The sequence below is a fragment of the Desulfomicrobium escambiense DSM 10707 genome (assembly GCF_000428825.1).
GTDB lineage: Bacteria > Desulfobacterota > Desulfovibrionia > Desulfovibrionales > Desulfomicrobiaceae > Desulfomicrobium > Desulfomicrobium escambiense.
Map to the genome: position 1 here is coordinate 1 of NZ_AUAR01000001.1, position 419,795 is coordinate 419,795.

Consider the following 419,795-nt stretch of genomic DNA (forward strand, 5'->3'; position numbering starts at 1 on the left):
CTGCGATAGCCCAGACGGCCCTCTGTGCGCTCACCCTTGGATGCTCCAAGGGCTGCGTCCATCTCGGCCTCCAACGTTTGCTGGACAACCGCACGCACGAGTTCCTTCAAAACATCCTGTTCGCCTTCAAGAAGCCCTTTCAGTTCAGACGACGATAGAATAGAATTCTTCCTGACCATGGCAGACTCCTCCCGGAGTTGTGGATTGGTGGTACAACCCACACATGCCATGGTCTTTCTTTTTGCTGAAGATCCCGCACACTACCTGCCGCGTCGAAGACTCCTCGCAATGACGCATTGTCACGGCCGTCACCGCGAGCGCAGCGCGGCCTAGTCGGGCAACGCGCGAGATCCATCTTCGATGTGAATCGGAATGCATCTGGAACAGAGAGCGAAAGGATAATGACGGATTGCGGCAAAAAGAAGTCCCGGAGGTTTTTTGCAACCTCCGGGACTTCTGGTGGAATCAAACGTTCATCGCCCGCTTTGGGGCAGGCGTTCCGTCAACTCAGGCGCACGTTCCACAGCTTTTCCAGCGTCTCCTCCGGGAGTTCCCAGATGCCGTGGTGCAGCCGCTCCATGCGCTCGCTGTCGTAGAGGAGCTCCTTGCGCTCTTTCTTGTTCAGGGCAGCCGGGCCGTGTTGCAGGACCCTGTCCAGCAGATCGTCGCGGCGCTTGGCGATTTCAGGGGCGAGGGCTCGCGGCCCGCGCAGCAGGCTGCGGTGCAGCGTGTTGATGGCCGGGACGACGGCGGCGCGTACGAACCCGTCCTCGGAGGGGATGCCGAATCCGCTGCGATCGTTGGAGGTGCTCTGCATGTAGGCGTCGATGTCCTCATACTCGCGTGGCAGGCGGACTTCCTCGGGGGTGACGAAGATGCGCAGGCGGCGCAGGAACCTGCCGACTTTGGCCTGGCTGGTGATCATGGACACCGGGATGGACAGCAGCAGCGAGATGACCAGCGGCGAACTCCACCAGAAGAAGACGCGGTTGATCTGAAAGAGGGCCGCGCCCCAGACCAGGGCCAGGAGCGTGCCGCCGCCGTGAAAGCGCAGGGCGTCCCAGAAACTGGTTCCCTCGTCGTCACGCTGTTGCGTGCCCCAGCCGATGCCCATGCCCATGAGGGTCAGGAAGACGTACTTGCTGTGGAAGAGCATGCGCACGGGGGCGAGCAGGGTCGAGAGGACGACTTCCGTCATGATGCTGCCGCACAGGGCGAAAAAGCCGCCGAACTGTTTGCGGCGCCCCTTGATCAGGGCCAGGAGCAGGGCGCAGACCTTGGGCAGGAACAGCACGATGGCCGTTCCGGCCAGAAGGCTCAGGGCCGGGATCGGGTCCCAGACCGGCCAGACGGGGAAGAGGGATTTGGTTGGAGTGAAGTAATCGGGCTGGACGAGAGCCTCGGACACGGCTTCGGCCGTGGCCAGGGCCAGGAACAGGAACCACAGCAGCGCCGAGCCGTAGGCCATGACGCCGTTCAGGAACAGGGCCCGGTGGCCGGGGAAGATGCCGCGGGTGAAGACCAGCCGCAGGTGCTGGAGGTTGCCCTGGCACCAGCGGCGGTCGCGCTTGAGCTCGTTCAGCAGGTTGGGCGGCACCTCCTCGTAGCTGCCCTCGAGATCATACGCCAGCCAGACCGAATAGCCGGCTCGGCGCATGAGGGCCGACTCCACGAAGTCGTGGGACATGATGTCCCCGCCCAGGGGCGGTTTGCCGGGCAGGCGCGTCAGGGCGCAGTGCTTCATGAACGGCTTGACCCGGATGATGGCGTTGTGCCCCCAGAACTGCGCGTCGCCCAGGAACCAGTGGTGCAGGCCCGCCGCGTACATGGGGCCGTAGGCCCTGTTGGCGAACTGCTGGGCGCGGGCGATGAAGGTTTCGCGGCCCGTGCAGGCCGGCGCCGTTTGCAGGATGCCGACGTTGCGTCTGCGCTCCATGATGCGCACCATGCGGATGAGCGTCTCGCCGGACATGACCGAGTCCGCGTCGAAGACGATCATGTAGGTGTAGTGGTCGCCGTAGCGGCGGCAGAAGTCGGCCACGTTGCCGCTCTTGCGCTTGAGATTGATGCGCCGGCGGCGGTAGAAGATGTGCCCGTGGGCCGACAGGTCGTTGCAGAGGCGGTTCCAGGCGGCCTCTTCCTGCACCCAGCGTTCGGGGTCGTTGGAATCGCTCAGAATGTGGATGTCGAAGCGGTCCGCGGCGCCAAGCCGTGTCAGGGAACGCCACACGGCCTGGATGCCGGCCATGATCCTCTCGGGGTCTTCGTTGCAGACGGGAAAGAGGATGGCGGTCCTGACGTTCTGGCGGATGGGCGCATCGAGCTCCCCGCGCGACCGGCTCACGGCGAAGCGGTCATCCCTCTTCAGCAGGGTCCAGAAACCTGCCAGGGCTGTCCAGAAGCCCAGTGAAATCCAGATGAAGAGCACGCAGTAGACGGCGATGATGGCGGCTTCAAGGACCGTCCGCCCCTTGTGCGGCAGAAGGCCGCCCATGACGTAGGCGGCAGTCAGGGCCGGAGCGAGGACCAGGATCAGGAGCAGGAGCCTGCGGCGTGAGGCGATCTTGCGCCACGGTTCATTCAGAAATTCGCGTTTCATTTTTCTCCTTCAAGGAGTCGTCCGCCGCCGTATCTGTGGGCGCGGCAGCGGGAATATCGGGTGTTGCGGGTCAGGGCAGCTGCATGTCCATGATCCGCAGCCCGGCCAGGAGCAGCGCATAGAGCAGGAAGTCGATCAGCGCCGTGTTAAAGAAGCCTGCCGCCATGATCCACAGCGGCCGCATGAAGTTCAGGTAGACCCGCACCCACGGGCGACGATCCATTTCCTCCGGCCTCATGTGCCTTCTCCGGACGCCGGGTCCAGGAACGACATGCACTGCCGGTGTCTGCTCGGACAGCAAACCGCGCAGGATCCTCATGCCCCTGGCTTCCGCCTGGACCGGGTTGACGCCCGGGTCCTTGGCCAGTTCCGTCAGGGCCGCCAGAGCCAGTTCGTGCCGTGTCCTTTCCGGCAGGGGCAGGTGCCGCAGGTAGACGGCCATGCGGCGGCCGGCGGCCTCCATACGGGCCTCCAGCAGCATGGCCGGAGTCTCGACCGGGGGGCGGAACATGTCCTGAAGGCCGGTCTGGGATGGGTCAGCCGTTTCTTTTTTCATCACAGCTTGATGGCGTAGGACCATGTCTCCGTCAGCGGAGCCATGCCATGTTGCAGGGTGGCGCGCATCTCGATGAAGGGGCGCTTGTCCGATAGGACCAGGGAAAGGCCCGACGAGGCGTCGGGCTCGATCTCGAAGGCCAGGCGCCAGTTGCCCGTGACCTGATTCTTGTAGACGCGTTTTTCCAGAAGCTTGCCACCCTCGCCGATCCAGACGTTGGCGTCCAGGGCGGCGTCGTCGGGCAAGTCGTCGAGCTTGCCGCCCGCGAATTCGAGCACGAAGAGCCTGGACCTTTCGCCCTTGCCTTTGGCCGTGCGCGTGAAGATGACCTGCCCCTCGGGCGATGTCACGCGATGCGGCGCCGTCCAGCGGGCCCTGTAGTCGAAGCGCAGGGGTTTGCCAGGTTCGGGCGTGACTTCCGGCGCCCAGAAGGAGACGATGTTGTCGTGAATCTCCTCGGGGGAGGGGATCTGCACCAAGTGCAGCTGTCCCGGACCCCAGTCTCCCTTGGGCTCGATCCACGCGCTGGGCCGGGCTTCGTACCTGGCTTCGAGGTCGAGGTAGTTGTCGAAGTCCGTGTCGCGCTGCATGAGGCCCATGCCGCGGATGTTGGGGGCGTTGAAGACGTTGACCGCCAGGGTCTTGGGGTTCTGCAGGGGGCGCCAGAGCCATTCCTCGTTCTCGAATCTGGCCATGAGGCCGTCGGAGTCATGCACTTCGGGGCGGAAGTCGTCGTTGACGCGCGGGTTCGAGTTCTCGCCGAAGATGAACATGCTGGTCAAAGGGGCGATGCCGAGCCTAGCCACCGGTTCCCGCAGGAAAACGACCGATTCGACGTCCATGACGGTCTCGGCGCCGGGCGTCGCGTCGAAGCGGAAGGCGCCCGTGACGCGGCGCGAGTCGAGCAGGGCGTAGATGACGATGCTCTTGTCCTTCTTGCCCGGCTTCACGATCCAGAACTCCTTGAAGAAGGGGAACTCCTCGCCCGTGGCTTCGGCCGTGTCCACGGCCAGTCCGCGGGCCGAAAGCCCGTAGTGCTGACCCTTGCCCACGGCACGGAAGTAGCTGGCGCCAAGGAAGACCAGGAACTCGTCGAGATATTTCTTGGTGTTGATGGCGGAGTGGATGCGAAAGCCCGCATAGCCCATGTCCGCGGGAATCTGTCCGGCGAAGTTGTTGCCGCCGTAGTTGAAGGCCGTGGTATCGAAGTCCAGGCGCGCGGGGGCGTCCTTGTCGATGATGTTGATGGCGACCGTGCGGTCGTAGAACAGCCCAGGATGGAAGAACTGCAGTTCGAAAGGCAGCTTTTCGTCGCGCCACAGGCTCTTTTCGGGGTCGAAGCGGATGTCCCGCCACTGGTCGTAGGAGATGTCGCGCAGTATCTGGGGAACCTGGCCCTGGTTGTCCTCGAAGGGCTTGGCCGCGAGGTCCCTGGCCAGGGCCACGACGTTCTCAAGTCCGAAAGGGGCGGGCTGGGCTGTGGCCTGGTTGGTCAGAACAAAAAGAAAAAGTCCGGCCACAAAGCCGAACGCTTTGAATCGCATGAACATTCGCTGTGCTCCCTGAAGTGAAACTCTGCCGCGTGCGGGCAATTTTCGGTATCTCCCCTTGTGCTTTTCGGAAGCGCTCGTCAAGAGGCAAGTCGCGAACCTTTGCGAGGCAAAGGCTGCGGGTCGCCGCCTGGACGTTTGGCGCCTGCTTTGTTCATAGCACGGATGCTGGGGGAAAGTGAAGAAGGAAGCCCGGCCGGACGAGGGAGGTTGGTGCTGGGATCCGGCCGGGCCTTGGGGTCATGGCTGATGTCTGCGGGATTCCACGCGCCCTTTGGCGATGAGCTCCTCCAGGTTGAACTTCCGGACGCGGTAGCCCATCTGGCGGGGGGTGAGATTGAGTTCGCGCGCGGCCTTGTACTGAATCCAGGCATTGCGTTTGAGGGCCGCCACCACTTCCTTGCGCTCCGTTTCCCGCAACGGCTGGCACTGTTCCGTCGGCGGTGACGGCGGTTCCTGGATGGTGCGGGCGGCATGTGGGCGGTGCGTTTCCGGGTTCAGGAAACCGCGGATGAATTCGGCTTCCACCGGCTTGTCGTCGGTCAGGATGACGAGGCGCTCGACGAGATTTTCGAGTTCACGCACATTCCCAGGCCAGTCGTAGCCCAGCAGAAGGTTCAGGGCCTCGGCGGTCAGGGTCAGGCTGCGCCCGTATTCGCGCTCCAGTTCCTTCTGGAAGTGGTTCAGCAGGCGCGGGATGTCCTCCTTTCGTTCACGCAGGGCCGGCACGCACACGGGGAAGACGTTCAGGCGGTAGTAGAGGTCCTCGCGGAAGAGGCCTTGGGAGACCAGGAGGTCCAGCTCTCGGTTGGTGGCGCTGATGATGCGCACGTCGACCTTGCGCGTGCGGTTGCTGCCGATGCGCTCGAACTCCCGCTCCTGCAGGACGCGCAGGAGTTTGGCCTGCAGGGTCAGGGTCAGCTCCCCGATTTCGTCCAGAAAGATCGTGCCCAGGTGGGCGTCCTCGAAGCGTCCGGGCTTGGCGCTGTTGGCGCCGGTGAAGGCGCCCTTTTCGTAGCCGAAGAGTTCGGCCTCCAAGAGATTTTCAGGGATGGAGGCGCAGTTGACCTTGATGAAGGGGTGGGCCTTGCGGTCGGACAACTCGTGAATGATGCGGCCGATGAGCGTCTTGCCGGTGCCGGATTCGCCGAGCAGCAGCACCGTGGCCTTGGTCGTGGCAACCTTGGCCACGTACTGCTCGACCTCCAGCATGGCCTGGCTCTTGCCCACGATGTAGGGACCGTGGTTCTCCTTGGCGATCTGGTATTTGAGGGACGTGTTTTCCTGCTTGAGGGCCGCTTCCCTGTTTTTGACTTTTTCGTTCAGGCTCAGGAACTGCGAGATGAGGGTGGCCACCACGGTCAGGAACTCGGTGTCGGCGTCGAGCTGCTCCTGGCCCGTGAAAACCCTGTCCACGTTGAGGACGCCGATGGGGCTGCCGTGCAGCAGGATCGGCACGCCGACGAAGGAGATGCGCTCGCGGCTGATGCGCCTTGTGCCGGTCTTGTCCAGGAAGAGCGGTTCCATGGAGATATCGGGCACCACGTAGGGCCTTGCCGTGCGGAAGATGGTCCCGGTGATGCCCTCGTCCATGCGGTACACGCCGCGCCGCTTTTCCTGGTCGGACAGGCCGTTGGACGTGGAGATGGCCAGACGGCCGGATTGGGGGTCGTAGAGGGTGACCGTGGCCCGCCGCATGCTCATGGTGTCCGAGAGGATCTTGAGGATGGACTCCAGGGCGCTCTCCAGATCCAGGGCCTGGTCGATGACCTTGCTGATGGCCAGCAGGACTCGCAGTTCGGTGGAACAGGTGGAGGTGCTCATGCCGTGACGTGAGCAACAAGGATGCCGCGCAGCCCGCGCCGAAGGGGCTGAGATTTCAAATTTTTACAACATGCTGAATATAAAGGATGAAAAATGAATTCTTCGTCGCCGAGGCCAAGGTGCGAAGAGGATGCCGGGCGATTATGCGTTGGTGGCTACTTTGAAAACGACTTTTGTTTACTTTTTTGTGATTTTATTCCTTATTGTCTCTGTCATTTTGGTCATTTTTGGACAAAAATGACCAATTAGTGATGCCCGGTGTACCGCCATCAGTCGCCACGGAGCTTTCGAGCGGCACGTCGCGCAGCAGGGTTGCGTCCGGGATTCCATCTGCGGTGGGGCAAAGTCTGCGCAGACAGGCCGCCATGGCCGCCATTTTCGGGTGACGGTCCGGGAAGAATTTGCGGGCGTGGGCGTTGTCCACGGCCGAGAGGACGTCCTGGACCGTGATGCCGGAACTGTCGCGGGCCGGCTGCAGCACCGGAGTGTCATCGTGGGCCGTTCGGCAGAGGATACCCGCCTGGTCGAGCATGTCGGCCATTTCGTGCACTTCGGCCACGGAAGTGTCCAGTGCGGTCGCAAGCCCCTTCTCGTTCAGGGGCGCTTCGCCGCGATGAAAGCGGCTCACGACCTCGTGACTTATGGCCAGGGCCAGAACCCGCGTCTGCGTTATGCTGCGGGCCGCGCAGCCCGATTCGGCCTCGGGGAAGTCCGAATCGGGGAATGCGTGCACGATCTCCGCCCCGAAGATGACGATGATCCAGCTCAGCTGCAGCCAGACCAGGAAGAGGGGCAGGGCCGCGAAGCTGCCGTAGATGGCGTTGTAGCTGCTCACCCCGATCTGGAACCGGACATAGGCGATCTGCAGGAGCTGATAGGCCGAGCCGGTCAGGACCGCGCCGAGCACGGCGCTGCCGAGGCGCACCCTGGTGTTGGGCATGATCAGGTACACCAGGGCGAACAGGACCCACAGGAGCACGTACGGAGCCAGGGCCAGACCCAGGGACACGGCCGGGTCGACCACGTTTTCGAGGCCGACCTGCGAGGACAGGGCCGAGACCTGCGAGGCGATGAAGACCGTGACGCTGCCCGACATGATGAGCAGGACCGGGCCGATGATCATGACCGTCAGGTAGTCGCTCAGCTTGCGCATCAGGGGGCGCGGGGCGACGCCCCAGATGAGGTTGAAGCTCTCCTCGATGCGCCCCAGCACCTTGATCACGGACCAGAACAGCACGGCCACGCCCACTCCGGCGATGAGGCCGCCCTTGGTGTTGTCGAGCATGTTGCGGGCGAAGCCGATGACCTGCAGGACCACTTCCTGCTGCGCGGCGAAATGCCTGAGCAGTTCGCGTTCCAGCATCTGTTCGAAGCCGAAGCCCTTGGCCACGCCGAAGGCCATGGCCGCCAGCGGGACCAGGGACAGGAGGGAGTAGAAGGTCAGGGCCGATGCGTGCAGGGGGCCCTGCCTGGCGTCGAAGCCTTTGGTCGCCAGAAACAGGGTGCGGAGCAGGCGGACCGCGATCCAGGGGACGGGCCCGTGCCCGGGGCGGGCTCGCCACAGTGCGGCTGTCAGGGAGTCATTGAGGCGGTTCAGGGGATTGGTGCGTTCGTCCATGCTGTGTCCGGGTTGCGTTGAGACGCTTCCCGATTCTGTGGCCATGAACCATGCGCGCTGTCAACCGGGGAGTGCGGAATCAGACGGCTGACGGCGACCCTGTTTGCAGAGCGCACGAAAAAGGCCCCGCGCGGGGCGGGGCCTTGTGGAGGATGGCTGGCCGGTCAGGGCTAGCCGAGGATGGCTTTGAGGTCTTCGTCCGGGGTGGTGATGGGCTTGATGTCGAAGTTCTCGACCAGCACGTTCAGGACGTTGGGGGTGATGAAGGCCGGCAGGCTGGGCCCGAGGCGGATGCCCTTGATGCCGAGGGAAAGCAGCGTCAGCAGGATGGCCACGGCCTTCTGCTCGTACCAGGACAGGACCATGGACAGGGGCAGATCGTTCACGCCGCAGTTGAAGGCTCCGGCCAGGGCCACCGCGATCTGGATGGCCGAGTAGGCGTCGTTGCACTGGCCGACGTCCAGCAGGCGCGGGATGCCGCCGATGTCGCCGAGCTTCTTGTCGAAGAAGCGGAACTTGCCGCAGGCCAGGGTCAGGACCACGCAGTCGCTCGGAACCTTCTCGACGAACTCGGTGTAGTAGTTGCGGCCGGGCTTGGCGCCGTCGCAGCCCGCGACCAGGAAGAAGTGGCGGATGTCGCCGCCCTTGACCGCGGCGATGACCTTGTCGGCCACGCCCAGGACCGCGTTGCGGGCGAACCCGGTCAGGACGCTACCCTTGTCCTCGTCGGCGGCGAAGCCGGGCATTTCAAGGGCCTTGGCGATGACCTGGGTGAAGTCCTTGCCGACGTGGGTCACGCCGGGCCAGCCGACCAGACCGGTGGTGAAGATGTTGCCCTTGTAGGACTCGACCGGCTTCTGGATGCAGTTGGTGGTCATGAGGATGGCACCGGGGAACTCGGCGAATTCCTTCTGCTGGTTCTGCCAGGCCGTGCCATAGTGGCCGTGGAAGTGAGCGTGCTTCTTGAGCTCCGGGTAGCCGTGGCAGGGCAGCATCTCGCCGTGGGTGTAGATGTTGATGCCCTTGCCCGCGGTCTGCTCCAGGAGCATGGCCAGGTCCTTCAGGTCATGGCCGGAGACGAGGATGGCCTTGCCCTTCTTGGCGCCCAGGGGCACTTCCGTCGGGACTGGGTGGCCGTAGGTGCCGGTGTTGCCGCCGTCCAGGAGTTCCATGGCCTTGAGGTTCACCTGGCCGCACTCCATACACAGGCCGATGAGCTCTTCCAGGCCCAGCTTGTCCAGGCTCTTGGCCAGGGCGCGCTGCACGAATTCGTAGACGCTCTCGTCCTCGCGGCCGAGGATGGCGGCGTGGTCGGCGTAGGCGGCGACGCCCTTGAGGCCGTAGATGAGGATCTGCTTCAGGGAGCGAAGGTCCTCGTGGGCTTCCAGGGCTTCGGAGATATTGTGCTGTTCGCCCTGGGCCACGAGGCCTTCAAGGGTGGCGGCCGGGGCGAAGGTGGCGGCCGGGGTGGCGACATTGACGCCGGACTTGGCCTTGAGGGCCTCGCGGCGGGCCACGGCGTCCCTGATCAGGACTTCGAAGCGGGCCGGGTCGAAATCGACGTTGGTCAGGGTCGAGAAGACGCCTTCGTTGACGAAGCGGTTCAGGTCGGCTTCGGACACGCCCTTGGCGCGGGCCTGCACGGCCACTTCGGACAGCCCCTGCAGGGCGTAGATGAGAAGATCCTGGAGAGCGGCCACTTCGGGCTGCTTGCCGCACACGCCGACCTTGGTGCAGCCGGTTCCTTTGGCAGTCTGTTCACACTGGTTGCAAAACATGAGGGGTAGCCTCCTGGGATGGTGTTGTCGTTTCCGTTGAGAAGGGGTTTACGGGCAACCCGCGCCGGGCGCTTTGACCCATGTCAAAAAAGCTCTTTTCCCCGCGCCGGGACGGCCATGTCGTTCCCGTTGAGAAGAGCTTTACGCAGATGCTGCGACGCCGGCTTTGACCCAGGTCAAAAAACGCGTGTTGCCCTCGCGCCAAGGACCGAACCCTTGTGAACGATTGCTCTTTCTTGACAAAGCACCGGCCCCGGCACAGACGTTGAGCATACGTGCATCCAGCCATAGGGAGCGACTCATGGACCCCATCAACTTCAATTTTCTCTGCTCCGAGCCGGCCATGCCCAACGGCCGCAGCGTCGGCATCATCGGCGCCGGCCCGTCGGGCCTGGCCGCCACGGGCTACCTGTCCTGCCTGGGCTACCAGGTGGAGGTCTACGACAAGCTGCCCAAGCCCGGCGGCCTCATGCTCTTCGGCATCCCCGGCTACCGCATCCCCAAGGAGCGCATCGACCTCGGCGCGCGAAGGCTGGAGCGGCAGGGCGGCGTCATCTTCCACACCCACACCAAGATCTGCTGCAGCGGCCCCCTCCACGACGAGGAGGGTGACCATTTCTGTCGCGAGATCCTGGGCTTCGGCGACATGGTCAAGAAGCACGACGCCATCATGATCTGCACGGGTTCCTGGCGCTCCCGCAAGTTGGGCATCCCCGGCGAGAACCTGCCCGGCGTCTTTTCGGGTCTTGAGTTCCTCTTCCCCATCCGCGCCGTCAAATACAGCGCGCCCAACGTCAAGCTGCCCGACGTGCAGGGCAAGGCCGTGGCCGTCATCGGCGCCGGCCACTCGGCCGTCGACGTGGCCCACAGCGCCATCCATCTCGGCGCGGCCAAGGTCTACCACATCTACCGCCGCACCAGCCGCGAGGCGCCGTGCGGTTCCTTCGAGATCGAGCAGTTGAAGGCCATGGGCGTGGAATGGCTGGAGCGCAGCACTCCCGTGCGTGTCCTGGGGGAGGGCAGAGTCGAGGGCCTGGAGATTTCGCGTCCCGGCAAGGACGGGCCGGAGAACATCGTCCTGCCCGTGGACCTGGTGGTGGCGGCCATCGGCGAGGTGGCCACGCCGCCCTTCGCCAAGGAGCTGGGCCTTGAGAACGTGCGCAAGGGCGAGGTGCGCTGGCTGCACATGACGGCCATCGAGAACGTCTTCGTGGCCGGCGACGCCTTGAGCGGACCGAGCAAGATCGGCAAGGCGGTCTACAGCGGCCTGCGCGCGGCCCGGTCCTTGGCCAACTGGCTGGACCTCAAGGCCCAGGACCGCCTGGACGCCTACGACTACAACGACCTCGTGGCCAACGAGGCCGGATTCGGGAGGCAGGCATGAGCTGCGGCAAGACCCTCTACATCGACTACAGCCTGTGCATCGGCTGCGAGACCTGCGAATACGTGTGCCGCTTCACCCACGACACCTCGCGCATCCACATGACGCGCACCGTGGACGGCGTCATGGTGCCCCTGTACTGCCTGCACTGCGAGAACCCCAAGTGCGCCAACGCCTGTCCGCGCGGCGCCCTGAAGAAGGACAAGGACGGGGCCGTCATCCTGCAGCCCATGCTCTGCCGCGGCTGCCAGACCAAGAACTGCATCCTGGCCTGCCCCCACAGCGCCATGTTCGAGACGGACCGCGGAGTCATGGTCGCCAAGTGCGACATGTGCGCCCAGCGCCGCCAGGTCGGCATGGGTCCGGCCTGCGTGGAGATGTGCCCCTGCGCGGCCATCCGCTATGTGGACCGCGACGAGATCCCGTCCCTGGAGACGGAGAAGTCGAAGCAGGCGCACCAGAAGGTCCTGGAGCATCTGAAGATGCCGGGGAAATGAGCCGGTTCCGACCGCTCTGGAACCCGCACTGCAGAAAAGGCCCGCTTTCGATGGAAGGCGGGCCTTGCTGTTTTCCAGGCGCGGAGCCGTTTGCAGTGGAGCCGGGGGCTGCGGATGGGCGGCCGTTCAGGCCTTGGCTCGCTTCTGGACCGACCTGACGAGGCGGCCGAAGGCCTTGTCCTTTCTGCGTCTGTCCAGGGCGGACATGGCGGCGTGGTCCGATTCCTTTTTGAGCTTCATGTAGTTGGCCAGGCGTTCCTCCGGCAGTTCGCCGCGTTCCATGGCAGCCCGCACGGCGCAGCCGGGCTCGTGGCGGTGCGTGCAGTCGGCGAAGCGGCAGGCGGCGGCCAGTTCCGCCAGCTTTCCGAAACCCGCGTCGACGTCGCCTCCGCCGCCGAGGACGCCCAGTTCGCGCATGCCGGGCGTGTCGATGAGCATGGCGCCGGAGTCGAGCAGGATGAGCCGGCGGCGGGTCGTCGTGTGGACTCCCTCGCCAGAGCCGCTGACGGCGCGGGTCGCGAAAGCCTCCAGCCCCAGCAGGCGGTTGACGATCGTCGTCTTGCCCACGCCCGAGGAGCCGAGCAGGCAGTGGGTTTTGCCTGGCTCCATGGCCGCGCGCAGCCCGTCGTACCCCGCGCCGGTCACGCTGCTGATTTCCATGACCCGCGCCTTGGTCACTGTGGACACGAGGGCTCGCAAGCGCTCCAGTCCCTCCGGGTCGAGCAGGTCCGTCTTGGTCAGGAGAACTATGGGCTCGACTCCGCCGTCCGCGGCCATGACCAGGTAGCGTTCCAGTCGGTTGGGGTTGAAGTCGAAATGGCAGGCCTGGATGATGAAGGCCGTGTCGACGTTGGCTGCGATCATCTGTTCCCGGGTGTCCTCGCCTGCGGCCCTGCGACGCAGGAAGGTTCTGCGCGGCAATACCTCATGGATGAAGGCCGCCCGGCCGTTGTCGTAGTACTGTGCCGACACCCAGTCACCGACGCAGGGCAGGTCCGCCGCCCGGTCGGTCAGGTACGAGATCCTTCCGCACAGTTCCGCCTCCGCCTCTCCAGATTCGTTCCGGACTCGATACGATCCTCGGTCCACGGCACACACGCGGGCCGGGACGCTGCCGTCCATCTCCCGGACCCGGGTCGTGAACCAGGGATCGAAACCAAGGCGTTGCAGGGTCATGGCGGTTCTCACTAGCTTCGCTTTTCGCCGATCAGGCCGTGGGTGGCGAAGTAGCGGCCTCGTTCCATGTCCATCATGGCCACGTCGGTCCTGGCGTGTTCGTTGTCGCTCTCCAGCCATTCGGCCCACGCCTGGTCATGGCAGCTCATGTCGAAGGCCTCGCGCAGGGTCAGGCCCGTGCATTGCAGACACAGTTCCCTCCACCACTGCAGAGTGCAGAAGTTCATGCCGTCCACCCAGTAGGGGCGCAGGTCGTCCGGCACGGCGTCGAAGGCGCGACGCAGTCCGGGGACGCCCACCGCGAGCAGGCCGCCGGGCCTGAGCAGGGGGAGCAGGTGCGTACCCAGGAAGGCCGAATCGGCGGCGAAGTAGTGCCAGGCGTCGATGCTGATCACGGCGTCGAAGGACTCCGGTTCGAAGGGCAGGGCGCGGGCCTCGCAGTGCACGGCCGTGACGCGGTCCTTCAGGCCCGCCTCGGCGAAGCGCCGGGCGTTGTCCTCGGCCGGGGTCCACAGGTCGGCGGCAGTCACGGTGCAGCCGTACCCCCTGGCCAGGGCCATGGAGGTCAGGCCCATGCCGCAGCCCAGGTCCAGCACGCGGGCCTCGGGCGGCAGGTCTAAGCGGGCGAGCAGTTCGTCCAGGATGCGCAGGCAGTTGGGCCCCATCATGGTTTCAAGCTGGTATTGGCGGGAAAACAGCGTGGTCGAATCGAAAGTCATGGTCGCATCTCCGTGTTTGTTTGATCGCGGAGTACACGAATGCGGCGCGTCCGTCGCGCCCCTGAACGGTTGTAAAACGAAAAAGCGCCACGGGGCGGGCCCGTGGCGCTGTGTTCACCTTCCGGCGGTTCGTGCGCTCAGAATTCTGGCGATGGTCTTGGGCGAGAGGTAGAACTGCTCGGCCAGTTCCCGCACTCCCATGCCCCGGGCGTGCCGGGCATGGATCTCGCGGTTCCTGGCCGCGATTTCGGCGCGCGTCCGCGTGCGCTCCCCCCAGGCCTTCCTGCGGTCATCCCGGCGCGGGATGTACACGCATTGGCCGTCGACATACTTCTGCACTGCCTCCAGAACGGTTTTCGGCAAGACTTCCGTGGCGTTGGTGTAGCCCATGATGCTCCTCCTCGTGATGCGCTGGTTGAGGACGGGGCAGGGGCCACGAAACCGGTCAGATCACCGGGCGTCGCCCCTGCGGAGCGTGCCGACAAAATCCTTCGATGCGCTGAACATCCAGACTCCGGGGTTAAAGGGTTGCAGCGGGACGTTGTCCCGATCGGAAGTCCGCATAGCGCGGGGAGGGAGCGTTGTCACCTCCCCGCGGCGGGCCTTTCGGGTTGAGGAGAGGGCCTGGGCTATTTGCCCAGCGTCCCCATGATGCCGCGCACGGCGGCCGGCAGGTCGGCGGGCAGGACCACGACCTTGGCGTTGTCCGTCTCGGCCATCTTGCGCATGGCGTCCACGTAGCGCTGGCCCAGGAGGAAGACCAGGGGCAGCTCGCCGGACTTGGCCGCCTCGGCCACCTTTTCGATGGCCGCGCGGTCGGCCTCGGCCAGGACGACCTTGGCCTGGGCGTCGCGCTTGGAGGCCTCCAGACGGCCGTCGGCCTGGAGAATGGCTGCGGTCTTGTCGCCCTCGGCCCGGGTCACGGTGGCGCGGCGGGCGCGCTCGGCCGCGGCCTGCTCCTCCATGGCCCGCTGCATGGTCTGGGAGGGGTTGATATCCTGGATCTCCACGGTCTTGAGCATGATACCCCAGTCGGAGATGTCGTCGGAGATGGCCTCTTTCAGCTTGGACTTGATCATGTCGCGCGAGGACAGGGCGTCGTCCAGGTCCATCTCGCCGACGATGGAACGAAGCGAGGTCTGCACCAGGGTCTGGATGGCGATGCGGTAGTCCTCGACGCCGTAGACGGCCTTCTCGGGGGAGACGATGTTGATGTAGGCCACGGCGTTGGTGATGATGACGGCGTTGTCGCGGGTGATGACGTCCTGGGAGGGGATGTCCAGGACGATGTCCTTGGTGGTCACCTTGAAGGCCACGGTGTCCATGTAGGGGATGATGATGTTCAGGCCCGGGGCCAGGGTGGTGTGGTACTTGCCCAGACGCTGGACCACGTACTTGTACCCCTGGGGCACGAGGCGCACGCCCATGGCGATGGTCACGATGACGAGGAAAAGCAGGAAGATGACGACGGTGAGTCCCGGACTGAACATGGTGTGCCTCCTGGGCTTATTTGTTGCTTTTGGGGACGACGATCAGGGTGTTCCCCGAGACGTCGCGAATCTGGACCCGGTCGCCGATGCGTACGGGTTCGTCACAGATGAACGACCATTCGTCCGACCCCAGCAGGGGCTTGGAGAACCGCACGGTGCCGCGCCTGTCGCCCTCGGGCTCCCGGATGACCTGGCCGGTTTCGCCCAGCAGGGCCTCGCGGGACATGCCGGCGCGGGTCTTGTCGGTCATGCGCGGTTTCATGACCAGGAACCAGAAGGCCGTCAGCAGGGCTGAAAACAGCGCCCAGAGCAGAAGCTGGGCCGTTAGCCCCAGGGCCGGGACGACCCACAGGAGCCCCCCGACGGCCAGGGCGCCCAGACCGAACCAGAAGATGGTGAAACTCGGGACGAAGAGCTCGGCAATGATGAGAATCATGCCGAAAACAAGCCAATGCCAGTACTGAAGGTCCATGGTTTCTCCTGTGTGGAGTGATTGTTCGTCGCCTGCTGTGTCTAGCTATCAGGGTCGGGCCCGTAAATCCAGGAGCGCTTCGCCGCCGTTCTCCCGGCTGGGGCGCCCGACTTTCCCTTCCCCCGGTCGATGGCCTTCCCGTCCGATGCGGATGACCGGCCCATACGGCTCGTTTCCGCTCGTACACGTCTTGGTAGTCACTCTTTTTCGGTTCGCAATCCCGGCGGACGGGTGTCGTGGCCGTGTTCGCCCTGCGTGCGCATCCCACACGGACACAACTCTCCAGCTGCTGGAAATTATGTAAAGTATGTAGTGTCTGCAATTTCAATATACAAGTGTCCTCGGATTCACTTTCCGCGCTCAACTTCATATTCTTAATAAGAAAATGATACGAAGGAGGGAACCGTGGCTGAATTCAGAACGCGCATTCTCAACTGCACACCATCCCGGAACACGGCATCGGATTGGACTTTCGAGGACGCCGCGGCAGCGGACCTGACGGACATGGAGCTGCCCCTGCCCGAATCCAGGGATCTGCGTGAACCGCTGTGGTGGGGGGTGGACGATCAGGGCGAGACGGGGTCCTGCGTCGGGTGGGCGGCGGCCAATTCCGTGCTCAGATGGCATTTCGTCAAGGCGGGCCTGCTGCCCGATTTCGAGAGGCTTTCAGCCCGGTATCTCTGGATGGCTGCCAAAGAGGTCGACGAGTACACGTCCTTCCCGACCACGTTCATCGAGATCGCCGGGACCAGCATCAAGACGGCCCTGGACATCGTCCGCAAGTTCGGCGCGGTGCCCGAGTCCGTTCTGCCGTTCGGCGAGGCGTCCCTCTTTCAGGGCCGCCCTAACTCCTTCTACGCCCTGGCCGCACGTTTCAAGATATCCAGCTATTTTTCCCTGGGCACGGACCCGCGCAAGTGGAGGGAGTGGATCGCCTTCAACGGGCCCATCCTGACCCGTCTGAACGTTGACGATACGTGGTACCGGGCCACGGAGAACAAGGGGAGGCTTGAAGCCTACCGGGCCGATACGGCGGGCGGCGGGCATGCTGTGGCTCTCGTCGGCTACGACCGCGAGGGTTTCGTCGTCCGCAACACCTGGGGCGAGAGATGGGGCGACCATGGCTTCGGCTACGCTTCCGACGCCTATGCGCGGGAGGCGTTCACGGAACTCTACGGCGTGGTCATGTGAGGCGTCTTGCCGTCCGGCATGTTCGCGCCGGACAGGACCGGGTTGAGCCGGATACGTGAAACGAACGGAGGTGTACATGTTGTCCGCACCCGACGCGGCCTATGCGCGACTGCTTGACGTCAGCGGCGCGCTGGCGCTGCTCGTCGCCCTGGCCTTGCTCCTGGAGCGCGCCCTGGCGCTCGTGTTTGAATACCACTGGTTCCGCAAGGCTTCCGAGCGGATAGAGGGCCTCAAGAGTCCCGTCGCCTTTCTGGTCGCTTGGTACACGTGCCGGCACGTCGACTTCGATGTGCTGTCACGCTTGTTTCCCGCTTCCGACGGGTCGATCCAGCCGACCCAGGTCGGCATTCTGATCACCGCCGCGGTGGTCGCCGGCGGAAGCGCGGCGGCCATCACGCTGTTCCAGGGTGTCCTGCATTTCGGCCGCGACGCCCGCGTAGGCCTGATCGAGGCCAACAGGGCCAGAACAGAGGCGGACCTGGCCGAGGCAAGATCACGCAGGGAGAGGGCGGATACCGATTCGGCCCGCGCCCTGGCCGAGAGAGCGCAGGTTGAGGCGGGTGCGGTCAGCGCGATGCGAACGTAGCGCCGCAAAAACCGCGCTTTCATTCCATGCCGTCTTGCCGCCTTGAGAGGCCGTCGAATATCCAACCCTATCAACGGTCGTGAGTTCATATTGACAATCGGCCTTTTTTTTTACTACCCGTTTCGCGATACAAATTATGAGTTCGCTCAGCGGAACGAGCCGTCCGTTATCCAGCTGGGTCCATTCTTTCAGCGTAGTTGCGGCGTCAAACGGGAAATCCATGGCAGGCAAGGACAACAGTTCCGAAACATTGGCCAAGGGCCTCTGGATCCTCGACATTTTCGGCGATGACGACGTCGGTTACACCCTTTCCCAGATTTCCCGCCGCACCGGCATCAATAAGACTTCCATCTACAGATACGTCAACACGTTCTGCGAGCTCGGCTTCCTGAAGCGCGACGACCGCACGGGTCTCTACCGCCTGGGCGTGCGCATGCTGGCCCTGGCCCACGCCATGCTCGAAAAGAGCGAGTTGGAGCGCGCCGTCAAGACCCAGGTCGACGCCGCCCACGAGCGTCACGGCGTGCACATCGACGTGGGCATCCTGTCCGGCGACGCCATCTACCTCATCTACCGCCGCGAGTCCCAGGACACCAAGGCCTTCCGTTCCTTCAGCTACGGCTCGGAGCCCTACTACCTGGCTGCGGGCAAGGCGGCCATGGCCTTCATGGACCGGGAGGAACTCGCGGCCCTTGTGGGCCGGCTGGAGCTTTCGCCCAAGACCGACAAGACCGTCACATCGCCCGAGGCGCTGCTGGCCGACCTGCGCGAATCCGCCGAGCGCGGATACACGCGCAACCGGGAGGAGTTCGTGCCTGGGCTCATCGCCATCGGCGCCCCCCTGTACAGCCTGCGCACGGGCAAGGTGGTGGGCGGGGTCAGCTTCGACTCCTCCACGGACCGCTACTCCATGGATGAGTTCGAGAAGCGTTTCGCCGGCTACCTCGTGGAGCTGGCCAAGAAGATTTCCGCAGTGGTGTCCTGGTAGGAAAAGGATTACTGTTGCGCAGGAACCCCGCGGGGTTCGTCCGGATGGGGAGAAAAGGGGCTGTGGCGTTGTGCTTCCGGCCCCATGGCAGACTCGCTGTGTCCTTCGCCGCTGAGGCGCCGGTACCGCCCTGCGAGGCATGTCGGATTTCAACATTCACTGGAGGAGTTTGAGATGAAAAGACTTGTAGTCCTGTCTCTGGTTCTGGCCATGGTCTGCGGCTTTGCCGGCATGTCCCTGGCTGCCGACGACACCGTCCGCATCGGCGTGTTTCTTCCCCTGACCGGCCAGAACGCCTTCGGCGGCCAGCTGGAACTGGAAGGCGTGCAGATGGCCCACAAGGAAATGGGCGAGATCATGGGCAAGAAGGTCGAACTGTTCGTCGTTGACAACAAGTCCGACAAGGTCGAGTCCGCCAACGCGGTCAAGCGCCTGATCGAAAAGGAAAAGGTCCAGGCCATCATCGGTACCTACGGATCCTCCCTGGCCATGGCCGGCGGTGAAGTGTCCGAAAAGGCCGGCATCCCCCAGGTCGGCACCAGCTGCACCAACCCGCTGGTCACCCAGGGCAAGAAGTACATCTTCCGCGTGTGCTTCATCGACCCCTTCCAGGGCGCCGGCGCAGCCACCTACGCCTTCAAGGACCTGGGCGCCAAGAAGGCCGCCCTGCTGATCGACGTGGCCAACGACTACTCCGTGGGTCTGGCCAACTTCTTCAAGAAGTCTTTCAACAAGATGGGCGGCGAGATCGTGGCCACCCTGAACTACCAGTCCGGCGACCAGGATTTCACCGCTCAGCTGCAGGAAATCATGTCCAAGGAGCCTGACGTTCTGTTCATCCCCTCCTACTTCGCCGAAGGCGCCATCATCATGAAGCAGGCCAAGGAGTTGGGCTCCAAGTTCAAGATCATGGGCGGCGACGCCATGGACAACCCCGAAATCACCGCCATCGGCGGCGACGCCGTGGAAGGCTTCATGCACACCACCTTCCCCTACGATCCGTCCATGCCCGACATGAACCCCGTGGCCAAGAAGTTCACGGCTGACTGGTCCAAGGCCAACCCCGGCAAGGACCCCAACGTCAACGCCGCCCTGGGCTATGACGCCTACATGATCATCATGGACGCCATCAAGCGCGCCGGCTCCGCCGAGCCCCAGGCCATCACTGACGCCCTGGCCGCCACCAAGGGCTTCGTCGGCGTGACGGGCACCACCACCATCAACGAGACCCACGACGCCGAAAAGCCCGTCGGTCTGGTCATGATCAAGGGTGGCAAGAAGACCTACGTCGGCAGCATCACTCCCGAACTCTAATCCTCTGATCTCGCGCCTCGGGCGCGACGGCGGCAGGGGTCCGGCCCCTGCCGCCACATCAGAAAAGGACTTTCCATGAACCTGGCAACTTTCATCCAGCATTTTCTGAACAGCCTGACCCTCGGCAGTCTGTATGCGCTCATCGCCATCGGCTACACCATGGTCTACGGCATCCTGCGGCTGATCAACTTCGCCCACAGCGAAATCTTCATGCTCGGTGCCTATCTCGTGTTCTGGGGCATCACGCTTTTCCACCTGCCCTGGCCTGTGGCCATGGTCGCATCCATCATCCTGGTCGCGGGCATAGGCATCCTCGTGGACCGCATCGCCTACCGGCCCTTGCGCGACGCTCCCCGCATCTCGGCCCTGATCAGCGCCATCGGCGTCTCCTTTTTCCTGCAGAACGTGGCCATCGTCTTCTTCCAGGCCATCCCGCGGCAGGTCTACCGTCCTGCCTGGCTGGAGAACCCCATGCTCTGGGGCGACGTGCGCGTCCTGCCCCTGACCCTCTTCGTGCCGCTGCTGTCGCTCTTCCTCATGCTGGCCCTGGTCTACATCGTGTACCACACCAAGGCGGGCCTGGGCATGCGCGCCATCAGCAAGGACATCGAGACGAGCTACCTCATGGGCGTGTCCGTGAACAAGGTCATCGCCCTGACGTTCGGCATCGGCTCGGCCCTGGCCGCGGCCAGCGGCATCATGTGGGCCCTGCGGTACCCGCAGCTGCAGCCCATCATGGGCGCCATCCCGGGCTTCAAGGCCTTCATCGCGGCCGTGTTCGGGGGCATCGGCTCCATCCAGGGCGCGGTCATCGGCGGCGTGGCCCTGGGCTTCATCGAAATCATGACCGTGGCATTTTTCCCTGATCTGGCAGGATACCGCGACGCCTTCGCCTTTGTCCTGCTGATCGGCATCCTGCTGGTCAAACCGACAGGCCTGCTGGGCGTCAAGACGGAGGACAAGGTCTGATGAACCGCTCAACGACAATACTGCTCAACCTCGTCCTGATCGGCTGCCTGGGACTTTTCCTGTGGTGGGCCGAAGGGAATCTGGACGGCTACAAGATCCAGATCCTGAACCTCATCGCCGTGAACATCATCCTGGCGCTGTCACTGAACCTCATCTACGGCTTCACGGGCATGTTCAGCCTCGGGCACGCCGGCTTCATGGCCATCGGCGCCTACGTCTGCTCCATCCTCATCATGACGCCGGAGCAGAAGGAGACGCTCTTCATCCTGCAGGAGGCCCTGCCCTGGGTGCAGAACTCCCACGCGCCGTTCCTGATGGCGGTGATCGCCGGCGGGGCCGTGGCGGCCCTCTTCGGGCTGGTCATCGGCGCGCCGCTGCTGCGCCTGGGTGACGACTATCTGGGCATCGCCACCCTGGGCTTCGCCGAGATCGTGCGCGTCATCGCCAACAACATCCCGCGCGTGACCAACGGGGCGCTGGGTTTCAAGGGCATCCCCGACCACGCCAACCTTTGGTGGAACTACGGATGGTGTCTGTTGACCCTCTACTTCGTGATCCGCATCCTGAACAGCAACACAGGCAACGTCTTCAAGGCCATCCGCGACGACGAGACCGCGGCCAAGGCCATGGGCATCAACGTGTTCAAGATCAAGCTCCTGTCCTTCACCTTCGGCGCCTTTTTCGCAGGGGTGGGCGGGGCGTTGCTGGCCAGCCTGCTGACCACCATCGACCCCAAGATGTTCCTCTTTACCCTGACCTTCAACGTGCTCATGATCGTCGTCACCGGCGGCCTGGGTTCCATCACCGGTTCCATCCTGGCCGGCACGGGCATCACTGTCATGCTGGAGTGGCTGCGCTTCGTGGAGAACCCCGTGACCATCGGCGACTGGACCCTGCCCGGCATTCCCGGCATGCGCATGGTCGTCTTCTCCCTGGTGCTCATCCTCGTCATCCTCTTCCGCCGCGAAGGGATCATGGGCATGCGCGAAATCCACTGGGGCACCGTGGCTCGGTTCATGAAGGGAGGCAAGGCATGAGCATGATTCTCGAAACCAAGGGCCTGACCATGCGCTTCGGCGGCCTGGTCGCCGTCTCGGACTTCAGCGCCAGCATCCCCCAGGGCAGCATCACGGGCCTCATCGGACCCAACGGCGCCGGCAAGACGACCTGCTTCAACATGGTCACGGGCTTCTACAAGCCGACCGAAGGGCAGGTCTTCTTCGAGGGCAAGGAACTGACCGGCATGTCGCCGCACCAGGTCTGCCGCGCGGGCATCGCGCGCACCTTCCAGAACATCCGGCTCTTCGGCAACGAAACAGCCATCGAGAACGTCATGATCGGCAGCTTCGTGCGCCAGCGCACGGGCTGGATCCAGTCGGTGCTCATGACGCCCATGTCCCTGCGCGAGGAGCGCGAGATCCGCGATCGGTCCATGGACCTGCTCGACGTCGTCGGCCTGGCCGGCATCGCCCAGGAGAAGGCCAACAGCCTGCCCTACGGCGCCCAGCGCCGCCTGGAGATCGCCCGCGCCCTGGCCACCAGGCCGCGCTTCCTGCTGCTGGACGAGCCCGCCGCGGGCATGAACCCGCAGGAATCCCTGGAACTGATGGATTTCATCCGCACCATCCGCACCCGTTTCGACCTGACGATCCTCTTGATCGAGCACGATATGAAGGTCGTCATGGGCGTGTGCGAGCACATGTGGGTCCTCGACTACGGCGTGACCATCGCCGAGGGCGGGCCCGAAGCCATCCAGTCCAACCCCAAGGTCATCGAGGCCTATCTGGGTGAGGAGTACGTGAAATATGCTTAAGATCAGCGACCTGCATGTATATTACGGGGGCATCCACGCCCTGAAGGGCATCTCCCTGGAGGCGCCCAAGGGCAAGGTCGTGACCCTTATCGGCGCCAACGGCGCCGGCAAGAGCAGCACCCTGCGGGCCATTTCGGGCCTCATCAAGAACAAGAAGGGCAAGATCACCTACAACGACCGCGACATCACGACGCTGGACCCGGTGGAGATCGTCAAGAGCGGCATCGTCATGTCCCCGGAAGGGCGGCGCATCTTCCCGCACCTCTCGGTGACCGAGAACCTGTACCTGGGCGCCTACAGCCGCAGCGACAAGGACGGCATCGAGAAGGACAAGGAGTGGGTCTTCGACCTCTTCCCGCGCATGCGCGAGCGCCAGAACCAGAAGGGCGGCACCCTCTCGGGCGGCGAACAGCAGATGCTGGCCGTGGCCCGGGCGCTCATGAGCTCCCCCGACGTGGTCATGCTCGACGAGCCGTCCCTGGGCCTGGCGCCGCTTCTGGTCAAGGACGTCTTCGAAATCATCAAGGTCATCAACGCCCAGGGCAAGACGGTCCTCCTGGTGGAGCAGAACGCTTTCGCCGCCCTGAAGGTGGCGCACTACGCCTACGTGCTCGAAACGGGCAGCATCGTGCTACAGGGCACGGGCGAGGAACTCCTGAACGACGAGCGGGTCATCCACGCCTATCTGGGCGGATGACGCGGCGGGGGAGAGCCGGAAAGAAGAAAGGCAGGTCCGGAAGGGCCTGCCTTTTTTTGTGAGAGGGGGCTGGGTGGACTGGATGGACGAGATGGACTTTATGGACGAACACGGACCAGGAGGATGTTGTGCCTTTTGTCCGTGCCAGTCCGTGTCAGTCCATCCCGTCCATCCCCCTAAGGCACCAGCAGCACCTTGATATCACACACATTCGTATTCGTCGGCCCGGTCTTCAGCAGCTGCCCCAGCTGTTCGAAGTAGTGGTAGGCGTCGTTGTCGGCCAGGAAATGGGACGGTTCCAGGCCCAGGTCGCGGCCGTGTTCCAGGATCGCCGGGGAGGCGAAGGCGCCGGTGGCGTCGGTGGGGCCGTCGCTGCCGTCGGTGGAGGCGGCCAGGAAGACAGCGGCGCCTGCGTCCTTGGGCGAGCGGGCGTAGGCCGCCAGGTAGGCCAGGGCCATCTCCTGGTTGCGGCCGCCCTTGCCGCCACCGCGCAGGGTGACGGTGGTCTCGCCGCCGGCGATGACGCAGGCCGGGCGCTCCACGGGCAGGCCGTGGGCCGTGATGTCCTTGGCGATGCCCAGGAACAGGTGGGCCATCTCGCGGGCTTCGCCGGTCAGGTGCGAGGTCAGGAGCAGGGTATTGTAGCCCAGTTCCCGGGCCTTGTCGCGGGCGGCCAGCAGGGCCTGGTGGTTGGTGCCGATGAGCACCGTGCGCGAGTTGGCGAAGGCCGGGTCGTCGGCCTTGGGCGTGTCCGCGATGACGCCTTGGGCGGCGTCGCGCAGCAGGGATTCGGCTGCAGGCGGGAGCTTGCCGGCCAGGCCGTAGCGCTCGATGATGCCGCTCGCCTCGACGCAGGTGGTCCCGTCGGGCACGGTCAGGCCGCTGGCAATGGCGTCCAGGTCGTCGCCGATGACGTCGGACAGGATGAGGCTCAGGAACTCGGCCCGCGCCAGGGCCCGGGCCAGGCGTCCGCCCTTGATGTTCGAAAGCTTCTTGCGCACGCAGTTGATCTCCTGGATGGTCGCGCCGCAGGCCAGCAGGGACTTGGTCACGGCCTGCTTGTCCTCCAGGGTCAGGCTGCGGCCGTTTTCGCTCCAGGGGGCGGCGAGAATGGCCGAGCCCCCGCCCGAGACGAGAACAAAGACGAGGTCGCCGGGTTCGGCGGAGCGAGCCAGGTCCAGGACCGCTTCGGCCGCGGCGGCGCTGCGTTCGTCCGGCACAGGGTGGGAGGCTTCCACAAGGCGGATGCGGTTCAGCAATTCGAGGTGTCCTTCCTTCACGGCCACGATGCCGTCGGCGATGCGTTGCCCCAGAAGCTTTTCCAGGCCCAGGGCCATGCGCGCCGAGGCCTTGCCCGCGCCGAGGACGAGGATGCGCCGGTAGCGGTCGAGGTCGTACTCGAAGGACTGCGATTCCGTGGTCACGCGCAGGGTCTCGCCGTCAAGGGTCAGGACGCGCTCCATCATCTTCACGGGGTCGACGCGGTCGAGGCCGGCGCGGAAGATCCGCTCGGCGTGGAGAAGGGGATCGGTCATGGCGGTATTCTCCCTGGCCTGCGTCACTTCAGGACCTCCGGGTTCAGGATGGTCGGTGGTCTGGTCCCGGCAAGCATGGCCTCGATGTTCTCGGCCGCCAGCAGGGCCATATTGTCGCGGGTGGAATGCGTTGCCGAGCCGATGTGGGGCAGCAGGACGGTGTTGGGGCAGTCCTTGAGCCCCTCGGCCATGCGCGGTTCCATTTCGTAGACGTCGAGGCCCGCGCCACCGATTTCCCCGGCGCGCAATGCAGCCACGAGGTCGTCCTCCCTGATCACGGGGCCGCGGCCGGTATTGATGAGGATGGCGGTGTTCTTCATCAGGCGGAAGGCGTCGGCGTTGAAGAGGTGGCGCGTGGACGGCCGCAGGGGGGTGTGGATGGAGATGAAGTCCGATTCGCGCAGAAGTTCGTCGAACTCCACCCTGCGGGCGCCGAGATCGCGCTCCAGTTCCTCGTTGCGGCTCGACGAGCTGGTGTAGAGGACGCGCATGTTAAAGCCCGCGGACATGCGGGCCATGGCCGTGCCGATGCGTCCTGCGCCGACGATGCCGAGCGTCCGGCCGCTGACGTCGGCGCCGATGAACTGCAGCGGGCCCCAGCCCGTCCAGGCGCCCGAGCGCATGACGGCGTCGGTCTCGACCACGCGGCGGGCCACGGCGAAGAGCAGTGCCCAGGCCAGTTCGGCCGTGGCCATGGTCAGCACGTCGGGGGTGTTGGACACGGGGATGCCGCGGCGCGTGGCCTCGGCCACGTCGATGTTGTCGTAGCCCACGGCGTAGTTGGCGTAGCCCTTGAGGTTCGGCGCGGCGTCGAAGAAGGCGGCGTCGATCCTGTCAGTCAGGAGGCCGACGACCGCGTCGGCGTCGGCGACGCCGCGGTGCAGCTCCTCCGTGGTCAGGGGCCGGTCATCAGGGTTGACGACGACCTCGAAGCTGGCGCGGAGCCGGGTCAGTCCGGCCTCGGGTATGCGGCGAGTGACGAAGATTCTGGGGCGACTCATGTCGGTTCCTCCTGGTTGCGTGGTTGCTGCCGACCGTGGCGAGAGGCCGGCAGCGGAGCGCGCGGCGTCGCGGGACAGGTCAGCGTCCCGTCCTGCCGCGGCCTGGTTTTGCCGGTTTTGCCGGACGGGAAGCGGGGCGGGCGGGTTTCCCGCCTGTGCCGCCGGCCTTGGGCTTGCCGCCGCGTTCGTCGCTGCGTCCGGCCTTGGGGCTGCGGACCTTGCCCCCGGCGGTGTCGCCGGGTTTTCCGGACCTGCCGGAATCGGATTTCGTGCGGGTTGGGCCATCACCTGCGGGCTTGGGCCCTTTGCCGCGGACCGGCAGCTTCGCGCCCTTCTTGTCGGCCACAAGGGCCTTGATGGCCTTGGGCGCCTTTTTCTCGCTGACCGGGTTGCCGGGGCGGTAGAGCACGCCGTCGGGGATGTCGCTGTCCTGGGTGTAGCCCTTGACCGCCTCCACCGGGATCTTGCGGCCCAGGGCCTTCTCGATGGCCGCCAGCAGGTCGTGCTCCTCGGGACAGACCAGGGACACGGCCACGCCGCTGTGCCCGGCCCGGCCCGTGCGGCCGATGCGGTGGATGTACTCCTCGGGGAAGCCGGGCATGTCGTAGTTGACCACCAGCGGGAGGTCCGAAATGTCCAGGCCGCGGGCCGCCACGTCCGTGGCCACGAGGACGTGGATCTCGCCGGCCTTGAACTCCTCCAGGGTACGCTTGCGCAGGGATTGGCTCTTGCTGCCGTGCAGGGCCGCGACGTTCACGCCGTGGGCCGCGATCTTGTCGGTCAGCCGGTTGGCCCAGGTGCGGGTGCGGGCGAAGACCAGGATGCGATTCCCCTTTTGCCTGTCGATGAGGTGGAGGAGCAGCGGGAGCTTGTTGTCGCGCTCCACGAAATGGATTTTCTGGGTCACGGCCTCGGCCGTGATGACCTCGGGGGTGATCTCCACGTTCTCCGGGTTCTTCAGCATGCGCGAGGCCAGGGCCCTGATCTGCGGCGAGTAGGTGGCCGAGAAGAGCATGGTCCGGCGGTCTTCGGGCAGGAGTTCGAGAATCTGGCCGATCTCGCGGGAAAAGCCCAGATCGAGCATGCGGTCGGCTTCGTCGAAGATGAGAAACTCAATGAGCGCCAGGTTGAGGAAGCCCTGTTCCGCCAGGTCCAGCAGACGGCCGGGCGTGGCCACGAGGATGTCGATGCCGCGCTGCAGGCGTTCGATCTGCGGTTCGATGCGCACGCCGCCGAAGGCCACGGTGCAGCGCAGACCGACTTTGCGCGCGTAGGCCTTGATGCTTTCGCCGACCTGCAGGGCCAGTTCGCGGGTGGGTGTGAGGACTAGGGCGCGGGGGTGGTGGCCGTTGCCGTGGCTGCCGCTCAGGACTTCGACGATGGGCAGGGCGAAGGCGTCGGTCTTTCCCGTGCCGGTCTGGGCCCTGGCCAGGATGTCGCGTCCGCCGAGGATGACGGGGATGGCCCTGGCCTGGATTTCGGTGGGGGCCTCGTAGCCCTTCTTGCTGACGGCCTTGAGCAGTTCGGGGCGCAGGCCGAGATGGTCGAATGACATGTGGGTATCCTGAAAATGTTCTTGGGTATGTTCCGTATGGGGCGAATCGGTTCGATGATGGCCCGTGTCCATGACGCACGGGCCGCAAGCATGACGTCGTTCAGGTTCATTGTATAGACGGTAACCGGCCGGGTGTCCACCGCGGCACCCGGTTGTGCCCGGAATCTGCGGGCAGGCGAGGCGAGCGCCCGGCCTGATGCGTTTTACCGCGCATTGTTTCGACAGATGCCCGCAGTGAGGCGTGGCCTGGTTGCGCTTGGCTTGATGGGGAAAATATGTTTCACAAGGAAAAACGATTCTGAGGGCGGCATGGCACCGGAGCATCATTTCACACTGGCGACATTCATCGGCAACAACGGCAGGATATGCATCCTCTGCCGCGAGATGGGTATCCGCAAGTCCATTACCGGCATCACGGCGGAACTCGGACTGACCCCGCTCGTCCACATTGCCTCGGATGATTTCAGGGAACCCAAAGTCCAGAAGAGTTTCCTGAGCTTCCTGGCGGATGCCAGGGAACTGCTGCTGATCATGGACTTCAACAACGAAAACAGCCCGTCCTATTTCCATCTGCTCGACACCCTCTACGACCAGTACCGGGAGCGCCTCAAGGTCGTGGCCATCGTCGACAAGGCCTACCAGGGGCTCATCAGCCTGCTCTACGCCCGCGGAGCCAGGGCCGTGCTGGTCAAGCCGTTCATGCCCAAGGATCTCAAGGCCAGGGTCGTGTCCGTGTTCGCCGAACCGACGGTTCTGGAGCGGCTGGTCGAAGCCGGGCGCGAGTGCCTGGATAAGGGCGAACTGGCCAGGGCGCAGGCCATCTGCCGGAAAATCGAGGCCGAATACGAGCATACGCACCAATCCCTGCTGTATTGCGGAGACGTTCAGCTTGCGCTGGGCGAACACAGGAACGCCGGGCGGTACTACATTCGTGGCTTCAGGGACGAACAGTTGAGCTTCCAGGCCTACGCCAGCCTGGCCAAGCTCTGCGCGGCGACCAAGAGGACCCGGGGAGAGATTTTCTGGCTCAAGAAGTTCGCGCAGATCAACACCCTCGACTACACGAATTTCATCAGGATCGGCGAGCTGTGCCTTGCACAGAACAGGGGGGAGGAAGCCAGGGAGTTCTTCGCCAAGTCCATCAGCGCGGCGCGCAGGATCACGTCCGAGGAGCGTACGTCCGGCGTGATTTTCGAGATCGCCAACACATGCGTCGACAACGAGTCCCTCGACATGTCCAGGGAGTATGCGACGCTTTTGCTGCGCAACGGCAACGTGGACAAGACGCTCCTGAGCGAAGTCGCCTATTTCCGGATGAACAGGCTGGGCGACCCGGACGGGGCGTGCGGCATCTATTCGCTCCTGGCGGTGCGCGAGGAGAAGCGGGGCGCCAAGATGGACGTCGGGTTCTGGTCGACGGCCCTGTACAACGCCGCGATCTGTCACCACACGGCATACGGGGACCGGAAAATGATCAGGCAGAGGCACACGTCCAAGCGGGCAAGCGACTACATCCTCGAAATCTTGAGCGTCAATCCAGATTTCGGCAAGGACGACCCGGTCGTCTCCGCCAACATCACGGCTATCGCCACCAACCCGCTGCAGCAGAACATCCCCCTGGCCACGCTGTTGGTCAAGCTGGGGCGCGCGTAGTCGGGAATCGAGAAGCCGCCCGCAGTCGAAGCGCCCCGAGACGACGGGATCCGGCCGGATGCGGGCACGAGAAAATTTATTGCGGGGATGCATTTTTTCGTTTGACAATCCAGCCCCTCCTGTCTACTTAGGCCTTCCGTTTGCGCGGGCCAATAGCTCAATTGGTAGAGCATCTGACTCTTAATCAGCAGGTTCAAGGTTCGATTCCTTGTTGGCCCACCACGAAAGATCAGGCTGCATCGGTGACGGTGCAGCCTTTTTTCTTGCCCGGCCGCGATTTTCTTTGCAATTCGCCCCCGGTGCGCTTATGGGTCACATCTCTCGCGTGTGCAGACTTGCGCCTTGAAGCCCTGCGGAACATTTCCGTCTGCGGCCCGTCATCGTCTCGTCTTGGAGATTATTCCGTCCATCCGGTACGCCCGGCCTTCGATTGCTCATCACGCCAGTCGTCGATTTTCCTCCAACCACAGGATCTTTTGTGGATTTTTCCTCTTTTTCCCTCGACCGGCGTCTGCACGCCGGAATCCGTGACTGCGGCTATGTTTCCCCCACCCCCATCCAGGTTCAGGCCATCCCATCGGTGCTCGAAGGCCGTGACGTCCTCGGCCTGGCCCAGACCGGCACCGGCAAGACGGCCGCCTTCGCGCTGCCCCTGCTGCAGCGCATGATCGAGGCTTCGGTCCCGCAGCGCGGGCCCGTGCGCGTCCTCGTCCTGGCCCCGACCCGCGAATTGGCCCTGCAGATTCACGAGACGTTCATCGCCCTGGGCAAGCAGACGGGCATCCGCAGCGCCGCGGTCTTCGGAGGGGTGGGCGAGACGCCCCAGATCAAGGCGGCCTCCCAGTCCAGCATCCTGGTGGCCTGCCCCGGGCGTCTGCTCGACCTGCTGAACCGCGGCCTCATCGACCTGTCCCACGTGGACGCCCTGGTCCTGGACGAGGCCGACCGCATGTTCGACATGGGCTTCCTGCCCGATCTGCGCCGCATCATGGCCAAGCTGCCGGCCAAGCGCCAGAACCTGCTCTTTTCCGCCACCATGCCCCCTGAGATCCGCAAGATCGCCGACCAGATCCTGGAGCAGCCCGCCGTGGTGCAGGTGGCCAACACGGCCCCGCCGGAAAAGATCCGGCACAGCGTCTATCCCGTCCAGCCCGCCCAGAAGATGGCCCTGCTTGAGGCCTATCTCGGCGCGGAGAACTACGACTGCGTGCTTGTCTTCACCCGAACCAAGCACCGCGCCAAGAGCCTGGCCCGCAAGCTCGACCAGAAGGGCATGGCGGCCACCTCGCTGCAGGGCAACCTGTCCCAGAACCGTCGCCAGGAGGCCCTGGACGGCTTCCGCGCCGGCCGCTACCGCATCATGGTCGCCACGGACATCGCGGCCCGCGGCATCGACTGCACCCGCGTGACGCACGTGGTCAACTTCGACGTGCCCGACACGGCGGAGAACTACACCCACCGCATCGGGCGGACCGGCCGTGCCGACAGAAGCGGCCAGGCCGTGACGCTGGTCTCGCCTGAGGACGAAATCCAGATTCGGGCCATCGAGCGCATCCTGGGCGAGCGGTTGCCGCGGGTGCAGCTGGACGGATTCGTCTACGACCGTTCCGCCGCGGGCAGCGACTCCTCCTTCGAAGAGCCCAGGCCGCCGCGCGCTCCGCGCCGCAATCCGTCCTCGTCGCCGCGGCAGGGTGCGCCAGCCGGCAGATCCTCCCGTCCGGCACCTGCCGGGCGCGACGCCGGCGTCAGGGCCGATCGCCCGGCTGCTTCGGGCCGTCGCCAGTCGGCGGAACGCCCCGATGCGTCCGGCCGGACTGCTCCGCAGCCCCGCCCCGCTTCTTCGCGCCGCGGAGTTTTCGGACTCGGCGCGTCCTGATCCGCACCCGACGGAATGAAATGAGAAACCCCCGGCAGCAGTTCGCTGTCGGGGGTTTTGCACTTTTTGGGGTATGGATTTTCCGCCTATCGTCTGGGCAGGACCAGGCCTTCCGTGGTGTTGTCCTGCAGCGGCGCGACCTTGAAGAGCTGCCTGCCGCCGTTGGCGGGGGGCTGGGGCAGGGGGTTGAGCTTCATGGGGTCGGGCGGCCGGCCGCTGGCGTTCTGCGCGTCGGCGGGCGTCTGGGTCGGGTCGTTGAAAAGCAGGATGCTGACGCGCCGGTTGCGAGGGTCCTCGGGGTTATCCCTGATCAGGGGCTGGGTGGCGGCGTAGCCGGCCACGCGGACCATGCGCTTGGGGTCGATGCCGTACTCCTGCAGGATGAGTCTGGCCGAAGAGGCTCTGTCCGTGGAGAGTTCCCAGTTGGTGTAGCGTGAATTCGGCCCGCCCAGGGGTTTGGCGTCGGTGTGGCCCTCGACTGCGACATGGTTGGGCATGTCGCGCACGGTCTCGGCGATGACCTTGAGCACATGGCGGGCGTCCTCAGTCAGCTGGGAGCTTGCGGATTCGAAGAAGGGGTTGCCCTCGCCGTAGAGCATCTGGATGCGCACGCCGTTGTCGAAGGTGTCGACGATGAGCTCGTCCTTGTAGTCCTTCAGTTTCTCCTCGATGGCCTTGGCCATGGCCTCCTTGAGGATTTCCTCCTGCGATTTGCCTTCGCTGTACATGCCCACGGTCCCCTCCATCATGATGGGGACCAGGCGTTCTGTCTCGCTCGAACTCTTGCCGCCGGCGCCCATGGTCATGGACGGCGGCGGGCCGTCGAAGACGGAGAACTCCTTGAAATAAATGGAGAGCTGCTCCTTCTTTTCCTCGCTGACGTTGTTCAGAAGCCACATGAGCAGGAAGAAGGCCATCATGGCCGTGACTAGGTCGGCGTAGGCGATCTTCCAGGCGCCTCCGTGGTGACCGCCGTGACCGCCTTTCTTGACCTTCTTGATGATGACCGCTTTTTTCTCGGCCATGGCTACTTCTTGCGCACGGCGCTTTCGAGTTCTTCAAAGGTGGGGCGGGCCGAGCTGGGCACGGCCCGGCGGGCGGCCTCCAGGGCCAGGGCCGGAGCCCAGCCGAGGGCGAAGGACATGATGGCGGTCTTGGCCACATTGAGGAGCGTGTGCTGGTCGCGGACCTGGTGCTCGACGTTGGTGGCGAAGGGCGCGACGAATCCGTAGGCCATCAGGATGCCGAAGAACGTGCCGACCAGGGCCGCGCCGATATGCGCGCCCAGGACCTCCGGCGGTTCGCTCAGGGCGCCCATGGTGATGACGACGCCCAGGACGCAGGCCACGATGCCCAGGGCAGGCATGGAGTCGGCGAGCTTGCTGATGGAGCCGGACGCGATCATCTCCTCTTCGTGGTGGGCCTCCATGTCGATGTCCATGATGGATTCGAATTCATGGGGCTCCATGCCGGCCATGGCGTAGGTCTTCACGTTGTCGCAGATGAAGTCGAGGACGTGGTGGTTTTTGACGACAAAGGGGTAGGGCGTGAAGATGCTGCTTTCCTTGGGCTTGTTGGCGTGGCTTTCCAGGGCGATGATGCCTTCGTGCTTGGCCAGGGTCAGCAGGTCGTAGAGCGCCCGCAGCAGCTGGAGATATTCGTCCTTGCCCGGGGATTTGGCCTTGAAGGCGCTGGCGAAGCCCTTCAGCGTGAGCTTGATGACCTTTATGGGCGACGCGACGAGGAAGGTGCCGATGGCGGCACCGAGAATGATGACGAATTCCGCGGGCTGCCACAGGACGCTGAAGTTTCCGTGCGCCATGATGTAGCCGCCCGCAACGCATCCCATGACAACCACAAGGCCTATGATCGCAAACATTGAGGTTTGACCTGCCCCTCTCTTTGAAGTGTAGCGTGATGGCGGTCAGCGGGGTTGCCCGCTGTCGCCTGCCGACTTGAAAAATCTACCGAAAAAAAAGCCTGACGTCTAACGCCGGATGCCGGGCGCAGAGGCGCGGTCCGGTTCCCTCTCACAAGGCTCAGGGCAACCTGGACCGTATGGCCTGGGCCTGCTGTGAGTACCTGGCCGCCTCGTCCTCGCGGCCCGCGTCGGTCATGGTCATGGCCAGGCTTTCCAGGGTCAGGGCCACGGAAAGGTCCTCGGGGCCGAAGAGGGCCCGCCGAACTTCCAGGGCGCGCAGGAGGGCGCCCTCGGCGCGCTGCAGGTTGCCCAGGCGGCGATTGACCACGCCGAGATTGAACAGGAGCTGGGCCACGTCGGGGTGCTGCGGGCCGAGGCTCGCCTCGCTGATGCCCAGAGCCCGGTCGTAGAGCGCGTCGGCTTCGGCGAAGCGTCCCCGCGCATACTCCAGGGAGGCCAGGTTGCCAAGGGATATGGCGATGTCGATGTGATCCTGCGGCAGGGAGGCCTCGCGCAGGCTCAAGGCGCGTTCGTAGGCCTCCTGCGCCTCGGTCAGGCGATCCTGGGCGCGCAGGACGTTGCCGAGGGTGGTCAGGGGCACGGCCGTGCGCACATTGTCGGCGCCGTAGGCCTTGGAGGCGATGTCGACCGCACGCCGCGCCGGCGCTTCGGCTCCCGCCGCATCGCCCTGGGCCGTGAGCACGTCGGCGAGGTTGGTCAGGGTGTTGACCAGCCAGGGGTGCCCGGGTCCCAGTGCCTTCTCCTTGATGGCCAGGGAGCGCTCCAGGAGCAGCCTGGCCTGGTCGGTGCGCCTGCGGGCCTGCTCGATGCCGGCCAGGTTGTCGAGGGTTCGCGCCACTTGCGGGTCTTCAGGTCCGAGGAGGCGTTCACGGATGGCCAGGGACCGGCGGAGCATGTTCTCGGCTTCGCCCAGCAGGTTCTTGCGGAAGTAGAGTTCCCCGAGGTTGTTGAGCAACTCTGCCAGGTCCTTGTCTTCGGCGCCGAACCGCTTCTCGCGGATGTTCAGGGCCCGGATGAACATCTCCTCGGCCTCGGCGGCCCGGTCCTTGGCGACCAGGAGTTCGCCGAGGTTTCCAAGGGTGGTGGCAACCTCGGGGTGTTCGGGGCCGAGGACCTTCTCCCGCATGGCCAGGGAGCGGCGCAGCGGTGATTCGGCCTCGTCGTACCTGCCCAGGGCGGCGTAGGCCACGCCCAGGTTGTTGAGGGACGTGGCCATGTCGGCGTTGTCGCGCGGCGTGAAGGCCTGGGCCAGATCGATCTCGCGCAGGGCCACGGCCAGGGCCTGATCGAAATCGCCACGGGCGTGGAGTTCGATGTAGGTTCTGTTCAGGGCCAGCCATTCGTCCTGGGCGGCGGTGGAAGGCGCCTGCCGCGCCGCGCAGCCGACGGCAAGCAGAAGGAAAAGGAATATGGTCAGTCGCTTCATGAAGTTGCGCTCCCGGGGTTCAGATTCAAAGTCGCGATACTATCCATCTCCCTCGCCGAGCACAACAGCTCCCATGAGGCCGGGGCCGCGGGATTTTCGACTTCAGCAGGGAAGGGCCTGGGTCCCGCAGACAAGCCAGTCGATGGACCGGCCCGTGCGCAGCCCCGTGTCGATGAGCCAGTCCGGCGGGATGCGTCCGCTCTTGCGGGCGTTGGAGATGGCTGCGGCCGAGACGTTCAGGAAGGACGCCAGCTCCCGGTCCGTGCGTGCGCCCGAGGCCTGCCGCAGGCGCTCGATGACCATCGGGGCCGTGCGCAGGCCCACCTGGCCGGAGATGTCCCGCACCACGGCGTACATGCGCGGCTCGCCGTAGAACGTGTCGTTGAACACGAGGCGGGTCAGAACCGTCGAGTACTCGCCGGCCTGGTTGCGGATGCGGCATTCCAGATGCTGCTCGCGGTGTTCGCGCAGGGCGTTGTGCATGGCCTGGCGGACCTTGGGCAGGTCCTCGGCGTGGAGCAGGTCCAGCACGGGGCGCATGTCCAGGGTGTAGGCGTCGAAGGCCTCGGGCCGTCCGAAGATCGACGGGTTCAGGGTCTGGGCCGAACGGCGCAGGATGCGGCCCTGGTCGTCGGTGACCACGACCACGTCACCCTCGCCGCCGCGCAGCTGCTCCATGAAGGCGTTCTCCTGCAGGACCTTGGCCGAGATGTCCTGGGCGATGCCCAGCAGCCCGATGACCTCCTGGCGGTCGTCGTCGAAAATGGGCCGGCGGATGACCCGGTACCAGACCCGCGGGTCCGTCAGGTGGGGCACGGCCGGGTGGAGGAGCTCCTGCTTCTCCTCGAAGACCTTGATGGCCGCCTCGATGGGGAAGCGGGCCTGGCGCGGTTCCAGGAAATCGTATTCCGTGCGGTCGATGACGTCGTGGCGGGCGCGGCCGTAGGCCTGCAGGTAGGCCTGGTTGGCGGCCACGATGCGCAGGTCCCGGCCGCAGACCCAGGCCAGGTCGGGCAGGGCGTCGACGATGCGCGTGAACTCGCTGGCCAGCTTGGACGAGAACGGGAAGGGGCGCTCCTGGAAGTAGCCGCTGTAGGCGCGGATGCGGCCTTCGGCGTCCCGGATGGCCTCGGCGCTGTACCACAGGGTCAGGGGTGAGCCGTCTTTGCGGCGCAGGGTCACGGCGCCGTTTTCCACTTCGCTGCGTTCGTTGAGCTGGTTGACGATGCGCCGGCGCGAGGCGGCGGTGTAGTAGAACTGCCGCGCCGGGCGGCCGACCAGTTCGTCGCGCGAATAGCCGCAGACGCCGCACAGGGCCGGGCTTGCGGCTTGGATGATGCCGCTGGGCAGGACCGTGAAGCCCATCTCCCGGCCCGGCCCCGTGGACCTGAAGGTTCCCCAGGCCAGGATCGCGATGCCGTCGCTGGTTGGGACGGCCGCGCACTTCCAGTTCACGTGGCGCGTGCCCGCACCGTCGGGCAGGACCACGCGCAGCCGGAATTCTCGCACCGGCGGGCGGTCGTCGCCAGGGGCCTCACGTTCCCGGCCGCGGACCATGGATCGAAGCTCCTCCGTGATGTTCCCGGGCGCAAGGGCGCCGAGCGGGGTGTTGCCCATTTCCCGCAGGGTGCTGTTGGCGTAGAGCACGTCGCCGTCCTGATTCATGACCAGGGCCGGGTCCGGCATGCTTTCGAGACGGGGCGCATAGAACGCGACGAGATCGGAGCTGTTCATGGATTCACCGGGAATGAACGGGTTGGGGTGGTATTCATGAAATATGAATAATTTTTATGGTGTGATTCATTGACGTTTTATCTTTGCCTGCTACAGTCCCCGGGCCCTGTCAACTTCGACCGGGAAAATCACAAGAGGGGGAGAAGAGATGCGCAGATGGATCGTGGGCTTGGCGTTGGCGCTTTTGCCGTGGCAGGCATGGGCGGCGGGATACGGTATCTACGAATGGAGCGCCAGGGGCAACGCCCTGGGCGGGGCGATGGTGGCCAGGGATGCCGACCCTTCGGCCGTGGCCTACAACCCTGCGGCCATCACGGATCTGCCTGGCGATCAGTTCCAACTTGGCTTCACGGCCGTGGCTCCTTCGGGGACCATGGAAGTCCACGAGGCGGGCCTCGAAAGCATGGATTTCGAGGATCATGTCTGGCCTCTGCCGACCATGTATTACACCAAGCAACTCTCGGACAACTACTGGTTCGGCATGGGCATGTTCTCGCGCGTGGGCCTGGGCACGGACTACGAAGACCCCGACACCTGGGCCGGACGCTACAGCTGCTCCTACGCGGCCATCAAGTCCGTGAGCTTCACGCCCAACCTGGCCATGAAGTTCTCCGACGCCTTCTCCCTGGCCGTGGGCGTGGACATGACCTATCTGGATTTTGGGTACCACATGACCTCGGACGCAAGTTTAACTCCTACATACAACCCCGCAACGAACTTGACCGATATCAAACAGGAAATCTCGGCTGACGGATGGGGGTACGGTATGAACCTAGCGGCCCGCTACCGCCCCTATGATTGGCTTGCTTTCGGCATCCTGTGGCGCAGCGAGATCCAGCTCACGGTCGACGGGGAGGCCGAATTCACGCAGAAGGGCGTCGTTCCTCTCTCTGTGGCGCATCTCAAGGACAGCATCGATGTCTCCGGCACCGAGCCCGTGCCCGAGTCCGTGACCATGGGCGTCATGGTCAAGCCCATGGATCGTCTGAGCCTGGAGTTCGACGCGGTGTGGACCAACTGGAGCGCCTACAAGGAACTGGTCATCGAGTACGATGAACTCCTGCCCAGTGGAAAAGACAAAGCCACGGCCCCCAAGAACTGGAGCAACGCCTGGCGCTTCGAATTCGGCGCAGAATACGCCCTGACGGATACCGTGGACCTGCGCGCCGGCTACGTCTACGACCAGTCCCCGGTCAACGACGACTACGAGGACTTCGCCGTGCCCTGCACCGACCGCCAGATCGTGACCCTGGGCGCGGGCTGGACCTTCCAGGACGCCTGGACCGTGGACGTGTCCTACGGCTACCTATGGATGAAGGACCGTGATTACGAGCCGCGGGAGCCCAAGGACGGCATCGTGGATCTGACCCGCGAGGACTCCCACGCCCATATGGCCGGCCTGAGCCTGACCTACAGGTTCTAGCCCCCTTCCCGGCGCAGAGAAAACACGAAGGCCGCCGCTTCCGATGAGGACGCGGCGGCCTTTCCGTTTCTGCGTTCCGAGATCAGGAAAACATCTGCACGATCCTGCCCATCTGTTCTTTGACGTCCAGGGCGAGCTTCTGCAGGTCGACGTGGCCGAGATCGAAAACGTTGCCTTGGAGCCAGTAGCCCTCCGGGGCGCTGGGCAGGGCCGCGTAGCCCCATTCCTGGGCGAGGTGGCGGGCATGGCGCAGCAGGGAGTGGAGCGTGCGCGTGTCCTTGTCCAGGGCCGGGTCGGGCAGGTTGTAGGTTGCGATCACCTCCGGCACGAAGTCCGGGAACGCCCAGCGTTTGACCAGCTCCGCGCCGAGTTCGAAGTGGTCGAAGCCGTCGAAAAGCTCCCGCTCCCGTTCGTATATCTCGGGCAAGGGACGGGTCATGTCCTCGCGGATGAATCTGGCGAAGGCCGTGTACCTGTTGATGATCAGCACGGGGATGCCGATGACGTGCATGAGCCCCAGGGGGTAGATGAGGGTCACCATCTCGACGGGCAGGGCCGCGACCTGCGGGCATTCCGGAACGAGCCGCTGCATGGTCAGGGAAACGGCCAGGTTCTGGGCCCAGATGTTCCGCAGGAGCTTGTTGATGTCGGCGTTGTCCGAGCGGAAGGCGGATTCCAGGACCACGTGGAAGACGATGCGCCGGATCTCCTTCAGGCCCAGCCGGTTGATGGCCACGCGCAGGTCGATGATCTCCGAGACGCCGCAGAAGAGGGGTGAGTTCGCGCAGGCCAGGACGGAGCCGAAGAGGGCCGGGTCCAGCTCTATGGTGCGGGCGATGGCATCCATGTCGGGATCCGCAGCGTTCAAAAGCTTCATGAGTTCCATCCCGACGTTCTTGATGCCGGGGATGTTGAAATCGATCTGTGCGAGTCTTCTGACCGAATGCGCATGCATGGCTGTTTCCGGGGTTCAGGTTGAAGTTTGCCGTATAGCGATACAATTTCAGCGTGCATGCATCAAGCTCCCAGGCAGGCTGAACATAAAGTTCGACTCCGCCGCGTACCATCGGGCGTCGATAGCGCAAAAATTCATCGAGGCCGCGGCAGGCGGGATGCGGAAACCTTGTGGTTGTTCGTCGCCCGGCTTTGAAGTAAGGTTGCTGACGCAGCCCGGTTTACCTGTGCAGGAGTGTCCATGATCGTGCGTTTCCTCCTTTTTTTTCTCCTGTCCTGCCTGTTCGCGTGTTCGGAGGACGAGCCCGTGGTCAAGGTGGACATGTCGAGGGTGGAGAGCGTCGCCCCCCCCGGGACGACGGAAGCCATCACGTACGCCTATCTGCCCCAGTATTCCCATTCCGTCTCCTTCGAACGTCACCGCAGGCTGCTGGAATATCTGCGCCACAAGACCGGGCTTTCCCTGCGCCAGATATTCCCCAATACCTTCGCCGAGCACATCAAGATGGTCGAGAGGGGCGAGATCGACATCTCCTTCACCAATCCCTTCGTCTACATCTCCCTGGCCCGTCTGGGTTCGGAGGCCTTCGCCCGCATCGTCGAGGCCGACACCGGCGCGGACTTCCAGGGCCAGGTCATCGTGCGGGCGGACAACCCGGCCATCAACCGCCTGGAGGATTGCCGGGGCAAGAGGCTCATCGCCGTGGACCCCAATTCCGCCGGCGGCTATCTCTACCCCATGGGCCTTTTCTACGACCACGGCATCACCCGCCAGGATTTCCACGAAGTCTCCTTCGCCACGGGTTCCGGCGGCCGCCAGGAGGCGGTCGTGCTGGCCGTGTATGCGGGGGCCTACGATGTCGGCACCATCCGCAAGGGAACCTTGGACGTGGTGCGGGACAAAATCGACCTGGACCAGATACGCGTCCTGGCCGAAAGCCGGCCCTATCCGGGCTGGGTCTATTCCGCGCGCAAGGGGTTCGACCCGGTCGCCAGGGACAAGATCGCCAAGGCCATGCTGGGGTTGCAGATCAGCAATCATGATCATGCGAAGATTCTCTCGGCTGCAGGCATGATCGACATCATCCCCGCCCGCGATGAGGACTTCCGCCCCATCCGCGACCTGATATCGCGCCTGCATCTGAACGAGAATGCGCAATGACGGGCCGCATCTCCCGCCTGAAATTCGAAACCAAGCTGAACCTGGGCATTATAGCCATCGTCCTCGGCATGGCCGTTTTCCTGCTGCCCGTCGTGGCGCGCATGACGTCCTCGGCCCTGGTGGCGGAGAACAAGCTGCGCGGAGCGGCCCTGGCCGAGAGCCTGGCGGCCAGGGCCGTCAACCCGCTCCTGTCTCAGGATTACCTGACCCTGCGCAACATGGTCGGGGAGACAGGGGACGTGGTCTACGCCTTCGTCATGAACGCGGACGACCGGGTCGTCACCCATTCCTTCATCAAGGGGTTTCCCGTGGAGCTCATCGCGGCGAATGTCGTGGCGAGCGGAGAAAAGGTCAGGGTGCAGCTCATCGATACCGGCGAGATTTTCATCTATGACTTCGCCGCGCCCATCCTCGTTTCGGGCGAGCGCATCGGCACGGTCCGCGTAGGCCTGTCCAAGTCGCGCCTGAGCGCCACCACCAAGCAGTTCATCTCCGCCCTGGCCACCATGTTCGGCGGTGTCCTGCTGGCCGCCATGGCTCTCGGCAGCGTTTTCGCCCGCACGGTGACGCGGCGGCTGGCGCGCTTGCGCTCCCACGCCGAGGAACTTGTCGGCGGGAGCCTCGACAATCTTTCCGTCCTGCCCGGCGAGCATTTCTGCTGGGAGATCATGAGCTGCAACGAAAAAAGCTGCCCGGCGCACCACGACCTCGTGCGCAGGTGCTGGCTGGTGCCCGACACCAAGTGCGCCGGCCATGCCTGCAAGCTCGGCCCCAAGCCCGCCAGCTGCCGGGACTGCCCGGTCTTCCTGCAGTCCGTCGGCGACGAGATCCAGGACCTGGCCGAGTCCCTCGACTTCATGGCCTTCACCCTGCGCGACCACATCCGCGGGCTGCGGCAGGCCGAGCAGACCCTGACCAACCAGCAGCGGCTCCTGTCCACGGTGCTGGACATGAATCCGGACCTCATCTCCCTGGTGGACACGCGCATGATCTACCAGACCTGCAACCGGGCCTTCGCCCAGAGCGTGGGCAGGAGCGTGGAGGAGATACAGGGCCTGAACGACTTCCATCTCTTCCCCGAAGACGAGGCCGAGCGCCGCAACCTCGAAGGCCGCGAGGTGCTGCTCACGGGCGGCCGCGTGGACCGGCAGGAAAAGGTGGAGGCTCTGGGCGGGGTCAAGTGGTTCCATGTGGTCCAGATCCCGGTGCAGGACGAGTCCGGCCGCATCGTGGGGCTTTTGCGCATGGACCGGGACGTCACGGACATCAAGGAGTACGAGCAGCAACTGATCCAGGCCCAGAAGATGGAATCCATCGGCAAGCTGGCCGGGGGCGTGGCCCACGAGATCAACACGCCGTTGGGGATCATCCTCGGCTACGCCCAGCTCCTCAAGGAGGACGCGCCCGTCGACAGCCAGCTCAGCCAGGACCTGGCCATCATCGAGAAGCAGACCAAGGTCTGCCGCAAGATCGTGGCCGATCTCCTGGGCTTTTCCCGGCAGGGCGAATCCGAGAAGCGCGAGATGTGCTTCAACAACTCCGTCATGGAGGCCATTTCCCTGGTCCGGCATTCCTTCGCCCTGGATCATGTGGACATCGTGACCCGTCTGGACGACAGCTTTCCCATCATTTACGGCGATCCCGAGAAGCTCAAGCAGATCTGGATCAATCTGCTGACCAACGCCAAGGACGCCATGCCCGAGTCCGGCGGCGTCATCGTGGTCAGGACCAAGCTCAAGACGCCCCAGGGCATCGTCACGCTGGAGGTGGCCGACAGCGGGTCGGGCATCGACGAGGCGACGGCCAAGAAGATCTTCGACCCCTTCTTCACCACCAAGTCCGTGGGCAAGGGGACGGGGCTCGGGCTTTCCGTGTCCTTCGGCATCGTCAAGGACCACATGGGGGACATCCGGGTGGACAGCCCCCTGCCGGAGGACTTCGACCTGCCGCCGCTGCCGGCCGGGGCGACCAGCGGTCCGGGGACGATTTTTACGGTGGACATCCCTCTGGACCACTGCACCTTTCCCTGAGTGCCTGGTTCTCACGACTGAACGAATCGAACCCGCGCGGTCCGCACCCATCCGGGCCGCGTCTGGAACAAGGAGAAACGCATGGCTTCGATCATAGTCCTGGATGACGTTTCCGATGCGGGAGTGCTGGTGAAGAGGATTCTGGAACGCCAGGGTCATCAGGTCACGGCCTTCACCGAAGAGGAGGATGCCATCCGGCACGTGGCCAAGGGCGGGACCACCTTGGCCATCCTCGACATCAAGCTGAAGAAGATGACGGGCGTGGAGGTCCTGGCCGAGCTGAAGAAGCACGATCCCGGCATCCGGGTCATCATGCTGACGGGGTACCCCACGCTGGAAACGGCGCGCGAATCCCTCAAGCTCGGAGCCAGCGAATATTGCGTCAAGCCCATCGACAAAGAGGAGCTGGAGTCCAAGGTAGCTGAAGTCCTGAAAAGCGGGCCCCAGGGCTGAGGCGGGAGGGGCTGCATGATCGCGTCACGTCTGCTGCGTCACTGGTTCACCCGCCTGCTGGCTCCCAACCGTCATATCCGGGAGAAGTACGAACACTTCAAGGAGTTGCTGCGCAGCGACTCCAGGGCGCTGGACCTCGTCGCCGACCTCGACGCGCATCTCTACGGGCACGACCCGGCCGACATGGCGCGGATCAGGTTTCTGCTCGGGGAACTGACCCAGGGCGTGGGCGAGATGGCCGACCGCCTCTGTCTCATGAACCCGCAGGCGTATGAATCCCTGCCCGAGAATCTGGACCGGATCTCCGCGGAGATATCGAGGCTCGTGACGCAACCGCCTCCCGCCGCGGATCCCCCGTATGTCCTGAGCCTCGACGAGGCCTGCGACCATGCCGGACAGGCCGGGGGCAAGGCTGCCAACCTGTCCTTCGCGCGCCGTCACGGCGTTCCGACCCCTCCGGGGTTCGTGGTCACGGCCTCGGCCTTTGTCCGCTACCTGCGCGACAATGCCCTGGAAGAGGAGGTCGAACGCCATTTTCGGGACATATCCCTCTCCAACCACGACGCCATCGTGCGCGTGACCGGGGAGCTGCAGGAGCTGATTCTCGCCGCCGAAGTCCCCTCGGACGTCGCCGCGGAGATCATGGACGCGCTGCGGAGCAGCGGCCTGGAGGGTCGGCGCCTGGCCGTGCGATCGAGCGCCGTGGCCGAGGACGGGGAGATCTCCTTCGCCGGGCAGTACGCCAGCGAACTCGACGTGGCCCCCGGCGACGTCCTGGGCGCCTACAAGCGGGTCCTGGCCGGGAAGTACTGCCCCCGCGCCGTGGCCTACCGCGTGCGGCACGGCCTGACGGACTTCGACACGGCCATGGCGGTGCTGGTCCTGCCCATGGTCCGCGCCCGGGCCGCGGGCGTGGTCTACACCCGCGACCCGGCCTGCGCCGCGGTGGGCGGGAAGGCCGTGGGCGTGTACGTCGTCGGTGGCCTGGCCGCAAACCTGGTCGACGGTTCGGCCACGCCGGGCAAACACTACCTCTCGCGGGAGGCGCAGCCGGACATCCTCATGGGCTGCGCCTGCGAAAGCGCGCCGATGGTCGACGACGCCGTGCTGCGGGAACTGGGGGCGTGGTGCATGCGCCTGGAGAACGTTTTCGACGAGCCTCAGGACGTGGAATGGGCCCTGGACACCGACGGCCTCGTCATCCTGCAGTCGAGGCGCCTCCAGCAGGACGAGGACCGAGAGGCCTTTTCCTCCGAGGAGGCCAAGGCGGCCCCGCTGCTCATGTCGGAACTGGACTGCGCCTCGCCAGGGGCGGCGTGCGGTCCGGTCTTTCACGTGGCCTCGGGGGCGGACTTCCGTTCCATCCCGCCGGGTTCCGTGGTTGTGACCGCTTCGCTGCGGCCGGCCCTTTCGCAGTTCCTGGACCGCATCGCCGGCATCGTGGCCGGCAGCGGAAGCCGGGCCAGCCACTTGGCCTCCGTGGCTCGTGAGCGCGGGGTGCCCGTCGTGGTGGGGTGCGGACCGGGCGTGCTTGGCGAAGGGGAGGTGGTGACCGTGGACGGCGGCGCCGGAAAGATCTTTGCCGGCTGCCTGCCGGGCGTCATGGCGCAAAGCCGCGACGTCGAGAGAATGCACGCCAGAATTCGGGCCGGGAACGAAGACTTGGCCGCCGTGGCGGTCCATCTCGGCCTGATCGACCCGGACGCGGATAATTTCACGCCCGAGGGGTGCCGGTCCCTGCACGACGTGGTCCGTTTCTGCCACGAGAAGAGCGTGGCCGAGATGTTCTCCCTGGTCGGCAGGGGCGGCAGGGGTTTGGGTCGGTCGCGCAGGCTGGCCACGGATCTGCCCCTTGTCATGTACGTCCTGGACCTGGGAGGGGGGCTTTCGCCGCAGGCCGGGGGCAAAGGGCCAGTGGACGTCGAGCACTTGGACAGCGCTCCGCTGCGCGCCATGTGGGACGGGCTGGCCGACGGGCGCGTGACTTGGGACAGCGGCCAGCTGCATGTGGACTGGGAGGAGTTCGACCGGGTCAGCTCGGGCATCTTTCGCATGGATTCCAGGATTCTCGCCAGCTACGCCATCATCGCCAGGGAATACATGCACCTGAACATTCGTTTCGGATACCACTTTTCCATCGTCGACGCGCTGTGCGGCGACACGCCCGGGGCGAATTACGTCAAATTCCGCTTCAAGGGCGGCGGGGCCGCCCTGAACCAGCGCGCCTACCGGCTGATCTTCGTGCGCGATGTCCTGGAGCGGTTCGGATACGAGACCGTCATCCGGGGGGACATGCTCGACGCGTCCCTGGCCCGCGTGGGCATGGAGGAGACGGCAAGGGCCCTGCACGCCTTGGGCCTTGTCCTTGCCGTGACGCGGCTCATGGACATCCGGCTCTCGGATGTGCCGCAGGCCAAGCGGGAAGCGGCCTCCTTCATGCAGAGCTTTTTTCCGGAGGCCGCCCATGAGTGAAGCGTACAGGGCGACCTGGGTCACGGACCAGCTGGCCGTGGGCGCCGCGCCCATGAGCTACGAACAGCTCGATTACCTGCGGGCGGCCGGAGTCGGGGCCATCCTCAACCTCTGCGGCGAGTTCTGCGACCTGCACGACATCGAGTGCGCGGCAGGATTCGAGGTCTACCACATGCCCCTGGCCGACGAGGAGGCGCCCGAGCTGGAGGAGCTGGAAAAGGCCCTGGCCTGGCTCGACGAGGCCATCTATCTGGGCAAGAAGGTGCTCATCCATTGCCGGCACGGCATCGGGCGTACCGGTACCGTGCTCAACGCCTACCTGCTGCGCCGGGGCCTGGGGCACCGGTTGGCCTGGTTCAAGCTGCGCACCCTGCGCTCCAAGCCGGCAAACTTCTCGCAGTGGTGGACCATCCGCAAATACGGGCGGCAGAGCCCCAAGCTGACCGTGCGGGAGCCGTCGCTGGAGATGCACAAGGCCGTGGACCTCAGCCCGTTCTTTCGCGACTACGAGGCGCTGCAGGCCAGGGTCGACGACGAGGCGGGCAGGCCTCTGGAAATGTGCGGCCGGGACCACGCCAGATGCTGCAGCACGCCCATTCAGTTGACCATGGTCGAGGCCGTGTACGTCACCCAGAGGATGAACGTCGTGCTCAGCAGCGAAAAGCGCCTGGAGGTAATTTCGCGGGCCGTGGAGACGGCGCGGCGCGAACGCCTTGCGGCCAGCCAGGTCAGCGCCGAGGAGTTCTGCCTGTCCGACGCCGACGCCCGGTGTCCGCTGCTGGAGAACGGGTCGTGCATCCTCTTTTCCTCCCGTCCCCTGCAATGCCGTTCCTTCAGCATGAACGAAGAAAAGGCAGGTAGACTCTGGGAAACGGTGCTCGCCCCCGCACTGGAAGCCTTGTCCCTGGAACTGTGGTTCGCTTTCGCCGGCACCATCGCACGGGGGGCCCTGCCGCATTTCGCGCTGGCGGATGTGGTTTCGGGGCGTTATGTACAAACGCTGTTCCACCTCATGGTGAAATCGCAGTGACACGTCGCAGTTTTTCATCACCTCAAGACAATGAGACAGGTGCATCAATATGAATGATACGATAAAGGGGATCATCGCGCAGTTCGTGGAGGCAACGACATCGGTCCTGCAGACCATGGCCATGACGGAGGCCAAGGCAGGAACGCCCTTTGTGAAGCAGGATGCCAGCGCAAAGGGAGACATTACGGGCGTCATTGGCTTTTCCAACCCCAAGGGCAAAAGCAGGGGGACGATGTCGCTGACGTTCACGGCCGCAACTGCACTGGGTATCGTCAGCGCGATGATCTATGAGGAGCAGACCGAGATCAACGATGCGGTGACCGACGCCGTCGGGGAACTGACCAACATGATCTCCGGACAGGCGCGCAAGGGCCTTGTGGGCATGGGCATGATTTTCGAAGGCGCCATCCCTTCGGTCATCACCGGCTCCGGTCACATCATCCGCCACGTTTCCACGAGCGCCGTACTGGCCATACCATTTGAAACGCAGTACGGACCGATGATGGTGGAGGTCTGCTTCAGCTGAGGCCCCTTTTTGTCAGTTGCGCGATCAATAATCTTTTACTATCCGAAAAAATCCCGGGAGGGGTTTTATTCATTCGTGAGAGGAGAAGATATGAAGCGCAGGGTATATTTCATCGAGGGAGACGGGATAGGAAAGGAAGTATGGGCCGCCGGCCGCCCGGTTCTGGACAGGGCGGTGGAGGTTGCCTATGGCGACGGACGCGGATTCGAGTGGGTGGAACTGCTGGCGGGCAAGAAGGCCTTTGCCGAAACGGGCTCCTACCTGCCCGAATCGACGCTCGAAGCCCTCAAGGGTGCCGACCTGGCCATGAAGGGGCCCCTGGAGACCCCGGTGGGCAAAGGGTTTCGCAGCCTGAACGTGACGCTCAGGCAGACGCTCGACCTCTTCGCCTGCATCCGTCCAATCCAGTATTTCAAGGGCATTGAAAGCCCGGTCAAGCACCCCGAGCGGGTGGACATGGTCGTGTTCCGCGAGAACACCGAGGACGTCTACGCGGGCATCGAGTGGCAGGCGGGCAGCCCCGAGGCCAAGCGGCTCATCGCCTTCCTCCGTGACGAGATGGGCGCAAACGTCGACGCCGAGAGCGGCATCGGCATCAAGCCCATGACGGCCAAAGGCTCCAAGCGCCTCATCCGGCGGGCCATCCAGTTCGCCCTGGATCAGAAGCGCCGCAGTGTGACCATGGCCCACAAGGGCAACATCATGAAGTTCACCGAAGGCGCCTTCCGCAACTGGGGATACGAACTGGCCGCCGAGGAGTTTGCCGGCCGCCTCGTCCTGGAAGGCCAGGACTGCTGCCCTCCCGGCGCCCTAGTGCTCAAGGACAGGATCGCCGACGCCATGTTCCAGGAGGTGCTCATCCGCCCCGAGAACTACGATGTCATCGCCACGCCGAATCTGAACGGCGACTACCTGTCCGACGCCCTTGCCGCCCAGGTCGGCGGCCTTGGCCTGGCCCCCGGGGTCAACATGAGTTCCGAACTGGCCTTCTTCGAGCCCACCCACGGCACGGCCCCGACCATCGAGGGCAAGGACCTCGCCAACCCGGGCAGCCTCATTCTCTCTGGCGCGCTCATGCTCGATCACGTCGGCTGGCACGAGGCCGCAACGAAAATTCGCAAGGCCGTGGAACTGGCCATTGCCGACGGACGCGTAACCGTCGATCTGGCCTCGCAGATGACGGGCGCTCGCCAGGTTGGATGCGTTGAGTTCGGACAGATCCTTCTGGCCAATCTGGAACGGATTTAGGACGGCGCGCGTCGGACTGCGCAGAAATCCCCTACAGGGTGATCCTGCGCGATGCATCCGGTACGTATGGATCATGCCTGCCGTCATGATTCATCGGGTTTGGGCTGTTGAACTACTGCAAGCCCGCTCCTTTCCGGAGCGGGCTTTTTTCGTCGCATAGGGGCGGTGCTGCGAAAGCCAGCCTTGGCGATGCTACATAGTGCGAGGGGATGCGTGCGGCTGATTCTCGACCCTGGAGCCGTTGTGTGATCCTTTTTGGAGCGACGCGGTGCGTATACGAGGCGTGAATCGAATTCAGCATGACGCATCGATGCGGGCATTGTGTGGCTGTTTGGATCGAGTGTGTACGTGTATTGACAAAAAGAGTCAGGATTTGAGCCAAAGCGTCTGTATCAGGATGCGAAAAGTTCTTTAGCTCGCGCATTGTTTTTCTACTCATTATTTCTTGCTTTGACGACGCATTTTGTGTTAGTTAAAAAAGTATCAACGAATAAATGCAGGGTCTTGGGTCGCGAAAATAATCACTGAGGACGTAACGCTGTGAAAAAATTAGGTTTTTTTTCAAAGAAAAACGCCGGCGTAGGATTGGATCTTGGAAGTGAATGGCTGAAGATGGTGAAGATTCGGCCGGGAAAAGGCGACTTGGTCCTGGAAAGCATAGCCCGTTGCCCATGGCAGCCGGGTGATCTGGACAACAGTTCGGCCACCGCAAAGAAGATCAACGGGCTTTGGTCCGAGCTTCAGCTCAAGGAGCAGGTGGTTGTATCATCCATGGCCGGCCATGCGGTCATCGTGAAGCGGGTCGTGTTCGAGGCCGAATCTGCGAAGGCCATCGGCGATACGGTCATGAAGGACGCGCGTCAGTACATTCCTTTCGACATCAACGACGTCTTCCTCGACTACCAGGTCCTTGGCCCCGGTCAGAAAGAAAAGAGCTACGACGTGCTGCTCGTGGCCAGCAAGAAGAAGGTGGTGCAGAATCTGAGCGACGTCATTTCGCAATCGGGCCTTTCCCTGTCGGTGATCGACGTTGACTCCTTCGCCCTGTGCAACAGCTTCGAACACAATTATCCCGAGTTTCAGGAAAAGCCCGTCTATCTTCTCGACATAGGCGGCGCGCAGAGCGTTTTTTGCATCTACCACAACGGCCAGCCTTCCTTTTTGCGCGAGGTTTCCTTTGGCGGCAGGGCTGTCACGGAGTCTCTCGCATCCATTCTGAACATCAAGCGTCTGGACGCGGAGCGCATCAAGCTCAGCGGAAAGGACGATCTCGGGGAAAAGGAACTGCGGTCCATCTCCGAGGCCGTGAACAAGATTTTCAAGAACTGGTGCGACGAACTGAGGCGCCTCATCGGATTTTATCATTCGTCATCGAGTAACGTAACTCCTGCTGAATCTCTTTACTTGTCCGGGGGAGGGGCATTGCTTGGAGGGCTTCGGGATGTTTTTCATAAGGAATTGAATCTTGAAGTGCATTATCACAATCCTTTCCGCAAAATTTACGTTGATAACAATACGTTCCAGAAAGAGTACCTTGATGAGATAGGACCACAGATGGTTGTTCCTTTCGGCCTTGCCTTGAGAGCAATTTAATACTGGAAACTTATTATGATAAAAATCAATTTACTCCCTCAGCAAAAACGATCGAAGTCGACCAATGTCGAAAAAGGCGCAGTCTTCTTCATTCTGGGAATTTTGTTGATGCTTGGGTCTGTCTATGGTGTCGATTATTATTTTTCTTCAGAACTCAGTACGCTGCAGGCATCCGTGGCCGCGAAGCAGCAAACGAAGGCGCTGCTTGAAAAAGAGGTCGCCATCGTCAACAGCGTCATTCAGGAACTCAAGGACATAGAGACGCGGATCAAGGTCATCAAGGACATCCGCCTGCGCCAAGGACTTCCCGTCAAATACATCGACGAGATCGTCGTGAACATGCCCAAGGACAAGATGTGGTTCGAGACTTTCACGATTAACGCCAACGGCAATATCGCCCTGAGCGGGGTCGCCTTGGACAACCAAGTATTCGCCAGTTACGTGGAGCGCCTCAGATTGTCGAAGTATATCAAATTGGTGGATACTCGCAGGACGTCCCGCCGGGCCGTGGACGGGCTCGGGTTGGTGGCCTTCGAGTGCTCCGTGATGGCCCAGGAGTATTTTGAAAACACAAATACGAATGGAACGACAAATGGATAAATCCGCAGTTTCCAAAAAATTAGGTGCGTTGTCCGCCCTGCAGAAGTTTCTGATATTTCTGGGCCTGACGCTCGCGGTCTACGGTGGGTACTGGTACTTCATCCTGGACGACAAGCTCACCCAGATCGCCAAGGCCACGCAGGAGATCGAAAAGCTCGACAAGGACATCGCCATGTTCAGGGCGCAGGTCGCGAACCTGCCCGAGTTGCGTCGCAGCCTGGAATTGCGGAAGAAGGAGCTGTACTACGCCAAGACGCTTCTGCCCGAAGACGCCAGGGCGCTGGAGATGCTCCTGTCCTCCTTCGAGCAGCTCGGGCGCGACGAAAACGTGGAATTCATCCTGTTCCAGCCCGGCGCCGAGCAGGTCCAGGAGTTCTACGCCACGAGGAGCATCCAGCTGCAGATCAGCGGGACCTTCCACCGTCTGGTGACCTACTTCGACCGGCTGTCCAGGCTGGATCGCCTCGTCAGCATCCAGAATGTCACCTTCAGCCCGGTGTCCGACTTCTCCCCGACGGAGAAATATCTGAACACCAGCCTGACGCTGCAGGTTTACAGGGCCCTGACCGAGGCGGAAATCAAGGCGCGTGAAGCCGCAAAACAAGCAAAAAAGTGACGCAGCCATGAAAGCACTTCTTTTACTCCCCACCCTGGTCCTTTTCCTCTGCGTCTCGGCCAGCGCGCAGACGCCCCAAGCCGGTCAACCCGACGGGGAATTCCCCGACTGGATCACGTTCCCGTACCCCCCCCTACAGCGGGGCGGGGAAAATCGATCCCTTCGTCTCGTTCATCAAGATTCGTGAATTCGAAGCGATGCAGGCGGCCAAGAAGGCCAAGCTCGAAAAGAAGGCGACCACTCCTCTGGAGACGGTCGACGTCCACAGCCTGAAGCTCATCGGCATCCTGAACAAGGGCGCCGGGGTTTCCCTGGCCATGGTCGAACTGCCTGACGGCAAGAGCTACCTGATACGCCCCGGTATGACCATAGGACTCTATGACGGTGTCGTGACATCCATCGGAAACGAAATGCTCGTTGTTGAAGAGGATGTCATCGACGTATTCGGTGAAGCGAAAAAGAGAACAATTAATTTAAGATTGCGGCAAGAGAAGGAGTAGAGTGCTATGAAGATTTTCAGAGCGATATCTGGATTCTTACTTGTAAGTTGTATCGTTGTGCTGACTTCATGCGCAACACACTCCAAGCCTGCCCTCACCGATACCGGTACCGCGGATGCCCAGCAGCCCGCCTCCGGTCGTGAAGCCGTGCTGTCGGAATCCCTGGGCAAGACCATGATCGACGTGCCCATCGACGCGGGAACGCAGCTCTATGCGGACTTCGACGGGGACAAGCTCGTGAAGATCCTCTTCACTCCCGGTGTCACGGATTTCGTTCTGCCCCTCAACGAGACGGCACTGGTCAGCCGGCTCGAAAAGGAGATGGACGGCGGACAGGTCAAGGCGCTGAACGTCTTCCTGAATTCCAAGAGCAAGTTCCTGCTCTCCCGCCAGTCCGACAGCCTCGGGCGGTTGATGCTCGTTTCCGATGACATCCCGGCCCCGGAGCTGCCGAAGAACGTCATCAGTACCCTCAATTTCAAGCCGACGAAGGATTCGTTGCAGGTCGTGACCTATTCGAGCCTGCCCTTCGAGGTCGTGCCCGAGCAGGCCGACGGGTTCAAGCTGACGTTCCGCAAGGCGCAATTCCAGCCATCCCTGCTCAAGAAGTATGACGTGAGCAAGCTCGGCACCAAGATCGAGACCGTGACCGCCTATAACGACAAGGACGGCAACGCCTATCTGGTCTTTGCCGGCGCCGAGAACCCGGCTCTGTCCGTGCTGCGCAAGGGCGATGAAACGTATGTCCTCGTCAAGACCGGCAAGTCCGCCCAACCCGCGGCCATGGCCGACGTCGACAAGGCTGCATCCGATGACCCGGTGTACAAGGAGAGCGAGATCCAGGAGCTGAACACGCTCTTTCCGGGCATGAAGGAAAACTACACGGGTGAGAAGATTTCCATCGACCTGCAGAACGCTTCCGTCGAACAGGTATTGCGCCTCATTTCCGAAATCAGCGGTTACAACCTCATCCTCGACGACGACATTTCCGGGAACATCTCCCTCAAGCTTGTGGACATCCCCTGGGATCAGGCCCTTGACCTCGTGCTGCTGCAGAAGAATCTGGGCATGGTCATCAAGGGCAACATCATGCGCATCGCCTCGGCCACGAAGCTCGAAGCCGAACGCGCCCAGTTGCAGAAGGCCCGCGAGGCGGCCATCCAGGCCCAGGAGAGCATGCGCAACCTGGCCCCGCTGAAGACCGAGTACATCCAGATCAACTACAACACGGCCGCCGAATTCGAGGGCAAGGTCAAGACCCTGCTGACGCCGAACCGCGGCACCGTTTCCTCCGATCCGCGCACGAACATCCTGATCGTGACCGACACCGAGGAGACCCTCGACCGGATCGACAGCTTCATCAAGAAGCTGGACCGGGCCGAGCGCCAGGTCATGATCGAGGCCCGCCTTGTCTACGCCACCGACGAATTCCAGCGCAGTTTGGGCGTCAAGTGGGGCACGACCTATCAGACCGAAACCACTCCGAATCTGCCGAATGAACAATGGCGCGGCACCTTCACGTCAACCGGCTTGAACGCCATCAACACCGCCAACGGCATAACGTTGGGCGGAACAGTCGGCAAATTCCTCGGTGAGGACCTTTTCGCCTTGGATGCATCCTTGCAGCTTGGTGAGCAGAAGAACCTGGTCAAGACCATATCCTCGCCGCGTGTCCTCACCCTGAACAACAACCGTGCGGAAATTCAGCAGGGCACGAAGCTCGCAACGGCCACGGAGTCGGAAAGCGGCGGTACGACGACCGAATACGAAGAAGCGGTGCTGAAGATATCGGTGCTGCCGCAGATTACGCCTGACAACAAATTGATCCTCGACCTCGACATCAGCGACGACAGCCCCAAGAGCGACGGCCGGGACATCGACACCAAGTCGACCAAGACGAAAATGATGGTCAGCGACCGCGAGACCATCGTCATAGGCGGCGTACTCAAGACGACGGAAACTTCCGAGAAGAGCCAGATTCCCGGACTGGGTGACGTTCCCGGCCTGGGCTGGCTGTTCAAGAACAAGTACGACACGAAGAACAAGGCCGAACTCCTGATCTTCATCCAGCCGCGAATTCTGTAGCCGGTTGAGAATTCAATCCTCAAGGCCGCCTGTCACTAGGCGGCCTTTTTTTTCGCGCATACCGCACGGTCACCAATCTGAATACAAAGAAAAAGGCATGTGCCGCTTACGTTGCTGCGGTACATGCCTTCGTGCAACCAGGCTCGGGACCGTGGTTGGGCTATGTTCGTCCGAAACCGTCAGTCGGATATTTTTTCAGGGAAGAGGGTGTTGGCGTCGAAGTAATGGCCGCGCACGCATTGGGCATAGGCGTTGATGTCGGCGCCAGCGATGGCCTCGTACATCATGCGGTGCTTGTCAACTTGTGCATTGAGCAGGGACGCAGCGTGGTCGTAGTAGACCGCGATATAGGTCCAGTAGTAGTTGCCGAGGGAGTGCCAGGCCTTGGCCAGAGATTCGCTGTGGGCGCCCTGGACGATGGCGAGATGAAAGGCCATGTCGTTCTTGCGCATGTTCTTGGTGTCGTTCATTTCGACGCAGACGGCCATGTTGTCGACACAGTTCTTGAGGTAGTCGAGGTCCAGGTATCTTGAGCGGTGCTTGATCACGCTCCAGCGGACAGCGAGGGCCTCGATTTCGGTGCGCACGTCATAGTAGTCGTTGAGTTGTTCCTTGCTCAGCGTCCTGATCCGCGTTCCCTTGTACGGCTCTGTCTCCAGAACGCCCTGCGCGATAAGGTCCCGGATGGCTTCGCGTACGGCTCCCTGGCTGATGGACAGCTCGCGGGCGAGTTTGGATTCTATGATCTTGTCGCCAGGATTGAGGTCTCCGCGCAAGATGGATTCCATGAGGTATTCTGCAACGTCGTCGCGCAATACCCTTCTTTTCAACAAACTTTTCGTTTCCATTGTCAATATCCTTGCATGCAGTCAGGAAGCTGTAGTCACCTGTGCCTCTTTTTTGCGAGGCTGTCATTCGTCAGATTGCAGTTCGTCAGGAAATGCTTGATAATGTTTTCTTCGACAGGATTCGTAGATTTGAAATGAGCGACAAGCATAGTTTCCCCATGAAGATAGCTTGCCCTCACAAAACGACATGGAAGCAGCATTGGATGGTCGCAATGAGGGAGAGAAAAAAGAATTTCAAACCCACTTTGAAACGCATGCTCGGCGTGAACATTTTTCAAAAGAATCTGCATCGAAGATAAGGACATGTCTACAATCGTACCATGATAGAAAAAAGCAGATTCATCTTTTGTTGAGAATATGACAGCTGAAATAGAACACTGCTTTCGTTGACATTGCCGTTTTTCATCAGGAGAAGTCATGGGCGCTTCCTGACGCAGAACATGTTCCGTGAGAACGTCTTCGATCAGAGATGAAATTGTCTTGTTTTCGATCCGACAGGCAGCCTTGAGTTTAGCGAGCGTGAGTTCATCGGTACGAAATGAAATTTTGGTATTTTTGCGTGGAGCGGATTTTTCAAGAGCGTCCATGATGCACCAGGACCTGCCGGATCACGAGTCACAAGTTTATTTGTTCAATAATTTTTTTTAGTTATTTCATAATTCCGATTGGGTTTCAATAATCTTTTTTCTGTAATAGTTTTCAGGTTCCCGGTGATCCGTGCGCGCGGCACTGAAACGCGGCTGCGAGTGTTGCATGAGTACTGGGCGCAGACTGCAATGATCCTGGGGGAGTGCGATTATTTTCGAAAAGTTTGTCTTCGGTATGAAGTTGCGTGAATCTGGTCGGTTGGCACGATGCACCATGATGCAAAAGAGGGGGATTGACGATCCGTTCCGAGGACAAAGTGGAGGCAAAAAAGAAAAGGCTCCGAAAATCGGAGCCTTGAATTTTTGGTAGCGAGGGAGGGAATTGAACCCCCGACACTGCGGATATGAGCCGCATGCTCTAACCGTCTGAGCTACCTCGCCGTATTCGCGGTTTCGGGTCTCCCCGAAAGCGAAGTCGGTTAATATAGAGCGGGCTTCCAAATGGCAAGCACTTTTTTTGTCGAACCGCGATTTTGGCGATTTGCCTCTTGGGCGGGTTTGGGGTAGTGATTAAAGAAAGTTCATCGGAACATGTCCGGATCCCGACGATCGGGTTCCTGCGCATGAGTAAGGAGGTCGATATGATTGCCAACAAGCGCACCCACATTCGCAAGGATTGTCTCGTGCCTGTCCGGTACACCTACGAGGGACAGCACAAGACGCATTACGCCCGCATGATCAACTACGGCGACGGCGGGCTTTGCCTCAAGACCCGGACGCCCATCGAGCCCGGGGCCAAGCTTGAGCTTTCGCTGGAAGGGTACACCCCCAATGAATCCTCCCTCGGCGAGTTCGACCGCTATCCTGTGGCCGTCTGCTGGACCAAGCAGATCCCCGAGCGGGGGCTGCCGGTGTACGAGACGGGACTCAAGTACAGAGGGTAAAGGGCCGGCCATCCGGCCCTTTTTTTGCGCCTTGTGCCCGGGGCCTTACGCCCGGAAGCCGTTCCAGAGGATGTTTGCGGGCATCTGCGTGACGGCCCGGGTGCCGGTCATGACCATGGCCTGCATGAGTTCCGTGCGCAGCGTCTGGGCATAGGCCGTGACGCCCTCGGTCAGGCCACCCATGGCCGCGATGCTGAAGGGTCGGCCGAGCATGACCGCGTCGGCCCCGAGGGCCAGCATCTTCAGCACGTCCCCGCCGCTGCGGATTCCGCCGTCCGCGATGATGGCGATCTTTCCCTTCATTTCCTTCGCGATGCCCGGCAGCACCTTGGCCGTTCCCGGCGTGTGGTCGAGCACGCGCCCGCCGTGGTTGGAGACGACGATGGCGTCCGCGCCCGCCTCCGCGGCCAGACGGGCGTCCTCCACGGTCATGACGCCCTTGACGATGAACTTGAGGCCGGCCCTGGCGATGATCTCGCGCAGGGTGGCCACCGGCTTGGGCGACACCGGCCGTCCCATCTTGCGCAGGGTGATGAGGCCGGCGGCGTCGATGTCCATTCCGACGACGGATGCGCCCGTATCCCTGGCCTTGGCGAGCTTGTCATAGAGCTCCGCGTCCTCCCAAGGTTTGATGAACGGGATGCCGTGTCCCCCCGCGGCCGTGATGGCGGCGAAGCCGGCCTCGTGGATGAACGGCGGGACCCCGTCGCCGGTGCAGCCGATGATCCCGGCCTGTCTGCAGCCGTCGATGATGGCGGTGATGTACTCCTCTTCGGACCTCTTCCCGCCCATGTTGAAGGACACGCCGCCGATGGGGGCCGCCATGACGGGCATGGACAGCTTAAGGCCCAGCAGGGACGTGCTCGTGTCCGGCTCCGTGATGTCGTGCACGAGGCGCATGTTGAACGTGCAGTCGGCCAGGGCCTGCACATTGGCCATGAAGGCCGTTCCCGTGCCCAGGCCGCCCATGCCCGGAACCTCGCCGGCGCAGGCCTTCCCGTTGCAGACGGGGCAGACGCGGCAGTAGCCAGTCATCAGGTCGCGGGCTGTTTTGCGAATTTCCTTCATGAGTTCATGCTCCTTTTTTTGAGGTGAATACGATTTCCCGTGTGTGTTCGAGATGTTCCGTCATGGCGGCGCAGGCACCGTCGGCATCGCGCAGGCGCAGCGCCGCCAGGATTTTTCGGTGGTCCTCCAGCGCGTTGCGGCTGCGCTCCGGCGACTGCAAGGTTTCGTCGCGACTTTCGAAGAGCATGTCGTGCATCTGCTCCATAAGCCTGACGATGGCGTGGTTGCCCGTGGCCGCCGCGATGGTATCGTGGAGGTCCTGGTCGATCTCCAGGACAGGCTCCCCATGCCTCACGGCGTCTTCATAGGTGTGCATGAGGTCGTCCAGCCGTTCGATGGCCCGCGGGGAGACGCGCCGCGCCGCAAGGCGCGCGATCTGCGGCTCCAGCAGGAGGCGAAGTTCGAAAATGTCCTCAAGCCTGTGCCGTTCCCGGGCGAAGGCCTCGCCGAGTTGCCGGGCCAGTTCCGTCGGGCTGGCCGCCGCGATGTAGGTTCCGGCTCCCGGCCTGCTTTTGAGCAGCCCCGTCTGTTCCAGACTCTTGATGGCCTCGCGCATGGAATTGCGCGAAACGCCGAACAATTCCGCCAAGCGGCGTTCGGGCGGCAACCGGTCTCCCGGCTGCAAGTCGTCGACTTCCACCAGCTCCTGCAGACGCACGGCAATTTCTTCGTAGATTCTTTTTTGCTGTTGCGGTGTACTCAAGGTTGTGCTCCCGTGAAATTGGTCCTACCAATATTGCGGGGAGTGGTCAAAGGCAAGGGGAATCCGGACCTGTGGATGCACAGGCGTTGAATTTCAGAAAACCAGTCGCGAGGAGGGAATCATGGACAACGCGCGCATCGTGGAGGTGTTCGAGGCCTACTTCGAAAAGTACAAGAAAACGGAAGGCGACCGGACGAGCTGGTCCGCGTATTGGACGGTCTATGCGTCCGGACGCAGCTTCGAGATCAATCTGACCAAGTGCCCCCGGGGGACGCGCTTCAAGATTTTCGCCGACAGGAAGAAGGTCGGCGAGATCGAGGGTTGGGACGCGTTTTTGGGCAGTCTGGACCGGTTGGAGGGGGAATACGGCCCGGTTTTTGAGCGCGGCGATTTCTTCGCCCAGATGGAGGAGATGCTCTGAGCGTGCCGGCGCACTTCCGCTCCGAAAGCGCGCCGGGTCAGCTGGCCGGCTAGCGGAAGATGGCGTCGGCTTCCTGGCGGCGCAGGTCGACGACGGCAACCTTCATCCTCTCCACGACGTTGCGGATGTCCTGGCCGTCCCCTTCGATCCTGGGCATGAGGGATTCGGTGAAGGCGTTCTCGGCCTTGTTGAGGACGTTGCACTGGAGCAGATAATCCGTCTTGCTGCGGTATCCAGACCGGATCAGGGCTTCGGGCGTGCCGCCGGAGGCCTCGAAGAGCGTGCGGTAATGATCCGTGAGGGCAGCCATCCAGTCCTGGAAAAGCGGACGGGATTGCTCGGGAATCGCGCCGGCGCGTTCGAGCAGGCCGGCCGTGTCGATGGGCGCGCCGGTCTCCTGCGAGTCCAAGGCCGCGTCGAGAGCGAGGCGGCGCGGCTTGGTGTAGTTCTGGACGAATTCTTCCAACCCGCTCGAATATTGTTTCATTTTCTGCGCGAAAAAGACGAAGAAGACCGGGACAAAGATCATCCACAAGGGCGGCTTGGGCTTGTCGAGCACGAAGGCGGCCAGTTTGTGGGCAAATTTCTTCTCGTACTCCAGGATGAGCTGCTTTTTTTGGGCTGTTGTGGTCATGGGCATGTTCAGTAGTAAGCGGGCCATCGGCGGTCAAGGCCGGTTTTCGGATCCGTCGGCGCTGCTCACGGGACCATGACGGCCTGTGCGCGTATCGCGTCGGGCAATTTGATCCCGAACCGGTCCAGTTCAAACGCGCTGAACGTGTACGTTCCGGCCTGGGCGGTTTGGGGGAGTATTGACGAGGGCGGGGTCCCGGCCAGTATCCGGCAGGCGATTTTCCCTGCCGCCTGCCCCTGGTCGAAAGCGCTCAGCACATGCCCGCCGATGGTCTTTCCCTTGCCCACTGCGAAATCCCAGAAGGCGAAGATCGGAACGGGCGTGTTGGCGTTGGCCCAGGCCAGGACCTCGTCCTCGGGCACGTGCTTGCCGGCGCTGTCGCGCAGGGTGTGGTACAGCCCGATGTAGACCGTGTCGAACCCTTCGGCCTTGGCGTTCAGAAGCGCCTCCCGCCAGTTGTCGAGCAGGGAGAACTGCTTCAGCTCAACCTGCACCTTGCCGAGGTTGAGCCTTGATTTTCCCTCAAAGGCCTCGTGGACCACCGCGTCGGACGTCGCGTCGGAGTCGAAGAGAATGAGGACCTTGGTGTCGTCGGTGTTCACGAGTTTGCACATGGAGTGCAGGGAGCGTTTGAGCAGGGGGCGTTCGAGGACCCCTGTCATGTTCGGGGCGGGAAAGAGCCCGTAGTCGCGCGGGTTGCGGTTGATCCCGAGGTACACCACGGGGGTGGGGCCGTTTTTCAGCCGGGGGCCAAGGTATTTGGCCGCGTTGTCGTCGCAGAGGATGATGAGGCTCCACGCCGCGGCTCTGATTTCCTCCCAGACCGCGTCGGCCCGCGCGCGGTGTTCGGCCTGCGGCGTGCGCTTGGTGTCGAGGTAGAAGTGGCGGATGGCCGCGCCACGTGGCAGGGATTGCAGCAGTCCTTCGGTGAGGCTTTGTTCCCAGGCGTACTCCTTGTGGTAACTGTGGATGATGCTTATAGTGCATTCGGAAAAGGCGGCGGAAGTGTCGAAGAGGATTGCAAGAAACGCTGTGAGAAGAATTCGCATTGCTTCCCCCGGTGGTGGATGTGAGCCGTTTTTTGAATACCACCGCACAGGCCAAAGAACAACATGAACGCACCCGAGTTGTCGCTTTCCCTTCTTGCCTGCAAGAATGCCTCCCGCCACGGACCGGAAACGGGCGAGAGGGAATCGGACGCCGGGCGACCCGCTGGAGGCGTGCCTTTTCTCGTCCTGTGCGCGCTTCTGTCCATTGCCCTGCATGCGGTCCTTCTCCTGGGGCTGGACCTCCGAACGGTCGGACACGTTGAAGACAGGACCTTGCTGCTCGACATCGTGGCCCCGGCGGTCAAACCGGCGCAGGTTCCTCCCGAGCCGGCGGCGTCAGCCAAAGAGCGGATCGAGGATGCGCCGAAGCCGCTCCCGAAGACGCCCGTTCACCGGCCCAGGCCGGCCCGCCAGCCTGAGGCGGCGGCAAAGGGCGCCACGCCCAGGGCCCCGGCCGCAATCTCCGGCCCTGAGCCGGTAGCGCAAACCCCTCCGCCCGAGCCCCGGCTCCCCGAATCCGCCGCGCAGAACGCGGTGCCCATCGGACAGGTGGCGCAGCGGCCCGGTACGACGGTCCTGGCCAACGAGTCGGGGCAGGACGCCCTCAAGCACGGCGCCGAGGCCAGGTTCATGCATGGCGTGGCCACGGAGGAGTTCGTCGAGGAAAACTATGTCGGCGAGTACACCCTGCACGATTCCAGCCGTGTCTGGATCGAGGACGACCGGGCCCGCAGCGGCCATCTCATCCTGCACGCCGAAAGGATGGGATTGCACCGGAAGCTCTACCGTTTCAACCGCTTCATCTATGTCTACGGCGACACGTCCGACTCCCCGTCGCCCATTCTCGGCTCTGTGACCTTCTTCTCCGACGGTTACCACATTCACCAGTTCCTGTGGGAACACAATTCCACGACCGCCTATTTTCCCCGCAGAAAATAACGCCCCCCTTCGATACCCCCAGGTTTTGGCGCAGACGGCTTTCGTGTGTTCAACCCTGCACGTGCGCCGGTGGCGCCACGACGCGAAAGGTCAACGAAGTTCGCCGGCTCGGTGGACCATGGGGTGCGCGTGCCGCAATTCATGGTTGATTGACCAGTGTAATCGGGAATTCGTAATACTCTAGTCAAAAAAGGTGTCACCTGTCGCGTCCCAATTTTGAAGGGCCCCTCGCATTTCGCGCGATGTCCTACACCGCCGTATGCAGATTGCAACAATCGTGAATTTCGATCCAAAGCGCGTTGACACATTGAATATTTAGAGGATATCGAAGCGCTCGTGAAAAAAAGGCCGAAGTCTCTGCACGCTATTACCTTTTTGAAGGAGGAGGGTATGAGTTTAAGCAGACGTGAGTTCGTCAAACTGTGCTCCGCAGGTGTCGCCGGACTGGGCATTTCCCAGATCTATCATCCGGGCATCCTGCATGCCATGACCGAAGGGGCGAAAAAAGCCCCGGTCATCTGGGTACAGGGTCAGGGCTGCACCGGGTGTTCCGTGTCCCTGCTCAACGCCGTTCATCCCCGGATCAAGGAGATCCTGCTGGATGTCATCAGCCTTGAGTTCCATCCCACCGTCATGGCCAGCGAAGGCGAGATGGCGCTTGAGCACATGTACGCCATCGCCGAAAAGTTCAAGGGCAACTTCTTCCTGCTGGTCGAAGGTGCCATCCCCACCGCCAAGGAAGGCCGTTACTGCATCGTCGGTGAAACCCTTGACGCCAAGGGCCATCACCACGAAGTGACCATGGCCGAGCTGATCAGGGACCTTGCGCCCAAGTCCCTGGCCACCGTGGCCGTCGGCACCTGTTCCGCCTACGGCGGCATCCCGGCCGCGGCCGGCAACGTCACCGGCGCCACAAGCGTGCGTGACTTCTTCGCCGCCGAAAAGATCGACAAGCTGTTGGTCAACGTGCCCGGATGCCCGCCCCATCCGGACTGGATGGTCGGCACCCTTGTCGCCGCCTGGAGCCATGTCCTCAACCCCAACGAGCACCCGTTGCCCGAGCTTGATGATGAAGGCCGCCCGATGCTCTTCTTCGGCGAGAACATCCACGAAAACTGTCCGTACCTCGAAAAGTACGACGCGTCGGATTTCGCCCCCACCTTCACCAAGCCCGGCTGCAAGGCCGAGCTCGGCTGCAAGGGCCCGTCCACCTATGCCGACTGTTACAAGCGCCGCTGGAACAACGGCATCAACTGGTGTGTCGAGAACGCCGTGTGCATCGGCTGTGTGGAACCGGATTTCCCGGACGGGAAGTCTCCTTTCTATGTAGCGGAATAATCAAGGAGGACGCACGTGTCACAAGCAGCTAATCCCGCCACTGACGGGAAAATCAAGATTGCCATCGACCCGTTGACCAGGGTCGAAGGGCACCTCAAGATCGAGGTCGAAGTCAAGGAAGGCAAGGTCGTCGACGCCAAGTGCTCCGGCGGCATGTTCCGCGGGTTCGAGCAGATTCTCAAAGGTCGCGATCCCCGGGATTCCTCCCAGATCGTACAGCGCATCTGCGGCGTCTGCCCCACGGCCCACTGCACCGCTTCGGTCATGGCCCAGGACGAGGCCTTCGGCGTGAAGGTCCCGACCAACGGACGCATCACCCGCAACCTGATCTTCGGCGCCAACTACCTGCAGTCCCATATCCTGCACTTCTATCATCTGGCCGCCCTGGACTACGTCAAGGGACCCGATGTCTCCCCCTTCGTGCCCAGATACGCCAACGCGGACCTGCTCACGGATCGCATCACGGACGGTGCCAAGGCCGAGGCCACGAACACCTACGGCCTGAACCAGTACCTGAAGGCCCTTGAAGTCCGCCGCATCTGCCACGAGATGGTGGCCATGTTCGGCGGCCGCATGCCGCACGTCCAGGGCATGGTCGGCGGCGGCGCGACCCAGATTCCCACCGCCGAGAAGCTGGCCGAATACGCCGCCCGCTTCAAGGAAGTGCAGAAGTTCGTGGTCGACGAGTACCTGCCCCTCATCTACACTCTGGGTTCCGTGTACACCGACCTGTTCGCGACCGGCGTCGGCTACAAGAACGTCATCGCCTTCGGCGTCTTCCCCCAGGACGACGAGCAGAAGACCTTCCTGCTCAAGCCCGGCGTCTTCCTCGACGGCAAGGACGAAGCCTTCGATCCCAAGCTGATCAAGGAATACGTAGGCCATTCCTTCTTCGACTATTCCGCTCCCGGCGGCCTGCATTACAGCGTCGGCGAGACCGTCCCCAACCCGGACAAGAAGGGCGCCTATAGTTTCGTCAAGGCTCCGCGCTACAAGGACAAACCCTGCGAAGTGGGCCCCTTGGCCCGCATGTGGGTGGAAAACCCCGAACTCAGCCCCGTGGGCCAGAAGCTCCTCAAGGACCTGTATGGCATCGAGGCCAAGAACTTCCGCGACCTGGGCGACAAGGCCTTCTCCATCATGGGCCGCCACGTGGCCCGCGCCGAGGAGACCTGGATGGTGGCCACGGCCGTTGAGAAATGGCTCAAGGATGTCACGGCCGGCGGAGAAACCTACGCCAAGCCCGAGCTCCCGGACGTCGGCGAAGGCACCGGCTTCACCGAGGCCCCCCGCGGCTCCCTGCTGCACTACCTGAAGATCAAGGACAAGAAGATCGAAAGCTACCAGATCGTGTCCGCCACCCTCTGGAACGCCAACCCCCGCGACGACATGGGCCAGCGCGGTCCCATCGAGGAGGCTCTGATCGGCGTGCCGGTTCCGGACATCAAGAATCCCGTCAACGTCGGGCGCCTCGTTCGCGCCTTTGACCCGTGACTGGGCTGTGCCGTGCACGTGCTGCACGCTGAAACCGGTGAAGAACACGTCATCAACGTTGACTGATTCGTATCCGATGGATCATGAAGGGCCGGGCGACCGGCCCTTTTTTTTGAACGACGCCACAACGCAACGCGCCGCAACCAGGCGGCGCAGGATTTCGGAGAGCATGGCATGAAAAGACTTTTGGTGCTTGGGGTGGGGAATCTGCTGCTGACCGACGATGGGGCGGGGGTGCACGCGGTGCAGGACCTGTCCCGGGAGGAGTGGAACCCCGATGAGGTCGATTTTCTGGATGGCGCGACCTTCACCCAGGACATTTTCTACGTTTTTCAGGAATACGAGCGGGTGCTGGTCCTCGATTGCGTCAAGGGCGGCCGCGAGCCCGGCACCATCTACCGCTTCACCGAGGAAAATCTGCGGGAGAACGGGGAGCAGCGCCTCTCGCTGCACGACATCGACCTTCTCGATTCCCTCAGGATGGCGGAGCTGCTCGGCCACAAGCCGCAGACGCTCGTCGTCATCGGCATCGAACCCCTGACCATCAGCGACTGGTCCATGGAACTGTCCGAACCCGTCAAGGCGAACTACCCGAAGTACCTGGAGGCCGCCCGGCGGGAAATCCGCGCCCTGTTGGCCTGACATCAATATAAAAGGCTCCGCCGGCAGCAACCGACGGAGCCTTTCATTCACTTCGCGCGCAAAACCTATTCTTTCTTGCCTTCCTTCGATCCGGCCGGCGCGGCCTTGGCGGCCGGAGCCTCCTGGCCGGGAGCCTTGGCGCCCGCGGGCTCGAATTCCTTGCGCATTTCCTCGGTCAGGGTTTCGAGCTTGGGCACCACGCCCTGCATGTAGGTGCGGGCCACGGTCATGCTCTGCTGCATGAGCTCGGGCATCTTGGACGTGACCTTCTTGCCGAGGTCGGACTTGTAGAAATCCACCAGGCCCTTGGTCTCCTCTTCGGTGAAGACGGACGTGTACAGGTCCAGATACTGCGGCTTGACCTTGTCCCAGGCCATGTCCTCCTTGAGGATGGCGTCGAAGCGCTTGGAATACTTGTCGAGCTTGGGCTTGTCGGCTTCCTGGACGTTCATCTGGGCCGTGATCTGCTGGAAGATCATGGTCACCTGGGCCTTCATCTTTTCCATGACCATGTCGCCTTCGGTGATCTTGATCAGTTCCTCGGCCAGGGCCCGGTGCTCCTTTTCCCCGGCGACGGCCGTGGAGCAGGCAAGCATGAAACACAAAACAAAGGCAAATTTTCTCAACATGTTGTCTCCTTAAGGGAAGGGCAGGGACCGGTCGTTTGGGCTGGGCGGATGCGCGCCGCTCGCGTGCCGGAGGGGGGCGGATATCGCCTGGACGGCTGCTCTCTAGTCCAAGCGGAGGCGGAAGACAAGTGGCGCGGGGACAGGCCTGGACCCGTCCCCGCACCGCGCGGCTCAGAGTTCGACCGTCACGAGGGACGCGGCTTTCTTGGCCTTGTTCACGGCTTTGTCGATGCTCTCGTCCCGGGCTACGACCACGCCCATGCGGCGCTTGCCGCCGACCTCGGGCTTGCCGAAGAGGCGCAGGTCCGTGTCGGGTTCGGCCAGGGCTGCTTCGAGGTTGCCGAAGCGGACCCGGTTCGATGTGCCTTCGACCAGGATGACGCTTGAGGCCGAGGGACCGTGCTGGCGGATGACGGGCACGGGCAGGCCGAGGATGGCTCGGGCGTGCAGGGCGAACTCCGAGAGGTCCTGGGAGATGAGGGTCACCAGGCCCGTGTCGTGGGGGCGCGGGGAGACCTCGCTGAAATAGACCGTGTCGCCCTTGATGAACAGTTCCACGCCGAAGATTCCGCGGCCGCCCAGGGCGCCCGTCACGGCCTCGGCCATGCGCCGGGCTTCGGCCAGGGCGGCCTGGCTCATGGGCTGGGGCTGCCAGGACTGCTGGTAGTCGCCGTCCTTCTGGTAGTGCCCGATGGGCTCGCAGAAGGTCGTGCCGCCGATGTGGCGCACGGTCAGCAGGGTGATCTCGTAGTCGAAGTCCACGAAGCCCTCGACGATGACCTTGCCCTTGCCCGTGCGACCGCCTTCCTGGGCGTATTTCCACGATTTCTCGGCGTCGGCCGGAGTCTTGACCACGGACTGCCCCTTGCCCGAGGAACTCATGATGGGCTTGACCACGCACGGCGTGCCCACGGCCTCCACGGCCGCCAGGTATTCCTCGTAGGTTTCGGCGAAGCGGTAGGGCGAGGTGGCCAGGCCCAGCTCCTCGGCCGCCAGGCGGCGGATGCCCTCGCGGTTCATGGTCAGCTTCGCGGCGCGGGCCGTGGGGATGACCGTGACCCCCTCTGCTTCCAGTTCCAGCAGGGTGTCCGTGGCGATGGCCTCGATCTCGGGGACGATGAAGTCCGGCCGCTCGCTCTCGATGATGCGGCGCAGGGCCTGCCCGTCGAGCATGGACACCGTGTGGGAGCGGTGGGCGACCTGCATGGCCGGGGCATTTTCGTACCTGTCCACGGCGACGACCTCGACGCCGAGGCGCTGCAGTTCAATGACCACTTCCTTGCCCAGTTCGCCGGAGCCGAGCAGGAGCACCTTGGTGGCCGTGGGGGAGAGGGGGGTTCCTATGTGCGCCATGTGTACCTCGCAGTAAAATTGATGTGTTCGGTGGCCGAAGCCCTAGCCCAAGTCGCCGCGGTTGGCCAGAGCGGGGACGGGATAAGGCTTGACGCATGCCCGCGCCGCGGGCCATAGATCGTGACTTTCCTGAGGATCGGAGGTTCCATGAACAAATTCGTATTGTCGGTCATCGGCAAGGACAAGCCGGGCATTCTGGCAAAAATATCGACCATTCTGTTTGCGCACGGCTGCAACATCGAGGACGTCAGCCAGACCATTTTGCAGACGGAGTTCGCATCCATATTCATCGTTCTCAACCCCGAGGGGCACCCCCTGGACACGATCGGCGCCGCGCTGAACGAGGCCTTGGGCGGCATGGGGCTGAGCGCCCATCTGAGTCCCATGACCTCGGCCGCCGCGCCGGTCCCGGCCCAGAGCCAGCCCTTCGTCATCACCACCCGCGGCGTGGACAAGCCCGGCACCATCTCGGCCGTGACCACGGCCATCGCCTCCCTGGCCTGCAACGTGGTCAACTTCCGGGCCATCATCACCCAGGAGGACGGCGTGGACGAGATGATCATGATCTTCGAGGTCGACATGCCCATGGGCGTCGATCATCGGCAGCTTCGGCAGGTCATGCAGCAGGTTTGCGCGGGCTTCGGGCTGGACGTCTCGGTCCAGCACCGCGAAATTTTCGAAACGATTCACCGAGTCTAGGAGGCCCGACATGCTCAACGACCGCGAGGTCCTCTCCACCCTGTCCATGATCAAGAACGAGAATCTGGACGTGCGCACCGTGACGCTTGGTATCAGCCTGCTCGAATGCGCGTCCCACGATCTCCCGCGTTTCACCGACGCCATATACAAGCGCATCACCACCCTGGCCAAGGACCTTGTCGCCGTCTGCGACGAGGTCGGCGACCGCTACGGCATCCCCGTGGTCAACAAGCGCATCTCCGTCAGCCCCATCGCCGTGGCAGCCGCGCCCTTTGACAGCCGCGGCATGGTTGAGGTGGCCAAGACCCTGGACCAGGCGGCCCGGGACGTGAAGGTCGACTTCATCGGCGGTTTCGGCGCCCTGGTCGAGAAGGGCATGGCCAAGGGCGACCTAGCCCTCATCGAGGCCATCCCCGAGGCCCTGGACGTGACCGAGCGCATGTGCTCGTCCGTCAACGTGGCCTCGACCCGCGCCGGCATCAATATGGACGCCGTGGGGCTCATGGGCCGCACCATCAAGGCCACGGCCGAACGCACCAAGGACCGCGACGGCCTGGGCTGCGCCAAGCTCGTGGTCTTCGCCAACATCCCCGAGGACGTGCCCTTCATGGCCGGCGCCTATCTGGGCGTGGGCGAGGCCGGTTCGGTCATCAACGTCGGCGTCAGTGGCCCCGGCGTGGTCAGGAAGGCCATCGACCGCGCCCTGCAGGACAACCCCGGCGCCCACTTGGGCGAACTGGCCGACGTCATCAAGCGCACGGCCTACAAGGTCACGCGCGTGGGCGAGATCATCGGCCGCGAGGTGGCCCGCATCCTGGCCGTGGAGTTCGGCATCGTGGACCTGTCCCTGGCCCCGACGCCCAACGTCGGCGACAGCGTGGGCGAGATCTTCCAGTCCCTGGGCCTGGGCGCCATCGGCGTGCCCGGCTCCACGGCGGCTCTGGCCATGCTCAACGACGCGGTCAAGAAGGGCGGCGCCTTCGCCAGTTCCCGCGTGGGCGGCCTGAGCGGCGCCTTCATCCCCGTCAGCGAGGATCTGAACATCGCCGCAGCGGCCGCCGGCGGACAGCTCTGCCTGGAGAAGCTGGAGGCCATGACCGCGGTCTGCTCCGTGGGCCTGGACATGGTCGCCCTGCCCGGCGACACCACGGCCGAGACCATCTCCGGCATCATCGCCGACGAGATGGCCATCGGCATGATCAACAAGAAGACCACGGCCGCCCGGCTCATCCCCGTGCCTGGCAAGAAGGCCGGTGACAAGGTGCATTTCGGCGGCCTGCTGGGCGAAGCCGAAATCATGCCCGTGCGCAGCAACGCCGTCTCGGGCGGCTTCGTCAGTCGCGGCGGGGCGATCCCCGCGCCGCTGCAGGCGCTCATCAACTGAGGTTGAGGCTGACCGGGTTTTGGGATAGCGGGCGGTGCATGACATCACCGCCGGAGGGATCCATGAACACCAAGGACGTTTTCGGGAAGGACCGGATAGCGGCAGCCCTGGCCGCGGGCACTATTCTGCTCCTGTTCGTCTTCTTCTACGCCCTGCACCAGAACGTGGCAGGGCTCGGCCGCGAAATCGAGGAGCTCAAGCGCCTCAACGGCGCGGTGCTGGAACTGGATGCGCGCCATGCCGTCCTCGACGGCAAGGTCACCGAGCTTGCGACCCTGCCGCGCCGCACCTCGGCCATGGCCATGGAAAACCAGGTCAAGGCCATGGCCCACGCGGCCGAGGATCTCGACCGCCGGCTCGACGGCCGGCAGCGTGAACGGCTCGCCGCCGTCCGCGCCCTGCTGCAGGAGATCGGCGAGGACTTGCACGAGACGAAATGATCTGTCGCGACATCGCTGCCCACCGTCTCGAACGAGACCGAGCGTCATTTTCGTGGTTGCGTTCGTCGGGATGGCGGCAGTCCGTTCGATAAATGGCAAGGAGCCCCTCCTTCAAGGGGATGACGACGATTGAAAGAGGGCCCGGGAGTGCAGACTTCCGGGCCCTCTTTTCATTGTGCTGCAGCGTTTGCCCGAGGATGGCGGGGGATGGCGTTTTGGCGGTGCGGATGGCCGGTGCGCCGGTCTGGGCGCGGTTTTCGCGTATGACGTTCACGGTCGATAAAATCTGATTAAAACAGTTGAGTTACAGAATGTTTCGAGATTTATGTTTACAAAAAATCGATAATTGAATAGGGCAACACGCAGGCCTATTTTTCAATAGGTTTAAATCGTCCAGCTGTTTGTATCTTGTCTGAGATGGATGCTTGCGGGAAGCATCCTGTCTTTAGTTGCGTCAAACCGGAGCACAAGGACACTGCCTTGAAAAAACGTTACGTACCCATCACCATTGTCTGCGGTATGTTGGCAATCCTGGCCCTGGGCGGCCAGTTCACGCCAGCCCCTTCGGAAGAGCTGCCTGTTCGTCTTCGGTTGGACAATAAAGGCGGCGATGTAGTTTTCACCCACTCGCGTCACGTGAAATACGTAGAGAGTAGTGGCGGGAACTGCGCGAAATGCCATCATGAAAGCGAGACGCCGGGCCTGACGCCGCTGCCGTGCGGTTCCTGCCATGCGACCGAGTTCGACGCCAAGTTCACTTCGGACCATCAGACTCAACTGCCGGCCGACACCTGCACCCGCTGTCACCATGCCGAGATGGGCAAGCTCAAATGGAGCCATGACGATCACGTGACCCAGTACACGACCGCGTGCACCGACTGTCACCACGACACGAGCATCGAGGCCGAGCCGGGCGCGTGCAACCAGTGCCACGGCGAAAAGGCCGACGGCAACACCCCTGCCCTGCGCGATGCAGTGCACGCCAAGTGCGAAAGCTGCCACGCCGAGATGTACGAAAAGAAGCTGGAGGGATGCAGCGAGTGTCATGAACTGCTTCCCGGCAAGACCGGCCCCGCGCAGCCTTCGTGCAATTCCTGCCATTACGATACGGACGCCACTCCGTTGCCGCATCGCATGGATTCGTTCCACGATCAGTGCATGAAGTGTCACGAAGAGGCTGGCAAAGGGCCTTTTGGCGATAAATCCTGTACCCGCTGTCATACCAGGTAAGACCATCATGATGAAATTACGCCTGAACACCTCGGTTGAAATCAAGGGCAGTCTCCAGGACATCCCCGCACCCGCTGCTGTCCGGATTCCCATTCAGAAGAAGCACAAGCCCGTGGTCAAGAAGAAGCAGATCGTCGGGCGCGGCCAGGTCATCGCCGAGAATCCGTCCAAGGGTGCCTACAATCTCGGTTTCGTCCATGCGAGCATCGACGGCATGGTCGAGGACATCCTGCCCGATGCCATCATCATCGGCCCCATCCCCGCGCCCAAGGAAGGGGAGGAGGCGGCCGTCCCCGCGCGTCCCGCCCCCTGCGCCGAACTCGACACGCTGGCCGGCGAGGAACTCTGCCGCAAGCTGCTCGAACTCGGCATCGACACGAGCGGTCTGCACGCCACACGCACCCTCATCATCAACGGCCTCAACCCCGAGCCGGGGGTCATCGTCAGCGAACAGCTGGTCAAGGACGCCCAGGTCACCCTCAAGGCCGGCATCCAGCTTATCGAGAAGGCTCTCAAGCCCGGCACGATCAAGCTCGTGGTCGCCTCGGGCAAGCAGATCTCCCTGCATGGCTGCACGACGGTGGGCGCCAGCGACGCCTACCCGGCCACCATCGACCCCCTCGTGGTCTATGCGGCCACGGGTGCCGAACGGCCCGACAACGTGGACGTCATTTCCGTCGCGGAGCTCTATGCCGTGGGTCGCGTGGCCGAGGCGAAGCTGCCCCTCACGGAGACCGTGGTCAGCATCGGCGACAAGACCTTCGTCGTCCCCGTTGGCATGGCCGTACAGGATCTCCTGAGCGTGGCCGGCGCATCTGCGGGCACGGACAAGAAGGTTGCCCTCGGCGGGCCCATGCGGGGCGAGGCCATTTTCGACCTGTCCGCAGGCGTCCCGAAAAACTGCTCGGCGGTCACGCTGGTGGAGGAGGGGCTCTTTCCTCCGGTTCAGCCCAACCCGTGCATCAATTGCGGCGAGTGCGTCCTGGCCTGTCCGGCGCGCATCCAGCCGGGCATGCTGTCCCGTTTCGCCGAATTCAAGATGTTCGACAGCGCGAGAAACGAGCATGTCGGTGCCTGTCTGGAATGTGGCATGTGCACGTTCGTTTGTCCGGCCAACCGGCCTGTTCTGCAATACATTCTCTTGGCCAAGCAATTCCTGGCTGCCCAGGATGCTGATGTGGCGACCTGTCGACTCCAGGATTGATGACATTGCCGTTCTTTTTGGTGCAACAAGATAAGAACAAAGAAAGGATAAGAGCACATGGCTAGCCAGGAAGTTACAAAAAATTTATTCAGCGTGTCTTCGGCGCCGATATGGCACTGCGGAAGAACCGTCCGATCGACGATGCTGCATTCGCTGCTGGCTCTTCTGCCTGCCGCGATCATGGCAGTGTACCGTTACGGTTATGATGCGGTTGAAGTGATCGCCTGGGCGGGGCTTACGGCGGTCGTGACGGAATTCCTGATGCAGAAGTGGATGGGTCAGGAATCGACTGCGGATGATTACAGCGCCTTGTTCGACGGCGTTGTCTTCGCGTTTCTTCTGCCGGCGACGGCCCCGGTCTGGATGGTGGTCATCGGCAGCGCCGTGACGGTCATCCTCGGCAGGATGGTCTTCGGCGGGTTCGGAGGCAGCCCGGTCTGCGCCCCGGCTATCGGCTGGGCCGTCTTGACGGTTTCCTGGCCGGACTTCATGGACCTCAACGGCATGCTCCTCAAATGGGATCTCGTCGAACCCTTGAGCGAACTCAAGTACTTCGGGGCCGATGCAGTTTCGGGCATCTCCAACACGTCCCTGCTGCTCGGGAGCAATCTTGGAGCGCTTGGAGCCTCGCAGGTGCTGCTGGTGGCGTTGGGCGGCGTCTACCTCCTGGCGACCAGGCAATTGCGCTGGTTCATCCCGGTTTCCTTTCTGGTAGGTGTGTTCCTCACTGGGCTGGTTTACAACATGATCGACCCGAAGCTCTACGCGCCGCCCCTGTTTCATCTCCTGTCCGGCGGGACCATGCTGGCCGCCTTTTTCCTGATGCCGTACCCGTCCTCCTCGCCCGTCTGGAAGCTGCCCATGCTGCTGTATGGCCTGTTCGGAGGCGCCCTGCTGATCATCATCCGGACCTACGGCATTTATCCTGACGGGGCCGTCTTTGCTGTACTGCTGATCAATTTGTGCACTCCCCTTATCGATCTCATTCAACCCAAGCCCTTTGGGGGGAGGTAGTCGCCATGATGGAAATCGTTCGCATGATTGTCGTTCTCTCGGCTATCACGGGACTGTCCGGGTTTGTGCTGTCCGGCCTCAAGGTCTGGACCACGCCCATCATTGAAGAGCAGGTGCTCATGAACGTGCAGGGGCCGGCCTTGAAGAAGATTTTTCTTGAAGGCACCAACGACCCCATTGCCGACAGGAAGAAGATGCCCAAGCCCGGTGACGAGAGTCAGACGATCAACGTCTTTCCCTCGATCAAGGACGGCAAGCTCATCGCAGTGGCCATGGAGGCCGCGGGCAAGGGCTATGGCGGCGACGTGAACGTCCTCGTGGGCTTTGACGTGACCAAGGATACCATCCTGGGCATCGGCGTCACGACCCACAAGGAGACCCCTGGTCTGGGTTCGCGCGTTGCGGAGCCGGCCTTCACCAAGCAGTTCAAGAACCTCGCCCTGGACAAGGCCGCGCTCAAGAAGGACGGCGGCGGCATCGACGCCGTGTCCGGCGCGACCTTCTCCTCCATAGGCGCATCGGCTGCGGCCAAGCAGGCTGCGACATGGTACACAAGTCTCAAAGACTCCATCAAGACTTCCTGGTAACAGAAGATTTTTCTAAGGAGCTATAGAATGGCCAGCTTGGTGCAAGAATTTACCAAAGGGTTGTGGAAGGAAATTCCGCCGTTCCGCCTGGTGCTGGGCCTGTGTCCGACACTGGCCGTGACGACCAACGCCGAGAACGGTCTGGGCATGGGCGCGGCGGTCGTCTTCGTGCTCGCCCTGTCCAACGTCATCATTTCCCTTGTGCGCAACATCATTCCCAAAAAGGTACGTATCGCCTGTTTCATCGCCATCGCGGCCTCGCTGGTCGTGGCGGTGGAGATGCTCATGCAGGCCTTCGCCTTTCCGCTGTATCAGCAGCTGGGCATCTTCGTGCCCCTCATCGTCGTGAACTGCATCATTCTCGGTCGCGCCGAGGCCTTTGCGGGCAAGAACCCGCCCCTGGCCTCCCTGGCTGACGGCCTGGGCATGGGCATCGGTTTCACCATGTCGCTGACCTTTCTGGGTGCGATCCGCGAAATCTTCGGCGCCGGAAAGCTGTTCGGCGTGGGCCTCTTCGGGCCGGATTTTCATCCCTTCACGTTCATGGTGCAGGCCCCGGGCGCGTTCGTGTGCCTCGGTCTCATTCTGGCGGGCATGAACTATCTGACCATCTGGCAGGCCAAGAGAAAGGGCGTGGAGCTTGACCCCAATTTCGACGCCGGATGCTCGGGATGCGGCGCCTGCAAGATGATGGACAAGATTGCCGCCCAGAAGAAGCTGGAACGCATGGAACCGGCCAAAGGCTAACTCTAGGGAGAGTGACTCATGGAAATTTTCCTCCTTTTTATTTCAGCCATCTTCGTCAACAACATCCTGCTGGCGCAGTACCTTGGCAACTGTCCCTATCTGGGGTGCTCCAAGGAGAAAGGCGTCGCCATCGGCATGGGCGCGGCGGTTCTGTTTGTCACGGTCCTCGCGACGGTGATCACGTTTCTTTTTCAAAAGTACGTCATGGTGCCGTTCCATCTTCAATACCTGCAGACGATTTTCTTCATCCTCGTCATCGCGGCGCTGGTTCAGTTCGTCGAGATGTTCCTGAAGAAAATGGTGCCGCCCCTGTACAAGTCCCTGGGCATCTTCCTGCCGCTGATCACGACCAACTGTGCCGTGCTCGGCGTGGCCATCCTCGTGCAGCGTCTGGAATTCGACCTCGTGACCGCAACGCTGTACTCCATCGCCGCCTCGCTGGGCTTTCTGCTGGCGATCGTGCTGATGGCGGGCATCCGTGAGCGTTTCGCCGTGACGCGGATCCCGCGGTCCATGCAAGGCGTCCCGAGCGGTCTGATCATGGCGGGGATCATGTCCCTGGCATTCCTGGCCTTCAAAGGCATGATAGCTTAACGAAGCGGAGAGAGTACGTATGATCATCGAGTCAGTTGTCTCCTTGTTTGGACTAGGCTTTGTCTCGGCCAGCGTTCTGTCCGTCGCTTCAAAGCTGCTCGCCGTGGAAGAGGACCCTCGCCTCGAGGTGGTTGTCGAGGCCCTGCCCGGCGCCAACTGCGGCGGCTGCGGTTTCGCCGGATGTGAGGCGTATGCCGCAGCGGTCATCAACGACCCGAGCACGCCGCCGAACAAGTGCTGCGCCGGTGGCCCGGATGTGGCCAAGCGCATAGCCGAATTGACCGGCAAGGCCGCCGGCGACGCCGACCCGATGGTGGCCTTTCGTCGGTGCGTCAAGGTCGAGGGTAAGGTGGCCAAGAAGTTCGATTACTTCGGCATCCAGAGCTGTGCTGCGGCCAAGCTGGTCCAGGACGGCCCCGACGCCTGCAAGTATTCCTGCCTCGGCTTCGGGGACTGCGTCCGGGCCTGCCCCTTCGACGCCATGTGGATCGAAGGCGACCTGGTACACATCTCTCCAGAAAAATGCACCAGCTGCGGCACCTGCGTGCGTACCTGCCCCAACTCCATTCTGGAGCTCATCCCCAGGCGTTCGCGCGTCATGGTCTTCTGTTCGTCCCAGGACAAGGGCAAGGCCGTGAAGGACGTCTGCGAGGCCGGCTGCATCAGCTGCGGCGCGTGCATCAAGAAATGTCCGGCCCAGTGCATCACCATGGTCGACGAGCGTATCCACATCGACCACAAGGCGTGTCTGGCGTACGGCCCCTCCTGCGGGGAAGCCTGCGTCGAGAAGTGCCCGCGCGACATCCTGCGCTGCCTGAACCCCGACATGATCTCCGCCGCCCCCGATACGGAGCCGGCCAGGTATCCTGATGAGTCCCATGTCGCGGACCTGCAAGCCTAACCACGCCACAGAATCGGAGCAACGAACATGAAGCATGCGACTCAGATACACGACCGCCGGGCTTTCCTGAAAACTCTGGGCGTTCTCGCTGCCGGTGCGGCACTGGCTCCCGCCATCCGGGTTCTTCCGGCCTTCGCCGCGTCAGGGGTGATCAAAACGTCCGAACAGCGGATGCTCATGGGTACCTTCGTGAGCATGACGGTGCTCGCCCCGTCGCAGGGGCTCGGCGAGGAGGCCATTGGCCGCGCCTTCGCCGAGGTCGAGCGCCAGATCGGCATTTTCAGCCGTTTCGATCCGTCCACGGCCCTGTCCGCCCTCAACCGCGACGGGCGTTTGAACGGCGCTCCCCAGGAACTTTTGGACGTCGTCGCCTTCAGCGGCGATCTGCACCGGCGTTCCTCCGGGAGGTTCGACGCGACCATCGCCCCTGTGGTCAACCTGCTGGAGCGCAGTCACGGCAAGCCTGACGCCAAGGATCTGAAGGAGGCGTTGGCGCTGGTTGACGGTTCTCGGCTGCGCAGCAGCGGTTCCAACTTGCGTTTTGACGCCGCCGGTATGTCCGCGACCCTCGACGGCGTGGCCAAGGGCTTCATCGCCGACAGCGCGGCCGAAGCCCTGACCACGGCCGGGGTAGCCAACTTCCTGATCGACGCCGGCGGCGATATCCGGGTGGGCGGCGCGTCCGACGGCCTGGTCCGTCCCTGGCGCGTGGCCATCGAGGATCCGGACAAGCAGGGCAACTATCCGGCGGTCATCGACATGAAGGCCGGCGCCGTGGCCACATCCGGCGGCTATGAGGTCTTCTTCGATCCGTCGAAGAAATCGCATCACCTGGTCGATCCGACCAATGGCGCCTCGCCGCAGTACGTACGCAGCGTCAGCGTGAAGGCCCCGACGGTCAAGGAAGCCGACGGCCTGGCCACGGCCCTGAGCCTCATGCACCCGCGCGAGGCCCTGCGCCTCACGGAGTCCCTGCCCGGACACGACTGCCTGCTGATCACCTCCACCGGAGCGCGCATCTCGTCGTCCACCTGGGGCTGATCCCGCATCCCGCACGTTCTTGGAAAAGCCGGTTCTGCCGGCTTTTCCGTTTTCTTGGCCCCAGCACACCGCTCTGATCCGGGCTCATCCATTTCCACGGCCATCTTCCCTTTATTCCGGCCTGTTTTCCCGTTATGCTGGTGCGAAGCGTCCCAAGACGCCTTGGAAGACGTCTCGGAAAATCTGCGGATTTCCATCCGCGGCTTTGGCATTGCGCCGCACGTGTCCCGGTCAGAGACTTTGTGCGCGGACACTCAGCAAATCATCATCCACGGATGGGTACGAATATGGCTTCGAAATGGATCTTGCGTGCCGTGCTCGTTGCGGTTCTGGGCCTTGCCGCCCTTGCGGGCGTTCTTTTCTTCGGGATCGACCCCAATGATTTCAAGCCGCAGATCGTGTCAGCCGTACGCGACAACACCGGCCGGGAATTGATCATCGACGGCGACCTCAAACTGGGCTTCTTCCCGTATCTGGCCGTATCGATAGATGGCGTGCAACTGCGCAACGGCCAGGGTTTCGAGGGGCCGTTCCTGACATTGAAGAACGCGCGCCTCAAGGCGCGGTTGTTCCCTCTTCTCCTGTCACGTCTGGAGGTCGTGGCCTTGGATGTCGACGGCCTGTCCGTTTTCCTCACCCGTGACGCTGACGGTCGCGGAAACTGGATGGATCTGGCCACGCCGGAAGAGCCCTCGGGGGCCGCTGGCGGCGGTTCCATGTTGAAGCGCGACAAGCGGGTGCCGGCTCTGGCCTCGCTCATCGTGGACGGCCTGAGCGTTACCGAGGCGCGCGTGGTCTGGGACGACCGGCTCAAGGACAATCATTTCGACGTGAGCGGGATTCACCTGGACGTCTCGGATTTTGCCTTCGGGGAGCCGTTCGACGTGGATACCAGGGCCGCCGCGATCATCGGGGACATGAGCGGTGAGCTGGCTTTTTCAGCCAAGGCCGTCCTTGAACTGGACCGCCTTATGGCGGAGAAGCTGAACCTGACCGCGCGCCTCAGCGGGGAAGGGCTTCCGCAAAGTCCGGAAACCATCGCCCTGTCGGCCGACTATTTCTCCACGGACGGCCGTCTGGACAACGGTCGGCTGCAGGGGCTGGGGCTCGACGTGCGTTTCGCCACCAGACAGATGCCGGGCGCAGGCAGTGCGGGCAACATGGAGGTGGCTCCTTTCAGCCCCAAGGACGCATGTGCGCGCCTGCATCTCCCGCTTCCGGCTTTCCGTGATCCAACCGCCCTGGAGCGCATGGAGTTTTCGTGCGACTGGGCCGCCGTGGACGAGGGTGTCGAAGTTTCGGATCTTCGTCTTGTCCTGGACAATTCGACCATGCAGGGCGGCATTTCGGTGCAGGGGCGGAAGAACCCGTTCGTTTCCCTTGATTTGCGCGTGGACAGCCTGAACCTCGACCGATACCGCATCCGCTCGGCCGAAAGCGCCGGCCGGCCGTCGTCAGAAACGGGCGAACCCAGCACCCTGCCCATGCGCGAACTGCGGGCATTGAACGGCAACGCGACTCTGGCCGTTGGCGACCTGACCGCGGCCAATGTCCGCTGCACTGACGCCATACTTCGCGCACATGCCGCAGGCGGGCGGCTGGTCCTCGACGAGGTGGCGGCAAGCGCATACGGTGGACGGTTGAAGGCGTCTGGCGCTCTGGACGTCAGGACGGACACCCCGGCGTATTCCTGGAGTCATGTGCTCTCCGGCCTGCAGATCGGCCCGTTGCTTGGGGCGTTGCATGGTCAGGAGTTCGTGACGGGCACTGCGGGCGGTTCGGCATCCGTCGAGACGAAAGGGCACGCCGTGCCGGTCTTGCTGCGCAACCTGGGAGGAACATATGATTTCAGGGTCGTGAACGGGGCGTTGAACGGCGTGAACATCGGCGCAAAGGTGCGTGACGGCATCCGGGCGTTGAAGGGGCAGTCCGCGGGCCTGGCGGAGCCGGAGCGGACGGTGTTTTCCGTGCTTTCGGGAAGCGGGAACATCGTGCAGGGGGTGGAGACGAGCCGCGACCTGCTGCTGTTGGCGCCGCGTTTTCGCATCACCGGCGGCGGCCAGACGGATCTGGTGCCCATGGTCATGGACTATCGCCTCACGCTGCACCTCGATGGCAGCGAAGGGGCCTTTGACGAGGGCGCGCTCGGGTTGCGCAGTTTCCCCGTCCGCGTCAGCGGCCCTGTCCATGAACCGACCATAGCGCCGGACACCAACGCCGTGCTGCGAAGCCTCGGCCTGTCCGGCAGCAGGGCCGTGGGCGATGCCATCAAGGGTGTGGGTTCAGGCCTGAACAAGGGCCTGGAAGGGCTGAAGCAGCTGTTTAAATAGCGGGTTCGACCCGCCGGATTCCGGCCAAGCATTCTTCGGTTTGAGCGGGTGCTCTCCCACGCGAGAAACTTCGACATTCCAAGGGCAAAGGCGGACAAAGCATGGATCGCCGCGGCGAAGACGCCTCGCGATGACGGCTTCCAGCACAGAGATTTCGTCCGTCCCATCATCCCCATGATAAACGGGTCAAGGGGCAAGCCCCTTGCGGGGCGCGGGGCGGAGCCCCGCATCTCTTCCTCTTCACCCCGCAAAAAAAGAAAGGCCGCTCACACGGCCTTCCCATCATCCCCATGATAAACGGGTCAAGGGGCGAGCCCCTTGCGGGGCGCGGGGCAGAGCCCCGCATTTCTCATCCCCTACTCGACATCCCACTGCGCCCCCTGGGCCGTGTCCTGGATGGTCACGCCGAGGGCAAGGAGTTCGTCGCGGATGGCGTCGGAGCGGTCGAAATCCTTGGCGGCGCGCGCTTCCTGGCGCTCGGCGAGTCGCGCCTCGATGAGGGCGGTGTCGATCTGCTTGCGCCGGACGCGGCTGGACTTGAGCTGTGCCAGGAAGTCGGCGCTTGGCGTGAGGAAGAGGCCGAGGACTTCGCCCCAGCGCTCGAAGAGCTTGAGGGCGTGGCGCACGAGGTCGCGGCCCTGTTCGGACTTCTTGAGGGATTTGTCCTCGAGGATGCGGTTGACGGTCTTCATGAGCACGAAGACGTGTCCCAGGGCGGCGGCGGTGTTCATGTCGTCGGCCATTGCCTCGTCCCACTTGGCTTCGAGGGCTGTGGATTCGACGACGATTTCGGCCGGCAGGGGGGAGTTGGTCCACTTGGTTCCGGCCACGTGGGCTTCGGCGGCGGCCTTGGTCAGGTAGACGCGCTTCAAGGCGCGTTCGGATTCTTCGAGGGCGTCGGCGGTGTAGTCCAGGGGGCTGCGGTAGTGCTTGGTGATGAGGAAGAAGCGTAGCACCTCGGGCAGGTAGTTGGCGAGAATGTCGCGGATGGTCACGAAATTGTTCAGCGATTTCGACATCTTTTCCGAGTTGATCTGCACGAACCCGTTGTGCACCCAGTAGCGCACGAACTGCTTGTCCGTGGCGGCCTCGGTCTGGGCGCGCTCGTTCTCGTGGTGGGGGAAGGCCAGGTCCTGGCCGCCGCCGTGGATGTCGAAGGGCAGGGGCAGGTAGCGTTCGCTCATGGCCGAGCATTCGATGTGCCAGCCGGGACGGCCGGGACCCCAGGGGCTCGGCCAGGACGGTTCGCCGGGCTTGGCGCCCTTCCACAGGGCGAAGTCGAGAGGGTCCTCCTTCTGTTCGCCGGGCTCGATGCGTGCGCCGGACTGGAGGTCCTCGATGTTGCGTCCCGAAAGCTTGCCATAGCTCTGGTAGGAGCGGACGCGGAAATAGACGTCGCCGTCGGCGGTGGAGTAGGCGTGACCCTTGGCGATGAGGTTTTCGCACAGGGCGATCATCTCGGCGATGTGTTCGGTGGCCTTGGGTTCGATGTCGGCGCGCAGGATGCCGAGGCGGTCCATGTCCTCGTAGAAGGCGTCGATGTAAGTGCGGGCGATGGTCTCGAAGTCAGAGCCTTCGCGGTTGGCGCGGTTTATGATCTTGTCGTCGATGTCGGTGAAGTTGCGCACGAAGGTCACGTCGAGGCCGATGTAGCGCAGGTAGCGGACCAGGACGTCGAAGACTACGGCCGAGCGGGCGTGGCCGATGTGGCAGAAGTCGTAGGCCGTGATGCCGCAGACGTACATGGAGACGTGGCCGGGCTTGAGGGGGACGAATTCTTCCTTTTTCCTGGTGAGGCTGTTGTAGATCTGCATGCTCATTCCTTGTTGGTTCTTGGGCGAAACATGTTCAGGGCCGCATGGACGCGATCCCGGATTCTGTCAACGGTCAGGAGGGTCAGCAGGGCCGAGAGTTCCGGGCCAAAATCGGATCCGGTCAGGGCCAGGCGGATGGGATGGTACAGTGCGCGGCCCTTGACGTCGGCCCGGGCGGCGGTTTGCTTGAGGAGTTCGGAGGCTTCGCTTGCGGTCAGGCGCGTCTGCGGCTCCGATGTCGGAAGGGCGTCGAGGAGCGCGTCAAGGACGGCCGTGCCGGTGGAGAGTTCCGAAATTGCCGAAGCGCCGTAGCGGATTTCGTCGGCGGTGAAGTGGGGCAGCAGGGCGCGCAGGTCGTCCACGGCGGCGGCGTTGTCGCGCAGCCCGAGGACGAGGTCGCGGCGCAGCCCGTCGGGAAGGGCGTGCCACGGGTCGCTTGCGGGCAGGGCGTCATCCAGGGCGCGGACGTGGCTGTCAGGGTCGGCGGCGCGGAAGTAGCGGGCGCTCAAGGCCCGCAGCTCGTCGAGGTTCATGACGGCGTTGCCGCGGCCCAGGGCGAAGGGGTTGAAGGCCCGGGCCATGTCGTTCAGGGACTCGAAAAGCTTTTTGGTCGGCAGGGCCCCGGACAGGGAGGCGAGGTAGTGGACCACGGCCATGGGTTCGAGGCCGGCGCGGATGCAGTCGGGGATACCCAGGGCGCCGCTGCGCTTGGAGAGCTTTTTGCCTTCGGTGTCCACCAGCAGGCCGTGGTGGGCGAAGCTCGGCGGCGTACCGCCCAGGGCCTGGTAGAGCAGGATCTGGCGGGCGGTGTTGGTCAGGTGGTCTTCGCCGCGCAGGACTAGGGTCACGGCCATGTCGATGTCGTCGACGACCACAGCCAGGTTGTAGCTGGGCCAGCCGTCCTGGCGCAGGAGCACGAAATCGCCGAACGCGCCGGACGGGACGCGCATGTCGCCCTTGATGAGGTCCGTGAAGGCGACGTCGGCCTCATCCGGGAGGCGGAAGCGCATGACGTGGGGCTCGCCCTTCGCGACACGGTCGGCGCGTTCGGCGGGCGTCAGGGCGGCGCAGCGTCCGCTGTAGCGCGGGGGGAGACCCTTGGCCGCGGCTTCGGCGCGTTCGCGTTCGAGGTCGGCCTCGGCGCAGAAGCAGGGATAGGCGCGGCCGTCGTCGGCCAGCCTGGCCACTGCCGCATGGTAGTGGTCCAGGCGCAGGCTCTGGTGCCGCACGGGCCGGTCCGGAGCCAGGCCCAGCCAGGCCAGGGACCACAGGATGGCCGCCTCGTGGGCGAAGGTTGAGCGCTCGCGGTCCGTGTCCTCCAAGCGCAGCAGGAAGGTGCCGCCGCTCTGGCGGGCCAGGAGGAAGTTGAGCACCGCGGTGCGTGCGTTGCCCAGGTGCGGCACGCCCGTGGGGCTGGGCGCGAAGCGGGTGACCCAGGGGCCGCCGGTCCTGAAATTCGTCATGCCGGGGTCCTTGCGGCCGTGACCACGGCCACGGCCTTGATGCCTTCCTTGCGGCCCGTGAAGCCGAGGTGCTCCTCGGTGGTGGCCTTGACGTTGACCTGTTGGTCGGCGAGTTCCATGAGCCGCGCCACGTTGGAGCGGATGCCGGCCTTGTGGGGGGACAGGCGCGGGGTCTGGGCGATGACGGTCAGGTCCACGTGGGTGATGGTCAGGCCCATGCGGCGGGCCTTGTCCATGACCTCCGAGAGGAGGACGGCCGAGGAGATGTTGTCGAACTTCTCGTCGCTGTCCGGGAAGTGCTCGCCGATGTCGCCAAGGCCCAGGCAGCCGAGGATGGCGTCGCACAGGGCATGCAGGAGCACGTCGCCGTCGGAGTGGGCCTTGACCAGGGGCGCGCCGGCGATGGGCATGCCGCCGAGGACCATGGGCCGGGTGCCGCCGTAGGCGTGGACGTCGTAGCCGAAGCCGGTGCAGGGCACGGGGGCCGGTGTGGGGGAAGCAAGCATGCGCAGGTCCTCCGGGTTGGTGATCTTCAGGTTGGCGGCCTCGCCCGGCACGACGCGAACCGTGCCGCCGGCCAGTTCGACCATGCTGGCGTCGTCCGTGACCTCCCAGCTTTCGGCCAGGGCGCGTTCATGGACCCGGCGCAGCAGGGCGGCGGGGAAGAGCTGCGGGGTCTGCACGGCGCGCAGGCTGTCGCGGCGCATGGTGGAAACGACCGTGTCGTCCTCGACGTGCTTGACGGTGTCCGTGACGGGCATTCCGGGGATGACGCCGTCGATGCCGTCGGCCAACGCTTCGAGAAGGGTCTGGACGAGGGCCGGGCTGAAGAATGGCCGGGCGCTGTCGTGGACCAGGACCCGGCCGCAGCCAATGGGCAGTGCGGCCAGGCCCAGGCGCACGGAGTCCTGGCGCCGCTCTCCGCCGGCCACGGCCAGGACGGGCACGCCGACGGGGCTGGTATCCTTGAGAAGATTCAGTTCGCGGGTGCGCTCGTCCAACTCCGGCGCGGGAAAGACGACGACCACGCCCGCCAGTCCGGGGACGGCGGCCATGGTCGCGACGCTGCGCCAGTAGAGGGGGCGTCCCTCGTGGTGCAGGAACTGCTTGCGCGCGCCGCCCGTCTCGCGGGCCAGGCGCGAGCCCTGGCCCGCGGCCAGGATGATGGTCCAGAGTGGATTGGTCATGATCGAAATTACGGAGCCGGACGATAAGCCGGATTCTGTTCCCGTTGCCGGGCGGCTGTCATTCCTCTAGGGCGGCGGTTGCCCGCCGTCTCCAGCAACCTACCCGAAGGATATCGACCGGGCCGGTCACCTTCCTATTTGGTCTTGCACCGGATGGGGTTTACCTAGCTTGCCGCGTCACCGCGACAACTGGTGGGCTCTTACCCCGCCTTTTCACCCTTACCCCGGCCGCGAGGCCTGGGCGGTCTGTTTCTGTGGCACTGTCCCGGGGTTACCCCCGCTGGACGTTATCCAGCATCCTGCCCTGTGGTGTCCGGACTTTCCTCCCCCGGCCTTGCGGCCGGCGGCGACAGCCTGTCCGGCTCCGTAAAAATCATTCGTTGCCCGAGAAGTGGCGCTCCCAGAAGATGATGCGCAGGCAGTTGGGGCAGCTCAGGATCTGCTCGCCCTTCTGCAGGTCGATGAAGGTCTGGGGCGGGATGACGACATGGCAGCCCTTGCACACGCCCTCGCTGACGGGGACGATGACGGGGTTGGGGATGCGGTCGCGGATGAAGTTGTAGCGGGTCAGGATGGGCGCGGGCACGGCCTCGGAGGCCTTCTTCTTGTCCTTGTCCAGTTCGGCCAGACGTGTGCGCTTTTCGGCCAGCTCCTGATCGAGGTTGGCCTGCTGGGCGGAGATGGTCTCGGACAGGGCGTCGATGTCCTTCTGCAGGGCGTCCTTGCGGCCTTCGAGGTCCGAAAGGTCGGCCAGGAGGTTGGAACGCTCCTCCTCGCGCATGCGGTTCATCTTCTCCATGGTGTCCATCTCGCGCATCATGGCGTGATATTCCTTGGTGTTCTCGACCATCATGAGCTTGTTCTTGCTCTTCTTGACCTTCTGGGCGTCGTTCTCGATCTCGCCCTCGATGCGGCCCTTCTGCTCCATGAGGACGTCGATTTTCTCCTGGATCACGCCCTGCTGCTGCTCCAGGTACTGCCTCTTTTCCTGCAGGCTCTGCAGCTGCTTGGGCGCCTCTTCGAGAATGCGCTCCAGGGTGATCATCTCCGAGTCGACCTTCTGCAGCACGACGAGCTGTTCGATCTGTTGGATATAAATGCTCAAGGTTACTCCTCCTCAAAAAACGTATCGTGAATCCGGGCTGTCCCCGGGGAGACTTCAGGCAAATGGGTCGCGGCCCGGAAGAAAGACGACCCGCACGCCGGCGTCGGCGAGTTCGTGGGCCAGGCTTTCGCTCCAGATGCGCATCATGTTTTCCTCAAGGCTGAAATGGCCGACGTCGAGGGTCAGACCCAGGTCCTGCACGGCCTGGGCCTGGTGGTACTTCACGTCGCCCGTGAGGAAGACGTCGGCGCCGCGGGCGAAGGCCGTCGGGGCCAAGTCCGCGCCGGAGCCGGGGCAGTAGGCCACGGTGGTCACGGAGTCCCGGGCGAAGCCGACGCTGCGCGGAGCGGCCCGCAGCACCTCGCGCAGGCGGGCCGAAAAATCGAGCCAGGTCAGGGCCTGGGGCAGGGTGCCGATGCAGCCGAACCCGAACTCGCGGGCAGGGGAGGTCAGACTGATCTCCTGACACGGGCCCAGGCCGGCGGCCCTGGCGCGGAAGCTTGCGGCGTCCTCGGGCCACAGCACACATTCCGAGATCTGAGCGTCGCGATGCGTGCAGGCGTCCTCGAAGCCCCGCAGGGCTTCGGCGTCCAGATGGGCCGGCACGCGGAAGAGCGTCGGCGTCTCGCGGCGCGTGACCTCCAGGACGCACATGTCCCGCAGCCCAAGTGCCCGCCCCAGCCAGTTGACGGGGCCGTCCGGGTTGGCGTCCAGGGACGTGTGCGCGCTGTAGAGCCACATGGAGGAGCTAAGCGTCAGCCGCAGGACCTCGTGGTACTCGTCCAGGCGGCTCGGGAGCCGGGGCGAGAGGGCCAGGGGGTGGTGGCAGAGCAGGAAGTCGGCCTGCAGGTCCACCGCCCGGCGCAGGGTGTCCACCGTGGGGTCCAGGGCCACGCACATGGTCCGGACCTCGGCCGCGGCAGAGGCGATCTGCACACCGCTCTTGTCCCAGGACGCGGCCAGATGCAGGGGCGCCGTGGATTCGATGCGGGCGATGAGGTCTTTGGGATGCATGGGGCTCCGTGAGCGAACGCGGCGCTCTTCGTCAGATGACAAGCAAAGGAGGAAATCTAGTAACCCGCCCCCGTGATGTCAATGCAGGGCGGCACCAAAAAAGGCTCTGGCCGAGGATGGCCAAAGCCTTGGGTCGACAGGGTCTGCCTGTCCGGAGGCGTGCGTGAAAGAGAGCGGCTTCCGTCTTTCACGGACTGGTTCCGGACGATCCGCCCGGAGGTTCTTTGCTCCGGAACACGGACGTTGAACACAGGGCGTTGCGGAAGTCAACCCGCCAGACGGGCGGTCCGGCTCCAAAGCCGCTTCATGGCGTGTCGGCGATTATGGTGTCCCGGCCACTGTTTTTTGCCCGGTACAACAATTCATCGACCCGTATCAGCAAATCCTGCTGGTGCATGGCCCCTGAAGGGAGCATGGTGGCGAGCCCCATGCTCAAGGTGACGTGTTTCCGCGTCGGCGCTTTTTCGTTCGCGATACCGAGCACCCGGATCTCGTCCATGAGCGCGTGCATGAGGGGCAGCGTCTGCTCAGCAGTGCTGTTGCCGAAGACCATGACGAATTCCTCGCCGCCGTATCTCGCGCACATGTCGCCGGGGCGCCGGGCATATTTCCTGAGGATGGCGCCGAGGCGGGCCAGGCATTTGTCTCCGTACTGGTGGCCGTAGGTGTCGTTGAGAATCTTGAAGTGGTCGATGTCCATCATCGCCGCCGTGACGGGCAGATTCAGGCGCGCGCAGCGCCGCCATTCGCTCTGCAGGAACTCGTCGAAGGTGCGCCGGTTGAAAAGACCTGTCAGGCCATCCAGCCGGGCCAATTCCATGGCCCGCTCCTCGGCCAGTTTCCGCTGGGTGATGTTGCGGTGCTCGATGACGAGATACGTCCGGCCTTCGTGCTGAAACGAGTTGGCGCTCATCATGAACCAGCGTTTCTCCTCGGGACTGTGGCACGGGTATTCGAGCTGGCAGCACGCGTTCCCGGCGATCACCTGACGGATGCCCTCGGAAGCGGCGCTCCCGAACTCGTCACCCATCCGGGCCGCCTTTTCGCAGATTTCGAGATAGTTGACCCCGGCCCATGCGCCTTCGATCCGGCACTGGTTTTCGCGGCCGAAAAGGTCCCATCCCTTGTTGGTCAGGATGATCACTCCCGAGCAGTCCGTTACGACAATGTGCTCCGATACCGAGTCCAGAACTTTTTTCAGAAATTCGTGGGAATGCAGCATGTGTAGTTCCTTGGCGATTCTATCGGTTTCGCGTGAACCTCGGCTCTGGCTGCCCTGCTCCGGGAGTCTCAGAGATGATGCCACAATGTACGCGTTCTTCGACGGACTTACCAGCGTCGGCGGCTGTCCGCATGATCCCCGACGAAACCTGGTGGTTGGCTCCATGAACAGCAGGGGGGGCGGGTGGAGCAGAGGCTGGTGGAGCTCGTTGAAGCGGCGATAGTGACGGCCTTGATCAGAAACTGCGCGAGATGCCGGGCCTGGGCGCCGCGTTCTCTCAACGGCAATTCGCAGACGATGGCGTCGTTCTAGTCCGAAAGGGCTTTGAGGTGGGCGTAGAGGTTGTTCCGGGTGCCTGCAAGTCCGAGCTTGCGCCGAATGTTCTCGCGGTGGGTCTCAACGGTCCTGGTTGAGATGTTCATCATCTGCGCGATTTCCTTGGAACTGGCGTTGCGTCGGATCAGATCGACCACCCGCAGCTCCTTGGCGGTCAACGAGGCCTGCAGCAGGGAGGCGTGTATGGGATCTGTGTCCGCGCCGCGGGACGGCTCCGACTCATCCATGCCTGCAGCAGCCTGATGCTTGTCCAAGGCGTCCTTGAGGGTCTGACGCAGGATGGAGGCAGGGCAGGGCTTGGTATGAAACCGGAAGACCTCTCCGGTGTTCACGGCGGCGATGGCGGAATCCATGTCCGCAAAACCCGTCAGCATGATCCGTACGGTATTGGGGGAGATCTCCCGAACCCACGAAAGGAACTCTATGCCGTTCATGCCCGGCATCTTCAGGTCTGAGACGACTACGGCGTAGGGGCCCGTCGAGCGCAGCATTTCAAGACCAGCTTCGGGGCCGAGCGCCGTTCTCAGGTTGAAGCCTCTGTACAGCACGACCTTGAGGCCTTCGAGAATCCCCGGATCGTCGTCTACCAGAAGAATCTTGTCCGTCACGCGTTCCCTCCAAAAGTGTCTCCTGCCTGGGTCGCATTCAAACCGGGCCGAACGTACAGCATATCCATGTTGTAATGATACTCCTTATCAGCGGCGCGTCCGGCTTGCCACCCCCGGCCGGGATTTTCCGTATTTTTTCCGTATTCTCCGCCCTTTCCCAGTAGTACGCGAGAGACTAATCGAAATGTGCAGGTCCCGCCGGTCCGCTGAACTACCGGAAATGGAGGCTTGGGGTGAGTCGTTCCGCCGCAGCGGTGAGAGACGGGTGGATAATGGTCGGGCTCTGAAAGTGATTTCCGGCGATATCGATGTACCCCTCCTGAATGTGCCCGACGCCCTGACGGCTTTGCAATAATTTCCGGGTAAGAGTATGATTTGAATAGACCCCTTCTGATTCACAGGTACTTTCCGGATTTTTTCATGCCCTGACACGCTCAGGTCGGAGCTCCACAGCCATGACGAACGGAATCGACCCCAACCATCCCTTCGAACCGAAATCCAAACGGGGCTTGATGATTGCCTTCGTCAGCCTCGTCTTCGTGGTGGCGATAGCGTATCTGCTGTGGCGGATTCATGCGGTCGACGTCCAGCGAAAGGAACTGGCCCTGGTCCAGTTCAAGGCGGATACGGCCAGTCTGGCCGGCGGCCTGGAATACTTCTTTCTGGAGCGGCACCACGACCTGGAAGTCGTGGTCGAAAGCAGGGCTGTGGAGACGTATTTTGAAAACGTGGCCCTGGGGAAGTCCAGCCGTTTTGAGATGCCGGGCAGCCTGCAGGAGGTTGAAACCCTCTTCGCCAAAACCCTCGCCGCACGGCAAGTCGGAGTGTCGCCGGTATTCGAGGCGCTCGCCCTTATGGACGCTGCGGGTGGTGTCCTGACGCGAGCGTTTTCGGCTTCGGGGAACGCGACATCCGTCGGGCATATCCCAAAACGCGAACTGTGGTCCGGATCGCAGCCGGTCCATGACGACGGCTTTTCCTGGACCATCCTGGACGCCCCCGGGACCCCGCACCCCTCCATTCTCATGGCGCACCCTGTCCTGCACGCGGGAAAGGAGGTCGGGCAGATTGTCGCGCGGCTGTCCTTTCCGCGTCTCCTGCAGAACCTGTTCAAGGACGACGGCTCGATGAGGCCGAGGGCTCATTTTCTCGGCTACGACGGCCGATACCTCTATTCGCAGACAGGAACGCGGCTGAACTTTCCGCAGGCGTTCACCGGACTGAACGAAGATGTCAGCCTCCTGCCGTCGATGCCGGACATCGGGACACACCTTCGGAACCGGACCGGCCCCTGTCTGGTCGCGATGGCGCCTGTCTTCGGCTCGTCCTTCAAGATTTTCGCCGTCATCCCGGAAAACATCCTTCTCGGTTCGCCTACCTGGCCCCTGTCCCTGCTGATCGCACTGCTGAGCGTCATGCTGCTGGCCGGGGTCGTGTTCATCGTTCGCGCCAATACGGAGCGCGCCGTCCTTGTCGCCCGCAACGAGGAGCAGGGTCGTTCGGGGAGGGAACTGCGCAAGCGCATGGACGAGTTCAACACCCTCTTCAATGCCCTGCCGGGAGCGGCGTTCTGCAAGGATGCCCGCGGTGTCTATGTGATGGCCAACTCCGCCACCTGCGAGCGGGCCGGGATGACCCCCGAGGAACTTGTCGGCAAGCGCGACCACGAGGTATTCCCGAAGCATCTGGCGGACAAGTTCGTACGTGACGATGCGGAACTGCTGAGCGGCGCGCGCACCAGCCTCGATTCGGAGGATGTCTTCGAATACCCGGACCGGACCATAATCTCGGCGACGCGCAAGGTGGCCGTAGTCCATGGGGACGGGACCATCGGCGGCATCATCGGGCTGAGCATCGACATGTCCGACACGAAGCGGATCGAGGAGGAACTGCGGCAGAGCAACGCTCTGCAGCGGGTGATCATGGAACTGGCCATCGGTTTCGTGAACATCCCGCTGGAAGAGATGGACCAGGGGATACTCAACGCCCTGACCATGGTCGGGGAGTTCGCCAAGGTGGATCGGTCCTATCTCTTTGCCTACGATTTCGAGTCGAGGGTCATGAACAACACCCACGAATGGTGCGCTCCGGGCATCTCCCCGGAAAAGGACAACCTGCAGGGCGTTCCGACCGAACTCCTCCCGGAGTGGGTCAACGCGCATCTGCGCAACGAACTCATCCACGTTCCGGACGTCCTGGCCATGCCGGCCGACGCCCCCCTGCGCCAGATCCTCGAAGCCCAGGACATACGGACGCTCATCACGCTGCCGCTGGTGCACGGGTCGCGCTGCTTCGGTTTCGTCGGTTTCGACGCAGTCCGGGAGAGCAAGACGTGGACTGAAACGGAAATCAGCCTGCTCAAGGTCATGGCCGGACTCCTGACCAACGCCGAGTTGCGGCGCCTCTACGAGAAGGCTCTTCATGAAGCCAAGGGGTTCGCCGAAGAGGCCTATAGGGAGATCGAGCAACGCATCCGGGAGCGGACCATGGAACTGGCCCAGGCCAATGCCCAGTTGCACGAGGAAATGTCCGAGCGCCTGCGCGCGTTGCGCGACTTGAACCTCATCCAGGACGCCATCTCGGCCATCCTCATCGTCGTCGACGGACAGGGCCTGGTTTTCCGCTGGAGCGCGGCCGCGCACAAAGCCTTCGGTCTGGCGGCCGCCGAGGCCGAAGGCCTGCCTTTCATGGAACTGCCCATCGCCTGGGACTGGGAGAGCGTCAGGCACGGCGTGGAACACTGCCGGGAGACCGGGACGGTCTTCAAGGCCGCGAGCGTCCGCTACGACCGCGCCGACGGGTCCGCCGCCTGTCTGGTCCTGACCGTCAGCCCTCTGCTGGCCGAGGATCAGGTTCAATCGGGCTATCTGGTCCTGGGCGAGGACATCACGGAGGTGAAGATGCTGGAGGCCAGACTGTCCCAGGCCGCCAAGCTGGAGGCCATCGGCCAGCTCGCGGCGGGCATCGCCCACGAGATCAACACCCCGACGCAGTTCGTCAGCGATTCCGTGACGTTCCTGCAGGACGTCTTCGAGGACATGGACCGGGTCGTCGTCTCCGTCGAGGGGCTGTGCGCCGAGGCCGAAGGCGCGCAGGTCAGCGCGCTGGACCGGGTTTGCCCCATCCTGTCGGAGATCGACATGGATTTTGTCAGACCCGAAGTGCCCAGGACCTTCGAACGGATCTTCGACGGCATTCAGCGCATCAGCTCCATCGTCCAGGCCATGAACCGCTTCTCCCATGCCCGCGGCGTCGGCAAGAAGCTCGTCAACGTCAACGAGATCATCGAGAACACCCTGGTCATTTCCCGCAACGAGTGGAAGTACGTGGCGGACGTGGAGACGGACTTCGACCCGGACCTGAGCGCCGTATACGGCCTCGCGGACGAAATCGGGCAGGTCTTCCTGAACATCGTCATCAACGCGGCCCACGCCATCGCCGACAAGGTCGCCGGCACGGACGGGAAGGGGCACATTTTCATCAGTACCAGGAAGTTAGGGGACTGCCTGGAAACCCGTATCACGGATACGGGGGCCGGGATTCCCAAGGATGTCGGCGACAAGGTTTTCAACCTCTTCTTCACCACCAAGGAATTGGGGAAGGGCACCGGCCAGGGGCTGGCCATCGCCTACGACATCGTGGTCAACAAGCACGGCGGGTTGATCACCTACACGTCCGAGTCGGGCATCGGGACCACGTTCATCGTTCAATTGCCCCTGGGCGGGGAATCCGTCTGCAGCTTGCAGGAGGAAACAAACGCATGAAGCCGAAAATATTGTTCGTCGACGACGAGCAGAACATCCTCGACAGCCTCAGGCTGAGCCTGCGCAACATGCGCGGGGAGTGGGACATGACCTTCGCCCTGGGCGGAAGGGCGGCCCTGGACGCGTTGGCGCAGTCTCCCCACGACGTGGTGGTGTCCGACATGCGCATGCCGGGCATGGACGGCGCGGAGCTGCTGAAGACGATCCAGTACCGCAACCCGGAAATGGCCCGGATCATCCTGTCCGGGTATTCCGACAGGGAAGGCGTGCTCAAGAACATCTGTCTCGCCCATCAGTACCTGAGCAAACCGTGCCGCACCCAGGACCTTGTCCAGGCCATCAACAAGGCCCTGGATCTGCATGGCATCCTCGCCGGCCGGGACTTGAAGCGGCTCGTCGCCAGGATCGAAACCCTGCCAGTCCTGCCGAGCGTGTACACCGAGCTGGTCGCGACCCTGGCCGACAAGAACGCGCCCCTGAAACGTGTCGGCGACATCCTTGCCAGGGACATGGCCTTGACTGCGTCCGTGCTGCGCGTGGTCAACTGTTCCTTCTTCGGCTTCTCCGCGCGGGTGTCGAGCATCCATCAGGCGGCGACCCTGCTCGGCACGCAGACCCTCAGAACCCTGGTGCTCTCGACGCATCTGTTCTCGACCCTGGAGGAGAGCGGTTCCGAGCGGTTTTCGGTTCGCCTGCTCTGGGATCACTGCATCCGGGTGGCCGGCTTCGCCAAATGCATCGCCGAAAAGGAGGGCCTCCCCGACCTGGTCCGGGACGACTGCTTCATCGCCGCCATGCTGCACGACATCGGCAAACTCATCCTGCGCACTGGGCTGCCGCAGGAATTCCGGCTCGTGCTGGACAAGGTCCGGGCGGAAAACTGTCCCGTCCATGTCGCCGAAATGGAGATTCTCGGGACGACCCACGCGGAGGTCGGAGCCTATCTTCTGGGTCTGTGGGGCTTCAGTCACGAGCAGATGGGGGCGGTGCGCTGGCATCAGGTCCCGGAGTCCGGTTCGGAGCCGCTCATGTCCCCGCAGACGGTCCTGCACATCGCCAATTCCCTCGATCACGAACTGGTCCGCATTCATGAAGGGTACGCGCAGCGCCCCCTGGATGATTGCTGGGCGTCGTGGCCGGATTGGCAGGTGAGGATCGATTCGTGGCGCCAGGTGTGCATGCAGGATCTCGCCCAAGGGGCCGTGTGTTAGCCGCTGGGCATTTTCTTTCATGAATTCCATGGAAAATCGTGAGGTTATCGGGTATGATTGTCTATTGGCGGTCTTCCGACGCTCACCAATTGCTGTTCGACAACATTTCCCCGGAGCAGGTTGAAGTGAGAAACGACATGTTGGAAATATTCCCCTGGAACGACAGGTTCGAGACCGGCATCCCGGAAATCGACGTCCAGCACAGGGGGCTGGTGGACATTCTCAACGAACTGGTCGGGAATCTGGCCTGTCAGGAGGATGCGGCGGCCCTGTGCGGCATTTTCGAACGTCTCCAGGACTACGCTCTCGTCCATTTCCGGACCGAGGAAGACGTCTGGGACGAGGCGCTGGGGTCAGACCCCCTGGCCGCCCAGCATGCCCAAACCCACGCCCTGTTCGTGGAAAGGCTGAAGGAAATCAGGGCCCGGGAGGCCTTGAAACCGTTCAATGACGTCATCGAGGAACTGGCCGGGTTTCTGACGCACTGGCTTGCCCTGCACATCATCGAGACCGACAAGCGTTTCGCCAGGACCGTGCTCGGCCTGCGTGCCGGCCTGACTCTGGAGGAGGCCAAGCGGGAGGCCGACGAATTCATGACCGGGGCCACGAGGGCCATGATCGAGACCGTCATGATCATGTACGACCAGTTGGCCAGCCGGACCCTGCGGCTGACCCGCGAGATCTGCAGGCGTGAGGAGGCCGAGCGCAGGCTCCAGCAGACCATGGACGACCTGCGCGCAGCCAAGGCCCAGGCGGAGGCTTCGAACCGGGCCAAGTCGATCTTCCTGGCCAACATGAGCCACGAGATCCGCACCCCCTTAAGCGCCATCACCGGCATGGCCCATCTCCTGCGGCGCGCGGGGTTTCCTCCGGAACACCAGGATCGGCTGCAGAAGATCGAGGACGCCTCGAGCCATCTGCTCTCCGTCATCAACGACGTTCTCGACCTGTCGAAAATCGAGGCCGGCAAGTTCAGCCTCGAGGATGCGCCGCTGGACATGGGCGCGCTGGTCGGAGGGGTGGCGGCCATGCTCGAGGACCTGGCCGCGGCCAAGGGCCTCGTCATCCGCGTGGAGGCGGGGCGCATGCCCGAAGGGCTTGTCGGCGACGCCACGCGCCTCCGGCAGGCCATGATCAATTACGTGACCAACGCCGTGAAGTTCACGGATGCGGGCGGCGTGGTCCTGCGTGTCTTTTGCGTCGAGGATCATCCCGGCGGGGCCGTGATCCGCTGTGAAGTGAGGGACACGGGCATCGGCATCCCGCCGGAAGCCCAGGCGCGCATATTTTCCAGCTTCGAGCAGGCCGAGATCGGCACAAGCCGCAAATACGGCGGCACGGGCCTCGGCCTGGCCATGACCCGGGAGATCGTCAGGCTCATGGGCGGAGAGGCCGGCGTGCAGAGCGAAGTTGGGTCGGGCAGCCTCTTCTGGCTGACGGTTTTTCTGCGCAAGAGTTCGATGGCGGCCGATCAGGGCTCGATCGTTTCCGGCGATGCCGCCGAAGCCGCCCTGAAGCGCAATCACGCGGGCGCCACGGTCCTGCTGGTCGACGACAACGACATCAACCGCGAGATCGCCCGGGAACTCCTCGAGGACGCCGGCCTGGCCGTCGACGAGGCCGAACACGGGCTGTCCGCCGTTCAGCGCGCCCAGGGCAAGGCCTACGCGCTCATCCTCATGGACGTGAAGATGCCCGTCATGGACGGCCTGGAGGCCACCCGCCGCATCAGGCAATTGCCGGGGTACGGCGACGTGCCGATCCTGGCCATGACCGCCGAGGCCTTCGTCGAGCACGAAAGGCAGTGCCGGAGCGCCGGCATGAACGACTTCATCCCCAAGCCCGTGGATCCCGACGCGCTTTTTGCCACACTGCTCCGCTGGCTTTCCCGCCGTTCACCGGGCGACCATTCCACCCCAATGTCGAGCGGGGGCTCCACCCATGAATAGGCCGACGATCCTCATTGTCGACGACGAGCCGACCAATCTGTCCGTCTTCAGCCAGCTGCTGCAGCCCGACTACAAGGTCAGGGTCTGCAAGTCCGGGGAGCAGGCCCTGCGTCTGGCCAGCGCCGACCCGCGTCCGGACCTGATCCTGCTGGACGTCATGATGCCGGGGCTGGACGGGTACGAGGTGCTGGCCCGCCTGCGCGAGGACGACAGAGGCCGGGAGATCCCGGTCATCTTCGTCACCGCCCTGGACGATGCCGTGGACGAGGAGTTCGGCCTCCATCTCGGCGCCGTGGACTACATCACCAAGCCCATCAACCCGGCCATCATGCAGGCTCGGATCCGGGCCCACCTGGAGATCAAGCAGTCGCGCGACCGTCTCAAGGACCAGAACGCCTGGCTGGAATCCGAGGTGAGCCGCAGGACAAGGGAAACCCAGGTCATCCAGAACGTCAGCATGAGCGTCATCCTGGAACTGGCCGAAACCCGGGACACGGACACGGGCAACCACATCGCGCGCACCCAGGCCTACGTGCAGGCCCTGGGTCGCAGATTGCAGTCCCATCCCGGATACGGGCAGGTTCTCGACGAAGCCCGGCTTGACCGCATCGTCAAGGCGGCCCCCCTGCACGACATCGGCAAGATCGGCATCCCCGACAACATCCTCCTGAAACCGGGCAAGCTGACGCCGGAGGAATGGACCATCATGAAGACCCATACCGCCCTCGGCGGGCAGGCGATCCGCAAGGCCATCGACAAGGCCGTCTCCCTGAGTGTCAGCGACAGCGAGGAGAAGACCCCCGAGGCGCTGAGGGTCCTCGAAGTGGCCATGGTCATCGCCACGAGCCACCACGAGAAGTGGGACGGCACGGGCTACCCGGAAGGCCTCGCCGGGCAGGCCATCCCCTTCCCGGCCCGCCTGATGGCTCTGGCCGACGTCTTCGACGCCCTGACCACGCCCAGGGTGTACAAGACGCCCTGGAGCATCAAGGACGCCTCCATCTTCATTTTCCAGCAGAAGGGGCGGCATTTCGACCCGGATGTGGTCGACGCCTTCGAGGCCATCCTGACGGAATTCGCAAGCATCCAACTTCGACTCGCCGACGCATGAGCAGGAGGCGCAAGCCATGACCAGCGCACGCATCCCTGAAACGGGCTTTGAACTCGCACGCGACGTCTTCTTCGAGCGCAACCCCGCGCCCATGTACATCTACAACCGGGAAAACCTCGACCTCGTGGCCGTGAACGAGGCGTTCACCAGCCTGTACGGCTACGACGCCGCCGAAGCCTCGCGCCTGAGGCTTACGGACCTGTTCGTTGCCGACGAAGTGGACGCCGTCACGTCCATGTTCGGAGGGCTGCAGGGCTTCGTGCGCTTCCCCGGGACCTGGCACCACCGGCGCAAGGACGGTTCGGTGATCGACGTCACGGCCTGCTCCCACGACCTGCCTTGGGGCGGGCTGTCCTGCCGCGCGGTGGTCATCACGGACATCACCGAAGCCCGCCAGGCCAAGGCCATGGCCGAAGGGGAACGACATCTCCTCGATTCGGTTTTCGAAGTCATTCCGGACCTCTTTTTCGTCCTTGATGCCGACGGCACCATCAGGGATTACCGGGCTCAGAAGTCGTCGAGCATGTACGCCCCCCCTGAAACCTTTCTCGGCAGGCGGATCATTGAAGTGCTGCCTCCGGACGTTGCGGCCGCTTTCGAGGGGAACATGGCCGCCGCAATCGAAAAGGGCGGCTTGGTCAGGTACGAGTACGAACTGGACATGCGCGGCGAAGTCCGACGCTTCGAAGCCCGACTCAGCGCCTTGTCCGAAGGGTCAGGGAGATGTCTGGCCATCGTGAGGGACATCACGGAACAGCATGCCGTCCGGAAGTCCCTGGAGGCCCGCGAGAAGCGTTTCCGGAATCTGATGCAGGACGCCCCGTTCCCGATTTTCATCGTCGGGGTGCAGGACGGGAGAATCCGCTACTGCAACGCCCGTGCGGAAAAGAATTTTTCCGTGACCAAGGAGCAGGTGCGCGGGGTGCCGGGGGCGCAATTCTATCAATCCATGGAGAGGCGGCAGGCCATACTCGAACGACTCCGGCGCGATGGAGGCGTCTACGATCAGGAGGTCGGAATGTTCGACGCCAAGGGACGGCCCTATTGGGCCCTCCTGTCGGCGACTCGCGGCCATTTCGAGGACGAGCCGGTGTACATGTTCGCCATCAACGACATCACCCGGCTCAAGCACGCGGAGGACGAGCTTCGCGCGACCAACCGGGCCCTCAGGGCCGTCTCGGAATGCGGGGCGGCCATGGTCCGCGCCGTGGACGAAACCTCACTCATGACCCGGGTCTGTGAGATTCTGGTCGAAGACTGCGGCTATACCATGGCCTGGATCGGCCTAGCCGAAGAGGATGCGGCGCGGTCCGTCCGACCTGTGGCGCAATTCGGGGACGCAGGTGGGTTTTTGGCGGAAGTCGCGATGACGTGGGGGGAGTCCGAAACCGGCCAGGGCGCCACAGGCCGGTCCATCCGGACGAGGCAAACACAGATCGGGTCGTTGCTGAACCCCGACGCGCCCTCCATGCCTTGGTACGAGGCGGCGCGGTCCCGCAACTTGCTTTCGGCCATCGCCCTGCCCCTGCTCAACGGCGAGCGCTGTCTGGGCGCGCTGACGATCTACTCCAGCGAACCAGATTTTTTCGATGCGCCCGAGGCGGTACTGCTCGAACAACTGGCTGATGACCTCGTTTTCGGAGTTGTCACGCTCAGGGAGAGGCACGCTCGGAAGCAGGCTGATGAGGCCCTGTGCCAGAGCGAGGAGCGCCTGCGCGTCATTTCTGACAATACCTTCAACTGGGAGGAATGGCGGGCCGCCGACGGGACCTGCGTCTGGGTTTCACCGGCCTGCGAGAGGATTTCCGGCTACCCGCCGGAGGCGTTCATGGCCGACCCGCAGCTCATGGCCGCCAAGGTTATCCACCCAGACGACAGGCGGCGGTGGGAGGAGCATTTCTCTGCCGTCGGCAGCAATCTCCTTGCCGAGCAGGATCTGGAGTTCAGGATTGTCAGGCCGACGGGTGAAACCGTCTGGCTCAGCCATGCCGGCCGTCCCATCCTCGATGCCGACGGGGGCTTCTTGGGGCTGCGGATCTGCAACCGCGACATCACGGACCGCAAGATATTCGAAGAAACCCTGGAACTGGAGCAGCACCGGCTGCGCGAGCGCATCAAGGAGCAGCGCTGCCTCTACGCAATCCTGGACGCCCTCATGGATGCCGCCCAGCCTCTGGGCGACACCATGCAGCGCGTGGCCGAACTCATCCCCCCCGGCTGGCAATACCCTGAAATGGCGGGTGCCTGCATCGACGTGGGCGGGACGAGGTTCGCGTCGCGATCCTTCCGTTCCACCCCCTGGACCCTCGTCGAGGAGAGCTGGCACGGGGAGGGGCGTATCACGGTCAGCGTGGTCTACCTCGATGCCCCCCCCGGAGACGGGGATCCGTTCCTGGAGGAGGAGCGGATGCTGGCCAGAAACATCTGCGACCGGATTGCGGAGTTCATGGCGCGCAAGACGGCCTCCGAAAGGGCCAGGGAGCGCGAGGCCCTGCTGGAGACCATGTTCGCCCAGACGACCGACGCCGTTATCCTCGTCGATGGCGAGAGCGGGAGCATCTTCAATTTCAACGAGACGGCCTGCCGGAGCCTCGGTTACGGCCCGGAGGAATTCTCCCGCCTCTCGGTGCGGGACATCCAGGCCGAGCACAGCCCGGAAAAAATCGCCCGGAACATGGCTGCCCTGGCAACGGGCCAGTCCCTGGCCTTCCAAACCAGGCACCTGTGCAAGAGCGGGGAGGCGCGGGACGTCGACCTGGCCATGCGCAGGGTAGAGCACGGCGGGCGGCCGTACATCTGCGCCGTCTGGAGGGACATCACGGAACAGAACGCGCGGGAGAGGGCACAGCTGCTGCTGACCGAGCGCCTGCAACTGCAAAGCCGGCTCCTGGCTGCCATGAGCCGTTCCGACTCGGCCGTCGAAGGGCAGATCGAGGTCTTTTCCAGGGTCATCACCGGCATGCTCGGGGAAATGCTCGGCATCGACCGCGTTTCCGTCTGGCTCTTCAACGGGACCCGGAGCCGCCTGGACTGCGTGGACCTTTATGTACGCGCCACGGACAGCCATTCCCGGGAGGAGTCTCTCGTGGCGGAGATGTTTCCGGCAGAGTTCAGGACCATGATTTCCACCCGCTACATCGACGCCAGCGACGCCATGACGGACCCCCGCACGGCGGGATACGTGGAAGCCTACTTCCGGCCCCTGGGCATCACGTCCATGCTCGACTGCAACATCGTCTGTGAAGGGCAAAGCGTCGGGGTCGTCTGCTTCGAGTTTGTGGGACGGCCCCATGCCTGGCTGCCAGACGAAATTACTTTCGGCTGTCAGGTCGCCGACCAGATCGGCATGGCCCTGCTCAGCCGCAAGCGCCTGGAAACGGAGACGGCCCTGCGTCAGAGCGAGGCGATCCTGAAGCAGGCCCAGGAGGTGTCCCATACCGGTCATTGGCGGCTGGACAGGGTCGCGGGGCTCTTTGAAGGGTCGGATGAAACTTGGCGCATCTTCGGGATTCCGGTAGGCAAGCACTGCACGGTCGAGGAATTTTTCGAACGCGTCCATCCGGACGATCGCGGACCGGTGCTCGATGTGTGGCAGAAGGCTCTCGAAGGGGACCAGTACCGGACAACATACCGCATCGTGCGGCCCGACGGCGAGGTCCGCTGGGTCGAGTCGCGGGCGACCATGCCGTACGACGAAGACCGTCCCGTGGCCGCCGTGGGCATCATCCAGGACGTCACGGAGCGGGTCCAGAGCGCCCAGGCCCTGGAGGAGTACAGCCAGAACCTGGAGGCCCTCGTCGAGTCCCGCACCGCCGAACTGGCCAGGGCCAAGGCCGCGGCCGAGGCCGCCAGCCAGGCCAAGAGCGCCTTCCTGTCCAACATGAGCCACGAGATCCGCACGCCCATGAACGCCATCATCGGCTATGCGCATCTCCTGCGGCGCGACCCCCTGACGTCCCGGCAGCAGGGACAGCTGGACAAGCTGTCGGGCGCTGCCCAGCACCTGTTGGAGATCATCAACGACATCCTGGACCTCTCGAAGATCGAAGCCAAGAGAATCGTTCTGGAGGAGGACAACTTCGAGCTGTCCCGGGTCTTCGACCGGATCTGTCAGGTCGTGGCCGAGAAGGTCGCGGCCAAGAATCTCGACCTGGTGGCGGATCTCGACAACGTGCCGCCCGTGCTGCGTGGCGATGCGCTGCGCCTGAGCCAGGTGCTGCTCAACCTGCTCAGCAACGCCGTGAAGTTCACGGAAAAAGGTGGCGTCGCCATCTCCGTGCGTGGCGTCGGCGTCCAGGACGACCGGGCCCTTCTGCGCTTCGAGGTCCGCGACAGCGGCATAGGCATCGCCCCGGAGAGCCGGGATCGCCTGTTCCTCGAATTCGAGCAGGCCGACGGGTCCACGACGCGCCGCTTCGGAGGGACGGGCCTGGGGCTGGCCATCAGCAAGAAGCTGACCGAACTCATGGGAGGGCGCATCGGGGTGGAGAGCGAACCGGGAATCGGCAGCACGTTCTGGGTCGAAATCCCCTTCGAGGTCTCTTCCGCCAGCCCGAGGCAGGCCATATGTCTCGAACCGGTCAAGGGTGCCAGGGTACTGGTCATCGACGATCATCAGGAGAGCAGGGAGCTTCTGGGCGGCATGCTCATGAAGCTCGGGATGCGCCCTGATATGGCGGATTCCGGTCAAGCGGGCCTGGTCGCGGCCCAGGAGGCAGATCGCCTTGGCGATCCCTTCGCCATGGTTCTGATCGACTGGAAAATGCCGTCCATGGACGGTCTTGAAACGGCGGCCAGGATGCACCGGCTGCCCCTGACCCAGAAACCGGCGTTTCTGATGGTCAGCGCCTACTCCGAGGACATTCCGCGCAAGGAACTGCTTCGCTCCGGCATTTCCCAGGTGCTGGTCAAGCCCGTGACGCCCTCGGTGCTGCACGACGCCATGGCCCAGGCCATATGCCTGCTCCCGAAACCACAGGCCGTTCCGCCCGGCAAGGACAGCCTGATCGGCCTTGCAGGTCGCCGCGGGTCCAGCATTCTCCTGGTCGAGGACAACGCCCTGAACCAGGACGTGGCCCGGCAGGTGCTGGAGGATGTCGGGATGGAGGTGAGCCTGGCGGAGAACGGTCTTGTCGCCGTGGAGATGGTCACGGCCAGATCCTACGATCTGATTCTCATGGACGTGCAGATGCCGGTGATGGACGGGCTGCAGGCCGCCTCCCTGATCCGGGCCATGCCGGGCCGGGAATCCGTGCCCATCCTGGCCATGACGGCCAACGCCTTTGCCGAGGACAAGGCCCGCTGCCTGCAGGCCGGGATGAACGAGCACATCATCAAGCCCCTGGTCCCGGCCACGCTCTACGCGGCCTTGGCGCGCTGGCTGCCGGTCAGGGCCGCTTCCGCCGCGCCGGGCGAGTCCATGCCGACCGGCGATGCCTGTGATGGAATGGACGGGTCGCTGGATGACCTGGCCGCCCTCGGCCTTGTGGACGTGCAGCAGGGACTGCGCTCGGTGCGCGGCAAGGGGCATCGTTTCGTGCGGTTGCTCGGGCAGTTCGCGGAACGCCATGCGGACGACGCGCGTCTGATGGACGGGCAGATCGCGGCGGGCGACAAGGCCGCCGTGCAGCATACGGCCCACACCCTGAAGGGGGTGTCCGCCACCCTCGGGTTGCCTGCCGTGCAGCGTCTGGCGGCCGAACTGGAAAGGCTGGCCAAATCCGATGGGGACATGGACGCTCTGCGCATCGCTCTCATCCCGCTGGGTGAAGCCTTGGACGCGGTGGTGGCGGCGCTGCGGTGCAGGCTGCCCGGCCTGGTGGAGGCCGAGGCTCAGGCCTCGGTGTCAAAAGAGGACGAGGCGAAGGCGGCGGAGGTCTTCAAAGGGCTTGAGGCCCTGCTGGAGAGCGGTGACACGCAGGCCAACGACGTGTTCGAGGACAACAAGGCCCTTGCATCCGCCGTGCTGGGGACGGCCGTGGCCGAGATCGACCGGTGTATCCAGAATTACGACTACGCCGAAGCCTTGCAGGCCCTGCGCGCGGCGCTGCGCCCGGATGGCGGCTGATGCGCCGTCTTCCGGAGGGTCATTCGGGAGTGAGGACGGCCAGGGGTTCCTCCAGGCAGGCGTTGGCCGCGATGCGCTGCAGGGAATGGATCATGGGCGCGGACAGTTCCGTTCCGGCCTTGAGGAGCAGCTTGCCCTGGCTCGAAACGGCGTCCGTCTGCAGGATGTAGCCGGGCATGAGCAGGCTGGCGAACACCTTGCGGGGCTTCATGGACCATTCGTCGGTCTGCAGCCCCTTCTCCAAGGCCGCGACGACCTCGCTTTCGTACTCTCCGGTATTGGCTTTGAGCTGCCCCAGGGCCATTTCGCGGTCCTGCCCCGACGTCACGAGGCGGTCGTAGGCCAGGATGGTGCGCAGCACGCAGGCTCCCAGGGCGACGGTCTCGCTTTCCCCCTTCTCGTGTTCCGAACAGGAGCAGGGGTCATCCTCCTGGCGGGCGATGATGGCCGCCACGCTCTCCAGGTTGGGGATGCGGCCGACCAGTTCGCAGCCCGCCTGGGGATGCAGGTCGAAGAGGACGCGGTCCGAGTCCTCCACGCTGCGGCCGGCGTAGATGTCCTGCAGGATGTCGGGGGGAATGCTCAGGCAGCCGACTTGGGAGAACATGGCCGCCAGTTCGAACTGCCAGGCTCCGGGCCTGTCGAGATGGGGCAGCATCAGCTTGACGTAATGCTTGAGGCGGGAGGCCCGGCTGTAGGCCACGGGGTTCGACAGGATCAGCAGATCCATGAACAGGCTGACGGCCCCGGCCAGGGTCTTCTGCAGGGTGTCGCGCAAACGGGTTTCCGTGGCCCGCAGCCTGATGTGCGTGGCCACGCGGGCCCGGACGATGGGCGGCGAGACGGGCTTGGTGATGTAATCCACGCCGCCGACGGCGAAACCCTTGGCCTCGTTCACCGCATCGGTCAGGGCGGTCACGAAGATGACGGGGATGTCCTTCAGCGCCTTGTTCTGCTTCATGCGGCGGCAGGTTTCGAACCCGTCCATGTCGGGCATCATGACGTCCAGCAGGATCAGGTCGGGCAGGGATCTGGCCGCCGTCTCCAGGGCCTTTTCGCCGCTTTTGGCCGCCAGGACGGCATACTCGTTGCGCAGCGTGTCGCCCAGAATCTGAATGTTTTCGGCGACATCATCTACGACGAGAACCGTTGGACGCTTGGCTTCGGGCATCTAGTTTTCTCCGCTTTGTGCATCGGGCGGCTGCTGCGGGCATTTCGGGCCGTCAGGCCGCCGGTCTCGGCGTGCACGCTTTCCGTTGTGCTGCATGCATTCCCGATGTGTATCCACTGCGCGCCAGTCGGGAATCGCGCGGCGCATCGCACTCGGTCCTGCCGGTATGTGGGAATGTCGTCACGCGCATCGTACCATTTCCCATCAAGTGATCAAGTAGATCGAATACGCATAAAATACGGTGGTTCTCCGGCGTGGCCCTGCGGGAATGGCTGTCCCGCGCGGGCGGTCCGTCCAGCCCTCAGGCGGGCCACAGCAGAGGCAGAAGCCAGACCGAAACGAGCAGCGAGATGACGGTCAGCGGCACACCGACCTTGACGTAGTCGGTGAACCTGTATCCGCCCGGTCCCATGACCAGCAGGTGGGCCGGGTGGGACAGGGGGCTGGCGAAGCTCGACGAGGCGGCGATGGCCACGGTCATCATCAGGAGCTGCGGCGAGATGCCCAGACTTGCCGCAGCGCCCAGGGCCACCGGGGCCATGAGCACCACCAGCGCCGCCGTGGGGATGACCTGGGTGCCCAGCACCGTCACCCCGAAGAGCGCGGCCACCACCCAGCGCGGGCCCATGTCCCCGACCAGGGCGATGAGGGCCTCGGCCCCCATCTGCGCCGCCCCGGTGTTCTGGATGGCCACCCCCAGGGGGAGCATGCTGGCGATGAGGAAGACGACCTTCCATTCGATGGCCTGGTAGGCCTCCTCCATTTTCAGGCAGCCGGTCACGACCATGACCGCCACCCCGGCCAGGGCGGCGATCGCGATGGGCGCCAGGCCCAGGATGGCGCTGCCCAGCACGGCGACCATGACGGCCGCGGCCAGGGGCGCCTTGTGCAGGCGTGGGGCCTGGGCCGCGGCCTGGTCCAGGACCAGGAAGTCGTCGTCGCGGGCCACTGCCTCCAGGCTCTGGCGCGGGCCGTAGACCAGCAGGGCGTCGCCGAACTGCAGGGGCATGTCCTGCAGGCCCGCGCGGGCGGGCCGCCCCTTGCGCAGGACGGCCAGGACGCTCAGGCCGTAGTGGTCCCGGAAGAGCAGATCGTTCAGGGTTTTCCCGGCCAGGGTCGTCCGCGGCGAGAGCAGCACCTCGGCCATGCCGATCTGCTGCGATTCCAGTTCGGCGGCCAGCCGCGAAGACTGCTCGGAGATTTCCAGGTCCTGCAGCCCCTCGAAGACGTCGATGTCCCGCTTCAGCCCCTGGACCACCAGCAGGTCGCCGGCCCGCACGGTTTCCTCCGGGGCGGGCAGGCAGGTCACGTCGTTGCCGCGCACCAGTCCCACCACGGTCAGGCCGAAGGCGTTGCCCAGGCGGCTTTCAATCAGGTTGCGGCCGGCCAGGGCGGACCCTTCGGGCACCCGCACGGAGCAGAGGCTGAGTTCCTCGCACGCGGGCGTCCCGGCCGGGGCCTGCGTTACGGGCGTCAGGCCCTCGACGAGCCCCTGGCCGGCCAGGCGCTCCAGGGCCGCGCGTTCGCCCTGCAGCACGAGACGGTCCCCCTCCTGGAAACGATGGCGGCGAAAATCCCCCAGGCATTCTCCCGAAGGCGCGCCCAAGGCCAGGACGTGCACGCGGTGGTCGCGGCGCAGTCCGCTTTCGGCCAGGGTCCTGCCGACGAGGGACGAGCCCTTGCCGATGAGCCCCGTAACGACCTCCAGCCGGTCCGCGACTTCCCCGGTCTGCGGCCCGTCCGGCTCGACCCGCAGGTGGCGACTGCCGTGGAAGCGGCTGACCTGGTCCGTCTGGCCGTGGACGATGACCAGGTCGCCGGCCTGCAGGGTTTCCTGCGCCCTCGGGGCGAGGATCAGCTCCCCGGCGCGGTGCAGGCCCACCACCGTCAGGTACAGGGCCGAGCCCAGGCGGCTCTCGGCCAGGCTACGGCCCACCAGGGGCGAGGCCGGCGGCAGTTCGATGGAGAAGACGTGCGCCCCGATCTCGTAGGACGACTCGATGGCGCCCTTGTCCCGCCCAGACCCCGCCCCCTTGGGCAGCAGGCGCAGGCCCACGACGACGGTGAAGGCGATGCCGGCCACGACCAGGGCGGCGGTGATGGGCGTGAAGTCGAAGAGGGCGAAGGGGGTGAGGCCCGCGGCGCGCAGGGCGTCGGTGGCCAGGATGTTCGGCGGCGTGGAGATGCCCGTGAACGGCCCGCCGAGCAGGCACCCAAGGGCCATGGGCATGAGCAGGCGCGCGGGCGGCCGGCCGCTGCGCCGCGCCAGGTCCATGGTCGCGGGCATGAGGATGGCGGCCACGGTGGTGGTGTTGATGAGGGCCGAGAGGATGCTGGCCGCGGTCATGAGGGCGACGACCAGCACGGCCTCGCTCCCGCGGGCGAAGTGCTGGAGGGGCTGGCCGATGCGGTAGGCCACGCCCGTGCGGGTCAGGCCGGCCGAGAGGATGAACATGGCCCAGACGGTGATGACGGCGGGGCTGCTGAACCCGGCCATGGCCTCCTCCGGGGAGACGAGGCCGGTCAGGGCCAGGGCGGCCAGGACCATGAGGCCGACCACGTCCACGGGCAGCCAGCCGCCGATGAACAGCACCAGGGCGGTGAGGACGATGACGAGGAGGATGACGAGAGGCAGCATGGTGCAGTGGACTCCGTGGATGAGTGGTCAGGGTTGCCCGGCCGACGTCACGCATGGCGGGAAAAGGTGCCTCCGGCCTGGTTCGGCGGATGAGCGGAGGGCCGTCCCGATGTCGCGCCGCGTTGAAACGATCAACATGGCGCGACAGGACTGTTGGGGTCAAGGGCGAAAACGCGGATTGGAATAACCGATCAGCCTTCCCGAACAATCCGTACGAATGTTGCCCGCGTGGGGCGGGCCTTCGAGGACGGTTCTGTCATGAACGGACGGCCTGGCCCGACAGGACGGCGTCGATGGCCCGCAGCAGTTCCTTCATTCCGACGGGCTTAGACACATGTGCGTCCATGCCGGCCGCAAGGAAGGCCGTCTTCTCCCCGTCCATGGCGAAGGCCGTCAGGGCGATGATGGGAATGCCGCGCTTGGCCCCGAGGCCGGGATCGCTGCGGATGACCCGCGTCGCCTCGACGCCGTCCATGCCGGGCATCTGGACGTCCATGAGCACGAGCCCGAAGTCCTGCTCCCGGAGCAGGGCTACCGCCTCGTGCCCGGTGCGGGCGACGCTGACCTCGTATCCAGCCTTGGCGAGGAGCGCGTGCGTGGCGAAGATCGTCACCTCGTCATCCTCGGCCAGAAGGATGCGCGCCGGGTGCGGCGTTGCCTGGCGCTCCTCGACCGGTTCCGGTGCGGTCGGGAGCGCATCGGTGGCCGCGAAGGTCAGGCTGAAGGAGAAGACCGAGCCGACGCCCGGCTCGCTTTCCACGTTAATGGTGCCGCCCATGAGAGCCACCAGCCGCCTGGTGATGGCCAGCCCGAGGCCGGCGCCCTGGTGATCCCTGGTGAACCCCGTGGTGACCTGGCTGAAGGGCTGGAAGAGGGTGCGCAGGGATGCGTCGTCGATGCCGCGCCCGGAGTCCGAAACCGCGAAGAAGACCCGCACGCTGCCGTCGTCTTTCGACCGCAGGGGGGAGGCCTCCACGGTGACATGTCCCGTGGTCGTGAACTTGAAGGCGTTGCCGATCAGGTTCATGAGCACCTGCTGGACGCGGACGGCGTCACCGGCCACGTATTCCGGGAGGGCCGGGTCGAAGTGGTGGCTGAACGCCAGACCCGACTGCAGGGCGATGGGCTTGAAGAGGTCGACGCTGTGTTCGAGGGCTTCGCGGAGTTTGAAGGGTTCGACGCGCATCTGCATCTTGCCCGCCTCCACCCGCGACAGGTCGAGGATGTCGGACAGCAGTCGCGTCAGCCGGCCCGTGGCCTTCAGGGCCAGGGCGCAGGTGCGGCGCTGCTCCTCGTTACCCGCTCCGGATTCCAGGAGTTGCAGCGTGCCCATGATGCCGTTCAAGGGGGTGCGGATCTCATGGCTCATGTTGGCCAGAAACTCCGACTTGGCGGCGTTAGATGCTTCGGCGGCCTCCTTGGCCTTGACCAGCTCGTTCTCCATGCGCTTGCGCTGGTCGATGTCCACATGGGTGCCGACCATGCGCCGCGGGCGACCGTCTGCAGTCCAATCCACAACCTTGCCGCGGCTCATGACCCACTGCCAGCCCCCGGCCTTGTTGCGCAGGCGGAATTCGATGGAAAAGGGTTCGTTGCGTTCGATGTGGTCCTGCTCGGTCCGCTTGGTCTCCTCGCGGTCATCCGGATGGAGCAGGCGTTCCCAGCTGTCGACGTTCAGTTCGAGGTCCCCCGGCGCATATCCGAGCATGCCCAGATAGCGGGGGCTGAAATACGTCTCGCCCGTTTCGAGGTTCCAGTCCCATAGGCCGTCGGTGGCGGCCTCCAGGGCCAGGGCCAGGCGCTCCTCGCTCTGGCGCAGGGCCTCCTCGGATCGCTTGCGGTCGGTCATGTCGATGCCGATGCCGGTGAAGTAGGTCCGGCCTTCAAGCTCCAGGCGCACGGCGGTGAAGAAGAAGGGGATCCGGCGCCCGTCCTTGGTCTGAAGATCAGCCTCCTCGGCGCCGATGCCGTGCTCAAGCACGCGCTCGATGGCCTTGGCGATCCTGTCCTGCGTGGCGGGGTCGTCCCGGTACCAGTCCATGAGGTGCATGGTGGAGAGTTCCCGGTCCGTGTAACCCGTCATCTCGCTGTGCTTCCGGTTCCAGCGCACCAGCCGTCCGTCCTGGTCGTAGAGGTAGAGCAGACCCGGGATGCTGTCGAAGATGGCGTCGCTGAGGAGTCGTTCGCGGCTCAGCTGGGCCTCGATGATCTTGCGCTCCGTGATGTCGAGGTTGAGGCCCAGGATGCCTGCCACCTCGCCGTGCATGACGATGGGCGCGCCCATGGAGTGGAAGATGCGGCGCCGTCCGTCGGCCAGGGTCAGTTCCTCTTCCTGCTCGACGGTTTCCCCCGCAAAGAGCCGGGCGTGCTTGGCCTCCCATTTCCCAGCGTTGTCCGTGTGCATGGGCTGGTCAGCAAAGTTCGGGCCGCAGAAATCCCCCCAGTGCTCCTTGCTCAGCCGGCTCTGGATGATGCCGCGGCCGTCCAGGTCGCGGGCCCAGAAGTCCACGGGCAGGTTTTCAAGCATCGAGGCGAGCATGGCTTCGCGCTGGGCGAGTTGGGCCCGGGCCTGTTTTTCGGCGGTGATGTCGGTGTCGTTGCCCCGATAGCCGAGGAGGTTGCCCGCGCCATCGAGCAGCGGGAAGCCGTTGGTGGACAGCCAGATGTCGCGTCCGTCCCGGGTGCGCGCCGGGTTTTCGAAGTTCGTGAAGACCCCCTTGCGTTCGAAGACGTCGAAGGTCGAAGATTTGAATGCTTCCCGTCCCTCTGCGGGGTGGAGGTCGTAGAACCGCATGCGCCCGACGAGTTCTTCCGGGGCATAGCCCAGTACGGAAGCGGCCGCCTTGCCGACATGGGTGAAAAGACCGTCGGCGTTCACCTCCCAGGTCACGGTGCGGCTGTGTTCGGCCAGCTGTTCGAACCTGTCCTCGCTCTCCCGCAGCGACCGTTTGAAATTGCGGAAATGGGCGTGGCTCGCGATCAATCCGGCCAATCCGAGCAGGCCGATGACGAGATGCGCGACGACCAGGCGCAGACGCTGCTGCTCTGCGAGTCCGAGATAGGTCTGCATGGGCACCGAGACGCTGATGCCGCCGATGATGTCCCCCTGCGCGTAGCCCTGGACGCTGTGGCATTTGAGGCAGGGAGGATCGGCCTGGAGCGGGCGCATCAGCCTGAAGAAGGGCTGTCCGTCGAGGGCCTGCCGGGTGGTCTCCTTGCGGCTCCCGGCGGCGAACGCGCGCAGGGCGGAGGATTCCCACTCGTCGGGGGCGTTTTCGGGACGCAGGGGCTTGAGGCTGGTGATGTGCCCGCGCAGGCCGAACTTTTCCTTGCCCAGTTCGTGCACCTGGCGCGTCATGTAGGCCGGGTTGACCAGGGTCAGTGCCTTCCCTGCGGTCGTCTCGACATCGCGGTCCGGGACATGCGCCAGATGGGGGTTGGGCGGCGTCTTTTCCGAAGGCGGGACGTAGACGCCCCCCTGCATGGCGGCCCACAGCCTGTAGGTCAGGTCCTTCTGGAAGGCGGCATTGGCTTCGGACTCGGCCAGCCCCGTCATCGACTGTTCGACCTGTTGCCAGTTCCAGCCGAGGGACAGGGCCAGCAGCACGATCCAGAAAACCGCGGCCTGAAGTGTCGATCGCAAACGTGTCATGCGTTATCCGAACCCGTGTCGAACCGGAACGTGCCGGGCTGTGCAGTCCGAGTGGTCATTGATCGAGGCTAGTAGATGTACAGCAAGGTGTAAAGGCTACCCTGTAGGTATGGAACGTTCTCCGTACGCGTTTTGATATGTCGCAGGATCGAGGGCGTTTCGTTGGACGTTTGGAGCTGTATTCTGGTACGAGAAGGTACGTTTCGGATCGTCGGGCGCCGTGGGTACTGTCGGCCCCGGCATCCGGTGCGGGTGGAAGAGAACGAGTCCCCCTCCCGCGGGCATGGGCGGGCCTTCATGGGTCAACACGATATTTTCGATCGGACGGCGTCCTTCGAAGCATTGCCGGCCGCCGAGGTCTGCCGGGCCATGGGCAGCGGTCCCGACGGTTTGGGCACGCCGGAGGCCGCGGCGCGCCTGGCCCGCTTCGGGCCCAACACCATCGCCGTCGCCCGCAACGCGTCTCTGCCGCTCAAGTTTCTGGCCAACTTCACGCACCTCATGGCCATGCTCCTCTGGATCGCCGGTTTTGTGGCCATCTTTGCCCGTATGCCGCAGCTCGCCTTCTCCATCTGGGCCGTGAACGTCATCAACGGGGCGTTCAGCTTCTGGCAGGAGTACAAGGCCGAGAAGGCCACCGAGGCCATGCGCCGGATGCTGGACGAGAAGGCGAGCGTCGTGCGTGGCGGCGAGATCCTGCTGGTCGATGCCGTCACCCTCGTGCCGGGGGATGTCCTGGTGCTTGCGGAGGGCTGTCGGGTCTGTGCCGACGCGCGGCTTATCGAGTCCGCAGACCTGCGCCTGGACCAGTCGACCCTGACGGGCGAGTCGCGAAGCGTCCTCAAGACCCACGGGGCGGTCGCCGGCCGGGGCATGTCGCGGCTGGAGACCCCGAACGTCGCCTTCGCCGGGACGAGCGTGGTCTCGGGCACGGGCCGGGGCGTGGTCTTCGCCACGGGCATGGACACCGAGTTTGGGAAGATCGCCGGCTTCACTCAGGGCATCGCGGAGGAGCTCTGTCCTCTGCAGAAGGAGATGCGCCGGGTCACGCGGGTCGTCACGGTCATCGCCGTGTGTTCGGGGTGCGTGTTCTTCCTCCTGTCCGTCCTGCTGGCCGGCATGGACTGGGCCGAAGGACTCGTTTTCGGCATGGGCATGATCGTCGCCTTCGTGCCCGAGGGGCTGCTGCCGACCGTAACCCTGTCCCTGGCCATGGGCGTGCAGCGCATGGCCGGACGCAACGCTCTGGTCAAGCGCCTCTCGGCCGTGGAAACCTTGGGCTGCGCCTCGGTCATCTGCACGGACAAGACCGGGACCCTGACCCAGAACGAGATGACGGTGCGCGAGATCTGGCTGCCCGGCGTCCCCGAGGGTGATGCCCTGCGCGTCACGGGCACGGGGTACGCCCCGGACGGCGGCATGTGGCGCGGCGACGAAGCGGTGGAGGTTCCCCGCGGTGGCGGCTTGCACGCGCTGCTGCTTTCCGCCGGGCTGTGCACCAACGCCCGCTTGCAGCCGCCCGGCGAAGGCAGTTCACGTTGGACGGTCATCGGGGATCCGACGGAGGCGGCCCTGCGGGTGGCGGCCCTGAAGGCGGGCGTCGATCTGGCCGTCGAGGAGCGGGCCACGCCCAGGTTGCGCGAATTGCCCTTCGACTCCAGGCGCCGCCGCATGAGCACCGTGCACCGCGGCGACGGCGAGACCCTGGTCCATGCCAAGGGCGCGCCGCGGGAGGTGCTGGAACTCTGCACCCGGATGCTCGCGGGCGGGGACGAGAGGCCCCTGGACGAGCCCGCCCGCGCCCGCATCATGGGCGCGGGCGACGGCTTCGCCCGTTCGGGACTGCGGGTCCTGGCCGTGGCCAGGCGGACCGTGCGCGGCGAAGGGCTTGCCTGCGCCGATCTTGGCCGGTTGCCGGCCGGGGACGTCGAGGCGGACATGACGTTTCTGGGCCTCGTGGCCATGATGGACCCGCCCCGGCCCGAGGTCGAGGAGGCCGTGGCCACGTGCCGTCGGGCGGGCATCCGCATTGTCATGATCACCGGGGACTACGGCCTGACGGCCGAGAGCGTGGCGCGCCGCATTGGTATCATCCGGGACGGGCGGGACGGGCGGGACGGGCGGGCGCGCATCGTCAGCGGCGCGGACCTCGACGGCATGGACGAGGCGGCCCTGGACGATGCCCTGAGCGGGGAGGTCATCTTCGCCCGCGCCGCCCCGGAGCACAAGCTGCGCATCGTTTCGGCCCTGCAGCGGGCGGGGCACGTGGTGGCCGTGACCGGCGACGGAGTCAACGACGCCCCGGCCATCAAGAAGGCCGACATCGGCATCGCCATGGGCCTCTCGGGCACCGACGTGGCCAAGGAGGCGGCGGACGTCATCCTCACGGACGACAATTTCGCGACCATCGTCGGCGCCATCGAGGAAGGCCGCGCCGTCTTCGCCAACATCAAGAAGTTCACGACATACATCTTCACGAGCAACACCCCCGAGGCCGTGCCCTTCATCCTTTTCGCCCTGAGCGGCGGGCGCATCCCCCTGGCCCTGAACGTCATGCATATCCTGGCCGTGGACCTGGGCACGGACCTGCTGCCGGCCCTGGGCCTGGGCGCGGAAAAGGCCGAGGCGGGCCTCATGGACCGACCGCCCCGAAACCTGCGCGAGCACGTCATCACCCCCGGCCTTCTGGCGCGGGCCTACCTGTTCCTGGGGCCGCTGCAGAGTCTGGCGGTCATGGCCGCCTTCTATTTCCTGTACTGGACCAATGGACATTGGGGCCAGTGGCTCGACCTGCCGTCCGCCGGCCCGCTGTACGAGTCCGCCACGGCCATGGCCCTGGCCTGCGTCGTGACGACCCAGATCGGCAACCTTTTTGCCCAGCGCACGGAGCGGGCGTCGTCGCTGCGGGTCCCGGCCTTCGGCAACCGCCTCCTGTGGCTCGGGGTGGCCAGCGAACTGGCCGTCGTCGCGGCCATCGTCCACTGGCCGCCGGCCCAGAGGCTGGTCGGGACAGGACCGTTTCCGCTCTTCAACTGGCTGTTCCTCTTCGCCTGGACGCCGCTCCTCCTGCTGGCCGACGAGGCCAGGAAATGGGTGCAGCGCCGGATTGAGAAAACCAAGCATACGGGAGTCGTCACATGAGATACGTCATCGTCGGTTGCGGAAGGATGGGCGAGGGGCTGGCCCTGGCCCTGCGCCGCGGGGGGCACGACGTCGCCTTCGTGGACGACGGCTCCGGCGCGTCGGAGGGGCTCGAACCGTCGCTGCGCGGGCGGTTGGTCGCGGGAGGGTGCTTCGACCGGGGCACCCTGGTCCGTGCCGGCATCGAACAGGCCGACGGGCTGGCGGCCGTGACGGGCAGCGACGAGATCAACGTGGTCGTCGCGCGGTTGGCCCGCCTTGTCTTCCGCGTCCCCAGGGTGGTGGCCGGCCTGCACGACCCGCAGAACGCGGAGCTCTACCGCCGGCTCGGCGTGCAGGTCGTCGCGCCTTTCGACTGGGCCGTCAACCGCATCGCCGACCTGCTCCTCTATGCGGAGTCCGAAGTTCTGGCGAGCCTGGGCGACGGTCAGGCCGAGATCGTGTGCTTCCCCGTCCCGCCACCCCTCGAAGGCCGCAAGACGGGGTACCTGACGGTCTTCGGCGAGATGCACGTCGTGGCCGTGGGCAGGCGGGGACGGATTCTGCTGCCGTCGTCCGAAACGGCGTTCGAGCGCGACGACACCGTCTACGTCGCCGTGCTGCGCGAATCCTCGGAGCGGCTGCGCTCCATTCTGGCCCTGACGTGAGGTGAGCCATGAAGAAGGTGATCATCGTGGGCGGGGGAAAGGTCGGGACGCACCTGGCGACGCTGCTGCTGGCCGGGGGGCATCAGGTCCGGATCATCGAGCGCCATGCCGGGGAACTCCGGGCCTTGCACGAGGCGCTGCCGGCCGGGTGCGTCGTGACCGGCAGCGGCGCCGACCCGGCCGTGCTGGAGGCCACGGGAGTGAGAGACGCCGACGTCCTGGCGGCGGTGACCGGTACGGACGCCACGAACCTGGTGGCCACGAGCCTCGCGCGCTTTGAATTCAGCGTCCCGCGCACCATCGCCAGGGTCAAGGACCCGGCAAACGGCTGGATGTTCACGCCGGCCATGGGCGTGGACGCAGCCGTCAACCAGGCCGGGCTCATGGCCCAGCTCATCGCCGAGGAGATGTCCCTGGGCGGCATGACGACCCTGCTCAAGCTCTCCAAGGGCGATTGCTCCATCGTTGAGCAGACCGTGCACCCGCAGGCGCCGGCCGCGGGGAAGAGGATCGTGGAGCTTGCCTTCCCAGCCGAGTGCATCCTGGTCGCCGTGCTGCGTGGCGGGCAGATGGTCATCCCCCACGGCGAGACCGTGCTCGTGGCGGGCGACGAAGTCATCGCTCTGGTGCACAAGTCCGCGGCGCAGGGGCTGTCGCGGATTCTCGGGGAATGAGGGGCATTGCGAACGGCTGCGGTCCGGGACCGGGACAGCGGCGGCCGAGTCTGATAGGGTATGGTTGAAAACATGGCGGGAAAGAGCCGTCGGCTCGAAGCGAAAATTCCGGGACCGCAGCCGGGCCGCCCCCAAGCCCGCCGGTCCCGCGGCGCGTCCGGGCGCACACCGGCCCCGGCGTCCGTACTCCAGGGGATTGAGGAGACATGAAAAGAACCTGTTGCCCGTTCATCGCCGCATCGGCCCTCGTCTGGGTCCTGCTCGCGGTCTGCCCCTCGTGGGCCCTGCGCAGCTTCATGATGGAGCCCGAAACGGGCGTGTACGGCGTGACGCGCATGGTCCAGGCGCGGGAGCATGACACGCTCCTGGACATCGCCCGGGAGTTCGGCCTCGGGTACAACCAGATCGTGGCCGCCAACCCCGGCATTGATCCGTGGGTGCCGCGCGAGGGCAGCCTGGTGCGCCTGCCCCTGACCTTCGTGCCGCCGCGCGAGCATCCGGAAACGGGCATCGTCGTCAACTTGGCGGAGATGCGTCTGTATTATTTCTTTTCGAACGGGGGCCACGACTTCTTCTTCACCGCGCCCATCGGCATCGGCCGGGAAGGGTATCTGACGGAGTTGGGTGAGTACGCGGTCAAGAGCAAGACGGCCAACCCGACCTGGGTGGTGCCGGAGTCCATCCGCAGGGAGGAGCCCGACCTGCCGGCCGAGGTGCCGCCCGGGCCTGACAACCCCCTGGGGGATTTCGCCTTCCGGCTGTCGCGCAACCTCTACGCCATTCACGGCACCAACAAGCCGTGGGGGGTGGGGCGCCGGGTCAGCCACGGCTGCATCCGCATGTACCCCGAGGACGTGGGCGCGCTCTATCCGCTGGTGCCTGTCGGCGCCAAGGTGCTGGTCATCTACGAGCCCATCAAGTTCGGGTGGGGCGACGGGAAATTGTGGGTCCAGGTCTTCGAGGACTTCGACGGCAGGCTCGGCAATTCGCTGGCCAAGGTCATGGACGAGATGCTCTATTACGAGACGGCCATAGGACCTCTCGAACTCGACCGCGCGGCCCTGGACAGGGCCTTGGCCGAAAAGTCGGGAGTGCCTATGGCCGTGGCGCGCCCCAGGAAGGAGTGAGCTACTTCTTCAGGGACTTGTCGAAGATGCGTTCGGCCTTGAGGGCCGCGGCCTCGGCTCGTTCGGCCGCCATCTCGGCCTTGGTTGCGGACTGTTCCGCGCTAGCGGCTGCCTTTTCGAGGCGTACGCCCTGGGCTTCAAGCCGCTGGCTGGCGGCTTCGGCCCTGGCAGCCGCGGCCTTGGCCTCTTCGGCCGACTGGCGCGTGCTCTCCAGCAGGGCCCTGTCCTCCTTGCTCAGGTTGGCGCAGCCCGTGGCCCCAAACAGAAGCGCGGCAAGAAACAGTGTCATGGACAGTGTGAGAACCGTTTTTTTCGTCAACATCGTGCATCCTCCCATGCGTTGAGTGTTGCCGGTATCTTTTTAGGACTGTATGTTACTCCTCCACAATTTTAGAAGTCAATTGCTATTCCTCTTTCTGCTTGCTTTTTCCGCGTCCGGGCTGCAGGCGGCAGAGCCGTCGGCCCGGCGCATCGTGGTCGTGGACAAGGCTACGAGGGAGCTGACGCTGTACGTTGGGGGACGGCAGGCGGCCAGCTTTCCGGTCAGCTTCGGCGTGGACCCGGTGTCGGACAAGGTCCGGGCCCATGACCTGGCCACCCCGGAGGGACTGTATTCCATCTCGTACCACAAGAGCCAGACGCGCTTCCACCGCACCCTCGGCCTGTCCTATCCGAACTTGGTCGACGCCCAGCGGGGGCTGGCCTTGGGTCTGGTCTCCCCGGCGGCCTACAGGAGGATCCGCAAGGCGGTGCTCGCGTCCAGGCCGACTCCGTGCGACACGGGCCTCGGCTGCGCCATCGCCATCCACGGCGGAGGCGTCTCCAGGCAATTCGGCGAGTTTCGGGAGCGGGACTGGACCGAGGGCTGCATTGCCCTGGACAACCGGGACATGGAGAAGCTCTTCAACCTCTGCCGGGTCGGGGACCCGGTCCTCATCTTCAACGGCGCGCGGGGCCTGTTCGGCCTCGTCAGGCCCTTCACGCAGGTGCCGGACCTGGCCGACGACGGGCTGCCGGACTGCCCGGACGGGGTCTGCGCCTACGAGGCGCGGCTGCGGACGTGGCTCGGGCCGACCGGCGTGACCATCCGGGAGGGCGCGGGGTACGGCGTTTCCCTGGAAGTCGTGGTGTACGGGGAAGGGGGGGCGACGGTCCTGGCCGTGACGGACCGCAATGCCGACGGGGAAATCTCATTTCTGGACAGCGTCCGGGGCACGATGGCCGACGCGGCGGCCCCGGATTCGGCATACGCCCTGCTCAGGAGCGCCGTTCTCGTCGCCCTGTCGGGCGGCGAGATTCCCGTCGTGGGGGGCGGGCGAGAGCTTGCTGTTTTCGGGCACCTCGACTAGTTCGTGAGCACCGGCCCGCAGTGCGTTACTGCAACCATCTGCAGCGAATGCGCAGGCGGGGTTCGGGTCCAATCACCCTGTTTCGCCCGGGAGGCCTTCATGTTCGGCATAGGTGTTCAGGAACTTCTGATCGTTCTGGTCATCGCCCTGTTTGTCTTCGGAGGCAAGAACCTGCCCCGCATTGGGTCCGACATGGGACGGGCCCTCAGGAATTTCAAATCCGCCATAAATACGCCCGATCCCGTCGACATCGAGCCGGTGAAGGGACCGGAGGAAAACGGTCCCAAGGCCTGACGCTCTCTGCCGGTTTTCAGGCGTCGTCATCTTCACTCTCAACACGAGGAGATTTCGTCATGTCCAAGAAGATACTCATGCTGGTCGGCGACTATGTAGAGGATTACGAGGTCATGGTGCCGTTTCAGGCCCTGACCATGCTTGGCTATGCGGTGGAGGCCGTCTGTCCGGACAAGAAAGCCGGGGAGTTCGTGCGCACCTCCATCCACGACTTCGAGGGGGACCAGACCTACAGCGAGAAGCGCGGCCACAACTTTACGCTGAACAAGGATTTCGCCGCCGTGGACACCGCCGAGTACGTCGGCCTGGTCGTGCCGGGCGGTCGCGCCCCGGAATACATCCGCCTCAACCCGCGCGTCCTTGAGATCGTGCGCGAGTTCAACGCGGCCGGCAAGCCCATTGCGGCCATCTGCCACGGCCCCCTGGTCCTGGTCACGGCCGGCGTGCTGCAAGGCAAGAGCTGCTCGGCCTACCCGGCCTGCGGCCCTGACGTGACCTGCGCCGGCGGCCGGTACGCCGACATCGCCCTGGACAAGGCCCACGTCGACGGCAACCTGGTTACGGCCCCGGCCTGGCCCGCGCACCCGGACTGGATCGCCAAGTTCGCGGCGCTTCTGGGCGCGAAGATCTCCATTTGATCAGTTTTTTCCCGACGGGGCGGCCAGGTCCGCTCCGTCGGGACCTCGGCCTGCAACGCCGCTTTTTACCATTCAGGGGCGCAGCACGTCCCGCATGGCCCCGCAGAATTCCTCCATCGCCTCCTCCTGCGCGATACTTACCCTGATCCAGCCCGGAAAACGGAACCCCGTCATGGTCCGGATCATGATCCCCCTGGCCATGAGCTTGCGGTACAGCAGGGTGTCGGCCACCGGCACGCGGATCATGACGAAGTTTCCCTCCCCGCACTGGCACGCCAGATTCAGCTCCCCGCATAGGGCCTTTATCCTGTCCTTGCCCGCGGCCACCATGGCGCGCGTCCGGGTGATGAACGGCCCGTCGTTCTCCAGGGCCGCCGCCGCGGCCTGCTGGGCGAGGGAGTTGACGGAATAGACGACGTGGGTGCGGCGCACGATGTCGACCACGGCCGGGGAACCGCACAGGTAGCCGATGCGCAGGGCCGCCAGGGCGTACATCTTCGAGAAGGTGCGAAAGACGATCAGGTTGGGGTACTCGTCCAGGAGGTTCATGCCGTTGGGGAAACCGGGCTGGTCCACGTATTCGAAATACGCTTCGTCCAGCACCACGATCTGCCGGCCGTTCACCGCGTCCAGGAAGCGGCGCAGGGTCCCCGTGTCCCACCAGGTGCCCGTGGGGTTATTGGGGTTGCAGACAAAGAGGATTTTGGTGCGTTCGTCGCGGGCCGCGAGCATTCCCTGGGCGTCGAACCCGAAATCCCTGAGCGGGACCAGGCGGGCCGTGATGCCGGAAAATTCGGCCACCCATTCGTAGACCGCGAAGGTCCTGTCTGCGGTGACGATGGTGTCGCCCTCGACGCAGAAGGCCTTGATGACGCTGGTGATGAGTTCGCAGGAGCCGTTGCCGACGAGGAACTGGTCCGGCGATTTGCCGAAGCGTCCGGCCAGGATTTGCCGCAGGACGTAGGCGTCGCCGCTGGGGTAGATGGGGGCCAGGCGGGGCGGGAAGCCCTGCACGATGCGGGCGGCTTCGGGCGGGGGGCCGAGTGGGTTCTCGTTGTTGTTGAGCCGGTGCAGGTGGTCGACGTGGAAAAGCCGCATCAGCTCCTGGTCCGGCCTGCTCGGCGTGTAGACCTCGAAGCGCCGGACGTGGGCCGGCACCAGGCGTTCAAGATCCAGCATGCTGCAGCACCACCATGTCCGCCTGTCCCGCGTGGGGGAGCAGGACGCGAGGCTCGAAACCGTTTTCCAGAAAGGCCGGAGCCAGGGCCGCCTGCCAGCCAAAGGCCAGATCCAGATGAGCCAGGATGTTGCGGTACCCTTCGGACTGGAGCAGCTGGACGTGCCCGCGCACGGTGGCGGAGGCATCCTCGCCGTCGAGCATGGGGATGATCACCGCCTGGCTGGCTTCGGGTCGGATGGACGTGGCGAAGACCGAGCGCCCGGCCACCTGTTCTCCCTGCCGGGAGGTGGGATGGATGTCGCGCACGAGGAAAAGCCGGTCGTACGTCTCCCGCAGGAAGCTTTCGAGGGCCGGGTGGGTCCATACCGCCAGGCCGTTGTCCTCGCGCATGTCCCGATACCAGACCGGAAGGGGGTCCGGCGTGCCGTCGGCCTGGGCCAGGGGCAGGGTCCCCAGCAGTTCGGCTTCACCCTCGGGCAGGTCTTCCGTGGGCATCTGGCTCAGGATGACCGCAACGGGGGTCCGGGCCACGGCGCCGACGAGGCGTTCCGTCAGGCCTCGCGCGATGGCGGCCCTCTCCCGGGTGAAGACGTACGGTCCGCAGAAGGAGACGCTGGTGGCGGACAGCGGTTCCCAGGTCATCAGGCCGCAGGCCGTGCCGCCGCGGTCCAGGGCCAGGACGCCGCACAGCTCGCCGCCCCGGATCCGGTCGACCACCTTGCCCGGGGTCCTGAAGGCCGGAGGCACGAGGCGCTGGGGGTAGAGAGCCGCCGTCAGGGCGCAGGCCTCCTTGATCAGGCTCGGCTCGTCGGCCGGTACGAACGTCACCTCGCCGCGGGGAGCGAAGCGTTCCGCCTCCCGGCTTTCGATGCCCGGATAGGCGCGGTCCATGCGCAGGCGCAGGGTCACGTTTGCGCCGTCGCGGTGCGCCTCGAAGCCGTCGCTCATGCGCGCGGCCAGGAGCAGGCCCATGGCCTGCAGGTTGTCCTCGGCGCAGGCGTCCCCGCACGCGGTGATGTTCATGGCCCAGAGGTCGGCGTCGCGGGCCGTGAAGGAAAACCGCGTGTCGACGTGGCTCGCGCCGGGTTCGAGACGCAGTTCGAGGGGCGCCTTGGGGGCCAGTTCGGCGAGGTAGGCCAGCAGTTCCTCCACGGCCATGGTCAGGCGCAGGGCCTTGCCGTGGTCGAGGCCGAAAACCGCGCCGCACTGCTCGGCCACGCCCTGGACCATCGGAATCCAGGCCGAGTCCGCGTGCAGCTTCAGGGTGATGGTCTTTTCGCGTGTCATCTGCGGCCATCCTTTGTCAGGGCGAAGCAGGCCCTGAATTCGTTCATGTCGCCGTGGCGGCGGTAGGTGCATTCGTCGGCCAGTTCCCGGACCAGGAAGATGCCCAGGCCGCCCGGCTCCCGTTCGTCGAGCCCTGCTTCCAGGTCAGGGGCCTCGCGGCCGAGGGGGTCGAAGGCCACGCCCCAGTCGCGCAGGATCAGGCAGAAGCGGGCCCCATTCGGGGTGAGCATGCAGTCCACCTCCATGTCGCCTCCGCCTTGGGGGTAGGCGTAGCTGCCGACGTTGACCACCAGTTCCTCGACCACAAGTTCGAGCCTGGCAGCCAGTTCGGCGCCGAGGCCCAGGCTGGCGCCCCGGCTGCCGACAAAGTCCTGGACCAGGGCGAGGCTTTCGAGGGTGGCCGGGATGCGCAGGCAGACGGCCCCTGTCGTTTCCATCACCCCTCCAGGGCCGCGTCCGCGGACGGGTGGATCGTGAACAGCTTCAGGAATCCTGAAACCCTGAAGACCTCGTCCACCATGCCGGACAGGCCGCAGAAGGAGAGGCTGCCGCCGGCGGCCTTGAGGCGCTTGCCGGCGGCCAGGATGCTGCGGAGTCCGGCGGAGCTGATGTACTCGAGCCCGGTCAGGTCCGCGACGTGCGTCGTGCACCCCTGTCCGAGCAGTTCCGTGCAGGCGGACTCGAAACGGGGGGCGGAGACGGCGTCCATGCGGCCGGTGCAGGTGAGCAGCGCTTTTGTCCCGACGGTCCGGGTCTGGATATCCATGGTTGTCTCCTTGTGATGGTGAAGGTCACTGCTGGCCGGGGCCGAGATAGCGCAGGGCGAGCATGGTGATGTCGTCCGACTGCTCCGCGTCGCCGGCCCAGGCGGTGACCGATGCGGACACGGCCCGGACCAGGTCGCGCGCTCCGGCGCGGGCATGTCCGGCCACGGTTTCCAGGAGGCGGTCGTCCGAGTACAGTTCGAGGTTCGGGTTCATGGCTTCGCTCACCCCGTCGGTGGAGAGGAAGAGCGCGTCGCCGGGGACAAGGTCGAGGGTGCCGGTGCTGTAGTCGATGTCCGGCATGGCCCCGGCCATGGGCTCCTCCATGCCGGCGATCCGCTCCGGGGGGAGCCCGGCGCGCAGCAGCAGTGGGGAGGGATGCCCGGCGTTGCCGTATACGAGCCTGCCCGTGCGCGTGTCCAGGACGGCCAGGAAGAGGGTCACGAACATGCACGAGTCGTTGTCCGCGGCCAGCTCGTCGTTGACTCTGGCCAGGATGCGGCCCGGCTCCGGCTCGCGCTCGGCCACGGCCTTGATCAGGGTCTTGGTCACGGCCATGAAGAAGGCTGCGGGCACGCCCTTGCCCGAAACGTCGCCCACCAGGAAGCAGAAGCGGTGCTCGCCGATGAAGAAGAAGTCGTAGAGGTCTCCGCCCACTTCCCGCGCGGGCAGGATGGAGGCGAAGACATCCAGTTCGGTCCTGTCGGGGAAGGGCGGGAAGGTCTTGGGCAGGATGCCCATCTGGATGTCGTGGGCGATGCGCAGCTCGGACTCGATGCGTTCCTTGGCGGCGGTGGTCTCGGTCAGGTTGGCGATGTGTTTTTTGACGGACTCCCGCATGCGTTCGAAGGAGGCGGCCAGATCGCCCACCTCGTCGCCCGGGGCGATGAACGGCATGGGCTGGTCGAGATCGCCCCCGGCGATGCCTGCCGCCGCACCGGTCAGGATGCGCAAGGGGCGGGTGATGGAGCCCGAGACCAGCAGGACCACCCCGGCCAGGACCGCGAACCCCGCCAGGCCGATGCCGGCCATGACGCGGGTCAGCCGGTTCACGCCGGCCAGCAGCTCGTCCCTGGGCAGCACCACGCCGAGGGACCAGTGCTCGTCCGGCAACGGCTGGAAGGAAACGTAGGCGGCGCCCACTCCGGGGAAGTCGGAAAATTCGACGAACCCGGACCTGCCGGAGACCATCTCCGTGCCGAGTTCCCGCAGGGGCGGGTGGTTCAGCTCCTCGGCATGGGTGAAGATCGTCTCGTTCATGATCAGTTCCGCGTCGGGGTGGGCGATGTAGGCCCCGTAGCGCGAGAGCAGAAAGATGTGCCCGTTGTCCGAGACCCGGATGGAGGCGATCATGCGCTGCAGCCAATCGAGGTTGACATCGGCCGTGACGACGCCCGTGAGCTGCAGCCCGCGCGGCGTGACCCGCGCGAAGGGGGCGGAGTAGGTGACCATGAGGGCTTTGCCGCCGCCCTCGTCGAAATAGGGCTCGGTCCAGATGGGCTGGTTGAGCTCCCTGGCCAGCTGGTACCAGTCCATGGCGAAGTAGTTGTAATCCGCTCCGCCCAGGGTGGTGGAGGTGACGTGGCTTTCCTGCCTGAAGGAGAAGGGGGCGAAGAACCGGCGGCCGGCTTGAAAGGCGTGGGGCTCGAAAGCGATGGCCGAGCCGAAGATGCCGGGGTTGCTGAAGAGGATGCGGCGGGTCAGGTCGCGCAGCTCGCTTTCCCGCATGTCCGCGTCCTCCAGGGTGGCGGCCACGGTTTCCGTGACCTTGGCCGTGGCCTTGAGCTGGGCGCTGATGCGGCCGGCCGTGGACTGTGCCAGTAGCGCCCCGTTTTCGCGGGCCATGTCGACCATGGTCCGTCTGGAGGACTCGAAGGCGTAACCCGCCACGAGGACGACGATAACCGTGACGCAGGCCAGGATCAGCAGCGACAGGCGGGTGGCGATGGCCATGCGTCTCATGGCCCTGGCTCCATGACGAAATCCGCGTAACCGGGCGGGTCGGAGATGAAACCCTGTTCCACGAGGGCGGCGGTCGCGGCCTCGAAGTCGGCGCGGTCCAGGTTCAGGCGCGGGGCTCCCCCGGCCAGGATGATGTCCTGCATGCGTGCCAGCATCCAGCGCTGGTGGGCCCGGTTGGCCCTGACCTTGTGCTCCTTCATGCGCCGGACGACCAGTTCCAGGGCCTCTTCGGGATGGGCGAAGACGTAGGCCCACCCTTCCAGGGTGGCCTGGGCCACGGCCCGCGCCGCAGCCGGGTCGCGCTCGTAGGTCTCGCGCAGGCAGTAGAGCCCGTCCTCCGGGAAGTTGAGGTCCAGGTCGCGGAAAAAGAAGGCGGTCATGTCCTTTTCGTTCAGGCCGTAGGACATGAGGGTGTGGTATTCGTTGTACCACATGGCCGACACGGCATCGAGGCCGCCGCGCATGAAGAGGTCCATGGACGGCGCCTGCTCCACGACCTCCACCTTGATGCCGAGGCGCTTGAACAGGGCGCGGGGCTGGATCTGGAAATCCGGACCCCACATGCCCACGCGCCGCCCCTGCAGGTCGTTCAGGGAGCGCACGCCCGAGTCCGTGCGGGCCACGAGCATCAGGGCCGACTGGTGCACGATCTGGCCGATGTGGACCAGGTTCATGCCGGAGGCACGCCGTTCGAGGGCCGTGGACAGGAACATGGTCGCGAATTCGGCCCGGCCTTCGGCCAGATGCCGGGAGACGTTGACGTCCGGGCCGCCTGGCACAATTTCCAGGTCGACTCCGCGGCGGGCGTAGAAGCCTTTCTCCTCGGCCATGAGAAAGCCCGCGAACTGGGCCTGGGGCAGCCAGTGCAGGACCAGACGCTGCGTCCCGGCCTGTGCCGCCCCGCAGAGGACGACGAAAAGGACCGTCAGGAGGGCCGCCCTCATGGCCGGTGTGCCTCGAGACGCAGAAGCAGGTTGGCGGCCACCTGCCGCCTGTAGTCGGCCGTGGCGCGGACGTCGCTGACGGGGTGCACCGCAACTTGCACCAGTTCGGCCGCTTGCGTCAGGTTGTCCGCGGTCAGTTCACGTCCGGCCAGCCACTCCTCGGCTTCGCGGCAGCGCAGCACCGTGGGGGCGACGCTGCCCAGGGCCAGGCTGATACGGCGGATGCGCCCTCCATCCAGTTCGAGGCAGGCCGCCAGGCTGGCCACGCTGATGGCCAGGGCCCGTCTCCGGCCCATCTTCTCGAAGTGCTGGATGGCTCCGGAGTCCGGCAGCGGGACGCACACGGCGGCGAGGATTTCGCCGGGCCGCAGGACCGTCCTCCCCGGTCCGGTGATGAAATTTTCCACGGGCACGGCGCGAGTCGAGGCCTGGGAGGCGAGTTCGAGGGTCGCCCCCAGGGCGTACAGGGCGGGCAGCGTGTCGCCAGCCGGTGAGGCGGTGCAGATGTTGCCGCCAAGGGTGGCCTGGTTGCGCACCAGGGGGGAGCCGAGCTGGCGGACGGCCGCGCCCAGCAGGGGCAGCCCGGCGGCGATGTCCTCGGATTCGAGCAGTTCCGTCAGGGTCGTGGCCGAGCCGATGCGCACGATACGGCCGGACACGGACACGCCGCGCAGGGCCGGGATGCGTTCCAGGCAGCAGATGGGGCCGGCCGGCAGACTGGCGCGGAGCCTGACAAGGAGGTCCGTGCCCCCGGCCATGACCCGGGCCTGCGGGTCATCCAGGAGGGGCCACAACGCGTCCAGGGAGGTGGGCAGATGCACGCGCCTCATCGTCCGGCCTTTTCCACGGCGTCGAGGATGCGCGAGTAGCCCGTGCAGCGGCACAGGTTCCCGGACAGCCCCTCGCGGATGTCGTCCCTGGACGGGTCGGGGTTGCGGGCCAGCAGGTCCGCCGCCGCCACGACCATGCCCGGCGTGCAGAATCCGCACTGCACGGCCCCGTGCTCGGCGAAGGCACGCTGCAGCGGGTGCGGCCGGTCCGGCGTCCCCAGCCCCTCGATGGTGGTCAGGGCCGCGCCGTCGAGCTGGGCGGCGAGGGTCAGGCAGGACAGCCGGGCCCGGCCGTTCATCAGGACCGCGCAGGCCCCGCATTCGCCGGTGCCGCAGCCTTCCTTGGTTCCGGTCAGGCCGAGGTCTTCGCGGATGATGTCCACGGCCCGCTCGTCCCCCCGCACGTCGCGCTCCACGTCCCGGCCGTTGAGGCTGAAATGGATGATCATGCCCGTGCTCCGGCTGAAAGAAGGTGCAGCACCGTTTCCGGTGTTATGGGGGCCCGGACCGCGTATCCCCCCAGGGCGTCGGACAGGGCCGAGGCCACGGCCGGGAGGGGCCCGTTCAGGCCTACCTCGCCGACGCCCTTCATGCCGAAGGGGCCGCTGTGCTCCAGGGTTTCCACGGCCAGGGAACGCGTGTCCGGCAGGTCCATGCAGGTGGGGATGAGATACGTGGACAGGTCCTGGGTGCCGACTTGGCCCTCCGAGGTCGCGAAGTCCTCCATCAGCGCGAAGCCCAGCCCCTGGGCGACGGCGCCCTCGATCTGCTGGTGGAAATTCTGCGGGTTGAGGACGCGCCCGCCGTCCGTGGCGGCCAGGTAGTCGCAGATCCGGATCGCGCCCGTCAGTTCGTCGATTTCGATCCGCACGAGGTGGGCCGCGTAGGGGAAGATGAGATGCGGGAAGCCCAGGGCGAAGTCCTTGCCCGTGTCCGGCACCTCGCGGGACACGGGCATGAGGTATTCGGCCACGCAGATGCGGTCGTCGCGCGTGAGCATGGCGCCCAGGGCGGACAGGGGCAGCTCCCGGCCCGTGGGCAGGTGCCGGACCGCGCCGGGCACCAGGGCGAAGCCGCCGGGTTCGTCGATCATCAGCGCCAGCGCGGCGCGGCGGATCAGCTTGGAAGCCATGAGTTCGCAGGCCTGGATCAGGGCCTTGCCGAAGGTGTAGGTCGTGCGTCCGGCCGCGGCCGATCCCGACGGGTGGGCCAGTTCCGTGTCCGGCTGTACGACGCGCAGGCGGCCAGCATCCTGGCAGAGGGTCTCCCCCGCGATCTGGGCGTAGGTGGAGGCGTTGCCCTGTCCCATGTCGCTCACGCCGCTGTAGATGGTGAAATGTCCTTCGGGCGTGAGTTCGATCTTGGCGATGGCGTTGTCGGCCAGCCCCCGGCCGTAGCCCATGCCGTTGAACACGGCGGCGACGCCCACGCCCCGGCGCGTGAAGCGGGGGGCGGCCTTTTTCCAGGCCTGCCTGGAGGTCCAGAGTTCGTCTTCGCGCAGGCGGCGCAGGCATTCGTCCAGCCCCGTGGAGGAGGTCAGGGTCACGCCGGAGCAGTTGCGGTCCCCCCGGCGCAGGGCGTTCTGGCGGCGCAGGTCCAGACGGTCCCGGCCGAGGCGGTCGGCCAGGCGGTCCATCATGCCCTCGAAGGCGAAGCTGACCTGGGCCACGCCGAAGCCCCGGAAGGCTCCGGCCACGGGGTTGTTGGTGTACACGCACCAGCCCCTGCAATCCATGCTGCCGATCCGGTACGGCCCGGCGGCGTGCTCCATGCCCAGTTCCATGATCTCGCCGCCCAGGTGGGCGTAGGCGCCGCTGTCGTACCACAGCCGGCAGCGCAGGGCTTCGAGGGTGCCGTCGGCCATTGCCCCCAGGGTGTACTCCATGCGCGCGGCATGACGCTTGTACCCGGCCAGGAAGCTCTCCTCGCGGTCCCACCACATCTTGATCCACCGCCCCGGCAGGCGCATGGCGGCCAGGCCCAGCAGGCACTGCACCGTGCTGCCGTCCTTGCCCCCGAACCCTCCGCCCAGAAAGGGGCTCTCGATGCGGATCTTCCATGGCGCAAGGCCCAGGGCGTGGCCGATCTCGAAGCGGTCCCGAAACGGCGCCTGGGTGGAAACCGTCAGGTGGAGGAGGCCGTCCTCGTCCATGCGGGCCAGGCCGTTTTCCGTTTCCAGAAAGGCGTGGGCCTGGGAGGGGGTGAAAAAGGTGTCCTCAAGGATCACGTCACATTTTTTTAAGGAGGCTTCGGCGTCTCCCTTGAGGATTTCGGCGGCCAGCAGCAGGTTGGAGCCGTGACCTTGATGGAGCAGGGGGGCGTTTTCGGCCAGGGCGGCGTCCACGTCGCAGACGGCGGGCAGGGGGTCGATGCTCACGCGGACGAGTTCGAGGGCCCTGCGCAGCACGTCGCGGCTGTCCGCCACCACCAGTGCCACCGGGTCCCCGGCGTGACGGACCCTGCTGCCGCACAGCACGGGCATGTCCTTGTGCACGATGCCCTGACGGTTGGCGCCCGGAACGTCGGCCCGGGTCAGCACCCGGTGTACTCCCGGAAGGCTCGCGGCCCGGGCCGTGTCGATCTCGCGGATCAGGCCGTGGGGGATGCCGGCGCGCCGGACCCCGGCCCAGAGCATGCCTGGCGGGTAGTGATCCGTGCTGAAACGCTCGGCTCCGCAGGCCTTGGACAGGGCGTCCAGGCGCGGGCGGGCGGGGCCGATGTCGTAGGGTCCGTGTGGCATGGACGCTCCTTGATGGAAAAACTGAAAAACTCTGCGAAAAAAAAACGCTTTCTGTCAACACAAGGCCCGAAGCGCCCCGTGCGCGGTGCCCGTTCAGGTCACCCGCCGCAGACTGCCGTCATTGTGCGGACCGCGGAAAGCATGTACGTGACAATGCGCCGCACGGCCTTGCCGCCGGCAGGCCCCGGCGCCTCGCCATGGGCGGGGCCGAACGTCGCTCAATACGGTCACGGAAGCCCGGCGGCAACGCCCGTTCCGATCAAGGGGTGCGTAAAGGGGGAATTCATGGATTCGAACTGTGTCTTGTCCATTCTCGAAGGCCACGCGGAGCGACACCCGTCCAAGGCCGCACTGATTTATGAAGGGCGGCGGGTGAGCTACGACCGGCTGGTGCGGGACATCCGCGCCCTGGCCGGTGAGCTGCTGCGCAGAGACGTGGCCCCGGGCGACAGGGTGGCCCTGCTGCTGCCGGACAGCCCTGCCCTGGTGGAGTGGTTTCTGGCCGCCCTGGCGGTCGGGGCCGTGGCCGTGCCCATCAACGAGCGCGTCAGTCTGGCCGACCGGGAGTTCATCCTGCACGACGCCGGGCCCCGTCTGCTCGTGCTCGGCGCCGGGCGGGGCCACGACACGTCCTGGCCTGGGCCGGTCCTGGAAACCGATCCAGGCGAACCCGCCAGCCGGATGGATGAGGCTTCCGCTCCATTGATTAATGCCGCCGGCGGGAACAACTCCGGGTTTATGCTCTATACGTCCGGCTCGACGGGAAGACCCAAGGGCGTGCCGCAGGCCGGCGACGTCCTGGCCGTGCCGCTACGCACCTTTGCCCCCTGCGTGCTGGGCGACGCGTCAGGCGACATTTTCCTGTCCTCCAGCAAAATGCCCTTTGCCTACGGACTGGGCGTCCAGATCGGACTGGCCCTGGGGGTGGGCGCGACCCTGGTCCTGCTCCCCGGGCCGCCGGATCCGGAAGAGATCATGGGCCTTGTGGCCAGGCACCGGGTCAGCGTCTTCTTTTCCGTTCCCACGGTCTACCAGTCCCTGCTGCGCGCGCGTTCGGGCGGGGAGGACATGTCGTCCCTGCGTCTGTGTTATTCGGCGGGGGAGGCGCTGCCCGCCCCCGTGTTCACGGAGGTGCGGGACTGGCTCGGGGTGGACATTCTCGACGGACTGGGCACAACCGAATCGGGCTTCGTCTTCCTGTCCAACCTGCCGGGGTCGGCTCTCGCCGGAACCCTGGGCCGCGTTGTGCCCGGCTACGCGGTCCGTCTTGTGGACGAGCGGGGCGACGACGTCCCTTCGGGTACGCCCGGACGCCTGCGCGTGCGCGGTCAGGGCCTGGCCAGGGGTTACTGGAACCGGCCCGAGTCCACGGCCAAGGCCATGCTGCCGGGAGGCTGGCTCGAAACCGGCGACTTGTGCGTGGAGGAGGACGAGTTCTACCGGTACCAGGGCCGGGCCGACGACATGATCAAGTCGGGCGGGCTGTGGGTTTCGCCGATCCTGGTCGAGGACTGCCTGCAGACGCACCCGGCCGTGGCCGAGTGCGGCGTCGCCCGCTGCACGCTGCACGGCCTGGACTACCCGGCGGCCTTTGTGGTGCCCCCGGCCGGGGTCGAAGCCGACGGCAGGCTGGTCCAGGCCTTGCGCCGCCACGTCCGCGAGCGTCTCCCCAAACACATGGTCCCGGCCATGGTCGAGTTTCTGCCGTCCCTCCCGCGCACGGCCACCGGCAAGATCCAGCGTCACAAATTGCGGCGCTGAGGCCGCTGTCACCAGTTACACCAAGGAGATGACCATGACTGTCACCCGCGAAGAGTTGCTCGATCTTTTCCTGGACGCCGGCGTTGAGCCGGATGTCGTCGACGGGCTCGACCCCAGCCTGGCCCTGGCCAGGCAGGGCGTCGATTCCGTCGATTACCCGGCCATCCTGCTGGCCATCGCGGACCGGTTCAAGGTCAGCATCAGCGAAAAAGAGGCGTGCGAGCTGAAGACCCTCGAAGATTTCGAGAAGCGTCTGAACAGGTAGGCTGCGGGCCGGGGAGACCCGGCCCGGTTTTCAGGTTGCCAGGGACTCCCGGTCGGCCCGGATGAAGGCGAGCAGTTTCTTGGCCTCGTCGCCAAGGAGCCTGGGCAGGGAGAAGTCCGGCTCGGCTGGGAGCTTCTGCAGCAGGAGCACGTCGGTGCCAGTCCAGAGCGGGAGCACGCCGGCGTAGAAATAGCCCCGTGCGCGGGCCGTTTCCACGGCTTCCGGCAGGGCCGGATGGGCCAGCGGCAAGTGCAGGTGGTACGCGTGGCGGCCCGGGTGACGGGTTTCGAAGGCGTCGATGGCGGCCTGCAAGTCCGTCCCCGGTTCGTGGACCAGGAGCTTGGCCAGGGACGCCGCATCCATGGCGGTCGCGGTGCAGCGGGTCGGTCCGGTGGCCGGCAGGGGTACGCCCGGACTGCGCTCCAGTCCTGCCGCGGCGTAGATGCCCTGGATGAACCGGGCGTAGCGCTTGGGCAGGTGGACGGTGTGTGGTTGGTCGCGGAAGATGCGCATGGCGTTGAGGAGCGAAATCCGGCCGCCGACCCCGTCGATGCTCTCCTCGGGCCTTGGCGGCATGGCTTCCAGTTCCATGGCGTAGTAGCCGTAGGCGAATTTCCGCACCATCTTCTGCGTGCTCAGCAGGTCGCATACGCACTGTCCGAACACGGCGTTGAGGCCGAGCTCCTGCGGCAGGGTGTCGATCGTCGCCGCGGTCAGGTTCACGGCCAGGAAACCGCTACGGTACCCGGGCAGGACCATGAGCCCCCCCGATTCCATGATGCCCTCGAAAGGGGCGGCCCGGAACAGGGCCGAAACTCCGACCACGTCTCCGGACGGGGTGCGAGCCACGTACTGGTACAGGTCCGGCCCCGCGTTCGCGGCCGCGATGCTGGCCGGGTCGTAGACATAGTCCAGGGGGAAGTTCTCCCCGTAGACGGCGAAATACAGCCGGGCGACGCCCTCGGCGTCCTCGGGCCTGAACGGGGCGATCTTCACGTCCTGTCCGGGTTCGATGGCCCTGGGGGTGGCGCGGAGCCAGTCCAGGCATTCCTGTCGGGTTCTGGTGGGGTGCATCGGGTTTGTTCCTTGGCGGAAGGTTCAGGAATGGGGCGGCGGGTCCTGGGCCGTGCTGCGGTGTACGAGCAGGGCGGCGCCGAGGGCCATGGCCGCGGAGAGCCGGAAGAGCCAGGCGTGGGGCAGGCCGGCGGCCAGGATCATGCCGCCGAGGTACGGTCCCAGGAAATAGCCTGCGTCCATGGTGGAGAGCATCAGGTTGGCGTTCAGGCCCCTGTGCGCCGGTTCGGCCAGAACGAAGAGGGTCGACTGCAGGAGCGGCAGGGCGACGCCCATGCAGGCGCCGAACACGGTTGCCGCGAGGAGGAACGGCAGCGGAGCCCTGACCAGGGCGTACGCGCCGTAGCATCCGGCAAGGACGCAGAAGGTCAGCACCAGGGTCCGACGCTTGTCGACCCGGTCGAAAAATCCGCTGCCCGCGACGCGCACGGCGATGGTCGCCCCTGTCGACACGGTGAAGAAAAGGCCCGCGTTGGCCAGGCCCAGACTCGTCCCGTAATCTTTCATGAAGAAGAAAAGGAGGGTGGAGCTGAGAAAGGTCAGCAGGCTCGCGCCGAGCACCAGCGACACGTTCCTGTTTTTCAGGGCCATGGCGACGGCTCCCGGCCCCGGCCCGGTCCGTCCCATCCGGGCGGCGGCTTCCGCCGCCAGTCGGGCATGGGGGCGCAGCGGAATCAGCAGCGCCAGGGCCGGCAGGGTCATGAGCGAGATCCAGGCGTAGGCCTGGCCGGCGCTGGGCACGAAGCGCAGCAGGAATTCCATGAGCGGGGGCATGACGGCGAAGGGCAGCATGGTGGTCAAAGAAAAGATGCCGAAGCCCCGGCCGCTTGCGGAAGGCGGGATGAAGTGCACGAGCAGCGCCGTGGTCGCCGAGACCAGGGCCACGAAGGCCGCGCCGTGAAAGATCCGCAGGCAGACGAGGGACGCCGTGTCCCTGGCCAGGCAGTAGCCGAGCAGGGCCAGAGCGGTCATGACCAGACTCGCGCACATGACCGGCAGGGCGTTGCCGGGCCCGAGCCTGGGGCTGATGAGCGGACGCAGGACCAGGGCGGTCAGAGGTTCGAGGGCCAGAATCCAGCCGGACCAGAAGGGCGAAATCCCGATGGAGATGAGGTAGGGATAGAGGCCGTAGAACACGGCGATATTGCCGAAGCCGAACAGGGCCACCGCGCACAGGGACAGAAAGGGGTACGAGAAGAGGGCTGCGCCATGTGCACACGAAGGCATTGCATGTTCCTGAAACGGTTGCTGATGACCAGCCCATAACCGGATTGGCCGTCCTTTGCCAGAGGGAAGGGTACGCGCCCCAAAGGGATGGCGGGTCGGGCCCGGCCGGGCGAAGACCGTGACGGACTGCAGTGGCGGGCTGTGTGGGGGTCGAAAAAACAAAGGGACCGGACTCCGTGTCCGATCCCTTGAACGATGATCAGCGAGATGGCGAGGTGCTACTTCTTTCCGCCGCCGTTGCCTCCACCATTTCCACCGCCGTTGCCACCGCCGTTGCCACCGCCGTTGCCGCCGCCGTTACCGCCGCCCTTGCCGTTGCCACCGGCGTTACCTCCACCCTTGCCGTTTCCTCCTGCCTTGCCGCCCTTGCCCGATGAAGCGGAGGCCGCGTCGCTGGATTTGCCCGTGGCGGTGTTACGCGTTGTCAGACCGTACGCGTTGCCAAAGCTGTTCATGGCGCGGTTGCGGTTGGCCACGCTCTGGCCGATGGTGCTGGGATGCACGCCAAGCTCCTGCGCGATTTGGCCCCAGCCCATTCCAAGGTCTCGCATACCCGCAATGTCGGCAGACGTGACATCCACATCGGCAGCCGCAGCTGCAGCGGTGAATGCGTCATAAGCGTCCTCATAGGCTTGCTGCGCTTTCGCGGCTTCTTCTTGGAGCGCCGTGTCGTCAGGGTTTGCCGCCGCGTTCGCGACAGCAGTGTTTCTGGCGTCGTCTGCTGCTTCAAGATTTGTCGTCGCATCTGCGAGCTCTGCATCGGCTTTTTCCGTTGCGGCCGCAGCCAGCCCTTCGGCAATGCTCGACTGTGTCGGGTTGCTGAAGGCCGGTGCGGGGGCGTCGCCGGGATCATCCGCTTCCTGAGCCATGACCGGAAGGGCCGACAGGGTCGTCAGCAGCATTGCGGCCAGAAAATACTTGAGGATGGTACGCATGGTGATTCTCCTTTACGTCATTGAACCTTGGTGAAGATGTTGACGGACTGGGCCAGGCTGTGCGTCCCGGTGTCCGTTTTGATGCTCTCGGGTTTGCCGAACCAGCTCGGCGCGAGGCGCGCCGGGGCGACTTTCGGGTACTGGCGGCGAACATATTCCCTGACGGCCAGGGCCCGGTCCCTGGCCAGGGCCGTGTCGCCCTTGACGTAGACGACGACGTGGACGTTCAGGTCCGCCTTGTCGTTCAGCATCTCGCCGATGCGCCTCAGCGATGCTTCGCCGTTTTCGGTCAGCGTCGCCGTTCCAGGCCTGAACTCCACGGCCTTCAGGGGGATGGTGCGCAGCCCGATGACGTGGTTGCGCCACGAGAAGTCGCCGGCTTCGTTCAGCATGCGCACGCCCTGCCGCGCAAGGGGGGCGTCCGGGTAGTTCTCCAGGTAGCGGTGCATGGCCAGCTTCATCTCCCTGTCCCGCTTCAGGCGCTCCAGGGCCACTGCCCTGTTGAACATGGCTTGGGGTTCGTCCGGGTTCAGGGAGAGGGCCTTGTCGTAGAGTTTCAGCGCCTCGGCGTTTCTGCCGCGGTCGAGCATGTTGTGGGCCAGGTAGAGGTTCGCCGAGAGGTGGTCCGGGTCGATGGACAGGGCCTTTTCGTAGGCGGCCCTTTCCTTGTCCGGCTTCATCAGCGCCCACCAGGTCACGCCTTCCCAGAAGCGGTAGTCGGCGTTGGCCGGGGCCAGCTTCACGGCCTTCTGGATGAACGGCAGCGCCGCCTCGGGTTTGTCTCCGCCCAGCTCGAAGCGGGCCATGAAGTAGTTCAGTTCAGGGTCGTCGGGCCACTGGGCCACCCTGGGGGCGAAGGCCGCCCGGCCGGCGGCGAAATCTCCCCTGTTCAGGTAGTATTGCCCCTGCACCGCATGGTATTCCCCTTGGACCTTGCGGACTGCGGCGTCCATGGTGGCGCAGGCTCCGATGGTCAGGGGCAGCAGCAGGATGATGATCGTACGGATGATGTTTTTCATGGCACAAGGATATACGTTGGCCGGACCCGAAGGTCACAGACTATTTTGCGGTTTTGCCGGGGCTTCTGCGGATGTCACGGCCGGTCAGCCCCAGTTCCTGCAGGAGTTCGGCCGGCCCGCCCCCGTCGTCCAGTGTCCGCATGGCGGCGTCGGCCACGGCGGCGTCGGCCATGCCTGCCTCGCGGGTCCGCTGCACCACGCGGAAGAGTTGCGTCCACTGCGCGGACAGGGAACCTGCGGCCAGGCCGCGGCGCAGGATGGCGTCGGACAGAGGCGAGGGAAATGCGACGGCGTTCAATGCTGCCCGCGTTCTGGCCGCCGTGGCCAGTTCCGCCGGCGACGCGGGCGGCGCCAATGCCGCCATCTCGTCCAGTTCCTGGCGCGTGAGTCCGACCCGCAGACTGTCCCCGGCCATGACGACGTCGTCCGGCGACGGCTCCCGACCTTCCCTTGCCAGGGCGTCTCGGGCGAACGCGTAATCGCTGCGCATGGTCTCCAGGGCCTGGATGATGGCCCGGCCAGTGACGCGTTTGGCCAGCCCTTCCTCGGCCTTGGCTATGAAGGGCGCAGGCGGCAGCCCGTCGGCCCTGGCCTGGTCGATGGCGGCTTCGATGGCCTGGGCATCGCCGGCGGTCAGCCGTCCGTCGTCCTGGGCCTGCCGCAGGGGCGCGTCGAGTGCGGACGCCAGGGCGTCCACCGGTCCCGGTAGCCATGCCGCGGCTACGAGGAACGCAATGAGCAGGATGCTAAAGCGCCGCGCCATCGCCGTTTTTCACCAGCAGGACGGAGTTGCGGCTGCCGAAGCCGTCGTCGACGCTGAGGGCCGCCGCGGCGTCGGTCACGGGCGTGGTCCCGTCGACGAGAAAGACGTATTCGTGGCTGCCGGGCGGCAAGGCCGTCGTCAGGGTCCACAGGCCCGTGGCCGGATCGTTGCGCATGGTCCAGCCCGCAGTCTTCCAGCCGTTGAAGCTGCCGATGACGGCCACTTCCCGCGCCGAGGGCGCGGCCAGGACGAAGGTGACGGGCGACAGGCCTGCCGGTGTACGGCCGCTTCCGGTCCCGGGATTGATGGTGAAGAACAGTCCCAGGGCGAGCAGCAGGCAGGCCGCGGCGGCCAGGCCGCCGAGGGGCGAGACGCGGATGGTTCGCGGCTCCGTGAGCCAGCCGATCACCCGCGCCATCCGCCGCTTCGGGCCGGGCAGCGGCGCGGCGGCGCCGATGCGGTCCATGACGCGGGCCGCGAAATCCGGACCCGGATCCATGGCGCCGAGGCGGCGCAGGCCGGAGGCGAGTTCGTCGTTCGATGCATCGGTGCGATGTTTCGCATTCATGGTGTTCCTTCCTTCCCGTAGAGTTCCCGCAGCATGTGCAGGGCCCTGTGCACGCGCATCTTGGCGCCGCTCATGGACAGCCCAAGGGTTTTGGCCACGGCGTCCAGGGGCATGTCCTCGATGTACCGCAGGGCCAGGGCCTCGGCGTATTTGGGCGCCAGCCCCCGCAGGGCGTCGAGGAGCCGGGCGGCTTCGAGGCTGGCCAAGGGGTCGTGTCGTGGGTCGGCCTGGATCTTTTCCAGGTCCTGCCGATACAGGGGTTCGCGCACGACCCGCCGCGCACGGTCGCGGGCCAGGTTCAGGGCCAATGTGTAGAGCCAGGTGAAGAAGCGCCGCCGCGTGTCGAAGGAGGCCAGCCGCTCGTAGGCCCGGACAAAGGCGTCCTGGGCCATTTCGCCGGCTTCGTGCTCGTCCCGGCTGAAGCGCAGCATGAGACGGTAGACCGGTCCCTGATACCGCCGGACCAGGACGGCGAAGGCCTCGCGTTCGCCGTTCAGGGTGCGCCCCACGGCCATCGCGTCGTCTCTGTCGGTATCCGGCGTATCCATGTGTGAGCATATACGCGTGCGAAGGCCGATTTGTCACATTCTTCGCACCACACGGGGAAAAGGGGCTTGGTGGCGTTTTTGCGCAGCCCGGCTTGGTCGCACGACCTTGCCGCGGTGGCGAGTCTGATTCCCGCGTGTCTGCTGCCATCGGCATTTGATCAAGGGCGCAGGGGGGAGTAGGGTGGTCGACAAAGGCTTCGGGTCCTGCGCATTCCCTTCCATCCGAGACGGGCGCAAAATACGGATGGTCAGGATATCCCGCCACGGCCGCAAGAAAAGGCCTTGTGTTGCATGGTCTGCGGCAGGGGGCTCGGGATGGATTGCCGGGAGGGGTTGAGATATGCTGTGATGCGGAGAGTCGCCAGGACATGTTAACCAGGAAGGATTCGTCATGAAGAAGTGCATGCTTGTCGCGTTGATGCTGTCCGTGTGCGCGTGCGCGGGCACGGGCAACAACACGGTCCAGAAGGACTTCAACCCTGTAAACCATTTTCTCGGTGCAGACTATTCGATGTTGCGGGAAAACCCGGATCTGAAGGGAGGGCTTGGGTGGCGCAACCCGGCGTTCAACCCTGCAACCTACTCGGCCATGTACGTCGAACCCGTGATGCTGTGGCGCGCCGAGGACATGGCCAGGGAGTCGGGGCTGAAGATCGGGGAGTTGGAACTGCTGGCCACATATTTCCATGACGTGCTCACGCGCGTGCCTGACGGTACGGGGATGAAGCTGGCGGCGCGGCCCGGTCCTGGCGTGATCAGCGTGAAGGCGGCCGTGACGGAGGTTGAGGCAGGCAGCCCCGTGTCCAACGTCCTGACCTCCGTCATTCCCGTCGGCATCCTCCTTTCGGCTGGCAAACAGGCGGTCACGGGGCAGGGCATGGGTGTCGGCAAGTGCGCCGTGGAGATTCGCTTCGTAGACGCCGTGACGGGTGAGAACGTGGCCATGTTCGCCGATACGAAGGTCGGCAGGAAGTACGACTCCGCCGGGTTCACGAAGACCGGCCAGACCGAGGAAGCCATGAACGAATGGGCCGAACTGCTGCAGAAACGCATCGCCGTTGTCTGGGGGCAGGCCAGATAGCATGACAGGGCAGGGCCGCGTTCTGGAAACCAGGGGCGCCGCCCGCCGGACCGATCTCAGCATCCGGTTGCACCGTCACGGCGAACCGGTATGGATGCTCAACACGTCAAGCGGAGGAAGCTCATGGCATCGGTGGCGACGGTCATCACGGACACGAATCAGAACGAGCTGCTGCGGAAAGTCGCCGCGCGCATTTGCGGCGCGCTGTGCGGCGTCCTCGTCGAGCGGGGCCGGGCGGTTCTCGGGGTGCCCGGCGGCAGGAGCGTGGCCGGGGTTTTCGAGGCCATGCGGCAGGAGCGGCTGGACTGGGGGCAGGTCCATGTCTTTCTGGTCGACGAGCGGCTGGTCCCCATGGACCACCCCGACAGCAACTTCAGGCTGCTGCGCGAGCACCTTGTGGACCCTCTGGCCCGGGAGGGGCGGATGCCCCCACAGGCCCATCCGTTCCCTGGCGACGCCCCGGACCCGCAGCGGGCGGCGCGGGACTACGACGGGGCCCTGGCGGAACTGGGTTCCCGGTTCGACGTCGTTCTGCTCAGCGCGGGCGAGGACGGGCACGTGGCGTCCCTTTTTCCGGACCACCACTCCCTCATGGACGCGCGGCACGGGTTTTTCGTCATGGACGATGCGCCCAAGCCCCCGCCGGGCAGGATGAGCGCGTCGGCGTCCCTCCTGCGCGCCTGCGGGACCGGTGTCCTGCTTTTCGCCGGCCGGGCCAAGGCCGCGGCGTTCGCCCGATTCACGGATCCTTCCGCCTCCGTGTCCTCCTGTCCGGCCAAGCTGATGCTGCAAATGGGGAATCCCTTCGTGTTCACGGATCTCACGTGAACGCCGAAGCGGACTCGTCCCGGCCCTGGGGGCGTTTCGTCCTGCTTGACCGGGCCCGGGGGGCGTGACACATCGGGGGCCTTCGGAAAGGCGGAGCCCCGCGGAGTTGGCATGATGAATACGGCAATCGACCCGTCGCGCCGTCACGAGACGGAACAGACACCGGCCTCGGACCCGCGCCGGGGCAGCAGCGCCCCTGGCGTGGTGGCCTGCCAGACCTGCGACCTGCTGACGCGGCCTTCGGGCGCGGCCGGCACGACCTCCCTCTGTCCGCGTTGCGGGGCGGTGGTGCACCGGCAAAAGAGCAACAGCATCGACCGGCCGCTGGCCTTCGCCCTGAGCGGGCTGATCCTTTTCGCCATCGCCCTGACGCACCCCTTCCTGGCCATGAAGAGCGGCGGATTCGTGCAGGAGACCACGCTGCTGACGGGCATCTTCGAGCTCTGGAAGCAGCACCTCTACGGCCTGGGCGCGCTCGTGCTCCTGACCTGCGCCCTCATACCCCTGGCCCAGCTCACGGGCCTTCTCTACATCCTTGTCCACCTGCGCCTGAACGCCGCGGCGCCGGGGAGCGTCGCCATTTTCCGGGCCATCCTGCACGTCAACTCGTGGGCCATGATGGAGGTCTTCGTCATCGGCATCCTGGTGGCCCTGGTCAAGCTCGCCAAGATGGCGACCATCGTGCCGGGGGCGGCGGTCATGGCCCTGGGCCTGCTGACCGTGGTCACCACGGCCGCCATGGCGACCCTCGACCCTCCGCTCGTCTGGGCGCGGCTGGACCGCCGCCCATGACCGGCGGATACACTTCCGCCAGGCAGGCCGGGTTGATCGCCTGCCACGACTGCGGGCTCCTGGTGCCCGCCGGGACCGTCGGCCCCGGCCATGGGCGCTGCCCGCGCTGCGGCGCGGCCCTGCACGCCCGCAAGCCGAACAGCATCGCCCGCGCCTGGGCCTTTCTGCTGGCCGCAGCCATCATGTACGTGCCGGCCAATATCCTGCCCATGACCATCACCACGGCCCTCGGCTCGGCCCAGTCCGACACGATCATGAGCGGCGTCATCTATTTCATCCACAGCGGCTCGTGGGAGATCGCGGCCGTCATCTTCGTCGCCAGTATCTTCGTGCCCATGGCCAAGCTGGTCATCCTGATTTTTCTGCTGACAAGCGTCCAGCTGCGCTGCCGCTGGCGGCCCAGGGACCGCACCGTGTTGTACCGCATGACGGAGCTGGTGGGCCGGTGGTCCATGGTCGACGTGTACGTGGTCACCATCCTGGTCGCCCTGGTCAAGCTCGGCGCCGTGGCCAACATCGAGGCCGGCCCGGCGGCCGTGTTCTTCGCCACGGTGGTGGTGCTGACCATGCTGGCCGCCGAGAGTTTCGACCCCCGCCTCATCTGGGATGTCATCGAGGAGGATTCATGACTGATAGCGAAAGCCCCGCGGAGCTCGCGTCTCCCGCCCAAATCCGGAAAAGCCGCAGCCTCTCGCTGGTCTGGATCGTGCCGCTGGTGGCCCTCGTCGTCGGCGGGTGGCTCGTCTTCAAGGCGCTGAGCGAGAAGGGCCCCGTCATCACCATCATGTTCTCGTCGGCCGAAGGGCTCGAGGCCGGCAAGACCAAGATCAAGTACAAGGACGTGGTCATCGGCCAGGTCGAGACCATCCGCCTGGGCGACGACCTGAAGCGGGTCGTGGTCACGGCCGAACTGGCCAAGGGGTACGACCGGTACCTGAACGACAGGACACGCTTCTGGGTGGAGCGCGCCCAGATCCGCGGCGGCACGGCCTCGGGCCTGACCACACTGTTTTCAGGCGCGTACATCGGCGTCGATCCGGCCCTCGAAGGGCAGCCAACCGTGAGCTTCGTCGGCCTCGAAGTGCAGCCCGTCGTGACCACGGGCCTGCCCGGCAAGCATTTCTGGCTCAAAGCCAGGAAACTCGGCTCCCTCAAGGTCGGCGTCCCGGTCTACTACCGCCAGATTCAGGTCGGCCAGGTCGTCAGCTTCGGCTTCGCCCCCGACGGCCGGACCGTCGACGTCCAGGTCTTCATCGAAGCCCCCCACGACGCCAAGGTCACCCAGAACACGCGCTTCTGGAACTCGAGCGGCCTGGACGTGTCCCTTTCGGCCCAGGGGCTGAAGATCGATACGGAGTCCCTCATCACCATCATCTCCGGAGGCCTGGCCTTCGATGTGCCCGACGGCATGGAGCCTGGCGGGGAAGCGGCGGAACACGCGACGTTTCAGCTCTATCCCACCCGCGAGAGCATCCAGGAGAAAACCTACACCCTGCGCAGGACCTGGCTGGTCTATTTCGACCAGTCGGTGCGGGGCCTGAGCATCGGCGCCCCGGTGGAGATCTACGGCATCAAGATCGGCGAGGTGTCCGGTATCGACCTGATCTACGACGAGAAGCGCAGGGAACTGCGCGTGCCCGTCCTGCTTTCCGTGGAGCCGGAGCGGATCCAGAACGTGCTGAAGGCCATTCCCGAACAGGAGGCAGGGGAGAGCAATCCCCTGCTCAGATGGTTCGTGGAGGACCGCAATCTGCGGGCCCAGCTCAAGACGGGCAACCTCCTCACGGGGCAGCTCCTGGTCGATCTCGGGTTCTATCCCGACGAGCCCAAGGCCGTCCTGGCCCATGAGAACGGACTCCCGGTCATCCCCAGCATGGGCGGCTCCATCGAGCAGATTCAGGAGAGCATCGCCAGGATCACGCGCAGCCTGGAGAAGGTGCCCTTTGAAAAGATCGGACGGGATTTCGATCTGCTGCTCAAGGATGCGACAACGACCGTCAGGGACGCCGGGGTGTTCGCGCGGCGCCTGAACGGGGAGACCGCCCCGGCGCTGCAGGCCAGTCTCGGGGCCCTGCAGACGACGTTGCAGGAGGTGCAGGGCACCATCGGCAAGGACTCGCCCCTGAACTACAACCTGAAGAAGTCTCTCGAAGAGCTGTCCCTGACCCTGCGCTCCCTGCGCGAACTGACCACCGCCATCGAGAGCCGGCCGCAGTCGCTCCTGTTCGGCAAAGGAGAGAAGGAAGATGAAAAGTAGACTCACCCGCGCGGCGCTCCTGGGCCTGGCCTGCGCCATGCTGCTGGCCGGTTGCGCCGGGAAGGCGCCGACCACGTCCTACTACAGCCTGCACGTTCCGCAGGCTTCCGCCCCGGCCCCGGCCGGGGACGCGGTGTCCTTGAGCGTCGGCCCCGTGACCCTGCCCGACGTCCTCAAGCAGACGCGCATCGCCACGGGCGGGGAGAACGGGCGGTACCGCCTGTCAGAATACCACCGCTGGGCCGGCGAGGTGGACCGGGACATGGCGCGGGCTGTGGCCGAGCGGCTTTCGATGATTCTCGGGACCGAGAACGTGTCCCTCTTCCCTTGGGACCAACAGGCCCGGCCACGCTTCCGCGTCCTCGTCGACGTGGTGGCCATGGGCGGCAGCCTCGGCCGCGAGGCGACGCTGTCCGCCCGCTGGACCCTGCTGGACGCGGAAAGGCAGGGCGAACCCCTGGTGCGGCGCACGGATACGGCCCAGCCCCTGCCGGACGCCGATCACGCCACCTGGGTCGCAGCCCAGCAGCGCAACGTCGAGAGGCTGGCCGACGACATCGCCGCAGCCATCGCGGCCGCGCGGGACTGAAAGGGGGGCTGTAGCCGAGGCCGGACCGGGCAGCGGCTGCCTCGGCTGCACGGGGCTAGAAGTTGAGTATCCTGTCGGCCTTCTGCACCTGTTCGTACAGAAACTTCATGTTCGACATGGTCACGTGTTCGCTCGCATCCACACCGTGGATGCCCATGCACTTGCCTCAGGCGACGAGCACGCCCTCGCTCAGGGCGAAGAGCTTGGCCTGTTCGGCGATGGGGAAGGTCTGGCTGTCGTCGGCGTAGAGGTCCACGGCCGGGCCGTTCAGAAACAGGGTCACGTCTTCACCCTCTGTCAGCAGAAAGTTGCCGAACCTGACGGCGTTCCATTTGATCTCCGGGTCCGGGCTGGACAGGACGAGAAGTATTTGCATTTTCGCTCCTTTCGGTAGTCATCCATCGATTTTTTCGATGAATATGCGGCGCCCGGAATCGGTTGACTGTCCGGGTTCGCCTCCCAACAGGGGGACGCACGCTCGGCCGACGTGACCGGCTTCCTGCCATGCTGCGCGAACCGGGGTTCACTGCTGCCGGCTCAATTCCTTGACCGTCTCCTCCGCGAACTTCTCATACAACCAGCTCATCCGCGCACTGTCCTGGCCGCCGGCCAGGCCGCCCAGAGCGTAGGATGCCGAAACCTCGAAGCGGTCGAGTTCCTTGCCCGCTTCGTCCTCGAGCACGATGTCGGCCGTGATGGAATCCGCACCAGCCATGAACCCCCACATGACGGCGGAAAAGTTGGAGCGCACGCGCATGTCCTTGACCAGCACTTCAAGGTGGGGGCGCGACAGGTCGCCGGAGGGATTCAGCAGGTTGTTGGCCTCCAGGCCCCGCTTCACGTGGCTGAGCAGTTCGTCGGGATTGAACTTGAGGTTGTCCAGAGCCTTCTTTTTGGCCTCCTCGGTCAGCGATACGGATACCGAAGAAACCTGGTCCCGTTCCGAGAGACAGGGGCGACCGACCTCGGAAACCTGCGGCCGTTTGACTCCCGCCGAGCAGCCGGCAAGGGCGAGCGCCAGGATGACGATGGAGACGAGTTTCATGTTCACGGGAACCTCCATGTGTGCGGTTGGTGCTTGTGCGGTCTTTTGTTCACGCGATGTCGGGACGCTCATGGAGCGAGCAGAATCCGCAGCTGCCGTTCTGCTTCCTCGCCGGCTTGGCGGAGCGCCTCGTGCAGGACCTTGCCGATGATGCCCTCCGACGGCCACAGGAATGTGCGCTCGGAAGCCGAAGCCGATACCGTCCCGACCCGGCCCCGGACGCGCAGGGTCCATTCCAGCCTCGTTTCCACATTCCAGGAAAGGATGTTGGCCGGCGTTGCAATCTCGAAGGCGGTGATGTCGCATTCGATGCTTTCGGGCGCGGTGCCGCCCAGCCCGGCGAGGACACGGTCCGCGCGGTCCTCAACGATGTGTCCGACAAGCTCGGATACCGGCGGATGCAGCGCGATGCTGCTCATGAACGTGTCGAAGACCGTGGTCCGCCGGAATTCGGTTTCCTTGCGGTAATCCGTGACGATGACCTTTGCGAGGCGTTCGAGGCCTTGGTCGCGTTCCGGCGGGGCAATGACGATGTGAACCGGCTCGAAGGGTTCCGGCCGGTTCGGGTCCTGCAGGGGCCACATGGGGGTGTCGAGAGGCGTGGCATCGGTCGCGTTCGATGCGTCCCATGCGATCCAGCGTCCCACGATGCCACCGGGGACGGGCCAGACCGCGAAGGCCTTGCCGTCGCCGGTTCCGGCCAGGTCGACGGCATCCCACGGCGTTCCCCAGAAGGAGGCGGTTGCCGGCGTGCCGAGTTCGAGCGGCGCGGACCATTCGTGGCCCGTCAGCAGCCTGTAGCTGCCGTTCTGCAGGGCGTGAAAGGCATCCCGGCCGGCCGGTGCGGTATGGGCGCGAAAACCCGTGCTTCCCGCTAGGGACGCCCCCGGTGCGTCCGTGTACATGTTTCCGCGGAGCAGCAGGACCATCCCCAGCAGAACCGTTCCGCTCTCCGGGTCCACGGCGATCGTACCGGATGAAGATCCCGCGCCGGCGGCCGGAGAGGGGAGCCGCTGGCCCATGAGGTTCTGGAGCCGCAGTGTCCGGTTGCCGATTCTGAGCTGCCGCGCCACGGGATCCTTTGCCGGGTCCGGCGCGAGTTCCCCGATCCGGAGACGGGCGTAATGAGGGTCCGGGGCCTCCAACATGCCGCCCAGGGACGTGAAGTAGGAAATGTGGACGTCTCCATGGGGGCCGGCGGCAAAGGCGATGGGCCAGGAGTCGAGGCGTCCGGGCAGCCCGATCACGTTCCAGCAGTCGGGATGCGCCTGGCTGGCGAGGACCAGTCGCGAGCCCCGCGTGAACCATGGCCAGATGATGCCGGCGCCGTAGCCGCCGAAACCGTAGATATCCATGCGCATGGATGCCCCGAGGTCCGCCCCGTCCACCTCGAAGGCCCAGACCAGCTCCGGGGCTCCGGGCACGAATCCGGCCCATGACGGGACAATGCCGGTGTCGGCCCAGGGAGCGGGGTCGGATGATGCCCAGGCTCCTTGCTGCAGGACGAGGTGATCGGAGTCCATGAGTACGTGGAGCGTCCCGTCCCGGTCGGAGGCCCCGTCGATCCGCTCCGGCGAAACATCGCTTCGGACGATTTCCGGTCCGGAGACGGCGTTGCCGCTTACCGTGACGTGGTAGACGCGTTCCATCCGGCTGGCGGCGACGAGGGCATGGATCCGGCCCGTGGAGTCGGGCACGAGCCTGACCCTGTCGGTGCCTGTTTCGAAATCGAGTACGTTCAGGACCGGGCCGAGACTGACCGACGGCGGGGCGAGAGAGGGGGGCGGGGCGGCCGCGCACCCCCACAGGAGCAGCAGGACCCCGCCCAGCAGCAGGGCCCCGACGCGTTTCGCGGCAAGGGTGAAAGGCCTGTCGTCCGACATGGGGGCCCCCTCGGGATCACGAGGCAATACGGACCGACTCCGACATCAGGAAGCGCAACCTTTTCATACCAGTTCGCGCCTCATTGCGCCAGTGCCTCAGAAATGTTTGCCCGTGCCCTCTCGGAGACATTGCGGACGTAGGCGAGAGCGGCCGCGTGTCCGCTTCAGGGATGGACCGGGTGAGAACCGGAAACGCCGCACGCTTGAAAGGCATCAGGGCCGGCGTCGAACGTCTGGACTCGTGAACGGCATGGCCAGCATCCTGTGCAGGGAGCGGAATTTTCGCTCCCGGAAGATGTTCAGGCCCAGGGGCATGGCTTCGTGGCCCCTGGCGGGCTGGTCCTGGTAGGTTGCGAAGAGGCGGTCCCACCAGGGGAAGCAGAAGCCGAAGTTGCGGTTCATCTCCCGGCCGTCGGTGGAGTGGTGGATGCGGTGCATGTCCGGGGTGACCAGGATGCGCCGCAGGATCCTGTCCGCAGTCAGGGGCAGGAAGAGGTTGGCGTGGTTGAACATGGCCGCGCCGTTCAGGATGACCTCGAAGGCAAATACGGCCGCGGGCGGCGGGGCCAACAGGGCCACCAGGGCGAGCTTGAAGGCCATGGATGCCATGATTTCCACGGGGTGGAAACGCACCCCCGTCGAGAAGTCGAAGAAGGTGTCGGCGTGGTGCATTCAGTGCACCCGCCACAGGGGCCGCCAGGCGTGGAAGGCCCGGTGCTGGGCGTACATGGCCAGGTCCAGGATGAGTATGGTCACGGCGATTTCTGCCGCCGGGATCAGGCCTAGGGCGGGGAAGAGGCCCAGGCCCGCCTCACGCATCGTCGCCGCCAGGGCCATGGGGGGTACGGGGAAGAGGAGCCGGACAAGGAACGTCGACACGGCCACCAACCCGAGGTTGCCGACCCACCGGATCGTTCTCCCCGCCTCGGGCGCCCTGCGCGGACGCACCGCCTCCAGGGCGGCCAGCACCGCGGCGGTCAGGACGAAGGCGCCGAGCCTGATGACATTCCCGTTATCCATGAACCTCCTGCCGTGGGTCTGCGGCGGGGTGCATCCGTCCGCATATCCCGCGATCATCCGACCCTACAAGGTTCGAGCGCATCTTTCCAGGGGCGCTTCGGCGGCCTAATGAGGTGATTCGCCGGTTTTCTGCCTTGACACGAATGCGGGCCTGGTTAAAAAGTGAGTTATTGATCACTTATTTTGTGAGGCTGCGCATGACACAGGTTCCCAAATATCTTTCGGCCGAGGAGCGGCGGGCCATGACGGTCAAGACCGTGCTGGAGTTGGCCGCCGTCCGCAACCCGGCCGAGATCACGACCATGGCCATCGCCGCGCGCATGGGGTTGTCCCAGGCCGCCGTGTTTCGCCATTTCGCCACCAAGGACGAGGTCTGGCAGACGGTCATGGACTGGGTCTCCGCCGAACTGCTCGCCCGGGTCCAAGGGGCCGCCGCCGGGGCTGCGGGGCCGCTGGCCGCCCTCGAGGCCGTCTTCATCGCCCACATTGGCTTCGCGGTGGAGTATCCGGGCGTGCCGCGCATGCTTTTCGCCGAACTGCCGCGCACCGAGCCGTCGCCGGCCAAGAAGGCCCTGGAGGATCTGCTGCGCACCTACGGCGACCTGCTCGCCGCGCTGCTGGAGCGGGGCAAGCGGGAAGGGGAGGTGGACGAGAATCTCGATGTGCCCGTGGCCGTAGCCATGTTCATCGGGTCCATCCAGGGCCTGGTCATCAAGTCCCTTCTCGGCGGCGACATGCGGCACGCCGCGGACGCGGCCTCCCGGACCTTCGAACTCTACCGGCGCGCCGTGAGGAGACTGCCATGATCCGAGCCACATCCCGCAAGACCGTCGTCCTGACCGCCATCCTGGGACTCCTTGGGGCCGCCTTCCTTTTTGTCGCGATGCGTTCGGGTCCCCTGGCGCCCGTGCCCGTGGTCGTGGCCGAGGTGAAGGACATGGCCGTCAGGCCGTCGCTTTTCGGCATCGGCACCGTGGAGGCGCGCTTCACGCACGCCATCGGACCCACCGCGGCCGGCCGGGTGCGGATCCTGTCCGTGCACGTGGGCGACAGGGTCGAGGCCGGGCAGGTTCTCGGCGAGATGGATCCGGTGGACCTCGATGAGCGCCTCGCGGCCCAGAACGCAGCCCTGGACCGGGCTGCCGCGGCCGTGCGGGCCGCCGACGCCCAGGTGGCCGAACTGCGGGCCAGGGCGACCTATGCCCGGTCCCAGGCCGGCCGTTTCGAATCCCTGGCCGAGTCCGGGGCCGTCAGCCGCGATTCCCTGGAAGCCCGCCGGCAGGAATTCGCCGTGGCCGAGAGCGGCCTGGCCGCAGCCCTGGCGTCCGCCGAGTCTGCCAGGCACGAGCACGAGCGGCTGCGCTCCGAAGGCGAGGGGATTGCGCGGCAGCGGGACACGGTCCGGCTGGTCTCACCCGCGTCCGGGCTGGTCACGCGCCGCCTGGCCGATCCCGGCACGACGGTCGTGGCCGGTCAGGCCGTGCTGGAGGTCATCGACCCCGACAGTCTGTGGGTCAACGCCCGTTTCGATCAACTCCGGGCCGCCGGTCTCGGGGCCGGTCTCCCCGCCCGCCTCGTGCTGCGATCGCGGGCGGGCGAGGTCCTGCCGGGCAGGGTCCTGCGCGTGGAACCCGTGGCCGATTCCGTGACCGAGGAACTGCTGGCCAAGGTCGTTTTCGAGCACTTGCCCGACCCGTTGCCGCCCGTGGGCGAACTCGTCGAGGTCACGGTTGACCTTCCGGCTCTGCCGCCAGCCCCGACCATCCCCGGCAGCAGCGTTCAGCGTGATGGTCAGACCCTCGGCGTCTGGCTGGCGGAAAACGGCGAGATCCGCTTCGCCCCCGTGGAACTCGGCCCCGGCGACCTCGACGGCATGGTCCAGGTCCGTTCGGGCCTGCGATCCGGCCAGCAGGTCGTCTCCCACAGCAAATCCCCGCTGACGGCTCGCAGTTCCATCAGGATCGTCGACCGCATCGAAGGGGGGGCGAAATGATCAGCCTGGCCGGACGCGACATCCTGCACTCCTGGGGCAAGTTCGTGTTCACCGGCATGGGCCTCGGCCTGCTCATCGGCGTCACCCTGTCCATGGCCGGCATCTACCGAGGCCTGGTCGAGGACGCCACCATGCTCCTGGACAACAGCCGCGCCGACCTGTGGGTCGTCCAGCAGGACACCCTGGGCCCCTACGCCGAGTCCTCGACCATCCCCGACGACGTCTACCGCTCCATCCTGGCCATGGAGGGCGTGACCAAGGCCTCCAACGTGACCTACCTGACCATGCAGGTTCGCCACGACGGCGGCGACGTACGCGCCATGGTCGTCGGCGTGGTTCCCGGCGGCCCCGGCGAGCCGGGCCAGCCGACCTTCCTGACCGCCGGCCGGCACATCACCCGCGGCCACTACGAGGCCGTGGCCGATGTCAAGACGGGCTTTCGCCTCGGCCAGGAGATCCGCATCCGCCGCAACGTCTTCACCGTGGTCGGCCTGACGCGCCGCGCCGTGTCCTCAGGCGGGGACCCCATGGTCTTCATCCCGCTGAAGGACGCCCAGGAGGCCCAGTTCCTGAAGGACAACGACGCCATCGTCCGGTCGCGCCGCCGCACCGCGGAAAATCCGGCCTTCAACCGGCCCGTGCCCGGCCTTCTGGACGCCGTCATCGCCTCCCAGTCTGCCAATGCCAACGTCAACGCCGTCCTCGTGCGCCTCGCCCCGGGACGTCCGCCAGGCGACGTGGCCGCGGACATCCGGCGCTGGACCCGTCTGGAGGTCTACACCCGGACCCAGATGGAGGAGATCCTGGTCCAAAAGCTCGTGGCCACCTCGGCCCGGCAGATCGGCATGTTCCTCGTCATCCTGTCCGTGGTCAGCGCAGCCATCGTCGCCTTCATCATCTACACCCTGACCCTGGGCAAGATCCGCGAGATCGCCGTGCTGAAGCTCATCGGCACTCGCAACCGGACCATCGCCGCCATGATCCTGCAGCAGGCCATGGGCCTGGGACTCATCGGCTTCGTCGTCGGCAAGATCGCGGCCACCCTGTGGGCGCCCATCTTCCCCAAATACGTGCTCCTGCTCCCCGGCGACGCGGCGCGCGGTTTCGCCGCCGTCATGGTCATATGCGCCCTGGCCAGCGTCATGGCCATCCGCGCGGCCCTCAAGGTCGATCCGGCCGAGGCCATAGGAGGCTGAACATGACCACGGGCATCCGCATCGAAGACGTGCGCAAGCGCTACGGTCACGGCGACACGGCCGTGGACGCCCTCAAAGGCGTGGACATGGAGGTCGCCCCCGGCGAAGTGGTGGGACTCATCGGCCCTTCGGGCTCGGGCAAGACCACGCTCCTCAAGTGCCTTGGCGCGGTCATCGAGCCCACGGGCGGCAGGATGACCCTGGGCGACGACCTCATCTACGACCACGGCTGGAAAATTCCCGACCTGCGCGCCCTGCGCCGCGACAAGATCGGGTTCATCTTTCAGGCGCCCTATCTCATCCCCTTTCTCGACGTCACCGACAACGTGGCGCTGTTGCCCATGCTCTCGGGCCTGCCCAACTCCCAGGCCCGCTCTCGGGCCCGCGAACTCCTGGAGGCCCTGGACGTCGGACACCGCGCCCAGGCCATGCCGTCACAGCTCTCGGGCGGGGAGCAGCAACGCGTGGCCATCGCCCGCGCCCTGGTCAACCGGCCGCCGGTCATCCTGGCCGACGAGCCCACCGCACCCCTGGACAGCGAACGCGCCTTGGCCGTGATCCGCATCCTGAACCGCATGGCCGCGCAGTTCGAGACCGCCATCATCGTCGTCACCCACGACGAGAAGATCATCCCGACGTTCCGCCGGCTCTACCAGATCCGTGACGGGCGTACCCACGAGCAGGTCGGGGATGGGAGAGAGGTGTGAGGGAGGGGAAGAAGAGATGCGGGGCGCTGGCCCTTGACCCGTTTATGGGGTAGGTGATGAGGCCCGGGTGGCGGGACCGCCTGGGAGGAACGTAATCGAAGGAGAAATGTATGGCCGATCAATGTGGACTTATGGATTTGACTGAAGAGGATGTTTTGGACGCCATGCGTTCCATGCAGGGTTACGTGGACATCACGCCCGGAACCTTTCGGGAGATATACGAGCTGGCGTACGACCTGGCCCTGAAGCGCGTCCGGGCCCTGGGCAGGGCGGACGAGATCATGTCCTCGCCCGTGCACTGTCTGGAGAAGGGCATGAAGGCCCCGGAAGCGGCCGCGCGCATGGCCAGCCTTGGCGTCAGCGGCGCGCCCGTGCTCGACGGCCAGGGGCGGGTCTGCGGCGTGGTTTCGGAAAAGGATTTCCTGCGCCGGATGGGGCTGCCAGGCACGGCCACCTTCATGGCCGTGGTCTCCACCTGCCTGAACACGCCGGGCTGCATGGTCGCGGACCTGCGCGGGCTCCTCGTGGACGACCTCATGACCAGCCCGCCCGTGGTCGCCTCCCGCGAGACGCCGGTGTCCGAGATATCGGAACTGTTCGCCAGGCATTCCATCAACCGTCTGCCCATCTGCGACGGCGACGGCCGCCCCGAGGGCATCGTGACCCGGACCGACCTCGTCGGCGCCATGTGCGGGAGGTAGGCGTGGAATACTTCAGAAAAATGCGCGGCACGACCCAAAGCCCGCCGCGGGTCGGGAATGCCGAGGTGGTCTGGTCCTGGGTCGGGGCCTTTCTGGGCATCGCCCTGGTGGGGCTCATCGGCGCGGCCTTCGTCGACAGGCTGGGCCAGGGCCTCCTGATCGGCTCCTTCGGCGCCACGGCCGTCCTCGTCTACGGCGCCGTGCGCAGCCCCCTGGCCCAGCCGAGAAATGTGCTCGGGGGGCATGTCATCTCCGCCCTGATCGGTGTGTGCGCATTCCAGCTCTTCGGGGACGCCGTCTGGCTGGCCGCGGCCGTGGCGGTCTCCACGGCCATCGCGGCCATGCACGTGACCAAGACCCTGCACCCGCCCGGAGGGGCTACGGCGCTCATTGCCGTCATCGGCGGCGACTCGGTGCACGGCCTGGGCTATATGTACGCCCTCGTGCCCGTGGGCTTCGGGGCGGCGGTGCTCCTGGCCGTGGCCGTGCTCGTCAACAACATCCCCAAAAGCCGGCGCTACCCCGAGTTCTGGTTCTAGCTGCCGAGCGGCATCGTTGCGGCAAAAACGGCTGGAATATTCCTGTAGGCCATGGTACGAGGGGGGGCATTTTCGTCGATGTCACCGGCAACCTGAAAAAAGGAGGAAAACCATGTTCTGTTTTCAGTGTCAGGAAACGGCCAAGAATACCGGCTGCACCATCAAGGGCGTGTGCGGAAAACCGGAGGAGACGGCCAACCTGCAAGATCTTCTGATTTTCGTGCTGCGCGGCATCGCCGTGTACGGGGAACGCCTGAAAGAACTGGGGCAGCCCGACCGCTCCAATGACGACTTCGTCCTGCAGGGCCTCTTTGCCACCATCACCAACGCCAACTGGGACGACGCGCGCTTCACGGCCATGATCCAGGAGGGCCTGGCCCGCCGCGACAAGCTCAGAAGCGCCTTCCTGGCCGCCTACAAGGCCAAGAACGGCAAGGACTTCAGTGAACCCCTGCCCGAGGCCGCCACGTGGAGCGCGCCTTCGTCGGCCTTTGCCGAAAAGGCCAAAACCGTCGGCATCATGGCCACGGAGAACGAGGATGTGCGCTCTCTGCGCGAGTTCCTGATCATCGGCCTGAAGGGCATCGCCGCCTACGCCGAGCACGCCGCGGTGCTGGGCTTCCGCAAGGCCGAGATCGACGACTTCATGCTGGAGGCCCTGGCCTCGACCACCAAGAACCTGTCCGTGGACGAGATGGTCGGCCTGGTCATGAAGGCCGGACAGGTGGCGGTCACGACCATGGCCCTGCTGGACGAGGCCAATACGAGCACCTACGGCCACCCCGAGATCACCCATGTCAATATCGGCGTGGGCGCGAACCCGGGCATCCTCATCAGCGGCCATGACTTGAAGGACATGGAGGAACTGCTCAAGCAGACCGATGGCACGGGCGTGGACGTCTACACCCACGGCGAGATGCTCCCGGCCAACTACTACCCGGCCTTCAAGAAGTTCAAGCACTTCATCGGCAACTACGGAGGGTCCTGGTGGCACCAGAACCCCGAGTTCGAGGCCTTCAATGGTCCCATCCTGCTGACCACCAACTGCCTGGTGCCGCTGAAGAAGGAAAACACGTACCTCGGCCGCCTCTACACCACGGGCGTGGTCGGCTACGAGGGCGCCACGCACATCCCGGACCGCCCGGCCGGCGGGGCCAAGGACTTCTCAGGCCTTATCGCCCAGGCCAAGAAATGCGCGCCGCCCACGGAACTGGAAAAGGGCACCATCGTCGGCGGCTTCGCCCACCATCAGGTCATGGCCCTGGCCGACAAGGTGGTGGAGGCCGTCAAGTCCGGCGCCATCAAGCGCTTCGTGGTCATGGCCGGCTGCGACGGCCGCCAGAAGTCCCGCGAGTACTTCACCCAGGTGGCGGAGGCCCTGCCCAAGGATACAGTCATCCTTACGGCCGGGTGCGCCAAGTACCGCTACAACAAGCTGAACCTCGGCGACATCGGCGGCATCCCGCGCGTGCTGGACGCCGGCCAGTGCAACGATTCCTACTCCCTGGCCGTCATTGCCCTGAAGCTCAAGGAGGTCTTCGGCCTGGACGACATCAACAAGCTGCCCGTGTCCTACGACATCGCCTGGTACGAGCAGAAGGCCGTGGCCGTGCTCCTGGCCCTGCTGTTCCTCGGCGTGAAGGGCATCCGCCTCGGGCCCACGCTGCCGGGCTTCCTGTCCCCGAACGTGGCCAAGGTCGTCATCGAGAAGTTCGACCTCAAGCCCACCGGCACGGTGCAGGACGACATCGCGGCCATGATGGCCGGGAAATAGGAAAAGGGGGGCTTCGGTCCCCCTAGTTCATGCCGTTTCGCCGGAGCCCTCTCGTTGCCGGTCTTTCCGTAACGTCCCGATATTGTCTTGGCGGGCGGAAGCCTCTGAGGTAGGAAGTTCAACGCAGCCGGTGCATCGTTCAGGGCTGCCGGAAAACCTCATGGACATCCTCAAGATCCTCATCGTCGACGACGAAACCAACATCCGCAAGACCCTGGCCTACTGCCTGGCCGCCGAGGGGCACACGGTCGTGGCCGTGAGCAACCCGGCCGACGCCATGGAAGAGAGCCGCAGGCTCGTCTTCGACATGGCCTTTCTCGACCTCAAGCTCGGGGAGGAGAGCGGCATGGACCTCATCCCCGCTCTGCTGGCCGACTCGCCCTGGATCAAGATCGTGGTCATCACGGCCTTCGCCTCCATCGAGAGCGTGGTCGAGGCCATGCGCCGCGGCGCGACGGACTATCTCTCCAAGCCCTTCTCGCCCGACCAGGTCAAGCTCGCGGCTGGGCGCATCGCCCGCATCCGTGAGCTGGAGATCCAGATCGCGGCCCTCAAGGAAAACATGCAACGTCTGGGCCCCGAGGACAGGCTGCAGAGCGCCAACGTCGGCATGCAGCGGGTCATGGAGTTGGCCAGGAAAGCGGCGCCCTCCGACGCCATCGTCCTGCTGCAGGGCGAGAGCGGCACGGGCAAGACCGTCTTCGCCCGGGCCATCCACGCCTGGAGCTCCAGGGCGGCAAAGCCCATGGCCGTGGTCGCCTGTCCGGCCATCCCCTCGGAGCTGCTGGAGAGCGAACTCTTCGGCCACGCCAAGGGCGCCTTCACCGGGGCCATGCGCGACAATCCGGGGCGCATCGCGGCCTGCGAGGGGGGCACCCTGTTCCTGGACGAGGTCGGCGACCTGGCCCCCGGCGTGCAGGCCAAGCTGCTGCGCTTCATCCAGGACAAGGAGTACGAGCGCCTGGGCGAGTCCGCGTCGCGCAAGGCCGACGTGCGCATCATCGCCGCGACCAACGTCGACCTGCAGAAGCGCGTGGCCGAGGGCCGCTTCCGCGAGGACCTCTTCTACCGCCTCAACGTTATCAGCCTGACCGTTCCGCCTCTGCGCAGCCGCCCCGAGGACATCCTGCCCCTGGCCATGGATTTCCTGGCCTACTTCGGCCGCGCCAACCGCAAGCGCATCCTGGGTTTCACCGACGAGGCGCAGCTCGCCCTGGCCAGCCACCCCTGGCCCGGCAACGTCCGCGAACTGCGCAACGCCGTGGAGCGGGGCGTGATCCTGAGCTGCGGCGAGATGATCGGCAGGGCCGATCTGCCGGACAGCGTCGTCCCCGCCGACACCGCCCCGAAGATCGGCGATCCCGTCCCCCTGGCGGCCATCGAGGAACTGCACATCCGCAGGGTCCTGGCCGCTTCGGCCTCCCTGCAGGCCGCCGCCGACGCACTGGGCATCGACCAGGCCACCCTGTGGCGTAGGCGCAAGGCCTACGGCATCTGATTTTTCCTTTTCGGCCTTGCATAATGCAAGGTTCCAAATCCCCGCATCACGCAAACTGCAATACCGTTCCCCGGTTCTTTCTTTCAACTCTTTGAAATATATAAAAATATGTTTGGCCTGGCCCTTGCTTTCGTAGGGCCAGGCGCGGAGGGCAACGCATGACGCTCAAAAAAAAGATTCTGCTCGGCTACGGCCTTTCCTTCGCCTTCATGGGCCTCGTCGTCATTCTGGCCGTGGTCAACCTGATTTCCCTGGGCAGGGCCACCGAGGCCATCCTGAGCGAGAACTACCGCAGCATCCTGGCCGCGGAGAACATGGTCGACACCATCGAGCGCCAGGACAGCGCCATCCTTCTGATGCTCCTGGGGCAGGGCGGCGGTGCGGAACTCTTTCGCAGCAACGAGGCGGCGTTTCTCGAATGGCTGGCCAAGGCCAGGGACAATGTCACCGTCGGCGGTGAGGGAGAGCTGCTGCAAGGCATCGAGCGCGACTACGCGGCCTACCGCAGGGCCTTCGAAGTTCTGGCGGCAACGCTCCCCGATCACGGCGCGTCCGAGGCGGCGGGCTACCTGCGCGACGTCTCGCCGCTGTTCACGCGGGTCCGGGACGCCTGCGTCAGGCTGCGCCTCCTCAACGAGGAGGCCATGTACGGCGCAAGCCTCAGGGCGGGCGAGGTCGCGCGCAGCGCCATCTGGTCCACGTCCCTCGTGGCCGCGGTGTCCCTGGGCGTGGCCCTGGTGTTCAGCATGGTCCTGGCGGACCGCATCGTGCGGCCCATCAGCCGGTTCATGGAGGCCTCGCGGCATATTTCGGACGGGGACTACGCGGTGCAGGTCCCGGTCGGTGGGTCCGACGAGCTGAGCCATCTGGCCGGCGAGTTCAACCGCATGGCGACCCAGGTGGGGCGTTACCATGCCATGAACATCGAGCAGATCATCGCGGAGAAGGACAAGAGCGAGGCCGTGCTGGCCAGCATCGAGGATTCGCTCGTGATTTTCGACACGCAGCTGCGGGTCACGGGCATCAACCCGGCGGCGCGGCGTCTCTTCGGGACGGATTTCGCCGGACCCGGCGACGTGCATTGCGCCGACATCGTCCCGGACGCCAGGGTCTGCGACCTCGTCCGGGCCACGGTGCGCACGGGGCAGCCGCCGGCCATGCCGGACGAGGAGCGCATTCTGGTCTTCAAGGGCGAAGGCCGCGCCGCGCACCACCTCTTCTCCGTGACGGCCATCGGCAGCGGGAAGAACCTGTCCGGGGCGGTTCTGCTGCTGCGGGACATCACCCGGCTGAAGCAGGTCGAGCAGCTCAAGAACGACTTCGTCATGGCGGCGTCCCATGAACTGCGTACGCCCCTGACGAGCATCGGCATGAGTGTGGACCTGCTCCTCGAACATGCCGCGGGCAGCCTGACCGAGAAGGACCGGGAACTGCTGGTCGCGGCACACGAGGAGGTGGGGCGCATGAAGTCGCTGGTCAGCGACCTGCTGGACCTGTCCAGGATCGAGGCCGGCAGGATCGAGATGGAGTTCGAGCCGGTGCCGGTGGAGACGCTCTTTTCGCACGTGCAGTCGGTCTTCAGGAGCCAGATGGACTTGAAGGACATTTCCTTCCTTCGGGAGATCGACGGGGATGAGCCGTCGGTCCGGGCCGATGCGAACAAGATCGCCTGGGTGCTCAGCAACCTGGTCTCCAACGCCCTGCGCTACGTCGGCCGGGGCGGGCGCATCGCGCTGCGGGCCAACGATGACGGGTCCTGGGTCCGCCTGGCCGTGGCCGACGACGGGCCGGGCATCCCGCAGGAGTACCAGTCCAGGATATTTCAGAAATTCGTGCAGGTCGGGGACAGGGAGAGCGAGGGCTCGGGCCTGGGGCTTGCGATCTGCAAGGAGATCGTGCGCGCCCATGGCGGCACGATCTGGGTCGAATCGGAACCGGGGAGGGGGAGCACGTTCGTCTTCACCTTGCCCAAGGTGTTCAGGGAGCCGTAAATGAAGTGCGCAAAAGCAAGTGTGTGTCCGGCGGTCCAGGGCGGGGAGCTGCTTCTCGTGGACCCGGACGGTGTCGTCGGGGGCGCTTCCCCGGAGGAATGCGTCTCCGGCACCATGCAGTGCCTGGAGCGGACGGCCGATGGATGCGTGTCCACGGTAGCCGTCGTGGCCGCCAGCAACGCGCAGGCCCGGAGGTTCGCGTTGCCGGATCTCGTCGGCTTGCTGAAACGTTCCGGCCGCGTCCGTAGCGTCGTGGCGGTCATGCCGCATCGGCACCGCGTGCTGCTGGAGAGCTTCCGCCGCAACGGAACCGATTTCATCGCCGTCATGAATTTCAGGAGGCTGGACGCTGCCGGGATCAAGGAGGCGGTCCTGCACCTCGGCGCCGCGGACAGCCCCGAACGCCAGCTGGCGCTGGTCTGCCCCTTCCTGAACTACTGCGCCGTCGACGAGCGAACCGAAATGGCCGTGTGCGGCGCATACCGCAACAGGATGGTCCTCGGGCCGCAGCGCCTGCAGGCGTGGTGCGAGATGGCGGCCCATGCGCACTGCGAACAGTTTCTCCATCCCAGGCGCTGCGCATGACCTTCCGTTCCCGCATGCTGAAGATGCATCCCGCGGCTCTCGTCCTGGCGAGTTTCCTGGCCGTCATTCTCATCGGCAGCCTGCTGCTCATGCTGCCCGCCGCGACCTTTGCCGGCCGCATCGCCGCCGTGGACGCCCTGTTCACCGCAACCTCGGCCGTGTGTGTCACGGGCCTGACCGTGGCCGACACCGCGACCACCTTCACCCTGTTCGGCCAGGCCGTCATCCTCGGCCTCATCCAGGTGGGGGGGCTTGGCCTCATGACCATATCCGTGGCCCTCTTCAACTGGCTCGGACGCAGTGTCTCCATCCGGCACAGGCTGGTCATGCAGGATGTCTTCACCCACACCCCGCGCGAGGACATTGCCAGCCTCGTCAGGAGCGTCATCCTGTTCACGCTCGGCGTGGAAGCCGTCGGGGCCGTCCTGCTCACCCTGCATTGGCTTGTGGAGTATCCGTTCGGGAAGGCGTTGTATTTTGGCGTCTTTCATTCCATCTCAGCGTTCTGCAACGCCGGGTTCGCTCTTTTTCCCGACAGCCTGGTGCGCTACAACGGAAGCCTGCTTCTGAACTTCGCCGTCTGCGCCCTCATCGTCATCGGCGGCATCGGCTTCCCCGTATTGTACGACCTCCAAGCCTGGGCGACCGGCCGCAAGGGGTCCAGGGGTCGTTTGGCGCTGCAGACCAAGGTCGTGCTCTGGACGACGCTCATCCTCATCACGGGAGGCTCCGTGATGTTCTATCTGCTCGAAATGCACGGCTCGCTGCCGGACGGGCCCCCGGCGCAGAAGTTCCTGGCACCGGTCTTCCAGTCCATCACCTGCAGGACCGCCGGCTTCAACACCGTGGACATCGGCGCCCTGCAGGACGCAACCCTGACTTTCATGCTTTTCCTCATGTTTTTTGGTGCGTCCCCGGGATCGTGCGGCGGCGGCGTCAAGACGACGACGCTGGCCCTGCTGGCCGCCTTCACCATCTGCCGCGTCCGCAAAAGCCCGCGCGTCAACATGTTCCGCAAGAGCGTTCCGAACGAGACCGTGACCCGCAGCGTATCCCTCGTCCTGGTTTCCCTGAGCATCATCGGACTGGCCGTGTTCCTGCTCCTGGCCGGGGACGCGGTGGGCGAGAGCGCCCTGGCCACGCCTCACGGGTCGTTTTTGTCCTACATGTTCGAGACCGTGTCGGCCTTCGGCACCGTGGGGCTGTCCATGGGGATCACGCCGTCCCTGACGGTATGGGGCAAGCTGGTCATCACCTGCATGATGTTCATCGGGCGGGTCGGCGTGCTGACCTTCACCTACATCGTCGTGGGCGCGGGCCCGGCCAGGGGCGTCGAGTATTCCGAAGAAAACCTGATGATCGGATAGAAAAGAGGTCTGAAGATATGAAACGTTTTGCGGTGATAGGCCTTGGCAACTTCGGTTTTCACGCCGCCAAGGCGCTCTACGAGGATGGCAACGAGGTGCTGGCCATCGACTCGGACCGGGCCAGGGTCCAATCCATCGACCCCCATTGCTCGGAGGCCATGGTCCTCGACGCGACGGACAAGGAGGCGGTCAAGTCCCTGGGCCTGGAGGAGACGGACGGGGTCATCGTCTCCACGGGGACCAAGATCAGCAACAGCATCCTCATCTGTCTGTACCTGCAGGAGGCCGGGGTGAAGAAGATCCTGGCCAAGGCCATCGACGACGACCACGCCAAGATCCTCCGGCGCATGGGTGCCACCGAGATCATCCATCCCGAACGGGACATGGCCATCCGCGTGTCCCGCAATCTCTCCCGGCCCAACGTGCTCGATTTCATCCCGCTGGCGGAGGAGTTCGACATGATCCAGGTCGGCGCCCCCCGGGAGTTCATCGGCAAGTCCCTCATCCAGCTGAACCTCCGTGCGAGGTACAACGTGCACGTCATCGCCATCAAAGAACTCGTGCCCGAGAACTTCGTCCTCGTCCCGCCCGCGGACTACGTCATCAAGGACAGCGACATCCTCGTCATGCTCGGCAAGTCCGCGGACATCCGCCGGATCAAGGAACTCAAGTAGCCCGGCGGCATGCGCCCATTCGGCTAGTCCCGCTTGAAGAAGAGCGGGTTGTCCGGAACCTTGCGCGGGCGGCGGTTCTCGTCCACGGCCACGTAGCGGAACAGGCCTTCCGTCACCAGCTGGCGTTCGGCCTCGTAGGCCCCGACGAGCTGCCGGGCCCAGACTTCCAGCTTGATGTCCATGGAGGAGGTCCCCACGCGCTGGAGCTCCGCGTAGATGCAGACGGTGTCGCCGACCTTGACCGGCTTGTCGAAGGACATCTTCTCCACGCTGACGGTCACTGTCCGGCCCTTGGCGATTTCCGAGGCCATGAGCCCACCGGCCACGTCCATCTGGGCCAGCATCCAGCCGCCGAAGATGTCGCCGTTGGGGTTGGTGTCCTTGGGCATGGCCAGGGTGCGCAGGACCAGCAGCCCCTTGGGCTGGCGTCCTGGTCTGTCGGGCTCTGACATGGGCTCTCCTCGCGGTGCGGCCACGGCCCGGACGGGCGCGGCCGGGTTGGGGTTGCGTTCCGGCATTTTTCATCCCTAGCAGCAACACCATCCCGTTGTCGAATCGCGGGGGGCCGCTTCGGGGCCGGGCGACGGGAAGCCGCCGGCTCAGGTCCAGGTCCCTGCCGGTTCCCGCAGGCCGCGCAGGAACGCGCCGAGCGCCTTGTCCTGCTTCAGGATGTGTTCCAGGAGCCATGTCGTGAAAAAGTCGCTCAGGAACGCAGCGTCCCTGCCGCCCATCTCCAGGCCGAAGTGGCGCAGCTCCCGCACCAGCTGTTCGTGTTCGGCGTCATGTTCCCTGCGGTTCGGGTAGTCGTGCTGCAGCATGAGCCTCAGCTCGGTGGCGAAATGGTATTCGGTGTACGCCAGGAGCACCTTGAAAAGGCTCTCCACCACCAGGCCATCCCCGACCTGCAGGGTGGAGCACAATCTGTTGACCAGCGAGACCAATTCCGCGTGCTGCTCGTCGATCTCCCCCACGCCCACGACATGCTTTTCGCTCAGCCTGACGCCGGTTTCGGGCTGTTCTGCCTCTCCGGCGAAGGCGAAGCCGTTTCGGCCCTTCTTTTTGCTCAGGTACATGGCCATGTCCGCGGCCATGAGCAGGCTGTCCATGTCGGCGCCATGCTCGGGATAGAGGCTGATGCCGATGCTGGCGCCGACCGAGCACGTCAGCGTGTCGGACAGGGGAATCTCGGGGGTCACCGCGCTCAGGATCTTCCGCGTCACGAGTTCGGCCCCGTCCTGGCCCTCGATCTCGCTGAGGATGACCACGAACTCGTCGCCGCCCATTCTGGCGACGGTGTCGGTGGCCCGCACGGTTTCCACGAGCTTGCCGGCGATGGTCTTCAGGACCGTGTCGCCCGCGTCGTGGCCGTGCTCGTCGTTGACCTTCTTGAACCCGTCCAGGTCGAGGAAGAGGATGCCCAGACGCTTCTGGTTGCGTTTGGCGACGGACAGGGCCTGGGACAGGCGGTCGAAGAAGAGCGATCGGTTGGGGAGCCCCGTCAGGCGGTCATGGTAGGCCAGTTCATGCAGATGCCGCTCCGTCTCCTTGCGCTCGGTGATGTCGTGGGCCGCGGCGTAGACTAGGCCGTCGCGGCCTGCCGCGGACCATTCGAGGCAACGGTAGGACCCGTCCCTGTGCCGGAATCTGGCCACGAAGTCGGAAATGGTCTTGCCGGCGGCGATGTCGGCCAGGGTATCGAAAACCGCTTGCGTGTCGTCGGGGTGGAAGAGGTCGACGCAATGTTGACCTTCCAGTTCCCCGGCAGCGTACCCCATGCCCTTTTCCCAGGCCGGGTTGAGTTTCTGGCAGACGCCTTGGAGGTCGGCGATGACGAGCAGGTTCGGGGAAATGGAAAAGAAGCTTTCGAGTTCCGTCCGGACCGACTGCAGTTCGATGCCCATGCGTTCGGAACGGAGGCGCGTCGTGCGGCGCCAGCGCTGCGAGCTGAAGAGGGCTGCTGCCCCGGCCAGGGAGACGGAGCAGAAGAGGACGATGGAGACGCGAACATTATGGCGCCAATACAGGAACACGGTGTGCGTGTCCCTGCCGACGCCCAGGACCAGCGGCGGACTCAGCTTGAGGCTCGGCGACTGCACCGTGCGCAGGATGAGCAGGGACTCTTCCTGCGCGGCATAGCTTTTCCCCTCGAACAGGGCGGATTCGAGTCCGCTCTCGAGGTGACGCGTGAAAAATGTGCCCGGGATGGCCAGGTTCGAGCCGACGAGTCCCGGCCTTTCGGGCACCCAGAGGAGGATCGTGCCCGAGCCGTGGACCAGCCTGGCCCATGAATTGGGAGCGTACAGCACCGCGGTCATGATGGCCCGGAAGAACTCCGGGTCGACGGCGGCCGTGACCAGGCCGGCAAAGGAGCCGTCCGGCGCGATGAGGCATTTCGTGATGTTGACGGTCAGGTCGCCGACGGTGCTGTTGAAGGGGCGGCTGACGTAGAGGGCATCGTCGGCAGGTCGGTCGCGGGGAGTCGTGAAGTATTCCTGTGCCGCCGCGTTCTGGCCTGCGTGCTCATCGAGGTTGGACGCGAGGATTGCGCCCGACGCGTCGATGATGTCCAGGGAGCGGACGCTGGTCATGGCCGTGGCCAGGATCTTGAGCCTGGCTGCGGTCGAAAGGGCCGCCGAGCTGTCACGAAGGCGTTGCGTGAGCGCGGGAGGGGGGAATGCGTCCCGGAGGTTGCCGAGGGTCGCGCCGATCTTTCCGAGCTGGGTCTCGACCATGTACTCGCTGACCGAGGCCACGGCCGTCAGGCGTTCCTGTTCCCGAGCCTTGATGGCGGCGTATTCACGCTGATTCTCGTATGTCAGGACGGCAGCCAGGATGCAGGCGCAGACCGCGAAGGTCGTCCATTCTGTGCGGAATGTATCCGGCTTGCCGGACATGGCTTGCCTCCCGTCACATCGTCACCAGTTACACGTTCCTGCCGTGATGGGTAACAGACTCCCTGCGGCGTGTCACCCCGGATGAGCAAACCTGCCGGGTGCGGGCGCGGGAGGACGCTTCGTCAGGGCCGGCGGCAGGCTCTGGCGATGGCCGCCTCCAGGGCGCCGATTCCTGCCGGCTTGCCGACATAGTCGTCCATGCCATGGGACATGAATCTCTCGCGGTCCCCGGCCATGGCGTAGGCGGTCAGCGCGATGATGGGGACCGGGGCCCTGCCGGTCCGGGTTTCCGTCTCCCTGATCAGCCTGACGGCTTCGGTCCCGCCCATGAGCGGCATCTGGATGTCCATGAGGATCAGGTCGAAGTCGGCATTTTCCCAGAAGTCGAACGCCTGGCGGCCATTGGTCGCCAGTACGACAGCGTGGCCCGCCTTTTCCAGGATGCGCCGCATGTAGAGCTGGTTGGACGGATCGTCCTCGGCCACCAGGATGCGCAGGCCAGGGCGCGTTTCCCCGGTCCGAAACCCGGCACGCATATCCCTCTGGGCGCCTGCATGCAGTTCGAAGGGCAAAACCACATGCATCGAGGTGCCCATGCCCGGCTCGCTTTCGATGAAGATGTTCCCGTCCATGAGTTCCACCAGGCGCTTGACGATGGCCAGGCCCAGGCCTGCGCCCTGGTATCTGCGCGTGTAGGATCCCTCCACCTGGACGAAGGGCTTGAACAGCTCGCCGAACTTGTCGGCGGGGATGCCGATGCCCGTGTCGTGCACGGAAAAGAGAACGCGCAGCGCATCTGCCCGCGGCGAGGCCAGAGGCGTCATCTCCAGGGTGATGGAGCCCGAATCCGTGAACTTGAGGGAGTTGCCCACCAGGTTGAAGAGGACCTGTCGCACGCGGGCGGCGTCGCCCACGAGGCGCTGCGGCAGGTCGGGATGCAGGGCGCAGGACAGGGGCAGACTCTTTTCCCGGGCCGCGAGGCTGAAGAGGTCGGACACGGATTCGGCCAGCTCCGCCGGACTGAACGTTTCGCGCACGATTTCGACCTTGCCGGCCTCGATCTTCGAAATGTCGAGGATGTCCGAGAGCAGCCGGGTCAGCCGGTCCGAGGAACGCAGGGCCATGGACACGAACTCGTCCTGTTCCTCGTCGAGCTGCGTGGATTGCAGGAGCTGCATCATGCCCATGACGCCGTTGAGGGGCGTGCGCAGCTCGTGGCTCATGTTGGCCAGGAACTCGGATTTGGCGCGATTGGCGGCTTCGGCCTCCTCCTTGGCGCGCAGCAGGCTCGCTTCGACGGCCTTCTGGTGGGTGATGTCCAGGGCACAGACCAGGACCAGCGGCGCGCTTTGCACTTCCAGGTAGTCCGCGCTGAGCAGCAGGCAGCGGTCCTCGCCTCCGGACTCGCCGTGCAGCAGCCAGAATTCCACGTTCTGTCTGCTCTGCCGGTCGGCGAAGGTGTCCCGGATGACGCCGCTCATGGCGCACATCGGGCAGGCCTGGCCGAATCCGCAGCCCAGCGATGACGCGTCGTGGTTCGGGCAGCCCAGCACTTCGCCGCAGCGCAGGCCCAGGATGTCCTCCTCGCTGCGGCCGATGAACTCCAGAGCCGCCCGGTTGAGCTTGCGGACCCGCGTCTCTTCATCGAACAGCACCATGACAACCGGGGCGCTCTTGTGCACGGCCGAAAGCTCGGTCAGGGTCGACCGCAGGTCGTTTTCGGCCTGTTTGCGGGCCGTGATGTCGCGGTTGCAGCCGCGCCTGCCGAGGTATTTGCCGTCGGCGTCATAGATAGCCTTGCAGACGTGGCTGATCCAGACGACTTCACCGGCGGGCTTGATGATGCGGAATTCCATCTCCCTGTGGGCCGGGCGCAGCGCGTCTGCCTCGTCGAGGTGGGACAGCCAGCGCTGCCGGTCGTCGGGATGGATGACGGAGCGGATATGCAGGCCGAAGTCGCCAAGAAACACATCCGGGGCCAGGCCCGTGATCTCGCGCGAGGCCGGGGAAACCCAGAGGTACTTGCCGTCCGGGCCCCGCCAGTATTCCCAGTCGTGGGTGTTGTCGGCGATGACGCGCAGGCGCTGCTCGCTCTCCCTGAGCGCGCTTTCGGCCAGTTTGCGCCCAGTGACGTCCTCGCGGATGAGGATGCCGCCGCAGGCCCTGCCCGCGTCATGCAGGGGGATGCCCCTGACGCTTTGCCAGGCCGACCCGCCGGCGGAGAGGCGCGGGATGAAGACGCTCTCCAGGGCCAGGGGCTGGCCTTGGATCAACCCTTCGAGTTCGTCCCGCAGACCGGCGGAAACCAAGCCGGGCAGTTCCGTCAGATGGAGGCCGAGAAAGAATTTCTGGCCGAGTCGACCCCTAGCGAAGGTTTCCAGATGGAACCGGTTGACGAAGGTCACGCGTCCGTCGCGGTCATAGGTCATGATGGACAGGGGGAGGTTGTCCACCATGGATTGGTAGACGGCCGCATTCGACCCGCCCGCGTCCCGGACAGGGCCGGGCCGCGACTGCAGGCTCAGGAGCAGACTTTCCAGCTCCGCGATGCGCGCACGTGCAGCGATGAGATCCTGCTTAAGGCGGGAAGAGGGGGGCGGCGCGGATGAATCGTGCATGGTTCCGGGGCTGCGGTTGTTTGGGGGCCGGAAGGCGCCGGTCCTGCCCGGATGCCTGCCGGGGCGGTTTTCGGTATAATCAATGTGACAGATGGCGGGGGCTGTGGTCAAGGGCGGGGAGAAGCTGATGGGGGGCGAGATGGACCCTATGGACGAGATGGACCCTATGGACGAAATGGACCAAATGGACGAGATGGACCAAATGGACCACGCATGAACCCGTCCATACTGTCCATTTCGTCCATAAGGTCCATGCAGCTCCCTCCCCCATTTTTGGGGCTCCACTTTTTCCCTATTCTCAAGTATGGTTTTCTTGAATCGGCATGCGCGGCGTCCGGCGGCGCAGGGTTTTGGCTCTCAATCTTTTCAGGAGGGAACGCGAATGCAATCAAACAGGAACGACGGAGGCTGGAGCCCGTATCTGGCCGGGGCTTTGGTGGGCGTGCTGGCCATTCTTTCGGCCTATGCCACCACGGTCTGGCTGGGCAAGACGACCTATCTCGGCGCCTCGACGACCTTCGTGCGCGGGGCGGGCATCATTGAGAAGCAGGTCGTGCCGGAACGCGTGGAGGCCAACGAATATTTCACCAAGGAAAAGGTCAAGGTCGACTGGCAGTTCATGCTGGTGCTGGGCATCTTCGCCGGCGCGTTCATCGCGGCGTCCACGGACAAAAGCTTCAAGCTCGAAGGCGTGCCCCCGGTCTGGAAGGAGCGCTTCGGCCCGTCCGTGGGCAAGCGGGCCGCGGCCGCCTTTCTCGGCGGCATCGTGGCCATGTTCGGGGCGCGCATGGCCGACGGCTGCCCGAGCGGGCACGGTCTGAGCGGCATGATGCAGCTTTCGGTCAGCGCCTTCGTGGCCCTGGCCATGTTCTTTGGGGTCGGCATCGTCGTGGCGGCAATGGTCTACGGGAGGAGGAAGTGATGGACACTGCGCAGATCATGGGACTGGTCACCGGCATCCTGTTCGGGTTCCTGTTGCAGAAGGGGCGCGTGCTGCGCTTCGAGAAGCAGGTCGGGGCCATGCTCCTCAAGGACATGACCATCCTCAAGTTCATGCTCTCGGCCATCATCGTCGGCATGGTCGGCGTGGCTCTGTTGTCGGATGCGGGAGTGATCGCCCTCAGTCACAAGCCCATGAACGTCGGCGCCATCCTGGTCGGCGGCGCCCTGTTCGGAGCAGGCTGGGCGGTCATGGGCTTCTGCCCGGGGACGTCCGTGGGCGCCCTGGGCGAGGGCCGCTGGCACGCCGCCTTCGGCATCGCCGGCATGATCGCCGGCGCGGCCCTCTACGCGGAACTCTACCCGCTGATGAAGGCCACGGTCCTGTCCTGGGCCGACCTGGGCAAGATCGGCCTGCCCGAAACCCTGGGCGTGTCGCCCTGGGTGGTCATCATCGTCTTCATCGCCGTGGCCCTGGGGCTTTTCCGCTGGTTCGAGAGCAGGGGGCTGTGAGGGGAGAGGCGGCAGGGCCGTGGACGAGATGGGCGTGATGGACGGTATGGACGCTGCCTGGGGAGAGCTTCGTAATGGCCAGTTCTGCCGAGAGATCCTGGGCAGCCACCAGGTCCATGACGTCCATCTCGTCCATCACGTCCATCTCGTCCATTGAGCCCTTCCTCCCCCCAGTCCCTTTCATTTCCCGAAGCCGCAGGCCGGGTAGCGGCACGTCCCGCAGTTTTCGCACAGGCCGCCGTGGCCCAGGGCCACGATGTCGCGGCGCGTGAGGCGTTCGCCCGCCAGGATGCGGGGCACCACCAGATCGAAGATGCTGGCCTTGTAATACATGACGCAGCCGGGCAGACCCAGGATGGGCACATCGCCCAAGTAGGCCAGCATGAACATGGCGCCTGGATAGGTCGGCGCGCCGTAGGAGACAACCTCGGCCCCCGTGGCGCGGATGGCCGCGGGTGTCTGGTCGTCGGGGTCCACGCTCATGCCGCCGGTCACGGCGATGAAGTCCGCGCCCTGGCGGACCAGGGACGTGATGGCGTCGACGGTCAGGCCGACGATGTCGGACACGAAGACCTGGTCCACGACCTCGCTGCCCAGGTCGTCGAACTTGGCGCGCAGCAGGGGGCCGAAGCCATCCTTGATGCGGCCGTGGAAGATCTCGCTGCCCGTCGTCACCACGCCGACCTTGGCGCGCCGCAGCGGTTTGACCTCGATCAGGGGGGCGTGCTCGGCGCAGACCGCCTCGGCCGCGCGCATGAGTTCCTCGGGGACGACCAGCGGTATGACCCGCGTGCCGGCCAGAACGCGGCCGGGGCGCACGCGCTGGTGGCGGTGGATGGTGCTGAAGGTCACGTCTTCGATGGAATTGAGGCGCATGAGCCCGTCCACGTCGATGCACAGCAGGCCGTCCTCTTCGGCGGTCAGCGTGACCTTGCCCTCCTGGGGCTCGCTCAAGACGATGCCGCGTCCGGCCGCTGCCCGGGCCAGGCGGACGGCGGCCGTGTCCTCGTGCACAAAGCCGTCGGCCGGGTCGAAGACGTAGAGGTTGGCCTTGCCGATATCGAGCAGCACGGGGATGTCCTCCTCCCGCACCACGTGCCCGCGCCGGAAGGCCGGGCCCTTTTCGCCGCCCGGCACGATCCGGGTGATGTCATGGCAGAGCACTGTTCCGACAGCGTGTTCGACAGCGATCGTCTTCATGTCTTTCTCCTCGTTCAGGGTCTGTGAACATCGTGATCAGCCTGCCGACGCATGGCCAGCAGGGTCAGGTAGTCGTCCATGGTGTCCACGTCGCGAAACACGGCGGGGTCACCGATTTCGATCTGTCGCACATGCCGGGCGTTGTCGCGCAGCATGTATCGGGCGCCGACATCGCCCGTCAGCCCTTCCGCATCACGCATCAGCTCGCGGCCGATGATGGCGGGGTTGCCGGGACGGCCCTCGTGGACCGGCACGAGGGCCGGGGGGAGGGCGGCCAGAAAGCGCGCCACGAGAAGGTCGATGAGCGGGGCGCCGACCAGGGGCTGGTCCCCGAGAAGGAACATGACGCCGTCGGCATCCGGCCCGTGGGCGAGCCCTGCGCGAACCGACGTGCTCTGGCCGGAGGCGAAGTCGGGGTTCAGGACAACGTCGAGGCCGCGTGCGTCGATCCGTGGCAGGATCTCCGCATGGGCGTTGCCGAGGACCAGCGTCACGTGTGCGAGGGTCGAGGACCGGGCCGCATCGATGACGTGCTGCAGCAGCGGTCTGCCGTGGAAGGGCAGGAGCTGTTTGACCGCGCCCATGCGCCGTCCGAGCCCGGCGGCCAGGATCACGCCCCGCACGTTCATGTTCGGACCTCCAGGACGCACGGCGTGCGTCCGGCCGAGCCGATGCCGGCCCGACGGGGCAGGGCGCCGGCATCATGCAGCAGGTCCAGTATCGCGCGTCCGTGTTCGAGGGCCTGCGGGGCGTCGGCCTGGTTCAGCCAGAGCAATTTCGCGGCACCTTGGGGAGCGCCCTTGAACAACCCTTCGGGGTGGGCGCAGACACGGGCGACGGAAGCCGGGGTGACCGGGGCTCCGCAAGCAAGGCCGCTCAGTTTCGCGAAACACGCGCTCCGGCAGACGTGACGTTCGTCCAGGGGCGCGCCGACGCCCGTCAGTCCCACCACGGCCAGGACATGGGTGCTGCGGCCGGGGACGACAGGCTCGTGCGCGGCCGGCGCCTTGAGGGGCAGGCAGCGCGCTCCGTCGGCCTCGACCAGGATCCAGTCGAAGATTTCCGCGTCCGACAGTTTGTGGATGAAATCCGGCATGAGCCCCATGAGCTTGCCGTTCTCCATTGCCCAGGCGACGCAGACCGGACGACCCAGGGCCGCTGCGTCCCGGCATTCGTCGAGGAGCGCCTCGTTGTTCTCGGCCAGGATGAGACGGGCCTGCCGCGGCTCAGGGGGGAATATCCTCGTCGTGGTCGTGCAGGCTACCCGCAGTCCGCGTTCGGTCAGTTCCGCGGCCAGGCGGTACATGGCCGTGGTCTTGCCTCCCGCGCCGACGATGGCCAGCAGGCCCCGCTCGGGCAGGGCCAGGGCCTCGGTCATGGTTTCGGGCGCGGCCACACTCAATTGTACGCCCTCATGATGCACTCAAGCACCGCCCCGCCGATGGCGCGGCCCTTGTCGGAGATGGTGTGCAGGTAGGCCATGTCCCCGCGCGGGTCGATGTCCCCGAGCTTGAGGCCCTGGGGCACATGGCCGTTGGGGCGGATCTGTCCGCGCAGGAGCCCGGAGATCACGGCCGTGACGGGCGAGCCGTCGACCCGTCCCAGAATCTGCCCCTTGTTCACCAGGTCGCCGAGAGAGCAGTCCCAGACCAGCTTGCCCGGCACGGGCGCACGCAGGACGCGCTCTTTCGAGAATCCGCCGATGGTGCCGGGAATGCCCGTGTTGGGGGCCGCCATCCCTTCGGTGATGATGCGCCCCAGGTCGTGCCCGCGGTTGGTCTCGACGACGAGGTGCGCGTCCTGCCCGGCCTCGAAGCCCGGCCCCAGGCCGATGACCAGCGGCGCGTCGCGCACGCTCGTGCCCAGGTTGCGCTTGGCGATGATGGCGTCCACGAGCACGTCGGGCCGGATGGCATCCAGGCTCCGCCATTCGGGGTCCACCAGTATGGGGACGTCGCCTGCGGCCCAGGCCGCCTCGATCTGTTCCGGCCCGTCGATGCGCACGCCGCGCACGTCTTCGACCATGCAGGACCCGTCATGCACGGCCTCGCAGAAGCTGACCGTTCTCCGCACGGCCAGGGGGTGCTTCGTCTCCAGGATGACGATGCGGCGCATCCGCGCGTGATGCAGCCGCCAGACGATTGCCGAGGCCATTTCACCGCCGCTCTTGATGGCGATGACCCGTTCGTTCAGGTTCATGGCTCCTCCTCGTGATTTCGGGAACGGGGGAGGGTTGGCCTCCCCCGGTTGTCACCAGCCCCAGGTCAGGTATTCGTGGATGGAGTCGGCGGCCTTGCGGCCCGCGCCCATGGCCAGAATGACCGTGGCCGCGCCGGTCACGATGTCTCCGCCGGCCCAGACCCCTTTCTTGCCCGTCTTGCCCGTGTCCGCGTTGGCCGTGACGTAGCCCAACTTGTTCAGCGGCAGGTCCGGCGTGGAGCGGGTCAGCAGCGGGTTGGCCCCGGCGCCGATGGCCACGATGGCCAGGTCGCACTCGACGACGAACTCCGAACCCGGCACCTCCACCGGCCGCCTGCGCCCCGAGGCGTCGGGCTCGCCCAGTTCCATGCGGATGCACTCGATGCCCGTCAGGCGGCCCTTGTCGTCGCCCAGGTAGCGCACCGGGTTGCACAGCAGTTCGAAGTTGAGCCCCTCCTCCTCGGCGTGGTGGATCTCGGCCTTGCGGGCCGGCATCTCGTCGCGGGAGCGACGGTAGACCAGGCTGACCTTGTCCGCGCCCAGACGCATGGCCGTGCGCGCGCTGTCCATGGCCACGTTGCCGCCACCCAGAACTGCCACATGCTTGCCGCGCGGGATGGGCGTGTCCACTTCGGGGAAGAGGTAGGCCTTCATCAGGTTGGCCCGCGTCAGGTACTCGTTGGCCGAGAGCACGCCGACGAGGTTCTCGCCCGGGATGCGCATGAACTTGGGCAGGCCGGCGCCCACGCCCAGGTACACGGCGTCGAAGCCCTGCTCGAAGAGCTCTTCAACGCTCACGGTGCGGCCCACGACCACGTCGCACTCGAGCTTCACGCCCTGGGCCTGCAGGCAGGACACCTCGGCGGCGACGATGTCCTTGGGCAGCCGGAATTCCGGGATGCCGTAGACGAGCACGCCGCCGGGCTTGTGGAAGGCCTCGAAGAGGCTGACCTCATGGCCTTTGAGGATCAGGTCGCTGGCCACGGTCAGGCCCGACGGCCCCGAGCCGACCACGGCCACGCGCTTGCCCGTGGCCGCCTCGCGGGAGGGCAGTTCGCAGACGTGGTGCGTGCGTTCCCAGTCGGCGGCGAAGCGCTCCAGGTTGCCGATGGCCACGGCCTCGCCCTTGCGGCCGAGCAGACAGTTGCCCTCGCACTGGACCTCCTGGGGGCAGACCCGGCCGCACACGGCCGGCAGGCTGTTGCGCTCCCAGATCTTGCCGATGGCCTTGTCGAAGTCGCCGGCGGCCATGTGCTTGATGAAGCCCGGGATGTCGACATTGACGGGGCAGCCCTGCACGCAGGCCGGGCTCTTGCACTGCAGGCAGCGCGAGGCTTCGGCCACGGCCTGTTCCGGGGTGTAGCCCAAGGGCACTTCCTCGAAGTTGCGGGCCCGGACCAGGGGCGGCTGCTCGGGCATGGCCTGTCGCGGGGTCTTGGCGGTGCTCATGCGTTGCCTCCTTCTTCCCACTTGCAGCGCTCGTGGCTGCAGCGTTCCTGTTCGGTGTAGGCCCGCAGGCGCAGGATCAGCTCGTCGAAGTCGACCTGATGCCCGTCGAACTCCGGCCCGTCCACGCAGCCGAACTTCGTCTCCCCGCCCACGGTCACGCGGCAGCCGCCGCACATGCCCGTGCCGTCGATCATGATGGGGTTGAGGCTGACCATGGTCGGTACGCCGTAGTCCTTCGTCATGAGGGACACGAACTTCATCATCGGCACCGGCCCGATGGCCACGACCTGGTCCACGCCGCCGGCGTCGAGCTTCTCCTTCAGCACCTCGGTCACGAAGCCCTTGCGGCCGTAGGAGCCGTCGTCGGTGCAGACGTGCAGTTCGCTGGAGGCCCGGCCCATCTTCTCTTCGAGGATGAGCAGGTCCTTGTTGCGGGCGCCGATGATGGAGGTGACGGCGCAGCCGGCCTGCTTCATGCCGCGGGCGATGGGGTGCAGCACGGCTACGCCGGTGCCGCCGCCCACGCAGACCACGTTCCGGCCGGGCTCGATGTGTGTGGGCTGGCCCAGGGGGCCGATGACGTCCTGGTAGGCCTGGCCGACCTTCAGGCGCTTGAAGAGCTCCGTGCTCTTGCCCACGACCATATAGATGACCGTGACCGTGCCCTTTTCCGGGTCCGTCTCGGCCATGGTCAGGGGGATGCGCTCCCCGTTTTCGTTGGCCTTGAGAATGAGGAACTGCCCCGGCCTGGCCTTGGCCGCGATGCGCGGGGCCTCGATCTCGTTGAGGATGACCGTGCCGCCGGCCATCTCCTCGCGGTTGACTATGGTGAACATGACGTTGTCCTTAGAATGCTTTCATGATCATGAGGGTGGTCACGTTGCCCTGGGAGTTGACCTTGTTCTCGAACTCCCACAGCGAACGCAGGGACACGCCCAGGCCCCAGTCGGGCACGAAGACGCTGACTTCCGGTCCCACCGCGTAGGCCTCTTCGCGGTCGTCGGACGTGCCGGGGCCGCTGTCGTCCGTGACCTGCCAGCGGCAGTAGCCGGCCAGGCCCACGTCCCAGATCTTGGCCACGGTCTTGCCCAGGCCCCACTCGAAGTGGAAGTCGTTGCCGTAGGTCACGTCCGTGTCCTCCTGCTCCGAGTGGATCTCGTAGCGGGACAGGATGGAGGCCGACCAGGTCCGGGCCTCGTCGAAATAGAGGGTCGCGCCGGCCGTGAGCATGCCGGTCCAGAAGCCCTTGCCGGGGCTGGCCGGCTCGTCGGCGTCGAAGTCGCCCGTGGGTAGGTACACGCCTACGCCCAGGGCCGCGTCGTACCGGGGGCCGTGCCAGGCCAGGATGGCGGGCTCGATGAGGATGTCGCCCAGCCCGAACTCGTTATCGTCGAAGAACGTCATGCCGCCGGCCTTCATGGAGATGTCGGTGTAGACCAGGGGCACGCAGATGTCGGCCACGACGTTGGCGCCGAGAATCTCGATGCCCGAGGAGTACACGAGGCGGTTGACCAGGGCGTAGACGTTCACGTCGAAGTCGGCGTCGATCTCGTCGCCGTGCTTGTCCCGCAGGTCGTCGGCCGTGTAGAAGAGATTGTACATGCGCCAGTAGACGCCCTGCGGCGGCAGTGTCGCGCCCTTGATGCCCTCGGCGCCGCTCACGTAATGCCCCGAACCGGCCAGGGCCGTCGATCCCGTCATCAGCAGGGCCGCCGTCATGGCGGCAAAGAGCAGTTTCTTCATATTGCCCCTCCAGGGGGAAGCGGCGCAAGGGGGTCGCCCCTGCGCCGTCGTGTTCATGAATTCAGGGCCTTGAATACGCGTTCCGGCGTCATCGGGATCTTTTTGAAGCGATAGCCCGTGGCGTTGGCCACGGCGTTGGCGATGGCCGAGGCCGGGCAGACCAGACTGCACTCGCCCGCGCCCTTGGCCCCGAACGGGCCCGTGGGGTCGTTGCCTTCGACGATGATGGAATGGATCTCGGGTATGTCCTCGGCCGTGGGCAGCATGTAGTTGTGCATGCTGTACTGCTGCTGGCGGCCCTTGTCGTTGTAGGTGATCTCCTCGCTCAGGGCGTAGCCGATGCCCTGGACGGCTCCGCCCTCGATCTGGCCCTCGACGATCATGGGGTTGATGGCCCGGCCCACGTCATGGGCGGCGGTCAGCTTGACGACCCTGACCTGGCCCGTGCGCGTGTCGACCTCGACCTCGGCGAAGCAGGCGTGCCACGGCGGGGCGTTTTCGGGCACGATGCGGCCGACGCCGATGAATTGCTTGTTGCGGACGTGGGCGTGGTAGGCCAGTTCCTCCATGGTCACGGAGTTGCCCTTGCCGTCTTTGACCTCTTCGAGCTGGCACAGGCCCGAGCCCGAGCATTCGTCGAGGCTGCCGGCCATGGGCGCGATGACGCCGTTTTTGATCTCCAGGCGTTCGGCCGCAATGTTGAAGTAGCCTGCAGCGTATTCCAGAATCTGCTTGCGGGCATCGGAGGCGGCGGCTTTGACGGCAGTGCCCGCTGCGTAACAGGTGCGGCTGGCGTGGCTGCCGATGTCGAAGGGTGTTCCCAGGGTGTCGCCGTACGTCAGGCCGACGTTGTCCATGTTCATGCCTAAGGTCTCGGACGCAATCTGCACGAGGCTGGTGCTCGTGCCCGTGCCGATGTCCGGAACGCCGGAAGCGACCTGGGCCGAGCCGTCGGACTGGATGGTCACATAGGCGTTGTCGTAGTCCACGCAGAAGGGCCAGGCGTTGCTGACGTGGGTGCCCACGGCCATGCCGAGGCCGCGCAGCTTGACCGCGCCGGGTTCATGGAGTTTGCCGCGGCGCGACCATCCGATGCTTTCGGCACCCTGGCGGATGCACTCGGGCAGTTCGGACGTGCCGCATGGATACGGGAGGCACCACGGGTCGCCGGGGCGCATGATGTTCTTCATGCGCAGTTCCATGGGGTCCATGCCGAGCTTTTCGGCCATCATGTCCACGGCCTGCTCCATGGCCAGGTTGCCCTGGGGGTTGCCGAAGCCGCGCATGGCGCCGGCGCTGGTGCAGTTCGTGTACACGCTGTGCCCGAAATAGCGCTGGTGCGGGATGCGGTAGATGGCCAGGGTCATGGCACCGCACACGCCGGGAAGTTCCGCCCCGAAGGTGCAGTAGGCCCCCGTATTGAAGACGGCCTTCAGGTCCAGCGCCTGGAACGTGCCGTCCTTCTTGGCGCCGAGCTTGACCGTGACATATCCGGCGTGGCGCGTGTCGGAAGCGATGAAGTCCTCCTTGCGGGTGTAGATCATCTTCACGGGCCGCTTGGCCAGCAGGGCCAGGCCCATGGCGATGGGCTCGGCCTTGCCGCTCAGGCCGATGCGCACGCCGAAGCCGCCACCCACGTAGGGAGGGGCCAAGACGCGGATCTTGCCGGCCGGGACGTCGAAGATCTTGCCGAGAATGGCCCTGGACGGGTGTGGGGTCTGGGTGGTGGACCAAACGGTCACGTTGCCGTCACCGTCGACCTGAGCCACGGCGGCCTGGGTCTCCATCTGGACCTGCTTGACCACAGGCAGTTCGAAGGTCTCCTCGATGATGATATCGGATTCGGCCAGCCCCTTCTCCACATCGTTGTAGGGAATCTTCACTATTTCGGCCGGGATGTTTCTGCCCTCGGGAGTGCAGCCCTTGCCGGCATGCAGTTCGGGCGCCTCGGGCTTCATGGCCTCCAGCGGATCGAAGACCGCAGGCAGGATTTCGTACTCGACCTTGATCAGGGACAGCGCCTTTTCCGCCACGGACTCGCTCGTGGCGGCCACGGCGGCCACCTCGTCACCGACGTGGCGGACGACCTCGTCGAAAAGCAGCTGGTCCAGCACGCGTTCAAGCTGCGGGATGGTCAGGAACATGGGCACGGCGGCGTTGAAGAGGTTCTTGGGGCCGTTCTTGTGGGTCATGATGGCCTTGACGCCGGGAAGCTTCTCGGCCTCGGAGGTGTCGATGGACACGATGCGGGCGTGGGGATGCGGGCTGCGCAGCACCTTGGCGAAGAGCATGCCCGGCAGGAAGATGTCCGTGGTGAAGAGGCCGCGGCCCGTGGTCTTGTCCACGCCGTCGCGCCGGCCGACGCTTTTTCCGACATATTCGAACTGACTCATAAGTCTCCTCCCTTGACGGCGGACGCCCGAAGTTGACGTGCGGCGTCCTCCACCGCTTCCTCGATTTTGACGTAGCCGGTGCAGCGGCAGATGTTTCCGCCCACGGCTTCCCTGATCTGCTCCTTGGAGGGGGACTTGTTCTTGTCCAGCAGGGCCTTGGCCGACATGATCATGCCCGGCGTGCAGAAGCCGCACTGCACGGCGCCCTTGTCGATGAAGCTCTGCTGCAGCGGGTGCAGGCCGCCCGGGCCCTCGACGCCCTCGATGGTCTGGATGTCCGCGCCCTGGGCGCGCATGGCCGGGATGAGGCAGGCGTTCATGGCCTTGCCGTTGAAGATGATGGTGCACGCGCCGCACTCGCCCTTGCCGCAGCCGCGCTTGGTGCCCGTGAGGTGCATTTTCTCGCGCAGCACGTCGAGGAGCATCTCCGCAGGGGAGACGGCCATCTCGACGACCTCGCCGTTCAGTCGGAATGAAATGATCTGGTTCGGCATGTTCTTCCTCCGTTATGCTTTGCGGGCGTCTTCGACAGCCGCTTGAAGGACCCGTTCGACGAAAACGGGCAGGACTCCCATCCGGTATTCCTTGGAACCGCGGATGGCGCTGCTGCGGAACATGGCCTGGTTGCGGGCCAGCTGTCCGGCTTCGGTCAAGGTGGCCGCGCTGACGGGCGCGCCCTTCAGGAACTCCTCGGCGTCAAGGGCGTGCTGCGGGCCGGCGCCGACGGGGGCGATGATGAGCCGCGCCCATTCGAACCTGTCGCCGTCGAGGGCGACCATGGCCGAGACGGCGAGCATCGGCAGGGCCAGGGCCTTGCGCTGCTCCATGCGCAGGTAGGCGGAACCCTGGTTCTTTTGCTTCACGGGAAATTTGACGTGGGTCACGACCTGGCAGCAGCTGTCGATGCAGGACAGGCAGACGCCGGCGTACATGTCCTCCAGCGGCATGGACTGCATGCCCTCCTGCGTGGTCACTTCGGCCGTGGTTTCCAGGCAGGCCAGGGCCACGGCGGCGTCGGCGGCCGGGTTGCCGGTCACGATGTTGCCGATGATGGTGCCCATGTTGCGGATCTGCAGGGAGCCGACCTTGCGGCAGGCCTGAGCCAGGGCCGGGGCGTGCTTCAGGATGAGCTCGGATTTGGACGCCTGGGCGTGGGTCACGCTCGCGCCGATGCGGATGAACCCGTTCTCCTCCGTGATGTTTTTGAGTTCCGCGATCTGGGTCAGGTCGACCAGCACGTCGCAGGTGTTCTTGCCGTCCTGCAGCTCCAGCATCAGGTCCGTGCCGCCGGCGATGATCCGGGCCTTCCCCCTGTTGGTGCTGAGGACCGTGACCGCTTCGGATACGGTCGCCGGGAAAACGTAGTTTTGAACCATAACTGTCCTCCGTGGTGTTTTCGAACGCGGCCGGGATGCCGGTGCCGAAATTCGATCCCTGTATTGGAAGGAACGTGCCAGGTTGTATGACAGTGCAACATGCCGGAATTTAAGGATGGCTTGAATGAGAAAAGAAAAAGGCCATAACAAAAGTTATGGCCTGGATGAGGCGAAATGCAGTGGGAAAATCAATTCAGATCATGGTTTCGCATAGATGGGTTCATGTATTCCCCAGGTGCGGGTTATGCAAAAAGTTATGAGCCGCCTTTTTTCAAGCGCTTGCTGAGCGCCGGCTGGGAGATGCCGAGCCAGCGCGCGGCCAGGGTCTGGACGCCGCCCGCGCGGTTCATGGCTTCGCGCACGAGGGCCTGCACGGTCTCCTCGATGGTCGGCAGGGCGGCTGGGAAGCACAGCTCTTCGGCCGCGCCGAAAAGTTCCGAAGTGTCGTTGTCCGGTCCGCAGGAGAAGTCGCCGCCGTTCCAGCTGCCCATGGCGTCGAAGACGTAGGCGCGCAGCTCGCGCACGTTGCCGGGGAAGGGGTAGGCGCGCAGGCGGCTGACGAGGCAGCGGCTCGGCTTCGGTGCGTCCTTGCCGAAACTGGCCGCGGCCTCGGCGATGAAAAGCTCCAGCAGCACGGGTATATCCTCGGGGCGTTCGCGCAAGGGCGGAATGCGGACCATGTGGGTGCGCAGGCGATAATAGAGGTCCTTGCGGAAGCTTCCCTCGCGGGTCATGGCCTCCAGGTCGCAGTTGGTGGCCACCACGACCCTCGCCTCGGACGGGCGGGGCACGTCGGCCCCCAGGGGCAGGTACTCCCGCTCCTGTAGCAGGCGCAGCAGCTTGACCTGCGACGATTCGCCCAGATCGCCGATCTCGTCGAGGAAGAGCACGCCGTCGGCGGCCTGCTCCACCAACCCCTTGCGGGCGGCGACGGCCCCGGTGAAGGCCCCCTTGCGGTGGCCGAACAGGGTGTCGCTGAAGACCACGTCGTCAAGTCCGGCCACGTTGACGGCCACGAAGGGTTTGCGCGGGCAGGTCAGCTTGTGCACGGCCCGCGCGGCCAGCTCCTTGCCGACGCCCGTCTCACCAAAGATGAGGATGGGTTCGGACGACGCGCTGACCGCCTCCAGGTACTGGAAGATCTGCCGCATCTTGGGGCTGTCCGTGGCGATATGCTCGAAGGCCTCGGGCCGGGTCAGGCGGTCCAGCACGAGGCATTGGCGCAGAGACGTGTTCTCGCGGCGCAGCCGGCTCATTTCCAGGGCCGTGCGCACGGAGGCCACCAAGCGCTCCTCCTCCACGGGCTTGGCCAGGTAATCCAGGGCGCCGAGCTTCATGCACGCCACGGCCGATTCGATGGACTCCACGCCCGTGGCCACGATGACCGGCAGTTCCGGACGCGCCTCCCGCACATGGGCCAGTATCTCCTGGCCGGTCACGCCGGGCATGCTCAAGTCAAGGATCATGGCCCCCAGGGGCCGCTCGTCGATGATGCGCAGAGCCTCGGCCGGGTTCTGGCAGCAGACGGTGTTGTCGATGCCGCTTGCGCGCAGGCACAGGTCGAAACTGTTCAGAATGTCGGCCTCGTCGTCGACGATGAGGACGGGAAAGGTCTGGATCATACGGCGGCGTCTCCTTCGTGGCGTGCGGGGAAAGTCAGGGTGACCGTCGTCCCCTCGCCCTGGCGGGAATGAAAGGTCAACTCTCCGCCGTGCTCCTGCATGATCCGGGAGGAAATGGAAAGCCCCAGGCCCGTCCCGCCGCAGGCGCGCTTGGTGGTGTAGAAGGGGTCGGTCACGTGGGGCAGGTCGTCGGCCGGGATGCCCTGACCCTCGTCCGCCACATCGAGCCAGACCTGTTCCCGCCGCGGATCGAAACCGGTTCTGATTCGGATGGCCTTGGACTTGTCGTCCAGGGCTTCGCAGGCGTTTTGGAGGACGTTGATGACGACCTGCTCGATCTTCTGGAAATTGCCCCGAAAATGCGGGATGCCAAGCCCGTAGCCGATTTCCAGGCGGTCCGTGGCCTTCTGCAGCTGGTTGTCGAGCAGCAACGACGCGGCCTTGAGCACGCCGTTGATGTCGATGACCTCGTTCAGCACCGTGGAGCCCTGCCGGGCGTAGTTCTTGAGGTCCTGCACGATGTGCTTGATGCGCTTGGACGAGGACATGACCCCGGAGAAGAGGTGCGGCACGCGCTCGCGGGCGAAGGAATAGCGGAGGTTGCCGAGGAGGAAGTCCCCGTGCTCGTCCATGTACTGGTCGAGGATGACCCGCGCGTCGTACCACATGCGCGACAGCAGGGGGACGTTCAGGATGATGGAGTTGTTGGGGTTGTTGATCTCGTGGGCCACGCCCGAGACCAGGATGCCAAGCGACACCATCTTGCCGGCCTGCACGAGCTGTTCGTATTCGACCTTGGCGCGCTTTTCGGCGTCCTTGCGCTCGGTGATGTCTCGGAAGGCGGGGACGTTCAGGATGATGGAGTTGTTGGGGTTGTTGATCTCGTGGGCCACGCCCGAGACCAGGATGCCAAGCGACACCATCTTGCCGGCCTGCACGAGCTGTTCGTATTCGACCTTGGCGCGCTTTTCGGCGTCCTTGCGCTCGGTGATGTCTCGGAAGGCGATGAGGGTGGTGCCGGAGCGCAGGGCGGCGCGCTTGACGTTGGCGATGAGCACCCGCCTGCGGCCGAACTTGTCGGTGATCTCGACCTCCAGGTTGTTGAGCTCCTGCGCCGTCTGCAGGTCATGGGGCGAGAAGAAGCGGGAGCCGACGAGGTCGAAGATGGTCCCGAAGGCGGCGATTTCGTCCGCGTCGTAGCCGAAGATGCTGTCCACGTTGCAGCTGACGAAGACGATGCGCCCCTCGTCGGTGGTCAGGAAGATGGCGTCCCAGATGCTCTCAAGAGTTATGCGGTGGAACTCCTCGGACTCCTGCAGCATGTCGACCCAGCGCTTGTAGCTGGTCAGGTCCTTGTAGTTCTTGACGATGCCGAGCACCTCGCCCTTTTCCCCGCGCAGGGCCGCGGCCTTGACCAGGCAGGACTTGCGCTCGCCCGACTCGGACACGAACTCCTTTTCGAAGTCGGTCTTGGACGAGCCGACCACGATCTCCTGGATGATGCAGTGGTCCGTGCACCTGTGGCGGCAGGGGAAGATGTCGAAGCACTTCTTCCCGAGGATGTCATCGGCCGGCTTCTCGACCAGCTGGGCGAAGGCGAGGTTGGCGCGGACGATGTTGCGGTCCGAGTCGAGGACGAGGATGCCGTCGCCCGAGGTGTCGAAGATATGTTCGAGTTCCATGTAGGCGTGTTCAAGATGCCGCTCGGTGCGCTTGCGGCGGGCGATCTCCTCGTTCAGGGACTCGTTGTACTCCTGCAGGGCCCGCGTCCTGTCCTCGATGATCTTCTCCATCATGTGCAGCAGGGCCTGCTTTTCGTTCTCCTTGATCTTGAGGTCCGTGATGTCCTTGAAGGTGGCCAGCACGTAACCCTTCCCGTCCACTTCGATGCGGTTCAGGACGACCTGGGTGTCGATCATCATCCCGTCGCGGCGGATGTCCTTCCACTCGAACTTCTGGATGTTCCCGCGCAGGGCCTCGCTGACCTTCCTGCTGGCCATCTCGTAGGAGTTCTCCCCATCGGGTTGGAAAAGGGGCGCGAAATCGCTCGGGAAGAACCCGATGATGTCCTCCTTCTCGCACCGCCAGATCTGGCAGGCCTCCCGGTTGCACTCGGACAGCTTCTCGTCGATGAGCAGCACGCCGTCGGACAGGCCCTGGAAGATGGCCTCGTACTTCTCCAGTTTCTTCTGCAGCCGTGCGATTGTCCTGTCCTTTTCCTCCAGGAGCCGAGCCGTGTCCTCAGGCTGGGCCGCAGGCTTCGAATCGCCGAAATGGGGGATGTCCATGATGCCCTCGCCGGGAAACTTCAGTGAGCAGGCAGTCCGGGCACGGATCTGTACTGCCCGGAAGGTTTTTGTGTGAAGCGCCTTCATAGCGGAGGCGGGGGGGAGAATAAAGGAAGAAAGTCCGCTGCTCGAATTTCAAGGCCTTGGAAAAGCGAAAGGCCGGTTGAGCCCGGCCTTTCGCGTGCGTCGCTATTTCGTGCCTCGTTCCTTGTACCAGTCGCTGGAGTCCTCCAGGAGGCGGTTCAGGCGCTGGACCATCTTGTGCGGGTCGGCCAGGTAGCCGTCCATGAGCAGGGCGGATTCGTAGAGCTGTTCGACCACGGTGGCCACGAAGTCGTCCTGCTCGTTTTTGGCGAAGACCGAGAGGAGATTGCGGACCAGCTTGTGGTCCTGGTTGATCTCGAAGATCTTCTTGGGGATGGAGGAGTCCTTGGTCACCATCTGCATGATCTTGTGCATCTGGGAGGTGGATCCGTCGGGGCTGACCAGGCAGGACGGGCTCTGGCTCAGGCGCTTGGAGATGCGGACCTCGGTGATGCGGTCGCCCAGGATCTCCTGCACGCGCTTCAGGAAGCGGTCCATGTCCTCGGACTCTTCCTTGGACAGCTCCTCGGGCTTGTCCTTCTTTTCGGCGCTGTCGGCGAACTTCTCGATATTCGTGATGTCGGCGTTCTCGGTGGCCTTGAGCTCGAACTCCTTGAACTTGCGCAGGCTGTCCATGACGAACTCGTCCACGGGCTCGTAGAGGTAGATGACTTCGAGCCCCTTGGTGCGGAAGATCTCCAGGTGCGGGTTCTGCTCGATGGCCTCGCGGCTGGGGCCGGAGATGTAGTAGATCTCCTTCTGCCCGTCCTTGGCCGCCTCGATGTACTCGTCCAGGGAGATGAGCCCGTCCTTGTCCTCGTGGCGGGAGGAATTGAAACGCAGGAGTTCGCCAAAGGCCTCCTGGTTGGCGAAGTCGGCGTAGCCGAGCTTGAAGCGCTTGGCGTGCTCCTTCCAGAACGTGGCGTAGCGGTCCTTGTCCTGGCCGAGTTTTTTCAGGTGCGAGAGGATCTGCTTGGTCAGGGTCTGGGCGATCTTGCGGATGAGCAGGTTCTCCTGCAACGTCTCGCGCGAGATATTGAGCGGCAGGTCCTCGGTGTCGACCACGCCGCGCACGAAGCCCAGGTACTCGGGGATGAGGTCCTTGTTCTTGCTCTGGATGAGAACCCGGCGCACGTAGAGGTCCAGGCCGTAGTTGTCGCGGTCGAAGCCGAAGGCATCCTGGCTGCGGGGGGGCACGAAGGCCAAGGCCGAGAACTGCACGGGCGCGTCGACGCTCAGGTGCAGGGTATCCAGGGGCTCCTCGTGGTCGTAGGTCAGGAACTTGTAGAACTCCGTGTACTGCTCTGGCGTGACCGAGAATTTGTTCTCGCGCCACAGGGCCTGCACGGTGTTGGCCTTCTCGCCCTGCACGAGGATGGGGAAGGAGATGAAGTTGGAGTGCTTCTTGATGATGGACGTGATGCGGTGCTGCTCGGCGAACTCCTTGCCATCCTCCTTGAGGTGCACGGTGATGGTCGTGCCGCGCGGCAGGTCCTCGTCCAGTTCGGCCACGGTGTAGGTGCCCAGGCCGTCGGAGGTCCACTCGACGGCCTTTGCGCCGGGGCGGAAGGAGCGGGTGCGGATGGTGACCTTGTCGGCGACCATGAAGACCGAGTAGAAGCCCACGCCGAAGCGGCCGATGATGTTGGACGAATTGCCCTGGTCGGCCATGGCCTGGCGGATGAACTCGGCCGAGCCCGAGCGGGCGATGGTGCCGATGTTGTCCACCAGCTCGTCCTGGGTCATGCCGATGCCCGTGTCGGCGATGACGAGCTCGCGCTTCTCCTCGTCGGCGGTGATGGAAATCTGCAACTCCAGGTCGGGGCTGACGATTTCGGCCGAGCGGTTCTGCTCGAAGCGCAGCTTGTCCAGGGCGTCGGAGGCGTTGGAGACCAGCTCACGCAGGAATATTTCCCGGCTCGTGTAGAGCGAATGGGTAATGATGTCGAGGAGTTGTTTGATTTCGGTCTTGAATTCGAATTGTTGTGCGGAAGACATGTCCACTCCTTGGTTTGAAAATTTCGATGGCACCAAATAAATGGCCTTGGCCGGTTGTCAAGGGCGGCGGCAGCAAGGTGATTTTCCCCGCGATTTTTGCTTGACCGGGGCAGGGGGCTTGGGTAGAGAGTTTTTCCTCTCACGTGGTGGGTGTAGCTCAGTAGGCAGAGCACCTGGTTGTGGCCCAGGATGTCGCGCGTTCAAGCCGCGTCACTCACCCCATTCGCATATACGGGACAGCTCGCTGTCCCTTTTTTTCTCCCTCGTGGTGGGTGTAGCTCAGCAGGCAGAGCACCTGGTTGTGGCCCAGGATGTCGCGCGTTCAAGCCGCGTCACTCACCCCATTTGACACTCAGGCAGAACCGGATAGAAACTGGTTCTGCTTTTTTTTGGAGGTCTGTTTGGCATTCACCGGCATCAACCATCTCGCCATGGTCACGGCAGACATGGACAAGACCGTCCATTTCTGGCGCGACCTGCTGGGCATGCGCCTGGTGGTGGGCATGGGGCATCCTGGCTACCGCCACTACTTCTTCGAGATCACGCCGACGGACTGCATCGCCTTCTTCGAATGGCCGGGCGTGGAACCCGTCGCGGAGAAGGACCACGGCGCTCCGGTCAAGGGACCGGCGGCCTTCGACCACCTGTCCTTCGGGGTGGACAGCGTCGACGAATTGAGCCGCCTGAAGGACCTCCTCGAAACCAACGGCTTCTGGGCCTCGGAACTCATCGACCACGGGTTCATCATCTCCCTCTATTCCTTCGACCCGAACAACATCCCCATCGAGTTCAGCTGGCCCGTTCCCGACTGCGACGTGCACGAAAGCCCCATCATGATCGATTCCCGTCCGACGCCTGCGGCCCGCGAAGGCAGCGAGCCGAGGCCGAATCGCTGGAAGACCCCGGGCCCGCGGACAGAAGAGTTCGACATCTACCCCGGCGAAGCGGAAGCCGTGCGCGCCGCGTTCAGCAAGAAGAAACCGTGAGCGACGGGAACTCCCGCCTCACCTGCAAGGATTTATAATGGACAAACTTGTCATCGAAGGCGGTATGCCCCTCAAGGGCACCGTGACCATAAGCGGTTCCAAGAACGCCGCATTGCCTATCCTCCTGGCCTCCATCCTCGTCGACGGGGAGGTGCGCCTGTCCAACGTGCCCGATCTGCGCGACATCGGCACCACCCTGAAACTCCTGGAACTGCTGGGCTGCACGGCGGAATACGCCGAAGGCGAAGTCTACCTCAAGTCCTGCAACCTGAAGCCCGAAGCCCCCTACGACCTGGTCCGCACCATGCGCGCTTCGGTCCTGTGCCTGGGACCGCTCCTGGCCCGCCTGGGCCGCGCCCGCGTGGCCCTGCCCGGCGGCTGCGCCATCGGTGCCCGGCCCGTGGACATGCACCTGAAGGGCCTGGAGCAGATGGGCGCGGTCTTCGAACTGGAGAGCGGCGACATCATCGGCAACTGCGACCGCCTGAAGGGCGCCCACATCCAGCTCGACTTCCCGACCGTGGGCGGCACCGAGCACCTCATCATGGCCGCCACTCTGGCCGAGGGCGAGACGGTCCTGGAAAACGCGGCCCGCGAGCCCGAGATCCAGGACCTGGCCGAGTTCCTGAACAGCTGCGGGGCGAAGATCTCCGGCCACGGCACGAGCGTGGTGCGCATCCAGGGCGTGGAGAGTCTGCACGGCACGTCCTACCGCGTCATGCCGGACCGCATCGAGGCCGGCACCTACCTCGTGGCGGCCGGCATCACCAAGGGCGACCTGACCCTCAAGGACTGCCCGGTAGACGCCCTCGACGCCGTCATCTTCAAGCTCAACGAAATGGGCATGGTCATCGAGGGCGACCGCGACACCCTGCGGGCCACCGTCGACGGCCCCCTGAACTGCGTGGACCTCTCCACCCGGCCCTATCCCGGCTTTCCCACGGACATGCAGGCCCAGATCATGGCGCTGATGTGCGTCAGCCGCGGTGCGGGCGTCATCACCGAGGGCATCTTCGAGAACCGCTTCATGCACGTGCAGGAGCTCGCCCGCCTGGGCGCGCACATCTCCCTCTCGGGCCAGAGCGCCATGGTGCGCGGCGTGGACTCCCTGAAGGGCGCCACGGTCATGGCCTCGGACCTGCGGGCCAGCGCCTGCCTCGTCCTGGCCGGCCTGGCCGCCACGGGCCGCACCGACGTGCGCCGCATCTACCACCTGGACCGCGGCTACGAGCAGATGGAAGTGAAACTCGGCGCCGTGGGCGCGAGGATCAGGCGCGAGAAGGAATAAAGGCCTGTCCGTCTGCGGCCGCAGAGTTCACCGCGCGGACACGAAAAAACCTCGCCGGGTATCATCCCGACGAGGTTTTTTTGTGCTGCCGACCCGGTTGGCCGCTACTCCTTCGTAGCGTTCGCCTCGGCCTTGGCCGGCGGGTCGGGGAAGTGCAGCTCGCGTTTGAGGAAGCCGCGGATGCGCAGGTATTCGGTGATGTTGTTCTCACCGCGCAGGACCATCTCCCAGCCCGGACGCTCCATGACCACCAGGACCGGGATGCCCTGGAAGCCCTTCATCTTGAAGTAGGCCCGGGCCGTGCGCACGGTCTGGCGCAGGTCGTCGCTCACGGGCGTCGGCTCTGGCTTGTCCAGGCTCTCGACGCGCAGGATCTCCAGGAAGGGGTTCTGCTTGCCTTCCGGGGTGTTCAAGACCGTGGCCAGGCGGTAGAAATCCTCCTCCTTGTTGTCCGTGCAGGCCAGGTGCCATTTGCCGGGCAGGGTCTGGGCGTTGATGGACAGGTTGGCCAGGATCTTGGAGCAGTGGTCGCAGTGCAGGCTGAAGAAGAGCACGTGCTGGGGCGCGTTGTCCGGGGAGTTTTCCCAGGTCGTGAAGGCCGTGTCGACGATGGCCGGCGGGGTGACGTTCAGGTCCAGCACCGCATTGGCCGCGAACCCGCCCGTCCATACGGCGATGCCCAGGAGCACGGTCAGCAGGGTCCTCCGCACCCAGGAGAACAGGGACAGGGTGACGAAGAGCATGGCCCCCACCGCGACGCACAGCAGGCATTTCTCCTTGAGGCCCATGAACTGGAAGCCCAGGATGGCGCCGTCGAAGGCCAGGGCGCCGAAGAGGAGCAGGGTGGCAGAGCCCCAGATCCACTTTTTGTCGTAGCGGCCGCCGAAGAAGGCCAGGGACCACAGGAACCAGAAGAAGGCTGCGCCCATCTTGATGAGGTTGCCTTCGCCGAAGCGTACGTACTCCCCGACCACGTCGCAGGACGAGGTGGTGCAGAAGGAGGTGTGGCGGATGGCCTGCATCCAGACTTCGGCCGAGAGGAACGAGGCGGCCAGGAAGAGAAAGGTGAGCAGGGCGTATCGTGAGACCTTGGTCATGACAGACTCCCGGTTGAATGAATGCGTGTTTGTGTATCGCTTCAGGGCGTTGCGTCAAGCCGTGTTGCGTCGCGGCTACCGCAGGCGCACGGCGTGCTTCTTGAGCAGCTCGTAGAGCCGTGCGCGGGAGAGCCCGGAGCGCTCGCATGCCGCCGCCACGTCGCTGCCGCACTGTTCGGCGAGCTGCTGCAGGTAGGCCTTTTCGAGCTGGTTGACGACCGTTTCGCGGGCGTCCCGGAATTGGGGCAACGCTCCTCCCGGCACGAAGGGCATCTGCAGGGGGCGGGTCAGCGGGCCCGGGTCGATGACCACGGGCTGAGCCTTCTCGGGTTTCGGCCGGAAGGCGCTCCGGGCGATGCCGATGCGCACGTCGATGGGCAGGTGATGGCTGAAGAGGCTCGGTTCGTTCGCGGCGTTGTCCACGGCCACGGCGATGGCGTTGACGAACTCACGCACGTTGCCCGGCCACTGGAAGGCGGCCAGGGCGCCGAGGAATTCGGGCGTGAGCTGCTTGGGCGGGGCCTGGTTCTCGCGGCAGATTTTCTCCACGTAGTACTCCGCGAGCAGCGGGATGTCCTCCTTGCGTTCGCGCAGGGACGGGATCTGGATATGGTGCCCGTTCAGGCGGTAGAAGAGGTCGCTGCGGAAGTTCCCTTCCTCGACCATCCTGCGCAGGTCGCGGTTGGTGGCCGCGATGACGCGGAAGTTGCTGGCGACCTCCTCCTTGGAGCCGATGGGCCGGAACTTGCGCTCCTGCAGGACGCGCAGCAGGTTCTTCTGCAGGTCGAGGCCGAGTTCCGCGATCTCGTCCAGGAAGACCGTGCCGTTGTCGGCCAGCTTGAAGAGGCCGTCGCGGGATTCGTGGGCGCTGGTGAAGGAGCCCTTGACGTGCCCGAAGAGGGTGCTCTCGGCCAGGTGCGTGGACAGGTTCGTGCAGTCGATGACCACGAGCTTGCCGGGCGTGCCGCTGTTCTCGTGGATGCCGCGGGCGAAGAGTTCCTTGCCCGTGCCCGTCTCGCCGGTGATGATGACGTTGGCCTTGCTGCGCGCGGCCTTGCCCATGGTTTCCAGGCAGGCCATGATCTTGGGGCTTTCGCCGATGATGGCGCTGCGTTTGACCTTGCGTCGCCCGCCGGCGCCCTTGGAGGCGCGGTAGGCCATGGCCCGCTGCAGGATGAGGGTGATGGCGCTGACCGAAATGGGCTTGCCCACATAGTCCCAGGCGCCGTTGGCGATGGCCAGGGCCGCACCGTCCGAGTCGCCGTCTCCCGTGAGGATGACCACCTCGGGCAGGGACGCGGCGGCCTGGAACTGCTTGATGTGGGCCAGCCCGTTGCCGTCGGGCAGGTTCACGTCGAGGAAGATGAGGTCGCAATCCGCGCCGGCCTGGGGGGCCAGCGCTTCCCTGATGGAATGGGCCACGGTGCAGGTGTGCCCCATGCGTTCGATGATGCGCTGGAAGGAGCGGGAAAAATCCTGGTCGTCGTCGATGATGAGAATGTCGGCCACGTGTGTCTCCGGAGAATGTTCTGTCCGCATTTGTCGGATTTTGTCCGGAAAAGCAAGATTCACGTGCGCCCTGCGCGGAGTTGCGCCATGTGCTGAAAACATCCTCGGCTTGCGTCTGGCTTTTTTGAAGTCTTGGTTGTAAAAGGAGAACTTGAGTCCGGCCAGGGGCGCCTTCCCGAGCTGCATGGAGTGCCGGGGCGAACCCGTGTCGGTCCGTGACCATCAACGATTTTCACGTCAAGGAGTTCAGCGTGAACATGACCGAACAAGCGATCCGGGTGCTCAGGTCGAGGCCCCATGCTGTTCCCGCCTTTCTGACCGTCCTCGTCCTGCTGGCCTGCTTCGCCGGGGCCCAGGACACCGGCGCGCTCATCCTCGAACGCTGCCAGGACTGCCACGAGATGGACAAGGTCTGTCTCGTCGGGAGCGATGACGCCAAGTGGTGGCAGGAAACCGTGCTGCGCATGGTCGAGTACAAGAGCGAACTGCTCACGGCCGACGACGCATCCTCAGTTTCCGTTTTTCTGGCCGATCCGCAGAAGCGCGCCTCGGTCTGCACCCCCAAATGACAACACCATACCGGAGGAAGCCATGAAATACGTATTCGTCTGTCTTGCCGCCTGCCTGTTTTTTGCCGCCCCCGCCCTGGCTGAAGGTCCGGCCGACCTCTATGCCAAGAACTGCAAGGGCTGTCACGGTGCCGACGGCTCCAAGGTGGCCATGGGCATGACCAGGCCCCTGAATTCCCTGACCCTTGACGAGGTCAAGGCGGCCCTGTCCGGCTACAAGTCCGGGACCTACGGCGGCGCGAAGAAGGCCATGATGGAGCGCGTGGTCAAGCCTTTGTCCGACGCGGATCTGGAAGCCCTGGCCGCCCACGTCGACAGCCTGTAGCCGCGAAGTCCCCGGACGTGCCGGACGTTCCCGCTGGGCGGGCCCGGCAGGCCCGGGGACAGTTTTTCCAATACCCGGGCCGCGGGCCCGCAAACCCTGCCGAGGTCAAGGTGCGACCGACCATCCTCATTCTCGTCCTGCTCCTGCTGCCGCTGCCCCTGGCGGCCCAGACCGCGGTGCAGCAGGCCCGCCAGGCGGCCCAGGCGTCGACCGCGCAGGAAACGGCCACGGCCGGCCAGGCCGAGCAGGCCGTCCCGCCCGCGGAACATTCCGGCCACGACATGTCCGGTCATGTCGGTCACGACGCGGCCGCCGGGCAACCCGCTTCCGGGGCCGCCGCGGATCACTCCATGCACGCCGCCCCGGCCGAACCATCACAGGCGCCGCATGTCCACCAGGAGCCAGCTCCGGCGGCTCAGGGGACGCAGGACGTCGGCGTGACGGAGAAGCTCGGCGGTCACATCGCCGCCGACGCCAGGTTTCTCGACGAAACGGGCCGGCCCGTGACCATCGGGCAGATCATCGACAAGCCGACCATCGTCGTGCCCATCTATTTCTCCTGTCCCAACGTCTGCGCCATCATCCAGAGCTCCCTGACGCAGGTCCTGCCCGACGTGACGCTCACGCCTGGCGTGGACTTCCAGGTGGTCAGCGTCAGCTTCGACGAGACGGACACGCCGGAGCTGGCCGCCAGCCAGCGCCGAAACTACCTGGCGGCCATGGACTTCAAGTACCCCGAGAGCGGCTGGCGCTTCCTGACGGGCGACGAGAAGAACATCCGCCTGCTGACGGACTCCCTTGGTTTCGGCTTCCGCCGCTCGGGCAAGGATTTCCTGCATCCCGTGGTGGTCATGGCCGTGTCGCCCAAGGGCAAGATCGTGCGCTATCTCTACGGCACCAAGCCCCTGGCCTTCGACCTGACCATGGCCGCCACCGAGGCCGGGAAGGAGCAGGTCGGGCTGTCCGTCAAGCGCGTCCTGGCCTACTGCTTTTCCTACGACCCCGAGGGCAAGCGTTACGCGTTCAATTTCATGAAGATCACGGCCACAGGCATACTCGTCATCCTGGGCGTGCTCCTCGTCTCCCTGCTGCTGGCCGGCCGCAAGAAGCGCCGGCCTCGAAACTGATTTCCGGAGGTCCCCCGATGCCCAGTCCCGGCGAAACCGTCCCCTTTCTCGATCCGCTTCCGGGCAGAAGCGGCCTGACGTCCTGGATCTTCTCCACGGACCACAAGCGCATCGGCATGCTCTACCTGTGGTGCATTCTGACCATGTTCGCCGTGGGCGTGGTCATCGGCGTGCTCATGCGCCTGGAGCTCATCGCCCCGGGCCGGACCATCATGGGCGCCCAGACCTACAACGCCATGTTCACCCTGCACGGCGTGGTCATGATCTTTCTCTTCGTCATTCCCGGCATCCCGGCGGCTTTCGGCAACATCCTGCTGCCCCTGCAGATCGGGGCCGAGGACGTGTCCTTCCCGCGGCTGAACATCTTCTCCTGGTGGCTCTACCTGACGGGCGCGGTCCTGGCCGTGACCAGCCTCTTCACGGGCGGCGGGCCGCCGGACACGGGCTGGACCTTCTATGTGCCCTTCAGCGAGCGGACCACGACCAACGTGTCCCTGGCCGTGGTCGCCGTCTTCATCCTGGGCTTCTCGTCCATCCTGACGGGCCTGAACTTCATCACCACCATCCACCGCCTGCGCGCGCCGAAGATGAGCTGGGGCAAACTGCCGCTTTTCGTCTGGTCCCTCTACGCCACGGCCTGGATTCAGCTCCTGGCCACGCCGGTGCTGGGCGTGACCGTGGCCCTGGTCTTCATCGAGCGTCTGCTGGGCATCGGCCTCTTCGACCCGGCCAAAGGCGGCGACCCGCTCCTGTACCAGCACCTGTTCTGGATCTACTCGCACCCGGCCGTGTACATCATGATCGTGCCGGCCATGGGGGTGGTTTCGGATATCATCCCGGCCTTCGCCCGCAAGTCCATCTTCGGGTACAAGGCCATCGCGGTGTCCAGCCTGGCCATCGCCTTCGCCGGGTCCCTGGTCTGGGCCCACCACATGTTCACCAGCGGCATGAGCGACACGGCCGTGCTCGTCTTCTCCTTCCTGACCTTCGTCGTGGCCATCCCCTCGGCCGTGAAGGTCTTCAACTGGGTGGCCACGCTGTACAAGGGGTCCATCCATCTCGAACCGCCGCTCCTCTTCGCCCTGGGCTTCATCTTTCTCTTCTCTGCCGGAGGACTCACGGGCCTGGTGCTCGGCTCGGCCGGCACGGACATCCACGTCCACGACACGTACTTCGTGGTGGCGCATTTCCACTACGTCATCTTCGGCGGCACGGGCTTCGGGCTCTTCGCGGCCATGCACTTCTGGTTCCCCAAGATCTTCGGGCGCATGTACGACCGCAAGCTGGCCAACGCCAGTTGGTACCTGCTCGTCGGCGGGTTCAACATGCTCTATTTCCCCATGTTCCTCATCGGCCTCATGGGCATGCCGCGCCGGTACTACGACTACCTGCCCATGTATCAGACGGGCCACATCATCTCGACGGTGGGGTCGTGGGTCTTGGTCGCGGGACTGGTCACCATGTTCTGGGGACTTTCGAAGTGTCTGCGCGGGCCCCGCACAGTGGGCCGCAACCCCTGGGGGGCAGCCACCCTGGAGTGGACCCTGCCGAGTCCACCTCCGCACCTGACCTTCCTCGACCCGCCGGACGAGGTGCCGAGCCCCTACTCCTACGCGGGGGTGAAGCGCGATGCCTGAGCAGCACAAGGACTACCTGGGCGACAAGTTCGGCATGTGGCTCTTCCTCTTCACGGAGATCCTGCTCTTCGGCGGGCTCTTCCTCCTGTACGCGATCTTCCTGCACCGCTACCCGGCCGAGTTCCATCAGGGCGGGTTGGAGCTGTCCCGCGTCTTCGGCGCGGCCAACACCGTGGTGCTCATCACGTCGAGCTTCACCGTGGCCCTGGCCATCTCCGCCCTCCAGCAGGGGCGGCGGGGACTGTGCCAGGCGCTTTTGGCCGCGACCATCGTCCTGGCCGGCGTGTTCATGGTCAACAAGTACTTCGAGTGGTCGACCAAGATCGCCCACGGCATCTACCCCGGATCGTCGGAGATGGCGCAGTCGGGCGGCACGAACATCTTCTTCGGCCTCTACTACGTCATGACCGGGGCTCACGGCCTGCATGTGGTCATCGGCGCGACCGTCCTCGCCTTCTGCATGCTGCGCATCGCGCAGGGCCGGGTCACGGCCGAGGACTTCGGGCTGCTGGAGAACGGCGGGCTTTACTGGCACCTTGTGGACCTGGTCTGGATATTCCTCTTCCCACTCTTTTACCTGATCAGCTGACATGACACACAAGCACATCATGCCATTCAGCCTGTTGGCGAAAATCTGGCTGGCCCTGCTGATCCTGACCGGGGTCACGGTGGGCGCGGCGTCCTTCGACTTCGGCTACCTGAACGTCCTGGTCGCCATGGGCGTGGCCTCGACCAAGGCGCTTCTGGTCGTCCTCTTCTTCATGCACCTCAAGTACGAGAACAGGCTCCTGGGCGCCTTTCTCATCCTGGTCTTCGTCATCCTGGCCATCTTCATCGGCCTGACCTTCTTCGATGTGGCCTGGCGGCCGGAGGTCGGCGCATGACCCCCTCCATCATCCAGGCCGGAACACAGGCCGCGGCCAGGGTCGACCAAACCTTCCTGTTCATCTTCGGCGCCTCGGCGGCCATCCTGGTCTTCATCACGCTGCTCATGATCTGGTTCGTGGTCCGCTACCACCACACGCGCCACCCCCAGGCAGCGGACATCAGCGGCAACGTCTGGGCCGAGATCGCCTGGACGGTCCTCCCGACGGTTCTGGTCATGGGCATGTTCTGGTCCGGCTGGACGAGCTTCAAGGCCCTGCGCTCGGCACCGGCCGACGCCATGCGCGTGAAGGTCACGGCGCGCATGTGGTCGTGGGTCTTCGAGTACGAGAACGGCAAGCGCGCCAGCACCCTCTACGTGCCCGTGGACCGGGCCGTGCGCCTCGACATGACTTCGGCCGACGTGCTGCACAGCTTCTTCGTCCCGGCATTCCGCATCAAGATGGACACCGTGCCGGGCATGGAGACCTACGCCTGGTTCCAGGCCGCGCGGGAGGGCAGCTACGACATCCTGTGCGCCGAGTACTGCGGCCTGCAGCACGCCAACATGCTCTCCACCGTGGAGGTCCTGAGCGACGAGAAGTTCCGGAAATGGTACGAGGGCGAAGCCTCGGGGGACGAGGCGGCGGTGGGGCTCCTGGAATCCTACGGCTGCACGGGCTGCCATTCCCTCGACGGCACCGAGCTGGCCGGGCCGACGCTCATGGGCATCTACGGCAAGGAACGCCCCATCGTCCAAGGCGGCGGCACGCGCACGGCGGTGGCCGACGAGGCGTACCTGCGCCGCGCCATCCTCGAACCCGACGCCGAACTGGTGGCCGGTTACGAGGGCATGCCGTCCTACAAGGAGGAGATGCCGGCCGAGGACCTGGACAAGATCATCCGCTACCTGACGGGCGGCGCAGCCCGCGACCTGGACAGGGGCAGGTCGCTCATGGAGGCCGAGGGGTGCCTGAGCTGCCATTCCACGGACGGTTCCGAGATCGCCGGTCCGACCTTCAAGGGCATCTACGGGCACAAGGTCGTCCTGGAAGACGGCAGCGAGGTCGTGGCCGACGAGGCCTATCTGGCCGAGGCCATCCGGGACCCGGAGAAGACCATGGTCAAGGGGTACGAGCCCATCATGCCGCCGTACTCGCACCTGAGCGACGAGGACGTGAAGGCCATGATCGACTATTTGCGCTCCCTGTCCGGCGGACATGATTAGGGGCGCCGCGGACCTGATCCGCCCCGGGGTTTCCCTGGCGGTCGGCCTCTCGGCCCTGGCGGGCTGGCTCCTGGCCACGGCGGAGGCTCACGCCGCCCCGGCCGCGGGCCTGGCCGTTTTCGCCGGGACCTTCGCCCTGAGCGCCGCCGTCTCGGTCCTCAACCAGATTCAGGAGCGCCATCTGGACGCCCTCATGGAGCGCACCAGAAGGCGTCCCCTGGCCAGCGGCAGGATGAGCGCCGGGCATGGCCTGGCCGTCTCCGGCCTGCTGCTCGCCCTGGCCGCCGCCTGCCTGTGGACCGGGCTCGGTCCGGGCTCCCTTGCGGTTCTCATCGTCGTGCCCGGACTCTACAACGGCTTCTACACGTACCTCAAACCCGTCACGGCTTGGGCCATGATCCCCGGCGCGGCCTGCGGCGCGCTGCCGCCGTGGATCGGCTGGCTGGCCGGCGGCGGGGCACTCCTGGCCCCCGAGCCGGTCTATCTCTTCGCCCTCTATTTCGTCTGGCAGATGCCCCATTTCTGGATGCTGGCCGAAGCAAACGCCGACGACTACGCGGCCGCCGGCTTCCCCGTCCCGGCCAACAGCTTCTCGGGTTTCTCCCGCCGCGCCATCCCGCGCCTGTGGTCCCTGGCTCTGGCGTCCCTCGGCGGCATGGCGCCCCTCTTCGGGATGCTGGCAGGGCCGGGTCACGCCTACGCACTGGCCACGATCTGTCCGGCCTACGCCGCCCTGGCCGTCTTCGCCCGGGCGAACGTCCTACGGCTGGCTTCGGACGGCTTTCTGGCGGCGGTGGTGGCATTGGCCGTGGCCGAGCGCCTGGCCGGCTGACGGGATTCCGTTTCTTTTCAGCGGTTCGGGAGGGAAGCCTGCCGGACGCAGTTCCGGCCTTCGGATTTGGCGAGGTAGAGGGCCCGGTCCGCCATGTTCAGCAGGGACGAGGGGTTGTCCGCAGTGCCGGGCGAGAGGGTGGCCGTGCCGAGGCTGACCGTGACGATGCCTTGGGGGGAGAGCGGGTGTGGCAGGGCCATTTCCTCCACGCACAGGCGCACCCGCTCGGCGATGTCGCGGGCGCCGGGCCGGGCGGTGTCGGGCAGGATCAGGCAGAACTCCTCGCCGCCGTATCTCGCGGCCAGGTCGCCGGGCCGACGGGCGTTGGCCTGCAGCACTTCGGCGATGTGCCGAAGGCAGGCATCCCCTTCCTGATGGCCGCAGTGGTCGTTGTATTTCTTGAAATGGTCGAGGTCGAGCATGACCAGGCTCAAGGGAGCTCCCGTCCGCGCCGCACGCAACCATTCCTCGTGCATCACGGCGTCGAACCGGCGGCGGTTGGCGAGGCCGGTCAACGCATCCGTGGCCGACAGTTCATAGAGCCTGCGATTTGCCTCCTCCAGTTCCGTGGTCCGCAACCGAATCTTGTTCTCGAGCTGCTCGTTCAGGTGCAGGAGCGCCTTCTGGGCCACCAGGAACCGAGTCAGATCACGTGCCGTGCCCCAGATGTGGGAAATCCCGCCCGATTCGTCCTTGACGGGCACGAGCAGCGTTTCGAACAGCCGTTCGCTGCCGTTCAGGAACGGGCGCTGTTCGAACGTGACTGAGCGTCCGGTCCGCATGCACTCGTAATACCCGGAGATGAGGGGCTCCGATTCGGGACCGTAGCCGATGATGGACCGTACCGTCCCTCCGGGCACCTGTCTCGCGTCGACCCTGCGCGCCGCGGCGTTGGCCATGACCAGCTCGAAATCGTCGCCGACGGGCCGGCAGATCCAGAACGGATCGCTGGTGTGCATCCAGAGCTGTTCGAAGAAGAAGGTCAGGGCCTTTATGTCGAAGGGGCGTTTGTCCATGTTCTCCTTGGTCTTCGGGATGTCGGGCTCGAACGCGGAAACGGCGGGCGGATGTCCTCGCCGTGGAGCAGGGAGCGGCGCATCAATCCTGGCCTCGCCTGATACGCAAAATCGCTCTGCCTTGGAAGACGAAATCTTTCCGGACTCGTTTCCCTGCATGCCGCCGGGCTCAGGGCTTTGCTTCCCGGGTCCGTTCGTTTCGCCGCGGTACGAGGGCGCAGGGGTCGCGGGATGCACCCAAACCTTGTGTCTTGGCCCGATGCGAAATATGTCCACCGCACTCACGACACGCACCTCGCCGTGCGCAGCCGTCACTCATATTTCATTTGCGGGTTTGATATGGGATATTATCTGACACTCGGGGCCCTTCTCGGCCTGTCCGCGGGGCTCGCGCCGGGGCCGCTCCTGACCCTGGTCATCTCGGAAACGCTCCGGCACGACGTCCGGGCCGGGATCAGGGTCGCCCTGGCGCCCATGGTCACGGACCTGCCGATCATCCTGCTGACTCTCTTCGTGCTGTCCGGACTGGCCGGTTTTCACGGCATCCTTGGGGCGGTCTCCATGGCCGGCGGCATTTTCATCCTGTCCATGGGTTACGAAAGCCTGCGCACCACGGGGTTCGACATGAAACTCCAGGATGCGCCGCGGAAGTCGTTGCGCAAAGGCATTCTGACCAACCTGCTGAGCCCCCATCCCTACATCTTCTGGCTCAGCGTGGGGGGACCGACCATGGCCAAGGCCCTGGACCGGAACTTTCTCGCCCCGGCGGCGTTCATCGCGGGTTTCTACTTCTGCCTCGTGGGTTCGAAGATCGCCCTGGCCCTTCTGGTCGGCAGGTCCAGGGCCCTCTTCAAGGGCCGGGCCTATGTCTGGACCATGCGCCTTCTCGGCCTAGCCCTCGTGGTCCTGGCCCTCCTGATGTTTCGTGACGGGTTGCAGCTGACCGGCCTGCTTGCAGCACCGCAGACCTGATTGAGGGCCGGTTTCCCAAGTCCATCCGCAACCGTGAGGAAAACGCCATGCCACAGATCCCACTCGTCGCCCATACTCCGGAATTCGACGTGTACCGGCGCGCATCGAGAGAGGGGCTCGCCGGGCTCGTCGGGAGCCTCGTCGAACGCGCCCGCGACATCGACCCGCAGCTGCACATCCTGGCCGGGGACATCGACGGTGCGGGGATAGCCCGTCAGATCGAAGCCCTCTTCGAGCGCTTTCCCGACCCGCAGCACCGTCCGCCGCTTTTCGGCGTTCCGGTTGGCGTGAAGGACATCATCAGGGTGGAAGGGGTGCCCATCAGGTGCGGCTCCCTGCTGCCCCCGGTGCTGTTCGAAGGCCCGGAGGCCCGCTGTGTGCGTATGCTGCGCGAGGCCGGGGCCATCATCTTCGTCCAGACCGCGACCACGGAGTTCGCCTATTTCGAGCCGGCGGCGACCAAAAACCCGTACAACCCGCGGCACACCCCCGGCGGTTCCAGCAGCGGCTCGGCCGCGGGCGTGGCCGCGGGGCTCTTTCCCCTGGCCCTGGGCACCCAGACCGTGGGGTCCGTCATCCGGCCCGCCTCCTTTTGCGGCGTGGTCGGCATGAAGCCGTCCTTCGACAGGATTCCCACGGAGGGCATCGCCTATTTTTCACGCAGCATCGATCATGTGGGTTTTTTCTGCCAGAGGGTTGCGGACATCATGCACGTCCTGGCCGTCTTCGATCCGCGGCAGGCCGAGTGCCGCCGGCCCGAGGCCCTGAAGGTCGGCGTCCCGGTCGGCCCGTACCTCGCACAGGCGCCGGCCGGGACCCTGGCCTGGTTCGAGACGGTCCTGGGCGCTCTGCGCCAAGGGGGCGTCGAGGTTGTCGAGGTGGCCTGCCTGGACCGCATCGACGAGATCGCGGCCCTGCACCGCGACCTCACGGTGGCCGAGTTCGCCGTGGAGCAGGAGACGCTGTTCGGCCAGTACGCCCACCTCTATCGTCCGGTCACGGCGGCGGCCATCGAACGGGGGCGGGCGGTTCCGGCCGACAGGGTGGTTGCGGCCCGGAAGTCCCGCACGGACCTTCGCTGCGAGCTGGCAGCGCTCATGGACGCGCACGCCCTGGATCTGTGGGTCTGCCCCTCGGCACCGGGCGAGGCCCCCGAAGGCTGCGGGAGCACGGGCGACCCGGTCATGAACCTGCCGTGGACCCACGCCGGCATGCCCGCGATCTCCCTGCCCGCGGGAACCGGGATGGCGGGACTGCCCCTGGGCCTGCAGTGCGTGGGAAGGTTCGGTCAGGACACATTGCTTGCCGCCGCTGCGGCGCGGCTCGAAGCGGCGCTGTGCGGACGGGGGTGAGCGCGGGACGACGGACCGTGAACGTCAGCCCTGCCCGCGCCAGGGCGGCGGGGTGAGGGACTGCCGCAGCAGTTCGAGGAAACGGCGGGTGCGGGCCGCGCGCATGTGGCGGGGCCCGAGCAGGGCCACCACCGGGGCGTCGGGCGCCCGCCACTGGGGCAGCAGGCGCACCAGGCGTCCGGCGCGCAGGTCGTCGGCCATGTCCCATTCCGAGCGCAGAACGATGCCGAACCCGGCCAAGGCCCAGTCGCGGACGACGTCACCGTCGTTGCAGGACACTCCCTCGTCGATGCGCACGGTCTCGTGGCTGCCGTCAGGTCCGGAGAAGCGCCAGAGGGTCACGTCCTCGTCGTTCTCGCGCAGGGTCAGGCAGGAGTGCCGGATCAGGTCCGCGGGCGCGTGCGGCGTTCCGCGCCTGGCCAGGTAGTCGGGCGAGGCGCACAGCAGGCGGTCGTTGGGTGCCAGGGTCAGCTTCTGGAAGGGCTGGGAGTGCAGTTCGCCGATGTGGATGACGATGTCCCAGGCGCTCGGCTTGAGGCGGATGGGGTTGTCCGAGAGTTCCAGGTCGATGCGCACGTCGGGGTGCCGCCGGCTGAAGTCCATGACCGCGGGCGCGATGTAGCGGCGGCCGAAGCCCGTGGGCCCTGCGATGCGCAGATGCCCGGCCACGACCCCTTTTCGTTCGCACAGCCTTTCGCTGACCTCCTCGATCTCGGCCAGAATGCGGGCCGACCACTCGGTCAGCAGCTCGCCTTCATCCGTCAGGGTAATCCGGCCCGCGCTGCGGTCCAGCAGACTGACCCCGAGCCGCGTCTCCAGGGCGCGCAAGCGCTGGGACACGGCCGGGGGCGTGACGTTGAGGCTTCGCGCCGCGGCCGCCAGGGACGGGGCCTGGGTCACGGCGGCAATGAATTTGAGGTCGTCGGTCGAGAGCATTAAGGCTGAACTTAATCCTGGATTCATAAATTGTAAATTGAACATGACGCTGCGCATGGTATGATGGCGCCAAATCTCTGCCCGGAGGACGCATCATGAACGCACTGCTCGCACCGTTTCGGACCCGGGACGCCCTGCGCGGCCTGCCCTGCCCCCTCGAAGCCCTGGACACGCCGTGCCTGTTGTTGGACGAGGCGCGCATGGACGGCAACATCGCCCGCCTGCGAAACCGTCTCGCCGCGGCCGGAGTGGCGTTTCGCCCGCATCTCAAGACGGCCAAGTCGTGGGAGATCTCGCGGCGTCTCATGGCCACGCCGCATGGACCGGCCACGGTCTCGACCCTGCGCGAGGCCGAGGCTTTGGCGGCCTGCGGCGTGACGGACATCACCTACGCCGTGGGCATCGCGCCGCAGAAGCTTCCCCGTGTGCTGGCCCTGCGCCGGCAGGGTGTGGACCTGACGGTGCTGCTGGACAGCGTGGCTCAGGCCCGGGCCGTGGCGGCCGCGTCGGACCCGTCCGACCCCATCCCGGCCCTCATCGAGCTGGACTGCGACGGACACCGTTCGGGGGTGCAACCCGGTGATTCGCAGCAACTGCTGGCCATCGCCCATGCCCTGAAACCTACGGCCCGGCTGCGCGGCGTGCTGGTCCATGCCGGGGAGAGCTACGAGGCACGCGGCGAGGAGGCCCTGGCGGCTGCGGCCGAAGGGGAGCGCGCGGCGGCGGTGGAAGCGGCCAGGACCCTCCGGGACGCCGGCTGGATCTGCCCCGTGGTCAGCGTCGGCTCGACGCCCACGGCCTTTTCGGCCCGCAGCTACGAAGGCGTGACGGAAGTCCGGGCCGGGGTATTCGTCTTCTTCGACCTGGTCCAGGTCGGCATCGGCATCTGCGCCATCGACGACATCGCCGTTTCGGTCCTGACCACGGTCATCGGTCACCAGCGCGACAAGGGCTGGGCCATCGTCGACGCCGGCTGGACGGCTATGTCCTGCGACCGGGGCACGGCCGGGCAGACCGTGGATCAGGGCTACGGCCTGGTCTGCTACGCGGACGGACGCCCCGTGGGCGATCTGGTGGTCAGGGGCGTCAACCAGGAGCACGGCGTCGTGGCCCCGCGCTCGGGCAACCCGGCGGACCTGCCGGACCTGCCCGTGGGCACGAGGTTGCGTATCCTGCCCAGCCATGCCTGCGCCACGGTCACGCAGTTCGACCGGTATCATGTCGTCGGCGCGGGCGGGGAGGAGGTTACGGCGGTGTGGCCGAGGTTGATGGGGTGGTAGGGGGTGTGGTGTGGACGGTATGGACGATATGGACTTTATGGACTGGCACGGACTGGTCGGTGCGGGGAGAGAAGGATGAAATTTGTCAGTGAGGATGTGGCTGGCAGGGTTGTGAGCATGGCCGAGGCCATTGCGGCTGTCGAGGCCATGTTCATGGAATATGGGCGCGGCCTGGCCGAGGTGTTTCCGGTGGCGCAGGGGCGGGGGCCCGAGGCGGACACGTCGTTTAGCGTCAAGAGCGGCCTCATAGCCGGGAGCAGGAAGGTGGGGCTCAAGGTCGGCAGCTACTGGCCGGGCAACAGGGCCCGCGGACTGGCGGCCCACGCCTCGACGACGTTGCTGCTGGACCCGGACACGGGCTATCCCGAGGCCCTGGTGGCGGCCTCGCACCTGACCTGCCTGCGCACGGCCGCCTCGGACGCGGTGGCCGTGAAGCACCTTTCCCGTCCGGACAGTCGGACCCTGGCCGTGTTCGGCGCAGGCCACCAGGCCTGGTTCGAAGTTCTGGCCGTGCGCGAGGTACGCCCCCTCGAGAGAGTTTTCGTGGTCAACCGTTCTGGCCAGACCGCCGAGGAGTTCGCGCGGCGCATCCGCGAGGAGCTGGGGCTTGAAGCCGTCGCGGCCAAGGCGGAAGAGGCCCTGGCCAGCGCCGATATCGCCGTCACGGTCACGGCGTCGCGCGGGCCGCTCTTCGCGGCCGGACTGGTGCGGCCCGGAACGCACGTCTCGGCCATGGGCGCGGACCAGCCCGGCAAGCAGGAACTGGACACGGCCCTGGTGGCCGTCGCCGCGCTCTTCGCCGACGTGCCGGCCCAGTCCGTAAGCATCGGGGAATACGAGGTGGCCTTCACGGCCGGGCTGGTCGCCATGGAGCGGATCACAACGATCGGTGCGGTTCTGAACGGCGCGCCGGGGCGGGTGTCGGCCGACCAGATCACCGTCTACGACAGCTCGGGCATGGCCCTGCAGGACCTGGCCGTGGCTTCCCTGGCCCTGCGCAGGGCGGAGGAACTGGGGCTGGTGAAGACGGTTTGAGGGGGGAGTGGACGAGATGGACTAGAATGGACGAACACGGACCGACACGGACAAAAACAAGCCCCCCGAGATGGATGGTACAGTGTCCATGATAGTCCGTGTCAGTCCATCTCGTCCATTCTAGTCCATTTTCCTCAGTACCCCAGACTCTCCCCCACCAGCACCACGTGAATTCTGCCTTCGTCGCGCTGCCCCTCGATGATGGTCCAGGCGTTGCAGATTTTCTGCGGGCTGGAGCAGCGGTGGCAGCGGCCGTCCTGGGTGCAGGGAGGCTCGTGGGCGGGGTTCAGGGCGTTCAGGCGCAGGTTGTTCATGGGCGCGGCGAAGTCGCGGATGCGGTCCATGGCCGATTCCAGGTCGCTGACGACCTTGTTCATGCCGACCAGCAGGATGACCTTCCTTGGTCCGAAGATCATGGCCGCCACGCGGTTGCCCGTGCCGTCCAGATTGACCAGCCTGCCGTCCAGAGTCACGGCGTTGCAGCTCGTGACCATGACGTCGGCCGTCAGACCGCGCCGGCGCCGCTCGTCGCCTTCGGCCGGGGTGAGGCCCGGGACGTAGGGGTCGATGAGTTCCACGCCGGGCAGGGCGGCGATGTCCTTCCACAGTCCGAGCGACCCGACGGATTCCGAGCCGCAGCGGATGACGGAGCACGGTCCCTGGATCAGGGACAGGATCTGGCTGCGGGCCTCCTCGGCGGTTTCGGCGTAGCTGCCGTGCATGCGGCGCTTGTTGAGCTGCTTGATGAGGCGTTCGGCGTTCATCTGGCGGAATTTGCGTGTCGGTGCGTCCATGGGAAACCTCCGTGTACGGCGCTGGCGAGACAGCGGATGATGTGTTTGCGATGGATCTGACGTATTCCCGGACGCGTCGTCGCGCAACCCGTTCATGGTCGTCGCCCGGTGTTTACGGTGCGTCGTGGTGGCCCTGCAGGAAACCGATGAAGTCCGTCACGCCCTCCCGCCTGGCCACGACGTAGTGGGCGACGTAGCGGGCGAAGGTGATGTCCCCCCCGAAGACATGCCACAAGGCGCCGGGGGCGGCGAAATCCGGGCCGAAGAAGGCGGCGACGCTCGGGTGCAGGGGCTGTTCGAACTCCGGGAAGGGTTCGTCCAGGGCCGCAAGGGCGTATTCGTCCGGGGGGTCCATGCCGAGCTGTTGCAGGACGCCTCTGGCCATGTGGTCCATGAGGAGCCTGCCGGGATGGTTGACGGTGTTGAAGATTCTGGACCTGGCGTATTCGGCTTCGAGCACGTCGACGTACGGCACCGGGGTCAGGGCCTGCTTGCTGCGCTCCTGGGCGAGGGATTGCGCGATGACGGCGCGCAGGTCGAACTTCGCGGCCAAGTCGGCACGCAGGTACAGGAGCGTCGTCTCCTCGGGTGGCAGGCCCTGTTCGATGAGTTCGTCCAGAAGGGTGCAGCGGAAGTTGAAGCCGCCTTGCCCGCTCCAGCCGGGCCAGTAGCCCTTGAAGAACATGTTCGGGATGCACATGCTGCGGGCCGATGCGGGCAGCAGGGACACCAGGCGCTCGGAGGCCAGTCCGCCCCACTCGGGCCCCAGATGCTGGTACAGGAAGAGGCCGCAGCGGGCCAGCATGTCGTCCGGCACGGGCTCACGGGTATAGTTGGTGTATTGGACGCACTCGAAGCGGTCCGCGAATTCCCGCGACGTCATGAGCCGTGCCAGCAGCGGTTCGCCCTGGCAGTTGGCGTGGAGGATGCAAGGAAGTTTGCCCATCTGGTCCGAGAACAGGTTGAAATATCAGTGAAACAGGATTGTCGTGCGTAACATGGAAGAGTTTCGGGGGCAACTTCAGGACGTCGGTGAAGTGCAACGGAAGAGTTGTTGGCGGGGCCCGAAGGGCGTACTCCCGGAGAAAACAGCCTGGGAGGGATCATGGGCGAGCGGCCGGCCACATTCGTTTTTCACGGGAATCTGCGCGACCTCCTGGGACGGGGGAAGGCCGGGGCCGACGGGCGCGTGACGTATCCAGTCACGCGGCGTACGTCCGTCAAGGACGTCATCGAGGCTCTGGGTCCGCCGCACACGGAGGTGGGGGCCATTGAGGTCGACGGGCTGCCCGTGGGCTTCGGCCACCTGCTGGAGCCCGGCCGCAGGATCGACGTCCGGGCCGTGCCCACGCCCTTCGACGTGCTGCGGCCGTCGCCGCTGCGCCCGGAACCGTTGCCCCGCATCGCCTTTCTCGTGGACGCCAATGTCGGCCGGCTGGCGGGTCTCCTGCGCGCCCTGGGCTTCGACACGGCCTACGACCCGTCTTTGGGAGACGCGGTCCTGGCCGAGCAGGCCGCGCGCGAAGGGCGCATCCTTCTCAGTCGCGACCGTCTCCTCCTCAGGCGCGGCATCGTGGTCTATGGCCGTCTGATCCGCTCACGTGACCCCGAAACCCAGCTCATCGAAGTCCTGCGTTTCTTCGGCCTCAGGCCGCCCTTTGCGACCTTCACCCGCTGCCTGCGCTGCAACGACCTCCTCCAGACCGTGTCCAAGGCCGAAATCATGGACCGCCTGCTGCCCCTGACGAAGCTGCATTACACCGATTTCCGGCGCTGCCCGCGCTGCAAACGCATCTATTGGGCCGGCTCTCACCACGAGAGGATGCACGAGCGGGTGGGGAGGATTTGCCGGGAGCTGGGGGGAGGGGAGACTGAGATGGACTGAGATGGACAGTGATGAACGAACACGGACGGGCACGGACGGGGCCGCAACAACGTGACGGGCTGGTACCTGGCCTCAATGTCCGTGAGCGTCCGTATTCGACCATCTCTGTCTCCCAGCCTTGCCTTCTCCCACCGCGCACAGCGCCTGTTCCAGATCCTTCATGGCCACGGGTTTGGCCAGGTATTCGGTGAAGCCTTGGGCCAGGAATTTTTCCCTGTCGCCTTGCAGGGCGTGTGCGGTGAGGGCGATGACGGGCAGGGTCAGTCCCAGGTCCTGACGGATGCGCCGGGTGGCTTCGGTGCCATCCATGAGGGGCATCTGGATGTCCATGATGACGCAGTCGAAGGACTGCTCGTGCAGCAGGTCCAGCGCCTGCTGTCCGTTGGCCGCGCAGGTGGGGTTGTGTCCGAGCTTTTCCAGGGTGCGTTTGAGGAAAATCTGGTTGATGGAATTGTCCTCGGCAACCAGCACGGACAGGCTGCCGGAGGTGTTTCTGAGCGCGGTCTCGGTTTCCGGTTCCACGTCGGCGTGAAGGGCGTATTCAAGGGGGATGCCGACAAAGAATGTCGAACCGGCACCCTCCACGCTCTGCACTTCGATGGCCCCGCCCAGGATCTCCACGAGTTGCTTGACGATGGCCAGCCCCAACCCGGTGCCCTGGTGGGTCCGGGTGGGGAAATGGTCGGCCTGGGTGAAGCGGTCGAAGATGGTCGGCAGCTTGTCCGCAGGGATGCCGCAGCCCGTGTCGCGGATCTCGAAGTGGAGCACAACGCCCTGGCCGTCCCCGGTGGGCGTCGCTGCGCTCAGGCACAGTTCCACCTCGCCCTGCTCCGTGAACTTGATGGCGTTGCCGATGAGGTTGAAGAATATCTGGCGCAGGCGCAGTTCGTCCCCGCAGAGCATTTCCGGCATCTCGGCATCCACGCGGAGGGATAGTTCAATGCCCTTTTCCCTGGCCCGGGGGGTGAAGAGGGCAATGGTCGCGTCGAGCATCTTGCGGACCTGGAAATTCGCGGGGTTGAGCACCAGTTTGCCGGCTTCGACCTTGGAGAAGTCGAGGATGTCGTTGATGATGTGCAGCAGGTTCTGGCCGGATTGGCGGATGAGGGCGAGGTAGTCCTGCACGGCCGGGGAGGACGGATTGTTCAGGGCCAGCTCGGCCAGCCCCATGATGCCCGTCAGCGGCGTGCGGATCTCGTGGCTCATGTGCGCCAGGAAGAGGCTCTTGGCCTCGTTGGCCTCCTCGGCCTTGCGGCGGGCCCGCTGCAACTCGCGCAGGGTCTGGCGCCGGATTTGGCCGATGACGGCCAGAAAGGCGATGACCACCAGCAAGGCCGTGACGACGATGCCGAAAATCGTGAACAGGCGCCTGTTGGCCTCGAACAGGCTTTGGGGGCGGTTGAGTACCGTGGAGTCCGGCGGCAGGAGCCGTTCGCTGATCTGGAAGCGCGCAAGTTCGCGGTAGTCGAAGAGAAAGCGGTTGGCCGAACCTTTGACCACCGGGATTTCCGCGGGCGGAGTCCCGGCCAGGATGCGCAGGGCCATCCCGGCCGCGAGGCGTCCCTGTTCCGTGCCGTTGATCAGCTTGCCACCGACAATCCCGTGTCCCAGGAAAAAATCCCAGAGCCCGTAGAGCGGGCAGCGAGCGTTGGCCCTGATGAGCGCGGCGCTCGGGCCGAAATCCAGCATGCGCCCGTCGAGGCCAGGGATGGCGTTGTTCAGGAAAAGGATGGTGCCTGGGCCCAGGGCCGCGACTTTTTCCACCAGGGCCGGCGTGGGGATGTCCTGCCAGAAATGGAACCGGGCCCGACTGGCGTAGGCGGGCATGAGGCGCAGGAACTTGTTGCGGTTGGAGCGGTCTGTGCTCGATTTCGCGCCGCCGATGATGACGATGTCCTTGGTGTCGGGGTGCAGCGTGAGGGCCGTTTCGAGGGTTTCCTGGGCGGAAATGATCTCCGATACGCCAGTCACGTCCTTTTCTCCGCGCAACATCTCGTTCTGGAAATTGTTCACGCCGCAGAAGACGACGGGAATGCCCCTGAAGAGTTCCCCGCGTCGCTTCAGGACAAAGGAAAATGCGGCGTCGTCGGAAACCACGACGAGGTCGAAGGTCATGGTGCGCAGGTGCGCCGCGATGACCTCGGCCTGCATGGCCATGAGTTCGGGGTCGGGAAAGCGCTTGGCGTCGAGGTATTCCGTCGTGATGGTGCACGTCTGGTTGGACTGGGCCAGCGTTTCGGCCAGCCCCCTGTGGATGTCGTCGGTCCAGCTCAGCCCGGGGTTGTAGGAGTGCAGCACGAGGATGTTGGGAGGCATGCCTTGGCGGTCGTCCCCGGCCGCGAGAGCGTGTGCGGGGACCGACAGCGCGGCCAACCAGAGGGCCAGGACAATGACGATATCATTCAACAAGGGCGGCCGCCTCCTGGGAGAGACGATGCGGGATTTCGATGCCGAGCTTGCGTGCGGTCAGGCTGTTCAGCATGATCAGTCCTCTGGTCTGGGTGATGACCGGGATGTCGCCGGCGCGTTCGCCGCCGAGGATGCGCAGGGCCAGGGACGCGGCCAATGTCCCGTGTTCGAAGCCGGTCTGGATCACGCCGCACAGCGTGCCGTCGGCCACGGTGTAGTCGTAGAATCCCAGGGTGGGCAGGGCGGCGTTGTCCCGCGTCCAGAGCATGACTTGTTCGGCAGGCACGATGTGGCCCTCGGCATCGGTCAGGTTGTTGTAGGTCATGACGGCCAGGGCGTCGTAATCGGAGCCGGCGGTCCGGACGCGTGCCTGCCATTCTTCGAAGCTGTCGACGGCGAACCAGGAGACCTCGATGTCGTCCGGTCCGGAGGACTTCATCTTGTCGGCTTCCGCCTGGCTCGAAGGGCGGGTGTCCCTGAGGACCGCGATTTTTTTGATGGACGGCTTCAGGCGCCGCAGCAGTTCAAGCCCCTTGGCCCACGCCAGGTTCTCGACCACGCCCGTGACATTGATTGCCGGGTATCCGTATGTGGAAGGGGCTTTGTTCACGCCGCAGAACACGAAGGACGGGGCCGAGGCGTTGCCGGCGTACTGCGCGGCGAAATACTTCTGGGCGTTGTCGTCGCTGACGATGACGACGTCAGGCCGGAATTCCAGCATGATGTCCGTGGCCTTGCGGCCGGCGGCAATGATGTCGGCCTCGCGTGGCCGGAGGTTCGTGTCCATGAAGAAGGTGCGTATCTGCACCTGTCGCGGGAGCAGTTCGCGCTGCAGCGCGTCGTCGATGTCTGCGGTCCAGGCGAAGCCGCGGTCGTAGCTGTGCACCACGAGCACCCTTCTGCCCGGAAAACCGCCGTCCGCGGCGGCGGGCGGCACGACGCTCGCGAGCAGGAGCAGGAGTGCGAAGATGACGTTGCAGTACATGTCCCATCATGTCACATGCCGCTGCGGCCCGCAATATGGCCTGCCTTTTCCGGCCGCCGGGCGGCCGTTGTGGACGGGATGGACGAAATGGACCATATGGACACCATGGACGGCCGAGTCCAGGCCAAGGAGTCCCCATGCTAGGCGCCATCGCCGGTGACATCATCGGCTCCGTATACGAGCACAGGCCCATCAAGACCAAGGAATTCCCCTTCTTCGCCGCGGGTTGCCGGTTCACGGACGACACGGTGCTGACCGTGGCCGTGGCCGACGCCATTCTCTCCGGGCGTGAATACGCCGAAGCCCTGCACGATTTCGGCCACCGCTACCCCCGCGCCAGCTACGGCGGCTCTTTCCTGGAGTGGCTGCACGCGCGGGAACGGGTGCCCTACGGGAGCTGGGGCAACGGTTCGGCCATGCGCGTCAGTCCCGTGGGCTGGGCCTTCGACAGCGAGGACGACGTGCTCGAGCACGCCCGCCTCTCGGCCGAGGTCACCCACGACCACCCGGAAGGGATCAAGGGCGCGCAGGCCGTGGCCCTGGCCGTGTTCCTGGCCCGCACGGGCTGTTCCAGGGCGGACATGCGTCGGCGCATCGCCGACCTGTTCGGCTACGACCTGGGCCTGTCCGTGGACGAAATCAGGGCGGACTACGCCTTCGACGTCTCCTGCCAGGGCAGCGTGCCCCAGGCCATTGTCTGCTTTCTGGATTCCGACTCCTGGGAGGACGCCGTGCGCAACGCGGTGTCCCTCGGCGGCGACAGCGACACCCTGGCCTGCATGGCCGGCGCCGTGGCCGAGGCGTACTACGGCGAGGTGCCCGCACATTTGGCCGACAAGGCCCTGCGCTTCCTGCCCCATGATCTCGGCATCGTGGTCGAGGATTTCCGTCAAATCTTCATGGACGACCTGTAACCCGACAGCGTTGCCCATTGCCGATCGCAGCGGCGGTCGATGGACGTGTCCGGCCTTGTCAATCGACCGCCCGTCATCTATGCACTGGCGAGTTTGCCCGACCCGTCCGGGTCCTGATCGGCACATCACCTTTCAAGGAGTTCATCATGCTCTGGATTCATCCCCTGCTGCAGCTCGCCGCCACCGCTCTGGCCGTCTACGTGCTCTCCCTCGGATGGGTCCGCTTCCTGGCCAACCATTTCGGGAAGCGCGGCAAGTTCATGTGGGCGGACCACGTCAAGCTCGGCAAGATCACCCACATCATGTGGATGGCGGGGCTGGTGTTGGGGCAGTACGCCGTGACCCGTGAATGGGGGAACAACGGAGTGACCGGCAACCACTACATCATCGGGCAGGTCATTATGCCGTGCATCGCCGGCGGCTACATCACCGGCGTCATCATGGACCGCGACAAGAAGAAGCGCCGCTACATGCCGCTCGTCCACGGCGTCTTCAACGCCCTGGCCCTGCTCCTGGCCCTGGCCCAGGTCGCCACGGGCTGGCTGGTCATCCGCGAGTTTCTGCTGAACTGACGGGGTGAGGGAAGAATTTTGTCGAGGCGCTCTTCTGATGGGGGGCGCCTTTTTTGATCTGAATGACAAGTGCGTGGGGTCCGTGCCGAAGCGCCGCGGCCCGTGCGGGCTTGAGGGCCGGCCCGTCGGAACTTCCTCGCCGGCCTCGTAGAGTTCAGCCATCGCTCCTTGGGCCGGGTTTGTGCGCGCTTTGCGGGTGGCGATGGCTGAACAAACGATGCCTGGCTCGGTCGGACAGCCGACGAGCCGGCCCTCAAGCCCGCACGGACCGCTCAGTCCGAGGCGGGATGCGTGAAGAATGATTTTGAGGCCTGAAAACAGCCGACAGGGCGTACTTCTTCGGAGTGATACACATCATATGCCGTCTGCACATTCCATGATTTCCGTGCCGCTCAAGGTCGGTACCGTCGTCATGCCCTCGCGGCTGGCCCTGGCACCCATGGCGGGGTTGGGGCATGTGGCCATGCGGGAGGTCATTGCCGGGTTCGGGGGGTACGGGTTCATGGTCACGGAGATGTGCAACGCCCGGGCCGTGCCGCAGGAGAACCGGCGGCTGTCGCCGGTTTTCCGCTGGCGGGACGGTGAGGCGGGAAGCCTTGTCTGTCAGATTTTCGGCGGCGAGCCGGAGGAGATGGCCGCGGCGGCGCGGCGCATCGAGGCCGAGGGGCTCCTGGGCGTGGACATCAACATGGGTTGTTCCGTGGCCGCCATCTGCAAGAAGGGGTACGGCGCGGCGCTGCTGAAGGACCCGCAGCGCGCCGTGGCCATCGTGCGGGCCGTGCGGGAGGCCGTGCGCTGCCCGGTCATGGTCAAGTTCCGCAGCGGCTGGGAGAACACGCCCGACCTGGCCGTGGACCTGGCCCGGCGCTTCGCGGACGCCGGCGCCGACCTGCTGACCTTCCACCCGCGCGTGGCCCCGGACCGCCGTTCCCGGCCGCCCCGCTGGGAGCACATCCGGGCCGTGGCGCGGGCCGTGTCCATCCCGGTCTTTGGCAACGGCAACGTCTTCTGCGCCGCGGACTGCGCGCGGATGCTGGACGATACGGGTTGCGCCGGGGTGTCCATCGGGCGCATGGCCATCGCCAGGCCCTGGATTTTCGCCGAACTGGCGGGTACGTTTACGCCCGACGAGGACGTCTTCCTGCGCACGGCCCTGGCCGTCATCGATGCCATCTGGCGGCACTACGAGCCGACGCGGGCCATCAAGATGTACAAGAAGTTCGCGCCGTACCTGGCCGCCAACTTCGTCTTCGGCCACAGCCTGTGGCCCGCGCTGGTGCGCGGCGAGACCCGCGAGGACATGGCGGACAACGCCGTGCGCGTGCTGGGGCCGCGGCCGCAGGTGGCCTCAACCCCCAACGCCTTCCTCTTCACGGCCTGACATGGAACAGCTGCTTCTCGACTACGGCCTCTACGGGCTCTTCATCCTGGCCTTCCTGGCGGCCTCGGTCTTTCCGGTGCCCTCGGAACCGGGGTTCGCGGCCATGATCCTGGCCGGGTCGGACCCCGTGGCCTGCGTCGTCGCCGCCACCCTGGGCAACACACTGGGCGCCGCCACCACCTGGGCCGTAGGGCGGTGGGGGAGCGAGGCCTTCCTGCGGCGCTTCCTGGGCCTGTCCGAGGTCAACCGCGAGCGCGCGCGGCGCATCTTCGCCCGCTTCGGGCCCTGGAGCCTGCTGCTGGCCTGGGCCCCGGTCATCGGCGACCCGCTGTGCGCCGTGGCCGGCCTCTTCAGCCTGCCCATGATCCGCTTCTTCCCGCCCGTTCTGGTCGGCAAGTTCGCCCGCTACGCCGCCCTTGCCTATCTCCTTTCCTGACATAGCAGGAAACATGGAGGATTCATGCTGACTCTGCATTCCCCCCTCGACATGCACGTCCATCTGCGCCAGGGCGACATGCTCTCCCTCGTCGCGCCGCACACGGCCCGTTCCTTCGCGGCCGCCGTGGTCATGCCCAACCTGACGCCGCCCGTGACGACCATGGCGCAGGTGCGGGAATACCGGCAGGCCATCCTTCAAGCGGCGGGGCGGCCCTTCACGCCGCTCATGACCCTCTTTTTCCGGGAATACTCCCGCGCCGAGTTGGAGGAGGCCAGGCCGCACGTCATCGGCGTCAAGCTCTACCCGGCCGGCATGACCACCAACTCCGAGGCGGGGCTGGCCGATATGGACCGCGCCGCGCCGACCCTTGAGATCATGGAGGACCTGGGGCTCCCGCTGCTGATTCACGGCGAGGGCTGCGGCTTCGTCATGGACCGCGAGGCCGAGTTCCTGCCCGTGGTTGAACGCTGGGCGCGAGCCTTTCCGAAGCTGCGCATCGTGCTGGAGCACGTGACCACGGTCGATGGCGTCGCGCTGCTGGACCGCTGCGACAACGTTTTCGCCACCGTGACCCTGCATCATCTGCTCATGACCCTCGACGACGTCATCGGCGGGCTCATGCGGCCGCACCTCTTCTGCAAGCCAGTGGCCAAGCGCCCCGAGGACCGCGCGGCCCTGCGCGAGGCGGCGTTGAATCACCCCAAGGCCTTCTTCGGCAGCGACACGGCGCCGCATCCCGTAAGCGCCAAGGAAGCCCCGGGCTGCGCCGCCGGCATCTTCTCTGCGCCCGTGGCCCTGCCGGCCCTGACCGCGCTCTTCGAGGAACTGGGCGCTCTGGATCGGTTGCAGGCCTTTGTTTCGGACCGTGCATGCGCGGCCTACGCGTTTGCGCCGCCCGAGCGCGAGGTCGTGCTGGAGCGCCGGGCGTGGACCGTACCGGAGCGTTTCGGCCCGGTCGTGCCGTACCTGGCCGGGCAGACCTTGAACTGGAAGGTGGTGGGGTAGCATGTACGTCGCCATGCTGCGCGAGATGGGGCGGCCGCGCTTCGAGCTGCGCCGGACCGTGCCCAGGGAGGAGGGCCTGGGCTTCGAGGTCCTGGCGGACCTGGGAGCCGATCCGGGGCGGGTGGCCCGTTTCGGGCGCTTCGGCATGTCCTACGCCGAGGAGCTGCTGGAGGCCCTGGCCCATCTGGACCTGGACCCGGACAGCCTGGACGAGGCCTTCGCCCCCTTCGCGCCCCAGGGCTACAGCCCGTCCGCGGACCGGGGCAAGGTCTGGCGGCGCACGGTGCCGACCCGCGTCCAGGAGGACGAGATCCGCGCCCTGCACCCCTTCGACCGCCGGCGCATGGCCTACCTGCGCTCGGGGGAGGTCAACCTGAGCCGCATCGACGAGGTCAACCCAAAGATGTTCCGCGGGCTGGTGGGCAAGGGACGCGACGAGGTGGAGCAGCTCTTCCTGCGCATGGAGCGCGAGCTGCCCCTGCGGGAGGCGAGGAACTACGTGCACGCCATCCTGAACCTGCAGCGGCATTTCGCGGATCTCACGGCGCGGACCATGCCCGAGGCCCTGGACCCGGACTGCCTTGACGAGGCCTTCATGCGCGAGTTCTGCGCCATCCTGGGCGACCCGTCCTTCGGCCGGGGTCTGCCGACGGGACCCGAAGCCTATCTGCGGCGCTACGCGCTACTCCATTTCGACTTCGATTTTCCGGCCGCGGACGGCTTCCGGCGCATCTACGAAGACTTCATGAACGATTTCCGCCGCCTGCCGCCGCGGCCCAGGCCCGTGCAGCCCGAGCGGGTACGGGAACTGTTCGGCCTGACCATGGCCGAGATCAGGAAGATGTCCAGGCGGGAGTTTGCGCGGGTCTTCCGCAAGAAGGCCATGTCCATGCACCCGGACAAGGGCGGGGACCACGACGCCTTCGTGGAGCTTCTGGAGACGTACAAGCGGATGATCAGGGGAAAGAGCGAAGGGTGAGGAGGAAGGCAGGCATGGACTTCATGGACGTCATGGACTGGGCTGTGCATGGTCCATAAGGTCCATATCGTCCATGAAGTCCCATATAGTCCATCGCCCTCCCCTTAGCCTAGGCCCTGGCGTCCTCGCCCTGGAGCATGGCCAGGACCATTTCCTTCTCCGTGTTCATGCGGCCGCGCACGCTGGCCTGCACGGTGGCGGTGGAGGAGCCGAACTGGGCTTTGCGGTTCTCGTAGACCTTGTCGATGAGCTTCTGGGCGAACCTGTTTTCGGGTAGTTCGCCGTCGATGGACTTGATGGCGCGGCTGAAAATCCTGGCCGCGCCCGCCGGGCCGTGCTGGACGGCCGTGCTCCACAGGGCTTCGCGCGCCGCTGCGGGCAGTTCGTCCACGTTCATGCCGGTGCGTGACAGGATTTTGTCCTTGGCCGGTTCGTAGTGTGTGGATTCGATGAATTCCCGCTGCAGCCGGCCGAATTTTTCCGGGTCCTGTTCGGCGATGCTGCGCCAGGCGTCGGGCATGCGGCCCTTGGTCGAGCCCGTGTTGGCCGCCCCGGCGCCCTTGAGCTTGGCGGCCCAGTCGGGCTCCCTGTCCTTCAGAAATTCGATGAACTCCTTCATGGTGCCCGGTTTGGAGGCGATCTGGTAGGTGCCGTAGGAGGTGCCGCCGTTCTTGTCGTAGCCGATGGCGCTGACCCCTTCCGTCCCGGACTCGAAGGCGGCCGAGAGTTCGCCGATGCCGGCGTGGGCGTCGGCAGCGCCCTTGCCACCGGCCGTGGCGGGGGGCTGACGCATGAGCGAGGCCAGGCCGTTCAGGGCGCTCTGCATCAGCGAGTTGTCCATGCCCGATCCGCCGAGCCGGGTTCCGAGAGCCTGCGTGTCGCCACCGTCCATGGCTTGGCGCATGTGGGACTGGAACCTGTCCGCGCTGGCTGCGGGCCGGCTCTGGCGCTCGGGGGCCGTGCCGAGCATGGTCATCAGCTGTATGGGATCGATAAGGCTCATGCGTGATCTCCGTGTCAAAAACCTGGCAAAAAAGGTGCTTTGCCCCATCAAAGCAGGTTTCGGGCCATTTTCGACTTTGCCCGCCGAGACCTGATTTTTCCTTTTTCCACACGAGATTGCGTCCGTCTCGACGCGTCCGGGCCGGTGACGGGGATTCGGCAGGGTTTTCCCATTGGAAGCGTTTTGAAGCTGCCTTGGACCTGACTCCGATTATTCACACGCTTGTCAGTTTAGGTTGCCAATGCTAGAAATCGGCCTGATTTCTCACACATCTTTATAAGGAGAATTTTGCATGAAACGTCTTGTTCTGCTGATGGCACTGATGCTCGCCGGTTCTTCCGTGGCCATGGCCGACACCCTGCAGCTGCTGACCTGGAAGGGCTACGCGCCCAAGGAACTTGTCGACAAGTTCCAGGCCGAGACCGGCATCAAGGTCGAGGTGACGTACTCCAACAACGAGGAAATGATCGCCAAGCTGCGGGCCACGCGCGGCGCCGGCTTCGATCTGGCCCAGCCCAGCCAGGACCGCATTTCCTCGGTGCAGGAGGAGTTCGGCATCTACCAGCCCATCGACTACGCCAAGATCCAGGCCGAACTTTTCATCCCCTCCATGCTCGACGCCGTGAAGAAGAATACCCTGGTCGGCGGCAAGTCATACGCCGTGCCCTTCTGCTGGGGCACTTCCGGCCTGGTGGTCAACTCCGCCCAGGCCAAGGGCGCCACGTCCTGGAAGGCGCTCATCGACCCGCAGTACAAGGGCCGTATCAGCTACCGGCTGAAGAGGCCCGTGCTGATCGGCCTCGGCTTTGCCATGGGTTATGACCCCTTCGCCCTCTACGCCGACGAGAAGGCCTACGGCGAGATGCTCGCCAAGATCGAGGCCGAGCTGATCAAGGCCAAGCCCCTGGTCAAGAATTACTGGGCCAACGGCGACCAGTTGCTGGAATCCGTGCGCTCGGGCGAAGTGACCGTGGCCGAGGCCTGGGACAACGGCGGCTGGAAGCTGCACGACGAGAACAAGGACCTCGACTTCGTAGCCCCGGTCGAGGGCGCCCTGGGCTGGATCGACACGTTCACCATCCCGGCCAAGGCCAAGAACGTCGAGGCCGCCTACAAGTGGATCAACTTCATGCTCAAGCCCGAGAACAGCGGCTACTTCACCTCGGCCGAGAAGACCCCCACGGCCTCCAAGGACGCCGCTCCCTTCGTCGACAAGGCCTTCCAGGCCAACTTCGACCGCTCCTTCCCCCAGGCGGTCATCGACAACATCAAGTGGTACCCGCCCGTGCCCGCCAAGCTCGAAGCCATGGAAGGCAAGGTGCTGGACAAGGTCAAGGCCGCCAACTAACGTCCCGCAGGTCCGCAGCCAGCCGGCTGCGGACCCCTCCCCAATTTTCTCACAAGGAAGGCGCATGCAACCCGATCTGGTCGTTTCCCGTCTGGTCAAGGATTTCGGAACGTTTCGGGCCGTGGACGACGTCTCGTTCCCGGTGCCCAAGGGTTCCTTCTTCTCCATCCTCGGCCCCTCGGGCTGCGGCAAGACCACGCTCCTGCGCATGATCGCGGGTTTCGAGGAACAGACGGACGGGACCATCGAGATCAGCGGCCGGGACATGCGCGGGGTCACGCCCGACAAGCGGCCCGTCAATCTGGTCTTTCAGCATCTGGCGCTCTTCCCGATGATGGACGTGGCCGAGAACATCGCCTTCGGCCTGCGGCGCCGCAAGGTGCCCACGGCTGAGATCCGCAGGCGCACGGAGGAGATTCTTGAGCGGGTCGACCTGCCCGGCTACGGCGCCAAGCGCATCAACCAGCTTTCCGGCGGCCAGAAGCAGCGCGTGGCCATCGCCCGCTGCCTGGTCCTCGAACCCAGGCTCCTGCTCCTGGACGAGCCCCTGGGAGCTTTGGACCTGAAGCTCCGCGAACAGATGAAGGTCGAGCTCAAGAAGCTGCAGGCCAAGATCGGCACGACCTTCATCTACATCACCCACGACCAGTCCGAGGCCCTGGTCATGTCCGACACCGTGGCGGTCATGAACCGGGGGCGCTTCGAGCAGGTCGGCACCCCGCAGGAACTGTACGGCGACCCGCACACCCCCTTCGTGGCCGGGTTTGTTGGCGACAGCAACCGCTGGGAGGGCGAGGTGGTGGAGATGGACGGCGAGACGGTCCTGGTCCGCACGGACGAGGACCTGGTCTTCCGGGCCCGGCGCAAGGCCGACGCCGGCAAGGGCCCGGCCACGCTCTTCCTGCGGCCCGAGGCCATGGTCATCGAGCCCGCCGACGCCTCTGGCCTCAACACCTTTCCGGTCACGGTCAGGGCCATCCTCTTCGACGGCGCCAACAGCCGGCTGCTGACGGCCACGCCGTCGGGCCACGAACTCCTGGTGGCCCTGCCCCAGAACCGCGCCTTCGACCACATCCGGCCCGGCGCGGATATCACCCTGGGCTGGCACCCGCAGTCCGGCATCGCCTTCGGACGCGGGGAGGGCAGGCCATGAGGCGCGGCGGCCTGTTCTGGCTCTTCCTGACGCCGGTTTTGGTGTGGCTCTTCCTGCTCATCGTCCTGCCGCACCTGGACCTCCTGATCCTTAGCTTCCGGGCTGACGGGGCCTGGAGCCTCGAAAACTACGGCACCTTTTTCACCGAGCCCATCTACTGGCTGACCTTCGTGCGCACGGCCGCCTACTCGGTCATCACCACCTTCCTGACCCTGGTCGTGTCCCTGCCCGTGGCCTTCTACATCACCAAGCTCTCGCGGCCCGGGGTGCGCGGCTTCCTCATGGTGCTGCTGCTCCTGCCGTTCTGGGTCAGCGAACTGGTGCGCGTCTACGGCTGGATGATCCTGCTGCGGGAGTCCGGGGTGCTGAATTACTTCCTGCTGCAGCTGGGCCTTCTGGAGAAGCCCGTGGAGATGCTCTACAACGACGCGACCATGATCATGGGCCTGGTGTATACCTCCATGCTCTTCATGGTCGTGCCCCTGGTCTCGGTCATGGAGGGTCTCGACGACAGCCTCGTCGAGGCGGCCTACGACCTGGGCGCGAGCAAGACCTGCATCTGGCGCACGATCATCATCCCGCACTGCAAGCCGGGCATCACCTCGGGTTCCATCGTGGTCTTCATGCTCGTGCTCGGCAACTACCTCACGCCCAACCTCATGGGAGGCAAGAACTCCCTGTGGTTCACCGAGCAGATCTACAACCAGTTCATCGCCAGTTTCAACTGGAATCAGGGCGCGGCCTTCGGCTTCATGCTCCTGGTGCTGAGTTCCCTCATCATCTGGCTGGGCCTGAAGATCACGGGCCAGCGCCTGGGCGAGGTGGCGTCATGATCCGCTCCCTGCCCAGATCGCGGGCCTACGACCGGTCCTTCGTCGTCTTCGTGGTCCTGTATTTCGTCTTTCTCTTCGCGCCGCTGCTGGTGACCTGCGTGCTGGCCTTCAACGACTCCGACTTCCCGTCCCTGCCCTGGCGTGGCTTCACCCTGGACTGGTTTTTGGCCGGCGGGCCCAAGCGCGTCGGCATCTTCGAGGATCCGGACAACCTGCGCGCCATCTGGGTCAGCTTCCAGACGGCGGTGTGGGTCTCCATCTCCTGCGTGGTGGTGGGGGTGTGCGCCGCCTTCCTGTTCGAGCAGGAGAACTTCCGCGGGAAGAACTTCCTGTATTTCCTCATGCTCGCACCGCTGGTCATCCCCGGCGTGATCCTGGGCATTTCCATCCTGCTGGGCGCGACCACGGCGGGCATCTATTTCGAGGACCACTGGAATCTCGATATCGAACTCTTCCGGCCCAGTTTCTGGCTGGTGGTGGTCGGGCAGTTCTCCTTCATCACCACCTTCGTGACCCTGGTCGTGTCGGCCCGGCTGCGCAAGTTCGACCGCTCCCTCGAAGAGGCTGCCCTGAACCTCGGCGCCACGCGCCTGCAGGTCATCTGGCACATCACGCTGCGCTACCTGCGCACGTCCATCATCGGCTCCGGGGCAGTGGCCTTCCTGATGAGCTTCGAGAACTTCAATACCACGCTCTTCCTCGTGGGCTCCCAACCGACCCTGCCCATCAACCTCTACCTGCAGGTCCGCGACGGCTCCACACCGGTCATCAATTCCGTCTCGTTTTTGCTGATCGTGGGCACGTCGCTGCTGGCGCTGGGGAACCTGTACCTGGACAGGAAGGAGTAGGGGCGGGGCTGCCTGGACCTCATGGACGATATGGACGGGGTTCCCCGAGTGCGCGGAGACCTGGCCCATTTCGTCCATCTCGTCCATGAGGTCCATCTCGTCCATGACAGCCTCCTCTTCTTCCCCCGTTTGACTTTGCCTTCCCCCGGGGCCAATAAAAAAGCCGCTCTTGCAAGCGGCTTTTTTCATCGGCGCGGAAAACGCGGTTATTTGCGGGCGCTTTTGTTGATGGTCTCCACAAGCTCCGCGGCGGCCTGGGACGAGGCGCCCTGCTGGGTCTGCTCGTCGAGGGACTGGGCCTTGGGCCAGCGGCAGCGGTGGTAGGAGATGGTGGCTTTCTGGGAGAGCTGGTCGATCTTGGCCAGCATGACGCCCATGGCTTCCTGGGTGATGACGATGTGCCCGCATTCGGAGCACTTGGGCACGGGGACGTCTTCGAAACAGAAAAGATGATTACGGCACTCCATCTGATAGGAGATGTTTTCTTCGGCGACGGCGTCGCATCCGCATTTTTGGCAGATCATGGCAACCTCGTGTGGTCTGGTCTGGGACTGGTAGTCTGGTAATGAACCGGGACAATTGTTCCTTATAAGCATGTTTTCGAAGTTTGGCAATCACTTGTCTACGCGGCTGAAATCATGATTTTTTATGTTTCACGGGAAAACCGGTCCGGCAGGCGTCAGGCGGCTTCCTGCGGCCGGTGTTTCGTGCCTGTTGGCACTCATCTTGTATATGTTTCGGAGGTACTATGAGCAGAATCGGTTGGGTCGGAATAGGCGTCATGGGGCGGTCCATGTGCGGTCATCTGCTGGCCGCGGGCCACGAGGTCCGCGTTTTCACGCGCACGAAGGCGTCGGCCTCCGGCGTCCTCGAAGCCGGGGCCGTGTGGTGCGACCGGCCCGGGGACGTGGCCGAGGGTTCGGATTTCGTGTTCACCATCGTCGGCTACCCGTCCGACGTGCGCGCCGTGTACCTGGCCGAGGGCGGACTCGTGGAGAAGGCCGCGCCCGGGACCGTGCTGGTCGACATGACCACCTCGGAACCGGCCCTGGCCGTGGAGATCCACGGGGCCGCCGCGGCCCGCGGTGTACACGCCCTGGATGCGCCGGTGTCCGGCGGCGATCTCGGCGCCCGGAACGCCGCCCTGGCCATCATGGTCGGCGGCGGGCAGGAGCCCTTCGACAGGACCGTGCCCCTCTTCGAGAAGATGGGGAAGAACATCCGCCTCATGGGCGGGCCCGGCGCGGGGCAGCACACGAAGATGAGCAACCAGATCCTCATCGCCGGCACCATGATCGGCGTGGTCGAGTCGCTCCTCTACGCCGTGCGCGCGGGCCTCGACGTGGACGCGGTCATCGACGTCATCGGCAGCGGCGCGGCCGGGTCCTGGTCCATCAACAACCTGGGCCGGCGCATCGCCAAGGATGATTTCGACCCGGGCTTCTACATCAAGCATTTCGTCAAGGACATGGGCATCGCCCTAGCCGAGGCCAAACGCATGCGCATCAGCCTGCCGGGCCTGGCCCTGGTGGAGCAGCTCTACGTGGCGGCCATGGCCCAGGGGCTTGAGAACATGGGCACCCAGGCCCTTTACACCGCCCTGAAGAACATGAACGCCGCCAGGTAGGCAGCGGGCCGCGGGGCCCTTGCCCCGCGGCTGAAAACGGTATTTCGCGGAGAATTCGTGCGCACCCTCATTCTCGCCTTCTTCCTGTTCTGCCTCATCCCCTGCGCCTGGGCGCAGGACGAGCAGAAGATCAACATCCTCTACCTCAACTCGTACCACAACGGATACGAGTGGTCGGACAGCATCTTCGAGGGCGTGCGCGACACCTTCCGCAAGAGCGGGAAGAACATCTATCTCCAGATCGAGTACATGGACTCCAAACGGTTTTCCGGGGAGAAGATCAATGAGATCCTGCTCAACTACTACACCTTCAAGTTTCGGACAATGCATTTCGATCTCATCGTCACCTCAGATAACAACGCCTACGAATTCATGTCCCGGCACGGTGAAGAGCTGTTCCCCGGCGTGCCTATCGTCTTCTGCGGCATCAACGACGTCGAGGCCGGCGCGGTGCCCATGCGCGACCGCATGACCGGCGTGCTGGAAGAGTTCGACGTGCCGTCCAACATCGCCACTGCGCTCAAGTTCCATCCGGGCAAGAAGCGCCTGGTGGTCATCGGCGACCAGAGCCTCACGGGCGTGGCCATCGCCAACCAGGTGCGGGCGCAGCTGCATCTGCTGCCGCCCGAGATCGAGGTGGAGTTCTTGGACGAATTCAGCCTGGACGAGCTGGTGGCCAAGGTGCGCTTCGCCGCCGCCGACAGCATTTTCTTCTTCATCCCCTTCTACAAGGACGTGGGCGAGGCCGTATACTCGGCCCAGGACCTCCTGGAGATCGTCTGGGAAAAGACCGAGGCTCCCCTCTACGGGGCCTGGGAATTCCTTCTCGGGCACGGGCTGGTGGGCGGCAAGCTCATCAGCGGCTACGCCCACGGCCAGGCCGCGGCCGAGATGGGCCTGCGCATCCTGGACGGCGAGTCGCCGGCCCGCATCCCCATCACCGTCAGTCCCGACGAGCCGCCGAAGTTCGACTACCGGGTGCTCATGCGCCTGGGGATCAACCTGAAGCTCCTGCCCGAGGGCAGCGTGCTGATCAACGAACCGTCGCCGTTCTACTCCATCAACCGGCACCAGTTCTGGACCATCATCATAAGCCTGGTCATCCTGTCCATGGTCCTGGTGCTTCTGGTCATCAACATCCTCGAGCGCAAGCAGATCGAGGTGCGCATCAAGAACCAGCTGTCCTTCCTGCGCACCCTCATGGACACGCTGCCCGTGCCCATCTGGTTTACGGACCGCAGCGGGAGCATCGCCGGTGTCAACCGGGCCTTCGAGAACTGGTTCGGAGTCGGCTGGCAGCAGGATCGCGCCTTCGCCTCGCATGGGCCGGTCCTGCCCGATTCCCGTTTCGCCCCCATGCTCGACGCGCGCATGGATTCCTTCGAGGGCCAGATCCAGCACGGCGACGGGACCTTGCGTTCGGCCGTGCTGCACAAGGCCGTCTACGCCGACGCCCAGGGCGACAACACGGGCGTCGTCGGCGTGATCTACGATATCTCCGACCGCAAGAAGGCCGAGGACGACCTGCGCGCGGCCGAGGAGAAGTACCGCACCATCTTCGAGAACTCGGCCTTGGGCATCTTCCAGACCACCCCCGACGGCTCGTGGATCGTGGCCAACCCGGCCCTGGCGCGGATGCTCGGCTATGCGGGCCCCGAGGAGCTCATGGCCGAGAACCCCAACATCGCGACCCTCTACTATCAGCAGAGCGACCGCGAGCGCGTGGTGGACCTCTACGAGCAGAACCGCGGCGGCATCGAGGCCGAAATCCTCTTCCGTCGGCGCGACGGGGCCGTCATCACGGCCAACCTCAACGCCCGGGCAGTGCGCGGCTGCGACGACGGCTTCTGCCATTTCGAAGGCTTCATCGAGGACATCACCGACCGCAAGGCCGCGGAGCTGGCCCTGGCCGCGTCCGAAGCCATGCTCCAGCTCGTCCTCGATACCATCCCCCAGCTCGTGCACTGGAAGGACAAGCGGCTGCGCATCATCGGCGCCAACCGCAACTTCCTGGCCCACGTGGGCCAGACGGAGCTGGCGTCCATCCTCGGCAAGACCTACGGCGAGGTCCTGACCGACGCCGCCGAGATCCAGCGCATCGCGGAGCTCGACCGGGAGGTCATCGAGGCCGACGAGCCGCATTTCCGCATGCGCATGGAGACCCGCAACGCCGTCGGCGAGGCCATGTGGCTGCTGGTCAACAAGGTCCCGCTGCATGGGCCGCGGGGCGAGGTGGTCGGCATCCTGAGCACGGCCGAGGACATCACCCAGACCATCAGCCTCGAAAAGCAGCTCCTGCAGTCCCAGAAGATGGAGGCCATCGGCACCCTGGCCGGAGGCATCGCCCACGATTTCAACAACATCCTGACCTCCATCATGAACTCGACCGAGCTGGCCATGGAGGACATCCCCGAGGGCAGCATCGCCTGGAAGGACCTGGAGCGCAGCCTCAAGGCGGCGGTGCGGGGCAGCGGCCTCATCAAGCAGATTCTGACCTTCAGCCGTCCGACCCAGGAGGGTTTCGTGCCCACGGACCTGCGCGAGGTGGTCAGCGAGGCCGTGGCCCTCATCCGCGTGTCCATGCCGCGCAACATCAGCGTGCTTTCCCGGGTCGATGACGACCTGCCGCTCTGCCTGGCCGACCCGACCCAGGTCCACCAGATCGTCATGAACCTGGCCACCAACGCCTTCCAGGCCCTGGGCGCGAAGGGCGGCACCATCTCCATCAGCCTCGGCGGGCTGTCCCTGGAGCGCGACGACCCCCGTTGCGGCGGCCTGGTGCCCGGCCAGTACAGCCTGTTGCGCATCGAGGACGACGGGCCGGGCATTCCCGAGGACATCCAGGACAAGATCTACGACCCGTTTTTCACCACCAAGGGCAAGGGCGAGGGGACGGGACTGGGCCTGGCCGTGGTTCACGGCATAGTGCGCAACCACGGCGGGGGGATCCGGCTCGACAGCGCTCTCGGGCGGACGCGTTTCGACATCCTGCTGCCCGGCATGAACGATTCCTGTCTCCTGCCGGGCACGTGCGACAGCGCCGTGGCCATGGGCAGCGAGCGCCTGGCCTTCATCGAGGACGACGAGGACCAGCTGCAGCTCATCCCGCGCGTGCTCGCGCAGCTCGGCTACACGGTGCACCCGTTCCACTGCGCGTCCGAGGCCATCGAGGCCGTCTGCGGCGGGCTTGGACTCGATCTGGTCATCACGGATTTCGACATGCCTGGCATGAACGGCTTCGACGTGGCCGCGGCCCTGAAGGACTGCCGCCCCGAGCTGCCGGTCATCATGGTCTCGGGCCGCAAGCACGCGGCCGAGTTCGCGCCGCAGTCGGGCAACATCAGGCTTTTCGTGAGCAAACCCTATAACAAGGACATCCTCGGGCGGGCCATCCGTGATGTTCTGGACAAGGACGCATGATGGCGAGGATTCTGATCATCGACGACGACAGGCAGGTCTGCGAGACCCTTGAAAGCCTGGTCCACAGGCTGGGCCACGAGTGTCATGCGGCCCAGACACTGAAGGATGGGCTGGCGCAGTTGGGCAACGGGGAATTCGACCTCGTCTTTCTCGACGTGCGCCTGCCCGATGGCAACGGGCTTGAGGCCCTGGGTCAGATCCGCAGCCAGGCCGCGCCGCCGGACGTCATCGTCCTGACCGGCCAGGGCGACCCCGAAGGCGCGGAGCTGGCCATCCAGGGGGGCGTCTGGGACTACCTGGTCAAGCCGTCGCCCATCAGGCAGATCAAGGAGACCCTCAATCGGGCCCTGGCCCAGCGGCAGGACAGAAAGGACCTCGCCCTGGATCTCACGGACGTGGTGGGGCAGAGCAACGCCATGCGCCAGTGCTACGAACGCCTGGCCCAGGCCAGCGGCTCGGATTCGACGGTTCTGGTCACGGGTGAGACGGGCACGGGCAAGGAACTGCTGGCCCGGACCATTCACCGCAATTCGGGCCGGGCCGACCGCGCCTTCGTGGTCGTGGACTGTGCGGCCCTGACGGAATCCCTGCTGGAGAGCATCCTTTTCGGCCACACCAAGGGCGCCTTCACGGGCGCGGCCCGGGACCGCGTGGGCTTGGTCAAGCTCGCCGACGGGGGCACCCTGTTTCTGGACGAGATCGGCGAACTGCCCCTCTCGGCCCAGAAGACCTTTCTGCGCGTCCTGCAGGAGCACCGTTTCAGGCCCGTGGGCGGGAACCAGGAGCTGCAGAGCGACTTCCGCCTCATCTCGGCCACGAACCGGGACCTGTCGGCCATGGTCGCGGCGGGGGAGTTCCGGCAGGACCTCTTCTACCGCATCAACACCATCCACCTGACCCTGCCGCCCCTGCGCGAACGGGAGGAGGACATTCTGATCCTGGCGCGGCACCACATCGACAAGCTCTGCCGGCAGCGCAACATCCCGGTCAAGGAGATGGACCCGGAGTTCATGGCCATGCTCCGTCTCTACGATTGGCCCGGAAACGTCCGCGAACTCTTCAACACCATCGAACAGGCCTTCGTGCTGTCGGGCGCGGAGAAGACGGTCTACGTGCAGCACCTGCCGCAGGCGGTGCGTATCCGGGTGGCCAAATCCATGCTGGAGAGGAGTCGGGAAGATGCGGTGGTAGAGGCAGGAGACGGAAGGGACGAAGAGAATCTCCCTTCATTGAAGGACTTCAAGACCGCGATGGAAAGGGAGTACCTGCAGAGGCTCTTGCGGGCCCATGGGAGGGATATCCCCAAGATGCTCGGCGTATCGGGACTTTCCCGGTCTCACCTGTACGCCATGCTCAAAAAGCACGACCTCGAGGCGTAGCTTGCGATCTATTCTTCGTCGACTTCCTTGCCCAGCCAGTATTCCTTCCAGGAATCGAGGATGTATTCCGTCTTGACCAGCACGCTGTCGCCGTCATTGATGCGCTGCTTCTGCATGGGGGTCAGCAGCTGCGACAGCTGCATCGTCTCGTTCTGAGAGAGGCCTCTGATCACGCCGCTTTTGGTTATGCTTTTTCCTTTCATCACAAACCTCCGTTTTGTGTCTGATAATGCATCAAATGCGATTGTGGCAAGATGCGCGCCGATTTTTTAGCAAAATAATTGCCAATCAAGGTGTATCGGCGCGTTTTGTTCGCCCTTGATTTCGTATCATCCTGATTTTCAGTATGTTATGCGCGCGGTCTTTTTTCAGGCCGCCGCGGGGCGAGTTCATGTGCATGCACCGCGTGTGCATTTTTGAAACACCGCATGTGGCGTCTTGCGACGTTTGTGCACACCTGCGCACAACTCCGGCCGGTCTGGCCGCGGAAATCCCCTTGCTGAAAAATGGTTGTTTAGTCAACCAAATTGTGCTACCCAGATCGGTCATGCGCAGTCCGGAAAATCAGACGCATTTTCGGCGATGCTCCGTCGATCGGTTCAGCGATCACGCCCGGTCTACCCCGTCAGCGGAATTCGGACGATCGGGCGGGCCGAAAAAGGGGCTGAGTACGCTGTCGGAGAATCCCGGTATGAGCATGTCCGGAAAACCGGACACGGGGGGCGTGAACGGCAAATCCGCCTTTAACCTTGCAATTACGCGCGTTAACCGGATTGAAGTTGTTTGTTTGCATTCCGCAAATATCGTGGTAGGTCTGCGATCAAACCCATGTTGTCTTTTTTTTCGGACAAACCGGAGGGAGGGGAGTGCGTGAGATGTCGATAGTCTCGTAAAAATGTTGTATTTCGGATAGTTAGTTTGTTTTTACCCGATGGCACAAAACTTGTTTCTATAGGCAGTAGCGCACGCTGTGGAAGCGCACGCCTTGAAACACCAACCTGGCTTTAGGAGAAGATACATGGCAAAAAATATGAAAACCATGGATGGGAACACCGCCGTCACCCATATCGCCTATGCGATGAGTGACACGGCCGCCATTTACCCGATCACCCCCTCTTCGACCATGGGTGAGATCGCGGACGAGTGGGCGGCCCAGGGCCGGCTGAATATTTTCGACCAGAAGGTCCTGGTTCGTCAGATGCAGTCCGAAGCTGGCGCTGCCGGCGCTGTGCACGGCTCCCTGGCCGGAGGCGCGCTGACCTCCACCTTTACCTGTTCCCAGGGCCTCTTGCTCATGATCCCCAACATGTACAAGATTTCCGGCGAACTGCTTCCGGGCGTCTTCCATGTCAGCGCGCGCGCCGTGGCCGCGCATGCCCTGTCGATCTTCGGCGACCACCAGGATGTCATGGCCTGTCGCCAGACCGGTTTCGCCATGCTGGCTTCCAGCTCCGTGCAGGAGTGCATGGACCTGGCCCTGGTCGCGCATCTGTCCTCCATCGAATCGAGCATCCCCTTCCTGCACTTCTTCGACGGCTTCCGCTCTTCCCATGAAATTCAGAAGATCGAGGTCATCGACTACGAAGACATCAAGAAGGTCGTCAATTACGAGGCCATCGCCGAATTCCGCGCCCGCGCCATGAGCCCGGCCAATCCGTCCATTCGCGGCACCGCCCAGAACCCGGACATCTACTATCAGGGCCGCGAAGCTTCCAACGTCTACTACGATCAGCTTTCCTCCATCGTGGTCGAGCAGATGAAGAAGGTCGCCTCGATCACCGGCCGTTCCTACAAGCCTTTCGACTACGTCGGCCACCCGCAGGCCGAGCGCGTCATCGTGGCCATGGGCTCTTCCTGTGAAACCATCGAGGAAGTGGTGCGCCACCTTCTGGCCAAGGGCGAGAAGGTCGGTCTGGTCAAGGTTCGCCTGTACCGTCCGTTCCTGCCCGAGTACTTCCTGCAGGTCCTGCCCGCCACGGCCTCCGTCATCACCGTGCTCGACCGCACCAAGGAGCCCGGCGCCAAGGGCGATCCGCTCTACAAGGACATTTGCACCGCCTACATGGAGCGCGGCGAAATGCCCGAGATCGTCGCCGGCCGTTACGGTCTGGGCTCCAAAGAGTTCACCCCGGCCATGGTCAAGGCCGTCTATGACAACATGCTGGTCGCCCAGCCCAAGCATCATTTCAATGTCGGCATCGACGACGATGTGACCCACACCTCCCTCGACGTGCCGGCCTTCGCCGACACCACCCCGGCCGGCACCGTGCAGTGCAAGTTCTGGGGCCTGGGCTCCGACGGCACCGTCGGCGCCAACAAGGAAGCCATCAAGATCATCGGTGACAACACCGACATGTACGCCCAGGGCTACTTCGCCTACGATTCCAAGAAGTCCGGCGGCATCACCGTGTCCCACCTGCGTTTCGGCAAGGAGCCCATCCAGTCCACGTACCTGGTCAACGCCGCCGACTACATCGCCTGCCACAAGGCCAGCTACGTGCACACCTACGACGTGCTCGACGGCATCAAGGACGGCGGCACCTTCGTGCTCAACTCCAACTGGACCGCCGAGGACATGGAGAAGGAACTGCCCGCCTCCATGCGCCGCACCATCGCCAAGAAGAACCTCAAGTTCTACAACATCGACGCGGTCAAGATCGCGGCGGAAGTGGGCCTTGGTAACCGCATCAACATGGTCATGCAGACCGCCTTCTTCAAGCTGGCCAACGTCATGCCCTTCGAAGAGGCCGTCGCGCTCCTGAAGAAGGCCATCAAGAAGGCCTACGGCAAGAAGGGCGATAAGATCGTCAACATGAACATAGCCGCCGTGGATCAGGCCTCCGCGAATCTGATCGAGATCAAGGTCCCGGCCTCCTGGGCCGACGCAGCCTGCGACTGCGGTGCCGGCAAGGACGAACCCGATTTCGTCAAGAACGTCATGCGTCCCATCCTGGCCCAGAAGGGCGACAGCCTGCCCGTGTCCGCCTTCGAGCCGGACGGACTGTTTCCCGTGGCCACCTCCCAGTTCGAGAAGCGCGGCGTGGCCATCAACGTGCCCGAATGGATCGCGGCCAACTGCATCCAGTGCAACCAGTGCTCCTTCGTCTGCCCGCACGCCGCCATCCTGCCCGTGCTGCTGACGGATGAGGAGATGGCCGAGGCCCCCGAGACCTTCGAGACCATCGATGCCCTGGGCAAGGAACTCAAAGGCATGAAGTTCCGCATCCAGGTCAACACCCTGGACTGCATGGGCTGCGGCAACTGCGCCGACATCTGCCCGGCCAAGACCACGGCCTTGGTCATGAAGCCCCTGGAGACCCAGACCCCGAAGGAAGTGCCCAATTACGACTTCTCGGTCACCGTTCCCTTCAAGGACAACCTCATGCGCCGCGACACGGTCAAGGGCAGCCAGCTGCAGAAGCCGCTGATGGAATTCTCCGGCGCCTGCTCAGGCTGCGGCGAAACCCCGTACGTCAAGGTGCTGACCCAGCTCTTCGGTGAGCGCATGGTCATCGCCAACGCCACGGGCTGCTCCTCCATCTGGGGCGCCTCCGCGCCGACCACTCCCTACACGGTCAACGCCGAAGGGCACGGCCCGGCCTGGGGCAACTCCCTGTTCGAGGATGCCGCCGAATTCGGTTACGGCATTCAGATGGCCTATGCCCAGCGTCAGGCCAAGCTGGTCGACCTGGTCGTCAAGGCTCTGGAAGGCGAGCTTCCCGAAGATCTGGCCGAAGCCTTCAAGGGCTGGCTCGAAAACCGCGGCAACGCGGAAAAATCCAAAGAATACGGCGATACCGTTCGTGACATCCTGGCCTTCATGAACCGCGACGTGCTGCTCGACGAGATCTACGAGAACGAGGAGCTCTTCACCAAGAACTCCTTCTGGATCTTCGGCGGCGACGGTTGGGCCTACGATATCGGCTATGGCGGGCTGGACCATGTTCTGGCCTCTGGCGAAGACATCAACGTTCTGGTGATGGACACGGAAGTGTACTCCAACACTGGCGGGCAGTCCTCCAAGGCGACCCCGCTCGGCTCCATCGCCAAGTTCGCTGCTTCAGGAAAGCGGACAGGGAAGAAGGATCTCGGACGCATGGCCATGAGCTACGGCTATGTCTACGTGGCCACGGTCTCCATGGGCTACGACAAGCAGCAGCTCCTGAAGGCCTTCCGCGAGGCGGAGGCCTATCCCGGGCCGTCTCTGATCATTGCCTACGCTCCGTGCATCAACCAGGGACTTCGCAAGGGCATGGGCAAGACCCAGCTCGAGTCGAAGCTGGCCGTGCAGTCCGGCTACTGGCCGCTGTACCGCTACAATCCCTTGTTGGCCGAAGAGGGCAAGAACCCCTTCACCCTGGACTCCAAGGCTCCGGACGGGTCCATCCAGGAGTTCCTGGCCAGCGAAAACCGGTATGCTCTGCTCGAAAAGATCGCGCCCGAAGACTCCAAGCGTCTGCGCACCCAGATCGAGCAGGATTACCAGCACCGTTTTGCGATGTACGAGTACCTCTCCAAGCAGGAGTTCGCTCCGGTCCAGGCCGCTTCCGAGCCTGTAGCCGCCGCTGTTCCTGCCGGTGAGGGCTGTACGCTTACGGCAACCGCCGAGCACTCCGGGGCCAACAAGCCCGCGGAGCCCTGCGATGACGGTCGCGCCGGAAAATAGGTAAAGGCTCGCCGCCTGTCCGCGGGGTGGGGTACCCGCGGACAGGCGGTCTTTTCATCAGTTTTATTTGGAGGGAGATATGTCAATTCCTGTCTTGGCAATGGTGGCTCTGCTGCCCATTCTGGTTGCTCTCGTGCTGATGGTCGGCATGCGCTGGCCTTCGACGAAAGCCATGCCCCTGGCGTGGCTCGTGTGCGTGCTCGGCGCCATCGGCGCATGGAACTTGCCCGTCGGTTACGTGACCGCGCTTTCGCTGCAGGGCATCATCATCGCCATCGGCGTTCTGATCATCGTTTTCGGCGCCATCATCATCCTCTACACCCTGAAGTACTCAGGCGGCATGGAAACCATCCAGTACGGGATGCAGAACATCAGCCGCGACAAGCGCATCCAGGCCATCATCATCGGCTACATGTTCGCGGCCTTCATCGAAGGCGCGGCCGGCTTCGGCACGCCCGCAGCTCTCGCGGCTCCGCTGCTCCTGTCCCTGGGCTTCCCGCCCCTGGCCGCCGCGGTCATCTGTCTGGTCTTCAACTCTTTCCCGGTTTCTTTCGGCGCGGTCGGAACGCCCATCCTCGTGGGCCTGAAGTTCCTCGACCCGCTGGCCAAGGCCGCCGTTGCCGCCGGCACCCCCGGCCTGAACTTCGTTGATTTCGGTTCTTTCGCCAAGGTCATCGGCCAGTGGGTGACCATGATGCACGGTCCCATGGCCGTCATCCTGCCCATCTTCATGCTCGGCTTCCTGACCCGCTTCTTCGGCAAGAACAAGTCCTGGTCCGAAGGCTTCGCCGCTTGGCAGTTCTGTGTTTTCTCCGCCGTGGCCTTCCTGGTCCCGTACCTGACCTTCGCCTGGCTGGTCGGCCCGGAATTCCCGTCCATGATCGGTGGTCTCGTTGGCCTCGGCATCATCGTGGCCGGCGCCAAGGCCGGTTTCTGCGTACCCAAGGACACTTGGGACTTCGGCCCCCAGTCCACGTGGGACGCTGAGTGGACCGGTACCATCGCCACGTCCACCAGCACCGAGTTCAAGCCCCACATGAGCCAGTTCAAGGCATGGCTGCCCTATATCCTGATCGGCGCCATCCTGGTCGTGACCCGCATCCCCGAACTGGGCCTCAAGGCCGTCCTGGCCGCCCAGAAGCTGCCCTTCAACGACATCCTCGGCTACAAGGGCGTTTCCGCCTCCATCGACTACCTGTACCTGCCCGGCACCATCCCCTTCATGCTGGTCGCCATCCTGACCATCGCCCTCCACGGCATGAAGGGTGACGCAGTCAAGCAGGCCTGGACCGAGTCCTTCGTGAAGATGAAGGCCCCGACCATCGCGCTCTTCGCGGCCGTGGCCCTGGTCTCCATCTACCGCGGTTCCGGCGTGGCCGACGCGATCCTGAACCCCAACAACTACCCCTCCATGCCCCTGGCCATGGCCAAGACCGTCGCCGCTTTCGCCGGCAACGCCTGGCCCATGCTGGCCTCCTACGTGGGTGGTCTGGGCGCCTTCATCACCGGCTCCAACACGGTCTCCGACCTTCTGTTCGCCGAATTCCAGTGGGGCGTCGCCCAGCAGCTGGAACTGCCGCGCCAGATCATCGTGGCCGCCCAGGTCGCCGGCGGTGCCATGGGCAACATGATCTGCATCCACAACATCGTCGCCGTCTGCGCCGTCACCGGCCTGATCGGCCGCGAAGGCATGATCCTGAAGCGCACTTTCTGGCCCTTCGTGCTCTACGGCATCGTCGTGGGCATCATCGCCTCCCTGATGTGCTTCGTCTTCCTGCCTCACCTGTTCTAGTTGTCAATGCGGTCCCGGGAGTTGCGCAAGGCTTCCGGGACCGCTTCATCCATATCAGCGAGCCTCACGCAAGGAGAGAATAATGATTTCAGCGAGTCTGCTCACCGAGTTCCAGAATCTGCTGGGCAAAGACAATGTCCTCGTAAGCGAGTCCGACCGCCACGCCTATTCCTACGATGCCGCCGTGCTCGACGCGGTCGTCCCGGAACTGGTGCTGCGTCCGACCAACAGTGAACAGCTGGGCAAGACCGTGGCTCTGTGCAACGAGAACAAGTTGCCCATGACCGTGCGCGGCGCCGGCACCAACCTGAGCGGCGGGACCATCCCGACCAAGGAACACGGGGTCGTCATCCTGACCAACGGCCTGAACAAGATCCTCGAGATCAACGAGCAGGACCTCTACGCCGTGGTTCAGCCCGGCGTGGTCACCGCCAAGTTCGCGGCCGAAGTCGCGCGTCGCGGCCTCTTTTATCCGCCGGACCCGGGCTCCCAGGCCGTTTCCACCCTGGGCGGCAACGTCAGCGAGAACGCCGGCGGTCTGCGCGGCCTGAAGTACGGCGTGACCAAGGACTACGTCATGGGCGTGAATTTCTGGAACGCCGAGGGCGAGTACGTCAAATCCGGCGGCAAGACCGTCAAGTGCGTCACTGGCCTCAACATCGCCCAGCTCATGGTCGGTTCCGAAGGCACCCTCGGCGTGTTCGACGAGATCATCCTCAAGCTCGTCCCGCCGCCAGTGGCCTCCAAGGCCATGCTGGCCGAGTTCGACGACATCAACAAGGCCTCCGAGACCGTGGCCGCCATCATCGCCAACAAGATCGTGCCCTGCACCCTTGAGCTCCTGGACAACGCGACCATCAACTATGTCGAGGATTTCACCAAGGCCGGCCTGCCCTGTGACGCCGCGGCCATCCTGCTGATCGAGGTCGACGGCGGGCACATCGCCCTGGTCGAGGACGACGCCGAGAAGGTTGTCGAGATCTGCAAGAAGCACGGCGCCCGCCGCGTGCAGATGGCCAAGGACGCCGCCGAGAAGAACAAGCTGTGGGAAGCCCGCCGCAACGCGCTGCCGGCCCTGGCCCGCGCCCGTCCGACCACCGTTCTCGAAGATGCCACCGTGCCGCGCAGCCAGATCCCGGCCATGATCAAAGCCATCAACGACATTGCCGCCAAGTACAAGCTGCAGATCGGCACCTTCGGCCACGCCGGCGATGGCAACCTGCACCCGACCATCCTGACGGACAAGCGCGACAAGGAAGAGTTCCACCGCGTGGAGCAGGCCGTCGACGAGATCTTCGACGTGGCCCTGTCCCTGGGTGGCACCCTGTCCGGCGAGCACGGCATCGGCACGGCCAAGTCCAAGTGGCTGGAGAAGGAAACCTCCAAGGCGACCATCATCTACTCGCGCAGACTGAAGAAGGCGGTTGACCCCAACTACCTGCTCAATCCCGGCAAGATCATCGGAGGCTAGTCATGCACGAAGATCTCCATCAGCTAGCCAAGATGCTGCACGAGCTCGACGACCAGATGGTCGCGTGCATGAAGTGCGGCATGTGTCAGGCGGTCTGCCCGGTATTCTCCGAAACCATGAAGGAGGGCGACGTCGCCCGCGGCAAGATCGCGCTTCTGGAAAACCTGTCCCACGAGATGATCGCGGACGCCGAAGGTGTGCAGGACAAGCTCAACAAGTGCCTGCTCTGCGGCTCCTGCGCGGCCAACTGCCCCAGCGGCGTGAAGGTGCTTGACATCTTCTTCAAGGCCCGCGTCATCGTGAACACGTACATGGGCCTTTCGGCCACCAAGAAGGCCATCTTCCAGGGCCTGCTGACCAAGCCGGCGCTCTTCAACTCCGTGCTGGACGTGGCCTCCAAGTTCCAGGGCGTGTTCACCAAGACCGCCAACGAGGTCATCGGTTCGTCCTGCTCGCGCATCAACGCGCCGGTCATCGGCGAGCGGCATTTCATGCCCCTGGCCAAGAAGCCCCTGCGCAAGCTGGAGCCGGCCCTGAACACCCGTCCCGGCAAGGGCGGCTACCGCGTGGCCTTCTTTCCCGGCTGCGTCATCGACAAGATCTACCCGCAGGTCGGCCAGGCCGTCCTGAAGGTCCTGCGGCACCACGAACTGGGCATCTACATGCCCGCCGGCCAGGCATGCTGCGGTATCCCGGCCTTGGCCTCGGGCGACAAGGAATCCTTCGACAAGCTCGTGAAATGCAATCTCGAGATCTTCGAGAAGGAGAACTTCGACTACCTGCTCACGGCCTGCGCCACCTGTACGGCCACCATCCACGAGCTGTGGCCCATGATGTCCGGCGACAAGACCGAGAGCATGCAGGAGCGCATCGCCGCCCTGGCGGCCAAGACCATGGATGTGAACCAGTTCATGGTCGACGTGCTCAAGGTCGCCGCGCCGGTGCAGGGACACGGGACCAAGGTCACGTACCACGACCCGTGCCACCTCAAGAAGTCCATGAAGGTCTTCGAGCAGCCCCGTGCGCTCCTCAAGAGCAACCCCAAGGTGGAGTTCGTGGAGATGTCCGAGGCAGACCGCTGCTGCGGCTGCGGCGGCAGCTTCAACCTGCAGCACTACGGGCTGTCCAAGGACATCGGCAAGATCAAGCGCGACAACATCGTCGCGTCCGGCGCCCAGGTCGTGGCCACGGGCTGCCCGGCGTGCATGATGCAGATCTCCGACATGCTGTCCCAGCATGGAGACAAGATCGCAGTCAAACACGTTATGGAAATCTACGCGGAAACGCTGTAAACAGATGGCGTCGACGTCGGTCCTGTGCCGGCGTCGGCGCCTTTCCGTCAGTGATATTTCAACATGCCGAAATCATGAAAAATATACCTGACGGAAGTTTTCTCTTTTTTTCGAAATTTTACAGCTTGTGTAACCAACCAATTTGATTTACCGACCGTGAAACATCACGGGACGGGACACGTCGGAAACCGGACCGGCATTCAAGGGAAGGAATATGGCCAGAAATCTATACATCACGGCGACGGAATCTCGCAGCGGAAAATCAGCCATTGTCCTCGGCGTCATGCAGATGCTCCTGCGTGACATCCGCCGGGTCGGCTTCTTCAGACCCATCATCAACGACGTGCCGGACCGCAAGGATCACGACATCGACCTGGTCCTGTCCCAGTTCTACCTGGGCCTGCAGTACCACGAGACCTACGCCCTGACCATGCGGCAGGCAAAGGAACTGGTCAACGCAGGGCAGCACTCCATCTTGATCGAAAAGATCATCAACAAGTACAAGGAGCTGGAGAGCAAGTGCGACTTCGTCCTGCTTGAGGGCACGGACTTCGAGGGCACAAGCCCGGCTTTCGAGTTCGACATCAACGCCGACATCGCCGCCAACCTCGGCAGCCCGCTCCTGGTCGTGTCCAACGCCTGCCAGAAGACCGAGCACGAGATCATCAGCGCCACCAAGCTGGCCGTGGAGTCCTTCGCCGACAAGGCCGTGGACATCCTGGGCGTCATCGTCAACCGCACGGACGTGCCCGATCGCGACGCGCTGCGCATCGCCCTGAAGAAGACCCTGAACAAGCCCGAGACGCTTCTGTACATCATCCCCGAGGTGGCCATCCTCGGCAAGCCCACCGTGGCCGACGTCATGAAGTGGGTGGGGGCCGAAGTCCTCTACGGCCGCGAGAACCTCGGCGCGCAGGTCGACGACATCGTCGTGGCCGCCATGCAGATCGAAAATTTCCTGAACTACATCGAACGCGGAAGCCTCGTGGTCACCCCCGGCGACCGCTCGGACATCGTCGTCAGCAGCTTGGCCTCCCGGCAGTCGTCGTCCTACCCTGACATCGCCGGCATCCTGCTGACGGGCGGCATCCGCCCCGGCAAGGCCGTGGACCGGCTCATCGAAGGCTGGACCGGCGTGCCCGTGCCCGTGCTGCTCGGCAAGGAAGCCACCTTCCAGACGGCCCGGCGCCTCTACAACATGTACGGCAAGATCGAGCCCGGCGACCAGAAGAAGATCGCCTCGGCCCTGGGCGTGTTCGAGGAGAACGTGGCCACGGACGAGCTGCGCCAGCGCCTCGACACCCGCAAATCGACCAAGGTCACGCCGCAGATGTTCGAGTACGGCCTCATCGAGAAGGCCAAGAAGCACCGCCAGCACATCGTCCTGCCCGAGGGCGGCGACGAGCGCATCCTGCGCGCGGCCGACATCCTGCTTCGCCGCGGCGTGGTGGACCTGACCATCCTGGGCGACCCCAAGGCCATCTCCTCCATGACCTCCCAGCTGGGCCTCAACCTGAGCGGCGTGAACATCATCGATCCGGTCGCGTCGCCCGACTATAACGACTACGTCGGCACCTTCATGGAACTGCGCAAGAAGAAGGGCGTGTCCAAGGAAGTGGCCTGCGACTGCATGGTCGACCCGACCTATTACGGCACCATGATGGTCTTCAAGGGCCAGGCCGACGGCATGGTCTCAGGCGCCATCAACACCACGGCCCACACCATCCGCCCGGCCTTCCAGATCATCAAGACCAAGCCCGGCGCGTCCATCGTGTCGAGCGTGTTCCTGATGTGCCTCAAGGACCGCGTCCTGGTCTTCGGCGACTGCGCCGTGAACCCGAACCCGACGGCGCAGCAGCTGGCCGAGATCGCCATCAGTTCGGCCGAGACGGCCCGCATCTTCGGCGTGGACCCGCGCGTGGCCATGCTGTCCTACTCGACCGGTGATTCCGGCGCGGGCGGCGACGTGGACGTGGTCATCGAGGCCACCCGTATCGCCCGCGAAATCGCCCCGAACCTGATGCTCGAAGGGCCACTGCAGTACGATGCGGCCATCGACCCCGAGGTCGGCGCCAAGAAGCTTCCCGGGAGCCAGGTGGCCGGACGGGCCACGGTCTTCATCTTCCCGGACCTGAACACCGGCAACAACACGTACAAGGCGGTCCAGCGCGCCGCCAACGCCGTGGCCATCGGCCCGGTCCTGCAGGGCCTCAACAAGCCCGTCAACGACCTGAGCCGCGGCTGCACCGTCCCCGACATCGTCAACACCGTGGCCATCACGGCCATCCAGGCCCAGGCCGAAAAAGGCTTCATATAACGAGGATACCATGAAGATTTTTGTCATCAACTCCGGGAGTTCCTCCCTCAAATACCAGCTTCTCGACATGGAAAACGGTTCCGTCATGGCCACGGGCCTGGTGGAGCGCATCGGCGAAACCGTGGGCAAGCTCAGCCAGAAGAACTGGCCCGGCGAGTCCCGGCAGGCCGAAGTGGAGCGGGAGATGCCGTTCCCTGACCACCGCGCCGCCATGCACACCGTGGTCGACCTGGTCACGGGCACGGACACGGGCGTCATCGCCTCGGCCGCCGAGATCGACGCCATCGGCCACCGCGTGGTCCAGGGCGGCGAGACGCTGTTCAAGAGCACCCTCATCGACGACGACGTCGTGGCCAAGATCCGTGACAACTGCCACCTCTCGCCCCTGCACAACCCGGCCAACCTGGTCGGCATCGAGGTGGCCCGCGAACTCTTCTCCGGCGTGCCGCAGGTGGCCGTGTTCGACACGGAATTCCACCAGACCATGCCCGCCGAGGCCTTCATGTACCCCATCCCGTATGAGCTGTACGAGGAACTGCGCATCCGCCGCTACGGTTTCCACGGCACCTCGCACCGCTACGTGGCCCAGCAGGCCGCGGCCATGCTCGGCAAGGCCGCGGACGAGGTCAATCTGGTGACCCTGCACCTGGGCAACGGCTGCAGCATGGCCGCCGTGCGCAAGGGCAAGTGCATCGACACGTCCATGGGCCTGACCCCCCTGGCCGGCGTGATGATGGGCACCCGCAGCGGCGACATCGACCCGGCCATCATCCCCTTCCTGATGAAGGAGAAGGGCCTGGACATGGGCCAGATCGACGACATCCTGAACAAGAAGAGCGGCCTCAAGGGCATCTGCGGCATGAATGACATGCGCGACATCCATGCCGCCGCCCATGACGGCGACAAGAAGGCCGCCCTGGCCGTGGACATGTTCGTCTACAGCATCAAGAAGTACATCGGCGCCTACTACGCCGTGACCGGCCCCCTCGACGCCCTGGTCTTCACCGCCGGCATCGGCGAGAACGACGACGAGGTGCGCGCGCGCGTCTGCGCCGGCCTCGAGCATCTCGGCATCAGCATCGACCCCGAACGCAACGCCGGACGCAAGAAGACCGCCACGGCGGTCCAGGCCGACGGCAGCAAGGTCGCCATCCTCGTCATCCCCACCAACGAGGAATTGGCCATCGCCAAGGCGACCCTGAGCGTTTTGAAATAGGATCAGAGCCTCCCCCTCCTTGCGCCCCCTCGGGAAGTCACTTTCCCGGGGGGGCCTTTTCGTTTCTGCGCCGTCTGTTTCCGGCCAACCGCGCCGTGGCCGCCTCAAATCCGTTGTTTTCTCCGGCTCGATGTGCAAGTCTGCCGACCTGACGAAACCGGCCCGTCTGCCTATGGCGCCGGGCACATGGAGGATCGATGAAAAGATTGTTTGTTCTGCTGCTCGTCTTCGCTGCCGGCGCATATGCCGCTGCCGCGTATCTGCTCGGCGGACAGGCCCGCGAGCAGTATTTTTCCCTGTTGAAGGAGCACGAACGCTCAGGCCTCGTGTCCCTGACCAACCAGTACTACGAGCGCGGTTTCCTCGCTTCCCGTGCCGCGACGCTGGTGGAGGTCGCCGTTCCCGGAGCGGAGCAGGGGGGCGCGGCGGCGAAGACCGTACGCTTTACGCTGCGTCATGAACTGCGGCATGGCCCCATGCCGGATCTGTTCGACGGGTTTTCTTTCGACACGGCCCTGGCGACCATGAAGAGCGTCGTCGAGCCCGTCGATCCCGGTGACGACGTCGGGAAGCTGTTCGCCGAGATCCCGGAGCTGGCGCAGTCCAGGTCCACGCTGCGCGTGGGCTTTTCCGGCGAGATCAAGGGTGATCTGACGGTGCCCGCTTTCGAGAAGAACGGCGGGGAAGGGGAGCGACTGACCTGGGGCGGGCTGACCCTCAACATCGTCCATGAGCCCATGACCGGAGCTGTGCGGGGCGATTTCTCCCTGCCCGGCCTGTCCATGGCCGCGGACCGGGGCAGGGTGGCGCTGGATGGCCTGACCGGCACCTTCGACCTGGTCGAGGCCCTGCCGTACCTCTATGTCGGCCGGGCCGAAGGTGCGGTGGCGTCCATCAACATGACCCAGCCGGGTGCAGAGAGCGTCCTCGCCACGGACCTGCGCGTGTCGTCGGAAAGCAGCTGCGAAGCCAACCTGGCCGCGATGCTCCAGAAGCTCGACATCGCCAGGGTCGAGTACGGCGGTGGGGCTTTCGGTCCGCTGTCCTGCGACTTCGAGGCCAGAAACCTCGACGCCCTGGCCCTGAGCGAATTCCAGTCCCGCCTGCGCCTGCTGGCCGGTGCGAGCGACGTGGACGCCGACGCCCTGTCCGCACAGGTCGGGGAGCTGTATGTCACCCTTTTCGGGAAATTGCTGGCCGGAAAGCCTGAGTTGCGCATCTCCCGGCTGCGCCTGGGAACGGCCCGGGGCGACCTGACGGGCTCCCTGCAGGTCAGAAGCGACGCGCCCGCCGGACAGGCTGCGGTCAATCCGCTGCTCCTGCTGCCCTATGTCGAGGCCGAGGCCGAACTGATCGCCTCCGAAGAGCTTCTCGTCGGCCTGCTGGGCCTGGACGTGCGCAGTCAGGACCCGGCCGCCACGGACGAAGCCGTGGACCTTCTGGCCAGGCAGCGCTTCCGTGATCAGATCGAGCCCCTGCTGGCCCGGGGATTCCTGACGCGCGAAGGCGCGAACATCACGGGCCGGGCTTCCCTCAGCCAGGGGCATCTGACGGTCAACGGGCAGTCCACGCCGCTGTTCTGAGGCGGCGTACCAGCGCCTGCGGCCGGTCGCGACCGGGAGGAGGGTTTCGGACGGCACTCCGGACAGGCCCCCCGGCGCATGAAGCAACGGCACGACGAACCGCAACCGCAAACCGGAGATTTCATGTTCCGCTTTGTCCACGCCGCCGACATCCATCTTGACAGCCCCCTGCGGGGCCTCGAATCCTACCCCGACGCCCCGGTGGAGCAGATCCGCGGGGCCGCCAGGCGGGCTTTCGACAACCTGGTCGACCTGGCCATTGAGGAGGGGGCGGCTTTCGTTCTCCTGGCCGGCGACCTCTTCGACGGCGACTGGAAGGACTACAACACGGGCCTCTACTTCACCCATCGCATGGGGCGCCTGCGCGAAGCGGGCATCCGGGTGCTGCTGGTTTCGGGAAACCACGACGCCGCGAGCCAGCTGACCCGCACCCTGCGCTTGCCGGACAACGTGACCCTCTTCCCGCACCGCAAACCGGCCACCGTCACCCTCGACGACCTGGGCGCGGCCGTGCACGGCCAGAGCTTCGGCGGCCGCGTCGTGTCCGAGGACCTGAGCCGGGACTACCCACATGCCGTGCCGGGCATGTGCAACATCGGCCTCCTGCACACGAGCCTGACGGGGCGGCCGAACCACGAGAATTACGCGCCGTGCACCGTCGAGGGTCTGGCCTCCCGGGGCTACGACTACTGGGCTCTGGGCCACGTCCACCGGCGCGAGGTGGTCGGCCGCGACCCGTGGATCGTCTTCCCCGGCAACATCCAGGGACGGCACATCCGCGAGACCGGGCCCAAGGGCTGCGCCGTGGTCACCGTGGAGTCCGGGCGCGTCAGTGGCGTGGAGTTCCGCGATATCGACGTGCTGCGCTTCGAGGCCTGCCGCGTGGATCTGACCGGCTGTGCGGGGCCCGACGGGGTGCGCGACCGGGTGCGCGAGGCGCTGGACGCGCAGCGCAGGGAGACGGACGGCCGTCCCCTGGCCGTGCGGGTGACTCTGGAAGGGTGCACGGACCTGCACGCGGGCCTGCACCGCGACCGGGGGCACCTGCGCGAGGAGCTGCGGGCCCTGGCCGCAGACTTGGGCGACGTGTGGCTGGAGAAGCTGGAGGTGGCCACCCGGCCGAGCGCGGCCGGGCAGCCCGAGGAGGATTCGCCTTTGGCCGGGCTGGAACATGCCGTGGCCGCACTGGAGCTGGACGGGTCGCTCCTCGGTTTGGCGCCGGAGTTCGAGAACCTGCGCGGTCGCCTCCCGGCCGAGCTGTTGGCCGCCGAGGACCCGTTCCATCCGGACGAAAAGGGGATGGCGGTGCTTCGCGACGAGGTCCGGGAGCTGCTCATGGCCCGGCTGCAGGAGGGACGCCATGCGGATTGAACGCCTGGAACTCGCGGCCTTCGGCCCCTTCACCGGCCGGGTCCTTCTTTTCGACTCGAATCTTCCCGGCCTGCACGTGGTGCACGGCCCCAACGAGGCTGGCAAGTCGAGCGCCCTGCGCGGCCTGCTGGCCCTGCTCTTCGGTTTCCCGCCGCGCACGGGCGACAATTTTCTGCACGCCTACGACCAGTTGCTGGTGGGCGGGCGCCTTCGCCGTGACGACGGCCTGTCGCTCTCTTTTCGCCGTCGCAAGAAGGCCAAGAACGACCTTTTCGACGAGTCCGACGGCTCCCTCGGGGCTGACGCGTTGACGCCCTTTCTGCACGGCGTGGGGCAGGACATGTTCTCCGCCATGTATGGCATCGACCACGAGACCCTGGTCCGCGGCGGCCAGGGCATCCTCGATCAGGAGGGCGAGGTGGGGCAGGCCCTCTTCGCCGCCGGGGCGGGCTTCGCCTCCCTGCGGTACGTGCTCAAGGGGCTGGAGGACGAGGCCGACGAACTCTTCAAGCCCCGCGCCTCGACCCGGGCCCTGACGGCCGCCCTGGCGCGCCACAAGGAGCTGCAGTCGCAGCTGCGGTCCGCCAGCCTGGCCGGGCACGACTGGCAGAAGCACAGTCAGGCCCTGGCCGAGGCCGAAGGGGAGGTCGCCGCCCTGTCCGCACGCCGTGAAGAGCTGAACCGCAGTCTGCACCGGTTGGAGCGGCTGCAGCGGGCCCTGCCCTTCCTGAGCCGGCGTCGGATGCTTCTGGAGAAACTTCAGGAAATGGGTGAGGTTTTTGCCCTGGCCGACGATTTTGGTTTGCGTCGGCGCGCACTGGAAGAGAAGGGCCGGACCCTGCGCGTGCGGCTGGAGGCGGTGGAGGCTAGGCGCGCGGAGATCGGGGAGCGCCTGGCTGGCCTTGGTTCCGACAGAACGGTTCTCGTCCACGTCGAGGACATCGAGAACCTTCACCAGCGTCTGGGCGCGTACCGCAAGGCCCTGGCTGACCGACCGACCCTGGACGGGCTGCGTAAGGGGTTTAAGATCGAGGCTGCGCACCTACTGCGTCGCATCAGGCCTGACCTGAATGTCGTGCAGGCCGAGACCCTGCGGCCCGGATTGGCCAAACGCAGGGCAGTCCAGGCCCTGGCCCAGCGTCATGCGGCAGTGTTCCAAGGCGTGCAGCAGGCCGAAACGCGCCTGGCCGAGTTGGGCAAGGAGTTGGAGAGCCGCCGAGCCGAACTGGTTTCCCTTGGCCGGGAAACCGACGTCGCGGCGCTGGCGCAGGCCATCGGGACCGCGCGCAAGGCTGGGGACCTGGACGAGGATCTGCGCCAGCGGGTGGCCGACGGCCAGAGGCTGCGCGGCGTCTGCCTGGCCGCCCTGGACCGCCTGGGATTGTGGACGGGGAGCCTCGAAGCCGTGCCCTCCCTGCGTCTGCCCCTGCCCGAGACAGTCAACGAATTCGAAGCGGTCCTGCAACGCCGGGACGAGGAACTGCGCCGTCTTCGTCAGGAAGAGGAGCGCGGCGTCCAGAACCTAGAGTCCCTGGAGCACGAGCTGCGGGCCATCGAGCATGCCGCCGCCGTCCCGACTGAGGCAGAATTGGTCGACTGCCGTGTCAGGCGCGAGGAGGGATGGAGCCTTCTGCGGCGGCAGTGGATGGACGGCGAGGACATCGAGGCCGAAAGCCGTCTCTACGCGGAGGAAGGGTCCTTGCCCGAAGCCTACGAACAGTGGGTGGCAAAAGCCGACCTGACGGCCGACCGCATGTACAGGGAGGCCGATCGAGTCCAGAAGCACGCCCACCTGCTGGCCGGCATCGAGTCCGTCCGGACCGCGCTGGACGGGCTGCGGGCCGCCATCGCCGCGGAACTGGCCGAACGCGAGGGCATCCTGGCCCGCTGGCGGGAGCTGTGGGCCCCGTGCGGTATCGAGCCCCTGGGGACGCGTGAAATGCGGGCTTGGTGCGCAAATTTCGACGACCTTCGCCGCAAGGTCGAGGAGCTGGACCGGGCCCGCGCCGAACTGACTTGGCACCAGACGCGGCGTGCGGAGCTGCGTGAGCTGCTGCTGCTCGAGCTTGACGCCCTGGGACAAGCCGCGGAACGGACCGGCGAGGAGCTGGCCCCGGCACTACGCCGGGCCGAGGCCGTGGCCGAGGCCCTGAGCGCGGGCCGGGTCAGGCGCGAAACCCTGGCGCGGGCCGTTTCCGATCTCTCGGCGGCCGTGGGCAAGGCCGAGGTGGCCGCCGACGTCGCGCGCAGACAGGCCGACGAATGGCGGGAGTCCTGGGCCGAGGCCATGGCCTTCCTGGGTCTTCCCGGCGGCGCATCGCCCGAGGAGGCCGACGACTACGTGGACACGGTTCAGGACTGCCTGGCTAAGCTCGACGAGGAGGAGAAGCTTCGCAAGCGCATCACCAGCATCGACGATGACGCCCGAGTCTTCGAGAATGACGTGCGCGGGGTCTGCCGCCTTGTGGACCCGTCCGCGGCGGACCTTGACGTCGCTCTGGCCGTGGGGCGCCTCAAGGACGTCTTGGTCCGCGCGCAGCAGGAGCAGACCATGCGGGCCCGCTTGGAGGAAGACGAAACCCGGGCCGTACGGGAAATCCGCTCCCTGTCCGAAGAGCTGGCCGTGGTCAATGAGGGGCTGGCGGCCCTGCGGGCCGAGGCGCGCGCCGATGACGACGAGGGCATGGCCGAGGCAGAGCGGCGGTTCGCCGCCTGGTCCCTGCTGCGCGGGGACGCGGACAAGGTCGAGGCCGACCTGGCCGGCATGGCCGAGGGCGGAAGTCTCGAAGATCTGGAATCATTGGCCCGCGAACACGATGCCGATTCTCTGCCCGGCCGCCTGGCCGAACTGCACCTGGAGCTCAAGGAGCGGATCGAGCCGAGGCTGCACGCCCTGGCCGAGGTCATCGGGCGGGAGAAGAACGAGCTGGCGCGCATGGACGGCGGCGACGCCGCAGCCCGCGTGGCCGAGGAGATGCAGGAGGTCCTGGCGACGATCTCGCGCCTGACGGGGCGCTACATCCGCCTCAAGGTCGCCTCGGGGGTGCTGCGCGCCGAGATCGAACGCTACCGCGCCGCCAACCAGGGGCCGCTCCTGTCCATGGCCTCGGACCTTTTCCGTGATCTGACCCTGTCGTCCTTCGCCGGCCTGCAGGCCGACATCGACGAGAGCGACCGGCCCGTCATCCTGGGCCTGCGCCCCGGAGGCGAGCGGGTCCGGGTGGACGGCATGAGCTCCGGCACCCGCGACCAGCTCTACCTGTCCCTGCGCCTGGCGAGCCTTTCCTGGCGCGCACGCACCGCCGAGCCCATGCCCTTCATCGTCGACGACATCCTCATCAACTTCGACGAGGCCAGAAGTGGGGCGACCCTGAAGGCTTTGGCCGACATGGCCGGGCATACCCAGGTCATCCTCTTCACCCACCAGGCCCATGTGGCGGAACTGGCCCGAGGGTTGGGGGGCGGGGAGCGGGTGTTTGTGCACGGGTTGTAGGAACGGGAAACGAGGGCATGCTCTTCGTGATGGCGGTTAGAACCGCGAGCATCTCGGTGTCATCCCCGCGAAGGCGGGGATCCATCTTCGTAATATAATGCATGGATCCCCGCCTTCGCGGGGATGACACATGAGTAGGGCGATGACGTCATCACGTTGACCAGGCTGGCGGCAACAAAAACGACCCTCGTAATGCTTCCCGGCCTTGAGTATTGGTCATAGGGGGGCGCTTCGCACGTGACACGGCCGGGAAGCAAACGATGCCTGGCTCGGTCAAACAGTCGACGGCCCTCGCCGGAGACCGCCCGACACGCTTGAACCGAGCGTTTGGCGAGATGGTGGAAAGGGAAGAGGGGACAATTGTTCCAAGTGCTTCCCGCTTCAGTTGAACTCTTTCCGGAGCCAGCCCAGGCAGAGGTTGTGGATGGTGTTGATGGTGGTCTGGATGGCGCTTTTGTCGAAGAATGCCGAATGCTCGCTTGTCGTTGGGCAGCCGGTGGCCAGCATGGAGCGCTCGGCGCCGTCCCAGTAGGGAAGGGTGTGCGTCGCGCCTCCCCAGGTGTTGCAATCCGGCTGGAGGCCCGTGGCCGAACTGAGGGGGACCGTGCCGTCGCCCAGAGTACAGATGTCCTTGTCGGCCATGCCCGGCCCCGAGTCTCCGAACCCGGACACGCGCAGCAAAAACAGCCGCCGTCCTTCCTTGATGCCCCGGTCCAGTTCCTCGAAGGGCGTGTTCCAAGGGACCGCCGGACCGGGGGTGCCGTCGGCTTCGATCCAACGGACCTCGCTGTAGTTGCCCCGGCTGAGTTCCAGGATGCCCGAGATGTGCCGCAGGGCGAAGTACCTGTCCCTCAGGTCCCTGTCCCCGCGCGTGTCATCGGGGCGGTGCTTCACGGTCAGGGTCACGTCCCTGGCCAGCCAGCTCACTTCCGAACACGTGTCCTGGCCGCCGCTGCTGAAGAGCTGCATGGTGCGCGGATGGCTGTAGTCGCCGATTGTGGCGTGGAAATTCCGGACCGTCTCCAGCCTGTTCAGAAAGAGCGTGGCCTGCCTTACGGACTCGGGATCCGCCTCCGTGGCCTCGCCGTGGAAGACGCGGCCCAAGGCCCCCTCCTCCAGAGGGTCCGGCTGGAACCAGCCGCCGTGGATCATGCCCCAGAAGTCGCGATGGCTGCTTCTGGCGTAGATTTCCCGGTACGGATCGCCCTTGGGGTAGGACTGAAGCCCGTCCGGCGAGCCTGGATCCTGGACGTGCAGCCATTCCCGCCTGCCGTCGTTGGTGCGGTAGTGCTGGCTGGGCAGGAGTTCCAGGGCGCTCTCGGCGTGGGGGAAGATGGCGGTGATGGACGGGCCGTCGGACCCGAGAACCTTGGCGCCGAGCATGCCCAGGATGTTGAAGAAGCCGTCCACCTCCTGCCCGGCGATCATGCGCCGGTAAGCCACCGGGGCGCCGTGCACGGGCTGCGCGCCATGGACGACGCCGAGGACCTTTGCTGCGACGTCCCCGGCTTCATCGCCTCCCAAGGCCCAGCGCGCCACCAGACCGCCCATGGAGTGGGTCACGAGGATGACCTTTTCGGCCTTGATGGTGTGGATGAATTCGCGCAGCTTCGCCCCGGACACGCGGTTCGACTCCAGCCAGTTGTAGCCGAAGGCGTAGACGGGCAGGTCCAGTAGCACCTTGAGGGGCGTGGCCCAGTCCTGGATGGAGGTCAGCAGGTCCCCGTAAAAGCTCCAGGCCACGCTGCCCCAGCCGCGTTCTTCGGCTTTGGGGTAGTTGATGTGTTTCTCGGTGATCTCGTTCAAGAGGCTTGGTTTATTTTTGATGAGAAGGTTGTAGCGATCTTCAGGCGTTGCCCACATGAACAAACCCCACATGAACAACAGATCGTCCGGATTCCAAACGGGAGCATTCTTGGGATTCTTCAGCTTTGAGCCCATGATGCCGGGCACGAAGATGACAGCAATGGTGTCGCGCCGGACTTGGATGATGTTGTCCCTGCAGGCCTCGCATTCTGTGCAAATAGGCTCCTTAAGCATTTCCCGCGGGGTCTTCCTGTGCCGCAGGGGATCGTCGTAGGGTACTTTCGGTGTATTGTTACGCATTATCTGCCTCCTCTCATCTTGGCGTGCCATTCCTGAATGGATGTGAAATTTTCGAGGACTGCATCCCAAATGCGCAGGGCTTCCCTGTGATCATCAGTCTTGCATTCCATTCTTATGACAATTCTCGGCCGTTCTGGATTCCTGGGTTCCCCTTCGATCGTCCATTTGCCCGAGAATTCCGTTGCATGTTCGCCACTTTCCTTCGGGGAGAGGACAAAAGCTTCCTCCAGGCCGGGCCTGCCGGCGAAGAAGAGTTGGCGTGAACGCAGGATTTTTAGTTCTGCTCCGTGGGCTTTGAAAATTTTTCGGATCGCGGCGATCGATTTGGTCGGTTCATCTGGTCTGAAGATCGTGAACGCCATGAGGCTCAGCGATATTTCCGGTGTGGTTTCAGTTTTAGTGCGCAGTGCGAAGGCATCGACGCTTTCATCCCGTGTCTTTAACCCTTGCACCCAGCCCCTCCCCGTCCAAAACAAGTCCGCCGGGAGGGCTGACCTGTCCGTGTGATAGTGCCTGTAGAAGTCTAGGGTCGTCCCTTTCAAATCGCCCAGGCATTCCTTGCCTATCTCATAGGCAGTTTCCTCCTTGATGCGCAGGATCCAGTCCGGCAAGGCCACGAACGTGTCGATCCAGTGCGCGCCGTTCTGGGCCGAGTAGCAGAGCAGGACGGCCGGGTGGCCGAAGTGTTCGCTGACGTCCTCCTGGACGAACCCGCCTCGGACGACGGGCGTGTTCTTGTACACGTCGTAGTGCTTCCTGGCCTCGTCGCGGACCGGTTCCCAGAGGGCCCGAAACTGCTTTGCGCGGTCCCCGGAGTTCCAGTCCGTTTCTTCGATGGACATATCGTTGATGTTTATGATCCTGCCCTGGAACTCCAGCCCCTGAGGCACGGGGAAGAGGAAGCGTCCCACGGGGTAGAGGGTCACAGGCAGGGGGGGCTGGCTTGTTGTGGTGTGCTGCATGGTTTGGCAACCTCCGGCGAGAAGAAGTGTCAGGATAGCAAGGGCGCACAGCGCGCAGCGCTGCGCACGCGAGATGGGATTTCCGCTGACGGCGGGGCCTCCGCGGGTGTCTGTTCGGCCCCGGGTCATGGCCGGCCGCCTTTTCCGCGCGGCAGTATGGGGATGTAATCGAGGTCGTCCGTCTGGTGCACTTGTAGTAGGATGGTTTTCTCCGCGTCGGGCTCCAACTCGTACAGGCGTGCCAGAGCATCCTGGTGACACAGAGGGTCCAGCATTAGCCAGATCACGCATCCTTTGTCCCGGACTTCCCGCAGCGGTGCGTCCGGATCTTTGACACGCCGTTGCGTGTTGCAGAGATTCATGACCTCCATCGATTCAGTCTCCCGTGTGCAGTGTTTTGCCTCCGTTCGCAGGCGTCAAAACTTACTTGGAGGAAGACGGTATTATGGAAGGACCGGGTGTGATATTGGGCGATTTCAGTATAGTGGAAGACGCAATCGCGTAAGTAGTCGCGCTGCGGCGTTGAATGCTGTGAAGATCCGGGCATGGACGGGGGCGGGTGTTTGTGCACGGGCTGTAGGAACGGGAAACGATGGCATGTTCTTCGTGATGGCGGTTAGAACCGCGAGCATCTGGGTGCCATCCCCGCGAAGGCGGGGATGGCACATGAGTAGGGCGATGAGTCATCACGTTGCATTTTATTACGAAGATGGATCCCCGCCTTCGCGGGGATGACGCACGGGTAGGGCGATGACGTCATCACGTTGGCCGGGCTGGCGGAAAGGCAAGAAGGAAGCCTGCCCGACCTGTTCAAACGCTCCGACTCCCCTCCTGCCAAGGAGGGGGGCCCGAAGGGCGGGGTGGTCGACTCGCCCACGGGAAAGTCACGTTATCGCAGCCCCTCCTCCCTGACCCGCATCCCGTCCGCCAGGGTGTCCGGCGGGTGCAGGATGACGCGTTCTCCTTCCTTCAGCCCATCCCTCACCTCGGCGTCCAGGCCGTTCTCGCGGCCGACGGCGACCGTGCGCAGCACCGCCGTGCCCCCTTCGAGCACGAAGGCCATCCACTCCCCGCCGCGTCGGAACAGGGCGCCCGTGGGCACCTGCAGCACATTCTCCCCTTGCCAGGTGACGATGCGCGCCTGCACCCCGTAGCGGTCGCCGAGCAGCACGCCATCCGGCAGGGTGTCCGCCAGTTCTGCCCGCACCTTGACCCGCTGCTCCTCCACGCCGATGGCCGAGACCTTGGTGAACCCGCCGGGCTCGACCACCGTGACCCTGGCGCGCAGGCTCCCTTCGCCGCCCCAGTGCTCGATGAGTGCCTCGGCGCCCGGCGTCACGGCCACGGCGTCCGTGGAGAGCAGCTCGATCTCGATCTCCAAGTCGTTCGGGTCCCCCACCTCCATGATGGGCGTGGATGCGGCCACAGTCCTGGCGTTTTCCTCCATGACGGACAGGACGTACCCGTCCACCGGCGCCAGGATGGGCACGGTCTCGCCATGGCCTGGCGTCGCGGCCCGCATCAGGACCGCCCGCGCGGCTCCGGCCTCGTGCTCGGCGACCTGCAGGGAGAATGCGGCCGACTGCGCCCCGCGCTCCAGCACCCGCACCTGGTTCTCGGCCCGGTCCCATTCCTGGCGGGCCACGGCGCCACTGGCGAGCAGCGCATCCATGCGCCGCAGTTCCGTGCGCGCCAACTCCAGGCTTGCGTCCGCGCGCCTGGCCTCGGCCAGTCTTGCCTTGACCGCGGCCTCGGCGGCATCGACCCGGGCCAGGGCCTCGGCCCGCGACCTGGGGTCGAGGAAGGCCGAAGGTTCGGGCGTCAGCTCGGCCAGCACGGTCTTCCCTGCTTCGATGCGCGCCCCGGCCCGCAGACCGACGCGCTGCAGGTATCCGGCCGTTGGCGGGTAGACGAGGTAGCGGCTGCGGATGCGCGTCTTGCCCTCCTCGGTCACGCTGACGGTCATGGGCCCGCGCGAAATCGTCCGGGTCTCCACCGGCAGGGGCTTGGGCCAAAGCCCCGCGACGATGAGGGCGGCCAGGGTCAGGGCCAGGAGAAGGAGAACGAGAGTGCGCCAGGGGCGGCGTTTGCGGGTGGTGTTCATTCGGGGGCCTTCAGCACGGCCAGCAGTTGCAGGTTCCTGATGCGGCGGCCAACCACGAGGAAGGACGCCAGGGAGGACGAGAGGACGATGAGCACGGACGTTGCGTAGGCGCGGTCCGTCAGCACCAGAGGCATGCGAACGGATTCGGTGTTGGCGGTCATGACCAGCACCCGCGCCATTTCGCCGCCGATCCACAGCCCCGGCAGCAGGGCGGCCAGGGTCAGGACCACGAGTTCCGAGAGCAGGATGACGGTGGTTTCGGCCTCGGAGAAGCCGAGCACGCGCAGAGTGGCCAGGTCGCGGGTCCGTTCGGACAGGGAGATGCGCGCCCCGTTGTAGACCACGCCGCAGGACACGATGACGGCGAAGCCGAAATAGACGGTCTGCACCACGCCCATCATGTCGCCCATGGCCGATTGGAAGCTCTCGCGCGCCGACGAGGTGAACACGGCCGAGGCGATGGCCGGGGTGTCGTCCACGCGCCGCAGGAACTCGTCGCGCAGGTTCGAGTCCAGGGTCAGGTGCGCGCCGCTGACGACCCGTTCCTCGCCCATGAGCCGCCCCAGGGCGTGAAAATCCATGTAGGCCCCCACCCCGGCGAAATCGGTGATGGTCCCGGCCACGAAGGTCTCGAGCACCGGGCGCCGGCCCTCCTGGACCTCGATGCGCACCGGGTCACCGGGCGCGAGCCCGAGCACCTCGGCCAGCTTTTCGGACAGCATGAGTCCCGAGAGGGGCAGGTCCACGGTCCTACCTTCCGCGTCGAGGAGCAGGTTCAGGCGCGCGTCGGGCAGGCGTCCCGTCAGGCCGACCCGCCGCTCGCGCAGGCCGCTCACGATGCGGCCTTGGACCACGCGGAAGGGCTCGGCGTGCAGCACCCCGGGCATGGCCGCCAGGGCGTGCAGGGCGGCCGGGGAGCCGGGCTCGATGAGGGTTACGGTGACGTCCTGGCGCTGGGCCAGCCGCCACTGGAAGTCCATGAGGTAGTCGATGCCGTCGCCCATGGCCCCCGGCACCATGGGGATGGCCGTGGCCATGGCCAGTCCGAAGGCCGTGAAGAAGGCCTGCCAGGGCTTGCGCTCCAGGTTGCGCAGGGCCATGCGCTGCACGGGCGAGAGCAGGCGCATGAGGCCCAGGCGCTCCAGGAAGGACGGCTCGAAGCGCGCCGGGGGCTCGGGCCGCATGGCCTCGGCCGGGGGCAGGCTCACGGCCTGGCGCACGGCCCCGAGGACGCCGGCGAAGGACGCCCCCGCGCTGGCCGCCAGGGCCAGGCCCAGGGCCGGCCAGTCGGGCCGGAAGACGAGGTTCGGGAACTGGAAGAACCGCCGGTAGATGTCCACGAGGTTGCCGCCAAGCCTCAGCCCCACGACGGAGCCCAGCAGCGTGGCCGCCACGACGGCGGCCAGGGCGAACTGGAAATAGTGCAGGCCCACGTCCCACGAGGAGTAGCCGAAGGCCTTGAGCTGGGCGATCTGCTCGCGCTGCAGGCGCACCAGCCGGGTCAGGGCGGCGCTGGTCATGAAGGCGGCGATGGATAGGAAGATGACGGGGAAGGCGATGGCGAAGCCCCGCAGCATGGCGATGCGGTCGTCGATGAGCTTGGTCGAGACGTGCTCGGTGCGGTCGAAGGCCACCAGCGCGCCATAGGGGGCCAGGATGCGGTCCAGGGCCTTCTTCACGGGGCCCGTTTCGGCGCCGGGAGCCAGGGTCAGGACGACGCTGTTGAAGGCGCCGCTCAGGGCGAAGGCGTCGGCCAAGGCGCCCTCGCTCATCCAGAAGGTCCCGTAGCGGCGGTTGTCGGGCACGGTCTCGCCGGGCCGGGTTTCGTAGACGTACTCGGGCGACATGCCCACGCCGACGATGCGAAGCTTTGTTCGCGCCCCGTAGATGGTCGCCTCCAGGGTGTGGCCGGGCACGAAGCCGTGGGCCTTGGCGAAGGGCTCGCTGACCACGACCTCGTCCGGGCTGTAGGGCTCGGGCAGGCGGCCCTGGCGCAGGTGCAGGCGGTTGACCTCGGTCTGCCGCCCGTCGGGCAGGGACAGGACCAGACCGTCGGCCGGTTCGCGCAGCCCCGGCAGGTCCAGGGTCAGGGTGCCCCTGACGCGTGTCTCCAGGGCAGCCACGCCGTCGATCTCCCGCAGGCGGGCCTTCATGGAGTTCGGGGCGCGCTTCAGGTCGCAGAAGACGTGCGCCAGGCGGTGGGAGGCGTAGTATTCGTCCCGGGCCGACTCCAGGGACCTGACCAGCCCGCGGGCCATGATCATGACCATCAGGCCGCAGGCCATGACCAGGGCCACGGCCGCCATCTGCCCCTTCATGGACCACAGGTCGCGCAGGAGTTTGACGTTCAGGGCGCGCATGTCACCAGGCCAGCTCTTCCGCCCTGCGGCGGGATTGGTTGGTCCGGATGTCCGTGATGCGGCCGTCCGAGAGGAGGATGACGCGGTCGGCCATGTCCGCGATGGCCACGTTGTGGGTGATGACCACGGCCAGGGTGCCGAGTTCCGCGTTGATGCGCTCGATGGCCGAGAGGACCGTGATGCCCGTGCGCACGTCCAGGGCCCCGGTGGGCTCGTCGCACAGCAGCACGTCGGGGTTCTTGGCGATGGCGCGGGCGATGGCCACGCGCTGCTGCTCGCCGCCCGAGAGCTGGGACGGGAAGTGGTCCAGACGCGCCGAGAGGCCCACCAGGGACAGGGCCGCGGCGGGGTCCATGGGGTCTTCGGCGATGTCGGTGATGAGGGCCACGTTCTCGCGGGCCGTGAGGCTCGGGATGAGGTTGTAGAACTGGAAGATGAAGCCCACGGATTCGCGGCGGAAGGCGGTCAGGGTTTTCTCGTCGGCGTGGGTCATGTCCTGGCCGCGGTAGGACAGGGTGCCGCTGGTCGGGGTGTCGAGGCCGCCCAGGATGTTCAGGAGCGTCGACTTGCCGCTGCCCGAGGCGCCCAGCAGCACGACCAGTTCGCCCGGGAAGAGGTCCAGGCTGACCCCGCCCAATGCCCGTACCTCCGGGGCCGCGCCGGTTTGGTAGACCTTGGTCAGGTCGCGGGCGCAGAAGAGGGGGGAGGGCGTCGGTGCGGTCATGTCGGGGGCTCCGTGTTTTGTACGGTTTTACTGAAGCACAATGGGGGCTTGAGGTCAATTTGCGCGGGGCGAAGGAAGGGGGGCGTCCATATGGTCCATCCAGTCCATTTCGTCCATTCTTGGGAAAAAGTTGCGCAGGGCGGCCCGGGGCGCTTCGTTCCGGCCAGGGCCGTCGAAACTCCATCGCCGGCCTCGTAGGGCTTCCCCGTCGCGTGCGGAGCAGGAGGCTGAGCGTGGGCGACGGGCGACGGGGAAACCGACGATGCCTGGCTCAGTCGGACAGTCGACGACCCTGGCCGGAACGAAGCGCCCCGCTCGGGCGTCTCATGGGGCGGAAGAATGCGGGAAGGGCAGGGGGAGAGAACGGGAAAAACAGGGGGAGAGAACGGGAAAAACAGGGGGAGAGAACGGGAAAAACAGGGGGGAAAGAGGCGCCCCCGGGAGGCGGGGGCGCCGGAAGATCACTTCACGTGGCAGCTGTTGCAGGCCAGGGGAGCTTCGCCCTGTCCCTGCTTCTTGAGGTCGCGGTGGCAGCCCACGCAGCTCTTGGAGGTGTCCTTGGTGGTGTGAAAGGCGTTGTAGAGGGAACTCGCGGTCGTGCGGTCCTTGGCGTTGTCGTGGCAGCCTTCGGACATGCAGCTCTGGAAGGTGTAGGTCTGCGGCACGGTGTGGTGGCAGTCCTGACATGCGATGTGCATGTGCGACGCGTGGTTGAACGTCACTTCGGCTTTCTTGGGGGTGTAGTCTTTGACGCCCTTGGCGCTCATCAGGACGCTCTCGGGCATCTCGACGCTTCCGGCCATGGCGGTGGCGACACCGCCCAGAATCAGCAGCCCCACGAGCAGGGCAAGGGTTCCAATCCGTTTCATCCGATCCTCCTTGAAATGTTCTTCAATCACGTACGAGGCCCGCGGTTCCGCCGTTTCCGGGGACAGGTCGGCGGCGGGCCGGCATCCCTCGACAAAGTTTTCCCCTGTATATTCATCCCTTGCGGAGGGCAAGACTTTAAATGTGAAGTTTGTCACGAGGTGGGCGCTGTCGGTCCCGTTTGCCCATTCGGCATGATCGCGTCTTGACAGGCCCCGGCCTGCGGGTAGGAATCGGGACGGCGCGCGCTTGGCACGGCGGCGCGAAAACAGAGCAAGGAGCGTTCATGCCCGACCCACAGCCCCTCGAACCCCTGGTCCAGATGGACATCGTCAAGGTCACGGCCGCCGGACCCGCCCACGAGATGGACGTAGTGGCCACGGAAGTGCCCGTGACCATCATGGCCGGGGACACGGAAATCGCCACCCTGATGTGCACCCCCGAACATCTGGACGACCTGGCCAGAGGCTTTCTGCACACCTCGGGACTTCTGGACAGGCCGCAGGACTTCCTCGGCAGCGAGGTCGACCCGGCCGTGTGGGCCGTGCGTGTCTCCCTGGCCACGGCCGTGGACCCGCAGCGCCTTTCGCGGCGCACCTTCACCTCGGGCTGCGGCAAGGGCGTCATGTTCGCCAGCGCAGCGGAGCTGGAAGTCCGCTCGCCCCTGCCCGGCGGCTTTTCTCTGCCCGCCGCGCGCATCCAGGAGTTGGCCAACTGGTTCCGGCGCTATTCCGACCTGCACCACGCCACGGGCGGGGTGCACACCGTGGCCCTGAGCGTCGAAGGCCGGGAGCCGGAGCTCATCCGCGACGACGTCGGGCGCCACAACGCCGCCGACAAGGTCGTGGGCCAGGCCCTGCACGACGGCATCGACCTCTCGCGCACGGTCATGGTCACCTCGGGCCGCATCTCCTCGGAGATCGTGCACAAGGGCCGGCGGGCCGGCATCCCCATCCTCGTCTCCCTCGGCGCGCCGACCCACCAGGCCGTGCTCCTGGCCCGCGACATGAACCTGACCCTCATCGGCTTCGCCCGGCAGAACCGGTTTTCCATTTTCGCCTCCCCGGAACGCGTGGCATGAGCGGGTTGACGTGCCGCCGGGTCGCACTGGCCGTGATCTGGTTCATGGCCCTGCTGCTGGCGGGGTGCCTGCGGGAGGACGCGAGGCTCCTGGAGCCGCGGGCGGCCCTTGAACTCATGGAGCGCAACCGGGGAAAGGCCGATTTTTTGATCCTCGACGTGCGCACGCCGGGGGAGTTCCGGCAGGGCTACATCGAGGGGGCGGTTTTGCTGGACTACTATGAGCCGGATTTCCGGGAGCGCTTCGCGGCCCTGGACCGCACGGCGACCATTTTCACCTACTGCCGCAGCGGCAACCGCAGCTCGCATGTGCTGGCCCTGGCCGACGAACTCGGCTTCCAGCGCGTCTTCGACCTGCGCGGGGGCATCCTGGCTTGGAAGAGCGAGGGGTTACCCCTCGCTGGAAGCGGAACTGTCCCCTAAAGCGTAATGATTTTGTCGGCGACGTGCTGACTGGTGACCACGTCGAGCATGTTGGTGACCTCGCCCACGACCTTGCGGTCCATGAGCTTGAAGAATTCGAGGCAGGTGCCGCAGACCAGGATGGACACGCCGGTGGCTTCGAGTTTTTTCAGGTGCTCCGAGGCCGGGTTCGAGTCCGTGGCCAGCCTGACGGCGCCGTTGACCAGGATGATGCGCCACAGGGCGTCGCCCAGTTCCGGCAGGGTGGCCAGGAAGTTGCCCATGAGGCGCGAGCCCAGGGTGTCGTCGCCCTGGCCGATGACGTCGCGGGTGATGAAGACGAGGATTTTCGGGGCGCAGACCGGGCAGGACCGCTCCGAAGGTTGCGCTGCGGGGGCCGCCGCTGCGCCTTCAGCCCCTGCCGCGCGGGAAGCGGTGATGGTCCACAGGCCGCCGTCCTTGCGCATGTCGTCGATGTGCATGCCCTTGCTGGCCAAATAGCGGCTGACATTCTCCTTGGCCGCGTCGTTGTCCACGATGACCTGCATGTCCTGCGGCGACTCGGAGTCCAGAAGCTGCTTGCAACGCAGCACGGGGTTGGGGCATGGTTCGCCTTCGCAATTGAGAATGATGGGCATGGCCGGGCTCCTTGTTTTTTTCCGATGCATTACGCAGCGTTGCGGAGCGGTCAAATCGTTTTGATCTATCAAGTTGCCATTTGACCATCAGCAAATCCGATTCGATTTTTAACAGGAGACAGCAGTGCGCCTTTCCTTACCCCCGCGGCTCATCGGGGCCATCCTCGTGCCGATCGTGCGCCTGTGGTGCATGACCTTGCGGCTGGAGCGGCGCAATCTGGCCGTTTTCAAGGATCCGGCCCTGCGCGCCAGGCGCCCGGTCATCATCCTCTGGCACGACGAGATCTTCCCCCTCATCCCCTCCCATTCCGACGAGCACATGGCCTGCGTGGTCAGCCAGAGCAAGGACGGCGAGCTTCTGGCCACGGTTCTCGAGGGCTTCGGCTTCAGGACCGTGCGCGGGTCCAGCTCCCGGGGGGGCATGCGCGCCCTGGTCGCGGCCAAGCGGTTCATGGAGGAGCACGACCTGGGGGTCATTTTCACCGTGGATGGTCCGCGCGGGCCGCGCCACAAGGTCAAGCCGGGGGCGGTCTTCCTGGCCAACCTGGCCGGGTCGCCCGTGGTTCCCGTACGGGTGGTCATGGAGCGGGCCAAGATATTTCACAAGGCCTGGGACAAGTTCCAGCTGCCCTGGCCCTTTTCGCGTTGCGTCATCGTCTACGGCGATCCCGTCGACCTGCCGGACTGCACCAGGGATCCCGAGGAAATGCAGCGCCAATGCGAGCGCATCGAAGAACTCATGAACTCCTTGGGAGCCATCTGATGCGGCAACTTCTCTACAACGCCTTCCTGCCCCTGTGCTCGTCCCTGTCGCTGAAGGACATCCATGCTTTCGGGAGAGGTCTGGGCTGGTTGATGTGGACGGCCTTGCCCGCGCGCAGAAAGGAAACGACGGCCCGCATCCGGGACCGCCTCGGGCTGGGGGAACGCCAGGCCAGGGAACTGGCCAGGGCCAGCTTCCGGCACAGCGCCTGCGCCTTTCTGGAGCTTTTTCATGCCCGTTACATGGACTATCGTTTCCTGGCGGAGCGCGTCGAATACGAGAACCCGGAGCTTTTCGCGCGCATGTGCTCTTCGCCAAGGCCCATCGTCGGGGTGACCGGGCATCTCGGCAGTTGGGAACTGCTGGGGGGAGTTCTCAAATGCTTCTCCAGCAAGACCGATTGCCAGGTCGTGGTCCGTCTGCCCAAGGACCCGGCCCTGTCCGACCTGCTCATGCACATGCGCTCCCAGAGCAAGATCAGGGTCCTGCCGCATCGCGATGCCGCGGTCTCGGCGTTGGGGCAGTTGCGGGGAGGTGGATTGAGCGCCTTCCTGGTCGACCATAACTGCAGGCGCGCCGAAGCCCAGTTCCTGCCGTTTCTGGGCGAAGTCGCGGCCGTCAACAAGGGGCCGGCCATCCTGGCCCTGCGCGCCAAGGCCGAGGTCTGGCCCTGCTTCCTGCTTCGTTTGCCCGAGGGGCGCTTCCGCTTCGTGACCCTGCCCTGCCTGGACACCGCCGGGCTGACGGGGAGCAGGGCGGAGCGCATCGAGAGCATCTGCCGCTTTTACACCGACGCCGTGGAGCGTATGGTCCTCAGGCATCCGGAACAGTGGTTCTGGATGCACCGCCGCTGGAAAACCCGTCCCTGACCACCACATACAGACGCGAGGTGACGCCATGTCCTTGAATCGACTCATTCCCGCCGCCAGGGGAGAAGCCCCGGCGGATCTTCTCATACGCGGATGCATGCTGGTCAATGTCCTGTCCGGCGAAATCCACCCCGCGAGCATCGGCGTCAAGGACGGCGTGTTCCTCGGCATCGGCGACTACGAGGCCGAGGAAACCCTGGACGCCGAAGGGCGCTTTCTCTGCCCGGGGCTGGTGGAAGGGCACATCCACATCGAATCGACCCTGCTCGACCCCGTGCGTTTCGCCCGGGTGGCCGCGGGCCACGGCACGGCCGTGACCGTCTGCGACCCCCACGAGCTGGCCAACGTGCTGGGCCTCGACGGCATCCGCTGGCTGCTGGAGACCACCTGCAAACTGCCCATGGAGATCCGCTGCATGATGCCGTCTTGCGTGCCGGCCACGCACCTGGAGACGGCCGGGGCCAGGATCTCGCCTCAGGAAATTCAGGCCATGCTTGAGGATTTTTCCGAGCGCATGCCCGGTCTGGCGGAAATGATGAATTATCCCGGCGTGCTGTTTCAGGACCCGCAGGTCCTGGCCAAGCTCGTCGCAGCCGGGACGAGGCCCATCGACGGCCACGCGCCGGGGCTGACGGGCCTCGACCTGAACGCCTACATCCTGGCCGGTCCTGGAAGCGACCACGAGGCCGTGCACCTGGCCGAGGCCCGGGAGAAGTTGCGCAAAGGCATGCACGTCATGCTCCGCGAGGGCAGTTCCGAGAAGAACCTTGTGGAGCTGCTGCCCCTGGTCAACGATTTCAACAGTCAGAACTGCTCCCTGGTGACCGACGACCGCCACTGCGACGACCTGTTGCGCCAGGGCCACCTCGACTATGCCGTCCGGCTGGCCGTGAGCAACGGCCTCTCGCCCCTGCGGGCCATCCAGATGGCCTCCATCAACACGGCGCGGTATTTCCGCCTGCACCGCAGAGGGGCCGTGGCCCCGGGCTACAGGGCGGACTTCATTCTCCTCGACGACCTGGATTCCTTCGCCATCTCCTCCGTCCATCTGCGCGGCAGGCACATCGACGACCAGTCGTGGGACGCCGCCCCAAGCGGCGTGACGGTGACGGGCAGCGTCCGTCTCGGCGACCTGTCCACAGACTGTCTCGACATCCCGGCCCGGGACGGGCGGGTCCGCGTGATCCGCACGGTGCCGGGACAGATCGTGACCGAGGTCGACCTCGTCAAGCCCAGGGTCGAGAACGGCCTCGTCTGCGCCGACCCTGACGCGGACGTGGCCAAGCTGGCCGTGTTCGAACGCCACCACGCCACCGGGGGCAGGGGGCTGGGGCTGGTGCGGGGTCTGGGCATCCGGCGGGGCGCCCTGGCCGGAACCGTGGCCCACGATTCCCACAATCTCATCACGGTCGGCGTCTCGGACGCCGACATGATGCTGGCCGTGCGGACTTTGGAGGCGTGCGGCGGCGGCTATGTCTGCGTCGAAGGCGGCCGGGTGCTGGAGCTTCTGCCCTTGCCCCTGGCCGGGCTCATGAGCGACCGCGAACCCGCAGAGGTCGCGGCGGGCCTGGATCGCCTCAACGCCGCGGCGCGGTCCCTGGGCTGCCCCGCGGACATCAACCCGTTCATGCAGCTGTCCTTCCTGTCGCTACCGGTCATCCCGAAGCTGCGACTGACCGACAGGGGGCTGGTGGACGTTTCCTCCTTTGATTTTGTGTCGTTACACGAATAGTGCTTGCGTTCGTCTGTACGTGCAATTAATTATTCTTCCTGCTTGAAAACGGCGCAACTGAGGAGAAAATTATGTGGGCGCGACTGAGTCTGAAGTGGAAGATACTGCTGATTACCGGCTGCGGCCCACTGGTCCTGGCGCTGGTCATGGCCTGGATGCACATACGCGACGTCACGGACGCCGCCATCGGCGGCAAGCTCAAAGAGAGCCGCTCCGTGGTCATGATGGCCGAGTCCGTGCGCGAGGACATGGCCCACAAGCACAAGCTCGGAGTGCTCCGCCCGCTGGATGAACTCAAGGATGATCCGGCCAGGCTGCTGCAATCCGTGCCCATCGTCACGGCCATGAACACGGCCGCGGCCAAGGCCGCGGAGGCCGGGTACGAGTTCAAGGTGCCCAAGGAGAGCCCCCGCAACCCCAAGAACGCGCCCAATGACCTGGAACGGAAGGTGCTGGACGAATTCAGCTCCTCGAACATCCAGGAAAAGGTCATCGTCGAGAAGGACAGGCTCCTCTATTTCAAGCCGATCCGCCTGTCCGAGGACTGCCTGTACTGCCACGGCGACCCCAAGGGCGAGAAGGACCCGACCGGGGGCGTCAAGGAAGGATGGAAGGCCGGCGAGGTGCACGGCGCGTTCGTCGTCATCTCCTCCCTGAAGGAGACCAACGCCGCGATCCTGTCCAGCGAATTCACCGTCGGTGCGGTCACCATGGGCATACTCCTGCTGGTGGGCGCCGTTTCCTGGCTGCAGATCCGGGCCAGCGTGCTGCGGCCACTGCGCGAGGCCGGCGACTACCTGGAGCGCCTGGCCGACGGCGACATGACCGGTGAACTGACGGTCAGCCGCAAGGACGAGCTGGGCGACATGCAGGGGCACCTCAACCACATGGCGTCGAACCTGCGGGTCATTGTCCGGGACATCACCGAGCGGGCCAGAGTCCTCCTGGGCTCCTCGGCCGAGCTGGAGACGATGTCCGACGGCCTGCTGAAGAGCGCCGAGGAGCTTTCGGCCAAGTCGAACACCGTGGCCACGGCCTCGGAGGAGATGAACGCCAACATGAACTCCGTGGCCGCGGCCATGGAGCAGGCCTCGACCAACGTCGGCACCGTGGCCACGGCGGCAGAGGAGATGAGCGCCACCATCCACGAGATCGCCGGCAACACGGACAAGACCCGCGAGGTCACCCAGCGCGCCGTGGCCAAGGCCAACTCGGCCTCGCAGCGCGTGGACCAGCTCGGGGTGGCTGCCCGCGAGATCGGCAAGGTCACTGAGACTATTACGGCCATATCCTCCCAGACCAACCTTCTGGCCCTGAACGCGACCATCGAGGCGGCACGTGCCGGCGAGGCCGGCCGCGGCTTCGCCGTCGTGGCCAACGAGATCAAGGAGCTGGCCAACCAGACGGCTTCGGCCACGGAGGAGATCCGCGACCGCATCGCCGGCATCCAGGGCTCCACGACCGCGACCATCGAGGAGATCGGCCAGGTCATGGCGGTCATCGAGGAGGTCAGCACCTTCGTCTCTACCATCGCCGCCGCCGTGGAGCAGCAGTCAGCCGCCACCCGCGACATCGCCGAGAACGTCGGTCAGGCCTCCATGGGCATCCAGGAGGTCAACGAGAACGTGTCCCAGGCCTCGGTGGTCACGGGCGAGATCGCCAAGGACATCGTCCAGGTCAGCACCGCCTCGGGGCGCATCTCGACCAACAGCACGGAGCTCAAGCAGAGTTCCGAAAACCTCTCCCTGCTGGCCAGGGCTCTGGAGGGGCTGGTCAAGAAGTTCAAGGTGTGACGGGGCGTTGCCGAAATTGATCGAGACAGAACGCGTCCTTCGGGGCGCGTTCTGTTTTTCACCCCCCATGCCCTTCCGATTGTCGCTTCCTTCCCGGTCTTTTTCGTCATACCTCTCCATCATGGACGTCCGCATTGCGTCCGAGGGAGGTAATGCACATGAAAGGCTTTCTTCGCGCCTGGCTCCTGATCCTGCTCCTTGCGGCAGACGCCCTGTCCGCACCCGCACATCTCTACAGATACATGGACAACCCGCAGCCCGTGGGCAGCGGCAACCTGAGTTTCCTGGTCTGGAACGTCTACACCGCCACCCTGTACGCGCCCGCCGGGAACTGGCGCCCTGACGGGCCCTTCGCGCTGCATATCGTCTATCACATGGAACTCAAGGGGGCGGACATCGCGACGAGGAGCATCGAGGAAATGCGCCGGCAGGGCCTGGACGACCCTGAAACGCTGCGGCGCTTCGGGGCGCGCATGGAAGCGATTTTCCCTGACGTCGTCAAAGACATGACCCTGACGGGAGTGCGCGACAGGGCGGGAGGCACGCTGTTCTATAGGGACGGCGTTTTTATCGGAGCCATACGGGAACAGGAATTCACGGACCGCTTTTTCGATATCTGGCTTTCGCCCGAAACGAGCGAGCCGAAGCTCCGCGCCCGACTGCTTGGCGGCAGTTGAGCACAGACCCCGGCGGACGGTGCGCACGGTGCCTGGGCTTGGGGAGTTTTCTCTCCTCACACTTTCAAGGGGGCATGGAGCCCCCCTGAAAGCGCGTGGCGTCTAGGGCTTCTTGAAGCCGTACCTGGCCAGGATGGCTTGGCCTTCGGCGCCCTTGACGAAGTCGATGAAGGCCTTGCCCAGGTCCTTGCTCTTGGAGGTCTGCACGAGGGCGATGGGGTAACTGATGGGCTTGTGGCCGGCCACTTCGGCCGCGACCTTGACCTTGTCGGCGCGCAGGGCCGCGTCAGTGGCATAGACGAAGCCGGCCTGGACCTCGCCGCGGACCACGTAATCCAGGGCCTGGCGCACGCTCTCGGCCAGCACGAATTTCGGCGTCAGAGCGTCATAGAGGCCGGCAGCGGTCAGGGCGCCCTTGGTGTAGCGGCCGACGGGGACGGATTCGGGGTTGCCGATGGCGACGAGCTTGACCTGTTCGCCCTGCAGGTCAGCGGGACCGGTCAGGGGCTGGGCGCCTTCGGCCGGCACGACGAGCACCAGGGCGTTGCCCGCGAAATCGACCCTGGTGGCGGGGTCGACGAGCTTCTCGGCCTTGTTCATGGTTTCCTGGTCGGCGGACGCGAAAACATCCACGGGCGCGCCCTGCTCCATCTGCTGCAGGAGCGGGCCCGAAGCCGCGAAGTTGAAGACGATGGTGGTTCCGGGGTGGGCCTTTTCGAAGGGACCTTTCATGTCCTGGAAGGCGTTGGTCAGGCTGGCCGCCGCGGAGACCAGCAGGTCGCCGGCGAAAACGGTCGTCGAGAAGAGGATGAGGACAAGGGGCAATAGTGCAGGCAGTGTTCGTGATTTCATTATGGTCTCCTTTCCAGGTTGGTGTTGATTTTCCTCTGGCCTCGGGCAAGCCTGTTTGGCAACGTGGTCACGCATGCAGGCCAAAGCGTGACTGCATTGCTCATGTCTTTGCGTATCGTGCATGTGTTTTTAAGGGGGATTGCATGACTCCGTCCGGCGCAGCCTTACAGATTGATACAAATAAAATGGATCAACTTGATCCGAATGCATTGCTACATCTTGCCTTTTTGGCCCAGGAGGAGATTTCCCGGCGCGGCATGGGAATCCCGGCCGCCGGGACCGGGAAGGCGCCCAAGGCGGCGCGCATGTTCCAGGTTCCCGACACGGTCAAGCATCTGAGTCTGGCTCAACTCGACGCCCTGACCAGGTCTTTCCGTGACTGGCTGCTCGCGGCCCGCGACACACGCACCCGGCAGGGGCGCATGCGCATGTGGCTGCTGTTCCTGCTGCTGCGTCATACGGGCATGCGCCTCGGCGAGGCCCTGGAACTCGACGACCGCGAGGATTTCGACCTGGCCCGCGGCGTGGTCCGGGTCAGGGGAGAGGCGTCGCGCGAGATCCCGCTGCCCGTGGAGGTCGTGGACGGACTGACGCTGTTCTTCGACGACCCCATGAGCATGGAGCTGCGCGGCCAGGTCTTCCGCCTGGACCAGGGCTACGTGCGGCGCAAGTTCTCCGAGCGCGGTCAGGGCACGGACATCCCGCGCGACCTCCTCAATCCGCGCGTGCTGCGCCATTCGCGCGCGGTGGAGCTGCTGCGGGGCGGGGTGCCGCTGGTCGTGGTCGACGCCATGCTCGGCCACCAGAACCCGTCCTCCCAGTACGTCAGCTTTTCCGATGCCGACACCAGGAGGATCATGAACCATTACATCTACAAGGAAAGAAAGATGAAGACGTCGGCCCGCAACATGTTCGTCGGCCAGATCAGCGCCATCCGCGACGGCGCCATCCTGAGCGAGGTGGAGGTGACCACTGCCTCGGGCCTCAAGGTCGTGTCCGTCATCACCAAGGAGAGTTTCCAGAATCTTGGGCTGGCCATGGGCATGACGGTCATCGCCACGGTCAAGGCCCCGTGGGTCGTGCTGGTCAAGGAGGACTCCATGTTCAAGACCAGCGCCCGCAACAAGTTCTGCGGGAAGATCTCGGCCGTCAACGTCGGTCAGATCGCGGCAGAGGTGGTGGTGGACCTGGCCGACGGCACCAATATCACCTCGCTCATCACCGACGAGTCCGTGAGCAAGCTCGACCTCAAGGTCGGCGACGACATCTGCGCCATGGTCAAGGCCTTCTCGGTCATCCTGACCCTCGAATAGACCTTCCGGATTCCTTTGTGTGCGGGGCCCGGTGCGACGAGTTCGCGCCGGGCCCCATTTTTTTCAGAACTGCACCGCCAGCTTGGCGACGACGCGGTAATCCTCGACGGGCTGGGTGCCGTCCATGTCGGCGTACACGGTGATGGGCGCGGCCAGCCCCAGGACCATGTTCAACGGTTCGACCCTCACGCTCAGCTCGGGGCCGAGGAAGATCATGTCGCACCCCGAGTTGGGGTCCTTCTTGGTCACGCCCGGAGCCATCTGCTGCGTGTTCTTCTCCTGATGCGCCCCGTTCATGGCCAGGCCCGCGGTGAGACATTTGCTCAAGGCGAAGCCGTAGCCGAGATCGTACTGGAACATGTCGCCCTTTTCCAGGTCATGCTCCCCCTCGGTGTTCAGCGTGTACATGAGCTGTCCGTCCAGGCGGGATCGGCCGAATACCCGGGACGCGCTCAGGGAGGCCTTGGGGTTCCAGGAACCTGTGCTCAACTGCAGAAACGGCCCCATGTACGGCTGCGTGCCGAAGGAATTGCGGTTGTCGCTGTCGGCGGTGGGGATTTCGAGCCCCAGGCCCAGGGCCAGGGAAAGCGGGTCGCCCTTTTTCTGTGTCAAGGCCTGCCAGCGTCCCATGACTTGGATGTCGCCCAGGCCCTGGATGTCGCTTTCATCCGTCAGCCCCTTGGCGTTCTTGCGCTCCAGTTCCTTGTCGAAGGCCGTGGCCGTGAGGAACGCTTCGAAGCCTTCGAGCAGCCCGGCGCGGAAGGTCAACTGGCCGGCATGAGCCGTGCGTCTGCGCTTTCCGAATCCGGGATCGTCCTTGGATGATCCCGTGTGGATCTTGAACTGATCGAAATAGACATATTTGCCGATTATGGCGAATTTCATGGGATCGAAAATATTGCCGTCTTGAAACGTGACAGGCGCGAGTGGCTTCGGTTTTGCCGCTGAAGTCGTGTTGTCTGCATATGCTGCAGATGACATCAGGATGCAGAAAGAAATGATTGAGAGCAGGAAAAGACGCATATGAATCTCCTTATGATGATTTAAAGATTCATATGCGTCATTTTTATCGAATATGTCTATGTTGTCACGGATGTGTTTGAAAAAGTGATTAAGAGATAAATTGGATTACAATGTTCGAAATTCATTCCTACATGCTGCACGGGCAGAATCGTTCCCAACCCATGAGGGCTGCAGCTCCCGCGATGGTGGTGCCGTAGAAGATGACCGGTTTGTCCGTCAGGAACATGTCGATGGTCCCGTTGGCCAGGGTCGTGCCCGTGACCAGGAGCAGGTCGGCCCAGCGCAGGACGCCGTCCGTGGCATCGCCGCCTTCGATGAGGGCGCCGTGCCGGACTTGGCCGATGTTGTCGGGGTCGAGGTCCAGGACGCGCATCGCGAATTCGCCGCTCAGGGCCTTGATCATGGCCGGCTGGAACCCGGCCATGCCGATTTTCGGGTTGCCGTGATTTTTGCGAATGTGCGCGGCGACGCGGCCCGAGCACTCGGCCGGACCGGCGTCCTTGCAGTGGATGGTGCACTCGGCCCGGTCCAGGCTGCGCATGACGGCGTTCAGGGTGGCCACGAAGACCGCCGTGGCCCTGGGTTCGGCCAGGTTCAGGCGAGCGATGTCGGCCAGGGTGCCCTGATAGTTGCCGTAGGTGTCGGTGAAGGCCTGGCCCTTGGCGCCCTTGAAGCGCGCCTCCATGAGCTTTTCCTTGCCCTTCTGGATCGGGAAGTCCCGGCCTTCAGGCTTGCCGATGGCCTGTTCGACGGTCAGCGGCGCGGCCGTGACTTCGACGGTTTCGTCCATGAGGCCCGCATCCTTCCAGATGTCGACAGCCCGCTGGCGGACCTGTTCGAGAGTGTTCATTGTGGTTCTCCGTGTGTTTTTAGATGGCGGATAGCCGTTTGAGCGTGAAGAGCATCCCGCCGGAGACCGTGGCGATGATGGCGCACAGGGCCATGGCGCGGTCGAGTTCTCCGGTGAAGACGCAGTTGTAGATTTCCAGGGACAGGGTGTTGGTTCGGCCGATGATGTTGCCGCCGAGCATGAGGGTCACGCCGACCTCGCCCATGGACCGGCACAGGGCCAGGAGCCACCCGGCCAGCACCGGCCTGCGGACCGCGGGCAGCAGGACCAGCCGGAAAGTCTGCCAGGGCGTCTTGCCGAGCACGGCCGCCACTTCGGACAGGCGCTTGCCTTGGGTGCGCAGGGCCGCCTCCACGGGCTTGACCAGCAGGGGCAGCCCCGAAACCATGGACGCCAGGACCAGACCCGGAAAGGCGAAGACGACGTCCACGGGCATGACGGCCGCCAGAGGCCCTTGCCGTCCCAGCAGCATGAGCAGGATGAAGCCCGTGGCGATGGGCGGGAAGACCAGCGGCACGGCCACGAGGAAATCGACTACGGTCCGGGCGGGCGACGGTTTGCCGCTCAGGTACCAGGCCAGGAGCACCCCGCACGGCAGCAGGGCGCCCCCGGCGATGGCCAGGACTTTCATGGTCAGGAGCAACGGACCGATGGTCCTTGGGTCGGTCAGCGACTCCAGCATGCCTACAGTCCGTGCGCGGCGATGATGGTCCTGGCGTCGTCCGTGCCGAGGAACTCGGCGAACGTGCGGGCGGCGTCGGGGGACGGGGAGTTTTCCATCCGGATGCAGGCGATGGACACGGGCTTGTAGAGCTTCTCGTCCATCTCCCTGTACCCGCCGATCTGGTCAGGAGCGGCCAAAGCCTGGGTCAGGTTCATGAACCCGGCGTCGACCTCGCCCGTGGCCAGATAGGTGAAGACCTGCGGCACGGTGCCCACGACCAGGAGCTTGTCCTTGAGGGGCTCGCGCAGGCCGCTTGCGTCCAGGTACTGGGCGGCGGCCTTGCCGTAGATGGCCCGCTCCGGGTCGGGCATGGCGATGCGCGCCACGGCCGGGGACTTCAGATCGGCCGGTTCGTCCTTGCCCTTGGGCCAGGCCAGGACGAGGCGTCCCCTGCCGAGGGCGGCGCTCTCGGCAAGGGGCAGGGAGGCGGCGCGCAGGAAGCCTTCCTCGCCGATGAGCAGGTCCACCTTGCCGCTGGTCTTTGCCTGGCCGATGACCTGGCCCATGTTGCCGTAGATGCGCTCCACCGTCGCCCCGGACTTTTTCGCGTACGCGTCGGCCAGGGCGTCCACAACGGGCTTGTAGCCGGCGCCGGACGCGATGAGCAGGGTGTCGCCGGCCTGGGCGGGGAGGGCGAGGAGGAGGAGCAGGAGGGTCAGCAGCGTTTTTTTCATGTCGGGTCCTTATGCGCAGACGCGGGTTGAAAGACGGCCGGCGGCATGCCTCGCCCCTGCGATGGCTCCCGTGAGCCATTCGGGGTCATGGCGGCCGTCGGTCATGGGAAAGATGGAGTCGCCCAGCTCAGAGGCTTCGTGCAGGTCGTGGGTGACCAGCAGCACGGGGATATTCAGGCTTGCGGTCAGGTGCAGGAGTTCGCGGCGCAGGTCCTTGCGCGTGGGCGCGTCCAGGGCCGAGAAGGGTTCATCCAGCAGCAGGATGTCGGGGCTGCTGGCCAGGGCCTGGCACATGGCCGCACGCTGGCGCTCGCCGCCGGAGATGGCTTCGGGCTTGCGGCGGGCCAGGCGCCGGATTCCGAAGCGGGTCAGCAACGTGTCGACCATGGCTTTGTCGGGACAGGAGAAGGCGACGTTTTTCTCGACGGTCAGGTGGGAGAAGAGGGGGTAGTCCTGGAAGACCATGCCGATGCGCCGTTTGCGCGTCGGCATGTCCGTTCCGGCAGCCTTGTCGAAAAACACCCTGCCGCCGAGCTCGATGCGCCCCCAGTCCGGAGTTTCCAGACCGGCCACGAGCCGGATGAGGGTGCTTTTTCCCGCGCCCGAGGGGCCGACGATGGCCGTCAGCTCTCCCCGTGCGCAGGACAGTTCGAGGCGCAGGTCGAAATGCGGCAGACGTTTGCGTAGCTGGATGCAGAGTCCCATGCGATGCTCCGGGCTTGTCGGTCCGGGGTGATGGAATCGGACCGTATTTCCCTCTGGGTTAAAGGGAAAAGGTTGCGCCCTGCAACGAGGTCACGGAAGGGGAGGGAAGCGTGACCGTTCAGACGGTCTGCGTCTGGGCGGCCAGAAAGAGAGGGTCGAGAATCTGTCGGGCGGACTCCGTCCTGCGGCGCGTCTCGTAGTCGACCACGTCCAGGACCCGGCCGCGTCCGAAGGCCACCAGGGTCTGGGCGAAGTGGTCCACGTCGTCGAGGTCGTGGCTGACCATGACCATGGGCATGTCGAAGCGCTCCAGGATGGCGAAGAGCTCGGCGCGCATGCGCTCGCGCAGGGGCTGGTCCAGGGCGGTGAAGGGCTCGTCCAGGAGAAGGAGGTCCGGTTCCGTGGCCAGGGCCCTAGCCAGGGCCGTGCGCTGGCGCTGGCCGCCGGAGATCTGGTTCGGGCGCTGTCCGGCCAGATCGCCCAAGCCGCACAGTTCCAGCAGCTCGTCGACGCGCCGCCGGTGGGCGGGCTTCAGGGGGCCGAGGAAGGGTTTCAGACCGAAGGACACGTTCTCGCGCACGGTCAGGTGCGGGAAGAGGGCGTAGTCCTGGAAGACGATGCCGACGTTGCGCCTGCGGGCCGGCACGTTCAGGCCGGAGGCGGCGTCGAAGAAGGTCCGGCCCCGGACCTCGATGCGTCCGATCCGGAGTTTGAGCAGCCCGGCCAGGGCCATGAGCGTCAGGCTCTTGCCCGAGCCCGAGGGGCCGAATAGGGCGATGCGCCGTGATGATGCCTCGAATTTGGCCTGCAGGCAAAACTCCGCCCCGGGTGCGCAGACACGGGCCTCGATGTCGCAGGTCACGGTCGGGGACGTTGTCGTTGGGGCCGAAGAGGCGTGCGAGGTCTCGGTGCGGCTGATGAAGAACATGTTCATGCCTGCCATTTCGGGGTCAGCAGTCGCCCCGAGACCCAGAGGATGAGGGTGCACAGCACGGAAATGACCAGCACGAGCTGCGCCGCCAGGCTGTCCTGGCCGGCCTGGGTGGCGCTGTACACGGCCAGGGACAGGGTCTGGGTGCGGCCGGGCAGGTTGCCCGCGATCATGAGCGTGGCCCCGAACTCGCCCATGGCCCGAGCGAAGGCCAGCATGGTGCCCGCCAGGATGCCGCGCCCGGCCAGGGGCAGGCAGACCTGCAGGAAGACGCGCCACTCGGGGTAGCCCATGGTCCGGGCCGCGTCCTCGTACTTGCGCTCCACGCCGTCCAGTGCGGCGCGGGCGGACTTGAAGATGAGGGGGAAGGAGACCACGGCGGCGGCGATGACGGCCCCCTGCCAGGTGAAGATGAGCGTCACCCCGAAGGCGTCCTGCAACCAGCGCCCCAAAAACCCGTTTCGGCCCAGCAGGACGATGAGGTAGTAGCCCAGGACCGTGGGCGGCAGGACCATGGGCAGGCTCAGAATGGCGTCGACCAGTTCCCGGCCGGGAAAGCGGCAACGGTGAAAGACCCAGCCCAGGACGACCCCGAAGATCAGGGAGGTCAGGGTGGCCAGGGCAGCCACGCGCAGGCTGAGCTGCACCGGGAAGAGAAAGGTCGTGTCCATCGAGATTCCTTGAAGATTTCGTGCCGAAGGCTCTTCACGTGGAGAAGCAACAATCGGGCCTACTGGGCTGGGGCGTCCGCGCCGGCCGGTCCGGTTGCGTCCGAACCTAGGTTTTCCGGGCCGTTGAAGGCAATGCGGTCACGGTTCTGCCCAAGAGCGTGACCGCGGGTCGCGGGAAATGTTCCCGCCACCCTTTTCATGGCGTTGCGTTGCAGTGTGTCGGTGATAACACAAATGTCGGTTCAGACTGAATTGTGGGAAGATGTGCGCCGAGTCGTCGTCTAGTGCAATCGAGTCATATGTGTTTTTTATAACATATTGAAAATATTGATTCAAATGTTATGTAGCCATCAGCCCCGCATCCGCTACCCACTTTGTGAAGAGGGAGTGAAGGGTGCGGAAACATGGAACCATGGAGGTTTTGATGGCTACGTTTTCACGGCGAGGGTTCATGAAAATCACCGGGGCGGGCGTTGCAGCCATGTCCCTGGGGCAACTGGGGTTCGATCTGAAGCCCGCCTACGCGTACGCGAAGGCCCTGAAGATCGAAGGGGCGAAGGAGGTCCTGACGGTCTGTGGCTTCTGCTCCTGCGGATGCGAGATCATCATGCACGTTAAGGACGGAAAGATTATCAGTTCCGAAGGCAATGCGGACTATCCCATCAGTGAAGGCGCCCTGTGCCCCAAAGGCGCGGCGTTCTACCAGATGCACGTCAGTGACCACCGCGTCCTGAAGCCCAGATACAGGGCTCCCGGCAGCGCCAAGTGGGAAGAGAAGGACTGGGACTGGATGCTCGACAAGATCGCGCACAAGATCAAGGAAACGCGCGACAAGGATTTCGTTCAGAAGAATGACAAGGGACAGACGGTGAACCGCTGGGAAACGTACTTCCAGCTGGGCACCTCCCAGATGGACAACGAGGAATGCGCCGTCACGCACCAGATGTGCAGGGCGTTGGGAGGCGTATACATCGACCATCAGGCCCGAGTCTGACACGCTCCGACTGTACCGGCTCTGGCAGAGTCGTTCGGACGCGGCGCGATGACCCAGCACTGGATCGACATCAAGAACGCCAATGCTATTCTGATCATGGGCAGCAATGCTGCCGAGCACCATCCCATTTCCTTTAAATGGGTGTTGAAGGCCAAGGACGCGGGGGCGCAGGTGATCCACGTGGATCCCAAGTTCTCGCGCACCTCGGCCCGCAGCTGTCATCACGTTCCGCTGCGCAGCGGAACCGACATCGCCTTCCTGGGCGGCATGGTGAAGTACATCCTGGAGAAGGACCTCATCCAGAAGGACTACGTCACCGAATACACCAACGCCTCCTTCATCGTCGGCGACGACTACAAGTTCGAAGACGGCCTCTTCTCGGGCTTCGATCCGAAAACGAAGAAATACGACCAGAAGAAGTGGGCCTTCGCCAAAGACGAAAACGGTGTGTCCAAGCGCGACAAGACCCTCAAGGACCCGCGCTGCGTATACCAGCTGCTGAAGAAGCACTACGAGCGCTACGATCTGGACAAGGTTTCCTCCATCACCGGTGTGTCCAAGGAAAACCTGCTCAAGGTCTATGAAGCCTTTTCGGCCACGGGCAAGCCCGACAAGGCCGGCACCATGATGTACGCCCTGGGCTGGACCCAGCACTCCGTCGGCGTGCAGAACATCCGCCTTGGCTGCATGATCCAGCTCCTGCTGGGCAACATCGGCGTGGCCGGCGGCGGCGTCAACGCCCTGCGCGGCGAGCCCAATGTCCAGGGCTCCACGGACCACGCCCTGCTGTGGCACATCATTCCTGGCTACAACAACACGCCGACGACGGCCTGGCCGACCCTGGAAGACTACCTGAAGGGCAACACCCCGGTCACCAAGGACCCGAAGAGCGTCAACTGGTGGCAGAACCGGCCCAAGTACATGGTCAGCCTGCTCAAGGGCTGGTTCGGCGACAACGCCACCCCCGAGAACGGTTTCTGCTACGACCTGCTGCCCAAGCTCGAACCGGGCGTGAAGTACTCGAGCATGTTCATGTTCGACCGCATGTATGCCGGCAAGATGAAGGGCGGCGTCATCTTCGGCCATAACCCGGCCATGAGCTTCCCCAACACGCACAAGGTCCGCGCGGCCCTGCAGAAGCTGGACTGGCTGGTGGTGGGCGAAGCGCACGACACCGAGACCGCGTCCTTCTGGCGCCAGCCCGGTCTGGACTCCAAGAAGATCAAGACCGAGGTCTTTCTGATGCCTTCTTGCCAGCGCGGTGAAAAGGACGGCACCACATCCAACTCCGGCCGTTGGCATCAGTGGCACTACAAGGGCTATGAGCCCATGGGGCAGAGCAAGTCCATGGGTTGGATGGTGGTCGAGATCATGAAGCGGGTGCGTGCCCTGTATGAAAAGGACAAGGGCGCCTTTGCCGAGGGCATCCTGAGCCACGATTGGCCCAAGGAATACGACGCCGAAGAAATGGCCATGCGCATCAACGGCCGTTTCACCAAGGACGTGACCATCAAGGACAAGACCTACAAGAAGGGCGACCAAGTGCCTGGCTTCCCGTTGCTGCAGGCCGACGGTTCCACCACCAGCTTGAACTGGCTGTACTGTGGCGGCTACCCCGAGGCGGGCAAGAACCTGGCCAAGCGTCGCGACCACACCCAGACACCCGTGCAGGCCAAACTCGGTCTGTACCCGAATTACACCTGGGCCTGGCCCGTGAACCGCCGCATCATCTACAACCGCGCCTCCGTCGACGTGAACGGCAAGCCCTTCAATCCCGAACTGCCCGTCATCGCCTGGGAAGACGGCAAGTGGGTCGGCGACATCCCGGACGGGCCGGCGCCGCCCATGGCCATGGAGAAGGGCGTCTATCCCTTCATCATGCATACTGAAGGCCACGGCCAGCTCTATGGCCCGGGCCGAGTGGACGGTCCGTTCCCGGAACACTACGAGCCGGTCGAAACTCCCGTGGCGAAGAATCCGTTCTCCAGCCAGCTCAGCAACCCGTGTGTCGACCTGTTCGAAAGCGACAAGGATCTGTACACCAAGCCTGCTGATCCGAAATACCCCATCGTGCTGACGACCTACAGCATGACCGAGCACTGGTGCGGCGGCGGCGATACTCGCAATACCCCGTATCTGCTCGAGGCAGAGCCGCAGCTCTATGTGGAGATGAGCCACGAACTGGCGAAGGAAAAGGGGATCAGCAACGGCGATGTGGTGGTCGTGGAGAGCATCCGAGGCAATGTCGAGGCCGTCGCCATGGTGACGGTGCGCATCACCCCGTTTACCGTTCAGGGCAAGACCGTGCACCTCATCGGTATGCCCTTCTGCTTTGGCTGGACAACGCCGGGCTGCGGCGACGCCACCAACCGGCTTCTGCCGTCCGTGGGCGAGCCGAACGTGACCATTCCTGAGTACAAGGCGTGTCTGGTGAACATCCGCAAGGCCGACAAGGTCACGGAACTGGCAAGGTAGGAGGGAACGAAATGGCGAAAAGCATATTCATCGATACCACCCGCTGCACGGCCTGCCGTGGATGTCAGGTGGCGTGCAAGCAGTGGCACGGCCATGAGGCGGTGCCCACCAAGCAGACCGGCACCCATCAGAATCCGCCGGATCTGACCCCCTTCAACAACAAGCTCGTCCGCTTCTCCGAAAAGAAGATCGACGGACGCGTCTACTGGCTCTTCTTCCCGGACCAGTGCCGCCATTGCCTGCAGCCCGCCTGCAAGGCCACGGCCGACGGGTATGTGGACGGCGCCATCGTCATCGACGAGCCCACGGGCATCGTCGTCTGCACGGAAAAGACCAAAGAACTGACCAAGGAACAGTGCGACGAGATCATCTCGTCCTGCCCGTACAACATCCCGCGCCGCAACGACGCCACGGGCATGCTGAGCAAGTGCGACATGTGCATCGATCGCGTTCACGCCGGACTCATCCCCATGTGCGTCAAGACCTGCTGCACCGGGGCAATGAACTTCGGCGAACGCGAGGACATGCTGAAGCTCGCCAAGGAGCGCCTGGACAAGGTCAAGGCAGAGAGCCCCCAGGCCGCCCTCGAGACGGTCATCGTCTGCGACTCCGGCAATGCCTGCGAACTGCTCGACGCCGAAGATCTTGGCGTCATCTACCTCGTGAGCATGCCCCGCGAAATGTACCATCAGTACGCGCGGCGTGAAATGAAACCCCTGAACCGGGCCGACTTCCTGGCCACCCTGACCCGGCCGATGCGCAGCATCCTGGGTTGATCCGCCTCATCAACAAGGCCCGCCGGGTTTCCCGGCGGGCCCCTTCACAAGGAGCCGACATGCCGTCCAAAGGGACACCGGAAATGAAACCCGCGCTGCAGGATGCCGACAGGAATCACGAACCCTTCCGCGAGATCATCGACCGCTTCGGGCTGCTCATCGGCAGGCAGGCCGAAACCCGCTCGGGTCTCGATTCCGTCGACCTCGGCGCTTTCGCGCCCAACGAGGAGCGCTTTGTGAACGGCGAGCCTCTCGTCACCTTCCTGGACCTCGATCTGCTCCAGGATTCCTTCAGGCAGGCCGCGGCACGCGTCTGGCCCGTCATGGGCGTCGTCTTCCCCAGCCTGGCCGAGAGCCTGACCCTTCTCGCGCGCAAGCTCGAAGATGTTCCGATCCTGACCTCCCAGTGCCTGCAGGCCGTGGCCCTCGGCGATTCCGAGGCCCTGGACTCGGCTGCGGCCCGGGTCGGCGTAACCCCCGATTTTCTGTTCATGGCACTCGGCGTGGCCTACGCCCCCTGCATCGGGGCCCACAGGCAGGCCCTGGCCTCCAAGGCCCCCGTCGAACTCTGGCGCAAGGCCTACTGCCCGGTCTGCGGCTCGGACCCGGACCTGGCCGTCTTGGAGAACCATCCGGACCCGTCCGAATTTCTCGTCTCCAAGAGCGGGGAAATGTGGCATCATTGCCCGGTCTGCGCGCAGCGCTGGCGATTCGTGCGCTTGGTCTGCCCTGGCTGCGGCAATCAGGAACACGAGAGCCTGACCCGTTTCGGCCTGGAAGGTTCCCCGCGGGAATACATCTACGCCTGTGAGAAGTGCCGCCAGTATCTTCCCTGCCTCGATCTCATCGCACAGGCCAGCGGCATCGATTTCGACCTGGCCTCCCTGAAGTCGATCCACCTCGACGCGGCTGCCCAGGCCAGGGGGTATGTGCCCCTTTCGCCCGCCCCGTGGGCGGCTCTCGGTTTTGCGGAGGACAAAGCCAAGGCGTCCTGAGATTCTTCACCCTCCTCCACGGTGATAGGCCGTCAGCGGACTTGGGCGAGTCCGTTGGCGGCCGTTCTCATTTTGGGGGTCTGGGCACGAAGGCGCACAGGGCCTGGGCCAGGACGGGCACGAGGTCCTGGTCCCTCGAATTGTAGCGCAGCTCGCATTCCTTCAGGTAGAGCGGGAGGTGGGAGGCCGGCACGCCGCGCAGCTGGCGCAGGCGCTGTTTGGAGAAGGCCCAGAAGGGGGAACCCTCCACGGGCAGGCGCTTGTCTGCGTGTCTGACGTACCGTGCGGGCCACAGGGCGGGTCCGCAGGAGACCAGCGATTGATACTGTTTGTACGGCGCGGTGTAGACAACCTGGCCGATGCTTGCCGTCTTGAGGTAGAAGTTGAGTTTGAAGTGCAGCAGATTCTCGGCGCTCAGGTCCGGGAGCAGGTCGCAGATGGCCATTCCGCCGAGTTGGATGATCCCGAAGACCGGGGCGTTGACCATGTCCTGCTCCGGCATTGGGTTGCCCGGACCGGGCCAGACGCCGGCAGCGTAGATGCGGGGCGCGTCCAGGGCCTGGGCAAGGATGGCCCGGCGGACCGTGTCCGCCGCCTTGAGCACGGTGGCGTAGCTGACGGCCATCTGCTCGCCGCTGGCCGCCGGGGAGACATCCAGGGAGAAGAGCTTCAGGAACCAGAGCCACTGCTGGGCCGTGAAGGCACAGCGGTTCAGGAAACGCCGGCTGAAGTCGTGGAATGTGTAGCCGCAGCGCCCGCATCGTCTCCGGCCATCGGACAGACGGTACAATTTCCGGTTTTTGCAGGCCGGACAATGCCGTTGATGGTTTTTCCAGCAGAAATCCAGAAAGAAACGCCTGGCCGTTTTTTCTGAAAAAGTCATGGAATTGAAGGTTATTATGTTAATTTTAGCCATCATTGTTCGTGCCAGGGCGTGATTGTGTTCATGTCGGCCGATATGCTGGCTGCGTTTGTGTCACAAAGTTTGATGTCAAACAAGGCATAATCATCGGCCCCTTCATGATCCGGACGCAATAAAAGGCATTATTCTGGAGTGGTACAATAATGTAGCATGATTTCGGGTAATTGTGCGAGCGTGAGGGGAGGCCAAAGCGTTTGGTTGTAGAAGTCGTACTAGTTGTCGGCAGGCTTTTGGGTGGTATGAGTCAGTACATCTTCTTCAATGTCTTTGACTCTCAATCTCACACTCGGAGCGCTCATGAACTTGCCCGAAGGATCTTCCGCCCTCAGCTACGCGAGCCCGGTCATCGGACCCTACACCATCGACGAATTCATTGCCGCCGCAGCCCGCTTTCACGGGTATGCCGCCCCCGGTCTGATCCTGGGCGGGTTCATGGTCCATGAAGCCAAGTCGCACATTCCCGAAGGGATCCTGTTCGACGCCATCTCCGAGACGGCCTGGTGCCTGCCCGACGCCGTGCAGATGCTCACCCCCTGCACCGTGGGCAACGGGTGGCTTCGGATCTTCAACCTGGGCCTCTACGCCGTGTCCCTGTTCGACAAGCATACGGGCAAGGGCGTGCGCGTGGCCGTGGAAACGGCCCGGCTCGACCCCTATCCGACCATCCGGGAGTGGCTCTTCAAGCTCAAACCCAAGAGAGAGCAGGACAGTGATCGCCTGCGCGTGGAAATCCGCACGGCCGGTGCGACCATCTGCTCCGTGACGGAGATCTCCCTGCGGCCGGAGTTCATGGGCGGACGCGGCAAGGGGGCCATCGCGGCCTGTCCGTCCTGTGGCCAGGCCTACCCGGCCCGCGACGGCTCGGTCTGCCGTTCCTGTCGTGGCGAGTCCCCCTATGCGGGCTGGATCGGCGGGCACGACCGGCGAGAGCTGGGATTTGAGGGCCCACGGCTTCGGATCGTCACGGCCGAGCAGGCCGTGGGCGAAAAGGCCCTGCACGACATGACCTGCATCGAGCCGGGCGAGAGCAAGGATGCGGCTTTCGCCCGCGGCCAGGTGCTCGACGTGGGCGATGTCTGCCGCCTGCAGCGGATGGGCCGCTTCGAGGTCTACGTGGAGGAGGACGGGCAGGACGGGACCTGGGTGCACGAGGATGATGCAGCCCGGGTCATGGCCCGGGCCTTGGCCGGAGAGGGGATCGACTGCTCCGGCGACCCGCGCGAGGGCAAGATCACCATGGTCGCCGAGCGGTCCGGCCTGTTCTGCGTCAGGGAGGCCGCCCTGGAAGAGTTCAACGCCATTCCGGGCGTCATGTGCGCCACCCGTCACGCCTTCAGCGTGGTCGAAAAGGGGCAGCAGGTGGCGGCGACGCGGGCCATTCCCCTCTACCTCGAACGCAACGTGATGGCCGACGCCATGCGCGTTCTGGAGGACGGTCCCGTGGTGGAGGTCCGCCCCCTGCGCAAGCGCAGGGTCGGCATCTTAGTCACGGGCACCGAGGTCTTCCAGGGGTTGGTGGACGACCGCTTCATTCCGATCATCAGCGCAAAGGTCGAGGCCTTCGGCTGCCCCGTGGCGGCCACGGACATCGTGCCCGACGACAGGGAGCGCATCGGAGCCGCCGTGCGAGGCATGCTCGCCCGTGGGGTGGAGTTGCTCGTCACCACGGCCGGGCTGTCCGTGGACCCCGGCGATGTGACGCGCCTCGGGCTGGCGGACGCCGGGGTGGAGAACATGCGCTATGGCACGCCCATTCTGCCCGGGGCCATGACGCTCCTGGCGAACGTCGGGGAAGTGGACGTCATCGGCGTCCCGGCCTGTGCATTGTATTTCAAGACCACGAGTTTCGACATTCTGCTGCCGCGGGTCCTGGCGGGGATGTCCCCGTCGCGGCGCGACTTGGCGCGCCTGGGCCATGGCGGCATGTGCATGCAGTGCAAGCGCTGCACGTTCCCCAAGTGCCCCTTCGGCAAGTGAGGAAGATCATGAAGACACCCACCGTTCGAATGCATTTGTGGCTGGAATCGGGCGAGAGCGTCTATTTCGGCATGGGGCGGCTCATGCTCCTCGACATGATCGAGGAGCACGGCTCCCTGCGCAAGGCGGCCGAGGCCATGGGCATGTCCTACCGCGCGGCCTGGGGCAAGCTCCGGGCCACCGAGGACGCCCTCGGGGTGGTGCTGGTCGAGTCCAGCGGCACCCGGCGCGGGGGATGCCACCTGACCCCCGCAGGCAAACGTTTCCGGGACAGGTTCAGGGCCTGGTTCACGGCCGTGGAAAAGGTTGCCGTGGACCAGGCGCAGTACATCTTTGCCGAAAGGGTGCAGAGCTTCGAGGAAAAACGGCGCACATCGGTCAGGCCGGCGCGCATGGCCGCCGAACTACGTCCCGGCATGTAGGTCTGGCGATGTTCGGGCCGGGCTTTGAGCCCAGCCGGGAGTTTCGGTCAGACTCCAATCAATGGTTATGCCCGCTGCAGACCTGCAGTTCTTCCAGGTCATGGTGCGAGCTTGCGCATTCGTCCGTTCCGTCCGCGTTGCGGATCAGGTCCAACTCCCTGTTCTCCATGGCCTCCAGCGCGTAGGCCACGGTCATTCCCGTGCCGCGGTACCGAGTCACGGCCTCGTCGGCGAGAAGTTTGAAGGCCTCTTCGCCCAGCTTGCCGGTGATGACCGCTTCGCAGCGGTGTTCGAGGACTATCCTGACCAGTTCAAGGTCCGACCCCGCCTGCGGGATGTGGGGGCAGGGAGTGCAGGCCATGGTCTCCATGTTCACGACAAGCAGGTAGGGGGTTTGGGCGAATTCGTGAAAAACCCGGCTGTTCAGGGAATCCGAGGCGGCTGTGACGGCTATGTTCATGTGGGCTCCTTGCATGATGGTTTTGTGCGGCGCGAGCATGTATCGTGCCTTGTTGGACATATTTCAAGGGTAAAATGTCGAGTCCGGCAATTTCCCTCCGCATGCGAGTGTTTTGGCCGTCCGGGAAGGCCAGACCCGACCGGGCCGATTCCGGTACTGACGCCGCGGGGATAGATTTCGAGGCGAAATGAAGCGGTCGGCAGTTGAGTATGTTTCTTTTTGACCCATCGATGTGCCCCATATTGTCCCTATTTGCCCCAATTCCGTGACCGAAAGCGACTCGCCATGGTCAAATGCGGTGCGGAATCAATTTTTCCAGCAATAAAAATATCGTATTTTCAATATGATGCGAGATGGTTGCGAAGGCCTTCGTCTTTTCGAATACGTTGGCCTTTTTTTTGCCTATGTCATGAAAATGTGTCGTTATTGACATAACCGTGTATCCATGAAGCCTTCACCGTCCATACGCATGCGCGGGTCCGGGAAGGAGAGTTGTGTATGACACGATTTGTCCTTGAAATATGCCTTGATTGGCATAAATCTAAATTCACAATGTCTTGTTTGACGTAAATAAGGTTGCGTTCATCGATGAAAGCCATTCCCGTAGAAGAAGCTGTAGGTACCGTTCTCTGCCACGACATCACGCGCATCATTCCCGGCGAAACCAAGGGTGCCGCCTTCCGCCGCGGTCATATCGTAACTCCCCAGGACATCCAGGCTCTGCTCGATATCGGCAAGGCCAATCTCTATGTTTTCGACCCTAGGGACGGCTACGTGCACGAGGACGAGTGCGCCCTGCGCCTGGCCCATGCGGCGGCGGGGCAGGGCATCACTGTCAGTTCGCCCTGCGAGGGCAAGTCCGCCCTGACCGCGACCCATGACGGCGTCCTGCATGTCGACGTCGAAGGGCTGTTCCGTCTCAACTCCATCACCGACGTGACCTTTGGCACCATCCATACCGGCCAGTGCGTCAAGGCCGGGCGGGTGCTCGGTGGCACGCGCGTCATCCCCCTGGCCGTGCCCGAGGACCTGCTCCGCCAGGCCGAGGACGTCTGCCGCCAATACGCCCCGCTGATCGAGGTCCGCCCGCTCAAGCCCGCCAGGGTCGGCGTCGTGACCACGGGTAGCGAGGTCTACACCGGCCGCATCAAGGACGGATTCGGCCCGGTCCTGCGCAGGAAATTCGAACACCTGGGCTCCACGGTCCTGGATCAGGTCTTCGTCTCGGACAAGGTGGAGATGACCGTGGCCGCCATCCGGGACCTCGTCGCGCGTGGGGCCGATTTCATCGCCGTGACAGGCGGCATGAGCGTGGACCCCGACGACCAGACCCCGGCGGCCATCCGCGCCACGGGCGCCGAGGTCGTCTCCTACGGCGCGCCCACCTACCCCGGAGCCATGTTCATGCTGGCCTACCTGGGCGACGTGCCCATCGTCGGCCTGCCCGGATGCGTCATGTACTACAAGGCAAGTATTTTCGATCTGGTCGTGCCCCGTCTCTTGAGCGGGGAACGGCTGGAGAGGAAGGATATCGTTGCGTTCGGCCACGGAGGCCTGTGCGAAAGCTGCCCCACCTGTCATTACCCGGCCTGCGGCTTCGGCAAGCTCTAAGACCAATCGCGGAATCTGTTTGAAATAACATGTTATTTGGAGGAACCGGAATGATCAAAAAGCAAATCGTGGTCAATGGCATCGCCAGGAACCTGGTGGTCGACGCTGAGGACACCCTGGTCAACGTGCTCCGCAAGAGCCTGGGCCTGACCGGCACCAAGGTCGGTTGCAACGAAGGCCAGTGCGGCGCCTGTTCCGTCATCATGGACGGCAAGGTCGTGCGTTCCTGTGCGACCAAGATGAAGCGCGTTGAAGACGGCGCGAACATCACCACCATCGAAGGCATCGGCACCCCGGCCAATCCCCATCCGCTGCAGCAGGCCTGGATGCTCCACGGCGCGGCCCAGTGCGGCTTCTGTTCGCCCGGTTTCATCGTCTCCGCCAAGGGCCTGCTGGACACCAATCCCAAGCCCACCCGCGACGAAGTCCGCGACTGGTTCCAGAAGCACCGCAACGCCTGCCGCTGCACCGGTTACAAACCCCTCGTGGACGCCGTCATGGATGCGGCCAAGGTCCTGCGCGGCGAAAAGAGCACGGCCGACCTCGAGTTCAAGATGCCCAAGGACGGCAGCGTCTGGGGCACCCGTTATCCCCGTCCCTCGGCTCTGGCCAAGGTCACAGGCACCCTGGACTTCGGCGCCGACCTCGGCCTGAAGCTGCCCGCCGGCACCCTGCAGTGCGCCCTGGTGCAGGCCGAAGTGTCCCACGCCAAGATCCTGTCCATCGACACGGCCGAAGCCGAGAAGATGCCCGGCGTGTTCAAGGTCGTGACTCACAAGGACGTCAAGGGCAAGAACCGCATCACGGGCCTCATCACTTTCCCGACTAACAAGGGCGACGGCTGGGACCGTCCGATCCTGTGCGACGAGAAGATCTTCCAGTACGGTGACGCCATCGCCATCGTCTGCGCCGACACCGAGGAGCAGGCCAAGGCCGCTGCCAAGGCCGTCAAGGTCCAGATCGAGCAGCTGCCCGAGTACATGAGCGCCCCCGCGGCCATGGCCGAGGACGCCATCGAGATCCATCCCGGCACGCCCAACGTCTACTATATCCAGAAGATCGCCAAGGGCGCCGACACCAAGCCCATCTTCGAAAAGGCCGACGTGGTGGTGGAAGGTAGCTACTACACTTCCCGCCAGCCCCATTTGCCCATCGAGCCGGACTGCGGCTTCGCCTACATCGATGACGAAGGGAAGCTCATCATCCACTCCAAGTCCATCGGCCTGCATCTGCACCTGTACATGATCGCCCCCGGCCTGGGCCTGGAACCCGATCAGCTGCACCTCGTGCAGAACCCCGCCGGCGGCACCTTCGGCTACAAGTTCAGCCCGACCCTGGAAGCCCTGGTCGGCGCCGCCGCCCTGGCCACGGGCCGTCCCGTGAACCTGGTCTACGACTACCGCCAGCAGCAGGCCTACACTGGCAAACGCTCCCCGTTCTGGACGGACGTGCGCCTGGCCGCCACCAAGGACGGCAAGCTCCTGGGCATGGAAACCGACTGGACCGTGGACCACGGCCCGTACTCCGAGTTCGGTGATCTGCTGACCCTGCGCGGCGCCCAGTACATCGGCGCCGGTTACGACATCGCCAACATCCGCGGCGAAGGCCGCACGGTCTGCACCAACCACTGCTGGGGCGCAGCCTTCCGCGGTTACGGCGCTCCCGAATCCGAGTTCCCGTCCGAGACCCTGATGGACGAACTGGCCGAAAAGCTGGGCATGGATCCCTTCGAGCTGCGCTACAAGAACATCTACCGCAAGGGTTCCACCACCCCCACGGGCCAGGACCCCGAAGTGTACAGCCTGCCGGAGATGTTCGACATCATGCGGCCCAAGTACGAGGAAGCCAAGAAGCGCGCCGCTGCCGCCTCCACCGCTGAAATCAAGCGCGGCGTCGGCATTTCCCTGGGCGTGTACGGCGCCGGCCTCGACGGAGCCGACTCCGCCGCCGCCGATGCCGAACTGATGGCCGACGGCACCGTCACCATCTACGACTGCTGGCAGGATCACGGTCAGGGCGCCGACATGGGCACCCTGGGCACGGCCCACGAGGCCCTGCGCCCGCTGGGCATCACCCCCGACAAGATCCGCCTGGTCATGAACGACACCCGCGTGGCCCCGAACACTGGCCCCGCCGGCGGCAGCCGTTCCCAGGTCATGGGCGGCCAGGCCATCATCAACGCCTGCGAGCAGTTGGTGAAGGCCATGAAGAAGCCCGGCGGCGGTTTCCGCACCTATGACGAGATGGTCGCCGAGAAGCTGCCCCTGCGCTACAACGGCAAGTGGACCGCTCCGGCCAAGGACTGCGACGCCAACGGCCAGGGCAGCCCCTTCTGCTGCTACATGTACGGCCTGTTCCTGTCCGAGGTGGCTGTTGAAGTCGCCACCGGCAAGACCACCGTCGAGAAGATGGCCATTGTCGGCGATATCGGCAAGGTCAACAACTACTCCCTGGTCGACGGCCAGATCTACGGCGGCGTGGCCCAGGGCATCGGCCTGGCCCTGACCGAGGACTACGAGGACCTGAAGAAGCATGCCACCATCCGTGGCGCCGGCATCCCCTACATCAAGGACATCCCGGACGACATGGAGATCACCTACGTGGAAACTCCGCGTGCCGATGGCCCCTTCGGTGCCTCCGGCGTCGGTGAAATGCCGCTGACCGCTCCTCATGCCGCGGTTCTGAACGCCGTGTACAATGCGTGCGGCGCCCGCGTCCGCGAGATTCCCGCACTGCCGGAGAAAATCCTGGCCGCGATGAAGAAATAGTGACCCGTTCAACCCCCCTCCGGGCGTATTTGCGCCCGGAGGGCTTTTTTTATTTCAAGGAGTGGGCATGGATCAGAAGGAATTGCGGGAATGGGAAGCCAAGTGCATCCAGGAGGAGCCGCCGGCGTGCCGGGCGGGTTGCCCCCTGAACGTCGACGCCAGAGCCTTCGTGCTGTCCATGGCGCGGGGCGACCTCGACGGGGCCCGGGCCGTTCTGGAAAAAAGCATGCCCTTGGCCGCCGTCACGGCCAGGCTGTGCGAGGCTCCCTGCGAAGTCTATTGCATCCGCAAGGACCTCGGCGGGGCCATCGCCGTGGGCGGGCTTGAGCGGCTGTGCATCCGCGAAACGAGCCCCAAGGGAAAAATCCCCCGTCTGCCGGCCAGACCCAGGAAGGTCGCCGTGATCGGCTCCGGGCCCAGCAGCCTTACCGTTGCCTTCGACCTGGCCAGAAAAGGCCACCCCATCAGCGTGTACCATCTGGGCGAAAAGCCCGGCGGATGGCTGCGCGGGCTGGACGAATCCGTTCTGCCCCAGGCCGTGCTCGACGCGGAGTTACAGCGCCTGGGCTCCCTGCACGTGACGTTCGTCTCCGTCCCGGCCCTTGACGCCGCCCTGATCGAGGCCCATCCGGCCGATGCGGTGTATGTGGGTCAGGATGATACAATAGCCCCCGATCTCCTGGCCCTGCTGACTCCGCCCGATCCCGAGACCATGGCCCTGGAGCGTCCGGGCTGGTTCACGGGCGGCATGGCCGGACGCGAGTTCCGCTTCATCAGCGCCGTGTCCCAAGGGCGCGAGGCAGCCGTTTCCATCGACAGATTCCTGCAGAATGCCTCTCTGACGTCGAGTCGCGTGCCCTTGCGGGACGGCCGCACGGATCTCTTCACCCAGACCTTCGGCATCGAACTCGTTGAGCGGGTCGTCCCCGCCGGCCAAGGCGGGTTCACCCGGGAGGAGGCCGTGAGGGAGGCCGGGCGCTGCCTCGACTGCCAGTGCCTGGAGTGCGTGAAACACTGCGTCTACCTCGCCGAGCACGGCGGTTACCCGAAGTCCTATGCGCGCCGCGTGTTCAACAATTCGGCCATCGTTCAGGGCATGCGCCAGGCCAACACGTTCATCAATTCCTGTTCCATGTGCGGACAGTGCGAGACCCTGTGCCCCAACGACTTCTCCATGGCCGACATGTGCCTGGACGCGAGGCGGGAGATGGTGGACCTGAACCGCATGCCGCCATCGGCCCACTGGTTCGCCCTGGAGGAGATGCGCTCGGCCAAGGATGCCCAGGCCGCCCTGATCCGGCACGCCCCGGGCGCCTCGGCCAGCGACGCCATCTTCTTTCCCGGCTGCCAGCTGGCCGGCATCAGGCCGGAGCAGACGCTTCGGCTTTACGACCGTCTGCTTGAGATCGAACCCAGGACCGGCATCTGGCTCGACTGCTGCGCGGCGCCGGCCCACTGGGCCGGCCGGCAGGAGGAGTTCGCGGCGATCCTGTCGGCGATGGAAAAGATGTGGAGCGGCATGGGGCGGCCCATGGTCGTGACCGCCTGTTCCACCTGCCTCAAGATGTTCCGGGAGCACCTGCCCGCCTTCGGGGCGGTTTCGGTCTGGACGCTCCTGTCCGAAAGCGGGGTGCAGGCTGTTTCGACGGGTCAGCCCCTGGCCCTGTCCGACCCCTGCACGTCCCGTCACGACGCGCAGACCCGCGACGCGGTGCGCTCCCTGCTGGCGCGGCTTGGCCAGCCCCTGGCGGAACTGCCGATGTCCGGCGAACTGACGGAGTGCTGCGGCTTCGGCGGACTCATGGACAACGCCAACCCGGCCCTGGCTCGCAAGGTGGCGCAGGCGCGGGTGGCCCAGTCCGAGGCCGATTTCCTGACCTACTGCGCCATGTGCCGCGAGCAGCTGGCCAGGACGGGCAAGCCCGTGCTGCACATCCTCGACCTGCTCTTCCCGGAAACGGCCCGGCCCACCCAGGAGCCGCCTGCGGGCATCTCGGCGCGACGGGTCAACCGGCGCAGGCTCAAGGACGAGCTCCTGGCCCGCCACGGCCTGGACCGCGGGCCGCGGGAACCTTGGGAAGAAGTGCGTCTCGTCGTCTCCGGCGAGGTCGCGGCCATGCTCGAGGAGCGGCGCATCCTAGAGGACGACGTGCGGCGGGTCCTGTTCGCGGCGTCCAAGGGCGGTCGCGTCCTGCGCCACGGCGGGGACGGGCGCCTCATCGCCGCGTCCCGGCTCGGGGAGGTGACCTTCTGGGTCGAGTACCGGGAAGGGGCGGACGGCTATGAGATCCTGAAGGCCTGGAGCCATCGTATGCGCATCGCGGGAGGGGATTTATGAGCCTCGTTTTCATGCCCGAGGACATGGACTGGGTCTGCGAGCCGTGCGGCGAGCGACTGCAGTCCGGTAAGGTGGAATTGGACTACCTCGGCAACGCCTTCCACGTGGAACTGCCGGTCTGTCCCAAATGCGGGGCCGTGTACATCTACGAGGAGCTGGCCCTGGGGCGGATTCACGAAGTGGAGCAGTTGCTTGAGGACAAGTGAGCTGTATGCGTCCGCACCTGTCAGGGTATCGTTGGGGCGGACCCTGCGGCCCGGCGGGGAGGCCTTGACGCGGCGCATGCTGCAACTGGCGCGGCCGGCTCCCGGGAGCAGGGCCCTCGATGCAGGGTGCGGCTGCGGGACGACCCTCGGGCTGTTGCTTCAGAGCGGGGCGCGGGCCTTCGGTTTGGACCTGAATGCCGTTTTCTTGCGGGAGGCCTCCGGGGACGGGCGCGCGGTGGCGCAGTCCGACCTGGCGCAGCTGCCGCTGGCCGACGGGAGCCTGGACCTGATCGTGTGCGAGTGCGCCTGGAACCTGACGGACAAGGAGCGCGTGCTGGCGGAGTTCTTCCGGGTTCTGCGGCCCGGCGGGGTGTTCGCGCTGGCGGACATCTACGCTCGGGGATACCGGGCCGGGGAGTGGCCCGTGCGTTGCTGCTTCGCGCAGGCCACGGACCTGCAGACCGTGCTGGAGCAGGTGGACGGGGCCGGTTTCGGGATCGACGTGGTCGAGGACCACACGGTCATGCTGAAGAAGACCGCGGCGGATTTCGTGTTCCGCCACGGTTCGCTGTTCGGCTTCTGGCAGGCCGTGACCGGCGATGACGGACTGGCGGAGATGGCCTGCGCGGCGTCGCGGGAGTCGAAGCCGGGGTTGTTTTTGCTGATGGCGCATGTTCCGCTGCAATGACTCGATGGAGCGAAGGCGGGAAGAGAGGACGGCCTGGGTGTCGCGGGGGGCGGCCGGGGCGGTGCGGGCTTTTCAGGCCGCGCCGGAACTCTTTCGCGGGCCTCGTAATGGTTCTCCGTCGCGTGCCGTGAACTCCGGCCTTCTCTTCGAGCGAGGGGCGACGGACAACCAAACGATGCCTGGCTCAGTCAGACAGCCGACGCGGCCTGAAAAGCCCGCACCGCCCCGGCCTTGGCGCGTTGGTGGCAAGTGAATTGTCTGCCGGCGTATTGAGTTGGCGATTTTGGCTGAGATGAGGCTGCCCGCCCTGTCCTGACGTCATTTCCGCGAAGGCGGGAATCCATGCCTTTGGGGGTTCAGGGACCATGAATCCCAGCCTGGACATGGATGCCGTCACGGACGGACTTCCTTCGGAGCATGTCCGCGCTTGCGAGTCCTGAGTGTTCCATTTCAACTTCATTCATAACGAAATTTTGAGGCCGACATGAACGAATACGATCTCGATATCCTGCGCCTGCACACGCAGGGCTTCTGTTGCGCGCAGATCATCGTGCAGATGGCCCTGGAGATGCAGGGTGTGGAGAACCCGGGGCTGGTGCGGGCCATGTCCGGGCTGTGCGTGGGGTTTTCGTCGCCCCAGGGCGCCTGCGGGGCCCTGACGGGTGCGGCCTGCCTCTTTGCCTCCTACGCAGGCAAGGGCACTGCGGCGGAGGAGGCCGACGACAGGCTGCCGCTCATGCTGGCGGAACTGGCCGAATGGTTCGAAGAGTATGCCACGGCGCGTTTCGGAGGCATCAGCTGTTCGGCCATCGTGCCAGACGGCAAGCCTGACGCATCCGTCTGCGGCGGGCTGGTTTCCGAGTGCTACGGCAAGGTCCTGACCATCCTTGTGGAGAATGGCATCGACCCGAGCGCGGCGCATGAGTAGGGTGGTCGGCACGGTCGGCAGCGTGTGCCCCGAGTGTCTGGGCCGGGTTGAAGGGCAGCTGGTGGAGGATGGCGGGTGCGTGCGGCTGGTCAAACGCTGCCCCGAGCACGGCGAGTTTTCGACCGTGGTCTGGCGCGGGGAGCCGGCGTTTTCAAGCTGGGCGCGGCCCAAGATCCCCTTCGGCGGCGGGCCGCGCGAGGCCGTGGGGCAGGGGTGCCCTTACGACTGCGGCCTGTGCGCCCGCCACAACCAGCGGACCTGTACGGCCCTGGTGGAGGTCACGTCGCGCTGCAACCTGGGCTGCCCCGTGTGCTTCGCCGACAGCGGCGGGGCGGGGCGGGACTTGGACCACGACACCCTGGCGCGAATGTTCGACCAGATCATGGCCCGCACGGGAGGCTGCAACCTGCAGCTCTCGGGCGGCGAGCCCACGGTGCGCGGGGATCTGCCGCAGATCGTGGCCATGGCCAAGCGGGCCGGCTTCGGCTTCGTGCAGCTCAACACCAACGGCCTGCGGCTGGCCGAAGCCCCCGGGCTGGCCGTCGAGCTGGCCGAGGCCGGGCTGTCGTCCATCTTTCTGCAGTTCGACGGGGTGCGCGACGAAGTCTTCCGTTCCCTGCGCGGCCGGGACCTGTTCGAGATCAAGGTTCGGGCGGTGGACAATGCATCGGCGGCGGGCCTGGGCATCGTCCTCGTGCCCACGGTGGCGCGCGGCGTGAACACGGACCAGCTCTGGGACATCGTGCGCTTCGGCCTGGACCGCCAGCCACATGTGCGCGGCGTCCATTTTCAGCCTATGAGCTATTTCGGGCGGTACCCCGAGAACTTCACCCCGGATCACGTCACACTGCCCGAGCTCATGACGGGCCTGGAGGCGCAGAGCGGGGGCATCGTCAAGGTTTCCGATTTCCTGCCGCCGGGCTGCGAGCATGCCCTGTGTTCCTTCTCGGGCAAGTACATGACGCGCGAGGACGGCAGCCTCACGCGCCTGGGCAGCGCCTCCTGCGACTGCACGCCCAAACCCGCCGAGGCCGGCGCCCTCAAGTCCATCGGCGTAACGGCCCGCCAATGGTCCTCCCCGGCCGCTCTTTCCCCGCATCCCCCATGCACGGGTCAAGGGGCCGAGCCCCTTGCGGGGCGCGGGGCGGCGCCCCGCATCTCTTCCACTTCCACTCCCACCCCCGACAACGACCTCGACCGCTTCCTGGCCAGGGCCCGGACCCACACGTTCACCATCTCGGCCATGGCCTTCCAGGACGCGTGGAGCCTCAACCTGGAGCGCCTGCAGGGCTGCTGCATCCACGTGGCGCAGCCTGACGGGCGCTTGGTGCCGTTCTGCGCCTTCAACCTGACGTCCCGCGACGGCCGCAGTCTGTACCGGGGGCGTGCGTGAGGGTCAGCACCGTCGACGGCCTCACGTCCCGCAGGCTGGGAATCTTCGGTCCCCTGGAGCGGGGTCGTCTGGAGGGGGCGCAGATGGCGGCGCTGCGCGCGACGGTCTTGCACGCGAAAGCGGGCAGTCCATGGTACCGTGAGCGGTTGGCGGGAGTGGCGGCGGAGACGCTGCGTTGTCCGGCCGACCTGGCGCGGTTGCCTTTCGTGACCGTGGCGGATGTGGCCGCCTTCGGCCGGCGCATGGTCTGCGTGCCCCAGGGCGAGGTGGCGCGCATCGTGACCCTGCAGACCTCGGGCAGCACCGGGACACCCAAGCGGCTGCACTTCACGCGGGACGACCTGGACGGGACTCTTGATTTCTTCCTGCACGGCATGTTGAACTTGGTGGGGCAGGAGGACCGGGTTCTGGCCTTGCTGCCCTTCAGCCAGCCCGACAGCACCGGGGACCTGCTCATCCGCGCCCTGTCCGGCGGCGGGGTGCACTGCGCCGGGCTTTGGCCGCCTGTGGACGCGGGCGAACTGGCGCAATTCATCGCGGCGGAGAGGTATTCGTGCCTCGTGGGCCTGCCCCAGCATCTTCTGGCCCTGTCGGATGCGCTGCCCTTTGGCGCGGTCCGGACCATGCTGCTGTGTTCGGATTACGCCCCGCCAGCCCTGCGCCGGCGCATCGAGGAGGCCTGCGGCTGCGAGACATTTCTGCACTACGGCGCCACGGAGACGGGCCTTGGCGGCGGCGTGGAGTGCGAAGTCCATGACGGCTGCCATCTGCGGGAGTCCGACCTTCTTTTCGAGATCGTGGACCCGGTAACGGGCGCGGTTTTGGGCGGGGGGGAGGAGGGCGAGGTGGTCGTGACCACGCTGGGCCGCCGGGCCATGCCGCTGCTGCGCTACCGCACGGGCGACCTGGCCCGCCTGGCCAAGGGGCGGTGCGCCTGCGGCGGCGTCACGGCGCGGTTGTGCGATGTGACCGGACGCGGGAATGCGTGCGTTCTCGGCGGGGGTTTCAGCTTGACCAGCCGGGAACTGGACGACAGGCTTTTCGACGTGGAGGGACTTTTGGACTATCGCGCCACGCTGGAGTCTTGCGCAGGTGCGGACCGCCTGGGCGTTGAATTCCGGGCCGGGGCGGGGCATGAGCATCTGGAGCGGGACCTGGGGCTGGCCCTGCGGCGCGTTCCCGGGGTGGCCGCGGCCCTGGAGCTTGGGAGTTTGAGCCTGGCCCCCATGCGCCGAGTCGAGGTCTTTTCGCCGTCCCACACCGTCAAGCGCACCATCAACGATCAACGCGGGAGCACGCTTTGAAGGATATACTCGAATCATTGCTGGAAACCCTGGCTCAGGGGCGGGATGCCGTCTTCTGCGGCATCGTCGAGAGCTCGGGCTCGGCCCCTCGCACGTCCGGAGCCAGGATGCTGGTCCTGCCGGACGGGAGCATCCGCGGTTCCGTGGGCGGCGGCCCCGTTGAGGGGGCCAGCCTGGTCCGGGCCAGGAAGATGTTTGACAGCGGCGAGTCGCACGTTTTGCTTCCCTTCGACCTGAATTCGCACACGGCCGCCCAGGCGGGCATGGTCTGTGGCGGGGCGGTCAAGGTGCTGCTGCAGCGCGTCACGCCCGAGCGTCGCGGCTTTTTCGAAAAGCTGAAGGACCTGCATGACGCGCGGCAACGGCCGGCCATGGTGACCGTCATGGGGCCCGAACGGGCGCCCGCCCTGGCCTTGTGGTCCGAGGCGACGGGCCTGGATGGCGCGGATCTGCCCGAAGGCATGGCTCTCGAGCTGGCCCGCAAGGCGGCGAAGACGCGCCAGAATTTCAGCCTCGAAGGCAATGGTCTGCGCGTCTTTGCGGAGCCTCTGGTCGCACCCACGGTGCTGCACCTCGTCGGCGCGGGGCACGTGGCTCTGGCCACGGCCAAGGTGGCGGCCTTCGCCGGGTTCGAAGTGGTGGTCATGGACGACCGGGCCGAGTTCGCCAGCGCGGAGCGCTACCCCGAGGCCCGCGAGGTGCGGGTGCTGGAAAATTTCAACCAATGCCTGAAGGATCTGGGTCCCGACGACTACGTGGTCATCGTCACCCGCGGCCACCTGCACGACCGCGATGTTTTGGCCCAGGCCCTGCGGACCGAGGCGGGGTACGTCGGCATGATCGGCAGCCGCAGCAAGCGCGACGCGGTCTACCGCTCCCTGCTCGAGAACGGCTGTACGCAGGCCGACATCGACCGCGTCTTCTGTCCCATCGGTCTGACCATCGGCGCCGACACGCCCGAGGAAATCGCCGTGAGCATTGTCGCCGAGATGATCGGGGTGCGTGCCGGGGTGCAGGGATGACGGTCGGGCGTTTCGGCGCCGTCATCCTGGCGGCCGGTTTCTCCTCGCGCATGGGCGGCTTCAAGCCCCTCATGGATCTCGGCGGGATGACGGTCCTGTCGCGCTGCGTGCATGTGTTCCGGGAGGCGGGCATAGAAAGCCCGCTGGTCGTGACCGGGCACCGCGCCGCGGAGGTCGAGGCCGAAGTGGTCCGGCTGGGCGTCACCTTTACGCGCAACGCCGGGTATGCGGACGGCATGTTCTCGTCGGTGCGGGCGGCGGCGTCAGCCTGTGCCGGCCTGCCCGGTCTGGACGCATTTTTCATTCTTCCGGCGGACATTCCGCTGGTGCGGCCGGCCACGGTCAACCTCATGCTCGACGCCTTCGACGGTCGCGTGGCCTACCCGGTCTTCGCGGGCGAGCGGGGTCACCCGCCGCTGATCCCCGCAGGCCTGATCCCGCGCATTCTGGGGCACGACGGCCGGGGCGGGTTGCAAGGGCTGCTGGCGGACGCGCCATCCCTCGACGTCCCGGTCTGGGACAGGGGCATCCTGCTGGACGCCGACACGCCCGACGATTTCGCCGTCCTGCAGCGGCGCGCCTCCCGCCTGCATGTCGGGGACCGCGACGAGGCTCTGGCCCTGGCCGGGCAGTCCATGCCCGAGCGTGGCCTGGCCCATGGCCTGGCCGTGGCCGCGGTGGCCCTGCGCATGGGGGAGGAGCTGAACCGCAAGGGCGCGGGGCTCGATCTGGATCTGGTCCACAACGCCGCCCTGCTGCACGATGTGGCCAAGGGCTGGCCTCACCACGAGGCCGCCGGCGGCGAGTTGCTTGCGCGTCTGGGTCTGGGCGGCCTGTCTCGGATCGTGGCCGCCCACCGCGACGTGCCGCCTCCGGCATCGGGCCTGCTCACGGAAAAGGAGGTCGTCTGCCTGGCGGACAAGCTGGTGCGTTGCGACCGGCGCATTTCCGTGGAGGACCGGTTCGGCGAGAAGCTGGCCCTGTACGCCTGCGACGAGAACGCCTGCGCCGCCATCCGCGGCCGCATGAACAACGCTCTGGCCCTGCGGGGCATGGTCGAGAAGGCCTGTGGCCGCGGCCTGGAGGACATTCTGGCCGGGGTGCTGCCGTGAGCGAGGTCTATCTCGTCCGCCACGGGGAGATCACGCAGTCCGCGCCGCGCCGCTTCGTGGGCCGGACGGACCTGCCGCTGACGGACGCGGGCCGTGAACAGATGGCGGCCGTGGCGCGGTTTCTGACCGGCAGAGGCGTGGTGCGCCTGGTATGCAGCCCCTTGGCGCGCTGCGTGGAGAGTGCGGGGATTGTCGGCGCTGTTCTGGGGCTTGTGCCCGAGACGGCTGCGGATCTGCGCGAAATCAGCCTGGGCTCCTGGGAGGGCCTGACCGTGGACGAAGTCCGCGAGCGCTTTCCCGGCCGCTACGAGGCCAGGGGCCGCAATCTGGCCGGCTTCCGCCCGCCGGGCGGCGAGAGCTTCGCCGACGTGCAGCGCAGGGCCTGGCCCGCCTTCGAGCTTGCCGCCACGGACCTGGACGAGCCTCTGGCCATCGTGGCCCACGGCGGCGTGAATCGCGTTCTCCTGTGCCGCATCCTGGGCATGCCCCTGGAAAATCTGTTCCGCCTGGAACAGCATTACGCCTGCGTCAACATCCTGCACGCCGGGGAGGGGGAATATCGCGTCGCGGCCATGAATCTGCTCACCCTGTAAGCAGGCCCCAAAAGTCGCAGGTCGCAAAAAAAAGCAGGCCGCCCGGACCATGTCCCGGCGGCCTGTTCGCGCTTCGCGGTGGAAGCGGTCTAGAAGCGGTACGCCACGCTCACTCCGAGCAGGTGGGCGTCGCCGTCCTCGAAATCGGCGGTTTCGGACGTGCCGCCGCTGACGTAGATCGTTGCGTCCTTGCGGTCGTTGATGAGCAGGTAGGTGTAGCCCAGGTCCACGCTCCAGGCTTGGTCGTGCCAGCCCAGGCCGGCGCAGAAGAGTTGGCGGTCGTTGGCCGGGACCATGTAGTCGGCCCGCTCGGTGCGGATAGGCGTCTCGTCGTAGACGTAGCCTGCGCGCAGGTCCCAGGCCGGGGTCAGGGCGTATTCGGCGCCGATGCCCAGGCGCCAGGTGTCCTGCCAGTCCTTGAGGGCGGCGCCGGTCGAGGACCCATTGATGCTGATGTCGAGTTCCTCGTACGAGGACCAGCCCGTGCGTGTGACGTCCACTTCGAGGCTCAGCCTGTCCATGGGGGTGATGCACATGCCCAGGGACCAGGAATCGGGCAGGGTGATCTCGCCGTCGGCGTCACCGTTCAGATGGTCGTCGTACGGGGCCGGGGCATCGCTGTCGGCCTCGCCGCGCGGGTGCACGTCGATGGCGCTGCGGTATATGAGTCCCAGCGACAGCCAGTCCGTGGGCGCGTACCAGGTGGACAGGTTGACGCCAACGCCCACGTCGTCGCCCTGGACCTTGAGGTCGTACGCGCCGTATACCTTCTTTTTCTGCGTGAATTCGAAATAGTTGGCCTCTGCGCCAACGCCAATGGACCACGTGTCCGTCAGACGCATGCCCAAGACCGGGGTCAGGGATACGCTCTTGATGCTCGCGAAGTAGACGCTGTCGTTTCCGGCCCAGTTCTCGTCGAACTCCGTGCCCAGGCCGAAACGGTTGAAGGCGCCGATCCCGAGCCAGTAGCGCTCACCCAGCTGCGTGACCGCGTAGGCGTGGGGCAGCATCCAGACGTTGGACTCCCCGTCGCAGCTCTCCTCGCCTTCGATGGACACGGTGGCCATGGGAGCCACCCCGACCAGGCCGGTCATGATCTGCGTGCCGTTCAGGCCCGTCATGGCCGCAGGGTTGGAGGCCACCGCGGACGCGTCGGGCCGCCGGGCCATGGTCGTTCCGCCCAGCGCGATGCCGCGCGCACTCCACTCATACACGGCGAATCCGGCCGCCAGAACCTGCTGTCCCGTCAGCAGCAGCGCCAACACGACAGCGGCAACAACTCTCCCCATTGTTCCTCCTCGTCTGCACAGGTTCATGCGCATCCCGCCGGACGCGCGACAACCTCGGGCCCATAAGGCGTTTTGCCTGTCATCTCAAGGAGAAGTGGTAAAGTAAGCGCTCAATTTTGTGCCATCGGGCCACGCATGCTCTCCCGGACATCCAGACCGTGCGGAGGATCTGGACATTGAGCGCACGCCGACAGATTCTTTGAATCGGCGCAAAGAAGGACGGAGGTCCCGGCCCGTCCTTCGGCACTGACCGGATGGGCCAATGCAGCCCGACCCGATGACATCCCGGTGGGAGAACGATTCTTGCTTGAGAAACTGATTGGCCCGCAATGCGGCAACATCTTCCTGCATACGGAGGCGACATGAGAATCGACGGCGCCGCGTCAATCGCCGAAATGTATTTCAACGCCCGGACCAAAACCCGCGACGCAGACACCGCACGCGCCGATCAGGGTGATACGGTCACCCTGTCGTCCGAAGCCAAGCGGCTGTTGGAGCACTTCCGCAACATGCGGTTCGAAGAGGACCAGAACGTGTCCGGCGGGCCCGATTCCGGGCAGGCTGGCGCCACCCCGCGAGATTTGGCCGTCTCCATGTCCGGGATCGGCGCCGGCGAGTCAGGCGGTTCAGGGACGGGCAGCCAGGTCGAGGACATCGAAAAGCGCATCAAGGACCTGATGGACAAGGTCAAGCACATCATGGACAGCGACCTGCCGCCCGAGCAGAAGCAGAGCGCGGCCGCTCCGTATCTGCAGCAGATCCAGGAACTGCAGCAGCAGTTGCAGGAACTGACGGCGGCAGGAAAAGGGTGATGCGGGGGACGGGTCGGGCCCGCCGCGCCATCCGGGGCAGTATCGGACATATTGTTTCACTTTTCGCGCGGATGGGGGCATGACGGCCGGCAGTCCGACTTGCCTTGTCCTGAATGTCGACGATGGCGTTGATTCTGTGCGATATTTGAGTCAAAATTCAAAATTGAGCGAGGAATGACGCAAATATCGGACAACTAGGCAGCGCCACCCTTGGCGATGCAGTGATGTCCGGCCTGACGGCTGGAGATATCCGCTTGACTGACGGCACGTGTAACCCGAGACAACCATGCTGATCCACTGGAACATCGATCCGGTCATCGTTTCCTTCGGCCCGTTCGCTCTGCGTTGGTACGGGTTGCTCTTCGCCGCGCCGTTTCTGGCCGGTCTGTCCTTCTTCAGGCGCGTTTTCCGCGAAGAGGGGATTGCCGAGGCCAACCTCGACCGCTTGCTGCTGTACGCGGTGCTCGGCACGGTCATCGGGGCGCGGCTGGCGCACTGCCTTTTTTACGATCCGCAGTACTATTTCGCCAACCCGCTGAAGATCGTCGCCATCTGGGAGGGCGGGCTGGCCAGTCACGGCGGCATCGCCGGGCTGGTCTGCGGGTTCTGGCTGGCGGGGCGGACGTTCTCGCCGCGCGTTTCCCTCCTGTGGCTTCTGGACCGGCTCGCCTTGCCCGGGGCTTTGGGGGCGGTCTGCATCCGGCTCGGGAATTTCATGAATTCGGAGATCGTCGGCAAGCCCACTTCGGGGTCGTGGGGCGTGGTCTTCGAACTCGTGGACCAAGTTCCCCGGCACCCTGCCCAACTCTACGAGGCGGCAGGGTATCTGGCGACCTTGGGGCTGCTCGTCCTTCTGTACGCGCGGCTTGGCAGGCGCACCCCCCTGGGCCTGCTGACCGGGTTGCTGTTGACGCTCGTCTTTGCGGTGCGCATCCTCGCGGAGTTCGCCAAGGAGCCGCAGGCCGCCTACGAGGCCGGGCAGGCCTTCAGCGTGGGCCAGTGGCTGAGCGTCCCGTTTCTCGCGCTGGGCGTCGGGCTGATCGCATACGCGTTGAAGCGTCCCGGAACCGGTTCCGACGGTCCGCGGGAGCGCAATGTCTGATTGTGGGCTCTGCCGGATCGTCCGTCTTCTCGTGCTGACGCTCCGTCTGTTCGGCGGCCTGAACGCGCAGGACGGCAACCGATGCGGGCGTGCACCTGCGGGGCGTCGCGCAAGGGTTGCATGGTCCCCCCGTGGGCTGAAATGGAAAAACGCCGTTCCGGTTGTCCGAAACGGCGTTTTCAGCGTTGTGGCGTGCTCGGCCTTGTGGGCCCGGGCCGGACGGAATTCAGTACCGCTTGAGTTCCTGCTTGGCGAGCACCCTGAACACGCCGTCGCCACCCGCCGGATGGACGAGGAGCGTGGAGCGGCCGTCCATGCAGATGGTCTTGAGCTGGTCGGAGATGGCGATGGGCGCGTCGTCTTGGACCGTCGCCCCGTCCGGCGTGCGGATGGCCTCCACCGATTCGAAGGCCAGAATCCTGTCCGCGGTCACGACCTCGCCGTCGCGGCCGAGGTGGAACCAGCCCCGGAAGCGGCCGTCGTTGCCCCACAGCCGCAGGCCGATGCCCGCCAGGGCGCCGATGACCCCTCCGCCCGTGCCGCCGTGCTCGGACAGGTGCACGCCGAGCTCGCGCGCCAGGGCGTAAGCCTCGGCTTTGGTCAGAACTTCGCGCTTGGCGCGTAGCCCGAAGGAGATGAGGGCTTCCCTGGTCCCGTTGAGGGGTTCGGACGCGACGCACAGCCCCGGGTCGGAGCCGGGCGCGCTGTGCCGCTGCAGGTAGGCGCTCAGGAATTCGACGTACTTTTCGCCCGGCACGTCCGTGTCGGCCGTGAAGACCATGGAGCTGTTGTGCGAGGTGTAGGGGATGTCCGGGTGCACGAAGAGCTGGTGCCTGGATATCTGGGAATACCGACCCCAGCCCATGGCCGTCATCTCGCGGCAGGCGTCCTCGACCAGCCAGCCGGTGCCCTTGCTTTCCAGATTGTCCGTGTCGTCCATGCAGATGATGAGCTTCATGACGCAGCTCCCGAGTCGTTGGGGTTGGTGGTGTGAAGAAGTCCGCGGGCTTCGAGCTTGGTCAGCAGGGCCGGCACGGGTAGGGCGCCCAGGGCTCCGAAGACCATGCCGCTTCCCGTCTTGATGGCCGTGCTGAGCATCAGGACCTGTAGGTCCATGCCGACCATCCATTCCGAGAACAGCGAGACAGGGGCCCTGGCCCCGGCCGCGAGGAATCCGGCGAAGGCGAAGGCCAGCAGGTTTTTGCGGCTTCGACGCAGGAACGGCACGCAGAAATCCACGACCAGGGCGGGCAGGACGTAACTGACCAGCCCCAGGGGCCCGAGCTTGCCGCTGCCCGTGAACATGCCCAGCAGCCCGGCCATGACCGCCGCCATGGTCGCGCCCCATGGCTTGCGGACGCACAGGGCCGCCAGCAGCAGGAAAAGGATCAGAAAGAACATGGAGTGTCCCGGCACCTTGAGATTGAGGCGCAGCAGGAGCTTTGTGGACAGGATCAGCAGGGAGCAGAAGCCCAGGAAGAGGGATTCCTGCAGGGTGAAGCCGAGCATGTGGTTACGCATGGGGCGCTCCGGGTTGAGATGAACGCTGCGGACCGGGCCAGACGGTGCGGCCGGGGTGCAGGCCGTACCAGCGGCAGTGAGCGGCCAGGGCGATGTCCCTGGCCAGGGCCAGGCTGGTCACGATGGCCGGCAGGCAGATGACCCGCACCAGCGTGGCCCAGTTGACGGGGTTCAGGAGTTCGCGGGGCAGGATGCGGGCCCCGCGCAGGACCTGGCTTTCGTAGGTCTGCACCGTCACGCCCCACAGGGTGGGGAAGAAGAAAACGCAGGTCGAGAGCACGAAGCCCATCCGGGCCGGCAGCACGCGGACCAGCAGACGGGCCATGTCGCCGTGGTGCGTGGTCCGCATCAGCAGCACGCCGGGCAGGACGAGGAGGACCAGGCGGTACGCGACGCGCGCCCCTTCCGGCAGGCTCTGCGGTCCGTAGCGAAGCAAATAGAGGGCCAGGACCAGCGCGACCTGCCAGACGAAGACCAGGACGAGGCGTTTCCAGGGGTGCTTGTGCGCCCTGGAAGCCAGAGCCAGGGCCGCCGTGCCCAGGGTCAGAGCCGTCAGGCTCCAGGGGCCGTGCCAGAGCATGGCGGCCAGGGACAGGCCGAGGGCCGCCGCCATACGGGCCACGAGTTGGGTCTGGCCGACTCGCGGTGTGTGTCGGGATGCGCCACTCAGCATGGGGTCAGCCCCGTGCGGTCGAGACGGTGGATGCTGTGCGCCCCGTGCGTTGCGGGCCTGCGGTGCAGGGCGCAGACGACGGATGATCCGCCGCGGCTGAGGGTGTGCAGGATGTCCCAGACCCGGGCCGCGCTGGCGGGGTCGAGGCCGACGAAGGGGTCGTCGAGGAGGAGCAGCTCCGGCTCCACGGCCAGGACCGAGGCCAGGGCGACGAGGTGCTGCTCCCCGTGGCTCAGGAGAAAGGGCGGGCGGTGCGCCAGCCCGGACAGGCCCAAGCCGTCCAGGATCTCGCCGGCCAGTTCGAGGCGGCGCGCCTCGGGCAGCTTCCTGTAGCCCAGGGGGAAGGAGACTTCCTCCAGGACCGTGTCGGCAGTCAGCTGCCGGGCGGGGTTCTGGACCAGCAGGCCGACCCGCCCGCGCAGCTTCGCCGGAGTCGGGGGCAGACCCAGGACTTCGGCCGTTCCCGATGACAGGGCCTGGAATCCCGTCAGGCACCGCAGGAGAGAGGTCTTCCCGGATCCGTTGTCACCGTGGATGATGGCGATTTCGCCTTTTCGCAGCATGAAATTCAGGTTGCCCCAGATGCGCCTGTCGCCCAGTTCCAGGGATGCGGACGAAAGGATCGCCATGAAGGGGTTTTCGGCGAGATGCGGCGGGCTCGAAAGCGGGACAGGGGCCGGGCGGACGGTGTCGCGCAGGGCGGCGTCGGCGATGCCGAGAGTGCGCTGGATGACCGTGAGCGCGGTGGGGTCGTGCTCGCACAGCACGACGCTGCCTCCCGCGGCCAGAAAATGTCCGAGAAAGGCATCGAGGGCTTCGATGCCGGACTGATCGAGCTGGGCGCAGGGTTCGTCGAGGAGCAGGACGGCCGGGTCCATGACCAGCATTGAGGCCAGGAGAATCTTGTACTTCTGGCCGATGGACAGCGTGCCGACGGGCCGGTCCAGGGGCGTTTCGGCGGGGTCGAGTCCGACGCGGGACATGGCCTGCAGCATGCGGCCGGTCATCTCGTCCGCTGGCACGAGCAGGTTCTCCAGGCCGAAGGCCAGTTCGGAGCCGACGTCCGGACAGAGGAGCTGCGTGTCGGGGTTCTGCAGGATGAGCCCGATGCGGCCGGGCAGGGCTTCGGACACGGGTTGGCCGTCGAGCAGGACCTTGCCGCCGGGACCGGGGGGATGCAGCCCGGCCATGGTCCGCAGCAGCGTCGATTTGCCGCTGCCGGTGGGGCCGGTGATGCAGAGGCATTCCCCGGGGCCGACCTCGAGGTCGACCCCGGAGTAGAGCGGGCCGGCGATGCCGGCCGCGCTGACGTTTTGCAACGTGAGGTTCATCAGAAGAAGTAGTCGATGCCGCAGTACAGCGTCCGGCCGGGCCGGGGGAAGCCGTAGCTTTCCTCGTAATCCTCGTCGAAGAGGTTGTTGACGCCGGCGTAGACGCTCAGGGCCTTTTCCAGAAAGGCATGGCTCAGCTTGAGATCGACCAAGGTGAAGTCGTCCATGCGCTTCTTCAGGGTGGCGTCATCGTTGTACGTGTACTGGTTGGCCACGTACTGGAGTCCTGCGTACAGAGTCGTGCCGAAGGGGCAGATGTATTTACCTTCCAGCGAAACAGTGTCACGGGGACGGTACTGCAATTCATCGCGTTCGGAGCCGTCAGATTTATCCTCGGAGTCCAGATAGTTGTATGCTGTCTTGATCCAAAGCGAGTCGAAGAACGTGTTTTCCAGTCCAACTTCAAACCCGTGAAATAGATATTCTTCAAAATTCGTGTAGGTTTCCTTTTTTGGATCAAGAATGGTCGGAGTCGCAACCTTTTCAATCATGTCCTGAGCTTCAATCCGGTAGATCGATCCGCTGAAAACCGTCTTGAACGGTAGTTCCTGGGTCAGGCCGATTTCGAAATGCTTCGCAACTTCGGGCTCTAAATCCGGGTTGCCGGATGCGGAGTCGAAAAGGTTCCGCACTGAGGCGAAGCGCACCTTGCGGGCGTGGTTGGCGGAGAGGGTGGTGCCTTCGAAGGGGCGGTAGCTCGCACCGAGGAGATAGGTCCAGTCCGTGGCCGTCTCCGATTCGGGGCCGGTCTGGGCGACGTGGCTGCCACCGGCGACCAGAGTCACCTGATCGATGGGAGTGATGGTGTATTCCAGTCCGGCCGAGTATTCCTGCAGATCCTGGTTCACACCGATGTCGGTCTTCTTGCCTTTAGTGTTCGTGGAGAACCCAGATTCGTCCCAGCTTTGATTTTCGCCGTTGACGGCGGTCGTAAGGACGCCGAGTACATCGAAGTCGTAGCTGGCGCGGAGGGATGCGCCAGCTACGCTGCTTGTGGAACGACTTTTGCCGTTGATAGCGTCGTATGTGTCGTCTTTGAAGGTTTTGGTCAGTTCGTTACGCTGGTTCGCGTATACGGCCGTGTCGAGAGACAGGGGGAAATCGAACTCGTGGCGCAGGTTGAACTGGGTGCCCACCTCGCTGTAGTCCTCCAGGCGTTCGTACTTGGCCGTCTTTCCGAAGGGGTCCTTGCTGTCGGTGATGACGGACGGCGGCTTGCCATAGCTGCCGCCGGTGTAAGAGAAGACTGCGCCGAGCTTGGTGCTGTCGCTGATGTTGTACCCGCCGTTGAAAAAGGCGCTGTCGCGGTCACGGTCGCTGTTTTCACGATTGTCGGAGTCTTGCGCCGCATTCCGGTCGAAGTCGTCGGAAATCGGATATGCTTTGGAATTGAGGCTGCTCACGCTGCCGAAGAAAAATCCCTTTTCGCTTCCGCCGGACAGGGAAGCCTTGCCAAGGTAGGAATCGACCTCCCCGGCCCGTACGCCCACGGAACCGTGCATGCCCTGTTCGCCGCCCTTGGTGATGATATTGATGACGGCGGCGGTTCCGCCGGCCCCGTAGAGCACGGAACTGGCGCCTTTGGTCAGCACGATGCGGGCGATGTTCTCGGCCGGGATGGAGGCCGGGTCGAACTGTCCGTCGTAGGTGGACTGAAAGGGTGTGCCGTTGATGAGCAGCTTGATGTGGCGCGTGCGGAAGCCACGGACGTCGATGCGCGGGGTGCCGTCGGCCGCGGTGCGGATGTACACGCCCGGCAGCATCTCGATGGCTTCGTTGAGAGTGGTTGCGCCGCGCATCTCGATGTCTTCTGCCGTGACCTCGGCGACGTTGGTTACGTCTTCGACGCCGGGCTTGTCGGATTTGACAACGATTTCACCCAGGACATATTCGGCCTCCTGGGCGGATGCCGGATGTGCCAGGACCAAGGCGAGGAGAAGCATGAAGGCCTGCTGGAATCGGGTCATGGGAATCCTCATGTGTAGGAAGTTGAAGATAGGGTCCTTTGCCGGAAGATTGTATTATGTCTGCGTAGGTATATTTATGAAAAATTTTAGTCAATACGGACACATGTGTCTTTTATGGCATAATAGATGGCGCGCGTTCACGATCAGCTGCATCCTGGATGTGGACGCGTCAAAAGATATCCCGGTGAGAGCGGATGTGCACGACATCCGGCTTTTGTTGGCAAGGAAAAATTTATGAACGCACAAGAAACCCGCACCCTCGGCCGCGCCCTGTGGCGATTGGTGCGTTTCGCCCGACCCCATGCGCGGCGCATCCTGCTGGGGCTCGCGGCCAATGCGGGGGCGCGGTTTTTCGATCTGCTGCCCATGATCGTGGTCGGGCGGGTGGTGGACACGGTGTCCGTGGCCCTGCGGGACGGGCAGGCCCTGGCCGGGACTGATTTTCTCTGGGCCGGGCTGCTGGTGCTCGGCACCTTCGCGGGGCTGGCCGTGTTCCAGAGCGTCAGCGACTACACCCTGGACAGCGCGGCGCAGATGATCCGGCACGACCTGCGCGTGGAACTCTACACCCACGTGCAGCGCCTCGACGTGTCGTACTTCGAGTCCCGCCAGACGGGCGACATCATGGCCGTGCTGGCCGGGGACGTGGACAACCTGGAGCGCTTCTTCTCGGACACGTCCACGAGCATCGTGCGCCTGTTCATCACCTTCACCGGCATCTACGGCATCCTTTTCTGGCTGGACTGGCACCTGGCGCTGCTCCTTTTGGCGCCCATGCCCATCGCCGTCTGGGCCGTGCGCTTCTTCGCCACCCGCGTCTCGCCCCAGTACCGCACGGCGCGCAAGGCCGTGGGCGAGATCAACTCCATCCTTGAGAACAACCTGCAGGGCATGCACGTCATCCAGGCCTACTCGGCCCAGGACCACCAGACGGGCCGTATCCGCCAGCGCTCCGAGGAGTACCGCGACGCGGCCGTGCGCGCCGCCCTGGAGCGCTCGCGCTTCGTGCCCCTGCTCTACGGCGTGGCCGGCATGGGCTACGCCCTGCTCATCGGGATGGGCGGCTGGATGACCTTCTCTGGCATCGGCCCAAGCGTCGGCGACTTCACGACCTTCGTGCTCCTGGCCATGCGCCTCATCCTGCCGCTCTTCGTCTTCGGCATGCTCATCAACCAGATCCAGCAGTCCGAGGCCTCGGCCCAGCGCATCACCGAGATCTTCGACACGGCGCCCACGGTCCGTGACGAGGCCTCCGCCGCTCCCCTGCAGGGCGCGCTTGAACGCGTCGAGGTCCGAAACATGTGTTTCGCCTATCCCGGCCGCGACAAGGTCCTGTGCGGCATCGACCTTACCCTGGAGCGGGGCAGGGTCCTCGGCGTGGTCGGGCCCACAGGCGCGGGCAAGAGCTCCCTGGCCAAGCTGATGCTGCGCTACTACGACCCCATGGGCGGCGAGATTCTGGTCAACGGCCGGCCGCTGGCCTCGGTGCCCCTCGACAGCTGGCGGGGCCGCATCGGTTACGTGTCCCAGGAGGCCTACCTCTTCCACGGCACAGTGGGCGAGAACATCCGCCTGGGTTCGCCCAGTGCCGTGGATGACGACGTCCGCCGAGCGGCGCGCCTGGCCGGGGCCGCGGAGTTCATCGATGCCTTGCCCGACGGGTACGACACCCTGGTCGGGGACCGCGGCATGAAGCTCTCGGGCGGCCAGCGCCAACGCATCTCCCTGGCCCGGGCCATCCTGCGTGACCCCGAGTTCCTGATCCTCGACGAGGCCACCGCCAGCGTGGACACGCGCACCGAGGAGATCATCCAGAACAATCTGAAGGAGCTGCGCGGCGACCGAATCACCCTGGCCATCGCCCATCGCCTGTCCACGGTGCGGCAGTGCGACGAGATCGTGGTCATCGTCGACGGCGTCATTGTGGAGCGCGGGACCCATGCCGAACTGGTCGGTGCCGGCGGCGTCTACGCGGGGCTGTGGCAGGTGCAGAGCGGAGAATAGGGGGGGCAGGCGCGGATATTGCATTCCACTTGAAAAGCCAGGTGACGGTACGCAGCCGCCGTGACGGTTTCGGCATATGCTGCGTGTATCTTTTCTCAAGGAAAAGAACCTATTGGCCTGGGCGAACATGCCCGGCCGTTTGGCAGTCAGCATGGCGGAGTGGGATGTTTGTCCGGAAAAGGTGGATTTTTATCCGCCGGCAGGCGTGCCTGCAAGGAGTCGTTATGAAGTTCGTGTCTGGAATGTCGTTTGTTCGCCGGTACCGGTTCGCGTTCGCGCTGTTCGTCGTCTCTTCCCTGCTGAGCTGCGGGGCGGCCTTTGCCGACAAGGTGTTTGTCGAGTACGATGTCGTCATTATCGGGAAAAATTTCGTGATCTCGACGCCCTACGATGACGGCGTCGTGCTCGAAAGCAAGAAGGGCGCATTCGCGCCCACGAAATTCTTCGGCGCGGAAGGTACCGCGGCCATGCTCTTTCTCTACAACAGGATCACCCGCGACATGGGGGTGGATCTGGTCATGCATACCTACAAGGGCAGGATCGACCGCAGGGCGGCCGAAGAGAAGGTCGATGCCGTGCTGCGTTTCTACCGTGACAACGAGCTGATTTTCAAAAGCAGATTCGTGGAGCAGCCCGCGACGAAGATCGGCATCTGCCGGTTCAGGGTCTGAACGGCCCTCTCCGGGCTGCTCAAGCCTGTTGACCTGAAAGGCGCGCAGCACTGCGCTGCACAAAAAAACGCCTCCTGCCGATACCGGCCGGAGGCGTTGTCTTTTCTGTGGAGTCCCGGATTTTTCAGTACTTGATGGCCGAGAAGCGCATCAGCTTGTCCCACTGGTGGGTGGAGGTGATGCGGCGGATGGTGCCGGTCTTGCCGCGCAGGACTAGGGAGTGCGTGGTCGCGCCCGTGCCCGTGTAGCTCACGCCGCCCAGGAACGTGCCGCCGGAGATACCCGTGGCCGCGAAGAAGACGTTGTCGTCGCGGATCAGGGTGTCCGTGGTCAGGACCATGTTCAGGTCCAGGCCGAAGTCCAGCACGTTCTTCCTCTCGTCCTCGGACTGCGGGTCGAACTTGGCCAGGATCTCGCCGCCCAAGGCCTTGATGGCGCAGGCCGCCAGCACCCCTTCGGGCGTGCCGCCGGTGCCGAACATCATGTCCACGGACGAGGTCGGGTCCACGGCCATCAGCGCCCCGGCCACATCGCCGTCGGTGTGCAGCTGGATGCGCGCGCCAGCGGCCCGGATCTGGGCGATGAGGTCCTTGTGGCGGGGCTTGTCCAGGACGAAGATCATGAGGTCCTCGACCTTCTTGCCCAGGGCCTTGGCCGCGGCCTTGAGATTCTGGCCCACGGGCGCGTCCATGTCGACCACGCCCTTGGCCGGGGCCGGAACCACGAGCTTCTTCATGTAATAGCTCGGGCCCGGGTTGAACATGGTCCCGGCCGGGGACAGGCCGACCACGGCGATGGCGTTGGGGCGGCCGTAGGCCAGGAGGTTGGTGCCCTCCACCGGGTCCACGGCCACGTCAACGGCCGCGCCTCGGCCCGTGCCGACGTGCTCGCCGTTGTAGAGCATGGGGGCCTCGTCCTTCTCGCCCTCGCCGATGACAATGCGGCCGTCGATGTCCAGGGTGTTGAAGGACAGACGCATGGCGTCCACGGCCGCGCCGTCGCCCTCATTCTTGGCGCCCTTGCCGAGCCAGCGGGCCGAGGCCAGGGCCGCGGCCTCCGTGACCCGGACCAGGTCCATGGCCAGGTTGCGTTGCGGTGCTTCCATCATTCCTCCGCTCATGACCTAAGCCTTGATGAATTCGATGAGGTTGGCGGCAGTGAAGCCGTACTTCTCCTTCAGCACGCCCGCCGGGGCCGAGGCGCCAAAGTGATCGATACCCCAGACCTTTCCGTCCAGGCCCACGTATTTGTACCAGAGGTCGGAACGGCCGGCCTCGATGGCCACGCGGCGCGAGACGGAGCGGGGCATGACGGATTCCTTGTACTCGGCGCTCTGCTCGTCGAAGAGCTCCATGCTCGGCACCGAGACCACGCGGATCTTCATCTCCGGCAGGGCCTTGGCGGCCTCCACGGCCAGGTGCACCTCGGAGCCCGAGGCCAGCAGGAGGGTTTCGGGGGCTGCGCCCTCGGGGTCGCGCACCACGTAGGCGCCCTTGGCCACGTGTGCCTCCAGGGGCTGGGGCAGGTCGAGGACCGGCAGGCCCTGACGGGTGTAGACGAGCACCGACGGGCGGGACTTCTGCTTCAGGGCCACGGCCATGCAGGCCGTGCTCTCGCGGGCGTCGGCCGGGCGCAGGACCAGGAGGTTCGGGATCAGGCGCAGGGAGCTGACGTGCTCGATAGGCTGGTGGGTCGGGCCGTCCTCGCCGACGAAGAAGGAGTCGTGGGTGAAGACGTGCAGGACGGGCAGGTGCTGCAGGGCCGACATGCGGATGGCGTTACGTTCATAATCCGAGAAGACCAGGAAGGTCGCGCCGAAGGGAACGATGCCGCCGTGCAGGGCCAGGCCGTTCAGAATGGCGCCCATGGGGAACTCGCGCACGCCGAAGCAGAGGTTGCGGCCCGTGGGGTTGGTTGTCGCGTTGAAGATGCCGGCGGCGACGCGGAATTTCTCGGTCTGGTTGGACGGGTCGAGGTCGGCCGAGCCGCCTATGAGGGTCGGCAGCTGCTCCATCATGGCGTTCAGGCTGGCGCCGAAGGCCTTACGCGTGGCCACGCCGGCGCCTGTCTCGAACTCGGGCCAGGTCAGGCTGCGCTCGCACACGGGCTGCGTGGCGTTCTTCCACTTGTCGGCGAAGGCCGGGTTGGACAGCTTGGCGGCCAGGGCCTTGTCCCAGGCGGCGCGGCCGGCGGACAGGGCGTCGAAGCGGGAGCGGAAGTGGGCGAGCACGTCGGCGGGCAGGTGGAATTCTTCGTCCGGAAGGCCGAGCTTGGCCTTGGTGGCCTTGATCTCGGCCTCGGGCAGGGGCGAGCCGTGGGTGGACTCGCTGCCTTCGAGGGTGGCGCAGCCCTTGGCCATGGTCGTGTGGCCGATGATGATGGTCGGCTTGGTCGTCTGGGCCTGTCCGGCCAGGATGGCCTGGCGGATGGCCTCGTGGTCGTGGCCGTCGATCTCGATGACCTGCCAGTGCATGCTCTCGAAGAGGGCTTTGTAATCGACGTTGTCCACGCGGCAGGTCGGGCCGGCCAACTGGATCTTGTTGCTGTCGTAGTAGGCAATGAGCTTGCCCAGGCCCCACTGGCCGAAAAGGGCGGCGCTGCCGAGGAAGATCGGTTCCTGCACGTCGCCGTCGGAGACCAGGACGTAGGTGTGGTGTCCGGCGGTCTCGGCGTCGAGGTAGGAACGCAGGAAGGTCTCGGCCACGGCCATGCCGCCGGCCATGGCGAAGCCCTGGCCCAGGGGGCCGGTGGTGGCCTCGACGCCGTCGGTCATGTCGTGCTCGGGGTGGCCCGGCGTCTTGCTGCCGAACTGGCGGAAGGCCTTCAGGTCATCGACGCTCAGGATGCCGCGCAGGGTCAGCAGGGCGTAGAGCAGGGCTGACTCGTGGCCGGCCGAGAGGACGAAACGGTCGCGGTTGAACCATTTGGCGTCCTTGGGGTCGAAATTGAGGAATTCCTTGAAGAGGACGTATGCGTAATCCGCCGAAGACATGGCCCCGCCGGGGTGGCCGGAGTTGGACGCGTGGACCGTGTCCATGATCAGGCCCTTGATGACGTTGACGGACTTGAGATCGATCTGTGAAGCGTTGGTGGTCATGGTGTTTCCCGTGATATTCTCAAAAAATGCGCGGTTAGGGTTGATGTGGGGAGTCGATGAGGTCCACGCGGCGCTGGTGGCGGCCGCCCTCGAAATCCGTGGCCAGGAAGGCGTCGGTAATGGCCTTGGCCAGGTCCACGCCGATGATGCGCTCGCCCATGCACAGGACGTTGGCGTCGTTGTGCATGCGGCTCATGCGCGCCATGTACTCGTTGGCGCACAGGGCGGCGCGGATGCCGGAGAAGCGGTTGGCGGCCATGGACACGCCGATGCCCGAGCCGCAGATGAGGATGCCCAGGGCCTGGCGGTTCAGGACCTCGCGGGCCAGACTGCCCGCGATGAGCGGGTAGTCGCAGCTGTCGAGGGAATGGGTGCCGACGTCCACGGCCTGGCAGCGGTCCTTCAAGTGTTCCATGAGGATGTTCTTGAGGCCGAAGCCGGCGTGGTCGGAACCGAAGACGATGGTGCGCATGCTACTTGCCCTCTCCGCTGCGGCCCCTGATGTATTCCGTCCGGGTCGCTTCCAGGTCCTTTTCCAGGTGCGCCAGTTCCTCGCGCAGGAAGGCGACCTGCTTCAGGGTCAGGTCGTTGTCGCTGGTCTTGGGGTCGAAGGCTTCGCCCTTGGCCTGGCTTTCGGCGAAGCTCTTGCCCAGGTTCTGATATTCCTCGGCCAGGCGCTTCTCCATCTGCCGGATTTCCCAACGCCTGAAGCCCCTGATGAAGACCCATTTGGTCTCGCTGAAGAGGAGCCTGAATCCGGTGGTGACGGGTTTGACGATATCTGCGAGCATGCACTCCCTCCGATGTTTGATCAGTTGTACTGGGGTTTGGTCGTGATGCGCATCCACTGCACATCCTGGGGCAGGGTCAGGTCCAGGTCCGTGGAGCGCCAGTCACCGCCGGGCTCCAGGGATTTGACCCGGAGCACGGCCTTGCCGTCCCTGGGGGAAGAAAAGGTGTACCTGTCGTAGAGCTGGCGGTCGGGGAAGGCCGGCGAGGAGTAGGGCTTTTCGCAGGTCAGGGTCCAGCCTCCGCGGCCCGTGAGTTCGAGGGTCTGCAGGTCCTCGGAGGCGATCATGCGGACCACCGCCCCTTGGGCGAAGGTGAAGCTGATGCGGCCGTCCCGGGTGCCCTGCACGCCGGAGTATTCGCCGCCGAGAACCGGAGCCAGATCGCCGGTCAGGAGGCTGCCGATCTGCTTGGCGTTGAAGGGCACGGGGATCTCGAAGAGCCTGAGGCCGGCCTGGGCGCTTGGGTGGTGGTAGGCCTTGTTCTCCGAGGGGATGTAGGCCAGCCAGAGTTCCGGGGTCTCGCGGATCATGGCCACGGAGGCGCCGGTGCCCGAGGCGAGGTCGAGCCGCACGAGGCTGGCGGCGTAGCCCCAGAGCTGGCCGACCAGCCTGCCGTTGCGCTGCGGGGTCTCGATCTGCAGGGAGAAGCGGGCCGTGACGCGGTCGGTCTCCGAGGTGAGGGGGCGCAGGACGGACCAGACGCGGGATACGGCCTCGGGGTCGCGGACCGGGATCTGCGGAGCGCAGCCGATCATGAAGGAAAGGAACAGGGCGGCCAGAAGGGGTGTCAGCGTTTTCGGCATTTTTGTATGTGTCATCGTGTCCGGCCGGTTTCATTGAGTTTTGCGCGCACGGCCTCGGCGTTGTCACCGTTCAGCTCCAGGGAGCGGGAATAGCCCTTGCGGGCCTCGGCCGTGTAGTTCAGCGCGCGGGCGATGTCTCCGTAGTGTTCCCAGATGACCGGGTCCGAGTCCACCAGCTCCACGGCGCGCTTGATTTCCGCCCAAGCCAGACGCAATTTCTTCTGCTTGAAATAGACCCAGGCCAGGGAGTCGACGAAATAGCCGTTGTCCGGCTTGACCTGCAGGGCGCCCTGGACGAGCAGCAGGGCCCGGTCCAGGTCCCGTTCCTGCTCGGCCAGGCTGTAGCCCAGAAAGTTCAGGGCGTCGGCGTGTTCCGGGTCCTTGGCGATGACCCGCTCCATGATGGCCATGGCCTGCGCCCGGTCGCCCATGCGGTCGTGGACGAGGCCCGTGCGGTAGAGGATGGTCAGGTTGTCGGGCCACTGCTTTGCGGCCAGGCTCAGCACGTCCAGGGCCTGCTCGAACTCGTTCTCCCGTTCATGCAGCTCGGCCATGACGATGCGGAATTCGGGCTGTTTGGGGAAAAGGCCGATGGCCGTTTGGCAGAGCTGCCGGGCGCCGTCCTTGTCACCTCCGTGGTAGAGGAGGTGGATGCGGAAGATCAGGCTGCGCTCGTAGTGCGGGTGGTTGACCGGGATGGTCTCCAGGTATTTCATGGCCTTTTCGGGATTGTCCCGCCCTTCGTATTCGAGGATGGCCAGGTAGAAGAGGGCGTTTTCCGGGATGGGCCGCTGCTGGGCCAGAGGGTCGAGGAGCTGGGCCGCGTGGTCGTAGAAGGCCAGGTTCAGGAACAGGTTGGCCGCCTCCAGGGTCAGTGGCAGATCGTCGCTGAATTGCTGGACCAGGGCCAGGGACTTGTCGGGGTTGTTGAGCTTGAGGTTCAGGTCCACCAGACGGAAGACGATCTGCTGGTTCTCGATGCCGGCGTCGAAGAGTTGCGAAAAGACGCGCTCGGCATCGACGTAGTTCTTCTGGGCCTCGTAGGTCAGACCCATCTCGATCCAGGCGTCGTAATATTCGGGGTCGGCGGCCACGGACTGCTGGTAGGCGGCGATGGCCTTGTCGTAGAGTCCCAGCCCGAAATATCCCTTGCCGAGGAGAAAATCCGTGGTCGGCGTGACCTTGTCCACGGGGATGGCCGACAGGCGGTCGACGGCTTCGCCGTAATTCCCCTGCTCCATGCGGTACGCGGCGGCCTCGTGGGCGAGGTCGAGGAGTTCCGGGTGCTTCTTGCGGTAGTCGTCGAGGACGAGGACTGCGTCGTCGTACCGGCCCTGGGCGGCGTAGGTCTTGGCCAGGGTGCTGAGCAGAAGCTCGGATTCGGGGTATTTGTCCAGACCCTGGCGCAGGAGCAGCAGGGCGTCCGCGAAGCGCGAGGCGCGCCAGTAGAGGTTGCCCAGGTCGATGTAGAGTTCCGGGGTCGGTTCGATGGCCACAGCCTTTTCCAGGGCCTGGATGGCTTCATCGGGCCTCTGCTCCTGGAGCAGCTCGCGTGCGGCGAGATAGGAATAGATGGCCTCGGCTTCGGCCGACGGAGTTGGTCTGGAAGGCTGGGAGGGGGCCTCCGCCGACTGAGCGCGGGAGTCCGGCGCCGCCGGACGGGCAGCGCACCCGAGCAGGGAGGCCAGGAGGACCGGGAGCAGAAAACGTATGGCACGGGTGATGATCATGGAATGAGGCGTCCGGAACAGTCATTTTTCTGGCAAAATGTCTGTATTATCAGATAGATTTTTCTGCCCATGTTCAGGCCGAGCTCGATGAACTCCGGCCCGTAGATCTTGCCTGCCGGGGTTCGGAACGTGTTCTGCACCGCCGCGACCATTTCGAGGCCGGCCGGGAACTTGTTCAGGATCTGCTCCAGGGTCCATTCCTGATAGTTGCAGATCTCCCAGAGGGTGGTCATGAAATTGTCAGGCCCCCAGCGGAATTTGTCCGCGTCGTAGAGGGCGTCGGCCAGGAGCTGTGTTCGGTCGTGGCCGAAATCCATGGGGGGGGAGAAGGCTTCGTGGCAGCGCACTGCCGAGGCGATCATCTGCTTCTCGTCGTCGGAAAGCGGATAGTCGCGCAGAATCATCAGGGACAGCTCAGCGCCCCGCGAGGCGTGCTCGCCCTCCAGCCGGCAGGTGTCGTGCAGCAGGCCCGAGAGCATGGCCATGAGGGCCAGCCGCCTGGCCGCGTCGAAACCCAGGACCTTGGCCTCCCCGAGGACGAGGGCCGAGGCCTCGATGGCCACTTTCTTGGAGTGCTCGATGCCGTGCCCGAACTCGTCGTTCAGGAAGGGCAGCACGTCTTCGCGGCAGCGCAGGACCATGGGGTGGGAGAAGAACGTGTCCCTGGCGGAGGCCAGCTCGGCGCTCATGGCGGTGTAGAAGCTGGGCAGGGATTCGGGCGTGACCGTGGCGCTCTCCTGCTTGATGCGGCGTAGAATCTCATTCTTCATGTTCGATCCACTCGGCGGAAAAGTCCTGGATGGTGCTGGACATCTGGTTCTTGATCTTCTGCAGGAGCCTGGCCTCGATCTGGCGCACACGCTCCCTGGTGATGCCGTACTTGTCGCCGATCTCGCGCAGGGTGATGGGCGTGTCGGCCAGAAGGCGCTGCTCCAGGATGTCGAGCTCCTTCTCGTTCAGCCCGTCCCGGATGGCCTCGATGTTGTCGTGGATGAGCACGCTGATCTCGTCGGCGGCCATCCTCTCCTCGATCCCGGCCTCCAGGGCGGGGATGAAGTCCATGGGCGTGAAGCTCGAGTCGTCGCCGATCTTCATGTCCAGGGACACGTCGTGCTGGCCCAGACGCTGGCCCATCTCCACGATGTCGGCCTCGGAAACTTGCAGGTTGTCGGCCAGGGTCGAGGTGCTCGGGTCGAAGCCCTGGGCCTGCAGGCGCTGGCGCTCCTTGCCCAGGTTGTAGAACAGCTTGCGCTGGGCTTGCGTCGTGCCGATCTTGACCATGCGCCAGTTGTCCATGATGAACTTGAGGATGTAGGCCTTGATCCAGAAGGACGCATAATAGGAGAACTTGATGCCCTTGTCGGGGTCGAACTTCTGGACCGCCTTCATGAGCCCCACGTTGCCCTCCTGGATGAGGTCCAGGACATTCTTCATCCAACGCCGCTGGAAGTCCATGGCGATCTTGACCACCAGCCGCAGGTTGGAGGTGATGAGGATGAAGGCCGCCTGATCCTCCTTCTCGTCGCGGTAGCGGCGCGCGAGGTCGAACTCCTCGTCGGGCTCCAGGGCCCTGAATTTTTTGATCTCCTGGAGATAGATGTGCAGCGGGTCGAGGGTGGCCACCTCGCGCCGGGCAGGCGCGGCCAGCACCAGCGGCCCGGCGGTCAACGGGGGCGTGTCTTCGAGCCCGTCGTCGCCGTCATCCTCGTCGATGTCTTCGATGACCTCGACGGGTTCCGCTTCGAACTCCTCGTCCAGGGTTTCGTCTTCGAGTGGCTGTTTGAACTTCATGATGGTGCGCGTTTGGGGGCGATCCTTAGGCGTCTGAGGCCGAAAATGAGGAGAAAACCGGTATCCGGGGGGACGCTTCGAGTACGAGGGGGCGCCGAATCACTCCGCTATTTCAAAGTCTGCAATCATAGAGTTTTTGTTTGTCCTTTTCAATGATTTTCAGTAGGGCACTTCGTTCAAACCGGTGCCGACACGGCCGTGACGTGAGGTGTACAATGCGCGATTTTCGCCGTTCCCTGAAGGACGGAAACATACTGATCTTCGACGGAGGCATGGGCAGCCTGCTGCAGCGCCGGGGGCTGAAACCAGGTCAGTCCCCCGAGGAGTTCGGCATGGCCCGGCCCGAGGTCGTTGCGGCCATCCACGCCGAATACGCCCATGCCGGCGCCCATGTCGTAACCACCAACACCTTCGGCGCGACCCGCCACAAGCTTCCCGCGGGCCTCGACGTCTTCGAAGTCAATGAGACCATGGCCCGGGCCGCGCGTCAAGCCGTGGGCGAGGGCGTTTTCGTGGCCGGCAGCGTGGGCCCCACGGGCAAGATGGTCGAACCCCTGGGCGACATCACTTTCCGAGGGCTCGTCGAAATTTTCAAAGAGCAGATCCGCGGCCTCGTGGCCGGCGGCGTCGACCTGATCCTGGCCGAGACTCAGTTCGACCTGGCCGAGGCCCGCGCCGTGGTCGTGGCCGCGCGCGAGGTCTGCGACCTGCCCGTGGGCGTCAGCATGACCTTCGAGGGCGGCGTCAGCCTGACCGGCACCAGCCCCGAGGTCTTTGCCCGGACCATGGAGAACATGGGCGTGGACCTCATCGGCTCCAACTGCAGCGCCGGCCCCGAGGAACTCATCCTGGTGGCGCGCGCTATCCTCGCTTCCTGCTCCGCGCCCGTGCTCATCGAACCCAACGCCGGACTGCCCGAGCTTGTCGACGGCGCCACGGTCTTCCGCCTGCCCCCGGACCCCTTCGCCGCCACGGTCTCCACTCTGGCCGCCGACGGAGTGGCCTGCCTGGGCGGGTGCTGCGGCACCACGCCCGAGCACATCAGGGCCCTGTTTGCCCTGTGCGGCGACCGGCCCGTGGCGCGTCCGGCCTTCGAGGACCGGCCCTGCCTGACGGTCACCTCGCGTTCGGTGGCCGTGGACTTCGGTTTCGACCGCCCCTGCCGCATCATCGGCGAGCGCATCAACCCCACGGGCAAGGCCGAGCTTGCGGCTCAGCTGCAACGGCTTGAAACCCGCCAGGTCCTGACCTTCGCCGAGGAGCAGATCGTCGCCGGCGCCGACCTGCTGGACGTCAACGTCGGTGCGCCCATGGTCGACGAGACCCGCATGCTGCCCCTGGCCGTGCGGGCCCTGACCAGCGCCCACGCCGCGCCCCTGTGCCTGGATTCGAGCAACCCCGACGCCATCCGCGCCGCCCTGGAGGCCTACCCCGGCTCGGCCCTGGTCAACTCCATCAGCGGCGAGGCCGAGCGCATGGAGACCCTCGGCCCCCTGTGCCGCGACTACGGCGCGCCCTTCATCCTCCTGCCCCTCAAGGGCCGCAAGCTGCCCGTCACGGCCTCCGAGCGTCTGGCCATCATCGAGGAACTCCTGGCCAAGGCCGAGGAACTGCGCATCCCGCGCCGCCTCATCCTGGTCGACGCCCTGGCTCTGACCGTGTCCTCCAAGCCCGAGGCCGCCAAGGCCTGCCTGGAGGTCATCCGCCACTGCCGCGAGCGCTGGGGCCTGGGCTCGACCATGGGCCTGTCCAACATTTCCTTCGGCCTGCCGGCCCGCGACCTCATCAACTCCACCTTCCTGGCCATGGCCATGGGCGCGGGCATGACCTCGTTCATCGCCAACCCCAACACCGCACGTCTGCGCGAGAGCCTGGCCGCGGGCGAGGTGCTCCTGGGCCGCGACCGCCAGGCCTCGTCCTTCATCGCCGCCTATTCCGGCTGGACCCCTGGCGTCTCCGCCGGGCCCGCCGTGGCCGCGACCGCCGAGGAGGAGGGCAGCCCGGTCTTCACGGCCGTCATGAAGGGGCAGAAGGACCGCATCGCCGATCTCTTGGCCGCGCGCATCGCCGAAGGCGCTGACCCGTTCGCCCTGGTGGACGGCGAGATGATCCCGGCCATTGCCAGGGTCGGCGAAAAGTACGAGAGGAAGGAATATTTCCTGCCGCAGCTGCTGCTGTGCGCCGAGACCATGCAGACGGGCTTCGACTCTATCCGCCACCTGCTGGTGCGCGAGGGGCAGGAGGCACGCGACACCGTGGTCATGGCCACCGTCGAGGGCGACATCCACGACATCGGCAAGAACATCGTCTGCCTGATGCTCAGGAATTTCGGCTACAACGTCGTGGATCTGGGCAAGGATGTCGCCGCCGCCGACATCGTGGCCGCAGCCGTGGAGCACGGCGCGTCCGTCATCGGCCTTTCGGCCCTCATGACCACGACCATGGTGCGCATGGAGGACACCGTGCGCCTGGTGCGCGAGCGCGGGCTCACGTGCCGGGTCATGGTCGGCGGGGCCGTGGTCACGCGCGCCTACGCCGACATGATCGGCGCCCACGGCTACGCCGACGACGCCGTGGCCGCGGTACGGGTGGCCACGCAGCTGTGCGCCGAGGTCCGGCAGGGCTGACATCACTTCGACATTACGGGATCGTACATGGAAAGATTCGTACTCAGAAAGGCGACCATCGCCGACGTCAAGGCCATCCACAGGCTGCTCATGGACTGCGCCACCAAGCGCCTGCTCCTGCCGCGCTCCTTTGGGGAGCTCTATTCCCACCTGCGCGACTTCATCGTCGCCGAGGACAGGCAGACGGGCGAGGTCGTGGGCTGCTGCGCCCTGACCATCACCTGGGAGGCCCTGGCCGAGGTCCGTTCCCTGGCCGTGGCCGAGAGCGCCCAGGGCCAGGGACTGGGACGCAGGCTGGTGGAGTTCTGCGTCAGCGACGCCCTGACATTCGGTGTTTACAAGGTCTTTGCCTTGACCTATCAGGTCGCCTTTTTCCAGAAGCTGGGATTTTCCGAAGTGAGCAAGGACATTCTGCCCCAGAAGGTCTGGGCCGATTGCCTGAAGTGCCCCCAGTTCCCGGAATGTGACGAAGTGGCCATGATGATTGAATTGTAAGAGAGTGGAGTGCTCATGAAATTCGTCCAGCTTTTCGACCGGAACCAGATCGAGGCCCGCGCGCACGAACTCGGTCGTCAGATATCCGAACATTACGGGGATGAGCCCGTGGTCTGCGTCTGCGTGCTCAAGGGCGCCTACGCCTTCTTCACGGACCTGATGCGCAACCTGACCATCCATCCGAGCATGGATTTCGTCCGCCTGTCGAGCTACGCGGACCAGACCTCGCGCAAGTCCAAAATGGTCTTTTCCAAGGACATGGAGATCGACATCAAGGACAAGCACGTGCTCGTCGTCGAGGACATCGTCGACACGGGTCATTCCATGCAGTTCCTGACCAGGGTCCTTGAGGCCAGGGGGCCGAAGTCCATCAGGATCGCGGCCATGATCGACAAGACCGAGCGCCGCGAAGTCGACATACGGGTCGATTTCGTCGGTTTTCCTCTGGATAAAGGCTATATCGTCGGCTATGGGCTTGACTACGCCGAGCAATACAGAGAACTTGACGGCATCTACGACCTCAAGTTCTCCGAAGCGTAGTCCTTTAGCCAGATTGACCTTTTGCAAGGACAGGCCATGATCGTTCAATGCCCCGAGTGCACGACAAAATACAATCTCGACGAAAGCAAGATCGGCCATGACGGCACCAAGGTCCGGTGTACGCGCTGCAAGAGCGTCTTCACCGTTTTCCGCCCCAAGCCTGCCGAGCCGGCGCAGCCGGTAGCCCCGGCGCAGGCGGCTCCGGCCGCTGCCGCGCCGAAACCCCCTGTCGACGATTTCGCCGATGATGGCTTTGGCGACGTGTTCAAGGATGCGCCTGCCGCTGCCGCGCCGAAACCCGCGGGCGACGATTTTTCCGATGACGGGTTCGACGACGTGTTCAAGGATGCGCCTGCCGCTGCCGTGCCGAAACCCGCGGTCGACGATTTTCTCGAAGACGAGTTCGGCGACATGTTCAAGGATGCGCCCGCAACTCCCGCCCCAAAACCCGCACCAAAGCCTGCCGTCGACGAGTCCCTGGAGGACGAACTGGAGGCGCTGCTCGACGCCGGAAAGGCCAGGACCGCGTCCAAGCCTGCCGCCAAGGATACCATCGAGGACGATCTGACGGCCATGCTCGAGGAACGGATGGCCAAGGCCGCCCCCGCGCGGCCCGTGGACAGGGAGATGCTGGCGGACCTTGAAGGCGCTTTCCAGCAGCCCCTCGTCGGTTCCGCCGACCGCGACCCCCTGCGCGACGAGGACGCTCCCGTCGCCAAAGGCAAAAAGTCCGGAAAAACCGGACTTGTCCTTGGCCTGCTCGTGGTGCTGCTGGCCTGCGCCGGCGCCGGAATCTACTTCTTCCGTCCGGCCCTGCTGGGACTCGGCACCGAGCCCCCGGCGACCCCGGCCGCCTCGGGCGCCGCGCCGCGCGAAGGCGCGGCCCAGATCGCCCTGGAGAACGTGCGGCAGTACTTCGTGCCCAACGAGAAGGAAGGACAGCTCTTCATCATCGAGGGCAAGGCCGTGAACCGCTTCCCCGAAGCCCGCGAACTCATCCGCCTCAAGGCCTCCCTGTTCGACAGCCAGGGCAAGGATGTGGCCTCCCAGGAGTTCATGTGCGGCAACGTGGTGTCCCTCTACCAGCTGCAGGTGTCCTCCAAGGCCGACATCGAGGCGGCCCTGACGGCCAAGGTCGGCATCCTGACCAACAACACCAATATCCAGCCCGGGGCCTCGGTGCCCTTCATGACCGTCTTCTTCCACGCGCCGGAAACGGTGGAGGAGTTCGGGCTGGAAGTGATCCAGTCGACGCTGCCGCAGCAATGACGACCAACCCGAACCCCACGAGGCAGGCTCCGGCCTGCCTTTTTTATTGCCCATGAAGACCAGGACCGCCTACGTCTGTTCGGCCTGCAAGGCCCAAAGTCCGCGCTGGCAGGGGCAGTGCCCCAAGTGCCAGGCCTGGAACACCCTCGAACCGGTCCAGGTGCAGTCCGCCCAGGGGACGGCGCCGACCGCGAATCGCCCCGTGGACCTGCGCGACATGTCGCAGTTCCAGGAAGACCGCATCAGCACCCACCTTTTGGGCCTCGATCCGGTCCTGGGCAGCGGCTTCGTGCCCGGCGGCGTGATCCTCGTGGGCGGGGAGCCGGGCATCGGCAAGTCCACGCTGCTGCTGCAGGTGGCCTCGGCCATGGAAAACTCCGGCAAGGCCGTGATCTACGTCTCGGGCGAGGAGTCCCTGTCCCAGATCCGCGGCCGGGCCGAGCGCCTCGGGATGCTGGGGGGGCGGCTCACGGCCATGGCCTCCAACCAGGCCGAGGACATCCTGGCCTGCATGGAGGACCGGCCGGCCCTGGTCGTCGTGGATTCGGTCCAGACCATGGTTTCGTCCAAGGCCGAGGGGCTGCCCGGCTCCGTCAGCCAGGTCCGGGCCGTGGCCACGGCCCTGGTGGAGCGGGCCAAGCAGACGGGCGTGACCGTCATTCTCGTCGGCCACGTGACCAAGGACGGGCAGATCGCCGGGCCAAAGCTCCTGGAGCACATGGTTGACACAGTCCTCTATCTGGAGGGCGACAAGGAGCATCTTTTCCGCATCCTGCGCGTGGTCAAGAACCGCTTCGGCCCGTCCAACGAGATCCTGCTCTTCGAGATGAAGGAGCAGGGCATGAGCGTCATCGAAGACCCCTCGACCTTCTTCCTGCAAGCCCGGGACACGGCCCTCTCGGGCACGGCCTTGGTCATGTCCATGGAGTCCCAGCGGCCCTTCGTGGTCGAGGTGCAGGCCCTGGTCACGCGGACCTTCCTGGCTTTCCCGCGGCGCACGGCCCTGGGCTTCGACTCCAACCGACTGCACCTGCTCATCGCCGTCATGGAGAAGCGCCTGCAGGTCAACCTGGGGCAGGTCGACGTCTACGCCAAGGTCGGCGGGGGGCTGCGTATGAAGGACCCGGGCCTGGACCTGGGCATCGTCGCGGCCATCCTGTCGTCGCTCTACGACAGGCCGCTGCCCGAGGGCGCGGTCTTCTGGGGCGAGGTGGACCTGAACGGGCAGATCAGGCCCGTCACAGGGCATGACGTGCGCCTGCGGCAGGCGGCGAACCTGGGGTATGCGCCCATGGTGCATCCGCGGGCCGGGGCCAAGGGGGACGGGTGGTCGAGGATTTCGGATGTGCAGCGGATGCTGTTCGGGGAACTGGGGAAGAAGTAGGGGGAGGGTGAGCCTGGGCGGCCGCTGTCCGGTCCGGGTCCTGGCGGGGGGCGTCGAAACTTCCTCGCCGGCCTCGTAGAGCCGGACCGTCGCGCGGCGGCGCGGGAGGTTCGGGCAGGGCGAGAGGCGACGGTTCGGCAAACGATGCCTGGTTCGGTCGGACAGTCGCCGCCCTCCGCCAGGACCCGGACCGGACAGCTCCGTCGGCGCTGGTGCGGGAGGAGGACGGAGCGGGGTCGTTTCAGGTTCCGTTCGTGCCCCAGTCAGAAGGCGGATTCCTATTCCAATTTGAAGCTGCGCTTTGTTTTCACGGGGATGTGAACCCTATCCCGTCCAGTCCTTGGAATCCTTGCCCTTGGGCTTGATGCGGGAGGCCTTGAGCTTGCGGGTCCAGAGGTTCAGACGCTCCTCGTGGCCCTGGGCTTTGGGCTGGTAGAAGGTGCGGCCCTTGAGTTCCGGGGGGAGGTATTCCTGGTCGACCCAGGCTTCTGGGTAGGCGTGGGGGTATTTGTAGCCCTGGCCGTAGCCCCATTCCTTCTGCAGGCTGGTGGACGCGTTGCGCAGGTGCAGAGGCACGGGCTTGGGGCCGTTGGTGCGAATTTCCTTGATGGCCGAGAGGTAGCCGGCGTAGGCCGAGTTGCTCTTGGACGCCAGGGCGAGGTAGACCGTGGTCTCGGCCATGGGGATCCAGCCTTCGGGCATGCCGATGCGCTCCACGGCCTGCTCGCAGGCCACGGCCAGGGGCATGGCCATGGGGTCGCCAAGGCCCACGTCCTCGGCCGCGGACAGGATGAGGCGGCGGCAGATGAAGCGCGGGTCCTCGCCCGTTTCCACCAGGCAGGCCAGGTAGTACAGGGCCGCGTCCGGGTCAGAGCCGCGGATGGACTTGATCAGGGCCGAGGCCAGCTCGTAGTGTGAGTCCCCCTCGCGGTCTCCGCGCAGCACGATCTCCGGCAGGCGCGCCTTGAGGTGTTCCAGTTCCAGTTCCTTTTCCTCGAGTCCCGAGGCGAACTCCACCAGATTGAGCATGGTCCGCGCATCGCCGCCCGAGAGGGTGGCCAGCAGTTCCAGGCTTTTTTCAGGGATGACGGTGCCGAGCTTGTCCATGCCCCGCTTGCCCACGTCCACCAGTTCCGCCATGCCCAAGGACCGCAGCCGCAGCACGTGCAGTCGCGAGAGGAGCTGGCGCGTTACGCTGAAGGACGGGTTCTCGGTGGTCGTGGCGATGAGGGTCAGCTCGCCGGTTTCCAGCAGGGGCAGAAAGAAGTCCTGCTGAGCCTTGGAGTAGCGGTGCAGTTCATCGAGGATGAGGATCTCGATGTCCTGGATCTGCTTGCGCAGGGCCGTGATGCCGACCTCCGGCGCGCTCAGGCGCAGGAAGGGCCGGCCCGTGTGCTGGGCCAGGAGCAGGGCCACGGTGGATTTGCCGCAGCCGGGCGGGCCGAAGAGCAGCAGGCTCGGCAGGCTCTTGGACTGCATGAGGGTCCGCAGCCGCTGGCGGAAGTGGCTCTGGCCGATGAAATCGTCGAGGGACTGGGGCCGCAGGGACTCGGCCAGGGGGCGCTTCTGGGACACGCTCCTAGGCCTCCAGGACGTTCTGCACGCAGTCGAGGACGGTCTGGGCCTCGCGGCCGCGGGCCGACAGTTCGACGGAACGGCTTTCTTCCTGCACGGTCCAGGTCATCACGATGTAGCTTTCGGGAACGGCGTCCGGCGGGAGATGTTCGGCCCATTCCACCAGGCAGAAGTGGTCGGGGGCCAGGAGGGTCTCTTCCAGGTCCGCGCTGAAGCCTTGGCCGGCGGTGCGGTACAGGTCGAAATGCCCTACGGGCGGCACGGTGGGGTAGAGGTTCAGCAGGTTGAAGCTCGGGCTGCTGACCTCGGCCTTGTCGCTACCTGGCAGGGCCTGGACCAGTTCGCGCACGAACGTTGTCTTTCCCGCGCCCAGGGGGCCGTGCATGAGCACCGGCGGCAGGAAGGGGCTCCCGTCGATGCAGGCCGCCAGGGTCCGGGCCAGCCTGGCGGTCGCTTCGAGGGAGGTCAGGACGATGTTCATGACTTCGGCATCAGGGTTCTGATGATGTCCTGCATGCCGACCACGCCCACCAGCAGGCCGTCGCGCGTGACGGGCAGGGTGTGGAACTTGCGGTCGACCATGAGGGTCGCGATCTCGTCGATGGTCGTGTCCGGGGAGACGGTCACGACCTTGGTGCTCATGGCGTCGGCCACCTTGGAGGCAGCGATGCGCTTGACCTCGGCTTCCAGCAGGGCGGTGGAGGACAGGGGCACGAAGCCGTCGAGCAGGGTGAAGAGCGAGGGGATGGGCAGGCTCTTCTGCATGCGTACCAGGTCGGACTGGCAGAGGATGCCCACCAGACGGTTGTCGGCGTCGACCACGGGCAGCCCGTTGACGCCTTTTTCGATGAGGGTTTTCGCCGCCTCGGTGATGTCGGCTTCGGGGCTGATGGTAACGACCGCCGTGGTCATGATATCTTGAGCTGTACGCATTTTTTCCACTCCTTCAGGGCTGTTGGCAGATGATCGGCGATTTCGAGGGGGGTGTTGCCCCGGTCCGGGAATTCCTCTGCGAGCAGCGTGCCCGCATACCCGTGCCAATACACGCCGATCTGCGCGGCGGTCAATGGCGGCAGTCCACGGGCCAGAAGGCTGCCGATGACGCCCGAGAGCACGTCGCCCGACCCGGCGATGGCCAGGTTGGGCGCGCAGAAAGGCGAGATGGCGATGGGGTCCTGGTGTCCGGCGACAATGGACGCGGCCCCCTTGAGCACGAGGTTGACCCTGTGTCCGAAGGAGAACTCCCTGGCGTAGCGCGGTCTGGCCAGGTTGATTTCGCGGGGCGTGACGCCGAAGAAATTGGCCATCTCTCCCGGATGCGGCGTGAGCACCGCGTCGGGGCCCAGCCGTTCCAGCAGTTCGGGGCGTCTGGCCAGCAGGAAGAGCGCGTCTGCGTCGAAGAGAGTCTCGGGATGGGGTTCGGCAAGGTAGCGCTCCAGAAATTCGGCGGCACCGTCGGTGCGGCCCAGTCCGGGCCCGAAGACCACGGCCGAGAAGCGCTGCAGGTGCGTGCGCAGGGAGTCGAGGCAGTCGGCGTCCCAGTTCTCGCCCTGGCCCAGGCCAATGGTCATGACCTCGGGGAAGCTGCCGTAGAACGCGGTCAGGGCCTTGGGGCAGGCGATGCTGACCAGCCCCGCCCCCGAGCGGAAGGCGGCGCGCGCCGCGAGCATGGGCGCGCCCGTCAGGCCCGGCGAACCGCCGAGCACCAGCAGGTGGCCGGCCTCGCCCTTGTGCATGGTCGCGGAGGTTTCGGGCAGCACCTTCACCAGATCCGGCGCCAGGGCGATGTGGGACGCGGGGTGGCTCTGCTTGATGTGCCGGGGGATGCCGATCTTGGACGTGACCAGCTTGCCTACGTGCGCTTTGGCCGGGGGCAGGAAAAGGCCGAGCTTGGCCTCCTCGAAGGTCACGGTCAGGTCGGCCTTGACGGCCACGGGCATGGGCTCGCCGGTGGCGCCGTTCAGGCCCGAGGGGATGTCCAGGGACAGGACGAAGGAGCGCTTGCCGAGCTTATTTATGGACTTGATCCAGGACTGGGCCGCGGGGCTCAGCATGTCCTTGAAGCCGGTGCCGAAGAGGCCGTCCACGATCAGGTCGATCTTGGGCAGGGCGTCGAGCTCGTACTCGGGAAGGTAGTAGCAGGGGATGCCCATGCTCTCCGCCAGCCGCAGGTGGTAGGCCGGGTCGCTGGTGTACGCGGTCGGGAGCTTGGAATGCAGGATCAGGACCTTGGCCCCGAGATTGAAGAGATGGCGGGCCAGGGCGAAGGCGTCGCCGCCGTTGTTGCCCGGGCCGGCGAAGACCATGGCCGAGATGTCGCGCACGGGGCCGAACTCTTTTTTCAGTGCGTAGAGCGCCGCCCGGCTGGCGTTCTCCATGAGAATCGTGCCGGACAGGCCGAATTCCTGCATGGTCAGGCGGTCCCAGCTGGCCATTTCCTCGGGGGTGGGCAAATGGATGACCATCGAGTCTCCTCGTCGTGCTGTCGTTGCCCGGCTCTCGCGCCGGCGGTGAAGGCCTCGGTTCGCGTTTCCGCCCGTCCTTGCCACGAATCGCGGCACTATGCCAGTCATGATCTTTATGTCACGATCTCGCGCAAGGCGGAAAATTATTCTTGACTCCGCATCGCGAGTTCTCCAAAAAAAAGGGCTTGCTGGAAGGTGTCGTCATGACAGCGCCCCGGCAGAATTCCACGTCAGGAGGGGCCATGAACGATACCGCAACCCAGCAGTCACAGGCACCCGTGGTCCGGTTGCGGAACGTGAGCAAGGTCTACGACGGCCAGCACGCCCTGCGCGACGTGTCGCTGGACGTCCAGCGCGGCGAGTTCCTGACCATCCTCGGTCCCTCGGGCTGCGGCAAGACAACCATCCTGCGCCTCGTGGCCGGCTTCGAGAACTCCACCTCGGGTTCCATCGCCATCGACGGCCGCGACGTCACGGGCCTGCCCCCGGAACGGCGCAACGTCAACACCGTCTTCCAGAGCTACGCCCTCTTCCCCCACATGAACGTCTTCGACAACGTGGCCTTCGGGCTGCGCATGAAGCGGCGCCCGGCCGACGAGATCGCCCGCGAGGTGGGCGAGACTCTGCGCCTGGTGCAGCTCGAGGGTTTCGAGGGGCGGATGGTCGGCAAGCTTTCGGGCGGGCAGCAGCAGCGCGTGGCCATCGCCCGGGCCATCATCAACCGGCCCCTGGTCCTGCTGCTGGACGAACCCCTTTCGGCCCTGGACTACCGCCTGCGCAAGCAGATGCAGCTGGATCTCAAGCACCTCCAGCGCAAGCTTGGCATCACCTTCGTCCTCGTCACCCATGACCAGGAGGAGGCCTTCTCCATGTCCGACCGGGTGATCGTCATGAACAACGGCGTCATCGAGCAGGTCGGCACGCCCGTGTCCGTCTACGAGGAGCCCCGCAACCTCTATGTGGCGCGCTTCGTGGGCGAGATCAACATCATCGACGCCGAGGTGGTCGAGCCGGGCGACGGGCGGGCGCGGGTGCGCACCGGCGGGCTTGACGTGTTCATGCGCACGGGCCACGCCTTCAGGGCCGGCGAGAAGGCGCACATCCTGCTGCGCCCCGAGGACCTGCGCGTCGAGACCCTCAAGGACCTGGCCGAGGACCCGGAACTCGAGGACTCCTTCGCCCGCGGCCGTTCCATCGTCGGCACCGTGGAGGAGACCATCTACAAGGGCGCGACCTACGACGTCGTCGTGCGCCTGGACGCCGGAGGGGTGGTCACGGCCACGGAGTTCTTCAACGAGGACGACGAGACCGTCTATTTCCGCGCCGGCGACCGCGTGGCCGTGAGCTGGGTCGAGGGCTGGGAAGTGGTGCTGCCGTATGAAAAATGACGGCTTCTTCAAACGCGCCGTGATCATCGGCGCCGTGGGCTGGATGACCGTCTTCGCCTTCGTGCCCAACATCCTCGTCTTCCTGGCCAGCTTCTGCACCACATCGACCGAGAATTTCATCGAGCCGGCCGTCACCCTGCGCAACTACGCGCGCCTCATGGACCGGACCCATCTGGACATCCTGCTGGGGTCCCTCAGGCTCTCAGGGCTCGTCACGGCCATCTGCCTGCTGACGGCCTACCCCTTCGCCTCCATCCTGGCCCGCGCCAGGAAACCCGTGCGGGGCACCCTGCTCCTGCTGGTGGTCATCCCCTTCTGGACCAACTCCCTGGTGCGCACCTACGCCATGACGGCCATGCTCAACTCCAGCGGCATCGTGAACAACGTGCTGCTGTCCCTGGGCCTCATCGACGCGCCCCTGGCCATGATGTACACGCCCGGCGCCGTGGTCCTGGGCCTGACCTACACGCTGCTGCCGTTCATGATCCTGCCCCTCTACGCGGCCCTGGAGAGGCTCGACCGCCGCTACCTCGAAGCGGCCCGCGACCTCGGCGCGAGCCCCTGGCGGGCCTTCTGGCGCGTGGTCGTGCCCCTGACCATGCCGGGCATCGTCTCGGGGTGCATGCTCGTCTTCCTGCCGGCCATCGGCATGTTCTACGTGTCCGACGTGCTGGGCGGGGCCAAGGCCATGCTGCTGGGCAACTTCATCCGCGACCAGTTCCTGACCACCCGCGACTGGCCCCTGGGCGCTGCGGCCAGCGTGACCCTGACCGCGCTCATGGGCATCATGCTCCTGCTGTACTGGAAGAGCGCGGCCCGCCTGGGCCGGGAGGCGTCCTGATGCGGACCCTGCGCGCCGTCTACGCCTGCCTGGTGTACCTCTTTCTGTACCTGCCCCTGGCCGTGATGGTCATCTATTCCTTCAACGACTCGCGCTTCTCCATGGCATGGAAGGGCTTCACCCTGGATTGGTACGCCAAGCTCTTCGGCAACACGAGCCTCATGCAGGCCGCCCTGCACTCGCTGCTCATCGCCGTCCTCGCGGCCACCTGCTCGTGCATCCTGGGCACCCTCATCGCCATGGCCCTGCACCGCTGGCGCTTCCCGTCGCGCAAGGTCATCCGTACCTCGCTCTTCGTCATGATGATGTCGCCGGACATCGTCATCGGCATCTCGCTCCTGGTCCTGTTCATGGCCCTGTCCCTGCCGCTCGGGTTCTGGACCCTGCTCATGGCCCACGTGACCCTGTGCGTGCCCTTCGTGGCCATCACGGTTTTCGGCCGGCTGCACGGCTTCGACCCGCACGTGGTGGAGGCGGCGCGGGATTTGGGAGCAGGGGAGTACGAGGTCTTCCGGCACGTGGTCCTGCCCATGATCTTCCCGGCGGTCCTGGCCGGGTGGTTCCTGAGCTTCACCCTGTCCGTGGACGACGTCATCATCAGTTTCTTCACCACCGGCCCGACCTTCGAGGTCCTGCCGCTGCGTATCTACTCCATGGTCCGACTTGGCCTCAAACCCGAGGTCAACGCCCTGTGCGCCATCATGATCCTCATAACCGTTGTGGCCGTCATGCTGTCGCAGCGCTTCCTCAAGGAGAAACCATGAAACGTCTCGCCTTCCTCGCCCTCTGCCTGCTGCTGGCCTCCCAGGCCATGGCGGCCTCCAAGGAACTCTACGTCTACAACTGGTCGGAATACATGCCCGACAGCGTTCTGGAGGACTTCACGAAGGAGACCGGCATCAAGGTCGTCATGTCGACCTACGACAGCAACGAGGCCCTGTACGCCAAGGTCAAGATGGTCGACGCCAAGGGCTACGACCTCATCGTCCCCTCTACGGACTTCGTCTCCCGCATGCGCAAGGAGGGGCTGCTCCAGCCCATCGACAAGTCCAAGCTGTCCAACTTCGGCAACCTTGACCCCAAGCTTCTGAACCAGGCCTTCGACCCGGACAACACCTACAGCGTCCCCTACATGTGGGGCTCCACGGTCATCGCCATCAACGCCAAGGACCCGGCCGCCGCTTCGGTCACCTCCTTCGCCGACCTCTGGAAGCCCGAACTCAAGGGCAAGATCCTGCTGCCCAACGACATGCGCGGGGTGCTGGGCATGGGCCTCAAGCGCCTCGGGTACTCCCTGAACGAGACCGATCCGGCCAAGGTCGGCCAGGCCTGTGAGCTGCTCATGCCGCTGATGGCAAGCGTCCGCGTCTTCGATTCCGACTCCCCCAAGCAGGCCCTGCTGAACAACGAGGTCATGGCGGCGGTGCTGTGGAACGGCGAAGCCTACATCGCCTCCGGCGAGAACCCCGACATCAAGTTCGTCTACCCCGCGGAAGGCTTCAGCCTTTGGGTGGACAACCTCTGCATCCCCAAGAACGCGGCCAACGTCGAGAACGCCCACATCTTCATCGATTACCTCCTGCGGCCCGAGGTGGCTGCCTTCATTTGCCAGGAGATGGGCTACTCCTCCCCCAACCTGGCGGCCAAGGACACCCTGCCCGAGGACGTGCGCACCAACGCCCTCGTCTACCCGCCGGCCGAGGACATGGCCCGTGGCGAGTTCGAGACCGACCTCGGCGAGGCCGTCAAGGCCTACGAGCAATGCTGGATGAAGCTCAAGACCGAATAGCCGCGTGGCGGCCCAATGAAAAATCGGCGTTGCCCCGCGTGGGGTGACGCCGATTTTTTTTTTGCCTTCCGCACGGGAAGGGCCGTTCATCCTCAGGAGAAGCCGCCCCGCGGGGCGCATGTCGACTCGGTTTGCCGGCCGGGCTGCGCGGCGCAGGCCGAGACCAGCCTGACCACGTTTTCGGACGAGCCGCAGCGCGGGCACGCCGGCATGTCCTCGTGTGTGGCCGGAAGGATCTCCTCGAAACAGAATTGGCAGGTTTTGCATTGGAATTCATAGATGGGCATGGTAAAAATCCAAGGGCGAGCGCCCCGGGCGGGGCGGTTTGCGGTGACGGGTACGAATCAATCGATGGAGGTAATCATGGATCCTCAATTGCGCAAGCGCCTGGACGACTTTTTCGACGTGGGGTTCGGCAAGACCACCGGCATCGACACGGCCCTGGAGATCACCAAGATATACGCCGGTTCCGCTGCCGCGGACCCGGAGAAGATTCCGGACCTGTTCGTGCGTCTGGTGCAGCTCTTCGAACCGAACCTTGACGTGCGCGAGTGAGCCGGATTGACAGCCCCGGTATTCTCGGCAATGAAATCCGCTTTTGCGGATTTTTTCCTGAAGAGGGTGCAATGAGTTTCTCCGTCAAGGATCTACTGCGCGCGCAGGTGGCCCCGGCCCTGGGGTGCACCGAGCCCGTGGCCGTGGCCCTGGCCGCCGCGGCGGCCGCCGCTGTTCTGCCGGGCCGTCCCGAGCGCATCGACCTGTGGGTGGACCCCAACATCTACAAGAACGGGTTGGCCGTGATCATCCCCGGCACCGGGGGCCTGAGCGGCCTGGACCTGGCCGGGGCCCTGGGAGCCTTCGGCGGGAACCCGGCCTTGGGCCTGGAGGTCCTCGAACCCCTCACGCCCGAGTCCGTGCAGGCCGCCCGCACCCTGGTCCGCGACGGTGGGGTGACCCTGAACCTGCTGCAGGACCAGCGCGGGCTCTTCATCCGCGCCGAGGTTTTCGACGGCTCCCACGTGGCCGAGGCGGTCATCCGCGAAATGCATGACAACGTCGTCGGCGTGAGCCTGGACGGCCAGCCCCTGCCCCTGGACACGGCCTCGCCCCGCGCCGCGGCCAAGGCCGACGTTTCGCGGCTGGAAGCCTGGATCAAGGCCCTGACCCTTGAAGACCTGGTCCGTCTGCTGGACGACCTGGACGACGAGGACCGCGAGTTCCTCATGGAAGGCGTGCGCACCAACATGCGCCTGGCCGAGCACGGGCTCAAGTTCGGGCCGGGGCTTGGCATCGGCAAGGCCCTGGACCGGCTGGTGCGCCAGAAGCTCATCTGCCGCGACATGGTCCTGGCCGCGCGCATCCTGACTTCGGCCGCGTCCGACGCGCGCATGGGCGGGGTCAAGCTGCCGGCCATGAGCTCCGCCGGCAGCGGCAACCACGGCCTGACGGCCATCCTGCCCATCTGGGCCATCCGCGACTTCATCGTGTGCGACGAGAAGACGGTGCTTGAGGCCATGGCCCTGAGCCACCTGGTCACGGCCTACGTCAAGGCCCACACGGGCCGTCTCTCGGCCATCTGCGGCTGCTCCGTGGCGGCTGGGGCCGGGGCCAGCGCCGGCGTGGCCTACCTGCTTGGCGGGAACCTGGCGCACATCGCCGGGGCCATCAAGAACATCATCGAGGATCTGGCCGGGGTCATCTGCGATGGGGCCAAAGCGGGATGCTCACTCAAGCTGGCCACGGCCGCGGGCACGGCCGTGCAGTCGGCCCTTTTTTCGCTGCAGGGCGTCAACGTCCTGCACACGGACGGCATCATCGGCGCCTCGCCCGAGCAGACCATGCAGAACATCGGCACGCTCAGCACCGAGGGCATGATCGAGACCGACCGGACCATTCTGAAAATCATGCTGGAGAAACGGTTCTCGGGGTTCTGACCCCGGACATTCCGGCGCTTTCAAGGAGAAAACACCAATGAACATATGCATCGTCGGGACGGGCTACGTCGGCCTCGTCTCCGCAGCCTGTTTCGCCGAAATGGGCAACAACGTGACCTGCGTGGACATCAACCCCGAGGTGGTGGAGCGCCTGAAGAAAGGCGAGGTCCACATCTACGAGCCGGGCCTGGAGCCCATGGTCCGCCGCAACGCCCAGGAAGGTCGCCTGACCTTCACCACGGACCTGGCCGAAGGGCTGAAGGACAGCCTTTTCATCTTCTGCTGCGTCGGCACCCCCGAAGGAGAGGACGGCAGCGCGGACCTGCGCTACGTGCGTCAGGTGGCCCGCCAGGTCGGACAGCTGATGACCGACTACAAGATCGTCGTCGACAAATCCACGGTGCCCGTGGGCACGGCCGACAGCGTGCGGGCCATCATCCAGGAGGAACTCGACAGGCGGGGCCTGAAGATCGAGTTCGACGTGGTCTCCAACCCCGAGTTCCTGAAGGAGGGCGACGCGGTCAACGACTTCATGAAGCCTGACCGCGTGGTGGTCGGCACGGACAACGTGCGCACGGCCGAACTTCTGAAGACCCTCTACGCCCCCTACGCCCGCAGCCGCGAGAAGATGATCGTCATGGGCGTGCGCAGCGCCGAGATGACCAAGTACGCCGCCAACTGCATGCTGGCCACCAAGATCTCCTTCATCAACGAGGTCGCCAACATCTGCGAGAAGGTCGGTGCCGACGTGCGGGACGTGCGCCACGGCATCGGGGCCGACCACCGCATCGGCTACCAGTTCATCTACCCGGGCGTGGGCTACGGCGGGTCCTGCTTCCCCAAGGACGTGAAGGCCCTCATCGGCACGGCCAAGGGCGCGGGCTACGAGCCGCAGCTCCTCTCGGCCGTTGACGAGGTCAACGACCGCCAGAAGACCGTCATCGCCCGCAAGGTCGAAGCCTATTTCGCCGAGCAGGGCGGCGTGGCCGGCAAGACCCTGGCCCTGTGGGGCCTGGCCTTCAAGGCCAACACCGACGACATGCGCGAGGCCCCGGCCCTGGAGCTTATCCGCCACCTGACGGGTCTGGGCATGAAGGTCCGCGCCTTCGACCCAGTGGCCGGTCCCAATGCCCGTCGCATTCTGCAGGACAACCCTTTGGTCGAGATCTGCGACGACCAGTACGAGGCCCTGCACGGCGCCGCCGCCCTGGCCGTGGTCACGGAATGGAACCAGTTCCGCAACCCGGATTTCGCCAAGATGAAGAAGGTCCTCTCGGCCCCCATCCTCTTCGATGGCCGCAACCTCTACTCTTCGGCACTCATGGCGGCGGAGGGGTTCGCGTATTTCTGCGTGGGCCGCTGAAGACATTCCCCGCTCGTCATGACGCGAAAGCCCCGACCGGAGTTCTCCGGCCGGGGCTTTCGCATTGTTGCGGGACGTGGGGCTGATTCTCAGCGAGGAGCGGTATCTTTTTCGTCGAAGGAAGAAAAATTCGTGTTGCGTACGACGCCATCGGCAAATTTGGCCAGAATTTCCAGTTGGCCGCCCATGGCTTGGATATGGCCGCGCAGCGTCGAGAGGTACATGTCCGTCCGTCGCTCCAGCCTGGCGATGGCCAGCTGCTGAACGTGCAGGAGTTTCGCCAGGTCCTGCTGCGACAGACCTCGGGCCTGCCTGAGTTCATGCAGGGGCATGTCCTTGAGCATCCTGTCGGCCAGAGCGCGGGACTGCTCTCGGGCCTGGGCCGACATGGCCTCGCGCAGTGATGCGAATTTTTTAGCCATGGAGCAAACCTTCCTCCCGGAACTGCTGGAGATGTTCAATGATTTCATATCGTTTTGGTTGCCGACGTTCCCGCGTTTCGCGATTGCGGGGCCTCATGGAACCTATGCGTTGCGGACACGCCGAGACAGACGGTTTGATGTGTAATCAGAGGCAGATATTCGTAGGGCAGTTTGATGAGATTACCGGAATGAAGGTTCTTGGTGTTGCGAAGCCCGTCTGTTCAGAACCCCAAGTCAGCCAGAAATTCTTGGCACGCTGGAGGGCACGGGGAACCAATTTTTGGATATTGCTGATGTATTGTATTTTAACATATTGATATTAAAATAAAAAATTTGTTCGTTCCGGCATTTGAGCGTTGACAGCACCTATCCCGTGGGCTAGTTTCTGCCACATAATTGTCATTCTTGTGTCACAATTCCGTAACACAGGGCCATGTGGAGCCCGAAGGAGGATGCGTTGATGAAAAGGTTGGTGGTTGTGCTTGCGATGCTGCTTTTCCCGGCCCTGACGGCCATGGCGTCGGACGACGCCGCGGCCAAGGCCAAGGCCGAGGGGACGGCGACGTTCTACGCAAACATCACGGCGGTCGAGCCCATCATGGAGGCCTTCGGGGCGGATACCGGGATCAAGGGGCAGTACACCAGGATCTCGACCTCGAAATTCGTGGCCACCATCATGACGGAATTCGAGGCGGGCAAGCTCATGGCAGACGTGGTGCAGGGACCGCTTCCGGTTCTTGAAATCCTCAAGGCCAAGGGCGTGCTGGCCCCCTACAGCTCCCCGGCGGCCGCCGGCTATGCCGAGTGGACCAGAAAGGACGACGCCATCCAGCTGTTCGGCATCGAATACGTCGGCCTCATCTACAACAAGGAGCTGGTCAAGGCCGCCGACGCTCCCAAGCGCTACGAGGACCTGGCCGACCCCAAGTGGAAGGACAAGATCGTCATGGCCAACCCGGCCAATCACGCCACGACCATCTCCTGGCTGGTGGGCCTCAAGGACAACGTCTTCAAGAGCGAGGAGGAGTGGCGGGCCTTCCTGAAGGGGCTGGCGGCCAACAAGCCCATGTTCGTGTCCTCCTTCGGCCCGACTCCCGCTCCGGTCGAGAGCGGTGAAAAGCTCATCGCCATCTCCATGCCCAAGTACATCATCACCAAGGCTCCGGCCCCGCTGGACTGGGCACGGCTGGATCAGCCCCTCTTCGGCACGCCGCGCGCCATCGCCGTGACCTCCAAGGCACCGCACCCCAACGCCGCGCGCGCCTTCGTCGACTATTGGCTGTCCGGCAAGGCCATGGGCATGCTGGCCAAGGATGTGGGCGAGTACGTTCTGGCCCCCGGCGTGTTCCCGCCCATCGACGGCATGGACCAGGCCAAGGTGCTGCCCATCAAGGACCTCTCCGACGAGGAGATCCAGAAGTGGGGCGACGAGTTCAAGACCATCTTCGACGTGCAGTGACCCGGAGCGGCCGTCCCGGCTTTCGGGCCGGGCGGCCGCGCTTCAGCGTTTCCGCGTGAACCGCCTTCCCCCTTCAACCGGAACTTGAGTCCCGCCGGGCCGGATGCGCACCGGCAGGCGGCCAACGGGATCACATCATGGAGATTCGGATTCAAGGCGTCAGCAAGCATTATTTTTCCGAGGGCAAGACCATCAAGGCCCTGGACAACGTGGACGTGACCATCCCCTCAAACCAGATTTTTACGCTCCTGGGCCCCAGCGGCTGCGGCAAGACGACCCTGCTGCGCTGCATCGTCGGACTGGAGTCTCCCGACTCCGGCGAGATATCCATCGGCGACGAGATTGTCTGGTCCAGGGACAAGGGCATCTACGTGCCCACGGAGCGGAGGGGGCTCGGCATGGTCTTCCAGACCTACGCCATCTGGCCGCACATGAACGTCTTCGACAACGTGGCCTATCCCCTGCAGACTCGGGGCACGCCGCGTGACGTCATCCGGCAGAAGGTGGAGAAGACGCTCAAGTTCGTGCAGTTGGAAGGCTTCGAGAAACGCCCAGCCACCAAGCTCTCGGGCGGGCAGCAGCAGCGCGTGGCCCTGGCCCGCGCCCTGGTGGCCGAGCCCAAGGTCATCCTTTTCGACGAGCCCCTGAGCAACCTCGATGCCAAGCTGCGGGAGGAGACGCGCAAGGAGCTGCGCACCTTCCTGACGGAGCTGTCCATCACGGCCGTGTACGTGACTCACGACCGCATCGAGGCCCTGGCCCTGTCCGATTCCATCGCCGTCATGCGAGCCGGCCGGATCATCGAGCAGGGCTCTCCGCAGAAGATCTATTTCGACTCGGACCATCGCTTCGTGGCCGACTTCATCGGCCGGGCCAACCTGATCCCGGCCAAGGTCGCGAGCCAGCAGGACGGTTCGACCGTGGTCGAGAGCCCCCTTGGCGCCATCACCTGCCAGCAGCGGGATTTCGCCGTGGGCTCCGAAGTGACCCTGTGCATCCGCCCCGAGTTCATCCGTGTCGTGCCCGGGGAAGGGGAGGGCGGAGCCAACACCGTCCGCGGCAAGGTCGATTCCCTGGTCTTCATCGGCGAGGCCTTCGAGATGGAGGTCGTGGCCGGCGGCGAGCGCCTGCTGGCCAAGGTCGACGCCGATACCCGCATTCAGGAGGGCGACGCCATGCACTTCACCCTGGACCCGGCCCACTGCATGCTGGTCGGCGCCTGAGGGGGTGGACATGGATTCCAGCCGATCCAAACTGACCCTGACCCTGATTCTCATCGTCGGCGTGCTGACCGTCTGTCCGGTGGTCATGCTCGTGCTCGGCAGCTTTTCCGAAGGGCTGACGGCCTTCGGCAGCTTCACCGTGCAGAAGTACGTGGACGCCTACACGGACCCGGCCCTGGCGCAGATCATCCTCAACACCGCGGTCTTCGTCCTCGGGTCGTCGACCCTGGCCACGGGTCTGGCTCTGTTTCTGGCCTACCTGAACAACCGCACGGACATCCCCTGCAAGTTCATGTTCCGGATCATCTCCATCATCCCGATGATGATCCCGCACATCCTCTTTTCCGTGAGTTGGGCGCTGCTCCTGAACCCGTCCAACGGGCTCATCAATCTGGTGCTCAAGCAGGCCTTCTTTCTCGATCACGCGCCGTTGAACATCTATTCCCTGTGGGGCATGATCCTGGTGGAGGGGCTTTTGGACCTGCCCATCGCCTATCTCATCATCGCGCCGGCCATGGCCTCCTTCGACGTGGCCCTGGAGGAGTCGTCCAAGGTCTGCGGCGCCGGGTCGTGGCGGACCCTGCTGCGCGTGACCCTGCCGGTGCTGCGGCCGGCCATCCTGGCGGCCTTCATCCTCGGCGTGGTCAGGAGCTTGGCGTCCTTCGCCGTGCCGTCGGTCATCGGCATGCCCGGCCGGGTCTACGTCCTGGCCACGCACCTCTACCAGATGATCGCCACGGGCTTCTCCACGGACTACGGCAAGGCCGCGGCCGTGGGCATGAGCGTCCTGGCCGCGTCCATCACGCTCATTTTCGTCTACCGCGCCCTGACGGCCGAGAGTGAGAAGTTCGTGACCATATCGAGCCGCGGGTACCGTCCCACGGTCATTCCCCTCAAGGCGGCCAGGTACCCGCTCTTCGCCGTGGTGGCGCTCCTGTCCTTCGTGCTCATCGTCCTGCCCGTGGCCGTGCTCGTCTACACCTCGCTGGTGCCGTACTCCATGGTGCCCAGCGCCCGGGCCTTCTCCCTCATGAGCTGGCGGCACTGGATAGAGGTCCTGAAGGACCCCATCTCCCTGCTGTCCCTGAAGAACAGTCTCTACCTCGGCGTGGGCGGGGCGACCCTGGGCGTGGCACTGTCGGTCTTCGTGGCCTACACCATCGTCAAGGTCCGGACCAGGGCCGCGGGCTTCCTCGAATCCCTGAGCTTTCTGTCCTTCTCCTTCCCCGGCATCGTCATCGGCGTGGGCTTCATGTGGTTCTTCGTGCGCACGCCGCTCTACGCCACCATCTGGGCCCTGCTCATCGGCTACATCGCCACCTACCTGCCCTACGGCATCCGCCCCCTGGCCAGCGCCTTCATCCAGGTCCACAGCCATCTGGAGGAGTCGTCCCTGGTCTGCGGCGCCAGCCGCATGACGACCATGCGCCGCATTATCATACCCCTTCTGGTGCCGGGCATGGTCTCGGGCTGGATTCTCATGGCCACCATGTTCGTGCGTGAGCTGACCCTGTCGGTGGTGCTGTCGAGGCCCGGCACGGAGGTCCTGGCCGTGCAGATCCTGCGTTTCGCCGAGGATGGGCTGTGGGGGCGTCTGTCGGCCCTGGGCATCATGATGATCTTCATCTCCACGGCCCTGGTGGTCCTGGCCACGTTGGTCGGAGCCAGGTTCAAGCCCGTGGAGAACGGCGGATAGGGCGCCGGACTGCGGCTGCAGAAAAAAGACGCCCGTCGCCTCGGCATTGTCCGGGACGACGGGCGTTATTCATTGGAAACGAGAAGGCGGGCGGCTGTCTACAGCACCTTGGCCACGGCCGGGGCGATCTGGTCCAGGTCGTCGATGAGGTGGAAGCCCGAGTCGGCCATGGCGCGCAGCTTGGCCTCGATGCCGCCGGAGCCCTTTTCGAGGATTGCTCCGGCGTGGCCCAGGCGCTTGCCGGGAGGGGCCGTGCGGCCGGCGATGAAGCCGAAGACCGGGAGTTCGAAGCCCGTCTCCCGCATGTAGCGGCCCAGGTCCTCCTCGGCGCTGCCGCCGATCTCGCCCAGGATGACCACGGCCCTGGTCTGCGGGTCGTGGCGCACGAGCTTGCAGAGGTCCGTAAACGACATGCCGACGAAGGGGTCGCCGCCGATGCCCACGCACACGGACTGGCCGATGCCGGCGCGGGTCAGGCGGTCGACGCATTCGTAGGTCAGGGTGCCGCTGCGCGAGAACACGGCCACGGGGCCGGGGGTGAAGATGTCGCCGGGCATGATGCCGATCTTGGTGCGACCCGGCATGATGAGGCCTGGGCAGTTGGGGCCGATGACGCGCGTGGGGCCGCCCTTGAGGCGCTCCAGGGCGCGCAGCATGTCCAGCTGGGGGATGCCGTCGGTGATGCAGACCACCCAGGGCACGCCCGCGGCCGCCGCTTCGAGGACCGCGTCCGGGGCCAGGGCGCCGGGCACAAAGATGATGGAGGCGTCGATGCGCGTAGCCGCGGCCGCCTCGCGTACCGTGTCGAAGACCGGCACGCCCAGGACTTCGCTTCCGCCCTTGCCGGGCGTGACCCCGGCCACGACTTGCGAGCCGTATTCCTGCATGAGTCGACAGTGCAGCTGGCCCTGCTTGCCCGTCAGGCCCTGAACCAGGATGCGGCAGTCCGCGGGCAGGGGGAAGGGCGCGCTTTCGGCGCGGGGCCGCGCGGGGACCAGGGAGGCCGAGGACTCGACGCGCACCGGGGCGTGCACGGCCCCCTGCATGGCGCCCTTGAGTTTTTCCAGCTCGGCGCGGGCCGAGGAGAGGTCGGGGCAGAGGTGCAGGCCCCGCATGTCGGCCTCGCGCAACAGGGCCAGGCCGTCGGCCGCGCCGTTGCCGGCGAAGCGGACCACGATGGGCTTGCGCGGAGGCTCGCCACCCAGGGCTTCGAGCATGGAACTTGCCACCTTGTGGCAGGACAGGATGCCGCCGAAGATGTTGATGAAGACCATGCCTACGCGCTCGTCGTCGAAAAGGATGTCCAGGGCCGTGCGCATGGCCGCGCTGTCTGCACCGCCGCCCAGGTCCAGAAAGTTGGCGGCCTCCAGGCCCGAGTAGTTGAGGATGTCCATGCTGGCCATGGCCAGGCCTGCGCCGTTGACCATCAGGCCAACGAAGCCGTCGAGCTTGTGGTAGCTCAGGCCCGCTTCGCGGGAGCGGTTCTCCTCGGCGCTCAGGTGGGCGGGTTCGAAGAAGCGGTTCAGGGACGGGTCGATGCCCACGCGGTGTCCGTCGATCTCGACCTTGCCGTCCAGGGCCAGCAGTTCGCCGCCGTCGGTCACGACCAGCGGGTTGATCTCGGCCAGGAGCAGGCGGTGGCGCAGAGTCACGTCGAAAAGGTCGGTCAGGAGGCCGCCGAAGGGTTTCATGAGTTCTTTGGGCAGGCCGAGGTGGAAGAAGATGTTGCGGACCTGGTAGGGGGCGAGCCCCGCGTCGGGCATGGCGTGCTCGACGAGGATGGTCGCCGGGTCGCAGGCCTCGATGTCGACGCCGCCCGTGCGCCCGGCCGTGACGCAGAGGCTGCGGCTCTGGCGGTCGAGGGTCACGGACAGGTACATCTCCCGGCTGAAGGCTGCCTTGGGCTCGACGCGCACCAAGCGCACCCGCTCCCCCTTGATGTCCAGAGAAAAGAGACGTTCGAGCTCCGTTCGGGCCTGCTCCACGGTGTCGGCCAGGCGAATGCCCCCGGCCTTGCCGCGGCCGCCGCTCAGGACCTGGGACTTGAGGACCCAGGGCAGGGGGAAGGGGATGTCGGGGAGGCCGCCGGGCGCGAGAAGCACGCCGTGGGGGACCGGGATGCCGGATTCCTGGAAAAGCTGTTTGCTGCTGTGTTCGTTGAGCTTCATGACGCAGTCCTCGCATCGGCGGTTGTCAAATCCCATCCCTTGGACTATCACCGCGGGATGGCGCGCAGGGGGGCTTCCGGAAACGGGGCCCAGGGTTCCTCGATCTTTCAGGGGTGCATACCTGCCCTGTCTTTAAAATCAAGAAAAATCACAGCAAAAGACTATTTTTGCTCATGTAAGTCGTTAAAGATGCAACTAAACAGAATATTCATCACCTTTTGGTGCCTTTTGGCGCTGGCTGTTTGCCAGCCCCGTGCGGTCTCGGCGAGCTCGATCTCCGTTACGGACCTTGGAGTCGACAATGCGGCAGGCCAGATTTCCGTGGGGTTCAGCATCGTGGTCAACGACATGGAGCCCCTCATGGAGGCCCTGAAGAACGGCGGGGACTACGAGGTGCGCTGCACGAGCAGGCTCTACCACCGCCGGGCCGGCTTCTGGGATTCCTTCCTGTCCGAATCCGGCTACACCTGCGTCATTTCCAGCAAGCCCATCGCCCGCGAATGCCAGGTCCACGACGGCCGAGGCACGCACACGTTTTCGTTCCAGGGCCTGCAGGACCAGCTCAACCGCTACTGGTCCCGGATATCCGTCCCCATGGGTAGCTGGGATATGATCGAGCGCGGTTCGGCCTACCGGGTGGTCATGACCTTCAAGGTCACGCGCACGAACATGCCCGCCTGGGTCAGCAAGCCGCTCTTTTTCGTCACCTGGGATCTCGTCCCCGAGATCGTGTATGAGTTCGATTTCGATTTCTGAATCCGTTCTGGGGGATCATGGATAACCCGTCGCGCCTCATTCCGGTCAAGGAGCGGCCCGCCCAGGAACGCCGCAAGCGGCAGCGGGAAATTACCCTGGCCGTCATCGCCATCTTCGTCATCGTCATCCTGACCTGGATCGAACTGCGCCTGCTGGGCGTCCACTCCTACCTCTTCTTCGCCCTTTTCAACGTCAACCTGATCCTGCTCATCCTCGTCCTCTTCCTGGTCCTTCGAAACGTCATCAAGCTCATCCTCGACCGGCGAAGGCGCGTGCTGGGCTCTGGGCTCAGGGCGCGGCTGGTCCTCGTCTTCGTGACCCTCTCCATGGTCCCGACCTTCATCATGTTCATCCTGTCCATGTGGTTCGTGCAGACCTCGGTGGACTACTGGTTCCAGTCCCAGGTCGAGACGTCCATGGACCACGCCCTGGAGGTCGGTCAGGATTTCTACGCCGCGGCTGAGTCCGGGCTGGAGGCCAAGGCCCAGGGGATACTCGATCACCTGCGGGAGCGGCGCATCGCCTGGAACGCCAAGGGCGCGGACGAGGCCATGCGCGCCAAGGCGCGGGAGTACCGGCTGACTCTGGTGGGCCTTGTCTCGCCCACCCTGCAGGAGAGGAGCTGGCAGGCCGACGCGGTCTGGGACCAAGCGTGGCGCAAGGTCAAGGCCGAGGTGCCGTGGGACGACCTGTCCCGGAAGCCGTCCTACTGGGCGACGCTCCTGGCGCACCCGGACTCGGACCTCGTGGTCGGTGTCCTGCCGGTCGACGAGGCGGCTTCGGCCTATCTCGTCGTGGGCGCCGAGGTGGGGAAGGGCTTCCTGGAACGCCTGGAGCTCATCGCCAAGGGCGTGGGCGAGTACAAGCAGCTCCGCAGCCTCAAGTTCCCCCTGAAGATGACGCTCTACATGGTGCTCGGTCTCATGACCCTGCTCATCTTTCTCGGCGCGACCTGGTTCGGCTTCCGCCTGGCGCGGGAGATCAGCGCCCCTGTCCAGGCCCTGGCCGCGGGCACCCAGCGCATCGCGAAGGGCGACCTTTCGGTGCGCCTCATGGACGACTCGCGCGACGAACTCGGCCTGCTGGTCCAGTCCTTCAACAGCATGGCCGAGGACCTGGAGCAGAGCCGCCAGGGGCTGACCGAGGCCAACCGGCGCCTTCAGGAGCAGTATCAGGCCCTCATCGCCAAAAACCATTACGTGCAGGCCATTCTCGACAACATCACCTCCGGCGTGGTCTCCATCGACCGCGCGGGCCGGGTCACGACCATGAACCGTGCGGCCGAGGCCATTCTCGGCCTGGAGGGCGGAGGGCTCATCGGCAAGTCCGCCCTGGACATCCTCGGGCCCGAACACCGCAGCCTGGTGCAGGAGGTCAGCCAGCTCCTGACGAGCATCCCCGGCTCGCAGTGGCAGCGCCGGCTGGACCTGGAGGTCGACGGCGAGACCGTCAAGCTCCTGGTCAATGCCGTGGCCCTCATGGACAGCGAGGGGAGCGACTCGGGCATCGTCGCTGTCTTCGAGAACATCTCCGAGCTGGAGAAGATGCAGCGTCTGGACGCCTGGAAGGAGGTGGCCCGCCGCATCGCCCACGAGATCAAGAATCCGCTGACCCCCATCAAGCTCTCGGCCGAACGCCTGGAGCGCAAGTTCGGCCAATCGGTGGAGGACCCCGTCTTCAGCCAGTGCACCGGCCTCATCGTCAGGCAGGTGGAGCACCTGCAGGAGATGGTCCGGGAGTTCTCGGCCTTCGCCAAGATGCCCGAAGTGAAGCTGGTGCGCGGCCAGATCGAGCCCATCCTGCGCGAGGCCGTGTCGGTCTTCGCCGAGAGCCATACGGCCATCCGCTGGGTCGTGCGGGTCGAGGACGTGCCGGCCGTCATGCTCGACCGCGAGGCCATGGGTCGCGCCTTCGCCAACATCCTCCTCAATGCCGCCGAGATCCTGGCGGGCCGGGAAGACGGCCGCGTGGAAACCGTCCTCTACTCCCGCAAGCGCAAGGGGCGGGTCTACATCGAGATCAGCGACAACGGGCCGGGCATCAAGCCCGAGGAGCAGTCGCGCATGTTCGAGCCTTACTATTCGACCAAACGCAGCGGCACGGGGCTGGGCCTGACCATCGTCAAGTCCATCGTCAACGACCATCACGGCCACATCCGTGTCAAACCCAACGAGCCCGCCGGCACGACCTTCGTCATCGAGTTGCCGTCGGCGCGCAGCGAGGCGTGATGAGCACCGCATCCATTCTCATCATCGACGACGAGAGGGACATCCGCGCGGCGCTGCGCGGCATTTTCGAGGACGAGGGCTGGCAGGTGTCCGAGGCCGGCAACGGGACCGAGGGTCTGGCCATGGCCCTGGACGGGGACTTCGACCTCATCTTCCTGGACATCTGGATGCCGGGCCTCGACGGCATGGGCGTGCTCGTGTCCATGCGCGAGAAGGGCGTGGACTCTCCGGTCATCATGATCTCCGGCCACGGCAACATCGAGACAGCAGTCACGGCACTCAAGAACGGAGCCTTCGACTTCATCGAGAAGCCGCTGTCCCTGGACGACACCCTGGTCGCTGCCGGCAAGGCCCTGGAACTGTCCCGCCTCAAGCGTGAGAACCGGGAGTTGCGCTCTCGCATCCGCCCCGAAGGCGTGCCGGTCATCATCGGCTCCTCGCCGGGCATCGTCCGGCTGCGTCAGCTCATCGAGCAGGTCGCGCCCACCGAGGCCTGGGTGCTCATCACCGGCGAGAACGGGACGGGCAAGGAGGTCGCGGCCAGGGCCATCCACGCGGCGAGCCGCCGCGCCGCTCGGGAGATGGTCTGCGTGAACTGCGCGGCCATCCCCGAGGAACTCATCGAGAGCGAGCTTTTCGGCCACGAGAAGGGCGCCTTCACCGGAGCCGACAAGGCGCGTAAGGGCAAGTTCGAGCTGGCGGACAAGGGGACGCTCTTCCTGGACGAAATCGCCGACATGAGCCTCAAGACCCAGGCCAAGATCCTGCGCATCCTGCAGGAGCAGAAGTTCGAGCGCGTCGGCGGGACGAAGTCCTTCCGGGTGGATGTGCGGGTCATCGCAGCCACCAACAAGGATCTGGTCAGGGAGATGACCGAGGGGCGCTTCCGCCAGGACCTCTACTATCGCCTCAACGTCTTTCCCGTCACGGTCCCGGCTCTGCGCGAGCGGGCCGAGGACATCCCCGAGATGATCGGACATTTTTCGCGGCTCATGATCGAGGAGCAGAGCCTGCAGCCCGTGCGTCTGGACCGCGAGGTCCTGGACGCGCTCACGCGGTATGCGTGGCCGGGCAACGTGCGCGAACTCAGAAACTTCGTGGAGAGGATCTACATCCTCTATCAGGGACGGGACGTGGACATCACCATGCTCCCGCCGGAATACCGCGCCGCCGCGGCCCGGGACGCCCTGGCCGAGGTGCCGGACGGGGTCACGGATTTCAAGGAGGCCCGCGCCCGGTTCGAGGAGGCCTTCCTGCGCCGGGGGCTGGCCCGCGCTGACGGCAACATCGCCCGCTTGGCCGAGGCCATCGGGCTGGAGCGGACATACCTTTACCGCAAACTCAAGACCTATGGCATCGGCATAGACGAAGGCCGTCAGCGGGACGGCCTCGGGAGGCAGTGATGGCGACGAATGACGGAAGCTCACGGGAGGGGTCGGGCTGCGCCGAGTGCGCACGGCTCAGGGGGCGGATGGAGAGCCTGCTGGAGCATCTGCGCCAGGAGCTGGAATCGCCCATTTCCTCCATCCTCGGCGTGGCCGGCCTGCTGCAGAACTCGGGCCTGAGCGGCGAGCAGGCCGAATACCTGCGGGTCATCCGTGATGCCGCCGAGGGCATGGATCTGGTCCGCCGCAGCCTGGGCGACATGGCCTGGCAGGACACCCGGAGCGCCCTGGGCGGTGAGGCCGATTTCGACCTGCGCGTGCTGGTGCACGACCTGGCCGAACTGTCCCGCATTCACGCCCGCCGCCGCAACATCCATTTCAAGGCCAATGTGGAGGATGAGGTGCCGAGCCTGGTCCGGGGTGTGCCGGGAATTGTGCGGCGCATCACCGGCGGGTTCCTAAACCGCGTACTGCATGCACCGGGCGGTTCGAACGTGTCCATGGGCCTCGGACTGGCCGAACGCGGGGAAGGGACGGTCACGGTGCGGCTGGAGGTGCGCGTCGACGCCCGGATCGAGCCCGATACCGAGTGCCAAGCCCTCAGCCGCGATCTCGCCGCCCAGCAGGACGGCTGTGCGGGGTTCGAAGCGGAAGCGGACTCCTGCGTGTTCTGGGCAACCTTCCGCCTGCCCGAGCTGCAGGCCAGGCCGTCGTCCTTCCCGCCTCCGCAGCCCATTACCGGTCGCCTCATCCTGGCCGTGGACACGGACGCAACCTGGCGCGGGGTGCTCAGGGAATACTGCTACCTCTGGGAATGCCCCTTCCTCGAAGCCCCCGACGGCCAGGCCGCCCTGGAACTGCTGCGCGAAGCCGCAGCCCGCGACGAGGTTCCGGATTTCATCCTTGCGGGTTCGAACCTCGGCAGTATGGACATGGAGGGGTTCGCCGCGGCGATCCGCACGCATCCGGAACTGGCGGAGGCCAGGCTCGTGGCTCTGCCGTCCTCGGCCCGGCCGGGGGATGCGGCGCGCATGGAGGCCGCGGGTTTCGCCGCCTACCTGTCCCGGCCTGTGGAACAGTTCCGTCTGCGCGACGCCCTGTGCCTCATTCTGGGGGCCCGCGCCCTGGGGCGCAGCATCGGCCTGGTGACCCGCCACGTCGTGGCCGAGGAGCGCAAGCGACGCAAGATCGTGCTGGTGGTCGACCCCGACCTCCAGAGCCGCGCGCTCATGGTGCGCAAGCTCGACCAGGGGGGCTACGCGCACCTCGAAGCGGGCTCCGGCGAGGAGGCGTTGCGCATGCTGCGCGACAACCCGTGCGCGCTCGTCTTTCTGGAACTGGACCTGCCCGGCATGTCCGGCCTCGACACGGCCAGGGTCATCCGCAACCCCGAAACGGGCGGGGACGTGCCGGTGATCGGCACGACGGCGCGGCTCGAGAGCGGCGATGCGGCCAGGTGCGCTTCGGCCGGCTTCAACGAGATCATGGTCAAGCCCGTGGACACCCAGGCCTTTTTCCGGGCCCTCGAAAAGTACGTCCAGCCCAACGAGCCCGGAAAGAGCGACTTCCGCGGCCAGGCCTTGGATGTGGAGCGGCTCCTCGATCAGCTGGACCACGATCAGGTGTTGCTGGCCGACGTGTTGCAGACCTTTCTGCGGGAGGGGCGCACCAGGGTGGGGGAATTCCTGCAGGCCCTGGAGCAGGGGGATTTTCCCACGGCCGAGCAGAAGTCCAGCGCCCTGCGCGGCATGGCCGGAAACATCCGGGCCGAGGGCGTGCGCGTCCTGGCGGAGATGGCCGAGCAGGCCTGCCGCCGGTCCCGCGCCGACAAGGCGGCCTCTCTGGGCGAGGAGATCATGCAGGAGTTGTGGCGCGTGGAGCAGGCCGCAGCCCTGGTCTGACAGGTCCAGGGATGGCATGCGTGCTCATTGCCGTTCATGAGGAAATGACCGCCGGAGTAATCCGGCACCATTCGAAGAGGTCCCGCCCGGCCCGCCGTGAATCATCCCGGCGGGCCGCCTGCGTTTACAGCCCGAGCTTCCCGCGCCTGTACCTGAACGTGTCCCGCGACACGTTCAGGAGCCTGGCGGCCTGGGACTCGTTCCCGTCGGCCAGGCCCAGGGCCTGCTCGTAGTAATCGCGCTCCAGTCGCTGCAGCAGGGCCGGCAGGTCCACGCCCGCCCCGGTCAGGGGCGTCATGCCGGTTGCTTCCTCATCGGGCGCGCATCCGTCGCGCAGGCCCAGGTCCGCGGCGTCCAGCTCCGGGCCGCAGGCCATGAGGGCGGCGCGTTCCATGATGTTGCGCAGTTCGCGCACGTTGCCGGTCCAGTCGTGGTGCAGCAGGGCCTGGCGGGCGGAGTCCGTCAGAGCCGTGAATTTCTTGCCGAACTTCTCGCCGTACTGATGCAGGAAGAGCTTGGCCAGGGGCAGGATGTCCTCGCGGCGGCTGGCCAGGGACGGCACGCGGATGCGCACCACGGCCAGGCGGTAGAACAGGTCCTGTCGGAAGGTCCCGCGGGCGACCATGTCTTCCAAGTCGCGGTTGGTGGCCGCCAGGACGCGCGTGCGCACCGTGCGCTTGGCCGTTGAGCCCAGGGGGTAGAACTCGCCGTGCTGCAGGAAGCGCAGCAGCTTGGCCTGGGCGCTGGGCGGCAGTTCGCCGATCTCGTCCAAAAACAGCGTTCCCCCGGCGGCCTCCTCGACCAGACCGGCCTTGCCCTTCTTGCCGGCGCCGCTGAAGGCCCCCGGCGCGTACCCGAACAGTTCGCTCTCGATGAGCTCCCCCGGCATGGCCGCGCAGTTGACCGTGACCAGGGGGCCGCGGAAATTGGGGCTGCGGTGGTGGATGGAGCTGGCCACGAGCTCCTTGCCCGTGCCCGTGGCGCCTTCGATGAGGACCGGCGTGTCGGGGCTGACCGCAACCTTGGCCACGGTTTGCACCACGTCCGTCAGGGCCTCGCTCTCGGCCACGAAGAAGGGGATCTGCTCGCGCAGGGCCTTGTCCTGCAGCTCCCGGATCTCCTTGCCCAGGCGGATGGAGCTGCCGGCGCGCTCCAGGCAGAGCTTGAGGGCGTCCATGCGCAGGGGTTTGACCAGATAGTCGAAGGCGCCGCGCTTCATGGCCGAGATGACCGTGTCCAGGTCCTCGAAGGCCGTGATCATGACCACGGCCGCGTGGGGCGCCAGCCTGCGGATGCCGTCCAGAACGTCCAGGCCGCTCAAGTCCGGCAGGCCGATGTCGAGGAGTACCAGGTCCGGGTTCAGGCCCGCCAGGTCGGCCAGGGCCTCCTTGCCCGTGGCCCGGGTGGAGACGTCGTACCGGCGGCCGAGGGTCATGGACAGGCTGTCGCGGATGGACTCCTCGTCGTCGATGATGAGCAGGGAATAGTTCATGGGTGCTCCGGGGCCGGAAGGGGGAATTCCAGCCTGAATTCGGCCCCGCCCAGGGGGCTCTCGGCCACGCGGATGACGCCGCGGTGGTCCGCGACGATGCGCTGCACGATGGACAGGCCGATGCCCGTGCCGTCGCTGGCCGTGGTGAAGAAGGGATCGAAGACGCGCTCCCGGTCCGCCTTGGCAATGCCCGGCCCCGTGTCGCCGACGGTCAGCAGGACATGGTCCTCGGCCGCGTCGATGCGGATCTCGACGCGCTTTTCGCCATCGCCCAGGCGCACGGCGCGGGCGGCGTTGTCGACGATGTTGACCACGGCCTGTTCGAGCTGCATGCGGTCGCCGCGGATCATGGGGGCCGGGTCGAGGCGCGTGACCACATCCACGCCGGCCTTGCGCAGGGTCGGGGCCAGCAGGCCCAGGGCCTCCTGCACGGGGGCCGACAGATCCAGAAGCTCCAGGCGGGGGGTGCCGGGCTTGGAGAAGTCGAGCACGCGGCGGATGACGGACTCCATCTTGCCGGCGGCCTTGCGGATCTTTTCGATGGTCGCGCGCAGCACGCTGGCCGGTCCGTCTTCGGTCAGCTCGGCGCAGATCTCCTCCATGGCGTAGAGGTAGGCGTGGATGCCCGTCAGGGGGTTGCGGATCTCGTGGGCGATGCCGGCGGCCATGCGGCCCAGGGAGTTGATCTTGTCCAGGAGCATGATCTGTCGGGCCATGCGGCGCGAGGCCGTGACGTCGGCCATGAACACGGCCACGCGCGTGACGCGGCCCGCGTCGTCGAAGACGGGGTAGATGTGCAGGTCCAGGTCCTCGTCCTGTCCGTATTCCGCGATGGAGCCCGCCTCGCCGCCGGCGAAGACGGCGTCCACGGCCTGCCGCAGGCGCGCGCAGCGCTCGGGGGGCAGGATGTCGAACAGGGACTGGCCGATGAGGGACTCGCGGATGGTGCCCAGGCGCGAGGCGCCGGTGTCGTTGATGTCGAGGAGGATGCCTGCCTGGTCCATGAGCAGCAGGGTCTCGGTGGGGGCGTTGATGAGGGCGCGGGCCTTGGCCTCGCGGTCGCGGATCTGGGCCTCGGCCAGGCGGCGCTGTTCGACCTCGAAGAGCAGGTCGCTGGTGCGGCGTTCGACTTCTATCTCCAGGCGCGCCCGTGCCTTGCGCAGGTCGCCTTCGGCGCGGATGCGCTCGCCGACCTCCCGCTCGAGTTCGTCGTTGGCCGCCCGCAGGTGCCCGGTGCGGGCCCTGACCGCCTCCTCCAGCTGCTCTTTGTGGCGGCGCAGCACCTCCTGGGCCTCCTGGCGGCGGCGGATGGCGCTGACGAGCATGGCCACGGCGGCCAGGAGCACGGCCACGCCGACCGTGGCCGTCCAGATGTAGCGCTTGTCGATCTGGTAGAAGCGCGCCGGTTGGTTCAGGATCTGGCTGCCCTCGGGCAGCAGGGATTCGGCGATGCCGAACCGCCGCAGCTGGATGTAGTCGAAGATGAAGCGCGACGGGGTCTGCGTGTCCACGGGGATGGAGTCCGGGTCGGTCCCGTTCAGGACGCGCATGGCCAGCCTGGCCACGCGTTCGCCCTCGGCCCGGCCCTCGACCATCCGCCCGCCCACGCAGCCCGTGCCCATCTCGAAGTCCCAGAAGCCGTAGATGGGCACCTTGGCGTAGGTCGAGAGGAAGAGGTTCTTGCCGCGGTAGTCCACCAGCACGCCTTCCTCGTTGCGCATGACGCCGTGCACGAAGATGATCTGTCCGGGCCCCAGCTGCGCCAGGCGGGTGCGCAGTTCCTGGGCCGGCAGGTTGTTCCAGTAGGTGAAGCGGATGCCGGGGAACTGCGCCTCCAGGGCGCGCAGGGACTGGTCCGTGAGCAGGTCGGTGATGGACTGGTCCGCGCCGATGACCACGAACTCGCGCGTCCCCGGGTGCAGGCCCAGGGCCGTGCGCATGGTTTCGGCGAAGGGCGGGTTCTCGGCCAGGCCCGTGATGCGGGTCTGACCGCGCAGTTGCTCGGGGCGGAAATCGTTGACCCCGCAGAAGACCACGGGCGCGCCTCGGAAGATGCTGTCGCGGTATTCGAGGACGAAGTTCAGGGCGTCGTTGTCCGTGGTCACGATGAGGTTGAAGACGCTCTCGGACAATTTGTGCCCCAGCAGGGCGGCCTGCAGGGACAGGTAGGACGTATCGGTGTTGCGTTTGGTGTCCAGGTACTCGACCCACAGCAGGGCCTGGGGCATTTCGGCGCGGAAGGTCTCCTGGATGCCGGTGTTGAGGGTGTCGGTCCAGGACAGGCCCGGATGGTAGGAGTGCAGCAGGAGCACGTTCTGCGATCTGGCCTGCGCGGGTGCGGGGGCCAGAAACAGCAGCAGGGACAGCAGGACGGTGAGGATGACACGCGGCATGTTGCGGGTGTATGCCCAAACGGCGCGGCATTCAAGCCCGTGCGCGAACGTCCTTGACAGGGGTGGGCGTTGGGAATAACGGTCTGTGTTTCCTTGCTCGCTCGAAGTGAATGGGCGGGCTACCACCCACAAGGAGGATTCTGTAATGACCAGGTACGAGGAACTGCTCCTGCTCAGCCCGGAGCTCGGCACCGATGAGTGCCGCGAGATCATCAACAACCTGAGCGCCGTTGTCGAACGCGAGGGCGGAAACGTCCTGAAGATCGACGACTGGGGCGTCAAGGATACGGCCTACCCGGTGCGCAAGTTCAACCGCGGCCGGTACATCCGCATGGAAATGAGCATGCCCGGCAAGGCTGTGGCCGAACTGGAACGCAACGTGCGTATCGCCGACGGCGTGTTCAAATTCATCACCGTGAAGCTCGCCGACACCCCCGTCGAGACCACCGAGGAGGCCTAAGATGTCTTTCAAGAAGAAGTTCGCACCCCGGAGAAAGTACTGCCGTTTCTGCGAGAACCCCGAGATTCCACTCGATTACAAGCACCCCGAGATCCTGAAGGACTTCGTGACCGATCGCGGCAAGATCATCGCCAGCCGCATCACCGGATCCTGCGCCAAGCACCAGCGGGCCATCACCCGCGAGGTCAAGCGCGCACGTCAGATGGCGCTGTTGTTCTACACGGCCACCCACAGCACGGACGTGCTCAAAAAATCCAGAGTCTAGGAGAGTAGGTCATGAAGGTCATTTTGCGAGCAGACGTGGATAATCTGGGCCGCCTCGGCGACATCGTCGCCGTCAAGCCCGGTTACGGCAGAAATTACCTCTTGCCGCAGGGTCTGGCTTCCCTGGCGACTCCCGGCAACCTGAAGGTCTTCGAGCAGGAGCGCCGCAAGCTGCAGGCCATGAACGACGCCGTCAAGGCCGATGCTTCCGCCCTGGCAGCCAAGATCGAGGCCGCCAAGGTGGTCATCGAGGTGCGCACGGGCGACGGCGACAAGCTTTACGGCTCCGTCACCTCCCCCCAGATCGCGGCCATCCTGGCCGAGCAGGGCGTCGACGTGGATCGCCGCAAGATCCAGCTCGACGAGGGCATTCGCTCCCTGGGCGAGTACATCATTGAAGTGAAGCTGCACCCCGAGGTCGTGGCCAAGCTCACCGTGAACGTCATCAAGCACGGCAAGGCCGAGCAGGTGACCGAAGCCGCGGTGGAGACCGATGCAACCGAAGAAGCCGCCGCAGAATAAGTTCGGGCAGCGCCTCGGAACGCAAATCCAACCGGAAGAGGCCTTGCAAAAGGCCTCTTCTGATTTGTTGCGCCGTATACCCCCGCACAACACCGAAGCCGAACAGGCTGTGCTGGGCGGGGTTTTTTTGCGCAACGACATCTTTCACACCCTGGTCGACGTCATTTCCGACGAGGACTTTTACTCGCCGGTGCACAAGACCATCTACCAGGCCTTCCAGGAACTCTACCGCCGCCGTGAGCCGGCCGACCTGGTCACCGTGGCGGAACACCTCAAGACCCGCGGCCAGCTCGACGAGGTCGGCGGCACCGTCTACCTGGCCTCCCTGGCCGAGTCCGTGGCCTCGGCATCCAACGCCGTGTACCACGCTCAGATCGTGCGGGACAAGGCCGTGCGCCGGCGGCTCATCCAGACCTCCTCGGAGATCCTGACCAGCTGCTTCGAGGCCGGCGAGGAGACCGAATCCCTCCTGGACCAGGCCGAGCAGCAGATCTTCTCCATCGCCGAGTCCAAGGGCAAGCCCGCCTTCACGAGCAGCAAGGACCTGGTCCAGCGCGTCTTCGAACAGCTCGAGACGCGGGCCGGGCAGGGCGAGCTGGTGACCGGCGTGCCCACGAGCTACACGGATTTCGACCACATGACCGCGGGCCTGCAGAAGTCGGACCTCATCATCCTGGCGGCCCGCCCGTCCATGGGCAAGACGGCCCTGGCCCTGAACATGGGCATGCGCGCGGCCATCCGCCACGACGTGCCCGTGGCCGTCTTCTCCCTGGAAATGTCCATGGACCAGCTCATGATGCGCCTGCTGGGCTGCCACGGCCGCGTGGACCTGAGCCGCCTGCGCAGCGGCTATCTGAACGACGAGGACTGGAGCCGGCTCTACCAGGCCGCCGACGACCTGTCGCGGGCGCCGATCTACATCGACGACACGCCGGCCCTCTCGACCATGGAGATCCGGGCCCGCAGCCGCCGCCTCAAGGCCGAGAAGGGCGTGGGCCTCATCATCGTCGACTACCTCCAGCTCATGCGCTCCAGCCACAAGAGCGACTCGCGCGAGCAGGAGATCTCGGACATTTCCCGGAACCTGAAGGCCCTGGCCAAGGAGCTGGAAGTCCCGGTCATCGCCCTGTCGCAGCTCAACCGCAAGGTCGAGGAGCGCTCGGACAAGCGTCCCATGATCTCGGACCTGCGCGAGTCCGGCGCCATCGAGCAGGACGCCGACGTCATCGTCTTCATCTACCGCGACGCGGCCTACAACAAGGCCGAGGACAACCCGAACAAGAACATCGCCGAAATCATCATCGGCAAGCAGCGCAACGGCCCCGTCGGCATGCTGCGCCTGGCTTATTTCGGCCAGTACACCGTGTTCGAAAACCTCACGGAAGTGGGACTGCCGTCCGAGGACGGCGGCGCGTACTGACCTTCTCCGCCACCCTCAACTTTTGCGGATGCCGTCATGAAAGCCTATTGTCCTGAAGAGTTTTTCTCGCGCAGCCAGCTCGACAACGTCCAGAAGACGCGCCTGACCACCACCCTCGAACGCGCGGCCCGCTCGGAGTTCTATTCCCGCCGCTTCGCCGAGGCCGGCATCGACCTGACCGCGATCACCTCCGCGGACGACATCGTCAAGCTGCCCTTCACCACCAAGGACGACCTGCGCAGCGCATACCCTGCGCGCATGCTGACCCGTCCCGTGACGGACATGATCCGCCTGCACGCCTCCTCGGGCACCACGGGCTCGGCCACGGTCATCTACTACACGCGAAACGACGTCGATTCCTGGGCCGACCTCATGGCGCGCTGCATGCACATGATCGGCATCCGGGCCGAGGACACCTTTCAGAACATGTCGGGCTACGGCCTCTTCACCGGCGGTCTGGGCATCCACTACGGCGCCGAGCGCCTGGGCTGTCTGACCATCCCGGCCGGAGCCGGCAACTCCAAGCGTCAGCTCAAGCTCCTGGAGGATTTCAAGGTCTCGGCCATCCACATCATCCCGTCCTACGCGCTGCACCTGGGCACGGTGAAGGAGGAGCTCGGCTACGGGCCCGACCGCCTGAACGTGCGTGTGGCCCTCATCGGCGCCGAGCCGCACACCGAGGCCATCCGCCGGCGCATCGAGGAGGTCTGGGGCCTCAAGGCCTACAACTCCTACGGATTGTCCGAGATGAACGGCCCCGGCGTGGCCTTCGAGTGCCTGGAGCAAAACGGCATGCACATCTGGGAGGACGCCTACCTGGCCGAGATCGTCGACCCCGAAACGGGCGAGCGTCTGCCCGACGGCGAGATCGGCGAACTCGTCATCACCACCCTGTGCCGAGAGGGCATGCCGCTCATCCGCTACCGCACCAAGGACCTGACGCGCTTCCTGCCCGGCGACTGCCCCTGCGGCCGCACGCACCGGCGTCTGGACCGCATCAAGGGCCGCGCCGACGACATGATCATCCTCAAGGGCGTGAACATCTACCCCATGCAGGTCGAGCAGGTGCTCATGAGCATCCCGGAAGTGGGGCAGAACTACCTCATCGTGCTGGAGCGCGAAGGGTATCTGGATCAGATGCGGGTCAAGGTGGAGGTCAAGGAGGAGTTCTTCGTTGAGGACATGCGCGAACTGAAGGCGTTGCAGAGCCGCATCAGCTCGAGGCTGCGCGACGAGATCCTCATCACGGCGCGCATCGACCTGGTGGAGCAGAACTCCCTGCCCAAGTCCGAGGGCAAGGCCCAGCGGGTGCTGGATCTGCGGGAATAGGCAGAACGGTCAAGATTGGAATCTTCTTCCGGGCACATTCAGGCCCGCGGGCAGGCATGGTATTTCCCTTCGGGAGGGTGGCGCCGGATTTTAGGATCGTTTCGGCGTCATTCCCGCGAAGGCGGGAATCCATGCCTTTTTGATGTGCTTGTGGATTCCCGCCTTCGCGGGAATGACGCCGGCTCGTGACGCTAGGTGCGTGCGGCTTCATTTTGGCTGCTGCCGGGATGTGCCGCCAGCCTATTCGTACTGGGTCACGGCGCAGGACATGCCTTTCTTTTCGGCTTCCATGCACTGGTTCAGGGCGTCCTCGCGGGAACGCTCCAGGGCGAACTGGATTTCCACGCCGCTGACGAGTTCCTGCTCGAAGACCTTCAGCGGTTCCTGCAGCCCCAGCAGCAGGCTCACCTGCCGGATCTGTTCCGGATTGGTGAGGGGGCCGATGGTGCCGACGAAGGGGCGGAAGACGACCTGCGTGTCCTTGAGGTCGTGCTCCCGGCCGTAGTCCCTGGCCTGCTCGAAGCTTTCGAAGCGTCCGACGAACAGTGAGAAGCTGGCCGGCGTCCCGCTTTCGCGGTTCCAGAACAGGTTTTGGTCCAGATCCTTGAAGCGGGGCAGATGCAGGAGCAGGGCCTCCATGGTCGCGAAGGACCCGAGCTGGACGGAATACGGGCCGTCCTTGGTGCGTTTGCGGAAGACCGTCTTGGCCACGCTCTGCATGACGGGACCGGCGGGTCGGGCCTCCAGCTGCGGGACGGGTGGCGTGGATGTCGCTTCGCGCGGCGCGTCGCCGGATCTGAAGACCATGTCCATGATGCGCAGGTCCGGCATGAGCCAGGACAGGAAGAAGACGAGCAGTCCGATGATGCCGCACATGCTCAGGACCAGGACAAGCCCGCCCCAGCGCGGCATCCTGGCGCCCATGTGCTGGGTGGGCGCAGGGGCGGCGGAGGGCGCCGCCTGCATCGTGGAGGCGGTTTCCGAGGCGCACTCCAACACTTCTTCGGCGTTGCAGGCCTCTTTGGTGCTGAGCGCCCGCAGCGCAAGGGTCACGGTCAGCATGCGCAGGATGCCGATGACGCCGGCGGCCTTCTTGATCAGGGGTTCGGGGTTGGAAATGAGGTCGGCGGCCAGGCCGGCGTTTTCGAGCAAAAAGCCGATGTATTCACGGGATTGTTCCCGGGTCAGCTTGGGCAGGGTCCAGACGGCGCCGAGCATGGCGTAGATGGCCCTGTTTTCCGGGCGGGCCAGGCGGTGGACGATCTCGCCGTTGCCCACCAGCACCACCTGCAGCCCGCTCTGGTGCTGCTTGGCCAGTCCGAAGAGGCTCCCCAGGAAGGCAAAGTCGCCGTCCGTGAGGAGATGGGCGTTGTCGATGAACAGGACCAGGCGTTTCTTTTCCCGCAAAAGCTTGGACAGGACCGGCTTGCTCTCTCCTTCGGGAGTCGTGTGCAGCATCAGGATGTGGAAAAGGGTCTGTTCCGTCGATGCGACAAGGCTCAGCGTTTCGATGTCGATGGCCGTCTTCAGCCGCTCCAGGAATGCCGTCTTGCCGGACTTGGGGAACCCGATGACGCAACTCAAAGGGCGCAGGCTTTGTATCTCATGCAGGACAGAGTCGAATACGTCCTCCAGTTGCGGAGTCGTGAAGTGCAGCGTAGCGCCGGATGCAGTGTCGAAAGGGGAATCGGTCATGTGATGGATTGGTTCCGGAAATCCGATTTTTTGTCCCAATGCTGAAATTTTCTGGTATTCTGACCTCTTCAATTAGGTGTTGACGGAATTCTATGCAAGCTTTTTTTGAAATATCCCGCTATTATGCGCGCTTTGGCGGTTCGCGATGACCTTTTCGCTCCCCTTTTTCGCCTTGTCCATGGCCATGCTCCTGTGGGGCAGTTCCTTCGTAGCCTTCAAGTATGCGGTCATGACCTTCGACCCCATCGTGGTCGTTTTCACGCGCATGTCCGTCTCGGCGGCGCTCTTTCTGTTGGTTCTTCCAGCGTGGCGGCCGCGTTCCATCAAACGCGGCGACGTCTGGTTCATGGTCTTCATGGCCCTGTGCGAGCCGTGCCTGTACTTCGTCTTCGAAGGCCAGGCTCTGACCCTGACCACGGCCTCCCAGGCCGGGATGGTCGCGGCCACGCTGCCCGTCCTGGTGGCGGTCTGCGCAGGGTTCCTGCTGGGCGAGCGCCTTTCGAGGCGCTCCTGGATAGGCCTGCTCCTGGCCCTGGCCGGGGTGGCCTGGGTCAGCCTGACCGGGACCGCCACCGAGGTCGCGCCGCGGCCCGTGCTCGGCAATTTCCTGGAGCTCGCGGCCATGCTCTGTGCGGCCGGGTATACGGTCAGCATGAAGAAGCTCTGCGCCAGCTATTCCCCCTGGTTCCTGACGGCGGTGCAGTCCCTGGTCGGGACCGTGTTCTTCCTGCCGCTGCTCTTTCTCCCTTCGACGGATCTGCCCCAGGCCTTTCCTGCCGGTCCGAGCATGGCCGTCATGTACCTGGCCGTGGGCATCAGCATCGGCGCGTACGGGCTCTACAACTTCGGGATCAGCAGGCTCCCGGCCTGGCAGGCCTCGGCCTTCGTCAACCTCATCCCCGTCATCTCCATGCTGCTGGGCTGGGCCTGGCTGGGGGAAAGCCTCAACGCCGCCCAGTTGGCCGGCGTTGCGGTGGTCTTCGGCGGGGTGGTCCTGAGCCAGGAGTGGGGCGGGGCTGACAAAGACGGCGCCCCCGGCCGCGTTGTGGCGGACGAGGGCGTCGATGAGGAAGGCGCGTTGCCGCAGCCTCTGGGCGTGATGAAGGAGGCCATGGCTCCGGTGCGGCGCCGGAAGTGAGTCCGGGGCCTTCCCGTCCCCGGCTCCCGCGCTGCAGAGGGGCTAGAGCTTGCCAAGGCCCATGGGCGCCGCGGCGGGCGTGATTCTCTCCTCGCTGACCTGACCGTCCCTGGCCACGATGGCCCGCGTGCAGGGGATGTCCCGGCCGCTCTTGGCCAGGGCCTGGCCGACGATGCGCGACAGGCCGGAGCAGCAGGGCACTTCCATTTCAAGCACCGTGATGGAGTTGATGCGGTTCTGGGCGAAGACCTGGCTCAGGCGTTCCACATATTCGGCGGCGTTGTCGAACTTGGGGCAACCGAGCATGATGGTCCGCCCGGCCAGGAAGCGGCCGTGGAAGTCCGGCGTGGCCACGGGGCAGCAGTCGCCGGCGATGAGCAGGTCGGCGTCCTGCAGGAACGGCGCGTGGGGCGGGATGAGCCGGATCTGGATGGGCCAGTGGGAGAGGGCCGAGCCGACCTGGCCGGACGGGACGTTGGCCCGGTCACAGGGCGTCATCCGCATCATGCCGGCCGAGGGGCAGCCGCCGTGGGCGGGCTTCATGGTCTGGACCTGGGCCGAGGGGCAACCGCCGTGCCCGGTGCCGTGGCCGTGACCCTGGGGGGCGACGCCGCCCGTGCGGCGTACGTGCTCCATGGCAGCCTCCTCGTCGAAATCTTCGGCCTCGCGCTCGATGATGTGCAGGGCGTCCTCGGGGCAGTGCCCGATGCAGGCCCCGAGGCCGTCACAAAACATGTCCTTCACGATCTTGGCCTTGCCGTCGATGATGGCCAGAGCCCCTTCCGCACACCCGGTCACACACTGGCCGCAGCCCGTGCACTTTTCTTCGTCTATTTCGATGATCTTGCGTATCATGGTTTTTCTCCTCCGCTGTTGTTTGCGTGAGTCCTGTCTAGGGGCTTTGTGATAAGGCCGCTTTGAGCCATGTCAAAAACGCGGAGATTGTTATTCGACGAAATCAGTATCGAGCTCCATTGGACTACAGGGTGTTTCTGTAAAACTCGATGTGTTGGAAATGAAAAAGCCCGCGCGAACCTTTCGGTCCGGCGGGTTTTCTTGCGTCCGGGGTTTCCCTGCCTTACGCTTCCGTCGGCGCGGGCTGGGGTTTGGGGGCCGGTTTGGCGGGAGTCTTGCGGTTGATTCGTTCCTGCAGGCGCTGGGCGGCGAGGTGGGTTTCGCCGGGGGCCGCCAGAAAGAGCATTTCGCCCTTGGGGGAGAACCAGTGCCAGCCTTCGGGCTTGGTCAGGAGCATGGCGCCCTTGCGTTCGAGGTATTCCAGGTCGCGGCCTTCCTCGACGGCGGCCTGGAGCTGGATCTGCAGGTTGTCCGTCTCCAGGACGATGGAGGCCGTGCGGAAGAGCTCGAAGGCGCCGTGGGAGATGTCCATGAGCAGGCCCTGGTCGGGGGTCTTCTTCGTGGTCAGGGCCTTTTCCAGTTCCAGAAGGTCCTTCTTCAGATCCTTCAGCTCAGCGATGGCCATGTCCCGGGCCACGTCTCCCTGTTCCTTGATGGTCTTGGCCAGCTGGTTCTGCAACACCTTGCTCATGCGCGCTCCTTCATGCCGTTGGCGGTTTCACGTCTACAGAATCTGTCCCAGAAACTCCTTGGTCCGTTCGTGCGTCGGCGCGGTGAAGAAATGTTCGGGCGCGCCTTCCTCCAGTATTTCCCCCTTGTCCATGAAAAGGACACGGTCCGCAACCTCTCGGGCGAAGCCCATTTCGTGAGTGACCACGACCATGGTCATGCCCTCTCGGGCCAGGTTCTTCATGACGTCCAGCACCTCGCCGACCATCTCCGGGTCCAGGGCCGAGGTGGGTTCGTCGAAGAGCATGATCTTCGGGTCCATGGCCAGGGAGCGCGCGATGGCCACGCGTTGCTGCTGGCCGCCCGAGAGCTGGTCCGGCTTGACGGCGAACTTCTCGGAGATGCCGACCTTCTCCAAGAGGGCCATGCCCTTGGCCTCGGCCTCCTGCTTGGAGCGCCCGCGCACCGTCATCTGGGCCATGGTCAGGTTCTCAAGGACCGTCTTGTGGGGGAAGAGGTTGAAGGACTGGAAGACCATGCCGACTTCGGCGCGGATGGCGTTGATGTCGCACTTGGGGTCGAGGATGTCCACGCCGTCGATGATGATGTGCCCGGAATCGGCGTACTCCAGGCGGTTCAGGCAGCGCAGGAAGGTGGATTTGCCCGAGCCCGAGGGCCCGATGATGACGACCACCTCGCCCGGCGCCACGGAACAGGAGACCCGGTTCAGGGCCTGCAGCCGTTCGGGGGTGTAGAAGAACTTGTCGATGCTCTGGACGTCGATGATGGGGGGCGTGTGCATGGTGTTCCTCTAGATGGCCTTGCGTTCGAGATACTGCACGAACATGGACAGGGTGAAGGTCAGGATCAGGTACAGGATCGCGCACACGATCCAGATCTCGAAGGGCTGTAGGGAGGAGGACACGACCTCGCGCGAGGCCTTGGTCAGTTCGCGGATGGACAGCACGCCCAAAAGCGAGGAGTCCTTGACCAGGCTGATGAACTGGCCGGCCAGGGGCGGCAGGATGCGCCGGAAGGCCTGGGGCAGGATGACCTTGCGCATGGCCTTGGCGTAGGTCATGCCCAGGGAGCGGGCCGCCTCCATCTGGCCGCGGTGCACCGACTGGATGCCGGCGCGCACGATCTCGGCCGTGTAGGCGCCAGTGAAGATGGCCAGGGCCATGACGCCGAACCACAGAGGCGGAATCTGCCCGAAGCCTGACTGGGCCAGGATGGAGTTGATGACCGTGCCAACCACGAAGTACCACAGGAAAATCTGCACCAGCAAAGGCGAGCCGCGGATGAGCTCGATGTAGGTGATGGCGCCCCAGCGCAGGGCCGGGTTGTCGGAGATGCGCGCCAGACCCGTGAACAGACCCAGGACTATGCCGAAGATGATGGCCAGGAAGCTGACCTCCAGGGTCAGCCACAGGCCCTCGACCAGGATGCCCGGCTTCCAGTGGGTGTAGAAGCCGATGTTGTCGCCGGCGTAGACGTGGTCGCCCGAGGAGAGCAGGAGCGACTCCTTGGGCAGTTCGTGGGTCTCCTCGCCGTCGTCGCCCCTGACGAGGACGCGCACGTTCTTGCCTTCGGCGCCGGCCGGGTCGATGGAGACGATCTTGCCTTCCATCTCCGCGCGGATGGTCACCTTTTCCTCATAGAGGAAATACTGCGGCACGCGGTTCCATCTCCAGATGTACTCCACCTTCTTGGTGGCGAAGTAGAGGAGAGCCATGCTGCCGCACAGGCCGAGGATGAAGAAGATGCTCCAGAACTGGTAGTAAAATTTGCTTTTGGGCCGGTCGAGTCCCGTGTACGTGGCCATTATCCGTCCTGCTGCTGATGAATCGTAAAAACGAGGGATCCGGCCCTTGAGCCGGATCCCGTATGCTTGCTTACTGCACGTCCTTGAGCCACTCGGTGCCCTTGATCCACTTGTTGTAGATGTCGTCGTAGCGGCCGTCGTTCTTGATCTGGGCCAGGAAGTTGTCCAGCCAGTTCAGGAAGTCCGGGTCGCCCTTCTTGATGCCGAAGCCCAGGGGCTCGTAGGTGAAGACCTTGTCCAGCAGGACCAGGTTCTTGCCGCCCTGCTGGGCCATGAAGACGACGTTGAAGGGCAGGTCGTAGACGAAGGCGTCGGCCTGGCCGTTGACCACTTCCATGGCGCCGTCGGATTCCTTCTCGAAGCTCTTGTACTGGGCCTTGGGGATCATGCGCTTGGTGGCCTGCTCGCCGGTGGTGCCGATGCGGGAGGCGACGGTGAACTTGGGATCGTTCAGGTCCTTGTAGGACTTGATGGTCCCTTCATGCTTCTTGTTCAGCAGGATGGCCTGGCCGACGACGATGTAGGGCTCGGCGAAGTTGATCTGCAGGTTGCGTTCCTGGTTCACGGTCATGCCGGAGATGATGATGTCGAACTTGTCGGACATCAGCGCCGGGATGATGCCGTCGTAGTCGGTGTTGACGATCTTCAGCTTCACGCCCATGGCCTTGGCCATTTCCTTGGCCATGTCCACGTCGAAGCCGACGATCTCGCCCTTCTTGTCGGTCATCTCGAAGGGCAGGTAGCCGGCGTCGAGGCCCACGCGCAGTTCGCCGCGCTTCAGGATTTCGTTCAGGGTGGATTTCTCGGCCAGCTCGTGGTCGGCGGCGAGAACAGGCATGGCCGCGAAGGCGGTCAGGAGCAGGGCCACAACAACTTTCGTCACAAAACGCATAATGCCTCCTGGTTGGTTGGAAAACGTGCCCGAGTTCAGTATTTGCCCTCGGTCAGGACCTCTTTGATGATCATCCGCACCTTGCAGAATTCGCACATCGGGATTTCCTCCTCGGGCAGGCAGATGATCTTGGTCTGCTTGCACTTGGGGCAGGCGACTTCCACGAATTCACGCCTGTAACGGTCTTTGAGCAGTTCCATGATGTTCCCTCGCGTTGCTTCCCGTACGCCGGGAAGGCGAAAAATTCAAGGAAGGGCCGGTTCGAGGCGCAGGGACAGGCAGGTCAGGCCGCCGTCCATCTTGCGGTACTCGCTCGTGTCCAGTTCGACAATGGGCAGGCCAAGGGGCTCCAACAGTTCGCGGGTGCGGGCGTAGCCCGTGGGCATGATCAGGGTGCCGTTCACGAGCAGGGTGTTGGCCGCGTACTCCTCGCCCTCGGGGCAGACGATCTGCCGATAGCCCTCGATGGCCGGGTGGCCGGCGAAGTCCGCCGTGACCAGCATGGTGTCCGCGCCGACATAGTTGAGGCTCGACTTGAGGTGCAGTCCAGCCGCGACCCGAATGACGTCGCTCGCGTAGCCGTGGGCGCCCAGGATGGCGGCGAGCTGGCGCGCTCCCTCGTCGTTGGTGCGGTCTGAGACGCCGATGAAGAAGCGTTTGCCGACCTGCAGGATGTCGCCGCCGTCCAGGGTGCCGGGTGCCTCGATGCGGGCCAGGGAACGGTAGGCGGACAGGGCCTCCTCGATATGGGTCGTCTCGCCAGCGCGTGACGGCGCGCCGGGACGGGTGATGACGGCCACCTCGCGCACGACCACGGCCGTGTCCTCCACGAAGCAGGCGTCCGGGAAGCCGGGGGTCGCGGGCAACACATCGACCGCGAGGCCCAGGGAGCGCAGGCAGTCGACGTAGGCGGCGTGCTGGGACAGGGTCAGGTCCATGTCCGGAGCGGCCGCGGCGGAGGTGGTCAGGCCCAGGGGATAGTCCGGGCCGGGAACGCGGGTGATGGCGTGGGAAAACATCTGGTATCCTTCCTGCTTGAAGTTCGAATCCGGACTTCCAAGCAAGAAAAATCTTCTTTGGCAAGCATTATTCGTCGTCGGAAATGCGGTTCTTTCGGGACAGGAGATCCTCGACGGCTTCGGCTTCCCTGGACGCGGTGTCGGCCCGCCGGATGATCTTGGACCCGAATTTGTCCCGGATGCGGTCCATGGTCTGGTCCAACTGTCGGTCGCGTCCCCGGCCGGAATCTTCCGCCAAGGGAAGTGCGGCCTGCACTGCCCGGAAATTGGACACGCCCAGGCCGATGAGCCGCACGGGCTTGGGCAGTTTTTCGGCGGCCAGGAGGCGGCGCGCGGCCTGGTAAATCTCCGCCGTGATGTCCGTGGGCCTGAGCAGGGTTTTGCTGCGGGTGATGGCCGTGAAGTCGTGGAACTTGATCTTGAGGGTGACCGTCAGCCCTTTCTTGGCCATGGACCGCAGCTCCCGCCCGACGCGCTCGGCCTGTGTCAGGAGCCAGCGCTCCAGCAGCGCCCGGTCAAGGGTGTCGCGATCCAGGGTGTTCTCGGCGCTGCAGGACTTGGCGTCGCTGTGCGGCACTACGGGAGAGTCGTCGAGGCCCAGCGCCCGGTCGTGCAGGAACGCGCCACGCCGGCCCAGGCTCCGCTCCCAATGATCACGCGGGTGAGCCAGAACGTCGGACACGTTCTTCACCCCGATGTGGGCGAGCTCTTCGAGCATGCGCGGCCCCACCCCCGGAATTTTGCCCAGGGGCAGGTCGTGCAGGAAGGCGTGGACGTCGGACGACCGGATGACGGTCAGACCGTCGGGCTTGTTCCAGTCCGAGGCGATCTTGGCCAGGAACTTGTTAGGGGCGATGCCTACGGAGCACGTCAATCCGGTTCGTTCCAGAATTTCGGACTTGAGCCGTCGCGCCAAATCCTCGGGAGGGCCCAGGACGCGGCGCGTGCCGCTCACGTCCGCGTAGGCCTCGTCCACCGAGGCCTGCTCGACGACAGGGCAGATGCCCCGCATGACGTCCATGATCTGTTCCGAAACCTCCCGGTAGCGGGACATGCGCCCAGGCAGGAAAATGGCGTGGGGGCAAAGCTTTCTGGCTTGCACGATGGGCATGGCCGAGCGCACCCCGTAGCGTCTGGCTTCGTAGGACGCCGCCGAGGCCACGCCGCGCAGGGACTGGCCGATGACCACGGGCTTGCCGCGCAGTTCCGGGTTGTCCGCCTGTTCCACGGAAGTGAAGAACGCGTCCATGTCGAGGTGCAGGATGATCCGCTCGGGCGATTGATTGGGGTGTATGTCCGTCATCGGAATACGATATTCCCCCGAGTCGCAATGCCGGTCAACTCCGTTCACGAAGGTAGGGAATTTTCATTTCTCCTGTGAGGGGCTTTGACAACAAACTGTAAAAAACATAATAATGAAATCCATAGGTGTATTGGTGATTCATTATTTCAAACGGAACCGCAAACAGGGGAGTGAGCCTATGAAAGCAACAAAGCTGATCCTTTTGAGTCTGGTGCTGGTGGCGTTCGCCGTTTCAAACGGCCTCGCCGCCGAGAAGTATGTGAAGAAAGTGGACAATTTCATCATCCTCGTGGACCGTTCGGGCTCCATGGATGAAAAGTACGTAGGAACCAAGGACAAGAAAATCGTTCTGGCCAAGAGCATCCTCGAACGCATGAACGCCATGATCCCCGAGCTGGGCTACAACGGCGGTCTCAGCCTCGCTTCTTACGCAAAACCGATCCAGGGCCTCGAACCCTACGCCGCAGCCTCCTACGGCGCCTCCCTCGACAAGGTCCCGACTCTGCTTGGCAGCAACCCCACCCCGCTGGGCGACGGCCTGAAGGCCCTTGAGCCCGCCCTGCAGGGCGCCTCCGGCCGCAACGCCGTCATCATCGTGTCCGACGGTCAGGAGAACGACGGCTCCCCCGCGCTGAAGATTGCCGCCGCCATGGCTGAAAAGTACAACATCTGCTTCCATACCATCAGCTTCGCCGACACCGTCAACGGCAATCAGAAGCTGCTGGACGACATCACCGCCCTGAAGTCCTGCGGTGTCGGCGTTTCCGCCGCGCAGTTGGCCGATGACGCGGCCCTGAAGCAGTTCGTCAAGGACGTGTTCTACGATGAAGCCGCGGTCGATCCCTGCGCCCTCGACGACGACGGCGACGGCGTGGGCAACTGCGTCGACAAGTGCCCCGACACCATCAAGGGCCTGGCCGTCGACTCCAACGGTTGTCCGATCCCGGATGTCGTGCGCCTCATGGTCAACTTCGACTTCGACAAGTACAACGTCAAGCCCGAGTACCATCAGGCCCTGGCCGACTTCGCCGCGTACATGAAGAAGCAGCAGTCCTTCACCGTGGTTGAGATCGCCGGCCACACCGACTCCGTCGGCTCCGACGCCTACAACCTGAAGCTGTCCGACCGCCGCGCCAAGAGCGTGCGCGACTATCTGGTCAAGAACTTCGGCCTGGACGAGAAGCTGTTCTCCTCCAAGGGTTACGGCGAGAGCAAACCCATCGCCACCAACGACACCGAAGCGGGTCGTGCCCAGAACCGCCGCATCGAAGCCGAGCTGAAGGGCGTGTACAAGAAGAAGTAAGCCTTCCCGACGTAAGCTCAATCAAGGCGGCTCCTGACGGGGCCGCCTTTTTGTTGTCAGGACGGTCAAAGCCGCATACGCATTTCCCGGAAAGGAAACCGATCGTCCGCCAGGGCGCGCGGGAAACCGGAACAGGAAAGGGACATGCAGGAATTTGTGGAGAAGGCCCATGCGGCCGACGGAGGCCAGAGGCTAGACGCTTTTTGGCAGGGAGTGCTGGACGAGGACGGCGTGACCCGCAGCCGGGTTCAGACCTGGATTCGGGACGGCCGTGCGCGCATCGACGGGAAGGTCTGCACCAAGCCGGCGGCGAAGGTCCTTCCGGGCCAGGTGCTGAGCCTGCTGCCGGAATTTCCGGATTCGGACATCGTCCCCGTCGACGGGCCGCTGAACGTCCTGTACGCCGACGAGCACCTCGCCGTGGTGGACAAGGAGGCGGGGCTGACGGTCCATCCCGCCCCGTCCGTGAGCGGGACGACCCTGGTGCACAGGGCCGCCGCCCGCTTCCCGTCCCTGCTGGCCCTGGGCGGACAGCGGCCCGGCGTGGTCCATCGCCTCGACAAGGACACCTCGGGCCTCATGGTTCTGGCCCTGTCCGAGCCGGCCAGGCTGGCCCTGTCCGAGGGTTTCGCCTCGCGCGACGTGTCCAAGGAATACCTGGCCTTGGTGGCCGGGGTGCCGCCGGCTTCGGGCGCCGTGACCCTGCCCCTGGACCGCCACCCGACCATCAAGACGCGCATGGCCGTGGCCGAGCGGGGCGGGCGTGCTGCCGAAAGCCGCTACCGGCTCGTGTGGACGGCTCCGGACCGCACCGCCTCCCTGGTGAGGGTGCGCATCCTCACGGGCCGCACCCATCAGATCCGCGTGCACATGACCGCCCTTGGACACCCGCTGCTCGGCGACGCAGTCTACGCCGACAGGAAGACGGCCGCCCGGGCCCCGCGGCAGATGCTGCACGCCTGGCGGTTGCGCTTCCGGCATCCCACGGGCGGTGAGGAGCTGTCCTTTTCGGCTGCGCCGCCGGCCGATTTTCTTCATGTGCTGCGTGAGCTTTCCCGGGAGCGGGTCTGCATTGGTCTGACCGGGGCCGTTGGCGGCGGCAAGTCCACGGTGCGGGCGGCGGTGGAGGAGGCGGGCGTGCCGGTCTTCTGCGCGGATCGGGTCGTGGCCGGGTCCTATGCCCGCGGCGGGGAAGGCTGCGCCATCCTCGAGCATCATTTCGGGCAGCGCTTCACCGCCGCGGACGGTGGCGTCGACAAGGACCACTTGCGCAAGGCCATGCAGGACCCGAGCCTGCGCCGGGAGGTGGAGCGCCTCGTCCACCCCTTGGTCCGTCACGCCCTGGCTGACTTCAGGGCGCGTCACGCCGAGGACGTGACCCTGGCCGAGATCCCGCTGTTGTGCGAGGCCGGGCTGGCCGGCGAGACGAATCTGGTGGCGGCGGTCTTCTGCCCGGACGGCGTGCGCCACGAGCGCCTGCGCGGCCGGGGCTGGTCCGACGAGCGCATCGCCGAGATCGACTCCTGGCAATGGCCCCAGGCGAGGAAGGTGCGCGCCGCGCATCTGGTCATCGACAACTCCGGCTCCCTGGACGAGTTGCGGACCCGCGCCAGGTCCATGCTGACCGTGGTGCGCGACATGCTGCGCGCCCGGTCCCAGCGGGACATGGAGAAGCTGCGCGACCTCTTCGAACACCCGGACACCTTCGACGAAACGGACTGACCATGCTCCCTCTGCGCGACAACATCCCTTCCCGGCACAAGCCGTACGTCATGTGGACCCTGCTCGGGGTCAACGTCATCGTATTCCTGCTCTACGCCGGGCTTTCGCCGGCCCAGGAATTCAAGCTCTTTCATCTGCTGGGCGTGGTCCCGGCCCGTTTCTTCCACCCCGAGTGGGCCATGTGGCAGGGGTATCCCGAAAACGCCTGGCTGCCGATTTTTTCCCACATGTTCCTGCACTCGGGCTGGCTGCACCTCATCGTCAACATGTGGACCCTGTGGATCTTCGGCGACAACGTCGAGGACGTCATGGGCCCCGTGCGATTCCCGATCTTCTACCTAATCTGCGGCTTGTGCGCCCTCGGCGTGCACATGGTCACGAGCCCGAATTCCACGGTGCCCGTCGTGGGTGCCTCGGGGGCCATCGCCGGGGTCATGGGTGCCTACTTCTTCCTGTACCCCCACGCCAAAGTCGTGACCTTTCTGCCCATTCTGATCATCCCCTTCGTCTTTGAACTCCCGGCCGTCTTCTACCTCGGGGCCTGGTTCCTGACCCAGGTCTTCTCCGGGATGCTCGCCCCGGCCGGCGGGGGTGGGGTGGCCTGGTGGGCGCACATCGGCGGCTTCGTGGCCGGCATGGTGCTGCTGCGCTTCTTCCGCGACGACTCGCGCTGCTACTACTGCTACCGCTCGGAATCGTTCAAGGAGTGGAAGTAGGGCGGCTGGACATTTGGGGCCTCCTCCATTAAGCGCAATCTCTTGCCTTGACGCGCCCTCCGGGCCGCTCTCCATACCACCATAGGGATGCCACTATGCTTCAGATCGAAAACCTGCATGTCAGTATCGGCGAACGGGAAGTCCTCAAGGGGATCAACCTGAACATCGACGAAGGCGAGACCTTCATCCTCTTCGGCCCCAACGGGTCCGGCAAGACCACGCTGCTCATGACCCTCATGGGCTTCTCCGGCTACACGGTCACGGCCGGCCGGATCGTCTTCAAGGGTACGGACATCACGGCCATGCCCACCTACGAGCGCGCGCGCCTGGGGATAGGCATGTCCTTCCAGCGTCCGCCGACCATCCACGGCCTCAAGACCCGGCACCTGGTCTCCATGTGCGCACGCGGGCGCGAGGTGGATGTGGACGCCATGGCCAAGACCGTCAACTTCACGGATTTTCTGGAGCGCGACATCAATTCGGGTTTCTCCGGCGGCGAGATCAAGCGTTCGGAACTGCTGCAGCTCATGGCCCAGAACCCGAGCCTCGTGCTCTTCGACGAGCCCGAGTCGGGTGTGGACCTCGAAAACATGGCCCTCATCGGCCACACGGCCCGGGCGCTGCTGGACGGCGCGGCCGAGCCCAAGCCGGACACCTGCATGCGCGACCTGCGCCGCAGCAACAAGACCTCGGGCCTGATCATCACCCACACGGGCTACATCCTCGACTACGTCAACGCCGACCGCGGCCAGGTCATGTACAACGGCGTGCTGTGCTGCGACACCCGGCCCACCCGGCCCCGCGACATTTTGGACCACATCAGCAAGTTCGGCTACAAGGAGTGCATCAGATGTCTGAACTGAACCAAACCCTGGTCGATCTGAACTCCTACGCATTTTCCGGCCAGCAGAGCGCCGAACTGCCCGACCTGTCGACCCTGTCCGAGGACAGCAAGCGCGAACTGCGCATGGTCGGCGTGGACGTGGACGCCGAAGAGCAGCGCGCCGGCACCTTCCTGCAGTTCGACCACTCCACCGTGCACTGCAAGACGTCCGCCAAGGGCGTGGAGGTGCTGGGCATCCGCCAGGCCCTCAAGAAGTACGACGGCCTGCCCGAGTACTTCTGGAAGGCCATGGACCCCGACAAGGACGACTTCACCCGCGCCGCGGCCCGCGAGGAACTGCACGGCGGCTACTTCATCCGCACCGAAAAGGGCGCCAAGGTGGCCGAGCCGGTCCAGTCCTGCCTGTTCATCAAGGGACAGAACGTGGGCCAGAACGTGCACAACATCGTCGTGGTGGAGGAAGACTCCGAGGTCCACATCATCACCGGCTGCGCCACATCCCACGACGTGACCTCGGCCCTGCACCTGGGCATCTCCGAGTTCTACATCAAGAAGGGCGGCAAGCTGACCTTCACCATGGTCCACAACTGGGGCGAGGACGTCATGGTCCGGCCCCGCACCGTGGGCATCGTCGAGGAACGCGGGGTGCTGCAGAACAACTACATCCTGCTGAAGAAGGTCAAGTCCGTACAGTCCTACCCGACCATCCACCTGAACGGCGAGGGCGCGGTGGCGCGATTCAACTCCGTCATCGTCACGCCCGAAGGGTCTCACGTGGATACGGGCAACCGCATCGTGCTGAACGCCCCGAACACGCGCGGCGAGATCATCTCGCGCACCATCACCACCGGCGGAACCATCGTGGCCCGCGGCGAGATCATCGGCAACGACGTGCCGGCCCGCGGCCACCTGGAGTGCAAGGGACTCATCCTCGGCGGCGGCATCATCCACGCCATCCCCGAGCTGCAGGGCCGCGTGCCGGGCGTGGAGCTGTCTCACGAGGCGGCCGTGGGAAAGATCGCCCAGGAGGAGATCGAGTACCTCATGGCCCGAGGCCTGGACGAGGACGAAGCCACCTCGACCATCGTGCGCGGGTTCCTGAACGTGGAGATCATGGGCCTGCCGCAGGAACTGCGGGAGTCCATCGACAGGACCATCGCCGAACTGGACGCCGGCGATGCCATGTAGGAACTGATCATCGACCGCAAAGGCCCGGCTTGTCCGGGCCTTTGCATTTTGGGAGGTTCGCGTGCCGGGATACAAGGGACATCTCGTCGGCGGGGCGCTGACGGGCGCGGCGGTGTTGGGCGGGTTGATATGGAGTGGGACGTACGTCCCCGACATGCCGCAGATGGCCGTTCTCGGGGCCCTGGTGCTGCTGGGCAGCCTGTTTCCGGACGTGGACACGGACTCGCGCGGCCAACACATCTTCTATCTGACCCTGGCGGTGCTCGATTTCGCCCTCATCGTGCAGGGGCACTACAAATGGGCCGCGGTTCTCGGTTTCGCGGCCATGTTCCCGGCCATCGGCTCCCATCGTGGCTGGACCCACACCTGGTGGGCCATGCTCCTCGTCCCGCTGCCCCTGGCCCTGTTCCCCATCTGGCTCTACGGCGCCTCGCCCAGGGCCATGGCCCCGTTCTACGGCGCGGCCGTGGTCGGGTATTTCTCGCACCTGATGCTGGACCGCAAGTGGAGCTGATGAGGTCGGGGCTCGCCGGAGAGGTTTTGATGCGTGGATTCCCGCCTTCGCGGGAATGACATCGGGGCAGGGGCGATGGTGATTCGTCAATCCCTCGAACGTGTGCCCGACAGGGAGGCGGGAATCCATGCCTTTTCAGCACGCCCGCGGCCTGCCGGGCGCATGTCGCCCATTGTTCCGCTCAGCGCAGCTTCCTGCTTTTGGCCATCTCCTCCATGTCGCGCAGGTACCTGTCCGAACGGTCCAGGTAGAAGGCCAGGGCCTTGGAGAAGTGCTTGCCCACCAATCCGTCCACGAACATCTGGCTGATTTCCCGGTAGCGCTTGAGCACGTACTGGGAACGCAGGAAGATGAGCCACTCCTCCTTGCTCATGTCCCGGGAGACGATCTCCAAGGCCTTTGCCGCCCGCGGCTGGTAGAGCCAGAAATACATGCAGTCCAGGGCGTTGACGATGAGCACCTTTTCCAGGTCGCGGGCCTCGTAGGAGATGGTCTCGATGAACATCTTCGGAGACTCCAGCATGTCCAGCACGTCCTCCTCCGGGAAGAGCACGTCCAGGCGGGCGAAGGCGTCGTACATCCCGACCAGTTTGGCGCGATAGTCGGACAGCCTGGTGCGGACGTTGTTGTGGCGGTCGGCCAGACCCTCGATGATGGCCGCGACCACGTCCGAGGCCAGTTTCGACGTGATGGCCGCCCATTTCTGCAGCGCCTCCTCCACGCCGGGCAGCATGGCCATGTGCATGCCTCCGGCCAGCACCGAGTTGAAGAGCACGGCCAGCGGGATGGAAAGGATGCTGCGGAAGAAGTTGCCGATGACCGCGCTGCGCGGCAAGCCGCGGAAGATGTTGTGGCTTGAGATGTAGATGCCGTTGGCCAGGGCCATGACCGAGAAGAGCAGGATGGGGTCCGTGCTCGTGGTGATGCCGAAGGTCCGGTCCAGGAGGATGGTCTTCACCACCAGGTCCAGGAGCGGCACGGAGAAGCCCGTGAAGAGCAAGGAGTCGGCGATGCGGCTCCAACTGATCAGCGAGTTCCATTGCACCAGGGGCGAGCGCTTGAGGCCGCCGCCGCCGAGCACGGCCTGCAGGACGTTGCGCACGCCCGTGATGCCGAACCAGATGAAGCCGCCCAGATACGCCAGCACCCACCAGTCCTTGGTCAGGGCGAAGGTCAGGAAGGCCGGGACAAAGCCCCCCAGGATCTTCAGCCCGTTCTTCAGGGCTGTGTTCATGTATTTGAAAGAGAGGGGCGCGGCCGTCTCACCGGTCTGCTCCGTCAGACGCAGGCCGTTGTCGTGTTCCAGCTGCACGCCGCCCAGGGTGACGATGTTGCCCGGCTGCTTGGGGTGGATGTCGATGCGGTCCAGGAACCATTCCTGGTTGACGCCGCACCCGACGCGTTCCAGGCCCGGGATCTTGCGTACCATCCGCAGCAGCGGGGTGTCGTCGGACAGGCAGTGGCAGCAGGTCCGCATGTGCATGGTCATCCGGGCCGTGACGGGCAGGAGCTTGCGCTGTCCGCCCTGGCTCAGGGCGATCTTCCGCGCCCGCGCGGGCAGGGTCTCCAGCACCACCACGCCCATGCCGTAGAGGTGGCGGGACTGGCCCGTGGATCCGCTGCCGATGCGCGAACCCAGTGGTCGGGACTTGTAGTGACGGTGGAAGTTCTCGATGTCGAACAGGATGTCGAGCAGCTTGTCCTTGCGTGCGTCCATGTCCGCAAGCTCCGCCTGGACTTCCGCGACCCGTGACAGGTCGTTCCTGCCGCGCGCCAAGGAGAGCGTGTTGGACAGCACCAGCCTGTCCTCCTCGAAGGACCAGATCACGGCGCGGATGGCGCGCTTCAGGGCGATGACGTTGTCCTCGTTCAAGGCCTTCTGCAGTTCGGCGATCTGGGCGAAGGTTCGTTCCGGACTGATCAGGTCGACTGCGTCCCCAGGGCAGCCCTTCTGCCCGGTCGGGGCCAGGGACCATTTGCCGCGGGTCACGTCCTTGAGATTGTAGAGTTCGATGTTGCTGACGTGTCCCCGGCAATCGTAGAGAATTTCCAGGGCGTCCGCCGTGGACAGGTTGCTCAGGTTCAGGGTGAAGTGTGAGCTGGAATGAAATTTGGCCAGCCTGGGCAGCAGCTCTCCGATGTGCAGGCGCAGCAGGTGGGGCACGTCGCCGGAGTCCTGGGGCGCCGTGGGGTCGTGCAGCTCGGGATTGCGGCACGGCTGCAGATAGTTCGAAATGAGCAGGTCCGAGTCGATGGCGTTGAGGGCGTCGAGGCGTTTTTGCAGTTCGAGGCGGCGTTCGGGTCCGGCCTGGGCGTATTCCTTGGCCATGGCCCGTGCGGTGTCCTGCAATCTGGGCTGCAGTCCGCTCTGGATGTATTTGGCCAGGTGCAGGAGCGAGGGCTGGCCCGTGCCGACGAAAGCCCGGAAGCCGACCGCGTCGAGCTCATCCAGGGTCAGGCCGTATTCCTCCCCCATGGCGGCGCGGTGGGTGCGGTTGTATGCCGCCAGGGCCTCGAAGACGTATTTCTGCTGATAGGCCGAGATCTGACGCCCTTCGTTCATGAAGGCTCGCACGGGCTGCTCTTCGAGAAAGGCCTGGAAGGACTTGGGGTCCGTATAGCTTTGCGGCTCCCAGATGACGCGCACGTACTTGCCGCGGAAGCGCGAGGTGACCTCGATGCCGATGCGGATGTGCATGTCCAGGATGCGCCCCGCTTCCAGCAGTTCGCTCGCCACCTCGGCGTCTACGTAGTTGTAGTAGACCACGGTCAGGAAGCGGATGCCTTTGATCCAGGCGTCCATGACCAGGTGGGTCGGCGACTTCCGGCCCTTGGTGTTGGCGTCGTGCACGTGATGGTCGAAGGCCAGCTGGTTCCATTCCTCGGGCATTTCCAGGAGGTGGTATTTCTCCAGGGCCGCCCGCACCACGCGCGGCTTGCCCGACGAGGCCATGCGGAAGTCGTGGGCCAGGCGCAGCTGGGCCCGCTCGTTGTCCTTGTGCCGGACCAGCTCCTTCATGATCTGCAGGAGAACGCGCGAGGTGTTTTTCTGCAGATAGAAGGTGTTCGAGAGCAGGATTTCGTCCCTGAGGGCCCGCAGGGCGCTGATGCGGTCCGCCGCCTTGCCGCCCTCCAGGGAGCCCAGCAGGCTCGCGATGGCGTAGGCCACCCGCAGCACGCCGGGTGCTGCCATCTCCTTGATGCCGTGGGGATGCATGCAGCTGTCGATCAGCGAGCGGACGCTGGCCCGTTCCGCGGAGCGGTGCAGGACGTCGTTGACGATGCGCAGCAGCGTGGAATCGTTGGCGTCGAAAAAGAAACGTGAATTCGCCACGCGGGTTCTCGATTCGCCGGAGCGGCTAGGCCTGGTCGGCCGGGGTGCCGTTGCCCTGGCGCCGTTCATTCAGGGATTTCTTCCGGTACGCATCCTCGAGCTTGTAGAGCAGGTCCTCAAGGTCCGCAGGCTTCATCAGGTAGTCGAAGGCCCCGCAGCCCATGCCTTGCATGGCCGCATCGATGCTGGCGTGTCCGGTCAGCATGATGACCTCGGTGGTGGGCCATTGCGCCTTGATGCGCTTCAAGACCTCGATCCCGTCCATGCCCGGCATCTTCACGTCCAGCACGACCACGTCCCGCGGTTCCTCGGCCAGCATGGCCAGGGCCTGTTCGCCCCTCGATGCGCCCTGGGCCCTGATGCCCCGTTTGGACAGCCGCTTGATGATGGTGCGCAGGAAATCCTCCTCGTCGTCTACCAGCAGTACAGAAAATTCTTCCATTGGAGCTCCCTGAAATCGTTGATCGCTTTCCGGTCCACAGCTCTCATTCATAGCCTGAGAAGCCGCGGACAGGCAATGTCCTTCTTGGTACCCCGTAGCGCCTCTACCGCCTCATGCCCATGACAGGCCGCCTTGCCTCTGGTAGCCGGCGGGACGGAGGTTTGCATGCGACAGGTCCCCGTCATCCCGCTGCCCTGGCAGCTCTGCCTGCTGGCCTATGTCTGCGGCCTTTTCGCTTGGGATTACCCGACGGCGGCAGGGCTGTCCTGCGTTCTGTGCGTTCTGGCCTTTGCCCGGCGCCGCGGGCTGGCAGCGGGCATGTGCGTCGCATTCGGCTTGGGCATGGCCCTGGCAATGCCCCCGGCCGGGGTCGGGCCGGCCGGCTGGAACGTCGAGGCGCGCGTGCGGGGCGTCGTGCGCGAGGTCCGGACCCACCCAGGCCGCCGCGTGACGATTGTCGCTTCGGATGTGGTCCGTGCGGACACGGGCGAGGCCCTGCCGGGACGGTTGGCCTGGACCTGGATCGACCCTCCGGCGATGCCCGATGCCGGACGGGAGTTCGAGGCCGGGCTGCGCATCCGCGAGCTGCGCGGACGGCATAATTTCGGGCTGTCGAGCAACGAGGACTACTGGGCCCGGCAGGGCGTCCGGCACAGGGCCTTTTCGCGTGGGCGCGCGGACGTGCGCTGGGAGGATGGAGACCGGCCCTTGAGGGCCAGGCTTCTGGATGCAGTGGCCAGGCATGTCCCCGCTGGACAGGGCGGGGCGGTTGTCCGGGCGCTGCTCTTCGGCGACAGGTTTGACCTCGATCCGGCCTTCATGGACCGCATCCGGCGCGCCGGCCTGTCCCACAGCCTGGCGCTGTCCGGTATGCATCTGGCGCTGGTGGCGGGGCTCGGTTTCGTCCTGGCCAAGGGGGCCGCACGAGTCCGCCCCGGCCTGCTGCTCGTTGTTCCCCGCCAGAAGCTCGGGGTGCTCCTGTCCCTGCCCCTGGTCCTCGGGTACATGTGGCTGGGCGGCTTCACCCCGTCCCTGCTGCGCGCCGCGCTGATGCTTTCGACCCTGGCCCTGCATCTGCTGCGCGGGGCGCGGAACCACCCGCAGGACACCCTCTTTGCCGCCGTGGCGGTCCTCGTCGTCGCGGATCCGGCCATCGCGCGCGACGTGGGCCTGCAGCTCTCGGTGCTGGCCGTGACGGGCATCGTCCTTTTCATGCCGCATTTTTCGAGACTGTTGGAGCCGTTGCGGCAAGGCGGCCGGGCAGGGCGTTGGGCATACGCCCTGCTGACCATGGCTGCGGTCACGGTCTGCGCCAACCTTTTCATCCTGCCGGTCCAGGCCCTGTATTTCTTCGAGACGCCCGTGCATCTGTGGCTCAACCTCCTCTGGCTGCCCGTTCTCGGCATGGCGGTCCTGCCGTTGTCCTTTCTTGGGTTCTTCGCCGTCTTCGTTTCCGGGGAGGCGGCGCGGGCCTGTTTTTCATTGGCCGGTCTCGGGGTGGACGCGCTGGACCGGGGCCTTGGCGCTCTGGACGCCGCGGGAATGCTGCGGGCCGCAGCCGTGTTGCGGCCCGAAGGGATCGAGGTGGTCGGCTACTGGGCCGTGCTGCTGGCGGCGGGCGCGATGCTGGGCGCGAAGCGGCCCGCACCGGGACCCATGGCCTTTCTCGGGCTCGGCCTGCTGCTTATGTCCGCGCCGTCCCTGCGCGATGCGACGGGCATGAGCGGCCCGGCTGTGGAGCTTACGGTGCTGGACACGGGTATGAGCCAGGCCGTCGGCATCCGCGGGCCATCGGGCCGGATGGTGCTGGTGGACGGCGCCGGCGGGTGGAGCGCCGACTATGACCCGGGCCGGGCGCTCGTGGCGCCGGCCCTGGCCTGGGGCCGGCCGCCAAGGCTGGACGTCGTGGTGCTGTCTCATGTGGACTCGGACCATTCCAGGGGCCTGATGTATGTCCTGGAGTCCTTCGATGTCGGGTGCTTCGCCTGGTCCGGCCTGCTGGACCGCAGCGAGGACTCGCGGCGTCTGGAGCGGCTCATGTCGAGAAAACTGTGGCCGGCGCGGACGGTGCGCGCCGGGGACCGCATCGACATCGAGCCGGGATTGTGGCTCGACGTCCTGTATCCGGCCGTCGGCGAACGGGGTCTGTCCGGAAACGAGACCTCCGTGGTGCTGCGGCTGGTGTGGCAGGGCCGGGGCCTGGCGTTGCTCCTTGGGGACGCGGAGCAGCGGGCCTTGGCCGGCGTCCTGCTTTCGGGCGCCGATCTCGCGTCCGAGGTCCTGGTCTTGCCGCACCACGGGTCCAGGTCGAGCCTGAAGCCCGGCCTGTACGACCGGGTCGGGGCGGCCTGGGCCGTAGCCGCCTGCGGTCCCGACAACCGCTTCGGGTTTCCCCATCCGGAGGTGGTGCAGGCCTGCGTGCGTGCCGGGAGCGCCGTCCTGACCACGGCCGACTGCGGCGCGGTGCGGTTCAGCTGGGAGGGGGACGGACCGGCGCAGGTGCGCTGCGCCCGGGCCGGTGCGGGCGGCGGCCCTGACGCATTGTGCCCGGCGCGCCTTTCCTGTATGCCCCCTCTCGAACAGCACAACCCAAGGAGCGGTCAATGACCACCATCATGCCTACGGACAAGAACCTGCGCAACGCCATCGCCTGGATCGAGGAGCATCGCCGCGGCGACGCCGATCTCAAGGGACTCATGGCCCAGGCCTCCACCCGTTTCAACCTCACGCCCACGGAGGAGTTGGCCTTGGCCAAGTTCTACCGCGATGAGGTGGCCTCACGGTGATCCGACCGCCTTTGCTGCAGAGGGAGCTGTTCCGGGAGATGCTGCTCATTTCGGGCATCTGCCTCGGCGGCTTCCTGTGCCTCATCCTGCTGGGCAGGCTCCTTCAGTTGCGCGACCTGTTCATGGCCCAGGGCGTGACGCTTTTCGACCTGCTGAAGCTTTTCGTTTTCCTCAGCCCCCTGTTCCTCATCCTGCTCATCCCCGTGTCCTGCATGATGGGGCTTTTTTTGACCTTCCTGCGCATGGGCGCGGACCGTGAACTGATCTCCCTGCGTGCAGGCGGCATCAGCTTCTGGCCCCTCATGCCCGCGCCGCTGATTCTGTGCGCGTGCGGTTCGGCCCTGACCCTGTGGATCTCCCTCACGGGCATCTCCTGGGGCATGGACAATTTCCGGGAGACCGTGGTGGAGATGGCCAGGCACAAGACGTCGGTCAACATCCAGCCAGGCGTGTTCAACACCTCCTTTCCGGGGCTGACCGTGTACGCGACGCAGGCCGACCCCGGCAGCGGGGCGCTGAGCGACGTCTTTGTCCTCGATTCCTCCAAGTCCGAATCGAGCGCGACCATCGTCGCCCCCAAGGGGCAGATCGATTCCGATGCGCAGCAGGGGCAGGTCTTCGTGCTCCTCGAAAACGGGCACATCTACCGGCGGCAGGGGGAGGAACTGTCCGTGATCAGCTTCGACCGCTATCTCCTGTCCCTGGACATGAGCAGGCTTCTGGGCGGGTTGGAGCTCAAGGACAAGGCGCCCAAGGAAATGTCCTGGGCGGATCTTCGCACGCTTGCGGCCGAGGCCTTCGCCAACAGGGGCGACAATTTTCAGCGCCGGGTGCAGACCGAGATGCACAAGCGGTTTTCCCTGCCCGCGGCCTGTCTGGTCCTCGGGCTTTTCGCCATGCCTCTGGCCTTCTTTTTTCAGGGCATGAAGCGTCAGTACGGGCTTCTCGTCTGCCTTGGGGCTTTTTTTCTGTACTACATCCTGCTGTCCGCCGGCATGTCCCTGGCCGAGGGTGGCGTCATGTCTGCCGCGGTCGGCCTTTGGATGCCCAACGTCATTTTCCTGCTGGGCGCGGCCATCGGCATGTGGTGGGTGATCGGGGAACGGGGGGCGGATTTCCGTTCCGTGACGACATGGCTCAGGCGCCTGACCGGTCCGCGCGGGGCTGACTCATGAACCTTTTGACCCGCTACATCCTTCGCCAGAATCTGTACCTGCTGCTTTTGATCTGCGGCATCGGCCTTGGCATCTTCGTTTTCGTCGAGCTTTTCGACCGCATGGACGAATTTCTGGCCGCCGGGGTCGGCGCCGGCACCATCGCCGCCTACTTTCTCTTCCGCACGCCCTTCATCCTGGCCCAGATATTTCCGGCCGTGTTCCTGGTGGCGCTCATGGTCCAGCTCGGGCTCATGCTGCGCAACCGCGAGCTGCTGGCCTTGGAGGCCTGCTCCGTCTCCCCGGGGAGCGTGGCCAGGTCCGTGCTGTGGTACGCCTTGGCCTTGTGTCTGGTGCAGTTCTCCTTTTCCGAGGTGCTGGGCGTCAGCGGCCACAAAGGCGCAGACCGGATCTGGAGCGAGGAGGTGCGCAACCGTCAGGTCGCGACCCGCAAGCTCAACGACATCTGGTTCCGCGAAGGGGATCGCATCGTGCACATGGGGGAGGTTGTCCCGGCCTCCAGGACTGGCAGGAAACTGACGGTTTACGTGCTGGACGCGAAGGATTCCGGCAAGGTCGCGGAGGTCGTCACGGCGGCGGAATTCCGTTCGTCGGCGAGCGGCTGGACGCTGACGGATGCAACGCGCACCGTCCCCGAATCTTTCGTCGTCACCCGGGAAAAGAGCGTCGATCTTGACCTGCGTACCGACGTGGCCGGTTTTCTGATCATCGACCCCAAGACCAAGCTCGACTCCCTGCCCTTCTGGCAGCTGGGCAGCGAGATACGCCGGCTCAGGGATTCCGGGTCGAACATCGAGCGCCTGCAGACGGCCTGGCACATGAAGCTTGCGTATGCCGCATCGGTGCTGGTCATGGCGCTCATCGCCCTGGCCGTGATTTCGGTTTTCGGATCGCTCTACGTCATCATCCCCGTGGGGCTGGTGACCACCTTCTGCTATTACGGCTTGTTTGTGCTCTGCGCCTCGGCAGGGGAGAAGGGCTTGGTGCCCCCGGTGCTGGCGGCCTGGGCGGCCAATGCGCTCTTTGCCCTTGTGGCGGGCGGGCGCATGGCCATGGGCCGTTCCTTTCATCTGGGCTGAACGGCCCTTTCGGAGGCGTGCGATGATCTGGTGGATAACTCTGGGCGGCTTTCTTCTCGGATGCCTGGTGGCCTATGCCATGGTTCAGGGCGACAAGGACGACGAGGATTAGCCTGCGACCGGGGCGGCCTGATCCGGTTCGAGGTATTTCGTCAGGATGCTCAGGATTTCGGGGTAGAAGTCGTCCGAAAAACTCAGACCCAGGATGTTCTCGCCGGCCAGAAGCCGGGCCCGGGTGGAGCCGAAGACGGTGGAGAAGATGACGCTGGCCGCCAGAGTCGCATCGACGTCGGTGCGGATGGAGCCGTCCTTGATCCCGGCTTCGATGCAGCCGAGCATCTTCTGCACGACCTGCGAGCAGACGGCCAGAATCTCCGAGTTGTCGGCATCGACGGTGTTGGCCAGGAACGGGGAGCAGCGCAGCAGGGTCAGGAAGCCTGACTCCGGGGTGGCCGAGGCCTTGAGGATGCACTTGGCGAAGTTGACGACGCTGCCCAGACCGTCCGAGGCGTAGTAGAGGCTCTCGTCGATCTTGCCGAGCAGGTCTTTGAGAATGGAAATTTCCACCAGCTGAAAAAGATTTTCCTTGCTGCCGTAGTGGTGGGCGATGAGCCCGTCGGCGATGCCGGCCTCCTGGGCGATGCGCTTGTAGGTGGTTTCCGCGTAGCCGAGTTCCCCGAAAAGCCGTTTGGCCGTGTCCAATATCCGTTCCTTGTTGCCTTTGACCACGCTCCTCTCCTTGCCGTCTGCGATTTGCCGAATCTCTTACCCAGCCCTCGATTCCCAGTCCACCGTTTTTCTCCGCTCGCATTGTGTGGCCGCTTAGTGTTTTTCCCGCCCCCGCTGTTGGTGGCGATGGGGTAAAAGCTGTAATTGCGGTTTGTTGGAAACCCCTTGACGCAAAAACATACTTCATTTAGCGCACATCGAAACGTACGCTGAGTGGCTACTTAAATTGCTGCTGCGGGTGAGCAAACATTGTAACACAAGGGGGAGGTTGAATGCGGACACGTTTGAAATCATGGGCAATCGCCTGGGCGTTGGTGTTGGCAACCGCGCAGTTCTGTTCTGCGGCCGGTTTCGGGATTTACGAGTGGAGCGCCCGCGGCAACGCGCTCGGCGGTGCAACAGTAGGGCGGGCGGACGATCCGTCCGCACTTGCCACCAACCCTGCGGGCATCACCCAACTGGATGGCCTCCAGATCCTGGCCGGTTTCACGGCGATTCATCCGGTTCTGGATATCCGGACGAATTCTCCTGCTGGCAACGAGTGGGCCTCGTCTGACAAGGATTCTTTGTGGGTACCTCCTCACTTCTATGCCACGTGGAAGGTGAACGATCGTTACACCGTCGGCCTAGGCACCTTCTCACGCTTTGGATTGGGATCAGTCTTTGATGAGGATTGGGAAGGTCGTTACAACAATTATGAAGCCATCATCGAGTCCATGTCCATCAATCCCAATGTGGCTGTGAAGGTTACAGATAAACTTTCTGCTGCATTCGGAGTTGATGCAACGTATTTAAATTTTTCAAAAAAGCAAAAAATTAATTGGACAGGAGCTCTAAACCCGAATCCAGCTATTGATGGTGATGCAAGTCTCGAAGCTGATGGATGGGGATATGGATTTAACATGGCTTTGCATTATATGCCTTGCGATTATGCAAAGATAGGTCTGTCTTATAGAAGTCCTGTTACAATGGATGTGAATGGAAAGGCAGATTTTTCTATGCCTTCAGTATATGAAGGTACATTCCTTGATAATATTGGCGCATTTAAAGATACTAATGCACACGGAACAGTAACATTGCCAGACTCATTTTCTTTCGGTGTGGCGGTGTATCCTACAAATAAGCTCAGTATTGAAGTTGGCGCTGTTTACACGTTGTGGAGCAAGTATGATAAGTTGGAAATCAAATATAGTGATCCTGTAATATTTGATACCGATACCATGTCTCTTAAATCAGTGTCGTCGTATGACAAGAACTGGGAAGACGTCTGGCGTTTCAATATAGGCGTGGAATATGCTGTCTTGGACTGGCTCGACCTCCGCGCTGGATATGTATTCGATCAGTCTCCCGTTCAGGACGAAACCATCGACTACATGGTCCCGGCCAATGATCGGCATCTTTTGAATGGTGGTCTCGGCTTTCACTGGGATAATTGGGTGGTGGACGTAAACTATACCTATCTGATGATCATGGATCGCGACATTGATGCTCGCCCCGATGATGGGGTTTACGAAGGCGAGATCGACAACGCTGACGCCCACATGGTTGGGTTGTCCGTCGGTTACAAGTTCTAGCCTGTCTTCTGCATGACCCAAATAAAACGCCCCGCGCTCCTCAAGGACCGCGGGGCGTTTTGCATTGGAGCGCAGGTCGTTACCAAATGTTTACGTTCTGAACCTTCCCAGCAGTTCAAACAGATTCGAAGCCAACACCCGCAGTTCCTCCGCCTTGCGGGCCACTTCGTCCGTGTTCTGCTGGGTGCTTTCCGAGGCGCTGCTGACGTCGGCGATCTCTCTCGAAATCTCCTTGATGACAGTGGAGCTCTCGGCCACGTTGACGTTGATCTCCTGCAGGCCCTGGGAGGCCTGGGCCACGTTGTCGGCTATGTCGCGGGTGGCCACGGACTGTTCCTCGATGGCCGTGGCCACGTTGGCGATGATGTCGTTGATCTCCTCGATGATTCTGGAGATGGCCTGAATCTGTCCTTCGGTGCTTTTTGACGTTCCCTGCATCTCGGCGATGCGCGACCTGATTTCTTCCGTGGCCGTGGCGGTCTGCTTGGCCAGTTCCTTGATCTCGTTGGCCTCCACGGCGAAGCCGCGTCCGGACTCGCCGGCCCGAGCCGCCTCGATGGTCGCGTTGAGGGCCAGGAGGTTGGTCTGGTCCGAGATTTCCGTGATCATGGTCGTGACCTTGCCGATCTCCAAGGCCGCGTCGCCCAGGGCCCTCATGGCCGATGTGGCCGCCCCGGCTTCAGTCATGGCCCGTTGCGCCACGGATCGGGCCTTCTCCGTATTGGACGCGATTTCCGTGATCGTTGCGGCCATTTCTTCGGTGGCCGTGGCCACCATGTTGGTGTTCTGCGTGGTCTGCTCCATGGCCGCGGCCACGGTGCCGAACCTGGAGTTCAGGTCGTGGGTCGCCGCCGTCACGGTCTGCGATTTCCGGGTCGCGCCCGCTGCTCCCGTCCGCAGGTCATTGGCGATGCCCAGCAGGCTGTCGGAGGCGCTGTTCAGGGTGTCACCGTTGGCTACCACGTCCCGGATGATGCCGCGCAGCTTTTCCAGGAAGGTGTTGAACCAGATGGCCATTTCGCCGATTTCATCCCTGGAGGTCACGGCAAGCTTGCGCGTCAGGTCGCCCTCGCCCTGGGCCACGTCCTTGAGCGTGGCCGTGGCGTTCAACACCGGCTGCGCGATGGCGTTGGCGAAGATCGTGGCCAGGCCAAGGAAGACGGCCAACAGGATCGCGCCCATGACGGCCATCTTCTGCAGCATGGCGTAGAATTCGGCCATGACCTCGGACTTCTCGATGACGCCGATAAGCTTCCAGCCCAGTCCTTCGATGGTATGGACCTGGGCAAACCACTGACGTTCGTCCATGGCCACTTCCATGCCTCCCGTCGTGATGCCGTCCAGTTGCGCCAGCGCCGGGACTCCGGCCTCCTTCATCTTTTTGAAGTTCAGGTCGTCATGGCGGGGGGTGGCCAGGATGGTCCCGTCATCCTGGACCAGCATCACGTAGCCCGTCCTGCCCATGGGCGACTTCTTGATCAGATCCGTGAGCACACCGAGCCCCACGTCCAGGCCTGAACAGCCGATGATTTCGCTGCCCGCGGTTATCGGGAACATGTTGCTGATGACGGCCTCGCCCGTGGTGGACATGTAGGCGGGGGAAATGGAGGCCTTGTCTGGGGTTTCCATGGCCTTGGCGTACCAGGGCCGCTTGCGCGGATCGTACCCCGGGAGCATCTCCGATTCGCCGGACGAGGCGAACCCGCCCCATTTGGTGCCGATGAACACCTCCACATACTCGGGGTGGATTTTGCTGATGAGCTTGAAAAAGGCGACCATGTCCCGTTCGACATCGCTGCGCGAGATGTCCTTGGGCGACAGCGGGCGCTTTTCTTCGACGTAGCTGTGCACGAACTCGTCCGCAGCCTGGACGATGGGACTGGTGGCGATCATGGTCGTCATCTTCAAGGCCTTGTCCACGAAGATTCCGATGGCGCGGTCGATCTGTTCGAGTTCCTTGGCGGCCGAATCGTGGAACGTCGCGATGGCCGAATCCCTGATCTGCAGGCCGAGAACGATGCAGGTGATGAGGATGGAGGTCAGGATGGTGGTGGTGAAGGCCAGCAGAAGTTTCTTTCGTACAGACAGCTTCATGGAGTTCCTTCCGGAATGAGCGTATGAAAATGATGGGGGATTTCCGCATGTCATACACCAAACCGGGCACAGATAGTCCGGTACTTTTTTGCTGTCCTCGTATGTGTGGGCGCCGAAACCCCAGGCTGGCGAAGATCGCCGGAGGGCGCAAAAAAAGCCGGTCGCCCGGCTTGATCGTCAGCAGCGCGTGGGAGCCGCGTCTGGTCGCTCCTTCTCCTTGACCAGATAGATGGCCGGCAGGGAGACGAGGGTGGTGGCGAACTTGATGAGGGTGTTGCTGAGGAAGATGGACCAGACCACGGACGACTCGAACATGCCGCCGAAGGCGATCCAGGAGAAGATGAGGCTGTCGAGGGGGATGCTGACGGCGTTGCTGACCAGCACCCGCGACCACTGGTGGCGGGCCGTGACCCGTTCCTTCCACATGCTGTAGACCTCGGTGTCCGTCAGTTCGGCGATGACCTCGGCCACGATGGAGGCGAAGACCAGGCGCCAGAGCGGGGCCAGGACCTGGCCGAACTCGGCCTGGGCGCCCACGGACATGTCCGCCGGGAGGATGGACACCAGCCAGAAGTAGAGGGCCATGAGCAGGTTGAAACCCGCGGCCGTGACGATCATGAGCTGCGCGCCCTTCTTGCCCATGGTCTTGTGGACCATGTCGCGCAGGGTGAAGGTCAGGGGGTAGATGAAGGTCCCGGCGTCGATGGACATGCCGCCGAGCATGACGATCCGCAGGGAACCGACATCGGAAAATATCTGCAGGGCGATGTAGGACGCCACGAGTACGATGAGTGATTGCATGGGATGCTCCGGAAAGGTGAATTCGGGCCTTTCCCTAAACGGTAGGCCGTGCGCTGTAAATGCCGAATTGGGGCCGTTTTGGCAAAGGCCGCTGGGGGAGAATGGTTTCTTCAGGGATTTCCGTGAGAAATCTTTTCCGATTCCTGGGCCTGCCTTTCCCGTTGCCTTTCCTCCAGACGCAGCTTGCGGCGCATTTCAGCCTCGCGGTTGCGGCGTTCGTGGGTCGGGGTTTCGAGGATGAGGTCCGGGGTGGGGGCCGGCTTGCGGTCCGGGCCCATGGCCACGAAGGTCAGGTAGGCCGAGGCGGCGTGGCGCAGTTCGCCGGTCATGAGGTTTTCCACGACCACGCGCACGCCGATCTCCATGGACTGTTTCCCCACGCGGTTGACGCTTGCGTAGAGGAGCATCAGTTCGCCCACGTGCACGGGCGCCTTGAACTCCATGCGGTCGATGGAGGCCGTGACCACGCCCATGCGCGCGTGGCGCATGGCGCACACGGCCCCGGCCAGGTCGATGTGCTTGAGGATGACGCCGCCGTGGACGTTGCCCGCCGGGTTGGCGTCCTCGGGCAGGGCGCGGTGGGTCATGAGGGTTTCGCTGTCGCTGACCTTGCGTGCGGCGGCCATCAGATCCTCCCTTCCTCCAGGGCGTGGCAGGCGGCCTGGCTGCCGTTCGGCAGTTTCCGCAGCGCCGGAATCTCCCGGCGGCAGCGGTCGTCCGTGTACGGGCAGCGGGTGTGGAAGACGCAGCCCGTGGGCAGATTGATGGGCGTGGGCACCTCGCCCTTCAAGCGGATGTGCGAGACGCCCTTGGCGCCGAGCCTGGGGATGGCCGAAAGCAGGGCGCGGGAGTAGGGGTGCTGCGGGTCGCCGTAGAGGCTGGCCTTGTCGGCCAGCTCGCACAGGGTGCCCAGGTACATGACGGCCACGCGCGTGCTGATGTGCTCGACCACCGAGAGGTCGTGGGTGATGAACATGTAGGTCAGGCCGAAGCGCTCCTGGCAGTCCATGATCAGGTTCAGGATCTGGGCCTGGATGGACACGTCGAGTGCCGAGATGGGCTCGTCGGCCACGATGAACTCCGGATCGACCATGAGCGCGCGAGCGATGCTGATGCGCTGGCGCTGGCCGCCCGAGAACTCGTGGGGGAAGCGCCCGGCCCAGGCCGGGTCCACGCCCACCTGGCGCATGACCTCGGCCACCTTGTCCTGGACCTGGCTCGCGGACAGGTCCGGGAAGTGGAAGCGCGTCGGCTCCTCAAGGATCTGGCGCACGGTCATGCGCGGGTTGAGGGACGCGTACGGGTCCTGGAAGACCATCTGCATCTTGCGGCGGTAGGGGAGCATGTCCTTGGCCGACAGGTTGTCGATGCGCTCCCCGCGGAATTCGATCCGCCCGCTGGTGGGCGGATAGAGGCCCAGCACCGTGCGGCCGAGGGTCGACTTGCCGCAGCCCGACTCTCCGACCACCGAGAGGATCTCGCCCTGGCGGATGTCGAGGCTGACGCCGTTGATGGCCTTGACCGTGGTCGAGGTCAGGGAGGGCAGGCCGCCCGAGAAGGTCAGGCGGTCCAGAAAGCCGCCGGAAATGTCGAAGTGCTTCACCACGTCGGTGATGCCGACAAGGGGTTGTGTCTGTGCTGTCATGGTCTACCTGGTTTGCGCATACAGATGACAGGCCACCAGGCCCGGTGTTTTTCCATCGTCAAGGAGTTGCGGCGTGACGTTGCGGCAGACGTCCATGGCGTGCTCGCAGCGCGGGTGAAAGGCGCAGCCCGAGGGGATGCTGGTCAGGTTGGGCATCATGCCCGGGATCTGGTGCAGGCGCCGCTGGCCGCCGCTGCCCTGGGGCAGGGCCTTGATGAGCCCCTGGGTGTAGGGGTGGCTCGGTGCGCCGACGATCGTGTCCGTGGGTCCCTGCTCGACGATGCGGCCGGCGTACATGACGCAGATTTTCTCCGTCACCTGCGAGACCACGCCCAGGTCGTGGGTGATGAGGATGAGGCCCATGTTCTCGTTCTTGCACAGTTCCAGAAGCAGGGCCATGACCTCGGCCTGGATGGTCACGTCCAGGGCCGTGGTCGGCTCGTCGGCGATGATCAGGCTCGGGTTGGTCAGAAGCGAGATGGCGATGACCACGCGCTGCCTCATGCCGCCCGAAAGCTCGTGGGGGTACTGCCCCAGGCGCTTGCCCGGCGAGGAGATGTAGACCTTCGAGAGCTTCTCAAGGGCGATCTCCCGGGCGTGGGCCACGGAGACATTGTTGTGGGCCAGGATGGTCTCGACCATCTGCGTGCCGATGGTCAGCACGGGGTTCAGGGTCATCATCGGGTCCTGGAAGATCATGCTGATGCGGTTGCCGCGGATGTCGCGCATCTGCTCCAGGGGGTAGGCGCTGATCTCCTCGCCCTCGAAGAGGACGCGGCCCGAGGCGATGAAACCCGGCTTGCTGATCAGATTGATGATGGAGAAGCCGGCCACGGACTTGCCGGCGCCGGATTCGCCCACCAGCCCCATGCGTTCGCCGGGGTTCAGGGTGAAGTTGATGCCGTTCAGGGCGGTCAGGTCGCCGGAGCGCAGCCGGAACTTGACCACCAGATCCTGTACGTCGAGGAGGTGCGTCATGTCCGGGTCATCCTTTGTAGAGTTTGGGGTTGAGGACGTCCTGCACCCAGTCGCCCAGGAGGTTGATGACCAGGATGAGGAGCACCAGCAGGAAGCCGGGGAACATGGTGATCCACCACGAGCCGCTGAAGATGTAGTCGAAGCCCGAGTTGATCAGCGACCCCAGCGACGGCTTGGTGATGGGCATGCCCAGCCCCAGGAAGGACAGGGCCGCCTCGCTCATGATGGCGTGGGCCACCTGCACCGTGGACAGGACCAGGATGGGCGACATGGTGTTGGGCAGGATGTGGCGCCACATGATGCGGCCCGACGGCAGGCCCATGACGCGGGCCGCCTCGACGTACTCCTTCTTCTTCTCGGCCAGGACCGAGGCGCGCACCGTGCGGGCGTACTGCGGCCACTCGGCGATGCCGATGACCAGCACGAGGAACGGCACGGCCATGCTCTCGAAGGCCGCCACGCCGAAGATGGCCTGGAAGATGGCCGAGAGGAAGATGGCCACCATGAGGGTCGAGAAGCTCAGCTGCACGTCGGCCATGCGCATGAGGAAATTGTCTATCTTGCCGCCCTTGTAGCCGGCGATGAGGCCCAGCACGATGCCGATGGCGGCCTGCAGGAAGGTCGCCCCGATGCCGATGACCAGCGAGATGCGCATGCCATAGAGCATGGTGCTCAGCATGTCGCGGCCCTGGGCGTCGGTGCCGAGAAGGAATTTCTGGTCCGCGTTGTCCATCCAGACCGGCGGGATCTCCGAGTCCATGATGTCGATGGTCGTGGTGTCGTAGGGGTTGTGGGGCGCCACGAGGGGCGCGCCGAAGGCCGCCAGGGCCAGCACGGCCAGGACGATGAAGCTGCCCATGGCCACGGGGTCGTGCAGGAAGCTGTAGAGGAAATAGGAGCCGCGGAACCGTTTCCAGAGATTCATCACTTCCTCCCCGTGATGCGGACCATGGGGTTGACCAGGCCGTAGATGATGTCGACCACGGTGTTGACCACCACGAAGATCACGCCGACAAAAATGAGATAGGCCACCAGGAGCGACGTGTCGGCGCGCTCGACTGCCTCCAGGAACAGGAAGCCAAGGCCCCCCCACTGGAAGACCGTTTCCGTCAGGATGGTGAAGGCGATCATGGTGCCGATCTGCACGCCGCCCACGGTGATGACGGGCAGAAGGGTGTTCTTGAAGGCGTGCACGAACCAGATGCGCACCCGCGGCAGGCCCTTGGCCCAGGCGAACTTGACGTACTCGGTTTCAAGCACTTCCATCATCTCCGAGCGGATGAGGCGCACGAAGAGGGGCAGCATGAGGGCCGTCAGGGCCGTGGCCGGCAGCAGGATGTGCTTCAGGCCGTCGACGGTCAGCAGGCCCGATTCCCAGCCCCAGACGTTGACCGTTTCGCCGCGGCCGTAGGAGGGCAGCCAGCCCAGCTTGATGGAGAAGACGTAGATCAGGAGGATGGCGATGAGAAAGATGGGGACGGACACGCCGATGGTGCTGAAGCCCATGATCAGCCGCGAGAGCAGGCGCTTGGGGTAGATGGCGCTGTAGATGCCCATGGGGATGGACAGGACCACGATGAGGACCGAACAGATCAGGACCAGCTCCAGGGTGGCCGGGGCCTTGCTGACGATGACCTCCATGGCCGGCTTCTTGTAGAAGAAGGACTGGCCGATGTTGCCCTCCAGCACCGCGCCTTTGAGGAAGCGGCCGTACTGGACGAGGAAGGGGTCGTTCAGACCCAGCTTCTCGCGGATGGCGTCGCGCTCGGCCGCCGAGACCGAGATGCCGGTCAGCTCGCGCACCGGGTCGCCCACGTTCTGTTTCAGGGCGAAGCCGATGAAACTGATGATGAGCATGACGACGATGGCCTGCAGGACGCGTCGGACAATGAATGCGAACATGTGTCAATCCGTGGTGGTCCCGGCTCGGACGGTGTGCCGGGGTTGGTTCAAAAAGGGGCAGGCTTCGTGAAAAGCCTGCCCCGCGTACACAGTGTCGGAGGATGGATCAAGCCTTTTACCATCCATGCCGACAAATCGATCATAGGTCAAAGGCGCCTATTTGATGACCAGGTCGCCGATGTACGGGAAGTCCATGATGTTGACGATGGGCTCGATGTCGATGCCCTTCTTGGCTGCCCAGGACAGGTTCTGCCAGTGCAGGGGCACGTAGGAGGCGTCCTCGTAGGCGATCTTTTCCACTTCCTGCAGCAGGGCCTTGCGCTTGGCGCGGTCGTTCTCGACGTTGGCCTTGTTGACCAGCTCGTCGAGCTTGGCGTTGCAGTAGTTGCCGCTGTTGTACTGGCCCTTGCCGGTTTCCTTGTTGGGGCACATCAGCAGGTACTCGGAGTAGTTGGCGGAGTCCTCGGTGTCGGAGTGCCAGCCGATCATCTGGATGTCGGCCACCTGGGCGTCGAACTCGTCCCAGTACTGGGCCTTGGGCATGGTCTTCAGGCTGACCTTGATGCCGATCTTGGAGAGCATGGAAACCACGGCCTCGGCGATCTTCTCGTCGTTTACGTAGCGGTTGTTGGGGGCGATCATGGTCGCCTCGAAGCCCTTCTCAAAGCCGGCTTCCTTCATGAGCTGCTTGGCCTTTTCCAGGTCGAAGCGGGGCTTGAGGCCTTCGACGTAGCCGTCGAAGCCCTCGGGGCCCTGCTGCTGGGCGGGCGTGGCGGTGCCCTTCATCAGCTTGGCCGCGATGCCGGCGTTGTCGATGGCCGCGATGACGGCCTGGCGGACCTTGAGGTTGGCGAATTCAGGCTTTTTCTTCTGGTTGAGCTGGAAGGTGATGATGCGCGAGCCGGCCATGGTCACCATGTTGATGTCCTTGTTGGTGCTCAGGCGCTCGAAGTCCTGGGGCGGGACCGGGGCGATGAAGTCAACGTCGCCGGACAGCAGGGCGGCGGTGCGGGTGGCGTTTTCCTTGATGGGGGTCAGGACGATCTCGCTGACGTTGCCCTTGCTGTTCTTGTCCCAGTAGTCGGCAAAGCGCTTGTAGACCATCTTCACGCCGTGCTCGCGGGACTCGACGGTGAAGGGGCCGGTTCCGGACTCGTTCTGGTTGGCGAAGGAGTACTCGGTCTTGACGATGGCGTCCTTGGGCAGGCCCTTGTCGTCGTTGCCGGTGTAGAACTTGGAGTCCATGGGGAAGATGTAGGTGGCCATGTTCTCGACCAGCGGGTAGGGCTCGGTGGTCACGATGTCGATGGTGTAGTCATCGATGACCTTCGGCGCGGCGAAGGAGGTGAACAGGCCCTTGAAGTCCTCGCTCTTCTTCAGGCGGTCCAGGGTCCAGGCCACGTCGGCCGCGGTGAAGGGGTTGCCGGAGTGGAACTTGACGCCCTTGCGCAGGTGGAAGCGCACGGTAAGCTCATCGATGCGTTCCCATTTTTCGGCCAGGCGCGGCTCGAACTTCATGTCCTTGGTCCAGCGGATCAGCGGGTCGAAGACCAGGTGGGTGTACTGCAGCATGCCGCCCGAGAGCTGGACGTGCGGGTCCATGGATTCGGGGTCGGCGTCGAGGGCCATTTTGAGCGTTTTGCCCTGGGCGGCCGTGGCCAGAAAGACGAAAGCCAGAGCGAGAAAGAGCAGTTTCTTCACAGCGAACCTCCTTGGATGGTGAACCGATATCTCTTCCCGCAGGGAACGTCCCGGCGGGATTTTTCACGTAGTCGAGGCGTACCGGATTGAAGGTGTGGGCGTTTGGCCCGAAGTTTGTTTCCGAGAGTTGTCAATGATGCGGCAACTTACATATCTGATTATGGAAAATAACTGAAGCGGGAATTTTTTCGGCCAGGTCATAGATTATCGTTTTTCATGGCTGATTGATCGCCTGATTTCACGGAGAGGCTGGACTTTGCAGGGCTTTCGCGGCATTTGATCGGATGAGGCGTGGACTCGATCTTGACCATCTCCCCCTTCGGAGGCACCTATGCGTTTCGTATTCACCCTGCTCATGTTCGTACTCACGTGCCAGCCTCTCCATGCCAGGAATCTGGTACTTGCGCCGTTGCCCATGGAAAGCCGCGAGACGGTCCTCAAGCAGTTCATGCCCATGGCCCGCTACCTGCAGCAAAGCCTCGGCCATGAGGTGGTCTTCGACTATTCCGACAGCTACGAACAAATTCTTGAAAAGTTCACGCAGGGCCGCATCGACCTGGCCTACCTCGGCCCTTTGCCCTATGTCTCCCTCAAGAAAGTCTGTCCCGATGCCACTCCGCTGGTCCATTTCCGGGAGGCCAGCGGCGATCCGCTCTACACTTGCGCCATCGTGGCCCCGGCCGACAAGAGGCTGGTCCTGGAGGGCCTGGAGCACCGCAAGGTCGCCCTGACTCAGCCTCTCTCCACATGCGGTTTTCTCGCCACCAACGGCCTGCTGCGCGAACGCGGCTCGGCTCTTTCCCGCAACCTGTACCGTTACCTGGACAAGCACGACGAGGTAGCCAAGGCCGTGGTTCGCGGCGAATTCGACCTCGGAGGTATCAAGACCGCCATCGGGCGGAAGTATGCGCACCTCGGCCTCACGATCATGGCCGAAAGTGCGCCGATGCCGTCCTTCGCTCTGGTCGGCAACGCCGCGACGCTTTCGCCCGCGGAGCGGGAGGCCATCCGGCAGGCCCTGGCCAGTCTGGACCCTGACGGCAAGGACAAGGCCATGCTTTCCTCCTGGGGCGAAAACCTGCGGTACGGTTCCGTGCCCGCGGACGACGGCGATTACGCCCCGGTCCGGGCGCTTCTTGGCAACGACGCCATCCCCGAGGACGGGAACTTCTGATGGCGTCGTGGCGCAACGCCGCCATGGAGCGCCACCTCCTGCTGGCCCTGGTCCTTCTGCTGTGCCTGGGTGCCGGCGTGTTCCTGCGCGCCAACCGCATCCAGAAGGAGAACGCCCACTTCTCGGAGCAGCGCAGCATCCTGGAAACGGCCTACAAGGCCAGCGCCCGGATGTACGGGTTGTCCATGCAGAGCTTCTACGAAACGTCCCTGAACACGCCCGAGGTGCTCGGCATCATCGCCCAGGCGGCCGGAACCGAAGGCCAAAAGCGGGACCTGGCCCGGGGGAAGCTCTACCGGACGCTGTTCCCGACCTTCGAGGCCATGCGGCGGCAGAACCTGCGGCAGCTTCACTTCCACCTGCCCGACGGCAGCAGCCTGCTGCGGTTTTACATGTCCGACCGCTACGGGGACAGCCTCATGGAGATGCGACCCCTTGTGCGCACGGTCACCCAGTCCGGGCAGCCGGCCCAGGGCTTCGAGGCGGGAGGGACCGCCACGGGATATCGCTACATTTTTCCTCTCAAACTGGACGGCAGGCTGGTCGGCAGCGTGGAAACGCTCATCTCGACCAAGGCCCTGCGGGATTCCCTGGCCGGCCTGGACCCGCGTCGCGAGTATTCCTTCATCCTGTCGCGCGAACTGACGTCGCGGGCGCTCTTCCCCGAACAGGGCTGGCTGTACAGCGAGTCATCCCTGAATCCGGACTTTCTGGTCGAGGACGCCAACGCCCTGCTGCCGACCAGCCCCCCGCCGCTTTCCGCCGAGGCGCTGGCCATCAACCGCCTGCTCGTGAAGGACCCCGAACTGCGGCAGGCCATGCGCGACGGCGCGTCCTTCGCGACGACGGTCAGCGCGGCGGCGAAGGACTACGACGTCATTCTGCTGCCCATGCTGGACGTCGAGGGCCGTACCTCCGGGTACTTGGTCAGCTATTCCCCGGACACGGTCGTGGCGACCTTCAGGCAGGAGTTCACGACCTTCGTCGTCCTGCTTGTCTCGGTTTCGGCCATGTTTTTGGCGCTTCTCCTGCGCCTGCGCGAGAGCACCGTGGCCCTCGAAACGGAACGCGGCAACCTGCGCGTCATGAACGACGCCCTGGCCGAAGGCGTCTACATGACGAATCCGGCGGGGGAGATCGTCTGGATGAATCCGGCAGGGTGCGAGCTGCTCGGCTACCCGGCCGAGGAGATCGTCGGGCGCATCGGCCACGACATCTTCCATTGCCATGAAGGGAACGCCCATCTGGAGCGCGGACGCTGCCCCTTCCAGTCGGCCTTGGACCGGGGGGAGCCCTACGACGCGGAGGACTGCTTCAAGGGCAAGGCCGGAAACCTGCTGCACGTCGAGGTCGCAAGCCGTCCCGTGGTCAAGAACGGCGTCCATGCCGGTTCCGTCACGGCGTTCCACGACATCAGCGAACGCAAGAGAACGGAGCTGGCCCTGCGCGAGAGCGAGGAACGGGGCCGGAAGCTGTCCACCGTGGTCGAGCAGAGCCCCGTCAGCGTCATGATCACGGGCATCGACGGGGCCATCGAATACGTCAACCCGAAGTTCGAGGAGAAGACGGGCTACAGCTTGGCCGAGGTCATCGGGCAGAATCCGCGCATTGTGAAGTCCGGGCTCATGGCACCGGAGGCCTACGAAGACCTGTGGAAGACCATTCTCGCCGGCGGGGCCTGGAAGGGGGAACTGCACAACAAGCGCAAGAACGGCGAGCTTTTCTGGGAATACGTGACCATATCCCCCATCCGCAGCGCAGGCAGCATCACGCATTTCGTCGCCCTCAAGGAAGACATCACGGAGCAGAAGATCATGCGGGAAGCCCTGCGGGAGAGCGAGTCCCTGCAGCGCACCCTCATGGAGCACCTGCCCGTGGGGCTGGTCATCATCGACGGCCAGACCCGGGTCATCGAGAGCCTCAACCCCGCCGCCGCACTGCTTTTCGGCGCCCCGCAGGAGGATATCGTCGGCAAGCGCTGCCACCACTTTCTGTGCCCGTCGAACGAGAAGAGCTGCCCCATCGTGGACCTGGGATGCCAGATCGACAATTCCGACCGCGTCATGATCCGCGCCGACGGATCCTCCCTCCCTGTCCTCAAGACCGTGACCCGCATCCGCGTCGGCGGACGGGAGAAGCTGCTCGAATGTCTCATGGACATCAGCGCGCGCAAGGAGGCCGAGGAGGCCATGCAGCGCCTGAACAGGCAGCTCGAAAAGGCCATCGCCAGGGCCGAGGGGCTGACGAGGGAGGCCGAGGTCGCCAATCAGGCCAAGAGCAGTTTCCTGGCCAACATGAGCCACGAGATCCGCACGCCCATGAACGCCATCCTGGGCATGGTCCATCTGGCCCTGGGCACTGAACTGACCCCGCGCCAGCGGGATTATCTGCTCAAGGTCGAGCGTTCGGCCAAGACGCTTTTGGGCATCCTGAACGACATCCTCGATTTTTCGAAGATCGAGGCCGGCAAGATCGTCATCGAGCACATCGAGTTCGACCTCTGGGAGGTTCTCGACAATGTCGCCACGGTGGTCGGCGTGCGCGTGCCGGAGAACGTGGAGTTCGTCGTCACGGTCGACGCGCGGGCACCCAGGTTCCTGCTGGGCGACCCCTTGCGGTTGGGGCAGGTCTTCATCAACCTGGCGGGGAACGCCGCCAAGTTCACCCACGAAGGGGAGATCCGCGTCAGTGTAGTTCCCGAGGACCGCGATGCGCGCGATGAGGCGCGGCTGCGGTTCGAGATCATGGATACGGGCATCGGGATGAGGCCGGAACAGGTCGAGTCCCTCTTCACCCCCTTTGCCCAGGCCGACGCTTCGACCAGCAGGCGTTACGGGGGCAGCGGGCTCGGGCTCCCCATTTCCCGGCACCTTGTGGAACTGATGGGCGGGAAGCTGCTGGTCGAAAGCCAGCCCGGCCGCGGGAGCGTCTTTACCTTCACGATCGCGTGTCCCGTCTCCCCGCGCTCATTTTCCGACGAAGAGCGGATTCGCCCGCCTGAAGGATTGGAGGGTATGCGGGCGTTGGTCGTGGACGACGTGGATTCCTCCCGCCAGTTCATTCTCGACTGCCTGCGGGAGCTCGGAATGCACGCCGAAGGCGTCGCGTCAGGTGCTGCGGCCCTGGAGGCCCTGGCGGACGCGCCCCGGGGAACGCAATGGCTCGTCCTGGTCGACTGGAAGCTGCCGGACATGGACGGCGCGACCCTGCGGGAGCGGCTCCGGACATCGGGGGCTTCGGACGCCAGAGCAGTCCTGCTGTGTCCCTTCGCCCAGGAGGGCATGATCAGAAACGCTCCGGCGCTTGGTTTTTGCGCCGTGCTGACCAAGCCGGCCAGCCGTCCGGCCCTGGCAAGCGTCCTGCGCGAGGCCCTGGGCGTGCCTGCGGAGCAGGGGCGGTTCTGCCGCGTGTCCCCCAAGGACGGCGACAGCGTGGTCTGCCATGGCGGGCGCATCCTGCTCGTCGAGGACAACGAGCTCAACCAGCAGGTGGCGCGGGGCATTCTCGAGCAGGCGGGCCTCACCGCGGTCACGGCCGCCAACGGCGAGGAGGCCCTGCGGCTTGTGCGGAAGCAGGAGTTCGACCTGGTCTTCATGGACATCCAGATGCCGGTCATGGACGGCTTCGAGGCTTCACGCCGGATCAAGGCCGACCCGAGCCTGGCCGGGTTGCCCATCGTGGCCATGACCGCCCACGTCCTCCCCGAGGAGCGCCAGAGGATCAAGGACGCCGGCATGGACGACCAGGTCTTCAAGCCCATCGACCCGGCCGAGGTCTTCCGGGTGCTGAACACATGGCTGCGCGCCCCCGTCCCCGCGCCCCTTCTGGACGCGTCGCCCTCCTGCCCGGGCATCCCTGCGCTGCGGGACATCGACACGCAGGGCGGGATCGCCCGCTTCATGGGGGACGGCGAGGCCTATGCGGAGGCGCTGCTGCTCGTCCGCCGCGAGTACGGGCAGTCCGCGTCGAGGATTCGGGAGCTCCTGGACCGCGGCGAGACGGTGGAGGCCCGCATGATCGTGCACTCCCTGCGCGGCATGTGCGCCAACATCGGGGCGCATCGGGTCGAGGCAACGGCGGCGGACCTTGAGCGGCGGCTGGCCGGCGATGCGACGGGCGACCATGCCGAGACTTTCACGCCGTTTCGCGACGCCTTCGCCGTCATGCTGGAGGAAATCGGTCGCCTGGAAGGTCGCGAGGTTTCCTGCCGCCAGGGGCCGGAACTGGACGTCTCGGCCCTGGCGTCCCTGCTCGATGAACTGCTGCCGGGGCTGCGCTCGCGGACCCCGATGAAATGCCAGGCCGTGGCGGACAGGCTGTGCGCCGCGGCGGTACCAAAAGCCTTTCGGGAAGACGTGGACCGCATCTGCGCCCTGACGGAGCAGTACGACTTCGCTCCGGCGCTGGCCCTGGCGGAAAGGGTTCTGGACAAAATCAAGAGAGACGCATGATGGATCTGTCGCAATGCCGGGTGCTCGCAGTGGACGACACCAAGCTCAATCTGGACATACTGGTCAACACGCTGGGCAAGAGCCATGAGTTGGCCGTGGCCCTGAATGGGGTCTCGGCGCTGGAGATGGCCGTAGGGTCGCCGCCGGATCTGATTCTGCTGGACATCATGATGCCCGGCATGAACGGCTACGAGGTCCTGGAAAGGCTCAAGCAGCACCCTGCCACGGCCGAGGTGCCGGTCATCATGCTTTCGGCCCTGTCCGACGTGGGCACCAAGGCGCGGGGCTTTCAGCTCGGGGCCGTGGACTACCTGAGCAAGCCCTTTGAAGTCGAGGAGCTCAAGGCCCGGGTGAGGACCCATCTTCTCCTGGCTCGGGCCCAGCGGGACCTGCGATGCCAGAACGAACGCCTGGAGGAGATGGTGCGCGAGCGCACCCGCGAGGTCATCCAGACCCAGCAGGCGACCATCGAGAGCATGGCTGCCCTGGCGGAATACCGCGATCCCGAGACCGGCCAGCACATCCACCGGGTCAAGGGGTACGTGACCATCCTGGCCGAGGAGCTGCGGACGCACCCGCGCTTCGCCGGCACCCTGACCCGCGACTTCATCGAACTGCTGGGATTGTCCTGTCCGTTGCACGACATCGGCAAGGTCGGCGTGCCCGACCACATCCTGCTCAAGCCGGGGCCGCTGACCAACGAGGAGTTTGCAGAGATGCGCCGGCACACCGAGTACGGCCGGGACGCCATACTCTCGGTGCAGCGCAAGCTCGGGGCCATGCCGTTTCTGCGCATGGCCGAGGACATCATCTTCACCCACCACGAAAAATGGGACGGCAGCGGCTACCCGCAGGGGCTGGCCGGAGGAGACATCCCCCTGTGCGGGAGGATCATGGCCCTGGCCGACGTCTACGACGCCCTCATCAGTCGCCGGGTCTACAAGCCGCCCTTCACCCACACCAAGGCCGCGGAGATCATCCTGCAAGGCGCCGGGACGCATTTCGATCCGGACATCGTGGAGGTGTTCGCGGAGTTTTCCCAAGCCTTCCGGCAGGTGGCCCTCTTCAACTCCGAATCGGACGAGCAGCGCGAAAATCTGGCCCGGTGACGGCTTCCGTTCAGTCGCCCTGCGTGTTGCCCGTCGGGAAGGGGCGTCCCTTGCGCTGGTGCCTGATGACGGCGTTGGTGTGCTCGCGCAGGGTGCGGCTGAACTGGTGGGATCCGTCGGATCGGGCCACGAAGTAGAGGAAATCGTGCTCTTCAGGGCTTGAGGCCGCCTGGAGCGAGGCCTTGCCGGGCGAGCAGATGGGGCCGGGCGGCAGGCCCGGGTGGACGTAGGTGTTGTAGGGGTTGGAGGCGTCCTGCAGGTGCGAGCGGCGCAGGTTGCCGTCGAAGGTTTCGCCCAGGCCGTAGATGATGGTCGGGTCGCACTGCAGCAGCATGCCGAGGCGCAGGCGGTTGGCGTAGACCCCGGCCACGGTGGGGCGTTCGGCGGGGACGGCCGTTTCCTTCTCGACGAGAGAGGCCAGGATGACCAGGCGGTGCAGGGCTGCGGGATCCCCGGCCTGGGGCAGGTCCGCCACGCTGGCCCGGAAATGCTCCAACAGGGCGTCGAGGATCGGGTAGGGGTTCTGGTCCGGGATGCGCGCGAAGAAATAGGTCTCGGGGAAGAGGTATCCTTCGGCGTCCGTGGCGTTGATGCCTTTGGACAGCAGATAGTCGCGGTCCCGGCAGGCCGCCAGGAATCGCTCCGACGTGGTGAGGCCCGTGGCGTTCACGGCCTGGGCCACCTCGCGCATGGTCAGCCCTTCGGCAAAGCTCAGACGGTAGAGGATGGGCTTGCCGAAGGCCAGGACTTCCAGAATTTGCCTGGGGCTCATGGCCCTGGAGAGTTCGAACTCCCCGGCCTGCAGGGGCAGCTTGCGGTAGCGGCCGTAGGTCCGGAAGACCTCTGCGTGCCTGATCAGCCCTTCCTCCTCGAGTTTCGCCGACACGCCGCGCAGGCTTTCGCCCGTCTCGACGCGAAAGACGGTCGTCGCGTTCGATTCCGCTTCGACGGGCGTCTCCACGTAGCGCCAGGCGGTGTAAAGTCCCGCCGCGGCAGCGATGCCCGTCGCAAGAACCACCGCCAGGGCGAGCTTCATCCACGTCTTCATGAATTCCCCAGATAGGTTTCGAGGATGCACACGGCCGCCATCTGGTCGAGCATCTCGGCCTGCCTGCGCGCCGGCACGCCGGCCTCGCGCAGGCGTTCGCGTGCGTCGAAGGACGTCAGGGCCTCGTTGACGAGGTGGATGGGCAGGTCCGTGCGGCGGGCCAGGCTGTCGCGGAAGTTCAGGACCTGCCTCGTGGTCAGGGTCTGCCTGCCTTCCATGTCCAGGGGCAGGCCCAGGACAACTGCCTCGACGCCCTCGGCCGCGATGACGGCCAGCAGGTCGGCGAAGAGCTTGTCCCTGGTGCTTTTGGCCAGCGTTCTCAAGGGAAAGGCCATGCCGCCTTGGGCGATGGCCAGTCCGATGCGCTTCTGACCGTAGTCGATGCCTAAGAGCTTCATGCGGGTTTCCGGGTCCGTCAGGCCGTGGCCGCCACGACCTGTACGCCGGACTGAACCTCGGACTTGGCCAGCTGCCTGTGGAATTCCTTGCGCCAGTTCTCCCCGTGACGCAGGCGGGCCAGGTATTCCAGGGTGTGCAGCACGTCGCGCTCGGCCCCCATTTCCAGGAGCGTCCTCTGGATGCCGATCTTGCACGAGGGGCAGCCGACGATGATCGGGCCGTCGGCGGAGTAGACCGCGAGATCCGTCGAGAGCTGCTCCTTCTTGCGCGCTCGCAGGCGGTTGTAGATCCGGGGCGAGGTCAGGGCGCCGAGCCCGGATTCACCGCAGCAGTAGGGCGAGATCGAGACCTGGGCGCCCACCAGCTTGCCCACCTCGCGGGCGTAGATGTCCCCGGCCTTCAGCGGCGGCACCCCGGTCCACTCGTGGTGGCAGGCCGCGTGGTAGAGCAGGCGCTCCGGCCCCTGGCCGAAGCCCGCCTTGGAGTTCTGGATGATGAACTGCACCACGTCCATGTGCTCCACCTGGCGCGTTTCCAGGGACTTGAGGCGATAGTCCTTGATGCCCTCGCGGCAGGTGCCGCACGAGGTCAGCACGGCCTTGACGGCGAAACCGGCGGTCTCGGCCTGGCGGATCAGGTTTTCGAGAATCTTCTGGTTCTCCTTGCCCATGCGCTCGAACTGGTCACGGCAGCCAGAGGCCAGCAGCGGATAGCCGCAGCACAGGTGGTCCGGCGGCAGGACCACGCTCACACCGGCGTCGAGGAGCAGGCGCACGGCGGCCATGCCGATGGAGCGGTAGAAGAGGCTCGCCCCGCAGCCCGGGAAGTAGATCACGGCACGTTTGCTGGGTGCGTCCTTGGGCGAAATGACGTTGCCCTTGGCGAGGTGCAGGCCTTCCTTGAGATTCTTGAACTGGGTGGAAGGCCCCTTGCCGCGCAACAGCGGGCTGTCGAGGCGTTCGCGCCACTTGGCGGGCAGCAGGTTCACGGTCCGATTTCCAAGCTCCTGGCCGATGCCGGCGATCTTGGCCACCTTGGGCAGGGTGACCTGCGGGTCCTGGCTCAGGAGGTTCAGCACGCGGTTCTTGAAGGGGTGCCCGCCCGCGCCCTTTTCCTCCAGGTAGGCGCGCATCTGCAGCGTTACGTCCTGGGTGCGGATCTTGACCGGGCATATGGCGTAGCATTTACCGCAGGCCGTGCAGTGCTCCAGAATCTTGCGCAGTTCACCCAGGAGCTTGGTCTGGGGTTCGCCGTTCTGCAGCTGGGAATAGTAGATGGCCTCGACCAGGGCGCCGAGTGTGATGTTCTTGTTGCGCGGGTGGAAGAGTAGGCCCTTCTGGGGCAGGTACATGGGGCAGACCTGCTTGCATTTGCCGCAGCGGGTGCAGGTCTGTACGTTCAGCAGCAGGTTGATGAGGCTCTCCTTGCCCGGGAGCGCCGTCTTGTTGATGTCCTTGATCAGGCGGTTGAAGGAGAAGGTGTAGGGCACCACCACCAGGTCGCGCTGGGTCAGCTTGCCGGGGTTGAAGATGTTGTTGGGGTCGACCTTCTTCTTGTATGCGCGCAGGGCCGCGATCTTCTCCTCGGCCAAGAACCCGATCTTGGTGATGCCGATGCCGTGCTCGCCCGAAACCTGGCCCTTGAATTCCAGGACCTTGTGGAAGAGCTTCTCCACGGCCTCCTCGGCCAGGGCCAGCATGCGCGGGTCGTTGGAGTTGACGGGCAGGTTGACGTGGCAATTGCCGTCGCCGGCGTGCATGTGGTTGGCGATGACGACGCGCGTGTTCTGCATGTTCTCGAAGATCTTGCCCAATTCCTCGTGCAGCTTGGGGTACTTGCCCTTGAGGTGCTGGAAGAAGAAGGATGTCTGCAGCTGCAGTTCCTGTTCGGGCAGCTCGTCCTTGCGGATCTTGCCCTTGATGATGGACGAGGCCACGTCCATCTCCATGCGCACGAACTCGTCGTCGACCTCGATGCCGGGCAGGACCTGCACCTGCTGCAGGGCCTCGCGGTAGGCGATGGCCAGGTAGTAGAGGTTCTGCTCTTCCAGGAAGTCCGAGAAGTCCGGAATGACCTCCAGGGGGATGACGATGTCCTCGTTGAGCTTGAATCCGCTGGTGCGTTTGGAGATGGCCGAGAGCTGGTGCCGGTCGTGCCAAAAGACCTCGGCCTCGCGTTCGTCGGCGGCCACGAAGCTGTCGACGTTGTCGTAGCCCGCGCAGATGTCCGTGATGCGTCGCACGGCGTCGAACACGGCCTCCTCGTCGGTGGAGTCGAGCTGGACGATGAGCACCGAGATGGGGATGCCATCGAACTTCTGGGACTTCTTGGAATACTCGATGGCTTGGACGTACTTGATGCCGAACTCCTCCAGGGCCGAGAGCTTGACCAGGTCGCCCTGGGTGCGAATCTCGTTGCGCAGGGCCACGATGTCCTTGATGACGAACATGGCGTTGCGCATGGAGTTGCCGTAGAATTCCAGGCACATGACGCGCGAGTGTGGCAGGATGGGGTGCAGGGTGAAGGTGGCCTCGGTGATGACGCCGTCCACGCCCTCCTTCTGCACGCCGGGCAGGCCGCCCAGAAACTTGTTGGTCACGTCCTTGCCCAGGGCCGTGCCGCGGATCTCGTCGCCTTTGAGGGTCAGAAGTTCCTTGCGGTTGTCGAATTCGTCGAGGATCTCGTATGTGGCGGCCTCGTCGGGCATGATCTTGTGCCAGGGATGGTCCACCCGCCTGACCTGGATCAGCTCGCCCGTGGGCAGGACCATCTTGTAGGACAGGAGGTTGTCGAGCGTCGTGCCGTACTCGAAGGCGAAGGGCCCGCCGGCGTTCTCCGAGACGTTGCCGCCGATGGACGAGGCCGCCTTGGAGGCCGGGTCCACGGTGAAGAGCATGCCCTTGGCCGCGGCGGCCTGGATGGCGTTCAGGGTGATGACGCCCGACTGCAGGGTGATGGTCCGGCCCTGGACGTCGATGTCCATGATGTCCTTCAGGCGGCTCAGGCTCAGGATCACGCTGCGCGGCTTGGCCGGCACGGCGCCGCCCGTCAGGCCCGAGCCTCCGCCGCGGGGCACGATGGGGAAGCCCATCTCGTTGGCCAGGCGGATGATGCCCTGGATCTGGGCCGTGTTCTCGGGGAAGACCACCAGGGCCGGCAGCTCCATGCGCAGGTCCGTGGCGTCGGTGGAGCATTCGATGAGGTTGTTGGCCGCGGTGACGATTTGCTCCTTGTCCAGGATTCTGGACAGGCGCTCCACCAGGGCGGCCCTGAACTTCTGGTCGGCTTCCCAGTTCTGCCAGAAGCGCTCCAGACAGCCCGAAAGCTCGCGGAAGTATTCCGGCGACAGGGCTGCGCGTTCAGCCTGCAGCCGGGCGTTGACGCTCTGGCGGACGTCCTTGGGCGGGATGAACGGGTTGTAGCGGATGATGAACAGCTCTTCGGCCAGGTCCAGGGCCAGCTGTTGCAGGTATTCGGGCCAGGTCTGGAACTCTTCGAGGGGAAGTCCGAGGACGCGTTTGACCAGGCGTTCGGGGGCGAGGGATATATGTGGTCCTTTCTGGGGCATGGCGATTTCCGTTGGTCTGGCCTGAGGGCGGGCCGTTGCTGAAGGCGCGGCGCGGCGGAAGGGCATCCGCGGTCACGAAAAAAGATAATTTTTAATCGCAAGATAGGGGGTTGGCAAGGCGAAAAGGCGGGGCAGGCCGGGAACGCCCGCCCGGCGCGGTGCGCCGGGCGGGGGGGCGGGTCAGAAGGAGGACGCCTCGCATTCGAGGCTGCGGGCGTAGATGTGCCCGGGGTCGGTCATGGTGTCCAACAGACCTGCCCGGGCCTGAACCATGGTCATGAGCTTGTGCAGGGTCGGGGACTGGGGGGCGAGCAGGGCCTGGCCGGAGGAGAAAAAGGCCTGCATGAATTTTTCCTTGGCCGTGGGTTCCCGGCGCAGTTCCTTGCTTTCGACGGCGGTCAGCCCGGCCAGGGTGCCGGCCGTCTTGACGGCCTCGTCCAGGTCGCCGAGCTGGTCCACGAGCTTGGCCTCCTGGGCCACCTGACCGAGGAAGACCCGGCCCTGGGCCATCTTCTCGACATCATCGGGAGCCATGCGGCGGCCGTTGGCCACGCGGCTGATGAAGAGGTTGTAGCCGAACTTGAGGAGGTGCTCGATGGACGCCTCGACCTTCGGCGCCAGGGGGCGCAGGGGGTTGCCCAGGTCGGCCAGGGAGGTGGTGCCGATGCCGTCGCTCGTTATGCCCACAGATTCGGCCGCGTTCTCGAAGGTCGGGAAGGCAGCGAAGATGCCGATGGAGCCCGTCAGGGTCGTGGGCGCGGCCACGATGCGGTTGGCGCCCGCGGCGATCCAGTAGGCTCCGGACGCGGCCACGCTGCCCATGGACACGACCACGGGCTTGCCGGCTTCCTGGGTGCGCGCGATTTCGTGGTGGATTTCCTCGGAGGCCGCGGCGCTGCCGCCGGGGCTGTCCAGGCGCAGGACCACGGCCACCACGGAGGAGTCCTGCCGGGCCTGCCGGAACAGTTCGGCCAGGGATTCGCTGCCCGTCATGCTTTCGGGCTGCTTGCCGGGCATGATGGGGCCGCGGGCGCGGATGACGGCTACGAGTTCCTTGGCCTTTGACGCATGGGCCGCCGTCATGGCGAGGTAGTCGCGGAAGGAGACGCGGTGCATGTCCCGGGACTTCAGGCCGGTCTTGCCTTCGAGGAACTGGTCGAACTGGTCGCCCGTGCGGATGTCGTCCACCAGCCTGGCCGTCACGGCCAGCTTGGCCGCGTCGCCCTCGACGTCGCGCAGGCGGGTGTCGATGTTCTCGACGTAGGCCGTGATGTCCGCCGCGGTCACGCTGCGGTTCTTGCCCAATTCCGCGAGGTAGGCCTGCCACAGGCCGTCGAGCCACTGGCGGCTCGATTCGCGCGCTTCATAGGACATGGAGTCGCGCATGAAGGGTTCGGCCGCCGACTTGTAGTCGCCGACGCGGTAGACGTGGAAGTTGATGCGCAGTTTGTCCAGGAGGCCCTTGAAGTAGGTCTGGTACATGCCGAAGCCGTTGATCATCACCCCGCCCAAGGGGTTCACGGAGACCGAGTCGGCGTAGGAGGCCAGCAGGTACTGGCCCTGGGTGTAGAACATGGCGTGGGCCAGGACGGGCTTGCCCGTTTCCTTGAAATCCCGGATGGCCTTGCCGATGTCCGTGAGTTTCGTCGTGTCGCAGCCCTGCAGGTCGCGGGGGTCGATGACCATGGCCTTGATGCGCGAATCCGTGGCGGCCCTGCGGACGGCGTCGATGACGTCCTGGGCCTTGGTCTCGTCGGCCACGGCCGTCTCGCGCCCGAGCTTGAGGAAGGCCTCGGCCGGGTCGGGCGGCGTGGTCTCCTCCACGAGGGTGCCGGAGGGGTTGAGCAGCAGGACCGAATTGGAGTCCAGGGTCTCCTTGGTGTCGGAGAACACGGCCACCAGCAGGACGATGATGACGATGATGAAGAAGATGTTGGCGAAGGCGTTCCGGATGCCGGTCAGCACCTTCCAGACTATGCCGAGAACCTTGGTCAGACGGGAGAGTATATCCACGATGTCCGCTCCTGTTATTGTTGCAGCGCCAATCTTCCGTAGGCGGCCTGGCCGAGTGAGATGCATGCGTCGTTGGGTGGCAGGGCCAGGTGCGCGAGCACCGTGAGGCCTTCCCGTTCGAGCAGTCCGGGAAGGGCGGCGGCCAGCGTCAGGTTCTGCATGACCCCGCCGCTCAAGGCCACTGTGGAGCAGCCGCACTGCCCGGCCAGGCGGACGCAAAGCCCGGCAAGACCGTCCATGAGCCCGAGGTGGAAACGTCTGCTGATTCTGGCCGAAGGCTCGCCGTCGCGCCACTGCGCATGGACCTGGGCGAAGAGCTTCAGTGTGTCGAGTTCCACGAGGCCGTCATGTTCGATGATGGGGCACGTATATCCGTCTTTTTCGCTTTTGTCTTGTATGGCTTCGAGCCGGATTGCGGCCTGTCCTTCGTAGGAGATGCGGTCGCAGACGCCGAGCATGGCGGCGACGGCGTCGAAGAGGCGCCCGCAGCTGGAGGACAGGGGGGAGTTCAGACGGCGGTCGAGCATCTGGCCCACGACCCTGTCGGCCGCGGCGTGCTCCGCCAGCCACGGCCACGGTTTTCCGCCGTCGGCCTCGATGCCGAGGGCGTGCAGGAAGGCCCGGGCCAGCCGCCACGGTTCGCGGGCCGCGGCGTCGCCGCCGGGCAGCATGACCTGGGAGAAGCGCCCCAGACGCACGTGCCGCAGTTCGCGCGTGTCCACCAGCAGCGCCTCGCCGCCCCAGACCGTCCCGTCGTCGCCCAGGCCCGTGCCGTCCAGGGCCAGGCCGATGGCCGGGCCGACGTGGCGGTTTTCGGCCAGGACCGCGTGGATGTGGGCGTAGTGGTGCTGCAGGGGCAGGCAGGGCAGGCCCGAGGTGCGGGCGAATTCCGTGCTCATGAAGTCCGGGTGCAGGTCGTGGATCACGGCCGTGGGCCGGACTTGCAGGATGTCGGCCAGGTGGGCGGCGATCTCCTGGAAAAAACCGTAGGCTTCGAGGTTCTCGAGGTCGCCGATGTGCTGCGAGACGAAGGCCTGCCTGCCCTTGGTCAGGCAGAGGGTGTTCTTGAGCAGGGGGCCCGTGCCGAGAACGACGGGCCCGTCCTGGGCCAGGTCCACGGGCGCCGGGGTGAAGCCGCGCGCCCGGCGGATGAACTGGGGCGCGTCGCCCACGGCGCGGACTACGGAGTCGTCGCAACGGATGAGGATGTCGCGGTCGTGCAGGAGGAAGGCGTCGGCGATGGCCCCGAGCCTGCGCAGGGCCTCGCGGTTGCCCAGGCAGATGGGCTCGGAGCTCATGTTGCCCGAGGTCATGACCAGGGCCGCCGGAGCGGCCAAGGAGGACAGTTCGTCGAAGAGCACGTGGTGCAGGGGCGTGTAGGGCAGCATGACGCCGAGGTAGTCCGTGTCCGGCGACAGCCCCGGCGCGAGCCCGGCTCCCTTGCGGCGCCGGGCCAGGACGATGGGACGCTCCCGGCCCGTGAGGAGGCGCGTCTCGCATTCCGAAAGCTCGCACACGGCGCGGGCGGCTTCCAGGTCGCGGACCATGATCGCCAGGGGCTTGTCCCTGCGGTTCTTGCGCGCCCGCAGCAGGGCCACGGCCTCCCGGTTGCGGGCGTCGCAGGCCAGGTGAAACCCGCCCAGGCCCTTCATGGCCGCGATGCGGCCCGCCTGAAGCAGTTCCGTCACGCCGCGGATGGCCGCGTCATTCTCGGACATGGTCCGGCCTTCCCGGTCCGTCAGCCACAGCCTGGGGCCGCACACGGGGCAGGCGTTGGGCTGGGCGTGGAAGCGGCGGTCCAGGGGGTTCTCGTATTCCGCTAGGCAGTCCGGGCACAGGGGGAAGCAGGCCATGGACGTGGTGGCGCGGTCGTAGGGGATGGAGCGGGTGATGGTGTAGCGCGGCCCGCAGTTGGTGCAGTTGGTGAATGCGTAGCGGTGGCGGCGGTTCGCCGGGTCGCGCAGGTCCGCGATGCAGTCGTCGCAGGTGGCCACGTCGGGGCTGATGAGCACCTGGTGGCCTGCGCCGCCGGTGCTCTTGAGGATGCTGAAACCTTCCTCGTCGGGGTGGGGGGCGACGGACTCGCGCTCCCAGGTCACGATGCGGGCCAGGGGCGGGACGTTCGCGTTGAAGCGGGCCTCAAAGGCGTCGAGCCTGTCCCTGGTCCCCTGCACCTCGATGAGCACCCCTTCGGGCGTGTTCAGCACTAGGCCGCTGACGCGGGCTTCCAGGGCGGCCTTGTAGACGAAGGGCCGGAATCCGACCCCCTGCACCCCTCCGGTGATGATCCATTTCCAGCGTTCTGTGGGCATTGGGTATCCGATTTATGCGTGATGCGCTCGTCGGGCGGCCGCGCATGGCGGCTGGTCCTGGCCGAGCGGGAAGCCTGGTTCATAGCCTCAAGGCCGCGGCGACCGCAACATTGACCTTTCCGGACCGTGTCCGTATGAAAGTGAGCCCCGAAAAATCCTCCAAGTCGTTCCCCCGACAAGGAAAACCCGATTATGCACAATTACGCCGACCTGCATGGGCGGTTCATGCGCGCCGGGCATCTGGCACATATCCTCGACGAGTCCCACGCCCTGATCATCGTCCTCGATGCCGAGCGCAGGCTCGTCCACTGCTCCAAGGCCGTGCTCGACCTCGTCGGCGCGGCTCGCCTCGACGAGCTCTGGGGCCTGCGGCCCGGGGACTTCCTGCGCTGCGCCAACGCCTGCGAGGCCGGTTGCGGCGCCGGCTCCCTGTGCGGGGAGTGCGGCGCGCTGCTGGGCATCCGCTCCGGTCTGGACGGGATCGCGGCCGAAACGGAATGCTCCCTGACCCTCATGTCGCAGGATCAGCTGCAGGCCCGGGAATTCAAGGTCAGGGCCATCCCCGTGTCCCTGGACGGCCAGCCCTTTGTGGCCGTGTCCCTGCAGGATTGGACCCACGAGAAGCGCTGCCGCTCCCTGGAGCAGGTCTTCCTGCACGACATCCTGAACACCGTGGGCGCGGTCAAGGGCATCCTCCATTTCCTGCGCGCGGACATGACCGGTGACAATCGCGAACTTCTGGACACCATCCTGCCCTATTTCGACCTCTGCGTGGATGAGATCTCCGCCCAGCAGAAGCTTCTGGCCGCCGAGAACAACGAACTGCGGCTGAGCCTGGAGCGCTTTTCCCTGGGCCAGCTCCTGCAGGGACTGGCCAACATCCACACCCAGCACGCCCTGGGCAGGGGCAAGGACATCGTGGTCGAGATGGAGACCACGGCCGACGAAGTCATTTCCGACCGCACCATCGTACACCGCATGTGCATGAATCTGCTCAAGAACGCCCTGGAGGCCACGCCCGAAGGCGGGACGGTGCGCATGCGGGCCGGCGTCGGGCCGGACGTCTTTCATGTCTGCGTCCACAACCCCGGTGCCATGCCCCAAGACGTGCAGCGCCATCTCTTCCGCCGCTCCTTCTCCACCAAGGGCCAGGGGCGGGGCTTGGGCGTCTACAGCGTGCACCTGCTCTGCGCGAACTACCTGCAGGGCCGGGTCTGGTTCGAAACGGGCGAGGCCGGCACGACCTTCCATCTGCGCATCCCACAGGGGCAAGACCTGCAGCAGGCCTGACGGGTCCGCGCCGGATCGGCCTCAAGCCCTCAGGAACCGCCGCGGCGCGACAGCCATGCGCGGCGGATGAGGCTCTTCAGCAGGACATCGGGCCGGAAGGACTCCGGCTTGAGGTTTTGCGGAAGTTCAAAGCCCGCAGCGTTGAAATCTCCCGGACACAGTCGCGGAAAATTCAGTTCATCGGTCCTTGTCCCTGCCAACCCCGCACGTTCGCAGGCCCTCCAGACCGGAAAGGACTCTGGCGGCGCCCTGAGCACCATGGCGCTGGCCGTGTCCAGGGCCACGGGGTTCGCGCTGGCGGCGAGGAGCCCCAGGGGGAACGGGTCACCGGCGATGGGGCCCGTGCGGTGCATGGCCTCCACGCCGTCCATGAGGCTGACCACGGGCGGCAGGACATCCATGAGCCCGCAGATCATGTCCGCGAACCGCCCGCCCTTGTCCCCATGCACGGCATGCAGCCAGGCCTTGCTCACGCCCGTGACGCATCCGAACAGGTTCTTGACCGCGCCGCTGTAGCGCATCTGCGAATGGGCCTTGAACTTGGGCAGGTTCAGGATGAGGTCGGCCTCCAGTGCGTCGGCCGAGACCGGCACGCGGACCGACCCGCTCGGCACCTTCACGCCGCGGCCGAGGGTGACGACGGGCACGCCCAGGGGGCGCAGCATTTCCGGCAGGCCGATGGCCGAGGCGACGGCCTGGGCCGTGCCGAAGGCCGGGGAGTCCCCGACGGTGACGCGTGCGCCGCATTCCAGGCAGTGCCGGGCCGCCGCGGCGATGACCGAGGCGTGGGTGCAGCACAGGGGGGCGCCCTTCAGGGCCACGAAATTGGGCTTGATCAGCACGCGGGTGCCGGAGATGTCGGGCAGGAGCCGAGCCAGGAGAAGGGAGACGGTTTCGGGGGCCAGGGAGTAGTCCCGGGCCCGCTCCATGAGGACGTCAGGCACCGAAGGCCTGGTTCAGGGCCTTGGAGATGACCCGCACGTGGGCCTTCTCCTGTTCGGCCAGGAGCATGTAGGTCGTGGCGGCCTCGGGGTCGGCGTCGCGCTTGGCCAGACCGCGGTAGAGATCGTAGGCGTAGTATTCGATCTCGCAGGCCAGTTCCAGCAGACGCAGCTTGCGGTCGTCGGGGTTTTTCCCCAGGCGGGCCATCCAGGCCGAGATGGGTTTGCCGCCCTCCATGATCTTGCCGTCGAGACGCTCGAAGAGCGCTTCGAAGGACTCCGGGGCAGGGGCCTTACGGTGCTTGGACCAGTAGGTGAAGATGCTCTTGGCGTGCCCTTCCTCCATGCCGCCCAGGTCCTTGAGCATGTCGCCGAGTTCCGTGCCGGCGTATTCCTGGGCGAGGTCCCGGTAGAAGAGCCAGGCGCCCTTTTCCATGTTCATGGCGCGGTAGAGCGTCTGGGCCAGCGGCATGTCCCGCGGGAAAAGCTCGAGGTGCGGGATGTCCTTGAGCTCCTTGCCTTCCCAGCCGGCGATTCCGCCCACGAGGTTGTAGATCATGCCCTGTCGCGGCCCGATGTCCTTGATCAGGGCCGCGGCCACGGCGGACCTGCCGCCCGTGCGGCAGTAGAGGATGAGGTTCTGCTCGCTGCCCAGTTCGCCGATGCGGTTCTCGATCTCGGGCAGGGGGATGAGCTGGGCGCCGGGAATGTGCCCTTCCGCGTACTCGCGGGGTTGCCGCACGTCGATGAGCAGGTAGTTGCGTTCCCTGGTTTTGGTGCGGAATTCCTCCAACTCGTCCGGGAAGATATTGATCACGTTCCTGCTCATTGCCGCCTCGTATGTGGCCAAGGTTGATCGAAGTCCTCCCCATACGGCAAAGATTTGCATAAATCCAGTAGCCTGCGGACCGGCTCCCGGCGGGGCCGGACGGCATCGGGCGCATCGGGCGCGGCGAAATGTGGTTTGATTTTCTCATGATCTGGGATAGATGGTTGCCGTTTGCGTCGCGGTCCCGCCCGCGACCGCGTCCGGCTTCTGCCCGGCGCGCTTCCGTCACGTCTTCCCGGAGTATCGCATGATCATACCCGTCATTCTGGCCGGCGGTTCCGGCACCAGGCTCTGGCCCCTGTCGCGCAAGCTCTACCCCAAACAACTCCTGGCCCTGGTGGACAGCAGCACGCTGGTCCAGAACACCCTGTCGCGGCTGCACGGGCTGAACGACCTGGCCGATCCCCTCATCATCTGCAACGAGGACCACCGCTTCATCATCGCCGAGCAGATGCGGGCCATGGGCGTGACCCCGGACGCCATCATCCTCGAACCCGTGGGCCGCAACACTGCCCCGGCCGTGGCCGTGGCCGCCCTGCGCGCCCTGGAGAAGGACCCGGACGGGGTGCTCCTCATCCTGCCGGCCGACCACCTCATCGCCGAGCCGGCCCGCTTCCACGCCGCCGTGAACGAGGCCTCGGCCCATGCGGCCAAGGGGCATCTGGTCACCTTCGGCATCGTGCCCACGGCCCCGGAGACCGGCTACGGCTACATCCTGCAGGGCAGCCCCCTGGAAGAGGGCACGGCCCGGGCCATCGAGCGCTTCGTCGAGAAGCCCGACCTGCCCACGGCCGAGAGCTATGTGGCCACGGGCGAATATTTCTGGAATTCCGGCATGTTTCTTTTCCGTGCCGACACGGTCCTGGCGGAACTGGAGCGTTTCGCCCCCGCCATCGTCCAGGCCTGCCGCGAATCCCTGGCCAAGGCCGGACAGGATCTGGACTTCCTGCGCCTGGACCGGGCCGCCTTCGAGGCCTGTCCCGAGGACTCCGTGGACTACGCCGTCATGGAGCAGACGGACAAGGGCGCCATGGTGCCCCTGTCGTGCGGCTGGAACGATCTGGGCTCGTGGGAGGCCCTGTGGCAGGCGGGGAGCAAGGACGAGAGCGGCAACGTGATCCGTGGCGACGTGGTGACCTGCGACGTCCACGACTCGTACCTGCACGCCGAGACGCGCCTGCTGGCGGCCGTGGGGCTGCGCAACCACATCGTGGTCGAGACCGCCGACGCCGTGCTCATCTCGCCGCGGGACCGGGTGCAGGAGGTCAAGAAGATAGTGGACAAGCTCAAGGCCGAGAACCGCATCGAGGCCGTGGCCCACAAGAAGGTCTTCCGCCCCTGGGGGCACTACGAGTCCATCGGCGACGGCGCGCGCTATCAGGTTAAGCGCATCACTGTCTCGCCGGGGCACGTCCTGTCCCTGCAGAAGCATTTCCACCGCGCCGAGCACTGGGTCGTGGTCCAGGGCACGGCCGTCGTGACGCGGAATGACGAGGAAATCCTGCTGCGCGAAAACGAATCGGTCTATCTCCCCCTGGGCGCCGTGCACCGCCTGGCCAACCCGGGCAAGATTCCGCTGGAACTGATTGAGGTGCAGGTGGGCAGCTACCTGGGCGAGGACGACATAGTGAGGTTTGAGGATGTTTATGGGCGTTGAGGGGCGATAAAGGGCCGATTGCCGCGTCGCCGCGATGAAAAATGGAGCCTCATGTTGACGGCTACACTTCGGCTCCTTTTTTCATCGCGCTCCTTGCACTCGGCCCTTTCTCGCCCCTCAACGGGGTGCGAGGCGGGTGAAGAAAGCACAATCCCCGCTTGCCGATCCGGGCAGGCGGGGATTGTGCTTTCTTGGTCCTATGGGTCCCATAAGTCCTATAGAACCTATAATTCATCTCCAACAGCTCAGTCTTTCTTAGCCTTGGGCGGCTTCTGCAGGCTGATGCGCCCTATCTGCCCCGCCCGCAGTTCGTTCAGCAGGATGCCGGCGGCCTTGTCCTGATCCACCTCGCCGCCCTTGACCAGGCAGCCGCGCTTGCGGCCCACGGCTTCCAGCAGTTCGAGCCCCCCGGCGGGCAGTTCCGTCAGCTTGTAGCGCGCCTGCAGCAGTTCCGGGTATTCGCGCAACAGGTAGACGCCCGCGCGGGCGGCCACCTCGGCGTTGTCCATGGCCGTCTCGCGCACGGCGCCGCTGGCGGCCAGCATGTAGGAGGCCTCTTCGTTCTCGATCTTGGGCCAGAGCACTCCGGGGGTGTCGTAGATGGTCAGCTCGTCGCCGATGTGCACGCGCTTCTGCTTGGTGGTGATGGCCGCCTGGTTGGCGGCGCGGGCCACCCGGCGGCCGACGAGGGCGTTCATGAGGGTGGACTTCCCGACGTTGGGGATGCCGACGATGAGGCAGTTCACGGGCTGCATGATGAAATTGCGCGGCGGGACCATGCCGGGCAGCACGGCCAGGATGCGCTTTGCGTCCTTGGCCGAGGTGCCGACGATCTCCATGGGCACGGCGCCCTGCGTGCGATAGAAGTCCTTCCAGGCCTCGGTCACGGCCGGGTCGGCCAGGTCGCTCTTGTTCAGGACCTTGAGGCAGGGGCGGCCGCCGCGCAGTTCGCGTAGCAGGGGGTTTTCGCTGTAGCCCGGCAGGCGGGCGTCCAGAACCTCGATGACCACGTCGACCTTGGCCATGACGAGCGCGATCTGCTTGCGGGCCCGGTGCATGTGGCCCGGGAACCATTGGACGGACATGTCAGCTCCTCCCGCCGGGCAGCAGCCCTTCCTGGCGCAGCAGGGCCTGCGGGTCGGGTTCGCGGCCGCGGAAGAGTCGGAAGACGTCCATGGGGTGGCGGCTGCCGCCCAGGGCCAGGACCGTGTCGCGGAAGCGCCGGCCCAGGGCCCTGCGCGCGTCCGGATCGTCCAGCCCGGCTTCCTCGAAGGCCCCGAAGGCGTCGGCACTCAGCACCTCGGCCCACTTGTAGCTGTAGTAGCCCGCGGCGTACCCGCCGGAGAAGATGTGCGAGAAGGAGCACAGGAAGCGGTCCTCGGGCAGGGGCGGCAGGGGCAGGATATCCTGGGCGATGGCCTGGGCGACGGCCAGCGGGTCGAGGCCGTCGGGGTCGGCCGTGTGCAGGGCCAGGTCCGTCAGGGCGAAGGAAACCTGGCGCAGGGCATTGGAGCCGGCGCGGAAGGTGCGGGCGCCGAGCAGCTTGTCCGCCATGTCCTCGGGCATGGGCTCGCCGGTCTGGTAGTGCCGCGCCAGTCCGGCCAGGGTCGGGCGGTGGTAGCACCAGTTCTCCATGAACTGGCTGGCAAGCTCCACGGCGTCCCATTCGACGTTGGAGATGCCGGCCACGAAGCCGTGCCGGACAGTGGTCAGCATGTGCTGCAGGGCGTGTCCGAACTCGTGGAAAAGGGTCGTCACCTCCTGGAAGCTCATCAGCGACGGCGCCCCGTCCAGGCCCGGGCGCTGGTTGCAGTTCACGTAGGCCACGGGCAGGCGGATATCGCGTCCCGATGCCGCGCAGACGGTGCTGCGGCCGCACAGCTCGTCCATCCAGGCCCCGCCCCGCTTTTCCTCGGGCCGGGCGTAGGGGTCGAGGTAGAGCCCCGCGATTTCGAGGCACTGTTCATCGAGGACGCGGTAAAACGTCGCGTCGGGATGCCAGACGGGCACTCCGTCGGCCGCCTCGATGCGGACATCGAAAAGCTCGCCGATGCTTTCGAACAGCCCCTTCAGGACCGCCGGCAGGGGGAAGTAGGGACGGACAAGGTCGTCGCGCAGCCCGAAGCGTTCCTCTTTGAGGCGCTCGGTCCAGAACATGACGTCCCAGGGCTGGATTTCCTCGTCCTGGCCGTGCTCACGGGCCAGATCGCCCAGTTCGATGAGGTCGCCCAGACCCGGGTCCGTGGCCGCGTCGCGGATGGTGTGCAGGAGGCTCTCGATGCCCGCCACGTCCGGAGCCATCTTGCGGGCCAGGCTCATGGCCGCGAAATTCCCGAATCCGAGCATCCCGGCCTGCTCCCGGCGCAGGGCCAGGATGCGCAGGATGAGCGGCAGGTTGTCATTCTCGCCCGAGGAGGCGCGGGTGATGTAGGCCCGGTAGACCTCCTCGCGCAGGTCGCGGCGCGAGGCGTGCTGCATGAAGGACAGGAAGGACGGCAGGTCCAGGGTCACGGCCCATGGGCCGGTTTCGGCCGTGGCGTCTTCGTGGCCGCGGGCCCTGGCCTTGCCCGCGGCCAGGCTCAGGGAGTCCGCGGGCAGCCCCGCGACGTCGTCCGGGCTGGTCAGGACGAGGGCGTAGGCCTGCGTGGCGTCGAGGACGTTGTTGGTGAAGCGGGTGGACAGCTCGGCCAGTTCCTGGCTGATGGCGTTGAACCGCTCGCGGGCCTCGGCTTCGAGGCCCACGCCCTGCAGCGCCGCGTCGCGGGCCAGGAGGGTGATGGTGCGTTGCAGTGCCTGGCTGAAAGTCTGATATTCGGGGCCTTGCAGCAGGGCCGTGAGGGCTTCGTACACCGGGCGGCTCTGGCCCAGGCGGCTGGAAAATTCCACCACCAGGGGCTGGGCCTCGGCATAGGCCTTGCGCATGGCCGGGGAGTTCCTGACGTTGTGCAGGTGCGTGGCCAGGCCCCAGGCCCTGGAGACGCGGTCCGTGAGCCGTTCGAGGGGCACGAGGAGCCCGTGCCAGGTGGCAGGGCGCGAGGCCTCCAGCATTTCAAGCTCCGCGGTGCTGCGGGCCACTGCCTCCCGGATGGCGGGGACGACATGATCGGCGGTGATGGCGGTGAAGTCCGGGAAAATCTCCCAGTTCAGGATGGGGTTGTGCTCGGGCATGGCGGTCCTTGGCATAGGGATGTTTGTGACGTGTTCCGGTCTACAGAAAAGGGGAGGGGCGGACAAGGCGCATCGGTTGCGAGCTGGGGCCTGTCCCGTCGTCCCGGAAAGCGAGAGGCCCGGTTGCCCGGGCCTCTGATTGTTCAAAGGTCATCGCTGACGGCGCAAACTCATGGTGCGGGGCGCCGCAGGTTCCGCGCGTCCCGCGGGCGGAGCGCGCCTGACGTCCGCCTAGTTCTGGGCGTTCAGTTCGGTCTGCACCTGCTGGATGAGCTCCTTGGCCTTCATCAGCTTGTCCTGCTGCTCCGGGGACTGGAGCTGGCCGGACATGTAGGAGGTCTTCTGGCTCATCTCGTCCAGGATGCTGCTCATGAGCGCGGCGCGGGTCTTGGCGGGCAGGGTTTCGAGGTCCGCCACCTTGGATTCCATGGTGCCGACCTTGGTGTCGAGGGTGGCCACGGAGGTCTTGATGGAGGCCAGGTCCTGGACCTGGGCCGTGAGGCTCTTGATGTTCTGGTTCAGGTTGAAATAGAAGCCCAGAAGCAGGATCACGGCCACCAGGGAGGCGAAGAGCGCCGCCTTGCTCATGTCCTTGCGCGGGGGGGCGGGGGTTGCCGCGGGCTCGCCGGCCGAAACATGCGCGTCATGCCCGGCGAACGTATCGGTTGACTCCGGAACGACCGATTCGGCCTTGGCCTGGAGCAGTTCCTCCACTTCGTCATGGGTCATGGACTTTTCCCTGGTCATTTCCCTGGCCAGTCCTGCGAAATCCTCGTAGGGCGTCACCTTAGCGGATTTTCCGGCAGTTTTGGGTTCCTTGACGACCTCGGTCAGCGCGGGCTTCTTGGCCTTGCGCTCCAGTTGCACGACTTTCTTGGCGGCTCCCATCATATCCTCCGTCACGAACAAATAAGAATGCTTCTATACAAAGGCCGGTCCGAAGGCCAGCCCCGGTTTCAGGCCGTCAGGGTGCGGATGCCCACGGACTTGCGGATGCGCTCCAGGAAGGGGCGACTGTAGGCCCGGGCCTTCTCGGCGCCTTCCTTCAGCACCTTTTCGATGTAGGCCGGGTTCTGCATGAGCTCGGCGTATTTCTCCCGCGGCTCGGCCAGCTGCGCGTTGACCACCTCGAAGAGATCCTGCTTGACGTATCCCCAGCCGATGCCGGCGGCGAACTTGGCGCGCATCTCCTCGACCTGGGCCGGGGTGGCGAAGGCGCGGTACATGTCGAACAGGGCGCAGCCCTCGGTCTCCTTGGGTTCCTCGGGGGCCTGCGAGTTGGTCACGATCTTCATGATCAGCTTGCGCAGGGTCTTCTCCGGGGCGAAGAGCGGGATGTAGTTGTCGTAGCTCTTGCTCATCTTGCGGCCGTCGAGGCCCGTCAGCACGGCCGTGGACTCGTCCACGCGGGCCTCGGGCAGGACGAAGTGCTCGCCGAAATGGTGGTTGAAGCGCTGGGCGATGTCGCGGGTCATCTCCAGGTGCTGGATCTGGTCCTTGCCCACGGGCACGATATTGGCGTTGAACATCAGGATGTCGGCGGCCATGAGGATGGGGTAGCAGTAGAGCCCCATGGTCACGCCCTTGTCCGGGTCTTGGCTGCCGTTCTCCTCGTTCTCCTGGACAGCGGCCTTGTAGGCGTGGGCGCGGTTCATGAGGCCCTTGGCCGTCATGCAGGTCAGGATCCAGGTCAGCTCCGGGATCTCCGGGATGTCGGACTGGCAGTAGAAGGTGCTCTTGTCCGTGTCCAGGCCCAGGGCCAGCCAGGTGGCGGCCACTTCCAGGCGCGACTGGTGCACGCGCTCGGGGTCCTGGCATTTGATCAGGGAGTGAAAGTCGGCCAGAAAGTAGTAGGAGTTGACATTCTCGTCGCGGCTGGCCTCAATGCAGGGGCGGATGGCGCCGACGTAATTGCCTAGGTGTGGCGTGCCGGAGGTGGTGATTCCGGTCAGGACGGTCTGTTTCTTCATCGGTGAAAACCTTAAAGCAGTGGTTTGATGATCATATTTTGCACGAAGGCCGAGACGGGGGACAGGATCATGCCCAGTCCGCCGGTGATGGCCAGCAGAAGCAGGATGATGAAGCCGTAGCGCTCGAGCTGCATGAACTTCATGGCCAGATGGCCCGGCAGCAGGCTGGCCAGGATCTTGCTGCCGTCCAGGGGCGGGATGGGCAGCAGGTTGAAGGTGCCGAGGATGGCGTTGATGAAGACGCCGGCCACGGCGATGTTGATCATGGGCCGCAGCACGTATTCGGCGGACTGGGCCGAAGGTCCCTGGGCAAAGGCCAGGAGGATCTTGAGCACCAGGACGAAGAAGATCATGACCGCGAAGTTGGCCATGGGCCCGGCCAGGGACACGTAGAGCATGCCCTTGCGGTAGTCCTTGTAGTAGTTCGGGTTGATGGGCACGGGCTTGGCCCAGCCGATGAGCTGGGTCAGGACCAGGACCAGGGTGCCCACGGGGTCGAGGTGCTTCAGCGGGTTCAGGGTCAGACGCCCGGCCAGCTTGGCCGTGGGGTCGCCCATGAGATAGGACACGTACCCGTGCGCGAATTCGTGGCAGGTGATGCCGAGGAAAAAGGGCAGGGCGATGATCGAGAAATGGTGCAGGGTCTGGCTTATGTCGAACATAGACTGCATCGGCTATCATCAAGCGCCCCGGCGGGCAACTCCTTTCAGCGCCAGCGGGCGTAGAGGTCGTGGGGGATGGAGAGCTGCTCCATGACCCTGCCCGTGAACTGGGCGACCAGCTCCTCCACGGACTTGGGGCGGTGGTAGAAGCCCGGGCACGGCGGCATGATCACGGCCCCTGACCGCCGCGCGCGGAGCATGTTTTCGAGGTGGATGTCGCTCAATGGCGTCTCGCGCGGCACGAGGACCAGCGTGCGGCGCTCCTTGAGTGTCACGTCGGCGGCGCGGTGGATGAGGTTCGCGCCCACGCCCGTGGCGATGGCGGCCAGGCTGGCCATGGAACAGGGGCACACGATCATGCCCGAATGCTCCCAGGACCCGCTGGCCGGACCTGCGGCGATGTTTTCAGGCTCGTGGATGACATGGAAGAACGCATCCAGCTCGGCCGGGTCCGTGCCCAGTTCGTGCCGAAACACCTGCCTGGCGGCATCGGACACGATCCCGTGCAGCTCCACCCCCTGCGCAGTGCGCAGGGCGCGGGCCAGACTGCGGGCATACTCCATGCCGCTGGCCCCGGTAACGGCCAGGACGATGCGTCGGGTGCTGCTCATGACCTCTCCTCGTGATTCAGTTTGCGGACAATCGGGCTATCCCAGACGAGAAAGCTTGACAAGCCCGGGCCGTCTGCATAGGTAGTCTTTCCTCGTGCGCAATTAGCTCAGTTGGATAGAGCGTTAGCCTCCGGAGCTAAAGGTCGCAGGTTCGATTCCTGCATTGCGCACCATAGAAATCAAGGGTTTATCGGATACTCGCCGGTAGGCCCTTTTTCTTTCCTCTGCACGCTTCCCTGCACTCAGAACCTCGCCCCGCATGGCCTTCTGCCACTTACCGTTACCGTTACATCAAGCCGTCCCTGTTTTAGCCGCCTTTTCTGTTGTCCTCGAACATTTCGACAGGCATCGGGTGTTCCAATTTCCAGACCATCTTGATCGGTCGTTCACTCTCGAAGTTCACCAGTTGCACCGGTCCCAGACAGGTGAAGGGGGCTGTGATCCCGTTTCTTTTCTTCTGGCCGCGGGCAAAGAGAAGGATCGTGTAGCCGCGGTCCTGGTGATGGATCAGGTTCTGGCCGTCAGCATGATGTTGGGCGGTGTTGGCCTGGGACTCCCAATGCACCAGTTCGCGGTTGATCGGGTAGTCCGCGTACATGGTGCTTGGTGAAAACTCTTTTTCTGTTTTTTGGAATGTCACAAGCAGCGCGAAGGTTTTGATTTCCGCAAAATGCAGCACTCCTACGCCAGTTTGACCGGCTGATTCCAAATTTGCTTTGCCGAGGGCCGCTTGAATCTCCTTGATGCCGTAAAAGGCATGCAATTCCAGCGGGCAGGCAAAGGGAAGTCGTATTCTATGGCCTGCTGTATGGCTGGTTTCCTGCGACCATGCCAGTATCTCGTCCAGATCGGCGCAGATCGTGGGGTTTGCCGCCAATCGCGAGAACGCCTCTTCAAGTGAGGCAATGCTAACGTTGTTCCCTTTGTCACCCCAAATTCGGTAGTAGATCAGAAATATCGAATCACCGGCCAGCGTTACGGCCTCGGAAACATGTCCCGCGATGATCCTGCGAAGAATCTGGCGATAGAGCGCCGCTTCGCATGGTCCGCTGATGAACGCCGCGCGAATCAACGCCTTCTTCAACCTGTTCAAGTCCGGATCTGCGGGAATCGGGGCCAGTAGCGCCTTTGCCTTCCAGCCGCTCCATGTTTCTTTGGTCAGTAGCACCTCTGGCTCGTAGTCATGGTAGCGGATGAAATTTCCGAATGTCAGGTTCTGACCCGTCTCGCTGGTGAAAGAGTGGAGGCGTTCGGGTACCTGGACGGCAAGGCGCCTCAGGTTCTCTCGGATGTTCTCCAGGACGTATTCCCTCGACAGCCGGTCAAGCTGAATGGAGCAGCCGGCAGGCAGATGTGGGAAATCGAGTTCCACCTCCTTGTCGATGGCAAAACGGTGCCTGGGGAGGAGGGCCTTGAATTTGCTGTCTGCGCGGAACCGGCGGTGCGCCTGACCGACAAAGTCGAGGACCGTGAGGCAGTCTTTCTCCGGGGCATGACGCAGACCGCGTCCGAGCTGTTGGAGAAAAACGGTCAGGCTCTCGGTCGGGCGCAAAAAGAGGATCGTATTGACTTCGGGCACGTCCACGCCTTCGCTGAGCTTGTCGACCGTGAACAGGAACGAAAGCGCGCCAGTTTTCAATTTGGTCAGCAGGTCGGCACAATCGTGTCCATTCAGACCGGAGACGAAAGCTGCCGAAGGCAGCCCGCGTAGGCTGAGTTGGTCGGCCATGAATTGCGCATGCCGGATCGTCACGCAGAACCCGATTCCTTTGAGGGTATGCAGTTCGGGTTCGTAACGGTGCAAAGCGGAAATGATAGTTTCAACACGTTGTTGGGCACGGGCGCCATCCAAGACGTAGACATTTTCGAGGGCCGATTCATCGTAACGGCCATTGCTCCAAAACTGGTCGCCATTGATGGCAATGGGATCGGCAACGCCGAAATAATGGAACGGGCAGAGAAGTTTTTCTTCCAAGGCCTCGGGAAGACGGATTTCTGCAGTAAAGCGATTGCCGAAATCCGCCGCCACGTTGCCGCCGTCCATGCGCTCGGGAGTCGCCGTGAGTCCGAGGAGAACCTTTGATTCGAAGTGGTCGAATACTGGCCTGTAGCTGTTGGCCACTCCGTGGTGGGCTTCGTCTATGACGATATAGTCGTAAAACGTAGGACCGACGTGTTCCCACAGTTGCCGCGTTGAGAGCATGTTGATGGAGCAGAACAGGTGTTCCAGACGGCCGGCGTTATGGGAGCCGACCTGCAACTCCCCGAAGTTCTGGTCTCTCAAGACCTGACGGAACGTTGCCAGGGCTTGCTGCAGGATTTCCTGCCGGTGGGCCACGAAGAGCAGTTTCGCCTGGCGTTTTTGTTCTTCATAAAACTGCTTGAAGTCGAACGCGGCGATGACCGTCTTTCCGGTACCCGTGGCGGCAATCACCAGATTTTTCCACCGGTCGTGAAGCGATCGCTCCCTTTGTAGCGCCTCAAGGATGCGTTCCTGAAAAGGATGGGGGCAAAGATCGAAAAAGACCGTCGGGGCATCAAGTTGCGGGTTTCTCGCCCGCGCAATGGCTGTGCGAAATGGAGTCGGGTTCTTCGGGTCGAAGGGGATGAACTCGCGGCTATTCCAGTATGTTTCAAACTCGATGGAAAATTTTTCAAGGATATGCGCCATGTCCTGCGCAGTGATCTTCAGATTCCACTCCAGGCCGCTGGTGATGGCGGCGTGCGACATGTTGGCCGAGCCAATGTAGGCCGTTGAGAATCCGGTTTTTCGTCGAAAGTGGTACGCCTTTGCGTGCAGTCTGGTGCGCTCCGTATCGTAGGAAACGCGAACCTGGACGTTCGGCAGGGCTGCGAGCCATTCCACGGCCCTGGCATCTGACGCCCCCATGTACGACGTCGTGATCACGCGAACCGGAATGCGTCGTGCACGCAAATCTTCAAATGAGGCCATCAAGAGGCGCAGGCCGGACCATTTGATGAACGAGAGCAGAATATCCACGCCATCTGCCGAGCGCATTTCTTCGTTCAGTTCATGGGCAAGCTGTGGCTCCTGTGGCGAGCCCGTAAACAGGCTGCTTTCCGAGAGGGACGTGTGTGGGCGCGGAATGCCGGGTTGACCAAAATTCGGTGGAGATATTTCAAGAAGAAGAGGTTTTTGTCCCGGAACAAGGCAATGCTTGCGCAGATGCTCCTTGCCCGGCTGGCTGGCAACCTGTCCGAGAATTTCATTGCACAAGGCCAGCCGTCGTTGCGGATCTGATTCTTCGCGCAGAGACTGCTCCAGCACTCTGGCCACAAAAGCGGCATAACGGCTTGGCTGCTCTTCCTGATCGATCTTGCCGAAGATAGTCCGCAGTTCAGGATGACGATTCAATGATTCCCGAAGCAGTTCGTCAAGAAGTGCATCGTAGATACCTGGCACAGGGTGTTGCATCAGAAGGTCCTGCCGCTTGTGGATACGTACGCCGCGACCACCGAAACATCGGCCTCGGCCCAATCCAAAGAATGTAATTCGCTTGGCTGGAGCCAGAGCAAGGCAGCGTGTTCATGGAGAACAATTTCGCCTTCTTCAATGGTGCAGACGAAAGGGTGTAGAGTGATTGTGAATGTCGGATACTGATGAGTGCTGGTAGGAAGGCTAGGCCCAATGCGTGCCCCAATGCCGAGTTCTTCATAGAGTTCACGGCGCAAGCATTCTTCGGCTGTTTCGCCGGGATCAATCTTGCCGCCGGGAAATTCCCATTTGTTCGGCATGCTCATCGCGGCGCTGCGCTTGGTCGCGAGCACGAGCCCATCACGCTCGATGATGGCGCATGTAACGTGAATGTGTTTTTTCGTTGAGCAGAGATTGTTGTCCATATGTTGTCATTCAAGAATATAGACCATATCACCATTGACGATGAATAAACCTAGTTTAACTCGGAGAACCTTTGTTGTCACTTGGATGAAGTGACACTGTTAGTATGGTTTGAAACTATTAATTGTTGGAACGTTTGAAAGCGAAATCCACCAAAACCTTTGTTTCAGACAAGGAACTTGGGGCCCCATGTTGAAAAAGGAGACTTGTCGACGTTATAAATTTTGGGACGGTGCCTTGTTTTGGCGAAGCGCTCAATACTGTCCTGGCCTTACGCGTATCAGTATTTTCTCCGAACAGTTCATCGAAACCACCCCACGAAGATCCTGTTACCATAAAGAATGCCATTTCTCCTTGAGGGAGCATGCTTGTAAGTTTCTCTCGAGATCGTACGCAAGCACGCAGGATGAGCTTTTTTGATTGCGGGTTGAGCAGTATCAGAATGACATGTTGCCCCTGATCTTCTTGAAAAACAAAGGGAATAGCATTTTGTATATCTTTGGCTGCAACCGCGTGAGTCAGCGGAAAATCCGCTGATGGACCTTGGCGTGTTGGGGCGGACTGGGCTTGAATTGCCGGTTGTGGTCGAGAGGATCCACTGGGGAGCTGATTGGCTTGCGTGGGCGTGAAAATACTGGTCATGGTGGCCCGGATGGTTTTGTACGCGCCGATCAGGAGGAGGGCGGCAAGGGCACATCCTGCGAATTTGAGCGCTAGGGTAGGCCATTGGAATTGTGGGACTTCCAGTTTTATTTGCTGCGAATTCAGGCCGGAAAGAAGGGCCTGTAATGTCGTGGCTAAGTCCTTTGGCCCTGATGTTTGGGCAGAAGGGGTGTCGTGGCGCGTATTCGTTTGCGCATGACCGTAGATGACGCCGCATTTTGGGCATTCGCCTGCGCTAAAATACAGATCGTCGTTTTTTGTGCGTTCATGAAAGCACTTCGGACAGACAATGCCGCCAGTTTGGGATTGTCGAACTATAGGATCGGCTTCTGCGGGCTGGATGGACAACGCTGCTGCCAGCAGAGGGACGATTTGCTCTCTCTTCTGGGACGGAAGACTCCCTCGCTGCGAAAGAATATACGGCCGTAGGTAGCCGACATTGAGCACGGCCACGCCCCGCACCGGACCTCGAACTTCAACAAATCCTCGTGCGAAGCAAAGGATCGGCTTGATCGCGATCCCTCCAAGCCTATCTTTGCCCAGGTGGTCCCGAAGTGAGTATGTTTGTCTCCAGCATTGTTTCAAAAAATCTTTGAAGAATTTTCGGCCGTTTCTGAGGAGAACTTCGTTTTCCTGAGTGATGTTCCCCTTTTGGCTTTTGGTCTCCACCAAAAAGATGCCGTTGGGGCCAAGGACAACATGGTCGATGTTGAAGCCGGGGAATTCGAGGTCATGGAAGACGTAGTAATCGTCAGGGAGCTCCTGCAGGGCTTCGGCGACAGCTTGTTCGGATTTTGCGCCGGTGTCGGCATCGGAAATGCGCTTTTTGAGCTTGAGTCCGACTTCTTCAAGCGACTTTATGCAGAGGACATAGATGGCGGCGACGAGGACGCCCCATACAAAATGTCCACGTTTGAACAGATAATATCCAACAGGTATCAGCAACAGAAACGAAAGCATGGGCAGGGCGATGCGAGAGATCAAATCCTTGTATCGTGTGTCCCCCATGGCAAAAGCGCTTTTGCCTGCTGAACCGAAGACTTGAGCCATCTTTCTCTCGTTTCAAACCCGGTTGGTATTTCTCATTCCCATGAGTGCAGGCTGGCGTAGTGCTATTTCTGCAGACCGAAGTCGAGAAATGCTTAGGAATGTGTAGCTTCCTGATCGCCTGCCTGCCAGGTTATATCTCCACATGATCCCATACAGGTGGGACGAAGCCCCCATGTTCGTTGAGCCATGCGAGCCACTTTTGTTGCCCAGGATCGTTACGCCTTAGGAAATCAAAATTGTCAAGGATGATAGGCTGTAAAACGGGTGCTTGAGGGATACCGTGGGGTGGGTAAGATCAGTCGGGCTGTCATACGTAGTTTCGTCCAATCTCAAGGAATGTTGCGAATTGAATGACACTTTGTTCGTATGCCGAATTTGCCTTCCCATGGGTAAAGATTCGCCAGCTCAACCAAGTTTGTATCGATGCCGATGCCACGCCAGATTCTCCGTCGCCGGGTAATGGCACTCCCTTTCAGGCAGGATCATCGGCCTGTGCGCAAATTGCTGGATATGCCCCGGCAGGTTGCCGTCCCGCGCTATCGAACGGGCGACTATGACGCGGTAGTCGTCGTCAAAGCCCACCAAGCCGCTGTCGAAGGTCCAGTGGCAGAGCTTGCACAGGGCCAGGCCATTGGCGGGGGTGTCGTCGTGGGACACGGCCCAGTCCTTGATGTGGGCGGCGTCGACCGCCGTGTGGCTGTCCGGGGAGATAATGCGGATGCCGCACAGGGCGCAGCGGTGGTCGTAAACCTTGACGATGACCCTGCGGAATGCCTGGTCGCGGACGGGTTTTTCCACGGGTTTTTCGTAGGGCGCCGGCGTTTCCTGGAGGAGTCTGTCGGCGTAGTTGAAGGCCGAAACTTGGGTATTGGCCAGATCAAGCAGGGGCTTTTCCAACATGGGGACGAAGCAGCGGCGAATCAGTCCCAGCCGAGCCGTTGCGCGGTTGATGGGGTTCTTCAGTTGCTCGAAAATTCTCTCATCCAACGATGCGAAAGCGTACCGCTCCCGCACATTCTTCCAGGAGGACGGCTCAGTGGCGGGCAGTGCCTTGCCGGGGACCGGGTGGAGCGTCCAGAACCCGTCCGTCTGCAGATAGAAGAAGGGCAGGTGGATGCTCGGGCGCAGGCGGTCGGGCAGGATGGCGTTCCAGTAGAGCAGGAACGCGTCGGCCAGGTCCTGGTCGGGCACAATCCGGTTTTCCGTCACCCCGCCTGCCTCCATGAGGTCCAGCACGGCCAGCAGCAGGAACGGCTTGTACGGCGCCCGGCCGAGAGTCTCGGCCGGCCAGGTGCTTCTGTTGGTATCCTGCCGGATGGACGGAAAGGTGAATGGTGGCTCAAGCATGGGGCTTTGTAGCGTCCAAGGGAGGAAATGTCAGTAGGAGAATACGCTAATTTTACTGCTTATATCCGGTTCGCGCGTTCTATCTTCCATCATCACTTTGTCCCGCAATGCCAAATTTTCACGTCGTCCTATTGTATTTCAACAACGAGTTCGCCTTCATCGTCATCCATGGGCAGCGAAAGCAGCGTCGAGGATGCCTCGGCTGGCAGTTCCTGGACGCTTCGGAGCTTGCGGCCGATGGCGCGGGTTCGGATCTTGGCCTTTTCGATGGTCTCCGATGCCTGATGAATGCGTTTCTGCACCGCGTCCAGAACCTCGCCGTACTTGGTCCATTCCGTCTTGACCGCGCCGAGCAGGGTCCAGACCTCGCTGGAGCGCTTCTGGATGGCCAGGGTGCGAAAGCCCATCTGCAGGCTGTTCAGGATTGACCACAGGGTGGTGGGGCCGGCGATGACGATGCGGCAGTCGCGCTGGATGCCCTCGGCCAGGCCGGGGCGGCGGATGACCTCGGCGAAGAGGCCCTCGATGGGCAGGAAGAGGATGCCGAAGTCCGTGCTGACGGGCGGGTTGACGTACTTGTCGCGGATGTCTTTGGCGCAGGCCTTGACCCTGATTTCGAGCTGCCTGCCGGCCGTCTCGATGCCTTCGGCGTCGGCGCGCTCCTGGGCGTCGAGGAGGCGCTGGTAGTCCTCCACCGGGAACTTGGCGTCGATGGGCAGCAGCACTGGGGCCTCGCCGTCCTGGCCGGGCAGCTTGACGGCGAATTCGACGCGCTCGGCGCCGTCGCGGGTGGAGGCGTTGCGCACGAACTGCTCGGCGCTCAGGACCTGCTCCAGCAAGGCCCCGAGCTGCACCTCGCCCCACGTGCCGCGCGTCTTGACGTTGGTCAGGACCTTCTTCAGGTCACCCACGCCCGTGGCCAGGGTCTGCATCTCGCCCAGGCCCTTGTGGACCTGTTCGAGGCGCTCGCTGACCTGCCGGAAGGACTCGCCGAGCCGCTTCTCCAGGGTGCCCTGGAGCTTTTCGTCGACGGTCTGGCGCATGTTTTCGAGCTGTTTGGCGTTGTCGTCCTGCAGCATCTTCAGTTTGGTCTCGACGGTGGAGCGGACGGTCTCCAGTTTGGCGGCATTGGTCTCCGAGAGCTGGTTCATGGCCGCGGCCATGGCGTCGAGCTGGGATTTCTGCGTCTTGCCGAGTTCGCCCATGGTCCTGGCCGTGGTTTCGGAGACGGCGGTCAGGGCCCTGACGATCTCCTCCCGCAGCTCCTTGGCGCTGCCCGAGGCCTGGACGCGCATGGCGTCGAGGCTCCCGGAGGTGGTTTTTGTCAGTTCGGACAGCTGCCCCGAGAAGGCGTCGAGCTGGACCTTCTCGGCCGCCGAGAGGTCCTTGAGGGTCGTGTTCATGGACTCGGAGATCTTCGTCAGCGTAGCCACGACTTCCTCCCGCAGGCTCTTGGCGTGGGCAGCGGATTCGAGTGTGACGGCGTCGAGCTTGTCGGAGGTTCCTTTGGCGGCCGCCGCGAACTGCGTGCCGAAGGCGTCCATCCGGATCATCTGCGCCTCGCCGACGCTCTTCATGTTCATGGTCACGGCTTCGGCGATGTCCTTCAGCGTCGAGACCACTTCGCCGCGCAAGGCCGTGGAGTTCTCGGCTGCCTGTTTATCGAGGAGGGCAAGCTGGTCCTGGTTGGATCTGGTGAAGTCGGAAAACTGTGCGGCCAATGCGTCGAACCGACGCCCCTGGGCGCAATGCGCATCGGCCATGCGCTGCAGCACGCCCCCCGCCAGTTCCCTGAAACTCTCGGCGACCTCCCGGCGCTGATCGCCCAGCATGCGACCGGACTCGATCCGTCCCTGGCCGATTTCGTCCTTGATGAGGCGGGCCGTCATTTCCATGGACTTTTCGAAGGCCTCGAGCCGTGCGCCCATGAGCAGGGCGCTGCGCGACATGCGGTACAGAACGACGAGGAGAAGAAGAATGGCTGCCGCGGACAGGGCGACGGGGCCGTACATGAGCAGTTCGTTCACGATCACCTCCACTGGTTCAAGGAGCCTTAGTGGACGGGGCTGACATTATCCAGCCGAAGTTCATGGGTAGTCCCGTGCTGCGGGGATCATCCGTTCCTGGAGACCGGCACTCCCGGGCGCGGCGATCATGCGCTGGATGGGGAATTTCGCGTCTGCCCCGCTGTGCGTCATCAGCGCTCCTCCTGTGGCGCTTTTCGAGGCGCTGCTCATGATTTCAAAATGCGGCAAAGAGGGGTACGGTCGTCCGCGAGGTCCGGGAACTGGGCGTTCTGTAAGGAGGTTGTTATGAGCCACGATCAGATCGCGATCACGGTCGTCATGATGGCAGTCATCGGCATGTTCATGTGGGGCAGGTGGCGGCACGACATGGTGGCGGTCGGGGCGTTGCTGGCCTGTGTCGTGCTCGGACTGGTCGCTCCTGGACAGGCTTTTGCCGGTTTCAGCCATCCCGCGGTGGTCACCGTGGCGTGCGTGCTGGTGCTCAGTCGCGGCCTGCAGCTTTCGGGAGCCGTCGACGTGCTGAGCAGGGCCGTGCTGCCGGATTCCGCCAGACCGACGGCGAGCATAGCGGCGCTGGCTGCCCTTGCCGCTGTCTTGTCGGCTTTCATGAACAATGTCGGTGCATTGGCCCTGCTGATGCCTGTCGCCATTCAGGTTGCGAGCCGTTTGGATCTCCCTCCGGGGAAGCTGCTGATGCCCCTGGCCTTCGGGTCGATCCTCGGTGGCACCATGACCCTGATCGGAACCCCGCCCAATCTGATCGTCTCGGGTTTCCGGGGCTCCCGGCCGGACATGGGCGCCTTCGGCATGTTCGATTTTTCCATGGTCGGCTTGCCGCTGACCGCCGTCGGCGTCGTCTTCATCGCCCTTGTCGGCTGGCGCCTGGTTCCGGCACGGAAGCAGGCCGGAACCGCCGGTTTCGAGACGAGTTCCTACATCACCGAGCTTCGCGTTCCGGAAAAGAGCGCCATCGAAGGCAAACAGGTCCGGGAAGTGACGCGGGTGCTGGCGGATCTCGATGCGCAGATGCTGGATCTCGTGCGCAACGACGTCTACGTGCGCTCACCCCGGCCCGGTAAAGTCCTGAGGGCTGGAGACATCCTCGTGCTTGAAGCGAACGTCGGCGTTCTGGCGGAGGTGCTGTCCCGGCTGGATCTCAAGCTGGAAGAAGACAAGCCGCCGGCTGGCAGCGACGGCGCCGACAAAGGCGATGGCGCCCGTCAGGAAGAGCGCGTCGGCGCCGGCATGGCAAAATCCTCAGGCCGCACCGGGCCCGAAGGCGACCAGGAAGAGGGAGGCGAGACGCCGCCAGAATCCATGCACGACACGGAGGCCGGGTTGGTTGAAATGGCAGTGTTGCCGGAATCGCGGATTGTCGGGAGTTCCGCAAGCGACCTGTTGCTGCGCAGCCGGTACGGCATCAATCTGCTTGCGGTCGCACGGCAGGACTCTTTCACGATTGCCAGGCTTCGTTCCCTCAGGTTCAAGCCCGGCGACGTGCTGCTCTTGCAGGGACGCAGGGACGTCTTGAACGAATTTGCATACAGTTCCGGCTGCGTCCCCCTGGCGCAACGCGACCTGAACAGGAGTTTCGAAAAACTTTCTTGAACATGGTCTATTTTCTTCATAATTCCAGGCTATTATCTCTTTATTTCCTGTAAGACCCCTTCCTTTCCCGTTTTTCCACGACACAACTTGCTGATTTTTTACCAAAAAGAATGATTTTTCTTGCACATGTAAGACCCTTATGATATGGCCGAGACATGGCGCACCTCCATAAGAAAATGAAAAACGGAAGACCCTACTTCTACATCCGTGAGATTGCCCGTGTGAACGGCAAGCCCAAGGTTGTGAATCAGGTCTACCTCGGCACGGTGGAAAAGATCCTCAGCCTGGTCACGGGGCAGAAGTCAGCGGACCTGAGTCGAATTCAGGTTCAGGAGTTCGGCGCGTTGTGGCTGGCAAACGAGATCGAGAAGATGGTC

The 419,795-nt window shown here is 64.8% G+C and carries 348 protein-coding genes, 5 tRNA genes, 1 other RNA gene and 3 pseudogenes; 190 read left to right on the forward strand and 167 right to left on the reverse strand.

The features are described from left to right. The 7 genes from G394_RS21800 to hcp (G394_RS0100035) all read right to left on the reverse strand — a co-directional run. A partial coding sequence (locus G394_RS21800; RefSeq protein WP_043774332.1) for a transposase occupies window positions 1–179 on the reverse strand: 179 nt, incomplete at its 3' end. Window positions 180–502: 323 nt separating this feature from the next. Then, window positions 503–2,599, reverse strand: coding sequence for a glucans biosynthesis glucosyltransferase MdoH (mdoH, locus tag G394_RS0100010; protein WP_028575895.1), 2,097 nt, complete (start codon window positions 2,597–2,599; stop codon window positions 503–505). Window positions 2,600–2,669: 70 nt separating this feature from the next. Beyond that, on the reverse strand, window positions 2,670–3,155 hold the full coding sequence (locus G394_RS19830; protein ID WP_051306825.1) for a hypothetical protein: 486 nt from the start codon (window positions 3,153–3,155) through the stop codon (window positions 2,670–2,672). Beyond that, complete coding sequence (locus G394_RS0100020) at window positions 3,155–4,699, reverse strand: OpgD/OpgG family glucan biosynthesis protein (protein WP_245578225.1); 1,545 nt, start codon at window positions 4,697–4,699, stop codon at window positions 3,155–3,157. The genes G394_RS19830 and G394_RS0100020 overlap by 1 nt, the downstream gene beginning before the upstream one ends. 246 nt (window positions 4,700–4,945) lie before the next feature. Continuing rightward, window positions 4,946–6,529, reverse strand: a complete 1,584-nt coding sequence (nifA, locus tag G394_RS0100025) for a nif-specific transcriptional activator NifA (protein ID WP_028575897.1) — start codon at window positions 6,527–6,529, stop codon at window positions 4,946–4,948. 193 nt (window positions 6,530–6,722) lie between these two features. Beyond that, window positions 6,723–8,147 carry a YihY/virulence factor BrkB family protein gene (locus G394_RS17265; protein WP_051306826.1) on the reverse strand — a complete coding sequence of 475 codons (1,425 nt, stop codon included), beginning with the start codon at window positions 8,145–8,147 and terminating at the stop codon, window positions 6,723–6,725. Between the two features lie 170 nt (window positions 8,148–8,317). Beyond that, window positions 8,318–9,925 (reverse strand): hydroxylamine reductase, encoded by a 1,608-nt coding sequence (gene hcp, locus G394_RS0100035; RefSeq protein ID WP_028575898.1) that lies wholly within the window; start codon window positions 9,923–9,925, stop codon window positions 8,318–8,320. Window positions 9,926–10,226: 301 nt separating this feature from the next. Here hcp (G394_RS0100035) and G394_RS0100040 point away from each other — a divergent pair, with 301 nt between their 5' ends. Beyond that, the gene (locus G394_RS0100040) at window positions 10,227–11,309 is read left to right on the forward strand and encodes an FAD-dependent oxidoreductase (protein ID WP_028575899.1); all 1,083 of its coding nucleotides are present in this window, start codon (window positions 10,227–10,229) and stop codon (window positions 11,307–11,309) included. Beyond that, window positions 11,306–11,803 (forward strand): 4Fe-4S dicluster domain-containing protein, encoded by a 498-nt coding sequence (locus G394_RS0100045; RefSeq protein WP_028575900.1) that lies wholly within the window; start codon window positions 11,306–11,308, stop codon window positions 11,801–11,803. The genes G394_RS0100040 and G394_RS0100045 overlap by 4 nt, the downstream gene beginning before the upstream one ends. Window positions 11,804–11,929: 126 nt before the next feature. Here the strand turns inward: G394_RS0100045 and rsgA are convergent, their stop codons facing one another. The 5 genes from rsgA to G394_RS0100070 all read right to left on the reverse strand — a co-directional run bounded on the left by rsgA (window position 11,930) and on the right by G394_RS0100070 (window position 15,660). Further along, window positions 11,930–12,979, reverse strand: a complete 1,050-nt coding sequence (rsgA, locus tag G394_RS17270; protein WP_043774268.1) for a ribosome small subunit-dependent GTPase A — start codon at window positions 12,977–12,979, stop codon at window positions 11,930–11,932. 11 nt (window positions 12,980–12,990) lie between these two features. Continuing rightward, entirely contained in the window at window positions 12,991–13,698 is a 708-nt protein-coding gene (locus G394_RS0100055; RefSeq protein ID WP_028575901.1) for an SAM-dependent methyltransferase, read from the reverse strand. A 114-nt stretch (window positions 13,699–13,812) separates the two neighbouring features. Further along, window positions 13,813–14,088, reverse strand: a complete 276-nt coding sequence (locus G394_RS0100060) for a CD3324 family protein (protein WP_028575902.1) — start codon at window positions 14,086–14,088, stop codon at window positions 13,813–13,815. A 239-nt stretch (window positions 14,089–14,327) separates the two neighbouring features. Continuing rightward, window positions 14,328–15,188 (reverse strand): SPFH domain-containing protein, encoded by an 861-nt coding sequence (locus G394_RS0100065; RefSeq protein WP_028575903.1) that lies wholly within the window; start codon window positions 15,186–15,188, stop codon window positions 14,328–14,330. Between the two features lie 16 nt (window positions 15,189–15,204). Beyond that, on the reverse strand, window positions 15,205–15,660 hold the full coding sequence (locus G394_RS0100070; RefSeq protein WP_028575904.1) for an NfeD family protein: 456 nt from the start codon (window positions 15,658–15,660) through the stop codon (window positions 15,205–15,207). A 405-nt stretch (window positions 15,661–16,065) separates the two neighbouring features. Here G394_RS0100070 and G394_RS0100075 point away from each other — a divergent pair, with 405 nt between their 5' ends. The 8 genes from G394_RS0100075 (at window position 16,066) to G394_RS0100110 (ending at window position 23,218) form a co-directional block, all read left to right on the forward strand. Then, a complete protein-coding gene (locus G394_RS0100075; RefSeq protein ID WP_156902348.1) occupies window positions 16,066–16,851 on the forward strand; it encodes a C1 family peptidase in 786 nt (261 codons plus the stop codon). A 76-nt stretch (window positions 16,852–16,927) separates the two neighbouring features. Further along, a complete protein-coding gene (locus G394_RS0100080; protein ID WP_028575906.1) occupies window positions 16,928–17,437 on the forward strand; it encodes a hypothetical protein in 510 nt (169 codons plus the stop codon). Window positions 17,438–17,657: 220 nt separating this feature from the next. Continuing rightward, complete coding sequence (locus tag G394_RS0100085) at window positions 17,658–18,425, forward strand: IclR family transcriptional regulator (RefSeq protein WP_028575907.1); 768 nt, start codon at window positions 17,658–17,660, stop codon at window positions 18,423–18,425. 174 nt (window positions 18,426–18,599) lie between these two features. Beyond that, a complete protein-coding gene (locus tag G394_RS0100090; RefSeq protein WP_028575908.1) occupies window positions 18,600–19,739 on the forward strand; it encodes an ABC transporter substrate-binding protein in 1,140 nt (379 codons plus the stop codon). 75 nt (window positions 19,740–19,814) lie between these two features. After that, window positions 19,815–20,708, forward strand: coding sequence for a branched-chain amino acid ABC transporter permease (locus tag G394_RS0100095; protein WP_028575909.1), 894 nt, complete (start codon window positions 19,815–19,817; stop codon window positions 20,706–20,708). Beyond that, a complete protein-coding gene (locus G394_RS0100100) occupies window positions 20,708–21,745 on the forward strand; it encodes a branched-chain amino acid ABC transporter permease (protein ID WP_028575910.1) in 1,038 nt (345 codons plus the stop codon). The genes G394_RS0100095 and G394_RS0100100 overlap by 1 nt, the downstream gene beginning before the upstream one ends. After that, window positions 21,742–22,521, forward strand: a complete 780-nt coding sequence (locus tag G394_RS0100105) for an ABC transporter ATP-binding protein (RefSeq protein ID WP_028575911.1) — start codon at window positions 21,742–21,744, stop codon at window positions 22,519–22,521. The genes G394_RS0100100 and G394_RS0100105 overlap by 4 nt, the downstream gene beginning before the upstream one ends. Next, the gene (locus G394_RS0100110; RefSeq protein ID WP_028575912.1) at window positions 22,514–23,218 is read left to right on the forward strand and encodes an ABC transporter ATP-binding protein; all 705 of its coding nucleotides are present in this window, start codon (window positions 22,514–22,516) and stop codon (window positions 23,216–23,218) included. The genes G394_RS0100105 and G394_RS0100110 overlap by 8 nt, the downstream gene beginning before the upstream one ends. A gap of 176 nt (window positions 23,219–23,394) precedes the next feature. Here the strand turns inward: G394_RS0100110 and G394_RS0100115 are convergent, their stop codons facing one another. From G394_RS0100115 to G394_RS0100125, 3 genes are all read right to left on the reverse strand, one after another. Further along, entirely contained in the window at window positions 23,395–24,753 is a 1,359-nt protein-coding gene (locus tag G394_RS0100115; protein WP_028575913.1) for a glycerate kinase type-2 family protein, read from the reverse strand. A gap of 23 nt (window positions 24,754–24,776) precedes the next feature. Beyond that, a complete protein-coding gene (locus G394_RS0100120; protein WP_028575914.1) occupies window positions 24,777–25,754 on the reverse strand; it encodes a 2-hydroxyacid dehydrogenase in 978 nt (325 codons plus the stop codon). Between the two features lie 79 nt (window positions 25,755–25,833). Beyond that, window positions 25,834–27,309, reverse strand: a complete 1,476-nt coding sequence (locus G394_RS0100125) for a DEAD/DEAH box helicase (protein ID WP_028575915.1) — start codon at window positions 27,307–27,309, stop codon at window positions 25,834–25,836. Window positions 27,310–27,618: 309 nt separating this feature from the next. Here G394_RS0100125 and G394_RS0100130 point away from each other — a divergent pair, with 309 nt between their 5' ends. The 3 genes from G394_RS0100130 (at window position 27,619) to G394_RS17275 (ending at window position 30,838) form a co-directional block, all read left to right on the forward strand. Further along, complete coding sequence (locus G394_RS0100130; protein WP_028575916.1) at window positions 27,619–28,962, forward strand: tetratricopeptide repeat protein; 1,344 nt, start codon at window positions 27,619–27,621, stop codon at window positions 28,960–28,962. Between the two features lie 146 nt (window positions 28,963–29,108). Further along, window positions 29,109–29,184: transfer RNA gene (locus G394_RS0100135), tRNA-Lys, on the forward strand. 256 nt (window positions 29,185–29,440) lie between these two features. Then, a complete protein-coding gene (locus G394_RS17275; protein WP_043774270.1) occupies window positions 29,441–30,838 on the forward strand; it encodes a DEAD/DEAH box helicase in 1,398 nt (465 codons plus the stop codon). An 86-nt stretch (window positions 30,839–30,924) separates the two neighbouring features. Here G394_RS17275 and G394_RS17280 read toward each other — a convergent pair whose 3' ends face one another. The 4 genes from G394_RS17280 to G394_RS0100160 form a co-directional block, all read right to left on the reverse strand. Beyond that, window positions 30,925–31,863 (reverse strand): flagellar motor protein MotB, encoded by a 939-nt coding sequence (locus tag G394_RS17280; RefSeq protein WP_051306827.1) that lies wholly within the window; start codon window positions 31,861–31,863, stop codon window positions 30,925–30,927. Between the two features lie 2 nt (window positions 31,864–31,865). Beyond that, window positions 31,866–32,717, reverse strand: coding sequence for a flagellar motor stator protein MotA (gene motA, locus G394_RS0100150; RefSeq protein ID WP_028575917.1), 852 nt, complete (start codon window positions 32,715–32,717; stop codon window positions 31,866–31,868). A gap of 160 nt (window positions 32,718–32,877) precedes the next feature. Further along, window positions 32,878–34,206, reverse strand: a complete 1,329-nt coding sequence (locus G394_RS17285; protein ID WP_051306828.1) for a tetratricopeptide repeat protein — start codon at window positions 34,204–34,206, stop codon at window positions 32,878–32,880. Window positions 34,207–34,308: 102 nt separating this feature from the next. Then, the gene (locus tag G394_RS0100160; RefSeq protein WP_028575918.1) at window positions 34,309–35,940 is read right to left on the reverse strand and encodes a PAS domain S-box protein; all 1,632 of its coding nucleotides are present in this window, start codon (window positions 35,938–35,940) and stop codon (window positions 34,309–34,311) included. A gap of 148 nt (window positions 35,941–36,088) precedes the next feature. On the opposite strand from G394_RS0100160, the gene G394_RS0100165 reads away from it, so the two are divergent. Further along, a complete protein-coding gene (locus tag G394_RS0100165; RefSeq protein ID WP_028575919.1) occupies window positions 36,089–37,363 on the forward strand; it encodes an OmpP1/FadL family transporter in 1,275 nt (424 codons plus the stop codon). 82 nt (window positions 37,364–37,445) lie between these two features. Here the strand turns inward: G394_RS0100165 and G394_RS0100170 are convergent, their stop codons facing one another. Then, the gene (locus G394_RS0100170; protein WP_028575920.1) at window positions 37,446–38,318 is read right to left on the reverse strand and encodes an HDOD domain-containing protein; all 873 of its coding nucleotides are present in this window, start codon (window positions 38,316–38,318) and stop codon (window positions 37,446–37,448) included. A 240-nt stretch (window positions 38,319–38,558) separates the two neighbouring features. On the opposite strand from G394_RS0100170, the gene G394_RS0100175 reads away from it, so the two are divergent. The 12 genes and pseudogenes from G394_RS0100175 to G394_RS0100230 all read left to right on the forward strand — a co-directional run bounded on the left by G394_RS0100175 (window position 38,559) and on the right by G394_RS0100230 (window position 52,632). Beyond that, window positions 38,559–39,479, forward strand: a complete 921-nt coding sequence (locus G394_RS0100175; RefSeq protein WP_028575921.1) for a phosphate/phosphite/phosphonate ABC transporter substrate-binding protein — start codon at window positions 38,559–38,561, stop codon at window positions 39,477–39,479. Next, the gene (locus G394_RS0100180; RefSeq protein ID WP_028575922.1) at window positions 39,476–41,509 is read left to right on the forward strand and encodes an ATP-binding protein; all 2,034 of its coding nucleotides are present in this window, start codon (window positions 39,476–39,478) and stop codon (window positions 41,507–41,509) included. The genes G394_RS0100175 and G394_RS0100180 overlap by 4 nt, the downstream gene beginning before the upstream one ends. Before the next feature lie 81 nt (window positions 41,510–41,590). Continuing rightward, a complete protein-coding gene (locus tag G394_RS0100185) occupies window positions 41,591–41,962 on the forward strand; it encodes a response regulator (protein WP_028575923.1) in 372 nt (123 codons plus the stop codon). 15 nt (window positions 41,963–41,977) lie between these two features. Then, entirely contained in the window at window positions 41,978–44,434 is a 2,457-nt protein-coding gene (locus G394_RS0100190; protein WP_028575924.1) for a PEP/pyruvate-binding domain-containing protein, read from the forward strand. Beyond that, on the forward strand, window positions 44,427–45,464 hold the full coding sequence (locus tag G394_RS0100195) for a protein-tyrosine phosphatase family protein (protein ID WP_028575925.1): 1,038 nt from the start codon (window positions 44,427–44,429) through the stop codon (window positions 45,462–45,464). The genes G394_RS0100190 and G394_RS0100195 overlap by 8 nt, the downstream gene beginning before the upstream one ends. A gap of 49 nt (window positions 45,465–45,513) precedes the next feature. Next, a complete protein-coding gene (locus G394_RS0100200) occupies window positions 45,514–45,990 on the forward strand; it encodes a chemotaxis protein CheX (RefSeq protein ID WP_028575926.1) in 477 nt (158 codons plus the stop codon). A 90-nt stretch (window positions 45,991–46,080) separates the two neighbouring features. Continuing rightward, window positions 46,081–47,238 (forward strand): NADP-dependent isocitrate dehydrogenase, encoded by a 1,158-nt coding sequence (gene icd / locus G394_RS0100205; RefSeq protein WP_028575927.1) that lies wholly within the window; start codon window positions 46,081–46,083, stop codon window positions 47,236–47,238. Window positions 47,239–47,778: 540 nt separating this feature from the next. Beyond that, a complete protein-coding gene (gene pilM, locus G394_RS0100210) occupies window positions 47,779–48,831 on the forward strand; it encodes a type IV pilus assembly protein PilM (protein ID WP_084435139.1) in 1,053 nt (350 codons plus the stop codon). Window positions 48,832–48,846: 15 nt separating this feature from the next. Beyond that, a complete protein-coding gene (locus tag G394_RS0100215; RefSeq protein ID WP_028575929.1) occupies window positions 48,847–49,431 on the forward strand; it encodes a PilN domain-containing protein in 585 nt (194 codons plus the stop codon). After that, window positions 49,424–50,047: a type IV pilus inner membrane component PilO gene (locus tag G394_RS0100220; protein WP_169725509.1), complete on the forward strand. Its 624-nt coding sequence runs from the start codon at window positions 49,424–49,426 to the stop codon at window positions 50,045–50,047. The genes G394_RS0100215 and G394_RS0100220 overlap by 8 nt, the downstream gene beginning before the upstream one ends. A gap of 113 nt (window positions 50,048–50,160) precedes the next feature. Then, a pseudogene (locus tag G394_RS0100225) lies at window positions 50,161–50,547 on the forward strand (pilus assembly protein PilP); the annotation flags it as partial. Between the two features lie 147 nt (window positions 50,548–50,694). Continuing rightward, a complete protein-coding gene (locus G394_RS0100230) occupies window positions 50,695–52,632 on the forward strand; it encodes a type IV pilus secretin PilQ (RefSeq protein ID WP_028575932.1) in 1,938 nt (645 codons plus the stop codon). 179 nt (window positions 52,633–52,811) lie between these two features. Here the strand turns inward: G394_RS0100230 and G394_RS17290 are convergent, their stop codons facing one another. The 3 genes from G394_RS17290 to G394_RS0100245 all read right to left on the reverse strand — a co-directional run bounded on the left by G394_RS17290 (window position 52,812) and on the right by G394_RS0100245 (window position 54,508). Beyond that, the gene (locus G394_RS17290) at window positions 52,812–53,480 is read right to left on the reverse strand and encodes a GntR family transcriptional regulator (RefSeq protein ID WP_084435145.1); all 669 of its coding nucleotides are present in this window, start codon (window positions 53,478–53,480) and stop codon (window positions 52,812–52,814) included. Window positions 53,481–53,515: 35 nt separating this feature from the next. Then, window positions 53,516–54,067 (reverse strand): PilZ domain-containing protein, encoded by a 552-nt coding sequence (locus G394_RS20480; protein WP_084435147.1) that lies wholly within the window; start codon window positions 54,065–54,067, stop codon window positions 53,516–53,518. A 364-nt stretch (window positions 54,068–54,431) separates the two neighbouring features. After that, window positions 54,432–54,508, reverse strand: a tRNA-Met gene (locus tag G394_RS0100245). Between the two features lie 200 nt (window positions 54,509–54,708). On the opposite strand from G394_RS0100245, the gene G394_RS0100250 reads away from it, so the two are divergent. After that, window positions 54,709–55,011: a PilZ domain-containing protein gene (locus tag G394_RS0100250; RefSeq protein WP_028575934.1), complete on the forward strand. Its 303-nt coding sequence runs from the start codon at window positions 54,709–54,711 to the stop codon at window positions 55,009–55,011. A 45-nt stretch (window positions 55,012–55,056) separates the two neighbouring features. Here G394_RS0100250 and G394_RS0100255 read toward each other — a convergent pair whose 3' ends face one another. Together G394_RS0100255 and G394_RS0100260 are read right to left on the reverse strand one after the other, a co-directional pair. Beyond that, window positions 55,057–56,079, reverse strand: a complete 1,023-nt coding sequence (locus G394_RS0100255; RefSeq protein WP_028575935.1) for an alpha-hydroxy-acid oxidizing protein — start codon at window positions 56,077–56,079, stop codon at window positions 55,057–55,059. Window positions 56,080–56,083: 4 nt separating this feature from the next. Further along, complete coding sequence (locus tag G394_RS0100260; protein WP_028575936.1) at window positions 56,084–56,782, reverse strand: FadR/GntR family transcriptional regulator; 699 nt, start codon at window positions 56,780–56,782, stop codon at window positions 56,084–56,086. 121 nt (window positions 56,783–56,903) lie between these two features. Between G394_RS0100260 and G394_RS0100265 the strand changes: the two genes are divergently transcribed. Next, window positions 56,904–57,203, forward strand: coding sequence for a hypothetical protein (locus G394_RS0100265; protein WP_028575937.1), 300 nt, complete (start codon window positions 56,904–56,906; stop codon window positions 57,201–57,203). Window positions 57,204–57,252: 49 nt separating this feature from the next. On the opposite strand, the gene G394_RS0100270 is transcribed toward G394_RS0100265, so the two are convergent. Both G394_RS0100270 and G394_RS0100275 read right to left on the reverse strand, forming a co-directional pair. Next, on the reverse strand, window positions 57,253–57,837 hold the full coding sequence (locus tag G394_RS0100270) for an NF038143 family protein (protein WP_156902352.1): 585 nt from the start codon (window positions 57,835–57,837) through the stop codon (window positions 57,253–57,255). Window positions 57,838–57,902: 65 nt separating this feature from the next. Then, complete coding sequence (locus G394_RS0100275; RefSeq protein ID WP_028575939.1) at window positions 57,903–58,886, reverse strand: ABC transporter substrate-binding protein; 984 nt, start codon at window positions 58,884–58,886, stop codon at window positions 57,903–57,905. A gap of 171 nt (window positions 58,887–59,057) precedes the next feature. Here G394_RS0100275 and G394_RS0100280 point away from each other — a divergent pair, with 171 nt between their 5' ends. The 4 genes from G394_RS0100280 to hysD all read left to right on the forward strand — a co-directional run bounded on the left by G394_RS0100280 (window position 59,058) and on the right by hysD (window position 63,299). Further along, window positions 59,058–59,825 carry a hypothetical protein gene (locus G394_RS0100280; RefSeq protein WP_169725511.1) on the forward strand — a complete coding sequence of 256 codons (768 nt, stop codon included), beginning with the start codon at window positions 59,058–59,060 and terminating at the stop codon, window positions 59,823–59,825. 390 nt (window positions 59,826–60,215) lie between these two features. Next, window positions 60,216–61,163, forward strand: coding sequence for a NiFeSe hydrogenase small subunit (gene hysB, locus G394_RS0100285; protein ID WP_028575941.1), 948 nt, complete (start codon window positions 60,216–60,218; stop codon window positions 61,161–61,163). A gap of 15 nt (window positions 61,164–61,178) precedes the next feature. Beyond that, on the forward strand, window positions 61,179–62,723 hold the full coding sequence (gene hysA, locus G394_RS0100290; RefSeq protein ID WP_084435149.1) for a NiFeSe hydrogenase large subunit HysA: 1,545 nt from the start codon (window positions 61,179–61,181) through the stop codon (window positions 62,721–62,723). A 108-nt stretch (window positions 62,724–62,831) separates the two neighbouring features. Continuing rightward, window positions 62,832–63,299 (forward strand): NiFeSe hydrogenase maturation protease, encoded by a 468-nt coding sequence (gene hysD / locus G394_RS0100295; protein WP_028575943.1) that lies wholly within the window; start codon window positions 62,832–62,834, stop codon window positions 63,297–63,299. A 65-nt stretch (window positions 63,300–63,364) separates the two neighbouring features. On the opposite strand, the gene G394_RS17295 is transcribed toward hysD, so the two are convergent. Continuing rightward, entirely contained in the window at window positions 63,365–63,928 is a 564-nt protein-coding gene (locus G394_RS17295; RefSeq protein ID WP_051306830.1) for a DUF2059 domain-containing protein, read from the reverse strand. Window positions 63,929–64,099: 171 nt separating this feature from the next. After that, window positions 64,100–65,281 carry a formate-dependent phosphoribosylglycinamide formyltransferase gene (gene purT / locus G394_RS0100305; RefSeq protein WP_028575944.1) on the reverse strand — a complete coding sequence of 394 codons (1,182 nt, stop codon included), beginning with the start codon at window positions 65,279–65,281 and terminating at the stop codon, window positions 64,100–64,102. Between the two features lie 147 nt (window positions 65,282–65,428). Between purT and G394_RS0100310 the strand changes: the two genes are divergently transcribed. From G394_RS0100310 to G394_RS0100370, 12 genes are all read left to right on the forward strand, one after another. Beyond that, window positions 65,429–65,980: a glycine cleavage system transcriptional repressor gene (locus tag G394_RS0100310; RefSeq protein ID WP_028575945.1), complete on the forward strand. Its 552-nt coding sequence runs from the start codon at window positions 65,429–65,431 to the stop codon at window positions 65,978–65,980. 10 nt (window positions 65,981–65,990) lie between these two features. After that, the gene (locus G394_RS0100315; RefSeq protein WP_028575946.1) at window positions 65,991–67,364 is read left to right on the forward strand and encodes a PFL family protein; all 1,374 of its coding nucleotides are present in this window, start codon (window positions 65,991–65,993) and stop codon (window positions 67,362–67,364) included. A 62-nt stretch (window positions 67,365–67,426) separates the two neighbouring features. Next, window positions 67,427–67,804, forward strand: coding sequence for a hypothetical protein (locus G394_RS0100320; RefSeq protein WP_028575947.1), 378 nt, complete (start codon window positions 67,427–67,429; stop codon window positions 67,802–67,804). A 480-nt stretch (window positions 67,805–68,284) separates the two neighbouring features. Continuing rightward, the gene (locus G394_RS20485; protein WP_169725512.1) at window positions 68,285–69,034 is read left to right on the forward strand and encodes a cytochrome c3 family protein; all 750 of its coding nucleotides are present in this window, start codon (window positions 68,285–68,287) and stop codon (window positions 69,032–69,034) included. Between the two features lie 7 nt (window positions 69,035–69,041). After that, window positions 69,042–70,238: a 4Fe-4S dicluster domain-containing protein gene (locus G394_RS17300; RefSeq protein WP_051306831.1), complete on the forward strand. Its 1,197-nt coding sequence runs from the start codon at window positions 69,042–69,044 to the stop codon at window positions 70,236–70,238. Window positions 70,239–70,295: 57 nt separating this feature from the next. Next, complete coding sequence (locus G394_RS0100340) at window positions 70,296–71,252, forward strand: RnfABCDGE type electron transport complex subunit D (protein ID WP_028575949.1); 957 nt, start codon at window positions 70,296–70,298, stop codon at window positions 71,250–71,252. 5 nt (window positions 71,253–71,257) lie between these two features. Then, the gene (rnfG, locus tag G394_RS0100345) at window positions 71,258–71,839 is read left to right on the forward strand and encodes an RnfABCDGE type electron transport complex subunit G (RefSeq protein WP_028575950.1); all 582 of its coding nucleotides are present in this window, start codon (window positions 71,258–71,260) and stop codon (window positions 71,837–71,839) included. A gap of 27 nt (window positions 71,840–71,866) precedes the next feature. Continuing rightward, window positions 71,867–72,586: an electron transport complex subunit RsxE gene (rsxE, locus tag G394_RS0100350; protein WP_028575951.1), complete on the forward strand. Its 720-nt coding sequence runs from the start codon at window positions 71,867–71,869 to the stop codon at window positions 72,584–72,586. Between the two features lie 18 nt (window positions 72,587–72,604). Next, window positions 72,605–73,180, forward strand: a complete 576-nt coding sequence (locus G394_RS0100355; RefSeq protein WP_028575952.1) for an electron transport complex protein RnfA — start codon at window positions 72,605–72,607, stop codon at window positions 73,178–73,180. A gap of 19 nt (window positions 73,181–73,199) precedes the next feature. After that, complete coding sequence (gene rnfB, locus G394_RS17305; RefSeq protein ID WP_043774272.1) at window positions 73,200–74,081, forward strand: RnfABCDGE type electron transport complex subunit B; 882 nt, start codon at window positions 73,200–73,202, stop codon at window positions 74,079–74,081. A gap of 27 nt (window positions 74,082–74,108) precedes the next feature. Further along, window positions 74,109–75,122, forward strand: a complete 1,014-nt coding sequence (locus G394_RS0100365) for an FAD:protein FMN transferase (protein ID WP_028575953.1) — start codon at window positions 74,109–74,111, stop codon at window positions 75,120–75,122. Window positions 75,123–75,409: 287 nt separating this feature from the next. Then, the gene (locus tag G394_RS0100370; RefSeq protein ID WP_028575954.1) at window positions 75,410–77,452 is read left to right on the forward strand and encodes an AsmA family protein; all 2,043 of its coding nucleotides are present in this window, start codon (window positions 75,410–75,412) and stop codon (window positions 77,450–77,452) included. A gap of 356 nt (window positions 77,453–77,808) precedes the next feature. Here the strand turns inward: G394_RS0100370 and cysS are convergent, their stop codons facing one another. The 8 genes from cysS to G394_RS0100405 all read right to left on the reverse strand — a co-directional run bounded on the left by cysS (window position 77,809) and on the right by G394_RS0100405 (window position 86,201). Continuing rightward, on the reverse strand, window positions 77,809–79,266 hold the full coding sequence (gene cysS / locus G394_RS0100375) for a cysteine--tRNA ligase (protein WP_028575955.1): 1,458 nt from the start codon (window positions 79,264–79,266) through the stop codon (window positions 77,809–77,811). 2 nt (window positions 79,267–79,268) lie between these two features. Further along, window positions 79,269–80,729 (reverse strand): glutamate--tRNA ligase, encoded by a 1,461-nt coding sequence (gene gltX / locus G394_RS0100380; protein WP_028575956.1) that lies wholly within the window; start codon window positions 80,727–80,729, stop codon window positions 79,269–79,271. Then, a complete protein-coding gene (gene ispD / locus G394_RS0100385; RefSeq protein WP_028575957.1) occupies window positions 80,726–81,916 on the reverse strand; it encodes a 2-C-methyl-D-erythritol 4-phosphate cytidylyltransferase in 1,191 nt (396 codons plus the stop codon). The genes gltX and ispD overlap by 4 nt, the downstream gene beginning before the upstream one ends. Window positions 81,917–81,924: 8 nt before the next feature. Further along, window positions 81,925–82,282, reverse strand: an RNA gene (rnpB, locus tag G394_RS19915) — RNase P RNA component class A. Window positions 82,283–82,289: 7 nt separating this feature from the next. Then, window positions 82,290–83,021: a zinc ribbon domain-containing protein gene (locus G394_RS0100390; RefSeq protein ID WP_028575958.1), complete on the reverse strand. Its 732-nt coding sequence runs from the start codon at window positions 83,019–83,021 to the stop codon at window positions 82,290–82,292. A gap of 54 nt (window positions 83,022–83,075) precedes the next feature. Further along, complete coding sequence (locus tag G394_RS17310; RefSeq protein WP_043774274.1) at window positions 83,076–84,035, reverse strand: Nif3-like dinuclear metal center hexameric protein; 960 nt, start codon at window positions 84,033–84,035, stop codon at window positions 83,076–83,078. Between the two features lie 304 nt (window positions 84,036–84,339). Further along, on the reverse strand, window positions 84,340–85,257 hold the full coding sequence (locus G394_RS0100400; RefSeq protein WP_028575959.1) for a sensor domain-containing diguanylate cyclase: 918 nt from the start codon (window positions 85,255–85,257) through the stop codon (window positions 84,340–84,342). A gap of 308 nt (window positions 85,258–85,565) precedes the next feature. Beyond that, a complete protein-coding gene (locus G394_RS0100405; protein ID WP_028575960.1) occupies window positions 85,566–86,201 on the reverse strand; it encodes a response regulator in 636 nt (211 codons plus the stop codon). Between the two features lie 455 nt (window positions 86,202–86,656). On the opposite strand from G394_RS0100405, the gene G394_RS19835 reads away from it, so the two are divergent. From G394_RS19835 to G394_RS19840, 5 genes are all read left to right on the forward strand, one after another. Continuing rightward, on the forward strand, window positions 86,657–89,965 hold the full coding sequence (locus G394_RS19835; RefSeq protein ID WP_051306832.1) for a GAF domain-containing sensor histidine kinase: 3,309 nt from the start codon (window positions 86,657–86,659) through the stop codon (window positions 89,963–89,965). Beyond that, complete coding sequence (locus G394_RS0100415) at window positions 89,962–91,176, forward strand: response regulator (RefSeq protein WP_028575961.1); 1,215 nt, start codon at window positions 89,962–89,964, stop codon at window positions 91,174–91,176. Before G394_RS19835 ends, G394_RS0100415 begins: the two co-directional genes overlap by 4 nt. A 137-nt stretch (window positions 91,177–91,313) precedes the next feature. After that, on the forward strand, window positions 91,314–93,125 hold the full coding sequence (locus G394_RS17320) for a response regulator (RefSeq protein ID WP_169725513.1): 1,812 nt from the start codon (window positions 91,314–91,316) through the stop codon (window positions 93,123–93,125). Beyond that, entirely contained in the window at window positions 93,118–94,236 is a 1,119-nt protein-coding gene (locus G394_RS0100425; protein WP_028575962.1) for a response regulator, read from the forward strand. The genes G394_RS17320 and G394_RS0100425 overlap by 8 nt, the downstream gene beginning before the upstream one ends. 16 nt (window positions 94,237–94,252) lie before the next feature. After that, window positions 94,253–100,303 (forward strand): PAS domain S-box protein, encoded by a 6,051-nt coding sequence (locus G394_RS19840; RefSeq protein ID WP_051306834.1) that lies wholly within the window; start codon window positions 94,253–94,255, stop codon window positions 100,301–100,303. Between the two features lie 19 nt (window positions 100,304–100,322). Here G394_RS19840 and G394_RS19845 read toward each other — a convergent pair whose 3' ends face one another. The 3 genes from G394_RS19845 to G394_RS19850 all read right to left on the reverse strand — a co-directional run bounded on the left by G394_RS19845 (window position 100,323) and on the right by G394_RS19850 (window position 107,764). Further along, window positions 100,323–101,474: a response regulator gene (locus G394_RS19845; protein ID WP_051306835.1), complete on the reverse strand. Its 1,152-nt coding sequence runs from the start codon at window positions 101,472–101,474 to the stop codon at window positions 100,323–100,325. A 301-nt stretch (window positions 101,475–101,775) separates the two neighbouring features. Continuing rightward, window positions 101,776–104,112 (reverse strand): SLC13 family permease, encoded by a 2,337-nt coding sequence (locus G394_RS0100440; RefSeq protein WP_028575963.1) that lies wholly within the window; start codon window positions 104,110–104,112, stop codon window positions 101,776–101,778. 256 nt (window positions 104,113–104,368) lie between these two features. Beyond that, a complete protein-coding gene (locus tag G394_RS19850) occupies window positions 104,369–107,764 on the reverse strand; it encodes a PAS domain S-box protein (RefSeq protein WP_028575964.1) in 3,396 nt (1,131 codons plus the stop codon). Window positions 107,765–108,061: 297 nt separating this feature from the next. On the opposite strand from G394_RS19850, the gene G394_RS21700 reads away from it, so the two are divergent. The 4 genes from G394_RS21700 (at window position 108,062) to G394_RS0100465 (ending at window position 113,353) form a co-directional block, all read left to right on the forward strand. After that, a complete protein-coding gene (locus G394_RS21700; protein WP_043774358.1) occupies window positions 108,062–110,905 on the forward strand; it encodes a cation-translocating P-type ATPase in 2,844 nt (947 codons plus the stop codon). Continuing rightward, window positions 110,902–111,552 (forward strand): potassium channel family protein, encoded by a 651-nt coding sequence (locus tag G394_RS0100455; RefSeq protein WP_028575966.1) that lies wholly within the window; start codon window positions 110,902–110,904, stop codon window positions 111,550–111,552. Before G394_RS21700 ends, G394_RS0100455 begins: the two co-directional genes overlap by 4 nt. A gap of 8 nt (window positions 111,553–111,560) precedes the next feature. Next, on the forward strand, window positions 111,561–112,226 hold the full coding sequence (locus tag G394_RS0100460; RefSeq protein ID WP_028575967.1) for a potassium channel family protein: 666 nt from the start codon (window positions 111,561–111,563) through the stop codon (window positions 112,224–112,226). 206 nt (window positions 112,227–112,432) lie between these two features. After that, the gene (locus G394_RS0100465; protein ID WP_028575968.1) at window positions 112,433–113,353 is read left to right on the forward strand and encodes a L,D-transpeptidase family protein; all 921 of its coding nucleotides are present in this window, start codon (window positions 112,433–112,435) and stop codon (window positions 113,351–113,353) included. Between the two features lies 1 nt (window position 113,354). Here G394_RS0100465 and G394_RS0100470 read toward each other — a convergent pair whose 3' ends face one another. Continuing rightward, a complete protein-coding gene (locus tag G394_RS0100470; RefSeq protein ID WP_028575969.1) occupies window positions 113,355–113,675 on the reverse strand; it encodes a hypothetical protein in 321 nt (106 codons plus the stop codon). A 79-nt stretch (window positions 113,676–113,754) separates the two neighbouring features. Here G394_RS0100470 and G394_RS19855 point away from each other — a divergent pair, with 79 nt between their 5' ends. From G394_RS19855 to G394_RS0100485, 3 genes are all read left to right on the forward strand, one after another. Beyond that, complete coding sequence (locus G394_RS19855; protein WP_051306836.1) at window positions 113,755–114,702, forward strand: L,D-transpeptidase family protein; 948 nt, start codon at window positions 113,755–113,757, stop codon at window positions 114,700–114,702. Window positions 114,703–114,801: 99 nt separating this feature from the next. Beyond that, on the forward strand, window positions 114,802–114,996 hold the full coding sequence (gene tatA, locus G394_RS0100480; protein WP_028575970.1) for a twin-arginine translocase TatA/TatE family subunit: 195 nt from the start codon (window positions 114,802–114,804) through the stop codon (window positions 114,994–114,996). A 59-nt stretch (window positions 114,997–115,055) separates the two neighbouring features. Then, complete coding sequence (locus tag G394_RS0100485) at window positions 115,056–115,634, forward strand: DJ-1/PfpI family protein (RefSeq protein ID WP_028575971.1); 579 nt, start codon at window positions 115,056–115,058, stop codon at window positions 115,632–115,634. 72 nt (window positions 115,635–115,706) lie between these two features. Here the strand turns inward: G394_RS0100485 and hisC are convergent, their stop codons facing one another. The 9 genes from hisC to G394_RS0100530 are packed head-to-tail and all read right to left on the reverse strand — an operon-like array spanning window position 115,707 to window position 125,341. Continuing rightward, window positions 115,707–116,813, reverse strand: coding sequence for a histidinol-phosphate transaminase (hisC, locus tag G394_RS0100490; protein ID WP_028575972.1), 1,107 nt, complete (start codon window positions 116,811–116,813; stop codon window positions 115,707–115,709). Beyond that, entirely contained in the window at window positions 116,800–118,101 is a 1,302-nt protein-coding gene (locus G394_RS0100495) for a hypothetical protein (RefSeq protein ID WP_028575973.1), read from the reverse strand. The genes hisC and G394_RS0100495 overlap by 14 nt, the downstream gene beginning before the upstream one ends. Continuing rightward, on the reverse strand, window positions 118,098–118,538 hold the full coding sequence (locus G394_RS0100500) for an ATP-binding protein (RefSeq protein ID WP_043774276.1): 441 nt from the start codon (window positions 118,536–118,538) through the stop codon (window positions 118,098–118,100). The genes G394_RS0100495 and G394_RS0100500 overlap by 4 nt, the downstream gene beginning before the upstream one ends. After that, a complete protein-coding gene (locus G394_RS0100505) occupies window positions 118,538–118,867 on the reverse strand; it encodes an STAS domain-containing protein (protein WP_028575975.1) in 330 nt (109 codons plus the stop codon). Before G394_RS0100505 ends, G394_RS0100500 begins: the two co-directional genes overlap by 1 nt. Before the next feature lie 25 nt (window positions 118,868–118,892). Further along, window positions 118,893–120,827, reverse strand: coding sequence for a SpoIIE family protein phosphatase (locus G394_RS0100510; protein ID WP_028575976.1), 1,935 nt, complete (start codon window positions 120,825–120,827; stop codon window positions 118,893–118,895). Further along, entirely contained in the window at window positions 120,824–121,771 is a 948-nt protein-coding gene (locus G394_RS17345; RefSeq protein ID WP_043774278.1) for an ABC transporter substrate-binding protein, read from the reverse strand. The genes G394_RS0100510 and G394_RS17345 overlap by 4 nt, the downstream gene beginning before the upstream one ends. Next, the gene (locus tag G394_RS0100520; RefSeq protein WP_028575977.1) at window positions 121,768–122,601 is read right to left on the reverse strand and encodes an FAD binding domain-containing protein; all 834 of its coding nucleotides are present in this window, start codon (window positions 122,599–122,601) and stop codon (window positions 121,768–121,770) included. Before G394_RS0100520 ends, G394_RS17345 begins: the two co-directional genes overlap by 4 nt. Further along, window positions 122,598–123,050: a (2Fe-2S)-binding protein gene (locus G394_RS0100525; protein WP_028575978.1), complete on the reverse strand. Its 453-nt coding sequence runs from the start codon at window positions 123,048–123,050 to the stop codon at window positions 122,598–122,600. Before G394_RS0100525 ends, G394_RS0100520 begins: the two co-directional genes overlap by 4 nt. Beyond that, window positions 123,047–125,341 (reverse strand): xanthine dehydrogenase family protein molybdopterin-binding subunit, encoded by a 2,295-nt coding sequence (locus G394_RS0100530; RefSeq protein WP_043774281.1) that lies wholly within the window; start codon window positions 125,339–125,341, stop codon window positions 123,047–123,049. The genes G394_RS0100525 and G394_RS0100530 overlap by 4 nt, the downstream gene beginning before the upstream one ends. A gap of 285 nt (window positions 125,342–125,626) precedes the next feature. Between G394_RS0100530 and G394_RS0100535 the strand changes: the two genes are divergently transcribed. Then, window positions 125,627–127,102: an AMP-binding protein gene (locus G394_RS0100535; protein ID WP_028575980.1), complete on the forward strand. Its 1,476-nt coding sequence runs from the start codon at window positions 125,627–125,629 to the stop codon at window positions 127,100–127,102. 34 nt (window positions 127,103–127,136) lie between these two features. Next, the gene (locus tag G394_RS0100540) at window positions 127,137–127,367 is read left to right on the forward strand and encodes a phosphopantetheine-binding protein (protein WP_028575981.1); all 231 of its coding nucleotides are present in this window, start codon (window positions 127,137–127,139) and stop codon (window positions 127,365–127,367) included. A gap of 30 nt (window positions 127,368–127,397) precedes the next feature. Here the strand turns inward: G394_RS0100540 and G394_RS0100545 are convergent, their stop codons facing one another. The 7 genes from G394_RS0100545 to G394_RS0100575 all read right to left on the reverse strand — a co-directional run bounded on the left by G394_RS0100545 (window position 127,398) and on the right by G394_RS0100575 (window position 133,501). Beyond that, window positions 127,398–128,441 carry a hypothetical protein gene (locus G394_RS0100545; protein ID WP_028575982.1) on the reverse strand — a complete coding sequence of 348 codons (1,044 nt, stop codon included), beginning with the start codon at window positions 128,439–128,441 and terminating at the stop codon, window positions 127,398–127,400. Window positions 128,442–128,465: 24 nt separating this feature from the next. Beyond that, window positions 128,466–129,668 (reverse strand): MFS transporter, encoded by a 1,203-nt coding sequence (locus tag G394_RS17350; RefSeq protein ID WP_051306837.1) that lies wholly within the window; start codon window positions 129,666–129,668, stop codon window positions 128,466–128,468. A gap of 218 nt (window positions 129,669–129,886) precedes the next feature. Then, on the reverse strand, window positions 129,887–130,603 hold the full coding sequence (locus tag G394_RS21010) for a hypothetical protein (protein ID WP_051306838.1): 717 nt from the start codon (window positions 130,601–130,603) through the stop codon (window positions 129,887–129,889). Between the two features lie 17 nt (window positions 130,604–130,620). After that, on the reverse strand, window positions 130,621–131,622 hold the full coding sequence (locus G394_RS0100560) for a tetratricopeptide repeat protein (RefSeq protein ID WP_028575983.1): 1,002 nt from the start codon (window positions 131,620–131,622) through the stop codon (window positions 130,621–130,623). A 40-nt stretch (window positions 131,623–131,662) separates the two neighbouring features. Next, window positions 131,663–132,385: a hypothetical protein gene (locus G394_RS0100565; protein WP_028575984.1), complete on the reverse strand. Its 723-nt coding sequence runs from the start codon at window positions 132,383–132,385 to the stop codon at window positions 131,663–131,665. Beyond that, window positions 132,369–132,953 (reverse strand): isoamylase early set domain-containing protein, encoded by a 585-nt coding sequence (locus tag G394_RS0100570; protein ID WP_028575985.1) that lies wholly within the window; start codon window positions 132,951–132,953, stop codon window positions 132,369–132,371. Before G394_RS0100570 ends, G394_RS0100565 begins: the two co-directional genes overlap by 17 nt. After that, complete coding sequence (locus G394_RS0100575; RefSeq protein ID WP_028575986.1) at window positions 132,950–133,501, reverse strand: RNA polymerase sigma factor; 552 nt, start codon at window positions 133,499–133,501, stop codon at window positions 132,950–132,952. The genes G394_RS0100570 and G394_RS0100575 overlap by 4 nt, the downstream gene beginning before the upstream one ends. Before the next feature lie 391 nt (window positions 133,502–133,892). On the opposite strand from G394_RS0100575, the gene G394_RS0100580 reads away from it, so the two are divergent. The 6 genes from G394_RS0100580 (at window position 133,893) to G394_RS0100605 (ending at window position 139,048) form a co-directional block, all read left to right on the forward strand. Continuing rightward, window positions 133,893–134,582 carry a DUF3313 domain-containing protein gene (locus G394_RS0100580; protein WP_028575987.1) on the forward strand — a complete coding sequence of 230 codons (690 nt, stop codon included), beginning with the start codon at window positions 133,893–133,895 and terminating at the stop codon, window positions 134,580–134,582. A 123-nt stretch (window positions 134,583–134,705) separates the two neighbouring features. After that, a complete protein-coding gene (gene pgl / locus G394_RS17360; RefSeq protein WP_051306839.1) occupies window positions 134,706–135,410 on the forward strand; it encodes a 6-phosphogluconolactonase in 705 nt (234 codons plus the stop codon). A 111-nt stretch (window positions 135,411–135,521) separates the two neighbouring features. After that, window positions 135,522–136,202 carry a paraquat-inducible protein A gene (locus G394_RS0100590; protein ID WP_245578229.1) on the forward strand — a complete coding sequence of 227 codons (681 nt, stop codon included), beginning with the start codon at window positions 135,522–135,524 and terminating at the stop codon, window positions 136,200–136,202. Beyond that, window positions 136,199–136,831, forward strand: coding sequence for a paraquat-inducible protein A (locus G394_RS0100595; RefSeq protein ID WP_028575989.1), 633 nt, complete (start codon window positions 136,199–136,201; stop codon window positions 136,829–136,831). The genes G394_RS0100590 and G394_RS0100595 overlap by 4 nt, the downstream gene beginning before the upstream one ends. Beyond that, window positions 136,828–138,459: a PqiB family protein gene (locus G394_RS0100600; RefSeq protein WP_028575990.1), complete on the forward strand. Its 1,632-nt coding sequence runs from the start codon at window positions 136,828–136,830 to the stop codon at window positions 138,457–138,459. Before G394_RS0100595 ends, G394_RS0100600 begins: the two co-directional genes overlap by 4 nt. Beyond that, entirely contained in the window at window positions 138,449–139,048 is a 600-nt protein-coding gene (locus G394_RS0100605) for a PqiC family protein (RefSeq protein ID WP_028575991.1), read from the forward strand. The genes G394_RS0100600 and G394_RS0100605 overlap by 11 nt, the downstream gene beginning before the upstream one ends. Window positions 139,049–139,103: 55 nt before the next feature. Here the strand turns inward: G394_RS0100605 and G394_RS0100615 are convergent, their stop codons facing one another. The 5 genes from G394_RS0100615 to G394_RS21570 all read right to left on the reverse strand — a co-directional run bounded on the left by G394_RS0100615 (window position 139,104) and on the right by G394_RS21570 (window position 142,996). Beyond that, a complete protein-coding gene (locus G394_RS0100615; protein WP_245578230.1) occupies window positions 139,104–139,424 on the reverse strand; it encodes a DsrE family protein in 321 nt (106 codons plus the stop codon). A gap of 147 nt (window positions 139,425–139,571) precedes the next feature. Continuing rightward, the gene (locus tag G394_RS0100620; RefSeq protein WP_156902376.1) at window positions 139,572–140,093 is read right to left on the reverse strand and encodes a DUF4410 domain-containing protein; all 522 of its coding nucleotides are present in this window, start codon (window positions 140,091–140,093) and stop codon (window positions 139,572–139,574) included. Window positions 140,094–140,161: 68 nt separating this feature from the next. Continuing rightward, window positions 140,162–141,976, reverse strand: coding sequence for a hypothetical protein (locus G394_RS0100625; RefSeq protein WP_028575994.1), 1,815 nt, complete (start codon window positions 141,974–141,976; stop codon window positions 140,162–140,164). 213 nt (window positions 141,977–142,189) lie between these two features. After that, window positions 142,190–142,648 carry a sterol desaturase family protein gene (locus G394_RS21565; RefSeq protein WP_245578231.1) on the reverse strand — a complete coding sequence of 153 codons (459 nt, stop codon included), beginning with the start codon at window positions 142,646–142,648 and terminating at the stop codon, window positions 142,190–142,192. Beyond that, window positions 142,649–142,996, reverse strand: a complete 348-nt coding sequence (locus G394_RS21570) for a sterol desaturase family protein (RefSeq protein ID WP_245578232.1) — start codon at window positions 142,994–142,996, stop codon at window positions 142,649–142,651. A gap of 197 nt (window positions 142,997–143,193) precedes the next feature. Here G394_RS21570 and G394_RS0100635 point away from each other — a divergent pair, with 197 nt between their 5' ends. The 12 genes from G394_RS0100635 to G394_RS0100690 all read left to right on the forward strand — a co-directional run bounded on the left by G394_RS0100635 (window position 143,194) and on the right by G394_RS0100690 (window position 156,021). Next, window positions 143,194–143,802: a TetR/AcrR family transcriptional regulator gene (locus G394_RS0100635; RefSeq protein WP_028575995.1), complete on the forward strand. Its 609-nt coding sequence runs from the start codon at window positions 143,194–143,196 to the stop codon at window positions 143,800–143,802. After that, window positions 143,799–144,989: an efflux RND transporter periplasmic adaptor subunit gene (locus tag G394_RS0100640; protein ID WP_028575996.1), complete on the forward strand. Its 1,191-nt coding sequence runs from the start codon at window positions 143,799–143,801 to the stop codon at window positions 144,987–144,989. Before G394_RS0100635 ends, G394_RS0100640 begins: the two co-directional genes overlap by 4 nt. Continuing rightward, entirely contained in the window at window positions 144,986–146,185 is a 1,200-nt protein-coding gene (locus G394_RS0100645) for an ABC transporter permease (RefSeq protein WP_028575997.1), read from the forward strand. The genes G394_RS0100640 and G394_RS0100645 overlap by 4 nt, the downstream gene beginning before the upstream one ends. Before the next feature lie 2 nt (window positions 146,186–146,187). Next, window positions 146,188–146,892 carry an ABC transporter ATP-binding protein gene (locus G394_RS0100650; protein ID WP_028575998.1) on the forward strand — a complete coding sequence of 235 codons (705 nt, stop codon included), beginning with the start codon at window positions 146,188–146,190 and terminating at the stop codon, window positions 146,890–146,892. A 110-nt stretch (window positions 146,893–147,002) separates the two neighbouring features. Then, entirely contained in the window at window positions 147,003–147,593 is a 591-nt protein-coding gene (locus G394_RS0100655; protein WP_028575999.1) for a CBS domain-containing protein, read from the forward strand. Window positions 147,594–147,595: 2 nt separating this feature from the next. Further along, a complete protein-coding gene (locus G394_RS0100660; RefSeq protein ID WP_028576000.1) occupies window positions 147,596–148,132 on the forward strand; it encodes an HPP family protein in 537 nt (178 codons plus the stop codon). A gap of 112 nt (window positions 148,133–148,244) precedes the next feature. Further along, window positions 148,245–149,906, forward strand: coding sequence for a hydroxylamine reductase (gene hcp, locus G394_RS0100665; protein ID WP_028576001.1), 1,662 nt, complete (start codon window positions 148,245–148,247; stop codon window positions 149,904–149,906). A gap of 160 nt (window positions 149,907–150,066) precedes the next feature. Beyond that, entirely contained in the window at window positions 150,067–151,404 is a 1,338-nt protein-coding gene (locus tag G394_RS0100670; RefSeq protein ID WP_028576002.1) for a sigma-54-dependent transcriptional regulator, read from the forward strand. Window positions 151,405–151,562: 158 nt separating this feature from the next. After that, entirely contained in the window at window positions 151,563–153,395 is a 1,833-nt protein-coding gene (locus G394_RS0100675) for a sensor histidine kinase (RefSeq protein WP_028576003.1), read from the forward strand. Then, window positions 153,396–153,980: a hypothetical protein gene (locus tag G394_RS0100680; protein WP_028576004.1), complete on the forward strand. Its 585-nt coding sequence runs from the start codon at window positions 153,396–153,398 to the stop codon at window positions 153,978–153,980. It begins immediately after the preceding gene. Next, window positions 153,977–155,347, forward strand: a complete 1,371-nt coding sequence (locus tag G394_RS0100685; protein ID WP_028576005.1) for a TrkH family potassium uptake protein — start codon at window positions 153,977–153,979, stop codon at window positions 155,345–155,347. The genes G394_RS0100680 and G394_RS0100685 overlap by 4 nt, the downstream gene beginning before the upstream one ends. 17 nt (window positions 155,348–155,364) lie before the next feature. After that, on the forward strand, window positions 155,365–156,021 hold the full coding sequence (locus G394_RS0100690) for a potassium channel family protein (RefSeq protein WP_028576006.1): 657 nt from the start codon (window positions 155,365–155,367) through the stop codon (window positions 156,019–156,021). A gap of 23 nt (window positions 156,022–156,044) precedes the next feature. Here G394_RS0100690 and G394_RS0100695 read toward each other — a convergent pair whose 3' ends face one another. The 3 genes from G394_RS0100695 to G394_RS19870 form a co-directional block, all read right to left on the reverse strand. Further along, window positions 156,045–156,539 carry an acyl-CoA thioesterase gene (locus G394_RS0100695; protein ID WP_245578233.1) on the reverse strand — a complete coding sequence of 165 codons (495 nt, stop codon included), beginning with the start codon at window positions 156,537–156,539 and terminating at the stop codon, window positions 156,045–156,047. 81 nt (window positions 156,540–156,620) lie between these two features. Further along, entirely contained in the window at window positions 156,621–158,915 is a 2,295-nt protein-coding gene (locus G394_RS19865) for a bacteriohemerythrin (protein ID WP_051306841.1), read from the reverse strand. 122 nt (window positions 158,916–159,037) lie between these two features. Further along, window positions 159,038–161,533 (reverse strand): PAS domain S-box protein, encoded by a 2,496-nt coding sequence (locus G394_RS19870; RefSeq protein ID WP_051306842.1) that lies wholly within the window; start codon window positions 161,531–161,533, stop codon window positions 159,038–159,040. A 304-nt stretch (window positions 161,534–161,837) separates the two neighbouring features. On the opposite strand from G394_RS19870, the gene G394_RS0100715 reads away from it, so the two are divergent. Genes G394_RS0100715 through G394_RS21705 form a run of 3 tightly spaced genes read left to right on the forward strand, consistent with a single transcriptional unit; the run spans window position 161,838 to window position 163,142 of the window. Then, complete coding sequence (locus tag G394_RS0100715; protein WP_084435162.1) at window positions 161,838–162,455, forward strand: YeeE/YedE thiosulfate transporter family protein; 618 nt, start codon at window positions 161,838–161,840, stop codon at window positions 162,453–162,455. Then, window positions 162,455–162,985: a YeeE/YedE thiosulfate transporter family protein gene (locus G394_RS0100720; RefSeq protein WP_028576009.1), complete on the forward strand. Its 531-nt coding sequence runs from the start codon at window positions 162,455–162,457 to the stop codon at window positions 162,983–162,985. The genes G394_RS0100715 and G394_RS0100720 overlap by 1 nt, the downstream gene beginning before the upstream one ends. Window positions 162,986–163,019: 34 nt before the next feature. After that, on the forward strand, window positions 163,020–163,142 hold the full coding sequence (locus tag G394_RS21705) for a hypothetical protein (protein WP_281168250.1): 123 nt from the start codon (window positions 163,020–163,022) through the stop codon (window positions 163,140–163,142). A gap of 23 nt (window positions 163,143–163,165) precedes the next feature. Here G394_RS21705 and G394_RS0100730 read toward each other — a convergent pair whose 3' ends face one another. The 13 genes from G394_RS0100730 to htpG all read right to left on the reverse strand — a co-directional run bounded on the left by G394_RS0100730 (window position 163,166) and on the right by htpG (window position 179,337). Continuing rightward, window positions 163,166–164,185, reverse strand: coding sequence for a molybdopterin-binding protein (locus G394_RS0100730; protein WP_028576010.1), 1,020 nt, complete (start codon window positions 164,183–164,185; stop codon window positions 163,166–163,168). 14 nt (window positions 164,186–164,199) lie between these two features. Continuing rightward, on the reverse strand, window positions 164,200–164,814 hold the full coding sequence (locus G394_RS17380; RefSeq protein WP_051306843.1) for a nucleotidyltransferase family protein: 615 nt from the start codon (window positions 164,812–164,814) through the stop codon (window positions 164,200–164,202). After that, window positions 164,811–165,581 carry a selenium cofactor biosynthesis protein YqeC gene (gene yqeC, locus G394_RS17385; protein WP_051306844.1) on the reverse strand — a complete coding sequence of 257 codons (771 nt, stop codon included), beginning with the start codon at window positions 165,579–165,581 and terminating at the stop codon, window positions 164,811–164,813. Before yqeC ends, G394_RS17380 begins: the two co-directional genes overlap by 4 nt. Before the next feature lie 2 nt (window positions 165,582–165,583). After that, a complete protein-coding gene (gene yqeB / locus G394_RS0100745) occupies window positions 165,584–166,384 on the reverse strand; it encodes a selenium-dependent molybdenum cofactor biosynthesis protein YqeB (protein WP_028576011.1) in 801 nt (266 codons plus the stop codon). 51 nt (window positions 166,385–166,435) lie between these two features. Next, on the reverse strand, window positions 166,436–167,833 hold the full coding sequence (gene gltA / locus G394_RS0100750) for an NADPH-dependent glutamate synthase (protein WP_028576012.1): 1,398 nt from the start codon (window positions 167,831–167,833) through the stop codon (window positions 166,436–166,438). Further along, entirely contained in the window at window positions 167,830–168,669 is an 840-nt protein-coding gene (locus G394_RS0100755) for a sulfide/dihydroorotate dehydrogenase-like FAD/NAD-binding protein (protein WP_028576013.1), read from the reverse strand. Before G394_RS0100755 ends, gltA begins: the two co-directional genes overlap by 4 nt. Before the next feature lie 10 nt (window positions 168,670–168,679). Then, complete coding sequence (locus G394_RS17390) at window positions 168,680–169,576, reverse strand: SphA family protein (protein WP_051306845.1); 897 nt, start codon at window positions 169,574–169,576, stop codon at window positions 168,680–168,682. Window positions 169,577–169,629: 53 nt separating this feature from the next. Next, entirely contained in the window at window positions 169,630–171,969 is a 2,340-nt protein-coding gene (locus G394_RS0100765; RefSeq protein WP_028576014.1) for a xanthine dehydrogenase family protein molybdopterin-binding subunit, read from the reverse strand. Next, window positions 171,966–172,463 carry a (2Fe-2S)-binding protein gene (locus G394_RS0100770; RefSeq protein WP_028576015.1) on the reverse strand — a complete coding sequence of 166 codons (498 nt, stop codon included), beginning with the start codon at window positions 172,461–172,463 and terminating at the stop codon, window positions 171,966–171,968. Before G394_RS0100770 ends, G394_RS0100765 begins: the two co-directional genes overlap by 4 nt. Before the next feature lie 12 nt (window positions 172,464–172,475). Beyond that, window positions 172,476–173,345, reverse strand: coding sequence for an FAD binding domain-containing protein (locus G394_RS0100775; protein ID WP_028576016.1), 870 nt, complete (start codon window positions 173,343–173,345; stop codon window positions 172,476–172,478). Window positions 173,346–173,599: 254 nt separating this feature from the next. Next, complete coding sequence (locus G394_RS0100780; RefSeq protein WP_043774283.1) at window positions 173,600–174,967, reverse strand: sigma-54-dependent transcriptional regulator; 1,368 nt, start codon at window positions 174,965–174,967, stop codon at window positions 173,600–173,602. Next, the gene (locus tag G394_RS19875) at window positions 174,964–177,255 is read right to left on the reverse strand and encodes a PAS domain-containing sensor histidine kinase (RefSeq protein WP_051306846.1); all 2,292 of its coding nucleotides are present in this window, start codon (window positions 177,253–177,255) and stop codon (window positions 174,964–174,966) included. The genes G394_RS0100780 and G394_RS19875 overlap by 4 nt, the downstream gene beginning before the upstream one ends. Window positions 177,256–177,444: 189 nt before the next feature. Further along, entirely contained in the window at window positions 177,445–179,337 is a 1,893-nt protein-coding gene (gene htpG, locus G394_RS0100790) for a molecular chaperone HtpG (RefSeq protein WP_028576018.1), read from the reverse strand. A gap of 146 nt (window positions 179,338–179,483) precedes the next feature. Between htpG and G394_RS0100795 the strand changes: the two genes are divergently transcribed. The 4 genes from G394_RS0100795 (at window position 179,484) to murA (ending at window position 181,611) form a co-directional block, all read left to right on the forward strand. Beyond that, window positions 179,484–179,559, forward strand: a tRNA-His gene (locus G394_RS0100795). Between the two features lie 46 nt (window positions 179,560–179,605). Next, a tRNA-His gene (locus G394_RS0100800) sits at window positions 179,606–179,681 on the forward strand. Window positions 179,682–179,738: 57 nt separating this feature from the next. Further along, window positions 179,739–180,323: a VOC family protein gene (locus tag G394_RS0100805; RefSeq protein ID WP_028576019.1), complete on the forward strand. Its 585-nt coding sequence runs from the start codon at window positions 179,739–179,741 to the stop codon at window positions 180,321–180,323. Window positions 180,324–180,360: 37 nt separating this feature from the next. Further along, window positions 180,361–181,611: a UDP-N-acetylglucosamine 1-carboxyvinyltransferase gene (gene murA / locus G394_RS0100810; RefSeq protein ID WP_028576020.1), complete on the forward strand. Its 1,251-nt coding sequence runs from the start codon at window positions 180,361–180,363 to the stop codon at window positions 181,609–181,611. Window positions 181,612–181,715: 104 nt separating this feature from the next. On the opposite strand, the gene G394_RS0100815 is transcribed toward murA, so the two are convergent. Next, entirely contained in the window at window positions 181,716–182,708 is a 993-nt protein-coding gene (locus G394_RS0100815) for a hypothetical protein (protein WP_028576021.1), read from the reverse strand. Window positions 182,709–182,783: 75 nt separating this feature from the next. Continuing rightward, window positions 182,784–184,217 carry a sigma-54-dependent transcriptional regulator gene (locus G394_RS0100820; protein ID WP_028576022.1) on the reverse strand — a complete coding sequence of 478 codons (1,434 nt, stop codon included), beginning with the start codon at window positions 184,215–184,217 and terminating at the stop codon, window positions 182,784–182,786. A 251-nt stretch (window positions 184,218–184,468) separates the two neighbouring features. On the opposite strand from G394_RS0100820, the gene G394_RS17400 reads away from it, so the two are divergent. From G394_RS17400 to G394_RS17410, 8 genes are all read left to right on the forward strand, one after another. Next, window positions 184,469–184,786: a hypothetical protein gene (locus G394_RS17400; protein WP_156902360.1), complete on the forward strand. Its 318-nt coding sequence runs from the start codon at window positions 184,469–184,471 to the stop codon at window positions 184,784–184,786. Window positions 184,787–184,808: 22 nt separating this feature from the next. Beyond that, entirely contained in the window at window positions 184,809–185,111 is a 303-nt protein-coding gene (locus tag G394_RS0100830; protein WP_028576023.1) for a c-type cytochrome, read from the forward strand. A 110-nt stretch (window positions 185,112–185,221) separates the two neighbouring features. Then, complete coding sequence (locus G394_RS17405; RefSeq protein WP_156902362.1) at window positions 185,222–186,238, forward strand: SCO family protein; 1,017 nt, start codon at window positions 185,222–185,224, stop codon at window positions 186,236–186,238. Window positions 186,239–186,255: 17 nt separating this feature from the next. After that, complete coding sequence (gene ctaD / locus G394_RS0100840) at window positions 186,256–187,875, forward strand: cytochrome c oxidase subunit I (RefSeq protein ID WP_028576024.1); 1,620 nt, start codon at window positions 186,256–186,258, stop codon at window positions 187,873–187,875. Next, entirely contained in the window at window positions 187,868–188,464 is a 597-nt protein-coding gene (locus G394_RS0100845) for a cytochrome c oxidase subunit 3 family protein (RefSeq protein WP_028576025.1), read from the forward strand. The genes ctaD and G394_RS0100845 overlap by 8 nt, the downstream gene beginning before the upstream one ends. A gap of 1 nt (window position 188,465) precedes the next feature. After that, window positions 188,466–188,759, forward strand: coding sequence for a cytochrome C oxidase subunit IV family protein (locus tag G394_RS0100850; protein WP_028576026.1), 294 nt, complete (start codon window positions 188,466–188,468; stop codon window positions 188,757–188,759). Next, window positions 188,756–189,967, forward strand: a complete 1,212-nt coding sequence (coxB, locus tag G394_RS0100855) for a cytochrome c oxidase subunit II (RefSeq protein ID WP_028576027.1) — start codon at window positions 188,756–188,758, stop codon at window positions 189,965–189,967. The genes G394_RS0100850 and coxB overlap by 4 nt, the downstream gene beginning before the upstream one ends. Beyond that, on the forward strand, window positions 189,960–190,799 hold the full coding sequence (locus tag G394_RS17410; protein ID WP_051306848.1) for a protoheme IX farnesyltransferase: 840 nt from the start codon (window positions 189,960–189,962) through the stop codon (window positions 190,797–190,799). The genes coxB and G394_RS17410 overlap by 8 nt, the downstream gene beginning before the upstream one ends. Window positions 190,800–190,816: 17 nt before the next feature. On the opposite strand, the gene G394_RS17415 is transcribed toward G394_RS17410, so the two are convergent. Next, window positions 190,817–191,815: a sensor domain-containing diguanylate cyclase gene (locus G394_RS17415; RefSeq protein ID WP_051306849.1), complete on the reverse strand. Its 999-nt coding sequence runs from the start codon at window positions 191,813–191,815 to the stop codon at window positions 190,817–190,819. Between the two features lie 339 nt (window positions 191,816–192,154). On the opposite strand from G394_RS17415, the gene G394_RS0100870 reads away from it, so the two are divergent. Next, complete coding sequence (locus G394_RS0100870; protein ID WP_028576028.1) at window positions 192,155–192,787, forward strand: LysE family translocator; 633 nt, start codon at window positions 192,155–192,157, stop codon at window positions 192,785–192,787. Window positions 192,788–192,834: 47 nt separating this feature from the next. Further along, window positions 192,835–194,139 (forward strand): amidase, encoded by a 1,305-nt coding sequence (locus tag G394_RS17420; protein WP_043774287.1) that lies wholly within the window; start codon window positions 192,835–192,837, stop codon window positions 194,137–194,139. Between the two features lie 24 nt (window positions 194,140–194,163). On the opposite strand, the gene G394_RS0100880 is transcribed toward G394_RS17420, so the two are convergent. Then, entirely contained in the window at window positions 194,164–195,075 is a 912-nt protein-coding gene (locus G394_RS0100880) for a LysR family transcriptional regulator (protein ID WP_028576029.1), read from the reverse strand. A gap of 95 nt (window positions 195,076–195,170) precedes the next feature. Between G394_RS0100880 and G394_RS0100885 the strand changes: the two genes are divergently transcribed. Together G394_RS0100885 and G394_RS0100890 are read left to right on the forward strand one after the other, a co-directional pair. Next, a complete protein-coding gene (locus tag G394_RS0100885) occupies window positions 195,171–196,355 on the forward strand; it encodes an alanine racemase (RefSeq protein WP_211226197.1) in 1,185 nt (394 codons plus the stop codon). Window positions 196,356–196,430: 75 nt separating this feature from the next. Continuing rightward, window positions 196,431–197,390, forward strand: coding sequence for an ornithine cyclodeaminase family protein (locus tag G394_RS0100890; RefSeq protein ID WP_028576031.1), 960 nt, complete (start codon window positions 196,431–196,433; stop codon window positions 197,388–197,390). Between the two features lie 134 nt (window positions 197,391–197,524). Here G394_RS0100890 and G394_RS0100895 read toward each other — a convergent pair whose 3' ends face one another. Together G394_RS0100895 and G394_RS0100900 are read right to left on the reverse strand one after the other, a co-directional pair. After that, window positions 197,525–198,184 (reverse strand): lactate utilization protein, encoded by a 660-nt coding sequence (locus tag G394_RS0100895; protein ID WP_028576032.1) that lies wholly within the window; start codon window positions 198,182–198,184, stop codon window positions 197,525–197,527. A 112-nt stretch (window positions 198,185–198,296) separates the two neighbouring features. Next, window positions 198,297–199,130, reverse strand: a complete 834-nt coding sequence (locus tag G394_RS0100900) for a WcbI family polysaccharide biosynthesis putative acetyltransferase (RefSeq protein ID WP_028576033.1) — start codon at window positions 199,128–199,130, stop codon at window positions 198,297–198,299. 159 nt (window positions 199,131–199,289) lie between these two features. On the opposite strand from G394_RS0100900, the gene G394_RS0100905 reads away from it, so the two are divergent. Continuing rightward, on the forward strand, window positions 199,290–200,069 hold the full coding sequence (locus G394_RS0100905) for a Mut7-C RNAse domain-containing protein (protein ID WP_028576034.1): 780 nt from the start codon (window positions 199,290–199,292) through the stop codon (window positions 200,067–200,069). Between the two features lie 72 nt (window positions 200,070–200,141). On the opposite strand, the gene G394_RS19880 is transcribed toward G394_RS0100905, so the two are convergent. Further along, window positions 200,142–202,475, reverse strand: a complete 2,334-nt coding sequence (locus G394_RS19880; protein WP_051306850.1) for an ATP-binding protein — start codon at window positions 202,473–202,475, stop codon at window positions 200,142–200,144. Continuing rightward, window positions 202,468–203,463, reverse strand: coding sequence for an ABC transporter substrate-binding protein (locus G394_RS0100915; protein WP_028576035.1), 996 nt, complete (start codon window positions 203,461–203,463; stop codon window positions 202,468–202,470). Before G394_RS0100915 ends, G394_RS19880 begins: the two co-directional genes overlap by 8 nt. Window positions 203,464–203,600: 137 nt before the next feature. On the opposite strand from G394_RS0100915, the gene G394_RS0100920 reads away from it, so the two are divergent. From G394_RS0100920 to G394_RS21710, 6 genes are all read left to right on the forward strand, one after another. Beyond that, a complete protein-coding gene (locus G394_RS0100920; protein WP_028576036.1) occupies window positions 203,601–204,377 on the forward strand; it encodes an ADP-ribosylglycohydrolase family protein in 777 nt (258 codons plus the stop codon). A gap of 146 nt (window positions 204,378–204,523) precedes the next feature. Further along, window positions 204,524–204,949 carry a hypothetical protein gene (locus tag G394_RS0100925; RefSeq protein WP_028576037.1) on the forward strand — a complete coding sequence of 142 codons (426 nt, stop codon included), beginning with the start codon at window positions 204,524–204,526 and terminating at the stop codon, window positions 204,947–204,949. A 358-nt stretch (window positions 204,950–205,307) separates the two neighbouring features. After that, window positions 205,308–206,330 carry a tRNA dihydrouridine synthase gene (locus G394_RS0100930; protein WP_028576038.1) on the forward strand — a complete coding sequence of 341 codons (1,023 nt, stop codon included), beginning with the start codon at window positions 205,308–205,310 and terminating at the stop codon, window positions 206,328–206,330. Between the two features lies 1 nt (window position 206,331). After that, entirely contained in the window at window positions 206,332–206,766 is a 435-nt protein-coding gene (locus G394_RS0100935; RefSeq protein WP_028576039.1) for a YqaA family protein, read from the forward strand. 24 nt (window positions 206,767–206,790) lie between these two features. Next, window positions 206,791–207,774, forward strand: coding sequence for a dihydroorotase (gene pyrC, locus G394_RS0100940; RefSeq protein ID WP_028576040.1), 984 nt, complete (start codon window positions 206,791–206,793; stop codon window positions 207,772–207,774). Between the two features lies 1 nt (window position 207,775). Continuing rightward, on the forward strand, window positions 207,776–208,753 hold the full coding sequence (locus G394_RS21710; protein ID WP_028576041.1) for a hypothetical protein: 978 nt from the start codon (window positions 207,776–207,778) through the stop codon (window positions 208,751–208,753). Between the two features lie 109 nt (window positions 208,754–208,862). Here the strand turns inward: G394_RS21710 and G394_RS17430 are convergent, their stop codons facing one another. Beyond that, a complete protein-coding gene (locus G394_RS17430) occupies window positions 208,863–209,756 on the reverse strand; it encodes a VgrG-related protein (protein ID WP_051306851.1) in 894 nt (297 codons plus the stop codon). Between the two features lie 292 nt (window positions 209,757–210,048). Here G394_RS17430 and G394_RS0100955 point away from each other — a divergent pair, with 292 nt between their 5' ends. The 4 genes from G394_RS0100955 (at window position 210,049) to G394_RS0100970 (ending at window position 213,938) form a co-directional block, all read left to right on the forward strand. After that, complete coding sequence (locus G394_RS0100955; protein WP_028576042.1) at window positions 210,049–211,104, forward strand: extracellular solute-binding protein; 1,056 nt, start codon at window positions 210,049–210,051, stop codon at window positions 211,102–211,104. Between the two features lie 64 nt (window positions 211,105–211,168). Continuing rightward, window positions 211,169–212,257 carry an ABC transporter ATP-binding protein gene (locus tag G394_RS0100960; RefSeq protein ID WP_028576043.1) on the forward strand — a complete coding sequence of 363 codons (1,089 nt, stop codon included), beginning with the start codon at window positions 211,169–211,171 and terminating at the stop codon, window positions 212,255–212,257. Further along, entirely contained in the window at window positions 212,254–213,090 is an 837-nt protein-coding gene (locus G394_RS0100965) for an ABC transporter permease (RefSeq protein ID WP_028576044.1), read from the forward strand. Before G394_RS0100960 ends, G394_RS0100965 begins: the two co-directional genes overlap by 4 nt. Next, the gene (locus tag G394_RS0100970; RefSeq protein ID WP_028576045.1) at window positions 213,087–213,938 is read left to right on the forward strand and encodes an ABC transporter permease; all 852 of its coding nucleotides are present in this window, start codon (window positions 213,087–213,089) and stop codon (window positions 213,936–213,938) included. Before G394_RS0100965 ends, G394_RS0100970 begins: the two co-directional genes overlap by 4 nt. A 206-nt stretch (window positions 213,939–214,144) precedes the next feature. Here the strand turns inward: G394_RS0100970 and G394_RS0100975 are convergent, their stop codons facing one another. Further along, a complete protein-coding gene (locus G394_RS0100975; RefSeq protein WP_028576046.1) occupies window positions 214,145–214,462 on the reverse strand; it encodes a hypothetical protein in 318 nt (105 codons plus the stop codon). A gap of 224 nt (window positions 214,463–214,686) precedes the next feature. Here G394_RS0100975 and G394_RS0100980 point away from each other — a divergent pair, with 224 nt between their 5' ends. From G394_RS0100980 to G394_RS0100990, 3 genes are read left to right on the forward strand one after another with little or no spacing between them, the layout of a single operon-like run. Then, entirely contained in the window at window positions 214,687–215,565 is an 879-nt protein-coding gene (locus tag G394_RS0100980) for an NAD(P)-dependent oxidoreductase (protein WP_028576047.1), read from the forward strand. 57 nt (window positions 215,566–215,622) lie between these two features. Next, complete coding sequence (locus tag G394_RS17435; RefSeq protein ID WP_051306852.1) at window positions 215,623–218,985, forward strand: hybrid sensor histidine kinase/response regulator; 3,363 nt, start codon at window positions 215,623–215,625, stop codon at window positions 218,983–218,985. After that, on the forward strand, window positions 218,985–220,364 hold the full coding sequence (locus tag G394_RS0100990; RefSeq protein ID WP_028576048.1) for a sigma-54-dependent transcriptional regulator: 1,380 nt from the start codon (window positions 218,985–218,987) through the stop codon (window positions 220,362–220,364). Before G394_RS17435 ends, G394_RS0100990 begins: the two co-directional genes overlap by 1 nt. An 8-nt stretch (window positions 220,365–220,372) precedes the next feature. Here the strand turns inward: G394_RS0100990 and G394_RS0100995 are convergent, their stop codons facing one another. Beyond that, window positions 220,373–220,567, reverse strand: a complete 195-nt coding sequence (locus G394_RS0100995; RefSeq protein WP_028576049.1) for a hypothetical protein — start codon at window positions 220,565–220,567, stop codon at window positions 220,373–220,375. 815 nt (window positions 220,568–221,382) lie between these two features. Between G394_RS0100995 and nifJ the strand changes: the two genes are divergently transcribed. The 9 genes from nifJ to G394_RS0101040 all read left to right on the forward strand — a co-directional run bounded on the left by nifJ (window position 221,383) and on the right by G394_RS0101040 (window position 239,565). Further along, a complete protein-coding gene (gene nifJ, locus G394_RS0101000) occupies window positions 221,383–225,030 on the forward strand; it encodes a pyruvate:ferredoxin (flavodoxin) oxidoreductase (protein ID WP_028576050.1) in 3,648 nt (1,215 codons plus the stop codon). Between the two features lie 79 nt (window positions 225,031–225,109). Then, entirely contained in the window at window positions 225,110–226,822 is a 1,713-nt protein-coding gene (locus tag G394_RS0101005; RefSeq protein WP_028576051.1) for an L-lactate permease, read from the forward strand. 82 nt (window positions 226,823–226,904) lie between these two features. After that, window positions 226,905–228,293, forward strand: a complete 1,389-nt coding sequence (locus G394_RS0101010) for an FAD-binding oxidoreductase (RefSeq protein ID WP_028576052.1) — start codon at window positions 226,905–226,907, stop codon at window positions 228,291–228,293. A gap of 2 nt (window positions 228,294–228,295) precedes the next feature. Next, the gene (locus G394_RS0101015) at window positions 228,296–229,585 is read left to right on the forward strand and encodes a (Fe-S)-binding protein (RefSeq protein ID WP_028576053.1); all 1,290 of its coding nucleotides are present in this window, start codon (window positions 228,296–228,298) and stop codon (window positions 229,583–229,585) included. Window positions 229,586–229,799: 214 nt separating this feature from the next. Continuing rightward, window positions 229,800–231,902, forward strand: a complete 2,103-nt coding sequence (gene pta, locus G394_RS0101020) for a phosphate acetyltransferase (RefSeq protein WP_028576054.1) — start codon at window positions 229,800–229,802, stop codon at window positions 231,900–231,902. 10 nt (window positions 231,903–231,912) lie between these two features. Then, window positions 231,913–233,118, forward strand: coding sequence for an acetate kinase (locus G394_RS0101025; protein ID WP_028576055.1), 1,206 nt, complete (start codon window positions 231,913–231,915; stop codon window positions 233,116–233,118). A 197-nt stretch (window positions 233,119–233,315) separates the two neighbouring features. Then, a complete protein-coding gene (locus G394_RS0101030; RefSeq protein WP_028576056.1) occupies window positions 233,316–234,701 on the forward strand; it encodes a YdgA family protein in 1,386 nt (461 codons plus the stop codon). 123 nt (window positions 234,702–234,824) lie between these two features. Further along, on the forward strand, window positions 234,825–236,072 hold the full coding sequence (locus tag G394_RS0101035) for a metallophosphoesterase family protein (RefSeq protein ID WP_028576057.1): 1,248 nt from the start codon (window positions 234,825–234,827) through the stop codon (window positions 236,070–236,072). Next, window positions 236,062–239,565, forward strand: coding sequence for a YhaN family protein (locus G394_RS0101040; protein ID WP_028576058.1), 3,504 nt, complete (start codon window positions 236,062–236,064; stop codon window positions 239,563–239,565). The genes G394_RS0101035 and G394_RS0101040 overlap by 11 nt, the downstream gene beginning before the upstream one ends. A gap of 381 nt (window positions 239,566–239,946) precedes the next feature. Here G394_RS0101040 and G394_RS0101045 read toward each other — a convergent pair whose 3' ends face one another. The 6 genes from G394_RS0101045 to G394_RS17440 all read right to left on the reverse strand — a co-directional run bounded on the left by G394_RS0101045 (window position 239,947) and on the right by G394_RS17440 (window position 248,690). Further along, a complete protein-coding gene (locus G394_RS0101045; protein WP_169725514.1) occupies window positions 239,947–241,671 on the reverse strand; it encodes an alpha/beta hydrolase in 1,725 nt (574 codons plus the stop codon). After that, on the reverse strand, window positions 241,671–242,633 hold the full coding sequence (locus tag G394_RS0101050; protein ID WP_028576060.1) for a hypothetical protein: 963 nt from the start codon (window positions 242,631–242,633) through the stop codon (window positions 241,671–241,673). Before G394_RS0101050 ends, G394_RS0101045 begins: the two co-directional genes overlap by 1 nt. An 889-nt stretch (window positions 242,634–243,522) precedes the next feature. After that, window positions 243,523–244,737 (reverse strand): efflux RND transporter periplasmic adaptor subunit, encoded by a 1,215-nt coding sequence (locus G394_RS0101060; RefSeq protein WP_043774292.1) that lies wholly within the window; start codon window positions 244,735–244,737, stop codon window positions 243,523–243,525. Then, on the reverse strand, window positions 244,734–247,097 hold the full coding sequence (locus G394_RS0101065; protein ID WP_028576063.1) for an ABC transporter permease: 2,364 nt from the start codon (window positions 247,095–247,097) through the stop codon (window positions 244,734–244,736). The genes G394_RS0101060 and G394_RS0101065 overlap by 4 nt, the downstream gene beginning before the upstream one ends. A 1-nt stretch (window position 247,098) precedes the next feature. Continuing rightward, the gene (locus G394_RS0101070; RefSeq protein ID WP_028576064.1) at window positions 247,099–247,821 is read right to left on the reverse strand and encodes an ABC transporter ATP-binding protein; all 723 of its coding nucleotides are present in this window, start codon (window positions 247,819–247,821) and stop codon (window positions 247,099–247,101) included. 461 nt (window positions 247,822–248,282) lie between these two features. Then, window positions 248,283–248,690 carry a cytochrome c3 family protein gene (locus tag G394_RS17440; RefSeq protein WP_051306853.1) on the reverse strand — a complete coding sequence of 136 codons (408 nt, stop codon included), beginning with the start codon at window positions 248,688–248,690 and terminating at the stop codon, window positions 248,283–248,285. A gap of 284 nt (window positions 248,691–248,974) precedes the next feature. Here G394_RS17440 and fdhD point away from each other — a divergent pair, with 284 nt between their 5' ends. Next, entirely contained in the window at window positions 248,975–249,769 is a 795-nt protein-coding gene (gene fdhD / locus G394_RS17445; RefSeq protein ID WP_051306854.1) for a formate dehydrogenase accessory sulfurtransferase FdhD, read from the forward strand. Continuing rightward, window positions 249,766–250,191, forward strand: a complete 426-nt coding sequence (locus G394_RS0101085) for a rhodanese-like domain-containing protein (protein WP_028576065.1) — start codon at window positions 249,766–249,768, stop codon at window positions 250,189–250,191. The genes fdhD and G394_RS0101085 overlap by 4 nt, the downstream gene beginning before the upstream one ends. Here the strand turns inward: G394_RS0101085 and yedF are convergent. Further along, the gene (gene yedF, locus G394_RS0101090; RefSeq protein WP_028576066.1) at window positions 250,188–250,808 is read right to left on the reverse strand and encodes a sulfurtransferase-like selenium metabolism protein YedF; all 621 of its coding nucleotides are present in this window, start codon (window positions 250,806–250,808) and stop codon (window positions 250,188–250,190) included. The two genes, G394_RS0101085 and yedF, sit on opposite strands and share 4 nt — an antisense overlap. Window positions 250,809–250,932: 124 nt before the next feature. Between yedF and G394_RS0101095 the strand changes: the two genes are divergently transcribed. From G394_RS0101095 to G394_RS0101115, 5 genes are all read left to right on the forward strand, one after another. Next, on the forward strand, window positions 250,933–251,571 hold the full coding sequence (locus G394_RS0101095) for a lysophospholipid acyltransferase family protein (RefSeq protein WP_043774294.1): 639 nt from the start codon (window positions 250,933–250,935) through the stop codon (window positions 251,569–251,571). Beyond that, on the forward strand, window positions 251,571–252,440 hold the full coding sequence (locus G394_RS0101100; protein ID WP_028576068.1) for a lysophospholipid acyltransferase family protein: 870 nt from the start codon (window positions 251,571–251,573) through the stop codon (window positions 252,438–252,440). Before G394_RS0101095 ends, G394_RS0101100 begins: the two co-directional genes overlap by 1 nt. A 28-nt stretch (window positions 252,441–252,468) precedes the next feature. Then, window positions 252,469–254,172 carry an adenine deaminase gene (ade, locus tag G394_RS0101105; protein WP_028576069.1) on the forward strand — a complete coding sequence of 568 codons (1,704 nt, stop codon included), beginning with the start codon at window positions 252,469–252,471 and terminating at the stop codon, window positions 254,170–254,172. Between the two features lie 71 nt (window positions 254,173–254,243). After that, the gene (locus tag G394_RS0101110) at window positions 254,244–255,965 is read left to right on the forward strand and encodes a methyl-accepting chemotaxis protein (RefSeq protein WP_028576070.1); all 1,722 of its coding nucleotides are present in this window, start codon (window positions 254,244–254,246) and stop codon (window positions 255,963–255,965) included. Window positions 255,966–256,123: 158 nt separating this feature from the next. Continuing rightward, the gene (locus G394_RS0101115; RefSeq protein ID WP_028576071.1) at window positions 256,124–256,642 is read left to right on the forward strand and encodes a chalcone isomerase family protein; all 519 of its coding nucleotides are present in this window, start codon (window positions 256,124–256,126) and stop codon (window positions 256,640–256,642) included. Between the two features lie 102 nt (window positions 256,643–256,744). Here the strand turns inward: G394_RS0101115 and modA (G394_RS0101120) are convergent, their stop codons facing one another. Next, window positions 256,745–257,494, reverse strand: coding sequence for a molybdate ABC transporter substrate-binding protein (modA, locus tag G394_RS0101120; RefSeq protein WP_028576072.1), 750 nt, complete (start codon window positions 257,492–257,494; stop codon window positions 256,745–256,747). Window positions 257,495–257,751: 257 nt separating this feature from the next. On the opposite strand from modA (G394_RS0101120), the gene G394_RS0101125 reads away from it, so the two are divergent. After that, the gene (locus tag G394_RS0101125; RefSeq protein ID WP_051306856.1) at window positions 257,752–258,807 is read left to right on the forward strand and encodes a TOBE domain-containing protein; all 1,056 of its coding nucleotides are present in this window, start codon (window positions 257,752–257,754) and stop codon (window positions 258,805–258,807) included. Between the two features lie 63 nt (window positions 258,808–258,870). On the opposite strand, the gene G394_RS0101130 is transcribed toward G394_RS0101125, so the two are convergent. From G394_RS0101130 to modB, 7 genes are all read right to left on the reverse strand, one after another. Continuing rightward, window positions 258,871–259,692, reverse strand: coding sequence for a transporter (locus G394_RS0101130; RefSeq protein ID WP_028576074.1), 822 nt, complete (start codon window positions 259,690–259,692; stop codon window positions 258,871–258,873). A 265-nt stretch (window positions 259,693–259,957) separates the two neighbouring features. Further along, entirely contained in the window at window positions 259,958–260,680 is a 723-nt protein-coding gene (locus G394_RS0101135) for a Rossmann-like domain-containing protein (protein WP_028576075.1), read from the reverse strand. 19 nt (window positions 260,681–260,699) lie between these two features. Further along, window positions 260,700–261,362 carry a molybdate ABC transporter permease subunit gene (locus G394_RS0101140; RefSeq protein WP_043774300.1) on the reverse strand — a complete coding sequence of 221 codons (663 nt, stop codon included), beginning with the start codon at window positions 261,360–261,362 and terminating at the stop codon, window positions 260,700–260,702. 2 nt (window positions 261,363–261,364) lie between these two features. Then, the gene (modA, locus tag G394_RS0101145; protein WP_028576077.1) at window positions 261,365–262,078 is read right to left on the reverse strand and encodes a molybdate ABC transporter substrate-binding protein; all 714 of its coding nucleotides are present in this window, start codon (window positions 262,076–262,078) and stop codon (window positions 261,365–261,367) included. Window positions 262,079–262,087: 9 nt separating this feature from the next. Further along, window positions 262,088–262,783 carry an ATP-binding cassette domain-containing protein gene (locus G394_RS17450; protein ID WP_084435174.1) on the reverse strand — a complete coding sequence of 232 codons (696 nt, stop codon included), beginning with the start codon at window positions 262,781–262,783 and terminating at the stop codon, window positions 262,088–262,090. A gap of 118 nt (window positions 262,784–262,901) precedes the next feature. Continuing rightward, entirely contained in the window at window positions 262,902–263,717 is an 816-nt protein-coding gene (locus tag G394_RS0101155) for an ABC transporter ATP-binding protein (protein WP_245578235.1), read from the reverse strand. Then, entirely contained in the window at window positions 263,714–264,385 is a 672-nt protein-coding gene (modB, locus tag G394_RS0101160; protein ID WP_028576079.1) for a molybdate ABC transporter permease subunit, read from the reverse strand. Before modB ends, G394_RS0101155 begins: the two co-directional genes overlap by 4 nt. 424 nt (window positions 264,386–264,809) lie before the next feature. Here modB and fdnG point away from each other — a divergent pair, with 424 nt between their 5' ends. From fdnG to G394_RS19885, 3 genes are all read left to right on the forward strand, one after another. Then, window positions 264,810–267,854, forward strand: a complete 3,045-nt coding sequence (gene fdnG / locus G394_RS0101170) for a formate dehydrogenase-N subunit alpha (protein ID WP_156902366.1) — start codon at window positions 264,810–264,812, stop codon at window positions 267,852–267,854. A gap of 11 nt (window positions 267,855–267,865) precedes the next feature. Further along, window positions 267,866–268,630, forward strand: a complete 765-nt coding sequence (locus G394_RS0101175; protein WP_028576082.1) for a 4Fe-4S dicluster domain-containing protein — start codon at window positions 267,866–267,868, stop codon at window positions 268,628–268,630. Window positions 268,631–268,713: 83 nt separating this feature from the next. After that, window positions 268,714–269,625, forward strand: coding sequence for a formate dehydrogenase accessory protein FdhE (locus tag G394_RS19885; RefSeq protein ID WP_169725515.1), 912 nt, complete (start codon window positions 268,714–268,716; stop codon window positions 269,623–269,625). A gap of 67 nt (window positions 269,626–269,692) precedes the next feature. Here G394_RS19885 and G394_RS17460 read toward each other — a convergent pair whose 3' ends face one another. Beyond that, on the reverse strand, window positions 269,693–270,544 hold the full coding sequence (locus G394_RS17460) for a transposase (protein WP_084435178.1): 852 nt from the start codon (window positions 270,542–270,544) through the stop codon (window positions 269,693–269,695). Between the two features lie 300 nt (window positions 270,545–270,844). On the opposite strand from G394_RS17460, the gene G394_RS0101190 reads away from it, so the two are divergent. Together G394_RS0101190 and G394_RS17465 are read left to right on the forward strand one after the other, a co-directional pair. Further along, the gene (locus G394_RS0101190; RefSeq protein WP_051306859.1) at window positions 270,845–272,524 is read left to right on the forward strand and encodes an FmdE family protein; all 1,680 of its coding nucleotides are present in this window, start codon (window positions 270,845–270,847) and stop codon (window positions 272,522–272,524) included. A gap of 8 nt (window positions 272,525–272,532) precedes the next feature. After that, a complete protein-coding gene (locus G394_RS17465; RefSeq protein WP_051306860.1) occupies window positions 272,533–272,946 on the forward strand; it encodes a winged helix-turn-helix domain-containing protein in 414 nt (137 codons plus the stop codon). 58 nt (window positions 272,947–273,004) lie between these two features. Here G394_RS17465 and G394_RS0101200 read toward each other — a convergent pair whose 3' ends face one another. Next, window positions 273,005–273,406, reverse strand: a complete 402-nt coding sequence (locus G394_RS0101200) for a NifB/NifX family molybdenum-iron cluster-binding protein (protein WP_028576084.1) — start codon at window positions 273,404–273,406, stop codon at window positions 273,005–273,007. 588 nt (window positions 273,407–273,994) lie between these two features. Between G394_RS0101200 and G394_RS0101205 the strand changes: the two genes are divergently transcribed. From G394_RS0101205 to G394_RS0101255, 11 genes are all read left to right on the forward strand, one after another. Next, window positions 273,995–275,017 carry a molybdopterin-binding protein gene (locus G394_RS0101205; protein ID WP_028576085.1) on the forward strand — a complete coding sequence of 341 codons (1,023 nt, stop codon included), beginning with the start codon at window positions 273,995–273,997 and terminating at the stop codon, window positions 275,015–275,017. A 50-nt stretch (window positions 275,018–275,067) separates the two neighbouring features. Then, window positions 275,068–277,785: a molybdopterin-dependent aldehyde oxidoreductase gene (locus G394_RS0101210; RefSeq protein ID WP_028576086.1), complete on the forward strand. Its 2,718-nt coding sequence runs from the start codon at window positions 275,068–275,070 to the stop codon at window positions 277,783–277,785. Window positions 277,786–277,852: 67 nt separating this feature from the next. Continuing rightward, window positions 277,853–280,123 carry a pyridine nucleotide-disulfide oxidoreductase/dicluster-binding protein gene (locus G394_RS0101215; protein WP_028576087.1) on the forward strand — a complete coding sequence of 757 codons (2,271 nt, stop codon included), beginning with the start codon at window positions 277,853–277,855 and terminating at the stop codon, window positions 280,121–280,123. Next, window positions 280,120–280,329, forward strand: coding sequence for a DVU_1557 family redox protein (locus tag G394_RS0101220; RefSeq protein WP_028576088.1), 210 nt, complete (start codon window positions 280,120–280,122; stop codon window positions 280,327–280,329). The genes G394_RS0101215 and G394_RS0101220 overlap by 4 nt, the downstream gene beginning before the upstream one ends. Window positions 280,330–280,360: 31 nt before the next feature. Next, window positions 280,361–281,017 carry a DVU_1556 family methyltransferase gene (gene trsM / locus G394_RS19890; protein WP_342663395.1) on the forward strand — a complete coding sequence of 219 codons (657 nt, stop codon included), beginning with the start codon at window positions 280,361–280,363 and terminating at the stop codon, window positions 281,015–281,017. Window positions 281,018–281,501: 484 nt separating this feature from the next. Continuing rightward, window positions 281,502–281,945 (forward strand): DVU_1555 family C-GCAxxG-C-C protein, encoded by a 444-nt coding sequence (locus G394_RS0101230; RefSeq protein WP_028576089.1) that lies wholly within the window; start codon window positions 281,502–281,504, stop codon window positions 281,943–281,945. Next, the gene (trsS, locus tag G394_RS0101235) at window positions 281,938–283,338 is read left to right on the forward strand and encodes a radical SAM (seleno)protein TrsS (protein WP_028576090.1); all 1,401 of its coding nucleotides are present in this window, start codon (window positions 281,938–281,940) and stop codon (window positions 283,336–283,338) included. The genes G394_RS0101230 and trsS overlap by 8 nt, the downstream gene beginning before the upstream one ends. After that, a complete protein-coding gene (locus G394_RS17475; RefSeq protein WP_051306862.1) occupies window positions 283,335–284,642 on the forward strand; it encodes a DVU_1553 family AMP-dependent CoA ligase in 1,308 nt (435 codons plus the stop codon). Before trsS ends, G394_RS17475 begins: the two co-directional genes overlap by 4 nt. Further along, window positions 284,639–285,664: an XdhC family aldehyde oxidoreductase maturation factor gene (locus G394_RS0101245; RefSeq protein ID WP_028576091.1), complete on the forward strand. Its 1,026-nt coding sequence runs from the start codon at window positions 284,639–284,641 to the stop codon at window positions 285,662–285,664. Before G394_RS17475 ends, G394_RS0101245 begins: the two co-directional genes overlap by 4 nt. Beyond that, window positions 285,661–286,776: a DVU_1551 family NTP transferase gene (locus tag G394_RS0101250; RefSeq protein ID WP_028576092.1), complete on the forward strand. Its 1,116-nt coding sequence runs from the start codon at window positions 285,661–285,663 to the stop codon at window positions 286,774–286,776. Before G394_RS0101245 ends, G394_RS0101250 begins: the two co-directional genes overlap by 4 nt. Continuing rightward, window positions 286,773–287,369, forward strand: coding sequence for a histidine phosphatase family protein (locus G394_RS0101255; protein WP_028576093.1), 597 nt, complete (start codon window positions 286,773–286,775; stop codon window positions 287,367–287,369). Before G394_RS0101250 ends, G394_RS0101255 begins: the two co-directional genes overlap by 4 nt. Window positions 287,370–287,458: 89 nt before the next feature. Here the strand turns inward: G394_RS0101255 and G394_RS0101260 are convergent, their stop codons facing one another. After that, the gene (locus tag G394_RS0101260; RefSeq protein ID WP_028576094.1) at window positions 287,459–288,658 is read right to left on the reverse strand and encodes an OmpP1/FadL family transporter; all 1,200 of its coding nucleotides are present in this window, start codon (window positions 288,656–288,658) and stop codon (window positions 287,459–287,461) included. Between the two features lie 362 nt (window positions 288,659–289,020). On the opposite strand from G394_RS0101260, the gene G394_RS17480 reads away from it, so the two are divergent. Then, window positions 289,021–289,470: a FlxA-like family protein gene (locus G394_RS17480; RefSeq protein ID WP_051306865.1), complete on the forward strand. Its 450-nt coding sequence runs from the start codon at window positions 289,021–289,023 to the stop codon at window positions 289,468–289,470. 286 nt (window positions 289,471–289,756) lie between these two features. Further along, window positions 289,757–290,572, forward strand: coding sequence for a prolipoprotein diacylglyceryl transferase (lgt, locus tag G394_RS0101270; RefSeq protein WP_028576095.1), 816 nt, complete (start codon window positions 289,757–289,759; stop codon window positions 290,570–290,572). Window positions 290,573–290,798: 226 nt separating this feature from the next. Here the strand turns inward: lgt and G394_RS0101275 are convergent, their stop codons facing one another. The 5 genes from G394_RS0101275 to G394_RS0101295 are packed head-to-tail and all read right to left on the reverse strand — an operon-like array spanning window position 290,799 to window position 296,064. Beyond that, the gene (locus tag G394_RS0101275; RefSeq protein WP_028576096.1) at window positions 290,799–291,530 is read right to left on the reverse strand and encodes a hypothetical protein; all 732 of its coding nucleotides are present in this window, start codon (window positions 291,528–291,530) and stop codon (window positions 290,799–290,801) included. Further along, window positions 291,527–292,093, reverse strand: a complete 567-nt coding sequence (locus tag G394_RS0101280) for an ECF transporter S component (protein ID WP_051306866.1) — start codon at window positions 292,091–292,093, stop codon at window positions 291,527–291,529. The genes G394_RS0101275 and G394_RS0101280 overlap by 4 nt, the downstream gene beginning before the upstream one ends. Then, window positions 292,086–292,706: an energy-coupling factor transporter transmembrane component T family protein gene (locus G394_RS0101285; RefSeq protein WP_028576098.1), complete on the reverse strand. Its 621-nt coding sequence runs from the start codon at window positions 292,704–292,706 to the stop codon at window positions 292,086–292,088. The genes G394_RS0101280 and G394_RS0101285 overlap by 8 nt, the downstream gene beginning before the upstream one ends. A gap of 53 nt (window positions 292,707–292,759) precedes the next feature. After that, window positions 292,760–294,097 carry an ABC transporter ATP-binding protein gene (locus tag G394_RS17485; RefSeq protein WP_051306867.1) on the reverse strand — a complete coding sequence of 446 codons (1,338 nt, stop codon included), beginning with the start codon at window positions 294,095–294,097 and terminating at the stop codon, window positions 292,760–292,762. Then, on the reverse strand, window positions 294,097–296,064 hold the full coding sequence (locus G394_RS0101295) for a TonB-dependent receptor plug domain-containing protein (RefSeq protein WP_028576099.1): 1,968 nt from the start codon (window positions 296,062–296,064) through the stop codon (window positions 294,097–294,099). The genes G394_RS17485 and G394_RS0101295 overlap by 1 nt, the downstream gene beginning before the upstream one ends. A gap of 234 nt (window positions 296,065–296,298) precedes the next feature. On the opposite strand from G394_RS0101295, the gene G394_RS0101305 reads away from it, so the two are divergent. Next, entirely contained in the window at window positions 296,299–298,068 is a 1,770-nt protein-coding gene (locus tag G394_RS0101305) for an ABC transporter ATP-binding protein (RefSeq protein ID WP_028576101.1), read from the forward strand. A gap of 224 nt (window positions 298,069–298,292) precedes the next feature. After that, window positions 298,293–298,739, forward strand: coding sequence for a hypothetical protein (locus tag G394_RS0101310; RefSeq protein ID WP_028576102.1), 447 nt, complete (start codon window positions 298,293–298,295; stop codon window positions 298,737–298,739). Between the two features lie 124 nt (window positions 298,740–298,863). On the opposite strand, the gene glpX is transcribed toward G394_RS0101310, so the two are convergent. From glpX to G394_RS0101350, 8 genes are read right to left on the reverse strand one after another with little or no spacing between them, the layout of a single operon-like run. Beyond that, entirely contained in the window at window positions 298,864–299,844 is a 981-nt protein-coding gene (gene glpX, locus G394_RS21015; protein WP_028576103.1) for a class II fructose-bisphosphatase, read from the reverse strand. An 18-nt stretch (window positions 299,845–299,862) separates the two neighbouring features. After that, a complete protein-coding gene (tkt, locus tag G394_RS0101320) occupies window positions 299,863–301,836 on the reverse strand; it encodes a transketolase (RefSeq protein WP_028576104.1) in 1,974 nt (657 codons plus the stop codon). 34 nt (window positions 301,837–301,870) lie between these two features. Beyond that, window positions 301,871–302,308, reverse strand: coding sequence for a ribose 5-phosphate isomerase B (gene rpiB / locus G394_RS0101325; protein WP_028576105.1), 438 nt, complete (start codon window positions 302,306–302,308; stop codon window positions 301,871–301,873). A 1-nt stretch (window position 302,309) separates the two neighbouring features. After that, window positions 302,310–302,627: a hypothetical protein gene (locus G394_RS0101330; RefSeq protein ID WP_028576106.1), complete on the reverse strand. Its 318-nt coding sequence runs from the start codon at window positions 302,625–302,627 to the stop codon at window positions 302,310–302,312. A gap of 20 nt (window positions 302,628–302,647) precedes the next feature. Further along, window positions 302,648–303,430 carry a hypothetical protein gene (locus tag G394_RS0101335; protein ID WP_028576107.1) on the reverse strand — a complete coding sequence of 261 codons (783 nt, stop codon included), beginning with the start codon at window positions 303,428–303,430 and terminating at the stop codon, window positions 302,648–302,650. An 11-nt stretch (window positions 303,431–303,441) separates the two neighbouring features. After that, window positions 303,442–305,160, reverse strand: a complete 1,719-nt coding sequence (locus G394_RS0101340; protein ID WP_051306868.1) for a tetratricopeptide repeat protein — start codon at window positions 305,158–305,160, stop codon at window positions 303,442–303,444. After that, a complete protein-coding gene (locus G394_RS0101345; protein ID WP_028576109.1) occupies window positions 305,157–305,930 on the reverse strand; it encodes an HD domain-containing protein in 774 nt (257 codons plus the stop codon). The genes G394_RS0101340 and G394_RS0101345 overlap by 4 nt, the downstream gene beginning before the upstream one ends. Next, window positions 305,920–306,951, reverse strand: a complete 1,032-nt coding sequence (locus tag G394_RS0101350) for a sigma-70 family RNA polymerase sigma factor (RefSeq protein WP_028576110.1) — start codon at window positions 306,949–306,951, stop codon at window positions 305,920–305,922. The genes G394_RS0101345 and G394_RS0101350 overlap by 11 nt, the downstream gene beginning before the upstream one ends. A 215-nt stretch (window positions 306,952–307,166) precedes the next feature. Between G394_RS0101350 and G394_RS0101355 the strand changes: the two genes are divergently transcribed. The 5 genes from G394_RS0101355 to radA are packed head-to-tail and all read left to right on the forward strand — an operon-like array spanning window position 307,167 to window position 313,266. Next, a complete protein-coding gene (locus G394_RS0101355; protein ID WP_028576111.1) occupies window positions 307,167–309,578 on the forward strand; it encodes a homocysteine S-methyltransferase family protein in 2,412 nt (803 codons plus the stop codon). Between the two features lie 27 nt (window positions 309,579–309,605). Next, the gene (locus G394_RS0101360; protein ID WP_028576112.1) at window positions 309,606–310,073 is read left to right on the forward strand and encodes an N-acetyltransferase; all 468 of its coding nucleotides are present in this window, start codon (window positions 309,606–309,608) and stop codon (window positions 310,071–310,073) included. A 15-nt stretch (window positions 310,074–310,088) separates the two neighbouring features. Continuing rightward, window positions 310,089–310,613 (forward strand): hypoxanthine phosphoribosyltransferase, encoded by a 525-nt coding sequence (gene hpt / locus G394_RS0101365; RefSeq protein WP_028576113.1) that lies wholly within the window; start codon window positions 310,089–310,091, stop codon window positions 310,611–310,613. Between the two features lie 36 nt (window positions 310,614–310,649). Beyond that, window positions 310,650–311,882, forward strand: a complete 1,233-nt coding sequence (locus G394_RS0101370; protein ID WP_028576114.1) for a DUF3426 domain-containing protein — start codon at window positions 310,650–310,652, stop codon at window positions 311,880–311,882. Window positions 311,883–311,934: 52 nt separating this feature from the next. Further along, window positions 311,935–313,266, forward strand: coding sequence for a DNA repair protein RadA (gene radA, locus G394_RS0101375; RefSeq protein ID WP_028576115.1), 1,332 nt, complete (start codon window positions 311,935–311,937; stop codon window positions 313,264–313,266). Between the two features lie 324 nt (window positions 313,267–313,590). Here radA and G394_RS0101380 read toward each other — a convergent pair whose 3' ends face one another. From G394_RS0101380 to G394_RS0101395, 4 genes are read right to left on the reverse strand one after another with little or no spacing between them, the layout of a single operon-like run. Then, complete coding sequence (locus G394_RS0101380; RefSeq protein WP_028576116.1) at window positions 313,591–314,841, reverse strand: replication-associated recombination protein A; 1,251 nt, start codon at window positions 314,839–314,841, stop codon at window positions 313,591–313,593. A 4-nt stretch (window positions 314,842–314,845) separates the two neighbouring features. Beyond that, on the reverse strand, window positions 314,846–315,322 hold the full coding sequence (tsaE, locus tag G394_RS0101385) for a tRNA (adenosine(37)-N6)-threonylcarbamoyltransferase complex ATPase subunit type 1 TsaE (protein WP_028576117.1): 477 nt from the start codon (window positions 315,320–315,322) through the stop codon (window positions 314,846–314,848). Then, window positions 315,319–315,774: a CBS domain-containing protein gene (locus tag G394_RS0101390; RefSeq protein WP_028576118.1), complete on the reverse strand. Its 456-nt coding sequence runs from the start codon at window positions 315,772–315,774 to the stop codon at window positions 315,319–315,321. The genes tsaE and G394_RS0101390 overlap by 4 nt, the downstream gene beginning before the upstream one ends. Continuing rightward, on the reverse strand, window positions 315,750–317,306 hold the full coding sequence (locus G394_RS0101395) for a bifunctional ADP-dependent NAD(P)H-hydrate dehydratase/NAD(P)H-hydrate epimerase (RefSeq protein ID WP_028576119.1): 1,557 nt from the start codon (window positions 317,304–317,306) through the stop codon (window positions 315,750–315,752). The genes G394_RS0101390 and G394_RS0101395 overlap by 25 nt, the downstream gene beginning before the upstream one ends. 242 nt (window positions 317,307–317,548) lie before the next feature. On the opposite strand from G394_RS0101395, the gene potA reads away from it, so the two are divergent. The 4 genes from potA to G394_RS0101415 are packed head-to-tail and all read left to right on the forward strand — an operon-like array spanning window position 317,549 to window position 321,324. Continuing rightward, complete coding sequence (gene potA / locus G394_RS0101400) at window positions 317,549–318,694, forward strand: spermidine/putrescine ABC transporter ATP-binding protein PotA (protein WP_028576120.1); 1,146 nt, start codon at window positions 317,549–317,551, stop codon at window positions 318,692–318,694. Further along, window positions 318,684–319,535 (forward strand): spermidine/putrescine ABC transporter permease PotB, encoded by an 852-nt coding sequence (gene potB, locus G394_RS0101405; RefSeq protein WP_028576121.1) that lies wholly within the window; start codon window positions 318,684–318,686, stop codon window positions 319,533–319,535. Before potA ends, potB begins: the two co-directional genes overlap by 11 nt. Continuing rightward, the gene (gene potC / locus G394_RS0101410) at window positions 319,535–320,299 is read left to right on the forward strand and encodes a spermidine/putrescine ABC transporter permease PotC (protein ID WP_028576122.1); all 765 of its coding nucleotides are present in this window, start codon (window positions 319,535–319,537) and stop codon (window positions 320,297–320,299) included. Before potB ends, potC begins: the two co-directional genes overlap by 1 nt. Further along, on the forward strand, window positions 320,296–321,324 hold the full coding sequence (locus G394_RS0101415; RefSeq protein WP_028576123.1) for an extracellular solute-binding protein: 1,029 nt from the start codon (window positions 320,296–320,298) through the stop codon (window positions 321,322–321,324). Before potC ends, G394_RS0101415 begins: the two co-directional genes overlap by 4 nt. 92 nt (window positions 321,325–321,416) lie before the next feature. On the opposite strand, the gene G394_RS0101420 is transcribed toward G394_RS0101415, so the two are convergent. Further along, a complete protein-coding gene (locus G394_RS0101420; RefSeq protein ID WP_028576124.1) occupies window positions 321,417–321,611 on the reverse strand; it encodes an FmdB family zinc ribbon protein in 195 nt (64 codons plus the stop codon). Between the two features lie 76 nt (window positions 321,612–321,687). Here G394_RS0101420 and G394_RS0101425 point away from each other — a divergent pair, with 76 nt between their 5' ends. The 3 genes and pseudogenes from G394_RS0101425 to G394_RS0101435 all read left to right on the forward strand — a co-directional run. Continuing rightward, window positions 321,688–321,879, forward strand: a complete 192-nt coding sequence (locus G394_RS0101425; RefSeq protein WP_028576125.1) for a hypothetical protein — start codon at window positions 321,688–321,690, stop codon at window positions 321,877–321,879. A gap of 71 nt (window positions 321,880–321,950) precedes the next feature. Continuing rightward, the gene (locus tag G394_RS0101430; RefSeq protein WP_028576126.1) at window positions 321,951–323,258 is read left to right on the forward strand and encodes an L-cysteine desulfidase family protein; all 1,308 of its coding nucleotides are present in this window, start codon (window positions 321,951–321,953) and stop codon (window positions 323,256–323,258) included. A gap of 28 nt (window positions 323,259–323,286) precedes the next feature. Beyond that, window positions 323,287–324,621 (forward strand): annotated as a pseudogene (locus tag G394_RS0101435) (UDP-glucose dehydrogenase family protein); the annotation flags it as partial. A gap of 89 nt (window positions 324,622–324,710) precedes the next feature. On the opposite strand, the gene G394_RS0101440 reads toward G394_RS0101435, so the two are convergent. Beyond that, window positions 324,711–325,043, reverse strand: a complete 333-nt coding sequence (locus G394_RS0101440; protein ID WP_028576128.1) for an XRE family transcriptional regulator — start codon at window positions 325,041–325,043, stop codon at window positions 324,711–324,713. A gap of 460 nt (window positions 325,044–325,503) precedes the next feature. Between G394_RS0101440 and G394_RS0101445 the strand changes: the two genes are divergently transcribed. The 3 genes from G394_RS0101445 (at window position 325,504) to G394_RS0101455 (ending at window position 329,421) form a co-directional block, all read left to right on the forward strand. Next, the gene (locus G394_RS0101445) at window positions 325,504–326,502 is read left to right on the forward strand and encodes an ABC transporter substrate-binding protein (protein WP_028576129.1); all 999 of its coding nucleotides are present in this window, start codon (window positions 325,504–325,506) and stop codon (window positions 326,500–326,502) included. Window positions 326,503–326,639: 137 nt separating this feature from the next. Further along, complete coding sequence (locus tag G394_RS0101450) at window positions 326,640–327,725, forward strand: ABC transporter ATP-binding protein (protein ID WP_028576130.1); 1,086 nt, start codon at window positions 326,640–326,642, stop codon at window positions 327,723–327,725. A gap of 10 nt (window positions 327,726–327,735) precedes the next feature. After that, a complete protein-coding gene (locus G394_RS0101455; RefSeq protein ID WP_028576131.1) occupies window positions 327,736–329,421 on the forward strand; it encodes an ABC transporter permease in 1,686 nt (561 codons plus the stop codon). Window positions 329,422–329,519: 98 nt separating this feature from the next. Here the strand turns inward: G394_RS0101455 and sucD are convergent, their stop codons facing one another. Continuing rightward, window positions 329,520–331,589 (reverse strand): succinate--CoA ligase subunit alpha, encoded by a 2,070-nt coding sequence (gene sucD, locus G394_RS0101460; protein WP_028576132.1) that lies wholly within the window; start codon window positions 331,587–331,589, stop codon window positions 329,520–329,522. 189 nt (window positions 331,590–331,778) lie between these two features. Between sucD and G394_RS20495 the strand changes: the two genes are divergently transcribed. From G394_RS20495 to G394_RS0101480, 4 genes are read left to right on the forward strand one after another with little or no spacing between them, the layout of a single operon-like run. Next, window positions 331,779–332,345, forward strand: a complete 567-nt coding sequence (locus tag G394_RS20495) for a DUF4390 domain-containing protein (RefSeq protein ID WP_281168252.1) — start codon at window positions 331,779–331,781, stop codon at window positions 332,343–332,345. Window positions 332,346–332,362: 17 nt separating this feature from the next. After that, window positions 332,363–334,573: a sensor histidine kinase gene (locus G394_RS0101470; protein WP_051306869.1), complete on the forward strand. Its 2,211-nt coding sequence runs from the start codon at window positions 332,363–332,365 to the stop codon at window positions 334,571–334,573. Next, window positions 334,573–335,976 (forward strand): sigma-54-dependent transcriptional regulator, encoded by a 1,404-nt coding sequence (locus tag G394_RS0101475; protein ID WP_043774314.1) that lies wholly within the window; start codon window positions 334,573–334,575, stop codon window positions 335,974–335,976. Before G394_RS0101470 ends, G394_RS0101475 begins: the two co-directional genes overlap by 1 nt. Next, on the forward strand, window positions 335,976–337,859 hold the full coding sequence (locus tag G394_RS0101480) for an ATP-binding response regulator (protein ID WP_084435186.1): 1,884 nt from the start codon (window positions 335,976–335,978) through the stop codon (window positions 337,857–337,859). The genes G394_RS0101475 and G394_RS0101480 overlap by 1 nt, the downstream gene beginning before the upstream one ends. Before the next feature lie 124 nt (window positions 337,860–337,983). On the opposite strand, the gene G394_RS0101485 is transcribed toward G394_RS0101480, so the two are convergent. Together G394_RS0101485 and G394_RS0101490 are read right to left on the reverse strand one after the other, a co-directional pair. Continuing rightward, complete coding sequence (locus G394_RS0101485) at window positions 337,984–339,351, reverse strand: sigma-54-dependent transcriptional regulator (protein WP_028576137.1); 1,368 nt, start codon at window positions 339,349–339,351, stop codon at window positions 337,984–337,986. Beyond that, window positions 339,348–341,744 (reverse strand): ATP-binding protein, encoded by a 2,397-nt coding sequence (locus tag G394_RS0101490; RefSeq protein WP_028576138.1) that lies wholly within the window; start codon window positions 341,742–341,744, stop codon window positions 339,348–339,350. The genes G394_RS0101485 and G394_RS0101490 overlap by 4 nt, the downstream gene beginning before the upstream one ends. 145 nt (window positions 341,745–341,889) lie before the next feature. On the opposite strand from G394_RS0101490, the gene rpsF reads away from it, so the two are divergent. Genes rpsF through G394_RS0101515 form a run of 5 tightly spaced genes read left to right on the forward strand, consistent with a single transcriptional unit; the run spans window position 341,890 to window position 345,739 of the window. Beyond that, the gene (gene rpsF, locus G394_RS0101495) at window positions 341,890–342,204 is read left to right on the forward strand and encodes a 30S ribosomal protein S6 (RefSeq protein WP_028576139.1); all 315 of its coding nucleotides are present in this window, start codon (window positions 341,890–341,892) and stop codon (window positions 342,202–342,204) included. A gap of 1 nt (window position 342,205) precedes the next feature. Then, window positions 342,206–342,469 (forward strand): 30S ribosomal protein S18, encoded by a 264-nt coding sequence (rpsR, locus tag G394_RS0101500; protein WP_028576140.1) that lies wholly within the window; start codon window positions 342,206–342,208, stop codon window positions 342,467–342,469. 11 nt (window positions 342,470–342,480) lie between these two features. Continuing rightward, window positions 342,481–342,990, forward strand: a complete 510-nt coding sequence (rplI, locus tag G394_RS0101505; RefSeq protein ID WP_028576141.1) for a 50S ribosomal protein L9 — start codon at window positions 342,481–342,483, stop codon at window positions 342,988–342,990. After that, complete coding sequence (gene dnaB, locus G394_RS0101510; protein WP_028576142.1) at window positions 342,962–344,410, forward strand: replicative DNA helicase; 1,449 nt, start codon at window positions 342,962–342,964, stop codon at window positions 344,408–344,410. The genes rplI and dnaB overlap by 29 nt, the downstream gene beginning before the upstream one ends. 36 nt (window positions 344,411–344,446) lie before the next feature. Then, complete coding sequence (locus G394_RS0101515; RefSeq protein WP_028576143.1) at window positions 344,447–345,739, forward strand: phenylacetate--CoA ligase family protein; 1,293 nt, start codon at window positions 344,447–344,449, stop codon at window positions 345,737–345,739. Between the two features lie 240 nt (window positions 345,740–345,979). On the opposite strand, the gene G394_RS0101520 is transcribed toward G394_RS0101515, so the two are convergent. Further along, window positions 345,980–347,434 carry an AAA family ATPase gene (locus tag G394_RS0101520; RefSeq protein ID WP_028576144.1) on the reverse strand — a complete coding sequence of 485 codons (1,455 nt, stop codon included), beginning with the start codon at window positions 347,432–347,434 and terminating at the stop codon, window positions 345,980–345,982. A 145-nt stretch (window positions 347,435–347,579) separates the two neighbouring features. Between G394_RS0101520 and G394_RS17490 the strand changes: the two genes are divergently transcribed. After that, on the forward strand, window positions 347,580–348,572 hold the full coding sequence (locus G394_RS17490) for a DMT family transporter (RefSeq protein WP_043774320.1): 993 nt from the start codon (window positions 347,580–347,582) through the stop codon (window positions 348,570–348,572). 42 nt (window positions 348,573–348,614) lie between these two features. On the opposite strand, the gene G394_RS0101530 is transcribed toward G394_RS17490, so the two are convergent. From G394_RS0101530 to dinB, 8 genes are all read right to left on the reverse strand, one after another. Beyond that, on the reverse strand, window positions 348,615–349,427 hold the full coding sequence (locus G394_RS0101530; RefSeq protein ID WP_028576145.1) for an ATP-binding protein: 813 nt from the start codon (window positions 349,425–349,427) through the stop codon (window positions 348,615–348,617). A gap of 223 nt (window positions 349,428–349,650) precedes the next feature. Continuing rightward, the gene (locus tag G394_RS17495) at window positions 349,651–350,118 is read right to left on the reverse strand and encodes a hypothetical protein (RefSeq protein WP_051306870.1); all 468 of its coding nucleotides are present in this window, start codon (window positions 350,116–350,118) and stop codon (window positions 349,651–349,653) included. Between the two features lie 33 nt (window positions 350,119–350,151). Further along, window positions 350,152–350,898: an amino acid ABC transporter ATP-binding protein gene (locus tag G394_RS0101540; protein WP_156902370.1), complete on the reverse strand. Its 747-nt coding sequence runs from the start codon at window positions 350,896–350,898 to the stop codon at window positions 350,152–350,154. Between the two features lie 9 nt (window positions 350,899–350,907). Then, a complete protein-coding gene (locus G394_RS0101545; RefSeq protein ID WP_028576147.1) occupies window positions 350,908–351,921 on the reverse strand; it encodes an amino acid ABC transporter permease in 1,014 nt (337 codons plus the stop codon). A gap of 70 nt (window positions 351,922–351,991) precedes the next feature. After that, window positions 351,992–352,813 carry a transporter substrate-binding domain-containing protein gene (locus tag G394_RS0101550; RefSeq protein WP_028576148.1) on the reverse strand — a complete coding sequence of 274 codons (822 nt, stop codon included), beginning with the start codon at window positions 352,811–352,813 and terminating at the stop codon, window positions 351,992–351,994. 35 nt (window positions 352,814–352,848) lie between these two features. After that, on the reverse strand, window positions 352,849–353,013 hold the full coding sequence (locus G394_RS21020) for a hypothetical protein (RefSeq protein ID WP_156902372.1): 165 nt from the start codon (window positions 353,011–353,013) through the stop codon (window positions 352,849–352,851). 45 nt (window positions 353,014–353,058) lie between these two features. Continuing rightward, entirely contained in the window at window positions 353,059–353,832 is a 774-nt protein-coding gene (locus tag G394_RS0101560) for a dimethylarginine dimethylaminohydrolase family protein (RefSeq protein WP_028576149.1), read from the reverse strand. Between the two features lie 67 nt (window positions 353,833–353,899). Next, entirely contained in the window at window positions 353,900–355,135 is a 1,236-nt protein-coding gene (gene dinB, locus G394_RS0101565) for a DNA polymerase IV (RefSeq protein WP_043774323.1), read from the reverse strand. A 178-nt stretch (window positions 355,136–355,313) separates the two neighbouring features. On the opposite strand from dinB, the gene G394_RS0101570 reads away from it, so the two are divergent. From G394_RS0101570 to G394_RS0101595, 6 genes are all read left to right on the forward strand, one after another. Beyond that, complete coding sequence (locus G394_RS0101570) at window positions 355,314–356,438, forward strand: OmpA family protein (RefSeq protein WP_028576151.1); 1,125 nt, start codon at window positions 355,314–355,316, stop codon at window positions 356,436–356,438. A gap of 144 nt (window positions 356,439–356,582) precedes the next feature. After that, window positions 356,583–358,160, forward strand: a complete 1,578-nt coding sequence (gene coaE, locus G394_RS17500; RefSeq protein WP_051306871.1) for a dephospho-CoA kinase — start codon at window positions 356,583–356,585, stop codon at window positions 358,158–358,160. Window positions 358,161–358,162: 2 nt separating this feature from the next. Then, window positions 358,163–358,876, forward strand: a complete 714-nt coding sequence (locus G394_RS0101580) for a rhomboid family intramembrane serine protease (RefSeq protein ID WP_028576152.1) — start codon at window positions 358,163–358,165, stop codon at window positions 358,874–358,876. A gap of 95 nt (window positions 358,877–358,971) precedes the next feature. Continuing rightward, window positions 358,972–359,739 carry an ABC transporter ATP-binding protein gene (locus G394_RS0101585; RefSeq protein ID WP_028576153.1) on the forward strand — a complete coding sequence of 256 codons (768 nt, stop codon included), beginning with the start codon at window positions 358,972–358,974 and terminating at the stop codon, window positions 359,737–359,739. Next, window positions 359,727–360,908, forward strand: a complete 1,182-nt coding sequence (locus tag G394_RS0101590) for a SufB/SufD family protein (RefSeq protein ID WP_028576154.1) — start codon at window positions 359,727–359,729, stop codon at window positions 360,906–360,908. Before G394_RS0101585 ends, G394_RS0101590 begins: the two co-directional genes overlap by 13 nt. A 61-nt stretch (window positions 360,909–360,969) precedes the next feature. After that, window positions 360,970–361,422, forward strand: coding sequence for a metal-dependent hydrolase (locus tag G394_RS0101595; protein WP_028576155.1), 453 nt, complete (start codon window positions 360,970–360,972; stop codon window positions 361,420–361,422). A gap of 181 nt (window positions 361,423–361,603) precedes the next feature. On the opposite strand, the gene G394_RS0101600 is transcribed toward G394_RS0101595, so the two are convergent. Together G394_RS0101600 and G394_RS0101605 are read right to left on the reverse strand one after the other, a co-directional pair. Then, entirely contained in the window at window positions 361,604–364,756 is a 3,153-nt protein-coding gene (locus G394_RS0101600; protein ID WP_028576156.1) for a CPBP family intramembrane metalloprotease, read from the reverse strand. Between the two features lie 25 nt (window positions 364,757–364,781). Further along, entirely contained in the window at window positions 364,782–365,198 is a 417-nt protein-coding gene (locus G394_RS0101605; protein WP_028576157.1) for a response regulator, read from the reverse strand. Window positions 365,199–365,363: 165 nt separating this feature from the next. Between G394_RS0101605 and G394_RS17505 the strand changes: the two genes are divergently transcribed. Genes G394_RS17505 through G394_RS0101625 form a run of 4 tightly spaced genes read left to right on the forward strand, consistent with a single transcriptional unit; the run spans window position 365,364 to window position 370,238 of the window. After that, complete coding sequence (locus G394_RS17505) at window positions 365,364–367,805, forward strand: DNA internalization-related competence protein ComEC/Rec2 (protein ID WP_051306872.1); 2,442 nt, start codon at window positions 365,364–365,366, stop codon at window positions 367,803–367,805. Continuing rightward, a complete protein-coding gene (locus tag G394_RS0101615) occupies window positions 367,802–367,984 on the forward strand; it encodes a hypothetical protein (protein ID WP_028576158.1) in 183 nt (60 codons plus the stop codon). Before G394_RS17505 ends, G394_RS0101615 begins: the two co-directional genes overlap by 4 nt. After that, on the forward strand, window positions 367,981–369,159 hold the full coding sequence (lptF, locus tag G394_RS0101620) for an LPS export ABC transporter permease LptF (protein ID WP_028576159.1): 1,179 nt from the start codon (window positions 367,981–367,983) through the stop codon (window positions 369,157–369,159). The genes G394_RS0101615 and lptF overlap by 4 nt, the downstream gene beginning before the upstream one ends. Then, on the forward strand, window positions 369,156–370,238 hold the full coding sequence (locus tag G394_RS0101625; protein WP_028576160.1) for an LptF/LptG family permease: 1,083 nt from the start codon (window positions 369,156–369,158) through the stop codon (window positions 370,236–370,238). The genes lptF and G394_RS0101625 overlap by 4 nt, the downstream gene beginning before the upstream one ends. A gap of 108 nt (window positions 370,239–370,346) precedes the next feature. Here G394_RS0101625 and G394_RS17510 read toward each other — a convergent pair whose 3' ends face one another. Then, entirely contained in the window at window positions 370,347–370,967 is a 621-nt protein-coding gene (locus tag G394_RS17510) for a TetR/AcrR family transcriptional regulator (RefSeq protein WP_051306873.1), read from the reverse strand. A gap of 272 nt (window positions 370,968–371,239) precedes the next feature. On the opposite strand from G394_RS17510, the gene G394_RS20500 reads away from it, so the two are divergent. Further along, entirely contained in the window at window positions 371,240–372,541 is a 1,302-nt protein-coding gene (locus tag G394_RS20500) for an OmpP1/FadL family transporter (protein ID WP_084435192.1), read from the forward strand. 90 nt (window positions 372,542–372,631) lie between these two features. On the opposite strand, the gene G394_RS19900 is transcribed toward G394_RS20500, so the two are convergent. The 8 genes from G394_RS19900 to G394_RS0101680 all read right to left on the reverse strand — a co-directional run bounded on the left by G394_RS19900 (window position 372,632) and on the right by G394_RS0101680 (window position 381,662). Next, a complete protein-coding gene (locus G394_RS19900; protein WP_051306875.1) occupies window positions 372,632–374,635 on the reverse strand; it encodes a methyl-accepting chemotaxis protein in 2,004 nt (667 codons plus the stop codon). A gap of 177 nt (window positions 374,636–374,812) precedes the next feature. Beyond that, window positions 374,813–375,436 carry a queuosine precursor transporter gene (locus G394_RS17520; RefSeq protein ID WP_043774325.1) on the reverse strand — a complete coding sequence of 208 codons (624 nt, stop codon included), beginning with the start codon at window positions 375,434–375,436 and terminating at the stop codon, window positions 374,813–374,815. Between the two features lie 110 nt (window positions 375,437–375,546). Further along, the gene (locus tag G394_RS0101655) at window positions 375,547–376,062 is read right to left on the reverse strand and encodes an acyl-CoA thioesterase (protein ID WP_028576162.1); all 516 of its coding nucleotides are present in this window, start codon (window positions 376,060–376,062) and stop codon (window positions 375,547–375,549) included. Then, window positions 376,062–377,081, reverse strand: coding sequence for an ABC transporter ATP-binding protein (locus G394_RS0101660; RefSeq protein ID WP_028576163.1), 1,020 nt, complete (start codon window positions 377,079–377,081; stop codon window positions 376,062–376,064). The genes G394_RS0101655 and G394_RS0101660 overlap by 1 nt, the downstream gene beginning before the upstream one ends. Window positions 377,082–377,084: 3 nt before the next feature. After that, complete coding sequence (locus tag G394_RS0101665) at window positions 377,085–378,059, reverse strand: ABC transporter ATP-binding protein (protein ID WP_028576164.1); 975 nt, start codon at window positions 378,057–378,059, stop codon at window positions 377,085–377,087. Between the two features lie 7 nt (window positions 378,060–378,066). Then, a complete protein-coding gene (locus G394_RS0101670) occupies window positions 378,067–378,984 on the reverse strand; it encodes an ABC transporter permease (RefSeq protein ID WP_043774328.1) in 918 nt (305 codons plus the stop codon). Then, window positions 378,984–379,961, reverse strand: coding sequence for an ABC transporter permease (locus G394_RS0101675; protein ID WP_028576166.1), 978 nt, complete (start codon window positions 379,959–379,961; stop codon window positions 378,984–378,986). The genes G394_RS0101670 and G394_RS0101675 overlap by 1 nt, the downstream gene beginning before the upstream one ends. Window positions 379,962–380,117: 156 nt before the next feature. Further along, window positions 380,118–381,662, reverse strand: coding sequence for an ABC transporter substrate-binding protein (locus tag G394_RS0101680; RefSeq protein ID WP_028576167.1), 1,545 nt, complete (start codon window positions 381,660–381,662; stop codon window positions 380,118–380,120). Window positions 381,663–381,993: 331 nt separating this feature from the next. Between G394_RS0101680 and G394_RS17525 the strand changes: the two genes are divergently transcribed. The 3 genes from G394_RS17525 to G394_RS0101695 are packed head-to-tail and all read left to right on the forward strand — an operon-like array spanning window position 381,994 to window position 388,396. Next, complete coding sequence (locus G394_RS17525; protein ID WP_211226199.1) at window positions 381,994–382,836, forward strand: PhnD/SsuA/transferrin family substrate-binding protein; 843 nt, start codon at window positions 381,994–381,996, stop codon at window positions 382,834–382,836. Then, entirely contained in the window at window positions 382,836–387,287 is a 4,452-nt protein-coding gene (locus G394_RS19905; protein ID WP_051306876.1) for a PAS domain S-box protein, read from the forward strand. The genes G394_RS17525 and G394_RS19905 overlap by 1 nt, the downstream gene beginning before the upstream one ends. Further along, window positions 387,284–388,396: an HD-GYP domain-containing protein gene (locus tag G394_RS0101695; RefSeq protein ID WP_028576168.1), complete on the forward strand. Its 1,113-nt coding sequence runs from the start codon at window positions 387,284–387,286 to the stop codon at window positions 388,394–388,396. The genes G394_RS19905 and G394_RS0101695 overlap by 4 nt, the downstream gene beginning before the upstream one ends. 10 nt (window positions 388,397–388,406) lie before the next feature. Here G394_RS0101695 and mltG read toward each other — a convergent pair whose 3' ends face one another. The 5 genes from mltG to hypF all read right to left on the reverse strand — a co-directional run bounded on the left by mltG (window position 388,407) and on the right by hypF (window position 397,736). Further along, window positions 388,407–389,444, reverse strand: coding sequence for an endolytic transglycosylase MltG (mltG, locus tag G394_RS0101700; protein ID WP_051306877.1), 1,038 nt, complete (start codon window positions 389,442–389,444; stop codon window positions 388,407–388,409). Next, window positions 389,441–389,842 carry a Holliday junction resolvase RuvX gene (gene ruvX, locus G394_RS0101705; RefSeq protein WP_028576170.1) on the reverse strand — a complete coding sequence of 134 codons (402 nt, stop codon included), beginning with the start codon at window positions 389,840–389,842 and terminating at the stop codon, window positions 389,441–389,443. The genes mltG and ruvX overlap by 4 nt, the downstream gene beginning before the upstream one ends. A 17-nt stretch (window positions 389,843–389,859) precedes the next feature. Next, the gene (locus G394_RS0101710; protein ID WP_028576171.1) at window positions 389,860–393,411 is read right to left on the reverse strand and encodes an FAD-binding and (Fe-S)-binding domain-containing protein; all 3,552 of its coding nucleotides are present in this window, start codon (window positions 393,409–393,411) and stop codon (window positions 389,860–389,862) included. A gap of 180 nt (window positions 393,412–393,591) precedes the next feature. Then, window positions 393,592–395,424, reverse strand: coding sequence for a signal peptide peptidase SppA (sppA, locus tag G394_RS0101715; RefSeq protein ID WP_051306878.1), 1,833 nt, complete (start codon window positions 395,422–395,424; stop codon window positions 393,592–393,594). 14 nt (window positions 395,425–395,438) lie between these two features. Beyond that, complete coding sequence (hypF, locus tag G394_RS0101720; RefSeq protein ID WP_028576173.1) at window positions 395,439–397,736, reverse strand: carbamoyltransferase HypF; 2,298 nt, start codon at window positions 397,734–397,736, stop codon at window positions 395,439–395,441. A gap of 192 nt (window positions 397,737–397,928) precedes the next feature. Between hypF and G394_RS0101725 the strand changes: the two genes are divergently transcribed. Beyond that, window positions 397,929–399,026, forward strand: a complete 1,098-nt coding sequence (locus G394_RS0101725; protein WP_028576174.1) for a PAS domain-containing sensor histidine kinase — start codon at window positions 397,929–397,931, stop codon at window positions 399,024–399,026. A gap of 29 nt (window positions 399,027–399,055) precedes the next feature. On the opposite strand, the gene G394_RS17535 is transcribed toward G394_RS0101725, so the two are convergent. Further along, window positions 399,056–399,970 (reverse strand): DUF362 domain-containing protein, encoded by a 915-nt coding sequence (locus G394_RS17535; protein WP_051306879.1) that lies wholly within the window; start codon window positions 399,968–399,970, stop codon window positions 399,056–399,058. Beyond that, window positions 399,963–400,796 carry a rhodanese-like domain-containing protein gene (locus G394_RS0101735; protein ID WP_028576175.1) on the reverse strand — a complete coding sequence of 278 codons (834 nt, stop codon included), beginning with the start codon at window positions 400,794–400,796 and terminating at the stop codon, window positions 399,963–399,965. The genes G394_RS17535 and G394_RS0101735 overlap by 8 nt, the downstream gene beginning before the upstream one ends. 247 nt (window positions 400,797–401,043) lie before the next feature. Between G394_RS0101735 and G394_RS0101740 the strand changes: the two genes are divergently transcribed. Continuing rightward, complete coding sequence (locus G394_RS0101740; protein ID WP_028576176.1) at window positions 401,044–402,453, forward strand: mannose-1-phosphate guanylyltransferase/mannose-6-phosphate isomerase; 1,410 nt, start codon at window positions 401,044–401,046, stop codon at window positions 402,451–402,453. Window positions 402,454–402,698: 245 nt separating this feature from the next. Here G394_RS0101740 and ylqF read toward each other — a convergent pair whose 3' ends face one another. The 6 genes from ylqF to G394_RS0101770 all read right to left on the reverse strand — a co-directional run bounded on the left by ylqF (window position 402,699) and on the right by G394_RS0101770 (window position 408,864). Then, window positions 402,699–403,538 carry a ribosome biogenesis GTPase YlqF gene (gene ylqF / locus G394_RS17540; RefSeq protein ID WP_043774330.1) on the reverse strand — a complete coding sequence of 280 codons (840 nt, stop codon included), beginning with the start codon at window positions 403,536–403,538 and terminating at the stop codon, window positions 402,699–402,701. A 1-nt stretch (window position 403,539) separates the two neighbouring features. Continuing rightward, window positions 403,540–405,621: a M3 family metallopeptidase gene (locus tag G394_RS0101750; protein WP_084435200.1), complete on the reverse strand. Its 2,082-nt coding sequence runs from the start codon at window positions 405,619–405,621 to the stop codon at window positions 403,540–403,542. Between the two features lie 231 nt (window positions 405,622–405,852). Beyond that, window positions 405,853–406,512, reverse strand: a complete 660-nt coding sequence (locus G394_RS19910; RefSeq protein ID WP_156902374.1) for a hypothetical protein — start codon at window positions 406,510–406,512, stop codon at window positions 405,853–405,855. Window positions 406,513–406,577: 65 nt separating this feature from the next. Beyond that, on the reverse strand, window positions 406,578–407,591 hold the full coding sequence (locus G394_RS0101760) for a tryptophan--tRNA ligase (RefSeq protein ID WP_028576178.1): 1,014 nt from the start codon (window positions 407,589–407,591) through the stop codon (window positions 406,578–406,580). Between the two features lie 11 nt (window positions 407,592–407,602). Next, window positions 407,603–408,253: a site-2 protease family protein gene (locus G394_RS0101765; protein WP_028576179.1), complete on the reverse strand. Its 651-nt coding sequence runs from the start codon at window positions 408,251–408,253 to the stop codon at window positions 407,603–407,605. A gap of 44 nt (window positions 408,254–408,297) precedes the next feature. After that, on the reverse strand, window positions 408,298–408,864 hold the full coding sequence (locus G394_RS0101770) for a UbiX family flavin prenyltransferase (protein ID WP_028576180.1): 567 nt from the start codon (window positions 408,862–408,864) through the stop codon (window positions 408,298–408,300). A 96-nt stretch (window positions 408,865–408,960) separates the two neighbouring features. On the opposite strand from G394_RS0101770, the gene G394_RS0101775 reads away from it, so the two are divergent. After that, a tRNA-Arg gene (locus tag G394_RS0101775) sits at window positions 408,961–409,037 on the forward strand. 134 nt (window positions 409,038–409,171) lie between these two features. Here G394_RS0101775 and G394_RS0101780 read toward each other — a convergent pair. The 5 genes from G394_RS0101780 to G394_RS21580 form a co-directional block, all read right to left on the reverse strand. Next, window positions 409,172–412,300, reverse strand: coding sequence for a DEAD/DEAH box helicase (locus tag G394_RS0101780; RefSeq protein ID WP_028576181.1), 3,129 nt, complete (start codon window positions 412,298–412,300; stop codon window positions 409,172–409,174). Beyond that, on the reverse strand, window positions 412,300–412,725 hold the full coding sequence (locus tag G394_RS0101785; protein WP_028576182.1) for a (deoxy)nucleoside triphosphate pyrophosphohydrolase: 426 nt from the start codon (window positions 412,723–412,725) through the stop codon (window positions 412,300–412,302). Before G394_RS0101785 ends, G394_RS0101780 begins: the two co-directional genes overlap by 1 nt. Before the next feature lie 118 nt (window positions 412,726–412,843). Continuing rightward, window positions 412,844–414,436 carry a nuclease-related domain-containing protein gene (locus G394_RS20505; protein WP_084435202.1) on the reverse strand — a complete coding sequence of 531 codons (1,593 nt, stop codon included), beginning with the start codon at window positions 414,434–414,436 and terminating at the stop codon, window positions 412,844–412,846. A gap of 405 nt (window positions 414,437–414,841) precedes the next feature. Further along, window positions 414,842–415,783, reverse strand: a complete 942-nt coding sequence (locus tag G394_RS17550; protein WP_051306881.1) for an HNH endonuclease — start codon at window positions 415,781–415,783, stop codon at window positions 414,842–414,844. Between the two features lie 128 nt (window positions 415,784–415,911). Further along, entirely contained in the window at window positions 415,912–417,810 is a 1,899-nt protein-coding gene (locus G394_RS21580; protein ID WP_245578237.1) for a DNA recombination protein RmuC, read from the reverse strand. A gap of 285 nt (window positions 417,811–418,095) precedes the next feature. Between G394_RS21580 and G394_RS17560 the strand changes: the two genes are divergently transcribed. Next, the gene (locus tag G394_RS17560) at window positions 418,096–419,418 is read left to right on the forward strand and encodes an SLC13 family permease (protein ID WP_051306882.1); all 1,323 of its coding nucleotides are present in this window, start codon (window positions 418,096–418,098) and stop codon (window positions 419,416–419,418) included. A gap of 155 nt (window positions 419,419–419,573) precedes the next feature. After that, window positions 419,574–419,795 (forward strand): annotated as a pseudogene (locus G394_RS0101815) (IS1634 family transposase); the annotation flags it as partial.

Bases quoted from the DNA above. Each gene is read 5' to 3' on its own strand.
- G394_RS0100655 (WP_028575999.1), top strand. From the start codon at position 147,003: ATGGCCGATCAATGTGGACTTATGGATTTGACTGAAGAGGATGTTTTG.
- G394_RS0100600 (WP_028575990.1), top strand. From the start codon at position 136,828: ATGACTGATAGCGAAAGCCCCGCGGAGCTCGCGTCTCCCGCCCAAATC.
- G394_RS0100830 (WP_028576023.1), top strand. From the start codon at position 184,809: ATGAAATACGTATTCGTCTGTCTTGCCGCCTGCCTGTTTTTTGCCGCC.
- G394_RS0100970 (WP_028576045.1), top strand. From the start codon at position 213,087: ATGATCCGCTCCCTGCCCAGATCGCGGGCCTACGACCGGTCCTTCGTC.
- G394_RS19905 (WP_051306876.1), top strand. From the start codon at position 382,836: ATGGCGTCGTGGCGCAACGCCGCCATGGAGCGCCACCTCCTGCTGGCC.
- G394_RS0101100 (WP_028576068.1), top strand. From the start codon at position 251,571: ATGCGGCAACTTCTCTACAACGCCTTCCTGCCCCTGTGCTCGTCCCTG.
- modA (WP_028576077.1), bottom strand. From the start codon at position 262,078: ATGAAAAAAACGCTGCTGACCCTCCTGCTCCTCCTCCTCGCCCTCCCC.
- G394_RS0101660 (WP_028576163.1), bottom strand. From the start codon at position 377,081: ATGACAGCACAGACACAACCCCTTGTCGGCATCACCGACGTGGTGAAG.
- G394_RS0101025 (WP_028576055.1), top strand. From the start codon at position 231,913: ATGAAGATTTTTGTCATCAACTCCGGGAGTTCCTCCCTCAAATACCAG.
- htpG (WP_028576018.1), bottom strand. From the start codon at position 179,337: ATGTCTTCCGCACAACAATTCGAATTCAAGACCGAAATCAAACAACTC.
- G394_RS0101335 (WP_028576107.1), bottom strand. From the start codon at position 303,430: ATGCCGAAAACGCTGACACCCCTTCTGGCCGCCCTGTTCCTTTCCTTC.
- G394_RS0101130 (WP_028576074.1), bottom strand. From the start codon at position 259,692: ATGAAATTCGCCATAATCGGCAAATATGTCTATTTCGATCAGTTCAAG.
- G394_RS20480 (WP_084435147.1), bottom strand. From the start codon at position 54,067: ATGGACGCTCTTGAAAAATCCGCTCCACGCAAAAATACCAAAATTTCA.
- G394_RS17560 (WP_051306882.1), top strand. From the start codon at position 418,096: ATGAGCCACGATCAGATCGCGATCACGGTCGTCATGATGGCAGTCATC.
- G394_RS0101175 (WP_028576082.1), top strand. From the start codon at position 267,866: ATGGCGAAAAGCATATTCATCGATACCACCCGCTGCACGGCCTGCCGT.
- tatA (WP_028575970.1), top strand. From the start codon at position 114,802: ATGTTCGGCATAGGTGTTCAGGAACTTCTGATCGTTCTGGTCATCGCC.
- murA (WP_028576020.1), top strand. From the start codon at position 180,361: ATGGACAAACTTGTCATCGAAGGCGGTATGCCCCTCAAGGGCACCGTG.
- G394_RS0100095 (WP_028575909.1), top strand. From the start codon at position 19,815: ATGAACCTGGCAACTTTCATCCAGCATTTTCTGAACAGCCTGACCCTC.
- G394_RS19835 (WP_051306832.1), top strand. From the start codon at position 86,657: ATGACGAACGGAATCGACCCCAACCATCCCTTCGAACCGAAATCCAAA.
- G394_RS0100425 (WP_028575962.1), top strand. From the start codon at position 93,118: ATGAATAGGCCGACGATCCTCATTGTCGACGACGAGCCGACCAATCTG.
- G394_RS0100880 (WP_028576029.1), bottom strand. From the start codon at position 195,075: ATGCTCTCGACCGACGACCTCAAATTCATTGCCGCCGTGACCCAGGCC.
- G394_RS0101260 (WP_028576094.1), bottom strand. From the start codon at position 288,658: ATGGGGAGAGTTGTTGCCGCTGTCGTGTTGGCGCTGCTGCTGACGGGA.
- G394_RS0100065 (WP_028575903.1), bottom strand. From the start codon at position 15,188: ATGTTCAGTCCGGGACTCACCGTCGTCATCTTCCTGCTTTTCCTCGTC.
- G394_RS0100870 (WP_028576028.1), top strand. From the start codon at position 192,155: ATGGGATATTATCTGACACTCGGGGCCCTTCTCGGCCTGTCCGCGGGG.
- G394_RS0100220 (WP_169725509.1), top strand. From the start codon at position 49,424: ATGGATAAATCCGCAGTTTCCAAAAAATTAGGTGCGTTGTCCGCCCTG.
- ade (WP_028576069.1), top strand. From the start codon at position 252,469: ATGTCCTTGAATCGACTCATTCCCGCCGCCAGGGGAGAAGCCCCGGCG.
- G394_RS0100115 (WP_028575913.1), bottom strand. From the start codon at position 24,753: ATGACCGATCCCCTTCTCCACGCCGAGCGGATCTTCCGCGCCGGCCTC.
- G394_RS19840 (WP_051306834.1), top strand. From the start codon at position 94,253: ATGACCAGCGCACGCATCCCTGAAACGGGCTTTGAACTCGCACGCGAC.
- G394_RS21710 (WP_028576041.1), top strand. From the start codon at position 207,776: ATGTACGTCGCCATGCTGCGCGAGATGGGGCGGCCGCGCTTCGAGCTG.
- G394_RS0100270 (WP_156902352.1), bottom strand. From the start codon at position 57,837: ATGACCACAACAGCCCAAAAAAAGCAGCTCATCCTGGAGTACGAGAAG.
- G394_RS0101545 (WP_028576147.1), bottom strand. From the start codon at position 351,921: ATGGCCACGTACACGGGACTCGACCGGCCCAAAAGCAAATTTTACTAC.
- G394_RS0101005 (WP_028576051.1), top strand. From the start codon at position 225,110: ATGTCAATTCCTGTCTTGGCAATGGTGGCTCTGCTGCCCATTCTGGTT.
- G394_RS0100765 (WP_028576014.1), bottom strand. From the start codon at position 171,969: ATGAGTCAGTTCGAATATGTCGGAAAAAGCGTCGGCCGGCGCGACGGC.
- G394_RS17345 (WP_043774278.1), bottom strand. From the start codon at position 121,771: ATGAGGGCGGCCCTCCTGACGGTCCTTTTCGTCGTCCTCTGCGGGGCG.
- G394_RS0101625 (WP_028576160.1), top strand. From the start codon at position 369,156: ATGAACCTTTTGACCCGCTACATCCTTCGCCAGAATCTGTACCTGCTG.
- G394_RS0100570 (WP_028575985.1), bottom strand. From the start codon at position 132,953: ATGAATGCGAAACATCGCACCGATGCATCGAACGACGAACTCGCCTCC.
- G394_RS0101140 (WP_043774300.1), bottom strand. From the start codon at position 261,362: ATGCTGGAGTCGCTGACCGACCCAAGGACCATCGGTCCGTTGCTCCTG.
- G394_RS0100900 (WP_028576033.1), bottom strand. From the start codon at position 199,130: ATGGGCAAACTTCCTTGCATCCTCCACGCCAACTGCCAGGGCGAACCG.
- G394_RS0100080 (WP_028575906.1), top strand. From the start codon at position 16,928: ATGTTGTCCGCACCCGACGCGGCCTATGCGCGACTGCTTGACGTCAGC.
- G394_RS0100625 (WP_028575994.1), bottom strand. From the start codon at position 141,976: ATGTCGGACGACAGGCCTTTCACCCTTGCCGCGAAACGCGTCGGGGCC.
- G394_RS17390 (WP_051306845.1), bottom strand. From the start codon at position 169,576: ATGAAGAAACTGCTCTTTGCCGCCATGACGGCGGCCCTGCTGATGACG.
- hysB (WP_028575941.1), top strand. From the start codon at position 60,216: ATGAGTTTAAGCAGACGTGAGTTCGTCAAACTGTGCTCCGCAGGTGTC.
- potC (WP_028576122.1), top strand. From the start codon at position 319,535: ATGCGGACCCTGCGCGCCGTCTACGCCTGCCTGGTGTACCTCTTTCTG.
- G394_RS0100685 (WP_028576005.1), top strand. From the start codon at position 153,977: ATGACCTTCCGTTCCCGCATGCTGAAGATGCATCCCGCGGCTCTCGTC.
- G394_RS17525 (WP_211226199.1), top strand. From the start codon at position 381,994: ATGCGTTTCGTATTCACCCTGCTCATGTTCGTACTCACGTGCCAGCCT.
- G394_RS0101010 (WP_028576052.1), top strand. From the start codon at position 226,905: ATGATTTCAGCGAGTCTGCTCACCGAGTTCCAGAATCTGCTGGGCAAA.
- purT (WP_028575944.1), bottom strand. From the start codon at position 65,281: ATGGCGCACATAGGAACCCCCCTCTCCCCCACGGCCACCAAGGTGCTC.
- G394_RS0101440 (WP_028576128.1), bottom strand. From the start codon at position 325,043: ATGGCTAAAAAATTCGCATCACTGCGCGAGGCCATGTCGGCCCAGGCC.
- G394_RS0100020 (WP_245578225.1), bottom strand. From the start codon at position 4,699: ATGCGATTCAAAGCGTTCGGCTTTGTGGCCGGACTTTTTCTTTTTGTT.
- G394_RS0100470 (WP_028575969.1), bottom strand. From the start codon at position 113,675: ATGTTGACGAAAAAAACGGTTCTCACACTGTCCATGACACTGTTTCTT.
- G394_RS19870 (WP_051306842.1), bottom strand. From the start codon at position 161,533: ATGCACGATTCATCCGCGCCGCCCCCCTCTTCCCGCCTTAAGCAGGAT.
- G394_RS0101115 (WP_028576071.1), top strand. From the start codon at position 256,124: ATGAAAGGCTTTCTTCGCGCCTGGCTCCTGATCCTGCTCCTTGCGGCA.
- modA (WP_028576072.1), bottom strand. From the start codon at position 257,494: ATGAAATCACGAACACTGCCTGCACTATTGCCCCTTGTCCTCATCCTC.
- G394_RS0101615 (WP_028576158.1), top strand. From the start codon at position 367,802: ATGACCACCATCATGCCTACGGACAAGAACCTGCGCAACGCCATCGCC.
- G394_RS0100130 (WP_028575916.1), top strand. From the start codon at position 27,619: ATGGCACCGGAGCATCATTTCACACTGGCGACATTCATCGGCAACAAC.
- rplI (WP_028576141.1), top strand. From the start codon at position 342,481: ATGAAGGTCATTTTGCGAGCAGACGTGGATAATCTGGGCCGCCTCGGC.
- G394_RS0101420 (WP_028576124.1), bottom strand. From the start codon at position 321,611: ATGCCCATCTATGAATTCCAATGCAAAACCTGCCAATTCTGTTTCGAG.
- pta (WP_028576054.1), top strand. From the start codon at position 229,800: ATGGCCAGAAATCTATACATCACGGCGACGGAATCTCGCAGCGGAAAA.
- G394_RS0100170 (WP_028575920.1), bottom strand. From the start codon at position 38,318: ATGCATGCGCATTCGGTCAGAAGACTCGCACAGATCGATTTCAACATC.
- G394_RS0100455 (WP_028575966.1), top strand. From the start codon at position 110,902: ATGAGATACGTCATCGTCGGTTGCGGAAGGATGGGCGAGGGGCTGGCC.
- potB (WP_028576121.1), top strand. From the start codon at position 318,684: ATGAAAAATGACGGCTTCTTCAAACGCGCCGTGATCATCGGCGCCGTG.
- G394_RS0100980 (WP_028576047.1), top strand. From the start codon at position 214,687: ATGAGCAGAATCGGTTGGGTCGGAATAGGCGTCATGGGGCGGTCCATG.
- fdhD (WP_051306854.1), top strand. From the start codon at position 248,975: ATGCCCGACCCACAGCCCCTCGAACCCCTGGTCCAGATGGACATCGTC.
- icd (WP_028575927.1), top strand. From the start codon at position 46,081: ATGAAGCGCAGGGTATATTTCATCGAGGGAGACGGGATAGGAAAGGAA.
- pyrC (WP_028576040.1), top strand. From the start codon at position 206,791: ATGCTGACTCTGCATTCCCCCCTCGACATGCACGTCCATCTGCGCCAG.
- G394_RS0101200 (WP_028576084.1), bottom strand. From the start codon at position 273,406: ATGAACATAGCCGTCACAGCCGCCTCGGATTCCCTGAACAGCCGGGTT.
- G394_RS0100090 (WP_028575908.1), top strand. From the start codon at position 18,600: ATGAAAAGACTTGTAGTCCTGTCTCTGGTTCTGGCCATGGTCTGCGGC.
- G394_RS0101665 (WP_028576164.1), bottom strand. From the start codon at position 378,059: ATGACGCACCTCCTCGACGTACAGGATCTGGTGGTCAAGTTCCGGCTG.
- ruvX (WP_028576170.1), bottom strand. From the start codon at position 389,842: ATGAAGCTCTTAGGCATCGACTACGGTCAGAAGCGCATCGGACTGGCC.
- G394_RS19910 (WP_156902374.1), bottom strand. From the start codon at position 406,512: ATGATGGGAGCCGCCAAGAAAGTCGTGCAACTGGAGCGCAAGGCCAAG.
- rnfB (WP_043774272.1), top strand. From the start codon at position 73,200: ATGATCATCGAGTCAGTTGTCTCCTTGTTTGGACTAGGCTTTGTCTCG.
- hypF (WP_028576173.1), bottom strand. From the start codon at position 397,736: ATGCCCACAGAACGCTGGAAATGGATCATCACCGGAGGGGTGCAGGGG.
- G394_RS0101215 (WP_028576087.1), top strand. From the start codon at position 277,853: ATGGATCAGAAGGAATTGCGGGAATGGGAAGCCAAGTGCATCCAGGAG.
- G394_RS0101675 (WP_028576166.1), bottom strand. From the start codon at position 379,961: ATGTTCGCATTCATTGTCCGACGCGTCCTGCAGGCCATCGTCGTCATG.
- G394_RS0101520 (WP_028576144.1), bottom strand. From the start codon at position 347,434: ATGACCGATTCCCCTTTCGACACTGCATCCGGCGCTACGCTGCACTTC.
- G394_RS0100500 (WP_043774276.1), bottom strand. From the start codon at position 118,538: ATGGAAACGACAGGGGCCGTCTGCCTGCGCATCCCGGCCACCCTCGAA.
- G394_RS0100485 (WP_028575971.1), top strand. From the start codon at position 115,056: ATGTCCAAGAAGATACTCATGCTGGTCGGCGACTATGTAGAGGATTAC.
- G394_RS17350 (WP_051306837.1), bottom strand. From the start codon at position 129,668: ATGCCTTCGTGTGCACATGGCGCAGCCCTCTTCTCGTACCCCTTTCTG.
- G394_RS0100070 (WP_028575904.1), bottom strand. From the start codon at position 15,660: ATGGACCTTCAGTACTGGCATTGGCTTGTTTTCGGCATGATTCTCATC.
- G394_RS0100885 (WP_211226197.1), top strand. From the start codon at position 195,171: ATGAACGCACTGCTCGCACCGTTTCGGACCCGGGACGCCCTGCGCGGC.
- G394_RS17520 (WP_043774325.1), bottom strand. From the start codon at position 375,436: ATGCAATCACTCATCGTACTCGTGGCGTCCTACATCGCCCTGCAGATA.
- G394_RS0101735 (WP_028576175.1), bottom strand. From the start codon at position 400,796: ATGAGCAGGAACGTGATCAATATCTTCCCGGACGAGTTGGAGGAATTC.
- G394_RS0101250 (WP_028576092.1), top strand. From the start codon at position 285,661: ATGACGGTCGGGCGTTTCGGCGCCGTCATCCTGGCGGCCGGTTTCTCC.
- G394_RS0101125 (WP_051306856.1), top strand. From the start codon at position 257,752: ATGGGAATCCCGGCCGCCGGGACCGGGAAGGCGCCCAAGGCGGCGCGC.
- G394_RS0101430 (WP_028576126.1), top strand. From the start codon at position 321,951: ATGAGTTTCTCCGTCAAGGATCTACTGCGCGCGCAGGTGGCCCCGGCC.
- G394_RS0100595 (WP_028575989.1), top strand. From the start codon at position 136,199: ATGACCGGCGGATACACTTCCGCCAGGCAGGCCGGGTTGATCGCCTGC.
- nifJ (WP_028576050.1), top strand. From the start codon at position 221,383: ATGGCAAAAAATATGAAAACCATGGATGGGAACACCGCCGTCACCCAT.
- hisC (WP_028575972.1), bottom strand. From the start codon at position 116,813: ATGCTGGATCTTGAACGCCTGGTGCCGGCCCACGTCCGGCGCTTCGAG.
- ylqF (WP_043774330.1), bottom strand. From the start codon at position 403,538: ATGTCCGTCCAATGGTTCCCGGGCCACATGCACCGGGCCCGCAAGCAG.
- G394_RS0101030 (WP_028576056.1), top strand. From the start codon at position 233,316: ATGAAAAGATTGTTTGTTCTGCTGCTCGTCTTCGCTGCCGGCGCATAT.
- G394_RS0101770 (WP_028576180.1), bottom strand. From the start codon at position 408,864: ATGAGCAGCACCCGACGCATCGTCCTGGCCGTTACCGGGGCCAGCGGC.
- mdoH (WP_028575895.1), bottom strand. From the start codon at position 2,599: ATGAAACGCGAATTTCTGAATGAACCGTGGCGCAAGATCGCCTCACGC.
- G394_RS0101585 (WP_028576153.1), top strand. From the start codon at position 358,972: ATGCTTCAGATCGAAAACCTGCATGTCAGTATCGGCGAACGGGAAGTC.
- G394_RS0100850 (WP_028576026.1), top strand. From the start codon at position 188,466: ATGACACACAAGCACATCATGCCATTCAGCCTGTTGGCGAAAATCTGG.
- gltA (WP_028576012.1), bottom strand. From the start codon at position 167,833: ATGAGCACCGCCAAGACCCCGCGACAGGCCATGCCCGAGCAGCCGCCC.
- G394_RS0100085 (WP_028575907.1), top strand. From the start codon at position 17,658: ATGGCAGGCAAGGACAACAGTTCCGAAACATTGGCCAAGGGCCTCTGG.
- G394_RS0101350 (WP_028576110.1), bottom strand. From the start codon at position 306,951: ATGAAGTTCAAACAGCCACTCGAAGACGAAACCCTGGACGAGGAGTTC.
- G394_RS0100680 (WP_028576004.1), top strand. From the start codon at position 153,396: ATGAAGTGCGCAAAAGCAAGTGTGTGTCCGGCGGTCCAGGGCGGGGAG.
- G394_RS0101490 (WP_028576138.1), bottom strand. From the start codon at position 341,744: ATGCCGCGTGTCATCCTCACCGTCCTGCTGTCCCTGCTGCTGTTTCTG.
- G394_RS0100975 (WP_028576046.1), bottom strand. From the start codon at position 214,462: ATGATCTGCCAAAAATGCGGATGCGACGCCGTCGCCGAAGAAAACATC.
- dnaB (WP_028576142.1), top strand. From the start codon at position 342,962: ATGCAACCGAAGAAGCCGCCGCAGAATAAGTTCGGGCAGCGCCTCGGA.
- G394_RS0100730 (WP_028576010.1), bottom strand. From the start codon at position 164,185: ATGAAGACGATCGCTGTCGAACACGCTGTCGGAACAGTGCTCTGCCAT.
- G394_RS0101190 (WP_051306859.1), top strand. From the start codon at position 270,845: ATGAACTTGCCCGAAGGATCTTCCGCCCTCAGCTACGCGAGCCCGGTC.
- G394_RS0101390 (WP_028576118.1), bottom strand. From the start codon at position 315,774: ATGCGTACAGCTCAAGATATCATGACCACGGCGGTCGTTACCATCAGC.
- G394_RS17430 (WP_051306851.1), bottom strand. From the start codon at position 209,756: ATGAGCCTTATCGATCCCATACAGCTGATGACCATGCTCGGCACGGCC.
- G394_RS0100105 (WP_028575911.1), top strand. From the start codon at position 21,742: ATGAGCATGATTCTCGAAACCAAGGGCCTGACCATGCGCTTCGGCGGC.
- G394_RS0101205 (WP_028576085.1), top strand. From the start codon at position 273,995: ATGAAAGCCATTCCCGTAGAAGAAGCTGTAGGTACCGTTCTCTGCCAC.
- G394_RS0100215 (WP_028575929.1), top strand. From the start codon at position 48,847: ATGATAAAAATCAATTTACTCCCTCAGCAAAAACGATCGAAGTCGACC.
- G394_RS0100180 (WP_028575922.1), top strand. From the start codon at position 39,476: ATGACGGGCCGCATCTCCCGCCTGAAATTCGAAACCAAGCTGAACCTG.
- G394_RS0100460 (WP_028575967.1), top strand. From the start codon at position 111,561: ATGAAGAAGGTGATCATCGTGGGCGGGGGAAAGGTCGGGACGCACCTG.
- dinB (WP_043774323.1), bottom strand. From the start codon at position 355,135: ATGACGGACATACACCCCAATCAATCGCCCGAGCGGATCATCCTGCAC.
- G394_RS0101710 (WP_028576171.1), bottom strand. From the start codon at position 393,411: ATGCCCCAGAAAGGACCACATATATCCCTCGCCCCCGAACGCCTGGTC.
- G394_RS0101580 (WP_028576152.1), top strand. From the start codon at position 358,163: ATGCTCCCTCTGCGCGACAACATCCCTTCCCGGCACAAGCCGTACGTC.
- G394_RS0100505 (WP_028575975.1), bottom strand. From the start codon at position 118,867: ATGGATATCCAGACCCGGACCGTCGGGACAAAAGCGCTGCTCACCTGC.
- G394_RS0100125 (WP_028575915.1), bottom strand. From the start codon at position 27,309: ATGTCATTCGACCATCTCGGCCTGCGCCCCGAACTGCTCAAGGCCGTC.
- G394_RS0101155 (WP_245578235.1), bottom strand. From the start codon at position 263,717: ATGAACATGTTCTTCATCAGCCGCACCGAGACCTCGCACGCCTCTTCG.
- G394_RS0100200 (WP_028575926.1), top strand. From the start codon at position 45,514: ATGAATGATACGATAAAGGGGATCATCGCGCAGTTCGTGGAGGCAACG.
- yedF (WP_028576066.1), bottom strand. From the start codon at position 250,808: ATGCCCATCATTCTCAATTGCGAAGGCGAACCATGCCCCAACCCCGTG.
- G394_RS0101695 (WP_028576168.1), top strand. From the start codon at position 387,284: ATGATGGATCTGTCGCAATGCCGGGTGCTCGCAGTGGACGACACCAAG.
- rsgA (WP_043774268.1), bottom strand. From the start codon at position 12,979: ATGACCCTGCAACGCCTTGGTTTCGATCCCTGGTTCACGACCCGGGTC.
- rpsF (WP_028576139.1), top strand. From the start codon at position 341,890: ATGACCAGGTACGAGGAACTGCTCCTGCTCAGCCCGGAGCTCGGCACC.
- G394_RS17550 (WP_051306881.1), bottom strand. From the start codon at position 415,783: ATGCTTGAGCCACCATTCACCTTTCCGTCCATCCGGCAGGATACCAAC.
- G394_RS0100925 (WP_028576037.1), top strand. From the start codon at position 204,524: ATGCTCTGGATTCATCCCCTGCTGCAGCTCGCCGCCACCGCTCTGGCC.
- G394_RS20505 (WP_084435202.1), bottom strand. From the start codon at position 414,436: ATGGCTCAAGTCTTCGGTTCAGCAGGCAAAAGCGCTTTTGCCATGGGG.
- G394_RS0100690 (WP_028576006.1), top strand. From the start codon at position 155,365: ATGAAACGTTTTGCGGTGATAGGCCTTGGCAACTTCGGTTTTCACGCC.
- G394_RS0100060 (WP_028575902.1), bottom strand. From the start codon at position 14,088: ATGGGCTACACCAACGCCACGGAAGTCTTGCCGAAAACCGTTCTGGAG.
- G394_RS0100930 (WP_028576038.1), top strand. From the start codon at position 205,308: ATGCCGTCTGCACATTCCATGATTTCCGTGCCGCTCAAGGTCGGTACC.
- G394_RS21020 (WP_156902372.1), bottom strand. From the start codon at position 353,013: ATGGAACTGCTCAAAGACCGTTACAGGCGTGAATTCGTGGAAGTCGCC.
- G394_RS19875 (WP_051306846.1), bottom strand. From the start codon at position 177,255: ATGGACATCCCCCATTTCGGCGATTCGAAGCCTGCGGCCCAGCCTGAG.
- G394_RS0100905 (WP_028576034.1), top strand. From the start codon at position 199,290: ATGGGCGAGCGGCCGGCCACATTCGTTTTTCACGGGAATCTGCGCGAC.
- G394_RS0101370 (WP_028576114.1), top strand. From the start codon at position 310,650: ATGATCGTTCAATGCCCCGAGTGCACGACAAAATACAATCTCGACGAA.
- G394_RS0101415 (WP_028576123.1), top strand. From the start codon at position 320,296: ATGAAACGTCTCGCCTTCCTCGCCCTCTGCCTGCTGCTGGCCTCCCAG.
- G394_RS0100340 (WP_028575949.1), top strand. From the start codon at position 70,296: ATGGCTAGCCAGGAAGTTACAAAAAATTTATTCAGCGTGTCTTCGGCG.
- G394_RS0100620 (WP_156902376.1), bottom strand. From the start codon at position 140,093: ATGAAACTCGTCTCCATCGTCATCCTGGCGCTCGCCCTTGCCGGCTGC.
- G394_RS0101330 (WP_028576106.1), bottom strand. From the start codon at position 302,627: ATGCTCGCAGATATCGTCAAACCCGTCACCACCGGATTCAGGCTCCTC.
- rnfG (WP_028575950.1), top strand. From the start codon at position 71,258: ATGATGGAAATCGTTCGCATGATTGTCGTTCTCTCGGCTATCACGGGA.
- G394_RS0101740 (WP_028576176.1), top strand. From the start codon at position 401,044: ATGATCATACCCGTCATTCTGGCCGGCGGTTCCGGCACCAGGCTCTGG.
- G394_RS0100775 (WP_028576016.1), bottom strand. From the start codon at position 173,345: ATGGTTCAAAACTACGTTTTCCCGGCGACCGTATCCGAAGCGGTCACG.
- G394_RS0101605 (WP_028576157.1), bottom strand. From the start codon at position 365,198: ATGGAAGAATTTTCTGTACTGCTGGTAGACGACGAGGAGGATTTCCTG.
- G394_RS0101135 (WP_028576075.1), bottom strand. From the start codon at position 260,680: ATGAACACTCTCGAACAGGTCCGCCAGCGGGCTGTCGACATCTGGAAG.
- G394_RS0101725 (WP_028576174.1), top strand. From the start codon at position 397,929: ATGCACAATTACGCCGACCTGCATGGGCGGTTCATGCGCGCCGGGCAT.
- G394_RS0100990 (WP_028576048.1), top strand. From the start codon at position 218,985: ATGGCGAGGATTCTGATCATCGACGACGACAGGCAGGTCTGCGAGACC.
- ispD (WP_028575957.1), bottom strand. From the start codon at position 81,916: ATGACCAATCCACTCTGGACCATCATCCTGGCCGCGGGCCAGGGCTCG.
- G394_RS17300 (WP_051306831.1), top strand. From the start codon at position 69,042: ATGATGAAATTACGCCTGAACACCTCGGTTGAAATCAAGGGCAGTCTC.
- G394_RS0100265 (WP_028575937.1), top strand. From the start codon at position 56,904: ATGGACAACGCGCGCATCGTGGAGGTGTTCGAGGCCTACTTCGAAAAG.
- G394_RS0101015 (WP_028576053.1), top strand. From the start codon at position 228,296: ATGCACGAAGATCTCCATCAGCTAGCCAAGATGCTGCACGAGCTCGAC.
- pgl (WP_051306839.1), top strand. From the start codon at position 134,706: ATGGCATCGGTGGCGACGGTCATCACGGACACGAATCAGAACGAGCTG.
- G394_RS17290 (WP_084435145.1), bottom strand. From the start codon at position 53,480: ATGGAAACGAAAAGTTTGTTGAAAAGAAGGGTATTGCGCGACGACGTT.
- G394_RS0101550 (WP_028576148.1), bottom strand. From the start codon at position 352,813: ATGCGTTTTGTGACGAAAGTTGTTGTGGCCCTGCTCCTGACCGCCTTC.
- G394_RS0101750 (WP_084435200.1), bottom strand. From the start codon at position 405,621: ATGCCCGAGCACAACCCCATCCTGAACTGGGAGATTTTCCCGGACTTC.
- G394_RS0100370 (WP_028575954.1), top strand. From the start codon at position 75,410: ATGGCTTCGAAATGGATCTTGCGTGCCGTGCTCGTTGCGGTTCTGGGC.
- G394_RS19830 (WP_051306825.1), bottom strand. From the start codon at position 3,155: ATGAAAAAAGAAACGGCTGACCCATCCCAGACCGGCCTTCAGGACATG.
- G394_RS19865 (WP_051306841.1), bottom strand. From the start codon at position 158,915: ATGTCCGGCAAGCCGGATACATTCCGCACAGAATGGACGACCTTCGCG.
- G394_RS0100605 (WP_028575991.1), top strand. From the start codon at position 138,449: ATGAAAAGTAGACTCACCCGCGCGGCGCTCCTGGGCCTGGCCTGCGCC.
- G394_RS0100895 (WP_028576032.1), bottom strand. From the start codon at position 198,184: ATGGACGCACCGACACGCAAATTCCGCCAGATGAACGCCGAACGCCTC.
- G394_RS0100720 (WP_028576009.1), top strand. From the start codon at position 162,455: ATGGACACTGCGCAGATCATGGGACTGGTCACCGGCATCCTGTTCGGG.
- G394_RS0101570 (WP_028576151.1), top strand. From the start codon at position 355,314: ATGAAAGCAACAAAGCTGATCCTTTTGAGTCTGGTGCTGGTGGCGTTC.
- radA (WP_028576115.1), top strand. From the start codon at position 311,935: ATGAAGACCAGGACCGCCTACGTCTGTTCGGCCTGCAAGGCCCAAAGT.
- G394_RS0101355 (WP_028576111.1), top strand. From the start codon at position 307,167: ATGCGCGATTTTCGCCGTTCCCTGAAGGACGGAAACATACTGATCTTC.
- G394_RS0100185 (WP_028575923.1), top strand. From the start codon at position 41,591: ATGGCTTCGATCATAGTCCTGGATGACGTTTCCGATGCGGGAGTGCTG.
- G394_RS0100165 (WP_028575919.1), top strand. From the start codon at position 36,089: ATGCGCAGATGGATCGTGGGCTTGGCGTTGGCGCTTTTGCCGTGGCAG.
- G394_RS0100540 (WP_028575981.1), top strand. From the start codon at position 127,137: ATGACTGTCACCCGCGAAGAGTTGCTCGATCTTTTCCTGGACGCCGGC.
- G394_RS0100575 (WP_028575986.1), bottom strand. From the start codon at position 133,501: ATGGATACGCCGGATACCGACAGAGACGACGCGATGGCCGTGGGGCGC.
- G394_RS0101280 (WP_051306866.1), bottom strand. From the start codon at position 292,093: ATGCGTAACCACATGCTCGGCTTCACCCTGCAGGAATCCCTCTTCCTG.
- G394_RS0100190 (WP_028575924.1), top strand. From the start codon at position 41,978: ATGATCGCGTCACGTCTGCTGCGTCACTGGTTCACCCGCCTGCTGGCT.
- G394_RS0100055 (WP_028575901.1), bottom strand. From the start codon at position 13,698: ATGACTTTCGATTCGACCACGCTGTTTTCCCGCCAATACCAGCTTGAA.
- G394_RS0100250 (WP_028575934.1), top strand. From the start codon at position 54,709: ATGATTGCCAACAAGCGCACCCACATTCGCAAGGATTGTCTCGTGCCT.
- G394_RS0100645 (WP_028575997.1), top strand. From the start codon at position 144,986: ATGATCAGCCTGGCCGGACGCGACATCCTGCACTCCTGGGGCAAGTTC.
- G394_RS0100935 (WP_028576039.1), top strand. From the start codon at position 206,332: ATGGAACAGCTGCTTCTCGACTACGGCCTCTACGGGCTCTTCATCCTG.
- G394_RS17495 (WP_051306870.1), bottom strand. From the start codon at position 350,118: ATGAGCAAGGTGTTGCAGAACCAGCTGGCCAAGACCATCAAGGAACAG.
- hcp (WP_028575898.1), bottom strand. From the start codon at position 9,925: ATGTTTTGCAACCAGTGTGAACAGACTGCCAAAGGAACCGGCTGCACC.
- G394_RS0100955 (WP_028576042.1), top strand. From the start codon at position 210,049: ATGAAACGTCTTGTTCTGCTGATGGCACTGATGCTCGCCGGTTCTTCC.
- G394_RS21700 (WP_043774358.1), top strand. From the start codon at position 108,062: ATGGGTCAACACGATATTTTCGATCGGACGGCGTCCTTCGAAGCATTG.
- G394_RS17465 (WP_051306860.1), top strand. From the start codon at position 272,533: ATGAAGACACCCACCGTTCGAATGCATTTGTGGCTGGAATCGGGCGAG.
- G394_RS0100320 (WP_028575947.1), top strand. From the start codon at position 67,427: ATGAACACCAAGGACGTTTTCGGGAAGGACCGGATAGCGGCAGCCCTG.
- G394_RS0101395 (WP_028576119.1), bottom strand. From the start codon at position 317,306: ATGGTCATCCATTTGCCCACCCCCGAGGAAATGGCCAGCTGGGACCGC.
- G394_RS17285 (WP_051306828.1), bottom strand. From the start codon at position 34,206: ATGAAGCGACTGACCATATTCCTTTTCCTTCTGCTTGCCGTCGGCTGC.
- hcp (WP_028576001.1), top strand. From the start codon at position 148,245: ATGTTCTGTTTTCAGTGTCAGGAAACGGCCAAGAATACCGGCTGCACC.
- G394_RS17505 (WP_051306872.1), top strand. From the start codon at position 365,364: ATGCGACAGGTCCCCGTCATCCCGCTGCCCTGGCAGCTCTGCCTGCTG.
- G394_RS17485 (WP_051306867.1), bottom strand. From the start codon at position 294,097: ATGAACCTCACGTTGCAAAACGTCAGCGCGGCCGGCATCGCCGGCCCG.
- G394_RS0100440 (WP_028575963.1), bottom strand. From the start codon at position 104,112: ATGCTGCCTCTCGTCATCCTCCTCGTCATCGTCCTCACCGCCCTGGTG.
- G394_RS0100675 (WP_028576003.1), top strand. From the start codon at position 151,563: ATGACGCTCAAAAAAAAGATTCTGCTCGGCTACGGCCTTTCCTTCGCC.
- hpt (WP_028576113.1), top strand. From the start codon at position 310,089: ATGAAATTCGTCCAGCTTTTCGACCGGAACCAGATCGAGGCCCGCGCG.
- G394_RS0100530 (WP_043774281.1), bottom strand. From the start codon at position 125,341: ATGCCACACGGACCCTACGACATCGGCCCCGCCCGCCCGCGCCTGGAC.
- G394_RS17415 (WP_051306849.1), bottom strand. From the start codon at position 191,815: ATGGACAAACGCCCCTTCGACATAAAGGCCCTGACCTTCTTCTTCGAA.
- rsxE (WP_028575951.1), top strand. From the start codon at position 71,867: ATGGCCAGCTTGGTGCAAGAATTTACCAAAGGGTTGTGGAAGGAAATT.
- G394_RS0101450 (WP_028576130.1), top strand. From the start codon at position 326,640: ATGGAGATTCGGATTCAAGGCGTCAGCAAGCATTATTTTTCCGAGGGC.
- G394_RS0100755 (WP_028576013.1), bottom strand. From the start codon at position 168,669: ATGTTCACCATAGTCAACCGCGAGGAGATGGCCGGCGGCACGGTCATC.
- G394_RS0101285 (WP_028576098.1), bottom strand. From the start codon at position 292,706: ATGGCGGCGGCCCTCGGCCTGTCCCTGGCCGCCATGCTCTGGCACGGC.
- G394_RS0101785 (WP_028576182.1), bottom strand. From the start codon at position 412,725: ATGGACAACAATCTCTGCTCAACGAAAAAACACATTCACGTTACATGC.
- G394_RS0100580 (WP_028575987.1), top strand. From the start codon at position 133,893: ATGAAGAAGTGCATGCTTGTCGCGTTGATGCTGTCCGTGTGCGCGTGC.
- G394_RS0100195 (WP_028575925.1), top strand. From the start codon at position 44,427: ATGAGTGAAGCGTACAGGGCGACCTGGGTCACGGACCAGCTGGCCGTG.
- trsS (WP_028576090.1), top strand. From the start codon at position 281,938: ATGAGTAGGGTGGTCGGCACGGTCGGCAGCGTGTGCCCCGAGTGTCTG.
- G394_RS0100255 (WP_028575935.1), bottom strand. From the start codon at position 56,079: ATGAAGGAAATTCGCAAAACAGCCCGCGACCTGATGACTGGCTACTGC.
- G394_RS0101085 (WP_028576065.1), top strand. From the start codon at position 249,766: ATGAGCGGGTTGACGTGCCGCCGGGTCGCACTGGCCGTGATCTGGTTC.
- G394_RS0100650 (WP_028575998.1), top strand. From the start codon at position 146,188: ATGACCACGGGCATCCGCATCGAAGACGTGCGCAAGCGCTACGGTCAC.
- G394_RS0100520 (WP_028575977.1), bottom strand. From the start codon at position 122,601: ATGAGGCGCGTGCATCTGCCCACCTCCCTGGACGCGTTGTGGCCCCTC.
- motA (WP_028575917.1), bottom strand. From the start codon at position 32,717: ATGTTTGCGATCATAGGCCTTGTGGTTGTCATGGGATGCGTTGCGGGC.
- gltX (WP_028575956.1), bottom strand. From the start codon at position 80,729: ATGACGAATTTCAGGACCGGCGGCCCCTGGGTCACCCGCTTCGCGCCC.
- G394_RS17480 (WP_051306865.1), top strand. From the start codon at position 289,021: ATGAGAATCGACGGCGCCGCGTCAATCGCCGAAATGTATTTCAACGCC.
- G394_RS0101305 (WP_028576101.1), top strand. From the start codon at position 296,299: ATGAACGCACAAGAAACCCGCACCCTCGGCCGCGCCCTGTGGCGATTG.
- G394_RS0101070 (WP_028576064.1), bottom strand. From the start codon at position 247,821: ATGACCGCACCGACGCCCTCCCCCCTCTTCTGCGCCCGCGACCTGACC.
- G394_RS17280 (WP_051306827.1), bottom strand. From the start codon at position 31,863: ATGGCCGAGAAAAAAGCGGTCATCATCAAGAAGGTCAAGAAAGGCGGT.
- G394_RS0101515 (WP_028576143.1), top strand. From the start codon at position 344,447: ATGAAAGCCTATTGTCCTGAAGAGTTTTTCTCGCGCAGCCAGCTCGAC.
- yqeB (WP_028576011.1), bottom strand. From the start codon at position 166,384: ATGAACCTGAACGAACGGGTCATCGCCATCAAGAGCGGCGGTGAAATG.
- G394_RS0101765 (WP_028576179.1), bottom strand. From the start codon at position 408,253: ATGTTCGACATAAGCCAGACCCTGCACCATTTCTCGATCATCGCCCTG.
- G394_RS0100640 (WP_028575996.1), top strand. From the start codon at position 143,799: ATGATCCGAGCCACATCCCGCAAGACCGTCGTCCTGACCGCCATCCTG.
- G394_RS0100965 (WP_028576044.1), top strand. From the start codon at position 212,254: ATGAGGCGCGGCGGCCTGTTCTGGCTCTTCCTGACGCCGGTTTTGGTG.
- G394_RS0100960 (WP_028576043.1), top strand. From the start codon at position 211,169: ATGCAACCCGATCTGGTCGTTTCCCGTCTGGTCAAGGATTTCGGAACG.
- G394_RS0100175 (WP_028575921.1), top strand. From the start codon at position 38,559: ATGATCGTGCGTTTCCTCCTTTTTTTTCTCCTGTCCTGCCTGTTCGCG.
- G394_RS0101780 (WP_028576181.1), bottom strand. From the start codon at position 412,300: ATGCAACACCCTGTGCCAGGTATCTACGATGCACTTCTTGACGAACTG.
- G394_RS0100310 (WP_028575945.1), top strand. From the start codon at position 65,429: ATGAACAAATTCGTATTGTCGGTCATCGGCAAGGACAAGCCGGGCATT.
- G394_RS17265 (WP_051306826.1), bottom strand. From the start codon at position 8,147: ATGGACGAACGCACCAATCCCCTGAACCGCCTCAATGACTCCCTGACA.
- G394_RS0100525 (WP_028575978.1), bottom strand. From the start codon at position 123,050: ATGATCATCCATTTCAGCCTCAACGGCCGGGACGTGGAGCGCGACGTG.
- G394_RS21570 (WP_245578232.1), bottom strand. From the start codon at position 142,996: ATGGATAACGGGAATGTCATCAGGCTCGGCGCCTTCGTCCTGACCGCC.
- G394_RS0100890 (WP_028576031.1), top strand. From the start codon at position 196,431: ATGAAATTTGTCAGTGAGGATGTGGCTGGCAGGGTTGTGAGCATGGCC.
- G394_RS0100495 (WP_028575973.1), bottom strand. From the start codon at position 118,101: ATGACACGCGAAAAGACCATCACCCTGAAGCTGCACGCGGACTCGGCC.
- G394_RS17410 (WP_051306848.1), top strand. From the start codon at position 189,960: ATGATTAGGGGCGCCGCGGACCTGATCCGCCCCGGGGTTTCCCTGGCG.
- G394_RS0101110 (WP_028576070.1), top strand. From the start codon at position 254,244: ATGTGGGCGCGACTGAGTCTGAAGTGGAAGATACTGCTGATTACCGGC.
- G394_RS0100565 (WP_028575984.1), bottom strand. From the start codon at position 132,385: ATGGCGCGGCGCTTTAGCATCCTGCTCATTGCGTTCCTCGTAGCCGCG.
- G394_RS0101050 (WP_028576060.1), bottom strand. From the start codon at position 242,633: ATGCAGCACACCACAACAAGCCAGCCCCCCCTGCCTGTGACCCTCTAC.
- G394_RS0100365 (WP_028575953.1), top strand. From the start codon at position 74,109: ATGAAGCATGCGACTCAGATACACGACCGCCGGGCTTTCCTGAAAACT.
- G394_RS0101220 (WP_028576088.1), top strand. From the start codon at position 280,120: ATGAGCCTCGTTTTCATGCCCGAGGACATGGACTGGGTCTGCGAGCCG.
- G394_RS0101295 (WP_028576099.1), bottom strand. From the start codon at position 296,064: ATGACCCGATTCCAGCAGGCCTTCATGCTTCTCCTCGCCTTGGTCCTG.
- G394_RS19845 (WP_051306835.1), bottom strand. From the start codon at position 101,474: ATGCCCGAAGCCAAGCGTCCAACGGTTCTCGTCGTAGATGATGTCGCC.
- G394_RS17380 (WP_051306843.1), bottom strand. From the start codon at position 164,814: ATGAACGTGCGGGGCGTGATCCTGGCCGCCGGGCTCGGACGGCGCATG.
- G394_RS21010 (WP_051306838.1), bottom strand. From the start codon at position 130,603: ATGCGTACCATCCTCAAGTATTTTCTGGCCGCAATGCTGCTGACGACC.
- G394_RS0100995 (WP_028576049.1), bottom strand. From the start codon at position 220,567: ATGAAAGGAAAAAGCATAACCAAAAGCGGCGTGATCAGAGGCCTCTCT.
- G394_RS0101045 (WP_169725514.1), bottom strand. From the start codon at position 241,671: ATGCGTAACAATACACCGAAAGTACCCTACGACGATCCCCTGCGGCAC.
- G394_RS0100110 (WP_028575912.1), top strand. From the start codon at position 22,514: ATGCTTAAGATCAGCGACCTGCATGTATATTACGGGGGCATCCACGCC.
- G394_RS19850 (WP_028575964.1), bottom strand. From the start codon at position 107,764: ATGACACGTTTGCGATCGACACTTCAGGCCGCGGTTTTCTGGATCGTG.
- G394_RS0101040 (WP_028576058.1), top strand. From the start codon at position 236,062: ATGCGGATTGAACGCCTGGAACTCGCGGCCTTCGGCCCCTTCACCGGC.
- G394_RS0100920 (WP_028576036.1), top strand. From the start codon at position 203,601: ATGCTAGGCGCCATCGCCGGTGACATCATCGGCTCCGTATACGAGCAC.
- nifA (WP_028575897.1), bottom strand. From the start codon at position 6,529: ATGAGCACCTCCACCTGTTCCACCGAACTGCGAGTCCTGCTGGCCATC.
- G394_RS0101345 (WP_028576109.1), bottom strand. From the start codon at position 305,930: ATGAAGAATGAGATTCTACGCCGCATCAAGCAGGAGAGCGCCACGGTC.
- G394_RS20495 (WP_281168252.1), top strand. From the start codon at position 331,779: ATGCAACTAAACAGAATATTCATCACCTTTTGGTGCCTTTTGGCGCTG.
- G394_RS0100695 (WP_245578233.1), bottom strand. From the start codon at position 156,539: ATGCCGGAACGCAACCCCAACCCGGCCGCGCCCGTCCGGGCCGTGGCC.
- G394_RS0101445 (WP_028576129.1), top strand. From the start codon at position 325,504: ATGAAAAGGTTGGTGGTTGTGCTTGCGATGCTGCTTTTCCCGGCCCTG.
- mltG (WP_051306877.1), bottom strand. From the start codon at position 389,444: ATGAAGACGTGGATGAAGCTCGCCCTGGCGGTGGTTCTTGCGACGGGC.
- G394_RS0100590 (WP_245578229.1), top strand. From the start codon at position 135,522: ATGATGAATACGGCAATCGACCCGTCGCGCCGTCACGAGACGGAACAG.
- ctaD (WP_028576024.1), top strand. From the start codon at position 186,256: ATGCCCAGTCCCGGCGAAACCGTCCCCTTTCTCGATCCGCTTCCGGGC.
- G394_RS0100845 (WP_028576025.1), top strand. From the start codon at position 187,868: ATGCCTGAGCAGCACAAGGACTACCTGGGCGACAAGTTCGGCATGTGG.
- G394_RS17320 (WP_169725513.1), top strand. From the start codon at position 91,314: ATGTTGGAAATATTCCCCTGGAACGACAGGTTCGAGACCGGCATCCCG.
- G394_RS17450 (WP_084435174.1), bottom strand. From the start codon at position 262,783: ATGGGACTCTGCATCCAGCTACGCAAACGTCTGCCGCATTTCGACCTG.
- modB (WP_028576079.1), bottom strand. From the start codon at position 264,385: ATGGACACGACCTTTCTCTTCCCGGTGCAGCTCAGCCTGCGCGTGGCT.
- G394_RS0101480 (WP_084435186.1), top strand. From the start codon at position 335,976: ATGGCGACGAATGACGGAAGCTCACGGGAGGGGTCGGGCTGCGCCGAG.
- G394_RS19885 (WP_169725515.1), top strand. From the start codon at position 268,714: ATGAAACCCGCGCTGCAGGATGCCGACAGGAATCACGAACCCTTCCGC.
- G394_RS19900 (WP_051306875.1), bottom strand. From the start codon at position 374,635: ATGAAGCTGTCTGTACGAAAGAAACTTCTGCTGGCCTTCACCACCACC.
- G394_RS0100780 (WP_043774283.1), bottom strand. From the start codon at position 174,967: ATGATCCAGACCTTTCCCGTCCTCATCGTCGACGACGAGGCCGACATT.
- G394_RS17440 (WP_051306853.1), bottom strand. From the start codon at position 248,690: ATGAAACGGATTGGAACCCTTGCCCTGCTCGTGGGGCTGCTGATTCTG.
- G394_RS17420 (WP_043774287.1), top strand. From the start codon at position 192,835: ATGCCACAGATCCCACTCGTCGCCCATACTCCGGAATTCGACGTGTAC.
- sucD (WP_028576132.1), bottom strand. From the start codon at position 331,589: ATGAAGCTCAACGAACACAGCAGCAAACAGCTTTTCCAGGAATCCGGC.
- G394_RS17490 (WP_043774320.1), top strand. From the start codon at position 347,580: ATGACCTTTTCGCTCCCCTTTTTCGCCTTGTCCATGGCCATGCTCCTG.
- G394_RS0101590 (WP_028576154.1), top strand. From the start codon at position 359,727: ATGTCTGAACTGAACCAAACCCTGGTCGATCTGAACTCCTACGCATTT.
- G394_RS0100560 (WP_028575983.1), bottom strand. From the start codon at position 131,622: ATGAAAAACATCATCCGTACGATCATCATCCTGCTGCTGCCCCTGACC.
- G394_RS0100040 (WP_028575899.1), top strand. From the start codon at position 10,227: ATGGACCCCATCAACTTCAATTTTCTCTGCTCCGAGCCGGCCATGCCC.
- G394_RS0101275 (WP_028576096.1), bottom strand. From the start codon at position 291,530: ATGAAGCTCATCATCTGCATGGACGACACGGACAATCTGGAAAGCAAG.
- G394_RS0101210 (WP_028576086.1), top strand. From the start codon at position 275,068: ATGATCAAAAAGCAAATCGTGGTCAATGGCATCGCCAGGAACCTGGTG.
- G394_RS0100915 (WP_028576035.1), bottom strand. From the start codon at position 203,463: ATGTACTGCAACGTCATCTTCGCACTCCTGCTCCTGCTCGCGAGCGTC.
- cysS (WP_028575955.1), bottom strand. From the start codon at position 79,266: ATGCAGATCTACAACAGCCTCACCAGGAAAAAGGAAGAATTCGTCCCC.
- G394_RS0101310 (WP_028576102.1), top strand. From the start codon at position 298,293: ATGAAGTTCGTGTCTGGAATGTCGTTTGTTCGCCGGTACCGGTTCGCG.
- G394_RS20500 (WP_084435192.1), top strand. From the start codon at position 371,240: ATGCGGACACGTTTGAAATCATGGGCAATCGCCTGGGCGTTGGTGTTG.
- G394_RS0100635 (WP_028575995.1), top strand. From the start codon at position 143,194: ATGACACAGGTTCCCAAATATCTTTCGGCCGAGGAGCGGCGGGCCATG.
- rpiB (WP_028576105.1), bottom strand. From the start codon at position 302,308: ATGCGCACCATCGTCTTCGGTTCCGACCACGCCGGCTTCGGCCTCAAG.
- G394_RS0101485 (WP_028576137.1), bottom strand. From the start codon at position 339,351: ATGAACTATTCCCTGCTCATCATCGACGACGAGGAGTCCATCCGCGAC.
- G394_RS0101230 (WP_028576089.1), top strand. From the start codon at position 281,502: ATGAACGAATACGATCTCGATATCCTGCGCCTGCACACGCAGGGCTTC.
- G394_RS0100400 (WP_028575959.1), bottom strand. From the start codon at position 85,257: ATGCTGCATTCCCACGAATTTCTGAAAAAAGTTCTGGACTCGGTATCG.
- G394_RS0100415 (WP_028575961.1), top strand. From the start codon at position 89,962: ATGAAGCCGAAAATATTGTTCGTCGACGACGAGCAGAACATCCTCGAC.
- G394_RS21565 (WP_245578231.1), bottom strand. From the start codon at position 142,648: ATGCACCACGCCGACACCTTCTTCGACTTCTCGACGGGGGTGCGTTTC.
- G394_RS0101655 (WP_028576162.1), bottom strand. From the start codon at position 376,062: ATGGCCGCCGCACGCAAGGTCAGCGACAGCGAAACCCTCATGACCCAC.
- G394_RS0100770 (WP_028576015.1), bottom strand. From the start codon at position 172,463: ATGCCGAACCAGATCATTTCATTCCGACTGAACGGCGAGGTCGTCGAG.
- tsaE (WP_028576117.1), bottom strand. From the start codon at position 315,322: ATGAACATCGTCCTGACCTCCCTCGAAGCGACCGCCAGGCTGGCCCGG.
- G394_RS0100510 (WP_028575976.1), bottom strand. From the start codon at position 120,827: ATGAGACGCATGGCCATCGCCACCCGCCTGTCGCTGCTGATCCTGGCC.
- G394_RS0101560 (WP_028576149.1), bottom strand. From the start codon at position 353,832: ATGTTTTCCCACGCCATCACCCGCGTTCCCGGCCCGGACTATCCCCTG.
- tkt (WP_028576104.1), bottom strand. From the start codon at position 301,836: ATGACCACCAACGCTTCACAGATCGATCTCAAGTCCGTCAACGTCATC.
- G394_RS0101340 (WP_051306868.1), bottom strand. From the start codon at position 305,160: ATGATCATCACCCGTGCCATACGTTTTCTGCTCCCGGTCCTCCTGGCC.
- G394_RS0101670 (WP_043774328.1), bottom strand. From the start codon at position 378,984: ATGAATCTCTGGAAACGGTTCCGCGGCTCCTATTTCCTCTACAGCTTC.
- G394_RS0101425 (WP_028576125.1), top strand. From the start codon at position 321,688: ATGGATCCTCAATTGCGCAAGCGCCTGGACGACTTTTTCGACGTGGGG.
- coaE (WP_051306871.1), top strand. From the start codon at position 356,583: ATGCAGGAATTTGTGGAGAAGGCCCATGCGGCCGACGGAGGCCAGAGG.
- G394_RS0100100 (WP_028575910.1), top strand. From the start codon at position 20,708: ATGAACCGCTCAACGACAATACTGCTCAACCTCGTCCTGATCGGCTGC.
- G394_RS0100045 (WP_028575900.1), top strand. From the start codon at position 11,306: ATGAGCTGCGGCAAGACCCTCTACATCGACTACAGCCTGTGCATCGGC.
- G394_RS0101760 (WP_028576178.1), bottom strand. From the start codon at position 407,591: ATGAAGAAACAGACCGTCCTGACCGGAATCACCACCTCCGGCACGCCA.
- G394_RS0101530 (WP_028576145.1), bottom strand. From the start codon at position 349,427: ATGATACGCAAGATCATCGAAATAGACGAAGAAAAGTGCACGGGCTGC.
- G394_RS0101035 (WP_028576057.1), top strand. From the start codon at position 234,825: ATGTTCCGCTTTGTCCACGCCGCCGACATCCATCTTGACAGCCCCCTG.
- rpsR (WP_028576140.1), top strand. From the start codon at position 342,206: ATGTCTTTCAAGAAGAAGTTCGCACCCCGGAGAAAGTACTGCCGTTTC.
- coxB (WP_028576027.1), top strand. From the start codon at position 188,756: ATGACCCCCTCCATCATCCAGGCCGGAACACAGGCCGCGGCCAGGGTC.
- G394_RS0100545 (WP_028575982.1), bottom strand. From the start codon at position 128,441: ATGCACCCCACCAGAACCCGACAGGAATGCCTGGACTGGCTCCGCGCC.
- G394_RS0100120 (WP_028575914.1), bottom strand. From the start codon at position 25,754: ATGAGTCGCCCCAGAATCTTCGTCACTCGCCGCATACCCGAGGCCGGA.
- glpX (WP_028576103.1), bottom strand. From the start codon at position 299,844: ATGGAAGCACCGCAACGCAACCTGGCCATGGACCTGGTCCGGGTCACG.
- G394_RS0101455 (WP_028576131.1), top strand. From the start codon at position 327,736: ATGGATTCCAGCCGATCCAAACTGACCCTGACCCTGATTCTCATCGTC.
- G394_RS0100715 (WP_084435162.1), top strand. From the start codon at position 161,838: ATGGTTTTCTTGAATCGGCATGCGCGGCGTCCGGCGGCGCAGGGTTTT.
- G394_RS17460 (WP_084435178.1), bottom strand. From the start codon at position 270,544: ATGATGGCTAAAATTAACATAATAACCTTCAATTCCATGACTTTTTCA.
- G394_RS0100465 (WP_028575968.1), top strand. From the start codon at position 112,433: ATGAAAAGAACCTGTTGCCCGTTCATCGCCGCATCGGCCCTCGTCTGG.
- G394_RS0101540 (WP_156902370.1), bottom strand. From the start codon at position 350,898: ATGCACACGCCCCCCATCATCGACGTCCAGAGCATCGACAAGTTCTTC.
- lgt (WP_028576095.1), top strand. From the start codon at position 289,757: ATGCTGATCCACTGGAACATCGATCCGGTCATCGTTTCCTTCGGCCCG.
- G394_RS0101470 (WP_051306869.1), top strand. From the start codon at position 332,363: ATGGATAACCCGTCGCGCCTCATTCCGGTCAAGGAGCGGCCCGCCCAG.
- G394_RS0101065 (WP_028576063.1), bottom strand. From the start codon at position 247,097: ATGCGCGCCCTGAACGTCAAACTCCTGCGCGACCTGTGGTCCATGAAG.
- G394_RS0101060 (WP_043774292.1), bottom strand. From the start codon at position 244,737: ATGAACACCACCCGCAAACGCCGCCCCTGGCGCACTCTCGTTCTCCTT.
- G394_RS0100355 (WP_028575952.1), top strand. From the start codon at position 72,605: ATGGAAATTTTCCTCCTTTTTATTTCAGCCATCTTCGTCAACAACATC.
- G394_RS0100535 (WP_028575980.1), top strand. From the start codon at position 125,627: ATGGATTCGAACTGTGTCTTGTCCATTCTCGAAGGCCACGCGGAGCGA.
- G394_RS0100670 (WP_028576002.1), top strand. From the start codon at position 150,067: ATGGACATCCTCAAGATCCTCATCGTCGACGACGAAACCAACATCCGC.
- G394_RS0100815 (WP_028576021.1), bottom strand. From the start codon at position 182,708: ATGACCAAGGTCTCACGATACGCCCTGCTCACCTTTCTCTTCCTGGCC.
- G394_RS17310 (WP_043774274.1), bottom strand. From the start codon at position 84,035: ATGCATCCCAAAGACCTCATCGCCCGCATCGAATCCACGGCGCCCCTG.
- hysD (WP_028575943.1), top strand. From the start codon at position 62,832: ATGAAAAGACTTTTGGTGCTTGGGGTGGGGAATCTGCTGCTGACCGAC.
- G394_RS0100160 (WP_028575918.1), bottom strand. From the start codon at position 35,940: ATGAACAGCTCCGATCTCGTCGCGTTCTATGCGCCCCGTCTCGAAAGC.
- G394_RS17295 (WP_051306830.1), bottom strand. From the start codon at position 63,928: ATGTTGAGAAAATTTGCCTTTGTTTTGTGTTTCATGCTTGCCTGCTCC.
- G394_RS0100315 (WP_028575946.1), top strand. From the start codon at position 65,991: ATGCTCAACGACCGCGAGGTCCTCTCCACCCTGTCCATGATCAAGAAC.
- G394_RS0101360 (WP_028576112.1), top strand. From the start codon at position 309,606: ATGGAAAGATTCGTACTCAGAAAGGCGACCATCGCCGACGTCAAGGCC.
- G394_RS0100275 (WP_028575939.1), bottom strand. From the start codon at position 58,886: ATGCGAATTCTTCTCACAGCGTTTCTTGCAATCCTCTTCGACACTTCC.
- potA (WP_028576120.1), top strand. From the start codon at position 317,549: ATGAACGATACCGCAACCCAGCAGTCACAGGCACCCGTGGTCCGGTTG.
- G394_RS0101475 (WP_043774314.1), top strand. From the start codon at position 334,573: ATGAGCACCGCATCCATTCTCATCATCGACGACGAGAGGGACATCCGC.